Source organism: Bradyrhizobium sp. SOJA106 (assembly GCF_059448745.1).
In genome coordinates, this window is the sequence record NZ_CM182549.1 from 4824943 (window position 1) to 5265285 (window position 440343).

Below are 440343 nucleotides of genomic sequence, written 5' to 3' on the forward strand. Positions count from 1 at the left end.
GATGCAGAACTCGAGCATGCCGACGTCGACCACGCTGTTCGCTTTCGCCACACCGATGCGCTTGACGAATTGGCGCAGCGCGGCCGGTGGCACGCCGCGGCGGCGCATCCCCGCCATAGTCGGCATGCGCGGATCGTCCCAGCCCGCGACATGACCGTCGCGGACGAGCTGGGTCAGCACGCGCTTTGACAGCAGCGTGTAGGTCAGGTTGAGGCGCGCGAACTCGTACTGATGCGGCTCGGACGGCACCGGCAGCTTCTCGATGAACCAGTCATAGAGCGGCCGGTGGTCCTCGAACTCCAGCGTGCAGATCGAATGCGTGATGCCTTCAATGGCGTCCGACTGGCCGTGGGCATAATCGTAGCTCGGATAGATGCACCACGTGTTGCCGGTGCGCGGATGGTGCGCGTGCAGAATGCGGTACAGCACGGGATCGCGCAGGTTGATGTTGCCCGCGGCCATGTCGATCTTGGCCCGCAAAACCCGCGCGCCGTTGGGGAATTCGCCGGCCTTCATGCGGCGGAACAGGTCGAGATTCTCCTCGACCGAGCGGTCGCGGAACGGCGAGTTCTTGCCGGGCTCGGTCAGCGTGCCGCGCGAGAGGCGGATCTCCTCCTGGGTCTGGTCGTCAACATAGGCAAGCCCGTCGCGGATCAGCTGCTCCGCCCATTCGTACAGGCGGTCGAAATAGTCCGAGGCGAAGAACAGGTTCTTGCCCCAGTCGAAGCCGAGCCAGCGCACATCGGCCTGGATGGAATCGATATATTCCTGCTCTTCCTTGACCGGGTTGGTATCGTCGAAGCGCAGATGGCACCGGCCCGGAAACTCCTGGGCGATGCCGAAGTTAAGTGCGATCGACTTGGCGTGGCCGATATGCAGGTAGCCGTTCGGCTCCGGCGGGAACCGGGTCACGATCTCCTTGTACTTGCCCTGATCGAGGTCGGCCTGGATGATGTCACGAATGAAATCGCGCCCAACCTCGCCTGCCACCGGTTCTGTCATTACGAAAATCCTGTAGGGAAATCAGCGGTCCTTCTGCCAAATTCGCGTGGCCGCGCCAAGGGCTTAAGTACGGCTTTAAGCCGTCCGCCGTCGGGCTTTAGTTATGCTCCGGTCCTGCTATACACCACCGCCTCCAATGCATAGGCCCTGCCAAGAATGACCGATCCCGTCGTCACCCGCTTCGCTCCGTCTCCGACCGGCTTCCTCCATATCGGGGGTGCCCGCACCGCGCTGTTCAACTGGCTCTATGCGAAGAAGCACGGCGGCAAGATGCTGCTCCGGATCGAGGACACCGACCGGGAGCGCTCCACGGAAGCTGCGATCGGCGCCATCCTGGACGGCTTGAGATGGCTCGAGCTCGGCTGGGATGGCGAGGTCATCTACCAGTTCAGCCGTGCCGCCCGTCACCGCGAGGTCGCCGAGCAGCTGCTTGCCGACGGCAAGGCCTACCGCTGCTACGCCACCGCCGAGCAGCTCGCCGCCATGCGCGAGAAGGCGCGAGCTGAGGGCCGCACCCGCCTCTATGACGGCATGTGGCGCGACCGCGATCCGGCAACGGCGCCCTCCGACGTCAAGCCGACCATCCGCCTGCGCGCCCCGCAGACCGGCGAGACCGTGATCGAGGACCAGGTCCAGGGCCGCGTGGTCTGGCAGAACGAGAACCTCGACGACCTCGTGCTGCTGCGTGGCGATGGCAACCCGACTTACATGCTCGCCGTAGTGGTGGACGACCACGACATGGGCGTCACCCATGTCATCCGCGGCGACGATCATCTGATCAACGCCGCCCGCCAGAAGCAGATCTACGATGCGATGGGCTGGGCGCTGCCGAGCATGTCCCACATCCCGCTGATCCACGGCCCGGACGGCTCAAAACTCTCCAAGCGGCACGGCGCGCTCGGCGTCGATGCCTACCGCGCCATGGGGTACCTTCCGGCCGCGCTCCGCAACTACCTCGTCCGGCTCGGCTGGAGCCATGGCGACCAGGAGATCTTCTCGACCGAGGAGATGATCGCCGCGTTCGATCTTGCCAGCGTCGGCCGCGCCGCTGCCCGGTTCGATTTCGCCAAGCTGGAAAGCCTCAACGGCCACTACATCCGCAACGCCGACGATCAATCACTCGTGAAGATGTTCGGGGACGTCCTCGATCACGTCGTGCCAGCCCGCGAGGATATCAAGGCGAAGTTGAACGACACCACGCGGGCGCAGCTGCTCAAGGCCATGCCGGCCCTGAAGGAGCGCGCCAAGACGCTGATCGAGCTGATCGACGGCGCCTATTTCATCTTCGCCGACCGGCCGCTGCAGCTCGATCCCAAGGCGGCCGCTCTGCTGACGGACGAGAACCGCAAGCTGATCGGCCAGCTTCATTCCGCACTGGAGAAAGTTGACGCCTGGAGCAGCGCCACCACCGAAGCCGCGCTGCGCGCCTTTGCCGAGGAAAAAAGTCTTAAGCTCGGCGCGGTCGCCCAACCGCTGCGAGCGGCGCTGACCGGACGGACGACCTCGCCTGGTATATTTGAGGTTTTGGACGTGCTGGGACGCCAGGAAAGCCTGGGGCGGCTTAAGGATCAGTCCAAGGACTAGACTAAGACGTAAGTAGGCCATGGCTGCCATGATCTTGCAGCGCACACAGCAATAATATACCCATCTCCCCCGTACATTCTGGAATATCCGGCCTGCCCCACCACCTCATCGGGGCCTTCCGGGTCCGGCCCGTTTCACCATACATCGGGGACCTCTGATGGACGCAAAACCAAGCAACAAGACCGCCACGCTGACGGTCGGAAACAAGAATTACGATCTTCCGATTCACAGCGGCAGCGTCGGGCCTGATGTCATCGATATCGGCAAGCTCTACGGCCAGTCCGGCCTGTTCACCTACGATCCGGGCTTCACCTCGACCGCGAGCTGCCAGTCCAAGATCACCTATATCGACGGCGACGCCGGCGTGCTGGAATACCGCGGCTATCCGATCGAACAGCTCGCCGAGCACGGCGACTTCCTGGAGACCTGCTATCTCCTGCTGTACGGGGATCTGCCGACCGCCGCGCAGAAGAAGGATTTCGATTATCGCGTGACCCATCACACGATGGTGCACGAGCAGATGGCCCGGTTCTTCCAGGGCTTCCGCCGCGACGCCCACCCGATGGCGATCATGGTGGCCGCCGTCGGCGCGCTGGCAGCGTTCTATCACGATAGCACCGACATCAACGATCCGAAGCAGCGCATGATCGCGTCCATGCGCATGATCGCGAAGATCCCGACGCTGGCGGCGATGGCCTACAAGTACACGGTCGGCCAGCCCTTCGTGTATCCGAAGAACTCGCTCTCCTTCGCCGAGAACTTCCTCAACATGTGCTTCGCCGTGCCGTGCGAGGAGTACAAGATCAATCCGGTGCTCGCTGACGCGCTGGACAAGATCTTCATCCTGCATGCCGATCACGAGCAGAACGCCTCGACGTCGACCGTGCGTATCGCCGGCTCCTCGGGCGCCAACCCGTTCGCCTGCATCGCGGCCGGCATCGCCTGCCTCTGGGGCCCGGCACATGGCGGCGCCAACGAAGCCGCGCTCGCGATGCTCTCCGAGATCGGCACCGTGGACAAGATCCCCGAATTCATCGCCAAGGTGAAGGACAAGAACTCCGAAGTCCGCCTGATGGGCTTCGGACATCGCGTCTACAAGAACTACGATCCGCGCGCCAAGATCATGCAGAAGATGTGTCACGCCGTGCTCAAGGAGACCGGCCATGGCGACGATCCGATGCTGAAGGTGGCGATGGAGCTCGAGAAGATCGCGCTTAGCGACCAGTATTTCATCGACCGCAAGCTGTACCCGAACGTCGACTTCTATTCGGGCATCACGCTGAAGGCGATGGGCTTCCCGGTCTCGATGTTCACCGTGCTGTTCGCGGTCGCCCGCACCGTCGGCTGGATCAGCCAGTGGAGCGAGATGATCGAGGATCCGCAGCAGAAGATCGGCCGTCCGCGCCAACTCTACACCGGCGTCACCCGCCGCGACTACGTCGCGATCAAGGATCGCAAGTAAGACCTGAGCCGACGGGGCTCTCAGAACGGCGCCATCTCACGATGGCGCCGTTTTTGTTTGGCGCCGAAAAACCGGCAACGATCGTCTCACCGGCATCATTTCATACGGCGGCTTCCAGCCTGGCAGCGCAGCAATCCGTCCACGCTAAGCATCGATTGCTGGAAACTCCGCACCAAGATCGAAGCCGGTCTCCTCGGCCGGGTAGTACAAATACCCAGCCAGCGAAAAATCGACGATGGTCGGCCGGTCGCCCAGCATGAAGCGCCGATCGCCGCCGAGATGCTTCTCGACTATTGACAACGCTCCGTGCGCCCTCGCGCGCGTATAAGCCAGCACATCCGGATGCAGCGGCTCCGGCGTCATCGATTGTAAAACCCGGTGCGCGGCAAAGCTGCCGGTGAACCTGTGATTATCGAACAACAACCAGCGTGCAGTCTCAAAGCGTTCCTCCGCATCCAATGGTCCGAACATGCCGTGGGTCTCGGCAAGCCATCCCAGGATCGCCCCCGACTGACTGAGGCATCGGCCATCGAATTCGAGCACCGGGATCTCGCCCATCGCGTTGGTCGCAGCCCGCCAGTCGGGATCGCGTGTCACACCGCCGACGAAGTCGACGCCAATCGGCTCCCAATCGATCCCGGCACAATTGAGAAACAGCGCAACCTTGAACGAATTGCCGGACGCTCCGACGCAATGCAGCCGATATCGCACCATTGGGCAGACCTCGCTCGATCATCGTGAGATCATGTGCGCCCGCCGCTGACACTATTATGGCAGCAGCTTCTCTTGCTGCCCCGCACAACAACATGTCGCCGCATCCCGCCCGCGAGCGCTTGACAGGCGAAGCGCTCCGCGCGCAAATTCTTACACTAAGTAAGAATGAAGTCAGGGATGCAAATGCCAGAGCAGCCGAGAAGTCGGCGGCAGACGCGCGCTGCCATTTTGACTCATCTGCTTCAGTTCGGCGGCTCGTTCCGGCCGCCGCTGGCGAAGGCCGTTCGCCTGTCCGAAGCGAGCCTGTCGCGCATCCTGTTCGATCTCAAAGCCGAAGGCCTGATCGAGGAAATCAGGCGCCCTGCCCCTTATGTCGGCGGCCCAACGGGTCTGGTGGCCCTTGATGGTTCAGTGGCACTTGCCGCATTCGAGCTGAGCACCCAGAGGCTCAGTCTCGGCGTGGGCAGCCTGTCGGGCGAGCTGCACTACACCGAACGTGTCCCGCTGCCGCAAACGCCGACCAACGAGGCCGTCGGCCGTGTGTTCCGCGAGGCCATGACATTGCTGCGCGACTGGACGCGGCGCCGCCGCATCACCCTCGCGCAGATCGGCGTCTCCATTCCGGGCCTCGGCCGGCTCAGCGTGTCGGGCAATCCGATCATTCCGTGCGATGTCGGGCGCATCCGCGACATGCTCGATGGCATGTTTGCCGACGTGCCTGCCGAGTTCACCAATTCGGTCGTCGCCCACGCCACCTTTCACCGCTGCCGCACCGAGAACTATCCCTTCAGCGACACCCACCTTTTCGTCCTCGTCAGCCACGGCGTGGCCGGCGCCTGGATGGACGATCCCGGCGAGGCCGATGCCCTGCAACCCATTGAGCTCGGCCACATGGTGTTCGGGCCAGGAGGACCGCGCTGCCGCTGCGGCCATCATGGCTGCGTCGAGGCCTATACGTCGCTGACGGCGCTGGCCGAGCTCCTCGGCGTTGCCGAAGTCGAGCTGCTCCAGCTCGGCAGCGAATGGGTGAACGCGATTCCGCTCTCATCGCGCGCTCGTCAGGATCTGCACCGGCGGCTGTTCCGGCTCGGGCTCGCGATCGGCAACACATTGAACGTGAAGCCATGCGGCGGGGTCGCGATCAGTGGCTGGCCGTCGCTTCTCGGCGAGGACGACCGCAAGGCGGTGATCGACGGGATCGATGCCTGCCTGCTGGGCGGCCGAACCCTCGCGCAAACCTCCCTCGTTTTCGTGCCGCCCTCGACCGGCAACGATCCGCAGGCAGCGCTGGCCTTCGCCGCCTTTTGTCTCGCCAGCCGCGGTGGAATGCCCGCGGCATCGACGGAGGCGGCCTGACATGCCCTGAGACGCGCAGTCTCAACGTGCCAAGAAAGTTCACATCCGGGAGGAACTTGCCATGCCGATCACAACAACAAGGCGCCGTCTGCTCGCTGGATCTGCTGCCATGATTGCGCTGCCGGCCTTTGCCCGTGCCCAAGGCGCCGTCAAGCCGCGCCTGACCGCGATCTCGCAATGGTCCGCGGGCAGCGATGGCGCCGCGATCACCGCGCTCGGCAAGAAGTTCGAGGAGAAAGGCGGCGTCTGGCAGCACTCGCCGGTCCCCGGCTTCACCACCGAGATGATGAACAAGCTGCGTGCCCAGATCATCGCCGGCGATCCGCCGGCCTGCTCGCAGCTCAAGGGGCCCGAGATTGCGGCCTGGTCGAAGATCGCTCCGACCGTCGATCTCGACGCACTTGTCGCGGCCGCCGGCTATGAGAACGTGGTCGCGCCGGATCTTGCGAAATTGCATAAGCCGGCCGGCAAGTGGATCGCGCTGCCCTTGCAAATCTACAGCACCAACATGCTGTTCCTCTCCAAGCGCGCGATGGACAAGGCTAAGGCCGACAAGATCCCCGTCACCTGGACCGAATTCAATGATCTCGCCGAAAAGATGAAAGCGGGCGGCGTCGCATACCCCGTCGCCAACGGCGGCACCCGCCCCGATGATGGGCAGAAGTTCGAAGCCGCTTTGGCGGGCATCAGTCCAGCCGTCTATCGCACGGCCATCATGAGTCTCGACGAGAAGGCCCTGAAGGCCCCTGAGATCAAGGCTGCCTTCGCGCAGGTCCGCAAGATCGCCGACTGGATGGACCCGAACGTCGGCGCCCAGCACTTCTCGACCAATCTGAAGCGCTTCGTCGACGGCGACATGGGGATGATGATCATGGGCGGCTGGGCGCAGGGCGTGTTGCGCAACGCCGGCTTCAAGTTCGAAGACTTCACGATTGCCCCGGGACCGAGCGACAATGGCAAGCCGGTCTTCCTGTTGAACGCCGATGCCTTCATCTTCTGGCAGCGCAAGGAGGCGGACCTGCAGGCCGGCCAGACGCTGATGGCCCAGCTCGTCATGGATCCAGCGATCCAGACCATGTACTCGCAGATCACGGGATCGATCCCCGTGCGCACCGATGTCGATCTCTCGGGCGAAGGCTGGTCGGACGGTCAACGCCGGACCGCAGCAGCGCTGAAGGATGCGATCGCCAGCAACCAGGCCGTCCTCAGCCTTGCACACAACATGGCGCAGGAAAACGGCATGACGGCAGCGATGATCGACGTGATCACGGAGTTCGTGAAGAACAAGACCATCAAGCCGGAGCAAGCCGCCACACGCCTCGCCGACGCGGTCGAGGGCGCGCGTTGATCCTCACCGTCTCGACAAGACCGGGCCGGCCCGCTGCTTCTGACATGGTCCACCGGCTGCCCGAAGTTCTGGCGATCTGGGTGCCGCTGCTGCTGTCAGCGGCGCACCTGATAGCGTTCTCGCTGTGGACGATCTGGATATCGTTCACGCCATCCACTCTGGTCCCTGTTACGGGGTGGGTGGGTTTGCGTAACTATTCCGCGGTTGCGGCCTCGCGGAATTGGCAGATCGCGCTCGACAATCTGCTGCTGTTTGGCAGCGCCTTCGTGCTGCTGAGCCTGGCGACCGGGCTCATCCTCGCCATCCTGCTCGATCAGCGCATTCGCGGCGAGAACGTGCTGCGCTCGATCTTTCTCTATCCCCTGGCGGTATCGTTCGTGGTAACCGGCACGGTCTGGAGCTGGCTGCTCAATCCTGGTCTTGGAATCCAGAAGCTGGTCCACGACCTCGGCTGGACCTCCTTCCGGTTCGACTGGCTGATCGACCGCGACATGGCGATCTGGACCATCGTCATCGCGGCGATCTGGCAATCCTCCGGCTTTGCCATGGCGCTCTTCCTCGCCGGCCTCCGCTCTGTCGATGCCGACCTGATCAAGGCCGCGCAGATCGACGGCGCCGGAGCTATCAGGATGCACCGGCGCGTCATCCTGCCGACGCTGTGGCCAATCACTGTCACCGTCATCGTCATCCAATTGCAGTTCGCGATTTCGACCTTCGACCTCGTCCGTGCGCTCACCAATGGCGGGCCAGGAATTGCGACCCAGCTGCCGGCGCTTGTCGTCTATGACCTGATGTTCCAGCGCAGCCTGCTCGGCCGGGGCGCGGCGGCGGCGGTCCTCATGCTGCTCATTCTACTTGCGGTGCTGCTGCCCTATGCAGCGTGGCGCTATATCCAGCGGCGGCGGGCAATCGATGCGTGAGCGAACCTTGGCACCAGGCCGGATCCTGATCTATCTCATCGTTTCGCTGATCGCGGTCGCCTGGCTCGCGCCATTGGCCGTGGTCGTACTGAATTCGCTGCGGACAAACGAGGAGATCGCGCAGGGCTCGATGATCGGCTGGCCGCAGCACCTGGCGTGGAGCAACTACGCCGCCGCCTGGAGCGGCTTCTGCGTCGCCGAGACCTGCGCCGGCATCCGGCCATACATGCTGAACTCCGCGATCGTGACCATTCCCGCGACGATTTTCTCGACCCTGCTGGGCGCGCTCGCGGGTTACGCGGTCTCGCTCTGGCGCTTTCGCGGCGACAGCTGGATCTACGGCATCGTCACGCTCGGCATCTTCCTTCCCCAGCAGATGCGTCTGCTGCCCTGGACCATTGTGCTGCGCGACACCGGCCTGATGAACACGCTCACGGGGCTGGTCGTGATTCACACGATCCAGGGGCTTTCCTTCACCACCCTGTTCTGCCGAAACTACTACGTTGCCATTCCGCAGGAGTTGATCCGAGCGGCGCGCATCGATGGCGCAGGGTTCTTTCGCATCTTCTGGCGTATCATCCTGCCGCTCTCGCCGCCGATCCTGGTCGTCACCGTGATCTGGCAGTTCACGCATATCTGGAACGAATTCCTCTATGGCGTGACATTCACGACGGGTCAGCAGCAGCCGGTCACCGCCGCGCTGATCGCGCTCTCCGCCGCGGTCGCCGATATCCCGCAGCATGGCGTGCAAAGTGCCGCGGTGATGATCGCTGCCCTGCCGACGCTGGTGATCTATCTGATCGGCGGCAAATACTTCGTGCGCGGCCTCACCGCCGGCGCAGTGAAATGATGGATTCGTCATGACAGCATTGAGCATTCGCGCCCTGTCGAAGCGCTACGCCAATCTGGAGGTGCTGAAGGGCATCAACCTGGATATCGAGAGCGGCGAGTTCACCGTGCTGGTCGGGCCGTCCGGCTGCGGCAAGTCCACGCTGCTCAACATCGTTGCCGGGCTCGACCGCGCCAGCGCAGGCACGGTGGAAATCGGCGGACGCGTCGTCAACGACGTCCCGCCAAAAGACCGCGACATCGCCATGGTGTTCCAGTCCTACGCGCTCTACCCGTCGATGACGGTGCGCCAGAACATCACCTTCGGCATGGAGTGCCGGCATGTGCCGAAGGCGGAACAGGAGAAGGCGGTCGCGAATGTTGCAAAACTGCTCCAGATCGAGCCGCTGCTCGGCCGCAAGCCGTCGCAGCTCTCAGGCGGGCAGCGCCAGCGCGTGGCGATGGGCCGCGCATTGGTGCGCGATCCCCTGCTCTTTCTGTTCGACGAGCCGCTCTCCAATCTCGATGCCAAGCTGCGCGTCGAGATGCGGATGGAGATCAAGCGGCTGCACCAGCGCATCGGCGCCACCATGATCTATGTCACCCACGACCAGATCGAGGCGATGACGATGGCGACGCGGATCGCCGTGATGCACCAGGGCAGCGTGCAGCAATTCGCCGACCCCGATACCGTGTACCGCTATCCCGCCAATCTGTTCGTCGCCCGCTTCATGGGCTCGCCGCCGATGAACACGATGCCGGCCCGGCTCGAGGCAGATAGCAGCGGGCTGGTGGCGGTGATCGGTGCCGGACGGCCGGACGAAGTTCGGCTGCGCCTGAGGAGCTATGACGCGGCCGCTTCCTATGTCGGCCGCACCGTGGTGCTCGGCATCAGGCCGGAATGCATCGCCGAGGGCAGCCGCGTGTTCTCCGCCGAGGCGCCCATCGTCGTCAACGCACCAGTGGAGATGGTCGAGCCCACCGGGGCCGAGACCATCGTGCTGCTGCGACTGGGCGGCGAGCCCGCTCAGGCCCGCATCTCGCCGGACGTCCGACCCGCGCCCGGCGACGTGGCGCCCTTCGCGCTCGACACCCGCCGCATTTGCCTGTTCGACCCCGAGACGGAGCGACTGATCGCATGACAAAGACGAGCTATGCCGGCCTCGCCGGCCGCGTGGTGTTGATCACCGGAGGCGCCAGCGGCATCGGCGCCGCTTTCGTGCGCGCCTTCGCCGCCCAGGGCGCCCGCGTCGCCTTCCTCGACATCGATGAAGCGGCCGGCGGGGCGTTGGTCGCGGAGGTGACGTCCGCCTCCGGTACGGCGCCCCTGTTCGTGCCCTGCGACCTCCTCGACATCGACGCCTTGCGAGCCGCCATGGCGCAGGTTCACGGAACGCTCGGCGATGCGGCGGTCCTCGTCAACAACGCCGCCAACGACCACCGCCAAGTGCTGTCAGAGGTGACGCCGGCCGAATTCGACTGGATGATCGGCATCAACCTCAAGCACGTCTTCTTTGCCGCACAGGCCGTGGTGCCTCAGATGCAGGCGCGCGGCGGCGGCTCGATCATCAACATGTCGTCGGTGGCCTGGATGCGCGGCGCGCCGGCGCTGCCGGTCTACGCCGGGGCGAAGGCGGCGATCGTCGGCTTTACCAACTCGCTGGCGCGGGCGGTCGGGTCCGACCGCATCCGCGTCAACGCCATCGCGCCGGGCATGGTGATCACCGAGCGCCAGCGCCGGCTGTGGTATCCGGACGAGCAGGTCATCGCCGAGTTTCGCACCCGACAGGCCATTGCCGAGCCGGTGACGCCCGAAGACGTCGCCAACATGGCGCTGTTTCTCGCATCCGACGAGAGCCAACGCATCACCAGCCAGTGTTTTCGGGTCGATGGCGGCTTGGCTTAGGTAGGATGCGGCCATCCTTGCGCAACAAGCGCGGTTTCGTAGGGTGAGCACCGCAGCGTGCCCACCACCTTTCCGTGGGCACGCTTCGCTCTGCCCACCTACAAGGCCGTCGTCTTAGCGCCGGCCTTTCCGCATCGTCGCCAGCACAATGTCGGCGGCGAGCACGCTCGGCGATCGGTTTCCGGTGGACATGATCTGATCGAGCTGCGCGAACGCTTCGACTTGCTGCCGCCGCAGCGGCGAATCCGTCAGCGCGTCAGCGAGCGCCGGGGCGAGCTTCTCGGGCGTACACTCCTCCTGCAAGAACTCCGGAATGACGTCCTTGCCGATCACGAGATTGGCGAGGATCACCGAGGAGACGCGGATCGCGCGGCGCAGGATGAAGGCTTCCATGGCGCCGACGCGATAGGCCGTCACCATCGGAATGCCCGACAGCGCGAGCTCCAGCGTCACCGTCCCCGACTTTGCCAGCGCCGCACGCGCAATGCGGAAGGCGGCGCGCCTCTCGTTTTCGCCGATCACGATTTGCGGCTTGACCGGCCAGTTCGCGATGCCTTCGCGCACGGTGGCTACGAGATGCGGCATGGTCGGCAGCATGAGCTCGAAGGAGCGCCCCTCCGCCTGAAGCCGCCCGAGCGTTGCGCCAAACACCTCGAGATGATGCCGGATCTCGCTGCGGCGGCTGCCGGGCAGCACCAGCAGCACCGGCGGCTCGGCATCGCGGCGGCGCCGCTCCTCGGTATTCGGGCGCAACGAGGTCAATTGCTCGATCAGGGGATGGCCGACATAGCTGCACGGCGGCCCGCCGAGCTTGCGGTATTCCTCCGGCTCGAACGGCAGCAGGCCGAGCACATGGTCGACATAGCCGAGCATGGTCCGCGCCCGTCCCGGCCGCCACGCCCAGAGCTGCGGCGAGACATAGTCGACCACCGGGATCGCCGAATTCTTCGCGCGAACGCGGCGGGCGACGCGATGGGTGAAGTCTGGGCTGTCGATGATGACGAGCGCGTCGGGCGGTGCCTGCAGCACGGCGTCCACGGTCTGGCGGATCAGCCGCAGGATTTTCGGCAATTGCTGCACCACCGCGGCGAAGCCGACGATCGACAGCTCCTCGATCGGAAACAGCGACTCCAGCCCCTCGCGCGCCATGGTGCGGCCACCGATGCCTTCGAACTGCACGCCGTCGCCGAGGCGCTGGCGCAGCACCTTCATCAGGGCGCTGCCGAGCCTGTCGCCGGATTCCTCCGTCGCGATCAGGAAGATCCTGCGCTTGGGATCGCGGCTCTGCATCATGCCGGCAAGCCGATGACGAAGAGATACTTTGCGTCGGCAAGCGCGATCATCGCCTGCGGCTCGGCGGCGATGGTGTTGCCGGCGATGACCGCGATGCCGGCAAGGCCGGCCTTGGCGACGCCCTCGATGGTGCGCGGGCCGATCGTCGGCAAGTCGAAGCGCAGATCCTGGCCGCTCTTCGGCGCCTTCACCAGCACGCCGCGGCCCATCGCGGCACGGATCCGCCCCTCCTCGCGCAGGCGCGCGACGCGCGCGAGCAGCGCGTCGGTGCCCTCGATGTCCTCGACCGCCACGACATGGCCGTCGATCACCACCGCAGCCTGACCGATGTCGAACGGGCCGAGCGCGGTCAGCACCGCGCGGCCGCGCGCGATGTCGGCCTTGGCATTGTCGGCGGGCCAGGCGCGACTGATGCAGCCCTCGGGCATCAAGAGATCGGGTGCGACATCCTTGATGCCGACCATGCGGAAGCCGTCCTGCTCGAGGATGCGACCGACGCCGGACAAGAGATGATCGTCGCCGCCGCGGAAGGCGCGAATGACGTTGCCGAGCAGGCGCAGCGTCTTGACGTCGAACCTGATCTCGGAAAGCGAGGGCCGCACCAAGGTGCCGATGAAGATCAGGTCGCGGCAGCCCTCCTCGCGGAACAGCCGCATGGCGCGGCCGAGCTGGCCGATCGAGATCCAACGATGGCGGAATTTCTCCACCCGCGCCGGATCGCAGGCCCCACGCAGCGGAAACAGCACCGGCGTGATGCCGCGCGCGGCGAGCGAGTCGGCGACCGCGAACGGCATCGCCCCGCCGCCGGCGACGATGCCGACCGGCGATGAAACTTCTGACGCCGCCGATGTCATGCCCGCGGCCATGCCAGGATCACTTTGCGATGGCAGGAAGACAGAGCGGGCGCTTGCCCTTTCCGATGAAGTCGAGGATTTCGGCAATCGCCGGATCCTCGCTCGCGAGCGGACGCACCGCCTCCAGCCGCGCGGCGAACGTGCCGGGGCCGTGGAAGAGTTTTTGGTAGAACGCGCGCACGGCGGCAAGCCGCTGCTTGGTGAATTTGCGCCGCTTCATGCCGATCAGGTTGAGGCTCTCCAGCACCGCATACTGGCCGTTGGCGAGCCCATACGGGATGATGTCATCGCGCACGCCCGAGAGGCCGCCGACCATCACATAGGAGCCGATGCGGGTGAACTGATGCACCGCCGAGAGGCCGCCGATATAGACGGCGTCGCCGATCTCGCAGTGCCCGCCGAGCGTCGCCGAGGTCGCGAAGATCGCGTTGTTGCCGACGATGCAGTCATGGCCGACATGGCTGTTGTTCATGAAGTAGCCGTCGTTGCCGACGCGCGTCTTCCCGCCTCCCTTGACGGTGCCGACGTTCATCGTCGCGCCTTCGCGGATGGTGTTGCCGGACCCGATCTCGAGCGTGGTCGGATCGCCCTTGTAGCTGAGGTCCTGCGGCGCGCCGCCGAGCACCGCAAACGGCGAGATCACGCAATTGTCGCCGACCGAGGTATGGCCGATGACCGTGACCTGCCCGATCAGCTTGCAATTCGCGCCGATCACGGCATGCGGGCCGATGATGCAATAGGGCCCGATCTCGGTGCCGGCGCCGATCACGGCGCCGTCCGCCACGCGTGCGGTGGGATCAATCTTGCTCATCAGGCAATCTTACTCATCAAGAAGGTCAGCTTATCTGTTGAAGTCGCTCGCTTTTCCGGTGGTTAGCGCGACCGGGCCCGATCTGTCCAGTGACGTATCTATGGGCGCATTTCACCGGACGGTCGAAGCAATCGCCTCGGCACGTGAACGACTTCATCCTCCGCATGAAGAAGCGCGCCGGAAGCGCCCTCAATCCGTCAGCATGGCGCCGACGTCGGCTTCCGCGACGACCTGGCCGTTGACCTTGGCATCGCCGTGAAACCACCACATCGCCTTGCGGCGGCCGAGCGAGCGCATGTGATACTCGATGGTGTCGCCGGGCAGCACCGGCTTGCGGAATTTGCACTTGTCGATGGTGAGGAAGTAGACCGCGCGCGGCTTCTCGGTGCCCTCGACCGACTTGATGCCGATCACGCCCGCGGTCTGCGCCATTGCCTCGATCATCATGACGCCGGGATAGACCGGGCGCTCGGGGAAGTGCCCCTGGAAGGCCGGCTCGTTGAACGTGACGTTCTTGATGCCGATGCCGCTGTAATCGGCGCGGATGTTGATGACGCGGTCGATCAGCAGCATCGGAAAACGGTGCGGCAGCGTTTGGAGGATCGCGTTGATGTCCACCAGCTCGAACTTAACAGGTGATTCCTCCGTCATTCCCGTCCCTCGTCCTTCGGATCGGCCTTGCTGTCGCGTACCAGGCGCTCCACCGCGATGATCTCCTTGAACCACTGTTTGGTCGGCTTGGCGAAATGCCCGCCCCAGCGCCCGCCCGGTGGGATGTCGTCCTTGACGGCGCTCATGGCGGTCACCTGGGCCCCGTCGCCGATCTTGAGGTGGTTGTTGATTCCAACCTTCGCTCCCAGCGCCACGTTGTCGCCGATGGTCAGGCTGCCGGCGAGCCCGATCTGGGCCGCCAGCAGGCAGTGCCGGCCGATCGTCACATTGTGGCCGATCTGGACCTGATTGTCGATTTTGGTCCCCTCGCCGATCACCGTGTCGCGCAAGGACCCGCGGTCGATCGTGGTATTGGCACCGACCTCGACGTCGTTCTGGATCAGGACCCGACCGGTCTGCGGCACCTTCAGATGGCCTTCGGGGCCGAAGAAGATGAAGCCGTAGCCGTCCTGGCCTATCGAGCAGCCGGGATGGATCAGCACGTTGTTGCCGATCAGCGCGCACTGGATGGCGGTGCGGGCGCCGACATTGCAGTCGCGGCCGATCTTGACGCCGGGGCCGATCACCGCACCGACGCCGACCACCGTGCCGCTGCCGATCTCCACGTCCGGGCCGATCACCGCCAGGGGATCGACGATCACGCCGTCCTCGAGCCGCGCCGTGGGGTCGATGACGGCGGAGGACGCGATGCCCGCATTGCCGACCCAGGATTGCGGCCGTAGCGCATCCCCGTGCCATTCCCGTGCGATCCTGACGAAAGCGCGGAACGGCTGCGCCGCCCGCAGCACGGCCACATGCGCGGGCACCTGGGCTTCGAAACGCGGGCTGACGAGGCAGGCGCCGGCCTTGGTCGCCTTGAGCTGGTCGGCATATTTGAGGTTGTCGAAGAACGCCAGATGCATCGGGCCGGCTTCATCCAGCGAAGCGAGACCCGTGATGATCTGGCCGCCCCTGCCGGGGTCGACAAGCTGCGCCTTCGTCAGCGTGGCGATATCGGCCAGTGCTGTGGCAGGCGGTTTTGTGAAGAAGGTCGGCTGCGCCATTCCACCCCGTCGCGGTCCGGCTTCGGCATGAAGCGGCTAGGCCGCATCATGCCTCATCTCATGGATTGAGCACGATCTTTTTGGCATCCGGCCCCCAACTGGGGCCGGATCATGCCCTGCTGATCGAATTAGAACGTGGTACCGCCGCCGAACCGGAACTCCTGCGTGCGGTCGTACTTGCCCTTGGTGAGCGGCACGGCGTAGTCGAAGCGCAGCGGTCCGAACGGCGACTGCCAGATCAGGCCGACACCGACCGACGAGCGGACCACCTTGCTGTCGTCATAGATCAGGCCGGTACAGGTTCCCGCGGTCACCGGATTGGTGGTCGAGGGGATGCAGTTCGAGTTGGCTGGCGTGGTCGTTTCGCCGGTCACGCTCCACGTCGTCGGTCCCTTGTAGTCATACAGACCGCCGGCATCGGCATAGACCGCACCCTTCAGGCCCACTTCCTTCGGCAAGAACCAGAACGGCATCTGCAATTCGAGCGAAGCGCCCCAGTACTTGGTGCCGCCGAGCGCGTCCTGCGTGTCGAACGGATTGATGTCGCGCGGACCGATGCCGTTCGGCGCGAAGCCGCGGACGAGGTTCGGGCCCATCTGGAAGTGATCGAGCATGCGCAGATCTTTGTTGCCGATCTGGTTCAGCATGCCGCCCTGCACGTGCACGAGGCCGACGATATCGGACACCAGCGGAGCGTAGTACTTCGCGTCGATCACCGACTTCAGGTAGGAGACGTCGCCGCCGACGCCGGCGAAGTCCTGACGGAAGTCGATGAGCAGACCGTCGGTCGGGTTCTTGTTGTTGTCCAGCGTGTTGTAGGTCAGCGAGTAGCCGAGCGCCGAAGTCAGGGTCTTGCCGCCAGCGAGCTCCTTGCGCACCGGCAGCGAGGCTTCGCCATCGCTATAGCAGCCCAGGCCGTTGGTCGAAGCGGCAAGGGGGATACCAGTTGCGTTGGAGAAGGCCGGGCTCGGGTTGAACGCAGGATTCGGCGTGCCATCAGGCAGGAATTGCACGTTGTTACAGTTCGCAAGGTAGCCCGGCAGCGAAATTTCCTGCTGGTAGATCGAGTAGCGCAGCTGGAGCGCGAGATCTTCACGCAAGGAGAAGCCGAGGCGCGGCGAGAAGCCGAGCGTCTTGGTGCCGTAGGAGATGTAGCTGTTGGACAGCTGCTGGCGCTGGTAGAGGTCGAGGCCGAGCGCGACCCGGTAGTCGAGCAGATACGGCTCGACGAACGACAACGAGTAGCCGCGGGCATACTGGCCATAAGTCACCGCCGCCTTGGCGAACAGGCCGCGGCCGAGCAGGTTGCGCTCAGAGATCGAGACTTCGGCCAGCGCGCCGTCGGTGGTGGAGTAACCGCCCGAGATCGAGAAGTCGCCGGTCGATTTCTCTTCCATGTCCACGATCAGGATGACGCGGTCACTCGAGGAGCCGGGCTCCGTCGTGATCTTCACGCTCTTGAAGTAGTCGAGGTTCTTCAGGCGCCGCTCGGCACGATCGACCAGCGCGCGGTTGTAGGCATCGCCCTCTGAGATGTCGAACTCGCGGCGGATCACGTAGTCGCGCGTGCGGGTATTGCCGCGCAAATTGATGCGCTCGATATAGGTGCGCGGGCCCTCGTCGATGTTGAACACGACGGAGACGGTGTGCGCCTCGAAGTTGCGGTCGCCGCCGGGGCGGACCACGGCGAAGGCGTAGCCGCGGCGCGAGGCCTCGATCTGCATCTCCTCGACCGACTTCTCGACCGATTCGACGTTGTAGAGCGAGCCGACATTGACGCGCGAATAGGCGCGCATCGAGGTGGGATCGAAGTTCGGGATGCTGGAGCGGAAATCGACCGCGCCGACGCGGTATTGCGCGCCTTCCTCGATCTTGAAGGTGACGTTGAAGCCCTTCTTCTCGGGATCGTATTCGGTGAGCGCGGCCACGACCTGCACGTCGGCAAAGCCGTTCTTGAGATAGAAGCGGCGGATCAGGTCGCGGTCGGCTTCGACGCGGTCGGGATCGTAGATGTCGCCGCTGGCGAGGAAGCTCAGCAGATTCGATTCGCGCGTCTTGATGACGTCGCGCAGGCGGTAGGACGAGAACGCGTTGTTGCCGACGAACTCGATCGACTTGACGCCGGTCTTGGCGCCCTCCTCGATCGTGAAGATCAGGTCGACACGGTTGTTCGGCTGCTCGATGATTTCAGGCGTGACGCGCACGTCGTAGCGGCCGGACCGGCGATAGATCTCGGCGATTCGCAGCGTGTCGGACTGCACCATGGCGCGGGAGAAAGTGCCGCGCGCCTTGGACTGGACCTCGGCGGTGAGCTGCTCGTCCTTGATCTTCTTGTTGCCCTCGAAGGCGATACGGCCGATCACCGGGTTTTCCACAACGGAGACGATGATCTGGCCGGCGGGGCCTCGGTTGATCCTGACGTCCTGGAACAGGCCGGTCTCGATCAGGGCCTTGAGGCCGTCGTCGATGGCGGCTTGATCCAAGCGGCCACCCGGACCCGGCTTGAAATAGGAGCGGATCGTCTCGACCTCGACACGGCGATTTCCTTCGACGGAAATCGACTGAACGGTCTGAGCGAGCGCAGACGAAGACACGAAAACAGCCCCGACCGGGGCAACCACCGGCGCGCCGAACATGATCAGGGTTGCGAGCAAGCCCCCCCGGAGTCGCAGTCCAAACTTCATGCGCAACGCGCCCTTATCATTCCGTACCAGACCCAACCCCAACGCCGGTCCGGGAGATTCCCCAAGTTCAGGGCCGCTTGTAGCCAATTTCACCGACGCCGCAAACGGCCGAGCGCGCCGCAATTTCAATTTCATTCCAAGACGTTGCTGAACAGCAACGCCATCGTTCGCGCCACAAAAAAGCCCCTATCAGGAAGCCGCCATCCGAAGGATGTCGTTGTAGGTCGCAAACACCATCAGCATCAGCACCAAACCGAGTCCGATTCGGAACCCCATCTCCTGAGTCCGTTCGGACAGGGGCCTGCCGCGCACCACTTCGGCCGCATAGAACATAAGATGACCGCCATCGAGCAGGGGAATCGGGAACAGGTTCAACAGGCCGATCGACACTGACAGCACTGCGCACAGGTTGATCACGAACTGGAACCCGGCGCTCGCCGCCTGCCCCGACATCTTCGCGATTCCCAGGACGCCGCTGACCTCGTTGGGATTGCCCTGCCCGACGAACAGCGAGCCCAGGAACTTGAACGTGCTGGTGATGATAAACCAGACCTGCTCGACGCCGATCTTGAGCGCTTCGCCGATGCCGACCGGAGCGGTCGAGGCCTCCCCGGCCTGCGACTTGTGCTCGACGCCAAGCACGCCGACGCGGTGGCTGTTGCCGAAGGGATCCTTGCGCTCGAGCAGCGCCGGAGTGGCGGTCAGCGACACGATGGCGCCATCCCGCTTCACCTGGAACGTAAGCGCGGAACCAGCATTCATCGCAACGATTCGCTGCATGTCGGCGAAGCTCTCGATCGGCTTGCCGTCGATCTGGACGACAACGTCCCCGATCTTGAAGCCGGCCGCAGCCGCCGCACCGTCGGCGACGACGCCGTCGACGCGCGCGATCGTGCTCGGCTTGCCGTAGTACAGCGCCATGCCGGCGAAGATCAGCGCGCCCAGGATGAAATTGGCGATCGGGCCGGCCGCGACGATGGCGGCGCGGGGACCGACCTTCTTGTGGTGGAAGCTGCCGGCGCGCTCCTCCTCGGTCATGGCCGCGAGCGTCTCCGCCGACGGGGTCGAGGCCTCGCTCTCGTCGCCGAAGAACTTGACGTAGCCGCCGAGCGGGATCGCCGAAATCTTCCAGCGCGTGCCGTGGCGGTCGTTGAAACCGACCAGCTCTGGTCCGAAGCCGAGCGAGAAGGTCAACACGCGAACGCCTGCCCAGCGCGCGACCAGAAAATGGCCGAGCTCGTGGAAGAACACGACGATGGTCAGGACGAACAGGAAGGGAACCACGTAGCCGAGAAGCCCATGGCTCAAGGCATTGAAACTATGGACGAAAAAGTCGATCATCGATTCCCCTTATCCAGCGCCGCAAGGCCCTGGCCCAAGCCATCTAGGATGCCTTTAAGGCAATTTGAGGCAATAGGGCGGCAGCTCTATTTCGAGCAACATGGTCAACACAGATTGCATCATCGGCGGAGGTCATCGGCGCCTGGTTGCCGCCGCGGATCCAGTCATCGAGCGTCGCCTCCACCAGCCGCGCGATCGCGCCGAACCGGATCTTGCCGGCGATGAAGGCGGCGACCGCGACCTCGTTGGCGGCGTTGTAGACGGTGGTCGCCCCTTTCCCGGTCCGGAGCGAATCGAAGGCCAGGCGCAACCCGGGGAAGCGCTCGAAGTCCGGCGCCTCGAAGGTCAGCTGGCCGATCTTGGCGAGGTCCAGCTTTGCCGCCGGCCCCTTGATCCGGTCCGGCCAGCCCAGGCAGTGCGCGATCGGCGTGCGCATGTCGGGCGCGCCGAGCTGGGCCATCACCGAACGGTCGGAGAACTCGACCATGCCGTGGATGATAGACTGCGGATGCACGAGAACATCGATCTCGTCGGGCGAGAGCGCGAACAGATAGGACGCCTCGATCACCTCGAGGCCCTTGTTCATCATCGAGGCCGAATCGATCGTGATCTTCTGGCCCATGCTCCAGTTCGGATGCTTCAGGGCCTGCTCCAGCGTCGCCTGCTCGATGTCGGCCGGCTTCCAGGTGCGGAACGGGCCGCCCGAGGCCGTGATGATGACGCGGACCAGCTCGTCGCGATTGCCCGATGCCAAGGCCTGAAACAGCGCGTTGTGCTCAGAATCGGCTGGCAGGATGCAGGCGCCCGCTTTCGCCGCGCGCTGCATGAAGAAATCGCCGGCGCAGACGAGACATTCCTTGTTGGCGAGCGCGACATGGGCGCCGCGATCGACCGCGGCGAGCGCCGGCTTCAGTCCGGCGGCGCCGCTGACGGCGGCCATGACCCAATCGGCCGGCCGGGCGCCGGCCTCGATCACCGCGCTTTCGCCGGCGCCGCATTCGGTGCTGGTGCCGGCGAGCGCAGCCTTGAGCTCGGGGAGCTTGGAGGTGTCGGCGATCGCGACATAGCGCGCGGAGAATTCCTTCGCGAGCTTGGCGAGCGCCGCGACGTTGCCGTTCGCGGTCAAGGCTTCGACGCGGTAGCGCTCGGGCGAGGCGCGCAGCAAATCCATCGTGCTGTCGCCGATCGAGCCGGTGGCGCCGAGAACCGTGACGCTGCGGACGTCGGACGCAGCAAGCCTGTTGTTACGCAATGGGACTGCGCTCATATCCTCACCAAACCATAAGACCGCTTCCGGCGCTATGCACACCATGGCGAACAAAGCCGACAATCCATGCCATCAGGATGGCGGCAACAAAGCCGTCCAGGCGGTCCATAAGGCCGCCATGGCCGGGAATTAAGTGACTGGAATCCTTGACGCCGAAGCGGCGCTTCACCGCGGATTCGAACAGATCGCCGGCTTGCGATACCACCGACAGGATGGCGCTGACGAGCAGCAGCGGAACGGCCTTGCCGATCCCGCAGGCCGCAAACCCGCCTGCGACCGCAAGGCTGGCCACGAAGCCGCCGAGCGCGCCGGACCAGGTCTTCTTCGGGCTGACGCGCGGCCACAGCTTCGGCCCGCCGATGCTGCGCCCCGCGAAATAGCCGCCGATATCGGTCGCCCACACCACCAGCAGCACGAACATCAGCGCGGAGAAGCCGTTGACGAGATCCTTCCGCACCAGGATCGAGGCGAGCAGCGCCGCCGACGCATAGGCGAAGCCGGTCGCGGCCCAGACGAACTTGCCGCGTGCGATCACAGTCACGATCGCGCCGCCGATGAAGCCGACGACGATCGCGGTCTTGAGCGCGCCGGCGGCCACGCACAAGCCCATCATGGCGATGGCGATCGTCCCCGCCCCGGTCAGCGCGGTCGAGCCCGCCCCCACCACCATCAGCCATTCCGCGAACAGACCGATCGACACCAGGGTGACGAGCAGCGCCCACAGCCAGCCGCCGGCATAGGCGAGCGCAATGGCGAGCGGCGCCAGCACCAGCGCTGCGAGAACCCGCATCACGAGATTGCTCGGGGTCGGCTTTTCGCCCGCCGATGCGGCGTCGGGTTCGCTCACGAGGCGGTTTTCGCGACCAGACCGCCGAAACGGCGCTCGCGCCTGGCAAATTCGGCGATCGCGCCTTCCAGCGCCGCCTTGTCGAAATCGGGCCAATGGATCGGCACGAACACGAGCTCGCTGTAGGCCGCCTGCCACATCAGGAAGTTGGACAGGCGCTGCTCGCCGCTGGTGCGGATGATGAGATCGGGATCGGGAATGTCGGGCGCATCGAGATGCGCGCCCAGCGCCTCGGCGTCGATCGTATCAGGGTCGCGCTTTCCTTCTGCAACTTCGCGCGCGAGCTTCTGCGCCGCTTTCGCGATCTCCTGGCGCGAGCCGTAGTTGAAGGCAACCACGAGCGTCAGGCGCGTGTTGTCGCGCGTCAGTTCCTCGGCCTCGTTCAGAAGCGCACAGATGTCGCTTTCGAGCCCGTCCCGCTCGCCGATGATGCGCACCTTGACGCCATCGCGATGCAGGCTCGCCAGGTCGTTGCGGATGAAGCGCCGCAGCAAGCCAAACAGATCGCCGATCTCGCTCGCCGGGCGCGACCAGTTCTCCGACGAGAACGAGAAGATGGTGAGATAGCGGATGCCGAGCTCGTGCGAGGCACGCACCACGCGGCGCAACGCCTCGACACCGCGGCGATGCCCTTCCGCGCGCGGCAGGCCGCGCGCGGCCGCCCAACGCCCGTTGCCATCCATGATGATGGCGACATGCGCAGGCGCATCGGACCGGTCGGGTCCTTCCGTTGCGGGCGCGGCGGCGTTGGACATGATGTCGGCCTCAAAGCATGATCCGGACCCGAAGGGCCGCGTTAGCGCAAAGTGCGAAGCGGTCTTCCGAAGAGATCATGCGCGAACAATAACCTAAAGCACGATGACCATTCATCGTGCTTTAGACAGTCAGGATTTCTTTTTCCTTGGCGGCCAGCAGCTGGTCGATCTCGGCGATGGTGCCGTCGGTCGCCTTCTGCACCTCGTCAGCATGACGCTTCTGATCGTCCTCCGACATCTCGTGATTCTTCTCGAGCTTCTTGAGAACGTCGAGACCGTCGCGGCGGACATGGCGCGCGGCGACCTTGGCGGCTTCGGCATATTTGTGCGCGACCTTGACCAGCTCCTTACGGCGCTCCTCGTTGAGCTCGGGGATGCGCAGGCGCAGCACCTGGCCCTCGGTCGCGGGCGAGAGGCCCAGATTGGAATCGACGATCGCCTTCTCCACCGCCTTGACCATCGACTTGTCCCAGACCTGCACCGAGATCAGGCGCGGCTCCGGCACGCTGACGGTAGCGAGCTGGTTGAGCGGCATGTGGCTGCCATAGGCATCGACCTGCACCGGATCGAGCATCGAGGCCGAGGCGCGCCCCGTGCGCAGGCCGCCAAGCTCGTGTTTGAGCGACTGGACGGCGCCCTGCATGCGGCGCTTCACTTCGTTGAGGTCGAAATTACCCGTGGCCATCACGTTTCTCCTTCAAAATCCCGGCGACCTCTCCGCGACCCTGCCTTTTTGGGGCGCGTCAGACGAGCCGTCAGCCGGCGACGATGGTTCCGTGGCCGCCGCCACGCAGAATCGCGCCGATCGAACCCGGCTCCGCGATCGAGAACACGATGATAGGCAGCGACGTCTCGCGGGCAAGCGCGAAGGCGGTCGCATCCATCACCTTGTAGCCGCCCTCGATCGCCTGGGAATGCGTCAGCCGGTCGAACCGCGTGGCGGTCGGATCCTTCTTGGGGTCGGCCGAGTAGACGCCGTCGACATTGGTCGCCTTCAGCACCGCCTGGGCGCCGATCTCGGCGGCACGCAGCACCGCCGTTGTGTCGGTGGTAAAGAACGGATTGCCGGTTCCGCCGCCGAGCAGCAGGATTCGGCCCTCGGCGAGATATTTGTGCGCCGCCGCGCGGGTAAAAAGCTCGGAGATCTCGGGCATGACAAAGGCCGAGAGAGCCCTCGCCGGCGCGCCCTTGCGCTCGATCGTGGCTTCGAGCGCGAGGCAGTTCATCATCGTGGCCAGCATGCCCATGGTGTCGCCGGTCGGGCGTGATACGCCGCGGGAGGACACCTCGACGCCGCGAAAGATATTGCCGCCGCCGATCACGACCGCAACCTCGGTGCCGAGCTGGCGGGCGGCGATCAAATCGTCCGCAACCCGGTCCATGGTCGGCTGATCGATGCCAAAGCCTTGCTGTCCCGCGAGATATTCGCCGGACAGCTTGATCACGACGCGACGATAGACCGGATCAGTCATGAGCACTTTCCTTGTCCGGGCGCCGCTTCCGGCGGCACGGCCGGAAGGAACGTTCCGGCGCTTACTTCTTGCCGCTGGCCGCCGCGACCTCGGCTGCGAAGTCGCTTTCCTGCTTCTCGATTCCCTCGCCGAGAGCATAGCGCACAAACCCGGCGATCTTCACAGCGCCGCCGACCTTGCCTTCCGCTTCCTTCACCGCCTGCGCCACCGACTTGCCGGTGTCGTGGATGAAGGCCTGCTCGAGCAGGCAGACTTCCTTGTAGTAGGTCTTGAGGCCGGACTCGACGATCTTCTCGATCACGTTCTCGGGCTTGCCCTGCTGGCGGTACTTGTCGGCGAGCACGTCCTTTTCGCGCTTGACGACCGCCGGATCGAGGCCGGACGGATCGAGCGCCAGCGGGTTGGTGGCGGCGACATGCATCGCGATCTGGCGGCCGAGCGCTGCGAGCTCGTCGGCCTTGCCGGGCGATTCCAGCGCCACGATAACGCCCATCTTGCCGGCGCCGTCGATGACGGCACCGTGCACATAGTGCGACACTACGCCCTGGCTGACTTCAAGCGCGGCGGCACGGCGCAGCGTCATGTTCTCGCCGATGGTGGCGATCGCGTCATTGATCGCAGCTTCGATCGTGACGTCGCCGACCTTGGCGGCCTTAATCTTCTCGACATCGGCGCCGACGTCGAAGGCGACCTGGGCGATCATCTTCACCAGGCCCTGGAACTGGCCGTTGCGCGCGACGAAGTCGGTCTCGGAGTTGACCTCGACCACGACGCCCTTGGTGCCCTTGGTGAGCGCGCCGATCAGACCCTCGGCGGCGACGCGGCCGGACTTCTTGGCGGCCTTGGACAGGCCCTTCTTGCGCAGCCAGTCCTGCGCCGCTTCCATGTCGCCATTGGTCTCGGTGAGCGCGGCCTTGCAGTCCATCATGCCCGCGCCGGTCGACTCGCGCAGGTCCTTGACCATCGCAGCTGTGATCGTTGCCATCGTTGAAAATCCTTCTTGCCTGCCGGTTTGCCGCGGCGTGGCACTAATTGCCCCGCCGCGGTCCATCTCAGGAATTCGCGTCAACTGAATGAAATGGTGGCCGGATCCGGTCCGGCCAATCCACCGCTCGTTTTGACTATTCCGCTTCCGCGGTCAGCGCCTTGGCCTTGGCCACCCAGGCATCCGCGCGGCTCGGCAGACCGACTTCTTCGCCGATCGTGTGCGCGGTGTCGTGGTCGAGCTCGGCGAGCTGCCAGTAATGGAAGATGCCGAGGTCGTTGAACTTCTTCTCGATCGCACCCGACACGCCCGGGAGCTTCTTGAGGTCGTCGGCGGTGCCGCGCGGACCGGCAAGGCCCTGGAAGCCGCTCGAGGAAGGGGCCGGCAGCTCTTCGGCGATCGGCTGGGCCGAAGCGCCGACATCGATGCCCGAATCGCCCTGGGCACGCGAGATGCCGTCGATCGCGGCGCGCGCGACCAGGTCGCAATACAGCGAAATGGCGCGGCCGGCGTCGTCATTGCCCGGCACCACATAGGTGATGCCCTTCGGATCTGAATTGGTGTCGACGATCGCGGCGACCGGGATGTTGAGGCGCTGGGCCTCCTGGATCGCGATGTCTTCCTTGTTGGTGTCGATCACGAAGATCAGGTCGGGAAGACCGCCCATGTCCTTGATGCCGCCGAGCGAGCGGTCGAGCTTGTCGCGCTCGCGCTGAAGCGTCAGGCGCTCCTTCTTCGTGTAGGAATTGGCCTCACCGCCCGAGAGCACGTCGTCGAGATGACGCAGGCGCTTGATCGAGGCCGAGATCGTCTTCCAGTTGGTCAGCGTGCCGCCGAGCCAGCGCGAATTGACGAAATACTGCGCGCAGCGCTTGGCCGCATCGGCAACGCCGTCCTGCGCCTGGCGCTTGGTGCCGACGAACAGGATGCGGCCGCCCTTGGCAACCGTGTCGCTGACGGCCTGAAGGGCCTGGTGCAGCATCGGCACGGTCTGGGCGAGATCGACGATGTGGATGTTGTTGCGGGTGCCGAAAATGAAGGGAGCCATTTTCGGATTCCAGCGGTGAGACTGGTGACCAAAGTGCACGCCGGCTTCGAGCAGCTGACGCATAGTGAAATCGGGCAGTGCCATCGTTCTAATTCTCCGGTTGGTTCCTCCGGAAACGTGTGAGCAAAACGGAGCGTTCTCGCCCCGGCTGCCACCGGACGGCCTTGTGAGCCATGTTTCCGTGTGAGATGGCGCGCTATATAGCGCCATTTCGGCCAGAAGCAAGGAAATAAGGGCCATTCGGGGGCGGTTTTCGCCCGCCGAAGGCTGCTTCCGCGAGGCTTCCGCCCTGCCCTAGCACTTCGGCTGGTTGGGCGGGCACTTCTTCGCGGCGGCGGGCGGCGCCGCGGGACGCGGCGGCGGTGCGGCCGGCCGCGGTGGCGGGGCAACCGCCATCCGCGGTGGCGGCGGGGGCGCCGGCCGGGCTGCCGGTGGCGGCGGCGCAGGCGCAGGCCGCGCGGCCGCTACAGGCGGAGCCACCCGGGCAGGTGGAGGCGATGCGACGCGCGGCGGAGGCGGTGGTGCCGGGCGTGCGGCGGCTGCCGGCGGCGCAGGCGTCGGCCTCGCCACCGCCTGGGGCCGCGGTGCTGGCGCCGAGGGGCGGGTCGCCTGCGCTGGTGCTGCCGACGGAAGATGCTGCGGCCTCACCGGCTCGTGCGCAGCGGAAGGTGGTGGCGCGGCCGGTCGTCCGGCGGGGCGCGCAGATGTTCCGGCAGGGGGTGGCGCCGAGGCGGCCGGCTCGCGGGTTGCGGACTTGGCGCGATCCGCAGGCCCGGTCACGGCCGGCGCTCCCGCGACCGGCGGCTTCGGCGCCTGGCCAGGCGCAGCAGTCGGGTTCGTCGGCGTGACGGCAGTAGCCGGAGCAGTCGTCGTGGGCGCACCGGGATGGGCCGACGGCGTTGTGCCGGCCCCCGTGGCGGTCGCCGCCCCCGGATGCACCGGCGCTGTCGTGCCGGGTGCCGTCGCGGTGGGCGCGGGCTTGCCGCCGGGTGGGGTCCCCGTTGACGGCGCGGGCGGACCGCCCTGGGCTCCGGGAACCGGCAATGTGTTGGCTTGAGGCAATCTGGCCGGCGGCGCGGGGGATGGCGCCGCGGTCGGTGCGACATTTGCCCGCGTCGCCGGGGACGTCCCCGGCCTTGCCGTCGGCTGGATCGTCGCGCTCTGCGGCATCGGCGCCTTGCCCTGCTGGATCAAGGCGGCGCGCTGGGCGACGGCCTGCGGCACCGCCGGACCTGCGGGGTTGGCGCGGCCGGCCACCGCCGGCGCCAGGCTGGCCGCTCCGACGCCGCCCCCCGGCGGCGGCGTCAGCGGGCGGTTGATCACAGTGTTGATGACGGTCGTGTTGTGGATGTTCTGGTAGATGATGTTGTTCGGCGGCGGCGCGACATAGATTGGCGGGCGGACGAACACCGGGATCGGCACGAACACCGGCTGCGGCAGCACGAACAGCCCGACCACCGGCAGCGGCGGCGGCAGCACGACGAAATCCGGCGGCGGTGGCGGCAGATAATAGACCGGCGGCGGAGGTGGCGGCACGAAGCCGAAATCAGGGTCGCTGAAGTACAGCACCGGACGGTCGACATAGACCACCTCCTCCGGCGGCGGTGGCGGCACGTCGTAATCCAGCATGGCGAAGCTCGGCGGCGGCTCGAGCGGCGCGGTCAGGATCGCAAGCCTGCGCCGTGCGTCGCCGGCGTGCGGCCCGCGCGGATAGCGGCGCAGATAGGACCAATAGGCATCCGGCGTGTCGGCGCGATAAGTCCGCCGCCAGGTGATCGCCTCGCGGCGCGCCGCCACGATCGCCATGACGCGCTTCGACAAGGGATCGCCGGGATAGGCCGCGAGAAACTCCTCGTAAGCCGGCAGCGTGTCGCGCGCGAGCGCGGCGGCATAGGCATCCTGCACGCCGAGATCGCGGATCGGCTTGCTCCGGATCGCGGCGACCTGGTCGGGCGCAACCTCCGGCGGCGGTGCATCGGGACCGCGCTCGAAGAACGAGAACTGCGCCGAGGTCTTCTGCTCGTTCCAGGGCACCTGCGCGCCCTTGGAGGATTCGTTGACGCGCAGGCGGACGCGGTCGAACACGTCGGGCAGCGCCAGCCCGCCGGTGCGGATCATCTCGGCCAGCGACTGGGCGTAGATGCCGTAGGGCCCCGGCTCCTCCGGCGCGACCGTGCCGGGCGCGGCGTTGAAGGCGATCAGCATGTTCGGCTCGGGCTCGACCAGCGCCAGGCCGCTGGCGATCGGCTGGCCGCCTTCGATGAAGGGCTGGGCGCGAGCCGCATCGAGCACGACGATATTGGCCTTGAGCTGGATCGACGCGAGCTGGCGCACATAGTCGCTGATGCGCAGGGCCTCGGTCGGAATGTCGGTGTCGCGGCTGATGTTCGAATCGACCGGGATGAAATAGTTCTCGCCTGCAAGCTGCACGCCGTAGCCGGCCAGATAGATCATCGCGACGGTGCCGGGGCCCGAGGCCTGGGCCTTCTGGATGAAATCGCGAAAGCTCTTGCGCAGCGTGTCGCCATCGAGATCGCGCGCGCCGACCACGTCGAAGCCCGCCGCCTGCAGTGTCTGCGCGATCAGGCCGGCATCGTTCGCGGTTGTCGCCAGCGGCGATTTCGCATACGCGCCATTGCCGACCACGAGCGCGATGCGCTTTTCCGGCTGCTGCGCGCGCGCCTGATCCGCCGCGCCCACGGCAAGGACCGCGAGTGGCAGGAGAAGGCAGATGAAGGCTCTGAGCGTCCCACGCATGGCTTGCTTGCCCGGCTTTGTTCGTTGAAGTGCCAAGTGCGCATCAGACGCGCGGCTGGCTGAATGGCGGTTGAACGAAAGGCTTGGATTGAGGCGACGGCATGGCGGCCCGGTTAACGGCGTCAGCGCCAGGTGAGCTTCAGGTCAGGTTCAAGTCAGTTTCGCAACGGCGCAAGGCGATCAGATCGCGCAGAGCAGCTGCTACAGCTGCTGCACGTCCACGACGCCCGCGACCGCCTTGATCGCGCCGGCGATCTGCGGCGAGACTTTGAAGCGCCCCGGCAGCTTCATCTCGACCTCGGTCTCGAGGTCGAGCATCATCACCAGCGAGACCTCGCCGTCGCCATTGGAGCGCGGCGCGATGCCGGGGCTGCCGATTTTCGGCGCGGCGCCGTTGCTGGCCGCCATCTCAGGGCCGGCGAGACGCTTGGCGATCGACTCCAGCGGCTTGGTGTCGCGCAAGAAGATGCGCAGGCCCTTCTGCGTCTTCGCGGCGGCGTCATCGAGCGGTTCGGCATGCAGCACGCGGGCGCGAACGTCTTCGCCCTGGAGCTCGGCACCGAGCTGGAGCAGCACGGCCGCGCCCGGCTCCAGCACGTCGCGATATTGCGCAAGGCCCTCTGAGAACAGCACCGCCTCGAAATGGCCGGTGGGATCGGAGAGCCCCATGATGCCCATCTTGTTGCCGGTCTTGGTGCGCCGCTCCATGCGCGACACCACGGTCGCGGCGACCTTGCCGGCGGTGGCGCCGGTCTTCACCGCGCGCGAGAACTCGGCCCATGACTGCACCCGCAGGCGCTTCAGCACGGTGGCGTAATCGTCGAGCGGATGTCCGGACAGGAAGAAGCCGATCGCATCGTATTCGCGGCGCAGCCGCTCGGCCGGCAGCCACGCCTCGATCTGCGGCAGCATGATGGTCGGCGCGTCTGCCGACATGCCGAACATGTCGTTCTGGCCGATGGTCGCGGCCTCATGCGCGCGCTGGCACGCCGCGAGGATCGCGTCCGCGCCGGCGAAAACGCGGGCGCGGTTCGGCTCCAGCGTGTCGAAGGCGCCGGCGGCAGCTAAACTCTCGATGATGCGCTTGTTGATCGCGCGCGGATTGACCCGCGCGGCGAAGTCGGCGAGCGAGGTGAACACCCCACGCTTCGTGCGCTCCTCGACGATCTGCTCGATTGCCTGGGTGCCGACGCCCTTGAGCGCGGCGAGCGCGTAGTAGATGACCTTGTCGCCGACCTCGAAGGTCGCACCGGAGCGGTTGATGTTCGGCGGCTCGACCTTGATGCCGAGGCGCTGCGCCTCGGAGCGGAATTCGGACAGCTTGTCCGTGTTGTTGAGATCGAGCGTCATCGACGCCGCGATGAACTCCACCGGATAATGCGCCTTCATGTAGGCGGTGTGGTAGGACACCAGCGCATAGGCCGCCGCGTGGCTCTTGTTGAAGCCGTAATCGGCGAACTTGGCGAGCAGTTCGAAGATGGTCTCGGCCTGCCCTTTCGGCACGCCGTTCTTCACCGCACCCGCGACGAAGATGTCGCGCTGCTTGTCCATCTCGGCGCGGATCTTCTTGCCCATGGCGCGGCGCAGGAGGTCGGCGTCGCCGAGCGAATAGCCCGACATCACCTGCGCGATCTGCATCACCTGTTCCTGATAGATGATGACGCCGAAGGTCTCCTTCAGGATCGGCTCCAGCACGGGGTGGAGATATTCCGGCTCCTCGTCGCCGTGCTTGCGCGCGCAGTAGGTCGGGATGTTCGCCATCGGACCCGGGCGATACAGCGCAACCAGCGCGATGATGTCCTCGAAACGGTCCGGGCGCATGTCGACCAGCGCGCGGCGCATGCCCTGGCTTTCAACCTGGAACACGCCGACCACCTCGCCGCGCGCGAGCATCTGGTAGCTCTCGGCGTCGTCGATCGGCAGCGTGGCGAGATCGACATGGATGTTGCGCGGCTTGAGCAGCTTGCACGCGACGTCGAGCACGGTCAGAGTCTTCAGGCCGAGGAAGTCGAACTTGACGAGACCCGCAGGTTCGACCCATTTCATGTTGAATTGGGTCACCGGCATGTCGGATTTGGGATCGCGATAGAGCGGCACGAGCTCGCTCAATGGACGATCGCCGATCACGATGCCGGCAGCATGGGTCGAGGCGTGCCGGGTCAGGCCTTCGAGGCGCTGGGCGATGTCGAAGGCGCGCGCCACCACCGGATCCTCGTCGCGGAAGGCCTGGAGTTTTGGTTCACTCTCGATCGCGGCGGCCAGTGTGACGGGCGCGGCCGGATTTGCGGCACAAGCTTCGTCAGCTTGTCGACCTGGCCGTAGGGCATTTGCAGCACGCGCCCAACGTCGCGCAGCACGCCGCGCGCCTGCAGCGTACCGAAGGTGATGATCTGCGCGACCTGATCGCGGCCATAGCGCTGCTGCACGTAACTGATCACCTCGCCGCGCCGGTCCTGGCAGAAGTCGATGTCGAAGTCGGGCATCGAGACACGCTCCGGATTGAGGAAGCGCTCGAACAGCAGGCCGAATTTGATCGGATCGAGGTCGGTGATGGTCAGCGCCCAGGCGACCAGCGAGCCTGCGCCGGAGCCGCGGCCCGGGCCGACCGGAATGCCTTGCGACTTCGCCCATTTGATGAAGTCGGACACGATCAGGAAGTAACCCGCATATTTCATGCGGGTGATGACGTCGAGCTCGAAAGCGAGCCGCTTGGCGTAGGTCTCCTCGGTGGTGCCCTGCGACAGTCCGTGCACGCGCAGGCGGTTGGCAAGCCCCTCCTCAGCCTGGCGCTTCAGCTCGGCCGCCTCGACCGCCGCCGCATCCGAGCTGCCCGCAGCGCCGACCGTGAAGAACGGCAGGATCGGCTTGCGCGTCATCGGACGGAACGAGCAGCGCTCGGCGATCTCGACCGTCGAGGCCAGCGCCTCCGGAATGTCGGCGAACAGCACCGCCATTTCGGCGCGGGTCTTGAAGCGGTGATCCGGGGTGAGCTGCTCGCGGTCGGTTTCCGCGATCAGGCGCCCGCCGGCGATGCAGAGCAGCGCGTCATGCGCCTCATAATCGTCGCTCGCGGCGAAATACGGCTCGTTGGTTGCGACCAGCGGCAGGCCTTTGGTGTAGGCGATGTCGATCAAGGCGCCCTCGATGCGGCGCTCCTTGTCGGTGTTGTGGCGCTGCAGCTCGATGTAGAGGCGATCGCCGAACAGTTTTGCCAGACGCTCACACCGCGTGGCTGCGATTTCAGCCTGCCCGACCGCAAGCGCGAGCGAGACTGGCCCATCCGGCCCGCCGGTCAACGCGATCAGGCCTTCGGTCTCGCCGTCGAGCCAGTCGAATTTGACGAACGGCGCGTGGCTGTCAGGCGATTCGAGGAAGGCGCGCGAGTTCAGCCGCATCAGGCTGCGATAGCCGCGCTCCTGCGCCGCCAGCAGCACCACGCGCGACGGCCCCATCGCGTTGCGGGCGTTCGGATCCTGATCGCCGAAATCGATCGCCAGCTCCAGGCCGACGATCGGCTGGATGCCGGAGCCCGCCATCTTGTCGGAGAACTCCAGCGCGCCGAACAGATTGTCGGTGTCGGTCAGCGCCAGCGCCGGCTGGTGGTCCTTCTTCGCAAGCTCGGCGAGCTTGGCGATCTTGATCGAGCCCTTGAGCAGCGAATAGGCCGAGTGAACGTGAAGGTGGACAAATCCGGCGCTCGGCATGGTCGCGTGACGGCCTCTTGCAGATGAGATGGAGCGGTCGCCCGCACCGGAGGCATCCAGCACTCGCCCGGCCGACTCGCCTCACAATGGTGGGGTGTCGCGCCGCGAGAGTCCACGCCGGAGCGGTCGCTTCGCCGCGTCGTCCGGCTTTTCCCCAACCGGAATCACAGCTGTGGAATCACCTGCGCCCAGATCGCGATCATCCCGACGAACAGCGTGATCGAGGCGAGTGCGGCGGCTTCTTCCACGAAAATCCTGAACATGGCTGGCTCCATCGCTAGAACGTATGGAGAACATTGTTCTCATTTCGTTCCTCGGAGTCAAGCAATCCGAGCCTTCGCAAAACGGGATGGTTAACTCGCTGGATTCACGCAATAAAAAAGCCCCGGCGCGAGGCCGGGGCTTTTTCGACGATCGCTCCCGTGGAGCGATCGGCATCAGTAACGACCGATGATCGGGCCGCCGAACTTGTAGTTCAGGCGGACGAGACCCATGTCGACGTCCTGCTTGATGTGGTCGACGGTGCCGCTGGCGAAGGTGACGTCCTTGCCGCCCAGGAAGATGTGGTTGTACTCGACGCCAACCGACCAGTTCGGGGCAAAGCCCACTTCGAGACCGGCCCCAACCGTACCGCCCCAACGGGTCGCGCTGGCGGTGTCGATATTAGCGCCGGCGGCAGTGAAGACGTCATACTTGCTGCCGACAACCGCCGCGCCGCCCTTCACGTAGGCCAGCACGTTGTTCCAGGCATAGCCGACCTGGCCAGTGATCAGACCGAACGAATCGATCTTGGTGCGGTTACGGAAGCCGGTCACAGCGCTGATGTTGTCGCCCGTGAAGTCAGCCCAGTTGCCCTGGCCTTCGAGGCCAAACACGAACTGGCCGGACTGCCAGCGATAACCGATCTGGCCACCGACGGTGCCGCCGGTCGCATCGTGCGAACCTTCCGGACCGAAGCCGACCAGGCTCCACTCCGAGCGCGCCGAAGCGCCGCCGCCGTTGATGCCGATGTAGAAGCCGCTCCAATCGTAGATCGTGGCGATCGCCGCCGGCGGAGCCTTGGTGTAAGGACGCGCAGCGAGATCAGCAGCCAGCGCCGGCGCAGTCGCGCTGAGCGCGACGAGGCTCACAGCAGCAAGCAACAGATTCTTTTTCATATGATTCCCGTTCCAGTTTCTTCAGTAGGCCCCCGGGCCGCGGTGTCGTCTTAGCAGCGATCGGCGGAATTGCTGTAACCTCGACGCCACAGTCAGAGCCAAAGGCCCCCGCTACGTTAATGCATGTTTAGCAGCGCGCGCCGGAAGCCCTTTGAAACAAGTGTTTTCATGAGTTCCAACGTCCACTACACGAACATACATCGCCTGCGCGCGTAACAACGTCGCGCGCACAAACGCGTGATTGGAGAATTGAAATGTGCGGACGAATTACCCTCCCCATTGTCGCCACATTTTCGCTCGCTCTCGCCACATTCGCGTTTGATGCAAGCACGCCTGCGCGCGCGTTCGGCACCAATCACGCGTTCTGCCTCACGGGTGATGAATGGCCGGGGCTGAGCAATTGCAGGTTCGACAGCTACGCGCAGTGTCAGGCGAGCGCATCGGGCCGCACGCTGACCTGCATCGCCAATCCCTACTTCGCAGGCCAGCGATGATCCCTATGCGTATCAGAACCGACCGCGCACATTCACGCCGGGCTATCTCCCGCTGCGCTGAGACGCGCTGCGCCGCCCTCGCGCTCGCCGCGATTGGCGCATTGCTGGTCAGCACGCATGCGCGCGCGCAGACCTATGATCCAAGCTATCCCGTCTGCATGCAGATCTACGGCCAGGTGGGCTATTTCGATTGCCGCTACACCTCGCTCGAACAGTGCAAGTTTCTCGCCGTCGGGCGTTCGGCGAGCTGCGTCGTGAACCCGTACTCTGCGCAGAAGAGACCAGTTGCCCCACGCCGGAGGCGCGTTGATTAGACTGGCACGTACCAATCGGGATGCTGATATGCGGCCGCCCAAACATGACCGCTGTGGTGTTGACGCGTACTGATCCGGGTTTAAGTTCGACGGACAAATCTTGCAGGGGTGGCGACGTTCGCTGGGCTGGTTCCCGTTGACGCCACCGATGCAGGACACATGACGACCTCGCCTCAAGCGACCGCGCGCCGTACGAACGCGACCTCCGCGCCTCCTCACCTCGCCATCGTCCTGTTCTCGCTCGCAATGGGCGGCTTTGCGATCGGAACCACCGAATTCGCATCGATGAGCCTGCTGCCGTTCTTCGCGAAAGATCTCGGCATCGATGAGCCGACCGGGGGGCACGCGATCAGCGCATATGCGCTCGGCGTGGTGCTGGGCGCGCCGCTGATCGCCGTGCTCGGCGCACGCTTCGCGCGCCGGACGCAGCTCTTGGCGTTGATGGCCGTGTTCGCGCTCGGCAACGCGCTCACCGCGCTGGCACCTGGCTTCGGCTGGATGATCGCCGCGCGCTTCCTTTCGGGGCTGCCGCACGGCGCCTATTTCGGCATCGCTGCGCTGGTCGCGGCCTCGCTTGTTCCTCAAAATCGGCGCTCGCAGGCGGTCGGCCAGGTCATGCTCGGCCTGACCATAGCCACGATCATTGGCGTGCCGCTGGCCAATGTGATCGGTCAGGCCGTCGGCTGGCGCGCGAGTTTTGGTCTCGTCTCTGTGCTGGCGCTGCTGACGGTGCTGCTTTGCGCCATGTTCGCGCCGCGCGACCGGGCCGGCAAGTCGGACCCGTTGCGCGAGCTCGGTGCGCTCCGCAGCGGACGCGTCTGGATCACGCTCTCGATCGGCGCCATCGGTTTCGGCGGCATGTTCGCCGTCTATACGTATCTGGCCACCACGCTGATCGAGGTCACAAAAGTCAGCACCACCGTCCTGCCGTTCTTCCTCGCGATATTCGGCATCGGCGCCACCCTCGGCAATCTGTTCGTGCCGCGCTTCGCCGATCGCGCCCTGATGCCGACGGCGGGCGCGATCCTGCTGTTCGCGGCCGTCGCGCTGCTGCTGTTTCCGCTGGTCGCCGGCAATCCCTGGCTGCTTGCGGCGGATGTCTTCGCGATCGGCGCCAGCGTCTCGCTCGGTGCCATCCTGCAGACGCGGCTGATGGATGTGGCGGGCGATGCCCAGGCACTGGCTGCCGCGCTGAACCATTCGGCGTTCAACACCGCGAATGCGCTCGGTCCGTTCCTCGGCGGCCTTGCCATTCGCGAGGGCCTGGGCTGGACCTCGACTGGTCCTGTCGGCGCCGTGCTTGCGCTGCTCGGTTTCCTGATCTGGATCGTGGCCTGGCGAGACGCCAGGTCTGCACCGGTCGTGGTCAACACCCCGCCCTTGGCGCCAGCACGACCGGCGCCACCGCTTGCGCCGGATCACCGCAGCCGTGCAAAGGATCCGGTGGCGTAGCGGCCGCTCAGCTTGGCCAGGGCGTGTTGCGGATGCGCGTGCACGCGTTCGGCTTGCGGAAGGAGGGATCGTGATCCTCGATGTAGTCGAAGTTCACCGTCCCGAACGTGGTCTGAGGCTTCTTCAGCGCTGAGCAGGTCTGCACCTTCAAGAACTCGTTCTTGAAGTCGCCGCGCGGAAACGCCGATATCACCTGCTCCCGCTGCTCCGGCGTGTACTCGTCATAGCCAACGCCGACGACGTCCACCAGTACTCCCGCGTTGGTAAGCGCGATCTCCGGCCGCATATATTGCGGAATACCCGGCGTGGTGTGCAGCGCGATCGCCTCCCACACCAGATCGGCCTGTGCCTCGCCGATGCCGCGCGCCCGGAGGAAGTCGCGCGCCGCATCCGCACCGTCGACCTCGAACCGCTTGGTCTCGCTGTGGTAGTGGTCGACCAGGCCGAGATCGTGGAACAACGCCGCGACGTAGAGCAGTTCGGCATCGAATTTCAGCTTCTGACGCTGTCCCTTCATCGCGCCGAACACGTAGACGCGGACGGAATGGTTGAACAGCATCTCGTCTTCGTAACTGCGCACCAGTTCGGCTGCCTCGCGCGCCAGCTTGCTGTCGGGAATCTTCACGCCGGAGATCACGCTCGTCATCTTCAAGCTCCTGAGTTGCAAACAAGGTCGATCGATTGCGCCCGCGGCCCGTCAAGCTGCCTTGTCTGCCACGGCGCGCGGCGTCTTGCGGAAGCTGATCGCCATGCGGTTGTACGTGTTCATCAGGCTGATCGCGATCGTGAGATCGACGAGCTCCCGCTCCTCGAAGACCGCCCGGGCGGCTTCATAGGCCTGATCCGGCACGCCGGTATCCGCAACGCGCGTCACCGTCTCGGCCCATGCGAGAGCCGCGCGCTCGCGCCCGTCGAAGAGATCACCGGCTTCCCGCCACGCTTGCAGCAGCGCGACCTTTTCGATCTTCACCCCGCTCTTGAGCAGATCGCGCATGTGCATGTCGAGGCAGTAGGCGCAGTTGTTGATCTGCGACACGCGCAGATAGACGAGAGTCACCAGCGTCGCGGGAAGATTGCTCTGCATGATGTAGCCATAGACGCCACCCAACGCTTTCACCCCTGCCGGTGCGATGCGGTCGTAGTCGAGACGCCCAGTCATGGTCTTGCTCCCTAATGATCGGCTTGAAGGCCCGGCCCTTTTCTCGCTCCCTAGGTGCCCCTACCGTGGTCCATGGAAAAGCACCAAGAACGCACAAAAATCGTGTACCACGGCGTATGACCAAACCGCTGCGGCTGGAACTCGATCGGTCCGCCAGGACGCCGCTGACTGAGCAGATCCACAAGGGGATCAGGGCCGCGATCGAGAACGGCGTGCTCGCGCCGGGCGCCCGCCTGCCCTCCTGGCAGGACCTCGCCGCCCAGCTTGGCGTCGCGCGCGGCACCGTGCGTTCGGCCTATGAAAAGCTCTCGTCCGCCCAGCTGATCGTCGCCGCCCGCGCAACCGGAACGCATGTCGCGGATCGGCTCTCGTTCCCTGTTCGGCAGGACAAGGCTCCGGACCCCGGCTCGTTTATGGAGATGTACCGGGAGCTCACCGCGGGGCCGGCCTTCTTCCAGATGGGCGTGCCGGGCCAGACGACCTTGCCCGCAACGCTGCTGGCGCGGATGCGCGCACAGGCGGTTCGCGCCGAGATGAGCGCGCCGGCGATCTATCCGGATCCGCGTGGCGAGCTGGACTTGCGGCGTGAGATCGCGGCCTACCTTGCGCTGGCGCGCGGGATCACGTGCGCGCCATCCCAGATCATCATCACCGGCGGCTTCAGCGGCGGCCTTGGCCTCGCGCTCCGTGTGCTCGGCCTCGAGCAGAAGAAGGTGTGGATGGAGGATCCGGGCTTCCCGTTCACCCGCCACGGCCTTGAGCTCGCGCGATTATCGGTCGCGCCGATCCCGGTCGATGCTGACGGCATCGACGTCGGGTACGGGCTGCAACATGCCCCTGACGCGGCGCTCGCCGTCGTGACCCCGGGACAGCAGGCGCCGCTCGGATCGACACTGTCGCTGGAACGACGCTCACGCCTGCTCGACTGGGCCGCACAAGGCAAGGCCTGGGTGATCGAGGACGACTATCTGAGCGAGCTTCAGCTCAAGGGCCGCGCCACGCCGGCGCTCGCCTCGCTCGACCGCGCGGGCCGCGTCATTCACATCGGCTCCTTCAGCAAGACCGTGACGCCGACGTTACGGCTCGGCTTCGTCGTTGCGCCAGCCGCTCTCGCCTCGCGTTTTGCCGAAGTTGCGGCCTGCCTCGCCCCGGCGGCCGGGCCCGCGGTGCAGCTGGCGATGGCCGATTTCATCCGCGAGGGTCATTATCTGCGGCATCTCCGGCGCACCAAGCGGGCCTACGCAGCGCAAGCCGATGCGTTGCTGAAACTGCTCCGCGTCCGCACCGCCAATGCCGCACTTGCAGGATTGGCCGCAGTCCTGCGGCTGCCGAACGGCACATCCGACCTCTCCATCGCCCGGGAAGCGGCATCGTTCGGACTGGCGCCTACGCCGCTATCGCTGTGGTATGCATCGAAGGCATCAGCGCAGCCGGGACTGCTGCTGGGCGTCGCCACGTCTCCGCAAAAGCACCTCGGGGCGTCTTGCGAGAGGCTCTTTGCGATCCTCGAACGCCAGGCATGATGGCCATCGTCGCGAGAAGCGGCCGGGCCGCCGCAAACCGCAAGGGCGCGCACAGCCTGTTGGTCCATCGTAAGACTGAATCAAGGCCGGGCGTCAGCTCGCCTCCTTCACCGGCGTATAGATCACGAGCTTCAGCGCGGGATCGTCATTGGCCTGGAAGCTGGTGTGCTCGAAATGCAGCACGCCCTTGGTCGGGTGGGTCAAGGTCTTGCGGCCCGACAAGGTGCCGTGCACCTCATGCGCGCCCCACCATTTGACGAATTCGGGACTGCCCTCGCGCAAGCGCGTCAGCAACTCCGCAAAGGCGGGATCGCCGGCCCAGACATCGTGCGTGGCGCGAAACATCGCGACCATGCGTTTGGCGACGTCAGCCCAGCCTGCCCCGTAGGATTTGCGGGCCTTCTTGTCGGTCATCATCAACAGCAGTGTGTTGCGGTCCTCTTCGGGCAGCCGCCCGAACGCGAAGATCTCCTCGGCTGCTGCGTTCCACGCCAGCACGTCCCAGCGCCGCCCGGTGATGTAGGCCGGATGCGGCAGGCTTTCGACCAGGCGCCGAATGGCCGGCGGTACCACCTCGCGGGTGAAGGGACGTTTGTTGCTGTCGCGCGCGAGGTCCTTGAGATGCGCATGCTCGGTCTTGCTGAGCCGCAGCGCCCGCGCCAGCGCATCGACCGTTGTGACCGACGGGCTGACGGTGCGGCCCTGCTCGAGACGGATGTACCAGTCGACACCGATGCCGGCGAGCTGGGCGACCTCCTCGCGGCGCAGCCCCGCGGTGCGCCGCCGCTGGCCCGCGGGAAGGCCCACGGCCTTCGGCGACAACTTTTCGCGGCGAGACCTCAGGAAGTCGCCGAATTCGACGCGGCGGGGATCGGCCATGAAGTGTTCCCGTGATGGAGGGCCCGTGGAATACTAGGATAATACCAGGCCTTCCTGCATCGCGAAAGCCCTCGCATAGTCCGTACACCTCACAAATGAGGTGCGAACGAAGGTCAACATCATGAAGGCTGCCGTACTCAAATCTTTCGGATCCCCGCTTGCGATCGAGGACGTCCCCGACCCCGTGCTCGGCACCGGCGAGGTGATCGTCGACGTCGTCGCCACCCGCGTCCTGTCCTATTCCAAGGAAGTGTTCAGCGGCGAACGCAAATACGCGCTGGATCTGCCCGCCGTTCCAGGAGCCGGCGGGGTCGGACGCGTGCGCGCGATTGGCCCGGACTCAACCAAACTGTCCGTCGGCGACTGGGTCCTCTGCGATCCGACCGTCCGCTCGCGCGACGACGCGATCGCTCCCGATATTCATTTGCAGGGCGTCAGCGCGCGCGGCGAAGGCGGCATGCGGCTGCAGAAGTATTTTCACGACGGTTCCTTTGCCCAGCGAATGAGAGTGCCGACGGAGAACGTGACGCGGCTCGGCGAAATCAGCGCGGAAGAGGTGACGCAATGGTGCGCGCTGGGCACACTGCTGGTACCCTATGGCGGCTTCCTCGCCGCCAAGCTGCAGCCCGGCGAGACAGTCCTGGTGAGCGGCGCGACCGGCAATTTCGGCAGCGCAGCCGTGGCGGTGGCGCTCGCGATGGGTGCGGCTTGCGTCGTTGCGCCGGGCCGCAACGAGAAGATGCTCGCCGAGCTCGTGCGTCGCCATGGCGCGCGGGTCAGGCCGGTGAAGCTGACGGGCAACGAGAACGACGACCGCGAGCTGATGAAGCGCGCGGCACCCGGCCCGATCGATTGCGCGTTCGACATCATGCCGCCCTCCGTTTCGACCACGGTGGTCCGCGCCGCGATCATGACGGTGCGGCCCAATGGCCGTGTCGTGCTGATGGGCGGCGTCAACATGCAGGGCGGCCCCGGGCTGGAGCTGCCCTACAACTGGATCATGCGCGAGTGCATCACGATTCACGGCGTCTGGATGTATCCGCCGGATGCTGCGGTTCGCCTGATCGCGCTGGTCCGCGCCGGCCTCTTGCGTCTCGATCACTTCGAGACGACGGCATTCGATCTGGACCACGCCAACGAGGCCGTGGACTATGCGGCCGCCCATGCGGGCGCGTTCAACATGACGGTGATAAAGCCGTAGATGGCCCTTCCGCTGCGGCGATGCGCCGTCGCAGCGGATAGGCCTGCGATGTCAGATGGCTGGGAGACGTCACCCCGATCGCAGCCGGCCACGGCCGCCTACTGTGCATGGGGTTGTTTTCGCTGCTTGGTTACTCGAGCTCGATCACCTGGCCGTTCGACAGCGACACCCGCCGGTCCATGCGGCCGGCGAGCTCCATGTTGTGGGTCGCGATCAGCATCGAGACCTGGGTCGCCTTGACCAGCTGCATCAGGGCCTGGAACACGTGCTCGGCGGTGCCAGGGTCGAGATTGCCGGTCGGCTCGTCCGCAAACAGCACGCGCGGCGCGTTCGCGACCGCGCGCGCGATCGCAACGCGCTGCTGCTCGCCGCCCGACAGCTCCGCCGGCCGATGGGTGATGCGGTCGCCGAGGCCGAGATAGCCGAGGATCTCCTTGGCGCGCTTGACGCTCTCCGACTTCTTCAGGCCGCGGATCATCTGCGGCAGCATCACGTTCTCCAGCGCCGAGAACTCCGGCAGGAGCCGGTGCGACTGGTAGACGAAGCCGATGTCGGTGCGGCGCAGCTGGGTGCGCTCGATGTCCGGCAGTTGCGAGGTCGGTGCGCCGTTGACGTAGACCTCGCCGGAATCGGGCGCCTCGAGCAGCCCCGCAATGTGCAGCAGCGTCGACTTGCCCGAGCCCGAGGGCGCCACCAGCGCGACGGATTGGCCCGGCCACAGCGCGAGCTTGGCGCCGTCGAGGATCGTCAGCGGCACCTCGCCTTGCAAGTACTGCCGCTTTATCTCGTGGAGATAAATGACCGGTACATCGTCAGCCCCCTGCTGCTCCATCAGCCCCTCACTCGTACCGGAGCGCTTCGACGGGATCGAGGCGCGCGGCACGCCAGGACGGGTAGAGCGTCGCCAGGAACGACAGAGTCAGCGCCATGATGACCACCGCCGTTGTCTCGCCGATGTCGATCTCGGCGGGCAGCTTCGACAGGAAGTAGAGCTCCGGCGAGAACAGCTCGGTCGAGGTCAACCAGGACAGGAATTGCCTGATCGATTCGATGTTGAGGCAGATCACGAGGCCGACGAAGAAGCCGACCAGCGTGCCGACCACGCCGATCGAGGCGCCGGTGATCAGGAAGATGCGCATGATGGAGCCTTGCGAGGCCCCCATCGTGCGCAGGATCGCGATGTCGCTGCCCTTGTCCTTCACCAGCATGATCAGGCCGGACACGATGTTGAGCGCTGCGACCAGCACGATCATGGTCAGGATCAGGAACATCACGTTGCGCTCGACCTGGAGCGCATTGAAGAAAGTCGAGTTGCGTTGCCGCCAGTCGACCAGGAACACCGGGCGGCCCGCGGCCTCCGTCACCGCCGTGCGGAAGGCGTCGATCTTGTCGGGGTTGGTGGTGAACACCTCGATCGAGGTGACGTCGCTGCTGCGGTTGAAATAGGCCTGCGCTTCCGCCAGCGGCATGAACACGAAGCCGAGATCGTATTCGGACATGCCGATCTCGAACACGGCGACGATCTTGTACGGCTTGATGCGCGGCGTCGTGCCCATCGGCGTGACCGCGCCCTTTGGAGCCACCAGCGTCACGCTGTCGCCGGCGTGCAGCGACAGCTGGTCGGCGAGCCGGCGTCCGATCGCAACGCCCTGCCCTTCGTCAAAGCCCTCGAGCGAGCCCTGCTTGATGTTCTTGGCGATCGAGGTGAGATTGTTGAGGTCGTCGGAGCGGATGCCGCGTACCAGCACGCCCGAGGCGTTCCACGGCGATGACGCCAGCGCCTGGCCGTCGACCACGGGCGCGGCGAGCCGGATACCCTGGACCTGGCTGATGCGATCGGCGACGTCCTTCCAGTCGGTGAGCGGCGATTCCAGCGGCTGCACCAGGATGTGGCCGTTGAGGCCGAGTATCTTGTCAAGCAGTTCCTTGCGGAAGCCGTTCATCACGGCCATGACGATGATCAGCGTCGCCACGCCAAGCATGATTCCGAGGAAGGAGAACCCGGCAATGACCGAGATGAATCCCTCCTTGCGGCGCGCCCGCAAATAGCGCGCCGACAGCATCCACTCGAATGGCGCGAAAGGCGCGGTTTGAACGGTTTCGGTCATGGTCTCGTCCATCGCTCGATAATCCCATGATTCGGGGTCAATTGTGGCCGGATTGGCGGCCGCGATCTCGGGCGATGAACAATATTCAGCCGACCAGGCGGGCGACCGCGTCCGCAGGCGACATCGTCTCGCGGGCGCCGTCGCTGCGCTTCTTGATCTCGACCCTGCCGTCGGCGAGGCCCTTCGGCCCGATCATGATCTGCCAGGGGATGCCGATCAGGTCGGCGGCGGCGAACTTAGCGCCGGCGCGCTGGTCGGTGTCGTCGTAGAGCACGTCGACGCCTTTGGCGGTGAGCTCCGCATAGAGCTTCTCGCAGGCCGCATCGACGGCGGCATCGCCCTGCTTGAGATTGAGGATCGCCACGCGGAACGGCGCCACAGCTTCCGGCCATTTGATGCCGGCGTCGTCATGGCAGGCCTCGATGATGGCACCAAGCAGGCGCGAGACGCCGACGCCATAGGAGCCGCCATGGATCGGCACGTCGACGCCGTCGGGGCCGGCCACCATCGCCTTCATCGGCTCGGAATACTTCGTGCCGAAATAGAAGATCTGACCGACCTCGATGCCGCGGGTGTTCACCCGCTTCTCGGCCGGCACTTCCCTCTCGAACCGCGCGCCGTCGTGGACATCCTCGGTCGCCGCATAGAGCGAGGTCCACTGCTTGATGATCGGCGTCAGGTCGCTGTCATAGTCGACGTCCTCGCCTGGCACCGGCAGATCCAGCACGTCGCGATTGATGAACACCCCGGATTCGCCGGTCTGCGCAAGCACGATGAACTCGTGACTGAGATCGCCGCCGATTGGGCCGGTCTCGGCGCGCATCGGTATCGCCTTCAGCCCCATCCGCGCGAAGGTGCGCAAGTACGCGACGAACATCTTGTTATAGGCGACGCGGGCTGCCGCTTCATTCAGGTCGAACGAATAGGCATCCTTCATCAGGAACTCGCGGCCGCGCATCACGCCGAAGCGCGGACGCTGCTCGTCGCGGAATTTCCATTGAATATGATAGAGATTGAGCGGCAGGTTCTTGTAGGACTTCACATACGCGCGAAAGATCTCGGTGATCATTTCCTCGTTGGTCGGCCCGTACAGGAGCTCACGCTTGTGGCGGTCGGCGATGCGCAGCATCTCAGGACCATAGGCGTCATAGCGGCCGCTCTCACGCCAGAGATCGGCGAGCTGGAGCGTCGGCATCAGCAGTTCCAGCGCGCCCGAGCGGTCCTGCTCCTCGCGCACGATCTGCTCGATCTTCTTCAAGACGCGGAAGCCAAGCGGCAGCCAGGCATAGATGCCGGCCGCTTCCTGCCGGATCATGCCGGCGCGGAGCATCAGCCGATGCGAGACGATCTCCGCCTCTTTCGGATTTTCCTTCAGAATGGGCAGAAAGAACCGTGACAACCGCATGGCAATACTCGAGGAATCAGTGAGGGCTTGCAGTGAAAGCGGATTGGGAGCGAAAACACAAGACCGGGAATGAGGAAAAGCCGCTAACGCGGCGAGATTCCTGTCATTTTTCCGTTGCCTTCAGGTTCGACTTGAACCTTATCTCCTAGGGCGGCGCCACATCGAGATCGTCCTCGAGCGTGATCTTCTCGAAATCGGTCACCAATGCATCGATCCGCACATGCCAGCGGCCGGCAAAGGGCAGATCGACCTTGCGCACGTGCCAGTAGCCGTCCGGTCCGAGCTCGGCATTGCGTTCCATCGGCTCGATGCCGCGCTCGGGCAGGCTCAGCGTCAGCCTCGCCTCCTTGGCCGTAAGCGCCGTCGCCTCGCCCGTCATGAGCTGAAGCACGAAATCGTCGATGCCGGCCTTGCCCGGCGAGACCAGCACCTGGAACATCGCCTTGTCGGTGTGGATGTGGATCGCCAAGGGCGTTTCCGGAACGATCGTCCGCGGTGGCGGCGTGAACCGCCAGCCGGCCACAACGGCGAAGATGGCGAGCGCGATGGTGCATTCGAGCAGGATCGAGCGCTTGAGCGCAGGCGTCGATGTCTCGTCCCGGGCCAGCGCCGGCGTCAGCCGGAATCGATTGAACGCGGCGAGCGCGAGCAATCCCGTGACCAGTACAAGCTTGATCGACAGGATGAGCCCGTAGCGGGTCTCCACGAGCGCTGCCGGCTTTTCGAGCTGAACGATCGCGAGCGCGAGGCCGGTCGAGGCCAGCACGCCGACCGCCAGCGCAGCGAGGCGGGAGAAGCGGTTCACGACGGGCAGCGACGCAGTCGTCGGCTTCGACATCAGCGCAACGAGCGGCGCGAGAGCACCGATCCAGACGGCAACGCCGAGGCTGTGGAGAAAGATCGCCGGACGCGTCAACGCCTCCGGCGGCGCCGTTGCAGCGTGCCCGGTCGTGGCGAGCGACAGACCGACGCCGATGAGCGCAACGATCGCGACAGCACGCGCGTACCATGCGCTCCACAGCGCCATCCGGGCGAGCAATATCGCCGCGAGGGCGACGAGAAGCGAGGGGCCGGCGCTGGTCGCGAATGCGGCTTTCCAGGGAGCAGCCGTCGCAAGCGCCGCCAGCGGCAGGCCGAGCAGATCGAGGCCCAACGCGCCGAGGGACGTAATCGCGCTCGCAAGACCGATGGCGAGCGCGACGTGCGGAACGGTCATGCCGATCATAGACCAGGCGATGCAGCGCGCAAAAAACACGCCGCCAACGCCGACAAACAGTCCGAGATAGAGGCCGACCCGCGCAAGCCAGATCAGCGCGTTCAGCCCGCCATCCGCCCTCGCCGGAGGTTTTGTCGCCGTCGGCGTACCGATCGAAAAGATCACCGATCCCGAGACCGGGTGACCGTCCTGTGAGATCACCCGGTAACTGACCACGGCCGTTCCCTGCGGCAGGTCCGGCGGCATCGCGACCGAGATGGTCTCGCCCGATGCACTGACGCGCGCATCGTCCCGCGCCCTGCCCACGCCATCGATCAGCCGGATCGCGCCCGGCGTCACCGCCTCGTTGAAGCGCAGCTCCACCGCTTTCGGCGCGCTCGCGAGCATGCTGCCGCTCGCGGGCTCGACCGAGACAAGCGCCGCATGCGCCGACGCGCCGGTCGCGAGGCCGACGACCAGAAGCAGCGTCGCGAGCGCGGCGATGAGCCGCATCAGGGCTTTGGCAGCAGCTTCACGCCAGGCGCCGGCGACTTGCCCTCGTGCGAAGGCCCTGCTCCTTCGGTCGGGATTTCGATCCAGCGGCTGACGCCGGTCTCGCATTCCTGGACGACCGGGAAATACAGCGTCGTGTTCGGCTTCAGCATCTCGGTCAGGACCGTTTGCATGACGAACTCGTCATAGTGCTTGTCCGGCAGCCTGCCGCCGGACCACGCCACCTCCTTAACGCCGGAGGAGAGCTTGCTGCCGTGGTAGTCGTACTCGCTGGCATATTTGCCCTCGACGACATCGACACTCCAGCCCGCCTTCGGCATCGGCTTCACCGCGATCACCCCTTCCGGGATCTGCACGCGGATCTTCACCGTGGGTGAGCCGGCGCAGCCATGCGGCACGGCGAACACGGCCTTATAGGACGTGCCGACCGTGGCCTGCTTGGTTTCGAGGAAGACGTGCGCGCCAGCCGGCGTCGCCGCAAGCGTCCCCAGAACGATGACCCAGCGATGCTTCGACATGTGCCGTCTCCCGAGGATCATGATCGGCTTCATCACATCTTCATTCCCGAATGATCCGGCATTTTCTTCATTTCATGGCCGGAATGGCCAGCATCGCCGGGCGCTTGCGCGCCGACGCCCTGCACGTCGAGCGAAACCGCGACCTTGCCGGCCTTCTCGAACTCCAGCGTCAGGGGCACCTTGTCGCCCTGCTTGAACGGCCCCTTCAGCTCCTGGAGCATCAAATGATAGCCGCCGGGCGCGAGCTTCACGGTCTTGCCCGCCTCGATGACGAGCCCCTTGTCGAGCGGACGCATCTTCATCACGCCGTTGTCCATCGCCATCTCATGGACCTCGGCTTTGCCGGCGATGTCGGCGGAGACGCTGACGAGCCTGTCGGCCGCCGTCCCCTTGTTCTCGATGGTGAGATAGCCGCCGGCAACCTTGGCGCCGCCCGGCGTCGCCCGGCTCCAGGCCTGCGAGATGACGAGATCGCCGGCCTTGACGTCCTCGGCCACCGCAGGTGCCGCGCAAAGAGCGAGCGCAAAGGTCGCGAGCATCACATCTTTCAACATCGTCTTCATATTCGTCTTCCCGTTTGCAGATTGAATCTCAGTGTGTGCCGAGCTGTTGGCTCGACCATTTTTCGAGATCGGCCATCTCGGCCGAGCCCTCGATCGTCGTGATGGTTCCGTCCCGCGAGATCAGCAATGTCCGAGGGATATCGCCCTGCCAGGCGGGATCAATCTCGAACCGCAAGCGCTCGACGAAGCCGTCGCTGAAGATGAAATTCTCGGCCGACGACAACCCCGCTTTGTCGAGCATCGACTGCGTCGCCGCCGGCAGATTCGGCACGAGATCAGCACTGATCGTGACCACCTCGATGCCGGGATGATCCTTTGCAAACCGCCCGAGCTCCGGCAGCTCGACCTTGCAGGGCCCGCAGGTCACGCCCCAGAAATGCACCAGTGTCGGGCGGCCGGCATGACCCTTCAGCACGCTCTGCCACGTACCACGTTCGAACGGTTTGAGGGCCGGCGCCGCCACGAGCGCAGCCGCCGACGCGATCAGGATCCCCAGGCCCAGAATGCCGGCAAATCGATATGTCATCGTTGATCCTCGATCGCTGTGAGCAGATACCCATCCGCCTTGGTCATCCATGACAGGTAGACCTGTCGGCCATTGGACACCAGCAAGGGGTGGTCGGAGGTGTCTGTCGTGCTCCATATTGCCTTCGGCGGCGACCAGCTTTTTCCGTCATCTCGGGAGATCCTCATTTGGATGGAGGTCTTGTCGCCATCGAACTCCTTCCAGACCATCACCGTTCCGGCAGGGCCTGCGAGCACGTAGGGGCGCGTCGGATTGCGGCCAGGCTCCCCCAGCGCCATGGGCGCGGAGAACGTGCGGCCTTCGTCGCGCGAATACGCATAGAACAATCCCTTCCGCGCCTTGCCGTTCGTGTACCAGGCGACATGATAGGTCCCGTTCGGCGCAACCGTGAGGCTCGGCCCGTGATGTGGGCAGGCATTGATCTGCCAATCGTCGTTGCTGACCCGGCGGATTTCACCTGGAGTCGCGCCGTCTGTGAAGGTCATGACCGCATGATCCCGCACGCCGCCATCAAAGATGTTCCTGAAGATCACGGCCGGTCGCCCGGGCGCCGCAAAGGTCAGCCCCAAGCGGCAGCATTCACAGGTGCCTTCGCGCGCTAATCGAGCCTCCGCGAAGGTGGTGGCGCCGTCACTGGACGAGGCAAAGAACAGCCCCGCCCCCTCGTACTTCTGTCCTGCTTCCTTCGCGAGAACGCGATTGCGCTTGTCCAGCCACGCCGCAAAGACTGTTCCATCCTGATCGAGCGCGAGCGCCTCAAAACGCTGGCTCTCGTTGCCGGCGGTGATGGGCCTCGGCTCGACAAAGCTCTTCCCGCCATCGGCCGAGCGCGTGTAGAGCACTTGGCCGTTGAAGGCCTCATCCCTGAAGATCGAGAACGCGAGTGCGATGCCGCCCTTGCGATCGACCACGATCTTCGGCCGCGCATCCGGGCCCCAGTCGAGATTCAGCCGCTTTGTCGTGACCTGGACGGGAGCCGAGAAGCTCCGCCCCTCATCCCGCGAGCTCGCAACCGAGACCTGCCCGCCCGCCATCCAGACCAGCCACAGCGTTCCGTCCGGAGCGAATGCGGGCGTCACCTTGGTCGCACAGCGCAACATCGGCTCCTCGCAGGCCGCCTCCGATGCATGCTGATGGTGCATCTGCGCGAGCGCCAAACCATGCAGGAACACAAGAGTGACGATCGCAAGCAAGCCACTTCGGATCATGGCCCTATTCCCTTCGTGAGCCCGGATCATCTGAACGCCACCTTCATACCCGCAACGAACGTGCGCGGCGAGCCTGCGTAGATCGATCCGGTCGTGTTCGCGAGCACGCTCGCAGGGTTTTGAAGGCCCGCCGTGGTCACGGTGTTGGCGATGTTGTTGGCTGACGCAACGTAGATACGGTCGAACACGTTCCTGACTTCGAGGAACAGGTTCAGCGATTTGAACGTGTCGGACACGAGATCGGTCTTGTAGTGAACGTTCAGATTGACCAGCTCATAGCCCGGCGCTTTCAATAGATTTGCATTGTCCATGTAGAAGGAGTCCTTCCACTGGACCTCGACGAAGCCTCCAAGTCCAGCCAAAGGCCCCGCGAACTCGTCGTAACCGACCCTGGCCGTCAGTTCGTTCAGCGAGATGCCGGGGATCTTGTTGCCGGCCCGGTTGAAGCTGAACAGCGTGCCATTGGTAATGTTCTCGACATACTCGGTGTAGATTTCGTCGAGATAGGTGTATGCCGCCATGAACCGCCAGCCCGGATAGAACTTCCAGTCGGCCGCAAGCTCGACGCCGCGATGCTCGGATCGCGGTGCGTTGAACATGTAGGTTATGCCGTTGATCGGAGTTGCCTGACTGACGATCTCGTTGCGAAAGAACTCGTAGAAGCCAGTCGCGCTGAGCTTGAGCGCGCTATTCGGGGTCCAATCGAAACCGAGGTCGTAGCCAAGATTTTTTTGGGTTTGAAGCTGGGTATTGTTGCCCGACAAACCCGTCGGAAGGACGAACAGATTCGAGACCTGCGGAGTGCCGTATCCCGTGGCGACCCGTCCGCGGAACAGCCACTCGTTGTTGAGATTGTAGAGGAGCGCCAACTCCGGCGCGGCATTCTGAAACTGCCGATCCGCCGTCGTGAGGGTTGTGGTGGTAACGCCAGTGGGACCGGCATATGCGTATGCCGTGTTGATACCCTTCAGGAGGGTTGTCTCCCAACCGATGCCCGCGACTGCGGTCAGTGCCGCAGTGAGCTTGATCTCTTCCCTGGCGCGAACACCATAGTTGGTGGTCTCGCTGTAGAGATTGCTCGACAATCTGCCGAGCGTTGCATTGCCTCCCGGCATTACATTCCGCGTATCGCTCGGCGCCGTCAGCGTATTGTAGAAGGCGCCGAAGAACGTGGTGGATTCCAGGCCGACGATCTCGCCTCGCCTGGTGACGTCGCTCATAAGATTGTACGAGGGAAAATCTCCGATGGCGCTGGTCGCGCCGGTCGGCTGGTTGATGTTCCTATCGTCAAACACGAACTGATTGCGCCAGGTCGTGTTGTTGTCGAAATCGTGCTCCCAGCGACCACCGACGATAGTGCGGCGATCATTGCGGCCAAGCCCGGCCTGCACTGCCGTTTCCTTGTCCGTGCCGGCCGCCGTATTAAAGCCGTTGTTGAAGAGCGTGACCGTGCCGCATCCCGCCGCGGCCGAGACACCGGTCGCACAGCCCTGCTGGAAAGGATTTTGGTAATACTGGTTCAGCGACTGCCGGATCGGCAGCCGCGCGCTGAGGTCGTTGTTGATGATCTTGACAGTGAAGCGATCGTCCGGCGTCGCCTTGAGCCTGCCGAGGAAGTTGACGGTCTGCGTGTTGAACCAGCTGTTGCCGATATAGCCGTCGCCGCGCGTGTCGCTCGCGAAGAGCGAGCCCTCGAAATTCCCGATCTTCTTGCCTGCAGCAAGGTAATTGTTGAGATAGCCGTAGCTGCCGCCCTCGACACCATATTCGATCCCGTCGATCGTGCCGCCCGGCCGCGTCCGAAAATTGAGTGCGCCGCCGGTTGCGTAGTTGCCGTAGAGCGGCGACGAGGGACCACGGACGACGTCGATCGCACCATAGGCGTGGGGGTCGATCAGGTCGCTCCGCGACAGGCCGTCCGGCTGCGTGACCGGAAAGCCGTCGTCGAAGATCACGAGATTGCGGATGGCGAAGCCGTTCCTCGCGTTGGATCCACGAATCGAGATGCCGAAATCGCGCGGTCCGTTGCCCTGCTTGATTGAGATGCCCGGGCTGTCCCGCAGGACGTCGCTGACCGAGAATGCGGGACGATTATCGAACTGGCTGCGATCGATGATCGTCGCGGTCTGGCCGGATGGCGCTTGATTGAGGCTGTCGCGCGCTGCGCTGGCAGTCACGGTCCTGTTCTGGGTCCGCGCGCCGACGCTTGCGCTCTGCGCAATGGGTTTCGGCGCGCGGTTCGCGGACACGGCTCGCGGCTTCGAGGCCCGGCTGACGGCCTTGGCGCGAGCCGCCTGCGGCGCCTCGACAGTCACAGCGGGAAGTTCAGTGTTGCGGCTTTGCGCGAAGGCTCCGCTCGAGGACGTAAGCAGTGCGGCCTGAATGGCAACGATGCTCACGCCGCGACGAGCATGACGAACTGACATGGGGCATTCCTGACGCCGGCTTTCGCTCCGGCCAATCGACAACATCAATCGCCAGCGGACGGAACGCGGCGACTACGAGGGGTCGTCAGGAAAGATGAGGAGGCGCGCGCGCCTGGGCGTTCGAGCCCTTGTGGGCTGCGACGACGGTGACCTCGGCGCTATGCCAAGAGACGCGCTCGGCGCGGCGGAGGGGAATGGAGACAGTGAGCTGCGGCGGCGAATCCAGCGAGGCGCCCGCCTGCGCCAAGCAACACAGCGCGCAGGCCGCACCATGCGCGGTCGGCGTGCCGGTCCGATCGTTCAGATCACTGCCCTGCTCGCCCGCGCTGTGGCAGATGACGGCGGCATGCAACGGATCGGCCATGGCCTGCCCGGCCGACCAGCACGCGGCGATCGGTGCCAGCACCTGCATCGCCAGGGCGAGCAGGACGAGGGGTAGGAATTTTTGCAGCCGGGCGCGCATCCACCGAACCATTCGTTCGTGCGCCAACTAAACACCGCGCCGCCGCGCGAGTCGAGGTCAGTTCCACCGCCATCTTGGTCCAGCGCAAATATCCCGAAAACTGTGATCGGACCGCCCCACGGGACCGGACGCCCGGCATTTGAGGCAGCGGCCAAACCCTGCCCTGTCCACAGATTTCTTATATTTGTCATATGCTTACGAGGTAAGCAGCCGATCATTTCGTCTATTGCTCGAATTTTGAACATTCGTTGCCGAAAATGATGACAAGTGAGAAAAGTTGATCTAGCATTCCTCTTGCTCAGGCCTGACCGCGAGGTCGATGTCTGGTGGTCCAAGTCTCGGGAGGAGCCCCTGGCGCGCAAAACGCAGCGTCGCCCCGTCAATCAAGATCAAATCTCAAGATCGGGGATAATAGGGTCGACACAATTTTTGAGCGGGGCCAGGCCCCGCTCTTTTTTTGTCTGCGTCGCCTCAAAGCCGATGAGCGCTTCCCCGGATTCGATCGAACAGAGCTTTGAGACCCGGCATCGCGCTGCGCCGATCTCACGCCGCTCGTCTATCAACGTCTGTTCGAACAGCATCCGGAAACGCGGACGATGTTCCGCGTGCAGGGCAGCGAGTTGGTGATGGGATCGATGCTTGCGCTGACGATCGAGGCGATCCTCGACTTTGCGGGTGAACGCCGCGGGCATTTCCGGCTGATCGCCTGCGAGGTTGCCTCGCACGATGCTTACGGCACGCCGCGCGATCTGTTCATCGCGTTCTTCGCCGTGATCAGGGATACGCTGCGCGATCTGCTTGGTGACGAATGGTCGGCCGAGATGGCGCAGGCGTGGGACCAGTTGCTCCCAGATATCGACGCATTCGCCACCGTGCCCGCCTGACGCTTTGCGCTGCACCAACGTGAGCAGCCTGCGATCCCGCGGCCGATTGCTGATTGAGTGGCACCAACTCTTGTGAGAGACTTTCGGACATCGGTCGCGCAGGCAATGACGCGCCGACGATAAGAGATATGGGAGCGAGCGATGTCCGGGACGAAAGATTTCTCGACGACGAGGCGCGATCTTCTTCAGGCGGCAGCGACCGCCGGCGCCGGAGCTGCCCTTCTCGGCAGCATGGGCATAAACCCCGCATTGGCGGCCGAGGTCGGACGCAGCGAGAAGCCGCTCAAGGCGGCGTTCTCCAATGCAGGCCTCCAGGCCACCTGGTGCGCGCAGGGCAAGCAGGCCGCGGAATTCTGGGGCAAGCTGTTCAATGTCGAGGTCACCTGGTTCGACGGCCAGCTCGACGCGGTGAAGCAGCGCGCCGCGATCGACAACATGGCCTCGCAGAAATGGGATTTCGTCGCGATCCAGGCCTTCGGCATCGGCACCCTCACCCAGCCCGTGCAGAAGATGATCGACGCCGGCACGCCCGTGATCGACATGGACACGCTTATTGCTCCCCTCGATCAAATTAACGTCCACTCCTTTCTCGCCCCCGACAACGAGTTCATGGGCGCCTCGGTCACGCAGGCGCTGTGCAACGCCATGGGCGGCAAGGGCAAGATCATCATGACGCAGGGCGCGCTCGGTCACACCGGGGCACAGGGCCGCGCGAAAGGCTTCAACTCCGTGGTGAAGCAGTTCCCGAACATCGAGGTGCTCGATACCCAGCCGGCCGACTGGGACGTCTCTAAGACGGCGCGCCTCTGGGAAACTTACCTCACCAAATATCCGCAGATCGACGCGGCATTCTTCCACAACGATGACATGGCGCTCGCCGCCGCCAACATCATGAAGGCCCGCAACCGCACCAACATCCTGATCGGCGGCGTCGATGCGATGCCGCCGGCGATCCAGGCCGTCAGCGAAGGCCGCATGTTCGCGACCGTCCGCAATCCGTCCTGTCGCATCCATGGCGGCGCCATCATCGCGGGCGTCTCCGCCGTGGTCGGCGGCGAGAAGAGCGGCCAGGGCATTCCCAAGAACGTCGTCACCGACGGGCCTGTCGTTACCAAGGCCAATGCCGCGGGGATGCAGTGGATGCAGGATCATTTCCTGATCTGAGATTCCATGTCAGCGGGTCGTTCGCCCATTCTGGAACTGCAGGGCATCACGAAGAGCTTCGGCGGCGTCGAAGCGCTTCGTGGTGTCGACTTTGCGCTGTACCCGGGCGAGATCCACGGTCTCGTCGGCGAGAATGGCGCGGGGAAAAGCACGCTGATGAAGATCATCGCCGGCGTGCACACCGAATTCTCCGGCCGCTTCCTGATCGACGGCGCGGAGTCGCATTTCCGCTCGGCCCGCGATGCGCACGCGGCCGGCATCGCCATGGTGCATCAGGAACTCTCCGTCGCGCCCGACCTCACGGTCGCCGAGAACGTGTTCCTCGGCAACCAGCCGACCAATGCCCTTGGCCTCGTGCAATGGCGGCGCATGGCGCGCGAGGCCGGCGAGCAGCTCGCCCGTTTCGGCATCGACGTCGATCCGATGTCGAGGCTCGGCGATCTGCCGATCGGGCTGCAGCAGCTGATCGAGATCGCCCGCGTGCTGTTCTCCGGCGCCCGCATCGTCATCCTGGACGAGCCGACCTCCGCCCTCTCCCCACCCGAGGTCGAGCGCCTGTTTGCAACGCTCAGGCGCCTGCGCGAGGAAGGCACCAGCATCGTCTTCATCTCGCATTTCATTGAGGACATCCTTCGCGTCTCCGACACGGTCACCGTGTTCCGCAACGGGCGGAAGGTCGCCGAGACGGCGAGCACTGCGACCAGCAAGGGGGCCCTGATCGAGGCCATGATCGGCCGCGGCGGCGAAGCGCTCGAGCACAGCTACACCGACGATCTGATGCTGCCGCAGCCGAGCGACAGCCCGGTGGTGCTGAAGGTCGACCGGCTCTCGCTCGCCCGCAGCCTGAAGGACATCTCCTTCGAGGCGCGCGCCGGCGAGGTGCTCGGCATCTATGGCTTCATGGGGTGCGGGCAACAAGAATTGTCGCGTATCCTGTTCGGCAAGCTGAAGCCTGATGGCGGCACGCTTTTCGTCGACGGCACGCCAAGGACCTTTGCCAGCACGGCGGCGGCGCGGCGCGCTGGTGTGGCGCTGGTGCCGGAGAGCCGGCGCGACATGCTGTTTCACCAGGAGCCGGTCTACAAAAATGTCTCGATCAGCATATTGGATCGCATCTCCGCCCTGCTGCTCAAGCCGGCGCAGGAGCGCGACATCGCCCAGCGCCAGGTCGAGCAGCTGCAGATCAGGCCGCCGGTGGTCGGCCTCGACCTCGGCATGCTCTCCGGCGGCAACCAGCAGAAGGTTGCGCTGGCCAAATGGCTGACCTATCCGCCAAAGCTGCTCGTCCTCTGCGAGCCGACCCGCGGCATGGATGTCGGCGCCAAGAACGACGTCATCAACATCGTCCGCGACCTCCGCGAAAAAGGGCTCGCGATCATCGTGCTGTCGACCGAGCCGGAAACGGTGCTGTCGCTGGCCGACCGCATCCTCGTGCTCAAGCGCGGCGCGGTGGTCCGGGAATTCAGGAACGAGCCGGTCAGCAAGGACCGCCTGCTGGAAGCGGCGTGACGGAGAAGCACATGAGCAGTGAGACGGCTTTGGCGGCAAAGCAGCGGGCGCGGAGCGTTGCGCCGTTCCTGCGCTCGCAGATGCGCAACATCGCCCCGTTCCTCACCCTGATCTTCCTCTCCGCCTTCTTCGCCTTCGCCAGTCCCTCCTTCGCCACGCTGGACAATCTCGGCAACATCCTGACGCAGGTGTCGGTGACGGGCATCATCGCCGTCGGCCTCACGTTCGTGATCCTCTGCGCCGAGATCGATCTCTCGATCGCCAGCATCGCCAACGTCACCGGCATCGCGGTCGCCTACTTCACGCTGCAGGAATCCTACGTCAACATCGCCAACATCCCCCTGCCCGGCGCGGTCGCCATTCTGCTCTCGATCCTGCTCTGCGCCCTGCTCGGCCTCGTCAATGCGCTGGGGCTGACCGTGATCGGCATCCCCTCCTTCATCATGACCTTGGCGATGATGCAGATCGCGGCAGGCATCTCCGCGCTGCTGGTGCGCGGCCAGATCGCCTACAAGGTGCCCAGCCTGATCACGACGCTCGGCTCGGGATCGATCGGCGGCATCCCCTGGATCGTCATCGTCGCCGCCATCATGCTGCTCGGCGGCCACCTCGTGCTGACCTACACGCGCTTCGGCCGCTACGTCTACATGGTCGGCGGAAACCGCGAGGCGGCCGAATTTGCCGGCCTCAACGTCAAGCTCATCTTAGGCGCCGTCATGGTGATCTCGGCGGTCTGCTCGGGGATCGGCGGCATGCTCGGCGTCGCCCATTTCGGCAGCGCGCAGCAGAACGAGTTCGACACGTACCTGCTCGACTCCATTGCCGCGGTGGTCGTCGGCGGCACCAGCCTGTTCGGCGGCCGCGGCGGCATCGGCAACACCATCGTCGGCCTGTTCGTGCTGGGCGTCCTCAACAACGGCCTCGACCACGTCAACATCGACAGCTTCCTGAAGATCCTGATCCGCGGCTTGATCCTCCTGGCAGCGCTGGTCATCAACGTCTATGCGCAGCGCTTGCGGGAAAAAGCGGCGGAGTAGACGGCCGCCAGACAAAAGTGCGAAAACAACCCCATGCACAGTACAAATCATTGGGGAATTTGGCGCGCAGCAAATTGCGATGTTTCCGAAATTGGATTTGACACGTCGGGCAAAACAGGAGCATGATGGCATCATGGCAGCGAACGGGTTCGGCGCAGCGCTGAGTTCAAGCTGCGGCCATTGCCTGCATGATACGACCCGCGGTCGTCTCCTTCGCCTCTCTTCAAACATCTGCAAAATCCCCGAGCAAGCCATCGTCATGCGGTATTCAGCCCTCCTCGCGATCCTGCTGTTCTGTTCGGGGTGGGGCAAGTGCCGAGCCCCGCGTTGAATGGAAGTTCCTCGGTGCCAATCTACGGAGGACAGTTGATCGCGATCGTGCCGGAGAAGCGTCTGGTTGCCGTTCAGCTCGTTGAATTGAATGAACGCCAGCAGGGAATTCAGTCCGCGACGTTTCTCGATTTGGTTCGGCAGGTCATGACTTCCACCGATTGAGGCGGGCGGAATGGATGGAACCGCGCGGGTGGTGGCGGCGAAGTCGATCAGCGCCAGGCCTTTTCGTTCTTCCGTTCGTAGTCCCTGAAGGCCTTCTCGAGCCCACCCAGAACCTCGGCTGAGGTCTCGAACATCGCCTTCAACTGCGGTTCGTCGACCTTCTCGATGTCTTCGCGCAGATGGTTCCTGATATCCTGGAGAGCCTTCTGCATCTTGTGCGTATGGTGTCGGGGATCGCGGTCTGCCGCACTTGCCATGGCCAATCTCCTCGTTGATAAGGTGGCTCCGCCGGACCTCGAAAAAGCATCCGTCGCGACAACGCATCAACGGACAACGAGAGGCCTCGTTCCAACTAGGGCATTCGATAGAGACTGCATGAAGTTCGAGCAGGCAGCCGTAGGATGGGTTGAGCTCTTGTGAAACCCATCAAACTTGATTCTCTCAATCAGCCCGCATCAACGGTTGCTTGGTACTCGCTCCGCCCGCGAGGCGATGGATTTCGCACCGCTCTGCCTCCCTTAGCCGACATTGCAAATGCCTCAGCCCGGTTCAGCTAAGGGCCAAAATGCGAAGAGCTCAACGTGAGCACATCCGGTCCGCTGTACCCTCGGAAGCGCACCATGCGTGGACAAGAGAGGAGGTCTGCAACGGGCCACATCCGGACTCGAGCACCGCAGCACAGGCCGACATCAGCGTCTTCTCCGACTTCGGACTGAATTGACAATTTCCTTCGCCGCGTCCTGAAGCTCGTCGAGATGCCGGGCCGCAAAGGTCTCGATGGAAAAGGCGGTCTTAAGCCAGAGCATGTTGATTGCTCCGAGGACCCGCTGCCCATCGCGCAGAGGAACCGCGATCGAGAACAGACCATCCGCATGCGGGGGGCCACCATAGTAACCTCCGGTATGCGTGGCGTCGCGCGTGCCATAGCCGCGCGAACGAACCTCGGCGAGGATACTGCTTAAGCGCGCCGGGTCTCGCGCCAACCGATCCTCAGGCTTGCTGGAGCTGCGCAACAGATCGACAATTCGCTGTCGCTCCTTCACAGGACAATACGCGAGATAGGCGCGGCCGACCGCCGAATGCAGCCAGTTGACCGGCAACCCGATGCGCTCCTGCTGCAACAAGATCGGGCTCCGCGCCCGTGTCGTCTCCCGAATTTCCATGTGGTCACCCGCCGGCACCATCAGGTCGGAGGGCCAGGAAACCCGCTCGCACAGTCGCTCCAGGATCGGAGCCGCGGCTTCCGCGATGCGGTCGCGATGTTCTCGACGCGAAGGCGCATGCGAAAGCGTCGCGCCGATGCGATAGCGGCCGTCGGCAAGCCGTCGCGTGACCAAGCCGGACCGGGCCAGCGTGTGGAGGATACGGAGCAGGCTTGGCTTGGAGATGCCGGTGAAAACATAAAGCTCCTGCAATGAAGAGTCTGGCTGCATTTGCAGGGCCTGCATAACGAGAAGGCCCCGCTCCAGGCTCTTGATGACTTTCGGGCCCGCCATCGCTTGCTCGCCTCGTTTCACAATGTGGAATGTAGCGCTTCACAATGCGGAATGCACGTCGATTGTTCTGGCAAAACGCGCCGTCACGCTCAAAGGTAGGGTGCCTGCAGGTTGCGACTTGGAATCGAGATTTTCATCGTTGATGGAGACTTCCATGAGATCCCGCCTGTTTCACCGCACCACCTCATTATCGCTCGCGACGCTGGCCCTGCTCGCCTCAAGCCCGCAAGTATCCGCACAGACATCCTTTCCGACCGGGACGGTTCGTTTCGTGGCACCGTTCTCGGCCAGCACGCCGCCCGACATCATCAGCCGCATCGTCTCCAAGGAATTGACGGAGTCGGAAGGCTGGCGCGTGATTGTCGAGAATCGGCCGGGCGGCGTCACCACCATCGCAGCCACCGACGTCCTCACCCAGCCGGCAGACGGCAACAGCCTCTATGCCATGTCGGTGCCGTCGGTCGCGGCGCCATCGCTGGTGCCGAACATCTCGTTCGACCTGGACAAGGATTTCGACCCCGTCATCAAAGCAACGGTTTCCTACAACGTTCTGGTGGTGAACCCGTCGGTGCCGGCCAAGACCGTGGCAGAGTTGGTGTCTCTGCTGGAGAGCCAGCCCGATAAGCTGACATTCTCGTCCGGCGGCTTCGGCACGCCCGCGCACCTGATCGGCGAGCAATTTAAGCAGCAGACTGGCACGCGTGCCCAGCACGTTCCTTACGCGCAATTCCCGCAGGCGATCGGTGACCTGCTTAACGGCACCAACGCCTTCATGTTCATCACCATGTTGCCGGTCGTCGACCTGATCAAGACCGGTAAGCTGCGGGCGCTTGCGGTGACCGGACCGAAGCGTGTGCCGCTTCTTCCTGATGTGCCGACCATCGTCGAAGCCGGCTATCCTTCGCTGGTGGTCGAGGACTGGACCGGCTTTGCAGTCAAGCATGGCACGCCGAAGGAGACGGTCGCGCGGCTCAACGCTGCCATCAACAAGGCGCTGGAGAAGCCGTCAGTGCGCGAGGCGCTTGCTAAGATCGGCGCCGAGCCAGCGGGCGGCACGCCCGAGCAATTCGGCCGGCTGGTCGGCGACCAGGTTTCGCACTGGCACAAGGTCGTCGCCGACGCCGGCATCAAGGTCCAGTAACAGTGACATCAGATTTTTGCGTGACGCTCCTCGGGACGGGGACACCAATCCCCCGTCCTGATCGTTTTGGCCCGAGCACGCTAATCGAAGCGGGCGAGCATACCATCCTGATCGATGCCGGCCGCGGCGCCGCTATGCGCTTGTTTCAGCTCGGCGTTCCCATCGGTCGGGTCGATGCGCTGTTGCTCACGCATTTTCATTCCGATCACACGGTCGGCATTCCTGACCTCTGGCTGACGGGCTGGCTGAGCTCATATTTCGGCAACCGCCGGCGCCCATTCAACGTGATCGGCCCGGTTGGCACGGCCAAACTGATGCACCACCTTGAAGCGGCCTACGTCCACGACATCGAGATCCGCGTCGAGGATGAGAAGCTGGCGCGCGAGCATGTCGCGATCACGGTGAACGAGTTTGCGGAGGATGGCCTCGTCTATCAGGCCGGCGATCTGCGCGTTATGGCCTTCACGGTCGACCATGGCGACGCCATCAAACCGGCCTATGGCTATCGTATCGAATATCGCGGCCGCATAGCCGTTGTCTCCGGCGATACTCGCTACAACGCAAACGTGCTCCGTTACGGCGAGGGTGCTGACTTGCTGGTTCATGAGGTCGCAATGGCGCCGCCGAAGCTTCTCGGTCAGGCCGACATCCAGCGCATCGTCAATCATCATACCTCGCCACAGGAAGCTGGACGCGTGTTCGCGAAGACGCGGCCTAAACTCGCCGTATTCACGCATCTGGTTATGCTCGCCAGTGACTCCGTGACGGCGCCGAGCGTTGACGATCTGATCGCGGCAACCCGCGAGACTTATGCCGGACCGCTTGTTGTCGGCGAAGACCTGATGAGCTTCGAGATCGGCGAGACCGTTACGGTCAGAAATCTAAAATCTGGCTCCTAAGACGTCTGCTACGGGTCAAAGGCTGCAGTCCGCGTCTCCACGATGGCTTTCCGCTCAGCCCTCGAAAGCGGACGGTGCGAGGCCAAGAGCGGGGGTCAGCCACGGGCCAGGAGCAGTCGTAGGTTTGCCCACTTTTAGCCTGCACCATTCCCGGCGATCTGACTCCGAAACGGATGCGCGTAGGGACTATTGTGGAGCGCGTGAGGTCGTGTGCAGCACCATTAGCCAGCGGCCCCCGGTCCTCTCGAAAATGTTCGTGGTGAAGGCCGCGAACACTGCGGTCTCGCCGTTTTTCAGTTTGCCTCGAACCTCCTCGAGACCAACGACCCAGGCAGTGTTTTCATTGATGCGAATCTGCGGGTCCTGCATCGATACTGAGATATCGGCGAAACGGTCAAACGTCGCTTCCCAACTCTTCCTCACGGCGGCCCAGCCGACAATCGGTGCTTTGCTCGCGGGATGAACCGCGATCACATATGGCTCGTGCGCCCAAATCGTTTCCATCGCGGCAATATCGCGCGCAGATAACGCCCGATCGAATACGTGATTGGCGGCTGCGATGGCCGCACTCTCCGCACCCGTTTCGGCGCGTGGCGCGGCCGCACCTAGGATCGCGAGCATGATAAAACCGAATGTTGCGGCGATCGTTCGGATCAGCTTGTTCGACATGGCAAAAGCCTCACTTGTCCATCGCGAGAGCGTGCCGCGTCCTATTGCGGACGGCTAGGTCACTTTGCTACCATCCGATGATCAAAATCGGACAGCGCGAATGCGGCGTGAGGTCGGGTTCCCGCCCATTGAAGGGATTAGCTACTTCAATCGTCGCTTCCCATTTTTGGGAATCGAGCCGCTCGCCTTGTCTGATCTGTTCAGGCGCGTCCCGCCGGATCATTTCGACCATCCGCAGCGTCCTGCTTTTCATCTTTTGATGCTGTTCTCGTCGGGGACCACCAGGCATTTCCTCGACTTCGAGCGTGTGCGATGCACGGCGCGGACGCTTCTCCATGTTCGCCCTGGCCAGGTGCAGCAGTTCGTGCCCGGTGCCGAGGCGGAGGCGACGGTGCTTCTCTTCACGCCCGAGTTTGTTCTGCCGGATGAGGCGGCGAACCATCCGCTGGTCCCCGGCTCGGCGCTCGAGCATGCGGCGCCGAGTGGAGTGATCAACCTCGATTCGGATTCGTACGAGCGCGTTTACGCCGGGTTTGCGATGATAATTGATGAGTATAAACGTAGCGATGGCTCGACGATCTGCGCAAAAATCCTGCAGCACCAGCTTCACGTTCTACTCCTGCAAGTCGCTCGCTGCTCGGAACGGCACGAAGCCTCATTTATTTCGAGCTACCATCGGATGGTCCGGCACTTTCTGACTGACGTCGAAGCCCGCTTTATGCGGACGCGCCGTGTCGAGGATTATGCCGATAGGCTAGGCTGTTCATCCAAGGCGTTGCGTCGTGCGTGCCTTGCGGTTCGCGGTGTTCCGCCCAAGATGATAATCGAGGAGCGCGTCATCCTCGAGGCGAAGCGACTCATTGCGTACACCTCGTGCCCCATCGAGTCGATCGCGGAGACCGTGGGATTCGGCGAGGCGACGAACTTCGTAAAATTTTTTCATCATCATGCGGGGATATCTCCCTCACAATTCCGAATGCAGTTTCCAGGCCGTACGCCCGAAAAAATTAAGACGGTCCGAAACTGAGCCTTCGCCGCAAATCGAAAAGAGCTCGATGACCGCTCAGGGTCATGAGCCGGCATCCGCTGCCTGAGCACAAAATGTCTGCTTTGAGCCGCCCGCCGAGGCCGCGCAGTGCCGTTGTTTGCATTTTATGAATGAGCGCCTTCGGTGGAGGTTAGGGCCACCCGCCCCGCAATCTCCTCGCTTCGCCAGCACCTCACCGCATGCCCATCCGCCCGCGTCTCCAGCACCGGCCCAGGCTCGCTGCGGCACACCGCTTCCGCATAACGGCAGCGCGGGCTGAAGGCGCAGCCGTTTGGCGGATTGAGGGGGTTGGGAAGATCGCCGCCGGTCGTCGCCAGCGGCGCATGGCGCAAGGGATCGGGGATCGCTGATATCAGGGCCTGCGTATAGGGGTGCGCGGGGCGCTCGAAGATCTCGCGCCAATTGCCATTCTCGACGATGCGGCCGAGATACATCACGGCGACGCGGTCGCTCATGTGCTCGACGACGCCGAGATCGTGGCTGATCATGATGTAGGAAAGGCCGAGCGTGTCCTTCAATTCCAGGAGCAGGTTGATGATCTGGGCGCGGATCGAGACGTCGAGTGCCGATACCGGCTCGTCGCAAATGACGATCTTGGGATTGAGGATCAAGGCGCGCGCGATGCCGATGCGCTGGCGCTGGCCGCCGGAGAACTCGTGCGGGTAGCGGTCGGCCTGCTCCGGCCGCAGGCCCACATGCCGCAGCATGGCCGCGACGCGGTCCTCGATCTCGCTTTTGGCGGTCACGCCATGCACGCGCAGGGGATCTTCCAGCGTGCGGCGGACGGTCTGGCGCGGATTGAGCGAGGCGTAGGGATCCTGAAATACGATTTGCACGATGCGGGCCAGCGCCTTGCGATCGCCGGATTGCCTGGCTGTCACGACCTGCCCGTCCAGCACGATGCGGCCGCGCGTCGGTGTCAGAAGGCCCAGGATCGACAAGGCGACCGTCGACTTGCCCGAGCCGGACTCGCCGACGAGGCCGAGGCATTCGCCCCGCTTTAGCGAGAGATCAACGCCGTCGACAGCGCGGAGCACCCGCCGGCCACGGCCCAGCAGGCTACCCCCGAGCGGAAAATGAACCGCAAGATCCTCGACGCTGAGGATGAGATCGTCATCCACCTTGGCCTCAGCCGACACGTTTTGCGGTTCATGCATGGTGATGACACCTCACCAGCCCGCCAGCCTCCAGCAGATCCGTCTCCGGCACGACCGTGCGGCAGATCTCGGTCGCCTGCGCGCAGCGCGGATTGAAGCGGCAGCCGTCGGGGAAGCTCGTGATGGCGGGAACGACGCCCGCGATCTCCTTGAGCCTGGTGCGGCCAAGCGCAGCGCGGCTGCCCAGCCGCGGCAGCGAGGCGACCAGGCCTTGCGTATAGGGATGCGATGGGGTCCGGAAGATATCGGCCGAGCCGCGCTCCTCGACGATGCGGCCGGCATACATGACGGCGACGCGGCGGCAGACATTGGCGACGAGGCCGAGATCGTGGCTGACCATCAGGATCGCCGTTCCCCGCTCTGCGCACAAATTGCGCATCAGCTCGATGATCTCGGCCTGCACCGTCACGTCGAGCGCAGTAGTCGGCTCGTCGGCGATCAGGAGATCCGGACCACAGGCGAGCGCAATGGCGATCATCACGCGCTGGCGCATGCCGCCGGAGAGCTGGTGCGGGTAATCATTCGCGCGCCGCTCCGGCGCCGGGACGCGGACGCTCGCGAGCGCCTCGATCGCCAGCCGGTTGGCCTCCCGCCAGCTCTTGCCCTTGTGCAGCACGAACATCTCGGCAATCTGCCGCCCCACTGGCGAGACCGGGTTCAGCGCCGTCATCGGTTCCTGGAAGATCATGGCGATGCGGTTGCCGCGCAGCTCACGCTGCCTGGCCGCCGAAAGGTGCTGGATTTCCCGCCCCTCAAACCGGATGACTCCGCCGCCGATCGACAGCGGCGGCCGCAGCAGGCCGATCAGGGCGAGCGCCGTGATGCTCTTCCCGCAGCCGGATTCCCCGACGAGCCCGAACGTCTCGCCGCGATCGATGCGGAATGAAATGCCCTCGGCGGCGGCAACGCGCCGCGATCCGTCGTCGAGATCGATGCGCAAATCCCTGACTTCGATCAGCGGCGCGCCCGTCATGCTCGCCGGCTCCGCGATTGTGGATCGAGAATATCGCGCAGCCCGTCGCCGAGCAGGTTCAGGCCCAGCACGGTCAGGAAGATGGCGAGGCCGGGAAAGATCGAGAGCCACGGCGCCGTCGTGATCTGCTCGCGCGCCTCCGACAACATGCTGCCCCAGCTCGGAAACGGCGGACGGACGCCGAGGCCGAGGAACGACAGCGCGGCTTCGGACAGCACCGCGCTGCCCATGCCGAGCGTGCCGATGACGACGATCGGCCCCAGCATGTTCGGCAGTAGCTGCGTGACCATGATGCGCAGATCGCCATAGCCGAGCACGGTCGCCGCCTGCACATAGCCCTGGCTCCTCAGCGACAGCGCCGAGGCCCGCGCGATCCGGCAGGTGAAGGACCAGTTGGTCAGGCCAAGCGCGATCAGGAGGCTGGTCAGGCCGGGCCCGAGCACCGCCATGATGGCGAGCGCGAAGATCAGCGAGGGAATCGCGAGCATGAGATTGGTGAGCGCATTGACGACATCGTCCCACCAGCCGCCCCAATAGCCGGCGCTCAGGCCGAGGGCGACGCCGATCACGCTGTTGATGAGCTGCGAGACGATGCCGACCGTCAGCGAGACGCGCGCGCCGTACACCACGCGGGAATAGATGTCGCGGCCCTGGTCGTCCGTGCCGAACCACCAGGTCCAGCTCGGCGGCTCCTCCGCATTCATCAGATTGGCGTCGAGGACCGGATCGGTGTGCGCCAGCCAGGGTGCGAGCAGGCCGACCAGGATCGCGAGCGCGAACAGCACGCCGCCGATGATGAGATTGGCGCGGAGCTTCATGCGTATCTGATCCTCGGATCGATCACGCCGTAGAGCACGTCGATCAAGAGATTGATCGCGAGAAAGGCCAGCACCACCACGAGAATGGAGCCCTGAACGGCGGGAATGTCGCGCTGCAGCACACTGTCGACGAGCAGCGAGCCGATGCCCGGCCAGGAAAACAGTTTCTCGACGACGACCGCCTGCCCCATCAGCCCGCCGAACTGAAGCCCGACGGTGGTGAGAATGATGACGAGCGCGTTGCGCATCACGTGCCACTTCACGACCCGCGCCTCGCTCATGCCCTTGGAGCGTGCGGTGCGGACGAAATCCGCGGTCATGATCTCGAGGACCGCGGCGCGCGTCGTGCGGGCAAACAGCGCCATCGGCGAGACGCCGAGCGTCACGGCCGGCAGCAGCAGATATTGCAATCCCCCGTCGCCATAGCCGAAACTCGGCAGCCAGCCGAGCTTCAACGCGAACAGATACATCAGCACGAGACCGAGCCAGAACTTTGCGATCGAAAGGCCCGACACCGCCAGGACCATGGCAGCCGTGTCGACGATGCCGCCGGGCCTGAGCGCGGCGACGAAGCCAAGCGGCACACCGATCGCAATGGCGAACGCCATGGCTGCGAAGATGAGCTGCAGCGTCGGCCATGCCCGCTTGGCGATCATGGTCGTGACAGGCTCGCGGGTCCGGAACGAGGTGCCGAAATGACCGGTTGCGAGCTTGGCGATGTAGGCGCCGAACCGCACATAGACGGGATCGTCGAGACCGAGCTGCTTCTTCATGCGCAGCTCGACCTGCGGATCGCTGTCGTCGCTCATGGAGGAGACGATGCTGCCGGGAACCACGCTGAACAGCACGAAGACCAGCAGCACCACGGCGAGCACGGTCGGAATGGTTTGCAGCAGGCGACGGAGCAGGAACGAGAGCATCTCAACTTTTCCCCTCTCCCTCCATCGTTTGGCGCGACGGAGGGAGCGCGAGAGCGCGTATCACTTCGCGGGCGAGGTCTCGTCGACCCAGAGGTCCTCGACGTTCTGATGGGTCAGCTCCGTCGCATTCAGCTGAACGCCCTTGAGCCACGGCTGCACCGCCATCACCGCCTTGTTGTAGTTGAAGAACCAGACCGGCGCCTCCTCGTAGAGCAGCGCATTGGCCGTCTGCAGCAGCTCGGTGCGCTTTGCGGCATCGTCGGCCTGCCCGGCGGCATCGATCAGCTTGTCGAACTCGGCATTCCTGTAATTCATGTAGTTGCAGGCCGGCTGCGGCGTCGACGAATGAAAGCATTTGAGCGCGGCCTGCGCATCCGGGCCGCTCTGCTGGGAGTAGATGAAGGCCTGGTAGTCGCCGCTGCGCACCACCTCCGCCAGCACCGCGGTCTCGACCTGCTTGACCTTCGCCTTGATACCGACCTTGTCGAGCATCGGGATCACGGCCGAGACGATCGGCAGGCCCCAGCTTTCGTTCTGGCTGGTGGTCCATTCGAACTCGAAGCCGGAGGCGTAGCCGGCCTCGGTCAGCAGCTGCTTGGCCTTGGCGGGATCGTAGGGGTACGGCTTCATCGCCTTGTCGTAGGCGGGCGAGGTCAGCGGCAGCCAGCTGGTGGCACGATAGGCCTTGCCCTTGACCAGCTTGTTGATGATCAGGTCGGTATCGATCGCGTAGTTGATCGCCTGCCGGACGCGCTTGTCGGCGAACGGCTTGAAGGCGGGATTCATGCCCATGTAGCGCGTGAAGACCTCGGCGACCTCGACGATGGTGCCCTTGAGGTTGGCGTCGGACTGGTAGGCGACATATTGCGCAGGTCCCAGTACCGAGGTGTCGATCTCCTTGTTGCGGAAGGCAACGTCGCGCGCTGCGGCCTCGGCCATGATCGACACCACGATCTTGTCGGCGTAGGGCTTGCCGGGCTTGTAGAACCGGTCCCACCGCTCCAGCACGATGCGCGATCCCGGCACGTGCTCGACGAATTTGAACGGCCCAAGGCCGATCGGCTTCTGGAGGAAGCTTTCCTTGGCGCCCTCGTCGGCGGGATAGATCGAGGTCAGCGCGGTGAAGAAGTAGAAGCCTGGATCGACCTTCTCGGTCAGCTTCATCTCGAGGGTGAAGTCATCGATCTTCTTCAGGCCGGAGATCTCCTTGGCCTGGCCCTTCTCGACGGCGGCCGCGCCCTCGATGATGCGGACATAGCGCGCACCGGGATAGGCCTTGGTGCCATCCATGATGCGGTTGAAGGTCCAGATGACGTCCTCGGCCGTCATCTTGCGGCCGTTGTGGAAATAGGCGTCGTCGCGGAGCTTGAACGTTTGAACGAGACCGCCACCTGAGACGATAACCTCCTTCGCGAGCTCAGGAACGGGCTTTCCTTCCGCGGAGTCCCAGATGTAGAGCGAGCGATGCAGGGCCTTGGCATAGATCTCGTCCTGGGCGCGCTGCGTGGTGTGAATGTCGAGGCTGGTGAAGCTCGAGCCGTAAGGCGCGGTCATGCGGATGGTTCCGCCCTTGCGTGGGGTCTGGGCCTCCGCGGTGGCGGCGAGAGCCAGTGCCATCCCCGCGACGATCGCAGTCATCCTGAACATCATGTGTCCCCCAAACAGCGCAGGTATTTCGATCAGGATTTGATCATTCGTCGGCGGTCAAACGCAAGCATCGTTTTGATGCCGACCTATGCCGGTTCCGGAAGGCAGACCTCCGAGGAAACCTCGTGAATCAGGTTGCGACCTCGAACGATACAGGCCGCCGATTGACGCGGTGCGTCATCGGGCGACTGGGACCAGTGAACATTTTTCGCGATCGATGCGACCAAGCTCAGGATCGTTAATCCGAGCCCCAGGGATCGCGGAAAAAATGAAGCGCCGAACGTTAGGTATCTTGGTCGCGGGCAGCCTGGCCGCTGCGACGGCGGCGATGGCGATCCCCGTCACGCCGGACCCTATCCGGGACAATCCGAGTGACACCATCCACGCCGGCTGGTCCCACACCTCGCGATCAAACGGGTATGCCGACGACACCTGGTGGGCGGCCAGGGACCGTTGCGCCCCCGACTATCTCGGTGAGCGCCTGCTCCGCAACGCCGTTGGCGTGCTGACACGGGCCACAAGCCGGACCTTCGAGGACAAGATGTCCAAAGACGTGGGCCTGCCGCTCCCCGACGGTTGGGGCCTGATGACCGCGAAGAACTCGCCCTTCATCCGGTCGGCTCACGCCGAGACGCCGCTCGATCTGAAGGCCGTGCTCGGCTTCTATCGCGCCACACTCGGCGGGCGCGGCTGGACGGAGAATGACGGTGCGACGGTCGAGCCCGATCGGGCCGTGATCGCCTTCACGACGTCAGACGGACCGGCGCTGCTCCGGCTCACCCGTCAGGACGGCAGGACCACCGCCGACCTTTCGCTCCGCAAGCCGGCGGTCGCGACATCAGGCATTCTGCCCGAGGCGGGACAAGTAAGGCTGTTGCTCGGCAACAAGACCGATCAGGCGGCCGAAATCATCGTCAATGAGCGAACCATCAAGCTAGCGAGGCACGCCGGAGAAGATCTGGCGGACTCCGACGCTGCTGCGGGCGAATTGCCTGATAGCCAGAAGCTCGATCTGCCGCCGGGCAAGTACAAGGTCACCGTCAAGGCGGACGGCAGCGCGGCGCAGAAGCGCGAGTTCGAGGTTGCCGCCAACGAGACCTGGGGCCTGCTGGTTGGCCCGGACGGCGTCCCGCTGCCGATGCGGCTGTATTAGGTCCCGCGAGGATCCCTCACCTCGCGCGACGTCTTCAGCCTGACAATTCCGGCTGCCAGTCCCGCAGCTTTCGCGCGGCGCCGGTGACGTCAGCGATCGTCCGGAACGCTGGCGCCTCCACCATCATCCCGCGCGCGAGCCGCACGGCGCGCGCCTCACACACCGCCCGCCTCTTCGGGTCCTCGATCAGCTCGAAATCGATGTTGTGGGCGAGGCCGAAGATGCGGCGGATGGTTTTGGCGGCGGCGAAGCCGACCGTGTCGGTGAACAGGCGCTGCATGTAGGCTTGCCGCTCGGCCTCGAGGCGCATCGCGCCCCTCTCGCCGGTAAAGAGTGAGACCGGATAGGCATCGCCGCTGGCCTCCGACCGCCAGAGCTCGAGGAACTTTCGCGCGAACTCGTTCCAGACCTGCTCGACCGTCTCCAGCACCCAGGCCTCGAACGCAGCCCGCTCGCCCGGCGCTCGCTCGTGGCCGGCGGAGGCGAAATAGGCCATCAGCAGATTGGCGAGCACCGCGCCGACGTCGAACCCCATCGGCCCGTAGAACGCGAATTCGGGGTCGATCACGCGCGTCTGACTCTCCGTGACCATGATCGAGCCGGTGTGGAGATCGCCGTGCAGCAGCGCTTCAGGGCTAGCCATGAACTTCAGCTTCAGCCTGGAGATCGCAACATGCAGCTCGATGTCATCGCGCAAGGCTGCGGCGAGGCCATCGAGAAACGGCGCGGTCCAGCGGTTCTGCTCGGCGATGCGGTAGGGATCGGTGAAGATCAGGTCCTCGGTGATCTTGCAGAGCGCATGGTTGCCGGCGAACGCCGCGATGCCTTCCTTCTTCTCGGCCGCCGAGAGCGAAAGATCGGAGGTGAAGAACAGGGCGCGCGCCATGAAGGTGGTGATGTCGTCCGCGAAGCGCGGATAGTGCGTTGCCGCGACGAGGCCCTTGCGCATGATGATGTGGGGCTCGAGCAGCTCCATCACCGTCAGCGCCAGCGTTTCGTCGTGGTGCAGCACGGCCGGCACGAGCCCGGGCGCGAGCTGGGCCTGCCGGGACAAGGCCAGGAATTCGTAGTGAGCCCGCGACAGCGGCAGCGGCCAACTCTCGCCGACGAGGCGGACGTAAGGCAGCGCCTGCTTCACGGCGATGCCGCCGCGCGCGCCCTTGACGATGAAGACGAGATTGAGATTGCCGTCGCCGACCTCGGTGATCGCCCAGGCGGCCGGCTCGCCGCCAAGGAGCGCTTTCAGCTCCGGCAGGCCGGCGAGATGGTCCCGCAACGCCGCCTCATGCAGAATCCGATAGTCCCCCGCCTGCCCTTGCGTCATGACGATCCCATCCCAGTTATTTGCCATGATCTTCTCGGAAAAGCCGCTTCGCACTTTCTGCTGACGCGGCCCTTCGGGTCCGGATCATGCTTGTATGGGCCGGATCGTTACTCCCGCTCCAGGAAGCTCGAGCCGATCTCGGCCTTTCTTTTGATCGGATCGTAATCGCAATAGACGAGGTCCGCCACCAGCGTGTAGCTGGCGCTGACGGTGTATTTGTCCAGCTTGACCGAGTTCAGGCCGATCACCGAGGTGCTCTTGCCGCCGTTCCACCTGAACGGCGTCGAGCTCTTGGCCTGCTCGCAGGCCATCACCGCCTCGTTGAAGACATAGCCCTCGACGAACGCCTTCAGGGTGCGCACCTGCGCCGCCATTCTCCATTCGAAATAGCCGACGGCCCCAAGCCCCGCGACGATCAGCACCAGCAGTGCGACGACGATCCGCTGAAAAGTCATTCGATCCCCCAAGTATACGAACCGTCTCCGCCGTCATTGCGAGCGCAGCGAAGCAATCCAGCGTCTTGCCGCGGAGGGATTCTGGATTGCTTCGCTGCGCTCGCAATCACGAGCTTGGTTGACATCCCTCGTCCCTTACTCTCCTAGAACGGCATTCCCATCAATTTCGACAGGCGCTCGATCGACAGATAGCCGGCGTGATAGGCGGCCATGCCGAGGCCGTAGATGATTGCCGAGATGATCGTGGTCCAGATCAGCTTGCGGCCCATCCGGGTCAGGATCGGCGCGCCGGGATCGGTGCCGGGCGCGCCGACGCCGTCCTCATGCTGGCTGCGCACGCCGAACGGCAGCGTCAGGAACAGCGCGACCCACCAGATGACGAAGTAGATCGCGATCGCGGTCGATATCTGGATGGCCATGGGGCGGCCTTATGCCTGCTCGATCTCGACCAGCGCGCCGGAAAAATCCTTGGGATGCAGGAACAGCACCGGCTTGCCGTGGGCGCCGATCTTCGGCACGCCGTCGCCGAGCACCCTGGCCCCCTCCTTCACCAAGGTGTCGCGCGAGGCGATGATGTCGACGACCTCGTAGCAGACATGGTGGATGCCGCCGTCGGGATTGCGCTCGATGAACTTTGCGATCGGGGAGGCCTCGCCGAGCGGCTCGATAAACTCGATCTTGGTGTTGGGGAGCGTCGCGAACACGGTGGTGACGCCATGCTCGGGCAGCGGGACGGCTTCCGAGATCTGCGCTCCGAATGCCGCGCCATAGATCTTCGCGGCCTTGACGGCGTCCTTGGTCGCGATCGCGACGTGGTTGAGGCGACCCAGCATGCTTCTTCTCCCTCAGCGCATGATCCGGAAAACGGGATCGTGCCTACGCTACACTGTCAGAACATGTACCAGACAGGGGGGCTTTTTGCCCCAATGTTCGTTGATCACGGCACGGACGGCGCGCCGCACCGACTCGGCCAAGGCATCGGGATCGCGGCGGCGCGGCCGCGGCAGGCCTTCGACGGTGGAGACCACCGCATCGAACACGATGTCGTCGAAGGCCTCGCCGGCCCGGTTCTTCTCGGGGATGCCGACGAGGTCGACCTCGGGATCGTCGGCGAGCTCGCCCTGCTCGTTCATGGCGATGGCGACGAAGGCGCAGCCGGAGAACGCCATGCGGCGCCGCTCGATCACGGCACGCGATTTGGAATCCTCCAGGATCGCGCCGTCCTTGTAGAGGCGGCCGGACGGCACCTCGCCGACCACGCCGGGATCGCCGGGGCCGAGCTTGACCAGGTCGCCGTTGCGGACGACGAGCACGCGCGGCACGCCGGCGGCGCGCGCGAGTTTTGCGTGCTCGTTGAGGTGCAGCGCCTCGCCATGAACGGGGATCAGCAGCTGCGGCTTCACCCAGGAGATCATGTCGCGCAGCTCGTCGCGGCGCGGGTGGCCGGAGACGTGGACCAGATGATCGCGGTCGGTGAGGACCTCAACGCCCTGGAGCACCAGATTGTTGATGATCGAGCCGACCGCCTTCTCGTTGCCCGGGATCGTGCGCGAGGAGAAGATCACGCTGTCGCCGCGGTTCAGCGTAATTTCAGGGTGGTCATCGTTGGCGATGCGCGCCAGCGCGGCGCGCGGCTCGCCCTGGCTGCCGGTGCACAGCGCCAGCACCTTGTCCTGCGGCAGATGGCCATAGATCTCGGGCGAGCGGAAGTTCTGCACGCCGTCGAGATAGCCGGTCTCGCGCGCGACCTGCACCACGCGCTCCATGGCGCGGCCGACCACGACGACCTCGCGGTCGGCGGCTTTGGCGGCATCGGCGACGGCCTTGATGCGGGCGACGTTGGAGGCAAACGTCGTCACCGCGACGCGGCCCTTGGCGGCCTTGACCAGATCGATGATGGTTTTGGCGACCTCGGCCTCCGAGGGCGAACGGCCGTCGCGGACGGCGTTGGTGGAATCGCCGATCATGGCGAGCACGCCCTCCTCGCCGAGCTCGCGCAGCCGTTTCTCGTCGGTGGGGCGCCCGAGCGTCGGGGTCGGGTCGATCTTCCAGTCGCCGGTGTGCAGCACCGTGCCGGCTTCGGTGTGGATCGCCAGGGCATGCGCTTCGGGAATGGAATGCGCGACGGGGATGAACTCGACGTTGAACGGGCCGACATCGATGCGGCCGCCGGACGGGATCACGGTGACCGGGATCTCCGGCGCGTTGCGCTCGGCGGCGCATTTGGCCTCGAACAGCGCGGCGCTGAATTGCGTCGCGTAGATCGGGCATTTCAGCTTGGGCCAGAGGTCGATGATGGCGCCGAAATGATCCTCATGGGCATGGGTCAGCACCAGGCCCATCAGGTTCTTGCGCTCCTTCTCCAGGAAGCTGATGTCCGGCATGATCAGGTCGATGCCGGGCAGATGCTCCTCGTCGCCGAAGGAGACGCCGAGATCGACCGCCAGCCACGAACGCTGGTGGCGGTTGCCGAGGCCATAGATCGACAGGTTCATGCCGATCTCGCCGACCCCGCCGAGCGGCGCAAACACGAGTTCGTCGGGCCTTGCCATCACGCAGCTCCCACCGAGCGCACCGGGCCGAAGAACACCTCGCCGGCGGCGACCGGCACAAGACGCCCCTCCGCGGTGCGGACGATCAGGCAGCCGGTGTCGTCGATGGTGTCAAAAATGCCCTCCAGCGCCACGGTTCCCGTGTGGATCGCAACCCGCTCGCCGAGCCCGGCGGCGCGCTCCAGCCAGAGCTTGCGGATCTCGGCAAAGCCGCGGCCATTGTCCCAGATGCCGCGGAACTCGACCCAGGCGTCGGACAGCGCCGAGAACAGCTCCTCCGCGCTGATCTGGACGCCGAGGGCAGCCAGCGACACCGCCGGTGTCGGCGTGCCCTCGGGCGCCGCGACGACATTGGTGCCCATGCCGGCGACGACGGCCAGCCGGTCGCCGATGGCCTCGGCCTCGAGCGCGATGCCGACCAGCTTCTTGCCGCCGGCGAGCACGTCGTTCGGCCATTTCAGGGCATAGCGGGGACGACCCTCGCCGAGGCGCAAGGCCGCTTCCAGGCTGACCTTCTCCAACGCCGCCTCCTGCGCCAGCCCGGCCGCGAAACCGAGGGTGGCGGCGACGGCCGGCGCGACGTCCATGACTTCGAGGATGCTGGCGGCGAGATTGCCCTTGGGTGCGATCCAGGCGCGCTGGCGACGGCCGCGGCCGGCGGTCTGCTCATCCGTGACGAACCACATCGGGCCGCGTTCGCCGGACCGCGCGCGCTCGATCGCATCGGTGTTGGTCGAGCCGGTCCGTTCGAACGCCGCGAGCTTGTAGCCCGCGGACGATGCGCGAGGACCGAGCGCGAACGCCATCCTAGAACAGCGACTTTGCCGCGGCGGAGGCGACGCTCACCACCGGACCCGCAAACAGCGCGAACAGCAGGTTGAACAGCCCCGTGACCGCCATCACCGTCTTCACCTCGATCCTGACCGGATCGACCTGGCCGGCCGGCTCGTCGAAATACATCGTCTTGACGATGGAGAGATAGTAGTAGGCGCCGACGACGCTGGTCAGCACGCCGATGACGGCGAGCGTGAACAGATTGGCCTTGATGGCGGCGACGAAGACGTACCACTTGCCGAAGAAGCCGGCGAGCGGCGGCACGCCGGCAAGCGAGAACAGCAGCATCGCGAACAGGAAGGCGAGCATCGGATTGGTCCGCGACAGACCCGCGAAATCGCTGATCTGCTCCACCGCCTGGCCGTTGCGCTTCATGGCGAGGATGATCGAGAACGAGCCGAGCGTCATCGCGACATAGATCACGATGTACATCAGGACGCCCTGCGCGCCTTCCGGCGTGCCGGAGGCGAGGCCCACCAGCGCGAAGCCCATGTGGCCGATCGAGGAATAGGCCATCAGGCGCTTGATGTTGGTCTGGCCGATCGCGGCGAAGGAGCCGAGCGCCATCGAGGCGATCGCCACGAACACCAGGATCTGCTGCCACTGCGAGACGATGCCCGGAAACGCCGTCAGCGTGACGCGGGTGAAGACGGCGAGCGCGGCCACCTTCGGCGCCGAAGCGAAGAAGGCGGTGACCGGGGTTGGCGCGCCTTCGTAGACGTCGGGCGTCCACATGTGGAACGGCACGGCCGAGACCTTGAAGCAGAGGCCGGCGAGCAGGAACACCAGGCCGAACACCAGGCCGACATTCGCGGTGGTCGCGGCCTGGGCGATACCGCTGAAGCCGACGGTGCCGGTGAAGCCATAGACCAGCGAGGCGCCATAGAGCAGCATGCCCGAGGACAGCGCGCCGAGCACGAAATACTTCAGGCCGGCTTCGGTCGACTTGGCGTTGTCGCGGTTCGAGGCCGCCACGACGTAGAGCGCGAGCGACATCAGCTCGAGGCCGAGATAGAGCGAGATGAGGTCGCCGGCCGAGATCAGCACCATCATGCCGAGCGTCGAGAGCAGCACCAGGATCGAATATTCGAAGATGCGGCGCGACGGATCGGACAGGAACTCGGCCGACAGGATCAGCGTCGCAGCCGAGCCGATCAGCGCCATGATCTTCATGAAGCGGGCGAAGTCGTCGACGATGAAGCTGCCGCCGAAGGTCACTTGCTTGCCGGCAGGCTGCGCGTAGACGAGCACGCCGACCACGACCAGGAGCACGACCGCCAGCGAGGTGACCGCGCTCGTCGTCCCCTGCCCGCGATAGGCCCCCAGCATCAGAAGCGCCATCGCGCCGACCGCGAGCACGATCTCGGGCAGCACCGGCGCCAGTTGATAACCTGCAGTCTCAAAGCTCATGGCGATATCCTGACCTGCCCGATCACTGGAGCAGTGCGGCGGCCTTCACGGCCGTCACAGCGGTGTTGTAGTTGTTGACGAGTTGCTGGACCGAGGCGGCCGACATGTCGAGCACCGGCTTCGGATAGACGCCAAACAGGATCGTCAGCGCGATCATCGGGAACAGCGTCACACATTCGCGCAAGGTGAGATCCTTGATGCTCATCAGCGACGGCTTCACCAGCGCGCCGAACACGACCTTGCGGTAGAGCCACAGCGCGTAGGCGGCCGAGAGGATGACGCCGAAAGTGGCGAAGAACGCGGTCGGAATCGAGACCTTGAAGGTGCCGAGCAGCGTCATGAACTCGCCGACGAAGCCGCTCGTGCCGGGCAGACCGACATTGGCCATGGTGAAGACCATGAAGGTCATCGCATAGAGCGGCATCCGGTTGACGAGGCCGCCATAGGCCGCGATCTCGCGGGTGTGCATGCGGTCATAGACGATGCCGACGCAGAGGAACAGCGCGCCCGAGACGATGCCGTGCGAGATCATCTGGAACACGCCGCCGGCGACGCCCTGCATGGTGCCGGCGAAGATGCCCATGGTGACGAAGCCCATATGCGCGACCGAGGAGTACGCGATGAGTTTCTTCATGTCCTCCTGCATCAGGGCCACCAGCGAGGTGTAGATGATGGCGATGGCCGAGAGCGTGAAGATCAGCGGCGCGAAGTCGTGCGAGGCCAGCGGGAACATCGGCAGCGAGAAGCGCAGGAAGCCGTAACCGCCCATCTTCAGCAGGATCGCGGCGAGGACCACCGAGCCCGCGGTCGGCGCCTCGACGTGCGCGTCAGGCAGCCAGGTGTGCACCGGCCACATCGGCATCTTCACCGCGAACGAGGCGAAGAAGGCGAGCCAGGCCCAGGTCTGCAAGCCCCGCGGCACGGCAGTGTGCATCAGGGTCGGGATGTCCGTGGTGCCGCCGTTCCAGTACAGCGCCATGATGGCGAGCAGCATCAGGACCGACCCGAGAAAGGTGTAGAGGAAGAACTTGAACGAGGCGTAGACCCGGCGTGGACCACCCCAGATGCCGATGATCAGGAACATCGGGATCAGGCCGCCCTCGAAGAACAGGTAGAACAGCACGAGATCGAGCGCCGAGAAGGTGCCGATCATCAGCGTTTCCAGGATCAGGAACGCCATCATGTATTCGCGAACGCGGTTGGTGATCGCCTTCCAGCTCGCGATGATGCAGAACGGCATCACGGCGGTGGTCAGGATCAGCAGCGGCAGCGAGATGCCGTCGACGCCCATGTGGTAGGTGATGCCGGTCGCGAGCCAGCTCGCCTTCTCGACGAACTGGAAGTCGGCGCTCGAGGGATCGAAGCGCATCACCAGGATCACCGACACCGCGAAGGTGATCAGCGTGGTCCAGAGCGCAATCCAGCGCGAGTTGCGCTTGGCCGCCTCGTCGTCGCCGCGGCTGAGATAGACGATCAGCGCGCCGACCAGCGGCAGGAAGGTGGTGACCGAAAGGATGGGCCAGGTTGTCATTTACTGGCCTCCAAAGCCGAACATGAACCAGGTGATCAGGCCGGCGGCGCCGATCAGCATGGCGAATGCATAGTGATAGAGATAACCGGTCTGGATTTTCACGACGTTGCGGGTGACGTCCAGCACGCGGGCGGAGACACCGTCGGGGCCGAAGCCGTCGATGATGAAGCCGTCGCCCTTCTTCCAGAGCTGATAGCCGATCCACTTCGCCGGGCGGACGAAGATAAGGTCGTAGAGCTCGTCGAAGTACCATTTGTTGAGCAGGAACTGGTACAGCATCGGCTGCTCTGCGGCGAGCCGAACGGGGATGTAGGGCCGGCGGATGTAGAACAGGTACGAGACGAGGAAGCCCAGCACCATCATCACCGTCGGCAGGAAGGCGATGGTCTCGGGGATGTGGTGCATCTCCTCGATAATGTGCGGGTTCATCTTCACGGACTCGCGGAAGAACTCCTCGATGCCGTGGCCGGCGAACAGCTCCTTGAACGGCAGGCCCGCGACGAACGAGCCGACCGCGAGCACGCCGATCGGGATCAGAATCCAGAGCGGAGCCTCATGCGCTGCTTCGTAGTGATGCTCGTCGTGCGGCTCGCCGTGGAATGTCTTGAAGATCAGGCGCCACGAGTAGAACGAGGTCAGGCCGGCGGCGACGATCGTCATCAGGAAGCCATACACCGCGAAAGGGTTGTGCGAGGCGTAGGCGGACTCGATGATCGCGTCCTTGGAGAAATAGCCGGCGGTGAGCGGGAAGCCGGTCAGCGCCAGCGTGCCGACCACCATCACCGCGTAGGTGTAGGGGATCTTGCGCCAGAGGCCGCCCATGTTGCGGATGTCCTGCTCGTGGTGCATCGCGTAGATCACCGAGCCGGAGCCCAAGAACAACAGCGCCTTGAAGAAGGCGTGCGTGAACAGGTGGAACATGCCGACCGAATAGGCCCCTGCTCCCATCGCCACGAACATGTAGCCGAGCTGCGAACAGGTCGAGTAGGCGACGATGCGCTTGATGTCGTTCTGGACGAGGCCAATGGTCGCCGCGAAAAACGCGGTGGTGGCGCCGAAGAACATCACGACGGCCTGCGCGGTCGGGGCGAGCTCGAACAGCGGCGACAGGCGTGCCACCATGAACACGCCCGCGGTGACCATGGTCGCGGCGTGGATCAGGGCCGAGACCGGAGTCGGGCCCTCCATCGCGTCGGGCAACCAGGTGTGCAGCAGGAACTGTGCCGACTTGCCCATCGCGCCCATGAACAGCAAGAGGCAGGTCAGGGTCAGCGCATCCGCATGCCAGCCGAGGAAGTCGATGGTCTTGCCGGTCAGGCCAGGCGCCGCGTGGAAGATGGTCTCAAAATCGGTCGAGCCGGCCAGCATGAAGATCGCGAAGATGCCGAGCGCAAAACCAAAATCGCCGACGCGGTTGACCACGAAGGCCTTGATCGCGGCGGCGTTCGCCGACGGCCTCTGGTACCAGAAGCCGATCAGCAGGTAGCTGGCGAGACCCACGCCTTCCCAGCCGAAGAACAGCTGGACCAAATTGTCCGCCGTCACCAGCATGAGCATGGCGAAGGTGAACAGCGAGAGATAGCCGAAGAAGCGCGGCCGGTTCGGATCCTCGTCCATATAGCCGATGGAATAGAGGTGCACGAGCGAGGATACGGTCGTCACCACCACCAGCATTACCGCGGTGAGGGTGTCGACACGAAGCGTCCACCAGACCTGGAGGTCGCCGGAGAAGATGAAAGGCAGCAGCTGGATCCGGCCGTCGTGGTGCATGAAGCCGACATCGACCAGCGTCATCCAGGACAGCGCCGCCGCGACGAACAGCAGCGCCGTGGTAATGAGCTCCGCAGCGCGCGAGCCCGCCGCCGCCGGCTCGACAGGGCCGTGGCCGTGATCATCGTGACCGTCGCCGGGCTCGTGGTGGGTCTCGTGGATGACGGAGGCATCCTCGCCGATCGTGTCGGACGCATGAGCGTGCGCGCCAGGACCGTGATGATGGCCGTGATCGCCGTGATGCTCGACCTCATCGCCCGAGGGATTGCGGGCATGCGCGCCGACCAGGGAGATGAGCCCTGCCAGAATGGCGCCCAGCAGGGGCAGGAAAACGATTGCCTGAACCATTTGAGAGCTCAGCCCTTCATCAGATTGACGTCCTCAACCGCGATCGAGCCGCGGTTGCGGAAATAGACCACCAGGATGGCGAGACCGATCGCGGCTTCCGCAGCGGCCACGGTCAAGACCAGCAGCGCGAAGACCTGGCCGACGATGTCGCCGAGGAAGGTCGAGAACGCCACGAGGTTGATGTTGACCGAGAGCAGGATCAGCTCGATCGACATCAGAATGACGATGATGTTCTTGCGGTTCAGGAAGATGCCGAGGATCCCGAGCGTGAACAGGATCGCGCCGACGGCAAGATAGTGTCCAAGCCCGATCGTCATTTCACCCACTCCGCGGCATCGGCGTCCGAGAGCCCCTGCCCCGACGCCACCTTGCGCATCGCCATCGCCATTTCGGGCGTGCGCGCGTTCTGAACGTTGATGTCCTGCCGCTTCACACTCGCCTTGTGGCGCAGCGTCAGCACGATGGCGCCGATCATGGCGACCAGGAGCACCATGCCCGCGAGCTGGAAGTAGTGGATGTACTTCGTATAGAGCACGAGCCCGAGCGCCTCGGTGTTGGAGACGTTGGCCGGGATCGCCGCCGTGATCGCCTTGGAGACGCCGGGGTTGATGACCCAGAAGCCGACGGTGAGCAGCAGCTCGAACATGAAGATGCCGCCGATCACGAGGCCGACCGGCAGGTACTGGATGAAGCCTTCGCGCAGCTCGAGGAAGTCGACGTCCAGCATCATGATCACGAACAGGAACAGCACCGCGACGGCGCCGACATAGACGACGATCAGGATCATCGCGAGGAATTCGGCGCCCATCAGCACGAACAGGCCGGAGGCGTTGACGAAGGCCAGGATCAGGTACAGCACGGAGTGCACGGGATTGCGCGAGACAATCACCATCACCGCCGAGGCGACGCAGACGCCGGCGAAGAGATAGAAGAACAGCGCGGGAAGGATCATCGAGAAACTCCCGTCATTCCGGGGTGCGCGCCAGCGCGAACCCGGAATCCAGAGATTGTGGCGCGAGATTCCGGGTTCGCGCTGCGCGCGCCCCGGAATGACGAGGAGGTGGCGGGAAGGATCATGCCCTCACCTCACCGGTACGGCGCGTCGAGCTCGATCGCTTTCGCGATCTCGCGTTCCCAGCGATCGCCGTTGGCGAGCAGCTTGGCCTTGTCATAGAGCAGTTCCTCGCGGGTCTCGGTCGCGAACTCGAAGTTCGGACCTTCGACGATGGCGTCGACCGGACAGGCCTCCTGGCAGAGGCCGCAATAGATGCACTTCACCATGTCGATGTCGTAGCGCACGGTGCGGCGGGTGCCGTCGTTGCGGCGCGGGCCGGCCTCGATGGTGATGGCCTGGGCCGGGCAGACTGCTTCGCACAGCTTGCAGGCGATGCAGCGCTCTTCGCCGTTCGGATAACGACGCAGCGCATGCTCGCCACGGAAACGCGGCGAGATCGGGCCCTTCTCGAACGGATAGTTCAGCGTCGGCTTCGGCTGGAAGAAATAGCGCATGGCGAGGAAGAACGCCGAGACGAATTCCGACAGCAGAAGCGAGCGTGCAGTGGCGTTGATGTTGATACCCATGACGGACCTCACTTCGGCGCGATGCCGGCGAAATGCAGCACGCCGGCCACCACGATCACCATCGCCAGCGAGATCGGCAGGAACACCTTCCAGCCGAGACGCATCAGTTGATCGTAGCGGTAGCGCGGCACGATCGCCTTCGCCATCGCGAACAGGAAGAACATGAAGAACAGTTTCAGCGCGAACCAGATGATCCCCGGCACCCAGTTGAAGGGCGGCAGATCGACCGGCGGCAGCCAGCCTCCGAGGAACAGGATGGTCGCCATCGCGCACATCGTGACGATCGCGACGTATTCGCCGAGCATGAACAGCAGGTACGGCGTCGAGCCGTACTCGACCATGAAGCCGGCGACGAGCTCGGATTCCGCCTCCACGAGGTCGAATGGCGGACGGTTCGTTTCCGCCAGCGCCGACACGTAGAACACCACGAACATCGGGAACAGCGGCCAGACGTACCAGTTCAGGATGGTGAGCTGCGGCAGCCCGATCAGGCTGGCAAGGCCGCGGGCATGCTGGGCCTCGACCACGGCCGAGAGGTTCAGCGTGCCGGCGCAGAGCAGCACGGTGATGATGACGAAGCCGATCGAGACTTCATAGGACACCATCTGCGCCGCCGAGCGCAGCGCGGCAAGGAAGGGATATTTCGAGTTCGACGACCAGCCGGCCATGATGATGCCGTAGATCGACAGCGACGAGATCGCGAAGATGAAGAGGATGCCGACATTGATGTCGGAGATCACCCAGCCGAGATTGGTCGGGATCACCGCCCAGGCCGCGAGTGCGAGCACGCACGACACCAGCGGCGCCAGCAGGAAGACGCCCTTGTTGGCGCCGGCCGGGATGATCGGCTCCTTCAGCACGAATTTAAGCAGGTCGGCGAAGGATTGCAGCAGGCCCCAGGGGCCGACCACGTTCGGACCGCGGCGGATCTGCACCGCCGCCCAGATCTTGCGGTCGGCGAGCAGGATGTAGGCGATCGCGATCAGGAGGACGACGAGCACCAGCACGCTCTCCGCGACCATAATGATCAGCGGCCAGAGGAAACCGGTCCAGAATGCGCTTTCGAAGATTTCCATCAGATCACGCTCACTCCGCTGCGGTCAGCATCTGCCCGGAGGCAAGCCGCGAGCATTCCGCCATCACGGCGGACGCACGCGCGATTGGGTTGGTCAAATAGAAGTCCTCGACCAGCGGCTTGAACGGCGCCTTCTCGGGCGAGCCGCCCTTCCCGGCCAGCTTCTTGATTTGGTCGGCAGAGCCGGCCTCGATCTGGTCGAGCCGGATCAGATGCGGCACCGCCTTGAAGATCTCCTGACGAAGCGCGGCGAGCGAGTCATAGCCGAGCTTCTTGCCGAGCGCCTCCGACAGGGCGCGGACGATCGCCCAGTCCTCGCGGGCTTCGCCCGGCGGGAACGCGGCCCGGCCCGTCATCTGCACGCGGCCTTCGGTGTTGACGTAGATCGCGGACTTCTCGGTATAGGCGGCGGCCGGCAGGATCACGTCGGCACGATGCGCGCCGCGATCGCCGTGAGTGCCGATATAGACGACGAAGGTGCCGTCCGGCGCCTTGATCTCGTCGGCACCGAGCAGGAACAAGAGGTCGAGCGTGCCGAACGTCGTCATCTGTGCGGCGTTGAGGTCGCCCTCGCCGGCGACAAAGCCGATATCGAGCGCACCGACGCGCGAGGCGGTCTCGTGCAGCACGCCAAAGCCGTTCCAGCCCTCCTTCACGGCGCCGACGTCGAGCGCGAGCTTGGCGGCGGCGGCGAGAATGGCGGCGCCGTCGTGGCGCGCGGCCGCGCCCGCGCCGACCAGGATGATCGGCTTCTTGGCGTTCTTCAGCACGTCCATGAAGGAGTGCCTGCCGGCCGCAAGCTCGCCGAGCGTGTCAGTGCCCGCGCCGAGATGGTCATAGTGGTAAGTGAGATCGGCCTTGGCGCCGATCAGGCCGACCTTGAAGCCGCCGGCGCGCCAGCGCTTGCGGATGCGGGCGTTGAACACCGCCGCCTCTTTCCGCGGATTGGCGCCGATGATGAGCAGCGCATCGGCCTGCTCGACGCCGGCCAGTGTCGGATTGAAGATGTAGCAGCCGCGGCCGAGCGCGGGATCGAAGGCGTCGCCGCCCTGCACCGCCATATTGCTCGAGCCGAACTTGGCGAGCAGGTCCTTGAGCGCGAACATCTCCTCGACGCCGGCCAGATCACCGGCGACCGCGCCGATGCGCTTGCCGTCGGTGCGGCCCGCCTTCGAGGCGATCGCGGCGAAGGCCTCCTGCCAGCTCGCCGCGCGCAGCTTGCCGGCCTCGCGGATATAGGGCCGGTCGAGGCGCTGGGTGCGCAGGCCGTCGACGATGTGGCGGGTCTTGTCGGAGATCCACTCCTCGTTCACGGCCTCGTTGATGCGCGGCAATACGCGCATCACCTCGCGGCCGCGGGTGTCGACGCGGATCGCAGAGCCGAGGCCGTCCATGACGTCGATCGACTGGGTCTTGCCGAGCTCCCACGGGCGCGCGGCGAAGGCATAGGGCTTCGAGGTCAGCGCGCCGACCGGGCAGATGTCGACGAGGTTGCCCTGCAATTCCGACGTCAGCGCGTGCTCGAGATAGGTCGTGATCTCCATGTCCTCGCCGCGGCCGGTGGCGCCCATCTCGGGCGCGCCGGCGACTTCCGCCGAGAAGCGGACGCAGCGCGTGCACTGGATGCAGCGGTTCATCGAGGTCTTGACCAGCGCGCCGAGATATTTGTCCTCGACCGCACGCTTGTTCTCTGCGAAGCGGCCGGTGTCGACACCATAGCCCATCGCCTGGTCCTGCAAATCGCACTCGCCGCCCTGATCGCAGATCGGGCAATCCAGCGGATGGTTGATCAGAAGGAATTCCATCACGCCTTCGCGTGCCTTCTTCACCATGGGCGAACGCGTGGAAATCTCCGGCGGCTCGCCCTTCGGGCCTGGACGGCAGTCGCGCACGCCCCAAGCGCAGCTGGCGACCGGCTTCGGGCCACCCTTCACCTCGACGAGGCACATCCGGCAATTGCCGGCGATTGACAGCCGCTCATGATAGCAGAAGCGCGGGATCTCGGCGCCGGCGGCCTCGCACGCCTGAAGCAGCGTGTACTCGGCGGGGACGTCGATCTCTTTGCCGTCGATGATGAGCTTGGTCATGTCTCTTACTCCGCCGCGACCATGTTCACGGGATCGCGGACGCCGATATCGTCGATGTCGGCCTTGTGCGAATACTGGTCGATGCGCGCCTCGATCTCGTGACGGAAATGCGCGATCAGGCCCTGGATCGGCCAGGCCGCGGCGTCGCCGAGCGCGCAGATGGTGTGGCCTTCGACCTGCTTGGTCACTTCGAGCAGCATGTCGATCTCGCGCTTGTGGGCGCGGCCTTCGGCCATGCGGGTCAGCACGCGCCACATCCACCCCGTGCCCTCGCGGCACGGCGTGCACTGGCCGCAGCTCTCGTGCTTGTAGAAATAGGAAATGCGAGCGATGGCACGGATCAGATCGGTGGACTTGTCCATCACGATCACGGCCGCGGTGCCGAGGCCCGAGCGCAGCTTGCTCAAGGAGTCGAAATCCATCGGCGTGTCGATGATCTGCTCGGCCGGCACCATGCGCACCGACGAGCCGCCGGGGATCACGGCCTTGAGGTTGTCCCAGCCGCCACGGATACCGCCGCAATGCTTGTCGATCAGCTCACGGAACGGAATGCCCATGGCCTCTTCGACGTTGCACGGCCGCTCGACATGGCCGGAGATGCAGAACAGCTTGGTGCCGACATTGTTCGGCCGGCCGATGCCGGCGAACCAGGCCGCGCCGCGGCGCAGGATGTCCGGAGCCACTGCAATGGACTCGACATTGTTGACCGTGGTCGGGCAGCCGAACAGGCCGACATTGGCCGGGAACGGCGGCTTCAGGCGTGGCTGCCCCTTCTTGCCTTCGAGGCTTTCGAGCAGCGCGGTCTCTTCGCCGCAGATGTAAGCGCCGGCGCCATGGGCGACGTAAATGTCGAACGGCCAGCCGTTGACATTGTCCTTGCCGACCAGCTTGGCGTCATAGGCCTGATCGATCGCGGCCTGAAGATGCTCGCGCTCGCGGATGAACTCGCCGCGGACATAGATGTAGCAGGTGTGCGCGTTCATCGCGCAGCTCGCGATCAGGCAACCCTCGATCAGGAGATGCGGATCGTGCCGCAAGATCTCGCGATCCTTGCAGGTGCCGGGCTCGGACTCGTCGGCGTTGACGACGAGATAGCTCGGACGGCCGTCGGTGGATTCCTTCGGCATGAAGGACCATTTCAGACCGGTCGGGAAGCCGGCGCCGCCGCGGCCGCGCAGGCCCGATGCCTTCATTTCATTGATGATCCAGTCGCGGCCCTTGTCGATGATATTCTTCGTACCATCCCAGGCGCCGCGGCGCCGCGCGCCCTCGAGCCCCCAATCGTGGAGGCCGTAGAGATTCTTGAAGATGCGGTCCTTGTCCTCGAGCATTTCAGCGCTTTCCGATCAACGGTTGGCTTGCTTGTAGGCAAGCCCGGCGGCGCAGACGGCGAAGGTCAGCGCCCAGAGCAGACTGGATTCCAGCGACGCGTTCAGGCTGAAGCGTTGCAGGAGAAAGATGAAGGCAGCCGCCACCGCGGCATGCATTGCGATGAAGCCCCACTTCTTCATGGCACCGCGCCCCTCCACCGAAGGCTGCGAGACATCACGCATCAAGTGATCTCCTTCAGCGTGGTCGGTCCGGTGATCGGCGCCGAGAACTGGCGGCCGTTCTGCGGACCGGGCTTGGGCGGGTTGCCCGACGCGAAGCCGTCGAGCACCTTGCCGAAGCTCTCCTTGGTCAGGTCCTCGTAAGTGTCCTTGCCGATCAGCACCATCGGAGCGTTCACGCAGGCGCCCAGGCACTCCACCTCTTCCCAGCTGAAATTGCCGTCCTTGGAGAGATGGAAGGGCTCGTGATGGATGCGGTGCTCGCAGACGTGGATGAGGTCCTCGGCGCCACGCAGGCGGCACGGCGTGGTGCCGCAAACCTGGACGTGGGCCTTCTTGCCGACGGGCGCGAGCTGGAACATCGTGTAGAAGGTCGCAACCTCCAGCACGCGGATATAGGGCATGTCGAGCAGGTCGGCGACCACGCGAATGGCGGCCTCCGAGACCCAGCCTTCGTTCTGCTCCTGGACGCGCCAGAGGATCGCAATCACCGCGGAGGCTTGCCGGCCGGGGGGATATTTCGCGATCTGCTGTCTGGCGAATGCGAGGTTCTCCTCCGTGAACGCAAAGCTCGCGGGCTGGACTTCCTTCGGTGCTAATCGGCGAACGGACATCTCTTATCTCTCACTGCATACGGCGCGCGCTCTTGGCATTCAGGGCATTGATCCTGTCCTGCCAGAACGCGCTTGCGGTGCCGAAAACGTTGTAGCCGACATGGGTCGAGACCTTGATGCGGTCGAGGATCGACAGCTCGGTCACGGTCTCCAGGCGGTTGCTGCGCGGATCGAACACGATCAGCTTCAGCGGGGTCTGTTCGAGGATGTAGCGCGACACCGCATGCGAGCGGTCGCTGCCGTGCTCCTCGCACATGATGACGCTGTCGGCCTCGAGCAGCCGGGCACCGCCCTTGATCGCCTCGATCTCGACGCCCTCGACGTCGAGCTTGATCAGGTATTTGCCGATGCCTGCGACCTTGCCGTCGTCGATCAGATTGTCGAGCGCCATGACAGGCACTTCCTCGCCGCCATCAGACGGATCGCCGGCAATGCTGAAGGCTTCGTGCTTGGTGCCTGACAGCCGCGCGGTGCCGCGCGTGGCGCCGATCGCGCACTTCATGGTCTCGAAGCGATTGCCGTTGATGAGGGCATTGTTGGCGAGCTTCGGATAGTTCTGCCCCGACGGCTCGATCGCGATCGCCTTGTGCGAACCGAACGGCTTGCTCGACACCAGCACCGACCAATAACCGTAATTGGCACCGCAATCGAGCAGCGTGTAGTCGACGTCGATGCTGTCTGCGAACAGCAGCTCGAGCTCGTCTTCATAATTGTACGAGCGGTTGAGCAGCTTGCTCCAATAGCCGTCGCCGTAGGGAAACTCGAACACGGCATCGGGATTGAGCCGGATCGCGATGTTGCGTTCCGGCAGCGTCTTTCGCAGCAGATTGGCGCAGGCGATGTAGCCCATATGCGAGAAGTGCGAGGAGATCTTCGATCCCGTCACCAGCGCCAAGGCAGCCGTCCGCTCCCACAGGTTGGCCCCTTCAAGGGCCCCCGAGGCACGGTCAAACTGGATTGGCGCCTGCGCCATCACCGATCGACCTCTCCGAACACGATGTCGAGCGAGCCGAGGATCGCCGAGACGTCGGCGAGCAGATGGCCGCGGCAGATGTGGTCCATCGCCTGCAGATGGGCAAAGCCCGGCGCGCGGATCTTGCACTTGTAGGGCTTGTTGGTGCCGTCGGAGACCAGATAGACGCCGAACTCGCCCTTCGGCGCCTCGACGGCGGCATAGACCTCGCCGGCCGGCACGTGAACGCCCTCGGTGTAGAGCTTGAAATGGTGGATCAGCGCTTCCATCGAGCGCTTCATCTCGCCGCGCCGGGGCGGTGCAACCTTGTTGTCGGCGACGACGACGGGGCCCTTGCCGTCAGGCGCATTCAGCTTCTGGATGCACTGCTTCATGATGCGCACGGACTGGCGCATCTCTTCCATGCGGATCAAATAGCGGTCGTAGCAGTCGCCGTTCTTGCCGATCGGAATGTCGAAATCCATCTCGGCGTAGCACTCATAGGGCTGCGACTTGCGCAGGTCCCAGGCCGCGCCCGAACCGCGCACCATCACGCCCGAGAAACCCCATGCCCAGGCTTCCTTCAGCGGCACGACGCCGATGTCGACGTTGCGCTGCTTGAAGATGCGGTTGGCGGTCAGCAGGCGGTCGAGATCGTCCACGACCTTCAGGAACGGATCGCACCAGGCCTCGATGTCGTCGACCAGCTTCTGCGGCAAATCCTGATGCACGCCGCCGACGCGGAAGAAGGCCGCGTGCATACGGCTGCCGGAGGCACGCTCGTAGAACACCATCAGCTTCTCGCGCTCTTCGAAGCCCCACAGCGGCGGGGTCAGCGCGCCGACGTCCATCGCCTGCGTGGTGACGTTGAGAAGGTGCGAGAGAATGCGGCCGATCTCGCAATAGAGCACGCGGATCAGCTGGCCGCGGCGCGGCACCTCGATGCCGAGCAGCTTTTCGGCGGCGAGGCAGAAGGCGTGCTCCTGGTTCATCGGCGCGACGTAATCGAGCCGGTCGAAATACGGAATCGCCTGCAGATAGGTCTTCTGCTCGATCAGCTTCTCGGTGCCGCGATGAAGCAGTCCGATATGGGGATCGACACGGGCGACGACTTCGCCGTCAAGCTCCAAAACCAAGCGCAGCACGCCGTGCGCAGCCGGATGCTGCGGCCCGAAGTTGATGGTGAAATTACGGAGCTGTTCGGATTGCTCGTTCATGATCAGGCCTTCGGTCCTGCCTTCTCGTCACCGGGAAGCGGATAGTCCGCCCCTTCCCACGGCGAGAGGAAATCGAACTTGCGGAATTCCTGGTTGAGCCGGACCGGCTCGTACACCACCCGCTTCTCCTGGTCGTCGTAGCGGACCTCGACGAAGCCGGTGAGCGGGAAATCCTTGCGCAGCGGATGACCCTCGAAACCGTAATCGGTGAGGATGCGGCGCATGTCGGGATGGCCGACGAAGAACACGCCGTAGAGGTCGTAGGCCTCGCGCTCGAACCAGTCGGCGCCGGGAAATTCGTCGATCAGCGACGGCACCTGCGTGGTCTCGTCGGCAGCGACGCGGAGCCGGATCCGTGTGTTCAGGGTCGGTGACAGGAAGTGATAGATCACGTCGAAGCGCTTCTCGCGCGACGGATAGTCGACCGCCGTGATGTCGGTGATGTTGACGAAACGGCAGCTCGGATCATCGCGGAGGTGCCTCACCACCTCAACGATCTTGCTGGTCTCGACATCAACCGTGAGCTGGTTAAAGGCCACCGTGTGACCGGTGGCGGCGCCCGGAAGCGCGCTAACGATCGTTTGCCCAAGGGCGTCGAGCTTGCCGTCGTCCATGACGTAAAACCTTAGCGTTCGATGGTGCCGGTGCGCCGGATCTTCTTCTGGAGCAGCAGCACGCCGTAGAGCAGCGCTTCCGCCGTGGGCGGGCAGCCCGGCACGTAGATGTCGATCGGCACGATGCGGTCGCAGCCGCGCACGACCGAGTAGGAATAGTGATAGTAGCCGCCGCCATTGGCGCAGGAGCCCATCGAGATGACGTAGCGCGGCTCGGGCATCTGGTCGTAGACCTTGCGCAGGGCCGGCGCCATCTTGTTGGTCAGGGTGCCGGCGACGATCATCACGTCGGACTGGCGCGGCGAGGCACGCGGGGCGAAGCCGAAACGCTCGACGTCGTAGCGCGGCATCGACACCTGCATCATCTCGACGGCGCAGCAGGCGAGACCGAAGGTCATCCACATCAGGGAACCCGTGCGGGCCCAGGTGATGAGGTCGTCGGTCGCGGCCACGAAGAAGCCCTTGTCGGACAGCTCGTGATTGACCTCGAGGAAGAACGGATCATTGGCCCCGACCGGCTTGCCGGTCGACGGATCCAGAATGCCCTTGGGGGCCGGCGCGACGACCGGACCGGTGGACGATGCAGGGTTCAATCCCATTCGAGTGCCCCTTTCTTCCATTCATAGGCGAACCCGACCGTCAGCACGGCGAGGAACACCACCATGGACCAGAAGCCGGTCGCGCCAAGCTTGCCGAATGCCACCGCCCAGGGAAACAGGAACGCCACCTCGAGGTCGAAGATGATGAAGAGGATGGCGACCAGATAGAAGCGCACGTCGAACTTCATGCGCGCGTCGTCAAAGGCGTTGAAACCGCACTCATAGGCCGACAGCTTTTCCGGGTCCGGCTGCTGGAACGCCACGATGAAGGGCGCGATCAGCAGCACCAGGCCGATCAGGCCCGCTACCCCTATAAAAACGACGAGTGGAAGATAGTTCTGCAAGATGCCGCTCATTGACGAGCCCTTTTTCCCGCAGCCTCGGGACAGCCACGGATTCGTCCGATTTGGAATTATTCTGAGCCTTAGCGCAGTGCACCAATGGGCGCAAGACACGCTCGATTTAGGCCCTTTTGCCGCCCCCTGAACGGCGGCAACCCCGGAATCACCCCGCGGCTGGTATGGAGCAGATCGACCGCCCCAGCAAGAGCGATCCCGATCAGTTCACGCGCGCTCGGCGGTGACGTCCGCTGTTGGAACGGCTCACTTTATTTAGGCGGCGACGCAGCAAAATCCAGCTTACAACGAAGACAGGCGCCCCCACCGTCACCCAGGCGACATATTGGCCAGGCTCGCCCCAGAGCAGCGCGGCCAAGAGGCCGGTGATGGTGGCGGCCGCGAGCAGGATAGGTGCAGCAAAGACACGTATCCACAGCCGCGAACGGTCAGAGGAGCCATGCATCACGACGGGACCGGGGCTCGTCTGGCGAATGCGTCGGACTTCGCAGCCGCGCGCTTGCGCCGGCGCGCCATCCAGAGATAGAGGCCGCTGCCGATCACAACGATGGTGAGCAGGTCGAGCGCGGCCCAGATCACCTTGAGCGGCATCCCGCCATAGTCGCCGAAATGCAGCGGCTGCGAGATCAGCAGCGCCTGGAGATAGAGCGGCAGCGCACGGGCATCGGCGACCTCCGCGGTCTCGCCATCGAGCAGCACCGGCTTGAGCAGCCGCGCCGTCAGCGCGGTGTCGCCGCGCATGAACGCGGCGAAATGATGCGACGAGGTGAAGGGCGTGCCCGGAAACGCGATGAAGGCGACCTCCATGCCGGGCGCGGTCTGCCTGGCGCGCGCAACGACATCGTCGAGCGAGGCCAGATGCGTCGGCGGCGGCTTGCCGGCATAGGGCGCGACCATGCTGGCGAGCTCGGTCGCCTTCCATTGATTGAGCATCAGCTCGGCCCAGGTGTTGACGACGCCGGTCAGGCCCACTATCAGCGCCCAGGCGATCGTCACCACCCCGATCAAATTGTGCCAGTCGAGCCAGCGGACGCGGCGCGAGGCGCTGTCACGAATGGTGGCAAAGCGCAGGCGGCGGGTGAACGGCCAGTACAGCACCACGCCGGAGACGATGGCGATCGCGAACAACAGGCCCATCCCGCCGAGGAACAGCTTGCCCGGCTGGCCGGCAAACATGTCGGTGTGCAGCTTGAGCATGATCAGCATCGGCCCGACGCCGACCGGCCCGAGCAGTTTTGTCGAGACCGCATCGAAGGCGCGCACCGTCGCGTTATCAGGCAGCCCGTCGACGGCGCTGTTGGTGAAGGCGGTGACGATCCCGGGCTCGTCCTTGTCCCAGGAGATATATTGCAGCACGCGGCCGGGATCGGCGGCGAGCGCGGCATCGGCGACGGCTTGCGTCGTCGCGCGCGCCGCGCCCGCATGAGCCTCGGGCCGGGGGGCATAGCCCAGGAGCTCATCGATCTCGTGATGGAAGATCAGCGGCAGGCCGGTCAGGCAGAGCAGCAGCAGGAAGATGGTCGAGATCAGGCTGGTCCAGGTGTGGACCACGGACCAGAGCCTGACCGTGCGCGCCTTCACGCCGTCCTCCCCTCGCCTACCATTTGTAGGACACGCTGGCGGTGACGCGCCGGCGGTCGCCGTAGAAGCAGGACGTCGCTGTCGCGCAACTCGCGACGTAGATCTTGTCGGTCAGATTGATCACGTTGAGAGCCGTACGCCAGTTCTGCCATTCGTAATGAAGCGCGAGATCGCCGAGCACGACCGCGGGAACCTCGAGCGTGTTGGCGGCGTCGGCCCAGGAGGAGCCGACATAGCGAACGCCACCGCCGAAACCAAATCCTTCGAGCGGTCCGTCCTTGAAAGTGTAGTCCGCCCATCCCGAGACCAGCAGCTCCGGCGTGTTGGTCGGCGTCTTGCCGACCAGCGATGGGTCGAGATCCCTGCTGGCGAACAGGTGATAGGCCGTGAAGGCACCGATCAGCTTCAGCTCCCGGGTGGCATTGGCCACTGCTTCGAGCTCGATGCCGCGCGAGGTCACCTCGCCGGTCTGGTTCTGCAGCAACGGGTTCGCCGGATCGGTCGTCAGCGCGTTCTGGCGCTTCAGGTCGAAGAACGAGGCGGTAAAGTAGCCGTCAAATCCCTTCGGTGCGACCTTGACGCCGATTTCAGCCTGCTTGCCGGTCTCCGGAAGCAGCAGCTGGTTGCTCGCATTCAGGCCGATGACTGGATTGTAACTCGTCGCATAGGAGATATAGGGCGCGATACCGTTGTCGAAATTGTAGATCAATCCGGCGCGTCCGCTGAACCGGCTGTCGTCGCGTTGAGCGACATTCGCACCCGTGTCACGCGCGGCTTGCGTGGTCTCGACCCAATCGTTGCGGCCGCTCAGCACCAGCGTGAAGTTGCCGAGGTTCATCTGGTCCTGCACGTAGGTGCCGGCCTGCTTCTGCGTGATCAGGAAGTTGCGGAATGGTGCGCCGGTGATCGGGACGTTCACGCCATAAACCGGATTGAACACGTTGATCGAGGGCACCGTGCCGAAGTTGAAGGCCTGATAGTCGTCGATCTGGTAGCCGCGCAAATCGACGCCGAACAGCATCGTGTGCTTCACGGGACCGGTGCCGAAGCGGTATTCCAGCTGGTTGTCGAGATTGCCCTGGTTGGCGGTATCCTTCGCATACCAATTGTACCGGCCCAGCGTGGCCGCGTTGATGTTGTCCCAGCCGTTGCCGACGTAGCCGCGATAAGTCACGTCGACATGCGCAAAGCGGGCATTCTGGCGGAACGTGAGGTCGTCGGTGAGATTGCGCTCGAACTGGTAGCCGAGCATCTCCTGCTCGCGCGTGAACTTGTCGACGCTGGGATCGCCTATGAAGAAGCTGGTCGGGATCTTGCCGAACGGCGCGCTGGTCACCGTGCCCTGATAGGGCAGGAAGTTGATGCCGCGCGTCTCCTGCCGCGAGGCCGAGGCCAGCACCGTGAACGTCGTATCGGCATCCGGCTTCCAGGTGAAGGATGGCGCAATGAAGTAGTTGTTGTCGGGCGTGAAGTTGACCTGCGTCGGACCGTTCTGGACCTGGCCGACGACGCGGTAGAACAGCTTGCCGTCTAGCGGCTGCGTCGCGACCGGCCCGCCGAAATCGAAACCGACATAAGCGTTGCCGAAATTGTTCACGCCGGTCTCGACATAGCGGATCGGCTCGGCTGGCGGCATCTTGCTGATGACGTTGACGATGCCGCTCGGGCTCGATCCGCCGTAGAGCACCGCCGACGGCCCGCGTAATACCTCGACCCGCTCCATGTTGGGCGTCTGGAGCTTCCAGCTCGCATAAGAAGTGTAGAACAGCTGCATGCCGTCGAGGAACAGGCCGACGTCGTCAGACTTGAAGCCACGGATCAGCCACCAATCGTTGCGCGTGTCAGCGCCGAAGGTGCCGGCGCGTACGCCGGCGGTGTAGCGCAGGACTTCGTCCAGCTTGTTCGCCTTCTGGTCGCGGATCTGCTCGGCGCCGATGACGGAGACCGACTGCGGCGTCTGCATGATCGGCGTGTTGGTCTTGGTGCCGGACGAGCTGCGACGCGCGACATAGCCATGCACCGGACCGCTCGGCGTCTCGACGACGCCGACATTGCGCTGCGGCTGGGGAGTGGTTCGATTGGGGGTCTGCACCGATCGCGGCGCGCGGCGCTGGGGCGCCGCGGCCGCGCGGCGGCGCTGCTCCGGTGCCGCAACGGTCACCGGCGGCAGGTTCTGCGCCCCACTCTGCGTGGACGATTGTGCGTGCGAACCCTGCGGTACCAAAACCCAAGCGGATGCGGTCGCCAACACGGCCGACCGCAGCATTCCAAGTCTGTTCAACGCGCCACCCCGAAGCTGCATGTTTGATGCGTCATGCCGCCGATCCCCGTGCAGCATGCGTTTGCAGCGACGCTTATGTGAGTGCGCGCGAATTCCCTAATTGAAAAGTTCTTAGAAAGAATCCAATCCGGTTCCAGCGTTTCCGGATGTTTCTGCGCGCTCAGCGCGCTCCCTTTTCAGCTTCGAGCATCTTCTCGGCGGCGGCCGTGAGGCGATCGATCTGCGCCAGCAGCGTGTCGAGCTCGTTCGCACTCAACTGCTCCAGCAATTGCCGATTGCGCTCCTGCGCGCCTTCGACGATCGCATCATGCGCGGCGAGGCCTGCCGCGGTCAGCGAGATCAGCACCTCGCGGCTATCTTTCGGGTTTGCCGATTTCGCGATCAGCTTGCGCGACAACAGATTGGCGAGCGCACGGCTGATCTGGCCCTTGTCCTGGCCGACGGCCTCGGCGAGCCGCGCCACGCTCATCGGCGGCCGGCGGCCGAGCGAGGCGACGAGACCGAACTCGACCGAGGACAATCCGGTGAGGCGCTTGTAGCGCAGGATGGCGCCGCGCTTGAGCAGGTTGGCGAGCACCATCAGCCGCGACGACAGCATCGCGGTGATCGGCGCCGGCGAGTGGCTTTCATCCGCATCGGACGACGCGCGTCCGGCCCTGCCCAATGTCTGGCTCATGATCCCACCTCTGCCAAGAAAGCCAGGGCGTGCCAAGTCTCGGCCGAGCTTTGGTAGCGCAACCTCCGTAACCCGACCGAATGCAACTAAGAGGCACTCTAGACGATCGTTGACATTGTCATCGAATTGTCTTTCACTGGGTCAAGTGACGAATTGACCGGACGAACAAGGCCGGCGGCGGGAGGACCAGCATGACCATGACCCAGCGGGATCGCGATCTCGGCACGGCCTATGCGATGAAGCCGGCGCACACGCGCACCGAGCTCACGTCGGTCGCGCGCGGCACCCCGATGGGCGAGCTGCTGCGCCGCTACTGGCATCCGGTCGGGCTCGTCGGTGACGCCACCGGCACACCGAAGAAGGTGCGCGCGCTGGGCGAGGACCTGGTGCTGTTCCGCGACAAGCACGGCCGCGCCGGCCTCTTGCACGCCCGCTGCTGCCACCGCGGCACCACGCTCTACTACGGCAAGGTCGAGGACGACGGCATCCGCTGCTGCTATCACGGCTGGAAGTTCGACAGCGAAGGCCATTGCCTCGAGCAGCCCTGCGAGCCCCAGGGCGGCCAGTTCAAGGACAAGGTGCGCCAGCCCTGGTATCCGGTCGAGGAGCGCTACGGGCTGATCTTCGCTTATATGGGGCCGGCCGAGAAACGCCCGGTGCTGCCGGCCTACGAGTGCCTCGAGAACATGGATGACGGCGAGTTCGTGGAGGCGGATGACTCATCGATCGGCGGCGGCGGACCTGCCATCATCCCCTGCAACTGGCTCCAGCATTTCGAGAACGTGGTCGACCCCTACCACGTGCCGGTGCTGCACGGCTCGTTCTCGGGCCCGCAATTCACCAAGATGATGGCGTCCATTCCGGAGGTGAAGTTCGAGACATCGCCACGCGGCGTCCTCGTGCGCTCCGAGCGCAAGCAGGACGGCGGCAAGATCTTCTACCGCGTCAGCGAGGCCGCATTGCCGACGCTGCGCGTGGTGCCGAACCCGCGCGTCGCGCAGTTCGCGCGCGTCGAGTCGATCGGCTGGGTGCTACCGATCGACGACACGTCGTTCCGCATCTACGTCGCCGGACGCGTCAAGGCATCAGGCGAGATCAGCCGCATGCGCTCAAAATTCAACGGCAAATTCTGGTGGGACATGACCGAGGAAGAGCATCAGCAATTCCCGGGCGATTATGAAGCCCAGGTCGGCCAGGGCGAGGTCACGGTCCACTCCGAGGAGCATTTCGGCCAGAGCGACCGCGGCATCCTGATGCTCCGCCGCATGCTGACCGAACAATTGGAGGCGATGGAAGTGGGCCGCGATCCGATCGGTGTCTCCTTCGACAAAAGTGCGCCTCCGATCGAATTCGAAGCGGGGAATTACATCCGCGAAGGCTCGACTTAGCAGCCCTTGAGAGTGGACCGACAACGATAACGAAGACAGATTGGGGGAAGCGATGGTCGATGTGACGTCACAGATGTCGGTGCGAACGGCCGTCACGGCAAAGCCCTCGGCACGTCGCTATTACGTGCTGGGGCTGCTCACCATCATCTACGCGCTGAACTTCCTCGACCGCACGATCTTCAACGTCCTGATCGAGCCGATCAAGAAGGAGTTTGCCCTCAGCGACACCATGATGGGCCTGCTCGCGGGCTTCGGGTTCGCGCTGTTCTATTCCCTGCTCGGCATCCCCATCGCGCGTGTCGCCGACCGGCTCAACCGGCGCAACATCATTGCGATGGCCTTCGCGTTCTGGAGCGCGATGACGGCGCTGTGCGGCGCGGCCACCAGCGTGACCTCGCTGGCGCTCGCCCGCATCGGCGTCGGCATCGGCGAATCCGCGGGCTCCCCCGCCTCGCAATCGATCGTCGCCGATCTCTTCGCCAAGAACGAGCGTCCGCGCGCGCTCGGCATCTACGCCATCGGCACCTATCTCGGCGTCTTCCTCGGCTATTTCGTCGGCGGCTACGTCAACCAGCACTATGGCTGGCGGACGGCATTCTATGTCGCGGGCCTGCCCGGCATCCTGCTCGCGATCATCCTATGGCTGACGATCTCCGAGCCGAAGCGTGGCGCGATGCAGGAGAATTTTGTGCCCGAGCCGCTCGGGCCAACGCTGCGCTTCCTGGCCTCACAGCAGAGTTTCGTGATCGTGCTGATCGGCTTTTGCCTCACGACCTACACGAACTATGCCACAGCGGCCTGGATCCCGCCGTTCCTCGCCCGTGTGCATCACCTGTCGAGCACCGAGATCGGCACGTATGCCGGCACCTTCAAGGGGCTCGCGGGCATGGCCGGCACCCTGCTCGGCGGCTTCGTGGTGGCGCAAGTCAGTCATCGTGACGACCGCTGGAAGCTGTGGGCCCCCGCGATCACCTCAGGGCTAGCCGGCCCGGTGTTCGCGCTGTGCATGCTAACGCAGGATTTTTCGATGATGGTCGCCACGCTTGCGCTGACCTCGTTCCTGGTCGGCTTCCATCTCGGCCCGATCTTCGCGATCGCGCAGACCGTGGCCAAGCCCAGCATGCGGGCACTGGCCTCCGCCCTCATTGCGCTCACCGCGACCTGCTTCGGCCAGGGCGTCGGCCCGCTCGCCGTCGGCATGATCAACGACGCCCTCAAGGGCAGCTATGGCGCAGACGCCGTACGCTATTCCCTGCTCTCGGCGGCGGTGACAACGACGCTCGGCGCCCTGCTCTTCATCTGGGCGGCGCGCACGATCCGGCACGACATCGGCCGGGCAGCCGCCTAAGGACGGTGCGGGCCGCAAGCCCGGCGAAATCAACCGGGCGTATTCATGAAACCATTTTGCGGAGCCCGCGAAACCATCCGGAAACAGATGATCCCTAGAAGAAGAGCCCATAGACGGCGGCAAAGCCCGTCGGGAGGCTCGGATGAACCACTCAATTCACTCTGCTGATCGTGCGACCCACCTGAAGATCGTGGTGGTGGCGCTGGTTGCTGGTATCCTGGTGGCCGGCTTCGGGATCGCAGCCCGCACCAATGCCGATTACAGCCAAACCGCCCAGTCCACCCACGTGATCAAGGCCGGCAAGCCGGTGGCGGTGACCAGCGCGGGCAGGGCGGAGATTCGCTGAGACACCCTGTTTCGGGCTGACCCATGGCCGCCGCAGGGCGGCTTTTTCGTTTTCCAAAGCAATGCTTAGCCGAGATGGGCGGGTGAAGCGCAACGTCCTTGACTTCACCAAGCCCCGCCTTTAAGTCCCCCCTCGTTCCGCGCGCGTTCAGCGAGCCACGCGGGAGTAGCTCAGTTGGTTAGAGCGCCGGCCTGTCACGCCGGAGGTCGCGGGTTCGAGCCCCGTCTCTCGCGCCATTTTGGCAATGCCTTCATAGCCTTGGCCCGAATTTCTTGACGCCTTTCGCGGCTGCGCGGGCCGTTGCCGGCCGCCTTCGGGAACCCGTGGCATAGTCAGCTCGCGTCCGAATCGTCTACGCCTTCCGACACTTGGAGGGATCCCCCACGCGTTGTCGGCTTTTCCGGGAATTCCCTGTCATTGGACAGTTGAGGAGGCCAGACATGGCTAAGAAGGATTCGGCGAAGAAGGCTGCCGCCCCCGCCACCATCACGCTCAAGCACCTTGCCGCCGATATTGCGGAGAGCCAGGACCTGTCGAAAAAGCGCGCTGAGGCCGTCCTCACCGACATAGTCGAGCTGATCACCAAGCACCTGAAGAAGGGCGATCGCGTCCGCATCGTCGGCCTCGGCATCCTCCAGGTCCGCAAGCGCGCCGCCCGCACCGGCCGCAATCCCGCCACCGGCGAGGCCATCCACATCAAGGCCAGCAAGAAGGTCGCGTTCCGCCCGGTCAAGGAACTGAAAGAGGCGATCTGAGCGGCTTACGTCTCGTTAAGCCTGATCCCGTCTCGACCGGCCGCATCAAGGCCCGCTTTTCTGATATACCGCCTACTCCCCCAAAGACCCGGCGGTTGACCAGAAATGTCCTCTCTCACCTTCACGCATACCGTGACCGAACGCTTCCTGCGCTACGTCACCATCGACACCCAGTCCGATCCGGAATCCCCCAGTTCGCCCTCGACCGAGAAACAGAAAGATCTCGGCCGCATGCTCGCCGCCGAGCTGAAGGCCATGGGCGTCGCGGACGCGCATCTGGACGAGTACGGTTACGTCTACGCAACGATCCCGGCCAACACCGACAAGAAGGTGCCGGTGATCTGCTTCTGCTCGCACATGGACACCTCGCCCGACGTCACCGGCAAGGACGTCAAGCCGCAAATGGTGAAGAACTACCGCGGCGGCGATATCACGCTGCCGGGCGACCCCAACCAGGTGATCCGCTTTGCCGAACACCCGGCGCTGAAGAACCAGATCGGCAACGACATCATCACCACCGACGGCACCACGCTGCTCGGCGCCGACAACAAGGCCGGGGTCGCCGAGATCATGGATGCCGCGCATTTTTTCATGAACAACCCCGACGTGAAGCACGGCACCATCAAGATCCTGTTCACGCCGGACGAGGAGATCGGCCGCGGCGTCGACAATGTCGACCTGAAGAAGCTTGGCGCCGATTTCGGCTACACCATGGACGGCGAAAGCGCCGGCAGCGTCGAGGACGAGACCTTCTCGGCCGACGGCGCCACCATCACCATCAACGGCGTCAGCGCCCATCCCGGCTACGCCAAGGGCAAGATGGAGCACGCGATCAAGATCGCCGCCGCCATCGTCGAGCGCTTGCCGAAGGAAGGCTGCTCGCCGGAGACGACCTCGGGCAAGCAGGGCTTCCTGCATCCGATCGGAATCGACGGCGCGCTCGAGCAGGCGACGCTGTCCTTCATCGTGCGCGATTTCACCGAGGAAGGGCTGAAGGAGAAGGAGGCCCTGCTCGAGGGCATCGTCAAGGACGTGATGAAGGACTATCCGCGCTCGACCTACACGTTCGAGGTGCGCGAGCAGTACCGCAACATGAAGCAGGTGATCGACCGTCACCCGCACGTGCTCGAATACGCCATCGAGGCGATCCGCCGCGCCGGCCTGCGCCCGATGCGCACCGCGATCCGTGGCGGCACCGACGGCTCGCGCCTGTCCTTCATGGGCCTGCCCTGCCCCAACATTTTTGCGGGCGAGCACGCGTTCCACTCGCGCCTCGAATGGGTGAGCCGGCAGGACATGGAAAAGGCCGTGCAGACCATCGTGCATCTGGCGATGATCTGGGAGGAGAAGGCTTAGCCTCTCGAGACAATGATGGCCGGGCTGGTCCCGGCCATCATCTTTGCAGGTTATCTACGGCACCGGCATCGCGCGCGGATTGCGATGGAAACGGTTCGAGCTTGCCATCCAATTCGGCAACGGCTCACCATCGCGGTGGCGTCCGCCGGCAACGGCGGCAGCCCAGGCGACTGCGGCGCCAATCAGGGCCGCCGCGGCGACCGAGAAGGCCACGATGATCGAGTTGCGCCGCGCGCGGTTGATCGCCGTCCGGGAGTCCGCGATCATCGCGTCGACCCGCCGCTCGGAATCAGGTGCTGCCAATCCCGTGACCGCAGCGACCTGCTGCACGAGATAGGTCCGGTCGTCAGTGCTGACACCGCTATGGCTTGATGACGTCATCAGGATGCGTCCCGCCTCGGCGCGGGCTTCCCGCATGTCGGTGTTCGCAGGCCTGCGCGGTGCGCGGAACAACTTGTCTAGCTCGTAGCTGAGCAGCGGCTCAGCGGAGGTCGTATTGCCCGCTCCGCTGCGCATCGGCGAGCGGTCGAGCGCAGCCGCACCGATGATCGCCATCAGCGCCGCGCCGATCAGCACGGCGAGAGCCCAGGACGTCAGACCATGCAGCCCGTCCCGCCGCTCGCCCTCATCCTCGATCGTCGCCAGCGCGGGCGCCGGACGCGTGGTCCGTCCGGCGATATAGCCGCCGAAACCGAAGCTGACGATTGCCTGGATGACCAGATACAACCCGGACAGCAGCGCCAGCGCCGCCGACGCATCGCGCCATGTCGGCGAGGCCGAACTGACCCCGAGGCCGATGGCGACGCCAAAGCCGATCAGGATGAACGACATCGCCCCGGCGGCGAAGGCGCCTGCCAGCACAGAGCCCCATTGGATGGTCCGGCGCTCCTCGGCGATCGCGGCGCCGCCCTCCATCACATCTTCCCGCACGAGAGTTTCGACTGTCATCGCGGCCCTCTCAGCGCAGGCCGAAGAACGACAGGATCGCCATGATCACGACGATCAAGCCGATGAGATAAATCAATCCGTCCATGGTTTGTCCTCCTCAATACTCCCTGTCGCTAATCGGGAGGAATGAGGAACGTTCCTAATTCGACATGGTCCCGTGGAACGAACCGGCGAGGTGCGAATTGTCTGTTCGAGTCCCAAGGATGAAGACTGTGAGCACAAAAGGCCCCAGCCGGGCAGCCCCGGAGCTGGGGCCTTTCCGTGTGCGCGACTGCCTCACCTGCCCGTTGCCTGTCCTATGTTAACGACGCCGGCGGCCGGATCATCAAAGATGCGATCGGGGTGGAACCTGCAAATCGGGAGAGCCGCGTGGACCGCAGAACGGCGTGCCTGCATCAGGCGGATCTATTCCGGGAGAAGGCCCTCGCCGATCCCGAGCACCACGATCAATGGATCGACGAAGCCATCAAATGGCTGGAGCGGGCGATGGAGGCGAGTCACGCCGTCATCACAGTGGAGGCGGGCGGCATCAGCCATCTTCCGGAGCCGGCACGCGCGGCCGCGATCGACACGCTCACCTCGCACCCGCGTGTGATCGCCCGGCAATGAAAAGCGCTCGCAGCTCGCGCTGCTGCCGCAAATGTTCCTGGAACGTAACAATGTTGCGGGTCGACACTGTTCCTGCCGCCATGCTAGGCGGGGCTCAGACCGCAACCAGAGTGACATCGTGCTCGCGAACCGCCAGCCCTCAGGATTCCGCCGACCGCGCAACTGGCGCGGCCTGCTGTCCGTGCTGATCGCGGTGGTCTATTTGCTCGCGGGCGCGCTGCACGGCCTGCACGACATCGACGTGACCACGCCCGCCGGCGGCTCGGAAATTGCGACGGCACTCGATACTGCGGGACATAGCGACCACAAGGCGATCGGCGGGCATCACTGCCACGGCTGCTTCTCGGTCGCGGTCGTTCAGCCGGCACCATCGAGCACGTCGATCCCGCTCGTGGCGGCTCCGCATCCGAAGCCCGAGCCCCACCTCACCGGCATCGTCCCCGATACCGACTCCCCGCCTCCCAAGCATCTGACCTGAACGGATCAGCGGGCGCACCGCGTGCACCCATCTCATCTCCTTCACAGGTCCTATTCATGCTTTCCAGGCGGACGGCCGCGCGCATGGCATGCGCGATGGCTTTTCTCATCAGCCCACAGCTGGTGCTGACGTCGCACGCACAGCCGCTGACGATGCGCGCGGCGCTATCGCGCGCGCTCGCCACGAGCCCGCGCCTCACGGCGGCGGAGCGCGATGTCGGCATCGCCACCGGCCAGCGCATACAGGCGGGCGCACTGCTCAATCCGGAACTGTCCTATGAGCAGGACAATTCGCTCGGGTCGGGTATCTATCGCGGCACAAGATCGGCCGAGACCACGCTCCAGATCAGCCAGGCCTTCGAGCTGTTCGGCAAGCGCGAGGCGCGGATCGCCGCCGGCGCGGCCGGCATCGAGGTCGCCACGATCCAGCGCAAAGCGGTCAGGCTGGAAGTGTTATCGGAGACCGCGATCGCCTTCCTCAGCGTGCTCGGCGCGCAGCGGCGCATCCAGATCCTCGATGAGCAGATCGTCGCGATCGACCGCCTGACACCGCTGCTGCGCCGCCGCGTCGAAGCCGGCGCCTCCTCGCCGGCCGAAACCGGCCGCGCCGAGGTCGCCTCGGCGCTGGTCAAGGCCGACCGCGAGCGCTTCAAGGCGACTCTGGCGAGCGCCCGGCGCGAGCTCGCGGTGCTGATGGGCGATCCCGCCGCGAAATTCGGCGAGGTCTCCGGCCGGCTCGACACCATGGGCAAGCCGCCGACATTCCAATCGGTGGTCGCCGCTATCGATGCCAATCCGCAGCTGGTGCGCTGGACCGCGGTCTATGCACAGCGCAATGCCGAGCTGCTGATGGCGCGCTTGCGGCCCTACCCCGACGTGCGCATCGCCGCCGGCTGGCGGCATTTCAACGAGACCAATGACGACGCGGTGCGCCTCAGCGTCTCGGTGCCGATCCCCGTGTTCGACCAGAACCAGGGCAACATCCTCTCGGCGCAGGAGAGCCTCGCCAAGACCAGGGCCGAGCGCGAGGCGAGCCGCAACACGCTGATCGTCGTCGCCGGCCGCGCCTATGACTCGCTCCAGGGCTCGCTGCGCGAGCTCGCGGTGCTCCGCGAGACCGCCATCCCCAAGGCGGCCGAAGCATCCGAAGCGATCTCGCAAGGCTACGGCCAGGGCCGCTTCTCCCTGCTCGAAGTGCTCGACGCCCAGGCGAGCGTGACGCAGGCGCGCCTGCGTGAGCAGGAGGCACTGCAGAACTTCCATGTCGGCGTTGCCACCATCGAAGGCCTCGTCGGAAATCCCTTCACGCTCGCGCGGGAGAGCCCACGATGAAGACAGCCCCCACCATCATCGTCGCCGTCGTTGCCGCCGCGCTCGGCGCCTACGGCTATTCCATGCTCGTGCCGGCCAAGATTGCCTCGACGGAACATGCCGAGCGTTCCGAACAGAAGAAGCCGAACGATCATGTCGAGCAGGATGAGCACGGCGCCGACCGCATCCGCATCTCCGACGTCAAGCTGGCCGCGGCCGGCGTCACGCTGGCGGAGGCCGCGAGCGCGACGCTGACCGACACGCTCGCCTTCAACGGCATCTTGCGCGCCAACCAGGAGGCGGTGGTTCAGGTCACTCCCCGCTTTCCCGGACTTGCAAAATCGATCCAGAAGCGGATCGGCGACAGGGTCGGCAAGGACGACCTGCTCGCCGCGATCGAGAGCAACCAGAGCCTGACGGTCTACGAGCTGAAGGCGCCGATCGCCGGCACCGTCATCGAGCGGCAGATCTCGCTCGGCGAATACGCCTCCGAGCAGAAGCCGGCTTTCGTCGTCGCCGATCTCTCGACCATCTGGGTCGATCTGTCGATCTACCGGCAGGATCTGCGGCGCGTCCGCCTCGGCGACGAGGTGCTGATCGACGCCGACGACGGCCGCGGCGAGATCAAGGGGACGATCTCCTACCTGGCGCCGATCGGTTCGAGCGAGACCCAGACCGCGCTCGCGCGCGTGGTGCTGCCAAATCCGGACGGACGCCTGCGTCCCGGTCTGTTCGCCACCGCGCGGCTGATCCTCGCCGCCCGCAACGTCGCGGTCGCCGTGCGCCGCAGCGCGATCCAGACGCTCGAGAGCAAGACCATCGTGTTCGTCCGTGAGGACGGCGACAAGATCGAGGCGCGCCCCGTCGAGCTTGGCGACTCCGATCCGAAATTCGTCGAGATCCGCGCAGGTCTGTCCGCCGGCGAGCGCTACGTCGCCGAGAACAGCTTTGTCGTCAAGGCCGAGATGGGCAAGGGAGACGCCGATCATGATTGACACGCTTCTCGCATTCTCGGTGCGCCAGCGCTGGCTGGTGGTCCTGCTCGCGCTCGCGGCCGGCGCCTTGGGCGCGTGGAATTTCACCCACCTGCCGATCGACGCGGTGCCTGACGTGACCAACGTCCAGGTCCAGATCAATACGCGCGCGCCGGGCCTGTCGCCACTCGAGGCCGAGCAGCGCATCACCTTTCCGATCGAGACCGCGATGGGCGGCCTGCCCAAGCTCGACTATACGCGCTCGATCTCGCGCTACGGGCTGAGCCAGGTCACCGTCGTGTTCCAGGACGGCACCGACATCTATTTCGCGCGCCAGCTCGTCAACGAACGCATCCAGCAGGCCAAGGACCAGCTCCCTGCCGGCACCGAAGTCGCGATGGGCCCGATCTCGACCGGGCTCGGCGAGATCTATGTCTATTCCGTCGAAGCCAGGCCCGGCGCGAAATCGCCCACCGGGACCGAGTTCACGCCGACGGAATTGCGCACCGTCCAGGACTGGATCATCAAGCCGCAGCTGCGCACCCTTCCCGGTGTGATCGAGGTCAATTCGATTGGCGGCTATGAACGGCAGTTCCACGTGCTGCCGATCCCCGGCCGGCTGATGGCCTACAAGCTCGGCTTCCGCGACATCATGACGGCGCTCGCCGCCAACAACGCCAATGTCGGCGCCGGCTATATCGAGCGCAATGGCGAGCAATATCTGGTCCGCGCGCCCGGCCAGGTCGCCAATATCGCGGAGATCCGCGACATCGTGATCGGCTCGCGCGGCGGCGTGCCGGTGCGCATCCGCGACGTTGCCGAGGTCAGCGAAGGCCAGGACCTGCGCTCGGGCGCGGCGACGGCGAACGGCGGCGAGACCGTGCTCGGCACTGCCATGCTGCTGGTCGGCGAGAACAGCCGCAGTGTTGCCCAGCGCGTGAAGGCGAAGCTCGCCGAGATCGCGAAGTCGCTGCCCGACGGCGTGATCGCGCGCGCCGTCTACGATCGCACCCATCTGGTGGAAGCAACGATCGAGACCGTCGAGAAGAACCTCATTGAGGGCGCCGCGCTGGTGATCGCGGTGCTGTTCCTGATCCTTGGCAATATCCGCGCCGCGCTGATCACCGCCTGCGTCATCCCCCTCTCGATGCTGTTCACCATCACCGGCATGATCGAGAGCAAGGTCAGCGCAAACCTGATGAGTCTCGGCGCCATCGATTTCGGCATCATCGTCGACGGCGCGGTCATCATCGTCGAGAACTGCCTACGGCTGCTCGCGGCCGAGCAACGCCGGCGCGGCCGGCTGCTCTCGCTGGACGAACGGCTCCAGACCATCCGGGCCGCCAGCAGCGAGGTCATCAAGCCGAGCCTGTTCGGCACGCTGGTCATCGCCGTGGTCTATCTGCCGGTCCTGACCCTGACCGGGACCGAGGGCAAGATGTTCACGCCGATGGCGCTGACCGTGCTGATGGCGCTCGCGGGCGCGGCGCTGCTGTCGGTCACCTTCGTTCCGGCCGCGGTGGCGATTGTCGTAACCGGCAAGGTCTCGGAGAAGGAGAACATCTTCATGCGCGCGGCAAAGCGGTTTTACGTTCCGCTGCTCGACCGCGCCATCCGCTACCGCCGCAGCGTCGCGCTCAGTGCCGTACTGATCGTCGCCGGCAGCCTGTTTGCGGCAACACGCATGGGCGGCGAATTCATCCCGAGCCTGGACGAAGGCGACCTCACCATCGAGACCATCCGGATTCCCGGCACCAGCCTCACCCAGAGCGTCGACATGCAGCTGCGGCTCGAGAAGGCGGTGAAGCAGGTGCCGGAGGTCGCAGAAATCTTCTCCAAGATCGGCACCGCCGAAATCGCCAACGATCCGATGCCGCCGAACGCCGCCGACACCTATGTCACGCTGAAGCCGCGCGACGACTGGCCCGATCCGGCCAAGCCGAAGAACGAGGTGATCGAGGAGATCGAGCGCGCCGCCAACACCTTGCCCGGCACCGCCTATGGCATGACGCAGCCGATCCAGATGCGCTTCAACGAGCTCATCGCTGGCATCCGCAGCGACGTCGGCGTCAAGATCTTTGGCGACGATCTCGACGTGCTCGCCGGCATCGCCCGGCAGGTCGACGGCGTCGTGCGTGGCATCGAGGGCGCGGCCGACGTCAAGACCGAGCAGATCGCGGGCCTGCCGATCCTCACCGTCAAGCTCGACCGCCAGGCGCTGTCACGCTACGGCCTCAGCCTCAGCGAGTTGCAGAACCTCATCGAGATCGCGATCGGCGGCAAGCCGGCCGGAAAGCTGTTCGAGGGCGACCGCCGTTTCGACATCGTGGTGCGCCTGCCCGAAAGCCTGCGCACCGATCCGGATGCGATCAAGTCGCTGACGATCCCGCTGCCCCCTGGCGAGGATGTCGCGGCGGTCACCAAGACCGCCTGGCCCGGCGGAAGCACGGCGCTGCGCTACGTGCCGCTCTCCTCCGTCGCGGCGATCGAGATCGCGCCGGGGCCGAACCAGATCAGCCGCGAGAACGGCAAGCGCCGCGTGGTGGTGATGGCCAATGTCAGGGGGCGCGATTTGCGCTCTTTCGTCGCCGAGACGCAAGCCGCCGTCGTCGAGAAGGTCAAGCTGCCGCCGGGCTACTGGATTGGCTGGGGCGGACAATTCGAGCAGCTGGTCTCCGCCACCAAGCGCCTGACGATCGTCGTGCCGGCGGCATTGCTGCTGGTCTTCTTGCTGCTGTTCATGGGGATGGGATCGGCGGCCGACGCGGCGCTGGTGTTCTCCGGCGTTCCGCTGGCCTTGACCGGCGGCGTTGCCGCACTGCTGCTGCGTGGCATCCCGCTGTCGATCAGCGCCGGCGTCGGCTTCATCGCGCTGTCGGGCGTCGCCGTGCTCAACGGCCTCGTCATCATCGCGTTCATCGAGCGGCTGCGCAGCGAGGGGCGGCCCATTGCGGAGGCCGTACGCGAGGGCGCCCTCACCCGTCTGCGGCCGGTGCTGATGACGGCCCTTGTCGCCTCGCTCGGCTTCGTGCCGATGGCGCTCGCCGCCGGCGCCGGCGCCGAGGTGCAGCGGCCGCTCGCGACCGTGGTGATCGGCGGCATCATCTCCTCGACGGTGCTGACGCTGCTGGTGCTGCCGTCGCTCTATGTGCTGTTCCGCCGTGACGCCGCGGACGAAACGCCTACAATAGCGCCCGACATGGTGACTTCCGGGGAGCGCTAGGCTTGGGCAACCACGACCATCACGGCCATCACCATCATGATCATGCCAACCACAGGCATGATCATGGTCACGGCCATGGTCAAGGTCACGCGCATGTCCACGCGCCCGCTAATTTCGGCAAGGCGTTCGCGATCGGCATTTCGCTCAACACCGCGCTGGTCGTGGTCGAGGCGATCTATGGCTATATCGGCAATTCCACCGCGCTGCTCGCCGATGCCGGTCACAACCTGTCCGACGTGCTCGGCCTGGTCGTGGCCTGGGCTGCGTCTGTCGCGGCAAGGCGCGCGCCGAGCGGCCGCTTCACCTATGGCTTGCGCGCCGCCACCATCTTGGCGGCGCTGGCGAATGCGGTATTCCTGCTGGTGGCGACCGGCGCGATCGGCTGGGAGGCGATCCTGCGCCTGCGCGCGCCTGAGCCGATCGCGGGCGTCACCGTGATGGTGGTCGCCGGCATCGGCATCCTCATCAACGGCTTTACCGCCATGCTGTTCGCAAGCGGGCGCAAGGACGACATCAACATCGAAGGCGCGTATCTGCATATGGCCGCCGACGCTGCAGTCTCGCTCGGCGTCGTGGTCTCGGCCGCGCTGATCGTCTGGACCGGCTGGCTCTGGCTCGATCCCGTCACCAGCCTCGTAATCTGCGCCACCATCCTCTGGAGCACCACGAGCCTCCTGCGCGGCTCCATCGACATGTCGATGGCGGCCGCCCCGAAGGGCACCGACCTGGCCGCGATCAAGGCTTTCCTGCTGGCGCGGCCGGGTGTGTCAGGGATCCACGACCTCCACGTCTGGCCGATCTCGACCACGGAAACGGCGCTGACCTGCCACCTCGTCATGCCCGCCGGCACCGGCGATGCATTCCTGATGGAGACGGCGCAGCTGCTGAGGACGACCTACCGAATCGGCCACACGACGCTTCAGGTGGAGACGCATCCCGACAATGGCTGCGCGCTGGCGCCGGATGATGTGGTGTAACGAGGCCAGCCATCGACGGCGTCACGGCCGGGCTTGTCCCGGCCATCCACGCGCCACCGCGAGTGAGGCCAGACGTGGATGCCCGGGACAAGCCGGGCACGACGACGGAGCCCTACGCCGCCTTCGCCGTCACGATCCAGATCGCACCTGGCAGCGCCACGCTCTGCCCTTTCAGGAACGGCGCAAGAGTCTCGCGGATCGAGGCTTTGGCGGCCTCATATGTTTCGGGCGGATGGCCCTGCAGCGCGCGGCTGGCGGGGCCGATCTGGAGCGAGCCGTCGACGGCGGCATCGAGGCCGCCGCCGATCGCGATGTCCATCGGAAGATCGTGCGGCTCCATCCCGACATCCGCGAAGCCCGCACCTTTCAGGATGCGCATCACGCGCTCCTCCGAGGCGAAGGCGAACGGGCCCGGCTCCTCCGGCCCGACCGGCGGCATCTTCGGCACGTGTTTGTAGACGGCCATCAGCGGCGCCATCATCCACGGGTTTTCCTTCGGCTCGCGCCAGCAGACGAAGGCAAGCCGCCCGCTAAGCTTCAGCGCGCAGCGCAGATTGGTGAAGGACGCGATGGGATCGGCGAAGAACATGACGCCGAAGCGCGAGGCGAGCACGTCAAAGCTCGCCGGCTCGAACGGATGCACGGTCGCGTCCGCCAGCACGAAATCGAGCGGCAGGCCCTTTGGCGCAAGCGCGCGCGCCTGCGACAGCATCGGCTCGGAGACGTCGAGGCCGAGCGCAAAACCGTCGGGCGCCACCGCCTTCGCGAACGCGACCGTCGTCGCACCCGAGCCGCAGCCGACGTCGATCACGCGCTCGCCCGGCTTCGGTTTGGCACGGTTGATCAGGACGTCGGCGATCGGCCCGAGCAGCTTCTCCTGCACCGCATGGCGGTCCGCCCAGCGCTGCCCGCTCGGGCCGTTCCAATAGGCGATCTGGTCGGCGTTTTGCTCGTGTCCGCTGGGCCGTTCCATGGATGCCCCTCTGGCAGCTCGGTCGAAAGACTCCGATGCCGAAAAGCAATGCCGCCGTCAACCAGGGCTGCTCCGTCCGCCTGTCGGCGAGACATGCCTCCATTCTCGCCGCGTTGCACGGCGTCACAGGTTGACGAACGGTGAGAGAACCTACTGCCGAGCTGCGCTACGCCAATGCGCTACGCAAAGTCATTCGGCCGCCAGCGCGGCTCCAGTTCGCTTCGCAAGAACCCGGCGGAAGTCGGTTGCCAGCTCGTCATAATAGCGGGCAAGCTCCTCATAAAAAGCCTTGCCGGCTTCGTCGCTCGCTTCCTGAGCTGCTTTCATGCAGTGAGCGGCTTTGGCCTCGTACCTTTCCAACTTCGTGCGAAGATCACTCATCACGGCGATACTCCACGCAAACCAAGGGAACTGGAACGCTGGTTCGCGGTGCGATCGAAAAGATGACCGAAGGAAGGCAATTTTGGACCCGCCACGGGTCTCTTTCAGGGCACCGGATGCCCTGGCAAAAGCCCGGCTTTCGGCTGTTCGGCTCCGGCGCGGCGGCCTTCACTCGCGTCGCGTCAATGATGTTTGAGCTGGCCTGGATGTCTAAGCCGGCCTGCCGAGCTCGAAGGCTGGTGGGCGGTCACGGATTCGAACCGCGGACCCTCTCGGTGTAAACGAGTGGGCTAGCTGGAAAGTCCAACGAAAACCGATGTTTATTGGCTAGCTGGACTGCGTATGTTCTTGTTTGGTTGCGTTCATTCTGTCGGGTAACTGTCGGGAATAGAGTTCCTGGCGAACTCCTGCGCCTGCCTCTTGGCGGTCTCCTGATCGACTTGGCCAGCACGCAAGCGGCGCCCTGGGATATCGTCCCAATAGAAATAGACTGACTTTCGTCCATCGCTGAAGCGCACTTCGAAGCTCCCGCAGTCCTCAACAATCGAATGACGGATGATTCGGACGCCGTAAGTTTCTGCCATCTGGGCAGAATAGCAAAAACCCGCCCAGCCGTTAAGCCGAGCGGGTTGGGTACGTCCCACTATTCGGGAAACGTCACCGAACGAGGTGGGGCGTAGGAAAGCGCGGAAGCAATCTCCAGCGAAACTCAGCCTCTCTCATGGCCTGATCGCGACTGACGATAGCGTGGTTTTCCAAGACCTGTGCGTTAGATGGTGAGAAGTGCTCAACAGGCGGGAACTGAGCCGTGCTCCGAAGGCCCGTTTCTCCATCCATGAATTCAATGATGACGGCGTCGTGCATACATCCTCCCAATCTGGCGAACCGATAGACTAGCATACAATCACTGTGCCGCTACGCGGCAGCAGCAAGTTTCAGGATGGATGATAGGTGCGCTTCCGCTCCATATCCCTCACTGCCTGCTCAAAAATTGCTATGGCCCGCGAGACATTACTGGCACCCATGTCCTGCGGGTCTGTGTTGGCACGGAGCCATGCAATAACCTCGTCAACAGTCGGTTCCTTCTCGCTCATGCCGCCTCCCTCACCTTGGCCTGCTCTCTCATCCAAGCCACCGCCCCAGCCAGATAGTTAATCGCCCCAAGACACTCGGCCTCAGCTGCGTCGTACTGGCCTCGATCAATCATGCCGGCCGCCTCTTGGGATTTCTTGATGGCCTGCCCGAGCGGGAAGCCAGGCCCAACCATGCGGGTGGTCACCAGCATGGGCTGATCATCGAACGGCAGATCACGCGCGTGGCGTTCCTTGCCCTTGCCGATTGCGGCGTGATTGAAGGCGGCATCGAGAATGGTGCGGAGGGTCGTGTATTTGTCAGTGGGCGGGCGTAGACCAACCACGTATGTCCGCGCGTCCACCTCAGGACTATTGGCCGCAACGGGCTGGCCAATAGTGGGGTGCCATTCGGTGGCTGGCACAAATTGTCCTGTCCAATCTTCGCGCCCACTCGGCATCACACCGCCTCCATTTCTTTCTTCTTCACACCGCCAACCACCGGCCTAAACCGCCACGAAGCGAACGGCTTCTCAAAGTCAACGATCTCCGCGCCAACCCGGTAAGGCAGGCGATCGTTGCGGATTTCCTTCAACAGCAAGCCTTCAACGCCGAAGTGGTCCACAACTACGTCACGCACGGTGTAGGTCTGATTTAGCTTGGGGTATATCTCATCGCCGTAGCCCATGGTGCCGAGGTTGGTGTCGTCAATGAAGGCGACAGAGTCGCCTGGGTTGATGTGCATCACACGGCCTCAGTGGTAGACGCCAGGGTGAAATCCAGATAATATTCCTCACCAACCGTAAACTGACCAATGAGCGCGGGATTGGTGATGGCCATGGTTAGTGACGCCGATGGCGTAAACTTGGCATAGGTATTATTTTCGTCACTGCCATCCGATGGATACTGCGATGCGCAAACTGCGCTGAACGTCAGAGTTTCTTGCGTTACCTGTCCAGTAGTCGGGTATTGATTGATACCCGCAATACGCATCTTAGCGCGCATAGATGTCATTGGCTTCACCTTAAGGTCAACTTGCATTTCAGAATGTGGCGCTGGGCTACGAAACGCGGAGCATTGCGCCAAGCCTCCGTTTAGGCCCGATCCGCCGTATTCGGGCGCAAGCGTTCCGTCGAGGTTGTGCGTTCCAAGATCCACCAGAATTTCTCTTGCTTCTTTCTGCACAGCTTCTGGCGTCATGGTTGCCCAGCGCTCTTCGCGTTTTCGTATCTGCTCCCTCAGGGAGTCTATCCACTTCTGGTGGTCAATCACGCCGACTCCTCAGCCCATACGACATCCTCAATTCGCTTCGGCAAATTCCGCTCGTCGTGGATCCAATACAGGTCAACCTCTGCGGATTCGATACTAGTTGCCTTGTTCTCTATCGCGATACACGCAGCATCGAACGCGCTGATACTGTGTCCTTCGGTCACGAGCTCGCCAGCAATATAAATACCAACCCAATCGTCTGCCTGCGCGAACACCATGTCAGTTTCGTATTTTGGCATCACGCTGCCCCCGTAATTTTCGTAGCGGAGCGAGCGGCGTTGCGCACAAGACTGAAGAACTCGTCCTTACTCCCCAGCCAAGTTATCTTGCCCAACTCTGCAACGTAAAACGTCGAGTAATTAAAATTTTCTCCTTCAGCCATGATGGCAACACCAAGCTTGACGGAATCGCCAATTTTTCTTGGCACATATTCTTCAAATTCCAATGTAGTCTTGGTCTCAGTCTTCTTTTTTCGCCAGAACATCACCGCAACTCCTTCATCCAATATAAGCTCTGCGGAAGCGCCCAAGGCTCAGGCTTAAACAAGAGATATCCGGCCTTGATCAGATTGTTTGAGCTAGGCACGTTGTCGGTCGTGTCCGTTATAATTGAGGTCCAGCCCAGCTGACGCGCCTTTCGCTCACGCACCTTCAGCAAGCGGCGCTGCAACCCTTGCCCTCGATGCGCAGGCAGAACACCAGCGCGCTTCAAATAGCCGACGCCAGGCCCGATAGAGCTTGGCACTATGCCAGCGAATCCAACCGGATCCTTGCCGTGATAGGCCAGCCACCAGTGGCCGTAGTATTTGACCTTTGGCGCGGTATCGAGGAAACACGCGTCGTGCAACTCATCAAGAGTTTCGGCAATGTCTTCGTCTTCGCCGTCGACTTCGCGGATGATATAGGTCACGGGACGGCACCAACGGCCTTAGTAGGCTGGATGCTGTCGTTTAAAATCTGCAGGTCAGCCCCACTAACTGCTTGCACAATCTCAATGCGATCCCAACGAGGCACTGCTATGCGACCCGTTCTGGCCGCCACACGTCGCGCAACCTCAAGGATCGTCAGCAAATCACTCTCGGTTATTTTCACCTTGGCCATCACGCCGCCCTTCGCACGGGCTCGTTGTCATTGGCCGCTACAGGAGCGCCGTTGAGCATCGGCAGGCTAACCGTCAGCCGGTCAATCTCGCCGTAGTCCCTGTGCAGGGTGATTGAAACAGCCGTGCGAGGCGACGAGAATCCCATACCAGCGTGCCATGCATCCTTTGCGGTCAGGGTGTTGAAGCTCTCTGCTTTCACGCCATTGTGCACCTTAGCGCGGTCGTGGTGGACATGACCGGTGTATCCGTATCGGAATTCGGTTTCGCCCCATTCGCGCGGCCAGTTCGTCGCCATGTACCCCGACATGTCGCCCATTTTGAGCATATCGCCGTGAGTTGCGGCCACCATCACCTTGCCGAACCGGTGCATAAAGAAGCGGCTGGGGTTGGTGTCAACCGTGACGCGAGGCTCGTTGCGAAAATGCGCAGCAATGGCAACTGCCAGCAGCTTGCTTGATTCCTCGTCATGGTTTCCGGGCAACTTGCGATAGATCACGTATTGATGCTTCTGGAGCGCAAGCTCAACGCACTCAACAACGAGCTCGTAGCCAACCTGGAGGACGCGCGCATATCGGGTGTCGACGTCCAGAACGTTCTTGCTTCGCTCAGTCTGATTGCGGCTGCTGTCAGTGTGGAAGTAATCCCCGAGATCAAGCACGATGGCCGTCTCGCTATTGGCCGACCTCGCCACCAGATTCTTTACCGAGCCACGCAGAAGTTCGGAAGCAATATCAAGGTCAAAGCTGGCGCCAGTTTCTGCTGCCCATGCGTAGAGGCCAAGATGCAAATCAACTATCGGATAAACCGTCAGCGTCTCTGCGCTGGTATAGGCCGGCGCAGGAGGGAGGCCAGTACATCCATTGTAGTCCGCGATTGCGGCCTCAAGTGCGGCTAACAGCTTACTGCCGCCCGTCTCCTCTCGTGTCTTAATCCACTTGACGATCTCGCGGCCAGACGGATCGACAAGCGCAGAGATACCCTTAATGGCGTGGCCTTCGGGGACAGCGAATTCCTCGCCTTTTTCCGGCTTCTGCTGGATGAACTCACGTACCAGATCGCCGTGCTGGTTGTAGACAGCCGTTTCCTTGGAAATGTAATAGCCGTCCAGCACCGGTTCGGTGCCCATCATGCCGCGCTCGTTGGCCCTTTTGATGTGCCGCTGAACCTTGGCCCGCGACCACCCCAGGGCCACGGCTGCGGCTGACTTGCCGCCATGCTCGCGCACCGCCGCAATGGCAGTCTCGATATCTTCATCTGAAATCGGCGGTGTAGGCATGGTGCTCCGCTAGTTGGTGCAATATTCAACAGTGTTGCTTGGCGGCAAAAACGCTAAATGCGCCCGAGAAAATAATGGCCGGGATTTTGTCCCGGCCATGCACAGCGATGTCAGCCGAATCACTCCGGCTTGCGGACGAACTGGAGAAAAAAGTTATCGAGTCTGTCCCCAAGCCGGTTGATGGCCGTGGTTACGTCGGACATAGCAGCTCGCGAGACGTACTCAGCGGCCACATGCTCGCGGTGTTCGGCAAGATCCCGTTCAAGGTTACTTGCCTTCACAGAAGCCGCAGAGGCGAGTATTTCAGCGGCCTTGGTGCTCGCCTCGGCCTGGGCCAGCCTGGTGGCCAACTTCCAGACCCAGCCAGCCACGGCTAGAACCACGGTAACGACAATGCCGGCCGGAATCTCCCAACCCATCAGCGCCAGCCCTTCCGAAGGTCGCCATACCACGCCAGAAACCGCTTGCCGCAGCGCTGGAGCACGACTTCATGCACCCGGTCCTGCTTCCACAAGGACTCCACTTCGGCCACTGACAGCACTTTCTGTGGCACCCTGACTGGCCCCGAGCGAAAGCACGTCTGGATGTCTGCCGGCACAACAGGAAGGCTGCCTGAGACGGTCGCGCCCGGTTGGCCACATCCAGCCAAGGCCAGCGTCAGCGCGGCCACAACAGCCGCCACGGTTCGTTTCATCTAATATCCCCTGCCCTCTTAGCTGCATCTTCCGGCAGGCATGCCGTGTCGTTCGCTGGCGTCTGGGCTGCCTTATCGCGTAGCGCGTCCAGTTCAACGGCATCGCCCGCAGCTCGCTTGGCGTCTGCCTCGTTCGCGCTCTCAAGGGTCTTGATCCAGCCCTTCAGAACTGCCACCTCGCGCGCGTTCTGTTCCGCCTGCGCCCTGCTATAGGCGTTGTGGTCAATCTGCTGGTATGTGAAGCCGGCGATAAGGACAGCGCCCGCTGCAACGGCTACCTTCCAGTTTTTTGCGAACCACGCGATTACGGCCAGCGCGATCACGCCGAGCGTGACAGCTATGATGAGTGCGTAGTTCGATGCGACATAGGACATTAGCCAGATCATTTGAAAATCCATTTGTGCCACGCTGGCCTAGCCGGGGCAGGCGCAGGCTTGACAGGAGTGCGACATTCGGGATGGGCTGTGTACGTCTTGTCATCGACCGCTTGCCCGTAACAAGGCGGGCCATCCGGCACCTTGATGGCTGCCTCTGCTGCGGCTTGTTCTGCAGCCTTCTGCGCCCTATCCGCGTCCAGTTGCGCAGCACGAGCCTTGATGGCTCGATCTGCTGCCGGGGCCCCATTGAGATATGAAAAGCACATCTTCTGATCGTCACGACGCCGATTAATCAGGCCCTTGACGACCTTACCCTGTGCACGGATGTACCACCCGGTGTAGACCAGCTTGCCGTCAACGATCTTTGAAGTTAGCAGCGCCGCGCAGGCACCCTTGAAGTCGCCCCTATTAATCGCAGCCACCATAGGCGATTTGCACACAGCCCCAGTGCCAGCGTTGTATGAGGTGGTAATCATAGCCGCGCGGACACTATCTGGAGCATCAACCTTGATGCACTCGCCAATCCTCGCGTCATACTCGCGCAGACGAACGACAAGCCGGTCAGACCAAAACTTTTCATCGTGGGTTTCGCCGCACCTCACGCCTTCGGTCTCGCCGTAGCCGCCAGTGCACGGCCTGCCCGTGCCGATGGTGTCGACCTTGACCGTAGGCCAGTAGCCCTCGGACTTCTTGACGGCAGGCAGCACCATTGCGAGAGCGGCGGCACTGGCAACCGTGATTGCTGTCTTGCGGGCGCTCATGCACCGCCCCCGATGTCAGCGGGCGGCACCTGCTTAACCAGCCTCAGAAAACCAATTAGGCCGTACCCAGCGCAGCTCAGCGCGAGGAAAAACCACGGATTAAACACGTCGACGAAAGCCGCCAGACCGAGTACAGCACCCGTCAGGACGAACATGAAAAGGCTAGCGCGCACCGACCAAAGCCGATGCAGATCAGTGCGCCAATTATCAATGAGCGTGGGCGCGCGGCTGCGCACCCAAGAAATGGGGGACATTTGCGGTCCTTTGTGATGGAGGTTCTGGTGGTGTAGGGCGAGGCGATTCAGCCGCGCAGGATCAATCTGTGGCGGGTGTCAAGTCGCCAAACGGAGCGATCTCGGGAATCTGGAACACGGCCCGCTCGGGGTTAGCCACCTTGCACCGGCCCTGAACCGACGCTAGACCCGAGACTCCCGGCACTCTGATATGGACGACCCTTCCGAGTAGAACGGCGAGATCGAATGACCGAGAAACCTAAGGCGCTACAGATACTCTCGACCAGGATTGTCGACAGCAGCGGCAACGCCGTCAAAGCCCTCGACCATGACGGGAGCTATACAATCGAGATCACGAGCAAGGCATCAGCGGCGGTCAAAAACGCCAGCATTGGCTACAACATCAAGCTCGGAAACGGACTTGTGGTCTACGGAACCTCGTCCGCAATTCAAGGGCACTTTCTTCACTTCGCCGAGGGCGAGGCCAAAACGTCGCGCTTCACATTGCGGCCGACACTCGCGCTCGGGATCTATTACTTGTCGGCGGGCATCGCCGAAGTCCTGACCCCAGAGGAGGAGGTGCACAACTACGTCATGCTCGACTACGTCCACGACGCGATGCCTTTTGTCGTCGTCTCTGACAGGGACGACGGGATCTGCGACTTGGGTAGCCAGCTTGTCTCCCTCACAAAAGTTGCCGAGGCCTGAATGCACCTTTCACACCTGTCGCTTTTGGCTTGCCCCGTCGACAAGACACCCCTGCGTCTCACGACCAGCGAAATGGACGGCGATTTCGTCAAGCGCGGTACCTTGGCCAGTGAAGCTGGTCGGTCCTATCCGATCAGGTCTTTCATTCCACGCTTCGTTGCTGACGACGGATACGCCTCTAATTTTACCGTCGAATGGGAAAAGCATCCCGACATCCTGCATAGCTCGATGTCGAATTTTTCTGCGTATCGACAGCGCTTCACCCAGGAAACCCGATGGGGCAGCAACCTGTCAGGCCAACTCATACTCGAAGCCGGATGCGGCCCCGGCGCCATTACCCCGTTTGCACTGGAGACCGGCGCAACGGTTGTCTCCTTCGATCTTTCCAACAGCGTCGAGAAGGCCCGCGAGAACGTCGGGCACAATCCAAACAGCCTGTTCCTTCAGGCCAGCCTCTTTGAAATGCCGTTCAAGCCTGAGACGTTCGACAAAGCCTTTTGCTTTGGCGTCCTGCAACACACTCCAGATCCGAAGGCCGGAATTCGCCGGCTGGCCGAAATCCTCAAACCCGGCGGCGCTCTCGCGGCCGATTCCTATATCGAGCCCGATCCGCACCTTGGCGGCGGCCATAAACTGTTGCGGGCCAAATACCGATTCCGAAGGCTCCTCCCGACGTTGCCCCCGCACGTTCTCCACAAGATTGTGCGCGCCTACGTCGCGGTGATGTTCCCTCTCTATAAGATGGTACGCGATCGGCCAAACGGCCCCGATCTGATGCGCGGCTTGATGATCGACGAATATCGGCAACGCATGACCGGGATGGACGAAAAATATTACAAGGAGTTCGCCGTCCTCGACATCTTCGACTTCCTTTCGCCCAAGTACGACACGCCGCAGTCCGTCGAGTCCTTTCGACAGATTTTCGCCGACTGCGGGCTGGACGCGATCGACGTGCACCACGGCTGGAATGGCATTGAGGGGCGAGCATCAAAGCCAATTGCAGAGCGCGCGCACCAGGCGGCGGAGTAGACGCCAATCAAGTCCAACCAAGCGCGGCGGCATGGTGCGCGTCTGCCCTTGCGTCTGTCAGGGACGAATACAATGCAAACTCGTCAATGAAGCCATTCAAAGGGAATGGGCGATCCGTGCCGTTGTTGGTGCCACCACCAAGCCAGACTGCTTCCGTGCTGCGCGTCGTCAGCGTTTTTGCATAAGCGAGCGTCTGCCTCGCTTCTTGGCCTACAACTCGGATAAAAAGGTTGCCGGACGCCCGCCCGAAAATGACGTGGTAATATTTATCCGTCACAAGCGATATCGTGCTGGCGATTGCTGCCGTCGTGGCGTCGGTACTGCCCACAAGGAATTGAAGCTTATTGCTGAATACACCCAGCAAAAATGACAAATGAGTCGCATTCGCTGATGTAACCCAACCGTTAACTACCCATGGATTATAGGAGGCAGAACTGGAGGGCAACGTCGCGAAGTTGACCCACAACTCCATTGTGAAATCACTGCTCCCAAAATCGAATGTGGACGAGCTCGGAATGGTGATCAAAGAGGTGCTGTCCGGCAAATAAACCGACGTTCCTCCCTCGCCAGCCGCGCCGATACCACCGCGGATCGCAGCGCCAGAATAGCTAGCATTAAGACTCGCCGAGCCGTTGTTGGTGGCGGTCGTACTTGTCGTTTCGTCGAACGGGTAATAAACGATGGGATTGTCAGCCATCACCGCCGCCCGATATGGCTTGATCGGAGAAGCCGTCCGCCAGGTGCCCGGCAGCTTGTAGTAAGACAGAACGCTGAAACCTCCTAATGCAGCATCGGTACCGTTTCCAAGAGCATTTGATGCCTGCGCGCCCAGCACAGGGAACAACGCCCTAGACCACGGTGTCATGAGGGTCTTGGTAAAGCGGATCTCGTGAGCGTCGGAAATCTCGCCAGCGGTGTTCAATCCCCCACCACCCACGGCGTTGAACAGCACAGACCACGCCATATCCATGGTGGAGATTTGCAGGGCGAGGCCGTCGTCGAAATCTGTCGGGAAGGCCGTCTTTGCAACCTGCCCTACAGTGGTCCCGGCTGTAATGGCTGCCTGTGTTCGGCTGATGGTGTAGCCGCGAAGCGCGTTTAGCCGACTGTAGTACAGCTCTTTCGGAGCGTTATAGGCGCTGTCGGAAATCACCAGTGCGGGGCGACAAACATAGAGAAACGAGCCGCTCGACCCTCCTGATGCAAGGACAGTCCCGGCAGGAACGGCCATAACCTCAGTCGTCGCCAACTCCCGATGGAACCATTGTGTCGAACCATTGAGGTTCGCAAACCAAGCATTGACGACGTACCACGTTTCGCCTGCCGGCACGGTGACAGACCAATATGCGCCCTGCCAGTAAACATAGGCGGCGGGATCGAGCAGCGCTGCTCGATCCTTCCAGTACGCCAGTTCTGGACTGAGAAATGCCGCCGCAGCGATGTTTGCACGCGCCGTCGTAGCCGTCGCCGACAATTCCGAAAGGTTGTTCGCGCTCGACAGGTCGCCCGCACCCGGCTGGCCAACAATGTTCAGATTCCAGTCGGCAAACGTCCCGCTTCCGTTGGTCTTGTCGACATTGATGGTCAGCGCCGTGCCGCTGTACGTCCCAAGACCTTCCATCCAATTGGATGTATTCGCTGCAGAACTAGCGCGAATGCGTGCGCCGTTGGTGTAGGCTAGACCTGCTTGCGTAGTGAACGCCTTTGAGCCTGTACCGATCGTCAGCGACGTGGTCGACGTGCCGCCATAGCCTGGGCCGGTCGCCCCGGTCAGTCCGGTGTTCCCGATACTCGCCAGCAACTGCCAATAGGTCGTGTTCGGCGGACCGTGGTTAGTGTGATCGAGCACGCATGCATAGCTCGACCCCGAGAGCGTCACGACGTCGCCCACGCTGTAAGCGGTCGCATTGCTCCAGGCGCCCTTGAGCTGAAACGCCTTGTAGATGCCGATGAACGTCCAGACGCCCGCCGATTTCACCCAAGTCTTGCCACTAGACGGCTGGAATGCATACTGCCCGTCATCGCCGAGCGACGGATCAGGCGCGGTCGCGCCAACGGCCACGAACACAAAGAAACCGCTGGTATTTAGCGCCGCAACCAGCTTGTCGACGTCCCGCGCGTAAGTCTCGCCGACGATACGTTGCTGCGACACCTTCCAAATCGTGTACGACGCGCCGCTCAGCGTTGCACCAGGCCATGGCGTGATGACCAAATGCGTGTCATCCGTCACGTCAGTGATAGGGACGCAGAAATGCCCGCTTTGAAACAAGTCGCCAGGCTTGACATTGCCTGCGGTTAGCCAGATGGGCCCTAAGCCCGTAACGGTGGTGCCGTCAGCGGCAACAGAAACCGTGCCCGTGGAGTATGAAGAGAGTGCGGTCAATGTGATGTCCTAGAAAATGTTATGGCAGAAGTTCCTGCAAATTATCGGCCGGATACCCAGGCACCTTGTTCTCGACAAGAATGGCGTCGATCGCTGCCGGGGTCTTGGCGGCCCGCACTGCAACTATCATGGCGCGTCGCGCGTTCTCTCGCTCCATCATCTCATCAGGTTTTGCGACAATGATCGCCGCAAGCCCCTGGGGCGAAATACCCTCAATCTCTGCAGCCTTGACGAACTCATCAGGCGGCTCCGCTCCACGAATAACCTCCTGCGCTATCTGCCGCTTCCGTTCGTGAGCGAGATCAAGCAGCGTGGCAGTGCAATAGAGATTGATGCGCCGCTCAGCTTTCTTGACGAGTTGCGTCATGGGGTTGGCATTGATCTTCATTCCACCGCCTCGATGGTGATCTTGGCGCTCAGGTAACGTGGGCCGGCGTCGAGCGTGATCTGATAAGTGCCGGCCTGATGACTAGCGAACTCGATCTTGCCGTCTATTACGCTTTCCTGATGGATTACATGAGTGTCGAACGAGACGGTGATGTCCATGTTAGCAGGTTCGACCTGTAGCTCTAGCGCATCCATGCCATCGGCCCTTACTGGCCGGATATCGCCGGTAATACTGATATCGCGCTTCTGCACTACGCGATGCGGCTCGCTCGACACATCGACGTATAGGGACAGCATGTCGCCAGGCCCGTCATATAGTAGGTGAGGCGTTCCCATCTCCTTGTAGCGCTCGGAAAGAATTTCCAGAGTGCAATCCGCTTGGAAGATGCACTGGTTGATGAAACCGTCCGGTTGGTAGACGACGAGCACGACTAACCTCCGACTCGCTTGAATAGGTTGAACCACATTTGCGACGCTTGAGCTCCGAATTTTGATCGGAACTGAAGATATGAGGTTGTCACCAAGACATACCACCACTGATCGACGCCGTTGCCGCGATACATATTCGGCGTGAATCGTCCTGTGCTTGTAGGCACTCCAGCGTTCAAGGTAATGCAATGGCAGACGCACATCGGCGTCTGATCCAGCGTCTCACCGAAAAAGAACGTGGTTGCCGCGTCATTCGCGCTGGTGAGCGTACCTGTTCGGTAGGGAATAAGACCAGACCAGCGGGAGTCGAACACGGTCTGATCGACGTCCGCGGTCGTAACTTCGATGCCGGGCATGCTGACGCGCATGGCGCTCGCTTGCCCGCCCTGAATAAGAACACGCTGAACCATCAGCTTCCGACGCTACGATTGAAGACCATGTAGGTGACAACGACCGTTTGGGGGGTGTTGTTGGAAAAGCTCAACTGATTACCAAAGATGACGCACACTGCCGCAACATCGTTCGACTCCGCGCCGCCAGGCGCGGCTGCGCCGAGGTCACTCGGATATTCTACGTTGAAGCTGGTGTTACCCTTGAGCATCACGTATGGGTGCTTCACGAGGTCGGTAGGCAGAGCCACGGTTGGAGTCGATCCAGATGGCACCGCGATCTGGCCGGACAGAACGATCTGCTCATACTTGATATCGGAACGCAGAATGAAGTTGGCGGCCGGACCTGCAATTGCAACATCGACTCCTGGCTTTGACAGCCAGATGCCCATCGCGCCGAAACCGGGATGCAACCCTGCGAGAAAACGCTGTGTCATTACCAGTTCTGCCAGACCACATAGAATACGTTATGCGTTCCGCTCGCCAAAACAGATCGCGCCCACGTCATGTCGTCGGTGATGAATAGCTGAGTGGTGCTGATGGAGAGATAATATGGCGTCCGCTGGACGCTGACACCGCTGGTCGAATCGCGAAACACGACACCGCTGGCGTAAGAATAACCAAATCCGCTTACATTCCAGAGCATGACATCGACCGCAGGAACGGCCGGATACGTCGTTGCAAAATTGATGGGATTATTGATCGAATATCCAGCGACGGACCCGATCTCTAATGGGCGACCAGACTGAAGGCGCGAATCCAGAGCCAGATATTTGTAGTCTACCGCGGGCGGGCTCTCGGCATCGTACCCGGGCTTCGATACGGTAACTCGATCTGAGGAGATATAGATACGCTTTGCCATTAGTCCGAGATGATCAACGTACCGCTATTGAGATTGAAGTTTACTTTGCCACTGAGCCCGACAAGAGCGCCAGACGTCACCGTGCCAAGGCTCGTAATCGATCTGTCGACAATGAGAGCGCCGCTGATGCCAACTTTCGTGGCTCCGCCAATGGTGCCAACCGTGAACATCGCCTGGGGAGTAAGGCCCGGCGCAACGACCTGGAATTTGTCGGCCGTGACGATGAATGACGAGATGCCAGACCCGCCGTTGAGCAACTCAAGCCCCGTGACGTATCCGTTGACATCAAGCGTCACCGTATAAGCTGCGGCAGCGTAACCGTTGAATGTGGCGATTGCGCTCGCCGTTTGACTTACGAACGCAGTGGTCGAGCCGAAAGTCGCTGTTGCAGCTGTCGAAAAGCTTGCGAATGCTGTCTGAGTATCGACAGCGACTGTCCTGACTTCGTCAATCTGCGCCAAAGCGTCGTCAGATCGCGCGGCTAGCTGCGAACGGACCTCCTTCTTATCCAGCCATGAGCGCGTGGTGGCATTGGAGACTACGGCAGCGATCTCCTGCCTGATACGGCCCAACTCTTCGCCGAACTGGTCCTGCAGAGTCGTCAGTTGGTATTTGATACCTGCGATCACTGAGGAAAGCGCGACAGTACCAGGCGCCACCACAATGGTAGGTGCGGAGAGATCAAAGGTCGCATAAGGTCCGCGCAGCTTACCAGTGGTGATAGCCTGGACACGCAGTTTTAGCGTCGCTGGTGTCACTACCTGCTGGAATTGATTGTCGGCCCCCTCGTAAACCTGCGCCCAGTTCACCCCGCCGTCATAGGAAACGTCGGCGATGTAATATTCAGCTCCCGCCGTGGGATACCAGCTTGCACTTAGTTTCGGCTCCGCAATGCCCTGCCCGAATGAGGCCACCAACCCAACGATAAGCGGCACCCGCGCATCTGATGGAAATTGCGGCGTGGGGAGAACCGGCGGATCACCTAGGTCTGTTGTGTGGACCCGCTCGTCGTCGACGACCAACGACAGCGTGCAGTGATCGCCGCTCGGAGCGCCGTTGAGCACAACGCAAAGCTTTGACTCGCTGACACCGGTACCAAGCTCGAAGGATGGATATTCCGCACCGTCCTCGCGCGCAAGAACGTCAGCAAGCGTGGTTGATTGCGCAGCCTCCGCGGCCGAGAGGCTCGCCGCATTGAGCACAGCCTGGCTGCTGTCTCCGCCCTGCGTACACGCTACAGGCCCGAAGAACTTGCCGTTGGGCCGCCGTATCCGAATGTAGAACGGGGCCGCATCCCAGGCTGGGGCAGGGTTAAGCGTGAGAGTGTGCCCAGAGACGCCGACGACCGCACCACCGTAGCCGTAGTTTTGTGGCAACTCAGATTGAATGCGTAGGACGGATCCGAAGGTAACCGCCCTGCCCTCGTACTCCGTGCCAATTTGCACATTCTCGCGACGGTAGAGCGATTGCAGATAGTAAAACGCGCACTCGCGGAACGCTTGTTCGCGATTAACAATACCATCTACACGCCTCGGATCGGCGTTTTGAGCCGTAAATATCTCGCTGTTGGGCGGATACTGAACCTGTGCCGGCCGCCAAGTATTCTCGTCGATGTACTCGACAATGACCGCGTCAGGATCCTCGTCACCCAGCATGGTGAACGTGATCTGCGTGGAATCTCTGACGATCTCGCGGTCAGTCAGCATCATGGTCGGCACATCGCGCCACTCGTCGCGGACGACCGAAATGGTATCGCCAAGCCAGAAATGCCGAGACCGCGATGGCGTCAATATTTTATCCAACGCCTCGGGAACTGCGGTCGCTGTAGTGAACCGATAGTCGAACGTGTCGCCGCGAGCTTCACAGTTGGCAGCATGGTTGACAACAGCACTGAAGTCGACTTTTGCGACCGACAGGCCAGAGCCGTACTGGCTGCTCGTCACGGCATCGAGGAACGCCCACGACGGGCTGCGCGTTGCCCTAGTGGTGAACGTTGAGCCGTCCCATGTCGGCAGCTTGCGCGTGCCAAGGACACCAAATTTGAAAGAGCCCTGCGTCGATTGGGACGCCTTCAGTCGAATTGCAACGGTCGAGACATCCGGGAAGGAGTTGCTGCCCTTCAGAAAAGACCGTAGGCCCGCCCACACGACCTGGTTGGTGCCACGGTCACTGGCGAAAGCCGCGTCATCGCGGCGAAAGCGCACGGCATAACGGCCGGGCGCTACATCGACCTTGCGGCTGTCACGAATCGGGCTGGTAGACCCATACAGGAACGTTCCAGAGAACAGCGTCGCGAACGGCCCGATCTGGGCACCGGCATCATCAATCGGACAATACTGCGCCGTCAGCGGCACAGATCCATAGCCGATTTTGGCCCCGTCATTGGTCTGATTGAATGTCGCGCAACCAGCCGGCATAACAAAATCGATCGCCAGCGATTGCGCCTGCGTGCCAGAAGGATTGGCAGCGAACGGTCCAATCCAATCGCCGGGTACAGTCGCGGTTGGGGCGACGAAGAACCCGCCAGTTGTCCCGCTACCATCTGGCAACTGTTGCCCAGAGACCTCTGTCGACTGGTCAACATTGGTCGGGAACAGTGTTACCTCTTGTCCCGGCTCGTAAAACGCAACCTGTGCGCCGGGGAACGACGCCGAGACACCGCTGCCAGCGGTCCAAAGAGTGGTATCGTCGATATAGAGCGCCTCATACTCCATGCTGCCCATTGAGACCGACAGCAGCACGTTGAGGTATTGGTCATTGCCAACAAATTCGCCCCACGGCGTAGCGGCAAAATCGGGATAATCCTTCAGGCGGCCGTACCATACCGGCAGAGGCTGACCGAGTTTCGCGACGTTGCCCTGCGCCGCGGCGGAATAAATCTGGTCCTGCTTTGCGTCCGGTGCGTTGGTAGCACCAGCCTTTGGCGCGACAAGCGCGTTGATCAGGAGTGCGCCACCTAGCCCGATGAGGCCAGTTGCGACGCCTCCAGCGATCGTGGCCGCAGTTCCGGACAGACCTAGAACACCCGTCGCGAGTGCAGGTCCGGCCCACGCCGCGAAGGCAGTAACCGCCACAAGCGCGACCAGCCCGATAATCTGCTTGGCACCACCATTGCCGCCGAGCGGATAGGACACAAAGCGTACGCTGTCGTTTGCAGCGATGCGCTTACGCCGCCAGTCGCGGCGCAGCACGGCCTCGCCGTTTATTTCAAGGATGGTCGGCAATCCCTTTTTGAACTGCCAGCCATACTTGCGATCTCGAGTTGCCCAGCCAGACCGACGTAGGAATGCCGTCACGGTTTCGCGCGGCAGCGGCTCGGCGCGAGCGACCTCTACGCCTGGCATGACGACATGCACGACAGGCTGGCGCTTGCGGGTGCGCGCCGGTATTTTAGAAACTGTTCCGTGCATCAGGTTTTTGGCTCGAAGAACGTCAATTTCCGCCAGCCCATTTGGCGCAGCGCTAATGGCGTCTCACAGGCGACACCGGTCTTATCGTCGCAATGGATGACGCGGCCCTCCGGCAGCAGCCAGACGCCGATATGTGCCGGGAAGCGAAGATGGGCCATCAAGACAAGGGCACCATCAGCGGCTGTCACGAGCCCGCCTGGACCATCAGGCACCTCACACCAGTTGGCGCGCTCCGGATTGTTGGAGAACTCTGCAAGAACCCATCGCTTGCTGAAATCTGACGGGACCGTGAGGCCAGGCAGTTCGCGCCCAAATAATGCTCGCTGAACGTGACGGGCGAAGTCCCAACAATTGCCGCCCTGCCAGGACCATGGCTCTCCGATAAGTGCCGAGAGAAATTTGGAGCGCTCTGTCACTACGGCAACAAACTCGGAAATTGCACGTAATCGTAATTCTTGGTGATGCGCGGGAACCGCTTGTTCTGCAGGTTCTTCACCACCACGGTACCGGTTAGAGTCGTCCCAACCATCTGGACTTCGCGCAGTTCAAATTCAACAGGGCCATACGCCGGCTCTGACAAATCGCTGTTGAGATACTCGCGGTACAGTACCGTGATATATTCGCGCACGCTCTGAGCTGCGCGGATCTTCGGCACCAGCTCGCGGCCAACATTGTCAACCTTGATAGTGGTTGACGGGGGCTGTCCTTCGCGTTGCTCCGGATAATCAGCCTCGAAAGGGCAGGCAATAAATGTAACACTCTCACCACCATTACGAACCGCGCCAGCCTCTATGCCGAACTCCATGTCATCACCAACATTGGCGACGATCCGGGCTGGCTCATCAAAGGACGATTGCCAAATCTCCAGCGTATAATAGACACGCGCGCTTGGCGGACAAGACGCATATGCCTCCTGCAGGGCTTCGCTATGAGTTGGCATTAGATGTCGTAAACCCGGAGAGTCATCGAAACGTCAATCACCCCGCTGCTTACGAATTGCTCTTGCGGCATGCCGTCCTTTGTGAACTGGCAAACCTTGTTGTAGCAGCCATCACTGAGAAACACGTTCGCGGTAAATCGTGAGGTCGCATTGTTTAACGTCGTCTTCCACCACGCTGTGAAAGTGGAGAACTGCGCGTAGGTCATCCGCACGCGAAGCGGAAGCGTCCCTACATTGTCTCCGGGCCGAGTGCGCAGGCGTACATTGCCGCCCTCCATTTCGGTCGATACCGGCGGCAACATCCGTTGAACAGGCTGGAAGTCATCCAGCCTCGGCATAATCGGAACACCAGCAGGCCATGTTGGCATCGTCATCTATTACGACCCCATGAATTGCTTGACGCCATACTGCTTGGACAGCACGCGACGGCCAGCGCCGCTTGAGATGGAGTCGCCCACGGCTTGATCCACCATCTTGCGAATAGAAATCAGTGTTCCGCCGTTCGGCGTCTTTTGCGCAGTGACCTGGTTGTCGCCGTAGTTGTTGATCGTGATACCTCCACCGCCGCCCTTGACGCTGTCGTTGGCAGGAATGGACGGCGCGCCGACGTACCCACCGCTGGCATAGCCACGAAGCTGCTTACGCAATGCCTCAAGTGCCGCCGGGCCGCCTGCGGCCTTCACGCTATCCTGATCGAAAACATACTCGCCTTTGTGAACGATACCGGCAGGCTGGAATTTGCCGCCCGAACCGGTATAGCCGCCATCAGCGTAGATCGCCGGTAGGCCACCTGCCCCAGCAGTAGGCGCTGCAGTGCCACCTGCCCCCGGGATCAACGAACCAAAACCAGTTTGAAGGCTCTTCATCAGTGGGCCAACGATATAGAGCTTGATAATCATCTGCTCGATATCTTTGATGATCGCAGCCGCCATGTCGCTGAAACCGTCTTTGGCTGACTTTGCGCCAGAGACGATATCAGTAAGACCGGACGTCAAATCGTTCGACAGTGCCGAGGAAGCACCCTTAAGGGCATCGTTCAGCCGGATTGCGGCTGCGTAGCTGGAATCGAGCGCGGCAGGGACGTTGTTCCCATAGATACCATAAAGCTGTTGCGCAATCTTGACGTCTTCGTCAGACAGCAGCGACGTCTTTGCGCTGAATTCAATCTGGCTGCTTGCCTTGGCCTTCGCTAAGGCGTCAGCAGCATTGCCTGCCGCTGACGCAACAGCATTGATCTTCGCTGCGACCTCTGGCGTCACCTTACCGAAAGCCTGCTGCGCCTGCTCAGTGAGGCGGTATTGCGTCTCCAGCTTAGCAATCGCACCAGCGCCCTGACCAAGAGCTGCGATCTCGCCCTCAATGCCTGCGGTGCGCTTGTTGTTGCTATTCAGCGCACTTTGGAAGTGCTTAACTGCCTGCTCCTGAGCGCTAGCTGCCTCTTCCGCCGCTTTCTTGCGCTCGTTGTACGACAGGATTGCGAGCTGATTATCCCGCTCAGCCATCGCCGCAATCTGCTTGTCATCAGAATTGGCGGTCTTCATCACCTCATCGTAGTTCTTGAGGATCTTCTCGCGATCATCAAGATTCTTCGAAACAGTGCCGCCAAGCGTCTTCATCGCATCGGCGAAGCTCTTGTTCATCGCCGCAGCAGCGAGCGCCGCAACATCAAGTTCCTTGCCGGCCGCACCGACCGCCTTCAGATTGTTAGCAAGCTCGCCGGCCGTTTTACTGGCCTCCAGCAATTCGCCGCCGAGCGCGCGAACTTTCTGGTCCGGGCTATTATTAACAGTATCGGAAATGGCATCGCGGAAGGACGCGACGTCCGGCTTGCCGGCCTTCACCGAGGCGTTGAAATCATCAATCGCCTTGCGGAACGGGGCGAACTTGTCCGCACCCGTGTCGACGATCCGGCCGAACTCGTCGACGAACTGCGCCATCTGCTGGCCCGGCGAGGCAGCCGACAGAGCAAGCCTCTGGAAATCCTTCTGCAGCTTATCGGTGGAGATGCTCAGGAGTGCCTTAAGTACCTCCTGACTTTCCTTGACGGAGGTATCAACGCCCTTTGCGGCATCGCCATAGGCAGCCTTCAGCGACTTGACCAACTCGACGTGCGCTTTCATGCGGTCGTCGAGGTCCGACACAGCGCCGAGGGCCTTGGCAGCCCACTGCACGGCCGCGCCGCCAAGTGCAATGACTCCGATAGTAGCCAGGCTGGTTGGCGTAATCAGGGACTTGAATGCGCTACCAAGCAACGCAACGGCGCCACCAGCACCAGATTGCCCGAGCACCTGATTGATCTGCGTGCCCTGCTGCAGTGCGATAGTAAAGGGATTCTGCCCGCCCTGAAGTTGGACAGCAATGTCCTGGAACTGCGCAGCAAGGTTGGCGGTCTGGAATTTGGCCGCACCAAGGGACTTGGTGACGTCGTCAATCTTCTTGGGAGCCTTGGTGAAGGCATTCCCAAGGCTATTGTCAACCGTACCGATCTGCCCTACCAGCTTATCAAGCTGGCGTTGCATTGCTCGCGTGTCGGCCGAGATAGATAAAATTAGTTGTTCGTTGTCAGCCATTTACACCACGGAGAGACGAATGATCAGGGTGGCTTTGTGCGCTGCAATGCTGGGCTGCGCGGCAATACCAGCGGAGGCTGGCACCGCTCTTTGCGGAGCCCTACAGGCGCCAACCAGAGGCATTCTGATGTCAGCCGCCGAGACGAAGGCAGCAGTTGACAGACTGGGCACCCACACGCCCAAGGCCGCCCTTGAACTGGCGGGCAGCGGAGCGGAACCAGCCTTGGTCCGTTTCGATGAAAAGCGCGTCGCGCTAGCGAAAGCGCTTAATGAGTTTCTTGAGTCCGGCGATGCGTTCACCACCGAACTACGCAAGTGCGCCCAGTAAACCTAGCCGTACTTCTTTTTCAGTTCAGCTAGTCTATCTGCTGTCATGGCCTGGCCACCGGTTCTTACGCCGTTCGCCTCCATCCAAAACTCAACGGATGAGGTGAACTCAGTCAGCGTCGACGCCCAGAATTCGGCCGGCGACCAGCCTAATCTTACTGCGGCGAACCCTTGCCATCGCCGCCAAGGGATTCCATCGTTTCCGTCTTGGCGGCCATCTCGTTTCCCGCAGCGGCCTTTTGCGCGTGGTGGGCGAGCGACATCATAAACGCCTCGGTGCAGCGAGGAAGGTCCGCCAGCGTCATTTCCTTAAGCGCCTTCTCCACGTCCCCCTTGATCGCGAGACACTCAACAGCCGCCATGGTGGCGTTGATCTCAGCGTTAGCAATCTTCCCGTACATCTCGCTAAAACCGGGCAAACCAAGGCGGGATGAGAGAGCTGCGAGTCCCTTCATCTCCGTGGCAACAACCAGATCCACCCCGCCGACCGTGAGCGGGACTTCACCCCGCTCACCATTGTACGTCAAAGACATTAGGCCTCCGCAGTGAAGGTCAGCAACGAAGCGTCGAGCGGCGTCCACGTGGCAGAGAACTCAAGCGGGTTTTCCATGTCACCGCTCCACTCAAAATCGCTGATGAAGAACGGTCCCTGGAAGGTTCCGTAGCCTGGGACCACCACCTGATAATTCACGTTGATAGCCTGGTTGCGGACGTCGTCGGCGATAGCCTTGCCAGCCGCATTGCTGTCAAAGAGACCGTTGCCGGAGAACTCGATGGTCTGCCGGCCCGGGCGCGCAGTGGCGACAATCGGCAGCGAAGGGTCGGCGCAGTTCGGAACAGTCGTGTCAATCGACGCATTCGACATCTTGAAGGATCGCGTCCGGATACCGCAAACAAACGAAAAGACTTCCGGCGAAGCGCCGTCGCCACGTTTGATCACGAGTTCGCGGGCATTCTCTTGAGCCATATGGCCCTCCTAGTTCTCAAAATGATTGACTGTCAGTGTGACGACGCCGTGGATTGATGTTTCGTCGGCGTCGCTGAAAACACGGGTGCTGCTTACAATCGCGAACGCATACGACCGACCCGAGACAGTCAATTTCTGCGCATGCAGCGCGTCGCGTATTCTGGAAATGATTTGCTTGGCGGGGGCGTATGATCCCGGCGCAGTCCAAACGTGGATCGTTAGAGTCTCTGTCAGGCCGTCCCTACCCTGAACGTCAGCTCCAACAGAATCCAACTCGTCAACCTCAACATATGGAAGCGGATTATCCTGCGGTGCTGGGGAGTGCACACCGCCAGCGGCCAAAGGGGGTGACAGAGAATCGAGCGCTGTGAAAACCGCCGCCTGGAGTTCGAAAGAGCCGTCTGACATTGCTATTTTCCGTTAATGGCTTGTCGGATGGCACGAAGCACGCGGTTACGAATGCGCTTGCGATACTCTCGATACGTCGGGAAGATGTGCGGCTGCTTGGCAATGCCTGGGTGGGCCACCTGCGGCGTAACCACCACCTTGCCACCAACGTTGAACACAAGGGCAGGCTTCTTTTTGGCCTTGATAGTGTGAGGCCTGGTGCCAAACTCCAAGAACCGCCACAGGAAGTCCGCGAAGATGCCCCACGCGTTCGGGTCCTTCGTATCGCTTATTCCGATCGGCTTTTTCGCGTCGTTTCTGTCGGCGATTTTCGCCGCGATAATCGAGTTCCGGTACTGACCACCTTTGCGCGGAGCTCTCGCCTGTATGGCGGCTGCTAGTTCTTTCGCCGAATCTTCTTGCGCCTTAGCAATTTGCGCTTCAGCCTGCGGGACCAAATCTCGAAGCCGCTTGATTACCGCGTCACGACTTTGGGGGGTGAACCTGGCCGGCATCGTCTTTGGCCTCTGCCTCCTTCGGTTTCGGCAGCACTGTCCGAATGACCGCAAACGCGGCCTTGCGTAGTTTGATGCAGGTGCTACAGGGCTGTGCCATCGGTCTCGACAATGAATTCCAACATATCGTTGCGCTGGTCTGGGTTCGCGTGGCTACGCACGTTGTAAGTGATGCCGTCGACAATCACGCGGTAGGTCCCATTAATCGCCCGCGTGGCGGCACTAGACCTCACCCTCAGAACGCCAGCCTGGCTGTCGGCGATCCGCCCCTGCTGAATCTTTTCCCGAGCGCGCTCCGGTGACAGCTGCGCCCAGACCGTGACGTGATCGGCCCAACTCTGTGTTTGACCACCAGCTCCATCTGGGGCGGTGGTCAGGGCCTGGAACGTCGCACGCTTATTGAGGGGGCCGGCCTGCATCAATTTTGCCACATTTGTACGGTTTTCGTATTGTTTTTATGCCGACTCGGTATACGATCGCCCGAGAGACCCTGACCCACATAAGCCATGAGCAAAGAGGAGTGGCAGAAGTTGGCCGATCTGCTTCGCTGGAACGCTGCTAGATTCCGGCTCCCGGCGCATCCGAACGCATGGCCCGAGTGGATGACCGAGGAAAAGCGGCACTGCATGGCCGACAATTTCGAGGGCTACGCCGCCCAGATCGAAACAGACTGCCTCTCCCCTGAGGGAGTGAGCGGCTACGCAGCCCGCGCCAGCAGATCGGTTTGCAGGTCGCTCTTTTCCTGCGCGATCAGCGCCCGATTGATGATGACCAGTTGGTAGACGCGTCCGCCTGTCGGCAAGGTATAGGTCGTGCCGACATTCTGGTTTTCGAGCAGGTGATATCCATCGGCCGCAACGTAGGCCACGGTGCAATTGGTGCCAAGCGCGCCGCCGTAGTTGATGGCGAGCGTGGTACCCAACGTCCCGAAGTCGACGTATTTGGTCTGCGCCGTGGGGCGGTTTCCGGCAGTGTCTTGCACGGCATGACGCCCCAGCACTTCCTTGAGCGAGACGCCATCGATCGAGCCGTTATAGGTCGACGAGCCGACCGCAAACACAAGGGAGTTGTTGGTGTTCACGTTTTGCGGATATCGCGTGAACGCACCCGTGCTCGACGAATTCAAGATCGTCGTGCCCGGCCCGATTCGCATGATGAGGTTGCCAGCGGTGCGGTCTGCGATGGTCACCTGCGCCTGATAGACCTTGCCAAGCCCATAATTCGCTGCGGCACTCTGCGAAATGTTGTTGGTATTGCCCGCAGTCTTGCGTGCCTTACCAGGTGAGGCCCAATTCCAGAGTGTTCCGTCGCCGCTGATGACCCAGCTCGACAGGTCCGAATCGAAGGTTCCGTTTACGATGTTTTCTGAGCCAAGCGTCGCCGCGAGCGAGCCACCCCATTGCAGCTTGCTGTACCAACGGCCAACTGGATTGCCCGCAATGACGGCCAGGCCCGTCGTGTCCTGCTGCATCGTCGACAGGTCGGAGCCGTCGAGCCAAGAGCCCGTCTCCCCACGCGAAAACAGCGTCGCCGGACTAACGTAGGTCGGCGCATAAAGATCGACGGTGTCGTAGACCTCGATCCCGCTGAAGGTGACGCTGCCGGCCGCGCCCGGCGTCGCGTAGGCGTTCAACTGGCAACAGATGTATGCGTACGGCTCGGTCGCGATGAACGATGTCGTCACGCCGGTGCCAGCACCCGTCCAGTAGCCGAGCTGGCCAAACAGGCTTGTCGGGCTGTTGGAGATCACCACGTTCGGCGCCGTGTTGGATAGACCCGATTGCGCGATGCTTCCGATCTTCACGGAATAGGCTCGGCCGGGAATGACTGCTACGCGGAGATACTTGAGGCCGACCGTCTGGCCGGTGCTGCCATCCGTGGTAATCGTCAGCGTGCCGCCCGCTGCGCTCGCGACTCCGGCGGCATTGTTCGGACCGTCCGACCACTTCGACCAGTCCGTGGTCAGACCGCTATGGAACGCCATGTTCCCGTAGCCGAGGCCAGCCACAACGGTCCCCGTGATGGTCTGGGCGGCCGTGTTGCCCCACGCATCCGTCGCGGTGACCTGGACGGTGTAGCTCTGATTCCCGACCTTCACCCCGTTGCCGGTGAACCGTAAGAACACACCCGCCGCATAAGCGCTGGCATCGTAAATCTCGAACTGCGCGGCGTCGGCGCCGCCGGTGATCGTCCACGTCACCGGCTGATCAGCCAGCAGAGGATGACCCAGACGCGCCTTCTCGGGCACGCTGAAGCTGTTCGCTGAACGGATGACAGGTGCCGTCGCCTCCACCTCCGTCACCGTCAGAGGCACGGTCACGGTCTGAGCCGCCGAGCCATCAGTTGGCGTCGCAGTAACCCGGATCGCACGCGGGTTCTTGTTGGTCGAGGAGGCCACATTGCGCGGCGCGTAAATGCGCGGCGTGCCACCACCGCCAACCGGAATGGGCAATCCCACGCCGCCAGCCGTCGCGGCCGAGCTGGCGTTGTTCGTCACCATCGAAAGCACCGACTGGATCACAGCCTTGTCGGCGGTGAGCGCGTCCACATAGGACTGTGGCATGTCGGCTTCGAGGAATGCGAGAAAGAACGTGTTTGTGGCCGTGTCGACGACGTAACCGCCGAACTCCTGATATGCGCGCGCCAGCATACGGCCATAGCTCGTCGTCAACCCGATCCGGTCGATATCGACATTCCACGGGATTGCGAACATCGCGCCCATGGGGATGATGCCGTTATAGGACGTTGACGGGACGTCCGCCGATGTCGCGGGCCAGACATACTGCGTTCCGAGCGCCGCAACCTTGGCTTGGTTCGGTGACATGCCGATCGCGATGCCATGCGGAATGCGCCCTGCCGCCAGCTCTGCCGTGCGCACAAGGCCGCCGAGCAGAGACACGCCCGCGGCACGAATGCCGTCGTGAGCCAGAACGCCTGAATTGGGGAAGCCGACGCCCCACATGTCATTGCGGGCAAGAAAGGTGCAGTCGACGTTGGTGATGTTGCCGTTCGCGTCGGTCGTGACGTTCGGGTGCCAAGTCTCGTAATAATAGCGGCCGTTCGGCTCGATCAGGATGGCCCAGCCGTCCACCGTCAAACCGGCGAACGAGCGCGGCGTCGGCATGTCGAAATAGCCCGGAGCGTTGTCGCTGCCGGGATCTCCGGGATACGGCCACGTCGCCATGTCCGATGTATCGGAGGGCCTGCGCTGGTAGGTCCAATGCGCGACCGGATCGCTTGACGATGCCTGATAGATGCGCATCGAATCCTGCGCGATCGACAGGAACTGCGAAGTATTATTGGTGCGCAGGACGCCCGTTTCGTTCGTTGGGTCGTAAGCCTGGTAGTTGGCGCCGCTGCCAACTGGCACATTCCAGATGCTGCCCGTGGTGAAGGGATAGACCGGCGGCGCACGGTAGAACGTCTGAGCCGGGATCGACAACGCGCCAGATGATGCGTTGATCGTCGCCCCACTGTTGTCCGCGTCGGCTATGGACCAAGTGACCGCCTTCCGTGCCTGCAACGTTTGCGACCCGGCTTGCCCCTCCGGCAGCGTCATCGCGTTGAATGGCTTAACGAGGCTTGCCGCACTCCCAAGGGGTGAGAGAAGCAAACGGCGGGCTGTATTTGGATTAGTGGACACAGCTAGACGATGAATCCATACAGCCAGATCTGGCGAGCAACGGCAGCCGCGGTGAACGTGCCCGCGTTGACCAACTCAACGAACAGGCTGCTACCAACCAGTTCAAAATCTTGCGTGTCGGTGAACTGCGTCTTCACATAGCAGGTGCCACCAGCCGCAACCGGAGTGCCGAGCGAGAGCGAGCCTCGGTAAGCAGACAAGTCCCCGGACGCGCGAGCCCAAGCAGTATTGTTCGCTCGACCGCTGGGCGGCGTGACACTGTAGGTGTGGGCTGTATAGGCGCCTTCGCCGGAAATTACGGCACTAGCATCAATCTTGACAACTGCACTAAGCATGCGGACTAGTGAGCCCGGAGGGACCAGCCTCCCCAGGCGATCTGCAAAAATGAATTCCTTTGCCGTATCGATAATGTTTCCTGCCGCATAGGAGGCCGCGGACGGCGTGAAGGTGGCACTCCCCTTCACGAAGGTGCCGTTGATGAAGCTGACCTCAGCCATCAGAGCGTGACGCCCGTGTTCTGGATGTTGAGGCTGAGCTGAGTCGTGCTGATGGCGACGCCGAGAACGACAAGATCACCACCAGTGGTGATATCAGCTTGCGGGCAGATCCCACCTGGCGTGGTCGACTGGCAGTACGTCGTGCCCTTCACAAGGGTAGCACCAATAGTGATCGGACCATTCTTTTGGATGGTCAGCGGCTGATTTAGCGCCGCATTGTTGAGCGCGATGCCGCGACAAGTCTTCGCGCCCGCCGCATTGGAATCCGACAGCTTGTACTTGTTGACCGTGGTATCGAGATAGACCGCCTGCCCGGCCGTAATAGCAACACCAGCAGTTCCCGTCTCGCGCTGAGAGCTACCGTCGCCGACGACATTGGCCGCCGTAATAGTAATGTCCGCCATAATCAGTGAATCCCTATCTTAGGAAATATACGGGGGCCTGTCGGCCGGTGAGCCGCCAGCCTGCGATGCCTCGGATTGAGCGGACGAGTTGTCCAAAGGGTCGCCCCCGTTTGAGCCCTCCAGGGCCGTCACGAAGCTCTCGACCTCAGCCACTCGACTACCAATGACGTCAATTTTCGTGTGGCCCTTTGCGAGCGCAGCCTCTCCGCGCGAGCCAACGGATTCGATCTTCGCCAGAAGTTTTCCGGCGCCATCTTCCATATTGTGCTCAAGCATCGCCATGGCCTTCGCGAGACCCTGCAATTTTGGCGTAGCCATTTCAATTAACTCCGGGTGGCGCTGCAGCGTCTCTAGCCGCAGCTTAAGATGCGCAATCGCGACGAGTGCCGTTAGCCGGTCCACACCTCAGGCGCCGCGGCGATAATTCGCCAGCAGGCTGTCGACCGTCGACCAACCTGCGACCCAAAGCGCGCCTGGTACTGGGCGAGCTCCGGCCGGCAGATCATTCGGCTCGCGCGTCGCGTAGGATCCGCCGATGATCAGGAGAATTGCATTCTTGACGGCGTCGGGGACGTCTGCGTATCCAACAATGGCTGTCACCGTGATGCGCGAGCCAGCTTGAATTGCGGGCCACTGCTGCCCAAACTTCAAAGCAAGAGATGCCTCTAGACCTTCCGCACGCAATTCATAAACGTCGGTGCTTAGAGTCTGGGTTGCCCCAGTAGCGTCAACGTAAGTGACGCTAGACACTGACTGCACGGGCGCCTCAGGCAGGAATGAGAAATCCGAGAACTTGTCGCATTTCATAACGACGGTCTGCGTTGCGAGACGCGTGTTGCAGTATTTTTCTACATACCCGGTTGCGCCGGCAATCATGAGCGCGATGTCATCAGCATCGTCAGCTGCGTCAATGCGCAACCGCAGTTTCACCTCGTCCGTCGAGACAGGCGTGTTGGTTGCGGCAACAGTGATGCTGGCTGGATACCACATCAGACTTTCCTACGCGGCCTTCCACGGCGTCGCACTTCAGCCGCCGGCTCCAACGCTACTGCCCGTTCAATGGTCTGTTCGGAAACGGGAACAGCATAGGCAGCCGCAATCAGACGCATCGCTTCGTCACCAGAGAAGCGATCCGTTTCGTCGCCGGGGTCGAGTGAAAACCCTTCTCCGGCGACACTGGTGGTCATGCGCAGAAGCATTACGCAGTAATACCGGCCGCCTTAAGGGCCGCATCAGCAGCACGAATCCAGGTAACGATCGCGTCGGCCTGGGCCTGCGTCGAATACCCATACGGCGTGGTGTTGGTGGATGCAGTGGCAGCCGGAGGCGTCAGAGCCGGAGTCTGCGTGCCGGCATTATTTACGATCTGCCCACCGGTCTCGATCTTGATTTTGCCGCCATTGGCAACAACCAGGGTGTTGCCGCCATCTGTTTCGTAAATCTTAGGGACGTACGTCGGATCAGCCATTTATCTATCTCCAAAAATGATGGGGCGGCTTTACTGCCGCCCCATATTGGTTACGGCTGAACCAGATACTTGACCGCAGCGGTGTCGAGAAGTTCGCCGTCGAACCGGATCAGGCCAGCGATACCGAGGTCAGGCCAGAACCGCTCGCGCAGAACGCCGATGACCGGTGCACCGACCTTGCGGACCCAGTACTTGCCGAAGTCGCCAAACAGCACCGTCTTGTTGCCGGTGGCGATGGTGGCCATGGCCTGGTTGATGCTGTAATTATAGCCAAGCAGAGTACCGGGGACACCCGCCTTCACGTCGCCCATGGTCCAGATGTACTTGCCGTCGCCGTCCTTCAGCTTGCGGAGGGCCGCCAGCGTCAAGTCGTTGAACATGAAGCGGACCTTCGGCGACTGGCGATAGGCCGGGTCGACCGAGTGGACGAGGTCAATAATTTCGTCGTAGATGATAGCCGTGGCCGACGCAGCGGTCTTGCCAGCGCTGGCGGCGGTCACGATGCCATTCGGCGCCGAAGTACCGCTCCCGGTCGTGAGCTGCAAGTTCGACAGGCGACCGAGACGCTCACCAAGCAAGTCAGCGAGCAGCGATTCCATGTTGAAGATGGAATCCTGCGCCAGCTGCCACGAGAACCTAACGAACTTCGTGTTAAAGTCGTAAGCCTCAAGCTGCTTCTGACCGAAGGCCGCATCCGCAGAACCGTCGTCAGTCAGCGCGGTGCCTTCACTGCCCTGCACACCAGTCTTCGACGTGTCGTCAACGGTCGGGATCGGCAGTGCGTTACCGGCCGAGGTATTCAGTTCGCTAACGATCGAGCCGTCATACATCGGCCCCCACATCTTCATGGACCGAACAAGCATGTCCTGCAGCTCAACCGGAACGGTGTATCCACCGGCCGAGTTGGTGCCGCCGGTCTGGATGCGCTTTTCCATGTCCTGAACGACGCCAGCACGCAGAACGGCGCGCTCTTCGGAATCGAGGGCATCAAGCGATGCGCCGCCGGCAATGAACTTGAAGAACACCTGACGATATTCAGGCTTATCGCCCTCATCCGCACCGCGCGTCTCGTCCTCGCCACTGGCAACAGGGCGCTTGGCCTTGCGCGCGGCAGCAGCACGTTCCTCGGCAGCCTTTTCGGCCGCAACAACGCGCTCTTCGCGCTCGATGTGCTTCTCAACCTTGTCGAATTCGGCCATAATGTCGTCATGGCGCTTTTCGAGTTCAGCCGTGCGCGACTCGTCGGTGTTCTTACCAACTTCGTCAAGCGCAGCGCGCGCCTGGGTCAGCAACTGGCCGCGTTTTTCCTGGAGTTCAGTCAAGTTCATAGTAAGTCCTCAAAATGAAATGCCGCTCAGCGGCGCGTGGTTGAATGGCAGGACGCTAATTGCGTCTGCCCACCGGCTCTAAGCCGGGTGACTACGTGGCGTCCTGCCGGATCCCACGAATTCTCTGTTCGAATTTTGCCTTACGCTCAGCAAGGCGTCGCTTCGCGGCGGCGTCGTTTGCGGCGCGCTTGTCTGCTTCAGCCCTGGCGGATTCGACTTCCTTGCGTGCCGCCTCAAGCGAGCGCGCAGCAAGGGTGGTGTCGTCATAGGCCGGGAATGCAACCGCACTCACCTCGTAAAGCTCAACCGCCTCAATCGTGCGGACAGGCTTTTCCGGATCCGTGTCGTCCCACTGCTGCTTCGTGACCCGGAAGCCAAAGCTCATGCCGGAGATGTCGCCACGCTCCACAAGCGTCCAAAGATCATTGCCGTCGCTGGTATCTGGAACGTCGACCTCGACGCGCAGACCCTTCGTGTCCTGCGAAAGTCGCAGCGTGCCAGATTTAGTGCGGCCAATAACCCGGCCAGTGTCATGATCAACCAGCGCGCGGACGTCAGCGCTCATAGCGGAGTCGAATGCACCAGGCGCAATCTGCTCCTGAAAATAGCCGCCGATATCCGTCAGCGAATTGAACACCGCGGCGTACCCAGACAGGGTGCGCTTATCACTACCCGCTCGCACCTCGACACCGAGGCTTCCACCACGCCGCTCAATCTCAGTCATGCTGCTTTAGGTTCCTTGGGAGCATTGCCCGCGTCCGAGCCTTGCTTGTTGTCGTTCGTTGGCGTGGCCACCACAGGCTGCGTGCCCAGCGGCACAGTGGCGCCCTGAATCAGGAGCTTGTCCGCTTCGCTGCCCTTTGCAGGCAGGTTCTCCAGCGCGCGGACCTCATCAGGCGTACGAATGGCGTTCTGGATCGCCGTGGCATAACCAGTCATTCGGCTGGCGAAGTCACCACGTAGCAGGCCGTCGAGATTGTGCTCGACATAACGGTTGTTATTGCCGCGGCCGAACAGCTTCAAGTTAAGCTCGCCCTCAAACGCCTCGGACCACTGGCCGATAAGGTGCTTGACCAGGTGGAGATCCTGCTGCTCAGCGTTGCTGAACGTCGCCCGCGTCAGATCCTGCAGAAATACCGGAGGCAGCTGATACGCCCGCGCGATTTCCTCGATCTGGAATCGCCGCGCGTCCGTCATCTGACCCTTTTCAGGATCAAACCCAACCGGCTTCAACTCATAACCGGACGGGACCGGGAAAACCGCCTCGCTGTTGGACTTGGCCGCATCGATCGTGCGCTTGATGTCCGCCTGAGCGCGCTTGATAGCTTCCGCGCCAGCTGGCAAGGGACCAACAAGAGCAAGTGGAGGAACGCCGCCGCCTGCAAAGAAGTAGCTGGCGTAGTCGTTCATAGCCAGCGCGAGCTGAATCGCCTTCGAGGCCAGGACGATCGGGCCATAATGCCGAACACCGCACGGGCGCAGCATAAACGGCAGATCGATGATATCCTCTGACGGATAATCCTTGCCATCGAAGCTGTAGACCAGCTTCAGACCGTGGCGACGGATTGTCGTCTTGTAGGGATTCATAGGCCAAATGGCCTCGATCCCCTGCGGAGCGCGCTCGATCCAAGCTAATCCGCGGCCACCGGTAAAGACCTGCTGCCAAAAATACTGACGAAACTTGAAGCTATCCATTTCGTCGTTCGGCGCGTCATGGATAACAGACTCAAGTTTGCCGCTGACCTTCTTCGGGCCGTCCTTCGTGTCTCGATACGCATGAAGTGGCAGGGCAGCCATCGTGCGAGAGAGAAAAGCAACCGCAGCAGCAACAGCAGGCACAGTAAGTGCACTATCGACCGTGACATGCGGCAGATTCGCTTGGTTTAAGCCAAAAAACGCCAGGAAATCCGGAGAACTAACCGGAATCGTCTGGTTTTGGATGTTTCTGGCCTCGCTTTTATTCGCCCTGTCAAAAGGCCACATCAATCAAGCGCCAATCTGTGCGAGCGAGAAGCTCGGATCATCCCATGGAGAAGCCACGCGACCACCGTCACCAGCCCCATCGACTGCGGCGCCGACTGCCATGCAGAGCGCTACAGCAGCGTCAATGCGCCTGTGGGACTTGTCTTTGACGAGGTACTTGTTGCCGAGCGGATCTGGCGTGCTGAACGTCGCCGCCATAAGTGCAGTCATCAGAACCGGGCTGCTCCGCAGCCTAATTCGCCCGTCAATAATGAGCGATTCCAGTTCGCGGATTGAGCCTGGCATCCACAAACCGCCAGGCTCCGGCAGCCCTTCGGCTTTTGCCTTCTCAACGAGCTCTTCGCTGGGCTTGTTACGCCGGTTACCGCCCTGAGGGTGGTCCCGGTAAGTCAGCTCCAAGCCAATCTTGCCGCACTCTTCCTGAAACTCGGCAAAGGCGTAGTTGTCGTAAGCGACGGCCTTGATATCGAACTTCTTACTGGCCTGCTGCACATCGTACGCAACGTAGTCGTATCGGATGCGCTCGCCTGGAATCGCGTGAAGATAGCCGTCTTTCACCCACTGCAGGTACGGCGCCTTATCCTCGGCCGCGCGCTGCCTTAATGTGTCCGCCGGGGTGAATGGCTCAACCCAAGCATCAAACGTCGGAGCTAAGAAAACGCTGCCGTCAGGACGCTTAACCTCTTTGTGGCCGGTTGGCGTCACATACGCCACCGCGGTCATATCCTTGTGCGACGAAAGGTCGACACCGAGAAAGACCTGCTTGCCTTCGTGCTGCGCAATGTCGAAATCCGTCATGACAGATTCGACGGTTTTGCGCGGCATCCACGACGTATGAGCGTCCGTCCAAACGCAGAAGTACAGTCTCAAAACGCCGGGCGCGTCACTCGGGAAGTTCTTCGCGAAGGCAACCTGCGACGCGATGTATTCCTTGGTGACCGTAATACCCAGCAGCGGATTAGTTTTAATCCAGCAAGACGGATCCTCTAACGGGTCGTCGTCCTTGTCGAGCGCACACACATACGAGAAATATTCGTCCGAACCGTCCCAGGTTTCGCCGACGTACTCGTAAACTTCGTCCGGCGTCTGGGTGCCTGCGGCGACATTGCAGGCCATCTCATGCTCTTTCCAACATACAGACAGCCGATCGCTGCCCGAGTTGGTAATCATCACCAGAAGCGGCTGCCTGCGGAACTTAAAGCCCGCCTCCAGCATACGCATGATCTCTGGGCCCGGGTGCTCGTGCACCTCATCGCAGAGCGCGAAATGAGGCCGCAAACCCGAACCGGTTTTGCCAGCCTCGCGCGACATAGGCCGAAAAAACGACTGCGACCTGTGGTGCGCGATATTGTATTCCCGCGCGAAGCCGCCGCTGAACTTCACCCGACGCGCCAGATCCGGAGATTGCCGGACCATCTTGCAAGCGTCGCGAAACAGAATGCCAGCCTGGTCTTTGGTGGCTGCTGCCGCATACACCTGCGCGCCGGCTTCGCTATCCGCGATCAGGCCATACAGCCCAATCCCACCAACCAAAGGCGACTTACCGCATCCCTTGCCGGCCTCGATGTAGGCCCGTCGAAACCGCCTGCTGCCGTCCGCCCGCTTCCAACCGAACAACGAGCCGAGAATGAATACCTGCATCGGCTGCAGGACGAACGGCTGATTGTCAAACTGGCCTTCGCTGAGCTTCAGCTTCTCTTCAAAGAAGCGGAATACCCGAACAGCTGCAGCATCATCCCAAAATATTCCGCGCTCGGCACCGCGGGCTAGATCGTCGAAATGACGACGGCAGGCATTTCGTACATGAGGGCCAGCGACAATAATTCCATCAAGTACCGCCCGCGCGTATGCCGAAACTCTGTCCAGCGCCTCAGTCGAGGATGTCGTCTTCGTCCTCGTCATCGTCCGGCAATGCCACCTTGCTCGCGTCTGATGGGGTTGCGCCCATCTGGCCAAGGCACTGCCTAAGAAGATTGAGGGCCTGGACGCCGCACTCCTCGCCGGCCATCAGCCTGGCTCTAATGATTGTTGCGATCTCAACGACACCGCGGTGCGATGCGTTGAGCCACGGAATTTCTTTCTGGAATGTCCGCCACGCCAGCCGTTGCTCGCCGCCCATCCACTCGGGAGGGTCACCCAGCTCGCCGGGCGATTGCGGCTCTTTGCGATTCTTGAAGCGTTGCGGGTTTTTCTTGTCCGCCGCTTCAACCGCAGCTTTGGCGCGTGGTACTCGCGGCCTAGCCACGATTCAGACCCATATTTTGAATTGTGGATGCGTGAATTTTTGGGGGCCGCCGGTAGCTAGTGGCGAACGTAAGAAAGTTTCAATACAGCCCCGGTATCTTGTAATTTTATTGCCATTACACCGCAATACCGTAATAAAGCTGCCAGTATCCGCCAAATATTGTAATATTATTGCTTTGGCATCTGGTATACGTTAAATCGGCCAGCCATCCGGCCCGAACGTCACCACCACCTGCCCTAAGTCCTCGCGCTGGCCTTCGCTGTCGTGGTGTGCCTTGCACAATGACTCAAATGGGCCGTACCAGAACCGCTCTACATCGCCTTTATGGCCGCCGTCAGCGTGGTGCACAACAGTAGCCACCTCGACCACGTCCATTGCTAGGCAGCGCTGACACAGCGGCTGAACGGCTAGCTGGGCGTCCCTAGTGCGCTTCCATCGAGCCGTGCTGTAGAGCTTACGATACTCGGCAGCTTGGGCAGAGCGTGGGTCAGTCACGCAACCCTAGTCTGCTCATCACTTGGCACAAACACCAAGCGCCAGCCTGCCTGCTCAAGCGCCTCAACGACATCCTCAGCCGCGCTGTCCGGGTCGTCGTGATCCCACAGCTCCTCAGCGATAATGTCGACTGGCTTGCGAGCGTGGACCATGGCACCGGTTAATAAGAAACAGCAGCACAGCTGTGTGCCGCAGATAAACCAACGGCGGGGAAATTAACCCCGGTGGCCAGGGCCATCTCGGGGGCACCACTGAACGTGCGTGCAAGAAAACGGCGGGGCAGAAAAATTGCCCCATGCTCTTTAGTAAACGGGGTGGCGGGCAAGCCGAAAGTCTAGGCTGCTGCTTTATCCCAGAACGTTTTGGCCACGTCCTTGATCTCTTGCTTGCCGGCGCGCTCCAACGTGTCGTCCGACCCGGTAGCGCCTATGTGTCGCCCGACTTCGCGGTACGTGTGCGGCCCAACTGCCATATCGAGCACCACGGCGTCAGAACCAAGCCAAGCTCGCATTCTCTGGGCGTCAATGTGTCTAGCCATCTCCACTTCTGCATCCACTTCGGCATCGGGTGGCATCTGGCTCTTGGTACGCCGAATCTTCGGCGTTTGTGTCTCACCATGAAGAGATGGTCTGTATCGCGGCTCGTGGCTAGGCTCGCCATCCCTCATGGCATCGTCTCGGTAAATCGCGATCAAATCTTCGGCCGACCTCTCGTACCTATTCGTTTCCCACTCTGTGGGCCGGACTCCCGGGTCATTGTCGTTGGCGGCCAACTGCGGAGCGCCATCATGGTAGTCTGTCATCCAGAGACGAAGCGCGCCCAATGAAAACATATCGCCCTCTCGTTTCAGGGCGCTAAGTATTGGATATGGCTTACGATTCGCCGCAATCGCAACTTCAGGCCGCCGCATTGGTCGCCTCATTGTCATTCATCGCGTCAGCCACATGGCTTCCTTCTTGGCCGGTAATTTTACGGTACAAAAACGCTCTAACCTTCTCCAGATTACCAATCTGAAATTTATACAACGGCCTTCCGTGGCCGGTTGTTGACTTGTGTGCAGCATAAAGAATTTGCGCTTGGTCATTGTTAATGTCTTGTCTGTAGTACTTCAGCATCCAGTGAGAAAATACAGACCACTGCGGTTGGCTCATCTCACAGCCCGGTTTCAAAAATTTCTGCCCGCTCCTTGGGTCGGTCCAGTACCTGTCATCCCCGCTCCTATCCACCTTGTCATCACCGTACCAACAGCACGTCCCGTTGTCGTTCACGACAAGATATTTGATTCCAGATTCGGCATATCTTCGTTCTTGCTCGTGCTGCTTTTCCTGGAGCGGGGTCCATCCGAACCTGCCATCAGGGTCATAGCCCTGAGATTTGACGTCAACAAAGATCAACTCTCCGGTGTCCCAGTTTTTGGCGACTAGGTCGGCACGGCCCACTGGTGCGGAGTTGCGAAATACGTCATATCCTTGACGCATCAGCCATGTGACAGCCACGTGCTCGTTTATCGCACCCTTTACCGCATAGAGCACCTTACGCCTTCCGCCATCTGGCGTGTCGATAAACGATTCCACAGGAACAACTGGGTTCTTTCCCATTCCTCTTCCAGCCATCACTTCCATTCCACGTTATCATTCGCCGCAACCGGCTCACCCAACCATCCACGCACCGCAGACACGGCCTGCATCGCGCTGTCGGCCTCCGTGGCAGCCCTAATCACCGCCTGGTATGAAAACCCCAGCCGAGCCAGCAGAGCGTGCCTGTCTCGTTGCTCGGGCGACAGGCGGCCCTTCTCGGTTTTATTCTCAATCAGCCCAAGCCGCCCGCCCTCCAGGTAGACCCGCAAATCGTGTTCGCCCGGGGTGAGACCGGTTGCCTTGGCGATTGCTGCGGTCTGCTTGCCTCGCCTGCCTGCCGCCATATCGCCGGCAATCGTGAACCGCTTGTTGAATTCCGGCATGGCCCGCAGGGCGCGAACCTGGCTGGCCTGCAGCCGCCACTCGGGTACGGCTTTGGTGAGCCGTACGACCTTCGTGCCGTTCCGGAGTGTGGTGGTTTTGATGCCCATGGACAGTAGTGGGCATGGGCATGGGAAATACTAAATCGGCGTCTGGTGGTCGCGCCAACCAACTAGCCACCTCACCACCCGAGGTGGACGTGGCGAGGTGGTGTGAAAACAAACTCTTCACCACCACCTCACACCACCCCACCCCCTAAAGGGGTGGGGGTGGTGGTGTGAAGGTGAATCTTCCGCCTCGTGGTGTGATTTCACACCACCTCAAAATCGAGGTGGCTAGAGGTGGCTAGGTGGCTAATTTCACACCACCTCATGAGGTGGTGTGAAACAACAAAAAACCCGCCACTTGGGCGGGTCGAGGTTGCTATTAGACGGCCTCTTGGCCTGGCCTACATGGTCTAATAAATTTGATCTTTCGGTTGAAGTGCTTCGGGTCTGGCTCGTCCACAGCCTCCAGAATACCGTTCTCAATCCACGCATCCAGAGCCGCCTTGATGCGCCGTTTTTCGGGCGTCATGGCGCGGCCTGTCTCCAAATGGACGCCCATTGCGCTGGCCAGCACATAACCCGCCCAGTCGTCCGATTGCGCGCTCTCGCGGCAGCTCTGGTTGGCCAAGCGCACCAGCACCTCCTTGCGCACGATGTCGGGGATCTGAGCTGCTACCTCATCTTTGGATGGCCAGTGCCATTCCGTGACCACAGGGGCGAAGTCCTGAGGCTTAGTCATCCCTCGCCCATTACCCAACGGCACGCCCTCTAGGCGGCGCCAATCAAGCTTGTGAGACAGTGGCGCGAGGTTTGCCTTGCCATGATTGATGCTGAAGTATCCGAACCGATCCTCCTTATCCAGGTTCGCCTTTACGGCCTGATCCTCGGACATCCGGTTGAGAACCCTGACCGAGCGCGCGGCACCGATAAGAGCCACGGCACCGCGGGCGTCCTCAACGGTCGCCTCGCGGTCGGCCAGCTTGCGCAGGTGGTGGACGATATCGATGGCACAATTGGTGCGGTCCGCAATTTGTGCCCACAGCTTGGCCACCTTGTCGATCGCGCCGTTATCGTTTTCGTTCACTTGGTGGGTCGACACGAAGGGGTCAACGATTTTTACGTCAATCTGGTTGGCCTCAATCTGATTGACGATGGCCTCAACCACCGGCTCAACGATGCGAACGCCAGACTTCTTGTCCTCCTTGGCAATTACCAGTTCCTGTTCGCGCCCAGTATCGAGGAACAGCCGCCCGTTGATGTCTTCGGCTGAAATCTTGTACTTGATGCACGCCGCCATGATACGGCGCTCCAACTCGTCCCGGGGATCCTCACTGTTGAAGAGCCATACCCGGAGCGGCCCTGGCGGCTTTACGCCGGCCAGCGCCCTGCCCGTCACCATGGCCAATGCCTCTACAATACTGTTGGCCGTTTTGCCCAAGCCGCCTGGCGCCACGGTCACGGAAACGTACTTCCGGATGTAGTGGGTGCCGAACGCGAACTCGCGTCGCGGGAGCTTGGTCGGGTCTTTCCACTGGAACGGTGTGGCCGTGAGTGGCTGTTGCTTGTCCTGCTTCACCGGTTCGCTGTCAGAAATTTTGGTATCTTTTTCTGACACATCGTCCGCTGGCTGCTGGACGGGTGGCTCGGCTTTTGCTTTCGCCTTCCTCAGACCATTCTCAATCATGCGGCTGATGTCCACCAGCCTAGTATTGTCCTGTTCGGGTTGCGGGATATCGCGCGGTGAACGGCGCCCGGCCGCCAAGCCGTTTTCAATTGTCTTACAGCACCGCGCCCAGTCCCTGCCCCAGCCTCGCGCAACGTCCTGCAGCAAGGCCCGCGCCTCGGACTCCGGCAATGCGCCAGCCCCGACGAAAGTACCTAAGGCAAAGCTGGCGTCGTTGAGACGGTTGTTACGGTTGCCCATCGGCTCCGCAGCGAGCTCGGCCAGCTCCCGGTCCACTGCGGCGTTTACATAGGCGCTGTTGGTGTGAGCGGATCCCGTGGGCTGGTGGCTGGCCGGACGCTCGCGCCTGACAACGAGATCAAGCAGCCACTGCGGGGCTTCAACCGGCTTAAGGTCGTTGTCCCACTCATACCGGCCGCCGGCTAGCGTAACGCTGCCAGGCGCGATGACGTAACCACCATCACCACGGACGTCGATGCCAGGCCCAAGATTGCCGCGGTTGCGCACGCCTTGCACATGGCGGAAATAGTAATGCTTGCCGCCGCTGGCTGTGGTGGCGGTCAGCGTGGCGGGTAACGGCTCGTATTCCTCCTCAAGGGCAGCCAGCGTCTCGTGGCCGTCATGGCGCGGGTCAATGTCCAGCACCCACGCGCCGATACGCTCGCCAGTCGGCACACCAACCATTGCGGTCGGATTGTCCTGCCACCAGCGCCGTACGATGTGCGCAAATCGGGTTGCGGCCTTGAAGCCATTGTCGGTGATCGGCGTCTTGACCTTGAGGACTTCTACCTCGCCCGTTTCCGGATCATATTTTGTCTGCCCGGTGATGCGGTCGGTCGCCTCTTCGTCCGCAGCCCGACACGGAAAAACCGGCCAGGTTCGGCCGGTGATGTAGGACAATGCGACGTCGATGGGCTGGGTGGTGGCTTCAATCTGCATGATGCCCCTCGCTGCTGAAGCTTGGCGTCACCGCACGCCAAATCGTGTAACCGTAATGCTGGCGCATATGCTCAATGATGTGCTCGGCCAGTTCGCGCTCACTGACAATCTGGCCGTAGTTCAGCGCGGCGTAGTCGCTGATGGCGCTCTCAAGTGCGTCCTGCGGCGTCATCAATACGGCACCTCCTTGGAAATGATCTCCCGCATGCTTTCGGCATACCCCTGTAGGATGCACCCCAAGAAGGTCGACCACTCCTCTGGCTCCAGCTGCGCCAAGTCTGTCTTACCAATGCTGTCCAGATACTCGCCGCCAACATTGCCGCCATCCTCAAGCGCGCGGCGCTCATACCCATCAATTGCCTTACGTGCCATGTGATAGATCCTCGGAAGTTTCGAGCGAATGCCATTGTGCGTCCCATCCAAGCACTCCCAACACACCCACTTGACCGGCGCGCGATCGTGCGGAGACCAGCCGATGTTGTCGTGCCGGCGTTTGCAGATCAGGCAGGTGCCTACAGGGTTGATCTCGGTCATGCGGCACTCGTCTGCAACAGGTTATCGTTGGCGGCGAACTTATCCGTCTGATTGCCCCACGCCGTCCAACCTGGCCACGCTTGACGCGCAAACAGTTCCAAGTACGGACCAGCCACCAAACGCTCGATGCGTCCATACTGCTCGTCCGGTTTGCGGCTGTGCTCGCGTCGTGGAGCCTCAATCTTCTGTCGAACGTCAGCATTCAGGCGCTTGGGTTTGCCGCGCGTGTACAGCTTGCAAATCTCCATTTCCTGGCGAGTCCAATAGCCCATACCGAGACGGCCTTTGTCCCAAATGAAGGCAACGCTCTTCGGTGTGAAACCCCAAGCTTTGGCCAAGTCTGTAGCTTCGTCCTGAAGGTGCGAAACAGTCCACATGAACAGGATGCAGTCGCGCGCGGCCACATCACCAATGCGCATGGCTTTGAGATCGGCCAGTGACATGACTGGATACGGCTGCTCGGCGCGAGTTGGTGCAACGTCCTTGCCGCCGTATGTACGGAAGGACCATGGCGGGTCAGCCAAGATAGCTCCGAACGGACCCTGCGGGAGTTCGATCACGTAGCCTTCTCCATATCCCGCAGCGTCGCATAGTCCCTGAAGCAATCGATGAATTCGCCCTTTGCTCGCTCCGGCGACCAATATCGCAGTTCGATACCAAGCGGTTCAAGCGTATTGCTCCATTCTGTATCGCACAGCGACATGTTCTGGCTTGCCTCATCATACAACATGCGCCTATCAGCCTCTTTCACCTGCGTGGGCAGTGTCAGAGGAAGACCGAACTTCCATGAAATCTCAGCCCAGTTGCGAGCCTCTATATCCTTGTACCCGGTCAAGTACGGCTTGGTGGGCCGCGGCACATCGGTGACATATGCCTCGGTTCCATCGTGCAGCAGACCACACAGGGCAACCAACGCACCGTGCCTGGGATAGAGCCAGCGTGCGATATGCACGCTGTGCTCTGCGACGCTGTAAAATTTCAGGCAGTGCCCGCCGAAGCGGCACAGCATTGAAAGCGCGTGCGCGATATCGAGAATGTCAATGTCTTCTGGTCTGGGATCGATCGGCCAATATTGCTTGCCGGTGTAGGTCTGGATCCAGTCGCCTTGTCGTGTCACAGTGTGCCCCGTCAGTCGGGTTGCACGCTTACCTCGGCCCGTGGCCGCACACCTAGAAGGGAATGTCGGAATCCCAGTCATCTCCAGCCGCTCGCAGCGGCTTCCAGTTGTCATTGTCAGCAACGGGCTCGGGTTCAGCAGCCGAGTCACCGGCCTTCCACCCTACCACGGATTGATATTTTCCGTCTGGCTTGAGTTGAACCTGTGCAGTTGTGCGCAGTTCACCAGCGCGCTCCAAGAACTCATCAACAGTCTTTGGGAATGGTCGCTGTCCTCCATGCTGCGCCCAATAACGTTGTGCCTTTGCTCCAGCGAATCCCGGGTGCTGCGGGCATAGCCACTCATTAACCGCCGTGAGGCCAACCATGTATGTCGTCTTTACACTCGGCGGCTTTCCAAGCTTGGGCGGGTGCTCGCGGAATGTTCGCCTTGTGACCTCGTGCCAGACCGGCGGGGCGGTGGAGAGCACAGGTGCAATAGCAGCTGTGGCCGTAATCTTTTCTTCTTCCGATGGCGGGAAGACGTAGCCGCAGCAATGGCATGTCATGCGCGAGATGGGAATCAGCTCACCACATCCGGTGTTTCCGTTCTCATCCTTCTTGTCCTGCGGGCACATCTTCACGGGTTGCTCGCCAGTTCCTTCGCCCGGCGCCTTCGGCCTGATCTGGTCGATAGGCCCGTGATAAGCCAGGTTCTTGCCGTGGTCCGCAACAAGGCAATCCTCTTTGCCCGGCGAATTGCGTGTGCCGCGGCCAAGGATCTGCACCAGCTTGCCGGCAGACTTGGTGCTCAACAATAGAGATATGAAGTCAACGAACGGAAAGTTTGTGCCCGTCGTTATCATGTTGACCGATGAAATCGCCCAGATCTTCCCAGCGCGGAATTCCTCGAAAATCTTCTGGGTCTGATGGGCGTTGTCGCTGGTGAGGACAGCACAAGTTCTGCCGTGCCTGCGGATTGCCTCAGCAATGTGGGTGGCGTTCTCTTTGCTGGTGCTGAAGTAAAGCGCAGCGCGCCTGCCCTCCGACATCAACATGTCCTCGGCGACAGCGTCCTCAATGATACGTTCAGCTGCAGTCGACAGCTGACCCGGGATATAATCGCCACCTCGTGTGCCAACTCCCTTAAGATCAATCTTGGAGGTGGTTTTGTGGCTCACAAGTCGCGTAAGATACCCCTCGTCAATAAGGTCCGTTAGCTTGGCCTCATAGACAACGGTATCAAACAGTCGATCTTCGCCCTCGGTGAGCCGTCCGGAATCCAGTCGATAATCTGTTGCTGTGGTGCCTGCGATGCGGCGCTCGGGATTGAGCTCCAACGTCGCGGCGAAGAACTTGCCATATTGCGTTTCGCCGTTGCGGCTGATGGCGTGTGCCTCATCCACGATGATAAGGTCAGGCGCGCCAAGTAGGGCCGCACGGTTGCACACTGATTGAATACCGCAGAACAGCACTTGCGCACGGGTGTCGCGTTGCCCCAGGCTGGCAGAGTAGATCCCAGCCGGCGCAAACGGGCTGAGGCCGATGAACTCCTTGAAGTTCTGCTCCACCAGAGACGCTGAATGTGTCACGTTGAAGATGCGCATGTCCGGGTAGTCGCGCAGCAGCTCCTCAATCATTTTAGCAATGACGAGTGCCTTGCCAGCACCGGTCGGCAACACGATAAGCCCGTTGCCGCCGCCTTCGCCCCAGTACTTGTACAGCGCGTCCAGCGCCTCACGCTGATATGGTCGCAGCTCAAGCAACGTTCGCCACCTTGATATTATCGTTGAGCACCGCCCTGGCCGCCCTGATACGGTAGTGGATGGTCGGCGCGCGCACGCCGCTACGCCTCGCAATGTCGGCCTCCGAGTGACCGCACGCTGATAGTAGCACTTCATCGCGGCTAGAAATGCGATCGAGCGCCAGAGAGATATCCGTCACGTATTCCTGTGTTGGCTCGGACGCGCGCAACTCCGGCCCATGGCTAGCATTGCGGTCCCGCTTGTACGTCACGCCGCGCATCAGCCAATACAGCCAGCCCGCGAAGTTGCCGTCTGTCCGGTAGATGTGCCAGCGCTCCAGCGCCCTGGTAATAATCTCTTGGTACATATCCTCGTGGCGCGTTGAGTCCCTTTCGAGAATGTGCATGCGGGAGCGGATGTACGGCTCATGGGCCAGCAAGAGGGCGTCGAAAGATGCCGGGCGATTGTCGTTGGCGTGCGTGGGGGTCATGCTGCAGCTGCCTCTGCCTGCTTGTTGTTGTCGTTTGCGGCAAACACCGCGCCGAATAGTGGACGCACATGGTCCACCCCGGAGGCCGAACCGGCATTTTTGATAATAGAAGATATGATCGTCTCGCGTGGGTTGGCTCCAGCGCGCACCTGGAAGGCTAGCGAACGCACTTGCGGAATGACACCCGCCAAGAGAACGGTGGCGAATGTTTTCTGGTCGACATCTCTGCCAGCAGACACCATGCGCGCCAAGACGTCCTCAGCCTCAGCAATGCCAGCAAGCACCTCAGTTCGGTACCGCTCGACGTTGGCGCGGTCGGGCGCCTCAAGTAGCGGCAGCACGTCATCGAGCTCGTCGCGAACAATGAGCGCCAAGACGTTCTTTTCCTGCAGCACGGCATCCTTGGCGCGGTGCTTTAGAACGTAATCCTCGCCCTTTGCCTTCACCATGAAGCCGTCAGCGAAACGGATAACGAAGCCCTCCATTCCCTTGACCGATCTGGCGTGGTGTAGGAACAGCTTGGGGTCGTCTGAAGCTTCATGGATGGGTACAGAACGCACACCCATGTCCCGCGCGATATCAGCGACCGAGTTTGCGCTATAGTAGTGTCCATCTACATTGCGCCTTACAGCCAGTAATGTAAGGCCGCTCTCTTCGTAGTTGATGACAATGCGGTTGTCAGGCGCCGTGAACTCGAAAATGGGTGTAACGCCGCACTCAAGACCAACCCTGCATTCCTGGCGCACGGCGTCAGTTAAATGCCGCTCAGCTTTCCGCGCCACGTCCGTAAACCCCATCCGCGTCATGAACACGACTTCATCGTTCACGATCGCTGGATGGATCATGGATCCATCCACCTTCTCCATGACTGCATGGGGTGCCGAGAGGTCTAGGTTCTCTGCCGTACACTCCGGCCGCTCGCCGACGTTAAAGAATTTCTGAAATGGCCTGGCCAAGATACGGCCATCAGGCGCGAACTTCAGTCCGCGACACTCCAGCCGGACCGGATCATCAAATGAATCCGGCGCTGCGTACACGTAATCTACGACCGTATATCCCTCTTTCTGGACCACAACGAAGTCCGAACGCCCAGCCATGTGGGGCATGACGTCATCCAGGTGCTCGATGCGTTCCGGTGTATACATCATGCCGCGAGCCTCAGGCCGCTAGTGCGCGCGTCATGTACCGAGACGTTCGGCAGCCCATCACCGGTCAGGATATCCTTAAGCGATGACTGGAACCGCTCGTGGTGCACCTCCACAAGCGGCCTACCCTTCACCATCACACCAGCCCGCCAGTCCGCATCGCGCAGCTTGTCCAGCAAAGGCCGGTCAACCACCACGTACTCAACCTGCGATCCGGCTGGCACAAGGCTGACAAGCGCCAGCCTGTCGCGACGGCGCAGGTTGGTGGCATCGATAGCCACAGGCAGGCCGCACTCAAGACGTGCGCGAGCGAGCCGGCGCATGGCTTCGAACACGTCGTCGTTGCGCTCCTGTGACTTGAAGTCGCCGCAGTATTCTTGCCGCAGCCCGTCCGATGAGATTACCCACGTGTCGTTGAAGTGCTTGCTGGCATAGGTGGACTTCCCTGCCCCGCTCGGACCCACCAGCAGCGCCATCAGAGGCTGTTGGACCGGCTCAATAAGACGCGGCGCCTCCCAGTTGGCGGCAACCTGGAAGCACACAATCCCCTCTTCACGCCACATGTCGACAACGCGCTGCCGATCGTCGTAAACGACGTCTGGCCAGTGGTCGGGGTGGGTCTGGTGCAACCAATAGCGCTTCAACTCGACGTCCGGCGTATTATCGCCGGCACAACGCATGTGGGTGAGTAGAGCTGGCGCGATGCCAGGCTCGCACACTAGCCATTCCTCGGTTTGGCGATACACAACATCAGAGCGAGCAGACCAGATTTCCACGTGGTGCCCGGCAGCCTGATGCGCCTTGAGCGCGTTCACCACAGGCCAATTGGGAACATCATCCACACAGGCCGCAAAGAACGATTCCCAATCCTTATTGCCACCTCGGACAAAATGCGTGCGGTGACTAATATCGGCAATAGTGCCGTCCAGGTCGAAAATCACTTTCATGCTGCATTCTCCAGTCTGTCTTGGCCATCAACCCACAGCTGCCCATCGGGCTTGCGGTAGGTAATCGTCTCCGCCTCGGCGTCAGCGTCAATTTGCTCGTAACCAACAAGCGTTTGCGGGATAAAGAGGTGCGCCGGACAGCCCGCGTCTTGCTCAGCAAGCGACAGCGGCTTTTGCCAGCGCGAGCAATCCCAGCCCGCGTTACCATCCATCAGCGGTGTCGAATGAATGCACGTGCGGCAATGCGCGCGTGGCTTAAGCTCACCCCAGCAAACGTCCGCCTGCTTGCAGAACATTCCCCGGAAATCATCGCGTTTGGTGCAGAGTCTGGCGGGCGGATTCGGTGAGTTGACGATGCGCTCAATCCGGGCAACCGATCTGATAGCGAAGTCCGCGTCATACGGCACGCGCTCAAAGTGCAGATCCTCCGTATTCTTGTTGGACATCATGTAAAAGACGCGGTCGATGCCGAGTCCGAACATGTAAAACTGGAACGTCGCGTAATGCATCGGCATGCCGACCTTCACGCCATTCTTCTTTACTGGTCTGAACTTCTCTTCCTTGGCCGATTTGCACTCAACAACGTGCTCCTTGGTCGGCGCCTCTAATATCTTGAGCGCACGCCCATCGATCTTGCCGCGAAGGTGACCACCAACTGCGCGAACCTTGTCCTGCTCTCCCCACACCTCGCAGCCAATCGAGCGGAGCAACTCCAGCAGGCGCTCCTCCTCGATGTTGCCGCGCTCGAATATACGACGCTGCCGCCAACCGATTTCCTCCGGCCTAGATGCGCGGCGGAACGCAAGCCAGATTTGCCGATCGCACTCCAGCCCGATATCGCCGGCCGGCACGCCAACCGATTCCCAATCGTCGTGGCCGGTTTCCAGCTTGCGCTGGACGGCTTTGAGTGTTGGCGTGATGACTTGCGGCAGTGGCGCCACTAGACCCCCACCGCCACACGAGCCGCGAAGTAGATCAGCCACGCAGCGAGCGTTACACTGACACACACGGCCAGGCGCACCACAGCAACAACGGCTTGGCCGAAGTTGTAATCACCTCCGCTGCTTTCGTTCGGCCACCAGAGGCCCCACGCCCATACAGCAATGGTAACAGCGAGCGGAGCTGCCCAAGCGCTTAGTGTAATGGTCATTGTCTTGCCTCTACCTCGCCCTGCGAACGGCAGAAATATCTAGGATCCCAATCTGTATCCACCTCCACAAGAGTTACTGTGCCGTCAGGCGCAGTAACTTCTAGCTCGTGGTTATCTGGGTAGCCGTCAGCAAAACAGCCGTTTCGCGCGGATTCCTTGCACCACTCCTCGGCCGCTTCCTCGTCGTCGTATGCCTCAAACGATTGCCTATCGTCCTCCGGCTCCCGCCAAGAGATGGAGCGGACTTTGTACGAACCTCGGGGCATCACGCCACCCTCGCGAACGAAGCCAACTCCTTGGCGCGCGCCAGGACTTCTGAATGCGACACAAGCGGATCACCCCAGAATGTATCCACAGGGACTCCGATTGCTCGCGCAAGCTCGGAGTAATCTTCTTTCAGCTGTATCCACGACAGCTCGCTGGATTGCGCCTCGTCACGCAAACTGTCGTACAGGCCCTGCAGGTGGCAAAGCTCAGCCCGGGTGTCGATTAGTTCGTCCGTAAGCTTGTCGATTTCTGCTTGTGTCATCATTCCATTCCAACATGCTCGGCAATGCGCCGCAGAATCTCTTTCAAGGACTCGCTGGCATCGGCCGAGGCGATTGCAAACGAAATTGGCAGCGCAGCGAGCGCATCCCGCTCGTTCTCTTCCCTCTCGCGGATACGATCTTCGGCGAGAGCCTCGTCCCACCCTTGACGCCAATCGCACGCACGGCTGGCGTCCTTGTATGGGTTCAATTCGTTCGGGTAACCGCCGCGATAGTAGGCATTGCGTCCCTTGCGCCGCCTAGCGCTCGGTGTCTCGCTCATGCCGCCCTCCCCATCACTTCGCGGTATCGCGCCTCGCAATCCGCAATGTCCTGCCAGGTTGGCGTGAAGTTGCGTTCCAAGGTGACAACTGCGTCTTCAAACCTGCCACGCCTAATCAGCGAAATTGCTTCGAACGCCGCGTCTTTAAGGTCAGCCTCGGCATCCCAGCGCCCCTCCCAATATCGTGCGTCAGACATGGGCTAAATCCGCATCGGCATCACTAGGCCAAGCCATTCGCCATCGCCCTGGAAGATCGCGGGTGTACCACCATCGGCCAGTGAAATGCGCACCTCGTCACCCGGTGCTGCGCCCAGAACATCGCTGGCGTACTGGCAGTTGAACCCGATCTCGATGGGCTCTCCGCTGTACGAGGCTGGCACGTCCTCGTGCGCCGTCCCGTCGTCGGCCCTCATGTCAATGGCGATGTTGTCGCCAGCAACGCTGAACTTGGCACCCTTGCCGCGCTCGCTGGCCACGGCTGTGGCTCGCGCAACTGCGTTCGCCAGGTCCTTACGGTCGACCGTAACGACGTTGTCGTTATTGGCGGGGATCACTCGTTGGTAGTCAGGAAAGGTGCCATCGATCAACTTGGACACGATGATGATGTCAGCCGTGGCGAAACGCACCCGGTTCTTGCTGAGCGACACCGAGACAACACCAGCCGGCACGACGCCCACCGTCTTTGACGGAACAATCACGGGCGGGATCTGCGGCATCCCCGTCGCGGTATTGTGCGCCAGACGGTGGCCATCCGTTGCGACCGCGCGAATGCCGGCCTCGGCAGTGCTGTGGAGGTGAACGCCGTTTAGATAATACCGCGTAGCCTCGTTGGACATGGCGAACTTGACCGGCGCCACCAGCTCGGCGAAGTCCAAGTCAAACTCAACATCAGGTGACCCCGCATCAAGTCTCGGGAAGTCCTCAACCGGCAAGGTCGGCAGCGTGAACCTGGAGCGTCCCGATTTGACGACGAGCTTGTCATCCTTGACTTCCATAGTGACGGTATCGCCGGAGATTCGACGCGCGATGTCGCTAAGACGCTTGGCGTCGACCGTGGCGCTCAGTTCGCCGTCGCACGTCGCCATGGCACTAACCTGGATATCCAAGTCAGTGCCGGTCACGGTCAGCGTGCCAGACGCTCCCGACAACAGCACGTTGCCGAGAATCGGGATGGTGTTTCGGGATTCCACTGGCTTGGTGGCAGCCGAAAGCACGCGCGCCAAATCGGCGCGTTGGATGGAGAGGGTCATTGTTGAATGTCCTGTACAGTGAGCCGTGCACCGCAGTGCAAGGTGGGTTAGCCTTTGATGTGCTCGATCGCCTCTTCGACGTCCTTGGCGCCTTGCATACCCAACGTACGCATGGCGGCAGCCAGATTTTTCAACCGGCCTTTTATCGTGCGCCTACCTAACTTCAGTTCCTCGCGCCTTGCTTCCTCGTAACGGTCCTCGTAGCAACTGTCGTAGTGCCCCATCACCGCACCTGCAACGTTTCATCGCCGACCACACGCTGCGCACCAGGTACAGCAATGCCAGCGTCAAGCGCATCCTTGATGGCGGTCTTGCTGACCTTCTTGTCGACCTCAACCTTGAACGCCCAGGACGGCAGCGCCGTCTCGTCTGTCACCTCGATGGACTCGCGGCCCTTGGCCCGGGTGAGCGTGCCTTCCGGAAGCTTCACGGACTTCAGGTCACCTGCCGTCATGAGGCGCAACGCAAAGCGACGCATGGCCCGCGCACGTTTTTCGGCACCGCCCTTGCGAGCGGCGAGGTTATCAATGCGGGAGTCGATCGCTAGTGCGTCCGCCTCAGCCTCACGAAACCGCGTTAGGATCCGATCGAGCACGTCATAGGCCGCCGTGCTGCCCTCAATCATATCGGCGCGCAATTCCTCATCCTCAGCCAATTCCGGGTAGCTGGCGATGAGGTTGGACAATTCGAGCTCGATAAGCTGAACGTCCAGCAAGATGTTTTCGTTCTTGGGCATTAGGCGCTCACCACCTTCAGGCCACACTCGGCCAACGTATCATTCAGAATCTTGCTGTTGTGCTCGCCCCAGTTCAGCGCATCGCACAGTTTCTCAACCGGCGTCTTGGGCTTGTCCGGCTTGAGTAGGCCAAGCGCAGTCAGGATATTTACAACCGCGTCTCCGCAGTGGGCAGCCTCGCCCCACGCAGCCCTCGCCTTCCTATTTGCCTCATCTAGCGTCATTCAGTCCTCCAAAATGTCAGGTGGACTACTGGTGCGCGTGTCGCACCAGTAGTAGTGTTGGCCGCCCTACTTCTTGCCCCACGGCCTGGCCTTGGTGGACGCCGCACCACCGTTCCCAGTCGTGCGCGCGTCGCCGCTAGGCTTATTGTCGTTTGCAGGTCGCGACGCGGGCCGGTTGTCGTTCGCAGCGACCGGGCCGGTCACACCAACCTCCGGCAGGTCGCCCTCGTCCGGGTAATAGTAAGCCTTGATCTCCGCGCGAGCCGGGTACACGGGCGACCCGTCCGGATTCTTATCCTTCGACGGCTTACCCAGGCCGATCTTGGCGCGGAACGAGATAAAGTGGAGGGCGTCGCTATCATCGACTTCTTCGATGCCCAATGCGCGGCAGAGCTTGGCGAAGGTCTTCTGGCCAATCTCCTGGGTCTGCGCCACGTCATGCTCAAGCATGATGTTGTTGAACAGGAGGCGCCCCTTGTGCTCCTCCGGAGCCACAACACTGACCCGCAAGGCCAGCATCTTGCCATTGCCCTTGGGTCCAGACGTATCCTTCACTTCGGACTGGATGATTTCGAGGTCGTAGATTCCGTTCGGCAGTTCAGGATAATCGTTCTGGGAGGTGTCGTGATCTGTGCTTTTGAACTTGGTTCCGAGTTGGGCCAAGGGTGGTCTCCTGATTGAGATCAGGTTGCGGCTGTGCCGCGTAGCACTCGGCTAAAGGGCCGATCGTGCCGATAGTTATACTAGGCGACCGCGCTCATTGGCGAAGTCAATTGGGTGCTTGCCGCCCTTCTTCTTGTTGCAGGTTGAGCAAAGCACCTGAAGGTTGGAACGATCGTTTGAGCCGCCGAGCACAAGTGGAATGATATGGTCCACCTGCCTGGCAGTCCTCTTTCTCACCGAGCAACCGCATTCTGCGCACCTGTATTTTTGTCGCTGTAGTATCTCCAAGACGTCGCCTGAGGTGTGGCTGCCATCACTACCGCGCAAACGCGCCCTTCGTTTTCGTACATTTGCTTGCACCTTCTCGGGGTTGTTGGCGGCGTATCGGCGTGAGGACTCAGTTCGCTTCTCGGGATTATTCGTGATCCATTTCTTTCGACTGGCTATTACCTTGCCGGGATTTCTCTCTCGCCATTCCAGGATTTGCTCCTTTACCCTTGGATTAGCGTGGTATCTCCGCAGGTCGGTGGCGGCTTTTCTTTCTCTGTTTTCGCCGTACCACCTCGTGGCCTTCTCCATGGCGCACGGGACGCAGCTCCCAGAGTTTGAATATCTCTTGTCCCGGTGCCCATGCTTGCAAGTCTTGCCATCTGAGTAGAACTTCAGACCCGCCGTCACCGCCTCCGCGCGAGTGCGCGGAAGCTCGTTGTCGTTAGCAGCATTCACTGTCAGAAATACCACTTCGTTGCTTCGGCGCCGGCCTTCTCAAGCCAGCGCTCGGTGCGCAGCATGTACTGCTCGGCTTCCTGAGGACGGTCAAAGCCGACCCTGGAAACCGCCCTCTCAAACGCAGCCTTGGCCAGTTTGGCCCAGCAGCGCTTGATTGCGGCGTCTACGGTCTGGGAGCGTTTGGTCACGCCGCCTCCATTCCACGCTGTTTGCCTTCGTCATATCCATCGGCCGGCACGAGCCAGTCGAGCGCTCGGCTGCCGCACACCAGAAGCATCGTTCCATTACGCGCTCCCGGCGGAGGCGGGTTGGACATAAGCCAACCAGCCAGTCTCACGTCATCGCAGCGAAGGTATGGGGTCACGCCGTCTCCCCTTGCACGCTCGGCAGATACTTCGCCAGCTCGCTGTAGCCCTTGCCCTTCACGTACTTGATGGACTCGGGAGTCGGAAAGCGCGACTTCGCCACAAAGCCCGCATTCTCAGCTAGATGGATGTAGCGCTCCTTTCCTTCAGCGTGATGCGTTGATTTCTTATTACTTGGATCGGCTTTGACCAGAGTCACACGGTAATTCACGAACCCGACCACGTCCGACTTTTCCCGGATGAGGGCCGCGGCGCGCTTGTGAAGCTTGACCTCGTATCGGCTGTACGGGTCAGAGACCGGAGAGTTGAATGTCACGATTCCGGGATGCGCGAGCAAAACGACGTTGATGCCAGCCGTGGCCAATGCGTCCAGCGCGTCAGTAATTTCGGTCCACTCGACATCGGCCTCTCGATAGCCCCGACCATAAGCCGCAGTTGACCCGGAGCTGCTGTCATCGATCGCAGTGGCGCCGATACGCGCACAAGTGACCTTCCACACAAGCGGCTCGAGTCCGTCCAAGCTATCGAAGATCGCGGTCTTGAAGTCGTGGACAAGCGAGCCGTCATCGTTGGTCGCCAGCAATTCGCCAACGATGTCGTACAGATCCTCAAGCGTTTCGATCGTGCCTGGCGTGGGAAGATCGATGTCCGATGGCGCGCGTTCGCCAGACGTCGGGATATAGACCGGGTTGGGAAATTCCGAGGCCAGCGTAGTCTTGCCGACGCCGTCGACGCCGTAAATCGTTACGATGGGCGCGCGTTCTTGCGCTTGCTTCTTGGTCGACTTGAGCGAAGAGAGTGAGATTGCCATTACGTATCCTTACGAATGTGCTGGAGGCCAATGCCCAGGCGTGCTTGCGAGGGCCATGAGAACGCACGCGATAAGAAATACGTGCAGAGGATCGAGGTGGCCGGTTGCGGTCCAGAGGTGCACTGCTAGAAAATCCCCAGCCAAACCCCAAGACCGTGCACCACGCCAACCGGCGCCACGATGCAGCCGAATGCCAGCAAGATCCATGCACTGGCCTTGATGCAGACGATGACGTGCGTCACCCAGGCCGCCACGCTGCCGACAAGGATAGCGATCCATGCCAGTAACAGCGACATAACGGCCATACCCTGCCTCTCGTCGGGATTGCGGTATCGTTGGCGGGCGCGCCAAGCATTGAAGTTTGCAACAGAGTCGTCGTACAGACTGAACATCAGATCGCGTCCTTCTTTTCGTAAGAGCCAGGAATGCAGCGGACCTTGCTGATGGTCCACCGGTCATCGGCAAACCTGCCGGCCATCTTCCATTGCGCAAGATCGGCCGGAAACAGCATGCAAGCCTGCAGGCTGTCGACCTTGGTCACGATTTCCTCGTGACATGCCTGCGCTGGAATTCCAGCCAGCGCCTGGCAGAGCACGGCAACGACCGTGATTGTCATGCGGCCCTCGCGAGCTGGCCGCACGTCTCCAACTCATCCGCTACCGCTCGCAAAGCCGCCGCCTGCGCTTTGTGTCTGGTTCGAGCCTTCCGGCGACGCTCGTCAAACGACTTTCGATCGTTCCACTTGGCCGCTGCGCGGAGTTGCTCAGCGGTTACACCGCTGGCCAGCGCTTGCTGCAGGGTGATGGTTGTCGGCTGTGGCTGAGCAGCAGCGGGCAACCGGTGAATGTTGGCGGCGTTCATTAAATCTCCCCCATGATAAGCTTGTTAAGGTACGCAGCACACGTCTCGCCATAAGACGGTTCTTTTCCCGCAGCCTCCTCCGCAAGAAAAAGCCCGACGGTCTGGAACTCAGCCGCGAAGGAGTCCGGCTCCTCGGTGTATCTCCGCATCCACTCGTTGAATGCCTGTGCTGTCGTGCGACCTGCCATCACGCCACCTCCTTCATGCTGTAAGACACTTCGGCCACGCGGCCGGCTACGCGCTGATAGACAGCGAATTCCTGGCCAGGGTTGTTCTTGGCGAGCCGCTCGGCTTCAGTCACCGCGCTGGCGACGTCAGCGTGGACGAACGGGATGTTGCTAGGACGCGGCTGGCCATCTAGGATACGGGCGACGATGCAGGGGCGCGTGTCGATGACGAGTTTGTCAGCTACGACCGCGAGCGGCCGGGCCGGGCTGAGATTTCTTTCCTTCTCACCACAGGTGCCGTACCACGTTGAAAACTTGACACGATACCAGCCGTCCTCAACCGAGATGACTTCACCGATACCTGCATCATCAACACTAGACGTTGTGACCAGGTCTCCGATCTTAAACTTCGGTTCGGGCTTCGCTTCCTGCTGGCCATCGCGCCCCGCGCAATCCGCAGCCTCCACCAGCTCCAAGTTATCCGCGTCAATCGGCAGGCCCATGCGCTGATACGCGCCGTGCTTTACGAACACGGCATGATTAGACTGGCGGTCAACTTCGCCGACATCGCCGGCAGCGAAGTAGCCGCTGTGTTTGGTGACGCGAACCTTGTCACCTGGAAGGAAGGCGGGTGCGAGGCGGTGCTCGAACAGGCCTTCGGTATGGTGCGAAAGCCCGTCAAGATGGTAGTAAATGCCGAGGCCATCGACCGGTTTCACCGTGGTGACAGTAGCGACATCGCCAATCGCACCACCACCATCGGCGTCAACCACGCGCACGCGCTGACCGATCTTGAACTTCGGCGCATCAGCTGCTCGCGCAGCTTCATCCTTCAGCAAACCGTACATCCCTGGCCCCTTAGTGATGAGTTGCATTGCGGGATTCAGCCAGAGCGGCCTTGGCGCAGTCGAAGCAGACAACGTTGGACTCGTCGGGCTCGACAGACTCAAGCAAAGAACCGCGCCACCACTTCTCTTGGGGCGATCCCGTCGCATCGCGATACAAAACGCGGTATTGGTCTTCCTGACCTTCAGCTATCTGCAGGCCGGTAATGGTACCAATCACGCTATCGTCGATTTCGACGACGTCGCCGATGTCAAAAAAATGCTGCATGTAAAGGCTCTTCTCTTCTGGTGTCATGGAGTCTCCAAGGCGCGCAGTTTCGTTTGCCGCACGCGCCCACGCGGCAAGCAGTTATGATTCATTGTTTGTCTGAAGTTACGCTGCGCTACGCAGCCCGGTGTCTGGCGCGCTAATCCGAACTGGTTCCCGGCCACACAACGCGCGCACATCGTCTTCGTAGAGCCGCCCAGGATGGGCCACCTGCAGCGCCAGGAGCTCTAAGGTCGCCCCTAATTCTTCTGGCTGCTCCTCGTATTCAGCGGAGAGGATCAGGCGACGAACAACATCAGCACTCACCCCGACCCGCTCGGCGATCTCTTCACGGGGGTAATTGTCACCCCAAAGTGCCAGCACCTCTGCGTGCTTTCTGTCCGGTATTTGTACACCCGTGCGGGCTGCCTTAATTTTGGTCCTGTTCCGGCGGAAGAATCTCTCAACGGTCGCCTTGTGAACTCCGACACGCTGAGCGATTTCCGCTACGGTTATGCCCTCGATGCAGGCCAGATCGATAATTTCCTCGTCATTCCATCGAACCATAATGAATTCCGTGAGTTGGCGTTTCCGCGATGTGGGAACACCCTACACTGATTCTATACAAAAGCCATACAGAAACCAGCACCTGTTGAGATTTTCTTGTCTATGTTTTGTAGTGGCTTGTTTTAGCTAGATTTTTAAGCTTGATTGAAATGTATAAGTTTCGTATACGGAACACACCGCGTAAAAACACGGGGTAGCAAAAGGGAGTATGTCGTGGATTATGCGAAGTGGGCTAACAAGCACATCGATGAAATGGCTGAGCCGCGCGGACGCACGAAGGTCGTTATAGCCTTGGCTGAGCGTCTCGGCATGGCAAAACCCACGCTACACACGCGACTGCGTGGCGAGACCAAATTCAGCACAGAGGAAGTCGAGAGAATGGCCGAGTACTTCGGTGTAGAGTCGCCAGTTAGGGCCAGGCGGGCGAACGACAATCATGCGAGCAACGTGGTGTCGCTGCGCCAAGCGGCGACGCGCAGCACGGAGGGCGTCCCCTATCCGATACTGGGCGTGGTGGAAGCTGGTTCATTTCGAGAAGCTGACTTGCTTTCGCAAGTTGAGCCGCGCTCCGTGAACGCGGCGCGCAGCGCAAGTCATCCTAACGCAAGACCGATGGCTTGGGTGGCGCACGGCGACTCAATGAACGAAGCAAAGATATTCGACGGAATGATTGTTCTCGGCGTCGACTTCCAAGATGCAGGCGGCGTGCTGACGAACAATATGATTGTAGTTGTCGAGCAGAGCCGGGGCGGCCTGATTGAGCGCTCCGTTAAGGCCGTGGCCGTTTATCCGGACAGAACCGAGTTCCAGCCGAGATCCACAAACCCCATTCATAGGCCAATCGTTTACAAGAACGGGAACCATGATGAAGATGTGGAGGTAAAGGTGCTGACTGTGATTCATGGGGCATACGTCGATCTCTCACGCTGAGTAACGCGCGATATCCACGCCTGCTTTACAGTTATTCGTTTGTGTTCAAATTGTGTATTGCGCGACACGCAACTTTATCGCATTGTTCTGCCGGGCGTAGAAACCCGGCTACATTGTAGGCCTCTCCGTATTGGCGGCGCCGAATCCCGACACTTCAGTCGGCGCGTGCCCTGGCGGGCACGTCACTTGGCCTTGTGGCCGGGGGCGTCTCGCCATGTCCAAGACCTCACGGTCTAAAAGCGGACGGTCCGTAAATGTTAGCGGATTTCTACCCCCCGGCTGCCGCGCCGGTTCGCGGCCATGGGGAGTATAAGGAATGGGCGTCGAAACACTACAGCGTGAGCGTGATTGTTACGGAGGACAAATACCTAAAATGCGCGACAAGTTTAGCGCAGCTTTGTTTTACTCAATACTGCGTGCCGAGGGATGCGACCCGATTGTTATTAATGGCGCCCTTCACATGAACTTCCGCAGAACCTCAGCCACGATCAGCGCCGGCCAATGGGCCGCACGACACGACCCAACGGGAAATGCGCGCATAGAATATGCGCGCTTGGTATGGGCTGAGCACGCCTCGCGCACAGAGGCAATTGAGCTGGGCTGACGGCGGAGTGCAGATCCGCAAGAATACGTAGAGGCAGCGCGAATGCTGACCTCTATATATTTTTCTTCCTTTTGTATCGTTTTAGTATTGCTTCTGTATGACTCTTGTATATGATGCCCCCATTCCACCACGGAATCGGGAGCACGAAATGTCTACTCTGTCCCACCAACGCAATCGTATTTATCGATCCACTGATTGGGCTTTGTATCGCCAGCAGCGTGCCCACCTGGCCGAACTGTTCCCCGCCATCGCCGACAGTGGTCGAGACAAGTGTCCGCTTGCTATCGGCATCAAGTACGACCTCATCGGCGCTAATACGGGTCTCTCACCTGCTGAGGTTAAGCACTTCCTGCGCGCCTATACGTTCGGACCGAAGTATCTGCGCACGCTGAAGGTCGGAGCGTGGCGATACGACCTGGACGGTGCTCGTAACGGGTGGGTCTCGCCGAACGAAGCTGCGCACGCGTCGCTGTGTCTGCGTACGCATTACGACATGAAGAGCTGTGGGCGAGTCGGATTGCGAGCGGTCGCTGAGGCGATGGTCGATGACGAGCCGGTGTATGCGTATCGGTTCGCACGGGAGGCTGCGTGATGCACACGCAAGGACCGTGGATAGTAAGCAGTGCGTTCTTTGTCAGAACTGCAGACGGCCGCGTGGTGGCGGCTGTTTATGGTGATCGCGAGGATTGTCATCCGGGCGCGTGCAGCCGGGCCAACGCTCGCCTCATCGCTGCGGCACCGGATCTATTGGCGGCATGCAATGCCGTTCTGCAGCGGTGCAATGACAACGGCGGCGAGATTGATGCGGAAGTTGTTGCCCAGATCAGCGCTGCCATCGACTTGGCTGGGGCAACATGACCCAGCCCAACCAGAACAACACGCAATGGAGCGCAGCAAAAGAGGTGCGCTTGCGCGAGCTGCACGCCAACGGTGACTCGTTTGGCGTTATCGCCTCAGAACTCGGCATGACTCGCAGCATGGTTGCGGGCAAGTGCAAGCGGCTCGGGTTGCGCTTTGCGCCGCGCCAAGAGCGGCGCTGCGTTAGCGCGCAAGCTCGCAAGGCGCCGCGCCAGGTTAGGCCACAGGCGCCCCCAGTTGAGCCCCTGCGCCTGCTGTTGAGCGACCTGCGACGCGCTAGCTGTAGATGGATTGGCGACGACTCCACGTTCTGCGGGCACGCAACTGAGCACGGATCTTACTGCGCGTACCACAGCCAGCTCGTCTATCGGAGACCGGCGTGAGCGTCGAATTCCAAATCGGACAGTGGGTGCGCAGTCTGCCAGTCGGTCGAGCACCTGCCTTCGTCGGTCAGATCCTGGAGCACAACGAGCGCGAATATGTCGTGCGCGATGATTGGAATCGCCGCTTCGCACGCAAAGCAGACGAATTGGAGAAACTGCAATGACCAGCCAACAGCATGCCGACCATCTTCTAAGAATTTGGAATGAGCGTCGCCACCTCAAGCCGATCTACAGGCTGGTTGATTGCCCGCCGCGCGACAAGGCTGAGAAGCCACAATCCGAGCAGTTGCATCAATGATCGGCAGCATTCCCAGTTCCGCGCCGCTGATCGAACCAATTGGTTGGTTCTTAATCGCGTGTAGCGCTGGCGGCATTCTGATCGCCGTTATTGCCTTGGTCTTCATGGTGATGCGCGTGATCCGCTGCAAGGTTTTGCATTGATTAGCCCTTAGCACACAGCAGACATCCGAAGGCCTGTTTTTAAAGGGGAAATTGAAATGCATACCGTTACCGAAAGCATCTACAGCGGCTCATCCGTCATCGTCCCTCTCGCCGATGTCCAGCACATCGAGAAATGGGACAAGCACACCATTCCGGGCATCATGGTCGTGACCAAGCACACGAAATGGAATTTCGAGCACGACATCTGGGAGAATGGCATCTGGATCAGTGAGCCGGAGGCAACCGCGTTCCGCTCTGCCTGGTGTCGATACCGCTCCGAGCTAGAAGCGGACACGCTCGCAGATCTCTCCCCCGACGCCATCATGGGCAAGTTTGACGCCGCCATCGACGCGATCAAGCGCGCCTAGCTGTCGCACATGGACGCAGTGATGGCGAGCAACGGAGGGGGGGCAATGAACGTATTTCCAGATCCTGACATGCCGACGATGGAGCGCCTGATGGGGCTCGCTCAGATGCATGGCCCGGAACGCGCCAGCGAAACGTCGGCAGAGATGCTGTCGGCTATCGTGGCCTTCCTGCTCGGGGGCGTTGGGCCTCAGAAGACCGCAGAGATCATGCGCGATTGGGCCGGTGCCGTGCAGCGCAAGTGCATCCAGGCAGTGTCACCGGAGGAGGTTAGATCATGAGCCGGCACACCATAACCCGTGATGATTTGATCGCCCATCTCGAAGCCGAAAGATGGGAGCGCTACGCCAGCTCCGCCTGCAACAACCACGGCACCAAGGCGCTCGAATTCAGCACGCATCGCCAGTTTCGCGTCACGGTCGGCGGGGTGGTGGTCTACACCGGGCAAAGCCCAACCGATGCCGTCAACGCTTACAACGAGGGCTGAGCCATGACCGAAGACATCCGAACACATGCCCAACAAACGACAGCCCATGACTTCCAGCACTTCTGCGCGGACGTCCAATGCCCCTATGACGGCGAACCATCCGGCGACAACTGCAAGTGCCACAAGTCGAAAGAGCAGATGATGCGGGAACACATCGCGGCTCTCGAAGCGAAGATCGCAGACTGTCGTTCTCCAACCGAACGAGAGCACTCATTCCACGGCGCACAGTGCCCGTCCTATCCGAACTGCAGCGGCGGGTGTGGCCTTGGGTGCACAAAGGAGCACGCCGACTCGACGCCGGAGGCGGCTGCCGTGGAACGCACGGCAGCAGCATTTGACGTTGAGGGCTATGTTGCCGACTATGAGTTTCGCTGGGAGTGCGGCGACTACAAGCCAAGTGAAGGCGAACAAGAAATGCTTGTGGACGCCATCCGTAGCGTGCTGCACGAGCTCCAAACTAACTGCCGGACACCAGCAGCGGCAGAGCCTACCCAAGAAGCTTGCAACTGTTGCACTTCACAGGCGGCGTGCCGACAGAACGGGTGTTTACGTCCTCACTCTCCGGCAACGGTCGAGTCTGCCCAAGGGGCGACAGAGCGGCCCCTCGACTTCTTCAGCGAGAACGTTGACCGCTGGGGCGCGGCCGAATGGTTCGACCGGATGGCGAAGGCCCTTCGTCAGCAGGACGCGGCTGTTGTGGCTGGCGACATGATGACTATGGAGACGTGCCGCAACGTAGCGGCGTCGAGCGCGATGCGCTTGGTCCGCGAGTTTGAGAATGAGGTGCGCGCCGCTCTAGCCTCTCGCACTCCGGCAGAGAGCGGCGCGGGGGATATTTCCGACGTCCTCGAACTGATTGAGTACCAGCGCCGCCGCTTCCAAGACGTGCGCCTCAACTTCAAGCAAATGGACCGACTTCTTGCGAGGCTAAAATGAGCGATCTTCCCGCGATTCCCGATGACGATGCTGACTTCACACCCGACTTGGCGCGTAAGATCATCTGGAAATACCAGACGATGATTGGCGACCTTCGCCGCCAGATCAATGAACGTGACGCTCAGGTCGAGGATGTGGTCGAGCATTGCGCGAAGCTCTGCGACACGGTTGCAATAAACGCATCCCGCCGTGCTGCTGAGCACGTTGACCCAAACAGCAAAGCTGCGGCGCTCGATAAGATGGAGGCCGCCCAGCTCTGCGCGGCAACCATCCGCGAGCGCGGGCGGAAGCACCCATCGACAATGCTCGGAGGCACCGATGGCGCGGCGTAACCCGAAGCCTGCGGAACTCCCGATTTGGACGGACGAGGCTCTAACGCGGTTGCTCGGAGCTTGCGACGGCTACATTCACGCGATCGTCGATATCAAGTTCAAGATCGAAAGCTACCACGGCCAATACCGAGGTCATTTTCACCCTCGTCATGTCAGGCTGATCGAGCGTCGCGACGCCATCGTTAAGCCGATGCGCGAGCTTCACGACAAGCTGGAGGCCGATTTGCGCAGGTGTCAGGAAACATACAAGCGCGAATATGCCCGCGCTCATCCTCCGCAAGTGCTTCAATCTGAGGACAAGTCATGAAAATCTGGTTTGATACCGAGTTCATTGAGGACGGCAAGACAATCGACCTCATCAGCATTGGCATGGTGCGCGAGGACGGCGCGACCCTGTATTTCGAGAACACGGAATGTGACCACTCGCGCGCGAGTCCGTGGGTTGTTGAAAACGTCCTCTCTCACCTGTCCGGCAAGCACTACCACCAGGGAACGCGCAAGGTTATTGCCAATAACATCCTGTCATTCGTTGGCGGCCAAAAGCCCGAGTTCTGGGCCTACTACGCCGACTACGATTGGGTGGCGCTCTGCCAACTCTACGGCACGATGATGGATCTCCCGAGCGGCTGGCCGATGTACTGCCGCGACGTGAAGCAGCTTTGCGATTATCTCGGCAATCCCAAGCTGCCCGAGCAGACATCCACCGAGCACAACGCTCTGGCTGATGCGCTCTGGACGCGACAAGCTTGGGACTTTCTGCGGAATCGCGATTGCGCTCAGCGGGTTGCATTGGCGAACAACAGCCCCGCTCATCTTTCCCATGTACGACAGGGTGAGGGCTAAGCTTTGCGCTCGCGCCGCTTTAGCTCGCGCTCTACGGCCTCTCGGATAAAGGCCGCTCGCGACTCCTTATCCTCCAAAACCCGGTCAATACGATCCAGCGTGCCGCCGACGAGGGTCTATAGGCCGCCTCAGGTCGAGCGCCTAATGCGCTGTATTCAAAGCGCGATGGGATGTCTCGATCCGCAAAGCAAAAACTACGACGAGCGGCTGGCTTGGTATCGGTTGTTCGATGCCATGGAGGGTCGAGAGCCGCGCCCCATCCTTTCGCACATTCACGATGAACATATAGCTGAGGTGCCAAAGGCCGTCAAAAATATGCACTCGCGATCTGGAGGAATCTCTGAAGGCATCAAGGCCGCCGTGCCGTTGGAATTCATGCGTCACGCGGCCAAGCATTCCGACATTCAAATGACTCAGCACTACGATCGCGACGAGCATGAGCTTGCAGCTGAGGCGCTACGCAGAAGGGCCGCCGCGCGCAAACTTAGGGTGCCAGCGATATTGGCCGCCAACGACAATAGTCTGATTGAAAAAGCTGCATGACGCCCGCAAATGATAATGTGCCTGCTCCAGGCGCGCCGCTACGGTTATCTGTAGCGGCGAAATTTGCGTTTCCGCATGGCGGCATGACTGCAAGCGGACTCCGACGTGAAGCCGATAAAGGACGACTTGTAATTGAGCGGATTGCAGGTAAGGATTACACCACCCTAGCAGCCATTGAAGAAATGAGGAAATTATGCCGCGTCCAGCAAAAGGCCCCCGTTTGTGGCTCCAGCCGGCTAGGCGCGACAGTAGCGGCAAAGTCCTTGAGCCCGCAGTTTGGTGTATCAGAGACGGGGCGGTTAAGCGCAGTACAGGTATCGGAGACATCCAAAATGGAAGCGCTCCGCAAGAAGCTATCGACTGCTTCACAGAATACCTCAACCTCAGAAAAACGCCGCGCGTAAAAGACAAAGATCCCGCGAACGTTCTGATTAAGACGGTCTGCGATATTTATGCGGAGGACAAGGCTAGCGGTCACGCTCGCCCCACCGAAACAATCGACAGACTAACCCGCATCATCAAGCACTTCAGCGGCAAGAAGCTCTCTGACCTGAATAAGGGTTCTTGTCTCGCCTATGTATCGGCACGCGGCAAACAAGCAGCGGCCAGGCGAGAGCTTGAAGACTTGCGCGCCGCTGTTCGCCATCACTGGGAGCTTGGCCTGTGTGCCGCCCTCACACCCGTGGTCCTGCCCGACAAAGGGGAGGCCCGCGAGCGTTGGCTTACCCGTCAAGAAGCGGCCAAATTGCTATGGACCGCGTGGCGCCTCCGGGAGGACCGTGGGGAGGCCCTTGGGCGCAGCAGAGCCAAGCATCTGGCGCACTTCATCCTAGTTGGCCTGTACACGGGCACGCGGTCTGGGGCCATTTGTGGGGCCGCGCTAGAGCCCACAGAGGGCCGTGGCTGGGTCGACCTGGAGCGCGGTGTGTTTTATCGGCGCGCGATCGGCAAAAAGAAAACCAACAAGCGTCAGCCATCTGTCCGCGTCCCGCCTCGTTTGCTGGCCCACATGCGGCGCTGGAAAGCCAAGGGGCTTATTTCCCATTCCCTGATTGAGTGGCACGGCGAGGCCATCAAGCGCGTCTCCAAGGGCTTCACCAGCCTTGTCAGGGAGGCCAAGCTAAAGGACGTCAGCCCACACATCCTCCGCCACACCGCTATTACCTGGCAGGCGCAATTGGGTGTTCCCCCACACGAAATCTGCGGATTCTTCGGGATCACGATGAAGATGTTTGAGGAGGTGTACGGTCATCACCACCCAGACTTCCAATCAAACGCGGTCAATGCGCTCAACAGGTCGCGGCAGCAGCCCAAGAAACCCAGCAACGTCGTCCCGATAGCGCAGTCTGGCTAGGGTTTCTGTCGGGGAAACTGTCGGGACGACACCCCAAAAACCTGCTAAGTAGTGGTGGGCGGTCACGGATTCGAACCGCGGACCCTCTCGGTGTAAACGAGATGCTCTAACCAGCTGAGCTAACCGCCCTCGCCGCCTCTTTAGCCCTACGGGCCCCGAACGGGCAAGACCCCAGTCCCAACGAGGAGCCTCAATCCTGCGGCCTTCCCGGCAGCAGCGGCACGGCGTCGATCCACACCGCCGCCGACTGGCACCAGATCTGCCTGACAGGACGCAATTGATCGCGCTGGCGGATGCTGCCCCAGCGGATGCCCCAGTCGTCGGCCTGGTCGCCCTCGCCGCTGGTGAACAGCGGGGACCCGCAATCGGCGCAGAAGTGCTGGAAGCGCACCCGGCCGTTGTCGCCGCGCTTCCCGTAGACTTTGGGGGTACCGCCGGTGAGCCTGACGTCGGCCCTGGTGCAGATCGCGGTGACCCGGAACGGCGAGCCGGTCAGCGTCTGGCAGTCGGTGCAATGACAGACCGAGATCGCGTCGGGATCAACCTCGGCTTCAAACGTGATCTTCCCGCAATGGCACTGTCCGTCGACCTGCATGACCAATCCTCAAATCGGGATAGGGGGGAGTCTCGCGACTCCTCCCCTCCCACACCACCGTACATACGGGTCCGTATACGGCGGTTCGGCGGATTATGCAGGCCACTGTCCCGTGACGGAAGCCAAGCCGAGCGAAGCGAAGAAGCTGTTTGGCAGAGCAATGGCAAGCGCGGGGCTGTTCGCGAGCCGCCAAGGGCCATGCGGGGCGCCGGCAGTTTGCGCTGCCAGATCCCGGCCGACGCCACGGCGTCGCAGCTCGGCGAAGCGAGCGGGTCCATACTTCCATTGCTTCCAGACGACGGCGCGCAGCCGCCGCCTGATCCACCGGTCAAGCACGCGCAACACCGACGGGGTTTGGCAGAAGCCGAAGTAGCCGCGCCACCCGATCAGGTAGGCTGACAGCTCCTTGGTAATCTGCACGAGGCTTCGACCGCACGTGCGTCGCGTCAGCTCCAGAACTTTTACCTTGAAGCGGGCGAGCGCCTGCGGCGCGATGCGCCGTCGCGGTGGTTCACTTCCGCCGGTAAAGCTGAAGCCCAGGAACTTGCGAACGCTCGGTTTGGCGACCGCACTCTTGGCCTTGTTGATCTTGAGCTTGAGGTGCTTTTCGAGGAACCGTTCGAGGCCGGCCAACACCCGCTCGCCCGCCTTCTGACTGCGTACATAGATATTGCAGTCGTCGGCGTAGCGCACGAAGCGATGGCCGCGTTTCTCCAGTTCCTTGTCCAGCACATCCAGCATCAGGTTCGACAACAGCGGCGAGAGCGGTCCGCCTTGCGGCGTACCCTCCTCCGTCGGGCTGACCAGCCCTGCCTCCATCACACCCGCAGTCAAGAAGCCACGGATGAGCTTGAGGAGGCGCTTGTCAGCGACCCGTTTGGCAATGAGCCCCATCAGGATGTCGTGGTTGACCCGGTCGAAGAACTTTTCCAGATCGATGTCGACGACGACGGCGTAACCGGATGCGATGTAGGTCTGCGCCCGTTCCACCGCCTGATGCGCCGAGCGGGTCGGCCGGAAGCCGAAGCTCGCCTCGGAGAACGTTCCGTCCCAATCTGCCTGCAACACCTGCATCACCGCCTGCTGGATGAAGCGGTCGAGCACCGTCGGGATGCCGAGCGGCCGCAGGCCGCCCGACGCCTTCGGTATCTCCACCCGCCGCACCGGCTGTGGCTTATAGGTGCCGTCAAGCAACTGGGCGCGGATCGTGAGCCAGTGCTCCTTCAGATAGGCCGATAGCTCGCCGACGGTCATCCCATCGACGCCTGCCGCACCCTTGTTGCGCTTCACTTGCGCCAATGCTGCTTGCAGATTCTCACGCTCGACGACTACTTCCATCGACGGTCCTGCGACCGCCGGGCGTTCGAGGCTGGCTCTCACCGCGCTTGCTTCGGTCTCTCCGGCGGCGGAGCTTGCGGCTTCACCGCCTGCTCCGGTGCCCAAGTTCAGTTCGACCTGATTCTTCTGCCGCATGGCTCGCGCGAGATCGTTGCTCTACTAACCACTTCCACCGTTCGGGCCTTCGGCGGCACACGCCACCTACTATGCCCTCAGCTGACTTCTGCGCTGCGGTCGGGCCGCCTTACGACGACCTCAGTCCCGTTGCCGGGACACAACGCAGACCTCCCGAGGTAAGACCGACCGCCTTCACCGCGCGCCCGCCGAATTTACCACCCCGACCCTTGATGACCCTGGACTTCGCGATCAGTTGCTCGCTCGTCCGGCCGGGTAGGCCTCGTTATCCGGTGTTTGTCCATCGGGCCGCGGCTTTGCTCCACGCTTTCTTCAGACCCCACCTCGCGGTGACGCCCTTGCGCTTCGCTAATCCTTCGCCGCCATCAGGCTGGATAGAGGACTTCCACCTCCAAGCTGTCGTTCATACTCGGCACACAACAAAAACGGCGCCCGACGGCGCCGTTTTATCATCTTTCGTTGAACGTTAGTGAGCGGTCAGGCCGCCGGCGGCCTCATCGCCCTCCGGCTTCACGGTCACCTTGGTGTCCTCTTCCCAGACGATCGGCACCGGCTTCTTGACCAGCGCCTTGGCGACGACGTCGTCGAGGCGGGAGACCGGGATGATCTCCATGCCGCCCTTGATCGCATCGGAAATCTCCGTGAGATCCTTGGCGTTGTCCTCGGGGATCAGCACCGTCTTGATGCCGCCGCGGGCCGCAGCCAGCAGCTTCTCCTTGAGGCCGCCGATCGGCAGCACGCGGCCGCGCAGCGTGATCTCGCCGGTCATCGCGACATCGTGGCGGACCGGGATGCCGGTCATGACCGAGATGATCGCGGTGGCCATCGCCACGCCCGCGGACGGACCATCCTTCGGCGTCGCGCCCTCCGGCACGTGCACGTGGATGTCGCGCCGGTCGAACAGCGGCGGTTCGACGCCGTAGTTGATCGCGCGGGAGCGGACGTAGGACGCCGCCGCCGAGATCGACTCCTTCATGACGTCACGCAGGTTGCCCGTGACGGTCATCTTGCCCTTGCCAGGCATCATGACGCCTTCGATCGTCAGCAGCTCGCCGCCGACATCGGTCCAGGCAAGGCCGGTGACGATGCCGACCTGCGGCTCGCTCTCGATCTCGCCGAAGCGGTACTTCGGCACGCCCAGAAGCTCTTCCAGAGTCTTCTCGGTGACCTTGACCGACTTCTTCTTGGAGATCATCAGCTCCTTCACCGCCTTGCGGGCCAGTGTGGAGAGCTCACGCTCCAGGTTACGCACGCCCGCTTCGCGGGTGTAGCGGCGGATCAGCAGCAGGAGCGCGTCGTCGTCGATCGAGAACTCCTTGGAGTCCAGACCGTGCTTGGACACCGCGTTCGGGATCAGATGCTTGCGCGAGATCTCGACCTTCTCGTTCTCGGTGTAGCCCGCGATCCGGATGATCTCCATGCGGTCCATCAGCGGGCCCGGAATATTGAGCGTATTCGCGGTCGTGATGAACATCACGTTGGAGAGATCGTAGTCGACCTCGAGATAGTGGTCGTTGAACGTCCCGTTCTGCTCGGGGTCGAGAACCTCGAGCAAAGCCGAGGACGGATCGCCGCGGAAGTCGGCGCCCATCTTGTCGATCTCGTCCAGCAGGAACAGCGGATTGGACGATTTGGCCTTGCGCATCGACTGGATGATCTTGCCGGGCATCGAGCCGATATAGGTGCGGCGGTGACCGCGGATCTCGGCCTCGTCGCGCACGCCGCCGAGCGAGACGCGCACGAATTCGCGCCCCGTCGCCTTCGCGATCGACTTGCCGAGCGAGGTCTTGCCGACGCCGGGAGGCCCGACCAGGCACAGGATCGGCCCAGTCAGTTTGTTGGCGCGCGACTGCACGGCAAGATACTCGACGATGCGCTCCTTGACCTTCTCCAGACCGTAGTGATCGGAGTCCAGGATGGCTTGCGCCGCCTCCAGATCCTTCTTCACCTTGGACTTCTTGTTCCACGGGATCGACAGCAGCCAATCCAGATAGTTGCGCACCACCGTCGCTTCCGCGGACATCGGCGACATCTGGCGCAGCTTCTTCAATTCATGCTGCGCTTTCTCGCGCGCTTCCTTGGAGAGCTTGGTCTTGGAGATCTTCTCTTCGAGGTCGGCGAGCTCGTCGCGACCATCGTCGTCGCCGAGTTCCTTCTGGATCGCCTTCATCTGCTCGTTGAGATAATACTCGCGCTGGGTCTTCTCCATCTGGCGCTTGACGCGCGAGCGGATGCGCTTCTCGACCTGCAGCACCGAGATCTCGCTCTCCATCAGGCCCAGCACCTTCTCGAGGCGCGTGGTCACCGACAGCGTCTCCAGGATGCCCTGGCGGTCCGCGATCTTGACGGCGAGATGCGAAGCAACGGTGTCGGCGAGCTTGGCGAAATCGGTGATCGCCTGCACGACGCCGACGACCTCGGCCGAGATCTTCTTGTTGAGCTTCACATAGCTCTCGAAGTCGGACACGACCGAGCGCGCCAGCGCCTCGGCCTCGACCGACTTCGCATCGGTGTCGGCGAGCGCGACGGCGGTGGCTTCGTAGTAATCGGCGCGATCGGTGTATTTCTGCACGCGCGCACGCTCGAGCCCTTCGACCAGCACCTTCACGGTGCCGTCCGGAAGCTTCAAGAGCTGGAGCACGCTGGCAAGCGTACCGGTCTCGTAAATGGCATCGGGCGCCGGATCATCGTCGGACGCGTTCTTCTGCGTCGCCAGCATGATCAGAGCATCGTTCTTCATCACCTCTTCGAGCGCGCGGATCGACTTCTCGCGACCGACGAAGAGCGGCACGATCATGTGCGGGAAGACGACGATATCGCGCAGCGGCAGCACGGGATAAGCGTGCGCTTCGCCATGGACGATGGTTGGCCGCGGTTTTGGATTAGTCATGGCCTTTTCCTTTTGCTTTGCCCCCTTGCACGCAGCCCGCCGGCTTATGCGCAACCGCCACAAGGTGCCGAGGTGATCGACAGAACCGGTCTACCATTCGCAGGTTGGACCAGGCTTGCCGGATCGGAACAGCGGCGAATCTTGCACGGAATTCTCGCTCGCCGCCGACATTAGGTGGCTATCGACCCGGGGGGTGTCAAGTCACTGAAATACGCGCGCCATCAGGCGCTTACGCACACATGTAAGCGACGCAACATGGACTGCGGAGAAAGCTTCCGCAGCCCTCAACTGATGAGACGTTCGGAGCGTTCCAGCGCCGCAATTTAGGCGCTGGCGTTCTCGACCGCGCGATCGGAGCGATCGGCGTAGATGTAGAGCGGACGGGCCGTGCCTTCCACGACTTCGCGCGAAATCACGACTTCTTCCACACCTTCCAGGCCCGGCAGGTCGAACATGGTCTCGAGCAGGATCGCCTCGAGGATCGAGCGCAGGCCGCGCGCGCCGGTCTTGCGCTCGATCGCCTTGCGGGCAACCGCGCCAAGCGCCTCGTCGGCGAAGGTCAGCTCGATGTTCTCCATCTCGAACAGCCGCTGGTACTGTTTCACCAGCGCGTTCTTCGGCTCGGTCAGGATCTTCTTCAGCGAGGTCTCGTCCAGATCCTCCAGCGTCGCCACGACGGGCAGGCGCCCGACGAATTCGGGGATGAGGCCGTACTTCAGCAGGTCCTCAGGCTCGACGTGACGGAAGATCTCGCCGGTGCGGCGGTCCTCCGGCGCGAGCACCTGGGCACCGAAGCCGATCGAGGTCGACCGGCCGCGCGCCGAGATGATCTTCTCGAGACCGGCGAAGGCGCCGCCGCAGATGAACAGGATGTTGGTGGTATCCACCTGCAGGAATTCCTGCTGCGGATGCTTGCGGCCGCCCTGCGGCGGGACCGAAGCCACCGTGCCTTCCATGATCTTGAGCAGCGCCTGCTGCACGCCCTCACCCGACACATCACGCGTGATCGAGGGATTGTCGGACTTGCGGCTGATCTTGTCGATTTCGTCGATGTAGACGATGCCGCGCTGGGCGCGCTCGACGTTGTAGTCGGCGGCCTGAAGCAGCTTGAGGATGATGTTCTCGACGTCCTCGCCGACATAGCCGGCTTCGGTCAGCGTGGTCGCATCCGCCATCGTGAACGGCACGTCCAGGATGCGGGCGAGCGTCTGCGCGAGCAGCGTCTTGCCCGAGCCGGTCGGGCCGATCAGCAGGATGTTCGACTTCGCGAGCTCGACGTCGTTGTGCTTGGTCTGGTGGTTGAGGCGCTTGTAGTGGTTGTGCACCGCGACCGAGAGGACCTTCTTCGCATGGCTCTGGCCGATCACGTAGTCGTCCAGCACCTTGCAGATTTCCTTCGGCGTCGGAATGCCGTCGCGCGACTTCACGAGCGAGGACTTGTTCTCCTCGCGGATGATGTCCATGCAGAGCTCGACGCACTCGTCGCAGATGAAGACCGTGGGACCCGCGATCAGTTTGCGGACTTCGTGCTGGCTCTTGCCGCAGAACGAGCAATATAGCGTGTTCTTGGAGTCGCTCGTGCCAACCTTACTCATTCATGTCTCCGTCCGCGGTTCGATCGTCTCGCTCGATCGCTCCATTTCCGGCACGAATGGCCGGTATGAAGTTCAAATAGAGCAAATTCCGTACCAAAAAAGACCCTATGCGCTACATCCCGTGCGAATCACGGTCACTCGATTCTCCCGCGATCATAGCCGATCATGCGTAGCCAACCATGCTGTCACCCGACTATCAAGAATTCGCTAATCGGGGGTCGCCGGCTACCCGTGACAATACCGTGATTTCCGGTCTTGGCACGAGCGAAGTGATGGAAATCACCCCGGCGTTGCTGGATTGCCACGAAAACAAGCACGAAAGCGGAACTTTGCGCCCATCGCAGCGCGCAAAACAGCGCTTTTGCGACGCGCACAAACGTCCTCAACGTCAACACCGCCTTGACGGTGCCCGCGATCCCCAGGGGATTCACCCGGGGATCTCCCTTGCGGCCCGGTAGTGTTACGGGGCCTTCGCCGGCGCCGGCTCCTCGGCGCGCTTGTCGATGACCTTGTCGACCAGGCCGAACTCCTTGGCGTCGTTCGCGGTCAGGAACTTGTCGCGCTCCAGCGCGTCCTCGATCGACTTGTAGGTCTGGCCGGTGTGCTTCACGTAGATCTCGTTGAGCCGCTTCTTCAGGTTCAGGATCTCCTGAGCGTGCAGCATGATATCGGTGGCCTGGCCCTGGAAGCCGCCGGAGGGCTGATGCACCATGATGCGCGCGTTCGGCAGCGAGAAGCGCATGTCCTTCTCGCCGGCGGCGAGCAGCAGCGAGCCCATCGAGGCCGCCTGGCCGGTGCAGAGCGTGGAGACCGGCGGACGGATGAACTGCATGGTGTCGTAGATCGCAAGGCCCGACGTCACCACGCCGCCCGGCGAGTTGATGTACATCGAGATTTCCTTCTTCGGATTTTCCGCCTCAAGGAACAGCAGCTGCGCGACGATCAGCGTCGACATGCCGTCCTCGACCGGGCCGGTCACGAAGATGATGCGCTCCTTCAGAAGGCGCGAGAAAATGTCGTAGGCGCGCTCGCCACGGTTGGTCTGCTCGACCACCATGGGCACGAGGTTCATGTAGGTTTCAACCGGATCGCGCATGAGTCACCTAGGGTGTTTGAGAGGCGAACATCGCCAGTCTTGGCTGCCAGTTTAGACTGGATATGCCGGAAGGCCGATGGACGTCCCGTGATGCAGGAACTTTCGTAGAAGAGCTAGCGACAGATATAGCCCAATTCGTGCCAGACAAGTCCCGAACGAATTAAGGCCTAATCAATCAGGCAGTTGAAGCTGATTCGCGCAAAGAGGCGCAGCCGACCATCTGGCTAGCTGGGCCCCTTCGCTGATCATCCTTAATAGAAGGCTGTTCCAAAATCCCATTGCGAGTGGAATCGGAACGGACCGGGATCCACTTCGCTCGAAAATGCTCCAGAGCCTTCAGGCGGCGGTCTTTTCCGCCTCGTCGTCCTTGTACAGGTCCTCACGCGAGACCTTCTTCTCGGTCACGTTGGCGAGCTCGAGGATGAAGTCGACGACCTTGTCCTCATAGATCGGCGCACGAAGCTGGGCCAATGCCTGGGCGTTGTTGCGATAGAAATCCCAGACTTCCTTTTCGCGGCCGGGCATCTGGCGGGCACGCTCGATCACGGCGCGGCCGACCTCGTCGTCGGTCACGGTGATCTTGTTCTTCTCGCCGATCTCGGAGAGCACGAGGCCGAGGCGCACGCGGCGGTCGGCGATCTTGTGGTACTCTTCCTTCGCCTTCTCCTCGGTGGTGTTCTCGTCGGCAAAAGTCTTGCCGGCGGAGTCCATCTCGGCCTTGACCGAGTTCCACATCAGGTTGAACTCCTCCTCGACGAGCGAGGGGGGAGCCTCGAAGCGATGCGCCTCGTCGAGCCGGTCGAGCAGCGCGCGCTTGACGCGCTGGCGCGTCGCGGTCGCGAACTCGGCAGCCAGACGCTCGCGCGCGGCTTCCTTCAGCTTGTCGAGCGACTCAAGGCCGAGCGTCTTGGCGAACTCGTCGTCGATCGCGAGATCCTGGGGCGACTCGATCAGCGTCGCGGTTGTCTCGAACTCGGCCGGCTGGCCGGCGAGCTTGTCGTTCATGTAGTTCTTGGGGAATGACACCTTCAGCGTGCGCGTCTCATTGGCACCGATGCCGATGAGCTGCTCCTCGAAGCCGGGGATGAAGGTGTTCGAGCCGATCACGACCTGGATGCCCTCGCCGGTGCCGCCCTCGAAGGCTTCGCCGTTGATGGTGCCCTTGAAGTTGATCGTGACGCGGTCGCCCGAGGCGGCCTTGGCGCCCTCGCCCTTGGCGGCATAGGTGCGGTTGGAATCGGCGATGCGCTTGATCGCCTCGTCGACGTCGGCATCGGAGACCTCGGCCACGGGCTTCTCGACCTGGAAGCTCTTGAAGTCGGCGAGCGCGATCGACGGCACCACCTCGATCGCGACCGTGTAGGTCAGATCGGTCTTGCCGCTCAGCAGCTCCTCGACCTCGGCCTGCTCGGTCGGCATGGTGATCTTCGGCTCGGTCGCAAGGCGGAAGCCGCGCTCGGAGAACAGCTGCGTGTTGGTGTCGCGGATGGTCTGGTCGATGGTCTCGGCCATCACGGAGCGGCCATAGACCTTCTTCAGGTGCGTGACCGGCACCTTGCCGGGACGGAAGCCGTTGATGCGGACCTTGTCCTTGAGATCGACGAGCTTGGCGCCGGCCTTGGCGTCGAGATCAGACGCGGGAACGCTGATCTTGAACTCGTGCTTCAAACCTTCCGAGAGGGTTTCTGTGACCTGCATGGCGTACAATCTTCTTTTCGTTCGGTCCCGGCACATTGCGCGCCGAGACGCTGTCATTAATCGATCCGGCGCAAGGCGAATGCCTCAACGCCGGTGGTTCATCGGACCGGCCTTTCGCAGACAAACGTCCACGAGAAGCAGGTCCTCGCAATCCGTGCAAACGCGATAAGCGCTTGGTGCGGGCGGAGGGACTCGAACCCCCACAACTTTCGTCACTGGAACCTAAATCCAGCGCGTCTACCAGTTCCGCCACGCCCGCGTGAATTTGCATCAAGACCGGCCGCGATGCCGCGGGCGGCCGGGCTTATACCATGTGCCTGATCGTTCGCAGCAAAAAAATGGCCTGATGGAGGCAAGCTTTACGTAGGCACGATGGCTGGACTTATCCAGCGCGGCATGATCCGGATCGCGCATGAAAACCCGGATATCTGCCCCCGATCGGCGCGACGTTCTGGCCGGGCTCGGCGCCTCAATTGGCGCCTCACTCGGCGCCTCGGCGGCCGGGCTGTTCGCCGGCGGCGCCGGCCCGCTCGTGACCGCCCAGCTCGCGCTTCAGGCCAGAGCGGCAACATTGGCTCTCAGGCCGGAGCAGCCGGCTACACCAATTTGGGAACTGGCCGCGGTAAGCCACCTTGGAGACGTACGTCTCAAGCGTTTCGACAATTGCCAAGTGGTGTTCCGGAATGACCTGCCAGTGCCGCTTGCGCCCGTCTGGTACGGCCTCAATGCCCCGATGGGGGCCGATCCGCTCAGGGGTCGCGCGCCGCCGGCACCGGACACGACAGAAACGTCAATTATTTCAATAGCTCATGCGGGAACCCTGCTGGCCGACTTTCGGCTCTTCGAAGATGTCCAGAAGCAGCCCGCGCGTCCACTTCCGATCATCGCCGCCGAACCGAGCCGGATCGCCGTCGATCGTGACGTGGTCCTCCTGATCGAGGAATGGCGCCTGCGGCCGGACGGGACTGCGCTTCCGCCGGGCCGCGACCCCGGCGGCGCGACGCCCTTCTATACGATCAATGGAACGACTTCATTCGAACTATCAGCCGCGGCCAATGAGCGGCTACGGCTGCGCTTTATCAACGGCTCACAACGCTCTGTTCTGGCGATCAAATTGGAAAGCCATGAAGTCCGGGTGATGGCCCTTGACGGCCAGCCGGCCGAGCCGTTCCCCGCGCGCAACGGCGCCCTCGTGCTCGCCCCGGGCGGACGTGCCGATACGTTTGTGGATACGGCCACATCGGCCGCCTTCCTGCTGCATGACGGCAAAGAGGCGCGTCAGGTGGGCATCCTCAAAATATCAGGCCGACTGGACCGGCGAGCGGCGCTGTCATCGCCCCAGCCCCTCCCGTCGAACGATCTCCCCGAGAAGCTCGACCTGAAGGGTGCCCTGCGGTTCGATGTCGCGCTCGGCGCAGCCGAGGCCGGCTGGATCAAGCCTGCAAACTTCTCCACCGCCTCGGCCCCCGCCTTCCGCGCCAAGACCGGCCGCACCGTCGCGCTGGCCCTGAAGAACCCCGCCCCCATCGCGACCGTCTTCCACCTGCACGGCCATCCCTTCCGTCTGCTCGACAAGCTCGACGACGGCTGGAAGCCTTACTGGCTCGACACGCTCGCGATCGAACCCGGCCAGACCCAGCGCATCGCCTTCGCCGCGACCTCGCCCGGACGATGGTTGCTTGAATCCGTCGCGACCGACTGGGCCGCGCCGCGGCTCGTGCGGTGGTACGAGGTGGAGTGAGCTTTTGTAGGATGGCAGAGCGAACCCATCGCCATCGCGCCAAGATTTGAGATGATGGGTTTCGCTTTGCTCTACCCATCCGACCTAAAGGCTCAGTACTCCACCCCGAGCGCATCATAGATGCGCCGGTGCACGGCCGGCAGCGTCTCGGTCAAATCCTCCGCAATGAGCCCCGGCCCCGCCTCGCTGGCCGCCTCGCCATGCATCCACACGCCGATGCTGGCGGCTTCGAAGGCCGGCACGCCCTGCGCCAGCAGTCCTGCGATGATGCCGGCGAGCACGTCGCCGGCACCGGCCGTGGCGAGCCAGGGCGGCGCGTTGGCGGCGATGGTCGCGCGGCCGTCGGGCGCGGCGACCGTGGTGTCCGGGCCCTTCAGCAGCACGACCGCGCCGGATCGCGCGGCGGCGGCACGCACGCGCTCGAGCTTGGAACGGCCCGGATGCTTGTTGCTGAGATCGGAGAACAGGCGCGGGAATTCGCCTTCATGCGGCGTCAGCACCACCGCATTGTCCTGGGAGGACTTGATCGATTCGAACAACCGCTCGGGATTGGCCGCAAAGCTCGTCAGCGCATCGGCGTCCAGCACCAGACGCCGCTGCGCGCTCAGCGCGGTGCGGACGAGATCGCAGGTGCGATCGCCGATTCCCGCGCCGGGGCCGATCATGCAGGTGTTGTAGCGCTGGTCGCCGAGCAGCTCGCCGAACTCGATCGCGGTGTCGACCGGGCGGACCATTACTGCGGTCAGCGCGCTCGCGTTGATCGCGAGCGCCTCGCGCGGGGTTGCCAGCGTCACTAGGCCCGCACCGGCGCGCAGCGCCCCGCGCGCGGCAAGCCGCGCCGCGCCGGTCGCGGCGGCATCGCCCGAGACCGCCAGCACATGGCCGCGCGCGTATTTGTGGCCGTCGATGCGCGGCACCGGAAAGGCGGTGCCCCAGAAGTCCGGATCGTTCTCGAAGACTTGCGGCCTGATCTCGTCCAGCACCGGCGCCTCGATGCCGATGTCGGCGACGCGCACGCGGCCGCAATGCATCCGGCCCGGGAGCAACAGATGCGCCGGCTTCTTGCGGAAGAAGGTGACGGTCTCGGTGGCGTTGACCGCCACACCGAGCACGGCGGCGCTGGTGCCGTTGATGCCGCTCGGCAGATCGACGGCGAGCACCGGGGCGCCGTTGGCGTTGATCGCCTCGATCATCTCGCGCGCCTCGCCATCGACGCTCCGGCTGAGGCCGGCACCGAACAGGGCATCGATGATCAGCGCGGGTCTTCCGATCGCCTGCGGGTTGAACGGCAGCACGGGATGCTTCCAGCCGCGCGCGGCGGACGCCGCATCGCCCTGGAGCTGGTCGCGCTCGCACATCAGGATCACCGAGACCTCGCGCCCCTGTGCGGCGAGCTCGGCGGCTGCGACAAACCCGTCGCCGCCGTTATTGCCGGGGCCGGCCACGATCAGGATCGGGCCATCCTCCACCAGCGCATTGGCGGTCTCGGCGACCGCCTGACCTGCGCTGAGCATCAACTTGAAGCCGGGTGTGCCGGCGGCAATGCTGAGCTGGTCGGCACGCTGCATTTCGGCGTTGGTCAGTACTTCCATGCCACTTCCCTGGTACAAACGCCTCTTCAACAGGCATATTCGGTGCTGATCGGACGCCCGGAACAGCTTTCTGCACACATATTGAACCGTTTGCCTATTTCGTAGTCTTCGGTATTTTGGGCCGGTCGGCGCAATCTATCAGAGATGCTCGTAAAAGGCTGATAACGCTCCAGTAATCAGGGCATTTGCAACTTGGCATAGACCCTGCTTTCGAGGAAGCCGCTTCGGTTTGTCGTGCTCACTGGCAATTATCAGGGTGTGGCCGGCCGTTGTTGCCGGACTGGTCAGGGATCCCGGCATAGCGAAGACAATATCGTGCGTGAGAAAAGCGCATCCTGACGAAGACGTTGCTATTTGATCGAAAGACCGGGAGGCGCGCAGTGAAGAAAATCGAAGCCATCATCAAGCCATTCAAGCTCGACGAGGTGAAGGAAGCGCTTCAGGAAGTCGGCCTTCAAGGCATCACCGTCACCGAGGCGAAGGGCTTCGGCCGGCAGAAGGGTCATGCCGAGCTTTACCGCGGCGCAGAATACATCGTCGACTTCCTGCCCAAGGTGAAGATCGAGATCGTGATCGGCGACGATCTGGTCGAGCGCGCAATCGACGCGATCCGCCGAGCCGCGCAGACCGGCCGCATCGGCGACGGAAAAATCTTCGTCTCCAATATCGAAGAGGCGATCCGCATCCGGACCGGCGAATCCGGGCTGGACGCTATCTGAGCCGGGTGCTATCCCGAATTTTGCGACACTCTGAAAGAAAAAAGGCTGCTTCGGCGGCCTGATTTCGTTTGTGCGGTTGCGCCAACTCGCCGAAAGCGAGAACAAATCTGCTCACCTGGAAACCGACCCGCAGAGCCAAAAGGGGTATGCATGAAGACCGCCAAAGACGTCCTGAAATCGATCAAGGACAACGACGTCAAATACGTCGACCTGCGCTTCACCGATCCGCGCGGCAAGTGGCAGCATGTGACGTTCGACGTCAGCATGATCGATGAGGACATTTTCGCCGAAGGGACGATGTTCGACGGCTCCTCGATTGCCGGCTGGAAGGCGATCAACGAATCCGACATGTGCCTGATGCCCGATCCGGTGACCGCGACGATCGATCCGTTCTTCGCCGAAACCACGATGGTCATCACCTGCGACGTGCTCGAGCCGACCACCGGCGAGCCCTACAACCGCGACCCCCGCGGCATCGCCAAGAAGGCCGAGGCCATGGTGAAGTCGATGGGCGTGGGCGACAGCGTGTTCGTCGGCCCCGAAGCCGAGTTCTTCGTGTTCGACGATGTGCGTTATTCGGCCACCCCCTACAACACCGGTTTCCGGCTCGATTCGTCGGAGCTGCCGATCAACTCCGACACCGAATATGAAGGCGGCAATCTCGGCCACCGCGTCCGCACCAAAGCCGGCTACTTCCCGGTGCCGCCGCAGGACTCGGTGCAGGACATGCGTTCCGAAATGCTCGGCGCCATGGCCAAGATGGGCGTCAAGGTCGAAAAGCACCATCACGAGGTCGCCTCCGCCCAGCACGAGCTCGGCATGAAGTTCGACACGCTGACGCTGATGGCAGACCACTTGCAGATCTACAAGTACTGCATCCACCAGGTCGCGCACATCTACGGCAAGACCGCCACCTTCATGCCGAAGCCGGTCTATGGCGACAACGGCTCGGGCATGCACGTGCACCAGTCGATCTGGAAGGACGGCAAGCCGGTGTTCGCCGGCAACAAATACGCCGACCTGTCGGAAACCTGCCTGCACTACATCGGCGGCATCATCAAGCACGCCAAGGCGATCAACGCCTTCACCAACCCCTCGACCAACTCCTACAAGCGTCTGGTCCCGGGCTATGAGGCTCCCGTGCTGCTCGCCTACTCCGCGCGCAACCGCTCGGCCTCCTGCCGCATCCCCTACACCGCTTCGCCGAAGGCCAAGCGCGTCGAGGTGCGCTTCCCCGATCCGCTCGCCAATCCCTATCTCGGCTTCGCCGCGATGCTGATGGCCGGCCTCGACGGCATCAAGAACAAGCTCGATCCGGGCCCGGCAATGGACAAGGACCTCTACGACCTGCCGAAGGAAGAGCTGAAGCAGATCCCGACGGTCTGCGGCTCGCTTCGCGAGGCGCTGGAAAACCTCGACAAGGACCGCGGCTTCCTCAAGAACGGCGGCGTGTTCGACGACGACTTCATCGACGCCTATATCGAGCTGAAGATGACCGAAGTCGAACGCTTCGAGATGACCCCACATCCGGTCGAGTTCGAGATGTATTATTCGGGCTAGGCGGCTCGAACTCTACACGACAAGCAAAAGGCGCTCCGATGGGAGCGCCTTTTCGTTTGAGGGCTCCTGCGGTGGGTTGAAGTCTTGCGAATCCATCGCCGCAGCTGCACGACCCGTTAACCGCAATGGGAGCGACGGACTACGTGTTCGGCGAATCCACCTACGCCGCGCGCGCTCCGACGAAAGATTCGAAAAGGTCAGCTTAATCAGAGCAACTACTACATACGCGGCCACGCAGACAATCGTCAGCATTGTGAATAATACGAGAAGGAAGAGTGGATTATGCGCTTTGCTCAATTTGACGGTGCCAGCAAAGACCCCTAGCGCGCCCGAGAACAGCCCGATCGAAATGCCAAGATGAGCCAGCAGATAGAAAAAGGAGAACGGTTCGCTCCTGATGACAAACATGGCAATGACAGGAACGAAACAAAAGAGAATGTCGCCAGCGACTACGTGCCCAGGTCCGCGTGCTGGATATACATCGCCTCGACCGTGATGACAGAAGCCAACACAAACGCGCTAACATTCATACAAACGTCGCACGCGTTCCGAGCAGGCTTGCTTGTGAGTCGGTCCTGTCCGACATGTTCATTGACCTGTAGAATGGGTGGAGCGTGGGGACGCTTATCGTGGGACAGGTAAAACTCTCCGCGACAAGCTATGCGGCGTCCAGACGATACGGTTTGATCAATAGCTCGGCAGGCACTTTCCAAGCTTCGCCGATCCGAAAGATCATCTCCACGGTGAGCGCGCGCCTCCTGTTCAATATCTCGGACGCACGTGAGCGAGAGCCCAACAGCTCCGCAAGTTCTGCCTGGGTGTGTCCTCCCTCATCAATCAAATATTTCAACATATCAATGGGATCGAGACGCGACGTGTCGACCGGCCAACGCGCGGCCTCGTATTTCTCGACAAGCGTTGCCAGGATATCGATCTTGTCGCCATCATCAGTCCCGGGCTCCGCACCCCAGAGCCGCTCAATCTCGGCAACAGCGGCATCGTAGTCTGCTTCTGTCCGAATAGGACGGCCTCCTCAGTACATCGCAACCGTCAGCGCATCGATCTTGTCATATTCGGCATGTGCACCGATGAACTTGATAAACGCGATTTGATGCTTGAATGCGAATGCGACGATCAGGCGGAAATTGCCGCTGGCGATTTCAAACCGCGCTCGCTCTCCGTTCAGCACGACCACACCAGGAACGGTCACCTGGATCTCGTTCATCGAAGACCATCTAGCTGCCCTGACGAGCTTGACCCACGGCGCCCCTGAGACGACAGCGCACCCTTCGCTCCACCCATGTCCTCCTGGCCGCGACTACGACCTCGCGATCGATGCCGCCGCCCCGACAGAGCGGGAGAAATCACGTCGTCTCCCCCCGCGACATCAAATGGTCGAGCAATCCCGTCGGCAGCGGAAAGACGATGGTCGACGACCGTTCCCCCGCGATGTCGTGCAGGGCCGCGAAGTAACGCAACTGCATCGCCTGAGGCTCCTGCGCGAGAATCCGGCCGGCCTCGACGAGCTTTTCGGCAGCCTGCTCTTCGCCCATCGCGTTGATCACCTTGGCCCGCCGCAACCGCTCCGCCTCGGCCTGCTTGGCAATCGCGCGCACCATGGTCTCGTTGATATCGACGTCCTTGATCTCTATGCCGGTCACCTTGATGCCCCAGACGTCGGTCTGCTTGTCGAGGATCTCCTGGATATCGGCGTTCAACCTGTCGCGCTCGGCAAGCATCTCGTCGAGCTCGTGCTTACCGAGCACCGAGCGAAGCGTCGTTTGCGCGAGCTGGCTGGTGGCGGCCATGTAATCGCCGACCTTGATGATGGCGCGCTCGGGATCGACGATGCGGAAGTACAGAACGGCGTTGACCTTGACGGAGACGTTGTCCCGCGAAATCACGTCCTGCGGCGGCACGACCTGCACCATCACCCGGAGGTCGACCTTGACGAGTTGCTGCACGATCGGAACGAGGAGGATGAGGCCCGGGCCCTTCACGCCGGTAAAGCGCCCGAGCGTAAAGATGACGCCACGCTCGTATTCGCGCAGAATTCGAATAGCCTGGGATAGAAACATGATGACAAGCAGCGCAAGCGCCGCATAAGTCATGTATTCCAGCATCATGATGGACCTCCCTCGCCGGCTGGTGCGCGCCGTATCAGCAGCGTCAGGTCGATGACGTTGGTGACCTCGACCGTCTCTCCGGGCTTGAACGTTTCGGCGCCGCGCGCCTGCCAGCGCTCGCCATGGGCAAAGACATGACCTTCGCTCCCGTTCCAATCGAGGACTTCGGCGGGTAAGCCTCGCATGGCCTGCACACCGACCCGTTCGGGAGCTTTGGCGGCGCGCCGAAGCGAACCAAGCACGACGAGCGCAAAGCCGACGAACACAGCCGCGGTGATGCCGATCACCCACCATGACAGGTGATAGCCGGGCGCCTCGACCCTGAAGAGCATCAGCGCTCCCAGCACGAAGGCGATGATCCCTCCAAGGCCGATCACCACGGTCGGATTGAAGGCTTCGATGGTGAGAAGCACGATGCCGACCAGCATCAAGGCCAGGCCGGCATAGCTGATCGGCAGCAAATTGAGCGCATAGAGGCCGATCAGCAGACAGATCGCGCCGACGACTCCAGGGGCGACGGCTCCGGGGGACATGAACTCGAAGATCAGGCCGTAGATGCCGACCATCAGGAGAATGAACGCCACGTTGGGATCGGTGATGACCGCCAGAAGGCGGGATATCCGTCCGGGGTCGAGGGCTTCAACCACGGCATCCTTTGTCGCGAGGCGCTGCGTCTTGCCGCCTGCAACCTCCACCTCACGGCCATCGAGCTGCCTCAGCAATTCAGCCTGATCGCGCGCGACGAGATCGGTGGCATGTGCCTCCAGCGCGCCGTTGGCGGAGAGCGTGGCAGCCTCACGGACCGCCTTTTCCGCCCAGTCCGCATTGCGATGGCGCAGCTCCGCAAGGCTGCGAATGAAAGCAACCGCATCATTGGTCGCCTTTGCCGTCATGGCATCTTTCGGCTCGCTCTGCTGGTCGCCGTCCTTCTTGTCCTTGCCGCCCTTGTCCGGCGCACCGCCCGGCAGCCCCGGCAGCGGCCCGCCAATCTGCACCGGCGTCGCAGCGCCGATATTGGTGCCCGGCGCCATCGCTGCGACGTGGGTCGCATAAAGGATATAGGTCCCCGCGCTCGCCGCGTGGGCGCCGGAGGGAGCGACGTAGCCAACGACAGGAATCGGCGAGGCCAGCACATCGGCAATGATCTCGCGCATGCTGGAGTTGAGACCGCCGGGAGTGTTCATTCTCAGAAGCACCACCTCGGCACGCCGTTCGCTTGCCTTGGCCAACGCCTCTTTCACGTAGTTGGCCGACGCGGGGCCAATGGCCCCGTCGATCGAAACCACCAGTGCAAGGCGGCTGTTCTCCTCCGCTGGACTGGGACGGAGGCCGCAGATCAAAACCACGGCGCCAATCGCCGCAACGAGGGCCGCCTTCATGGTCTGCACGGCAGTGCTCCCTTGCAGAGCATATGGTGGTCCTCTCGGGAACCTCAATGCTGCGCGTGGAGGCCAACGTCACGATTGTGCAACGCAATGCAAATCGCCACACAGGATATCGATGTGATCGGCTGAGCAGAGGCAGCCGCGGACCAGGTCACAGTTGGATCCGCACCGCGTCAGGCGCGGCTACCGCGCTCAAACATAGAGCTTGCCCACGCCCGTCAGCCTTCGTTCTGGATCTGACTCCACTTCGTTCTCAAAGAACAAATCAGAGCCGGGAAAATAGGGACGGAGCAATTCCTACTGATTGGTTTATTCCGAGCGAGATTTGGATTGCGCATTGGGCACATGGCGCCATCGTCGTCGGCCTTGTCGTCGCAAAGCACGACGGAGCTGGTCTTCGGCAGCGACCGTGTTGCGCATCATCGGGATGCAATTCCAGTTTGGAAATCCTGGAGCGGAGCGAGCGGCCGATCGTCCGCAGCTCATTTGCGGGCGCGGATCTCCGACGGGGACGCGCCATAGACACGGCGAAAGGTCCGATTGAAATATGAGATGTCGTTGAAGCCGGACCGGTGCGCGATGTCGCTGATCGAGCGGCCTGCGAGGCTGACATCCGTCAGCATCTTGTAGGCCGAGGCGAGCCGCTGGCTGAGGACGAACTCGGTGAAGCTCGTACCTTCGGTCTCGAACAGCCGTCGGACATAGGATTTCGAAATGCCCTGCTTGGCAGCCACAGAGTCCAGGCTCAGCCCGGGATTGCCGGATTGCGCACGAATGTGGGCCTTGATGCTCCGCATTCTGGCGGCTGCAAGGCCGCGCATGTTCGCCATCTCGGCGGCATCCGGCCTGGCACCCAGCAACAGCGCGCCGAGATCGAGCATATGGTTCACGACGGCCCGCCGCATTGCGGCGTTCGCGAGCGTCTGTCTCTCATTGACGATGCCGAGATAGTCCAGGAAGAGCGACAGCGCTGGATTCTGTTTGTCGAGCGGTCTGCCGACGGCGTCATCGAAGTTGCTGACCAGAGGCGCAATCAGCGCGCGGCTGATCCGCCAAGTGACCACGCGCCTCGTCGTGTAATTGGTCGCGGTTCCCGGCAATCCATTCGTGGTCAGGGCCGCCTCGCCCGGACCGAGATGCGTCTCGTGGCCATTTTGATTGTGGATGGCCGCACCATCGAGGTTGAACACAATCACGGGATCGTCGTTGTCAATCATCGCTTCGGTGTGGCGACAGAAAATCGGAGAAACGGTCGCGGCCGCGACGGACATTCCGGGCAACGCCCGCAGCTTCATGTCGATCTGAAGGGCCGCGTCCGGCAACGGCTCGATCTCCAGCTTGAGAATTTCACGGCCGTAGATCTGATGAAAGGCTTCGATCCTGTCGCGCTGGGCAAAGGCGGAGCTCGACAGCTCCAATGCGATCAATTCGTCGCCACTATCCAACGCACCGCTCCGTAAGTGTAAGATCGCCCGGCGGTCCTTTTGTCGCAGGAAATGTCGCAGCGTTCAAAGGACTTTCATGCTGCCTCCAATTCGGATGGCGCGGCGCTCTAGCGCTGCTTGATGCGACGCGGGCTCCGGACTGAGGCGCCTGCCGATGTGGCAAAGCGATCACACTGAATGGCAATCGTCGGACTTGTGTCGATCAGTCCAAATCGGTGTAGCGCGTGCCCCAAGCCGAACGCGCCGCACTCCCGGTATAGCTCCCTGACGTCGCTCGAAATTGCGCGCGCCGTTGCAGAGGGTTCAATGGCCATCACGGGAAAGATCTTTTCGGCTGCTACACTTGGTCTGGCATTGACACAGGCGGCTTCCGCCGCGGACCTTCCCGTCAAGGCGGCTGCGCTTCCGGCTCCAATTGTCGATTGGAGCGGTGTCTATGTCGGCGTGCATGCCGGCTATAGCGGCGGCATGGCGGACTGGTGGATTAACGACCCGAACGAACCGACCGCCGATTATGCCGCGAATGGCGTGCTCGCAGGCGCCCAAATCGGCATCAACAAGCAGATCGCGAGTCTCGTCTTCGGCCTTGAACTGGACGGCTCTTGGGCGAACATCCGCGGATCGCAGACGCTGCGGCTTGGCTTCCCGTTCTTCGGCGACGTGACCAGCACCACCACTTCGAGAATTGAGGCATTGACCACAGTTGCCGGTCGCGCCGGGCTGGCGGCCGATCGCTGGTTCGCCTTCACAAAATTCGGACTTGCCGGGGGTTGGGAAAGGCACACCAGCAACGCAGCCGGCGATTTCGGCTTCGGTGCCTTTTCCTCGAACCTCAGCGGGCGTGAATATCGCTGGGCGCCGATGGTCGGATTTGGCGCCGAATACGTCTTGGACGGAAATTGGTCGGTCAAAGCAGAATACGATTACCTGCATTTCGGCACTCGGCAGGTCGCGATGAGCGGCAGCGCCACGTCTTTCGGTGTGACGACTCCCCTCGCTGGGGATGTCCCGATCGCGCAGGACTCCATCCACCTGATCAAACTGGGGGCGAACTACCGAATTGGCGGAGTCGCGGCCGATCCCAAATATCCGCCGGTCAAGGCGGCGTCCGGCACGGACTGGACCGGCGGCTTCGTCGGCGTGCAGGCCGGTTATGGTGTTGGTCGCGAGTGGCGCCATCAGGACCGCTCGCCTCTGCCGGGCAGTGGCAGCTTCGATGCAAGCGGATGGCTCGCCGGCTTTGATGGGGGCGTCAACGTGCAGTCCGGCGCGTTGGTTTTCGGCGTCGAAGGTGAATGGATGTGGACCGGCATGCAGGGTAGCAGGTTCTCGGCGTTTCCCTTGTTTGGTACCTCGGCTACGGCTGATCTGAGAACCTCGATCGACTGGCTTGCGATCGCCAGCGGCCGGGCCGGTTTCGTGGTCGGCGATCGCCTGCTTGCCTATGGTAAGGCAGGCGTCGCCATTGCCAATGAAAGCCACGTCTTCAATGGTACGGCAGCCTCGGGGGCCTTCAGCATGAGCACCGCGGCCGAAGGCAAGACAATACACTCGGGAGGTGTGATCGGTGCGGGACTCGAATACGCGCTTGCCCGCAACTGGTCGATCAAGGGTGAGTACGACTTTATCCGCATGATCAACCAGCATGCGAGCCAGAGCGGCCCCTTCGATCAGACCGGCTTCGCCACGTCACGGGCCGCCTTCAACAGCTGGATCACGCAGGATCTGCATCTGTTCAAGCTCGGCGTGAACTATCACTTCAATCCGCTGCCCGGGGCCGTGACCGCAAGCTATTGATCGCGGGAGCGTGAGCTACGCCGCCGCCTTCTGCCGCGCCACCAGGGCTTCGCCGAAGGCCTCGAACAGCTTGCGGTTGACGGGGTTGCGCTGGGGATCGTACTCGGCGTGCCATTGCACGCCGAGCGCGAAGCTCGGCGCTTCCGCGATGCGGATCGCCTCGATGGTGCCGTCCTCGGCGACGCCTTCGATCAGCACGCGCTTGCCGGGATCGAGGATGCCCTGGCCATGCAGCGAATTGACCCGGATCTTCTCGCAGCCGAGCAGCTTTGCGAACGCGCCGCCGGGCGTGAGATCGACGTCGTGGCGGTCAGCGAACACCACGGTCGGATCGGGATGGATCTCGCCGTTCTCGAGCCGGGGCATGCGATGGTTCATGCGGCCGGGAAGCTCGCGGATCTCCGGATGCAAGGAGCCGCCGAAGGCCACGTTCATCTCCTGGAGGCCGCGGCAGATGCCGAACAACGGAATTCCGCGGGAGACACAGGCCACCGAGAGCGCCAGCGCGACCTCATCGCGGTGGATGTCGTAGGGCTCGTGCTTCTCGCAAGGGTCGACGTTGAAGCGGGTCGGGTGGACATTGGCCCGGGCACCGGTGAGGACGATGCCGTCGACGGTGTCGAGCAGCGCACCGATGTCGGTGATGTCGGGCGCTCCCGCGAACATCACCGGCAGACCGCCGGAGACCTCGGCAACGGCGCGCAAATTCCGCTCGCCGACCATCTGGACCTGAAATCGATTTTCGACGCGATAGGCATTCCCGATCACGCCGACGACCGGCTTTCTCATCTCCCGTTCCGACCTCCCGCAGAAAAAGATTCCCTAAGCATGCCCTCGGGATGGAACAAATTCAACAGAGGCGATCGCGGGACGGCAATGCTATTTTCGCGCAAATGCGCCTGGCCGGGCACCCTTTCGCTCCAGCAGCATTGGCTGGGGGCCGCAAACGCATCCAATCGGCACTTGGCCCGACTTGATCCCCGGTGGAATTTCGCGAAAGAGTGCCCCCGCGTGCAGCCGCCGAAAAGGAGCCGATGTGACCATGTCCAGAGATGAACGGCCCCGGACCCGCACCGATCTGGCTTGGTCGGTCTCGGTCGGAGGCATCAGCGTCGTGCTGTTCACGGCTCTCCTCGCCTTCGCCTGGTATTTTGCTGCCACCCTGCTCCTGATCTTTACCGGCATGCTGCTCGGCGTCGGCCTCAATGCGCTGGCGGGCGCGCTCGGCCGCCGCGTGCAGCTGCCGCATGCGGTGCGGCTCGCGATCGTCTGCGTCGTGCTCGCGGCGCTCCTCGCGGGCGTCGCCTATCTCGGCGGCGCCACCATCGCCGAGCAGGCCTCGTTGCTCAGCAAGACCATCAAGTCGCAGATCACCAATGTCCGCTCCTTCCTCGAGAACCACGGCATCGACACCAGCGTGTTCGATCTCGGCAATGCCGCGCCTGCCGCCACCGGCGATGCAGCGCCGGCGCCCGCCCCGAGCCCGCCCTCGCACAGCGGATTGCCGGGCGCAGGCGCACTGGCCTCGAGCGGCGGGGCGATCGTCAGCCAGACCTTCAAGCTGCTGTTCGGCGCCATCAGCGCCGTCGGCAACATCTTCATCGTGCTGTTTCTGGGCCTCGCCTTCGCGGCCCAGCCGAGCGTCTATCACGATGGCCTGCTGTTCCTGGCACCGGCGAAGCACCGCAGCCGCGCCGCCCTCATCGTCGGCGGTATCGGCGAAACGCTGGAACGGTGGCTGATCGCACAGATCGTCGTGATGATCGCGGTCGGCACCGTGACCTGGATCGGGCTTGCCATCATCGGCATCCCCGGCTCGTTCATCCTGGGAATCCAGGCGGGCCTGCTCGCCTTCATTCCGACCGTCGGCGCCATCATTGCCGGCGTCGTCGTGGTGCTGGCGAGCCTTGCCTCGGGCTGGATCCCGGCGCTGTCGGCGCTGCTGCTCTTCCTCGGCGTCCACGCCATGGAGAGCTACGTGCTGACGCCGATCCTGCAGCGGCAGGCGTTGAACATCCCGCCGGCCACGCTGTTCGCGTTCCAGATCCTGCTCGGCGTCGTGTTCGGACTCTGGGGCCTCGCGCTGGCGCTGCCTCTCGTCGCCATCGCCAAGGTCATGATCGACCATTTCAAGACGTATGAGGCGCCGCCTCTGGCGGAGGCGGCGTAAGGCGTCTTGAGGTCGCTCAGGTCGTCAGCACGGTCTCGGTGTGCTCGACCTCAGGCGGGGCGGCGAAATACTGGCCGACGAGGCCGCGCCACTCGGTGAAATTCTCCGAGCCGCGGAAATCGACGGTGTGATTTTCCAGGGTCGCCCACTTCACCATCAGCCGGTAGCGCTGGGGCTTCTCGATCGACTTGTGCAGCTCGAAACCGTGGAAGCCCTTGGAACGGCCGAACGCAGCCTTGGCCTTGGCGACGGCGGCCTCAAAGTCCTTTTCGCTGCCCGGCTTGACGTCGATTTGCGCGATCTCGGTGATCATCAGCTTCCACCCTTCTTTGTTCGATGACCGTGTCTACCGCAGCCGCAGGCAAAGAAAAAGGCGCCGAAATGGCGCCCTGCCCGGCCAGAAATGCGTCGCTCTCAGGCCAACAGCAGCGCGGTGCCTGCCACGATCAGCGTGCAACCGATGAACAGCGCGACCGGCCAGTAGCTGCGGCCCTGCGCATAGCGCCCCTGCGCACGCCGCTCGGTGATCAACGCGCGCTCGTATTCATCCGCGGTGGAGAACAGGCAGGCGAAGCCGCCGCGCGCCGAGCTCGCGGCGGCTTCGAGCGACATCAGGGCAGCCTGCGGGTTCTGTCGACGGATCGATTCCATGGCCGCAATGGTAGGGATCGAATGGTAAACAGAGGCTTAGCGCAAGCGCTCCCGCGCCTCAGATGGTGGCCGGACGCGCCTGCTGCGCACCGGTCCGCGCGGCGCTCTGGCGGCGCCAGTTCTCCAGCGAGAGCGGCAGCTCCTCCGCCGCCTCAACGCGGTTTCGGCCGCCGCGCTTGGCCCGGTAGAGCGCGGTGTCGGCCGAGGCCAGCAGCACCTCGAGCTCGGTACCAGCCGGACCGCCCGCAACGCCGATACTGACGGTGGTGTCGACCGGGCCTTCATCGACCACGACCCCGGAGGTCTCGAACGCTTCGCGGACGCGCTCGGCGACCAGCACGCCCTCTTCGAGGGAGCACGGCAGCAGCGCAGCGAACTCCTCGCCGCCGATCCGGCCCGAGAGGTCGGAGATGCGTAAGTTGCTGATGACGACGGTCGAGAACAGTTTCAGCATCTCGTCGCCGGCCGGATGGCCGAAGCGGTCGTTGATCGACTTGAAATGGTCGATGTCGAAGATCATCACGGTCACAGGACGCCCGGCCTTGGCCTCGCGCTCGATCACGCGTCCGCAGGCTTCCGAGAAGCCGCGGCGGTTGAGCATGCCGGTCAAGGGATCGGTCGATGCAGCGGTCCGGTGCGCCGTCACGGTGCGCTCGGACACCAGCATGAAGATCACGAACACGGTGCCGACGGCGTAGAGGATCAGCTCGACCGCAAACACGGTGACCCAGATGCTGGACGAGAAGCCCGCATCGTGCGGGCGCAGGAAGCTGCCGAGCAGGATCGGCAGCATCAAGACGCAGCCGTGCATCACCGGCACCACGAAAGCCGGCCAGCGCCGTTGCAGGCTCTTGCGCCGCTCGACCCAGAGCTCGCTCGCGGTCAGCGCCGCATAGACCGAGACGATTGCAGCGCCGACGATCATGCGCAGCATGGACGCTGCGGGATCAAGCAGCGAGACGGCGGCGACCCAGGCGAGCGCGCCGACGAGAAGACCCGGCCAGTTCGGCTTGCGGCCATGGAAGACGCGCGCGGCATTCCACACCATGCCGCAGGCGACGAATCCGACCGCGTTTAATGCCAGATAGAGATGCGGCCCGAGCTTGTCGCCGGCCGCCGTCCACAGCGCGACGGAGGCGGCACCGAGCAGATAGGCGGTGCCCCACCATTTCAGCGCAGGACTGTTCTCCTGCCTGCCAAAGAATACCATCATGGCGCCGAGCAGTGCGGCAACCATGGTGGCAACCAAATAGAGCGTGATGCTATCGAGCGACATCATGTCGGCCCCCTTGAGAACATAGCAGTTACGCGATCGGCACATCCGATTTGCGCGCCCTTCCGAATGCGACGCTATGTCCCGCGAGTTCCATTCAGGTTGTCGCGCGAGCCTAAGTTTTCAGGAAACACGCCATCAATTTGCGTACAAACGAACAATAAAAAGGGCGCTGAAATCAGCGCCCTTTTGCATTTCATTGAAGCCGCTTTCGCGGCGAATGTGACCGAAGCGATTAACGCTTCGAGAACTGGAAGGACCGGCGGGCCTTGGCCTTGCCGTACTTCTTACGCTCGACCACGCGCGAGTCGCGGGTGAGAAAGCCGCCCTTCTTGAGCACCGAGCGAAGCTCCGGCTCGAAATAGGTGAGCGCCTTGGAGATGCCGTGACGGACGGCGCCGGCCTGGCCGGACAGGCCGCCGCCGGCGACGGTGCAGATCACGTCGTACTGGCCCGAACGCTGGGCCACCGAGAACGGCTGCTCGATCATCATGCGCAGCACGGGACGGGCGAAATAGACCTCGACCTCGCGCGAATTGACCGTGACCTTGCCGGCACCCGGCTTGATCCAGACGCGAGCGACCGCGTCCTTGCGCTTGCCGGTGGCGTAGGCGCGGTTGAACTTGTCGACCTTCTTCTCGTGCTTGGGCGCCTCGGGCGCGGCCGCCGTCTTGAGCTGCGAGAGCTGGTCGAGCGACTGGATGGATTCGGCCATGTTATGCGGCCCTCGTGTTCTTGCGGTTCAACTTGGCGATGTCGATCTTCTCGGGCTGCTGCGCCTCGTGCGGATGATCGGCGCCGCCGTAGACACGGAGGTTGCCCATCTGCACGCGCCCGAGCGGACCACGCGGGATCATGCGCTCGACGGCCTTCTCGAGCACGCGCTCGGGATGACGGCCCTCGAGGATCTGGCGCGCGGTGCGCTCCTTGACGTGGCCGACATAGCCGGTGTGCTTGTAATAGGTCTTCTGCTCGCGCTTGCGGCCGGTGAGAACCGCATGCTGCGCGTTGATGATGATGACGTTGTCGCCGCAATCAACGTGCGGGGTGTAGGTCGGGAGGTGCTTGCCGCGCAGGCGCATGGCAACGATGGTGGCGAGACGGCCGACGACCAGACCCTTGGCGTCGATCAGCACCCACTTCTTCGTCACCTCAGCCGGCTTTGCCGAAAAGGTTTTCATGTCGGAGTTTCCGTGGACGGGAGATTTCGGCGCGAACACCGCACCGGACTGCGCGGTTTTCTAGAGAAGAGACGCGCCACGGTCAATGCCCGAAGATCAAAATTATGCCATCCAAAACAGTAGGTTAGAAATATGGTGCGATATTACCTGCGAAAAGCTCAAACATTTGGAATGGAATAGGTCGAGGTGACATGGGCGATCGGATCGGGCGAGGTGCCGGACAACAGGTTCACCTCCCCGACCGCCAGACGCTTGCCGAGCTTGAGCAGCCGGGCTTCCGCCAGCACGTCCTGCCCGGGCTGGCCCTTGCGCAGGAAATTGATGTTGAGATTCGTGGTCACGGCGAGCCCGATCGGTCCGATCGCGGACAGCAGCACCACATACATGGCGAAATCGGCCAGTGCCATCAGAGTCGGGCCGGAGACGGTTCCGCCCGGCCGCAGCATCCTTTCGCTGAAACGCTGGCGCAACAGGCAGGTCTGACCATCCGCGCTCTCAATCGTGATGTCGTCGCCGCTGAAGGCCTGGGGAAACTCGTCGCGGAGAAACTGCTCGACCTCCGCCACGGTCATTTTCGCTGCCGCCATGCTGTTCCCCACCCTCGCTTCACTTGCCCTGTTACATTAAGTTATCTGCGTCATCCCATTGCAATCATCCAACGGAAACCGCGTCAATGTCCGTTCAGGCCGCCCGCGCCCCCTCCCCGCACCCGCCGATCCTCCTGCGCGAGATCGTCGGCAGCGTTGCCGTGCTGACGCTGAACCGCCCCGCAGCGCGCAACAGCCTGTCGGAGGCGATGATCGGCCAGCTGCATGCGAGCTTCAACGCAATCTCCGAGGACAAGCGCATCCGCGCCGCCGTCATCGCGGCCAACGGCCCGGCCTTTTCCGCCGGCCACGACCTGAAGGAGCTCACCGCCCGGCGCACTGACCCGGATCGCGGCCGCGCCTTCTTCGCCGAGATGATGCACGCCTGCAGCGCGATGATGCAGGCGATCGTGCGTCTGCCCAAGCCCGTGGTCGCTGCCGTCCAGGGCATCGCGACCGCGGCCGGCTGCCAGCTCGTCGCAAGCTGCGATCTTGCGATCGCCTCGGAAGACGCGAAGTTCGCCACGCCCGGCGTCGACATCGGCCTGTTCTGCTCGACGCCGATGGTGGCGCTGTCGCGCAACGTTCCGCGCAAGCAGGCCATGGAGATGCTGCTCACGGGTGAGCCGATCACCGCCGACCGCGCCCGCGAGATCGGCCTCGTCAACCGCGTGGTGCCCGCCGGCACCGAGCTCGGCGCCGCGATCGAGCTTGCGCAACAGGTCGCGCTAAAGTCCGCCTACACCGTCAAGCTCGGCAAGGAGGCGTTCTACCGCCAGGCCGAGATGAGCCTTGCGGATGCCTATCGCTATGCCGCCGAGGTGATGACCGCGAACATGATGGCGCGCGATGCCGAGGAAGGCATCGGCGCGTTTATCGAGAAGCGTCAGCCGACATGGCGGGATGAGTAATGGGCGGCGTCATCGCTGCTCAACCCACATCGTCATTCCGGGGCGGCTCGCAGAGCCGAGCCCGTAATCTCGAGAGTCTCAGGTGCGCAATTGCGCACCATAGTTCGATGCTGGGCATCGCCCCGGAATGACGAACGAAAGAAAAAGATGAATCACGACGCCTATCCTGACAATTACATCCGCAGCATCCTCAACAGCGTGAAGTCGATCGCGATGGTCGGCGCCTCGCCGGTCAATGTGCGGCCGAGCTATTTCGCGTTCAAATATCTGGCGCAGCGCGGCTATGACATGATCCCGATCAATCCCGGCCATGTCGGCAAGGAGCTGCTCGGAAAACCCTTCGTCGCCTCGCTCTCCGACATCGGACGCCCGGTCGACATGATCGACATTTTCCGCAACTCCAGCCACATCATGCCTGTCGTCGAGGAGGCGCTGACGCTCGATCCGCTGCCGAAGGTGATCTGGATGCAGCTCGGCGCGCGTGATGATGCCGCTGCGGAAAAAGCGGAAGCGGCCGGGATCAAGGTCGTGATGAACCGCTGCCCCAAGATCGAATATGGCCGACTCTCGTCCGAAATATCCTGGATGGGCGTGAACTCGCGCACGCTCAGTTCCAAGCGTCCGCCGGCGCCGATGCAGGGCATGCGGCTCTCCCTCAATCGGATGAGCGTTGGCGGCGGCGACACAGCGGCCTCCGACCGCGCCGCCAAAAACAAGACCGAGCAAAGCTGAGACAATCGCGAAGGTTTCTTTTCGCGGACACGACAATGCGTAGCAAGATCGTCCCCAAATCATTCTGACGTGAAGCGGCAGCTTGACGGCGGCCACCGCGGCCACCAGCATGCCCCGCGAATTTTAGGCCACAAGAACAGGACGCCCTCAATGAGCGATCGCCTTCCGGGATTTTCAACCCTCGCCGTGCATGCCGGTGCACAGCCCGATCCGACCACCGGTGCGCGCGCGACTCCGATTTATCAAACGACGTCTTTCGTCTTCAACGACGCCGACCACGCCGCCTCGCTGTTCGGCCTACAGGCATTCGGCAACATCTATACCCGCATCGGCAACCCCACCAACGCGGTGCTAGAAGAGCGCGTCGCCGCGCTCGAGGGCGGCACCGCCGCGCTTGCGGTCGCCTCGGGCCACGCCGCGCAGGTCGTGGTGCTGCAGCAGTTGCTCCAGCCCGGCGACGAATTCATTGCCGCGCGCAAGCTCTATGGCGGCTCGATCAACCAGTTCACGCATGCATTCAAGAGCTTCGGCTGGAACGTGGTGTGGGCCGATCCCGATGACATCGCAAGCTTCGAGCGCGCGGTGACGCCGCGCACCAAGGCGATCTTCATCGAGTCGATCGCCAACCCCGCCGGCAGCATCACCGACATCGAGGCGATCTCGACGGTCGCCAGCAAGGCGGGCGTGCCGCTGATCGTCGACAACACGCTGGCCTCGCCCTATCTGATCCGTCCGATCGACCACGGCGCAGACATCGTCGTGCACTCGCTGACGAAATTTCTGGGTGGCCACGGCAATTCGCTCGGCGGCATCATCGTCGATGCCGGCACGTTCGACTGGTCGACCGGCGGCAAATATCCGATGCTGTCGGAGCCGCGGCCGGAATATCACGGCATCCGCCTGCAGGAGACGTTTGGCAATTTCGCGTTCGCGATCGCCTGCCGCGTGCTGGGTCTGCGCGATCTCGGGCCCGCACTCTCACCCTTCAATGCTTTCATGATCCTCACCGGCATCGAGACATTGCCGCTGCGCATGCAGAAGCACTGCGACAACGCCAAGGCGGTCGCCGAATTCCTGGCCGGCCATCCGGCAGTGGCCTCGGTGAGCTATGCCGGCCTGCCAAACGACAAGTACAACCAGCTCGCGCGTAAATACGCGCCGCGAGGCGCGGGCGCGGTGTTCACCTTCAGCCTCAAGGGCGGCTATGACGCCGGCGTCAACCTGGTCTCGAAGCTGCAGCTGTTCTCGCACCTCGCCAATGTCGGCGACACCCGCTCTCTCGTCATCCACCCGGCCTCGACCACGCACAGCCAGCTCGATGATGCCGCCAAGGTCAGGTCCGGCGCCGGCCCCGACGTGGTGCGGCTCTCAATCGGCATCGAGGATAAGGAAGACCTGATCGCGGACCTGGAGCAGGCGCTGGGAGCGCCCCTCTGAGTCATTCCGGGACGCGTAGCACGAACCCGGAATCTCGAAGTTGTCTGGCCATCTCTGGATTCCGGGTTTGGTCTTGTCGGACCACCCCGGAATCACAGCGGCGGCTTCTTAGTAACCGCGTCGTTAACAGTCATTAACCATATCTGCCCCATACATCGTCTCTGGATCACCCTTTTGATTCGGAGCCGACGATGTTGCGCTGGACGCTGCCTGCCCTCGCGGCCATGCTGACGGTTTCGGCCGCTGTTGCCGCCGATTTGCCGGCTACGCCAAAGCGGCGGGCGGTCGCTGCGCCGCCCGAACCGCCAACGGTCTATGTCGAGACCGATCCGGATGCGCTGATCTCGCCGGCCTACGGCATCGGCAGCTACATCAGCAATCTGCCGGGGACGCCGCTGTTGCCCGGCTCCAGCACTTTGCCGGGCTATTACGGCCGCCCCTGGAGCTACGATTATCAGGGCGCATATTACGGCGGAAAGCAGGTCGACTATTTCTGGCGCCTGCCCTATGCGTGCGGCGTCTATGGCTATTGCTGATCAGGCGGCTGATAGTGATCAGCCGGCCTGGCTGACCGGAACCACTCGCGGCTGCGCTTGCGTCGATTGCCGCGCGGCGAGCCGCTCCACCTCCATCACCGCAAGCGTGAGCACCACGATCGCAACGGCCTGATGCGTCAGGGCAAGTCCGATCGGCACCTGGTTGAGCAGTGTCAGGATACCCAGCAGCGCCTGCAGGCTCACCGCTGCGAACAGCCAGAGCGCACCGCTGGTAGCGGAACCTGCGCGTGAACGCACCGAATCGAAGGCATGCAGCGCCGCCAGCGCGAACAGCGCATAGGCGGTCATGCGGTGCTCGAACTGCACGGTCAGCACGTTGTCGAACATGTTGCGCCACCATGGCGTCTCGAACCAGAGCCGCTCGCCCGACGGAATGAACGCGCCGTCGATCTCGGGCCAGGTGTTGTAGGCACGGCCCGCGCGCAGGCCCGCAACAAGCGCGCCGAAATAGATCTGCACGAAGGTCATGACGAGAAGCAGCGCGCTGGTGAAGCGCAGCCGCACGGGCGCTGCGATCCGCGGCCGCTCCTTAAGCCGCCGCACCGTCCAGACGATGCCGGCGAAGATCAAGAGCGCCAGCATCAGATGCGTCGCCAACCGATATTGCGAGACCTCGACGCGTTCGGTGAGGCCCGAGGCCACCATCCACCAGCCGACCGCGCCCTGGAGTCCGCCAAGCGCGAACAGCAGCCACAGCCGCCGCTTCAGCTCACCGGACAGCCTGCCGCGCCACAGGAAGAACAGGAACGGCAGGAAATAGGCGGCACCGATGAACCGACCGAGCAACCGGTGGCTCCATTCCCACCAGAAAATCTCCTTGAACTCGGACATGCTCATCCCGGCGTTGAGCTCGCGATATTGCGGGATCTTCTTGTAGGCCTCGAAGGCCTCGGTCCACTGCGCTTCCGAGAGCGGCGGGACGCTGCCCGTAACCGGTTTCCATTCGACGATCGAGAGCCCGGATTCCGTCAGGCGCGTCGCGCCGCCGACCAGCACCATCAGCGCGATCAGCGCGGCCACGGAGATCAGCCACCAGCGCACGGCACGATGCGGCTCGGACGGGGCGGAAATCGGCGTCATTTCAAGGGCTAAACCAGGTCTGTAGCTAAGAGACTTGAACCGGACTGCGTGCCCCTTATAGTCCCCCGCTCCCGCAGCGCAAGTTACGCGAAAGCGCCATGACGATCCGCACCCGCAAGTTCCTCGGCGCCATCCTGCTCCTGGTGCTGGCCACGGTCTGGGCCTTGCTCGGCATGGCCTTCGCGCAGATGCCGTGGATCGCCGAGTCCGGCTGGCGGCAGGCGGTCTACTACGTGGTGGTCGGCATCGGCTGGGTGCTGCCGGCGATGCCGATCGTGAGCTGGATGCAGCGGCCCGACCGGATCAAATCGAGCTCGTGACGCTGCTCGTCGGTTTCACCGGCGCAAAGGCGACACCCGACATCAGCACGCGCAGCATGCGCAGCGATTGCACGCGCCCGTCCCAGGAAATCCGCGGCAGCGCACGCAGATTGGTGCGGCCCTCTGCATCGACGATGCCCGGGATCGTCGACACCGCGCTGGCAAAACCGGCCTCCTCCGCCATCAGGACGTGGCTGCGCCGGAACGAGGCGCGGTCGCCGAACGGAAAGGCGAGATGCCTGACGTCGCGGCGGAAGGCGGCTTCCGCGACAGCCTTGCCCATCGTCATCTCGCGCAGCGCGGCCACATCCTTCATGTTGGCAAGAACGGGATAGTTTACGGTCGCGCTGCCGATCGTCACCAGCGGATCGGCAGCCAGCCTCGCCAGATCCTCCCAATCCATCGATGCTTCGCGCGAGAGCGCGGCCAGATCGATCCGGTAGCGCGTGCAGAGATCGGCCATCGCCACCGACAGCTCCGCCGGTGGCAGCGAGCGCAGCCAGCCTTCGAGATGCGAAAACAGCGCTCGCTTCTCGGCATTGCCCGTGACGGTGAAACGCTGCTCCTTCTCGCCCATCATCAGGCTGATGCGGCTCTCGCGCGCAATCACCTGCTCGAGCCCGAGCCACCAGGCTTCTCCGACACCGTCGGGAAAGCCGGTGGGAACGTAGACGGTGAACGGAACGGCGTGATGGGCCAGCACTGGATAGGCGAAGCTGATGAGGTCCTTGGGAGCGCCGTCGAAGGTGAGCGCCACGAAGCGGCGCTTCTCCCGCAGCGTCACCGCGCGGCGGCAGACCTCGTCCATGCCGAGGAAGTCATAGCGCCATCGCTTCAGCGCGCGAATGGCGCGGTCGAGGAATTGCGGCGTGATCTCGTCCGCTCGCAGCGGCTGGAATCCGCCGCGCCGCCGCGGCCGCACGCGCGAAAACCGCAGGATGGCGCCGGCGCCGCGGCCGCGCAGCGCGGCCTGCCCAGTGAACCAGGCCAGCTCGAGGCGCAGCCGCTCCAGCCATCTGTCGTCCGAGGCCAATATCCCACCTTCGCGTTCGCCGACAGCCCGTTCCCGCAGCTATTGTCATTACCCTTTGTTGACGTTTGTTTGCAAAGGTCGGCCACAGGCCGAATTACGCATTTTTTCGTTTCTCGACAGGTTTCGCGAATGACCATGGCTGCGGCGATGCAAAGCCGGACGGCAGGATCGCCAGCGCGGTCGAAAGCGAGCCGTATCGCGCATGTCGACATCGTCACCGATCTTGCCGAGGCCGAGGCAACCTGGCGCGCATTCGAAGAGCCCGGCCACCTCTTCACGCCCTACCAGCGCTTCGACCTGCTGGGCCCGTGGCAGCGCCTGGCCGGCGGCGAAGGCTCGCGCCCCTTCATCGTCATTGCCCGCAACGCCGAGCGCCAACCGCTTCTGCTGTTGCCGCTCTCGCTGCGTCAGGGTCACGGCGTGCGCACGGCCTGTTTCATGGGCGGCAAGCATACGACGTTCAACATGGGCCTGTGGAACGCCGAATTTGCCGCGCAAGCCACCATCGCCGAAGTCGACGCATTGCTTGCGCCGCTGCGCGAGCATGTCGACGTGCTTTCGCTGACGCAGCAGCCGCTGCGCTGGAACGACCAGCAGAACCCGTTTGCGGCTCTGCCGCGGCAGACCGCAATCAATGGCTGCCCGCTACTGGTGATGGAGCCGGGTGGCCCACCCGCATCGCGGATCAGCAACTCCCTCCGCCGCCGCCTCAAGAGCAAGGAGAAGAAGCTCCAGGCGCTTGCCGGCTATCGCTATCATCTCGCCACCACGGATGCGGACGTCACCCGCCTGCTCGACTGGTTCTTCCGCGTCAAGCCGGCGCGGATGGCGGAGCAGAAGCTGCCGAACGTGTTCGCCGAGCCCGGCGTCGAAGCGTTCATCCGCAGCGCGTGCCTCGCCCCGCGCGGCGACGGCCGCGCCATCGAGATCCACGCGCTCGAATGCGACGACGAGGTGATCGCGATCTTCGCCGGCGTCGGCGACGGTCAGCGCTTCTCGATGATGTTCAACACCTACACCATGTCCGAGCACGCCCGCTACAGCCCCGGGCTGATCCTGATGCGCTACATCATCGACCGCTACGGCGAGCGCGGCTACCGCTCGCTCGATCTTGGCATCGGCTCGGACGATTACAAGCGGATGTTCTGCAAGGATGATGACGACATCTTCGACAGCTTCATCCCGCTGACCTCGCGCGGCAAGCTCGCGGCGATGGCGATGTCCTCGCTCAGCCACGGCAAGCGACTGGTGAAGCAGAACCAGATGCTGTTCGATTTGGCGCGCCGGGTGCGCCAGGCATTCGGGTAGAACGCTACGACCTCAAATATGGTGGGCAAAGCGAGTTGTCCGCCATAGCTCCGAGAGTGAGGACGGAAGCGTCCTCACCAGCTGCGTTTCAATCGGGAAGATGGTGGGCATGGCGCGGTGCGCCTTTGCTCACCCTACGATTCAAATTTCGCGGAGAGATAGCCCTCGCCCGTCACGCCGCCACGACACGTGGCGCTTCCGGTGCATTGGAAGGCCGCACCGGCCTAGTCAGCATCGTCACCTCGCTGAAGCCGACGCCCCTCAGTTGCTCGCACATCAGCGCACGGGCATCCTGCGCCATCGCGGCATCCGGCACCACGACAGCGCGGGCATGCGTCGTCAGCAGTTCTGCTGGGAGATCCGAAGCGCTGCCGGCGTCGAGCAGCACATGGTCATAAGCACGGAGCAGCGCGTCGACCGCGAGCGTCACCCGCGGCGATTGCAGCAGGCTGCGATCGAAGCCGGGACGACCGGCCATGACCAGGTGCAGCCGCGAGAGCTTGTCGCGGGTGATGACCTGCGCGAACGAGGCTTCGCCCTGCATCAGCTCGGCAAGGCCAGGCGCTGTGGTGTCGACGGATACGGCGGCGATGGTCAGCGACGACCCGGCAAGGTCGACCATGACGACGCGCGCCTCGCGCGCCAGATGCCGGGCGAGCGTCAGCGTCGACAGCGTGATGGCCTCGCCCGGCGCAGTGCCAAGCACCGTAATCTTCTTGGCCGCTCCGCCAGCGGCACGCAGACGGTCCGCCAGGTGTTCGATCTCGGCGAACTCGCTGATATCGGCATCGGCCGTCATCTCCGGCTGGAGCGGCGCCGGCTCCGCCATCACTGGATCGACGAGCGGTTCGATGACCGGCTCGACGACCCGCTCCTGGCGCACCGGCGCCGGTGCCGGGACGATCGCCGCCACCGCGCGGGGCGCGGTCTGGCGCAGCAGCTCGCCGGTGACGACGACGCCGGACGAGAGCAGCAAGGTCGCGATCGTCGCGATCAGCACGATCGGCAGCTTCTTCGGATAGGCCGGCGTGTTCGAGACGATGGCACGCGAGATGATGCGGCCGTCGGTCGGCGCGGTGTCGATGGTCTCGCGGGTATTGGCCTCGCGGTATTTGGCGAGATAGGTCTCGAGCAGGTCGCGCTGCGCCTTGGCTTCGCGCTCGAGTGCGCGCAGCTGCACGTCCTGACCGTTGGTCGAGGTCGCCTGCTTCTTGAGCTGCTCGAGACTCGCCAACAATTCCTGCACCCGGCCGCTGGCCAAGCGCGCGTCGTTTTCCAGCGAACGGGCGATCTTGGCAGCCTCGTCGCGGATCTGGTTGTCGAGATCGGCAAGCTGCGCCTTCAACTCCTTGATGCGCGGATGATTGCCGAGCAGCGTCGAGGATTGCTCGGCCAATTGCGCCCGCAGGGCTACGCGCTGCTGGGATGGCCCGCGAATCGATTCCGAGTTCAGCACCTCGGAGGCCTCGATCGGCTTGCCGCTCTGGAGCATCTCGCGGATCAGGCGCGCCTTGGCTTCGGCATCGGCCTTCAACGCGCGCGCGTTGTTGAGCTGGGTGTTGACCTCGCCCATCTGCTGGTTCGACAGTGTGGTGTTGTTGGTACCGACGAACAGGCTCGACTTGGAGCGGAAATCCTCGACCTTGGCTTCGGCCTCGGAGACGTTCCGCCTGAGCTCGTCGATCCTGCTGGCGTACCACTGGCTCGCGTTCTTGGCTTGATCCTGGCGCGCATCCTGCTGGAGCACCAGATAGCCGTCGGCGATCGAATTGGCGACGCGCGCGGCAAGGTCCGGATCGGCGGACTGGAATTCGACCACGATCACGCGAGACTTGTCGACGGCGTAGGCCTGGAGGCGCTCGTAATAGGCATCCAACACGCGCTCTTCCGGCGTCATCGAGAACGGATCGCGGCCGATGCCGACCAGCGCCGCGAGCGATTTCAGCGGCGAGACGCCTTGCAGCACCGGATCGAATTCGGGCCGCTCGGCAAGCTTGTTCTTCTTGATGATCTCGCGCGCGAGATCGCGCGACAGCACGAGCTGCACCTGGCTGGTGACGGCTTCGGCGTCCAGCGCCTGCCGCTCCTCGGTGCGGTCGCTGTTCGGCCGCAGGAACACGTTCTCGCGGCCGTCGATCAGAATGCGGGCCTCGGACTTGTAGCGCGGCGTGACGAGATTGACGGCGGCGATCGAGGCGACGAGCGCGAGCACCGTCGGCACGATGATCCAGCCGCGCTTGCGCGCCAGCGCCGCGCCAAGCGCGTGCAGGTCGATGTCACCGGATTCGACTGGCGCCTGCTTCGGGACGACGGGCGCAGGCTTTGCTTCGACCCTGGACGCAGGCTCTTCCACTGCAGCTTCGGCCGCCTTAGGTTCGGCCTTGGGCTTCGAAACGGCCCGCTCGATCACAGCCTTGTCCTTGCCGGCACGCCAGAACGCTAAACGCATCGAACACTCCCGCAGGGCAATGCTGCGACTCTACCTCAACCATGGCGATTACACTCCATTAAGGTTGCCGCTGGGTTAATCGCGCGGCGCAGCAGCTGGCAGCTTCGCGCTCGTCACCGTTTGTTAACCACGAGGGCTCTTAATCCGTCTCGATATTTCGAGAATTGTTCGAGCATCGGGTTCGCGCGCTGGTTCTGATCATGCCCCCCTCTCCCGACCGGCCGCTCCGCATCCTGCACGCCGTACGCGCGCCCGTCGGCGGCATCTTCCGTCATATCCTCGACCTCGCCAACGGCCAGGTCGACCGCGGCCATTATGTGGGCATCCTCGCCGATAGCCTCACCGGCGGCGAGCGCGCCGAGAAGGCACTTGCCGAGCTCGCCCCGCGGCTGAAGCTCGGCGTGCATCGCCTTGCGATCCGCCGCGAACCGTCGCCCGATGATGTTCTGGTGTGGCTGCGGATGCGCCGCCTGATCGCCGCCCTCAAGCCCGACGTCCTGCACGGTCACGGTGCCAAGGCCGGAGCCTTCGTCCGCATGCGGCGGCGCTCCGACGACACCATTCGCATCTATACCCCGCACGGCGGCTCGCTGCATTACCCTCTCCACACGTTCAAGGGCGAATTCTACGCGCGGCTGGAGCGCGCGCTGATGGATGCGACGGACTTGTTCCTGTTCGAGAGCGCCTTTGCCCGCAACACCTATCAGCGCATTGTCGGCACGCCCAAGGGCGTGGTGCACTGCGTCTTCAACGGCGTGACGCCGGAGGAGTTCGAGCCAATCGTCATTGCGGAGGACGCCACCGATCTCGCCTATGTCGGCGAGTTCAGGCGCATCAAGGGCGCGGATCTGCTGGTCGACGCGGTGGCGCGTCTGCACGCTGGCGGCAGAAAGGTCACGCTGACGCTCGGCGGCGATGGTGAGGAAACCGCGGCCTTGAAGGCGCAGGTCGAGAAGCTCGGCCTCGCCGGTGCCATCCGCTTCATCGGCCACGTCAAGGCGCGCTACGGCTTCTCCAAGGGCCGGCTGCTGGTGGTGCCCTCGCGCGGCGATTCCATGCCCTATGTCGTGATCGAGGCGGGAGCGGCCGGTATTCCGATGATCGCGGCCCGGGTCGGCGGCATCCCCGAGATCTTTGGTGCCGACAATCCGGCGCTGTTCGCGCCGAGCAACGCCGAAGCGATGGCGGAAGCAATTGCAGCCGCGCTGGACGATCCACAAGCAACCGCGCAGCGTGCATCCTCTTTGCGCGAGCGCATCTCCGCGCATTTCTCTCAGCAGGCGATGGTCGACGGCGTGCTCGCAGGCTATCGCGACGCATTTGCCAATCATTAACCATTGTTCGGCCCGCTTTAGAGAATCTTCCGATTTGTTCGATAATCGAAGCGCCAGGGGATGCTCACCCGGGGCGCAAGGTCGCTGCCCGCGGGTTTTTGGAATGGACGTGGACGCCCGTGGAACCGCTCAACGCACGCTCGATGCTCGATGCCGCGACCAGCGCCGCCGGCCCGGTTGACAAGCCCTTCGTCGAACGGCGCCGCCGGCTCTCGCCGGCCGCGCTCGAGGTCGTCAACCAGAAGGTCGCTCGCGCCTATTCGCCGATCGTGATCACAGGCTTCGTGCGCGCGGCGGACTTCACGCTGCTGAGCCTTGTCGGCGCCGGACTATATGTCGGCTATGTCATGCCGCTGTCCGGCTTCAGCTGGATCTATCCTGCGCAGATCGTTGCCGTCGCGATCGCCGCCGTGGTCTGCTTCCAGGCCGCCGACATGTACCAGGTGCAGCTGTTCCGCGGACATCTGCGGCAGATGACGCGGATGATCTCGTCCTGGTCGTTCGTCTTCCTGCTGTTCATCGGCGTCTCCTTCTTCGCCAAGATCGGCAGCGACACGTCGCGGCTCTGGCTTGCCGCCTTCTTCTTTCTCGGCCTCGCCGCGCTGATCGGCGGACGTCTCCTGCTGCGCTCGCTGGTGCGCAACTGGGCCCGTCAGGGCCGGCTCGACCGCCGCACCATCATCGTCGGCTCCGACCGCAACGGCGAGGAGCTGGTCGAGGCGCTGAAGGCGCAGGAAGATTCCGACATTCACGTGCTCGGCGTGTTCGACGACCGCAACGACAGCCGCGCGCTCGACACCTGCGCCGGCGCTCGCAAGCTCGGCAAGGTCGATGACATCGTCGAGTTCGCGCGCCGCACCCGCGTCGATCTCGTGCTGTTCGCGCTGCCGATCTCGGCGGAGACGCGCATCCTGGAAATGCTGAAGAAGCTCTGGGTGCTGCCGGTCGATATCCGCCTCTCCGCCCATACCAACAAGCTTCGCTTCCGGCCCCGCTCCTATTCCTATCTCGGGGAGGTGCCGACGCTGGACGTGTTCGAGGCGCCGATCACCGACTGGGACCTGGTGATGAAATGGCTGTTCGACCGCGCCGTCGGCAGCCTTGCGCTGCTCGCGGCGCTGCCGGTGATGGGACTGGTGGCGCTGGCGGTGAAGCTCGACAGCCCCGGCCCCGTGCTGTTCCGCCAGAAGCGCTTCGGCTTCAACAACGAGCGCATCGACGTCTACAAGTTCCGCTCGATGTACCACCATCAGGCCGATCCGACCGCCTCGAAGGTCGTGACAAAGAACGACCCGCGGGTCACCCGTGTCGGCCGTTTCATCCGCAAGACCAGCCTCGACGAGCTGCCGCAGCTCTTCAACGTGGTGTTCTCCGGCAATCTCTCCCTGGTCGGGCCGCGCCCGCATGCGGTGCAGGGCAAGCTGCAGAGCCGCCTGTTCGACGAAGCCGTCGACGGGTATTTCGCCCGCCATCGCGTCAAGCCCGGCATCACCGGCTGGGCCCAGATCAACGGCTGGCGCGGCGAGATCGACAACGAAGAGAAGATCCAAAAGCGCGTCGAATTCGACCTCTACTACATCGAGAACTGGTCGGTGCTGTTCGACCTTTACATTCTGCTGAAGACGCCGATCTCGCTGCTGACCAAGAACGAGAACGCGTATTGAGTTGAGGTGCTCTGTCAAGTCCTGCGAAGGCGGGGCATCCCGCCCGCTCAAGCCGGGTAATGACAGCTGTGTTTGTGGCGTGCAAGTTGCGTAAGCGTATGAGCGTGTAATGGCGTATGCGGCGACAGCCGGGCGAGTGAAATTGGCCGCACCGGCTCCGCCCGGCGTGCTGGCGCTCCAGCGCGCGCTGGTGTGGCTGGTCGGCGCCTTCGGCGCTATCGTCTTCATCGAGCCGAGCCCCTACGAGATCGCGACGCTGCTTGCCACCGTGACCTTCTTCGCCACCGGCCTGCGGCTGAAGCTCGTGCTGATGCCGCTGGTGCTGATGCTGGTCCTGCTCAATGTCGGCTACACCATCAGCGCAATCCCGCTGTTCGAGCAGAGCGAGGTCGTGAGCTGGATCGCGACGTCTTGGTACATGGCGGTCACCGTGCTGTTCTTTGCGATGGTCACTTCAGAGGATACCGCGGCCCGCCTCGACATGCTGCGGCGCGGCCTCGTTGTCGGCGCGATGGTTGCCTCGCTCGCGGCGATCGCCGGCTATTTCCACCTGATTCCCGGCGGCGACGATCTCCTCACCCTCTACGGACGCGCGCGCGGCACGTTCAAGGATCCGAACGTGCTCGGCGCCTTCCTGATCCTGCCGGCGCTGTTCGCGCTCCAGAGCGTGGTCTCCGAGAAGCTGGCCAAGGCGTTCCGCAACGTCATCGCCTTCGGCATCATGTCGCTGGCGATCCTGCTCGCCTTTTCCCGCGCCGCCTGGGGCGGGCTGGTGCTGACCTCCGCCTTCATGCTGGCGCTGATGGTCCTGACCAGCCGCACCAACGCGCAGCGCTCGCGCATCATCATCATGGCGATCGTCGCGGCGGTGCTGGGCCTCGCGCTGATTGCCGTGCTCTTGTCATTCGACTCCATTGCCGAGATGTTCAAGCAGCGCGCCAGCTTCGACCAGAGCTATGACGAAGGCCGCTTCGGCCGGTTCGGCCGGCACATCCTCGGCGCGGAGATGGCACTGGACCTGCCGCTCGGCATCGGTCCGCTGCAATTCCACCGCTTCTTTCCCGAGGACACCCACAATTCCTATCTCAACGCCTTCATGTCGGGCGGCTGGCTCTCCGGCGTGTGCTATCCCGCGCTGGTCTTCACCACCGTCATCGTGGGCTTCCGCCACGTCTTCGTTCGCGTACCCTGGCAGCGCGCTTATCTTGCGATCTTCTCCGCCTTCGTCGGTACCGTCGGCGAGAGCTTCGTAATCGACACCGACCACTGGCGGCATTTCTGGATGATGCTCGGCGCGATGTGGGGCATGATCGCCGCCGCGCAGGCCTACAAGACTACGGACGAGGACGCTTCTTCAGCTTGAGCTCGGGCCGCTTTTCCGGTGGCGTGTCGAGCAGACCTTTCAATGCAGCGGTCGCCGCGAGCACGCCCTTGTAGCCCTCATTTGCAAAGCGAAGCAGTAGACGCAGCTCCTCGTCGGAATAGGCGCTGAAGACTTTCTCCATGGCCTGCTGCATCGGCACGTAGAGCTGGCCGATCGTCATGGCCTTCTCCGGCACGACCGAAATGAAGACCTTGCGCCGATCTTTCTCGTCGCGCTCGCGCCGCACGAGGCCAGCCTTCTCGAGTCGATCGACCACACCGGTGATCGCGCCCGTGGTCAGGCCGGTGACCTCGGCAAGCCGGCCCGCGGTGACGCGGCCCTCCAGATACAGAATGTCCATGCATTCGAGGTCGGAATTGGCAATTCCGGCAACGTTCGCAACGGTCTGGCCATAGAGCACGCCCTGCGCGGACGACCTGCGCATCGCCTCCTCAAGCTCCTGCAACAATGCCGCGCGCGCTTTCGTCCTTGACAAGGCCGCCCTCATATCTTAGTCAATATATATCTTAGTCACTAAGAGATTTAGCGACCGTAATTTCTCCTAGCACCACGGAAACGTCGCGAGCAAGCCATGTCCTATCGTCCACGCAAGGCCCTCATCATCGGTGCCGGCATCGCCGGGCCCGTCACTGCCATCCTGCTCCGCCGCGCCGGTATCGAATCCGCCATCTACGAGGCCTGGCCCTATTCGAAAGGCATCGGCGGCGGGCTTCAGATCGCCCCGAATGGCATGCAAGTCATGGACGAGATCGGCCTTGCGGGCGAGCTGATCAGCCGCGGCTCGGTCGCGGAATCCTTCGACTTCTACTCGCAAGGCGGAGAGCGGCTCGGCTCGATCAATCGCGACATGGAACGGCGCTTCGGCCAACCGGCGGTCAATGTCTGCCGCGGCACGCTGAACGAGATGCTGATCGACAAGGCCTGGTGCTCTTGCGTCTCGCTCTATTTCGAGAAGCGCCTGATCAAGATCGAGGATCGCGGCGACCAGCCGATCATTGCCTATTTCGCCGATGGCACCACCGCCGAAGGCGACTTCCTGATCGGCGCCGACGGCGTGCATTCGATCACCCGGCGCCAGGTGGTGCCGGACGGACCGCAACCGTTCAACACCGGCCTGATCGGCTTTGGCGGCTTCGTGCCGCACGCCGTGCTCGATGGCCGGCCGATCGGCCGGCACGTCGAGACCACGTTCGGCCAGAGCGGCTTCTTCGGTTACGGCTATTGCAGCCCCGATCCGACCGACGGCGTAATGTGGTGGAGCACGCAGCCCGTTCACGGCATGGATGCGGCGATGTTCCGCGCGCTCGACCAGGCGACGCTGAAGCAGCATCTCCGCGACTTCCATCGCGGCTGGCACGATCCGATCCCCGAGATCATCGAAGCCGCGGACAACATCGTCGTCACCGACACGCTTGACGTCGCGACCCTGCCGACCTGGTCGCGCAAGCGCTCGCTGCTGATCGGCGATGCCGCGCATGCGACCAGCCCCCATGCAGGTCAAGGTGCCTCGCTCGCGCTCGAGGATGCGATGAGGCTCGCGCGCCTGATGCAGGACGGCCAGGAGCTCACCGCCACTTTCCAGGCCTTCGAGGCCGAGCGGCGCCCCCGCGCGGAGAAGATTGTCGCCATCGCCCGCCGCAACGGCAACAGCAAGCGCGAGTTCAGCGCCGCCGGCGCGTGGATGCGCAATCAGATGATGAAGTGGCTGCTGCCGCTGGGCGCGAAGGGCATGGATTTCATGTACGCGTATGACGCGCGGGCGGTGTAGCTCCTCCCTCTCCCCGTTCTTACGGGGAGAGGGTCGGCGCGAAGGCTGCTTCAGCGAAAACGATGAGAATTGGGCTCGCGGAGAGTCCCCCTCACCCGCCGCGCGTCGGCCTCTCCCCGCAAGCGCGGCGAGGTGAAGAAACGCCTAGCTTTCTACCCCGAACGTCAGCCCCGCGTGATCCTGCAGCCGCTTGATCAGTCTGTGCTGCATCGCTGCGCCCGGCGTCCAGATGCCTCCGGGGACGTCCGTCGCATCGCGCAGCAAGCAGACCGCGCATTCGGCGATCATCTTCGAGGTCGACCCGTAGCCGGGATCGCGGTCGCCCTTCACGAAGGTGCGGACCTGACGGCCATCAGGAGCGACCGCAACGAAGAGCAGATCGTACATGCCGTTTTCGCGCTCTTCCTTTGAAGGCCCCTCGCCCGGCTTCGGCGGGGCCTGCGTCGCCATCCGGTTGTTGGCGGCGACGATGTCCTTCGCCATCGCCTTACCTTCCTCGCCCGGACCGGCAATCTGCATCTCGTCGTAGACGAAGTCTCGGCCGTAGGGAAAGCCCAGCAGCATGTTGGAGCGGTGCACGTTGCGGGTGTTGATGTTAGCCATGAAGAACGGCGTCAGCCAAGTCTCCAGATCTTCGTCGTAGACTGGCTTGTTTCCTGGCGGCTGCTTCGGCCCTGCAAAATCGGGCGTCAGCGCAAACGGATCTCGCAACAGTGCCAGCAGGTTTGCATCCTGCGCCGCAGCGGCGAATATCGCCTTGCTGCTCGCCGCCGTGCCGCCGGAAAACGTGCCCCGCATCTCGCGCACCCGGCCCTTGACGCGCGGCGCCATCGCACCGAACACGCGCTTGGCCTCCTCCTGGACGGTGAAGGTGCCGAGCTCGAACGGGATCGAGTCGTAGCCGCAGGAGAACATGATCCGCGCGCCCGACTTCTGCGCGGTGGCAAGATGCGCGTCGATCATGCGACGCATCCACGGCACCTCGCCGCAGAGATCGAAATAGTCGGTGCCCGTCGCCGCGCACTCCGCAACCAGCTCGTTGCCATAGAGCAGATACGGACCCACGGTCGTGATCACCGACCTCGTCCGTGCCACCATCGTCTTCAGCGAGGCGGCATCGGACGCATCGGCGACGAGCAGCGGCGTCTCCGCGGGCGCGCCGATCGCATCGCGCACCGACTTCAGCTTATCGAGGCTCCGGCCTGCCATCGCCCATTTGAGCTGCTTGTCGTCCTTGTAATGCGCCGCCAAATATTCGGCGACGAGCTGGCCGGTGAAGCCGGTCGCGCCGTACACGACGATGTCGAATTCTTGAGAGCTCATGGTCGTCCCTTACTTCTTCGCGTAACTCACGCCCATGCCGGCACGGACGTCGCTTTGAATACCATAGGGCGGGATTGGATAGCGCAGGCCGTTCTTGGCGAGCGCCTTCATGCCCTCGATCGCCTTGGCCAGATGTGTTGGCTTCAGCGCCATCAGCATCTCCTCGTCCGGCACGCCGCCATAGCGCCGTTCGGCATAGCATGGCAAGGACAGGCTGGGCTCGCCGGTCTTGAGCGCCCTGCCCCAGGAATCCGCGCAAGCGGTCTCGCCGACCACGCCCCATTCGAACTTCTTGTAGCCGGTATATTGCAGGCCGTTGATCAGGATGATCATCTGCCCGGGCGTCGCGTAGACGAGGCAGATGTCGGGCGGATCGAGCCGGCCGCTCTGGAGCGGACTGACCGCGAGCGCCTGATACTGTCCGAACGGCACGACGTCCAGCGCCTCCTGGCGCTTGCGCGCATCTTCCGCCGTGCCGTGCCAGACGCCGACATAGTTCTCGCCGGCGAGCCATTTTTCGTCCTGCGGCGCGAGGCCGATCACCGCGCGGCACTGCGCGCCGACCAGATCGTCGCCGGTGATGCCGACGGTCCAGCCCAGACGCGCGGCCATGCTGACGATCTGGTCGGTGGTATGGATCGCGTTCGGCCGCCGGATTTTCGGGATCGCCTCCATCTCGGCGGCTTGGGCGAACAGCTTCATGCCGATCACTGTCGTCTTCAGCCGCAACAGGCTGTTGAGATCGGCGACGAGGCCGGCAAGATCGATCCTGTCTGCGCTCTGCTGCTGCATGGCATCCTCCGGGCCGGCAATCGCGCGCCGGTGCTGTGTTCTTGTTTTGCAGCTCCCGTTCTAGTCCTTGCCCGGTCCCGGAAGCAACTCGGCGGTCCGTCCCGTGACGCGGTACGCCAAAAGGCCGATCCATTCGCGCATGGCGACATCGGTCTTGCTGAGGCCTTCCGCGCCGTTGCGGGTGAAGGCGAAAACCGCGTCGCGCCCGCCCATCCGCCAGTCGACGGGGTAGGCCTCGACGTCAAATCCGGTCTTGCGGAAGACCCCCATCGCGCGCGGCATGTGGAAGGCCGACGTGACCAGGAGCCAGCGCTCGCCCGGCCTCGGCATCACCAGCTGCTTCGTGAAGACCGCGTTCTCCCAGGTGTTGCGGGACTCGCGCTCGACGATCAGCCGCTCCTTCGCTATGCCGAGACTCTCCAGGATCGGCGCGGAGTAATCGGCTTCCCTGGGTCCGGTCGAGATCAGATTCGCCGAGCCTCCGGTGAAGACGACGCGTGCATTCGGATAACGGCGTGCCAGCTCGGCCGGCGCAAAGAAGCGATCGGCGGCGTGCGAGACCACTGGCGTGCGGTGCGCAGCCGACAAATCGGTATCGACGGAGCCGCCGAGCACGATGATGCCGTCCGGCGCGCTGCGTGAGGAGTCCCACGCCGGAAACCGCGATTCCAAGGGATACAGCAGCAGATTGCCGAGCGGCGAAAACGCAGACAGCGCCAGCAGGACCAGCGTAGCCACGGCCAGCTTGCGGCCGAGCGATGCAAAGCGCGTCATCATCAGCAGCAGAGACAGGATTCCGAGCTCGACCAGCAGATTGATCGGCAACAGCGCTGTGCCGAGCGTCTTGGAAAGAACGAAATACAGGGGAGCCTCGCTGGAATGATCATGCCGGACTTGACCGGCCCATCCTTCTTCAGAAAATCTTCTTGAAAGAGGATCGATCGCCGGGTCAAGCCCGGGCTTAGCAGGTTCTCATGACGAGCTCTGATGCAACCGGACGGACAATGACCCATCATCACCTGCATTCAAGCCCCGAGACCTGCCATTGGGGCTTCTTCGAAGCCGCCCTCAAGCCCGTCCTCACCATCGCGAGTGGCGACGAGGTGACGGTCGACACCATCAGCGGGGGCCCGGACGTGCTGCCCGACCGCGACAAGTTTCACATTCCGCCGGAGATGCACGAGGTCCATGCCAAAAACGAGCGCATGCTGCCCGGCCACATCCTCACCGGCCCGATCGCGGTCGAGGGCGCCGAGCCGGGCGACGTGCTCGCGGTCGAGATCCTCGACGTCCAGCTCCGGCAGGACTGGGGCTGGAACATGATCAAGCCGTTGTCGGGCACCCTGCCCGACGATTTCCACGCCACGCGCATCCTCAACATCCCGCTGGACCGGACGCGGATGGTCGGCCGCATGCCGTGGGGCCTCGACCTGCCCCTCAAACCGTTCTTCGGCGTGATGGGCGTGTCGCCGCCGCCGGCCTGGGGCCGCATCTCCTCGCTGGTCCCGCGCGCGATGGGTGGCAATCTCGACAACAAGGAGCTTGGTGCGGGGGCCACACTGTACCTGCCGGTGTTCGTGCCGGGCGCGCTGTTCTCCTGCGGCGACGGCCATGGCGTGCAGGGCGACGGCGAAGTCTGCGTCACCGCGATCGAGACCGGGCTCCGGGGCCGCTTTCGGCTGACCCTGCGCAAGGATCTCAGGTTCGACTATCCCCGCGCCGAGACGGCGACGCACTACGTCACCATGGCGATGGACCCCGACCTCGACCAATGCGCGGTCCGCGCGCTGCGCGACATGATCGTGCTGCTCGGCGAGGTGCGAAACCTGTCGCGCGAGGATGCCTACACGCTGTGCAGCCTGGCAGCCGATCTGCGGGTGACCCAGACCGTCAATGGCGCCAAGGGCATCCATTGCATGATCGAAAAGGCGATCGCGCACGGCTGAGCTGCGCCCGCTTCCCTGACCTGCTGACGCCACGTCGCCGCCCGGCCTCCCGCGCGGCGTGCAACGTCGTGCCAAATTTTATGTGTGATTCCAACGGGCTGAGCAACGAACTCAGCCTGAATTTGACTTCCACCCTTGAACCTAAATAGAGTCTTTATCGTTACTTTTATGTACCCGAGTAAGAGGCTAGCGTTCGGCCATGGCCACCGAAAAAGCCGAGACTGACCGCATTCCAGTGACCTTGGCGCTCTCGACCATCAACTATCTGGAGAAACTGGTGAGACAGGGCACCCATGGCACCAGCGTTCCCGGCGTCGCACGGACATTGATCGAGGAAGGCATCCGTCTCGCCATCAAGGACGGGCTTTTGTCGATTCGCGACAATGGCAGGACGTGAGGGCGCGCCCGACGTGATGCGGACGGATCTTGCGAAGCGGATGGCCGGCATCTGCAACCTGGGACCGATACAATGCCTGTTCTCTCACCGACTTCTTCGCCGACTTGGACTGACGAACGAATTGAACTTCTGAAGCAGCATTTCGAAGCCGGGCTCTCCTGCCGCGAGATCGCGGCCGATATCGGCGTCAGCCGCAATGCCGTCATTGGCAAGCTGTCCCGGCTCAATCTGACGCGCAGCCGCGCGGTCGAAGAGCGCCGACTCGAGCGAAGCCTTGCGCCACACGCCCGCGCCACACGCGCCGTACCGCGCCTGCAGTATGAGATGCTCGCCACGATCTACGGCGCGACGGACGCGCCCGTGATGGCCGGGCCGATCGACAACACCAATCGCTGCTCGCTGCTGGAGCTGTCCGAGAACCGCTGCCGCTGGCCGATCTCGACGCCGGGCGAAGAGGATTTCTGCTTCTGCGGCAACACCGCGCCCGACGGCCGGTCCTATTGCGCCGGCCACAGCCGCCTCGCCTACCGGCCGAATTCGCGTGCCCGCATGATGCGGGGTTAACTTGTTGTCTGGCGCGTTTTCCTGACGCGAACCGGTATCCGGTTGGCTTGAAAACGCCATCCCCAAAACGAAAAACCTCCGGCGGGGCATCACCGGAGGTCTCTGGAGGCTTAGCGTGAAGCTAAGAGCCGTGACTTTCGTAATCGGCTAAAGAGAGAATAGCTGATCAACTCAGGTAAGTAAATAAGTTTGAGGACCATCGAATCGCATGGCTCCTCTTCATCGTCCGCAGAGGCTGCCGGATTTTCCGAAAGCAGATCCTGCCGCAAGGCTCTCGCAAAAAGCCCCGGCGGTCTCCCGCCGGGGCTAAGGTCGGATCCGAGAGAACCTCGAGCTTACCAGTTGCGCTGGGCGCGCAGCAGCAGGCTGTAGGTGTCCTGGTCCTTCAGCTCGTAGGTGGCCGCCGGCTTGGCGACGCTCGTCAGAGCACCGGTCGTGATCGTGCCCGAGTACTTCTGGTCGAGGTGGCTGTAGGTGAAGTCAGCCGAGAAGGTCAGGTTCTTCACCGGCGTCCAGCGGGTGATGACGCCCACCTGGCCGATGTTGAAGTCCGGGTTGCAGGTGCCGGTCAGGGTGGCGAACGCGGCGCTGCCGCAGATCAGGCCCTTGGCCGTGCCGCTGTAGTTGACCGCAGCCCACGCGCCGTACAGCGCCGTGTTCCAGTACGGGCTCCAGTTGTGAGTGTAGGCACCACGGAAGCCGTAGGTCTTGGTCAGCTCCATGCCGCCGCCGGGGCCGAACACCGCGTCAGACACGCCGGCAAAGCCGATGCTCTGATAGGCCGCGTTCGAGCTGCCGAACATCGAGTAGCTGGTCGCGGCCAGCTCCTGGAAGTTGTAACGGCTCGCACCGTCGGTGTAGACGCCCGAGATGTTGATCACGTCGCCTGCGCCGGTCGGGATGTTCTTGATCTGCAAGGCGAGCTGAACGGCCCAGCCCCACTTGTCTTCAGGGTGACCGGTGGCTTCGGTCGCACCGTAGTAGGCGGCGTGGTTGTCATGCGCGGCGACCGACGCCTGGAAAAGACCCCAGGCCTGATCGACGCGGACCATGCCGACGATGTCGGGCGCACGGCTGCCGCCGAGGTTGTTCGAGCCGTAAGCGCCGCCCAGCACGCCGGTGGTGCTCATGCCGGCAGTGTTCCAGATGTTGGTCTGGAAGACCTGCGTCTGGTCCTGAAGCGAGAACGCCGCCGTCACGCCCTGACCGAAATCAGCGGTGTAGGTGGCCTGAACGACGCCGTTGGTGGTGCCGCTGCCGCCGACGAGCTGGTCGAAGTTGTTGCCGGGATAGTTGATCCAGGGCGCGTCGAACTGCGACACGGCCTTACCGAGGGTGAAGCCGGCGAACTGGATGAAGGCGTAGTAGACGCCGAGCGCGCCGCCCGAGATCGCACCGTCGGTACCGTTGACGGCACCGCTGGTCGAACCGACGAGGCCCGTGCCCGCAGCGTTGAGGCCGAGCGTGCCGCTGTACTGGGTCGCGCCCGTGGCCGAACCCGTGCCGACATAGTTGCCGGTCGTCCAGGTGAAGACCGCGTCGAAATAGGTGCGGACCACGCCGTACTCGGTCGCGGTGCGCGTGTCGATGTTGAGGTCTTCACGAGCGCGCATCGAGTAGTAGTTAGTCAGGCGGTTGTTCGCCGCGAACACGTTGTTGTACTGGGCGTTGTAGTTGCCGCCGGCGTTGAGCGCCACTTCGGCACGCAGATAGCCGCCCAGCTTGATGCAGGTGTCGCTGCCCGGGATGTAGTAGAAACCCGCGCCGTAAAGCGAGCAGACCTTCACGTACTCGACCGCCTTGGCCTTGAGCGGAAGATCAGCCGCCTGAGCTCCACCGACGGCGATTAGACCCGCCGCAGTGCCGAGCAAAAGGCTCTTCACCACTTTCATTGAAAACCTCCAAGTTCTCATTTTACGGAGACCGGACCGTGAGGCCCCCCAGATCCCCATCTCTTCAAATCCGCTCGGCCGCTTCGCGCTTTCGGACACACCCGCATTCGACGCGAGGGACGTGAGCGAACCACCTGCAACGGGACGATCGAGTACCCCCCACCGTCACGGAGCAATATGCCTGCGCCGTTCCGCTAATCAAAATAGTTTATCTGCTCAGCTTTGTAGTTTCACTAAACCTGTGCCCCGCGGGCAACACCCGGGTCGACTGATCTGCTGAGCCGGTCATCTTTGTAATTTTAGTGACAAAATTACCCTGCTCTGCACTTGCGTCAGAGCAGGCTTGCGTGGACTATGGCCTTCTACGACACCAGCCAGAAGATCAGATCACGGGAGTGACGCTGTGTCCGCAACGAGGAAGGAAGGAGCGCGTCTGCGCTCCATCGGAAATCTCGATATCATCCGGCGTTTCACCTGGGAGATATCCTCGATCAACATGTATCTGGAAGAACTGCGTCAGTTCTGGGCCAGAACGCTCGGCATCAGCGGGCCGCAATGGTTGATCCTGATGGCGATCTCCGACCTCGACAAGGACGACGGCATCCCGGTCAACGTCGTCTCCAAGCTGCTCCACGTCGATCCGTCCTTCGTCACGACCCAGTCCAAGCTGCTCGAGAAGAAGGGCCTGTTGCGCCGTCGTCCCTCCCCGACCGACGCCAGGGTGGTCCGCCTCTCCCTGACCGAGAAGACGCAGAAGCACCTGGCGAGCCTCAACGAGCAGTACAAGACCATCAAGGAATTCGTCTTCCAGGAATTCGACGAGAACGAGCTCACCGAATTCACCGCCAAGCTCGCGACGCTGAAGACCCGCCTGGAAAAGGCCTGCGTCCGTCTCAGCCTCGACTTCTGAGCGGGCTGCCGCCGCTAGATGCGCGCGCCGCCGAGCCGCGATTCGAGCCAGTCGAAGATGTATTCGTTGGCAAGGCTCGGGTTGTCCGCATGCGCCTGCGCTGCGCCGGTCTCCGTCGCGGTGAACACCTTGAGCATGACATCCGAGCTGCCGAGCCGCGAGTTCTGCACGATCTGACGGGCCCGATCGGCCTTCAGCCAGCCGTCCTCGCCCAGCGTGATCAGCACCGGACAATCGGCGCTGGACGCCATCAGCGGCGCATGGGGCACCGGGACGATGCTGACGTCGCTCATCGCGAACCGGCTGGCGAAGAAGGCGCGCTCGTGCAGGTCCCACAGGCCGCCGTCGCAGACGGCGGCGGCAAGGCGCGGCTCCTGCAACACGGCGCGCGCCACGAAGGAAGAGCCCCAGCCATCGGCGACGATCGCGACGCGATCGAAATCGACGTCGCGGCGGGTCTCCAGATAGTCCATGACGCCGGGAATCGCGCTCTCGAGATCCCGCCGCCGCAACAGCACGTCGAGATAATCGTCGCGCTGGTCGCCGAACAGGTCCAGCGCCAGCATCGAGAAGCCGCGCTCGCGCGCATGCGGCGCGAGCTTGAACAGGAACTCCTCCTTGCGGTGGCCGGGCTCGCCGATACAGATCACTGTCGGCGCCCGCCCGCCTGCCGCCGCGGGCAGGAAGTAGCCCTGCAACGCATGATCCTCGACCCATGGTATCGTCACGACTTCGCCGGACGGGTTGCGCGCCGTGAGATAACGACGGGCGCATTCCTGCATCGCCAGCACCGCAACCCAGCGGCGCTCGTCGGCCGGATCCAGCGGCATCGCCGCCGCGCCATAGTAATTCATCGCTCGCAGCCAGTTACGCTGCGCCGTCGCCATGTGGCCTTCGGCGAACGCGGCTTCGGCACGCTGACGGTTCACTTGCGCGAGCTTCTTCCACTCGCGATGCCAGGATTGCTCGTCACCACGCTTGAGCCGCCGCGCGATCATCAGACATTCCGCGATCGTGGCGCCGCCCTCCTGGGCCGCGGTGAGGAGCCGCGTGAATTCAGCGGAGATGTCCTCTCTCTCCGGGCAAAGGGTCCAGTCGTCGGAGAGGCATGCGGGTATCATCGGGAGCTACGCTCTATCGTCGCGTTACCCCTGATTCACTAAACTATTTTGGTTCCTTGACCAAGCCGCCGTGCGCCGAATGAGACCCGTTTGACATCACCATCGCTTGAACGATGCTTGATGAGCGGCCGCGTCGCATGCGTGACATTCCAATTCGTCATAAGGCGCCGAACATTGGCAGGAGGTGGCACGCAAAATCACCGGCGCACCTCTTGCCATGACGCGCATCATACATACATCCGCGCGCCATCGTTGACGGTGTCGGCCAGGCAGGTTCAGCCGAGACGCCAGCCGACCTCCTGCGTGAAACTTTCGTAGAAGGCGCGGTCATAGGCTTGCTCCGGCGTGGCCCGGACGCGCTCGTCAAGGCGCCTTGCATCCTCGCCCACAAGAATGCGCCATTGCTCCGCCTTGACCCCGTCGAGAATGATCTTGGCGGCCTGCGCGGCGGTCGTCGGCGCATCCTCGAGGAAGCTGCGGGCGCGCTCGGCGAACACCGCCTGGATATCCTCGTCCGACATCTTGTCGGCATCCGGCACGCCGGCCGCGACCATGCGCTTGCGGGTCAGCGCGACCTCGTCGGGGTTGAGCCGTTCCGAGCCGTCGGCGCTCTGCACCTTGCGCGAATTCGAAACGATCGAGGTGCCGATGTGGCCGGGCATCACCACGGAGCATTTGACGTGCGGCGCATGCAGGCGCAGATCGTTGATCAGCGCCTCGGTAAATCCCTTCACCGCGAACTTGGCCGAGCTGTAGGCGGTGTGCGCCTGGTTCATGCCGATCGAGGCCCAGAAGCCGTTGACGCTCGCGGTGTTGACGATGTGGGCCTCGTCCGCCGCGACCAGCATCGGCAGGAAGGTGCGAACGCCGAGATAGACACCGCCCCAGCAGATGTTGAAGGTGCGCTCCCACTGCTCGCGCGTGTTGGTGAACAGGCTGCCGCCGCCACCGATGCCGGCATTGTTGAACAGAAGATGGATCCGGTCCGTCTGCTGCTGCTCGGCGAGCTCGTCGCGAAAACGCTTGAGGTGATCCTCGATCGCAACGTCGGCGACATGCGTCGTAATGCGCAGTCCCTGCGGCAGCTTCTCGAGCTCGCAGAGCCGTTTGGTTTCGGCCATTGCCGCTTCCGAGACGTCGCACATCGCGACATTGCAGCCCTCGGCAACCAGCTGCCGGGCGAGCTCGCGTCCCATTCCCGTGCCGCCGCCGGTGATCACGGCGATCTTTCCTGCAAAATCCTTCATGGGACTTCGGGCCCTCCCCTTGTCGGTCTGTTTCTTTACAGCTGGCGCCGCCGACAGCGGCGCGCGCAAAATGTAGCAGCGCCGCATCCGCACGCAAAAGCTGATCGACGCGGCGCGCCGATCAAACATCGCGCCTTATTTCGAGGCACGGACTATTCCGCGCGAATCCGAGACGTGACGATCTCGGCACGACCCGCAGCTGCAGGCTGACCAGGCGCACCGGGGGCGTATCGGGGCAGTGGCCGCTGTGGCGCGCCCGCCACACGCGGTTTATCCCGCCGGTTCCCCGTATTTGTCCGGCTTCGGTTTAAGGGCAGCTTTTTTACAATCCGAATCGCCACATGGAATCCGGACGCTGGGTCGGGTCGGCCAGGCCACGTGTTGTTTGTGTCACAGGCTCTGGCACTCCGCTTGCATCCTCTTCGTGGTCAGAAACTACCGATGAGGTGACTGAATGTTCGTGACCGTCGTAGCCGTGCTCTGCCGGCTTGGTGCATCCGCCACAGGCGGCTGTGTCGAAGAGATCGTGACCGACAGCAACATGACGCCCGAGATGTCGATGATGCAGTGTGCGGTCGGCGCACAGGCTCCGCTTGCCAAATGGATGGGCGAGCATCCGATCTATCGCGCCAATTGGCGCCTCGAGCGCTACAAATGCGTGCCGGGCCACTACGAGATCAAGGGCCACGCCTAAGGCCCCGCAAAACGACGTCCATCGAGGAAACGCCCGGGGCTGCCTTGTCCCTCCGCGCGCATACTGCCAGCGCCGGACTCATCGAGACGGCGCCTCGCGTGACAATGATCACGCTTCCCCTCAAGCTACCGCTCGCAAAATGATCGCACGCGCCTGCCGCCCCTCCGGCGTCGGCATCAGCGCATAATTGTGCGGCTGGTCACGGAGCAGATGCAGCTCGACCGGCACGCCCACCGCCCTCGCCCGCTCCGCAAGATCGACGCTGTCGGGGTAGAGCAGATCGCGCGTCCCCGAGAAAATGGTCATCGGCGCAAGCGCGCGGAAGGCGCCGTTGAGCGGGCTGACGAAGGGATGGCCGACATCGAGCTCGCCGGCATAGAGGCGCCCGGCTTCGACGATCCCGGGAATGTCCTGGATCGGGTCGCGCGCCGCGATCTCGACCTGCTCCGGGCGGCTGACCGAGGCCTCGGCCGCAGGCGAGATCAGCATCAGCCGGTTCGGCTGCCGATGGCCGCGGTCGCGCAGCCACTGGCATGCGGCGAGCGCGAGGCCCGCGCCGGCCGAATTGCCGACCACCGTGACCTTTGCCGGCCCGGCATCCTCCAGCAGCATCCGCAGCAGCTCGGCCGTCGCCGGCACGACGTCCTTGGCGGTGGCCCGCGGCGCCAGCGGATAGATCGGCACGACGCAGACGACGCGCGCCTTGCGCGTCATCTGGCCGATGAAGCGCCAATGCGCCGGTACGATCTCGTTGATGTAGCCGCCGCCATGCAGGAACATGACGAAGTTGCAGCCCTCATGGCCCGACGACGGCGCCGTGTAATAGACCGGCCAGCCGCCCATCTTGGTCAGCGTCGCCTCGACGCCGCGGCCAAGTCCCGTCGGCTCGAACGATGCCGGCTGCAGCGCGAGCTTCTGCACATGGGCCTGCACCGCCTCGGCTGACGCGAGCTGCTCCTTGTACGGAAGCTGCCGCAGCAGCAGGTTGAAGGCGCGGCTCTGCAGGCTTGGCGCGGGATCGAGCGGCGCCCCAGCACCGAACACGCAACCGCCTGGGCAAAGCTGCAATGCCGATACAAGTCTTGCAACGCTCATGGTCCGTCCTCCGCCTGGCTGCATCCATATGGCGACGAAGCAGCTTGCCGGAAGGCCGCGCTTCGCCGATATAATGCGAGCGAACGCTCGTTTTTTCTACTCGCATTCGGATTCGACGCCATGGCGCGCAAGCCGCCGACAAAACCCCGGAAAAATGCCTCGCAAGCACGCTCGCGCGCCACGGTCGACGCGCTGATCGAGGCAACCGCTCGCATTCTGGTCCGCGAAGGTTTTGAGAAGACGAGCACCAACCGCATCGCCGAGGTCGCCGGCGTCAGCGTCGGCTCGCTCTACCAGTATTTTCCGAGCAAGGAGGCGCTGGTCGCCGCCGTGATCGACCGTCACAACGACGAGATCATGCACATCGTCCGCGCCGCCTTCGTCGAGGTCGCGGACATGCCGGTCGAGAAAGCGGTGCGCCGGCTCGTCACCGTCGCGATCGAGGCCCATCACATCGATCCGGACCTGCATCGCGTCCTCGCCGAGCAGATCCCGCGCTCGGGGCGGCTCGCCGAAGTCGAGGCCTTCAATCACGAGGTCCACGCCCTCGTCCGCGACTATTTCGAGAGCCGTCGCACGGAGATGCGCAAGATAGACCTCGATATGGCAACCTTCATCTGCGTCAGCGCGATCGAGGCGGTGGCGCACAACACGGTGCTGCACCAGGCCGAGATGCTGTCGGAGAAAACGGTGAAGACGCTGGTCGACGAGACCACAAGGATGGTAGTGGGCTATTTGCGTCCATCCGGGTAGCACGCGTCATCTGTTACAGATTTGTCGCACTTCAAGAACGCGTGCGCGAGCCTCGTCGAGGTCTTGAACTTGGCAAAAAAGCCCCACCTATCCGGCGAGCGGCAAAATACCTGAGAAAGTCAGCTAATGCAGTCACCAGAATGGAAGGCGATGGCCATTGCCGGAGCGATTGCGCTCCTGTCGGTGTCCCTGCTGGCCGCCGACGCAACGCTCGACCTGAGCGCCAGCGGGTTCACCAAGCGCCTCGAAAGCGCGCGGGCGTCCATCGTGGATGTGGTGGGACCGCGCCAACTCGCCTTCGCCGTCCGGACCTGGACCCGCGGCAAGCCGCTGCCCGAGCCGCAGTGCCAGCACAGCGCCGCGATCGCGCAAAGCTTCGGTCCATTTGAGAAGAAAATGGTCGGAGCGAGAGGATTTGAACCTCCGACCCCTAGTCTCCCAGACTAGTGCGCTAACCGGGCTGCGCCACGCTCCGAATGCCGTTCCATTAGCTAGGATCGCCGCTTTGCGCAAGGCGAGGTCACACCATTTTGCTGGTTCGGTCCAATAGGCCGTGGGCCAATGTCCCGGGAACTGTCCGCAAAGTCGGCGAAAGGCGCCCTCACCCGTCCTTCAGCGCCTGATCCAGCATCTCACGGCAGGCGACGAGGTCGGCGAGCGCCCGGCCCAGCCGCTCGCGATCCAGCGCGCTGGGGCCGGAGGGCGCGGCGCCGCCCTTGCGGAAGGTGGTGAGGATTTCCTCGTCGTCGACCTCCGTGAAGCGGAAGTCGATGCCTTCTTCCTCATCCCCCTGGTAGTCGTCATCATCGGCGTCGGTGATGCCCGTGATGGGGGCCTCGTCGTCCGGCTCCATCAGGCTCTGGCCGATGGCGTCCTCGATGGCCCCGAACGAGACGGCGGCCGCACCGTCAGCGAGGCCCTGCACCGACTTGACGCCATGCTCCTTGAGGATCCGCTGCACGCCACGGATGGTGTAACCCTCGCCGTAGAGCAGCCTGCGGATGCCCTTGAGCAGGTCGACGTCGTCGGGGCGGTAGTAGCGGCGGCCGCCGCTGCGCTTCATCGGCTTGATCTGCGAGAAGCGGGTCTCCCAGAACCGCAGCACGTGCTGCGGAATGTCGAGTTCCTGCGCTACTTCGCTGATGGTTCGGAACGCATCCGGCGCCTTGTCCAAATGCCAAATCCTTATCCGACGGGCGAATTACGCCTCGGGTTGAGCCTTGCTGGCGTCGCCGTTGGTGCGATGCTGGGCGTTGATGCGCTGCTTCAGGATCGCCGACGGCTTGAACACCATCACCCGCCGCGGCGAGATCGGCACTTCGGTGCCGGTCTTCGGATTACGGCCGATGCGCTGACCCTTCTTGCGCACCATGAAGGAACCGAACGAGGACAGCTTCACCGTCTCGCCCTTCTCCAGGCAGTCGGTGATCTCCTTCAGCACGAGTTCCACGAAGGCGGACGATTCCGTGCGCGACAGCCCCACCTTCTGGTAGACGGCTTCGCAGAGATCGACACGCGTTACGGTTTTACTTTGATCGGTCATCGCCCTGCCCCACATCACGGCGAACAATTGTTGTCTGAAATTATGAGCTTACGGCACGGCGGTCAACAGCGCTCATCAATGCAGACGCATCGATAATTGGCGCTGATTCCGGCAAAATTTTATCGACGCTACCAGCGCACCAGCGCGGAGCCCCAGGTGAAGCCCCCGCCCATCGCTTCCAGCAGCACCAGGTCGCCGCGCTTGATGCGGCCGTCCTTGCGCGCCACCGACAGCGCCAGCGGGATCGAGGCCGCCGAGGTGTTGCCGTGACGGTCCACCGTCAGCACCACCTTCTGCGGTGCGATATGAAGCTTGTGCGCGGAGGCGTCGATGATTCGCTTGTTGGCCTGGTGCGGCACGAACCAGTCGATGCTGTCGGCATTGAGCCCGGTCGCCTCGAAGGCATCGACGATCACGTCGGTGATCATGCCGACCGCATGCTTGAAGACCTCGCGGCCCTCCATGCGCAGATGGCCGACGGTCTGGGTCGAGGACGGACCGCCGTCGACGAACAGTTTTGCTTTGTGGCGGCCGTCGGAGCGCAGATGCGTGGTCACAACGCCACGGTCGGTCGCGGCCTTGCCCGGCTGCTCCTGCGCCTCCAGCACCACGGCGCCGGCACCGTCACCGAACAGCACGCAGGTGCCGCGGTCGTTCCAGTCGAGGATGCGCGAGAAGGTCTCCGCGCCGATCACCAGCGCGCGCTTGAAGGCGCCGGTACGCAGGAAATTGTCGGCGGTGGCAAGTGCAAACACGAAGCCCGAGCACACCGCCTGGAGATCGAACGCGGCGCCATGATTGATGCCGAGTCCATGCTGCACGGCGACGGCCGTTGCGGGAAACGTGTTGTCGGGCGTCGAGGTCGCCAGCACGATCAGCTCGATCGACTGCGCATCGATGCCGGCATCGGTGAGCGCGGCCTGCGCCGCCTTGATCGCCAAATGCGAGGTGAACTCGCCCTCGGCCGCGATGTGCCGCTCACGAATGCCGGTGCGCTGCACGATCCACTCGTCGGACGTGTCGATACGCGCCGCCAATTGGGCATTGGTCACCACCTGCTCCGGCAGGTAGGAGCCGCAGCCGAGCACGACCGAACGAATTTGAGTCACGAAACAGCCTCCTGCGCGGACTGCACGGAAGTGAGTGCACCGCCCTCGCGGTTGAGCATCTGATTGATCTTGTTCAGGAGATCGTAGTGAGCCATCTCATAGCCAACATCGATCGCATAGGCAAAGCCTTCGGCGTTGATTCCGCCATGGCTCTTGACCACCAGTCCATTGAGCCCCAGCAACACCCCGCCGTTGGACTTGTTGGGGTCCATCTTGTCGCGCAGGGCCTGGAAGGCGCTGCGGGCAAAGAGATAGCCGAGCTTGGACAGCCAGCTCCGTTCCATCTCGTTGCGGAGTAATTCCGCCATCTGCCGCGCGGTTCCCTCGGCGGCCTTGAGCGCGATGTTGCCGCTATAGCCTTCGGTCACGATGACGTCGGCCAACCCCTTACCGATGCCATCGCCCTCGACGAAGCCGATATAGTCGAGTTCCGGCAGGTTCCGCGCGCGCAGGATTTCACCGGCCTCGCGGATCTCCTCGTGTCCCTTGATTTCCTCGGTGCCGATGTTGAGCAGGCCGACCGTCGGGCGCGGCTTGTTGAACTGCACGCTCGCCATGGCCGCGCCCATCACCGCGAGCGCCACCAGATGCCGCGCATCGCCGCCGATCGTGGCGCCAAGGTCGAGCACGACGGATTCACCGCGCTTGGTCGGCCAGATCGCGCTGATGGCCGGGCGGTCGATGCCCGGCAGCGTCCGCAGGTGGAAACGCGACATCGCCATCAGCGCGCCGGTATTGCCGGCGGACACCGCGACATCCGCCTCGCCCTTCTTCACCGCGTCGATGGCGAGCCACATCGAGGAGGTCTTGCGGCCGCGCCGCAGCGCCTGGCTCGGCTTGTCGGAACCGCTCACGGCAACCTCGGTGTGGATAATCCTCGAGGCGGCCTTGAGGGCGGGATGCTTCTCGAGCTCGGGCTCGATCCTGGCGCGGTCCCCGACGAGCAGGAATTCGGTGTTGCGATGCCTGCCAAGCGAGATGGCGGCGCCTGGAATCACCACGGCGGCGCCGGCGTCGCCCCCCATGGCGTCCAGCGCGATGCGAACCTTGCTTAGCATGAAAGTCCTGGAAACCTGGTCTGGTGCGGTCTTGAACGAGCGGGGCCGCGAAATGGGTTCGCCAACGATTTGGCGACCGGCCAAGCGCCACGCCGCACCCGGACCGCGGCGCGACAATAGCGTTTTGTTATCCCGAAACAACCTCTTGCCCCCAGCCTTTTGTATTCAGGACGATCAGCTGGCAGGTGATCGAATTCGCCGTAAACAACAATAAATTCAAATAGATATGACTATTCCTCAAACCATCCTGACAAACGCCTCGCACCCCCTCGCAAGGCGATCACCTTGAAATGCCGATTTATCGGCCCTTCTTCGCGTCCTGGAGCGCCTTCAGCGCCGCGAACGGATGATCCTCCGGGTCGGGAGCGGTAACTTCCGCCTCGAACACGGCCCCGGGCTTGCGGGGATAGGGATCGATCGCCAGGAACAGCGCGTCGGTGGCGAGCCGGCCGAGATCGATGATGCCGCCAACGATGGCCTCGGGCGGATCGACGACCTCCGGAGGCTCCTCGTCGTCCTGGCCCTCCTCGATCAGGTCGGCAAGGCGGCGCGCCTCGGCCTCGGGAGCGAAGATCAGGTCCACCTCCTCCTCGATGTCGTTCTCGATCGGATCGAGCGTCACGACGCAGGTCTGGCCGATCCGGGCGCGGACTTGGCCCGTGACCTGATAGCGGCCGCCGCTTTTCGGCACGACGTCGAAGCTGGCCTTGGCGGACAGGATCTCGCGAAGGCCGGCGAGCTCGGCCATGGCCTGCCGTTCGGCGGCCGACGCCTCGAGTTCGCGATACACGCCGGTGTCGGGAATCTGCGCGACGATGACGGGAGACCGCCAGGGATCGGGCGCGGCTCCGGTGTGCGGTCGGCTCATGGTTTGACATCCTCGGAAAGCGCTGGCGGAAACTTGAACGACGCGCGCAGCAGCGCGGCCTCGCTGGTCCGGCCGAGATCGGCCTCCGTGGCTAGGGCATAAGCCGCGAGCCGCCGCGCCTGGTCCAGACCGGACCCGTTCAAGATATTCTTGCAGATCGCCGCCGCCAGCGCCTCGCCGCCGGCTTCGATCGCCTGGTCGTAGGCCTGCACCCGGCCGTAAAACGCCTCGCCGAAGGCCCGCATCCGCTTCGGCACGGTCTGGTCGCCGACCCCCATCTCGCGCAGATTGTCGTCCATGTCCTCGCAGAAGCGGTCGAACAGCGCCTGCGACAGCTCGGTGGCGCCCTGGACAGTGCGCAGCCGGCGCAGCACCAGCCAGAGATGCAGCAGCAACAGGTCGAAACGCCCGTTAACCGTATCGGACACGCCCAAGTCGCGGTAAAATATGGGTTCTCGCGCCTGCGTCACGATCATGCCATAGATGGCTTCAATGGTGCCGGCCGGGGCTAGCCGGGGTTTCCTGAAGTGATTGAACGGCCAAAGCATTGTGGTTTCCGCAAGCGGGCGCGCGCGTGTTGCATTCAGAGCCTCCGCCCGGTACTTCAGCGCCTCGCGCGACGCAAGGGGACGGAATCAGTTCCGCTATGACGATAACGAACCAGACCAGCCCGCGCGCAAGCCAGCCGCGCGGCCTTCATGCACGCTGGCGCGGCTTGCGCATGGCTGCCGCCGTGGCTCTGGTCGGCCTGGCGCTGGTGGGCTGCACCGGCGAGCAATTCCAGAAGGGCTACATCCTTCCTCCCGGCGCGCTGGAGCAGATTCCGATCGGCGCAAGCCAGGACCAGGTGCTGATCGTGATGGGTACGCCCTCCACGGTCGCGACCCTCGACGGCGAAGTGTTCTACTACATCTCGCAGCGCTCGGAGCGTCCCGTCGCCTTCATGAACCAGAAGGTGGTCGATCAACGCGTGATCGCGATCTATTTCGACAAGAACCGGCGCGTGCGTCGGCTCGCGAACTACGGCCTCCAGGACGGCAAGATCTTCGACTTCATCAGCCGCACCACGGCGACGTCGGGTCAGGAGATGAGCTACCTCGCGCCGCTGTTCAAGCTGCTGAGCTTTAACTGATCCTTCAGCCTGCGGCGTCCTGTCGCTGTCCGCGCGGCGCTCGCCGCCGTCCGCGACTTGCCGTTGCGCGCGGCCTTCCCTACGCTCCCTGTAAAACAAGAAGCAGGGAGTGGATTCGTGCCCAATCGTTTGTTGTCCCGCCGTCGCGTGCTGACCGCTGCTGCCGGCCTTTCGGCTGCGGCGATCCTGCCGCGATCGAGCCTGGCCGACTGGAAGCCGACCGAGAACGTCCGCATCATCGTGCCTGCCGCAGCCGGCGGCTCGACCGACGTCATGGGCCGGCTCTTGGCCGCGCATCTGCAAACCGTCTGGGGCCAATCGGCTGTCGTGGAAAACCGCTCCGGCGGCGGCGGCACGATCGGCACGGCCGAAGCGGTCCGCGCCAAGCCTGACGGACACACCATCCTGATCGGCAATCCCGGGCCGAACGCCATCGCCTACAGCATCTTCAAGAACCTCACCTACAAGCCGGACCAGCTCCAACCGGTCTCCAACATGATCCGGATCCCGAACATCGTCTCGGCGCATCCGAAGACCGGCATCAAGTCGATCGCCGAGCTGATCGCGTATCTGAAGGCCAATCCGGATAAGCTCAGCTACGCCTCCTCTGGCGTCGGCCAGAGCCCGCATCTCACCGGCGCCTGGTTTCTCCAGCTCACCGGCCTGAAAATGACGCACATCCCGTTCCGCGGCGCCGGTCCCGCGCTCCAGGCCGCGCTTGCGGGTGACATCCAGATCCTGTTCGACAATCTCTATCCGAGCCTGCCGCAGGTGCAGAACGGCACCCTCACGGGCCTCTGCGTCACCACGCCAGAGCGCAGTGACCTCGCGAAGGACCTGCCGACCATGCGCGAGAGCGCGCCGGAGCTCGCCAATTTCGACGTGTCTTCCTGGTTCTCGGTGTTCCTGCCGAAGGGCGTCCCCGCGCCCGTGCTCGACGCACTCAATCTCCAGGTCAAGGCGATGCTGGAGCGCGACGACATCAAGAAGCAGATCGCCGCCATGGGCGCCCGCGCCGACTACGGCACGCCGCAGCAGTTCGCCGCCTTCGTGGACGCCGAGACGAAGAAGTTCGCCGGCATCATCCAGAAGGAAGGGCTGCAGATGGACGTGCAGTAGGCGCGCTCAAGAGAGGTCGGCACAAGGAGAGCGCGCAACACACCGCTGTCATTCCCCGCGCCGGCGGGGAATCCAGCACCCCGCGCCTTATCCGTATGCCATCATCGCCTCTGGAATACTGGATCGCCCGCCTGCGCGGGCGACGATGGCGAGGTTGAAGCTGCGCAATGACGGGATGGCTGAGATCGGCCTCTCCAATCGGGATAGGGGGAGTCTCGCGACTCCTCCCCTCCCACACCACCGTACATACGGGTCCGTATACGGCGGTTCGGCGGATTATGCAGGCCACTGTCCCGTGACGGAAGCCAAGCCGAGCGAAGCGAAGAAGCTGTTTGGCAGAGCAATGGCGAGCGCGGGGCTGTTCGCGAGCCGCCAAGGGCCATGCGGGGCGCCGGCAGTTTGCGCTGCCAGATCCCGGCCGACGCCACGGCGTCGCAGCTCGGCGAAGCGAGCGGGTCCATACTTCCATTGCTTCCAGACGACGGCGCGCAGCCGCCGCCTGATCCACCGGTCAAGCACGCGCAACACCGACGGGGTTTGGCAGAAGCCGAAGTAGCCGCGCCACCCGATCAGGTAGGCTGACAGCTCCTTGGTAATCTGCACGAGGCTTCGACCGCACGTGCGTCGCGTCAGCTCCAGAACTTTTACCTTGAAGCGGGCGAGCGCCTGCGGCGCGATGCGCCGTCGCGGTGGTTCACTTCCGCCGGTAAAGCTGAAGCCCAGGAACTTGCGAACGCTCGGTTTGGCGACCGCACTCTTGGCCTTGTTGATCTTGAGCTTGAGGTGCTTTTCGAGGAACCGTTCGAGGCCGGCCAACACCCGCTCGCCCGCCTTCTGACTGCGTACATAGATATTGCAGTCGTCGGCGTAGCGCACGAAGCGATGGCCGCGTTTCTCCAGTTCCTTGTCCAGCACATCCAGCATCAGGTTCGACAACAGCGGCGAGAGCGGTCCGCCTTGCGGCGTACCCTCCTCCGTCGGGCTGACCAGCCCTGCCTCCATCACACCCGCAGTCAAGAAGCCACGGATGAGCTTGAGGAGGCGCTTGTCAGCGACCCGTTTGGCAATGAGCCCCATCAGGATGTCGTGGTTGACCCGGTCGAAGAACTTTTCCAGATCGATGTCGACGACGACGGCGTAACCGGATGCGATGTAGGTCTGCGCCCGTTCCACCGCCTGATGCGCCGAGCGGGTCGGCCGGAAGCCGAAGCTCGCCTCGGAGAACGTTCCGTCCCAATCTGCCTGCAACACCTGCATCACCGCCTGCTGGATGAAGCGGTCGAGCACCGTCGGGATGCCGAGCGGCCGCAGGCCGCCCGACGCCTTCGGTATCTCCACCCGCCGCACCGGCTGTGGCTTATAGGTGCCGTCAAGCAACTGGGCGCGGATCGTGAGCCAGTGCTCCTTCAGATAGGCCGATAGCTCGCCGACGGTCATCCCATCGACGCCTGCCGCACCCTTGTTGCGCTTCACTTGCGCCAATGCTGCTTGCAGATTCTCACGCTCGACGACTACTTCCATCGACGGTCCTGCGACCGCCGGGCGTTCGAGGCTGGCTCTCACCGCGCTTGCTTCGGTCTCTCCGGCGGCGGAGCTTGCGGCTTCACCGCCTGCTCCGGTGCCCAAGTTCAGTTCGACCTGATTCTTCTGCCGCATGGCTCGCGCGAGATCGTTGCTCTACTAACCACTTCCACCGTTCGGGCCTTCGGCGGCACACGCCACCTACTATGCCCTCAGCTGACTTCTGCGCTGCGGTCGGGCCGCCTTACGACGACCTCAGTCCCGTTGCCGGGACACAACGCAGACCTCCCGAGGTAAGACCGACCGCCTTCACCGCGCGCCCGCCGAATTTACCACCCCGACCCTTGATGACCCTGGACTTCGCGATCAGTTGCTCGCTCGTCCGGCCGGGTAGGCCTCGTTATCCGGTGTTTGTCCATCGGGCCGCGGCTTTGCTCCACGCTTTCTTCAGACCCCACCTCGCGGTGACGCCCTTGCGCTTCGCTAATCCTTCGCCGCCATCAGGCTGGATAGAGGACTTCCACCTCCAAGCTGTCGTTCATACTCGGCACACAGCAAAAACCCCGCGGCTTGCGCCGCGGGGTTTGTCTTGTGCAGCCTTGGCCAGCTCAGTGCGCCAGGATCGCCAGCAGCAAGAGCGCCACGATGTTGGTGATCTTGATCATCGGGTTCACGGCGGGGCCGGCCGTGTCCTTGTAGGGATCGCCGACGGTGTCGCCGGTCACCGCGGACTTGTGGGCATCACTACCCTTGCCGCCGAAATGACCGTCCTCGATGTACTTCTTGGCGTTGTCCCAGGCGCCGCCGCCGGAGGTCATGGAGATCGCGACGAACAGGCCCGTCACGATCACGCCGAGCAGCATCGCGCCCACCGCCGAGAACGCCGCCGACTTGCCGGCCGCGCCGCCCCCCGCGATCGCGTAGATCACGAAATAGACGACGATCGGCGACAGCACCGGAAGCAGCGAGGGGATGATCATCTCCTTGATCGCCGCCTTGGTGAGCAGGTCGACCGCCTTGCCGTAATCGGGCTTGTCCGTGCCCTGCATGATGCCCGGCTTCTCGCGGAACTGACGCCGCACCTCCTCCACGATCGCCCCGGCCGCGCGGCCCACAGCGGTCATGCCCATCGCGCCGAACAGATACGGTAGCAGGCCGCCGAACAGCAGACCGACCACGACATAGGGGTTGTTGAGCGAGAAGTCCGGATTGACGCCGGCGAAGTAGGCGTGATGCGCGCTGTCGCCAACGAAGAACTTGAGGTCCTGGTTGTAGGCCGCAAACAGCACCAGGGCGCCGAGACCGGCGGAGCCGATCGCGTAGCCCTTGGTCACCGCCTTGGTGGTGTTGCCGACCGCGTCGAGCGCGTCGGTCGACTTGCGCACCTCCTTCGGCAGGCCCGCCATCTCGGCGATGCCGCCGGCGTTGTCCGTCACCGGACCGAAGGCGTCGAGCGCGACGATCATGCCGGCGAGCGCCAGCATGGTGGCGGTCGCGATCGCGATGCCGAACAGGCCGGCGAGGCTATAGGTGACCAGAATGCCGGCGATGATGACGATCGCGGGCAGCGCGGTCGCCTCCATCGAAACGGCGAGACCCTGGATCACGTTGGTGCCGTGACCAGTCACCGACGCCTGGGCGATCGACTTCACCGGGCGATAGTCCGTGCCGGTGTAGTATTCGGTGATCCAGATGATCAGTGCGGTGACGACGAGGCCGACCACGCCGCATTCGAACAGCGCCGTGCCCGTGTAGTCGACGCCCTCGAGCTTGCCGAAGCCGATCAGGGCGTAGATCACCCCGCCGATGCCGATCAGTGACAGGATGCCGGTTGCGATCAGGCCCTTGTAGAGCGCGCCCATGATCGACTGGCTCGCCCCGAGCTTGACGAAGAAGGTGCCTATGATCGAGGTGATGATGCAGATGCCGCCGATCGCGAGCGGCAGCGTCATCATATTGGCGAGGATCGGCGTCTTGGCAAAGAAGATCGCCGCGAGCACCATGGTGGCGACCGCGGTCACCGCATAGGTCTCGAACAGGTCGGCGGCCATGCCGGCGCAGTCGCCGACGTTGTCACCGACGTTGTCGGCGATCGTGGCAGGGTTACGCGGATCGTCTTCGGGAATGCCGGCCTCGACCTTGCCGACGAGATCGCCGCCGACGTCCGCACCCTTGGTGAAGATGCCGCCGCCGAGACGGGCGAAGATGGAGATCAGCGAAGCGCCGAAGCCGAGCGCCACCATGGCATCGACCACGGTGCGGCTATCGGGCGCGAGCTTCAGCGAGTGGACCAGGAAGCCGAAATAGAGGGTGACGCCGAGCAGCGCGAGACCGGCCACAAGCAGGCCCGTGATCGCGCCGGCCTTGAAGGCGAGCTCGAGACCGCCGGCAAGCGAGGTCGTCGCCGCCTGCGCGGTGCGCACATTGGCGCGCACCGAGACGTTCATGCCGATGAAGCCTGCGGCGCCGGACAGGATGGCGCCGATGGCAAAACCGATCGCGACATAGAGCCCAAGGAAATAGGCAAGCAGCAAGAAGATGGCGATGCCGACGATCCCGATCGTGGTGTATTGGCGCCGGAGATACGCCTGTGCACCTTCGCGCACGGCAGCTGCGATCTCCTGCATGCGCGGCGACCCCGCATCCGCGCCCAACACCGAAGACGTCGCCCAAATCGCGTAGACGACGGAAAGCACTCCGCAGAGCACTATCAACCATAATGCTGTCATGTGATTTTTTGCCTCAGATCCTTGATGTACCCCCGGCGCCTTTTGTTGTCCGTCATGCGGTGCAGCGCCTTGATTTTGAACAAGGCCGCCCCCTGCCCGAAGGGGGCGGCCTCAGTCGCCAGCGAGCTTGCCAAAATCAAATTGAGGGTGCAACGCCGGATCAGGCCTAAGAAGCCGATCTCGGCAAGTATTTAGGCCTGCTTCCGAGAGCCTGGCCACCGTTTCGAGCAATTCCTAGAAGTGGCTATAGGACAGCCGTCGCAAGGTCAATTCCGTGCCCTGCTCGTTCAGGAAGCGCGGCCGCTCATGGCCGGCGACGATCGTGCCGATCGCAGTAACCGCTACCCCGGCGGCCCGTCCCGCGGCAATCAGCACATCGCTGTGGGCAGGCGGCGCGGTGCACAGCACCTCGTAGTCGTCGCCCCCTGCAAGCAGCGTCTCAACACAAACGGCATTGCGCGTGACCAGGTCTGCCGCCGCCGCCGACAGCGGCACGCTCATGACGTCGATCCTGGCCGAAACGCCGGACGCCGCACAGAGCTTTGTCAGATCGCCGGCGAGCCCGTCGGAGACATCCATGGCCGCCGACGCGTGGTCACGCATGCTCTCCGCCAGAATATTGCGCGGCTGCGGCACGCGATAACGAGAGATCAGAGTTTCCCTTGCCACGGGATCGGACGCGAGCGCGCCGGCCGCAGCCCCACCCGTAAGCACGTCGAGGCCGAGCGCGGCATCTCCGATCGTCCCCGTCACCAGGATGCGGTCGCCCGGCTTCGCGCTGGTGCGGCCGACCATCCGGCCCTTCGGCACGCGCCCGAACGCCGTGATCGAGATCATCTGCGGCCCCGGCGTCGACACCGTGTCGCCGCCGAGCAGCGGGCATGCGAAGGTTCTTGCATCCTCGCCGAGCGCATCCGCGAATGGCCGGAGCCATGCATCCTCCTGGCTGCGCAGCGCCAGCGTCAGTACGAAGCCGGCGGGCACAGCCCCTTTGGCGGCGAGGTCCGACAGGTTCACCCGCAGCGCTTTTCGCGCGATCGTGTCGGGCGGGTCGGTGGCAAGATAGTGCACGCCTTCAACGACGGCGTCGGTGGTGACGACGATGTCGTCGCCGGATGAGGACAGGACCGCGGCATCATCGATCAGCCCGAACGCACCGGGATCGGTCGCCAGCGGCTTGAAATAGCGTGCGATGAGGGAGTCTTCGGCAGAGGGATTGTGCTGGTTTGCCACTTGCCCTAACCCCACTCTCCGCTGTCATCGCCCGGCTTGAGCGGACGATCCGGTATTCCAGAGACAGTCGTGTGACATCGATCGGCCGCGACGTACTTCATCACCCGCCTTCGCGGGTGACGACAGCGGAGTATGGGGCAGCCGTCTCGCATCAATTCACCGCCCTTGCGGGAAATTACCCCCGCCCGAACTCGTCACCGCGAAACTGCCGGCCGATCTGATCGAGCACGGCATTGACCATACCGGTCTCCTCACGATCGACGAAGGCGTTGGCGACGTCGACATATTCCGACACCACGACGCGGCCCGGCACGTCCTTGCGATGCTCCAATTCGTACGCCCCTGCCCGCAGCACCGCGCGCAGGATCGCCTCGATCCGCTTCAGCGGCCAGCCCTTGGACAGCGCGTCGTCGATCAAGGGATCGAGCCTCTTCTGGTCGCGCACCACGCCGGAAACGACATCGCGGAAGAACGCGGCTTCCGCCGGCAGGTAGGTGTCGCCCTCGACCTCGTTGCCGAGCCAGTGGCTCTCGAACTCGGCGAAGATGTCGTTGATGCCGGCACCGGCGATATCCATCTGGTACAGCGCCTGCACCGCGGCAAGCCGCGCAGCACCACGCCGGTTTGCTTTCTTCTCGGTGGCAGAAGCCGGCTTTTTGGTGTTGTCAGCCATTGCTCAGGCCCGCGCCAGACGGCGTTTGATGCGCAGCATCGCAAGCGCGGCGCGCGCGGCGTCGCCGCCCTTGTTCAGCTCGCTGGCGCGCGCCCGCGCCCAGGCCTGATCCTCATTGTTGACGGTGAGGATGCCGTTGCCGAGCGGCAGCTTGCGCGCCACCGCGAGGTCCATCAGCGCGCGCGAGGATTCCTGCGAGACGATCTCGAAATGGATGGTGTCGCCGCGGATCACGCAGCCGAGCGCGATCACCGCGTCATAGGGCTTGCCGTTCGCCGCCGCCGCATCGACCGCGATCGCCACCGCCGCCGGGATCTCCAGCGCGCCAGGAACCGTGATGACGTCATGGGTCAGGCCGGCCGCCTTCAACTCGGCGACCGCGCCGTCCAGCAGCGCGTCCTGGAGATCGTCATAGAACCGCGCCTCGACAATCAGCGCGCGCGCGCCGGAGATGTCGGTCTGGTCCTTCAGGGGTGCGCGCCGCGCATCTGCCATTGGTCAATCCGTCTTATTCTGGGGTTGGCGCTATGTAGTCGCCGCAGGCCTATAAGCCAAGTTTTAAAGCGCTGTCATTCCGGGGCGGCTCAAAGAGCCGAACCCGGAATCTCGAGATTCCGGGTCTGGTCCTGCGGACTATCCCGGAATGACGGCTACGCCGTCATTTCCGTCAGCCGCGCCGCGTAGCGGGCCATCAGATCGACCTCGATATTGACCTCGTCGCCCGCCTTCCAGCCGCCGATGGTCGTGACATCAAGCGTGTGCGGGATGATCAGCACCGAAAAGGTCACGTCCTTCACGGTATTGACCGTCAGAGAGACGCCGTCGAGGGTGATCGAGCCCTTAGTGGCGATGAACCGCGCCAGCTCCCGCGTGGTCGAGAGCTCGAACCGCGCCATGTCAGGCAAGTCCTCACGGCTGACGAGGGTTGCAATGCCGTCGGCATGGCCCGCGACGATATGGCCACCGAGCTCATCGCCGATCTTCAGCGCACGCTCGAGGTTCAGCCGCGTGCCCACCTTCCAGTGCTTGGCCGTCGTCAGCGCCAAGGTCTCGGCGGCGGCATCGACGTCGAACCAGGTTTTGCCGCCTGCGCCGCCGGAAGCGACCACGGTCAGGCAGACGCCGTTGCAGGCGATCGAGGCGCCGTCGGCGATGGTGGTCTGATCATAGCTGCAGGCGATGCGCAGCCGGTGCAGCTGGCCCTGCGCCGTCGGCGTGAAGCCGACGATCTCGCCGATATCGGTGACAATGCCGGTGAACATGTTAGGCGCGCTCGTAGATGGTGAGAGTATCCTTGTTGAAGGTCTCGCTAGCATGAACCTTCCAGGCCTGCGACTGCGTGATTTTCGACAGGGGCATTGCATCGAGCGCATCCACGCCGTCGGCACCGACCGCTTCCGCCCCGCGGAACAGCCAGATCTCGTCGACGAGGTCGGCCGCCACAAAAGACGCCGCGATGCGGCTGCCGCCCTCGACCATCAGCCGCGAGATGCCCTTCTCGGCCAGCGCATGCAGCACGGGGGGAAGATCGAGCCCGGACGCGCTGCCCGCGGCGACGCGAATGATCTGCGCGCCGGCTGCGCCAAGCCGCGTCGCGGCCGCCGCCTCGGCAAGCTCCGAGCCCACCACCCAAAGCGGCGTCTCGCGCGCCGAGCGCACGAGCTGGCTCGATGCGGGAATCCGCAGGCTCTGGTCCAGCACCACGCGCACCGGCGAGCGCGCCGCCATGCCCGGCAGGCGGCAGTTGAGCTGCGGATCGTCCGCCAGCACCGTGCCGATGCCGACCAGGATGGCGTCGCTCTGCGCGCGCAAGAGATGCACGCGGTTGCGGACGGCCTCACCGGTGATCGCCACCGGCTTGCCGCCGGCTGCGCCGATCTTGCCGTCGGGCGAGACTGCGAGCTTCAGGATCACATGCGGACGGTGATCGCGGATACGGCGGAAATGACCGGCGTGATCGAACGCGGCCTCCGCCGCGCACAGGCCGACATCCACCGTGATACCGGCGGCGCGCAGCCGCGCATGGCCTTGGCCTGCGACTTCCGGATTGGGGTCCTCGATCGCCGCCACCACCCGTTTGATGCCGGCCGCGATCACTGCGTCCGCACACGGCGGCGACTTGCCGAAATGCGAGCACGGCTCCAGCGTGACGTAGAGTGTGGCGCCGCGCGCCGCCTCGCCGGCGCGCCGCAGCGCTTCAGGCTCGCCATGCGGCCGTCCGCCGGGCTGGGTCCAGCCGCGGCCGACGATCACGCCATCCTTGACGATGACGGCGCCCACGGCCGGGTTCGGCCAGGTGCGCCCCAGCCCGCGCCGGCCGAGCGAGAGCGCCAGCTCCATGAAGCGTCGATCGGCGTCTTTGGCCTCGCGGGCCTTCTGCGCGAACTGATCTTCCAGGATGCGGAAGATCATTTGCGCATCGCGGCGAGCCGCGCTTCCTCCTCACCGGAGAGCTCGCCGAGCACGTCGGCGAAATCCTTGGCCTCGCGGAAATTGCGGTAGACGGAAGCGAAGCGCACATAGGCGACGTCGTCGAGCGTGCGCAGATGCTCCATCACGGTCTCGCCGATCACCTCGGACGAGATCTCGGCCTCACCCCCGGTCTCGAGTTCGCGCACGATGGTGGAGACCATCTTCTCCACCCGCTCCGGCTCGACCTGCCGCTTGCGCAGCGAAATCTGCACCGAGCGCATCAGCTTGTCGCGGTCGAACGGCACGCGGCGGCCGTTGCGCTTGATCACCGTGAGCTCGCGCAGCTGCACGCGCTCGAAGGTGGTGAAGCGGAAATTGCAGGCGACGCACACGCGCCGCCTGCGGATGACGGAAGAATCCTCGGTCGGACGCGAGTCCTTTACCTGCGTATCGAGACTGTTGCAGTTCGGGCAGCGCATCCGTTTGCCTTGACCTTACTGGTAGATCGGGAACCGATCGGTGAGCGCCTTGACCCGTTCCTTGATCGCTGCCTCGACCAGCGGCGCCTTGCCGTCGTCGGACTGTGCGATCGCGTTGAGGACCTCGGCGATCATTCCTGCGACCTGCTGGAATTCAGCGACACCGAAGCCACGGGTCGTCGCCGCAGGCGTGCCGAGACGCAGGCCCGAGGTGACGAAGGGCTTTTCGGGGTCGAACGGAATGCCGTTCTTGTTGCAGGTGATGGCGGCGCGAACCAGCGCCTTCTCCGAGACATTGCCCTTCAGGCCCTTCGGCCGCAGGTCGACCAGCATCAGATGGTTATCGGTGCCGCCCGAGACAATGTCGAAGCCGTGGCTCTTCATCGCCTCGGCCAGCGCCTTGGCGTTCTCGACGACGTTCTTCGCATAGACCTTGAAGTCCGGACGCAGCGCCTCGCCGAAGGCGACCGCCTTCGCCGCGATCACATGCATCAGCGGGCCGCCCTGCAGACCCGGGAAGATCGCCGAGTTGAGCTTCTTGGCGAGCACCTCGTCGTTGGTGAGGATCAGGCCGCCGCGCGGACCGCGCAGCGACTTGTGCGTCGTCGTCGTCGTGACGTGGGCATGGGGCACTGGCGAAGCATGCACGCCGCCGGCGACGAGGCCCGCGAAGTGGGCCATGTCGACCAGGAGGTATGCGCCGACGCTGTCCGCGATCTCGCGGAAGCGCTTGAAGTCCCAGGCGCGCGAATAGGCCGAGCCGCCGGCGACGATCAGCTTCGGCTTGACCTCTTCAGCCTGCTTCTGGACCGCGTCCATGTCGATGATCTGGTCCTCGCGGCGCACGGTGTAGTGCGCGGCCTTGAACCACTTGCCGCTCATGTTGACGGGCGAGCCATGGGTGAGATGGCCGCCGGCGGCAAGATCGAGACCCATGAAGGTGTCGCCCGGCTGCAGCAGCGCCAGGAACACCGCCTGGTTCATCTGGCTGCCGGAGTTCGGCTGCACGTTGGCGAAGTTGGCGCCGAACAGCTTCTTGGCGCGATCGATCGCGAGGTTCTCGGCGACGTCGACCCACTCACAACCGCCATAATACCGCGCGCCCGGATAACCCTCTGCATACTTGTTGGTCATCACCGAACCCTGCGCTTCCAGCACGGCCCGGCTGACGATGTTCTCGGAGGCGATCAGCTCGACCTCGTGTCGCTGCCGGCCGAGCTCGCCCTTGATGGCGGCGGCGATTTCCGGGTCGGCCTGCTCGAGCGAGGCGGTGAAAAAGGAATCGGGCGCAGAGGCGGTTTTGGCGAGGGTCATCTTGCGAATATCTCCACCGCCGCAGCCTTTTGGCAGGCTACGGGCGGGTCTGGTGTGACGATCGGAAGCACGCGCGATCTACCACATCGCCCGCAATAGGCCAAGCTTTTGCGGGTCGGGCTCGATATTTATGCAAGATATGGTGGGGATTGAAGGTTTTCCGCCCCAAGGCGACTTCTATGAAACCGCTCCCTTGCCGATCTGTCCGAAGAGGCCGCTTTGGACCTTGAATCCACCATGCCGGTCCAAACCGATGAGGGCCAGATCGCCCCCTTAAAGTCCGGTATATCCCGCCTTCACCGGGTCCACGCTGCCGTCGAGCTGGCGCAGATAGGTCAGGCCGCATACCGTCAACCTGTGGGTGTCCTTCTCGCCGGCTTCCACCAGAATATTGAGGTAGTTCGTCACCTTCATGCGCGCCTCCTCGCTGGCCGCAGCGGTGCGGTTGGCGAGCAGGTCATAGGTCTGCATGATGCGATCGATGGCAGCTTCCATGGCACCCTCTGGTTCTTCCAATTTCGGGGAGGTTTGATCAGGCAACCGCGCGCGCCTCGGCCTCGAACCGGACGATGGCCTTGTTGGCGAGCCTGATCTTGTTGAATTCGCCGTGCTGGAGCAGCTTGACGATGATCCCGAGCAGGCGCTCGTCGGTAACGAGGGAGTCGGGGATCGCGCCGGAACGGCGCAGGTAATTCGCGGCAATGGCGTAGGCCTCGCTCACGAGTTCCACGTTCATCGCCTGAAGCCCGCGCTCGACCAGCATCGACATTTCTCCGATCTGAAGGAGATAAGCGCTGAGCCTGACCCTGGTTCCGCCGCGCCGGCCGATTTTTTTCGCAAGCGCACAAAAGCAAAACGCACCGGTCCGGCGGGAAGCCGGGCCGGCGCGCTTGGGGAAGTTGAGGCACGTTCGGGAGGCTTGCCGGTCTTGTTGCGGGCCGGCTTGGCCTTGATCCCTCGGAAAACTCAGAGCCGGTACAGGATCTGGTCGGTCCAGAACCGCTCGAGACGGTGCAGCGACTTGTTGAGCGTGGAGAACTCCTCGCCCGAGATGCCGCCGACCTGCTCGACCGTCTTGACGTGCTTCTGATAGAGCGCGTCGACGATGCGGCGGACTTCCTGGCCCTGCGGGGTCAGGCGGATGCGCACCGAGCGGCGATCAACGCGGGAGCGCTGATGATCGAGGAAGCCGAGCTCGACGAGCTTCTTCAGATTGTAGGAGACGTTGGAGCCGAGATAGTAGCCGCGCGTGCGCAGCTCGCCAGCGGTCAGCTCCTTGTCGCCGATGTTGTAGAGCAACAGCGCCTGCACCGAATTGATGTCCGCGCGGCCGCGGCGATCGAACTCGTCCTTGATGACGTCGAGGAGACGGCGATGCAGCCGCTCCACCAGAGTCAAAGCTTCCAGATAGAGCGACTGCACCGAACCTTGCTGGCCGGAGACGCGCTCTGCCGTATCTGCCGCAGTTGCGACGGCTTTCATCATGACACTTCCCCTGTTGTCGTTTTTATCGACACTTATTCGACGAAACTTGTGTCCCGCCTGATAGGGGCAACTTAAGGGGGGCGTTTGAAGATCGGCTTAAATAAGAGAATAAAGAGATCATGAATTTAAGACAGTGAATTGCGGATTAAGCCTGTGCCACAAGGACTTTTCGCAACCCTCTGTTGACCTTCGCAAGGTCCTGTTCACCCTCCGTCCGCCACATCTGTCGCATTCCAGAACAGCCCCGCCCCGTTTCGAAACGGCTGCGTAACAGCTGTGGCGGAACAGACTGGTCAATGAAAACTTACCGCGAATTTTAGGCATCCAGCGGTCAACCAATCGCGCGTGAAAGCTCTCGTGTCCCGGACAAGCGAAGCGCAGAGCCGGGACCCAGCAAGCCACAAACGAGATCGAGGAGACATGGGCCCCGGCTCTGCAATGCACCACGCCGCAAACGCGGCGTGCTGCATTGCGTCCGGGGCACGAGAGCATTGTCGAGCGACGACGTCCCGCTACGGCGGCCGCTCGCGCGCGGCCATCCAGGCGAGCGCGAGATAGGCGGCGAGCATGAACGCCTCGGCCCCGACGACGATCAGGCTGCCTCCGTAGATGCCGGGGAACATCAGCTCGATCACCGCCATCGACACCACGGTGGTGAGCCACACCACCGCGCCCCACGGCGTTGCCAGCCACAGACCGACCGCAGCGACGAGCTCGATCACGGCGAAGTAGACGGTCGCGGCCTGCCAGGCCATCGCCTGATTCTCGAACGCTTCGTCCTCGCCACCGACGAAGCCGGTCACCTGCGCCCAGTGATAGAGGCCTTTCAGGATCGAGAGCAGCGCCATCACCCGCAGGAACAGCACGAGCCGGCGCGTCCAGACATTGTCGTCGGACTCGGATCGGTCCGACGAGATCGCCGCGACGGAGATCGCATGGTCGCGGGCAGCGTCCCTGGCAAGGGCGCTGTCGCGGGCCGCTTCACGGGTGGAGATCTCGGACATGCCCCCTTCTGGCTGCTTTGCCCCGCAAAATCAATCGGCTGCCATCCATTGCGGCAGGTCAAGCCGCGGTGGCAGGAACCATGCGAGCTGGTATAAGAATAATTCCAGCCGGAGGAAGAGTGATGGCGATCAAATACGGACGTCCGATCGAATTGCGCGAGGTGTCGCGCGGGACCGGTACCTCGTCGCCCCATGCCCTCGATCTGACCGTCCGCCCGCGCCGCAACCGCAAGGCCGAATGGGCCCGGCGTATGGTGCGCGAGAATGTGCTCACCACAGACGACCTGATCTGGCCGCTGTTCCTGATCGACGGCAACAACAAGCGCGAGCCGGTCGCCTCAATGCCGGGTGTCGACCGCCTCAGCGTCGACCAGGCCCTGCGCGAGGCCGAGCGCGCGACGAAGCTGACAATCCCCTGCATCGGGCTGTTTCCCTACACCGATCCGTCCTTGCGCGACGAGGAAGGCTCTGAAGCGACCAATCCGGACAATCTGGTCTGCAAGGCGGTGCGCGCGATCAAGAAGGAATTCCCTGACATCGGCATCCTCTGCGACGTCGCCCTCGATCCGTTCACCAGCCATGGCCATGACGGCCTGATCTCCGACGGCAAGATCTTGAACGACGAGACGGTCGCCGTGCTGGTGCGCCAGGCGCTGGTGCAGGCCGAGGCCGGCTGCGACATCATCGCGCCCTCGGACATGATGGACGGCCGCGTCGCCGCCATCCGCGAGGGGCTCGATCGCGCCGGGCTGCTCGACGTGCAGATCATGGCCTATGCGGCAAAATACGCCTCCGCCTTCTATGGCCCGTTCCGCGACGCCATCGGCTCCGCCAAGACACTTACCGGCGACAAGCGCACCTATCAGATGGACAGCGCCAACACCGACGAGGCGCTACGCGAGGTCGAGCTCGATATCGCCGAGGGCGCCGACATGGTGATGGTGAAGCCCGGCATGCCCTATCTCGACGTCGTCCGCCGCGTGAAGGACACGTTTGCGATGCCGACCTTCGCCTACCAGGTCTCCGGCGAATACGCGATGATCGCGGCGGCAAGCGGCAACGGCTGGCTCGACGGCGAGCGCGCGATGATGGAGAGCCTCCTCGCCTTCAAGCGCGCCGGCGCCGACGGCGTCCTCAGTTATTTCGCGCCGAAGGCGGCCGAGAAGCTGCGCACGCAAACGTAGGTCTAGTGGGCTGGGCAAAGCGACTTGTCCGCCGTAGCTGGAAGAGCGAAGGCGGAGGCGTGACCACCAACATCGCGCGAGGCCGAGCAATCGTGGGCACGGCGCTAGTGTCCTGAGTCACAAGTTCGCAATCGTAGATTCGCAGTAGATTCGCGTCGCTGTGCCAGAGATGGCGGCTGTAACAGCGACGGAGGATCTGATGTCGGCCCAGCGGCTTGCGCCCCTGATATTGAGCGATGATGAGCTTGCCGAACTTCAGTCGCTGACGATGCGGCGGAAAACGGCGCAGGCGCTGGCTCTGAGAGCCCGGATCGTGCTGACCTGCGCGGAAGGCGGTCAGAACAAGGAGGTGGCGGCCAAGCTAGGCCTGGAGCGGGGAACGGTAGGCAAGTGGCGGCAGCGTTTTGTAGAGCAGCGCGTGGCCGGGCTGCACGACGAGCCGCGTTCCGGGGCGCCGCGCACCATTGACGATGCCCGCATCGAAGCTGTGATCGTGCGGACGCTGGAAAGCTGCCCCGAGAACGCCACTCATTGGAGTTCTCGGGGCATGGCGAAGGCCAGCGGCCTGTCGGTGTCAACGGTGCAACGCATCTGGCGGGCCTTCGGGCTCCAGCCGCACCGGCTAGAGACATTCAAGCTCTCCACCGATCCGAACTTCGTCGCCAAGGTGCGCGACGTCGTCGGCCTTTACGTCTCGCCGCCGGCACACGCCATCGTTCTGTGTGTAGACGAAAAGTCCCAAATCCAGGCGCTGGACCGCAGTCAGCCGATGCTGCCGATGCGTCCCGGTCAGCCGGCTCGAAGGAGCCATGACTACAAAAGGCACGGCACCACATCGCTGTTCGCCGCTCTCGACATTGCGACCGGACGGGTCATCGGCAAATGCTACGGACGCCACCGAGCCGCCGAGTTCCGCAAGTTCCTCGACGAGATCGAGGCCGCCGTACCGGGCGAACTCGACGTCCATCTCGTCATGGATAACTATGCAACGCACAAGACGCCGCTGATCCGGAAATGGCTAGCCAAAAGGCCGCGTTGGCATGTGCACCTGACTCCGACCAGTTCGTCATGGCTCAATCAGGTCGAGCGCTTCTTCGCGCTCCTTACCGATAAGAAGATCAGGCGCGGCGTCTATCGCAGTGTCGCTGCCCTCAGGGCGGACATCACCTCGTTCATCGAACGACACAATGCCGATCCGAAACCATTCCGATGGACCAAGTCCGCTGACGACATCCTTGCTTCCATCGAGCGCTTCTGCCGATACAATGCCCCGGCACAAAACGGACCAATGTTGCGAACTTCTGGTTCAGGACACTAGGCGCCTTTGCCCACGCAACGGTTCCTTCGTGCCCCGGACGCAATGCAGCCCGGCGCTCTTGCGACGTGATGCGTTGCAGAGCCGGGGCCCATCTCACCGCGATCTCGCTTCTGGCCTTCTGGGTCGCGGCTCTGCGCGCCGCTTTGCGGCGCTTGTCCGGGACACGAGCGCGGAGTTGCGCAATGCTGCAACACTCATCCCGCCGCTTGCGGCGTCGGCTGAGGCCCACATAAGGGACGCAGCGCCTCGCGTTGCTCGCGCGACAGCACGGTGATCGGATAGATCGGCTCGCGTGCCTCGCGCTTGAAGAACGGGTGCGGCCATGTCTTTCCCCGCAGCTTCCAGCCAAGCACCTTGCCGATGGCGCGCAGGATGATGGAGACGTTAAGTCCCGTTGAGCCCGCGGGCGGCCCGCCGACCGCGTACTTGCCGAGAATGGCGCCGATCGGCGCTCCCGCGACATCGTCCACTGCCGGCGTGCCGCCCGCGAACGCCTCGGCGATGATGCCGACAAAGGGAACGCTCGGCGAGAGCGTGTTGCCAACGGGTGTGTTGCAGCAGCTTGCATACCAGCGATAGAGGCCCTTCGGGCTCAGTCGCAGCCCTGCGATCCGATCCTGTCCCTGCACAAACGTAAGCGTCGACGGCGCGATCTGGACAATGTCGCTGCCGCCTTTCGCATTCAACAGATCGGCGCGGCCGAGCTGGTGGGCAAAGGCCTGGCAGTCGTCGCAGTAGCAGACCACACGATTGACGGTCCGCGGCGACACGCGCGTGACCACGGCACGGACTCCGCCGCAGCGGCAACGTAGTTCGAGCTGACGGTCCATCGAAAGTGTCTCTGTGCGGGTCTTGCCGCCCAGCATGGTGCAAATCGCGGAGCGCGCAAGCGCCCTCGGCCGCCGAATCGCCGGAATATTTTGCGCTCATGAGGGGCCAACAGCCTTGGCGTGTGGCCGGACTGTTCCCATGTGCTGCGGGTGAGAGAGCCGAAAGCGGAAGGGAAGCTCATGTCTTATTCTTCGGGTTCGCCAAATGACGGCGGCGCCTGGCGCAATGACGGCGCGGTCCAGCCGCACGCCTATGATCCCTGTCTGCATCCGGAACTGTTCCGCGGCGTCGCGACGCGGCGGGTGTTTGCCTTCCTGATCGACATGATCGTGATCGCGGTGCCTGTCATCCTCGGCTACCTCTTCATCGCGCTGTTCGGCGTGGTGACGCTCGGCCTGGGTTGGGCGCTGCTCTGGTTGGCCTGGCCCGCCTCGGTGATCTGGGCCATCGTCTATTATGGCGCCTGCATCGGCGGTCCGTCCTCGGCGACGATCGGCATGCGCGTGATGGATCTGGAACTGCGCACCTGGTACGGCGCGCCGGGTTATTTCGTGCTCGGCGCCACCCACGCCGTGCTGTTCTGGGTCACCGTCTCGTTCCTGTCGCCCTTCGTGGTGCTGGTCGGCCTGTTCAACGGCCGCCGGCGTCTGTTGCACGATTTCGTCTTGGGAACGGTCGTCATCAACAATTCCGTCCGCGCGCCGGTGTCGGAGGCGGCCAGGACTTGGTGAGTACCTTGTGAGCCATATGGTGAGGAGCTGGCAATATGTGCCTGCTAGTCTGGCGAACCTGTCCTGCCCTGTCCTGCCGCGCAGGCCGATTGACCGGAAGCCTTGGTAGGGCGATGCTGAGATCCAGTTCGGAGGCCCACGACGTCCCTTGACCCAGCACTCGCGCGATACCCCGCAATTTTACCTCACGGCGCCCTCGCCCTGCCCCTATCTGCCGGGCCGGCACGAGCGCAAGGTGTTTACGCACCTCGTGGGTGACCGCGCCGGCGACCTCAATGACCTTCTGACCCATGGCGGGTTCCGCCGCAGCCAATCGATCGCCTACCGCCCGGCTTGCGACCAGTGCCGCGCCTGCGTCTCGGTCCGGGTGATCGCGAACGAGTTCCGTCCCTCACGCAACTTCCGCAAGGTGCTCGCGCGCAACGCCGACATTATCGGCGAGCAGCGCAGTGCGGTGCCGACCTCTGAGCAATATTCGGTGTTCCGCGCCTATCTCGACGCCCGGCACCGCCATGGTGGCATGGCCGACATGACCGTGCTCGACTACGCCATGATGGTCGAGGACAGCCATGTCGAGACCCGCATCATCGAGTACCGCAAGCGCGGCCCCGACAGCGGCATCACCGGCCGCGGCGAGGAGCTGATTGCGGTCGCGCTCACCGACGTGCTCAGCGACGGCCTGTCGATGGTCTATTCGTTCTTCGACCCGAGCCAGGTCAGCCGCTCGATGGGCACCTTCATGATCCTCGACCACATCGCCCGCGCCCGCCGGCAAGGCCTGCCGTACGTTTATCTCGGCTACTGGATCGAGGGCTCCAAGAAGATGGACTACAAGGCCCGCTTCCTGCCGCAGCAGCGCCTCGCTCCCTCAGGCTGGCTGCGCATCGACGCACAAGGCGATACGGCGACCGAGCCGCAGGACTGATCTCGACACACTCGTCGTCATGCCCCGCGCAGGCGGACATCCAGTACGCCGGCTTCTCGAATCAACAAACTGTCTCTGGAATACCGGATCGCCCGCCCCAGTGCGCAAGCGCGCACAAGGCGGGCGATGACAGCGCTGGTCGATCAGCTAAACAGCGTATCCACCAGCAGCTTCGCGTTCAGAAGCACGATCACACCGGCGACGATCCAGGCGACCGCGGCGACTGACATGGGTATCGCGAACTTGCCCATCTTGCGGCGGTCGGAGACGAAGCGGACCAGCGGGATGACGGCGAAGGGTAGCTGCATCGACAGCACGACCTGGCTGAACACGAGCAGATCGGCCGTGCCACGCTCGCCATACATCGCGGTCACGATGATCACCGGGACGATGGCAATGCCGCGCGTGAGCAGGCGGCGCGCCCAGCTCGGCAGGCGCAGGTCGAGAAAGCCTTCCATGACGATCTGGCCGGCGAGCGTCGCGGTCACCGTCGAATTGAGGCCGGAGGCGAGCAGCGCCACCGCAAACAGCGTCGAGGCGATGCCGAGGCCGAGCAAGGGCGAGAGCAGCTCGAAGGCCCGGCCGATCTCGGCGACATCGGAATGGCCGCTTCTGTGGAAGGTCGCAGCTGCTACGACGAGGATCGCGGCGTTGATGAACAGCGCCAGCATCAGCGCGATCGTCGAATCCGTGGTCGCCCATTTGATCGCTTCGCGGCGGCCCGCGTCGTCGCGCTCATAGGCGCGCGTCTGCACGATCGAGGAGTGCAGATAGAGATTGTGCGGCATCACGGTCGCGCCGATGATGCCGATTGCGATGTAGAGCATCTCCGAATTGGTGAAGATCTCGGTCTTCGGCACGAAGCCGTGCAGCACTTCCGCGATCGGCGGGGCTGCGGCGACGATCTGGACCGCGAAGCAGACCGCGATCACCGCGAGCAGCGCCATGACGAAAGCTTCGAGGAAACGGAAGCCGCGGTTCATCAGGAGCAGCAGCAGGAAGGCATCGAGCGCGGCGAGCAGCGCACCGCCGATCAGGGGAATGCCGAACAGCAGTTTCAGCGCGATCGCAGTGCCGATGACCTCGGCGAGATCGCAGGCGATGATCGCGGCTTCGCAGGCGAGCCAGAGCAGGAAGTTCACGGCCGGCGAATAGGTCGCGCGGCAGGCCTGCGCGAGGTCGCGATCGGTGACGATGCCGAGCCGCGCCGCCAGCGACTGCAGCAGGATCGCCATCAAATTCGAGAGCAGGATGACGGAGAGCAGCGTGTAGCCGAATTTGGAGCCACCGGCGAGGTCGGTTGCCCAATTGCCGGGGTCCATGTAGCCGACCGAGACAAGATAGCCGGGCCCGACGAAGGCGAGCAGCCGCCGCCACCACACCGCCGCGGCGGGGATGGCAACCGTGCCATTCACCTCGGCGAGGCTCTTGGTGGTAGGCGCATCGGCGCGCCAGCCGGCGGCGTCGGAGGTCAGGTCGGGCGATCGGGCATCCATGCGGTGAGAATACCGAAGTCGAAGCTTATTGCAACTCATTTGCAACTGCATCTAGCCCGATCGGTTCCCGTAGGCCGTTTGCGCCCGGGGCTTGTCGGGAAGCGGGTGGGTTTGGCTGGCTGCGAGGGCCGATACTGGCGCCAATCCGACTTTGCAGGAAATGAGCCATGTCGAATCCGCCCCGCCTCCCCGACACCTTCAACCGCCTTGCCTGGTCCAATCTTGCGGCGCAGTCGGCCGAGCAGATCGCGCTGGCGGCGGCCCCCATTGTCGCGGTGCTGACGCTGGGCGTCGCCGAAGGCCAGACCGGCCTGCTCCAAACCGCCCTCACCCTGCCCTTCGTCCTGTTCGCCATTCCCGCCGGCCTGCTCGCCGACCGCATCTCCCGCCGCTCGCTGATGGCGGCCGCCGAGGCCCTGCGGGCCGCCGCGCTCGCCGCGATCGTGCTGCTGCTCGCGCTCGGCGCGCTCAATCTGCCGCTGCTGGCACTGCTCGGCTTTGCCGCCGTGTGCGGCACCGTGGTCTACAGCGTGGCCGCGCCGGCCCTGGTGCCCTCGCTGGTGAGCGCGGACCTCTTGCCGGCGGCCAATGCCCGGATCGAGCTCGCGCGCACCATCGCCTTTGCCAGCGGGCCTGCACTCGGCGGCGCGCTGGTGGGCTGGTGGGGCGCGAGCCTGGCCTTCGGCTTTGCCGCGGCGCTGTCGGCGATCGCGGTCGTGCTGCTCTCCGGCATTTGCGAACCTTCGCGCGCGTCCGTCCCGCGGCGGCATCCGTTCCAGGACATCCGCGAAGGCGCAGCCTTCGTGTTTCACCATCCGCTGCTGCGGCCGGTGTTCATCACCCAGTTCATCTTCAACACCGGCTGGTTCCTCCAGATCGCCGTGTTCGTGCCTTATGCCGTACGCCATCTCGGCCTGACTGCCGCCGGCGTCGGCACCGTGCTGACGATGTACGGCGTCGGCATGGTGATCGGCGCGCTGTTTGCCACGCGCGTGATGCAGCGCATCGCGTTCGGCACGGTGGTCGGCCTCGGCCCGGTCACCGGCTTCGTCGCCGCCGTGGTGATGGCGCTGACGGTGCTGGTCCCCTCGCCCTGGCTCGCGGGTCTCAGCTTCTTCCTGCTCGGCGTCGGTCCGATCCTGTGGGTGATCTCGACCACGACCTTGCGCCAGTCGGTGACGCCGCCGCGCCTCTTGGGGCGCGTCTCCGCCATCAACATTATGAGCTATGGCGCCCGCCCGCTGGGCTCAGCGCTGGGCGCGATCGTCGGCGGCCTCTGGAGCGCGGAAGCGTGCCTCTACCTCGCGGCGGCTGTGTTCGGCGCGCAGGCGCTGGTGATCCTGCTGTCACCGGCGGTGGCACTCGACCGGCAGCCGGCGATGGTGGGGGACGAAGCAGCAGCGCGCTGCTAGCTACAAAGTTGAGACAGCGGGCCTAATTCGCCAGATAGCGCTCGTAGCTCCCGGTCACCGGCTCGCTCGCGTCGACTTCCGGATCGAGCGTGTAGAGATCCTGGGCGCGACCGATACCGCGTAGCGCATAGCGGCCAGTGGAGACGAGGTAGCGCCGGCCGGCGGCATCGAGGCCTTTGTAGAACTCTGCTGAAGCCAGCAGCTCGCGGTCGACCGAGCGGCTCATCGAGGCGATGCGGCTGACCTCGTTCACGGTCGGGCCGACCACGGTGAAGTCGAGCCGGTCCTCGCTGCCGATATTGCCGTAGAAGACCTCGCCGACATGCAGGCCGATATAGGCCGAGGTGGTGGGACGGCCGTCGGCGGTGCGACGCACGTTCAGCGCCGCGACGTTCTTGCGCAACAGATGCTCGGCGCGGAGCGCCGCGCGGCGGGCATCGGCCATGTCCTCGCCGGTGAACATCGCGAGCACGCCGTCCCCGATCAGCTTCAGGACGTCACCGCCGGCGTCGTGGATCGCGTCGATCACGGCCTGGGCGTAGTCGTTGAGGAACGGGATGATCTCGTCCGGTCCGATGCTCTCGCTGATCTGGGTCGAGCCGCGCAAATCCGAATACCACAGCACGGCGTTGATGCGCTCGGTGACGCCGCGCGAGATGCGCCCGCGCAGCACCTGCTCGGAGGCGTCGCGGCCGAGATAGACCCGGCCGAGCGTGCGCACGATGTCGACCTGCTGCGCCGACTTGATCGCCAGCCCCAGCACCGGTACGAGATCGCGCATCGCGGCGAGCTCGGCATCGCGAAACCCTTCCTCGCGCCGCGTGGTCCAGCAGGAGTAGAGGCAATCCATCTGTCCGAGCGCGCCGGTCTCGCCGAAGCGGTGCACGAAGGCGAGATAGTGACGATGGCCGTTTTCGGCGAGCTCGCCGATCTGCGAGAAATCCAGCGAGGGCGCGTCGGCGAGATCGATCACCATCTCGTCTTCGCCATGCTCGAGCAAGTGATAGAACACCGAGCGACGCCAGTTCTTGGCCGCATCGCCCTCCGCCGTCGAGCCGTACTCGACGACGTCGCTCTCGTTGCTCGGCGTATCGCTCCAGCGGAAGGCACGGCCCTCATAGATCGGGTGCAGGGTGTCGATGACGACGAGCCCGCGCGAGAGTTCCAGCCCTTCGGCGCAGCAGCGCTCGCAGAAGCCACGCAGCAGGTCGGGTTCGGGAAGGCCGGTGAGCCCCTGGCCGGCCAGCCAGTTCATCAGCGCAAGACGGGAATTGAGTTGCATAGACCATTATGGCGCGCATTCGTGACGAGCGAAAGGCGTTTGCCACGCGCAGGCCGTGCGCAAGGCTCCCGCCCTTCGCAGGTCGAATATGCCGCGGCTGCGGTTGACGGGTTCACGCTGCGAGCGGCAAATGCCTGCGATGATGAATTGGTCGGCCAAAATCGGAAGCATGCGCAGATGAGCCAGCGCCAGCTTCCGATCATCCTGGCGCTCGGCACCACGCAGACCCTGGCCTGGGCCTCCAGCTACTATCTGCCGGCGCTGCTTGCCGATCCCATGGCGCACGACCTCGGCGTCTCTTCCAACTGGGTCTTTGGCGCGTTCTCCGCCTCGCTCGTGATCTCGGCCATGCTCGGCCCGCGCATCGGGCGGCAGATCGATCTGGTCGGCGGACGACAGGTGCTGTCGGCCTCGAACCTGACCATCGCCGCCGGCCTCGTCCTGCTCGGCCTCTCGCAATCGGTCGCGGTGATGGCGTTTGCCTGGCTCGTGCTCGGCATCGGCATGGCGATGGGGCTTTACGATGCAGCCTTCGCCGCGCTGGGCCGCATCTACGGCACGGAGGCGCGCAGGCCCATCACCGGCATCACGCTGATGGCGGGCTTCGCCTCCACAGTCGGCTGGCCTCTCACCGCCTGGGGCCTCGCCCATATCGGCTGGCGCGAGACCTGCTTTGCCTGGGCCGCCGCCAACATCCTGATCGGCCTTCCCCTCAACTTTTTCGTGCTGCCGGCGATCAAGGGGGCGAGGCAGGCGGCCGCGACGGCGGAAAAGCCGCATGTGCCGCTCGACCGCACCATGATCCTGCTCGCCTTCGTCTTCGCCGCGGCCTGGACCGTCACCGGTGCGATGGCCGTGCATTTCCCGCGCATCGCAGAAGCAGCCGGCGCGACGCATGTCGAGGCGATCGCGGCCGGTGCGCTGATCGGCCCGGCCCAGGTGGCCGCGCGCGTCCTCGAAGCCGGCCTCCTCAGCCGCTTCCATCCGCTGTGGTCGACCCGGCTCGCCTGCCTCACCCATCCGATTGGAGCGGCTGTCGTGGCGATCTTCGGGGGTGCCGGCGCAAGCGCCTTTGCGCTGCTCCACGGCTCGGGCAACGGCATCCTGACGATCGCCCGCGGAACGCTGCCGCTGTCGATCTTCGGCCCCAAGGACTTCGGCTACCGCCTCGGCATCATCGGGGCCCCCGCAAGGATGGCGCAAGCGGCGGCGCCGCTGGCCTTCGGCCTGCTCATCGACGTCATGGGCGCCAAGGTGCTGATCGTCTCCTCCGCGCTCAGCCTCTCGGCGCTGGCGGCGCTGTTCCTGATCCGCGCCGGGCGGCGGCCGGATTGACCACACCGCCGCTTTCGCGCACAAGCGGCCCATGACCGATGACAACAGCCCGCCCCGCACCTTCAAGGGTCTTTTGCGCTGGGCGACCACGCCGCCGCAGGCCTGGGGCGTCTATCTCCTCGCCCTCCTGCTGGTGTGGCTGCTGTCGTTCTATGCGGGCACGCTGAAGCCGAAGAAGACGCCGGAGACGAGCCCGCCGCCGGTCACGGCCCCACGCTAAAGCATATCGCGCCTCCGGCCGCCCGGACGTCCTCGACAAAGCTGCCGACTTCGTTCGTGAGCTCGCGACAGGCCGTCTGCCGCGCTCAGCACCTCGCTTGCCGCAATGCCCGTTTCCGTGGCCGCCTTGCTCACGGGCGAACCAGACAGCGTCGGCAACAGCGGAGATCGGCGCCCGGATCGCCCAAATTGCGCTCTGCATCGGCCTGCGCATGCCGGCACGACGAACGCTGCGTGGGAAGCGACATTTCAACCTTCGCACGTCGCGGAGCTGATCAATTCGTCTTCGCCTCGCTGGTCGCGATCCAGATGCCGGCGAACACGGCGATCAGCCCGACCAGAAGATTGGGCGTGATCGGCTCGCCGATCAGCAGCGCCGCCAGCAAGGTCGCGGCGATCGGATTGACCGTCATCGTATTGGCGACCCGGGTCGGCGTCGCCCGCGCCAGCGCCATGACCCAGAGGATGAAGGCGAGCGCGCCGCCGCCGGCGCCGAGATAGATGCCGGCGATCCACTGCCCCGTCGTGAAGTGATCGAGTGCGACAAAGCTGCCCTTCGCCAGGCCCGCCAGCACCAGCACGAGGGCGCCCGAGCCCATGCCGACCGTGAGGAAGCCAAGCGCGCTGGAGCGTTGCATCAGCGGCCGTGACAGCACGTTGTAGAAGGCCATGCAGAACACCGCGCCGGTCATGATCAGCTCGCCCCGCCACGCGCCGGGCGGGCTCTGCGCCAGGCCCGCGGCCAGCGCCGCCGCGACCCCGAGCACTGCGATGGCAACGCCCGTGATCTTGCGCATTGTCAGCCGCTCCACGCCGAGGATCGCGCCGACCACCATGGTGTGGAGCGGAAGCGTCGCCAGCGCCAGGCTGGCGCGAGCCGCGGTCGTGTAGGACACTGCGATGTTGTAGAGGATGAAGAACAGGCCGAAGAAGCAGATGCCGAGCAGCGCCACGGAAGGCCAGTCGGCGCGCTGCGGCCAGCGCACGCCGAGCACGAGCGCACACGGCAGCAGGCAGAGAAAGCCGATGCCCCAGCGCAGGATCGCAAGCAGGATGGGATCGGCCCCGCCGACCAGATAGCGCGTGATCGCGGCCGCGGTGCCGCCGATGCTGCTCGATAGCAGCGCAATGGCAACCCCGAGCCACTCGCCCACGCTTCGTCTCCTGTTTCGGAGCCTCGAGGGCGGCTAGCACATCCCTGCTGCCACCATCATGGCAGCAGGAGCGTGACGCATCTCAGTCGTAAAATTCCGGCGCCATCTTCTGGCCATCACGCTGGGCCTTGTCGTGGTTGATCCAGAGCTGCGCCTTCTCCTTGTCGAGCGTGTCGGCGATCTTCTGCATCGAGGCCACGCTCATCTCCTTGCTGGCGTTCATGGTGGGGACGCGGCGGTTGTCCCAATTGTCCCTGAAATGGACGGCGTCGCCGGAGAGCACCACCGCGCCGGTCTTCGGCAGCTTCACCAGCAGCGACTGATGTCCCGGCGTATGACCGGGTGTCGAGAGGATGGTCACGCTGCCGTCCCCGAACACGTCCTTGTCGCCCGTCAGCAGCTCGACAGGATGCGACGGCTTGAACCGCGGTTCCTTGTTGGCGCCGGGCCAGTCATATTCGGCCTTCTGGACGTAGAGCATCGCCTGCGGGAACAGTTCGACATTGCCGACATGGTCGGGATGCGTGTGCGAGACCGCCATCGTCTTGATGTCGTCAGGCTTGACGCCGAGCTGGTCGAGCTGTGCGGCAAGCGTCTTCGGCCGCCGCCAGGTCACGGCCTTGGGATCGGCCGGCGCAAGGCCATTGGGCATGGCCGCGACGGAGTCCGCGATGCCGGTGTCCCACAGGAACCAGCCCTTGGCGTGCTTGATCAGATAGCAGCTGTCGGCGAAGTCCATGGTCTTACCTTCGTTGAGACCGGGCGTCCAGCGCGAGATGTCGCCGGCGGTGCCCTCGCCGCAATTGAGGACGTAGAGCTTTTCGACGCCGGCCTGCGCGACAGCGGCCTGGCCCGACAAGGCGAGGGCGGCAACGGCGAGAGCAAATTTGAGTCTGGGCATCATCTTGGTCCCTCCTGGGGCAAGCGATTGGAGCGGCTGCGACCGAGGATCAACCCCGGCCGTGTCGCTGAATTCCGTTCGCTGGGATCACGTCAATGTGGGCAAGTCTCGACCTCGACCGTGACGTGGCTGAGCCTCTTGAGGCCGGCGAGGCGCTTCTTGTAGACGGCGGGCTGCTTCGGCTTGTCCGACACCAGCGAGACCAGCACGGCGCAATGACCCGGACCGATCTGCCAGAGATGCAGGTCGGTGACGCGATCCTCGCCGACCTCCATGCGCGCGCGGATCACCCGCTCCAGCTTCTCGTCGGCACGAACGTCGAGCAGCACCGCGCCGGATGACTTGATCAGACCGAACGCCCAGCTCGCGATCACGACGCTGCCGATCAGGCCGACGGCCGGGTCGGCCCAGACCCATCCCGAATACATCGCGACCGCGAGCGCGCCGATCGCCAGCACCGAGGTGGCGGCATCCGCCATGACGTGGACATAGGCGGCGCGGAGATTGTTGTCGTGATGATGGTGGCGATGGTGGCGATGGTCGTGGTCGTGATCGTCGTGATCATGATGCGCGTCGCCGTGCCCATGATCATGGCCGTGATGGTGATGATCGTGGCTGTCGCGCAAGAGCCACGCACTGACGAGATTGACGCAGAGACCGAGCGCGGCGACCGCGATCGCCTCGCCATAGACGATCGGCACTGGCGTGATCAGCCGCAGCACACTCTCATAGGCGATCTCGATGGCGATCAGGCCGAGGATGATCGCGCTGGAAAAGGCCGCGAGATCGCCGAACTTGCCGGTACCGAAGGTGAAATGCGCATTGCCGAGGTGCCGGCGCGCGAAACGGTAAGCGAAAGCGGCGATGCCCAGCGCGGCCGCATGCGTCCCCATGTGCCAGCCGTCGGCCAAAAGCGCCATCGAGCCGAACAGCGTGCCGGCGACGATCTCGCCGACCATCATGACCAGCGTGAGGACGACCACGAACCAGGTGCGCCGCTCGTTCTCGTCGTGCTTCTCGCCCAGGAAGGCGTGGTCATGCGTCCACTGTTCAATGGAGTGGGAATGCATCGAATTCTCCAGAAGATTCAGGTCTATTGGAGCGCACTATAGACCGGTGAAGCCCAATTTTCTAAGGCCCAATCGCCTCGCGCATTGACAGTTCCGATTAGTTTCGCTGTAATCGGCCCATGGGGATTTGAGCGATCTCCCCACGAGGCGACATGCCCAAGTATCGCGTCCCGTTCGTTCCTACGAGGACGCATCCACATGACCACTTTCACGACCATATCGTCCGACAAATTGGCGCGCCTGATCGGCACGGCCAATGCTCCTGTCCTGATCGACGTCCGCACCGAGGAGGATTTCGCCGCCGACCGGCGGCTGATCCCCGGCTCGATCAAGCTCAGCCACGAGACCGTCGCGGAATGGGGCGGCGAATTTGCCGGCCGCTCCGCCATCGTCTCATGCCTGCGCGGCGCCAAGCTCGCGCAGGGCACGGCGGCCTGGCTCCGCCAGCTCGGCGTGCAAGCCGAGACGCTCGATGGCGGCTTCGAGGGCTGGAAGGCAGCCAAGCTGCCACTGCTCGACACGCGAAAACTGCCGCCGCGCGACGCCAAGGGACGCACCGTCTGGGTGACGCGGGCACGGCCGAAGGTGGACCGCATCGCCTGTCCCTGGCTGATCCGCCGCTTCGTCGATCCCAACGCGGTGTTCCTCTATGTGGCGCCGTCCGAGGTGGTCGCCGTCGGTGAGCACTTCAATGCCGCCCCGTTCGACATCGAGAACGTGTTCTGGAGCCACCGCGGCGAGCTCTGCACTTTCGACGTGATGATCGAGGAATTCGGCATTGCCACGCCGCCACTGCTCCGGCTCGCGACCTTGGTGCGCGGTGCCGACACCGCGCGGCCGGATCTGGCGCCGGAGGCCTCCGGCCTGCTCGCCGCCTCGCTCGGGCTGTCGCGGATGTATGACGACGATCTCGAGCAGCTCGAGGCAGGCATGACACTCTACGACGCCTTCTACCGCTGGTGCCGCGATGCCACGGCCGAGACCCACAACTGGCCGACCAACAAGGTGAAGGCGTGATGGACACCCGCGCCAATCAAACGGGAGCTGATGCCGGTCACGGCATCAGCTTCGGCGAGGCGTTCCGCGTCTGGCTCCGCGTCGCATCCTTGAGCTTCGGCGGGCCCGCGGGCCAGATCGCGGTGATGCATCGAATCCTCGTCGAGGAGAAGAAGTGGATCTCCGAGGGGCGTTTCCTGCATGCGCTGAACTACTGCATGCTGCTGCCGGGGCCCGAGGCCCAGCAGCTCGCGACCTATGTCGGCTGGCTCTTGCATCGCACCGCCGGCGGGCTGATGGCGGGCGGACTGTTCATCCTGCCCGGCATCATCGCCATCATGGGCCTCAGCTACATCTACGCCGCTTACGGCAATGTCAGCTTCGTCGAGGCCTTGTTCTTCGGCCTGAAGGCCGCCGTGCTCGCCATCGTCGTCGAGGCCGTGGTGCGCGTCGGCAAGCGCGCGCTGAAGAACCGCATCATGATCGCGCTGGCGGCCATCGCCTTCGTCGCGATCTTCTTCTTCGCGGTCCCCTTCCCGATCATCATCATCGCCGCGGGCCTGATCGGCTATGTCGGTGCACGAGCCGGCCGGCCGGAATTCGCCCCGGCCGCGCACGGCCACGGCGGCAGCAGCGCCGCGATCGACAGTATGCTCGGCGAAGCCGTGCCCGAGCATGTGCGGCCCAACACCGGACGCGCGATCCGGACCGGCGCAATGTGGCTGGCGCTCTGGCTTGTGCCAGTGATCGCACTGCTCCTGGCGCTCGGCGAGGCCAACGTGTTCAGCCAGATCGCGCTGTTCTTTTCCAAGATGGCGCTGGTCACGTTCGGCGGCGCCTATGCGGTGCTGGCTTACGTCGCCCAGCAGGCGGTCGAGCATTATCACTGGCTGAAGCCGCATGAGATGCTCGATGGTCTCGGCATGGCCGAGACCACCCCGGGCCCGCTGATCATGGTGCTCCAGTTCGTCGGCTTCATGGCTGCCTATCGCGATCCGGCCGGGCTGTCGCCGATGCTTGCTGCGACCGTCGGCGGATTGCTCGCGACCTGGGTCACCTTCACGCCCTGCTTCCTCTGGATCTTCGTCGGCGCCCCCTATATCGAGCGCCTGCGCGGCAACACAGGTCTCGCCGGCGCGCTCAGCGCGATCACCGCCGCCGTCGTCGGCGTCATCCTCAATCTTTCGATCTGGTTCGCGCTGCACACGCTGTTCCGCGAGACCGTGCCGGTGCACGCCTTCCCGCTGGATTTCGACATGCCGGTGCTGCGAAGCGTCGACATTCCCGCACTCGTGCTGTCGATCGCGGCTGCGACCGCGATCTTCCGCTTCAAGCTCGGCATGCTCACGGTGCTGGCCGGCAGTTGCGCCGCAGGCGTGGCGCTGCGGTTGGCGGGGGTGATCTAGCGACGGTCTAGGTTCTGATGGAACAGCGCAGTTCCCGATCAAGCGTCCCGCCCTCTAAAGGGTGAAACGTTTGGAACGGCGCCTGTTCGCCCTGGTTAGCTCCCATTCATTGCCACGAGGACCTCTTTCCCCGGGATGAGAGCATGACTGACCTGTCCATCGATGCGCGGCTGCTTGCTCCTGACAATGATCGGCATGGCGCCAATCTCACGATCGTCGCCATCGCCGTGGCTGTCCTCATTGCCGGCGCGGCGGCCTTGTCTGGCACGATCTCCTGGCAGCAGGGATTGTTGTTTCTGCTCGGCGGTGCGCTCGGTCTGACGCTGTATCACGCGCTGTTCGGCTTCACCTCGGCCTGGCGCGTCTTCATCCTCTCGCGCAGAGGCGCGGGGCTCCGGGCGCAAATGGTCATGCTCGCGCTGGCGACAGCCCTGTTCTTCCCGGCGCTGGCGCAAGGCACGCTGTTCGGCAAGGCGGTGCATGGCGAGCTCGGCGCAGTCGGCATCGGCATGGTGATCGGGGCATTCCTGTTCGGGCTCGGAATGCAGCTCGGCGGCGGCTGCGCCTCCGGAACGCTGTACACCGCCGGTGGCGGCAATACCCGCATGCTGGTGACATTGGCGGCCTTCATCGCGGGATCGACGATCGGCGCGCTGCATCTGCCGTGGTGGAGCGCGCTGCCGAACATCGGGGCCGTGTCGTTGATCGAGCGGTTCGGATGGCTCCCGGCACTGCTGCTCTGCTGGGTCGTGATGGCCGCGATCTATCTCCTCACCATCAGGGCCGAACTCGCGTGGCATGGCCAGCTCGAGCCGGGCGGGCGGACCAGATTGCAAGGCGCGCGCCGCTTCATGCAGGGACCGTGGCCGCTGCTGTGGGGCGCGATCCTGCTCGCGATCGGCAATTTCGCAACGCTCTATCTTGCCGGGCGACCATGGGGCATCACCTCCGCTTTCGCGCTCTGGGGATCGAAGATCCTGATGGGCTTCGGCGTCGACGTCGCGTCGTGGCCCTATTGGCAGGGCGCCCGCGCCGCTTCGCTGCATAAAAGCATCTTCGCGGATATCACCTCGGTCATGGATTTCGGCATCATCCTGGGCGCGCTGCTGGCGGCGGGCCTTGCCGGCAAGTTCAGTCCGACGTGGCGCATCTCCGCCCGCTCCCTGCTCGCCGCCATGGTCGGCGGCCTGCTGCTCGGATACGGCGCGCGCCTCGCCTATGGCTGCAACATCGGCGCCTATTTCAGCGGGATCGCCTCCGGCAGCCTGCACGGCTGGTGCTGGCTGGTCGCGGCCTTCATCGGCAATATCCTGGGAACGCACCTCCGGCCGCTGTTCGGCCTGGCCGTCGAAAGGTAGGTAAGCCGCAGGGCCTCGGCCCCGGACACGGCTCCCATCCGTCGGGCAAAACAGTCGCGACGCATCCGTTCATGGCTTGTCAAGTCCGCCCCTCACAAATATTCTTCTTTACCGAAATTCTGATTTGCCGTACAAGCAAAACACCCTGGCCCGAGACAAGGGGCGGATCGCGATCGTCACGAACCGCGGGCTGGGCAGCGATGGACGCGACGGCGTCGGGCGCGAGCGGCATTGCAGGGCGGCTTTCGCTGTGAGCAATTGCCTTCGCGCGTACGACACGACGCTGGCAGCGTCTTCGTATGGCTTCGGGTGTGAGCACACGCCAGCTCCTGGAGTCTCAGCGAAGGCGTGCGCGGACGGAGAAGTCGTGTGGTCCTGACGCCCGGGGTCTGTGCGTCAAGTCCTGCGGTGATGTGGCGGTCCGACCGGACAGCGCGCGTCAGCCATCCGCAGGGCGACGGGGGCAATAGTGCATCGCTCCCCGAGGAGAGCACGAAGGACACCGTTAAAACCATTCGCGCAGGGAAGGCCGGGCGATCCGGCGAACCTGTGGTCCACCCCGTGTGCATTTTTCCGAGCGCACGGACTTGCGGGTGCCAGCTGGCGCCCGGCCTTCCCTGCGCCCTTGTCTTACGAGGGCGTTGCGAGAGGTAGAACTCGGGCGCTTTAAGCCGCGAGAACGCGAACGCTCGCCCGCTGTTTGAAACGTATAACGGAGCGGTGGCCAGTCTTGGCTCATTCTCCCTCGGTGTCATCGCCCGCGAAGGCGGGCGATCCAGTACTCCGCAGCGGACATTGTGCGAACCCACTGGTGCCTCGGCGGGGCAAGACACCTTCGTTGTCGCGCTACCGCATCATCATCCGCGCGATCGCCTCCCCGATCACCACCGTCGTGAAATGCGTGTTGGCGCGGCAGTCGGATGGCATGATCGAGGCGTCGGCGACGCGCAGGCCGCCGATCCCTTTCACGGTGCCATCGGGATTGACCACGCCGTCGCCGTCGTTGACGCCGCTCATGCGGCAGCTGCCGGCGGCATGCTGGATGTCGCCGGTCTCTCGGCGCAGCAACGCATCGAGCTCGCGATCCGGCAGGCTGGCGGCCTGCGGCAGCGTCAAATCGGTGTCGGCCAACCTGATCCAGTCGGCGATGCCTGATAGCGCCGGCTGCGACGTGATCACGGCCAGCCGTTTCACCGCGTCCATCATCCGCAGCATGTCGCGGGGATCGGCGAGCATGTTCTCCTCGACGACGGGATCGATGGATGGGTCGGTTGAAGCCAGCTTCAGCGTTCCGCGCGAATAGGCGTTGAACAGCCCGGCGCCGATCGCCCCGGGCACGCCGATACCACGATGGTTGAACGCGATCAGGATCATGTCGCGCTTGCCGCCGTCGGCGAGGCCCGATGAATAGGTCACGCAACAATTGGTGTGGCGAGTGTCCGGATCGGTCGGCCGCAGATTCTCGCGGAGCTGGATCGTGGCGCGAAACAGCGGATGGTCGAAAAAATGCCGGCCGACCGGCAGGTCGCGCTCGACCGCAATCCCCAGCGCCTTCAGCTCTTCGGCCGGCCCGATGCCGGAACGCAGCAGGATCGCCGGACTGTGGATCGCGCCGGCACACAGCACGATCTGACGCGCGCTGATCTCGTGGGTGCCCTGCCCCTCTCTATGAACGCGGACGCCGGTCGCCCTTCCGTCACTGATCAGCACGCGATCGACCAGCGCGTGGCCGCGGATCTCCAGATTGGCGCGGCCGCGCGCGGGCTCGAGATAACCCTCATTGGTGGTGATGCGGCGGCTGTCGCGGCTGTTGATGGGGTAGCAGGCAACGCCCTCACCGTCGGGGCCATTGAGATCGGCGCACCAGGGATAGCCGCTCGCCAGCGCCGCATCGCGCAGGCCGCGATCGACGGGTCCCCATTGTTCGGGCGGCGCGCGATAGACCGGCAGCGGTCCGCCGCGGCCATGGCCTTCGGCGTCGCCGAATTCCAGATCGTCCTCGATCACCGAGAACAGCGGCATCACGTCCTTGGCCGACCAACCGGTGCAGCCATTGGCGGCCCATTCGTCGAAGGCATCGGCAACGCCGCGGATCGCGATCTGGCCATTCATCATCGAGGAGCCGCCGAGCCCCTTGCCGCGCCAGTAGAAGCGCGGCTCCTGCCCCGCCACGCGGCGCGTCAGGAGATCAGGCCACTGCCATTTCTCCTGGTACTCGCGCTTGTGGATGATCGGGATCGGGTTCGGCGTTCGCACCTCCCAGGGCGCCTCGTCGGCGCGCCAGTCGAGCCCCGCCTCTAACAGCAGGACGCGCCGTGCAGGGTCCTCGGACAGCCGGGCGGCCACAGCGGCGCCGGCGGAGCCGCCGCCGACAACAATGACATCGTACATTGCGTTACTTCTCGACATTCCCAAAGTCCGGCATGCCCAACGCTCACGCGTTGCAGCGCGTCCGGGACACGAGACCGCCCTACCCGATCACCCTGCCGAACTTGTTCGACTTCGGGAAGCCCTTCGGCGGCAGGCGGCCGGCATCGCCGCGATTGCCTTGCCACTCGGCAAGCTCCTTCATGCTCGCGGAGAATTCGCGACCCGCAGAGTCCTTCCAGGTCAGACCCGCCTTGGCGTCGAACACAGCAACATCGGAGAGACCGCCGTCCTTGTACTTCTGCAGCCGCGTGCCGCGGCCGCGGGCCATTTCGGACACCTGCTCGAGCGGGAAGATCAGCATCTTGCGATTTTCGCCGATGACCGCGACGGTGTCGCCGAGCACTTCGGCGATCGCGCGCGCCTCGTTCGGCATGTCGACGTTGAGGACCTGCTTGCCCTTCTTGGTGGTGCCGACGCAATCGTCCTCGTTGACGACGAAGCCCTGGCCCTCGTGGCTCGCGACCAGGAATTTGCGTCCGCCCTTGTGGACGAACAGCGCGACGGGTGCGGCCTCCTGCTCGAGGTCGATGAACAGGCGGATCGGCTCGCCGTGTCCGCGGCCGCCGGGCAGTTTCGCGACGTCGAGCGAGTAGAATTTGCCGTTGGTCGCGAACAGCAGCAGCTTCGACGTCGTTTCGGCGAAGAAGGCGAAACCGAGCTTGTCGTCCTGCTTGAAGGCGAGCCCCGAGAGATCCTCGACATGGCCCTTCATGGTGCGGATCCAGCCCTTCTCGGAGACGACGACCGTCACCGGTTCGCGCTCGACGAAGGCCTCCTCGATCGCGGCGAGATCGTGCTCGGGCGCATCGGCAAAGGTGGTGCGGCGCTTGCCGAGCGGCGTCTTCGGTCCGAACATGTCGCGGACCTTGCCGACCTGCTCGCCGACCTTCTTCCATTGCTCGGCTTCCGAGGCGAGCACCGCGTTGATGCCCTTGAGCTCGGCACGGAGGTTCTTGTCCTCGGTGCGGATTTCCATCTCCTCGAGCTTGCGCAGGGAGCGGAGCCGCATGTTGAGGATGGCTTCGGCCTGCACCTCGGTGAGCTTGAACGCCTTGATCAACGCCGGCTTCGGTTCATCCTCGGTGCGGATGATCTTGATCACCTTGTCGATGTTCAGATAGGCGATCAGGAAGCCGCCGAGGACCTCCAAGCGGTGCTCAATCTGCGCCTTGCGGTAGTTGCTGCGGCGGATCAGCACGTCGCGCAGATGGTCGAGCCATTCGCGCAAGCACTCCGCGAGCCCCACCACCTTCGGGATCTTGCCCTTGATCAGGACGTTCAGATTCAGCGGAATCTTGTTTTCGAGCTCGGTGAGCCGGAACAGCGATTCCATCATCAGCGCCGGGTCGACGTTCTTCGACTTCGGCTCGATCACGATGCGGACGTCTTCGGCCGACTCGTCCCTGATGTCGCCGACCAGCGGCAACTTCTTCTGATCCAGCAGCTCGGCGACCTTCTCGATAAGCCGCGACTTCTGCACCAGGAACGGAATCTCGGTGACGACGACGACCCAGGTGCCGCGTGCGCCCTCTTCGTGCGACCACCTGGCGCGGACGCGGAACGAGCCGCGGCCGGTGGTGTAGGCCTCAGCAATGGCCTGCTTGGAATCGACGATGATGCCGCCGGTCGGAAAATCCGGGCCCTTGACCCACTTCAAGAGCGCCTTGGATTTGGCGTCGGGCTTCTCGATCAGATGCAACGCTGCGTCGCACAGCTCGGCGGCGTTGTGCGGCGGGATCGAGGTCGCCATGCCGACCGCGATTCCCTGCGCACCGTTGGCGAGCAGGTTCGGGAAGCCGCCGGGCAGCACCACCGGCTCTTTCGACTGGCCGTCGTAATTGGCGCGAAATTCAACCCCGTCCTCGTCGATGCCTTCGAGCAGCAGGCGCGCGACGTCGGTCATGCGCGCTTCGGTGTAGCGGTAGGCGGCGGGGTTATCGCCGTCGATATTGCCGAAATTGCCCTGGCCGTCGACCAGCGGATAGCGCGAGGAGAAATCCTGCGCGAGACGAACCATGGCGTCGTAGATCGCCTGGTCGCCATGCGGATGGAACGAGCCCATCACGTCGCCGACGATCTTTGCGGACTTCTTGAAGGCGGTGCCCGGGTCGAGGCGGAGCAGGCGCATGCCGTAGAGGATGCGCCGGTGCACCGGCTTCAGGCCGTCGCGCGCATCGGGCAGCGCACGGTGCATGATGGTGGAGAGCGCATAAGCGAGATAGCGCTCTTCGAGCGCCTCACGCAGCGGCACCTCGTGAATTTCGGCCGGTTCTTCCGGCGGAACGATTCGCTTTCCCATGCCGCCCGGTTAAACCGTGGAAGCGAATCGGGCAAGGATCGAATGGTTCCCTGTGGGCAGCCTATTGGCCTGCCCAGCCGGCCGTCACGGGCGGGGTCTTGGCCGGCGCCGGGGCTGGCACGTTGGTCAGGCAGCGGCGGGCCGCCTCGATCTCGGCCTCCGTGGCACCATGGGATCGCGCCCATGTCTCTGCGGCTGCAGCGGAATATTTGGCCACATAATACCGGACGAGAGTGCAGGAGGCGCGCCGAAACACACCCGGCTGCGGTTCGCCGGCCGTTGCGTCAGGCGCGAGCGCGACCAGCGCCGCGGACAAGGCAAATCCCCTGATCAACATTTGGGCTGTCCCCCGTTGTGGAACCCTGCGGGGGCGAACTCGATTGGGCCGATTTAGTTCCCCCGGGAACCGAAACTGGACGGGCAAGCCAGGCGCGATCAACTCATGGCGCCGGAATTGCAGCTCTCGCCTGCTGCCGCATCAGCGCATTGATGAAGCCCGCGCGCGCGTCGGAATGGCCTTGGCCTCGCGGCTCAAGCACATGGCGCAGCAGGAACAGACCGGTGAGCCGGAAGCCATCCTGGAGATCCCGCTCGGTCAGCTCGCTCGCGGCTTCGCCGTGGCGCAGGAACGGCGGCAGGCGCAGCAGCCGGTCCCGCCACGGCTCGCCCGCGCCGCGCGACACCGCGCCGCCGGATTTGGGCGAAACGTAGATCAGGTCCGTCGTCTCGCCGGTCACCGCGCAATTCTCCAGCGCCAGCCCGAAGCCGAGCTCGGCGAGCATCGCCAGCTCGAAATGGATCAGATGCACGGCGGCGCTGCCGATATCGTCGAAATCGTCGAGCGAATGCTCCAGCAGCGCAAAGATGTCTTCATGCGGATCGCGCTCCGGCAGCAGCCGCGCGATCGAGGCGAGATGGGTGACGCCGTAGACCCCGTGGGACGACCCCAGCAGCGTCGCTGCACGCAGCTTCAGACCCTCGATCGCATAGGTCCCGAGATGCTCGTCGAGCCGCGCCCGCCACACCGCACTGACGCTGTTGCCCGGCTGGAGCAAAGGTCGCAGCCGCGAGCTGGCACCGCCGCGCACGAGCCCGAGATGGCGGCCATGCGCGCGGGTCAAGAGCTCGACGATGGCGCTGCTCTCGCCATGCCGCCGCACCCCCAGCACGATGCCTTCGTCGGTCCATTCCATGGAAGTGAGTCTACAGGATTCCGGTGCCTCTCGCACGCACTCGTGCCCCGGACCAAACGCGGCGCGCCAGCGATGCGTTGCCGAGCCGGGGCCCATCTCTCCGCGCGCTCCTGGGTCCCGGCTCTGCGGCGCAGTGCTGACGCGCTGCACCTTGTCCGGGACACGAGACCCTCACGCGTTGAACCAGCCCTGCGCGTCGCCGGTGAACGAGAAATACAGTCCGATCGCCGTCAGCGCGCAGGAGACGATCTCGATGGCGCTATCGAGTTCCAGGCCCTTTTCGCCGATGATCTGGCCGAGCGAGATCACCGAGAGAACGAGCGCTGCCGCCAGCACCCAGCGCGGCCAGTTCTTGCGCCAACGCGCCGCCAGCCAGACGAAATAGACCAGCAGCAGGATCATGCCGCCGGCGAGCAGGGTCGCCGTCATGATCATCTGCTCGGTCGTCTCGGCATTGGGCGTGCGGTCCTGCACCGCGACCGACAAGGCATCCAGCATCAGTGACGCATAGAGCAGCGCTTCGAAGCGCCGGACGTTACTGGGCACGCTCATCCGATACCGATCTTTTCTTGGTTATTCTTTGGGAAAGTCCAGGCCCATCTCGCGGTAGCGATCGGGATCGTCGCCCCAGTTCTCGCGCACCTTGACGAACAGGAACAGATGCACCGGCACATCCAGGATCTGCATCAGCTCTTTGCGCGAGTCGGCACCGATCGACTTGATGGTGGCGCCGCCCTTGCCGAGCACGATCTTCCGCTGGCTCTCGCGCTCGACGAAGATCGTCTGCTCGATGCGCACCGAATGATCCTTGCGCTCCTCCCACTTGTCGGTCTCGACCGTGGACTGGTAGGGCAATTCCTGGTGCAGCTTCTGATAGATCTTCTCGCGCGTGATTTCGGCCGCGAGCTGCCGCATCGGAGCGTCCGACATCTGGTCCTCGGGATAGAGGAACGGACCTGGCGGCACCATCTCGGCAAGCGTCGTGCGGATGTCGTCGACGCCGTCGCCCGAGATCGCCGCGATCATGAAGGTCTTGGCGAACGTCATCCGCTCGTTGGCGGCCTGCGCGAGTGCCAAAAGCTTCTCGCGCTGGACCAGGTCGACCTTGTTGATGACAAGGATCTTGTCGTGATTGACGCTTGCGGCCTTGGCAAGGATCGCCTCGGCCTCCTCGTCGATACCGGTCTTGGCATCCAACAGCACGCAGACGAGATCGGCATCATGCGCCCCGCTCCAGGCGGTCGACACCATGGCGCGGTCGAGCCGGCGCTTGGGCGAGAAGATGCCGGGTGTGTCGACGAGGATGATTTGCGCATTGTTCTCGATCACGATGCCGCGGATCAGCGCGCGCGTGGTCTGCACCTTGCGCGAGACGATCGTGACCTTGGCCCCGACCAGCGCATTGACCAGTGTGGACTTGCCGACATTGGGCGCGCCGATCAGCGCCACGAAGCCGCAGCGCGTCGCGGTCGGCATCTCGCCGCTTGTTTCAGCCGTCATTGCCGCCGCCAACGCCTTCGCGTTCGATCATGACCGACGCCGCGACCTTCTCCGCCGCGCGCTTGCTGCCACCGACGCCTTCGGCCGGCGCCAGTCCGGGCAGGTCCACCGCGACACGGAACTGCGGATCGTGATGCGGGCCGGTGCGCTCGACCTCGCGGTAAACAGGGGTCGGCAATCCCTTGCCCTGCGCCCATTCCTGCAGCACGGTCTTGGGATCGCGCAAGGGACGCCGCGGCTTGTGCATGCGCTCGGTCCAGTTGCGCTTGACGAACTCGGACGCCGCCGCATGGCCGCCGTCGAGGAAGATGGCACCGATCACGGCTTCGCAGATATCACCGAGGATGGATTTGCGCAGGCGGGCATCCGCGCTGGACCCGACTGACCCCAGCTTGATGTCGTCGAGCAGGCCGAGCGATTTTGCGACGTCGGCGCAGCTCTCTTTCCGCACCAGCTCGGCAAGCCTCTTGGACAGCTCGCCCTCGTCGGCGTTCGGGAAGGCGTGATAGAGCATGTCGGAGACGACGAGGCCGAGCACGTGGTCGCCGAGGAATTCCAGCCGCTGATAGCTGTCGCCGCGCTTGCGCCCCGACTTCAGCGCGGAGACATGCGTGATCGCCTGCATCAACAGGTTCGGGTCAGTGAAGGCGTGGCCGATGCGTGCCTCGAGCGCAGCGTTGGCATCCGCCGCCTTCGCCTTGGCCTTCTTGCTGCTCCGCGCCCGCTTCTTCTTGGCAGGCGTCTTCGTTGCAGCTTCGCTCTCGGGAGCGGCTTGCGCCTCGATCGATTGGGTCGCGATGTCCTTGGCTTCGTCTTTCATCGGACGATTTTGAAGAAGCGATTCCAGCGCACCGACCACGGCCAGCGCCAGAACATCCAGGCATGCTCGCCTTGGCCGATCGAGAAGAAGATCATCTGGGCCCGGCCGATCAGGTTCTCCTGGGGCACATAGCCCACCGCCGACTGGACGCGGCTGTCGGTCGAATTGTCGCGATTGTCGCCCATCATGAAGAAATGGCCGGGCGGCACGGTGTAGACACTGGTGCTGTCGTAGAAGCCGTTATCGACGCAATCGAGGGTCTCATAGGAGACGCCGTTCGGCAGCACCTCCTTCCAGCGCTTCACCCGCGCCGTCGTGACCCGCTCCGTGTCGGACGAGCTGCAAGGGTCTTCGCCGACGAAGTCGCTCAACCGCTCGCGCTGCACCGGGACGTCGTTGATGTAGAGCAGCCCGTCCTTCATCTGGATGCGGTCGCCGGGAAGGCCGATCACGCGCTTGATGTAGTCGGTGGAGTCTTCCCTCGGCAGGCGAAACACGACGACATCGCCGCGGTTCGGGTCCGCGCCCCAGATGCGCCCCGAGAACAGCGGCGGCGAGAACGGAATCGAGTAGTGGCTATAGCCGTAGGAATATTTCGAGACGAACAGATAATCGCCGACCAGCAGCGTCGCCTTCATCGAACCCGAGGGGATGTTGAAGGGCTGGAACAGAAAGGTGCGGATCACCAGCGCGATCAGGAGAGCGTGGATCACGACCCGGATCGTTTCGCCGACGCCGCTCTCAGTTTTCGTTCCCGAAGTCACGCTCATTGCTCTCTCAATTCCGGCCGGCGGTCACAGAGCGCCCTCCTCCCGCGAACAGCCCATCGCTCGCGGCCCAAGGAGATTGTCCTGATTCTGATAGTGAGGGCCAATTCCGGCGTAAAGCCGAATTCGCCCAGCCTGATTTGCGTCGCGACTTTTAGACGGTTGTCGGAGGCCACGCAATCAAGGATCGCATCAAAACTGCACAAGGTATTGATTTTGAATACGAATTATAAAATGGGCGCGAAACGGTCAGGGCTTGGCGAGCGGGACGGCCGAAATGACGACGAAGGCCTGGGCGAGCGGCCAGTCGTCGGTGATCGACAGGTCGATTCTTGGCTCGAATCCCACCGGCGTCAGGGCCTCGAGCCGGGCCAGGGCGCCGCCGGTCAGCTGCATGGTCGGCCGCCCGCCCGGCAGGTTGACCACGCCCATGTCGCGCCACCACACGCCGCGCCTGATGCCGGTGCCGAGCGCCTTGGAGCAGGCCTCTTTGGCGGCGAAGCGCTTGGCGTAGGTCGCCATCACCATCCTCTCGCTCTTGGCACGCCGCTCCGCCTTGGCCCGCTCGGCCGCCGTAAAGATGCGGTCGAGGAAGCGTTCGCCGTGGCGCTCGATCACTTTGGCCACGCGGGTGATGTCGATCAGGTCGGAGCCGATGCCGATGATCATGCCCGGCTCCGGCCGCGATCCATCGCCGCGCGCATGCTGCGCACCGTCTCGGCAAGGCCGACAAACAGCGCCTCGCCGATCATGTAGTAGCCGATATTGAGCTCCATGATCTCCGGCAGCTCGGCGATCTTCTCCGCCGTGGCATAGTCGAGGCCGTGGCCGGCGTGAACCTCGAGCCCGGCTCGTTTTGCGAGCTTCGCCCCCGCCACGATCCGCTGCCATTCGGCTTCCGCCTTGTCGGTGTGCCCGTCGACGACGGCGTCGCACCAGGCGCCGGTGTGGATCTCGATCACGGGCGCGCGTAGCCGCGCCGCCATCTCGATCTGCGCAGGGTCGGCGGCGATGAACAGCGAGACGCGGATGCCGGCATCGTTCAACCGCGCGATGTAGGGCGCGAGCGCATTGTGCTGGCCGACCACATCGAGCCCGCCTTCGGTCGTCACCTCCTGGCGGCGCTCGGGCACCAGGCACACCGCGTGCGGCTTGGTGGCCAGCGAGATGCGCATCATGTCGTCGGTCGCCGCCATCTCGAAATTCAGCGGCTTGGAGATCCCGGCCTTCAGCCGCGCCATGTCCTCATCGCGGATGTGCCGGCGGTCTTCGCGCAGATGGGCGGTGATGCCGTCGGCGCCGGCCTCGATCGCCAGCAGCGCGGCGCGCACCGGATCGGGATGGCGGCCGCCGCGCGCGTTACGCACGGTCGCGACATGGTCGATATTGACGCCGAGGCGGAGCGGAGAAGCGGGCATTTCAGGACTCACGAAATCAGAGGCAGACGTAGCAAGCAGCGTCTATCCATTAACACGTTCGACTTTGGCGACGACAGCCTTGGCACGCAGCTGGGCCAGGATCGCGCTCAGATGCTTGAGGTCGTAGACTTCGAGATCGATCGTCGTTTCCGTGAAATCGGGCGAGCGGCGCTGCATGCTGATATTGTCGATGTTGCCGTCGTGCTCGGCGATCACGGTCGCGATCTGCGCCAGCGCGCCGGGCTCGTTGACGTTCTCGACCTTGATGCGGGCCGGGAAGCGCTGCGGCGCGGTGTCCTCGATGTCCCAGCGGACGTCGAGCCAGCGCTCCGGCTCCTCCTCGAAATCCTTCAGGGCCGGCGCCTGGATCGGATAGATCGTGATGCCCTCGCCTGGCGTGACGATGCCGACGATACGGTCGCCCGGCACGGCGCCGCCGTTCGGCGCGAACTTCACCGGCAGGTCGGAATTGATGCCGCGGATCGGGATCGCGACGGCGCTGCGCGGCGACTCGGACGACCTGTCCTTGAGCTTGGCGGCAAGGCCCTTCTTGACGCCATAGCGTGCGACGCGCTCCTCCTTGTAGTCGGGATACATCGCGCGCGCGACGTTGGAGGCCTTGATCTCGCCGCGACCGACGGCCGCCATGACGTCCTCGATCGACGTGCGCGCCAGCCGCGGCAGCGCACCCTTGAGCTTGTCGTCGGCATATTCGATCTTGGCGCGCTCGAACAGGCGCTCGACGATGCGGCGGCCGAGACCGGCATATTGATCGCGCACGGCGGTGCGCGTCGCACGGCGGATCGCGGCGCGTGCCTTGCCGGTGACCGCGAGCGTCTCCCAGGCCGAGGGCGGTGCCGATTGCGCCTCCGAGGTCAGCACCTCGACCTCGTCGCCGTTCTGGAGCTCCGAGGACAGCGGCGCGAACTTGCCGTTGATCTTGCATCCCACAGCGCTGTTGCCGACGTCGGTATGCACCGCATAGGCGAAGTCGATCACGTTGGCATGGCGCGGCAGCGCGATCAGCTTGCCCTTGGGGGTGAAGCAGAACACCTGGTCGTGGAACAGTTCGAGCTTGGTGTGCTCGAGGAATTCTTCCGGATTGGCGCTCTCCGAGAGGATGCCGATGGTGTGGCGCAGCCAGGCGAACGCGTTGGACTCGCGCTTGAGGAATTCGGTCGGCGAGCCGACGCCCTCCTTGTAGAACACGTGCGCGGCGATGCCGCGCTCCGCGATCTGGTCCATCTCCTCGGTGCGGATCTGAAGCTCGACGCGCTGGTTGCCCGGCCCGATCACCGTGGTATGGATCGAGCGATAGTCGTTCTGCTTCGGCGTCGAGATGTAGTCCTTGAAGCGCCCCGGCACCACCGGCCAGGTGGTGTGGACGATGCCGAGCGCGCGATAGCAGGCCTCGATGTCGTTGACGACCAGTCGAAAGCCGAAGATGTCGGACAATTGCTCGAACCCGACCGACTTGCGCTCCATCTTGGTCCAGATCGAGAATGGCTTCTTGCGGCGGCCATAGACGCGCGCCCCCAAGCCGCGGTGGCGCAGATTGTTGGAGAGCTGGTCCTCGATTTCGCCGATCAGATTGCGGTTGCGCTCGGCGAGTGCGTCGAGCCGCTGCATCACCACCGAATAGGCCTCAGGATCGAGGGTGCGGAACGACAGGTCCTCCAGCTCCTCGCGCATCTCCTGCATGCCCATGCGCCCGGCGAGCGGCGCATAGATGTCGAGCGTCTCCTCGGCGATGCGACGGCGCGATTCCGTCGGAACGAAGTCCAGCGTGCGCATGTTATGCAGGCGGTCGGCGAGCTTCACCAGCAGGACGCGGACATCGTCGGCAATCGCCAGCAACAATTTGCGCAGGTTCTCGGCCTGCTTGGCTTCGCGCGATACCAGCTCCAGCCGCTTCAGCTTGGTGAGGCCCTCGACCAGCACGCCGATCTCGGGGCCGAAGATCTGGTCGATCTCGGCCCGCGTCGCCTCGGTGTCCTCGATGGTGTCGTGCAGCAGCGCGGCGACGATGGTGGCATCGTCGAGCTTGAGGTCGGTGAGGATCGCCGCCACTTCGAGCGGGTGCGAGAAGTATGGATCGCCCGAGGCGCGGGTCTGCGAGCCATGCGCCTTCATGGCGTAGACATAGGCGCGGTTCAGCAGGTCTTCGTTGGTGTTGGGGTTGTAGGACCTGACCCGCTCGACGAGGTCATATTGACGCATCATGCGCGCGCGGGGCTTGGCCGGACGGGCCACCGGCGCAGTCGGGGCCACGGCAACCGATTCGGTTGCGGCCAGCATCTGCGTTGGTCTGCGGCGCCGATACACCATGCCATCCTGCCTTCGAACGGACCACGAGAGAGCCCGTTGTATACATCTTAGCTCCGATCCCGCGCGGGTCCCGATCAATTCATCAATTCAGTGACAGGGCGCGGCGCGAACCGGCAACACTATGGTAACCACGAAAACGCCAACAAAAGCAAAGGCCCGAACAACGGTTCGGGCCTTTGATAAGATCACAAGAAGTCGATGACTGCGATGGGACGAGTTACTCGTCCTCCTCGGGCTGCTCCTCAGGCGGCGCGAGACCTTCGAGACCTTTCAGGAGCTCCTCTTCGGTCATGCGCTCGACGGCAACTTCGGTATCGTCCGCATCGACGCTGGCCCCAGCGGAACCGATCAAGGGCACGGTGTCCGGCTCGGGCTCGTCGACCTCGACGAACTTCTGGAGCGAATGCACCAGCTCCTCGCGGAGGTCCTCCGGCGAGATCGTCTGGTCAGCAATTTCGCGCAAAGACACAACAGGGTTCTTGTCGTTATCGCGGTCAACCGTTAGTTGTGAACCGGACGAAATCATGCGCGCACGGTGTGCGGCCAGCAGGACCAGGTCAAACCGGTTGTCGACCTTGTCGATACAATCTTCTACGGTGACGCGAGCCATGGACTGCCGCTCCGTTGTGGTTGGGACGAAATATGTGGATGATCGGGGCTAGTTATAGGGGCCGGGGCAATTTCGCAAGGCCAAATTGTGATTTGGCCTCGCCAAACGGCTCTGCTACCCCCACATTGGGGCTGGGTCGAGTGATTTTCCGGGCTGTCGGACGGGGCAGCGCCGGGTGTATGCATGACCGCCATAACTATACCTTGATTGCCCCGACTTCTCCGGATTTGCGGTTTCGACGGGCTTCGGCAGCACTGTAGAAGTGCGCGGCGTGCTGCCGCCGCGCCAACAATAAACGATCAATCACGAACACTACGCGAGCAACTGAATGTCACCTTCCCCTACCAACAAGATCGCGCTCTTCATCGATGGGGCCAATCTCTACGCCACGGCGAAAACCCTGGGCTTCGACATCGATTACAAGCGCCTGCTGAAGGAGTTTCAGAGCCGCGGGACCTTGCTGCGGGCGTTCTACTACACCGCGATCATCGAGGATCAGGAATACTCCTCGATCCGCCCGCTGATCGATTGGCTCGACTACAACGGCTACACGGTCGTGACCAAGGCGACTAAGGAATTCATCGACGCCTCCGGCCGCCGCAAGGTCAAGGGCAACATGGACATCGAGCTCGCGGTCGATGCCATGGAGCTCGCCGAGCACATCGACCAGATGGTGCTGTTCTCGGGTGACGGCGACTTCCGTTCCCTGGTCGAGGCCGTGCAGCGCCGCGGCGTGCGGGTCACCGTGGTCTCCACCATCGCCAGCCAGCCGCCGATGATCGCGGACGAGCTGCGCCGGCAGGCCGACGTCTTCACCGACCTCGTCGAGCTGCAGTCCAAGCTCGGCCGCGACCCGTCCGAACGCCCCGCCCCGCGTGACCGCGGCGAGCGTGGCGAGGGACGCCACCACGCCCCGCAATTCCTCCAGCGCGCAACCACGATGGCGCCGAGGGGCGATGACGACTTCGAGGAGTGAGGCGGCCCGGTCGAGCCGCCAGCCTCTCACCGTCGTCCCCGACCGTGATTGTCCGCTCTGTCCACGCCTGGTCGCCTTTCGCGAGGCCAACCGGGCGCGCGAGCCGTTATGGCACAATGCGCCGGTCGCCCCCTTCGGCGATATCACGGCACGCCTTCTGATCGTCGGGCTGGCGCCGGGGATGCAGGGCGCCAACCGCACCGGCCGTCCCTTCACCGGCGACTATGCCGGCGATCTGCTCTACGCCACGCTGCTCGAATACGGCTTTGCCAAGGGCAGCTATCAGGCCCGTCCCGACGACGGATTGAGGCTGGTCGATTGCCGGATCGCCAATGCCGTGCATTGTGTTCCGCCGCAGAACAAGCCGCTGCCGATCGAGATCAATACCTGCCGCCGGTTCCTCGTCGCCAACCTCGCGGCGATGCCGAAGCTGCGCGCGATTATCGCGCTCGGGCGCATTGCGCACGACAGCGTGCTCAAGCCGCTGAACCTGAAGGGCTCGCAAGCCCCCTTCGGCCATGGCGCCGTGCATCAGGCCGGTGCGCTCAGGCTCTACGACAGCTATCACTGCTCGCGCTACAACACCAACACCGGCGTGCTGACGCCTGACATGTTCCGGTCCGTGTTTGCGAAGGTGAAGGCGGATCTGGATTAGCTCTTCGCTGGATTGGCCTTCAGCCAATCCAGCACGTCCCCGGCATTCCGGTCGGGCGGAAACACCGGATAGAACACATGCGTGATGCGGGCATCGTCGATGATCAGCGCGAGGCGCTTGATCAGGGTCAGCCCTGCGACCTCCATGGTCGGCAGTTTCAAGGCACGTGTCAGCGCCAGCTTCTCGTCCGAGAGCACGGGAAAGGGCAGATGCAGCCGCGAGGCCATCTCGGTCTGGTATTCGTTGCTCTGGGTCGAGAGCCCGAACACGTGCGAGGCACCGGCCGCCTTCAGCTCGGCGAACAGATCGCGGAACGCGCAGGTCTGCGGCGTGCAGCCGCGCGCGCCCGGGATCATGTCCCAATCGTCGACCAGCGCGATCTTGCCGGGCTCGCCGGTGCGCGGATAGGCGAACACCACAGTGCGGCCGGAGAGCGCCGACAGCGTCACTGACGTATCGTCGGTTGCGAGCAGGCTGATCGCCGGCAGCGTCATGCCCTTCAGATGCGCGGCACCGCCGTCATCGGCCGGCGCAGGAATCTGGCTCCAATCGACCTCGAGCAGGTTCTTCTGAGACATCCGTGTTCTCGCCGTCCTCTTGCCGCGATCCGTTTGCCGCTATCCCCGCGCCCGCATCAGGCGGCCCTTCTCGCGGCTCCAGTCGCGCTTCTTCTCGCTCTCGCGCTTGTCGTGCAGCTTCTTGCCCTTCGCAACAGCGAGCTGCAATTTGGCCCGTCCGCGTTCGTTGAAGTAAAGCTTGAGCGGGATCAGCGTCATGCCCTCGCGATCGACCGCGCCCATCAGCTTGTTGATCTGCCGCCGATGCAGCAGCAGCTTTCGCGGTCGCTTCGGCTCGTGGTTGAAGCGGTTGCCCTGGAGATATTCGGGAATGGTGGCGTTGATCAGCCAGATCTCGCCGTCCTTCGAATCCGCGTAGGACTCGGCGATCGTGCTCTTGCCGTTGCGGATCGACTTCACTTCGGTGCCGGTCAGCGCAATGCCCGCCTCGATCGTGTCCTCGATCGCATAGTTGAAGCGGGCCTTGCGATTTTCCGCCATGACCTTGATCGGACGTTCGTTCTTGTCGGCCATGCAAGTGAAACCTGAAGTCAAAACCTGATCGGGATGCGCAGCAAAGCTAACAGTTTGGGTGAAGCGCGCGCGTCACTTCTTGAGGAGATCGCGGATCTCGGTCAGCAGCACGACCTCGGCCGACGGCTTGGGCGGCTCAGCGGGCTTGGTCTCTTCCCTGCGCTTTAAGGTGTTCATGGCGCGGATCACCAGGAACAGCACGAAGGCGATGATGATGAAGTTGATCGTCAGTGTCAGGAAGCTGCCGTAAGCAAGCACTGCGCCTTGCTTTTTCGCATCCGCTAAGTTGGTGGCGGTGACCGACTTCGACAAGGGGACGAAGTAGTTCGAGAAGTCGAGGCCGCCGGTCGCCGCACCAATGATCGGCATGATGATGTCGCCGACCAGCGACGTGACGATGGCGCCGAAGGCCGCGCCGATGATGACGCCGACCGCAAGATCGACGACGTTACCCTTCATGGCGAATTCGCGGAACTCCTTGAGCATCTGCCTGCCCTTTTCGTCGACGCTCATGGACAGCTCCCCGATTTGTCAGCACATCAGTTGATCAGGCCGGCGTGCACCATGGCGCTGCGCACCGCGGCGCGGGTCGGTTCGGAAACCGGAACCATCGGCAGCCGTAGCGTCTCGTCGAACTTGCCGAGCAGCGACATCGCGTACTTGATCGGCGCCGGATTGCTCTCGATGAAGAGGTTGTTGTGCAGCGGCATCAGCTTGTCGTGGATCGCGAGCGCCGCCTTGGTGTCGCCCTTCTGCCAGGCGGTGTGGAACTCCGCGCACAGGCGCGGCGCGACGTTCGAGGTCACCGAGATACAGCCGTGGCCGCCATGGGCCATGTAGCCGAGGATGGTGGCATCCTCGCCGGAGAGCTGGTTGAAATCCTCGCCCATCGCCGCGCGCTGCTGCGACACGCGCACCATGCTGGCGGTGGCGTCCTTGACGCCGGCGATGTTCTTCAGCTCCCACAGCCGCTTCATGGTGTCGACCGACATGTCGATCACCGAGCGCGGCGGGATGTTGTAGATGATGATCGGGATCCCGATCGCGTCGTTGATCGCCTTGAAGTGCTGGTAGAGGCCTTCCTGGGTCGGCTTGTTGTAGTAGGGCGTGACGACCAGCACGGCATCCGCGCCCGCCTTCTCGGCGTGCTGGGAGAGCTCGATCGCCTCCTTGGTCGAGTTGGAGCCGGCGCCGGCAACGACGGGCACGCGGCCCTTGGCCTCAGCGATGCACCATTCGACCACCTTCTTGTGCTCGTCATGGCTCAGCGTCGGGCTCTCGCCGGTGGTGCCGACCGGGACGAGGCCATTGGTGCCCTCGGAGATCTGCCAGTTGACCAGGGAGCGGAACGCCGCCTCGTCCACCGAGCCGTTCTTGAAGGGCGTGACCAAGGCGGTGAACGACCCCCGGAATTTCGTCTTGGCTGCCATGGACTTCCTCCGTACGCGGCGATCTCTTGAGAGCGAGCCCCATACATATCGGGTCTATCCCGCCGGTAAAAGGGCCGCTGCCGCGGGACGCACCGTTTAGGCCGCGATTTTGCCGCGGTGCTGGTGCAAATCGGGCGGAGGTAAGCGGCTGTTGGTATTTTGTCCGCATATTCAATCAAATACAGCTAGATCTTGAGCCAACTGACTGATTCGGGGCGACGAAACGCCGTGATCTCCTTTCCGCGTGCCATGTGGCGATCCATTGGCCTGGTTCTGTGCCTGACCGCAGGGCTCTCGGTCGGCTGCGCTGCTCTCGCCAAGTCCAACGAGACGAGCGCGGAAGGTACCAAGGACAGCGCGAAACCGGCCGCCAAGGACACCGCCAAGAACACGCCGAAGGCACCTGCCAAGGGAACAGACAAGGGAACAGATAAGGGAACCGGCAAGGACAGTTCGAAGGACATTTCAAAGGACGCAGCCAAGGGCGCGAGCAAAGGTGCGGCGAACACCCCTGCCAAGGATGCGTCGAAGAAGCCGACCAAGGACGCAGGCAAGACCGTCAGCACGGGCCCCACGAAGGACAAGCCCAAGCCTGCCGCAGCGGCCCCCACGCCAAAATCAGCGCCGACCGCCGGCAGTTCATCTCCCAAGGCCGCATCCGCGCCGGCGGTGACGGCCACGATCAGACCGAACGCCCCGGCGCCCGCCAAACCGATCGCCGCGCCCGTGCTGGCTCCGGCGACGCGCCAGCATGCCACGCCGCGCAAGCCGGTGACGCCGGCCGCGGTCGCTGCGACCTCCTCGACGTCGCAAGCCGACAAGGACACGCTGGAGACCGTTATCGAGCTCGTGCGCAAGCGCAAGGCGGGCGACGCCACCAACTACGCCGCCTCGATATCCGATCCTGTCGCGCGAAAACTCGCCGAATGGGTCATCCTGCGCAGCGAGGACAATGGCGCGAGCGTTGAGCGCTACCGCGCCTTCCTCTCCGCCAATCCGAGCTGGCCGTCGCAGACCTTCCTGCGCCGCCGCCTCGAGGCCGCGATGTGGGACGACAGGCGCGACGATTCGGTGGCGTGGTCGTGGTTCGAGAACGAATCGCCGATCTCCGCCAAGGGCCGGTTCACGCTCGCCAAGGCGATGCTGGCGCGCGGCGACCGGGCCAATGCCGAGCGCCTGGTGCGCGAGGCCTGGCGCAGCGATCCGATGTCGGAGGAGACCGAGAACAACGCGCTTGACCAGTTCGGCGCGCTGCTGACGCCGGGCGACCAGAAGGCACGGATGGACACCCTGCTCTACGGCAGCGAGAACGAGGCCGCGATGCGCGCTGCCAAGCGCCTCGGCGCCGGTTATGTTGCGCTCGCCAAGGCCCGCATCGCCGCCGTCAAGAAAGCACCGAACGCGCGCGCGCTGCTCGACGCCGTGCCGCGCGAGCTGCACAACGATCCCGGCTTCATCTTCAGCAAGATCCAGCTCCTGCGCCGCGAGGAGAAGTTCACTGAGGCCGCCCAGCTGATGCTGTCGGCGCCGAAGGACCCGGGCCGGCTCTACAATCTCGACGAATGGTGGATCGAGCGGCGCCTGCTGGCGCGCAAGATGATCGACAACGAGGAATTCCGCAGCGCCTACCTGATTGCGCGCGACGCCGCCCTGCCCTCGCGCGACATCTACAAGACGGAGCAGGAATTCACCGCGGGCTGGATCGCGCTGCGCTTCCTCAACGATCCCACCACCGCCGCCCAGCATTTCGCCCGCATCGGCGTCGGTAGCGTCAACCCGACCACGCTGGCGCGCGCCGGCTATTGGCAGGGCCGCGCCGCGGAAGCCGCGGGCCGCCAGCAGGAGGCGCGCAACGCCTATGCCCGCGCGGCCGAGCAATCGACCAGCTATTACGGCCAGCTCGCGCGCGCCAAGCTCGGCCTGCCCCAGATCGAACTCAACAGCCAGCCGCGCGGCCGCGGCGCCGAGCGGCTGGAGATCGTGCGCGCCGCGCAGCTGCTCTACGAGCTCGACGAGCGTGAGCTCGCCGTGCCCCTGCTCGCCGACATGGGCGAGAACGGCGATCCCGAAGCACTCGCGGGCCTGGGCGAGCTCACCCAGCGCTACAACGACGCGCGCGGCATGCTGCTGCTCGGCAAGGCTGCGCTCAACCGCGGCCTGCCCTTCGATTTCTACGCCTATCCCGTCAACGGCATTCCGCATTTCACGCCGATCGGCCCCGAGGTCGAGCGCAGCATCGTCTACGCGATCGCGCGGCAGGAGAGCGCGTTCAATCCCTCGGTGGTTTCGCCGGCGCAGGCCTATGGGCTGATGCAGGTGACGCCGGACGCCGCGCGCTATGTCTGCAAGCGGCACGGCGCGACCTACGATCTGGCGCGGCTGAAGAACGATTCGGTCTACAACGCCACGCTCGGCTCGGCCGAGCTCGGTGGCCTGCTGGAGGATTATCGCGGCTCCTACATCATGACCTTTGCCGCCTACAATGCCGGCCGCGGCAGCGTGAAGAAATGGGTCGAGCGCTACGGCGATCCGCGCGATCCCAAGGTGGACGCGGTCGACTGGGTCGAGCTCATTCCATTCTCCGAGACGCGCAACTACGTGCAGCGGATCATGGAGAACCTTCAGGTCTACCGCGCCCGCTTCGGCGGCGGCACGCGGCTGCAGATCGAGGCCGATTTGCGCCGCGGCACCGGCAGCGTCGAATAGCCCGCTTCCCTCAAGAGGAAGCGCACCATCTCACTCACCAGTGATGGCACCGCAGTCCAGAACTGCAGGAGGTTCTGCGCTTCAGACCTTCTACGAGTGCCAAAGCAACAGGAGACCGGGGCTGGACCAGCGTCGAGAGCGCCTATTACTGCCGTGCTCTGGACCTGAAATGAGGACGGTTGCCATTCGGAACGTCTGAGGCCGTCTCCGTTCGCGGGCCCCGAGAGCGCCATTACGACGATTTGCTTGCTCGACAAATGTTCCACGAGCAGCGCTCGCGCAGCATTTCCCAAAGAGAAAAGACCGCCACAAAAGAAAAGCCCCGGCGGTTTCCCGCCGGGGCTTCTGTCAGGTCGTTAGACCGAACTTACCAGTTGCGCTGAGCGCGGAGGAGCAGAACGAGCGTGTCCTGATCCTTCAGCTCGTACGTCGCGACCGGCTTGGCGGGAACCGCGACCAGAGCCGGCGGAGTGATGATGCCGGAATACTTCTGATCGAGATGGGTCCAGGACAGATCAGCCGAGAACGTCAGGTTCTTGACGGGGGTCCAGCGGGTGATGATACCCACCTGGCCGACAGCGAAGTCCGGGTTACAACCCGTGAGACCTGCTGCACCGCCGATCAGACCGCCACCGATACCGGCCGGACCGCAGATCGCACCCTTGGCGAGCGAACCGAACTGAGCCTGAGCGTAGGCACCGTAGATCGCGGTGTTCCAATACGGATCCCAGTTATGCGTGTAAGCGCCGCGGAAGCCCCAGGTCTTGACCGTCTCCTGCTGGGAGCCCGTGAGGAACACGGTGTCCGGAGCAGCAGCAAAGCCAAGACTGCCATAGGCAACATTGGATGTACCATACATCGCGAACGTGCTGCCCGCGAGGTTCTGGAAGTTGTAGCGCGTCGCACCATCGGTGTAGACGCCCGAAATGTTGATCACGTCACCCGCACCGGTCGGGATGTTCTTGATCGACAGAGCGAGCTGAACCGCCCAACCCCACTTGTCGTCGGGGTGACCGGTGGTCTCGGTCGCGCCGTAATAACCAACATGGTTGTCATGCGCAACCACCGACGCCTGGAAGAGGCCCCAGGCCTGGTCGACACGCACCATACCGATGAGGTCCGGAGAACGGGAACCGCCGACGCTGCCGGTGTTCGCGATCGACCCACTGAAGTAACCGTAGAACGAACCACCGGACAGGTTGAGGTTACCCGCCTGGGTGTACTGAGTCGGATCCTGTGCCGAGAAGGCGGCCGTCACGCCCTGACCGAAGTCAGCGGTGTAGGTGAACTGGTTGACACCGGTGACCGTGCCGGAACCGCCGACAAGACCGTCGAAGTTGTTGCCGGGATAGTTGGTCCAGGGCGCGTCGAACTGCGACACGGCCTTACCCATCGTGAAGCCGGCGAACTGGATGAAGGCATAGTACACGCCGAGCGAACCGCCCGAGGTGTTGCCGTCGGTGGAGTTCACCGCGCCGGAGCCCGAGCCATACAGCGTGGTAGCGCCGGTGAACGGGTTGGTGCCCGCGCCGAGGGTGCCCGAGTACTGCGTCGCACCCGAACCGCTGTTGGTGCCCACGTAGTTTCCGGTCGTCCAGGAGAACACGGCGTCGAAGAAGGTACGAACGACACCGTACTCGGTTGCGGTGCGCGTGTCGATGTTCAGATCTTCACGAGCGCGCATCGTGTAGTAGTTCGTCAGACGGTTGCGGGCACCGTTGGCGCCCTGGCTCGAAACGTTGAACTGACCGCTGAAGTCCGAGTTGGTGTTCAGCGCGACTTCAGCGCGCAGATAACCACCCAGCTTGATGCAGGTGTCAGTGCCCGGGATGTAGTAGAATCCGGCACCGTACAGGGAGCAGATCTTCACGTATTCGACCGCTTTGGCCTTCACGGGGAGATCGGCTGCCTGCGCTCCGCCAACGGCGATCAGACCCGCCGCTGAGCCGAGCAAAAGGCTCTTAACCAACTTCATGTTAAACCTCCAAGTTGCTCTTCAGGGAAGGTCACTGACCGGACGGCCAATTCCCCAACCCCTCTAAATCACCGCTTTCGGCCCCTTCGCGCCTTCGGACACACCCGCATGAACGCGAGGGACTTAAGCGAATGACCTAAACGGGACGACTTCGGGATGCCCCCCTCCGTCGCTCGGTCACAATTACCGAACGTCCTTGCACACACAACAAGAGAACGCTCCGAAACGGGCCTATGGAGCGCGTTTCCGGAAGAGTGTTGCACAAATAACACGCAGATGTGATCGGAACGCCCTCGTAACCCATTGTTTACATTATAATTTTCGAGACGGTTCTTTTTGCCCTCAAAGTTCCGCACATGAGGCGGCCGAGGCGAGACCTCGCCCCGAAACCGCTTTGGGACACTCGAATCGTAGAATCGGAAGGAGACTCAAGGAGAAGGCGCGCCTCCGGTTCGCGAGCCTGTTGCTGTGCAGTCACGGCTAGGCCCGCCGCGCACGCTGCAAGCACTCTATATGAACAACCGGGATCATCAGGATCGAGACAAGTGGCCCGGCCTTCTCCCGCGCACGCCGCCACGCTGGATTTGTCAGGAAGTTCAGCCGCTTGTTCGAGAAAAGCCGGCTTTCGCGCGGGCAACAATCCATGCGGCGAAAGCCCGACGTCCCAGCTCTGCGTCCATTCTCGCGCAATCGCGCTCTCGCTCCGAAGATCACTGGGAATATTCGAACGAAAACACGCGCTTCGAAATTGACCAGCCCAAGCAATTAGATGCATAAGGCTCGCACCGGAGAGGTGGCCGAGTGGCTGAAGGCAACGCTTTGCTAAAGCGTCATACGGTCTCAAGCTGTATCGAGGGTTCGAATCCCTCCCTCTCCGCCACCCAGCGACTGTCCGGCCCGGCCCGGTTCTTTCAGCCGAAGGCGCTCGCGGCGCCGGCGCGCAAGCTCGGCGCAAGGATGCGGCTGAGCTCAGCCGATTCGCGCTCTCTTATATATGTGTGCGCGGCTAGATGCGGGATCGCCAGATCCGCCAATGAGAGGGCGAGATCAGCACCGCCTCGCCGGCCCAGATATTGAACCAGACACCGGCCCTGCGCCGGCAGGGAAAAGTGAGCGGCAAAATGCCGGTCTTGTGCGGCCGTCCGAGCACCAGATCGCAATCGTCGGGCGCGATCTGAATCGGCAGCCAGTGACCCGTTACGGAGTCATATTGGTCGGGGTTGCTCATGCCGCGCGGGATCCTAAGCGGCGGCACGATGCAGGGCTTGATTCAGCGCAACCAAATCGCCCCGTGGAACCACGGCGCCGGCTGCGATGCAGGGTTCAGTGAGCCGAAATCCACGCCCTCGCATCGCGCTGGGCGGCCGCGATCTCGGCATCCGACATCTGGCCGGCGACTTCCTGGCGCAGCGCCACGGCGTCTTTCCGGCCCTTCAGCGCGGCGAGATTGAACCATTTGTGCGCGGCGACGAGATCGACGAGGCCGGAGCGGCCGCTCGCCCAATAGATCCCGCGCTCGAACAGCACGTCCGACAGCGCGCTCGCATCGATCGGCGTCGCCGTATCGAGATCGAAAGTACCCTGAAACATAACGCATCCCCTTTTTTCTTATGCCGCCTCGTTCATCGAGCGCGGCTCCCGTCCAACTCTGATGTGCATGACCCTTCCGGAATCGTGCACTGTTCAACTCATCCCCGAGTCTTCTTGCCCAATGCCGTTTGCCGGCTTGTTGGAGGCGATGATGGCGGGCAAATTTGAATGGCAGTTTAAGTATTGCGATGAAGCAGACGTAAACGCGAGCGCCGGCCGGGTGCGCGCGGAATTCAAGAAGTTCCTGTTTTGCAGGCACTTCTGCGATTCGTCAGATTCGGTTTACCGTGGGATTTTGGGACATCGATAACCATCGCGCGCAGTGGCATGCGTGCTGCGGTTACAGTTTGTGGGGGCGGATCGCAGGAAAGAAGTAGCCGCCGCGTGCGGCGTCACCGGCGCCTGGGGTCCCGGCCGGCGTAACGACCCAGACGGGAGCATCGCGCTCGCTTTGCCCCGAGCCCATGCGAACACCGTCGCGCAAACGACAGTTCACCGCAGCCTCACCTGCCCCAAAGGCAGTGCAGCCAAGGCAGCGCGGCGACGTCGCGATCAGATCAGCAATGTGGGGAAAGGGAATGCCGGCAATACCCCGGCCTCAAACAGAACGAGGGCGTCGGCGAACACGTCAGGACCAGATTTCACGTCGGCCCGAAGGGCGCTTGTGAAATTGCGGAGCCCCTTGGGGAGAACCGCACCGAACGAAGAAAACTCGTTTCTTCTACCGGATCGTCAAAGAGAACGATCCGACCGTTGACCTGATGTCTCGCCGACACCCTCTATCGTCGACCAGAACCTCTGGGAGGCACTGATGACGTGCCGGCTGCTTTAGGAGCCGGCAACTTCAGAAGCGAAGTTACTTCTTCTTCTTCGCGACCTTGCGGGTCTTCTTCGCAGTCTTCTTCACTGCGCTCTTCGCCTTCTTCGCCTTCTTCGCTTTCTTGGCCATGTTGCCCTCCGATGTGTGAGATGGCTTTAATCGCTGTGCGCATTCGGGGATCGAATGCACTCACCCCGAATACACCAACACGACGAAAAAAACATCTTCTGACTTAAGGAAGTGTTGACGGCGCAGTGCGCGTGCGCCAGCCGCGCCTGATTTGCGTGTCAGCAGAGACACGCCTGCGCGATCGCAAATGCTTCGTGCAGCATCGTCCTCGGCAAGCGCAGCGATTGCAAGAAAACCCTATGCAGCAAGTAATATTCTGCGCACGCACGTCACGCGCGATCGATGCGATGATGCGCGCTGCAACGCGCGCGATCGCGTCGCCGGGCAGAGTCGCGGACTCTGAGTCGCGAATTTTGGCAACGAAATTATTTTCATGCTTAACGGCGGAAGCGCTCGTCGGAGCGCGTGCAAGTCGCCGCTTTGCGCGAATCGAGCGGGTCGCGATTCGGTGGCGCTACGCGCCCTCGAGCGGGCGATAGACAGCCGTCGATGATGCGCGAGCATCGCGAGCCGAAGCAAGGTGACGAGCGCGTGTCCGTCACCTCGTTCGAACGCGCGAGGCTAGATGCCGAGCTTGGACTTGAGCAGCTCGTTGACGCTCTGCGGGTTGGCTTTGCCGCCGGACGCCTTCATCACCTGGCCGACGAACCAGCCGAGCGACTGCGGCTTGTCCTTGACCTGCGCCGCCTTGTCGGGATTGGCCGCGATGATGTCGTCGACAACCTTTTCGATCGCCGAAAGATCCGTCACCTGCTTCATGCCGCGGCTTTCGACCAGCGCGCGGGGATCGCCGCCCTCCTGCCAGACGATCTCGAACAGGTCCTTGGCGATCTTGCCCGAGATCGTGCCCTCGCCGATCAGGTCGACGATCGCGGCAAGCTGCTCGGCGTTCACGGGAGAGCCCGCAATATCCCGGCCTTCCTTGTTGAGACGGCCGAACAGCTCGTTGATCACCCAGTTCGCCGCCATCTTGCCATCGCGGGCGCGGTTGGCGAGGTTGTCGAGCACGCTCTCGTAGAACACCGCGCTCTCGCGCTCGGCGACCAGCACGCTCGCATCGTAAGCCGACAGGCCGAAATCAGCGACGAAGCGCGCCTTCTTCTGGTCCGGCAATTCGGGCAGCTTCGCCTTCAGCGCGTCGACGAACTCCTGGCCGAACTCCAGCGGCAGCAGGTCGGGATCGGGGAAGTAACGGTAGTCGTGGGCCTCTTCCTTGGACCGCAACGAGTGAGTTTCACCCTTGTTGGGGTCGAACCGACGCGTCTCCTGCTCGATCACACCGCCGTCCTCGATGATCTCGATCTGGCGCCGCGCCTCATACTCGATCGCCTGGCCAATGAAATTGATCGAGTTCAAGTTCTTGATCTCGCAGCGCGTGCCGAGCGGGCCGCCGGGCTTGCGCACGGAGACGTTGACGTCGGCGCGCAAGGATCCCTTCTCCATGTCACCGTCGCAGGTCCCGAGATAGCGCATGATCGAGCGCAACTTGGTCACATAGGCCTTGGCCTGCTCCGCATCGCGGATATCGGGCTTGGAGACGATCTCCATCAGCGCCACGCCACAGCGGTTGAAATCGATATAGGACAGCGACGGCGACTGGTCGTGCAGCATCTTGCCGGGGTCCTGCTCCAGATGCAGCCGCTCGATGCCAACGGTAGCGGTCCTGCCGCCCTCGAGCTCGACGATCACCTCGCCCTCGCCGACGATCGGCGACTTGTACTGGCTGATCTGGTATCCCTGCGGCAGGTCCGGATAGAAATAGTTTTTCCGGTCGAACACCGAACGCAGATTGATTTTTGCGTTGAGGCCGAGCCCGGTCCGGACAGCCTGCCTGACGCATTCCTCGTTGATCACAGGCAGCATGCCCGGCATCGCGGCGTCTACCAGCGACACGTGGCTGTTCGGCTCGCCGCCGAACGCCGTGGATGCGCCCGAGAACAGTTTGGCGTTCGAAGTCACCTGGGCATGGATCTCCATGCCGATGACCATCTCCCAATCGCCGGTGGCGCCTTTGAGAAGCTTGTGCGTGGCCGTGCTCATGTCTTGCTCCCGAGCAGCGTGGCAGCGATCCGCTCCCACTCCGCTTCCAATGAATCCTTCGCCGCGACTTGGCCTGCCTGGCGGTACCAGTAGCCGGCATTGCCGAGATCGCCTTCGACGCGGTGCAGATAAGCATGCACCCAGGCCGCCTCGCGGCTGCTCTCGTCCTGAACGATCCTGTGGGCCCGGTCCCAGTCGCCCCTGGCGGCCCACCAGAGACCTCTAAGCGGCGCGCTCAGCTCCGGCGCGGGCGCCGCGCCGTCGAGGCTCGCGATGAAGCCAGCGACATTCACCACCACCTCGCGGGCGTGAAGCGGCCGGCGGCCTGCTCGATCACCTCGCCGAGCGAGAACAGCGTTTCCTCATCGAACGGACGCCCAATCAGCTGCAGCCCGAGGGGCAGGCCCTGGCTATCCTTGCCGGCGGGCACGGCGATGCCGGGCAGGCCCGCCATGTTCACGGTCACCGTGAAGATGTCGTTGAGATACATCTCGACGGGGTCGGCGCCGCCCTTCTCGCCGATGCCGAAGGCGGCCGACGGCGTCGCCGGCGTGAGGATCGCGTCGACGCCCGCAGCGAAGCAATCCTCAAAGTCCTTCTTGATCAGCGAGCGCACCTTCTGGGCGCGCAAATAATAGGCGTCGTAATAGCCGGCCGAGAGCACATAGGTGCCGATCATGACGCGGCGGCGCACCTCCGCGCCAAAACCTTCGGCGCGGGTGTTCTCGTAGAGCTCGGTGATGTTCTTGGCCTGCTCGCGCAACCCGTAGCGAACGCCATCATAACGCGCGAGGTTGGAGGACGCCTCCGCAGGGGCCACTATATAATAGGCCGGCAGCGCGTATTTGGTGTGCGGCAGCGATATCTCGACGAGCTCTGCACCCGCAGCTTTCAGCCAGGCCGCGCCCGCCTCCCAAAGCTTCTCGATCTCGGCCGGCATGCCGTCGAGACGATACTCCCTGGGGATGCCGATCTTCATGCCCTTCACGGATTTGCCGACCGCGGCCTCGTAGTCCGGCACTGGAATGTCGACCGAGGTCGTGTCCTTGGGATCGTGCCCCGCCATCGATCGCAGCAGCATCGCGGAATCGCGAACGCTGCGCGCGATCGGGCCTGCCTGGTCGAGCGAGGAGGCGAAGGCGACGATGCCCCAGCGCGAGCAGCGGCCATAGGTCGGCTTGATGCCGACGGTCGCGGTGAACGCCGCCGGCTGACGGATCGAGCCGCCGGTGTCGGTTGCGGTCGCACCCATGCACAGCAGCGCCGCCACGGCCGAGGCCGAGCCGCCGGACGAGCCGCCCGGCACCAGCGTCGTGTTGCTTCCCTCGCGCCGCCACGGATTGCCGACCGGTCCGAAGCACGAGGTCTCGTTCGCCGATCCCATCGCGAACTCGTCATTGTTGAGCTTGCCGAGCATCACCGCGCCGTCGCGCCAGAGCTGCGAGGTGACGGTGGACTCATAGGTCGGCACGAAATTGCCGAGGATCTTCGAGCACGCCGTGGTGCGCACGCCCTTGGTCGCGAACAGATCCTTGATACCGAGCGGAATACCCGCGAGCGGCCCGGCATCGCCCTTGGCGAGTTTTGCGTCCGCCTCGCGCGCCATGCTGCGCGCCTGGTCCGGCGTCTCCATCACGAAGGCATTGAGCACGCGTGCGGCTTCGATCGCGGAGAGGTGCGCGTCGGTCAGCTCGAGCGACGTGAAAGTCTTGTCGGCGAGACCCTTGCGGGCCTCGGCGAGCGTCAGCGATGTCAAATCGGTCATTTATTGATCGGGCTGCAGAAGAACGGAGACAGTGTCTTGTCGTTGGCCGGGTCGTCTTTTTTGGCGGCCGCATTCGCGGCGGCTTCGAGCTCGTCGAGCACGGCATTGACGGCGACATTGGGATCGGCAGCCTTGCCCTGCCGCTCCATCTTGTCGAGGTAGTTCATGTAGGCCTGATAGGCCTTCTCATCGTCGCAAAGCAGGCACATCGGACTTCGTCCTGAGACTCTTTATTTGACGCGTTTTCTTCACGCGAACCGGGCTCCACTTCGCTCGAAAACGCTATGCTACTCGACGACCTTCGGCACAAGGAAGAAATGCCCGTCGGTCGCGGGCGCGTTGGCAACGATATCGTCGGCGATCTCGCCGTCATCGACCACGTCCTGCCGCTTCTTCATCTGCATCGGGGTCACCGAGGTCATCGGCTCCACGCCCTCGACATTGACCTCCGAGAGCTGCTCGACGAAGGCGAGCATGGCGTTGAGCTCGCCCTGAAGGTGCGGAACCTCGTCCTCGGAAACCGCAATGCGCGCCAGATGCGCGATGCGGCGGACGGTAGCGGCGTCGACGGACATTATATAAGGCCTCTCACGGCAAACCCTAAGTGCCGTATAGCAGAGGCCGCTTTTGCGCCGCAACCGGCGCCAGAGGCCTATCCAGCCAGCGCTTTCAACCGGGCCAGCGCCGATTTCGCCAGATCCCGGGTCAATTCGGCCGCAGGGGCCTCGCGGCCGAGGGCAATCGCCTGTCCCGCCCAGAGATTGGTGAAATCCACCCTGCCCTGCTTTTCGGCAGCCGCCTTCAGCGGCCCCAGCGCGGTCGCGGCATGAGGGAACGGCGGCGCATCCGGCGAGATCGGCCCGGCCTCACGCATCAGGCGATTCTGCACACCCCGCGCCGGCCGGCCGGTCATGACATTGGTGATGACGGTGGAATCGTCCCGCGCTTCAGCGAGCGCCTTGCGGCCTCCCGCACTGACCTTGGATTCCGGACAGCGCAGATAGGCGCTGCCGATCTGCACGCCGGAGGCGCCGAGCGCGAACGCCGCGGCAATGCCGCGCCCGTCGGCGATGCCGCCGCAGGCGATCACCGGCACCTTCACCGCATCGACGACCTGCGGCACCAGCGCAAACGTGCCGGGCTGCTCGGCGATCTTGTTGGTCAAGAACATGCCGCGGTGACCACCGGCCTCGGCGCCCTGCGCAATGATGGCATCGACGCCGCGCTGCTCGAGCCAGACCGCCTCCTTCACCGTGGTTGCGGATGAAATGACGATGCAGCCGGCCGCCTTGACGCGCTTGAGCAGTGCCGCCTCCGGCAGACCGAAGTGGAAGCTGACGACCTCCGGCCTCAGCTCCTCGACGACCTCGCAGAAGGCGGCGTCGAACGGCGCGCGGTTCGCGGCATTGATCGGCGCGGCCGGATCGAGGCCATGCTCGGTGTAATAGCCCGCAAGCCGCTGCTTCCAGCGCGCCTCGGCTTCAGTCGTGAGCTCGACCGGCGTGTGGCAGAAAAAGTTCATGTTCACCGGCGCCTTCAGGCGCTGGCGGATCAGACCAACCTGCTCGCGCGCCTTCTCCGCCGAGATCATCGCGCAGGGCAGCGAGCCCAGCGCACCACCTTCTGCGGCGGCAATCACCAGCTCCGCATCCATCACGCCGGCCATCGGTGCCAGCACGATCGGGAATTCGGTCTTGAAGAGGTCGATCAGTCGACGGTCAGGCCACATGGTTGTTCTCTCTCGTTCTTTCTTACCCTCCCCTGGAGGGGGAGGGTCGATCGCGCGAAGCGCGAGCGGGGTGGGGAGACAGTCTCTCAACGGAGAATCTGTTCGTGTGGAGAGATCACCCCACCCCGCCACGCATTCCGCTTCGCTACATGCGTAGCGACCCTCCCCCTCCAGGGGAGGGTCAAAAGTCTACGCCGCTGTCACCGAATTTCTCCGCCCAGCGAGCAGCTGCTTTGCCTCCCCCACAATCCGCTCGACGATCTCGGCCGCGGGAGGAATATCATGGATCAGGCCCACCGCCTCGCCCGCAATGACGGCCGCGACATCGAAATTGCAGGCGGCCTTCGCCGCAGCATACTCGGCCGCGACCGCGGCGACATTCTGCATCAGCTCGACCTCGCGCCCGATCCAGCGCCTGGCATGATCGTTGACAAGACACCGTCCCGTGAACGGCGCCGGCCAGACATTGTTGCGGGAGAGATCGAAGATGATGCCGCGCACCGTCGAGCCACTATTCGCCGCGCAAATGCGCCGCTTGGCTTCCTCGGCGCCATCGGCCTCCCGGCTCGCATAGAAGCGTGTGCCGAGCAGCACGCCGCTTGCGCCAAGCATCGTCATCGCAGCGAGCCCGCGTCCGTCGGCGATTCCGCCTGCGGCGACAACAGGCACACGGCCCGCGGCGAGATCGACGATTGCCGGCACGAGATCAATGGTAGCGCGTAAGGCGCCGTGACCACCCGCCTCCGTCCCCTGCGCGATCAGGATGTCGGCGCCGGCATCGAGCGCCTGCCGCGCCATCGTCTCGTCCTGCACCTGGCAGATCAGGCGCGCGCCTGATGAGGTGATGCTGCGCGCGAACGGCGCGGGATCACCGAACGACAGCATGATCGCGGACGGCTTTGCGGCGAGCGCGATATCGAGAAGCTCCGGCCGTTTCGCGAGGCTCCAGGTGATGAAGCCGATGCCGAACGGTGCTGACAGATCGGCGAGCTTCGCCGTCTCCTGCTCCAGCCACGCCCGTTCGCCATAGCCACCGCCCAGAATGCCGAAGCCGCCGGCGCGGCTCACCGCCGTCACCAGACGGCTGCCGGCGACGACGTCCATCGGCGCCAGCAGGATGGGATGCCTGATCTCCAGCAGCGTGGTCAGCGAGGTCGTCATTGGCACGGCGCTTCCTCCGATCTGGACAGCAAGACTAGGGCCGACTAGCATTCTCGAAAAATGAATTGTTGCGAACGTAGCCATCTCGAAAGCGAAACGACGCCATGGAACTCAGCGACATCCAGACCTTCGCCGCGGTCGCCCGCGCCGGCGGCATCACCCGCGCCGCGGAAGAGCTGAACACCGTGCAGTCCAACGTCACCCAGCGCGTGAAGGCGCTCGAGGCGGAGATCGGCACGGCGCTGTTCGAGCGCCACAGCCGCGGCATGACGCTGACCGGCGCCGGCAAGCGCCTCCTGCCCTATGCGCAACGGATGGCGGCGCTGTCGCGCGAAGCGCTGCTCGCCGCGCGCGACGACGGCGAGCCGAAAGGACCGCTCGCGATCGGCTCGATGGAGACGACGGCAGCCGTGCGGCTGCCGCCGCTGCTGGCTGATTTCCACCGCCGTTTTCCCGCCGTACGTCTCTCCTTGCGCACCGCGACGACGGCCGACCTCGTCGCCGGCGTGCTCGAAGGTGCGCTCGACGGTGCGTTCGTCGCAGGTCCCATCGCCCATGCCGACCTCACCGCGGCCGGCGCGTTCCGCGAAGAGCTGGTGCTGGTCAGCGCGCGGCGCTGGACCTCGCTCGCCGAGCTGCGCGCCTGCACGCCGGAGTCGGGCCCCACCGCGCTGGTGTTCCGCACCGGCTGCACCTATCGCCAGCGGCTCGAACAGGTGTTCGTCGAGTTCGGTTGGCCGTCGGCCGCGCGCTTCGAGCTCGGCACGCTCGACGGCATGATCGGCTGCGTCGCCGCCGACATGGGCGTGACGCTGCTGCCGCGCGCGGTCGTCGAGCGCAGCGCAATGAACGGCAGCGTGTCGATTCACGCGCTCAGCGCCGCGCATGCGCGGGTCGAGACACTCTTCATCCAACGCCGCGCCGGACATCAATACAGCGCGCTTCAAGGTTTCATCGCCTGCCTGAAGACGGACGACGAAATCATCGCGGCATGATATGCGCTAAATCCATGCCGGCTCTTATCTTGCCCCTCGTCGATGCTGCGATCCACTGGCCCGAACGCGGCGCGCTGGTCGGCCTCGATCTGGGCACCAAAACCATCGGCGTTGCCGTGTCCGACCCGGACCGGCGGCTCGCGACCGGCGTCGAGACCGTTCAGCGCAAGCAGTTCAAGCAGGACGCTGCCCGGCTGCTCGCGATCGCCGCCGACCGAAAAGTGGTCGGCTTCGTGCTCGGCCTGCCCATCAACATGGACGGCAGCGAGGGCCCGCGCGCGCAATCGACCCGCGCCTTCGCCCGCAATCTTGCGAACCTGACCGCGCTCCCGATCGGCCTTTGGGACGAGCGGCTCTCGACCGCGGCCGTGGAGCGCGAGCTGATCGGCATGGATGTCAGCCGCGCCAAGCGCGCCGAGGTGATCGACGAGCACGCCGCGATCTTCATCCTGCAGGGCGCGCTCGACCGCCTTGCGAACTTGCGCGCTGGCTGATGCCATGGCGGTCGTGATCGCGGCGCTGCTGCCGGTGTTCATCCTCATCGTGCTCGGCATCGTGCTGAAACGCACGCTGATGCGGCTCGACACGCAATGGCACGGGCTGGAGCGGCTGACCTATTTCGTGCTGTTCCCGATGCTGCTGATCCAGACGCTGGTGAAGGCGGACCTGTCGAAAGTGCCGGTCGCCGGCGTCGGCGGCGCCCTCTTGCTGTCCGCGCTCTCGATGTCGCTGCTATGCCTGGCGCTCCGCCCGGCCCTGTCACGGCTCGACATCGATGGTCCCGCCTTCACCTCGATCTTCCAGGGCGCAACCCGCTGGCAGACCTATGTCGCGCTCTCGGTCTCCGCCAATATGTTCGGGGATGTCGGGCTGGCGTTGGCGTCCGTTGCCATGGTCGCGATCATTCCGCTGGTCAACGTGTTCAGCGTCGCCGTGCTCGCGCAATATGCCGCGCCGGAAAGGCGGTCCGCGCGCGCGATCGTCATGACGGTGATCCGCAATCCTCTGATCTGGGCCTGCGCCATCGGCCTCGTCATCAACGTCATCCATTTGCCGCTGCCGAAAATCTGGCACGAGGTGGCCGATGCACTCGGCCGCTCCTCGCTCGCGATCGGCCTGCTCGTCACTGGCGCGGGCCTCCAGCTCAAGGGCTTGCTCCGCCCGAGCATGGGCGCGACCATCGGCGTCGCATTCAAGCTGGTGCTGATGCCCGTGCTCGCGCTGGTGCTCGCCGCCTGGTTCGGGCTGACAGGCAACAGCCTCGCCATCGTCGCGATCTGCGCGGCGGTGCCGACCTCGCCCAGCGCCTATGTGCTGGCCCGCCAGATGGGCGGCGACGCACCGCTGCTGGCCCAGATCATCACCCTGCAAACGATTTTGGCAGCGATCACGATGCCGGTCACGATCGCGCTGGTGGCCTAGCTCCCGAGCCACATGGTCAGCACCACCGCGGTCAGATTGTTCAGCGCGTGCAGGATGGTCGTGAGCCAGAGCGAGTTGGCGCGGTGGCGCATGTATCCGAACCACAGGCCGATGGTGAACACTTCGGCAAGGAAGTAGAAGTCGTACTGCAGATGAACGATCGTCCACACCAGCGACGACAGGATGATCGCGCCCGGCACGCGCAGGAAGCTCGCCGACCAGCCGCGGAACAGAAAGCCGCGTGCCAGAAACTCTTCCGACATCGGCGCTGCCACGCTGAAGGCGACCAGCAGCATGAGTGCCGCGCCCTTGTCTCGGCCGGATTTCAACAGATCGGTCATGAAGCCCGGCGTCGCCTCGCGGCCGAGCGATCGCGACACGACCTCCCAGGCCAGCACGATCAGGACGAGACCGACCGCGCCGAATAGGAGCTGCTTCCAGGACGGCCAATGGAGCGCGAGGTAATCGGTGAACGACGCCTTCTTGATGCGGATGGCAAGCCACACCGTCGCCAGCGTCGCCGGCAGCCCCATGATCACCGAGAGCGCCAGCGCCTGGGGCTCGTGACCGATCGACTGGAGCGAGGCGAGATCCATCGGAAGGCCGCGCAGCGCCACCAGCAGGACGACCGCACCGATCTGCCCGACGAACATCGCGACGAAGATGAAGAGGCCCCACAGCGCCGTGCCCCAGAACCTCCAGACGCGCGGCGGCGCGGGCGTCTCGATCAGCGGCGGATGGTCGGGATTGAGGGAGTCCATCAGGAGGCTTTCGTTGGGTTCACACCGTCATTCCGGGGCGATGCGAAGCATCGAGCCCGGAAGTTCAAGATTCCGGTTTCGCCCTTCGGGCGCCCCTGAATGACGGAATCAATAATCACGGCAGCGCCCGCTCCAGCAGGGCGCGTATATCGCCGCTGTCCAGCTCCACCGCGCCATACATGCTGGCGTGATTGGCAGGGAGACGCGTGGCGGCGAACAGTTCGGCGTGGCGCGGCAAAACGCCGTTGAGCGCGGCGGCTCCGGCGAGCAGCGCAAGCTTCTCGACCGCGAGCCTCGCGACGCGCTCGCCGTCGGCCCGGCGGAATGTCTGGACGATGAACGCGGCCGCCTCGCCTGCGCCGGGCAGCCCCTTCGTCTCGGCCGCCAGCGATTGCAGCACCGCCATCGCCGCCTCCGGCTCGCGCGAGAGCGCGCGGAGCACGTCGAGGCACATCACGTTGCCCGAGCCCTCCCAGATCGCATTGACCGGCGATTCCCGATAGTGCCGCGCCAAGATGCCGTCCTCGACATAACCGTTGCCGCCGAGGCATTCCATCGCCTCGTAGAGGAACGCGGGCGCGCTCTTGCACGTCCAGTATTTGATCGAGGGCGTCAGCAGCCGCATGTAAGCGGCCTCAGCCGCATCATGCGACGTGCGGTCGAAGGCGCGGCAGAGCCGCATCACTAGCGCCGTGCTCGCCTCGACATGCAACGCCATGTCCGAGAGCACGGCCTGCATCAGCGGCTGGTCGGCCAGAAGCTTCTGGAACACGCTGCGGTGACGGGCGTGATGCAGCGCATGTGCGAGCCCCGAGCGCATCAGGCCGACGGACGCGATTGCGCAATCCTGTCGCGTCAGCTGCACCATCTGAATGATGGTGCGGATGCCCTTGCCCTCCTCGCCGACCCGTTCGGCATAGGCGCCGACGAACTCGACCTCCGACGATGCGTTGGAGCGATTGCCGAGCTTGTCCTTCAGCCGCTGGAACTGGATCGCATTGACCGATCCATCCGGCGCGAAGCGCGGCATGAAGAAACAGGTCAGTCCGCTATCCGCCTGCGCCAGCACCAGGAACGCATCGCACATCGGCGCCGACATGAACCATTTATGGCCGGTGATGCGATAGGCCTCGCGGTCACGCACCGCGCGCGTCATGTTGGCGCGCACGTCGGTGCCGCCCTGCTTCTCGGTCATGCCCATGCCGATCGTCATGCCGCGCTTCTCCGACCATGGCGCGAAGCTCGGATCGTAGCTCTTCGTCGACAGCACCGGCATCACGCGGGCGAGCAGTTCCGGCTGCATCGCCAGCGCGCCCACCGAGGCGCGCGTCATCGTGATCGGGCAGAGATGGCCGGTCTCGACCTGAGCGGCCATGTAGAATTTTGCCGCGCGGATGACCTCGGCGGCATCGCCCGCCGGCCTGCCGTCCGCCGTCCAGGTCGAATTGTGCACGCCGGCATGCGCACTGTGCGCCATCAGCTCGTGATAGGCGGGATGAAACTCGACCTGGTCGCGGCGATTGCCCTTGGCATCGAAGGTGCGCAGCTTCGGCGGGTTCTCGTTCGCCACGCGCCCGCGATCGGCCATTGCCGCCGAGCCCCAATGCTTGCCGAACTCGGACAGCTGCCGTTCCGCCACAGCGCCGCCATTGGCCTTCACCGCCTCCACCAGCGGCCGGTCAACGGCGAACAGATCAACGTCCTCGAACGGCGGCGACTGGTTGAAGACCTCGTGGGTCGCGAAGCTGGGCTGGGTCATCGCGTTTCCGATCAAATCTGTCCCGTCACGGGTGATGCCATCTCTCCCCTTGGGAGAGGTAACCCGACTCGCGGCTGCATCTGCTTCAATGAAACTCTACCTTGTTCGCGGCTGGATCGGAAAATCATAGGCCGCCCCGCCCGCCTCCGGCAGGGAAAAATGCCACCACTCCTTCGAATAGTTCACAAAGCCTTGCCTCGCCATCGCAGCCACCAGCCGCTTGCGCCAGGCGCGCTGCTCGGCCGTGATCGACGGTGCCGCGGTATGGCCTTTCGTGTCGGTGCAGTCATAGCCGGTGCCCATGTCGACGCTGCCTTCCGGCAGCCGCGCCGCGACCGGCGCCGTGCAATCGGCATAGGTCCTCGACGGATCGATTTTTGCGGAATTGTCGGCCTTGAGATCGACCAAAGTGAGGTCGAGCGCGGCGCCCGTCGAGTGCTGCGAGCGGCTCGCGATGTAGCCGAGCCGGAACAGCTCAGTCTTCGGGATCTTCGGATTGTAGCGCCGCTCGGCGGCGGTCTCGTTGCCGTTCTGCGACCACTTCACCATGTCGCGCGAGGCCCGCGCCGGCCGGTAACAGTCGAACATCTTCAGCGACAGGTTTTGCGCCGCCAGCTCTGCTTGAACCGCCTTCAGCCGCAGTCCGACCTCGCGCTTCACTACGCATTCGCCGGCGCCATAGCCGGCGAGCGGACGGCCGACGAAATTGTTGGACGTGGCGTAGCGGATGTCCTGGATGATGCTGGGATCGATATCACGCAGATAGACGAAGCCGCCGGGGAGCGATTGGGCGTGGGCGGATGAGATTGAGGTAATCGCGAGAAATGAAATCAAAAACGTTCTGATCAAGCGCATTCGCTCTCCCCTGTCATTCCGGGGCGGCTCGAAGAGCCGAACCCGGAATCTCGAGATTCCGGGTCTGGCGCTCGCGCGCCATCCCGGAATGACTGCGGCGGCGACAGATCAGGGGATAACTCCCCGCCCCGGCATTGGCCCTTGCTCCCCTCGCCATCCGCGCCTATAGCTCTCGCTTTAATGACATCGAAATCGACCTTCGTCCTCGGCCACCGGCATTTGCTGGGCATCGAGGGCCTTTCCGCGGCCGATATCACCGGCCTCCTCGACCTGTCCGAAGAATATGTCGAGCTCAACCGCCAGGTTGACAAGAAGCGCACCGTCCTGCGGGGACGGACGCAGGTGAACCTCTTCTTCGAGGCCTCCACCCGGACCCAGTCCTCGTTCGAGCTCGCGGGCAAGCGGCTCGGCGCCGACGTCATGAACATGTCGGTGTCCTCCTCGTCCATCAAGAAAGGCGAGACGCTGGTCGACACCGCGATGACGCTGAACGCCATGCACCCGGACATCCTGGTGGTGCGCCATCACGCCTCCGGCGCAGTGGAACTCTTGGCGCGCAAGGTCGACGGTTCCGTGATTAATGCCGGCGACGGCGCACATGAACATCCCACCCAGGCGCTGCTCGACGCGCTCACCATCCGCCGCAACAAGGGCCGGATCGAGGGGCTCGTCATCGCCATCTGCGGCGACGTGCTGCATTCGCGCGTCGCTCGCTCCAACATCATCCTGCTCAACGCCATGGGCGCCCGCGTCCGCGTCGTCGGTCCCTCGACGCTGTTGCCGCCCGGCATCGAGCGGATGGGCGTCGAGGTCGCGCGCGACATGCGCGAGGGTCTCAACGGCGCCGACATCGTCATGATGCTGCGGCTGCAGCGCGAGCGCATGAACGGCTCCTTCGTGCCGTCATCGTCGGAATATTTCCACTATTTCGGGCTCGACCAGAAGAAGCTCGCCTACGCCAAGCCGGACGCACTCGTGATGCATCCAGGCCCCATGAACCGCGGCGTGGAGATCGACACCGCGGTTGCCGACGGCGCGCAATCCCTGATCCGCGAACAGGTCGAGATGGGCGTCGCCGTGCGCATGGCGGTGCTGGAAGCGCTCGCCCGCAACCTGCCGAACGCGTGATGCCGATGCTGACTGATCGCCGCCCCGTCCTGCTCGCCAACGCCCGCGTCGTCGATCCCTCCAGGGATTTCGACGGCCTCGGCGACGTCCTGATTGCCGACGGCATCATCCGCGAGACCCGCCGCGGCATCGGCGCGGCCGGCGTCCCCGAGGGTACCGACATCGTCAACTGCTCCGGCAAGATCGTCGCACCGGGCCTGATCGACATGCGCGCCTTCGTCGGCGAGCCCGGCTTCAGCCATCGCGAGACCTTTGCCTCGGCGAGCCAGGCGGCGGCGACCGGCGGCATCACCACCATCATCTGCCAGCCGGATACCTCGCCGGTGATCGACAATTCGGCGACTGTCGACTTCGTGATGCGCCGCGCCCGCGACACCGCGATCGTCAACATCCAGCCGATGGCGGCGCTGACCAAGGGCATGCGCGGCGAGGAGATGACCGAGTTCGGCCTGCTCAAGGCCGCCGGCGCGGTCGCGTTCAGCGACGGCGACAGGAGCGTGACCAATTCGCAGGTGATGCGCCGCGCGCTGACCTACGCCCGCGATTTCGACGCGCTGATCGTGCACCACACCGAAGACCCCGACCTCGTCGGCGAAGGCGTCATGAACGAAGGCGAGTTCGCCTCGCGGCTCGGCCTGATGGGCATCCCGAAGGCCGCCGAAGCGGTGATGCTGGAGCGCGACATGCGTCTCGTCGCGCTCACCGGCGGCCGCTACCACGCGGCCTCGCTGACCTGCATCGACTCGCTCGAGATCCTGAAGCGTGCCCGCGACGCCGGGCTCGCCGTCAGCGCCTCGGTGTCGATCAACCATCTCGCGCTGAACGAGAACGACATCGGCCCCTACCGATCCTTCCTGAAACTGTCGCCGCCGCTGCGCACCGAGGACGACCGCCGCGCGCTGGTGGAGGCGATGGCCTCCGGCCTCGTCGACGTCATCATGTCCGATCACAATCCGCAGGACGTCGAGGTCAAGCGCCTGCCGTTCGCGGAAGCCGCTCCCGGCGCCGTGGGCCTGGAGACCATGCTGCCGGCGGGCTTGCGGCTGGTCCACAATGGCGAGATGGAACTGGCGACGCTGATCCGGGCGATGTCAACCAGGCCGGCGGAGTTGCTCGGCCTGCCAGGCGGAACCCTGCGCACCGGCGCTCCAGCCGACGTCATCGTGATCGATCCTGATACGCCCTGGATCGTCGACCCCGCCGATCTCAAATCGCCCTGCAAGAACACCCCGTTCGACGAGGCCCGCTTTACAGGCCGCGTGGTGCGCACCATTGTCAGCGGACGGACGGTGTACGAGCATGTCTGACGTGCGTAGCGGCGGCCAGGGACCTTGCAACGATGGGGCTTGAAGCATTTCTGCCGGTGGCCTTCGTCATCGGGTACCTCCTCGGCTCGATTCCGTTCGGGCTGATCCTGACCAGGCTCGCCGGCACGCAGGATATCCGCTCGATCGGCTCCGGCAGCATCGGCGCAACCAACGTGCTGCGCACCGGACGCAAGAGCCTTGCCGCGGGCACCCTGCTGTTCGATGCGCTCAAGGGCACTGTGGCGGTCGTGATCGCCGGCCACATCGCGGGGCCGAATGCCGCGATGGTGGCGGGGCTCGGCGCCTTCCTCGGCCATCTCTTCCCGGTCTGGCTCAAGTTCAGGGGCGGCAAGGGTGTCGCCGTCTACATCGGCATCCTGCTCGGCCTGTTCTGGCCGGCCGCACTGGTGTTCTGTCTGCTCTGGCTGGCGACCGCCTTCACCACCCGCTACTCCTCGCTCTCGGCCCTGGTGGCATCCTTCATCACGCCGATGTTCCTGTGGTGGTTCGGCCATCTCGCGCTCGCCTCGCTGTTTGCCGTGCTCACGCTGCTCTTGTTCTACGCGCATCGCGAGAACATCAAGCGATTGCAAGCGGGCAAGGAAAGCCGGATCGGGCAGAAGGCCTAGTAGAGCGTTTTCGAGGGAAGTGGATACCGGTTCGCGTCAAGAAAACGCTTCAAGCAAAATCTAAGGCCGGAAAAAGTACGGATACCGCCGCACCCCCTCCGCATTATATGCCAAATCCTGTTCGCAACTCCGAAGCTGCTCGCGGCCGGAGTGGCGAACGAGTTCCATGCCTGTCATCCTGACGGAGAAGATGGCGTTACGCGGTTGCTCAGAATGAGCGAGAAGATTGTCGGCACGCATGACGGCGGCGGTTTGCAAGGTGCTTCCAGCACCGCGGCAAGCCGGCTGCTCTCGATGACGAGTATCTGGTCCGAGGCGCCCTTGCCGCCTCCTAAGCCTGTTCCTCCACCACCGGCGCCTGCTCCCGCGAAAGCCGTCGCTCCCGTCGAGGTCATGACCGCGACCGCACCCGTCGTGCGCGATCAGGTCCGCTCCAAACAATGGCCGCCGCGAAAACTCTCGTTGGCGCTCCAGGGCGGCGGCACCTTTGCGGCGTTCACCTGGGGCGTGCTGGAGCGGCTGCTGGAAGAGCCATCCATCGAGATCGATACCATCAGCGGCGCCAGTGCCGGCGCCATCAATGCGCTGCTCCTCGCCTGCGGCCTTGCGGAAGGCGGACGCGAAGCGGCCCGCGCGCGGCTGAACCGATTCTGGGTCCGCCTGATGCACGAGGCCTCGTTCCGCTCGCTGATGCTGCTCGGCGGCTTCTCGCCGGCCGGCAGCTCGGTCGCGTTCGGCCCGACGCTGCGCTCCGGACAGTTCGACCCGTTCGACCTCGATCCGCTGCGGCAGGCGCTGTCCCGCGACATCAATTTCGACGTCTTGCGCGATGCGACCTGCCCAAAGCTGCTGATCGCGGCGACGCGCATCCGCGACGGCCAGCAGCAGGTCTTCCGCAACGAGGCAATCACCGCCGATGTCGCGCTCGCCTCGACCTGTCCGCCCCTGGTTCACTGCGCCGTCGAGATCGACGGCGAGGCCTATTGGGACGGCGGTTTTGGTGGCAATCCGCCGCTGGTGCGGCTGGTGCAGGAATCGGCGACGTCCGATCTGCTGTTGGTCCAGGTCACGCCGGCGCGCGACAGCTACGTGCCGATCACGCTCGCCGCGATCGACCGCCGGCTCGACCAGATCGCGGCCAACGCCGCGCTCAATGCCGAGATCGCCGCGATCGCATGGGCGCAGTCGCACGCAGCACCTGCGCTGCGGCTCTCCCGGATCGCGGCCGAGGATTCCGTTGACGGCCTTGCGCAGCGCTCGTCCACCGATCTCGGCCGCGGCTTCATCCGCACGCTGCACCGGAGCGGCCGCGAAGCCGCCGAGCGCTGGCTCGGACAGGACGCGACAGCCGAAGCTCAACGCGCCGTTTCCGTCGCAGAACCTGCGCTAGCCTGATTTCGCCAGCGCGTTCTCCAGGAACCAGGCCGCGGCCAGCGCGCCCGGATCGTTGCCGAAGCGCGCGATCACCTGCACGCCGATCGGCAGGCCACCCACCTTCAGCACCGGCACGTTGACGCAAGGATTGCCCATCAGCGTCCACAGCCGGTTGTAGCGGGGATCGCCCGTGGTCGCGAGCTCCTTGGCCGGCGGCGTGCCCGGCGCCGAATAGGTCAGCAGCACGTCGACGCCCTCGAACAATTCGCCGAGCTCGCGGCGGCCACGGCGGCTGATCCGCCGCGCTTCGTCGTAGTCCTTCGGCGTCAACCCGACCGACGCATCGAGGCTGGCGCGCAGCATCGGCGCGATCTCGTCGTGACGCTCGGAATATTCCCACGCCAGCGCGCGATGCGCCTCGAACTCCTGGATCACGGGGTGGATGCGCCAGGCCTCCTGCATCGCTTCCGGCAGATCGATGCTCTGCACGCTGGCGCCGGCACTCTCGACCGCCTTGATCGCGGCTTGCAGGCCCTCCTCGGCGGCCGGCTCGACGGCGCCCGCGAACTCCTGCCTGACCACGCCGATACGCGGCGACTTCGCCGGTACGATGCCGGAGAACTCGCTGCGGCCCGTCATGGCATGCAGTCCGCGCGCAAGGTCCTCCGCGCGCGCACCGAACAGGCCGACCGTGTCCAGCGCCCACGAATAGCATTTCACGCCGACTGTCGGCAGCATCCGGAACGACGGTTTGATCGCAGCCGTGCCGCAATAGGCGGCGGGCCGGATCACTGAGCCGCCGGTCTGGGTGCCCAGCGCCAGCGGAATCATGCCGGCGCCGACGGCAGCCGCCGAGCCGGAGGACGAGCCGCCCGGCGAATGGCCGAGGTTATGCGGATTGAGCGTCGGCGTCGGATCGCGCGAGGCAAACGCGGTCGTCGTGGTCTTGCCGATGATGGTGGCGCCCGCCCGCTTCAGCATCATCACGACAGGCGCATCGCTGCGCGGCTGCCAGCCGCGATAGATCTCCGAGCCCATCTCGGTCGGGAAATTCGCGGTATCGATGATGTCCTTGATCCCGACCGCGATGCCACGCAGCGGGCCGGAGGCTTGCGCCTTTGCCGCCTTGTCGTAGCGGACGAAGGCGCGGACGTCCTTCTCCTTGCTCTCGATCGCCGCGAGCGACTGGGCGATGGCGGCATCCGGCGAAAGCTCGCCCGCTTCGATGCGGCGCTGGAGGTCGGCGAGTGAGATCATGGCAGAATCCTTCTTATTGGGATCGCTTTTAGCATCGGGGCGAGGTCGCGCAAGCAAACGTCGCTGTTGCGCAACGCCCTCAGGTTGTTCCATGCTGCTGCCACAAGGAGCCGCCGCCGTGGACGCCATCAATCCGAGCGTGGAGCTGACTGAAGCCGAGCGGATCGACCGCCTGCGGCTGATCCGCTCCGACAATGTCGGGCCGCGCACCTTCCGTTCGCTGGTCGATCATTTCGGCAGCGCCCGCGCCGCACTGGAGCGCCTGCCGGATCTGGCGCGTCGCGGCGGCGCACAGCGGTCCGGGCGCATTTGCAGCGCCGACGAGGCGAAGGCCGAGCTCGCCGCGAGCCGCAAATTCGGCATCGCCTGGCTCGCGCCCGGCGAGGACGGTTATCCGGCGCGGCTGGCGATGATTGACGATGCCCCGCCATTGCTCGCCGTGCGCGGCGATAACGCATCTTTGATGCGTCCGATGATCGCCATTGTCGGCTCGCGCAATTCTTCAGGTGCAGGTCTGAAATTCGCCGGCCAGCTTGCGCGCGAGCTTGGTGAAGCCGGCTTCATCATCATCTCAGGGCTGGCGCGCGGCGTCGACCAGGCCGCGCATCGCGCGAGCGTGGAGAGCGGCACGATCGCCGTGCTCGCCGGCGGCCATGACCGCATCTATCCGCCCGAGCATGGCGACCTGCTGACCGCGGTCCTCGATCACGCGGGCGCGGCGATCTCGGAGATGCCGCTCGGCCACGAGCCGCGCGCCCGCGACTTTCCCCGCCGTAACCGGCTGATCTCCGGCGCCGCGCTTGGCGTCGTCGTGGTGGAAGCCGCGCACCGCTCGGGCTCTCTGATCACCGCGCGCATGGCCGCCGAACAGGGCCGCGAAGTGTTCGCCGTCCCCGGCTCGCCGCTCGATCCACGCGCCGCCGGCACCAACGATTTGATCAAGCAGGGTGCAACGCTCGTCACCGAAGCTGCCGACATCATCAACGCGGTTCAGCCGATCATGGAGCGGCCGCTGATGAGTCCTGCGAGCGAGCCGTTCGAGAGCGATCCGCAAGGCCGCGACCGCGACCAGATCACCGCCCTGCTCGGCCCAGCGCCGATCTCGATCGACGATCTCGTCCGGATGTCCGGCGCCTCGCCCGCGATCGTGCGCACCGTGCTGCTGGAGCTCGAGCTCGCCGGCCGCCTCGAGCGCCACGGGGGTGGTCTGGTTTCGCTTCTTTAGCCGCCGCCGTTGCGCCGATCGAACTGCGTCCGTGCGGCTTCGATCTGCGGCAGGTGCTCCATCGCCCAGTCGCCGAGCGCCTTCACCGGCCGCGACAGGCCGCGACCGAGATCGGTGAGCTCGTAGTCCACCCGCGGCGGAATGGTCGGGAAGATCGTGCGTGTGACGAGGCCGTCGCGCTCCAGGCCCCGCAGCGTCAGGGTCAGCATCCGCTGCGAGATGCCGTTGATCATGCGCTTGAGCTCATTGAAGCGTTTTGGCCCGTCGCCGAGCATCATGATGACGAACACGCTCCATTTGTCGCCGACTCGGGACAGCACGGAGGCGACCCCGCGGCAGTCCGCATGGTCCGGATCCGGCCGCTTTGAGGTGGGCAAATCGAGGTGTGTCGGTTTCAATAATGTGTCCATGGCTCAAAAAAGTGCGTTCTTGCGGGGATTTTGGCAGTCACTCATGTAGTGCGGGTTACAAATCTATACCATGGGTGACCCCAATGAAACTCCTCCATATCGACTCCAGCGTGCTCGGCCCCCACTCCGTCTCCAGGCAGGTTTCCGCCGCCATCGTCGACCGGCTCAGGCAGGCGACGCCTTCGCTTGATGTCGCCTATCGCGACCTGACCCAGACCCCGCTCGCCCACCTCTCCGGCTCGCATCTTGCGGCCGCGCAAGGCGCGCCGGCGCCTGCGGAACTCGGACCCGACCTTGCCGCGAGCGCGGCGGTGCTCAACGAGTTCCTCGATGCCGACATCGTCGTGATCGGCGCGCCCATGTACAATTTCACCATCCCGAGCCAGCTCAAGGCCTGGATCGACCGCGTCCTCGTTGCGGGGAAGACTTTCAAATATGGCGCGAGCGGCCCGCAGGGCCTTGCCGGCGGCAAGCGCGTGATCGTGGCGATCTCGCGGGGCGGCTATTACGGCCCGGGCACGCCGGCCGCCTCGCTGGAGCATCTCGAAAGCTACCTCCGCGGAGTGTTCGCTTTCATGGGCATCACCAGCCCCGAATTCATCGTTGCCGACGGCATCCAGGTTGGCCCCGAGCATCGCGAAAAGGCGCTCGCCGGTGCGCTTGCGGCCGCCACCAGCCTGCGCGCGGCGTAAGGCTCGCACTGACAACAGCCGCTGCCGGCCTTTCGGCGGCGGCTGACCGACCGCCTAAAACCAGATGCCCTGAATGCCGAGAATAACGGCGACGAGCGAGATCAACAGCCCGATGCCGGAGAACAGAGCCACTCCGATGAACTCGGCCGTATCTGAGCGTTTGGCTGATGTGGCGGACCGTTCAGTGTAAATACGCGGTGCTGAAATCGACGAAAAAATGCGAGCTGCCTTTGGCATCACGGGCTCCTTTAAAATGAGTCTTGTGACCCCTGCCCGTAAGAAGGTCTCGGCAGCATGCGCGAAGGTTCAACGCCTCACACGAGGTTCAAGAAATACATCCCGCAAGACGTGGGAACCTGTCGGCTCAACCACGGCAGGCCGGCCGACAGATTCAATTTTCACTTCACTTGATCAACCACGATAGATCGGCGCGCCGCTCGGCGAGGCCACTGCACCGCCGTCGACGAAGATCTCCTGGCCCTGGATATGAGCGGCATCGTCGGAGGCGAGGAACAGCACTGTCTTCGAGATGTGATCCGGTTCACCAATGCGGCCGAGCGGCGTCGACAGCGCGATGCGCTTCTCGAATGCTTTCTCCGCTTCAGGCGTTGCGACCGCCGCGCCCCAGATCGGCGTGCGGATCGCGCCGGGCGCAACGACGTTGACGCGGATGCCGCGCGGCGACAGTTCCGAAGCCATGATCCGCGCCATCGCGCGCACGCCGGCCTTCGCCGCGCCGTAGGCGGAGTAGCCGGGAATGCCGAGCACGGAGATCACCGAGCCGTTGAGGATGATCGAGGCATTGTCGTTGAGATAAGGCAGCGCCGATTGCACAGTGAAGAACACGCCGGTGAGGTTCGTGCTGATGACCTTCTCGAACACCTCGAGCGTCGCCGAGCCGAGCGGCGTGCCGCCGGGAATGCCGGCATTGGCGAACACGATGTCGAGCTTGCCGAATTTCTCGGCGCCCTTCCTGATCGCGGCTTCCGTTGCGGCGATGTCGGTGGCATCGGCAACGAGCGCGAGCGCGTTCGGGCCGAGCTCTTTCGCCGCGGCCGCCAGCGTCTCCTTGTTGCGCCCGGTGATGACCACCTTGGCGCCCTCGGCGACGAACAGCTTTGCCGTCGCAAGGCCGATGCCGCTATTGCCGCCGGTAATGAGGGCCGTCTTGTTCTTCAGTCTCACGCTCGTCTCCAGTGGTTGCATGATGAAACTAAGTTGCCATCTAGAGCGCATGGTTTTATGATGCAACCACACAAGCGCGTGATCGGCGCCGAAATCGTGCGAATGCGACAGGACGACGGACGATGGTGAAACGAACGAGCTTTGCGGGAGATTCCTGCCCGATCGCGCGGTCGCTGGAGGCGATCGGCGACTGGTGGTCGCTGCTGATCATTCGCGAGGCGCTGTTCGGCCTGCGCCGCTTCGGCGAGTTTCAGCGCAAGCTCGGCATGGCCAAGAACATCTTGTCCGTCCGGCTGCAGTCGTTGGTCGACCACGGCATTCTCGCCACCGCTCCCGCCTCGGATGGCAGCGCCTATCAAGAGTATGTCCTGACTCCGAAGGGCCGCGGCGTCTTCCCCATCCTCGTGGCGCTGCGCCAATGGAGCGAGGAGTTCGACGATCATCCCGAGGAGATCGCGACCATCCTGGTCGACCGCGAGAAAGGCCGCCCGGTGAAAAAGCTCGAAATGCGTGCGGAGGACGGCCGCCTGCTCAGCCCCTCCGACACCACGCTGAAGCCGCGCCCCGCGCCGCGGCGGCGGTCGGCGGGATAATCGTCGCGTTAGTGACTTTTTGGCAAGCTGTCACCACACATTGGATGTCATCGCCCGCGAAGGCGGACGATCCAGTATTCCAGCGGCGGCCCTGCTTCCCCGAAAAGCCGCGGCGTACTGGATTCCCCGCCTTCGCGGGGAATGACGGCCCTTGTGGAGCGACAGGCCCCTCACGACAGCTTGCGCTTGCTCCGCAGCCGCAAATGTTCGTCGGCCTCCAGCTTTGTCATCCCCAGGAGATAATGCAGCACGTCGAGCTTGTGGCGCTCGGCGAGCTTGCGCAATGCGCCGGCCTGCTCGGATATGAAGGCGACCGCCTCATCGGCTCCGCCTTCCCCCGGTTCCTCGTTGCGCGCGCGCAGCGGCGCACGTGATGTGGCGCGCGCCCGTTTCCGTCCCGGCTTCGTCACCCGACCCAACCCCGAATCCATGCCCCGGGGGACTCTACGCCGAGAGCGAGCGCAACTCCAAGGTGGTATTTTGCAACTTTCTCGATATGAAATTTTTCCCATTTGGAGCCCTCTCAACACCCCTCGATTTGACAGGGACCGCCTCACCACCCATGTTCGGGTCGAAACGGCCGACCCGAGTCCTTTCGTTTTCGGCCTAAGATTTTCCCGTAAGTTACTGGAACTACATGAATATCGTCATTGTGGAGTCGCCGGCGAAAGCCAAGACGATCAACAAATATTTGGGCTCGTCCTACGAGGTTCTGGCCTCGTTCGGCCATGTCCGCGATCTCCCCGCGAAGAACGGCTCCGTCGATCCCGACGCCAATTTCAAGATGATCTGGGAGGTCGACCCCAAGGCGGCCGGGCGACTCAACGATATCGCCAAGTCCCTGAAGGGCGCGGACCGCTTGATTCTCGCTACCGACCCTGATCGCGAGGGTGAGGCGATCTCCTGGCACGTGCTGGAGGTGATGAAGGAGAAGCGCGCGCTGAAGGATCAGAAGATCGAGCGCGTGGTGTTCAACGCGATCACCAAGCAGGCGGTCTCGGAAGCGATGAAGAACCCGCGCGAGATCGACGGTGCGCTGGTCGACGCCTATATGGCGCGCCGTGCGCTGGACTATCTCGTCGGCTTCACCCTCTCCCCCGTGCTGTGGCGCAAGCTGCCGGGCGCCCGCTCGGCCGGCCGCGTGCAGTCGGTGGCGCTGCGCCTCGTCTGCGACCGCGAGCTCGAGATCGAGAAGTTCGTGCCGCGCGAATATTGGTCGCTGATCGCAACGCTGCTCACCCCCCGCGGCGATGCCTTCGAGGCGCGCCTCGTCGGCGCCGACGGCAAGAAGATCCAGCGCCTCGACATCGGCACCGGCGCGGAAGCCGAGGACTTCAAGAAGGCGCTGGAACTGGCCACCTACGCGGTCACCGCGGTCGATGCCAAGCCCGCGCGCCGCAATCCGCAGGCGCCGTTCACCACCTCGACCCTGCAGCAGGAAGCCAGCCGCAAATACGGCTTTGCGCCGGCGCACACCATGCGCATCGCCCAGCGCCTCTATGAGGGCATCGACATCGGCGGCGAGACCACCGGACTCATTACTTATATGCGTACCGACGGCGTGCAGATCGCCCCGGAGGCAATCACCCAGGCGCGCAAGGTGATCGGCGAGGATTACGGCAACGCGTACGTGCCGGACGCGCCGCGCCAGTACCAGGCCAAGGCCAAGAACGCCCAGGAGGCGCACGAGGCGATCCGCCCCACCGACCTCTCCCGCCGCCCCGACAGCATGAGCCGCAAGCTCGATGCCGAGCAGGCCAAGCTCTATGAGCTGATCTGGAAGCGCACCATCGCGAGCCAGATGGAAGCGGCCGAACTGGAGCGCACCACGGTCGACATTACGGCAAAGGCCGGCGGTCGCACGCTGGAGCTGCGTGCGACCGGCCAGGTCGTCAAGTTCGACGGCTTCCTTGCGCTGTATCAGGAAGGCCGCGACGACGAGGAGGACGAGGACTCCCGCCGTCTGCCGGCGATGAGCTCGGGCGATGCCTTGAAGCGGCAGTCGCTGGCCGTCACCCAGCACTTCACCGAGCCGCCGCCGCGCTTTTCGGAAGCATCCCTCGTCAAGCGCATGGAAGAGCTCGGCATCGGCCGGCCCTCGACCTATGCCTCGATCCTCCAGGTTCTCAAGGACCGCGGCTACGTCAAGCTGGAGAAGAAGCGCCTGCACGGCGAGGACAAGGGCCGCGTCGTGATCGCGTTCCTGGAGAGTTTTTTCAGCCGCTACGTCGAATACGACTTCACCGCAGCGCTGGAAGAGCAGCTCGACCGCATCTCCAACAACGAGATCTCCTGGCAGCAGGTGCTGAAGGACTTCTGGCGCGACTTCATCGGCGCGGTCGACGACATCAAGGATTTGCGCGTCGCGCAGGTGCTCGACGTGCTCGACGAGATGCTGGGGCCGCACATCTATCCGCCGCGCGCCGATGGCGGCGACGTCAGGCAGTGCCCGAGCTGCGGCAGCGGCCGGCTGAATCTGAAGGCCGGCAAGTTCGGCGCCTTCGTCGGTTGCTCGAACTATCCCGAGTGCCGCTACACCCGCCAGCTTGCCGCCGACGGCGAAGCCGGCGCCGACCGTTCGCTCGGCCAGGATCCTGACACGGGTCGCGATGTCTGGGTCAAGGCCGGCCGCTTCGGCCCCTACATCCAGCTCGGCGAGCAGAGGGACTATGAGGAAGGCGAGAAGCCGAAGCGCGCGGGCATCCCGAAGGGCACCTCGCCCGGCGATGTCGATCTCGAGCTTGCGCTGAAACTGCTGTCGTTGCCGCGAGAGATCGGCAAGCATCCCGAGACCGGCCACCCGATCATCGCCGGCCTCGGGCGCTTCGGGCCGTTTGTGAAGCACGAGAAGACCTACGCCAGCCTGGAAGCCGGCGACGAAGTCTTCGACATCGGCCTCAACCGCGCCGTGACGCTGATCGCGGAAAAGGCGGCGAAGGGCCCGAGCCGCCGCTTCGGCGCCGATCCCGGCAAGGCGATCGGCGATCATCCCTCGCTCGGCACGGTCACGGTGAAGGCCGGCCGCTACGGTCCCTATGTCACCGCGGGCGGCGTCAACGCGACGATTCCGAGCGAGATCGAGAAGGACGCCATCACGCTGCCGCAGGCAATCGCATTGCTCGACGAGCGCGCGGCCAAGGGCGGCGGCAAGGCCAAGGCCGCCAAGAAGGCGAAGCCGGCTAGGTCAGCCAAATCCGCCGGTGGCGAGGACGCCGCGCCGAAGAAGAAGCCGGCCGCGAAGAAAGCCGCGGCCAAATCGAAAACCGAATCCACCAGCAAGGCGCGCGCTGCCGTGTCGTCGACCGCCAAAACGTCGCCGACCAAGACAGCCACCGCCAAGGCTCCGGCCAAGAAGAGTGCCGGCAAGACTTAAGATCAAGAATTAGAGGTTAAGTGAAACGCAAACATGACCATGGCTTTCCTGACAGGCAAGCCATCGTCGCCTTCATCAAGGCAAACCAGGGAAAGGTCGGAACCCGCGAAATTGCGCGCGAGTTCGGCCTGAAGAACGCCGATCGCGTCGAGCTCAAGCGCATGCTGCGCGAGCTCGCCGACGACGGGGTCATCAAGAAGAAGCGCCACAAGGTGTCCGAGCCGGACGCGCTGCCGCCGACGCTGCTCGCCGACATCACCGGGCGCGACGCCGACGGCGAGTTGATCGCCTCCCCCGCCGAATGGGACGAGGTGGAGAGCGGCGAGCCGCCAAAAATCCTGATCGAGATGCCCCGCCGGGCCAAGCCCGGCACCGCCGCCGGCATCGGCGACCGCGCGCTGCTGCGCGTCGAACGCTCCGATGAGGACGAAGGCCCTGCCTATCGCGGCCGCATCATCAAGGTCATCGACAAGGCCAAGAGCCGCATCCTCGGCGTCTTTCGCAGCCTGCCCGAAGGCGGCGGCCGGCTCGTCCCCGTCGACAAGAAGTTCGCCGACCGCGAGCTGAACATCGCCAGGGCCGATACATCAGGCGCGCAGGACGGCGATCTCGTCAGCGTCGACATCGTCCGCACCCGCGGCTTTGGCCTCGCCTCCGGCCGGGTCAAGGAGAAGCTCGGCTCGGTCAAATCCGAGAAGGCGATCAGCCTGATCGCGATCTACGCCCACGAGATCCCGCTGCAATTCTCCTCCGCCGCCGAGCGCGAGGCGGAAGCGGCAGAGCCCGCCAATCTCAGGGGCCGCGAGGACTGGCGCGACGTCCCGCTCGTCACCATCGATCCGCCCGACGCCAAGGATCACGATGACGCGGTGCATGCGCAGGCTGACGAAGATCCCAACAACAAGGGCGGCTTCATCGTCAACGTCGCCATCGCCGACGTCAGCTTCTACGTCCGGCCGGGCACCGCGCTCGACCGCGACGCGCTCGACCGCGGCAACTCGGTCTATTTCCCCGACCGCGTCGTGCCGATGCTGCCCGAGCGCATCTCGAACAATCTCTGCTCGCTGGTGCCGGGCGAGCCGCGCGGCGCGCTCGCGGTGCGGATGGTGATCGGCCCCGATGGCCGCAAGCGCTCGCACAGTTTTCATCGCATCCTGATGCGTTCGGCCGCGAAGCTGAACTATGCACAGGCGCAGGCCGCGATCGACGGCCGCACCGATGACACCACCGGCCCCCTGCTCGATCCGATATTGAGGCCGCTCTATGCGGCATATGCCTGCGTCAAGCGTGCGCGCGACGAGCGCGATCCGCTCAATCTCGATCTGCCCGAGCGCAAGATCCTTCTGAAGAGCGACGGCACGGTCGACCGAGTCGTCGTTCCTGAAAGGCTCGATGCGCACAAGCTGATCGAGGAGTTCATGATCCTCGCCAATGTCGCAGCAGCCGAGATGCTGGAGAAGAAATCGCTCCCGCTGATCTACCGCGTTCATGACGAGCCGACGCTGGAGAAAGTTCACGCGCTCGCGGAATTCTTGGAGACGCTCGACGTCCCCTTCACCAAGTCGGGCGCGCTGCGGCCCACGCTGTTCAACCGCGTGCTGGCCCAACTCGAAGGCCATGACTATTACCCGCTGGTGAGCGAGGTGGTGCTGCGCGCCCAGGCGCAGGCGGAATATTCCTCGGAAAATTACGGTCATTTCGGCCTGAATTTGCGTCGCTACGCGCATTTCACCTCGCCGATCCGCCGCTATGCCGACCTCGTCGTGCACCGCGCGCTGGTCCGCGCGCTCGGCCTTGGCGAAGGCGCCCTGCCCGACAGCGAGACGCCGGAAACCTTAAGCGAAGTCGCCGCACATATTTCGCTGACCGAGCGCCGCGCCATGAAGGCGGAGCGCGAAACCGTCGACCGCCTGATCGCCCATCACCTCGCCGACCGGATTGGTGCCAGCTTCCAGGGCCGCGTCTCCGGCGTCACCCGCGCCGGCCTCTTCGTCAAGCTCTCCGAGACCGGCGCCGACGGGCTGATCCCGATCCGGTCCCTCGGCACGGAATATTTCAACTATGACGAGAGCCGCCATGCGCTGGTCGGCACGCGTAGCGGCACCATGTACCAGCTCGGCGACGTCGTCGACGTCCGCCTGATCGAAGCGGCTCCCATCGCAGGCGCGCTGCGCTTCGAGCTATTGTCCTCGGAGAGTGAGAGCGGCCCGCGCGAGCGCCGGCCGTTCCGCGGCCAGCGCAAATCATCCAAGGCGGCTCCCGGCCGCAGCCCGGAGAGAAAACGCAAGCCGGAGAAGCAAAAGTCCGGCAAAGGGAAGACGTCGAGAAAGAACAAGGGCAAGGGAAAGAGCAAGAAGGGCAAGGCGTGGTGACGATGAGCACGGCCCCGAAAATCTGGACGCGCGAGACCGGTCTCGTCGAGAAGCGCGACGTCTGGACCGCGATGAGGCGCGGCTTTCGCAGCCGCTGCCCGCGCTGCGGCCAGGGAAAGCTGTTCCGTGCCTTTCTGAAGACCGCGGACAATTGCAGCGCATGCGGCCTCGACTTTACGCCGCACCGCGCCGACGACCTGCCCGCCTATCTCGTCATCGTCATCGTCGGCCACGTCACGGTGCCGGCGATCCTCTGGATCGAGACCAATTACACGACGCCCGTCTGGCTGACCTTCGTGGCCTATCTGCCCTTCACCTTCCTCGCTTCGCTCGGGCTGCTCCAGCCCGTGAAGGGAGCTGTGGTCGGCTTGCAATGGGCTCTGCGCATGCACGGGTTTGACGAGAACCCTCCGGATGGTATTCCGCCGGTGTAAGCAATAAGCAAAAACGGTCTGGGTGAGGACATGACGGATATTTCGCAGGCCGAAGAGAAGGCCAAGATTCACGAGGGCAAGGAAGCCGACCACCATCCCTACTTCCGGCCAAAGGATGCCGCGACGCTGATCCTGGTCGACCGCAGCGGCGCGATCCCGAAAGTCCTCGTCGGCAAGCGCCACGACAAGGTCGTGTTCATGCCCGGAAAGTTCGTTTTCCCCGGCGGCCGCGTCGACAAGGACGATCATCGCGTGCCGTGTGCGGCGCCGATCACGCCGGAGCTCGAAGCCAATCTCGCCAAGGGCAGCCCGAGGACGCCGGCCTCGCGCGCGAAATCGCTGGCGATCGCCGCGATCCGCGAGGCCTGCGAAGAGACCGGCCTCTGCCTCGGCCGCAAGGTCGAGGGCAAGGCCAGGCTCGAGGGTCCGTGGAAGCCCTTTGCGGATGCAGGCCTGCTGCCCGATCCCTCCAGCCTGTTTTTGATCGCGCGCGCGATCACCCCGCCCGGCCGCGTCAAGCGGTTCGACACGCGCTTCTTCACCGCCGATGCCTCCGCGATTACCCACCGCGTCGAGGGCGTCATCCATGCCGATGCGGAGCTGGTCGAGCTGGTCTGGGTCGAGCTCGGCTCGAAGCCGCTCGCCGATCTGCATCCGATGACGCGCAACGTGCTCAACGAGCTCGACACCCGCCTTGCCACCGGCCCGCTGCGGCACGATGCGCCGGTGCCGTTCTTCCATTTCTACGGCGGCAAGATGCAGAAGGATATTCTGAGCTGATCGCTTCCCTCGCCATTCCGAGGCGCGCGTAACGCGAACCCGGAATCCATTAGGCCGCAGCGATTGACGGTGGATGGATTCCGGGTTCGCCAAGAGGCACGTCCCGGAATGAGCAGAGTGCTTTATTCCTCATCCGGCTCGGTGCCGACGTAGTCGCGCGCCGGAAGCTTGAGGACGCGGCCTATTTCTTTCGCAAGCTTGTCCGCCTCCTCGCGCCTGGTAAAACTCTGAAGCGCAATCGGCTCGGTGCCCTTGTTGCCGCAGAGGTTGACGTCATACGTGGTCAGCTCACGATCGTAATCGTCGGTGATGCTGATGAAATGGTAGTCGGCGAGATCGCGCTCTTTCCGGATATTCAGCGGGCCGAACTGGCTCGTGATGACGATCTGGCGCAGCGTCTCGTTGAGCACGACGAAGGTGCGGAATGTGAGCAGGATCAGGCCGGGAATGCCGACAACCAGCCCGAGGCCGGTGAACACCAGCACCGGCACGAGATCGTCGGCGAGCCGGCCGAAGCCGGAAAAATCCTGGCGCAGCCCGAGCGCGACATTCCACAGGAGATAGCCGCTCGCCGCCAGCAGCGGCAGCGACAGCAGCCGGCCGACCCAGGGCATGGGCCGATCTATGCGGACCATGCCGCCATCCACTGTCATTGCGCCGGTCATTTCTGGCCTCCTTACGGTCTTGGCTTGGTCGGGGCTAGGAGCCGATTGGTTCGAAGAGGCACGCCCACGCCTTGCGACCGGCCTCCCCTCGACGTGCCAGTGCCGTTCTTCCATTTCCATGGCGGCAAGATGCGACGAGATGTGCTAGGTGAAGCAAAGTCGCCTAATCGACTGGAGGGTCGGATGACGCGGTTCGCAAGACCTCTGCTCGCTTCCGTCGCGTTGTGCAGCCTGCTGTCGCTGCCGGCCCATGCGGAGCTCGACGTCGCCAAATTGAAGCAGACCATCGAGACCTCCTTCGAGCGCGACTATCCGAAGCTCGATGCGCTCTACAAGGACATCCACGCCCATCCCGAGATCGCCTTCCAGGAAGAGAAGACCGCGGCGAAACTCGCTGCCGAGATGCGCGCGATCGGTTTTGAGGTAACCGAGCACGTCGGCAAGACCGGTCTTGTCGCCATCTACAGGAACGGCGACGGTCCCACCATCATGGTTCGCACCGAGCTCGATGCGCTGCCCATGGAGGAGAAGACCGGCCTGCCCTATGCCAGTCGTGACAAGCAGATCTGGCAGGGCCGCGAGACATTCGTCGCCCATAGCTGCGGCCATGACATCCACATGGCGAGCTGGGTCGGCACGGCGAAGACCTTGGTCGGCATCAAGGACCAATGGCACGGTACGCTGATGTTCATCGCGCAGCCAGCCGAGGAAGAGGTCGCGGGCGCAAGGGCGATGATCGATGATGGCCTGTTCACCCGCTTTCCGAAACCCGATGCGGGATTTGCCCTGCACGACGGCAGCGGAGCCTACGGCTCCGTCACCTACAGGGTCGGGGTCGGATCGTCGAATGTGGACGGCCTCTTCATCAAGTTCATCGGCCGGGGCGGCCATGGCGCGATACCGCAGGCGACCATCGATCCCGTGATGATGGCATCCCGCTTCGTCGTCGACGTGCAGAGCGTGATCAGCCGAGAGAAGGACCCGACCGAATTCGGCCTTGTCACCATCGGCGCGATCCACGCCGGCACCGCGGGCAACATCATTCCCGACGAGGCCCGGGTGATCGGCACGATCCGCAGCTTCAAGCCGCAGGTGCGCGCCAGGATGCTGGCCGGGATCGAGCGGACGGCGAAGGCAGTGGCGGCGATGGCGGATGCGCCGGCGCCCGAAATCCATCTCGACGAGGGGACCAAGGCGGTGGTGAACGATGCCGCCGTGGTCGGCCCAGCCGAGCGGGTGCTGAAGGCGGCCTTCGGCGACAAGTTCAACGTCAGCCCGGCGAACACGACCAGCGAGGATTATTCGGAATATGTCAATGCCGGCGTGCCGTCGATGTTCTTCAACATCGGCGTCTATGAGCCCGACCGCGTCGCCGCCGCGCGTAATGGCAGCGGCCCGCCGCTTCCCGGCAACCACTCGCCGCAATTCGCCCCGGTGCCGAAACCGACCATCCAGACCGGCGTGACCGCGATGACCCTCGCCGTGCTGAGCGCGTTCGATCAAAGGGCACGGGGGCAGTAGCGCCGCTCGCGTCAGTTTGCGGAATGACGCGAACGTGCTGAGAGTTGATCGAAAACGAAAAATTCTTCCCAGCCCTCCCAATGGCAGAGTTCCGCCGCGTCCCTATGTCTTTGCGAACGACACCCAGAACGGATACGGGGCGATGGCACAACGGCAACTCAAGCTTGGCGCGTTCATGCGCCCGATCAGCATCCACACCGGCGCCTGGCGCTATCCCGGGGCCTGGCCCGACGCCAATTTCAACATCAGCCACATCAAGACGCTGATCAGGAAGCTCGAGGCCGGCAAGTTTGACGCCTTCTTCATGGCCGATCATTTGGCCGTGCTGAACATGCCGATCAATGCGCTCAAGCGCAGCCACACCGTAACCTCGTTCGAGCCGTTCACGCTGCTGTCGGCGCTCTCGGTCGTCACCGAGCGCATCGGCCTGATCGCAACCGGCTCGACCACGTTCGACGAGCCCTATCACGTCGCGCGGCGCTTCGCCTCGCTCGACCATCTCAGCGGCGGCCGTGCCGGCTGGAACATCGTCACCACCTCGAACCCGGACGCGGCGCTGAATTTCGGCCTCGACGACCACATGGAGCATGCCGAGCGCTACAAGCGCGCCCGCGAGTTCTATGACGTCGTCACGGGCCTGTGGGATTCCTTCGCCGACGACGCCTTCGTGCGCGATGTGGAATCCGGCCTGTTCTTCGATCCTTCGAAGCTGCACACGCTCGACCACAAGGGCAAATATCTGAAGGTGCGCGGTCCCCTCAACATTGCCCGCCCCGTCCAGGGTTGGCCGGTGATTGTGCAGGCCGGCGCGTCGGAGGACGGCAAGCAGCTCGCCGCCGAAACGGCGGAAGCCGTCTTCACCGGCGGCGGCAGCCTCGCCGACGGGCAAAAACTCTACGCCGACATCAAGGGCCGCATGGAGAAGATCGGGCGCGATCCTGAGCATCTCAAGATCCTGCCGGGCGCCTTTGTCGTGGTCGGCGACAGCGTCGATGAAGCCAAGGAGAAGCGCGCGCTGCTCGACAGCCGCGTCCATTACGACAGCGCCATCGCCTCGCTCTCGGTCATCCTCGGCACCGATGCGTCCGGATTCGATCCCGATGGGCCCCTCCCCGAGATCCCCGAGACCAACGCCAGCAAGAGCGGCCGCCAGCGCATTGTCGATCTCGCCGCCCGCGAAAAGCTCACCGTGCGCCAGCTCGCCCAGCGCGTCGGCGGCTATGGCGGACTGTCGTTCGTCGGCACTGCCAAAACCATCGCCGATCAGATGGAGGAATGGCTGGTCGGGCGCGGCTCCGACGGCTTCAACATCATGTTCCCGTTCCTGCCCGCTGGCCTCGACGATTTCGTCGACAAGGTGGTCCCGGAGCTGCAACGGCGCGGGATTTTCCGGAAAGAGTATGAAGGGGCCACTTTGCGGGAGAATCTGGGCCTGCCACGGCCGAAAAACCGCTTCTTCGAGGCCTGATCGGCCCGATTTGGGTGGATTTTAGCCCTAGAGCCCCATTCCGGGCTCTCGCTCTTTGTTTTGACGCGTTTTCTTGACGCGAACCGCTGCCCACTTCGCTCGAAAGCGCTCCGAAACCTTGACTTCCCCCGGTTTCTGGCTAGGTTGCCGCCCAACGCGGGCCGTTTGGCCGGCTCCAGATTCCCCAATTTTCTGAGGTTCAGAACATGGCCAAAGCGGTCACCATCAAGGTCAAGCTCGTGTCCTCGGCTGACACCGGCTTCTACTACGTCGCCAAGAAGAACTCGCGCACCATGACCGACAAGCTGGTCAAGAAGAAGTACGACCCGGTTGCGCGCAAGCACGTCGAATTCCGCGAAGCCAAGATCAAGTAAGATCGCGGACGCTAAAGACTTTTGCGGGGCCCCTTTCGGGGGCCCCGTTTCGTTTGGGCTCTCTCGTGCCCGGCTCTGCGTCGCACCCGCTGAAGCTGCGCTGCGCTTCGTTTTTTGACCGGTCATCCTGAGCTGCGCGCTAAGCGGATGCAATCGATGCGGCAGCGATAGCTAAACTCGCGGCTAAGACCAGATGGCGCGCCTGCCCATTTCAATCATGATGATGCAGCGCTTCAAATCAGCAGATCATGATGCGCAGGTATAGTGGCGTGATGCGCACCACTATTGCCGTGATTGGCCGCGTGTTCATCCGGTGCATAAGGGACCGCTTTGACGATCATCTCGAGGTGCTCTTTCTGACCGGGGGGAACGTGCGGATCGATCGGACTATCAAGTACTTTGGGCGCGATGATCGCGACGAGGGTGGAAGGAGCTGTCTCGCTATCGAACCGGAACACCTGTTCTTGATCTGCACCGCCGGTCACGGACGCAGCTTTGGCCGACTGAGTGTCTTCTGATTCGGTTGCAGCAGGTTGCGCAACCTGCTGCGAGTTTCCGCATTCGGCGTTGCCGCCGGTCGCAACGCTCGGATCGACGATGTTGGCCGCTTGCGGTGCGTTCGCCGCGGCTGCGTGCTCCGAATTGCCGTGCTCAGCGGCCGTAGGCTCTGCCGTCTTCACTGCCGCTGAGGCGCTCGCAGCGTCGGAAGCCGAAGCGTGTTGCTCAGCAACGTCGGTCAACTCCGTCGCCACAGCCTTTGCTGACCCCGGCCCCCCAGCGTGCTGCGAGTTGCCGCATCCCGCGTTGTCACCGGTTGCGAAGCCCGGATCGACGATATCCCTTGCTTGCGGTGCGTTTGCAGAGGTCGCGTGTACATCGTGCCCCGAGTTGCCGTGCTCCACGGCGCCCGGTTCTGCCGTCTTCACTGCCGCTGACGTTCCCGCAGCGTCTGAAGGGGAAGCGTGATGCTCGGCGCCATGGCCGACGCCGTTGCCCGGTTTGGAGTCAGCTTCAGTCGATTCCGTGGCTGCCGACTTTGCAGACCCCTTCTCCGAAGCGTGCTGCGAATGACCATGGCCTGTGCTGGCGGCGATTGCGACGACCGGATCGATCTCGGCTGCGTCCGGCGCGTTTGCAGTGTTTGAGTGCCCCGAGTTGCCGGGTTCGGTTTCGCTTGATTCTGCTTTCTTCGCCAATCCTGGCGGAACGTTCGAGCCCGAAGCATGATGCCCGTCGCCATTGCCTGATTGGGCGTCAGCCTCAGTCGACTCCGTCGCTGCCGCCTTTGCAGACGCTTTCTCCGAAGCGTGGTGCGACTTGCCGTGGCCCGCGCTGTCGGCCGATACGACGTTTTCGGCCGCGTCCGATCCGTCTGCAGATTTTGAGTGCCCCGAGTGGCCATGCTCGGCTTCGCTTGATTCTGACTTCTTCGCCAATCCTGGCGGAACGTTCGAATGCGAAGCGTGATGCCCGGCGCCATTGCCGTCGCCGTGACCCGGTTTGGAATCAGCTTCAGTCGGCTCCGGCGCTGCCGCCTTTGCAGACCCTTTCTCCGAAGCGTGGTGCGACTTGCCGTGGCCCGCGCTGGCAGCAGTTTCGGCGCTCGGTCCGCTCTCTTCGACCGCGTCCGATCCGGTTGCAGATTTTGCGTGCTCCGAGTTGCCATGTTCGGCTTCGCTTGAGTCCGCTTTCTTCGCTAGCCCTGGTGGAACGTTCGAATCCGAAGCCTGATGCTCGGCACCATTGTCGACGCCGTTGCCCGGTTTGGAGTCAGCTTCAGTCGATTCCCTAGCTGCCGCCTTTGCAGGCCCTTGCTCCGAACTGTGCTGCGAGTTACCACGGTCCGCGCTGTCGGCCATTGCGACGCTCGGCTGGATGGTCACGTTCAGCCCCGTCGACGGATGGCCGGTTTCCGCACTGATCGGACCACTGTTCGATGTGGCATTTCCAACTGCCGGAGCTGTCGCGCTATGAGCAGGCACGATCGACGATACGCGAACCGGTTCGGCAGATGCAGCACCGCTCTGTTCCGTCGTATTCGCTGACTCGCCCGTGGAGGTTCTGAACCTTTCCGTCCCTCCCGAGCCGGTCCTAGTCTGGCCGAACTGGAGCCTCGAGCCGTCGTCGGCCGGGATGGCCCAAACTCCGGCCGTCCCGAGCGTGCCCTCGCTCGCCCCGGTGCTGGCGTCGCCACTGTCCTTGCTCAGAACGGTCCCATCGATGCCGCTCGCCGGTGTCAGCACTTGTTCGAGCTTCTCCAGGGTGATGGCGACAGGTAAGGCTTCTCGATGATCGGCGACATCCGCTTCCGCGACGGATACGATCCCCTGCAGGTGGATCTCCAGCAGGCCGCGATCGCCGATATCAAGGACCCGATCGGTCGGATTCACATAGACGATCGTTTCATTGCTTGCGGCGTCGTAGATCCAGGCGAGGGTATGTGGCGGGATCGACTTGCTCGCCGCCGTCATATGCAGCCACGCAAGCGCGCCGAACGCCGCAAGATTGAGCCTGCCCGGCCCGGATGCGAAATCGAAGCCGGATTGGGACGATGTAGAGTTGGAATCGGTCGGCGAGCGATGAACAACGTTTCCATCACCGTTGCCGCCGCCCATCAGTTGATCGCGGCCATATCCGCCCGCACTGGCCTCGTGAGCAGCGTCCACCGAGGCAACAGGTTTTTGTGCGTCACCCCCGACGCCATCACTCGCGCCATGGCTCACTTGGGTCCGAGCGTCTTCTGCAGCGACGCTCTCGTTTGCAGTGGTCACATGCGCGGAAGACAGGCGAGACTCGTGCGAAGGCAAGCCCGTGGCTGGGTTGTCGACATGATTGACACCGGCATGAGGGATCGCGGCCAGTTTTGTGGCCGCCTGCTCTCCGGCGACGCTCACGAAGCCGTCGTTCGACGCCTGACCCAATTCATGCGCCTGCGCGGCAAGATGCGGATCGTGCAGTGCGTAGATCAACGCACCGGCGAGAGTGGCGAAGGTGCCATACTTTCCCTGAACCGACATCGGATTGGAAGCAAGCCGGGGGAATTGATGCTCCGCGGTCAGCTCACCTCCCAGCTGTGTGTCGCTGGTTGCTCGCAGGAGAGGCGTCGGAAGATTGGGCGTGCCCGAGCCAACAGGACCGTCGTATTTCCACGGTTTCGAGCCGGCAGATTGCTCAGCCACGCGCAACGCTTCCATTGCCGCCGGCGCGTTCGCGACCTGGCCCAGCTTGGCCAGAAACTCTGTCTGGCTAAGCAGGTGCGTCTCGCCGGATTCATAGACCATGAGGTGCCGGAGAATGGCTTTCTTCCAAGGCTCATATTCGGCGTGCTCTGCCGCGTCGCCGGCGCCGTCGTCATCCGGAAGCATGTCGTTCGCTTCCGACGCCTTGAGTTCATCCGCGATGGCGACCGCCAGAAAGGCCAGCGCAAGCGTGCCGAAGCCGGAGGGATGTTTCAGCAATGCGAGAGTCGCGAGCACCGTCCTGTTGGTGACCTCGAGCTTCTGAAATATGTTGTACAGGTGAACTTTGACTGTCCCCGGTGAAAGGTTCAGCTGGCGCGCGATCTCCTTGTTCGACATTCCTTCCGACACCAGTCGAACGATTTGACGTTCCCGGTGCGTCAACAGCTCCAGCTTCGTTTCAATTTGGCCGGTGCCGTCAGTCGCCTTGCTGATTGGCGAGAGATCGAAATGCGCGGGCGGCACACTGTGCTTCGTCAACAGCCGCAGCACTCGCAGCATGGTGTCGGGGGCGACGTATTTCGAAATTGCGCTGCAGGCGCCGGCAGCAATCGCTGCGGCGAGTTCGTGGTTGGCTTCGGTCTCGGTGAAGAACACCAGGCGCGTCGGAACATTCTCGGCTCTCGCAATCGCCAGGATCTCGGTGACCGTCAGGTCTGGCAGCGTGTCGGCAATCAGCGCGACGTCGGGTGTCAAATTCCGGATGGCTTCGAGGCCGCTTGCCGCATCGCGGCATGATGCGACCACGTCGAAGTCCTGCTGTGCTCCCAGTATCGATTTCAGCCCCTGCAGAACGATCGGCTGTGGATCGACGATCACAATCCGATTGCGCTGAAATATGCCTTGCTTCGCAGACACGTCTAACATGGACACTGCCTCGGCCCGGCCATCTATGTATTTCGGCATATGGCCGAGACCAGGCGAGGCATTAAAATACAATTAATCGAACGAAGAAAGAGGCTTAGCGGCGTTAACGTTACGTTGGAACCGCGAGCTTTGAGGCATTTGGGCGAAGAAATATGACATTTGACCCGATGGCGGCTGCGATTGACTGGCTCGACGCCTACCGCGCGGGTGATATCGAGGCGATCCTGGACATGTATGCCGAAGATGCCGTGGTTCACTGCAGCTGCGGTTGCGGCGGCGTCAGAACCATTACGAGCCGCCAGGCACTTCGCGCCTATTGGATCGATCGCCTCCGAGAGCATCCGGCAGGCAAGTTGGACGATCTCAACCCCTCGCACAACGATGGAACCATTATCTCATACCTCACCGATGCCGGTGTCATGAGCGCGCTTTTTGCGTTTGACGCCACCGGGAGGATCAAGGAACTGAACTGCCATCCCTCACACTAGAGCCGCGAGCTTGATCGAGGCCCGCAATGGGCCACGTGCGGACTTGCGGAAGAGTGCCAACGTCCGCAACGGATCAACGGCTGCGACCGGCAGCTTGCATGATGGCCTGACAGGCCTGCTTCCCTAACGCAAATCAGCCCCATCCTATTGACTCGCATCGCGAATGGGCAAATCCTTCGAACGACGCAATTGCCATTGTCAATCTCAGAGTTACTGACTTCGGCGCCCGGCGTTTATCGGCGCCATCTGACCAAACTTTTTCCGAACAGAAGCGGAGGGGCCGATGCGCGCGCTCGCCTTGAAAACCGTCTCTCTTCTCGCCCTCGCTACCCTCTGCGCGATCTCCGCCTCGCCTGCCGCACGCGCGGAAGACGCGACCGACGAGCAGTTCGGCAAGGTTCACTTCCAGACGTCCTGCAACGAGGTGGCGCAGCGCCGCTTTGACCGCGGGATGCGCTATCAGCACTCGTTCTGGTACCGGCCCGCGAAAGAGATTTTCGAGGAGACGTTGCAGGCCGATCCGGAATGCGCGATCGCCTATTGGGGCATTGCGCTGAGCCTGCTGTACAATCCGCATTTTCCCGCGCCGAAGGAAAACCTCGCCGAGGGTCTCGCCGCGCTGCAGAAGGCCAAGGCCCTCGGCGCCAAGAGCCAACGTGAACGCGACTATGTCGATGCGCTGCTGGCCTTCTATTCGGGCGACGAGAAGACGACGTTTGGCCAACGCACGCAGGCCTATCTCAAGGCGACCGAAGCCGTCGCCGCGCGCTATCCCGATGATGACGAGGCGCAGATCGCCTACGCCATCACGCTGAATGTCACGGCGTCACCCAACGACAAGACCTATGCCAACCAGCTCAAGGGCGCGGCCATCCTCGAGCCGATCTTCAAGCGGCAGCCGCGGCACCCCGGCGTTGCGCATTACCTGATCCACCTCTACGACTATCCCGCAATCGCAGAGCAAGGTCTCGACGCTGCCAAGCGCTATTCCGAGATCGCGCCGGCGGCGCCGCACGCTTTACATATGCCCTCGCACATTTTCACGCGCGTCGGCTATTGGAACGAATCCATCGAGGCCAATAGCCGTTCAGCCAAGGCAGCCAAGGAGGGCAAGGATCCCAGCGAGCAGCTGCACGCCGAGGACTATATGGTCTACGCCCTGCTCCAGCTTGCGCAGGACGGCCGGGCCCGCGACGTCATCGCGGACATGGCTGCGACCACGGGCTATGCCCCGGCTGTCCGTGCCGGTCCCTACGCGATCGCGGCCAGTCAGGCGCGCTATATGGTCGAGCGCGGCGATTGGCAGGGCGCTGCCGCGCTGAAGGTCGAGCCGAGCCGGTTTGCCTATGTCGACGCAATCACCTATTTCGCCCGCGCGCTTGGCGCGGCGCGCTCCGGCAATGCGGACGCGGCGACGGCCGACATCGCCAAGCTGACGGAGCTGCGGGACAAGCTGCAGCAGGACAAGGACGCCTATTGGGCCGAGATCGTCGACATTCAGCGGCAGGTCGCCACAGCCTGGCAGCTCAACGCCCAGGGAAAACAGGCGGACGCGTTGGAAGCGATGCGCCTTGCCGCCGACGCCGAAGACAAGACCGAAAAATCCATCGTGACGCCGGGACCGCTCGCCCCGGCCCGCGAGCTCTACGGAACCATGCTGCTCGAACGCGGCATGGCGACGGAGGCGTTGGCGGCGTTCGAAAGCACCATGCGCAAGGAGCCGAACCGCTTTGGCGCGACGATCGGCGCCGCGCACGCCGCCGAGAAAGCGGGTGATGACGTGAAGGCACGCCAGTACTATGCGAAAGTCGTCGACATGGCGCGAAATGGCGACTCCTCGCGGGAGGAGCTCGCGGCCGCACGAAAGTTCATGGCTCAGAACTAACAACTCATGGCTCACAAGTAGCAAGAGCGCCACGGCAGCTTTCATGCGCCTGACAAGCAAATCCGTTGCGATCAGCGCAGCCATCGCCCTGCTCTGCGCCGCCGCCGCGGTCTGGATCTCGCGATCCGGCGAACCGGCGCGCACAACTGTGGCATCTGGCGAGGTCCGCCCGGTGTGGACGGAAATCGACTGGCCTTTCGCCGCAGATCCCTGGGGCAAAGGAAAGGCCTTCCGCTGCAAGGCCGACAATTGCGGCGCAGAGGTCGAGCTCTACGTTCGCGCCAAGCTCGGCTTTTGTAATTGCGCCACCGGCATCGCCGACGATCGCGATCTCGAGCAGATGGGCGACCTGGTGCTGATCGGCAAGGCAACGCCGAGCGGTGCCGGCCGAGAGATCATCGTCGGTCCCATGCGCGGCCGCAGCCGGGCCTATCGCCTCGAGGGCAATCGCAACACCGCGCTTTCGCTCGCCTTCAATCAGCGCTGCGACATGGTGGCCGCGACGGCTCTGGTTGGACCGGGCGCGCCCGCGTCGCTGGAGCCGGCAGTGCTGGCGTTCCTCAATAGCGAGCGCATGCTGAAATGGGCCGAGGTCGCGCTCGGGTTATAATCCACTCCGCCTACGCCGCCTTCAGCACTGGCGCCGGCGGCTGCGACGGCCTGACCAGCGCGAAGGCGACCTGGATGATGCCGCCGGCAAGGCCGAGTGCCACGCCGATGCGCCAGGCCATGGTGTAGGACCCGAGCGCGTCATAGAGCAGCCCTCCCCCGTAAGCGCCGAGGAAGCTGCCGATCTGGTGGCTCATGAAGGCAAGGCCCTGGATCATTGCCTGCCAGCGCAAGCCGAACATCTCGGCGACCGCGCCCGCGACCAGCGGGCCGACACCCATCCAGAGGAAGCCCATGATTGCGCCGAACAGCAGCGTCGAGAACGACGTGGCCGGCAGCATGAAGTACCAGGCGAGCGCGAGCGAGCGCAGGATGTAGATGCCGCCAAGCAGCGCCAGCTTGTTCCAGCGCTGGCCGGCCCAGCCGAAGAACAGCGAGCCCAAGACGTTGAAGCCGCCGATCATGCCGAGCGTCTGCGCGCTCAGCATCGGATCGAGGCCGCAGATCGCGAGATAGGACGGCAGATGCGTGGTGAGGAAGACGAGCTGCATGCCGCAGACGAGATAGGCGCAGGTCATCACCACGAAGCATGCGTTGCCGAACGCCGTTCTCGTCACCGACGCAGCCGTGGCATCGCCGATGTCGTCGGCGGCCGCCTTCGGCAGCGGGATGGCGTCGACGCGGCCGGCATACCACGCCGCCGGGATCATCAGCGCCGACATGATCACGAAGCCGGCAAGCCCGATCCGCCAGCCAAAGCCCTCGTTCAGCATCTGCCCGATCGGGGCCGACAACAGCGCGCCGAGCGAGCCCGCGCCGGAGACGATGCCGAGCACGGTGGAGCGCACCGTTTCGGGCACCGCACGCGCCGCCACCGACATCGCGATCGCCGCAGCGGTGCAGGCCAGCGAGGTGCCGATCAGCACCCCGGCGCCGATCATGATGCTGACGAGGCCGTTCGCGATCGCCATCAGCGCGAGGCCGACGATGTACATCAGCGCACCCACGATCATGATGGGCCGGAAGCCGTAGCGCACCGTCATCGCGCCCGCGAGCGGCTGGAGGAAGCCCCAGGCGAGGTTCTGCACGGCGAGCGCCAGCGTGAAATCCGAGATCGAAATGTGGATGTCTTGCGTCAGCGGCTGCATGAAGATGCCCAGGCTCTGCCGCAGCCCCATGCTCAGCGTCAGCATGATCGAGGCGCCGATCAGGATGGGCAATGTCGGACGCAAAACCTGCAACAGGGGCATTTTTGTTCTCCCGTTTGGGCGCGGCGCGACAGCCGCCGTCTGCGATATCAGTTGATTTTGGTTACACAGACCTGTGTACTTAGGCTATAGATAGACGAAGCTGTCAAGCGAACAGGATGCACGCTACCGCATGGCTCCCCCGCCCGCCCCACAGACGATGAAAGAGCGGATCCTTCAGACCGCCGACAAGCTGTTCTATCTGCAAGGCATTCGCGCCATCGGCGTCGACACGATCGCGGCCGAGGTGGGCATCAGCAAGCGCACGCTCTACAACCACTTTCCGTCCAAGGACGCGCTGATCGCGGCCTATCTGGAGCGCCGCTTTGTCGCTCAGCGCCCCTCCGACAAGCCGCCGGCCGAGCAGATCCTGGCGACCTTCGATTCGCTGGAGCGGCGGTTTGCGGCCAAGGATTTTCGCGGCTGCCCGTTCGTGAATGCGGTGGCGGAGCTTGGGCCTGCAGATCGCGCGGTGAAGAAGATCGCGATTGCCTTCAAGGAAAGCCGCCGCGTGTGGTTTCGTGATCGGCTGAACGAGCTCGGTGTTGCGGATGCGGATGCGCTGGCAACCCAGCTCGTGCTCCTCGTCGATGGCTCCATCGCGCAGGACCTCGTCCGCGACGATCCCGCAATGGCCCGCGCCGCGAAGGAAGCGGCGAAGGTGCTATTGCGGAATGCGGGGGTTGATGTGGGTGGAGATGCAAAGCCGGTGAAGGACAAGCACTCGCCGCGGTGATCACTGCCACCGCGTTACTCGGTGTCAGGCAGCCTCACGCCGCCTGCGACACCACGCGATTGCGGCCGTCGTGCTTGGCGCGATAGAGCGCGGTGTCGGCGCGCTTGAGGACGTCGGCGACCGCCTCGCCCTTCTGCTCCAGCGTGGTGAGGCCGATCGAGATCGTGACCTCGATGCGCTTGGTCCCCTTCTGGACGGCGAAGGGCTCGCCCGCGATCGAGCGGCGCAGGCGCTCGGCGACCATGCCGGCGACGTGCAGATCGGTCTCGGGCATCACGATGACGAACTCCTCGCCGCCATAGCGGCATGCGAGATCAATGCCGCGGATCGATTTGCGCACGCGCACCGCGAATTCGCGCAAGACGTCGTCGCCGGCGTCGTGGCCGTAATTGTCGTTGATGGATTTGAAGTAGTCGATGTCCAGGATCATCAGCGCGAGCGGCTTGCCGCGGATCGAGGCCTGCTCGGCGAGGGTCGCCAGATGACTCTCCATGTAACGGCGATTGTGCAGGCCGGTGAGCGCGTCGGTGATCGCCATCTCGATCGAGTTCTGCACGTTGTCGCGCAAATGATCGGTGTAGCGCCGGCGGCGGATCTGGGTGCGCGCGCGGGCCAGGAGCTCGGTCTTGTCGATCGGGCGCAGCAGATAGTCGTTGACGCCGATCTCGAGGCCGCGGAGCAGCCGCATCGAGTTCTCGGCGTCGGCGATCGCCAGGATCGGCACGTGGCGCGTGCGCTCCAGCGAGCGCGCCTGGCTGCAGAGCCGCAGGCCATCGAAATTGTTGAGGTCGAGCGAGACGATCAGAAGGTCGTAATTGCCCTCGGCAGCGTGGAACAGCGCCTCCGTCGGGTTCGGCTCGACGTCGATGGTGTGCTCGGCGGCGAGGGTCGTCGCCAGCCGCTCATAGGAGGACTGGCGGTCGTCGACCAGGAGGATGCGGCCACACTTGCCGGTGTCGGCGACGGCGCTGCGCTCGGGCGCCTGCATGCCGATCTCGAGCGAGGTGATGGCGCGCATGCGCAGCTCATCGGTCATCATCTTCAGCCGCGTCAGCGAGCGCACACGCGCGATCAGCACGACGTCGGAGACGGGCTTTGTGAGAAAATCGTCGGCGCCGGCCTCCAGGCCGCGGTTGCGGTCGGCGGGGCTGTCGAGCGCGGTAACCATCACGACGGGGATGTGGTGCGTCGCCGGATCGGTCTTGAGGCGGCGACAGACCTCGAAGCCGTCCATATCAGGCATCATGACGTCGAGCAGGATGATGTCGCATTCGGCTCTCCGGCAGATCGCCAGCGCCTCGGCGCCGTTCGAGGCGGTCATCACGTCGAAATATTCAGCCGATAGGCGGGCCTCCAGCAGCTTGACGTTGGCAGGAACGTCATCGACAACCAGGATACGCGCGGACACTGTGAACTCACTTCCTATCCGATAAAACGCCGGACCGTCTCAATGAATTTGCCGACCGAGATCGGCTTGGACAAATAGGCTTCGCAGCCGCCCTCGCGGATGCGCTCTTCGTCGCCCTTCATCGCGAACGCCGTGACCGCGACGACGGGAATGGCACGCAGCTCCGGATCGTCCTTGATCCAGCGCGTCACCTCGAGGCCGGAGACCTGCGGCAATTGGATATCCATCAGCACGAGGTCGGGCCGCATCTTGCGCACGAGGTCGAGCGCCTCGTAGCCGTTGCTGGTGCCGGAGGTCTGGTAGCCGTGCGCCTCCAACAGGTCGCGGAAGAGCTTCATGTTGAGCTCGTTGTCTTCCACGATCAGGACGGTCTTGGCCATCCCGCCCTCCTGCTTGGTCCGAAAGACCGATACATGTGACGCCTCAGGCGCCTCTTTCCGGCGCTTCGAAAACTGGATTCAAACTAGCCTCAGATTCGCTCTAGTTTCGTTAAACCCGAGGGCCCACTTTCTGCGATGTGGTTTCCAGTTGCTTGTCGCCGGGCCTGCAAGACTCGGGGCCGAGACTCGGGCATGATCTCAAAGTAGACACCGAAAGTTAACGGAAAGGCAAACTGGGCCATTGAAAAAGCCTGTTCACAACCCCCGAGAAGTCGCTGAAATCGTTGCGATTCAGGCGCTGTCCTTCGTTGCGAGCGAGCCCGAGCGGCTGGGCCTGTTCCTGGCCGAGACGGGGGTCGGTCCGGAGACCCTGCGCAACGCCGCCTCGGACCCCAATTTCCTCCTCAGCGTGCTCGATTTCGTGCTGCGCGATGACGGCACCGTGAAGGCCTTCGCCAAGGCCGCGGAACTGCACCCGACCAACGTCGCCGCGGCGCGGCAGGTCCTTGGCGATGCGCTCGGTGACCCCAATTGGGAGCGCGACGTGCCGTGAGCACTCCCGATACGGCGGGGCCCCGCTGCTTCTGCCGGGATTGTCTGGCCGATCTGGATATGGGCGTGCGGCGCTGTTCCGCCTGCGGATCCCCCCGCCTCGTCCGCCACCGCGCGCTGTCGAGCCTGACCATCGCCCACATCGACTGCGATGCTTTTTATGCAACGGTCGAGAAACGGGACAACCCTGATATCGCCGACAAGCCCGTCATCATCGGCGGGGGCAAGCGTGGCGTGGTGTCGGCCGCCTGCTACATCGCGCGCACCTATGGCGTGCGCTCGGCCATGCCGATGTTCAAGGCGCTCGAGGCTTGCCCGCACGCGACCGTGATCCGGCCTGACATGGCGAAGTATGTCCGCGTCGGGCGCGAGGTGCGGCGGGCGATGCAGTCGCTGACGCCGCTGGTCGAGCCGCTCTCGATCGACGAGGCCTTCCTCGATCTTTCCGGCACCGAGCGTGTCCACGGCATGATCCCGGCAAAGGTGCTGGCGCGCTTTGCCCGCAACGTCGAGCGCGATGTCGGCATCACCGTCTCGGTCGGGCTGTCCTGCAACAAGTTCCTCGCCAAGATCGCCTCCGACCTCGACAAGCCGCGCGGCTTTGCCACGCTGGACCAGGAGGAAGCCCGCACGATGCTGGCGGAAAAGCCGGTCGGCTTCATCTTCGGGGTTGGACCGGCGACGCAAGAGCGCCTCGTGCAGCGCGGTTTCCGCATCATCGCCGATCTGCAGAAGGCCAACGAGATCGAGCTGATGCGGCAATTTCCGAGCGACGGCCGCAGGCTGTGGCGGCTCGCCCGCGGCATCGACGACCGCCGCGTCGAGCCGGATCGCGGCGCCAAAACGATCTCCAGCGAGACCACCTTCGAGACCGATATCCGCGATTTCGCGACGCTGGAAAAAATCCTGTGGCGGCTGTGCGAGAAGACCTCGTCGCGGTTGAAGAGCAGCGAGCTCGCCGGCTCGACCGTCACGCTGAAACTGAAGACCGCCGATTTCCGCCAGCGCACCCGCTCGCAGTCGATTGCAGCCCCGACGCAGCTTGCCGCAAAGATCTTCTCGATCTGCCGCGAGATGCTGGCAAAGGAGATCGACGGCACCGCCTTTCGCCTGATGGGCGCCGGTGTCAGCGCGCTGCGCGAGGGCTCGCCCGCCGACGACACCGACATGCTCGACCGCCGCGCCGCCCACGCTGAACGCGCCGTGGACAGTCTGCGCAAGAAGTTCGGAAGCGCCGCCGTGATCCGCGGCATCGCGTATGACGGGCCGGAGAAGGCGCAGGAGTGACCGTGTCCTGCTCAAGTCAGTCGCATTCGTAGATCCGTGCACCCGGATAGGCACGCCTGGCATATCGAACGACCAACTGCCGATCCTGAGTTTCCAGGAACGGAGTTCGGATCTGACAAGCCCCGACGATGAGGTGCCACAAGCCGTTGAGCTTTCGAATGACAACGTTCATTAAGCCGCCTCGCAGTGACCCGCGTGGACTCAAATTGTAGGCATCTTCCGCTGTCGCTCAATTGTACTGGCGTAAGCTCGGCCTATTAGAAAGATTAGAGGAGATATACAAAGGTATGCTGGTCGCGGTCTCAACAGCAACTCGGGGGCTATAGGTCTTGCATGGTGACAGGCGAACGCAATCTCGACGCGCTGCTGAGTAACATGAAGCCGGAGATCCTGGACGACATCTTCGTGTTTTGCACGCTTGCGCCGCGCGCGAGCATTCCAGCCGCCATCAGCCCGATGCTGACGTTCCGCGAACGCGAAGGAACTACGCTGGTGATCCTGCGCGAGGAGGCTGAACGTGCCGGACTAAGCTACGCATTCCCCTCGCGCCTGATCACCCTAACGGTTCACTCCGCGCTCGATGCGGTGGGCTTTCTGGCGGCGATCACGGCACGTCTGGCCGAAGGCGGTATCAGCGTGAACGCCGTGTCGGCCTTCCACCACGATCATCTTTTCGTGCCCGCCGACCGGGCCGATGAAGCGATGGCTCTCTTGCATGCACGTTTACGCCGAAACGGGGGTGATTGCGCTTGATCTAGAGCATGCTCTAGCCTGTAGAGAGATGGCTGGCCTCGATTCAAGGAGACAGCCCATGACAGTGACCGACAACAAGGCGCTCATTCAGGACATCATGGATGCGCGCGCACGTCGCGACCCCAACCCGTTCATCGCCGCAATGGCAGATGACTTCGTCTGGCGGATCACCGGCTCGACGGCCTGGTCCGGCGAGTATGTCGGCAAGGCCGACGTGCTGGAGCGCCTGATGGAGCCGCTCCACCGACAATTCACCGCTCCCACCAGACTCACGGTATCCCGCATCATTGCAGAAGGCGATTACGTCGTTGCCGAGTGCCGGGGCAATGCGACGATGCTTGCCGGCGACCTCTACGCAAATACTTACTGCTTCGTCATTCGCATGGCGGACGGAAAACTGCGCGAGCTGACCGAGTACATGGACACCGCATTGGTCGAGAGGGTTCTAAGGCCGCCCGGCAGCCAATGAGGCCGACGCAGCCTTGAGGCGTCCATGCGGCGACATGGCGGGTCTTTCCCCTCCGACGATCCACTCCTCATAGAATTCGATCTTGGCTTCGATGAGCGCCAAAGCCTGCGTCCAACGTCGAATGTTGTCCTGCACGCGCTGCTGATGGGCTGCGAGCAGCGCGTGACGCTCGGTCAGCGTTGCTTGGCCGCGTTTCGCAAGCGCTGCATATTCGCGCATCTGCCTGACCGACATGCCGGTGCCGCGCAGCCGCTCCATCAGATCCAACCAGCCAACGTGAAAATCGCTGTAGATGCGCCGTCCGCCGCGCCCCCTGATAACGCCGGGGATCAAGCCCTGAGCTTCATACCAACGGATGGTGTGGATACTGCGGCCCGTTAGGCTGGCGACCTCTCCGATGCGAAGCTCCCGCGACATGGTCTTCCCTCCCGTTCGAAACCGCCTGGCGAGCGTAGCGCTGTTTGTCCGCAGAAAGGATATCGCGCGGCGTGGTTGGCTCGCCCGTCTCGATCGGCCGTTCGAATGGCTACGATGGCACAGTACCACTGTTTTGCCCGACGCGTCAAAGAAAATTCTATAAAAACGAAATAACCCAGCGTTCCGCAATTGCGTTTCTACTGTGCATGGGGTTGTTTTCACGTTTTGCGAAAACGCGGGCGGACGCGGCCCAGCAAGGACGGCGCGTCGCCCGCGGCAAGTGAAGCCCCAGTCAATCCGCGACCGCGATCGCCTCGATCTCGATCAGCCATTCCGGCGCAGCCAGCGCGGAGACGCCGACGAGCGTCGAGGCCGGCGGCTCCATGCCTTCGAAGAATACCGATCGCGCCTTGCCGATGATCGGCCGCAGCTCCGGCTTGTAACCGACGACGAAGGTCGTGATCTTGACGATGTTGGCGTAGCTCGCGCCTGCCGCCTTCAGCGCGAGGCCGAGATTCTGCATCACCTGCGTCGTCTGCGCAGCGATATCTCCCTCCCCGACGATCCGCCCTTCCTCGTCCACCGAGACCTGCCCGGAGATGTAGATGGTGCGCGCGCCCGAGGCGGTGACGACGTGGGAATAGGCTGGATTGTGATGCAGGCCGCTGGGGCGGAGATGGTCGAGCTTGGGCATGGGCTGGCTCCCCGAGTTTGTGGTTGGGAGGGAGCGTAACCGGAGATGGCGTTGGGTGCTAGCCTTGCCCTTCAATTACAGGGCTTGCTGTCCTTGACGTCGAACTTGCCCATGGCACCGGAAATGACGAAATCGTTGTAATCGAGCACGAGCTGGCGGGAGACGCCGTTCTCGTAGAGCTCGAACGCCATCGCGTAGACCGGCGTCTGCTCGCCCTCCTTCTGCTGCACGTCGCGATCGAAATAGCTGACGGTGACGGGCCAGCGCCTCAGCGATTTCATGTGCTCGTCGGAGGTCGACGGATCGGATGAGGTGGTGCGGTCGGCGGGGATCGGCTGGCCGATCACGGTCAGCGTGTTGTAGACCTTCTGGCCGTCGTCGGAGCCGTCATAGACGGAGAGCTCGAGCAGCGACTTGCCGTCCTTGGCCGCCGCAATGATGCGCTGGATCTGCTCGGTCGGGAACACGATCTTGCCATCGAGGGTGAAGGTCTTGGGTGCCGGCAGCTTCAGCTTGACGTTGATGTGGTCGCCGTCGCGCTCCGCCGAGCCGTCGACACGACCGGCATCGGCCTCGTTCATCCGCGTCTCGATGTTGAAGCGGTAGCTTTTTCCCGCGGCATCTTCCCAGGAATTGGAGCGGAGGTCGCTGAGCGTGACCTTACCCTCGCCGCTGTCGAGCTCGGAGACCTGGCGGAATTCCGAGGTGTAGCCCTCGCAGGCGCTTCCGGTGAAGTTGTAGAGAATGCGGCCGCGCGCGCTGTTGACCGAATTGGAGCGCGATTTCACCAGGCTCAGATCGTACAGCGCCTGGTGGGCGAGGAACGGGCCGTTGGCGGCCTGCGCCGTGCAGCCCGGGCCGAAACTGGCCGCCGCGAGCGCCATCACACCGAGCGAAGTCCGGAAAAGGTGCACCATGTCTGTTCCTTGGGGACGCGTCCTTGGCGAAAGCGCAGATTCGACATTTTAATGACTGTTCCATTGCGTCGCAACTGAGGCCGTTTCACGTAAAGTTGCGGCCTTTGCGTTGACCCGCCTGCCCTGCCTCAACAAATTGCGGTGCCTCCGGGTTGCTTGCATGTGGCGGTACGATGGGCGAAACAGACACGCCGGGCCAATAGATTGCGCCCGGCTTACGAATTCCTGGCAACGAGGTCGAACATGGCGGGCACGGTCGAGCAGAAACTGGCGGAACAGGGCATCAAGCTGCACGAGGCCCCTACCCCCGTCGCCAACTACGTGCCGTTCGTGCGCACCGGCAATCTGCTGTTCGTCTCCGGCCAGGTCTGCTTCGATCCCGCCGGCAAGCTGATCGCCAAGGGCAAGCTCGGCGCCGGCGTCTCGATCGAGGACGGCGCCGCGGCGGCGCGCGGCTGCGCGGTCAACCTGCTGGCCCAGGTCAAGGCGGCGCTCGGCGATCTCGACAAGGTCGTGCGCGTGGTGCGCCTCGGCGGCTTCATCAACTCGGCGCCCGACTTTCTGGACGGGCCGAAGGTGCTGAACGGCGCCTCCGACCTGATGGTCGCCGCCTTCGGTGACAAGGGCCGCCACGCCCGCACCACCGTGGGCGTCGCCTCGCTGCCCGCGGATGCGGCGGTCGAGGTCGAAGGCGTGTTCGAGGTCGCCTGACGCGCATGCGCGCTCCGGATTGGCTGACAGCCCGGCCGGTCGCCCATCGCGGCCTGCACGACATCTCGCGCGGCATCGTCGAGAACATGCCGGGCGCGGTGCAGGCTGCGATCGCAGGCAATTTCTCAATCGAGGTCGACATCCAGCTCTCCGCCGATGGCGAGGCGATGATCCACCACGACCACGCGCTCGGCCGTCTCACCGAGGCGACCGGCGAGGTGGTCTCGAAGACCGCAGCGGAGCTGAGGGCGATCAAGTTCAAGGACACCAACGAGCGGATGATGTCGCTCTCCGACCTCTGCGCCATGGTCGCCGGCCGCGTGCCGCTGGTGATCGAGGTGAAGAGCCGTTTTGGCGGCGACCGCAGGCTAGTGAGGCGCATGGCCGAGGTGCTGGCGTCCTATGACGGCCCCGCCGTCGGCATGTCCTTCGATCCCGACCAGGTGCTGGCACTCCGCGAGCTGTTGCCGAGCCGCCCGCGCGGCATCGTCGCGCAGCGGACCTATGAGGACGAATACTGGGGCTATCTGACGCAGGAGCAGCGCGACAGCATGCTGTACCTGCGTCACGGTTTTCAGACCCAGCCGCATTTCGTCGCCTTCAAGGTCGACCACCTCCCGGCCTCCGCCCCCTGGATCGCCCGCAACGTCTTCGGCTGCCCCCTGCTCGGCTGGACCGTCCGCACACCGGAGCAGCGCACGCGGGTCGGGCAATATGCCGACCAGATGATCTTTGAGGGATTCGTGCCGTAGGCATGATGTTCCCACCCTTGAAGTCGCTGCTGCAATGCACGATCTTGGGCTCAATGGCATCATCCGAAATTACGCTCGAGGCCGTCCCGTCCATTGGCGAAGTCTCGCCGGAGGATTGGGACGCCTGCGCCAATCCCGGTGGCAAGTGCAACGGGCTTGGCGCGGGAACCTCATCGGCTCTTCCAGGCGATTCCCTCGGCCTCTCAAGACCGGCCTACAACCCGTTCGTCTCACACGCGTTTTTATCCGCCGTCGAGAAATCGGGTTCGGCAACGATCCGCACCGGCTGGGCACCGCGCCACCTCGTGGCCAAGCTCGACGGCCGCGTCGCAGGCGTCGTGCCCTGCTATCTAAAATCGCACAGCCAAGGCGAATATGTCTTCGACCGCGGCTGGGCGGACGCCTATGAGCGCGCCGGCGGACGCTACTATCCGAAGCTCCAGGTCTCGGTTCCCTTCACGCCGGCCACGGGTCCGCGGCTACTGGTGCGCGACGGCGTCGACCGCGAGCACATCACCGAAGCGCTGGCGAGCGGGTTGGTCGCGCTGTGCGGTGTCAGCAAGGCTTCCTCGGTCCACGTCACCTTCGCTCGCGAAGCCGAGTGGAAGCTGCTGGCCCAGCACGGCTTCCTTCAGCGCACCGACCAGCAGTTCCATTGGCACAACCAGGGTTTCGCCAGCTTCGAGGACTTCCTGGCGACGCTGAATTCGCGCCACCGCAAGTCGATCAAGCGCGAGCGGCGCGACGCGCTAGCAGCGGGCGTCACCATCCACTGGCTCACCGGAAAAGACATCACCGAGGATGCCTGGGACGCGTTCTTTGAATTCTACATGGAGACCGGCTCGCGCAAATGGGGCCGGCCGTATCTCACGCGCGAATTCTTCTCGCTGATCGGCGAAACCATGGCAGAGGACGTGCTGCTTGTGATGGCTCGCCGCAACGGCCGTTGGATCGCGGGCGCGATCAACTTCATTGGCTCGGACACGCTGTTCGGCCGCAACTGGGGCGCGGTCGAGCATCATCCCTTCCTGCATTTCGAGGTCTGCTACTATCAAGCGATCGATTTTGCCATCAAGCGCGGCCTCACCCATGTCGAGGCGGGCGCTCAGGGAGAGCACAAGATCGCGCGCGGCTACCTGCCGCGGACCACGCATTCAGCCCATTTCATCGCCGATCCCGGCCTGCGCCGCGCCATCGACGATTACCTCGAGCGCGAGCGGGCCTATGTGGCCGAGGCCGGACGGGAGCTTGCCGAGCTCGGCCCGTTCCGCAAGGGCATTGGCGAGGCGCCTTGACGGTTTGCCGTCGCTGGTGACAGTAAGCGCAAAATTCCGAGGGAGCCGTCATGACCGCCTACGACACCAACAACATCTTCGCAAAGATCCTGCGTGGCGAGCTGCCCTGCCACAAGGTCTATGAGGACGAGCACGTCTTCGCCTTCCTCGACATCATGCCGCGCGTGACCGGCCACACCCTCGTGATCCCCAAGGTCCCTGTCCGCAACATCCTCGATATCACGCCGGACGACTACGCCCATGTCGCGCGCGGCGCGCACAAGATCGCAGCGGCCGCGATGAAGGCGTTCAAGGCCGACGGCATCACGGTGCAGCAGTTCAACGAGCCAGCCGGCGGACAGGTGGTGTTTCACCTGCACATGCACGTGATGCCCCGCCACGACGGCGTGGCGATGCTGCCGCCCGCCAGCCGCAAGGAGGACGACAAGGTGCTGGAAGACCATGCGGCGAAGCTGATCGCGGCGCTGAAGAGCTGAACGTCACTCCGTCTGGAAATCCCCCGGCTGCGGCGCGGCCAGCGGCGTGAACTCGCAGCGATCAGGCTTGATGTCGATCAGCGGCGTGTTGTCGATGCAGTCGAGCCCGCGTACCAGAATCGCATTTCCCTCGATGCCGACCAGCTTCACGATCGAGGTCCCGATCGGATTGGGCCTGACCGGCGAGCGCAGCGAGAATGTGCCGCGGGTTTTCTCGTTGTTCTTCGGGCTTTGCAGGATGATGTCGCGGCGCGACTTGTCGAGCCAGTACAGCACTTCGAGATTGCTATAGAAGTCCACGCCCTTGATCGCGGGCACGAACGGTTCAAAAATCTCGAGCCGGCAGATCGGGCCGTCATGGCGGCCCTGCCGCGGCGTCTCCAGCCGCGAGGTCCAGGGCGTGCGGATGCGGCCGATGAAGACGAGGCCGGCATCCTCCACGGGCGGCAACTCGATGGCGACCTCACCCTCGCGGAGCTGGTTTTCGCGAACCATATTTCCAGTTCCTTAGCTGTTCGCCGGCAGTTTTAGCCCAACCACCATTTCCCGGCCAGCATGAAGAGTTCGCCGGTCACCACGCCGGCGAAAATCGAGCGGCGGGTCAGCAGGAAGACGACGAGGCAGGGGCCGACCGCACCGTCGCGCAAGGCATCGGGCACGCTGGCCAGCGCGCAACTGCGCACCATCGTTCGATGCTTCGCATCGCCCCGGAATGACAAGCAGAGAGGCGTGTGCCCTACCCGCTCACACCCCTATTCCTCAGCACGAAACAGGCGCCACCGGCCTTGCGGATCTTATTGCAGAGATCATCCGCCTCGCTCCGCGTATCCGCGCCGATGCGCACCTGGTAGAACGCGCGCGTGCCGCGGCTGCGCATCACCGACCTTAGCAGGCTCGGATCACGCTCGCCGATCACGGTGCTCAGCTTCGTGACGGCCCGGGAATACATCGCCAGCGCCTTGTTGCGGTCGAAGCCGGCCGCGAGCTGCACGCCCCAGATCTTTGCGGCGGCGAGCTCCACATGCTGCTCGAGCTCGGCCACGAACGGATTTGGCGCGCGCTTGAGCAGCGCCATGAGATCGCGGCAGCTCGTCGGCGGCGAGCTCGGCGGCCCCTTGCCGGTGCTGCCGGCCTTGGCCCAGGCATCGACGCTCGCGCCGGTGATGGCATAGACATAGTTGCGGGTCTGCTCCGGCATCGGGCCGGTGCCGGCGAGCCATTCCTGCACCCGGCGCGGTCCCGCATTGTAGGCAGCCGCCGCAAGGCCGAGATTGCCGAACTGGTTCCGCAGCTCGTTGAGAAATTCCGCGGACTTCGGCAGCGCCTGCACCGGATTGAAGGGATTGAGCAGCCCGCGCTCGCTCGCGGTGCCCGGCATGAACTGCGCGATCCCCTGGGCGTGCTGGCCGCTGCGCGTCATCGGCCCCACCGCATCGGCCTGGAAGCGGCTCTCCTGCCAGATCACGCGGGCGAAGAACTCCAGGGGCAGGTTATTGTCGCGTGCCGCGGCCTCGACGATCAGGCAGATGGATTCACGCGTGTCGCTCTCGCGTGCGTCTGCGGGCTTTTGCGGCGGCATCGCCAGCTCTTCGACACTGGGGACGGCTATGTTCGTTTTCGCGGGTGAGCTGTCCCAAGCCGCCTGCGTCGCCGGCGCGGCCAGCGCGACAAGGATAAATGCTGCAATTCGCGCCAACTTTGCCCAAGCATCGTTGTGGCGCGTGCCGGCGCGGCATGCGACAAGTTGTTCTGCCATGTGGCATCGTGCCATGGTTCGACGAGTTGCCAATATATGTTGCCTGACCTGCTTCTCCCAATGCGTTCCCCCGCCCGACGGATCCGCGCAATCCTGGCCCTCGCTGCCCTCGTTCTGTCCGCCGCGCCGGCCCTGGCGCAGGTCAGCTGGCTGATGGCCACGGAATATCCGCAAAACAACATCTCGGGCATCGGCCTCACCACTTTCGCCGATCACGTCGCGGCGCGCACAAACGGTTTTGTGACCGTGACGAGCGCCTTCGACAACGAGCTCAAGATCAATTCGGGCGAAATGCCGCGGGCTGCGCTGGATGGCCGCATCGCCGGCGGCGATGCCTTCGCGGGTGCGCTGTCCGGCCTCGACCCGGTGCTCGGCCTCTCCACCCTGCCCTTTCTGGTGCAAACGCTCGATGTCGCGCGCGCCACCAATGCGCGGGCCCGTCCGCTCTACGAGAAGGCCTTCGCAGCGCGCGGTCTGAAGTTGCTCTATCTCACGATCTGGCCGGCGACGGGCCTCTGGTCCGATCATGCGCTCGCGGGCGCCGACGATCTGCCGAAATTGAATTTGCGCGCCTACGACGCCAATTCCAGCGCGGTGATGCGTACCGCCGGAGCAAATGCGCTGTTCCTGCCGATGGACAAGGCGCTTGCCGGACTGAAGGAGCACCAACTGAACGCATTCCTCACCTCCGGCGATGGCGGTGCGGGACGCAAGCTCTGGGACTACCTGCCGCATTTCACGGCCATCAATTATGCGATGCCGATCTCGATCGCCTTCGTCCGCAGCGAGGCGTTCGCAGAACTGTCCGAGCCGATGCAGCGCGAGGTCATGGCGGCTGCAGCCGAGACCGAGCGGAGCCAGTTCGCGCTGCTCGCCCATCGCACCGCCGAGAATTACGCACGCATGCGCGACAACGGCGTCAGCATCGCTGAGCCCGCGCCGCAATCTCTCATCGGAGCGCTTCGCAACGCCGCGACCAGCACGATCGCAGCCTGGGAAACCCAGGCCGGCCCGGAGGCCACAGCGATCGTCGAATGGACGAAGCAGCAATGACCTTCCGGACCTTGACTTGACGCCTGATCCGGCTAGCAACGGGCGGCAGTCTCAACGCTGGTTCCGCCCTGATGACGACAATCTATTTTGATCTTGATGGCACCCTGACCAACCCGAAACCCGGAATCACCCGCTCGATCCAGTACGCGCTGGAGCGGCTCAACGTCGCAGTGCCGAGCGAGGACGAGCTGACCTGGTGCATCGGCCCGCCCCTGCATGCCAGCCTGGAGAAGCTCACAGGCAGCTCGGAACTCGCCGACCGCGCGCTGCTGCTCTATCGCGAGCGCTTCAGCGATGTCGGCCTGTTCGAGAACGAGGCCTATGGCGGGATCAAGGACACATTGTCCTCGATCGCCGCGACGCATCAGCGCATGTTCGTGGCGACCAGCAAGCCGGCAGTCTATGCCAACCGCATCGTCGATCATTTCGGCCTGAAGCCGTATTTCGAGCGCGTGTTCGGCTCCGAGCTCGACGGCACGCGCGTCGACAAGCGCGAGCTGCTGCGCTACGCCCTTGAACAAGCCAAGGTCGATCCCGCCAGCGCGATCATGATCGGCGACCGCAGCCACGACGTGGTCGGCGCCCGCACCAACGGCATGACCGCGATCGGAGTGCTCTACGGCTATGGCAGCGAGGCCGAGCTCCGGGATGCCGGCGCACATCACATCTGCGCCGCGCATCCTGAGCTGCTCGGCCACTGCGTCGCTTAGGCGCTGACGGTCTCCACCGCCGCCAGCATGCCGGTCTTTGCATGGCAGCTCCGATACTCGAAGAACTGCTCGTCCGCAGCCGCGACCGTGACCTCGTGATACAAGCGCAGCTTGGCCGAGGGCCCGAGCGTCGAGAGGTACTTCATCGCCGCGCCGAAGATCCTGACGTGGGTCGGATGCGACTCCGCCCATCGTTCCAGTGCGGCCAGACTCTTCCACCAGCTCTGGCCGTAGGATTTTTCGCTCGCGCTGCCGTCAGCCGCGAGCACCTGCATGTAGCGATTGGCGTAGCAGCCGATCGCAAGGCCGTCGTCGCGCAGAAAATCCATTCCCTCGTGGAGCACCGGCTCGACGTCGTCGAGATAAAGTTTTCGCTCGGACCCCTCGGTATCGCTCCAGTCCTGCCCGGAACGGATCAGGCAGAGATTGTCGTGTGCCTTGACGCGCAGGCGCGCGCCATCGCGGATCAGCTCGGGAGTACCGGTCGGCGACATCGGATCGGTCTGCGACAGTGGAATGCGATCGCGCATGCCGCCCCAATAAGCGTGCTCCTGCACCTGGCCGCTCATGCCGTCGGCGATGACGGCGACTCCTTCGGGCCGGTCGGGTGAGGAGAACAGTGTCTCGTGTCGCGCCAGCGCGGGACGCAGCACCTCGATGAAGGTGCCGATGCCTTCCCGCGGCTTGCCGGTCCACACTTCGCGCGCCGGCACAAACCAGGCGTCGAAGCGCGCGACGTCATCCCAATAGGCCACCGAGACGATGGTCTCATAGCCGGCCTGGTCGACATAATGCGCGCGGTCCCAATGCGAGGGACCGCCCTCGCCCGCGAAACGTCCGGCGATCTCCGCGAGCGCCTCAGTCGCCGCCGCCGACCCCGACCCACGATGCTGCACGCCAAAATAAGCCATCACCACGCGGCTCACGGCCGGCTTGTAGCGCGCCACGAAGGACGGATATGGCGGCTGGTAGTCATCAGGCACGCGCTTGTGACGCGTGCGCACTGTTTCGAGATGCAGAGGAATTGCGGATTCCATGATCGTGCCCTGCCTTGCTCTCGGCGATCAACTCGCCGCCGCGCCGATGTCCGTGGCCTCGACGGTGTCGGCCGGCAGCGCAAACTGCTCGACGCGCTTGTAGGGCTTGTTGTTGAGCAAGAGCCGCGTCACGTCGGGCCGTGAATAATGTCCGGCGGGATCGGCGGCGTTCTTGGCAACTCCGATGGCCCCGAGATCGATCTCGGCGATCAAAAGCCTCTCCTGATCCGGTGCAAGCTTGTCGCCGATCTGGCTGCCGTCGGGACCGTAGATCGCGGCAAAGCCGCCGCCGGCATGCAGAAGCGCGTGCTTGTCCGGCCGATCACAAAGCTCATCGATCATGGCCTGCGAGACCGTCGCGCAGGGCGCGAGCACGAAGCAGGAGCCCTCGACAGCATAGACCCGCGAGGCCGCGTTGTTGACCTCGGCCCCGAGCGCCGGCGCAAAGGGATCGTAGAGCGAGAAGCTCGGCCAGGCCGCGACGTGGACCTGCTCGTTCTGGGCGTACATGGCGTATTTCGACAGCGGCTGGAGATGCTCCCAGCAGCACAGCGCACCGAGCCGGCCGATATCGGGCCTCGCGTGCACGGCGAGATCGCTGCCGTCGCCCTCGCCATAGACGGTGCGTTCGGCATGGGTCGGGCGTAGCTTGCGGCGCTTTGCGATGGTCTCGCCGTCGGGTCCGATCAACCATTGCGCGAGATATAGGCTGCCGCCGTCGCGCTCGGACAGGCCGATCACGGCCGTCAGCTTCGCTTTGCGCACGGCCTCGCGCAACCGCTCGGCCTGCGGACTGTCATAGGCCAGCGAATTGTCGAAATAGCGCTGTACGAAGCCGCGGCCAATCGCCCAGGCCGGCGAGTCCATCCAGATGTGCCAGGGATAGCCGGGGATGAAGGCTTCGGGAAAGGCGATCAGTTTCGCCCCCTTCTCGGCGGCCTCCCTGATCAGCGCGACCGACTTGTCGATCGAGCCATCGAGATCGAGCCAGGCCGGCGCTGCCTGCACCACCGCGACCTTGTATTTCGGATGTTCGATGCCCATTCCCGCCTCCCTTGCCGGTTGATCGGAAGCCACGTCCGATGCAGTCTATTTGGCCAAGCCGGCGGCGGGGCGCTCGACCGCGGCGGAACAAAAACTCGACTGGACGGCAGCACCGCCTCGGTGCGGAATTTGCCTCCGCCAAGGCTCGATCCGGTGCCAGCATGCAGTTTTGCAGGATGTGAAAGGGAGGCTTGCCGATGCCAATCCAGTTCACGACAGACGGCAGCCCCGCCTACCGGCGGCTGGCGCTGTGGCAGGACATCGTGTGCGACGTCTTCGTCGGGCTCGACTGCAAATCCGACCTCGGCAGCGCCTTTCGCGGCTCGGTCACGCAGGCTCCGCTCGGCAAGGCCGTATGCTCGGAGGTCTGCTCCGACCGCCAGCACGTGTACCGCACACCCTCGCGCATCGCGCGTTCGGATCAGGATTTTGTTCTCATTGCGCTCGGCAATCGCGGCTATGGCGACGTGGTGCAGGATGGCCGCGAGACCGTAATCCATCCCGGCGAGTTCGCGCTCTACGACACCACGCGGCCCTATGAGCTGACGTTCAACGAGGCCTTCACGCAGACCATCTTCAAGGTGCCACGGGAAATGCTACAGCGGCGGCTCGGCGCCACCGAGACGCTCACTGCGATGTCGTTCGGAGCTGACGCAACGCTCGAACGGCTCGCCTACGATTTCATCTTCCGGCTTTGCCAGAGCGCGGACCGACTTGCGCCGGATCATGCTGCGGCTTTATCGGAGCAGGCTGTCGATCTGTTGGCGATGGCGCTAGGCGAACGGCTCGGCAAGGCATCGCTGCCATCGTCAACTCATCGCGCGGCCCTGCTCTACCGGCTGAAGGCGCACATCCGCGCGCACCTCGCCGATCCCGACCTCTCGCCGGCGGAAACCGCCGCCGCAATCGGCATCTCGCCGCGCTACGTCAATGATCTGCTCGCCGACGAAGGCATGTCGTTCCAACGCTATGTCCTTGCCGAGCGTCTAGCCCAATGCAAGCGCGATCTCGCCTCCCCTGTGCTCGCGCATCGCCATATCAGCGAGATCGCGTTCGCCTGGGGCTTTAACGACCTCTCACATTTCGGCCGCGTCTTCCGCGAGCATTTTGGAATGTCGCCGCGTGACTTCCGGCAGAGCCAGTTGCGGCACTGACAGTCAGCCATCACCTCGAGCCTTCGCCCCGGGCGAAGGCAATGCTCGCCAATTCCAGATTGTCTTGCCTCGAGGCCTGGATCAGGCTGGCGCGCATGAGGACTCACGGCACGATAAGCGGATCTGAGCTGCTGCTGGGTGTGATCGCGATCCGGCTCGCGGTCCTCGTCCTGGTGGGCTGGAGCCTGACGCTCCTGCCGCGGCAGGCGCGTGACACTGAGGTCGCCTGTTTCCCGCCGGCCGCGATACGGATCGAGGCGCAGTCTTCGACGAAGACAGCCGGCCCCCGCATTGCTGATGCGGCATTCGATGACATGCGTCTGCACGACTAGGCCACGTCCGGGCAAGGCCGGTATGTGAGCGCGTGACAGGACGCAGGCGCCCGCTTGCACTACCATCGCTCCCGAGGGCCGCAACGATCAACTGACGGCCAGCCGAGGAGCAGATCGATGGAATACCGACGCTTGGGCCGGTCAGGCCTGATGGTGCCCGCTTTGAGCCTTGGGACCGGCACCTTCGGCGGCGTCGGCCGCCTTGCCGCTTGGGGCACGACCGATGCGACCGAAGCGCGGCGCCTTCTCGATATCTGCCTCGAGGCCGGCGTGTCGATGTTCGACACCGCCAACGTCTATTCGCTCGGCGAGTCCGAGCGCGTTCTGGGCGAGGCGATCAAGGGCCGCCGCGACAAGGTGCTGGTCTCGACCAAGGCGACGTTCCGATTCGGCGATGGCCCCAATGACATCGGCTCGTCGCGGCAGCATCTGCTCACCGCCATCGATGCCTCGCTGCGCCGGCTCGGCACCGATTACATCGACCTGTTCCAGCTCCACGGCTTCGACGCCTTCACGCCGCCCGAGGAGGTGCTCAGCACGCTCGACGTGCTCGTGCGCGCCGGCAAGATCCGCTATGTCGGCGTCTCGAATTTTTCGGGCTGGCACCTGATGAAATCGCTCTGCGTTGCCGACAAGCACGGTTTTCCGCGCTACGTCGCCAACCAGACCTACTATTCGCTGATCGGACGCGACTATGAATGGGAGCTGATGCCGCTCGGCCTCGACCAGGGGCTCGGCGCCGTTGTCTGGTCGCCGCTCGGCTGGGGGCGCCTCACCGGAAAAATCCGCCGCGGCCAGCCGAAGCCCGAGGTGAGCCGCCTGCCCAAGACCGCCGAATTCGGCCCGCCCGTGTCCGACGAGCACGTCTATCGCGTCGTCGACGCCATCGACGAGGTCGCGAAGGAAACCGGCAAGAGCGTGTCCCAGATCGCGCTGAACTGGCTGCTCCAGCGTCCGACCGTGTCGACGCTGATCATCGGCGCGCGCAACGAGACGCAGTTGCGCGAAAATCTCGGCGCGGTCGGCTGGTCGCTGACCAAGGACCAGATCGCCAAGCTCGATGACGCGAGCAAGGTGACGCTGCCCTATCCCTATTGGCACCAGCGCGTGACCTTCACGGACCGCAATCCGCCGGCGGTTTAGCAGCCGGTCGATCTGCCTCGCCGCTCGAGGCCCGTATTGTCGTGCTCCTCCGGGGCCAAGGCGAGCGCGTTGGTAACGGCTGGGTTCCGGAACCATCGCGGTCCTGTCCGGTTGGCGCAATACTCCGTCACCTGGCACGTTCGATTCGCCAAAGCAGACGCCGCTCACAAATGTCGACAGTCACGATCGAGCAGGCCGACGGCCTGCCGCTGCCGCAGCGCCGATGGGCCATCCTCACCATCGCGCTCGGCATCACGATGTCCGTGATCGACGGCGCCATCGCCAATGTGGCGCTGCCGACGATCGCGGCTGATCTCAAGGCAAGCCCGGCCTTCTCGATCTGGATCGTCAACGGCTACCAGCTCGCCATCACCATCTCGCTGCTGCCGCTCGCCTCCCTCGGCGAGATCGTGGGCTACCGGCGCGTCTACCTGGCGGGACTTGCGCTGTTCACCCTCGCCTCCGCATTTTGCGCGGTCGCGCAATCGCTGCCGATGCTGACGATCGCGCGCATCATCCAGGGCTTTGGCGCAGCCGGCATCATGAGCGTCAACACCGCGCTGGTCCGCTTCACCTATCCGCATGCGCTGCTCGGGCGCGGTATCGCGCGCAACGCGCTCGTCGTGGCGGTGTCGGCCGCGATCGGGCCGACGCTGGCCTCGGGCATCCTGGCCGTAGGCAGCTGGTCCTGGCTGTTCGCGATCAACGTGCCGATCGGTGCGGTCGCCGTTGCGCTCGGCGCACGGTGCCTGCCGCACACGCGCCTGGCGGCGCATTCGTTCGACTGGCAGAGCGCGGGGCTTAGCGCTGTCACCTTCGGCGTCGGCATTTTCGCGGTCGACAGCGTCGGCCACGGCGAGCCGCTGCTCACCTGCCTGATCGAATTCGCCGTCGCCGCCGTCGCAGGCGCCGCGCTGATCTGGCGCGAGACCCATGTCGCCGCGCCGCTGTTGCCGGTCGACCTGCTGCGCATCCCGATCTTCGCGCTGTCGATCGCGACCTCGATCGCCTCGTTCTGCGCCCAGATGCTGTCCTTCGTCGCGATCCCGTTCTACCTGCAAAGCCGCTTCGGCTATTCGGCCGTGCATATGGGACTGCTGATCACACCCTGGCCGATCACGGTGGCGTTCGCCGCACCGCTTGCCGGGCGGCTGGTCGAGCACTATCCCGCCGGCCTGCTCGGCGGCATCGGCCTCTTGCTGTTCGCAGGCGGGCTCGCCTCGCTCGCGATGCTGCCGGCCGAGCCCGGCGCCTTCGACATCGCCTGGCGCATGGCGCTGGCCGGCTTCGGCTTCGGCCTGTTCCAGACGCCGAACAACCGCACCATGATCGCGGCCGCACCACGCGAGCGCTCCGGCGGAGCCAGCGGCATGCTCGGCACCGCCCGCCTGCTCGGCCAGACCGCCGGCGCCGCGCTGGTCGCGCTGTTCCTCGGGCGCTATCCGCAGGAGGGAACCAGGATCGCGCTGCTGGCTGGCGTCGGCTTTGCGCTATGCGGTGCGCTGCTCAGCATGTTGCGCCTGTCGCCCGCCGGCGCGCGCGGCGCCGAGCGTGTGCGGGTGCAGGACGGACAGCGGATGAAGGGAGATTGAGCGCGGGACGCTCGGGTTTCAGGCGACGGCGCTGCCCGCTGCGCCAAAAAAGGCCGGCTTTTCAGCCGGCCTTTTCGATCCATGTTGCTCGCGATCAAACCTTGACCAGCGGGCCCTTCGAGATCGGCCCTTTCGAGCCGCCGGGGCCGCCGCCCGGCTTGGACTTGCCCGGCGGACGCTTGCGGGTGCCGGGCAGCTTTTCCTGCTTCGGCGTGACCGGCCCCTCGACGAACTCGAAACCGATCTTGTCCTTGGTCTCGTCGGCCTCGTCCTTGACGAGGACGACGCGGACGTGGCCGCCGGCCTTGAGCTTGCCGAACAGCACCTCGTCCGCCAGCGGCTTCTTGATGTGCTCCTGGATCACGCGTGCCATCGGACGTGCGCCCATCTGCTCGTCGTAACCATGCTGGACCAGCCAGGCCTTGGCGGGCTCGGACAGTTCGATGGTGACGTCGCGATCGCCGAGCTGGGCCTCGAGCTGAAGCACGAACTTCTCGACCACGGTGCCGATCACCTCGACGCTGAGATGGCCGAACGAGACGATGGCATCGAGGCGGTTGCGGAATTCCGGCGCGAACTGGCGGTTGATCGCCTCGTGGTCGTCGCCTTCCCGCTTCGAGCGCGTGAAGCCGAACGCCTGCTTGGCGAGATCCGCCGCGCCTGCATTCGTGGTCATGATCAGGATCACGTTGCGGAAGTTGACCTGCTTGCCGTTGTGGTCGGTCAGCCGGCCGTGGTCCATGATCTGGAGCAGCACGTTATACAGGTCGGGATGCGCCTTCTCGATTTCGTCGAGCAGCACCACGCAATGCGGATGCTGGTCGACGCCATCGGTGAGCAGGCCGCCCTGGTCGAAGCCGACATAGCCCGGAGGTGCGCCGATCAGGCGCGACACGGTGTGCCGCTCCATGTATTCGGACATGTCGAAGCGAAGGAGCTCGACGCCGAGCGTCGCCGCGAGCTGCTTTGCGACCTCGGTCTTGCCGACGCCGGTGGGCCCTGAGAACAGATAGCAGCCAATCGGCTTCTCCGGCTCGCGCAGGCCGGCGCGGGCGAGCTTGATCGAAGCCGCCAGCGACTCGATCGCCCTGTCCTGGCCGAACACGGTGCGCTTCAGGGTCTGCTCGAGATGCTTGAGCACCTCGGCATCGTCCTTGGAGACGCTCTTCGGCGGAATCCGTGCCATGGAAGCGATCGTGGTCTCGATCTCCTTGATGCCGATGGTCTTCTTGCGCTTGTTCTCGGCGACCAGCATCTGCGCCGCTCCGGACTCGTCGATCACGTCGATCGCCTTGTCGGGCAGCTTGCGGTCATGGATGTAGCGCGAGGACAGCTGCACGGCAGCTTCGATCGCCTCATTGGTGTATTTCAGCCGGTGGTAGTCCTCGAAATAAGGCTTGAGGCCCTTGAGGATCGCGATCGCGTCCTCGACCGTCGGCTCGTTGATGTCGATCTTCTGGAAGCGCCGCACCAGTGCGCGGTCCTTCTCGAAGTGCTGCCGGTATTCCTTGTAGGTGGTCGAGCCCATGCAGCGGATGGTGCCCGAGGCGAGCGCCGGCTTGAGCAGGTTCGAGGCGTCCATCGCCCCGCCCGACGTCGCGCCCGCACCGATCACGGTGTGGATCTCGTCGATGAACAGGATGGCGTTGGGATGGGCTTCGAGCTCCTTCAGCACCTGCTTCAGGCGCTCCTCGAAGTCACCGCGATAGCGCGTGCCGGCGAGCAGCGTACCCATGTCGAGCGAGAACACCGTCGCTGCCGCCAGAACCTCCGGCACCTCGCTGTCGACGATGCGCTTGGCAAGGCCCTCCGCGATCGCGGTCTTGCCGACGCCGGCCTCGCCGACGAACAGTGGGTTGTTCTTCTGCCGGCGGCACAGCACCTGGATCGCGCGGTTGATCTCGGAATTGCGTCCGATCACCGGATCGATCTTGCCGTCGCGCGCCTTCTTGTTGAGGTTGACGCAATAGGTCTCGAGCGCCTCGCCCTTCTTCTTGGCGTCATCGTTGCCCTTGGTCTCGGTCTCCTCGTCGACGCCGCGAACCGGACGCGCCTCGGAGACACCAGGCCGCTTGGCAATGCCGTGGCTGATGTAGTTGACGGCGTCATAGCGCGTCATGTCCTGCTCTTGCAGGAAATACGCTGCATGACTTTCACGTTCGGCGAAAATCGCGATCAGCACGTTGGCGCCGGTCACCTCTTCGCGACCGGAGGACTGCACGTGGATCACCGCGCGCTGGATCACGCGCTGGAAACCGGCCGTCGGCTTGGCGTCGTCGGCGCCATCCGTCACCAGATTTTCGAATTCGGTCTCAAGATAATTGACGAGGCTCGTACGGAGCTTGTCGAGATCGACGCTACAGGCGCGCATGACCGCAGCTGCATCGGAATCGTCGATCAGAGAGAGCAAAAGATGCTCGAGCGTCGCGTATTGGTGATGACGCTCGTTTGCGATCGCCAGTGCACGATGCAGGGATTGTTCAAGGCTTTGGGAAAAAGTCGGCATTCGCGTCCTCTATGGCCCCCACCATCATGATCGCCATCGCCCGGTCAGGCAACAACAACCTTTGTCACATATAGTTATACAAGACCGCGGCGAAAGACCGGTTCCGCGACCCGGCGGCGACACGCCTGCGGTATTTTCGATGCAAAACCTGTTCCGATTTGGGCAGAGCTGCCCATCTGGGCAGGATTGACGCCGCTGCCAATGTTCGCCGGATCATGCAGCAGGATGTGCTGCCATCACACAGCACGCGAACAGAACCGCTCTAAAAAGAACTCGAACGCACGACTACTTCTTTTCCATCACGCATTGCAGCGGATGCTGGTGCTTGCGGGCAAAGTCCATCACCTGCGTCACCTTGGTCTCGGCGATCTCGTAGGTGAATACGCCGCACTCGCCGATACCGTGGTGGTGGACATGCAGCATGATCTTGGTCGCAGCCTCGACGTCCTTCTGGAAGAACTTCTCAAGCACGTGGACGACGAATTCCATCGGCGTGTAGTCGTCGTTCAGGATCAGCACGCGATACAGGTTCGGCCGCTTGGTCTTGGGCTTGACCTTGGTGATCACCGACGTGCTCGGCCCGGTCGGACCGCCCGAGCGGTTGTCGTCATTGCTCATACGCGGGGCATGGGCAGCGGCTGGCGCGGACAGGTCGAGGCTGGAAGACAGGTGCGGCATGGCTCAGGCGTTCAAATTCCCAACGGAGCGGATGACAGCTCGCTGCGCAACCCCGCCCTCCGGAGCTTCGCGCTGGCGCGCCGCCTTGTTGGATCGCCGCTCCCGACGGATCCGGTCCAAGCCGGATCATTCGCTAGCAATATGGGCCTGCCCCTGGCTCGCCGCAAGCGTGCAAAGGTCTGGCCGATGCGGCCGCGGCGGTCCCGAGTCCCGGTCCGGCGATCCTGACCAAGGTTAATCAATCCGGATCGATTTGACAAAAATTTCCGCCCGCCCGTTCAGAGCCTGTTGACCAGGAACCGGGTTGCAGCGTGGCTGCGACGGTTTCGCGCGGGCTATCTCCGGTTTTCTGCGGTCCCATCACCTGCCGTCCAAGGGGGTGGCGCGAACGGATTTCGGGGATCATCATGTTTCGCCCGCCCGTTATCTACCTCGTCCACCAGTGCCTGGGCCTGGCGCGTATGCGCGTCGCCATGGTGCTCGACAACACCGCATCGATGGTCGACGATGGCAAGATGCCGGCGATGCAGACCGCCGCCAAGAACCTCATGGACCAACTCAGCGCGCTCGCCAAGACCCGCTCGCCAAGACCAATGGCGACGTCTACATCTCGATCGTGCCGTTCGCTAAGGCCGTCAATATCGGCGCCAGCAACTACAAGTACTGGATCGACTTCGCGGATTGGGATGCCGCGTGGACTCCGGCCAATCACAACGCCTGGACAGGTTGCGTGGTCGACCGCGACCAATCATGCCGCTGAGCTACGACTGGTCCTCGCTCAAAACCGTGATCGACAAAATGAAGCCGACCGGCAACACCAACCAGGGCATCGGGCTCGCCTGGGCTGGATGACGCTGCGGTCTGAACACGCAGAACCGCCGGCACAACAATGCCTCACAGATCGACGCGCGGCAGAAGCCGTGCGACAACGCCAAGGCCGCGAACATCACAATCTACACGGTGCAGGTCAACACCGGCCACGATCCGACCTCGAGCGTGCTGCAATATTGCGCGAGCAGCACCGACAAGTTCTATCTGGTGAAGTCGGCGGACCAGACCGTGTCGGTGTTCAAGGACATCGGCATCTCGCTGTCCAAGCTGCGCGTGGCGCGCTGAGGCCACCCGCCACAACACAGAAAAAAGCCCGGCTGGATCAGCCGGGCTTCTTGATTCCAGGATGTGAGGGAGCGCTTAGTTGGCGGCCGGGGTGAACTTCGAGACGATGGTCTCGACCGGCTTGAACGCCTGCTTGGCGAGGTCGCTGTAGAGGCCGGCGATCTTCTGCGATTCCGCGACGAAGGTCTCGTAGGCGGAACGGGCGAAGTCGGTCTGGGCTTCCATGGCCTTGTCCAGCGACTTCACGCCGGAAAGCTTCTCGACGAAGGATTTGGTGTCTTCGAACGACTTCTTAGTGTAGTCGCCATAGGCGCTGGCGATCGCCTGGAGACCGTGCTGCACCGAGGTCGCGGAGGCGACGCACTGCTCGAACTGCTCTTTCCCGTAGTTCTGAAAGTCTTCAACCTTGAACATTTCGCAATCCTTTTCCCTGGCTCTCGTCCGGAAGCCCCGGCTCCCTGACTCTGCCCACAATTAGTGCAACGCACAAAAATGTCAAGAATCTTGTGCGACGCACAAAAACGGATGCCAAAATAGATGCAAGTCGCGGAAATTCCCGCGCTTTCCCGCAATGGTTCCTTAAGCTTTTGGAAACCGCAGCCCCGTACCCTGATTCCCTGGACGTGTTCAGCTTCCGCACGCGGTCAAAGCCGTTTGAGAACATCACCTTAGCCAGAACAGCGGCTCAGGCCCAACGTCTCCCGTGGCGAACACCAGCGGAGGGACAGCCTGAGCAGGTAATGATCCCGGCTCCAGTGGGCACAATTTCGCCTCACGAGCCGGTGATCAAGTCAGAAACGGGGACGGGGTTCCATGCTTCGTAAAAGCTTGTCTTCTTCGCGCTTGGCGCGCGTCGGCGTTTTCGGGCTTCTTACAGTCACCACTGCAGCCATCTTCACCACCGACGCGGCCGAGGCGCGGCGCCATCGCCGCCATTACGCGAGCCATCGGGTGCAGCGCGATGTCTCCGAGAGCTCCAGCCCGAAATTCGCGTCCATCATCGTCGACGGCAATTCCGGCGTCGTGCTCCAGGCAAACAGCCCCGATGGTCTCCGCCATCCCGCCTCGCTGACCAAGATCATGACGCTTTATCTGCTGTTCGAGCGTCTGGAGTCCGGCAAGATGAAGCTCGACACCGAGATGCCGGTATCGCAGCACGCCGCCGATCAGGATCCGACCAAGCTGAACCTGCGCCCCGGCCAGACCATCCGCGTCGAGGATGCGATCAAGGGTCTCGTCACCCGCTCGGCCAACGATGCGGCGGTGGTGATCGCCGAAGCGATCGGCGGCGACGAGGACGATTTCGCGCAGATGATGACGCGCAAGGCGCGCTCGCTCGGCATGTCCAAGACGGTCTATCGCAACGCCTCTGGTCTGCCGAACGACGAGCAGGTCACGACCGCGCGCGACCAGGCCACGCTCGGCCGCGCCATCCAGGAGCGCTTCCCGCGCTACTATCGCTATTTCGCGACCTCGACGTTCAATTGGCGCGGCCAGTCGATCCGCAACCACAATCACCTGCTCGGCAGCGTCGAGGGCGTCGACGGCATCAAGACCGGCTACACCCGCGCCTCCGGCTTCAATCTCGTGACCTCGATGCGGCGCGGCAACCGCCACCTGATCGGCGTGGTGCTTGGCGGCCGCAGCGGCGGCTCGCGCGACGCCATCATGCGCAACCTGCTCGCGGAGAACCTCGAGAAGGGCGCGACCACCCACACCGTGGCCGCCGTCACCGAGCGCAACGGTGCAGACGCGAGCAGCGACGTGGCCGATGCCTCGGATACGCCGGCCCGTCCCGCGCCGCAGGTCCAGGCCGCGGCCGCCCCGGAAGCCCCGTCGCGTCTCGCCTCGCGCCTGTCGACGCTTGCCGCTGCGACCGCGGCGATGCCGCCGGCTCAGCCCAAGCCTGAAGTCCGGCCGACTGAATCCAAGATCGAGCCGGCGCCGCTCACCAATGGCGTGATCTCGAGCCAGCCGCTTTCCATCATTCCCGGCTCGTCCGAGCCGATGAAGCCTGTCCGGGTCAAGACCGTCCAAGTCAAGGCCGGCACTGTGAAGGTCGCCTCCGCCACCCCGGCTCCGGTCGCTCCGCAAGTCACGAGCACGATTGCCGCCCGTTCAGACGTTGCGGAAACTTCCGGCGCCGTCGTCGCCCGGGCCGATTTGATCAACAAGCCCGAGCCCCAGAGCCAGCCGGAAGCGCCGAAGCCTGCCGAGGTCGTCCGCACCGAACTGCCGCGTCAGCCGGCGGGTTTTGGTACCGGCAACGGCATCCTCGGCGTGCTGCCGGCCACAACCACCGCCGCTCCGGCCCCGGCGGCTGCGAAGCTCGCGTCCGCCGATCCGGCGCCGCAGCCCGCCCAGATGAGCGCCACCCCCAAGCCGGTCGTCACCCACAGCGGCTGGATCGTCCAGGTCGGCGCGCTCGAGAGCGAGACCGAAGCCCAGCAGCGCATCGATGCGGCGCGCAGCTCGGCCCGCGGCCTGCTCAGCAAGGCCGATCCGTTCACCGAGCCTGTGGTTGCCAAGGACAATCGCAAGCTCTACCGCGCCCGCTTCGCCGGGCTCGAGCGCGACCAGGCCGAGGCCGTCTGCCGCGCCCTCAAGCGCGCCGAGATCTCCTGCATCACCGTCCGCAACTGATCGAGCGGATCTTTCCCACAGCCAATGCCCGCGCCCTGCGCGGGCATTTTTCGTTTGGGATGCGGATGAGGCCCAAGGCTGTTCCACGACAACCTCTCGTCAAGACTTTACGGTTAAAACTTTACGCAAGGGATCGACCACGCCGACAATGGCGGGCACCAGGGCGACGGCGAACGGAGAAGCGGAGCTGACGCGGTACGGGCGTTTATGGTGCCGGAGTTAGACGTTATGCGTACGAAGCAGAGTATCCTTGGCCTCGTTTACACGGGCAGCGAGATACGTCGAGCCCCCCTGGTCGGGATGGAGTTTCTTCATCAGGGACTTGTGAGCCCGGCTGATGTCGTCGCGGCCCGCCCCCGGCTGCAAGCCAAGGATCTGATAGGCTTCCTCCGCCGTCATTTTGCCGCCCGGCGCCGCGCTGCGCTGCCGCCCTGCCGCATCGCCCTGCGCGTTCTGACGCCAAGCGGGAAACCGGCGGTCCAGATAGCTTTCAAGTAAGGCGACGCTCTCGGCGTCGAACGCCGGTACCATCGCCAGCAGGCCAGCGAGATCGAACTCATCGAGATCGCGCCCCGCGTGGGGCCCGGCGACGATCCGGCCCGCGAGCTGGCCGGAATCGTGATCGAGCCGCATGTCCAGGAACTGCGACCGCACGCGCGAGGCCTGACCTGTCGGGCGCGTTGCGCCGCCGCCGAACAGCCCGCCAACATTGCCGATGCCGGCGTTCGCCAGCGGCGTCCAGCCGAGCAGTCCGGCTCCCATGAGTCCGAGCGGGATCGCCACCGCCAACTCGCCTCGCAGACCCGTGAAGGCCGCGACCGCCAGCGCCACGACGCCGCCGCCGAACTTGATGGTGCGCGCAAGCACCGCCGGATTGGCGGAGCGGAACATCTGGAGCAGCAGATAGAGCGTGATAACGGCGACAGCGCCGGCGATCAGGGTCATGGCCTGAATATAGTCGTCCTGTTGTCAAAAAGCATGGCGTCCTTCGTCCACGTCCACGACCGGCTGATGACACGAGACGTTCGTTCGCCAATAAGCGACCCTGTCCAGATCATTCCCCGCACGGCGAAATCCTGCTCGGTCTCGCGTCCATGGTCTGGGCGGCCGAAAGCGCGATGAGATCAAGGTGAACCGTCATCGCGTTTTAGGTTCTTGAGCATGATCTTTTCGAAAAACCGCTGCGCAGTTTTTCGGATCATGCTCTGGCCTATTTCATCTGGCCGATCAGCCTGGCCGCGCCGCTCTCGCCCTTCGCCAGTTTCAGCAGCGCCTCGCGACCACCGACCGCATAGGCCGCGGCAGCGCGCAGCAGCTCACGCAGTTGCGCCGCCGCGCCAGGATCGAACCGGCACCAGGCGCCGCCGGTCAGCCTCGCGATCTCGCGAAACGTCCGCTCGGCCACGGTGTCATCGCCTTCCTGAAACAGGAACACCGGCACCTTGAGCATGCCGAGCTCGCCGGCCTTGGCGCAGAGGTCGTCGACCTTCTCCTCCATGGCATCGCCGACGAAGACGACGGCGCGCACGCCAGAGGCAACCGCCTCGCGCCGCGCCTCGCCTAGCACCTTGCCGATCTGGGTGTCACCGCCGCGGCAATCGATCTTGCTCATCAGCCTCGCAAGCTTGCTGCTGTCGGAGATCCACCCTGTGGCGCGGCACTCGTTGAAACCGCGATAATAGACCAGCCGGATGTCCAGACTGCCGAGCGCCGCAGCTTCGCGGAACATGTCGGCTTGGAGCGCGCAGGCCATGTCCCAGGTCGGCTGCCGGCTCATCGTCGCATCCAGCGCGAAGATCAGCCGCCCCTTCGCGCCGGGCGCATGCGGCGACAGCGCGCGCGCCTTAGCGACGAAGGCGGCGATGTCCTCCGAGGTCGATGTCCTCGTCTTCGGCAGCGCGCCGTCCGCTTGCGCCGAAACGGCATCGCCACCACGGGGTTTGATCGGTTCGCCCGACATCTCTGCTCTTCGCCTCGCGGTGAGCAGCTAATGTGGTCAGCGACGATGGCCCGGTCAATGTGCAAAGCCCCCGCAAGCTGGCGCCGACGGGGGCTTCGAGGATCGGATCGACCGGAGCGAGAGGTCAGCTCTTGGCCGGCGCCATCAGAGCGACCGGACCGGGCTCGAGAATCTTGGGCGGGGACGATTGCGTGTCGACCGGCGCCACCTCGCTGTCGGTCGAGCTCAGGAACTTGTCCAGCATGCTCTGGATCGAGTTCTTGGCGTCGTCCGGACCGGTGTCACGCATGTCGTTATGCTGGAATTCGGTCTTCACGACCTGGATGCCCGCCTTCTCGCACTCCTCGTCCGTGGGGATCACGCCCGGATCGGTCTTGAATTGAGGATCCTTGGAGCGGAACGACAGGATCTTGAACTTGCCGGCGGTGACGAAGGGGACGCGGAGGTTGTCGAGCGTGACGACCTTCTTGACCTCGTCCGGGTACTGCTTGGCGAAGTACATCGTGATGTCGCCGCCCATGGAATGGCCGACCATCGTCACCTTGTCATAGTCGGCGTTGGGCTGAACCTTCTTCATCTCCTGCATGGCCAAATGAATGTTGGCGACTCCGCGCAGGATCTGCGGCAGCCGGCCGACATAGAGCTCGCCCGGCTTGGTCACCATCGGAGGATCGGTCGGCAAATCGTGCTGCGGGCTGACGACGAGATAGCCGCGCGCGGCGAAGATGTTGGCGAGGAAGCCGTACTCGGTGTTCTTGACGGTGTTGCCGTGATTGATCACCGCGACCGGCAGCGTGATCATGCCGGCATTGGCCTGCATTTCCTTGTCGCGGCGGATCGCGATGTCGACGGGAACCGGACGGTTGTCCCGCGAAGCGTCGTAGAAAGTGATGGTCTCGTGCTTGATCGCCCACTTGCTCGCCGTGAAATAGGCGATGCCGCAGAGCGCACTCACTGAAACCAGAACGGCAATTCCACGCTTCATTTTCGTCCTCAGCCTCAGGCTCTTACGGCCTGAATCCCTGTTGAAAATCGTGTTCTTCCGGGGCTCTTTGTCCCCTTGTCGCCTATTCCCTAATATATGTCACAGCCACGTGACAGGAAGCGTAAATATTGTGACCTGACAGCCCTTTCATTGTGCGCCGCACACGATTCTTGGGCAGCCCGGACTCGTGCGCTACGTCAGCGTGCAGGTCAGGATCGGACGCAACCCATCTCGATCATCAATTTCGCAGTGAACGTAGATGAAAACGAGCGAATGCGCGCCCGGTTCCCCCGGGAACCGGCATGCGGATCGATGCGGAAGTAGCTCTATACCGCGTCAAGCGCCCAGGATGTCGTGGACCTCAAGCGGCTTGTCGACCTGACTGAACCACTCGGCGCGGTTGGCGGCGCGGCGGCGGCCGCGCTCGTCGAGCGGCAGCTTGAGCTGGCGGAGCAGGCTCGTTACCTCCTCGCGCGCAGTGAGATGGCCGAGATTGGGCCGCATGCCGAGCGTGGCCTCGTCGATCTCGTCCAGGGCAGTCAGGCCGCGCGGGAAGAATTCGCGATAGACGACGCGTTCGGCGAAGCCGTCAACGTAGCGGAAGCCGAGTCGCAGCGACAGATCCTTCAAGCCGTCGGCGACGAGCTGCTTGTTGCGGGAGCCGAGCATCGACAGTCTGTTGCGGACGACGATCCAGTCGGTGGTCGCCCCGTCGAGCTGGCGGCGCTTGCGCCTGACGTCACGCACCATCTCCGCGTAATGGCTCTCGCCCGTCACCGCGTAGTTGGCGGGCTCGACGGTGCCGAGCACGTCGAAGTCGAGAAAGCTGTCGTTGATCGGCGTCACCAGGGTGTCGGCCATCGAGTGCGCAAGCCGCATTAGATAGCTGTCGGTGCCGGGCGTATCGATGACGATGAAGTCGAAGCTGCGCTCGACCGCCGCGACCGCCTCCATGAACTGCTGGAACTCCGAGTTCTCGTTCTCCGCGATCTGCATGGTCTCGCCGAGCTTGATGCAGCGATGCACCGGCAGCTCGAGGCCGAGCCCGGTGCGGCGGGCCCAGGCGGAGCGGTTGCTGATGTAGCGGGTAAAGCTTTGCTGGCGGCAATCGAGATCGATGGTGGCGACGCGCTGGCCGGCCTTCAGGAGCGCAACGGCGATGTGCAAGGCGGTCGTCGACTTGCCGGAGCCACCCTTTTCATTGCCGAGCACGACCACATGCGCCGAGCCGGATTGGCCTTGGCTAGCTTGCACAAGCATTGCGATCCTCAACACCCCTAACGAATATCTTCGAGTTGACCACGTCTGCGGTCAAGTGAAATGCGTGACAGGTAACGCAAATCGCAACGCGCGGCTCTTATCATGAAGAGCAGTGCAGCTGCGCGTCTGCGATGCAGCCCACACACTCGCAATGTCGCGCGGCTCGACGCGAATTGCTGTGCCGCATCCGGATGCATGGCGTCCACGACCGCCGCTTGTTAAGGTTGGCCTGCCGGCCGTCGGGCCGCGCCCGCTCCGATTCCCAACCCCGTCGAGTCCCGATTCGAGTCCCGATGTCACGAAGCCCCTTGATCGCCCGCACGGTCCCCACCTTGCGACGCGCCGTCGACAATCTACGCAAGCGAAAGGCCACGATCGCGCTGGTCCCGACCATGGGGGCACTCCATGACGGGCATGTGTCGCTGGTGCGCCTCGCCAAGCGGCGCGCCAGCCGCGTCGTGGTGTCGATCTTCGTCAATCCGACTCAGTTTGCGCCGACCGAGGACTTTGGCGCCTATCCGCGCACCTGGAAGGCCGACATCGCCAAGCTCGCGGCCGAGGAGGTCGACATCGTCTGGCATCCCGGCGTCGAGGCCATGTACCCGGACGGCTTTGCCACCCGCATCGTGCCCGAGGGACCGGCGCTCGCCGGCCTCGAGGACCGGTTCCGGCCGCACTTCTTCGGCGGCGTCGCCACCGTCGTCGGCAAGCTGTTCACGCAGTGCCGGCCGGATGTTGCGATCTTCGGCGAGAAGGACTTTCAGCAGCTGCGGGTGGTGATGCAGATGGCGCGGGATCTCGACCTTGGCGTCAGGGTGATCGGCTCCCGCACCGTGCGCGAACGCGACGGGCTCGCGATGTCCTCGCGCAACGTCTACCTCTCGGCGGAGGAGCGGCAGACCGCGACCACGCTCTACCGCGCCATGAAGGACAGCGCCGGCCGCATCCGCGCCGGCGAAGCCCTCGGAAGCGCGATGACGCGTGGTGCGGAGACGATCAAGGCGGCCGGTTTCGCGCTCGACTATTTCGAGGCGCGCCACGCCGAGACGCTGGCGCCGGTCACCTCGCGCGAGGACGGTCCGTTGCGGATCCTGGTGGCAGCCAAGCTCGGCACGACGCGGCTGATCGACAATATCGCGGTTTAGAGCAGCCCGAGATCGCGCAGCTCGCGCCGCATCGGCTCGGGCATGGCCGCGATCGAACCGGCGGCGGATTTGCCGAGATCGGGCGGCACGGAATCGTTGGTGAGATAGCGCCAGCCCTGGAACGGGCGCATCGGCCGCGGCGACACCGAGATCACCTTCGGCTGCATCACGATCCGGCAGCGACCGATGCCGTCCTTGTCGCGGAACGGCTCGATACCGATGATCTTTTCGCGCGCGGCGATCTCGCCCTTGATCACCCAGTAGAGCGATCCGCCCGCCAGAATCTCGGCGTCGCGCTTGGGCACCATGCGCGTGATGTGGATGTGATGTTGCGGCAGACCCTTCTTCTTGGCGGTCTGCATCCGTTCGGTCACCCACCCCTTCAATTCCTTGACGGAGTCGCAGCCGACGGCGAGCTTGATCAGATGGAGTGGCATGGCCCAGCATTAGCCGGGCGGCCGCGCGTTGGGAATGCCGATCTACTCGTTATCCGCAGCCCGAGGCGTCGGCGTCGCGGCCGGCGGCGCAAGCGGAACCGGAGCGGCGGCTGGCGCGCGCTTGGCGGCCGGCTGCTTCTTGGCGGCCGCGGCCGGTGCCGCAGGCGCAGCGGCCTGCGCCGAGGCCGCCGCGGGTGCGCGCGGGGCTGGCGCGGCGTTTGTGGCAGGCGCGGCCTGGCGCGTCGTTGCCGTCGCCGGTTCGGGAGTCATGATGCTCACCGGCGGCGTCGAGGAGGCGCTCGGGAACTCCGCATTGGTCGGCTTGCCCGTCGGCATCGACGGCGGCAGCCCGACAAGCGCAGCAGTTGCGGGCAGCGCCCCCGGCACCGTTGCGGGCGCGTTCCAGGTCGGCGCGTAGCGTGCGACCAGCTGATCGTAGAGATGGGAATCCATGTTGGCGGCGACCTGCTGCTGATCGGTCAGCGAGCGGAACGCCGGACAATCGAACTGCGTGCAGCCGTCGCGCGCGACCAGCACCTGGGCGACGAGGCCGTAGCGATCATGCTCCAGCGTCTTGCGCAGTATCTTCATGTCCTGTGTCAGGCTCTTCTCGGCGGTTGCGGCATCACCGAGCGCGGTCAGCCGGTCGATCCGGCTTGCAGTGTAGGCGACGGCGGCGGCCGCCGCGTCGGGCGCGCCGAACAGCGCCTTCTCGCAGCCGGCGGCCACGGTCTCTCCGGCGAGCTCGTCGAGGCAGGACAGCGCCGGCAAGCCTGCGACGACCGCGGCTTGCGCGCGACCTTCAGCAACCGGCGTCTCGTGTCCGATCGGCCCATAAGGGCGCATGGTGGCGGCGACCGCGATGATGATGGCGAGCAGCGAGATGGCGGCCAGCGCGCCGTTGGCGACCGTTCTCTCGGCGCGCAGCAGCGTGAACAGCAGGATCAATCCGAAAACGCCGGCAGCGACCAGCGTCATCCACATCAGGAAGGCCGGCGAGCGCCAGATTTGGTCGAGCGTAGTGGCCCAAGCCCAGTCCATGCGCGACGTCCCCTCACGCGAGTTGAGAGCGAATGGTCAAGCGAGCACCGCGAATCGGCAACTGGCCCCGGCTCACCTTGGAGGTGAAGCGGGCCTTTTGACGGCGGCAGGATACAAATTCCTTGAGGCGCGACGAGGCGCCGGTGGCCTTCAGGACAGCGCGAGCTGGCTTTCCTTGGCGACGCGCTCGAAGGCTTCGGTCGAGCTCTTGATGCGGTACTGGCAGTCGTCGCCTTCCGTCGGCAGCAGGCGGATGATCTCGTACGAGCCGCTGGCAGCGGGGCGCGCGACGTTGCTGGCCGTGAAAAGTACGCGTGCTCCCACGGGGAATTTATGCTTCAACGCCCATCTCCATCACTCAAACAGCGCCGGCCGTGCCCAGGGTCCCACTGCGACGGACCGGCTAAACCCGGGCCGCTGTATAGCACGCGCCGGGCCGCTTTGGCCAGCAGTATACAGCCATGGCAAACACGCCGATCTGTCAGTGTTTTCAGGATGATGGCCGGGGAACCGGGCGCCCGACGATACCGCCGGAACGGCTCGCTTCAGGCGGTATGGGGCAAATGGCCGTCGGGACTTGCGTGATCCACCGCCTTGGGCAGTTCCTGGGCGAGGATCTCGCCGAGCTGATCGACGGGAATGTTGTAGCGCGCGGCCAGCTGGCGGACGGTGTCGTTGCCCAGCACGGCCCGGAGCTGATCGGCCGAGATCGGCAGGTTCTGCCCGTTGCCGAGCCAGGATTTGACCTGCTCGCCGAAGCCGGACTGCTGAAGCTTTGCGACGATCGCGCTGAGGCCGCCCTGATTGCTGCTGCCGAGCACCTCGTTCAGCACGGCCGGGAGCACGGCAGCACCGTGCTGGCTGAGCGCGCTGCGCAAGGCTGGGTTGTTCTCCAGCGAGTCCAGGATTCCCATGACGATGCCCTCTCCTTGGATTCCCTCGCGATCGAGCGCCGCCCTCGCGCAGGCCGTCAAGCGGCGCTCGATCACATTCATGAGTTAAGCGAGCATGACCTTATCGGGAAACCGGTCCCCGCTTTTCCGGATCATGCTCACACGGTCTCGAACTTTTCGATGACGAGCGTTTCGGCGATACCGTCGCGTGTCCATTCCTGAAACGCCGGCATTGCGATCATCGTGTCCATATAGGCCCTGGTCTCCGCTGTGACCTCGATGGCGTAGGTGCGGAAGCGGTGCACGACCGGGGCATACATCGCATCCGCCGCGCCGAAGCGGCCGAACAAATACGGTCCGTTGGCGCCGTAGCGCGAGCGGCACTCGCGCCAGATCTCCTGCACCCGCGCGATGTTGGCCTTGGCGTCCGCCGACAGCGTCACCGGGCGCACCGGGCGGTGCAGGTTCATGCCGCATTCGTTGCGCAGGGCCATGAAGCCGGAATGCATCTCGGCGCACACCGAACGGGCATGGGCGCGGGCCGCGACGTCGTCGGGCCACAGCTTCTTCTCCGGGTAGCGCTCGGCGATGTATTCGATGATGGCCAGCGAATCCCACACGGTGATGTCGCCGTCGACCAGCACCGGCACCTTGCCGGCGCGGCTGAAGGAGAGAATTTGCTCCTTGTCCGCGGGATTGTCGGTGTAGAGCGGGATCACGGTCTCCACGAACGGGATGTCGTTGGCGCGGAGTGCGAGCCAGGGCCGCATCGACCACGACGAGTAGTTCTTGTTGCCGATTGCGAGTTTCAGCGCTGCCATGTCACTGGTCCTTCTCGAGTCTTCCGGATGCAGCCGCTTTTAGCGCCATCGCCTGCCGCCAATCAATCGTTGCTGCGCCTCGTCATGCATGGCAATCGTTGCCGCTCCGCGAGGAGAGAGACATGAGCAGGCACTGGGTCGACATCACCGCCGTCGGCTTCTTCATCATCGAATGGCTGGTCTATGCCGCGACGCTGGAGCATTCGGCCTATGGACGCGACAGCCTGTCGGCGCGGATGAACCGCTATCGCGAGGTCTGGGTGCGCCGCCTGCTCGATCGCGAGGCGCGCATGGTCGACATGCAGATCATGGCCTCGCTGCAGAACGGCACCGCCTTCTTCGCCTCCACCAGCCTGTTCGCGCTTGGCGGCGCGTTGGCGCTGCTGCATGCCACCAACGACGCCATCACCATTCTGGGCAAGCTGCCGATCGATCTCAGCACCTCGCCCGCCATGTGGGAATTGAAATGCGTCGGCCTCGTGCTGATCTGCGTCTATGCCTTCTTCAAGTTCGCCTGGGCCTATCGCCTGTTCAACTATGTCGCGATCCTGTTCGGCGGCATGCCGCCGGCCTCGCAGCGCGGCACGCCCGAAGCCGAGGCCCATGTCATCCGCACCTCGCGCGTGTTCGAATCCGCCGGCCGCCATTTCAACCGCGGCCAGCGCGCCTTCTTCTTCGCACTCGGCTATCTCGGCTGGTTCGTCAGCCCGTGGGTGCTGTTCGTGTCCACCGCGGCGGTGGTGGTCGTGACCTGGCGGCGTCAGTTTGCCTCCAGCGCCTGGGCAGCGATGGCGCCGGAGATAGCCGCGGGCGATGAGGGGAAACGTGGTCGTTGAAGGACTCTCGTGTCCCGGACGCGCCGCAAGGCCCCCTAGCGCGTCGAAGACGCGCGTAAACGCGCTTAGGGCGTTGCTGCGCCGAGCCGGGGCCCATGCTCTAAGTGACGCTGTCATTCCCCGCGAAGGCGGGGAATCCAGTACGCCGCGGCCTATCGATTCAATCACGAGCGCCTCGGAATAATGGATCGCCCGGTCAAGCCGGGCGATGACGGCGAGTGTGTGGCTACAGACATACGTATTCGACCTCGCGGCGCAATTCGCCCGAGCTTTGCTTGATCTCTCCACCCTCGAAGCCAAGAGGGCGCAGGGAAGGCCGCATAGGCGTTAAGGTAGCGCAAGCATTGATTGATATTGACGTTTTCGGGGAGGCTCGCGCAGGTGCCGCCCAAGCGCTCGCTTACTGCGGCGCAAGCGGCGGATGGTTGGTTGTGGAATGATTGCTTGCAGCAAGGATGCAACGAGTTGTTGCAAGATACGCCAACCGCCAGGTGTCGTCAGGCGGCCTGCTTCCAGTGGGGAGAGTCCTCGAAGTCGCGGACAAGCGGCTCGAGCAGCAGGATAATCAAGAGGTGAGCCAGCAGGTAGGGCTTCGCCGAACGCTGATCAGTTCCAGGCGGTGTCTTGAGACCAATCAGGCTTTTCAGTCGCTTGAAGCCAAGTTCGATCCGCCATCGCAGTCGATAGAGTGCAAGCACATCCTTGGCGGAGAACTCGTCCCGTGCGAGCGACGTGACCAGAATGACCCAATCCGCGGCTTCCAGAGTCCCTTTGGAGATGATGCGGTTTTCGTCTCGTGCGTCTCGCCGAGCTTTACGACGCGAAGCCGCGGCCGCACCGGTGGGCTTCTTGACCGCAACCAGACGCATAGCCAGAGGCGCCCCGTCCTTGCGTTTGATCCAAATCCTCCGATCGATCAGTCCGCGTGCCTTTGCCGCACGCAATTGGGCCATCAGATCGAATGGAAGGCCTTGGGCATCAAGCCAGCGCGCGTTCTTCCAGCCTGCTCGGATCAGAACGTCGGCACCAGCCGCGCGGACAGCCGCGATGCGGTCAGGTTGCAGATAAGCGCGGTCAGCAATGCGGATCTCGTTCTTGACTACTGGTATCCGGTCAAACGTTTCGCCCTCTTGCTGATCCGTTAGCTCGAAGTGACCAAAGCGCTCACTTGGCAGATCAAATGCACTATGAAGCCGCCAAAGCTCACTGCTCCTGCGGGCAGTCGGCCCGGCCTGAGGTACTGTCGTCGCATCGACGATGCGGATCAGGCGGCCTCGGCTCGCCTTCGGCGCTGCCGCATCGAGCAAGCTCTCCACCAGCACTGCAAACCAATCGCCACATTGACGCAGGCGATAGAACAACGCCACGCTGCTGAGGTCCGCAAGGCCAACAGAAGCCGCCCACGCAGCTGTCGATCTCAATCCTCTTTCCCCTAAACAATAGGCCAGCATCAGCCGAAGCAACGCCACCGCGTCTGGAATTTGGCGCCGCCGCGCGAAAGCCTTCGTCTGGCGCGCGCTTATCTCAAGCTGCTCAGCCCCACCCAGCTGCGCAACCACTCTCGTCCAGTCCTCATTTAGAAGCGATTCGTCTGCCATGCCCCTTGGAATCACGTGTGATTCCAACACTCAAGAATAAACTTAACGCCTATGGGGAAGGCCGGGTGCCGGCTGGCACCCGCGGTCCGCTGCGCGAACAGGTAGCGCAAAAGAACCGCACAGCAGCATACAGGTGAAGCCCAACACACGGCCTTCCCTGCGCGATGGTCGGACGGCTTATGCCGCGCTCTCCCGGGAGCCGAGTTCGTTCTGGCCTCCCTCATCCTGACAGAAGTCGCCGGCAGCACGCCGGTTGACGCGACGCCGCATCCGCCAGGGCTTGACCGTAGCAACGACGGCCAGGACCACACGGTTTTGCCGTACGCGCGGCTCGTTGGCGCCACAGCGGCCGATGGCGTTGTGCACGTTGCCATCGACATGTTGGCACGACGAACCTGACAGCGCCGTCCGTCCGCGCGAAGCCTTAAGCGCTCACGGAGAGCAATCCGCCCTGCCCCTGGCCACTCGCGCCCGACGCTGCCGCGTCCACCGCAACGCCCGGCTCGCAACCATGACGACCTCATGATCGCCCCTCAAGAATGAGCCGGGACGGGCGACACATACGACAAATCCGAATTTCGGTAAAGCGGAATATATTTGCGAGGACGGATTGACAGCTTCGCAGGTGTTTTGCCCGTCGGGCAAATCCGGGACCCCCGGTGAGCTAAGACCCGAAATCCCGCGGCGAAAACGGCAGATCCATCACCTTCCATTCCCCGTACAAATTCACTGGCAGCATCTTGTAGGGCTGGCACGCTTGGAGCGCGGCCATCGCGGACTTCACCAGGGCCACGCCCTTCGCCGACGGCGGGGCTTCGATCAGGATCGGCTCGCGCGCCAGGGTGCCGTCGGTGGCGAACACCGTGCGCAGCTTGATGTGGACATTGTCGGTCGGCGTGAGCCCGGCCGGCAGTTTTGCGCAGCTTCGCAAATGACGGCGCAGTTCGGCGATGACCTCGGGCGGCAGCTTGGCCGCGATTGAATCCTTGGCATCGCCACCGTCGTCCTTGGGGGCGTTGTTCGGCTCGGCCGGCAATTCGGGCGGCAGGCCCAGCATGACGCCGTATTTGACGGTGACGTCGGGCTCCGGCGCCTGATAGGCCGGCGGCGGCGCGGCCCGCGGCTGCGCTTGTGGCGGCGGCTGCGGCTGAGGTTGCATTTGCGGCAGCGGCGGCAATTGCGACGGCTGCGGTTGTGGCTGCGAAGACTGCGACTGCTCAGGCTGCGATTGCACATTGGCCTCGCGCTGCTTCGTCTCCGGCGAGGGTTGCACCTGCTTCTGCTGCGGTTCGGGTGATACCTGCTGCTTCGGCGATGCCGCGGTTGCCTTCTCCTTGGCCGCGGGCTTCGGCGCCACCTCCGGCTTGTCCTTGTCGGTAAAATCCAGCTTGGGCAGCTTCAAATCAGGGAGCGGCTCTTGCGCCTTCTCCTTTGCCTCCTTCAGCTCTTCCTGGGCCTTCTCCTCGGCCCTGGCCTCTTCCTGCTTCACCTGCTCGGGCGTGACGATGTCGATCGAGACCGTCTCGGGCGCGGCGGCGTGAAACGGATGGACTTCGCTGATCAAGATGATCAGCGCCACCAGCATCAGATGCGCAATCGCTGACGCCGCAACGTCCGTCCGTATGATCTTCCGCAGTTCCATCGCCCGATCTTGGGTTGCCGCCCTGCTCCTATCATACCGGAACGGCCCCTCAATCCCATTTCGGCGCGAAGCCGAAATCGGTCAGGCGGCCCTTCGGGCTCGCCAGCGCGGCGATCTCCGCCATCTCGTCGCCCGACAGCTCGAAATCGAAGATATCGATGTTTTCCGACAGGCGTTCGACGCGCGAGGTGCGCGGGATTGCCGCAACATTCTGCTGCACCAGCCAGCGCAGGCAGACCTGGGCCGGCGTCTTGCGATGCGCGCGGCCGAGGGCGGCGAGCCTCTGGTCGGACTTGATACGGCCCTTGGCGATCGGACTGTAGGCGACCAGTGCAAGGCCATGCTGCGCGCAGGCCGCCCTCACCTTCGCCTGATTCAGATAGGGGTGGTATTCGACCTGGTTGCAGACCAGCGGCTCTGATGACAGCGCCACCGCCTGCTCGATCAGGGCCACCGTAAAGTTGGAGACACCGATGTGGCGGGCGAGGCCCATGCGTTTGGCATGCGACAGCGCGCCCAGCGTCTCCGCCAGCGGCACGTGCGGATTGGGCCAGTGCAACAGCAGCAGGTCGACGGAAGTAAGGCGCAGCCGCGCCAGGCTCTCCTTGACCGAGCGCTCGAGATCGTGGGGCGCGAAATGATTGGTCCAGACCTTCGTGGTGAGGAAGACGTCGTCGCGGCGCACGCCGGAGGCGCGCAAGCCGTCACCGACCTCGCGCTCATTATCGTAGACCTGGGCGGTGTCGATGTGGCGGTAGCCGAGCCGCAGCGCCTGCTCGACCACGCGGGCGCAGGTGCGCCCTTCCAGCTCCCAGGTCCCGAGCCCGATCGCCGGGATTCTTGCGCCACTGGCCTCGACGAACAGCATGAGGAATCCCCTCTGTTGCGGCAGCCCGGCGATGATTATGGACCTCGTCCGTCATGGTGCCAACGGAAGTCCACGGCCAGCGACCCGGATCTTCGGCGCAATGCTAACGGGAGGTTCGTATCAGGCCTTGGCGAGCGCCTGAAACACCGTCTCCGGCGCGTGCGCGATCACCGCGAGCAGCGCGCGGGCGGGTCCGCGCGGGGCGCGCTTGCCCTGCTCCCAATTCCGGATGGTTTCGACGGGAACGCCGAGCTTGGCGGCGAACTCCATCTGGGTCAGACAGGCGCGGCGGCGCAGGTCGCGCACGGCGAGCGAGCCGGTGTCGCCAGCTGCGGCATTGGCGCTCGGCTCGACCGGATATTCCTGCCCATCCCGCAATTCGACGATCCGTCCGTCCGCCTTCAGCCGCAACCGCATGTCCATTCCCCCAAGCGGGCCTGATGATGCGGCAGGTCGCTTAAGTTCGGATTAAAGACAACCGCCTCTCGCCCGGGAAGTCAGGGGCCCCGGTTCTGCAGCTCTCTCCCCGTCATTGCGAGGAGCCCTTGCGACGAAGCAATCCAGACCGCCGCCGCGCAGGGGTTCTGGATTGCTTCGCTTCGCTCGCAATCACGAGGAGAGAAAGACGCCCCCTACTTCAAGCCGAACCAGAGCGTCGCGATGCCGAGGAAGGAGAAGAAGCCGACCACGTCCGTCACCGTGGTGACGAAGGTGCCGGACGCCACGGCCGGATCGGCCCTGACGCGTTCGAGCGCCATCGGAATCAGGATGCCGCCGAGCGCGCCGGCGACGAGATTGCAGATGATGGCGAGCCCGATGACGAGGCCGAGGCCTGGGATCTTGAACCAGGCCACGGCGGCGATGCCGGTGATCACGGCAAAGGCGAGGCCGTTGACGAGGCCGACCAGCGTCTCGCGCATGATCACGCGCCAGGCATTGGCGGAGCCGAGCTCGCGCGTCGCGAGCGCCCGCACCGCCACCGTCATGGTCTGGGTCGCGGCATTGCCGCCCTGACTCGCCACGATCGGCGCCAGCACGGCGAGCGCGACCATCTTCTCCAGCTGGCCCTCGAACAGGCCGAGCACGGAGGACGCGAGGAACGCGGTGGCGAGATTGACCAGCAGCCAGTTGAAGCGGCCGCGGGCGATGGTCAGGAACGTGTCCGACAGTTCTTCGTCGCTGGTGACGCCGCCGAGCGCCTTGAGGTCCTCGTCGGCCTCCTCCTCGATAACGTCGACGACGTCGTCCACCGTGATGACGCCGACGAGGCGGTCCTGGGTGTCGAGCACGGGGGCTGCAACGAGATTGTACTTGCCGAACATGCGCGCGACCTCCTCCTGGTCCTCCAGGACGGAGACGCGGCGGCGATCCTCGTCGGTCAATTCGGTGAGCGGCACCGGGCGCCGTGCGCGCAACAGCACGTCGAGCGGGACCGCACCCTGCCAGTGCTGGTCCTTGTCGACGACATAGATCTCGTAGAAGCGGTCGGGCAGATTCGGCGTCTCGCGCATGTAGTCGATCGCCTGCCCCACGGTGAAATCCTGGGGCACCGCGATGAACTCGGTCTGCATGCGGCGGCCGGCGGAATTTTCCGGATACAGCAGGCTGCGCTCGAGCGCGACGCGCTCCTGCAACGGCAGCTTTTCGAGGATCTCCTCCTGATCGGCCTGGTCGAGGGTCTCCAGCAGCTCGACCGCGTCGTCGGATTCGAGCTCGCGGACGCCTTCGGCGACTGTCTCCGGCGGCAGCTCCTCGAGGATCTCCTCGCGCACGGCCTCGTCGACCTCGTTCAGCGCGGAGAAGTCGAAGTCGCGGCCGGTGAGCTCGACCAGGCGGACGCGGTCTTCGGGCTCGAGCGCGCCGATCAGGTCGCCGAGATCGGCCTCGTGCAGCTCGGCGACGCAGGCGCGCAGCGCGGCGCTGTCGCCGGCTTCGATCGCATGGGCGATTTCCTCGACGAATTCCTGCCGGATTTCGCCGTCTTCATTGCGCATCGGCACGTGGTCGAGTACCGAGGCCTCGGCGGATGCAGCACCGTCCATATGTTCATCCATGGTGCGCCTCGCCGTTTGACAGGTTGGAACGTGTGATCCGAGCTGATGGTTCAGGCAATACCCACAAGGCAACTCCGAGCGCAATGACAAAGATGCTTCGACAGCGATGGACCTCGATGTCGCTGGGCGCGGTCCTCGCGGCCCTCGCCGGCATCGCCTCGGCCGAGGCCGCCGACTGCCCGCGCAAGGATGCGCTCGGTACTTCGCGCATTCTGAGCGTCGATGCCAAAGCCACGCCGCGCGTCGGGCTGAAGAGCTTTCCGCAGACGTTGCCGCTTGCCGATCACGAGGTCGTGCTGACCTTCGACGACGGCCCGCATCCGCCGACGACGTCGAAGGTGCTGGCCGCGCTGGCGCAGGAATGCGTACGCGCGACCTTCTTCCTGATCGGCCTGCACGCCGCCGAGCATCCCGAGATGGTCAAGCGCATCGCGCGCGAGGGCCACACCATCGGCCATCACACCTTCTCGCATCCGTTCATGGCGCGGATCCCGTTCGAGAAGGCCAAGAGCGAGATCGACCGCGGGATTGCGGCCGACGAGATGGCGCTGCACGGGATCTCGACCACGACGCCCTCGACGCCGTTCTTCCGCTTTCCCTATTTCGAAGCGACGCAAGCCGAGCTCGACCTGCTCCAGTCGCGCGGCATCGTCGTGTTCGGCGCCGATCTCTGGGCCAGCGACTGGAACGAGATGACGCCGGAGCAGGAACTGAAGCTCATCACCGAGCGCCTCGCCGCTGCCGGCAAAGGCATCATCCTGTTCCACGATCCCAAGGCGCGCACGGCCGCAATCATGCCGGCCTTCCTGCGGTATCTGAGGGAGAACGGCTATCGCGTGGTTCACGTGGTCCCGGCGGGCCCATCACAGAAAAACGCCGACGCGCGTTGATGCCGGAATGTCACGGCAGCGCAAAAAGGGGTGATTTGAGTCCTATTAACACTCTGTTCATGCTAAGCCATGCAAAGATGGCAGGGACTTGCGCCTGAACCGTTGTTGGAGCGTCTCCGACCTACTATGGCGGCAATCGCAAATGAGGCAGACCGAGTTCATGATCGGGCGTAGCGTTGTTTTCCGGACGCGATCGTCGGCCGTCCTTGGCGCAGTGTTGGCATTGCTGAGCACCGCGTCAGCGCCGGCGCTGGCGGCCGAATGCCCCGGACATCCGGGCGCGCTCGGGACCTCGCGCACCCTCGTGGTCGATCCGCGCGAGCATCCGCGCATCGGCACGATGCAATACCGCGAGACGCTGCCGCTGAAGGACCATGAGGTCGTGCTGACCTTCGATGACGGTCCGCTGCCGAAATATTCCAACCAGGTGCTCCAGATCCTCGCCGACGAGTGCATCAAGGCGACCTTCTTCATCATCGGCCAGCAGGCCAAGGCGAACCCCGAAGGCGTGCGCAAGCTGGTGGCGGCGGGCCACACCGTCGGCACGCACAGCATGAACCATCCGCTGACCTTCGACCGGATGCCGGCCGAGAAATTCGAGCCCGAGATCAACGGCGGCATCCAGTGGACCTCGGCGGCGATGACCGATCCGTCAAAGCTCGCGCCGTTCTTCCGCATTCCCGGGCTGATGCGCGCCGAGGGCGTCGAGAACTATTTGATCTCGCGCGGCATCCAGGTCTGGAGCGCCGATTTCCCGGCCGACGACTGGCGGCATGTGTCCTCCGATCGAGTCTACCAGCTCGCGATGCAGCGGCTGGAAGCCAAGGGCAAGGGCATTCTGCTGCTGCACGACATCCAGGCGCGGACGGTGGCGGCGCTGCCGAAGATCATCCGCGACCTCAAGGCGAAGGGCTATCGCATCGTGCATGTGGTGCCGGCGAGTGCGGACCAGCCGGCGACGCCGACCACCGCGGTGGAATGGCTGCTGCATCCGCCGACCGAGACGACGCCGATCGCGCGCTGGCCGGCCGTTCCGAACTTCGTGTTCACGCAGAGCAAGATGCTGCCGGCGCCCTCGCTCGCCGATCTGAACCCGGAAGCCGCGCATGAGCCGCTGCTGCCGCACCGGACCAGGGCCCAGATGGATGTCGCATCCACCCTCGCCGCGCCGGGCCGCGATCTGTTCGCGATCCCCGAGGGCTCGGTCGAGGTGCTGCTGTCGACGACCTTGTCGCGGCGCGCCGCGACGCGGCTGGCGATGGCAGCCGAGACGCCGCGTGCGGCCAAGGGGCGTGCGGCCATGGGTCCTGCGAAGGACACCGCCGCAAAGCCGCTGGGGCGCAACACCGCGCAAGCGGCGCAGGCCGCACCGAAGCGTGCGGCGCAGGCCAAGGGCACCACGCCCCGCGCGACCCGGATTGCGACCGGCGTGAAGAAGCGCGCTTGAGTTGCTATTGCCGCATGATGGCGGCGACGCAGAGCAGCACGATCAGCGCCAGGAAGAACAGATCCATGTAGGACTTGAGCTCGCCGTCGCGCCGCAGCCGTGCGACGTCGGCGACGATCTGCTTGCGCGCCGCGGTTCCGCCCGAGCCGTCGTTGATCGGCGCCTGAAGGCGGCGCGTCTCGGCCTCCAGCTTCTCGATCTTCTGGAAGAAGTAGAACGCGCGCAGCGTCGAGGCCGCGCGCATGCCGGAATAGACCAGCACCAGAATCGCCAGGATCGCCCGGTTCGGATACTTCTCCATGAAATTCAGGCTGAAATAGACCATCGCCAGGAACGCGAAATTGGTGACGAAGCGGTAGACGAAGCTGAGGAAGACCATGCTGGCTCGAGCCTTGAGGGTGCGCAACCGGATCGGCTTACGGTTACGGGATCAGGAAGACCCAGAGCGGAACAGCCGGCCTGGACGCCGTGCAGGTCCGTCTACGCCAACTTCGTTTCAACAAAGATACCACCGCCCCGCAACCCGCCGCCTTTTAGCCGTGCGCGGCCACAATTCAAGCCGGGAGCCCAGCCGCCGCCAATGGAGATTTCGCCGAACTCGCGATAGACTGGCCCGGCCAAATGTGGGGTCTGCCGATGCCGAAGAAGGGAATCACGGGCCACGACGAATGGGTTCTGACCGAGGCGCTCGCGACCGCGCTGGTCGCGCTGGAGCAGCTCGAACCCAAGCACAGGCCGAACGCGCATATGGACGATCTTCGCAAGATGCTGTCGAACGGCAAGGAGCCGGCGGCGGTGAGCCTGCACCTCGCCCAGGCCAAATGCCGCCTGTTTCCCGAGCTCGATCCGCTGGAGATCTACCGGGAATACGGCATCGGCGAGGAATATGGCTGAGGCCCGCGCGCCGCGGTACGGACGCGTCGGCTGCGAGTTGAAGCGCTTAACGATCGCGCCTCAAAGCGCGATGAGATTTGGATGAATCGTCATCGCGCGTCAGGTTGTTGTTTACGCATGATCTCCGCGCAAACGCGTTCCGCGTTTGTCGCGAGGGAAAACCGCTTCGCACTTTGCGCTAACGCGGCCCTTCGGGTCCGGATCATGCTTTAGGGTCCGCCCGCAACCGACCCTGCGATCACCATGGCGAGCGCGGCAAGATCGATCCTGCCGTTGACGATCAGCTCCTCCGAGCCTTTCGCCTCGCTGCCGCCCTGGACCTTGAGCGCCTGCGGCCGGTTCGCCGCCTGCCGTTCCAGCTCGCTGATGATGGCTTCCTTGAGCTTCTCTTCCAGCATGGGCTTGTCCCTCAGGCCGCCATCGCGCGGCAGGATTGCGCGCAGGAGCGGCACATCGCGACGCACTCGTCCATGCCGCCGATCCGCTCGCAATCATCCGCGCATTCGTTGCAGATTTCCGCGCATTCGCCGCAGCTATGCCGGTGATGCGGCGTGTTGATCAGCATGAAATGCGCGGCTGTTCGGCAGATTTCGGCGCAGGCCATCATCAGGCGGAAATGTTTTGGCTCGACGTGCTTGCCGCCGGTCTCGAGGCAGTGGTTCATCGCGGTGCCGAGGCAGGTCTGGTAGCAGCTCATGCAGAGCGCGATGCAGCGGGTCATCTGTTCGGATTGAGCCATCCGTTCTCTCCAATTGCGCCTTCGATGCCGCCCTGCCCGCTCACGCTCAACCAAGGCGCGGCTTCGATCGTTCCTGCCCGTCGGCCGATTGTGACTGCGGGAACCGCGCATTGCTGGCGCAGGGCCGCGCTTCTCATGCCAGGCGCGGCGGCAGGCTGTTGTGGATGGTGCAGGCGGCAATTGCGGCGTGGCCGAACGCGACCGAGATCTGGTGCAGGTCGGTGACGACGTCGCCGATGCCTAGGAGCCCGCTGACAGAGGAGCGCTGATGATCGTCGACTTTCAAGTAACCGTCTGCGGTATGCTCGGCGCCGAGCGACACAGCGAGCTTTGAGCGCACCTCTGCGCCCATCGCGGGATAGACCAATTCGAATTGCGCCGTCCTTCCGTCCGCGAAAACGGCTTCAATCCTGTCCGCCGTCCGCCTGAGGCGCAGGTCGGGCGCGAACACCACCTTCACACCGGCTTCAGTCAGCCGCGACATCGCGGCCTCGTCGTCACTCTGCTCGATTGCGAGCAGCGTCACGTCGCGCGAGTAGCCGCGTAGGAACAGCGCCTTGCCGGCGGCGGTGCCGAGCGGGCCGACGACGCCGATGCGGCAGCCGCGCGCCTCAAAGGCGTCGCAGACCGGACAATACCGCAACTGCCCCTCCGCAACGGCGGCGCGCCATTCGTCGAACGGCGGATGGGTGTCGACGATGCCGCTGGCGAGAACGACGGTGGCGGCCTCATGCGCGCCGCCGTGCCAGCTCGCCCGAAAACCGTGCGCTTGCCGGTCCAATGCCGTGACCTCGGCCTCGACACGCGTGACGGCGAGCTCGTCCAGTTGCGCCGACATGCGCGCGATCAGCTCGGCGCCGGATAGGCCGTGGACGAAGCCGGGCACGTTATGACTGCGCGGGATCAGCGCCGCCCGGCTCGCGCCGCTATCCACGACAAAGACGCGGCGGCGGAAGCGCGCCAGATAGATCGCGGCCATCATTCCGGCAGGGCCGCCCCCGATGATCAGGCAATCGATCGATTGTGCACCGGTCATTTGGGATTCGGATCCTGAAGGCCGGCGCCGGGCTCCCCAAGGCGCCCGCTCCGCGCCAGCTTGACCGCATTGCCGAGCGCGCGCGCCGCATTCACGACCTGCCGCTGAAACTCACTGTCCTCGTCGAGCTCGCGGTGCGAGGTGGCGTATTGCTCCATGTAGCCGAGATAGCCGTCGAGCTCGGCGAAGCGGCCTGCCGAGATCAGGTGCATGTCGGTGAGCCAGTCCGACAGCGCCCGGCGCACACCCTCGGCACCGACGGAGTCGCCGTGAACCACCAGGCCAAAGTGACGGCCGGCGAGATGGCGCGGATAGGACCAGCCCTTCAACTCGATCGCCTTGGCTTCCTTGGCGGTCTTGCCGTGGGTCGAGGTCGGATCGGGATTGCCGCCGTCGGCACAGACCATGCGGTCCATCATCGCCTTGAGCCCGGCGGGCACGTGATACCAGTTCACCGGCGTCACGATCAGGATGCCGTGAGCCGCGACCCAGAGCGGATAGATCTCATTCATCCAGTCGCTGGTCTGACCCAGCGAATAGTTCGGATAGCAGCTGCACGGCCAGTGGCAGAGCGGCATCGCGGTCGCGACGCAGGACTTGCAGGGATGGATGGTCTTGCCGAACTCGGAAGCGAGGCGCGACAGGTCGAGGATGTCGACGGCAAACCCCATCTCGGTGAAGACCGGCTCGGCCAGCTTGACGAGGCGCCATGTCTTCGACATCTCGCCGGGACAGGTATGCTCGCTGCGCGCCGAGCCGTTGATGATGAGGATGCGCGGCGTTTCGTTCGCATCGTCATGCCGCCGCTGCGCCGCCAGCACGGCGGCGCGCGCATCGAGCCAGTCGAGGGCGATATCGTAGTCGGGATCGGCAAATCCGGGGCCGGCCTTGCGCGTCAGCGGCGCCTTGCGCGAATGGCTGTAGGCGTCCCAGGCGGCACTGACGATGGCGTCGAGCTCGCGCCCGAGCGGCGCAAAGGCGGGATCGATGAACTGGCTCTTGTAACGGTGCTCGAACTCCTCGCGCGACAGCTTGACCGGCGGCATCCCCTTGCGAATGTCGGCTTCCGTCATGCTGGCTCCTCGCGAAGTCGGTCTGATGCGACCAACCCGGGGCGCCGCGCTCGGTTCCGCTCGGCTCTACTGGCGCACGACCTCCGGCGGCAGATCGAATTGCGCGATCCGCTGGTCCAGCCGCCACAGCTCGATGCGGTGGACCAGAACGAGCGCCGCGGCCTCGCGCTTGGCCTGCTCGTCATTGTCGCAGACGAGATTGATGCAGCCGAACACATGCCCGTCCGGATCGATCTGGAAGGCGCGATAATGCTTGATGCTCCGCATCGTCATTCTCCTCGCCTCGGGTAGACGGGCGCGCTGAGCCAGTCCGTCAGGTTCGAGGTCACCTCGTTCTGCTTGGCGCGTCGCAGCAACATCTCGCGCTCCTTGCCGGGCGGCAGGCTGCGCGCGCGCTCGCGGGCGCTTTCGGCGAATGCGGTCAACCGCTCCTGGAGCGATTGGGTCTGTTTCCTACGATTACGCTTTGCGGTCATTTGGCCTATCGCGATGATTTCGGATCGAGGAAATCGGCCCCGGCGGGGGATCGGGCGCCGGGGCCCAAGTCGTCTGTCAGTCGAGTCGGCTGCCGGGTCAGGGGCGGCCCTGTCCGGCAGCCTTTGTAGCTTCCGCCGCGATCTCGGGTTCCGGCATTTCAGTAAGTTAACGCCGCATGATTTTACAAAGGGTTGGCGCACCGCAGCACTGGTCCGGGGACAGCACGAATGCGCGCCGGGCGGCGGCGCATTGCGACAACGAATGCGCCGGAACCGAAATGCTGATTCGCCTGTTCACGACGGGTTTGAAGGAGGATCATCATGGCGAAAGCAGCATGGAAACGGCCGGGCTCACCGATCGGCCGCAAGGGTCCACGCAAGGCCAATCCCGCGTACAAGCGGCGCACGCGCCAGCCGTGGACGCCTGCGGATGTGAGCAAGTTGAAGCAGCTCGCGAAGGGAAACACCCCGACGGGCGTGATGAGCATCAAGCTTCAACGCCCCGTCGCGGCCATTCGCAGCAAGGCGCAACGCGAAGGGATTTCGCTGAAACCCATCAACCGCTCGCCCTACAACCGGCGGACCAAAGTGGCGACGCGGCGTTGACCGGGGGCCCAGCCCTGGCACCGCGGAGTTCAGTCCGGCGGCTGCAATCCCGGCGAGCGCAGCCACTCGCTCATCTGCGACCCCGTCTCCGCCTGGCGTGCCTTGCGCAAGATCTCATCGCGCGCAGCCCCGGGCGGAAGCGATTTGGCCTGTTCGCGCAGCCGCTCCGCTTCGGCAGCCAGGCGCGTTTCCAGCAAGTCCGTTTGTCTGTGTCGACGCCGTGTCAGCATGAGGCGTTCTCCGTGACCATGAGGCGGAGCGCGCCGTTGCGTTCCTGTCACTGGTGGTCGCCAACGCCGGATCGGCATGGCGGATCATCAACGCCCCGGGCACCGAACGGTTGCTCGGGTTCCGCGATTAGTCTGCCTTGACCTCATCAGGCTCGTCTCTTCTCGATTGTCGCGATGGGCCTTGATCTCGGAACGCACCATCGCGCTGTCCATCACCGCAAGTCGCGCTGCAGCCAAGGTCCGGTCGTGCTGCTGCGTCACCTGCCTGTGCTGGTCGCGGAGAATGCGGCTTGCTTCGATGGCGCGGGCCGCACGGGCAAAGAGCGCGTTTTGCATGGCCCGTCATAGGAGCAGCAGCCGCATCCCGCCTTTGCGTAAGTTACTCAAACGACATCATCAGCTCAAAACTCTCGCGCCCGCTAACCTGGATCAAGATCGGGAATTGGCGCGCCGCCCTTCGAACATAAATCAGTCAGCTGCGCCGATAGAGTTGCAAATAGCTCGGCGAGAACAGCGCGGCGTCCTTGAGTGCGTCGAGATCGTTGATGGTCAGCATGCGATCGCGCAGCACGATCAGGCCGGAGGCGCGCAGCTCCTGGACGGTCCGGTTCAGGTGGACCACCGACAGGCCGGTGGCGTCGGCGAGATCCATCTGCGTGATCGGCATGATGCAGGAATTGCCGTCGATCATGCCGACGGGGCGAAGCCGTTCGAAGATTTCGCAGAACAGATGCGCCACGCGCTCCAGCGCGACGCGGCGACCGAGATTGATGGCCCATTCACGTTGGATGGCGGTATTGACCAGGGTTTCGCACAAGAATGCGTCCGCGAGCGCCCGATCGCCCGCCACCAGACTCTCGAACCGCGGACGCTTGATTTCGGCATAGACCGCCGGCGTCAGCGTCGCGATGGAATGATCCATCACCGAGAGCAGGAACGCATGCGCATCGCAGCTCTCGCCGGGGAAGATGAAATTGACGATCTGGCGCCGGCCGTCCTCGAGCGTCTTGTAGCGGCAGAGCCAGCCCGACAGCACGATGCGGACGCTATCGACGGAATCGCCCTCCGAGATCAGGTCCTCGCCCGCTCCGGCGCGCTGCAGGCCTTCGAGCATGGCATATTCGAGCGCTGCGCGGGCTTCGGCCGACAACGGCCTCAGCGCGCTCAGCCGGCGAATGACCGGCTCCACCAGGCTTCGATCGGAGATCGACAGGGTCATCAGCCAGCCACTACGGGTGTGTGGAATGCGCGCCTGCTGAGGGGAATAGTGATCGTGCATTGCAGCCCGGACGGATTGAATGCCATCGTGGTCTGCCCCTTGAACTCGAACGCCAGCGTGCGCTCCAGGAGCTCCGTGCCGAAACCCTTGCGCGGCGGCGGCGTGACCTTTGGCCCGCCGCGCTCGCGCCATTCGAACACGAGCTCCGCCGGCTCCGTGCTCTCGTCGAGGCGCCAGGAGATTTCGATGCGCCCGGTCGGCTGGCTCAGGGCGCCGTATTTCAGCGCGTTGGTCGCGAGCTCATGGATCGCGAGCGCGAAGGTCTCCGCCGCCTTGGGCTGGAAGCGCACCTTGGGGCCGGAAAGCCGCATCTGCTCGCCTTCGCGGGCGTTATATGCGAGCAGCTCCTCGACCACGAGATATTCGAGGTCAACGCCGCCTTCGGGATCGCGGGTCACCAGCGCCTGGGTGCGGGCGAATGCGTTGAGCCGACCGTCGAGATGTGAGGCGTATTCTTCGACGGTGGTGCTGGAATCGGCCGAGCGGCGGGCGATCGAGCGCACCACGCCGAGCGTGTTGCGGACCCGATGCTGGAGCTCGGCCAGCAACAGGCGCTGCCGCTCCTCGGCGCGGGTGATCGCGGTGACGTCGATGAAGGTGATGACGACGCCCGCGATGAAATTGTCGATGCTGCGATAGGGCAGGATGCGCACGATGTAGCGCGTGCCGCTGTCCGGCGCGCTCAGCTCACGCTCGGCGGCGGCGAGCGTGCGCAGCACGCGGCGGATGTCGTCATAGAGCTCCTCGATCGGAATGCGCGCCTTGATGTGCGCGATCGGCCGGCCGGTGTCGGTCTCGACGAGATGCAGGACTTGCGTGATCGCCGGCGTGAAGTTCATCACACGCAGATCGTTGTCGAGGAACACCGTCGCGATCTGGGTGCTCTCGAGGAAATTCTTGAGGTCGCTGGTGGCGCGCGTCAGCTCCTGGACGCGGTGCGCCAGCTCGCCGTTGACGGTCGTCAGCTCCTCGTTGACCGACTGCAGCTCCTCGCGCGAGGTCTCGAGCTCCTCATTGGCTGACTGCAGCTCCTCGTTGAGCGACTGATATTCCTCGTTGGAGGATTTCAGCTCCTCGTTGGTACTCTCGAGCTCCTCGATCGTCGCCTGGAGGCGCTCGCGCGTGGCGCGCAGCTCACTTTCGAGCCGCTCGACATGTTCGGTGCGCACCAGCACGTTCGGATTGCCCTGGTTGGCCTCGATGGCACGGACCGGGCCGTCCTTGAACAGGACGACGAAATTGCGCTGGGCGCCGGCGCCCTCCTGGATCGGCTCGACGGTGATGTCGACCAGGACGCGGTGACCGTTCACGCCGAGCTGAACCTGCTCGGCATGGGCCGGTTCGCCCGTCTCCGCTGCGCGGCTGAGCGCGGTGCGCAGTTCGAGCCTGAGATCGCGATGCACGAGCTGCAGGAGGTCGAGCGTGGCCGCGCCCGCCGTCGGCTCGATGTAGCGGCCGGTGCGCCCCGAAAAGTGCAGGATCTGGAAATTGTCGTCGGTGATGACATAGGCGGGCGCATAGCGCTCCGCGATCCGCTGTGCGCGGCGTTCCAGGCCGACGTCGGGCCCGAACGAGCGCACCGGCGGCAGTTCGACCGGCTGCCTGCCCGCAGCGGTCGTGATCGGAAATTCCGGCGGCAGCCGTGTTCCGGTTTCCAGCTTCTTGAAGATACGGGCGCGGCGGTCGATCGGCGCGAATAACTTCGGGTGCCGCGTCACGTTCTCGGAATTGCCGAGGAACAGATAGCGCTCGGGCAGCAGCGCAAAATGAAACAGCGGGATCACCCGGTTTTGCAACTCGGCATTGAGATAGATCAGCAAATTGCGGCAGGAGACGAGGTCGAGCTTCGAGAACGGCGCGTCCTTGATGACGTTGTGCTGGGAGAAGATGCACATCTCGCGTAGCTCCTTGACCACGCAATAAGTGTCGCCCTCGCGCACGAACCAGCGCGCCAGGCGCTCGCTGGTCATATCGGCCTCGATGTTGGTGCGATAGCGGCCGACACGCGCGGTCGCCAGCGCCCGCCCGTCGATATCGGTGGCGAAGATCTGCACCTGCGGCGCCGAGTCCATCCGCGTCATGTGTTCACGAAGGAGGATGCCGATCGAATAGGCCTCCTCGCCGGTGGCGCAGCCGAGCACCCAGACGCGGACCTGCTGGCCCGCAGTCTTGCCCTCGAAGATCTTCGGGATGATCTTACTCTCCAGCACCTCGAACTCGCGCTTGTCGCGGAAGAACTCGGTGACGCCGATCAGGAGGTCGTTGAAGAGGTGCTGGGCCTCGTCCTTGTCGTTCCGCAGGAAATCGACATAGGCGGGAATCTCGTCGATCTGGACCACTTGCATGCGCCGCTGCACGCGGCGCAGGAAGGTGTTCTGCTTGTAGCCCTGGAAATCATTCCCGGTCTTGTTGCGCAGGATGTCGGCAATGCGCGACAGCGAGGTCGCGGCCGCCGCGAGCACCTCGTCAAAACCCTGCTTCTCGTCCAGGCGCCGCAGATGACGGGCGTAGACCTGGATATGTTCCGGGATGTCCTCGGGCGGCAGCACATAGTCGGCGATGGCGGCGGGCGTGTTGCTGTCGTGCAGGTGGTCGGCCTCTTCCTGGTTCACGACCTTCTCGGCGATGGCGAGGCCGCCATGATCCTTCAGCGTCGCGGTGCCGAGCGTGCCGTCGCCGCCGGTGCCGGCGAGAATGACGCCGATAGACTGCTCGGCGCGCTCTTCCGCCAGCGACACCAGGAAGCTGTCGATGGTGGCCCGCTCACCGGGGGCCTGCTCGGCCTTGCGGATCGCGAACCTGTCACCCTGGATCGTGGTGATCGTCCCCGGCGGGCACAGATAGACCGTACCGCCCTCGATGGCGTGGCCATCGCCGACATCGGCGACCCTGCCGCCATTGGAGCCCTGAACGATCCCGCGAAGCCGGGACTCGTCAAATGCCTCGTGATGCTGAAGCGCGAGCACGATAGCCTGATCCGCGCCCAGACTCAGCTTGGCGAAAAAGCGCTCGATGCTGTCCATCGCGCCCGGCGAGGCGCCGACCCCGATGATCAGAGGGGACTTGATCTGGCGCTCTCCATCGACCGGCTGGTCGCCGATTTCATTCATGGCTCTGGCAGCTTTCGTTCACCGACCGGCACCAACGGGGACCGGTTCCTGCAAATAGCAGAAATCGATATTACCCCAACAGATCAAAGGCAAAAATGTCTCGAAGTGTTTTGGGCAGCCCGCCGGGGCGTGGCGAGGTTCCGGTCCGGGAATCCAGGCGTGCCGGCTCGACAACGCCGCAGTGCGACGACAACGACCGCCGATGCGGCAGCGCAAGTGCCCGATTGAGGCCGAAAGCCGTCAAGCGCCCGGATCGACCTCTCGCTGGAGATATGCCACGCGCTCCTCGATAAGGACGCGATGGCGCTCCCACTCCACCAGAGTCTGCCTGAGCAACTGCACCAGCCGCTCCGCCTGACGCGTGTCGTGGCCGCCGGCTATGAGCTCACGAACGCGTTCTTCCTGGTCGCGGATGCGCTGCCAGCCTTCCTCAATGTCGTGGTCGGCCTTCACCAAAAGGCTCTGCTCGGCATTGAGCTGCGCGGTGCGTTCAGCAAGGGAGATGGCCATGGCGGAGCCTTCACGCCTCCCGTTTGCGAACCGGGGGGTCGAGCGATTGTAGCACGACGCGCCGGATCATGTCGGCATATTCGCGGTATTCGGCCGCGCGCGTCTCATACATCTCGGCAACCGCGGCCCGGCCGCTGCGCCGGCCGTCGGCGGCCATGCGCTGCACCAGCTCCGCCCGCTCCTCGATGATGCGCAGCGCGACGCGCAAGGCTTCATCGACCCGCCCTTCCTGCTCCTTGGCGAGTGCATCGGCGGTGAAGCCGTGCCCCACCTGGCAGCGGAAGCGCATCGGGCGCGCTTCCTTGACCTCAGAGAGCACGCCGCCGCATGCCGGGCAGGTCAGCGCGACAGGTTCGGCAATCGCGCCGAGATTGTCGCTGCCGACGCGCTCCCCGGCGGCAATTTCCACCTCGAGCCTGATCTCGGGCGGGATCGGCAGCGCCGCGCCAGCCGGCTCCCTGACGAGCTCGGACAGCACGTCGCCCATCGTGGCGCCGGGAACGCAGAGATCGACCGTGGTCGCTTCCATTGCGCGCCGCGGCATCTCGTCCGAAATTGCGTCCGCAGGGTCCTGAACCACGGCCATGCCGCCACAGCGCTTGATGGCGTTGAGGCCGGCCGCGCCGTCCGACAACAGGCCGCTCAGGAGCACGCCGATCACCCGCGGGCCGTGATAGAGGGCGGCGGAGCGGAACAGGGCATCGATCGCCGGCCGCACCATGTTCTCCCGCGGTCCTCGGCCCAGGAAAATGTGATCTCCGGACAGCAGCAGATGATGGTCCGGCGCACCCAGGTAGACCTGGCCTGGCTCGATTTTCATGCCGTTCTGGGCTTGCCGGACCGGGAGCGGCCCGGCACTGCCGGCGACCGTCGAGAGGATGCCGATGCCCTGCACCGGAATGTGCAGGACGACGAAGACGGCCGCGGGCAGATCTGCCGGCAGACGGCCCAGAATCTGCTTCAGTGGCGCGGTCGCTCCGGCCGAGCCCCCGATGACAATGATGTCGCGGTTGCTCATGGAACCGGCCTCCGATTGCATCGTTTGAAGTTTGCACCAAGGCGGGACAAGGTCTTATGTTCCTACAGAGTTGAAGCAACCGGAGGCACCATGGCGGCCCTATCTGCGTCATCGCATCGGCGCGCGCCGCTCACGGGACGCCGCATCCTCATCGTCGAGGACGAATATTTCCTCGCCGATGACATCGGCAGGACGTTCCGCAACCTTGGCGCCGAGGTCGCCGGTCCCGTCGGTCACCTCGCGGACGCGATGAAGATCCTGCACGACGGCAGTGTCCTGGATGCCGCCGTGCTCGACGTGAACATCCGCAGCGAGATGATCTTTCCGATCGCCCGCGAGCTGAAGGCGCGCAAGGTGCCCTTCGTGTTCACCACGGGATACGACAAGGTCACCGTCGGTGCTGAATTCCAGGACGTGCCGCTGCTGGAGAAACCGATCGATCTCCCGGCGATGGTACAAAAGCTGGTCGCGCTCATCGCCGATGCGCAGGCCTGACACGCAACGAGGCGTGTTCCTTCGCGGTCATTGCAAAAGGAGCAAGACAAAAGGAACGTTCGATGATCTACGCACCCGACATTACCGCCGACAAACAACTGCTGAGCCATTCGCGCCAGCTCGTTCGCGAGGCCATGGCGTTGCTACGCAGCAGCGATCATCTCGTGAGCGCGCTGCGCCTGCGCGACGGATTGGAGGAGGATCACGACGAGTCGTCATCCCGCGACGACAAGCGGGCCGGTGACGACCTGTGATTCGAGGGCGCCATTCGCCGATCAGAGCAAATGCGCGAAAGCGAGCCAAGCGGTCACCGCCAGGCAAAGGAGAACCGCAGCATAAGGCAGCGCGACGCGCAAGACAGGCCTCCCCGCTTCAGCTCATCATCATCCAGACGATGGCTACCAGCATCACGAGAAAGCCCGTGATTGCAGTCGCCACAAAGGCCTGTTCGATGCGATCCATTGCCATCGCAGCCCCCACCTACCACCTCGTGCAATCTGACGGCTTCGGAGGTCCTGCGCATTAGGCTATGTGAATCCGCGCGAGGCTTTGTCGGGCCGCGGAATCGGCCATCCCGCTTCTCAGAGATTGCGCCGACGGCGCGCTACGACTTCGCCGTGCCCGGCTCGGCCATCTTGCGGTGCTGCCTGGCCAGCATTTCGTTCGGCGTGACGTTGGCGATCGTGGTCTGGAGCTTGTTCTTCAGTCCGGTGACGATGTCCGCGTCGCCGCGCAGCATCGCATCGAAGCCGGCCTTGGCGACGTCATAGGCGCCATCCTTCGGTTCGGTGCCGACCTTGGTGTCCATCATGTCGGCGCGGCGGAAGAATTCGGTTTCGGTGGCGCCTGGCATCAGGCAGGTCACGGTGATGCCGCTGCCGCGCAACTCTTCGCGCAGCGCAAACGAGAACGAATCCAGGAACGCCTTGCTGGCGTTGTAGACCGCCTGAAAACTGCCCGGCGTGAAGCCGGCAATCGATCCCGTGATCAGGATGCGCCCGGAATTGCGCCGCAGCATCTCGTTGCCGGCGCGATGAATTAGGTAGAGCGTGCCGGTGATGTTGGTGTCGACGATGTGCCTGATGCGCCGGAAATCCTGATCGAGGAAGGCCTTGCCGAGGCCGACGCCGGCATTGGCAAGCAGCGCGTCGATCGGCCGGTCGCCCACGGCCGCGCAGAGCTTGTCGACACCTTCGGTGGTGGCGAGATCAGTCTCGACCGGCTCGACGCTGCCGCCGAGCCTGCGCAGATCGACGGCCACCCGTTCGATCTCGGGCTCGTCCGCCGCGATGACCAGATTGAAACCTGCTTGGGCGCAGCACCTGGCGAGCTCCAGGCCGATCCCGGTGGAGGCGCCGGTGACGACGGCGAGTTGATTGGCGGGCATGAGCGTGTTCCTTCGACGTCATTCTTGGAGGCGGGATGATCACGCCCAATCACTGCCCTGCGGTCTCGTTCCTATTTGCACGCGCCAGTGCGGTGCGAACAATTTGCGCGCCGCATAGCAACCATCGTTCATTGCTGGACTTAGATGCCTCGTGGTTAGCCGTGGAGGACGGACATGAAGGCGCTGGTTTGGCATGGCAAGGAGGACATCAGGTGCGACACCGTCACCGATCCTGAAATCCAGGACCCGCGCGACGCCATCGTCAAGGTCACGAGCTGCGCCATCTGCGGCTCCGACCTGCATCTCTTCCACAACTACATTCCTGGCATGCTGCCCGGCGACATCATGGGCCACGAGACCATGGGCGAAGTGGTCGAGGTCGGCTCGGGCGTCAACGGCAAGCTGAAGAAGGGCGACCGCATCGTCGTGCCGTTCACGATCATCTGCGGCGAATGCGACCAGTGCAAGCGCGGCAATTTTTCGGTGTGCGAAACCACCAACCGCAAACGTCATCTCGCCGACAAGGTGTTCGGGCACAGCACGGCGGGCCTGTTCGGCTATACGCATCTGACCGGCGGCTATCCCGGCGGCCAGGCCGAATATCTGCGCGTGCCCTTTGCCGACGCCACCCACATCAAGGTGCCCGCCGGCGTCCCCGACGAGCAATTGCTGTTTCTCAGCGACATCTTCCCGACCGGCTGGCAGGCCGCCGTGCAATGCGACATCGTTCCGACCGACACGGTCGCGATCTGGGGTTGCGGCCCCGTGGGGCAGATGGCGATCCGCAGCGCTATCCTGCTCGGCGCCAACCAGGTGATCGCGATCGATTGCCTGCCCGAGCGTCTCAGCATGGCGGAAGCCGGCGGCGCCACGACAATCAACTTCGAGACCGAGAGCGTGCTGGAGCGGCTCAAGGAGCTGACCGACGGCAAGGGGCCGGAAAAGTGCATCGATTGTGTCGGCATGGAATCCCACGTGATGGCTTCCCTGCCCGACACCCTGCTCGACCGAGCCAAGCAGATGGTGATGGCGGAGAGCGATCGGCCGCATGTGCTGCGCGAGATGATCTATGTCTGTCGGCCCGGCGGCATCCTCTCGGTGCCGGGCGTGTACAGCGGCTTTTCCGACATGCTGCCGATGGGCGCCTTCATGAACAAGGGTCTGACGATGCGGACCGGCCAGACCCACGTCAACCGCTGGACCGATGATCTGCTCCGCCGCATCGAGGAAGGCCAGATCGATCCATCCTTCGTCATCACCCACACCGTTCCGCTCGAGCAAGGCCCCGAGATGTACCAGGTGTTTCGCGACAAGCGCGACTCCTGCGTCAAGGTCATGCTGAGGCCCTGAGGAGCAAGCTCATGTTTCATTTCTCCAACATCGTGCGCACCAAGGGCGATCCGAAGATCATCGAGGGTGGGCCGAGCCTGAAACGGCCGGAAGACCAGCTCGCCCGCGCGCTCGGCTGGTTCAGCATCGGCCTCGGTGTCGTGGAATTCTTCGCGCCGCGACGCGTCACCGAAACGCTGGGCATGGAAGGCCGCGAGACGCTGGTGCGTGCCTTCGGCGTGCGCGAGATCCTGGCCGGGATCATGTCGCTCTCGGTCGACAAGAACGCTGGCCTGTGGGCGCGCGTGGGCGGCGACGGCCTCGATGCCGCCGCGCTGCTCTCGGGGCTGACATCAGACAATCCCAGGAAGGGCAATATCGCCCTGGCGCTGCTGATGGTCGGCGGCATCGCCATGCTCGACTACCGCGCGGCGCAGGACACCAAGCCGCGCCGGCCGCCGCGCGATGCACGCCGCAAGCTCTATCCGAACCGCAGCGGCTTCCCCAAGGGCATCGAGAAGGCTCGCAGCGCGGCGAAGCAGATCGCCGCGCACGCCAAAGCATGACGAGGTGAAGCGAGACGATGACTGAACGGTCCCGTGAAGCAGGTGCGTGGTGGGAATCCGCCGTCATCTACGAGATCGCGCTGATCTCCTTCCAGGACTCCAATGGCGACGGCAAGGGCGATCTCGCCGGCCTGATGTCGCGCATCGATTATCTGAAATGGCTCGGCGTCGACGCGGTCTGGCTGACGCCGATCTACAAGAGCCCGTTCCGGGATCTCGGCTATGACATCTCGGATTACTGCTCGATCGATCCTGCCTTCGGCAGCCTCGATGATTTCGACCGCCTGCGCGAGGCGCTGCACGCCGAAGGCATCCGCCTCATCCTCGATCTCGTTCCCAATCACACCGCGGACGATCACGCATGGTTCGTCGAGAGCTCCAGCTCGCCCAACAGCGCCAAGGCCGACTGGTACATCTGGGCCGATGCGGCCGAGACCGGCGGGCCGCCCAACAACTGGCTGAGCCGCTTCGGCGGAAGCGGCTGGGAATGGTGCGAGGCACGGCGGCAATATTACTATCATTCCTTCCTGGTCGAGCAGCCTGACCTCAACTGGCGCAATCCGCAGCTGCGCGCCGCGATCGCCGATGTGATGCGGTTCTGGCTCGACCGCGGCGTCGACGGCTTTCGCGTCGATGCCAGCGCGGTCCTGATGAAAGATGCGCTGCTGCGCGACAATCCACCAAACCCGCAGGCCCAGGGCAAACCGCCGCCGCAGCGTCAGACGCCTGTTTTCACCGACGACCGGCCGGAGACCATGAACTGCATCGAGTTCATCCGCGAGGTGATCGACGCCTATCCGGAGCGGCTGCTCTGCGGCGAGGTGCAGGGCAAGACCGACCGCATCGGTCACTTCTACGGCAACGACCGGCCGCGCCTGCATCTGCCGCTCAACTTCGCGCTGCTCGACGCGCATTGGGATGCGCTGTCGCTGCAAGCGGCGATCGACGCCTATTATAACGCCCTGCCCGACCACGCCTGGCCGGTCTGGCTGATCGGTGGCCACGACAAGCAGCGGATCGCGAGCAAGATCGGCGAAGCGCAGATGCGCGTGCTGGCGATGCTGCTGATGACGCTGCGCGGGACGCCGTTCCTGTATATGGGCGACGAGATCGGCCGCAAGCGGGTGCCGATTCCGCCCGATCGCGTCCGCGATCCCTTCGAGAAGCTGGTGCCAGGATACGGGCTGTGCCGCGATCCCGAACGCGCGCCGATGCGGTGGGATGACAGCGGCAATGGCGGTTTCAGCACCGGCGATCCCTGGCTGCCGCTGGAGCGTGATGGCGCGCTCAACGTGGCCGCGCAGCAGCACGACGAACGCTCGATCCTGGCGCTGTTTCGCGCGCTGATGACGCTGCGGCGTGAGCATGCGTGCCTGCGACAGGGCGGCTATAAGCCGCTGCGCGCACAAAACGACGTACTTGCCTACCGGCGAACCGATGGCCGGAACGAGATCCTGGTCGCCCTCAACATCGCCGCCGAGCCGCGCAAATGGCACTGGCGAGGCCATGGCCGCCTGCTGATGTCGACGCATCTCGACCGGCCGCCCGCGGCGCTGCCGGACGCCACCGTGCTGCTCCGGGGCAATGAAGGCGTGATCATCGCGCTGGAGACCCGGTGATCGCCGCAGGAACCATCGGCGCGCCGGCGAGTCTCATCAACGCTTCCGGCGTCCCCCCGCTGCCGGAAGCGCACCAGACCGCAGCCCCGGCGCTCCCACCTTCAAGCGCCGGGGCTCGCGGCGTGAGCCTGGAGGCAGGTCATATCGGAGGCAGCTCATGGGCAAGACCAAGGATCTTCGCGAGCGGATCGTCGGCAAGACGAGGCAAGCCGTCGGCGAGATCATCGGCGACCAGGATCTCCACGACGAGGGCAAGATGCAAGCCGAGCGCGGCCGCGACGAGCAGGGTCAGCCGAGCGAGCTCAATCCGCTGAAGAAGCTCAAGCGAGTCACGTGAACCGCCGTGCAGCCGGCCGTCTCCCTTCAACACACCGGCGGAAGCATCTCTTTGCTCTCCGCACGGTCGCGGCGTTCACGCTGGATCGCCGCTGCCGCGCTCGGCCTGATCAGTAGCAGCTTCTCGACCATCGTCAGCCAGCTCTTCGCCACCCGGATCGGCCGCGATGCGGCGGTCGACTGGATGACGGTCGCGGCCATTCCGGCGCGCGACTGGGCGATCAGCGCCGAGCCGTCGTGGAGCGCGATCCTCACCGGCATCGCCTTCCACCAATGGGCGGATTTTTCCTGGGCGCTGGTCTTCTTCGGCGCGCTCGGGCGCTGGACCGCCGATTTGCGGCCGCTGACGATCCTGCTGCTCGCGCTGCCCTGGGCGGTGTTCTCCTCGGCCATGGAATGGTTCGTGCTGGCGCCGCTGTTTCCGTTCTGGCAGCCGCTGTTCACGCTGCAACAGCCCTACTGGATCGGCTTGCTCGTCCACGGCTCTTCCGCCGTGATGTATCCCCTGTTCGCCGGACTGCGCTGGATGCCGGGCAACGCGCCGGCACGAGACGTGCGCTTCACCAATGCCTGGATCACCGGCGCGGTTGCCGTGCTTGCGATGCTCGGCACCATCGCGCTGCTCGGCAGCGTCGGCTACGAGTTGCCGTGGATGGGCCGCGACAAGGATGCCGACCAGGCCTATCTTCGCCACATGACGACGCACCACGCGCAGGGTATCGAGCTCGCGCAGATCGGCGCCGAACGCGCCCGCGACCCGCATCTGCGCAAGCTCGCGATGCTGATGGTCGCGAGCCAGACCGGCGAGAACAGGATTTTCGAGACCTGGTGGCTGAGCTGGTTCGACACGGACATGCCGGATTGCAGCACAGAGGAACGTGCCGCCATGCCGGGCTTCCTGACGCCGAACGAGATGCGCCAGATCAAGAGCGCGCCGGCCGACCAGTTCGACGCGCTGTTCGTCGCAGCGATGAGCAAGCATCACAGAGGCGCGGTCAGGATGGCTGACCAGATGTGGCACAGCCGCGGTGATCTGCGCCTGCGCATCATGGCCCATGCCATTCGCCACGAGCAGCAGGGCGAGATCGCGCTCATGCAAGGCGTGAATGGCGTTGCCGCTGTCATCACCGCCTTCCGCAACATGCGCGGTGACAACGTCAATTGAGCGCTGGGAACATCGGCTCGGCGAGCCGATTGGCGAACACAATTCCCAAACGGCCCATTCGCCGAGGCAAACGTATCAAAGGTTAATGCGTTCGGCCGTCCTTCTCAGTCAAAGTCCGGCACGGGCGGTGGGCATCGGACATCGCATGCAAGCAGGATTTGCTTACTCCAGGCTCGCCGATCGTCTGGCGAGCCTCGCCGACCTGACCGCCGACGATCTCGGGCTTCTCGCGGACATGCCGAGCGGTATCGCGCATGTCGGCGCACGTCAGGCCATTCTGCGGCATGGCGACGAGGCGACCCAATGCTGCCTGGTGCTGCAAGGCTATCTGTCCTGGCAAAATACCGAAACCCAGGACGGGCAGATCACGTCGATCTGCGTGGCCGGCGACATCGCCAACCTGCACACGCTCTATCGTCCGCGCATCGACGGCAATCTGATCGCGCTCGGCCCCGCCGTCGTCGCGCTCGTGCCGCACCGCTTCTTTCGCGAGATGGCGGCGCGGTCGCCGGCGATATCGCACGCCCTGCTGCTGATGCTGCTTGCCGATCACGCCGTGCAGCGGAACTGGACGGTCAATCTCGGCAGCCGCGATGCATTGACGCGCGTGGCGCATCTGATCTGCGAGATCACCACGCGTCTGCAAATCGTGGGTCTCGCCACGGATTTCAGATTGTCCTCGCCCTTTACCCAGTCCGACATCGCGGCCGCCTGCAGCATCTCCGCGGTGCACGCCAATCGCACCATCCAGGAGCTGCGCCGCTGCAAGCTGCTGCAATGGCAGGGCAAGACCATCACGATCACCAATTGGCCGGGACTGGTCCGGCTCGCCGGCTTCGATCCGGCCTATCTTGGTCTGCGGTCCGCAAGGAGCGATGCGCGGCTGCCGCACCCGAGAGCGGTGCCGGCCGTCGCGCTCGCTTGAGCCGCTTCGAGGCGCGCCTTCTACGCGCGCCAGAACTCCGCAAGCTCTTCTGCGGTCACGAGGTCCACCTGGCCGTGGAAGCGGGTGCGATACATCGTCATCAGCGCATCGTGCCCGACGTCGGACGAGCTGCACAGCGCGTCTTCGACGATGACGACCCTGAACCCGAGATCGACGGCGCTCAGCACCGTCGACAGCACGCAGACATCCGTCTCCGCTCCGGTGATGACGACCGTGCCGACGTGCTTTGCGACCAGCAGGCGCGCAAGAGCGGGATTGCTGAACGCCGAATAGGCCGGCTTGTCGACGACCGCTGCGGGCGGAACGAGCCGGCCGAGCGCCGGCACGAGGTCGAGCGCGGAGGGCGGCAGGTGCCTGCGCGTAGCCTCACGCCAACGGTGAAAATAACTCTGCCACTGGCCGGGGCGATCTTCCGGATCCTGCGGCGTGATGAAGCGCGTAAAGATCGTTCTTTCCCGATAGCGCGACGCGATCGCGGCGATCGTCGGCAAAACCCGTTCCATCCACGGCGTCGCCCATAGGCCGCCGGGCGCGAAAATGTTCTGCATGTCGATGCAGAGGTGAGCGGCGCTGGTGATATCAGCAACTTTCGACGTGCCGTCCCTCATCCTCCGTCACCGCCAGCTCGCGTTCAACTCGCCGAAATCGAGGCTTCTGCACCGTCGATGATCTCGGGAAGGACGTCCTTGAACAGGCGTACCGGAACGGATTTGGCCGCGGGGACCTTGCTGCCCTCCGCGTAATGCCAGAGCGGCACGAGCACGTTGCATTCCGGATAGTAGCCCGCAATGTTCCTGCGCGGGATGGCGTAGGGCACGACCTGGAGCTCGCTCAGACTGCGCTCGACGCCGTCGCCCGCTTCCGTCACCAGCGTGACGGTGTCTCCCGCCTTCAGCCCGTCGTCCTCCATGTCGGCAGGGTTCATGAACACGACATAGCGGCTGCCCGCGATGCCGCGAAAGCGATCGTCCTCGGTGTAGATCGTGGTGTTGAACTGCCCGTCCGCACGCATCGTCATCAGCTCGTAGACGCCGTCGTTTTCGCGCGGCGGCGCGAAGGCCGCCTTCGGAACCGTGAAGTTCGCCTTGCCGTTCGGGGTCTTCCACTTCCGTTCGCGCGCCGCGAGCGGCCGCGCAAAACCGCCGGGCTCGAACATCCGCGCATTGAAGTCCTTGAACTGATCGGGATAGGTGCGCTCGACGGCGTCCCGAACCTTCGAGTAATCGCCGACCCAGGCGTCCCAATCGACATTGGGATTGGGCTTCAACGTCGCCTTGGCGAGACCGGCAATGATCGCCGGCTCCGACAGAAGATGTTCGGCCACCGGCCTGCGCTGGCCGCGCGAGCCATGGATGCAGGCGGTGGAATCCTCCATCGACACCGCCTGCGCGCCGCTGGCCTGCTCGTCGATCTCGATCCGGCCAAGGCACGGCAGCAGATAGGTGATCTCTCCCGGCACGAGATGGGTGCGGTTGAGCTTGGTCGCGATCTGCACCGACAGGCGCAAACGTGACCATGCGGGCTCCATCAACGACCGCTCGGGAACAGCACGGAGGAAATTGCCGCCGAGGCTGACGAAGCCGCGAACCTCGCCCTTCAGGATGCCCTCGCAGGCGTCCACCGTCGACAGACCATCCCATCGCGGCGGCTCGAAACCGTAGAGCTTGGCAAGCTTATCGAGCGGCACGAGCTTGGTCTTCTCGGAGATGCCGACCGTGCGCTGGCCCTGGACGTTGGAGTGGCCGCGGATCGGCGAGATCCCGGCCCCGCGCTTGCCGATATTGCCGCGGAGCAGCAGCAGATTGACGATCATCTTTGTCGTCTCGACGCCGTGCTTGTGCTGGGTGAGGCCCATGCCGTAGTTCGCAATCACGGCGTTCGCCGCCATGTAGGTGTTGGCGGCCGCGAGCATTGCCGACTGCGGCAGACCCGAGGCTCGCTCGATCTCGCTCCATTCCTGGTCGCGGCAGAACCTCGCGAACTCCTCAAATCCCGTGGTGTGCTGCTCAATGAAATCGACGTCGATCACGCGCGGCTCGCCGTACTTTACGGCGCGATCATCCGCCTCGATCACCAATTTGCAGATCCCGATGATCGCCGCAGCGTCGCCGCCGACTCGCACCTGATGATATTGCGAGCTGATGCGGGTCCCGCCCGCAATCATCTGGACAGGATTTTGCGGGTTCACGAAGCGCTCGAGGCCACGCTCGCGAAGCGGATTGAACACGACGATCGGCACGCCGCGCTGCGCCGCCTCCTGGAGCGGATGCAGCATGCGCGGCGCATTGGTCGTGGTGTTGTGACCGAAGAAGAAGATGCAATCGGTGGTCTCGAAATCCTCCAGCAACACGGTGCCGACGGGAACTCCGATTACCTCCGGCAGCGCCACCGACGTGGTTTCGTGGCACATGTTGGAACTGTCGGGGAAATTATTGGTGCCGTACATCCGGCCGAACAATTGGTACATGTAGCTCGCCTCGAGCGAGGCGCGACCGGACGTGTACATGATGACGGAATGCGGATCGAGCCGGTTCAGCTCCGCGCCGATCTCCCGGAAGGCCTCGTCCCAGCCAACCGGCAGATATTTGTCGCTGGCGCGATCGTAACGCATCGGCGTCGTCAGGCGCCCCTGCTCCTCCAGTTGGTGATCGGACCAGGTTTGCAGCTCGGCCAGCCTGTGCTGTGCAAAAAACTCCGGCGTCACGGTCTTGCGCGTGATCTCCCAGGCGGTTGCCTTGGCACCGTTCTCGCAGAACTCGAACGGACGCGGTTTTGCCGGCTTGGCCCACGAACAGCTCACGCACATGTAGCCATCGGGCTTGTTCTGCTTGAGCAGGATCTCGCTGCCGAGGATCGCGACCTCTTCCTGCGTCAGGATGTGAGCAACGGCGTTGAGCGAGCCCCAGCCACCTGCCGGACCATCATAGGTCTCGACCTTTGCCTTTTGCCGCATGACATGTCCTTCGATCGTGCAAGCCTGAACGCGAAGAACCCGAGATGCCATCGCAAGTTCCTAGGCGTTTGGGAACCTTGCTCACGCTCGCGCGTCGATGAACAGACGTAAGGCAAGCATGCATGCACGGCTCCCAGTTCAGCGCACGCGATCGCGTCTCGACACCCGCGGCCTCGGTGAAAATGCCCCGGCTTACGTCGAGCGGCACGCACGACGCACGCATCATGGCCGAGGAATCTCCGGTGGCGCTCGTCTATGACGGCACGACGACTGCCGTGCTGATGGCGAGCCCCGGCGACCTGACCGATCTCGCACTCGGATTCAGCCTGACCGAGGGGATCATCACAGACATCGGCGAGATCGAGGAACTCACGGTCGTTCCCGGCGCCGACGGCATCGAGCTGCGGCTATGGCTGCGGCCAGACGCCGGACGCCGGCTGAAGCAGCGACGGCGGCACCTGGTCGGACCGACCGGTTGTGGCCTGTGCGGCATCGACAGCCTGCACGAAGCGCGCCGCATCGCGCCGCCGGTCGAGCGGGCGACGGGCCTCACGCGCGAGCAGATCAGTTCGGCCATCGCGGCGCTCTCCGAGTCGCAAATCCTCAATCACATGACACGCGCCACCCACGCCGCCGGATTTTTCGAGCCGGGCAGCAGAACCATGATCGTGCGCGAGGACGTCGGCCGCCACAATGCACTCGACAAGCTCGCCGGCGCCCTCGCGCTCGAAGGCACATCCGGGCGCACAGGCGCCGTCATCCTCACCAGCCGCATCTCGGTGGAGATGGTGCAGAAGACCGCAGCGATCGGTGCCGGCGTTGTCGTCGCGATATCGGCGCCGACCGCGCTTGCCGTGCGAACGGCGGAGGCCAGCGGCATCACGCTCGTCGGTGTCGCGCGGGGAGACACATTCGAGATCTTCAGCCATCCGGCCCGACTTCGCGGTTGAACCGGCACGCGCGCCCCGCGGCGTTCGTACCTGGCGAGGCAATCGACTCAATAGGTGGCCGCACTGTGCGGCCCTGATCGCGTTTTAGGGAGCCTCTCTCCGGGGCCTGCCCGTGATTCCACGCCCGACCCAAGCCCCCGGCGACGCCCAATCCGACCGACGCAAACTGTGAACCTCCCCGGGGATATCCTTGTGGATAGCCTGTGGAGAGGTCACGCCAAGCGCGCCCCCGCGAGCCAAAAACATCAGTAATTTCAAGGGAAGTGGTGCGCTCGGAGGGACTCGAACCCCCACGATTTTACTCACTGCCACCTCAAGGCAGCGCGTCTACCAGTTCCGCCACGAGCGCTTGGGAATGCCGGCTTGAGGCTTGAAGGCCCGCCGCATCAACGGCGCCGATCTAACAAATCCATCAGTGGGGTACAAGTCTGCCGAAGCCCTGAATTCCACAAGCTTGGGACAAAAATGTTCCGTGCCTGCCCGACCGGGCCGGCTGCCCCCGGGGGGCCGCTGTGCCACGGGTCCTACCGGGTCCCAGGCGAGCGCGGCAGCATCTGTTTGACCTCGACCGCGATCCGATTGCGGTCGACCAGCACGACGCCGGAGGCCACCGGCAGATTGTTGGCGAGAACCTTGACCTCGTCGGCCTCGGTTGCGTCCAGTTCGATGATGGCGCCGCGGGAAAGACGTAATACTTGATGGATCGGCATGGTGGTCGTCCCGAGGACGACCATGAGATCCACGGTGACTTTATCGAGAGTGGGCACTGTCAGGACCGCCGCAACTTGGGACTGGGGCCAAAGAGCTTGGCATTTGCTCCCGCGATGATCACCACGTTATGGTTAGCCAATGGTTAATTCTCCTCAAAACCCCCGCCCAAACCAACGTCAAGAGCTCGATTTAACGTCGTTTTCCGTCTCAGGCGGTGAGCCCGCCGAATGGCGCATCTCGGACGCACCGGTGCCCTATCCAGACGCCGTCGCCGAAATGGAGGCGCGCGTCGCCGCCATCGCGGCCGGCGAGGCGCCGGAGCTGGTCTGGTTGCTGGAACACCCCCCGCTCTACACCTCGGGCACCTCGGGCAAGGAAAGCGACCTGCTCGATCCCCGCTTCCCGACCTTCGCCACCGGGCGCGGCGGGCAGCTGACCTATCACGGGCCCGGCCAGCGGGTTGCGTACATCATGCTCGACCTCAAGCGGCGCCGGCCGGACGTGCGGGCCTATGTGGCGAGCCTGGAGGAGCTGATCCTGAGGACACTCGCCGCCTTCAACGTCCGCGGCGAACGGCGCGAGGACCGGGTCGGCGTCTGGGTGAAGCGGCCCGACAAGGGGCCTGAGCACGAAGACAAGATCGCCGCGATCGGCGTTCGGCTGAAGCGCTGGGTCTCGTTCCACGGCATCTCCATCAATGTCGAGCCGGAGCTGTCGCATTTCGCCGGCATCGTTCCTTGCGGCGTCGCCGATCCCCGCTATGGCGTCACCTCGCTGGTCGATCTCGGCCAGCTCGCAACCATGGCCGATGTCGACATCGCGCTTCGGCAGGCGTTTGAGGAGCTGTTCGGGCCAACCAAAGCGTTGGTGCCGGAAGCAGCTGTCTAACGTTTTTCTCCCTGAGCCCGACCGCGCGTGTTCTCCGCACGCCACGGAATCAACTATGCTCGATTCCGGTGCCGCCCACGCCTCCACCCTCCGCCGGGAAAGCAGACATCATGCCGGGCTATTCAACATCGGACCGACTGTTCGAGCGCCAGGCATAAGGAGGGATTGCGCTTTCTGCTCGCAATGGGAGGTTTTGACGATGAGACTTTCTGCGCCGATCTATCATCTGAAGCGTAAAGCAAAGCGCCTGTCGCGCGAGCAAGGCATTCCGCTGCACGCTGCGCTCGACCGCATTGCTGCGACGGAAGGGTTTTCCGCCTGGAGCATGCTCGCGTCGAAGGCGGCGGCGATGACTCCGGCCAACAAGCTGTTCCCGCAAATTCAGCCTGGCGACCTCCTGCTGGTCGGCGCGCGTCCCGGCCAGGGCAAGACGCTGATGAGCCTCGAACTTGCCGTCGAAGCCATGAAGTCAGGCCGTCGCGCCGCGTTCTTCTCGCTCGAATATACCGAGAGGGATGTGCTGGATCGCCTGCGCACGATCGGCGTGGAGCCGGCGCAGTTCGCGGACATGCTCGAGGTCGACTGCTCCGACGTCATCAGCGCCGACTACGTGGTGAAGCAGATGGCGACGGCTCCTCGCGGCGCAATCGTCGTGATCGATTATCTGCAACTGCTTGACCAGCGGCGGGAAAACCCCGACCTGACCGTTCAGGTGCGCGCGCTGAAATCCTTCGCGCGCGACAAGGGACTGATCGTCGTCTTCATCTCGCAGATCGACCGGTCCTACGATCCCTCCATCAAGCCCTGTCCTGATCTCAGCGACGTCAGGCTGCCGAACCCGCTGGATCTGACGCTGTTCGACAAGACGTGCTTCATCAACAACGCCGAAGTTCAGTTCCGCGCGGCGAGCTGATCCAACCGACGCGGCCTCACGCCGCTTTCAGCGAAACCTCGAGCTTGCCGGCGATGTAACGCCGCTCCTGGGTCAGGCCGCCAAAACCGTAGGCATCGCCCTTGACCTCGTCGACATGCAGATAGGTCTCAGGATGCAGCGGGCCCAGAATTTCGGCCATGCGCTCGAACATCGCGGCGAGATAGGCCGCCTTCTCGTCCTTGGTGTTGGTGCCTTCGGTGACATGGATGTCGATCCAGTAGCTGGCGAGCTTCTGCTCGGCGAGCGACTTGCCGCCGGCGAACCAATCGCCCGCATCGACCGATTTCACGATGATGGCGGTGACCGCGGGATCCTTGTGCAGGATCTTTGCGGTGAGCTCCGAGACTGCGCTCGCAATGTCGGCCTTCAGCGACGGCGACTGGCAGGACGACGTGTAGGATACGGTGATCAGGGGCATGGTCGTTCTCCTCGAGATGTCGCGCAGGTCTTGCGCGGCGTTGGTGAGAAGCTAGACCTACTCCTGTCATTTTGGTACCTTATCTCTGTTGATACCAATGATAAATTATCAAAATGACAGCCACACTCGACATCGCCACCGTCCAGGCCTTCCTGCTGGTCGCCGACCTCCAGAGTTTTACGCGCGCCGCCGAGGCGCTCGGCACGACCCAGGCGGCGGTCAGCCTCAAGCTGCAACGGCTGGAGACCTTGCTAGGGAAACGCCTCGTCGAGCGCTCGCCGCGTGCGGTCCGGCTCACCGCCGACGGCGCCAGCTTCCTCGATCGCGCCCGGGCGCTGATGGCCGCGCATGACCTCGCGCTCTCGGGCGAGGCGCCGGCTACACAGTCGCTCTCGCTCGGCATTTCCGACCACGCGGCAGGCCCGGAACTGGTGCCTCTGCTCGAACGCCTGCATGCGATGTCGCCGAACCTCACCCTCGCCGTCACCATCGGCTTCTCGCGCGAGATGCAGGATGCCTATGATGCAGGCGAGCTGGATGCGGTGATCGTCCGCCAGGAAGGCAGCCGCCGTGGCGGCGAAGAGCTGGCCGAGGACGAATTCGGCTGGTTCGCGTCACGGCGCTTCGCCTTGCCGAAGGGCGAGCCACTGCCGCTCGCGACACTCGCCCCGCCCTGCGGCGTCCGCGCCATCGCGGTGCGCGCGCTCGACAAGGCCAGTGTCGCCTGGCGCGAGCGTTTTGTCGGCGGCGGTGTCACCGCGGTTGTCGCCGCTGCGCTGGCGGGCCTCGCGATCGCGCCGCTGGCGCGGCGGATCGCGCCTCCCGGGCTGATCGATATCGGGCCCGCGCACAAACTGCCGAAGCTCGGCAGCTCGAAAGTGATGCTGCATTCGAAGGTCAGCGATCCCGTAAAACTGGCAGCGTTGCGCGCAGTGGCGGCAACGTTTCGAAGTGCAGCCGCCACCTGAAACCTCAAAGGATTGCCTCGAACGCGCTGCGCAGCGTTTCGTGCCGAAAGACAAAGCCGCGGCTCAGCGCCTTGTTCGGCAGCACACGCTGACCGCCCAGCAAAAGCTCGTCGGCAAAGCCGCCGCCGATCCTGCGCAACAGCCCGCCCGGGATACGGAACACCGCGGGCCGATGCAGACGACGGCCGAGCTCTTCCGTGAATTTTGCATTGGTGACCGGGATCGGCGCGGTGGCGTTGACGGGCCCGGTGAGATCCGGCGTTGCCATCACATAGGCGATCAACCGGATGAGGTCGTCTCGCTCGATCCAGGACATCCACTGCCGCCCGGTGCCAAGCGGACCGCCAAGGCCGAACTCGAACGGCGTCAGCATCCGTGTAATGAAGCCGCCTTCGGTGCCGAGCACGAGGCCGATGCGCAAGTACACCACGCGGACGCCAAGCTCCTCGGCCGGCCCGGCCGCCTTCTCCCAGGCCGCGCACAGCTCGTGGCTGAAGCAGGCGTGAGATTTGGCCGATTCCGTCAGCACCTGGTCGGCCCAGAGGCCGTACCAGCCGATCGCGGAGCCGCTGACCAGCACCTCGGGCTTGCGCTCGAGCCGCGCGATCAGTTTGACGACTTCGCCGGTCATGTCGATGCGCGAGCCGATGATCTTCGCGCGCTTCGCCTCAGTCCACAGGCCGTTGCCGATCGGCTCTCCCGCGAGATTGACGATGGCGTCAATTGGCGTATCCGCGGCAAGCTGATCGAGGCTGGTGATCAGCGTGACCGGCGGCGGCAACATCTCGGCCTTGGCGGGGTTACGGATCAGCGCGATGACGTGATGCCCCGCCCCGCTGAGGCTCGCCACAAGGCGGCTGCCGATGAAGCCGGTGGCGCCAGTGATCAGCACGGTCTTGCGGCCGGGCAACTTTTCGACCAGGCCCTCGGCAGGAACGCTTCGCATGCGGCCGAGCCGCCGCATGGCCGCAAAATCCCTGATGCCGCAGAGCGACGCGCCAACCGCGCAGCCGGTCGCGGCGATGCTGAGCAGGCCCTGATAGACCATCCTTACGCCGAACGGCTGCATCGCCCAATCGATCAGCACCGGCAGCAGCAGAACCAGGATGGCGCCGTAATTGATCGCGAGCAGCGTGTGATTGATGCGCTCGCTCGGCGGCAGCTTTCGGCTCAGATCCTCCTCGACGAAATCCATCAGCGTGATGATGATCTCGGCCACCAGCACCGCGACGATCAGCAGCGCCAGCACGCCATAGACCTCGAGCCAGCCGAGCAGCAGGAACAGCAGCGCATAGAGCATGTTGCGGATCCCGTGCAGCTTGAGCTCAAAACGCTGCGACGGACGCCAGGCCAGGCGCTCGGTGAATTCGTGGTGATAGAAGGTGTCGAACACGCCCATCACGATCTGGATGGCGATGAGCGTCCACAAGAGCGGCGTCATGATACGGCCTCCCTGAACAATACGGACTGGTGGATCAGCGCGCCGTAACGCGGATGAATGACATCGAGGGTGAAGCGGAACGCGCCCTCGCCAAGATCGCTGTGCGTCACGGTGAGATCGCCCGGCGTGAGCCATTGCGGCAGCGGGATCCAGAGACGTCCAAGCTGGAGCCCATAACCGGCGCTGCGGAACGTCAGCGCCTGTCCCTCGACCGCGATACGGAGCGCCATCGACACGCCGAAGCCGACATACTCCTCGAGCCCGGTCGGACCGGCGAAGCGTTTTGCCGAATGGATCACCTGCGGAAAACCGCGCTTGCGCGAGCAGATGCGGGTCCAGGTCTGACCTCCCGTCGCGCCGTCCTCGGTAACAGTCACGATCATGGGCACGCCGGTGTCGCGCCCCGTGGGCAGCGGCCCGCCGATCAGCCGCGCGACTTGTGCGAGCCACCATCCGATGTCGCTGAAGGCGACCTCGTCGACGACACCGACATAGACCACGCTGTCGCCGTCGGCGACGCGTTTGGAGAAGCGCCGCCAGGTCGCGAGCGGCAGGCGGCCCCAATCCTCGTCCGACAGCAGGCTGCGGAAGCGGCGATCATCGAGCAGTTTGGTGTGAGCGGAGGTTGGTACGTTGGAGCCTGATAATCTCGCCGACGTCATCGCAACCTCCTCACCTCTATTTGGCCTTGCCCGGCGGCAGCAGGTTGGCGATCTTCTCGCCAAGCCGCATCAAGGCAACCAGCCGCGGCCGCGGCACCTTCAGCATCTGCATGAACCAGTGGTCGGCGAGCTCGGTGAAGGCGAGCATCTCCTTCAGCCGCTTGCTCGCGACCGGACTGATGGTCGGATCATCCGTCGCAGCGGACACGCAGGCCCTGAGCGCGACGATGGCCGGATCGATCTCCCGCTCCTTGCGCCGCGCCGCGATGCGGACAGCGACCTCCCAGATGTCGGTCTCGGCCTCGTAATGGTCGCGGCGGTCGCCGAGGATCGGCACCCGCCGGATCAGGTTCCAGGCGAGCAGCTCCTTGAGCGAGTTGGAGACATTGGACCGCGCCATGCCGAGCGTGTCGGCGATGTCCTCGGCCGTCATCGGCGCCTCGGCCAGATAGAGCAGCCCGTGGATCTGGCTGACCGAGCGATTGACGCCCCACCCGTCCCCCATGTCACCCCAATGCAGGATGAAGCGCTCGGCGGCGGCAGGGAGTTTCTTCTTTCCGGTTATTTCTGTCATAACAGAAACATCTGATAAATAACATTGATTGTCAAGCGCGATGAGCGGCCGGGCCGTCCCTGCATACCGCCCGCGAGATTTGCCTAAAAATGTCCCAGGCACGGGAACAATTTGCCGAGCTGTGGCGTTTGCCCCCGTTCAGGCAGGGTTCCGGAATGGTCGAAAAGTTCAGTCGGCAGAGAGACTTGTTCGAGAGCGAGCGCAGTTTCCGGCTGCTGGTTGAAGGAGTCGCGGACTACGCCTTGTACATGCTGGACCCCAACGGGATCATCACCAGCTGGAATATCGGCGGCGAGCGCATCAAGGGCTATTCGCCCGAGGAAATCCTCGGCCAGCATTTTTCCCGCTTCTACACGGAGACCGACCGCGCCGATGGCAAGCCCGCGCGTGCGCTCGGCATCGCCAGGGAAAAGGGCCGCTACGAGGAGGAAGGCTGGCGCGTCCGCAAGGACGGTACGTTCCTCTGGGCCAGCGTCGTGATCGATCCGATCTACGAGGACGGCGAGCTGGTCGGCTTCGCCAAGATCACACGCGACATCACCGAGCGCCGCAACGCGCAGCTCAAGCTCGAGGCAATGCAGAAGCAGCTCGCCGAGTCCCAGAAGTTCGATGCGCTCGGCCAGCTCACCGGCGGCGTCGCTCATGACTTCAACAACCTCTTGATGATCATCAGCGGCAGCCTCCACGTGTTGAAGCGGGGCGCCGATAATGAAGCCAAGCTCGAACGCGCAATTTCGGCGATCGAGACGGCGACCAAGCGCGGCGCAGCGTTGACCAACCAGCTTCTCACCTTCGCACGGCGGCAGAGCGTCAATCCGCAGGCGATCGATTTCGCCGACCGCATCGGCGCGATCCGCGAGGTGCTCGATGCCGGCGTCGGCAGCTCCGTGCGCGTGACCTACGACGTCAGCCGCGACGTCTGGCCGATTAAGGCCGATGTCTCGGAACTCGAGACTGCGCTGCTCAATCTCGTCATCAACGCCCGCGACGCGATGCCCGACGGCGGCACGGTGACGATCCGTGCGCGCAATGTCGTGCTGGATGAAGCGTCCCTCGCCGGCGAATTCGTCGCGATCGATATCGCCGACACCGGGCTCGGCATTCCCTCGGACGTTCTCGACAAGATCTTCGAGCCGTTCTTCACGACCAAGCCGATCGGCAAGGGCACCGGCCTCGGCCTGTCCCAGGTGCACGGCTTTGCCCATCAGGCCGGCGGCACCGTGAAGGTCGCGAGCGAGCTCGGCAAGGGTACGACTTTCACCATCCTCCTGCCGCGCGCCGAAGGGGCGCCAGCGCGCGAGGCGACGGGAAGTGGATCGTTCCGCGGCAGCGGCACCGTGTTGCTGGTCGAGGACAATCCGGACGTCGCCCTCGTCAGCATCGGCCTTTTGGAGCAGCTCGGTTACCAGGTACGGCGCGTCTCCGATGCCGAAGCGGCCTTGCGCGAGATCGAGACGAACGGCGTCGACTTCGTGTTCTCCGATATCGTCATGCCCGGCAAGATGGACGGGCTCGGCCTCGCCCATCTTCTGCGCCAGATCCGCCCCGGCCTGCCGGTCCTGCTCGCCACCGGCTACAGCGACGTCGCCTCCGGTATACGCGGCGATTTCCCGATTCTGCGCAAGCCGTACGAGATCCACGAGCTGAGCGAAGCGATTTCGAAGCTGCCGAGGTGATTGTTCACCTTCCCACCTCGGCGCCGTCATGGCCCGGGCTTGGTGTTTGGCCCGGCCACCCCCGCCTGGCCCGGTTGCACGAAGAACGATGATGCCCGGCCTTCGCCTCGCCGAACCGGCTTCGGCTGCGCAGGCGGGACACGCATGACGACCTCTTGTGAGATCGCCTACACCGTCGGCAACACCGAGAACTTCTCCCCTGCCCCGCGCAGATTGAGCTCGTCCGCACTGGCAGTCTCACTCGTCACGCTGTCCACGCGCGCGGACGGCGGTCCGTGCCGGCACAGCGCGACCATGTCGGCGACGTGCTTCGGCGTTCCCGCGAACAGCGCTTCGACGCTGCCGTCGCGACGGTTGCGGACCCAGCCTTCGAGGCCGCTGGCGGCGGCCTGATACTCGACCCAGGCGCGATAGCCGACGCCCTGCACGCGCCCACGGATCATGACCTGGAGGATCGCCCGGCTCATTTCTTCAGTCCGAGAAGATCGGCGCTGCGCGCTTTTACCTCGGCGTCGCGCATGACGCGATTGGTCAGTTCTGCTGACGGCAATCCCCTCAGCGCTTTCGGTGCCGCGCCCTCGCGCAGCGCCTTCTGCGTCTCGTACACCGCCTGCATCGCCGCCGCGATCGGCGCATGTCCCTGAAGCGCGATGCGCACGCGCCGGCCGGCGAGATAATCGAGCGCGCTCAAGTCCTCGGGCGCGCCGCCGAGCACGATCGGCAGGCGCGTCGCAGCCGCAATCGCGTCCAGCTCCGCGCGCGATTTGATGCCGGTGAAGAACAGCGCATCGACGCCGGCGGCCTCATAGGCCTGCGCCCGGCGGATCGCATCGTCGAGCGAGGTGATCGAGGCAGCTCCGGTGCGGCCCATGATGACCAGCGAGGCATCGCTGCGGCCATCGAGCGCGGCCTTCATCTTGCCGACGCCCTCCTGCAGCGAAATCAGCTGCGTCTTCGGCTCGCCAAAGGCGGCGGGCAGCAGCGTATCCTCGATGGTGAGGCCGGCGGCGCCCGCCGTCTCCAGCTCCTGCACCGTGCGGCGGACGTTGAGCGCATTGCCATAGCCATGGTCGGCATCGACCAGCACAGGCAGCGCGGCGGCGCGCGACATCCGCCGCATCTGCTCGGCAAGTTCGGTGAGCGTAATCAGCGTGACATCAGGGTCGCCAAGCACCGCGAGCGATGCGACCGAACCGCCGAACATGCCGAGCGGAAAGCCGAGATCCTCGGCGATGCGGATCGAGATCGCGTCATAGACCGAGCCGGGATGGACGCAAGCCGAGCCCGACAGGATCGAACGCAGTTTCTCGCGGCGGGAACGAAAGGCCATGGTGTCCTCTCAACTATTGCGACGCGGCCGCAATGACGGTGCTTGTGGGGACGGGCGAGAGCCCCACTCACGCTCCTTACGCAAACTCCAAAATCAGCGCGTCCACCGCGAGCGTCGCGCCGGCGCTGGCGTGGATCTTCTTCACGGTGCCGTCCTGCTCGGCGCGGAGCACGTTCTGCATCTTCATGGCTTCGACCACCGCGAGCGTCTCGCCGGCCTTGACCTCCTGCCCCTCGCTCACCGCGATCGAGACAACGAGGCCGGGCATCGGACAGAGCAGCTTCTTGCCGCTGTCGGAGGCTGCCGTCACCGGCATCAGCCGCGCGGAGGCCGCCTCGGCTTCGGTCCAGACATAGACCGGCACCTCGACGCCCTGATGCGCGAGGCGGATGCCGTTGGCAATCGGCCGCGCCTGTACCGCGACGAGGTGGCCGTCGATGGTGCCCTGCCAGACCGGATCGCCCGGCTTCCATGGCGACTGCAACAAATGCGCGTTGCCGGCCTTGCCTTCGGCATCGATGAAGCGGATCGCGATGGCATCGCCTTCGCGGCCGACCTCGAGCAAGATCTCTTGGCGGTCGAGCCAGACCGCGCGCCGGCGCTCGCGCTGCACGATCCTGCCGCCCAATTGGCCCGAGATCTGCCGCTTGCGCTCCCCGAGCACATGATCAATGGCGGCGCCGACCGCAGCGATTCGCCGCGCGACCTCGCCTTCGGGCGCGCGCACCGCAAAACCCTTCGGGAATTCCTCGGCGATGAAGCCGGTCGACAGCCTTCCCTCGCGCCAGCGTGGATGATGCATCAGCGCCGACAGGAACGGGATGTTGTGCCTGATGCCGTCGACATAGAACGAATCCAGCGCGGTCGCCTGGGCCTCGATCGCGGCCGCGCGCGATGGAGCATGGGTGACGAGCTTGGCGATCATCGGATCGTAATGGATCGAGATCTCGCCGCCCTCCTGCACGCCGGTGTCGTTGCGCACGGTGATGCCGTCCTGGCTGGTTTCCGGCGGCGGACGATACTTCACGAGGCGCCCGATCGAAGGCAGGAAGTTGCGGAACGGATCTTCCGCATAGAGGCGCGATTCCACGGCCCAACCCGTGAGCGTGACGTCCTTCTGCGCAATGGCGAGCTTCTCGCCGGCGGCCACGCGGATCATCTGCTCGACGAGATCGACGCCGGTGACGAGCTCGGTGACGGGATGCTCGACCTGGAGGCGCGTGTTCATCTCCAGGAAATAGAAGCTCTTGTCCTGCCCCGCGACGAATTCGACCGTGCCGGCCGAATCGTAATTCACCGCCTTGGCCAGCGCGACGGCCTGCTCGCCCATCTTGCGGCGCGTAGCCTCGTCGAGCAGCGGCGACGGCGCCTCCTCGATGACCTTCTGGTTGCGGCGCTGGATCGAGCATTCGCGCTCGCCGAGATAGATCACGTTGCCGTGCTTGTCGCCCAGCACCTGGATCTCGATGTGGCGGGGATCGACGATGAACTTTTCGACGAAGACGCGGTCGTCGCCGAACGAGGCCTTGGCCTCGGCCTTAGCCAGATTGAAGCCCTCAGCGGCCTCGGCCTTGGAATGGGCGATGCGCATGCCCTTGCCGCCGCCGCCGGCGGAGGCCTTGATCATGACGGGATAGCCGATCTCGTCGGCGATGCGCACCGCGTGCTTGTCGTCCTCGATGACGCCGAGATAGCCGGGCACGGTCGAAACCTTGGCCTTGGCGGCCGCCTTCTTGGACTCAATCTTGTCGCCCATGGCCGCGATCGCGCCCGGGTTGGGACCGATGAAGACGACGCCGGCGCCTTCCAGCGCGCGCGGAAACGCCTCGCGCTCGGACAGGAAGCCGTAGCCGGGATGGACAGCCTCGGCGCCGGTCTTCCGGCAGACCTCGACGATCTTCTCGATCACCAGATAGCTCTCGGCCGCCGCGGGCGGGCCGATCAGAACGGCCTCGTCGGCCATCTCGACATGGAGGGCGTCGCGGTCGGCCTCGGAATAGACCGCGACCGTCTGAATTCCCATGCGGCGAGCGGTCTTGATGACCCGGCAGGCGATTTCGCCGCGATTAGCGATCAGAATGCGATTGAACATGCTTTTCTTGAGTCTCGACCTTGGGCGGGACCCCTTCCTGACCGTTGCAGCCTATGGGAACGGGCCGTGTGGCTCCCGTGGTACATTAAAATGAGCCGGAGGCAACGGTCTAAATCCGGCCCCTCTGGCGTACCAGCGCAAGACCGAAACGGCCGGACGCGCCCCCGGGGTCGCCTACGGCTTGCCGTCCACGCCCCGGACGAGGCTCTGAATGAAGCCCAGTTTGGCGACCACGGCCGGCGACAGGATGAAGGGATAGAGGTCGCGCAGGCCCATGGCGTGGTTGACGCTGTTCATGGCGAAGGTGAAGGGCAGCCATGCGTCGACGAGCGCCTGGACGTCCCTGGCCTCGTACGGGTCGAAGCGGATGCGCGCCGACAGCTCCCCGTCGCGGTCGACCTTGGGGCGCACCTCCAAGCCGAACTCGGCGGCCATCTCCAGGGTGTCGACGATGTGGAGATAATGCGCCCAGGTCTCCGCGAAATCTTCCCACGGATGTGTGGTGGCATAGGCCGAGACGTAGTTCTGCTGCCAGTTCGCCGGCGCGCCCTCGGCGTAATGGCGCTGCAGGGCCTCTCCGTAATCGGCGGAATCATCGCCGAACACCGCGCGGCATTCCCTGAGCTTGCCGCCGTCGCGCACCAGCACGTCCCAGAAATAGTGCCCGACCTCGTGGCGGAAGTGCCCAAGCAGGGTGCGGTAAGGCTCGCCCATCTCCAGCCGCCGCCGCTCGCGCTCGATATCGTCGGCCTCGGTGAGCGCGATCGTGATCAGGCCGTTGTCATGGCCGGTCATGATCTTTTGTCCGCTGCTGGGATCGTCGGCGAGGAAGTTGAAGATCAACCCGTGCTCGGGATTGTCCTGTCGGGTCTGGAGCGGCAGCTTCCAGCGGATCAGCGAATAGAACAGGCGGTGTTTTGCGATTTCCAGCTCGCGCCAGCGAGCGAGCTGCGCGAGATCGGAGAGGTCAGGCACAATGCCGTTGTGGCGGCAGGCGCGGCAATAGCCGGTGGCATCGCCTGCATCCGTCAGCCAGTTGCAGGCGTCGTACTCGGCGTTGCGGCACAGCATACGCCCCCTCCCCTTGTCGGCGAGCGTGGCCCAGGCCTTGGCTTCAGCCTCCCCGTCCGGCTCGATCGCCGACATCGTCTCCTTCTCGGGCAGGAAGGCGACCCGATGGCCGCAGCGTTCGCAGGCGCGGTTCTCGAAATAGAGGACGTTGCCGCAGGCCTGACAGACAAAGAGCTTCAAGATTTAGCCTCTCGGGAAAGGGAGTTTTGCGAATGAGAGTTGGGGCGCCTCGCGAAGACGCGCCCGCAGGGCCTATCGTTCCACTGTCGGGAACAAATTGCCAGACGCCAGGTTTCGTTCATAGCCGGCAGCATCCACCTGGGGCCACCAGATGGTCAAAGACGCATCTGCTGGGTCTTGGAGCTTTGCAGCTGCCACGCAATTTGATGGCGCTTTCCGACATATTCCTCCGTAGGCAATGGTCATCACGCTTCGTCTGTGTGAATATCGGCCCGGCACGTGCGCTCTCGCATCACAACGGCCGACGCCTTGAACGACAATACTTCCGAGACCCTTGCTGCCGAAAGGCTGCGCCAGCACCTCGAAGACATCGCGAGGGAGCGTGATGAAGCATATCGTGCGCTCCAGGAGAGAGAGGCCGAACTGGCGCGCATCCAGCGCATCGGCAAGGTCGGCGGCCTCGAGGTCGACTTCCGGGAGGGTTTTCGGAACCGCCGCTCGCCCGAATATCTGATGATCCATGGGCTGCCTCCCGAGGCGGCCGACGAGACACACGAGGATTGGATCAATCGCATCCATCCCGACGACCGCGATGCGACCGTCAAGCATTTCTTCGATGCACTGGCCGGGACCAGTGAGGACTACACAGCCGAGTACCGCATCATTCGCCCCAGCGACGGCGAGACCCGCTGGATCCGCGTCGTCGCCAAGATCGAGCGCGACGGCGACGGTCGCGCCATCCGCCTCGTTGGCGCCCATATCGACATCACCGACCAGGCGCTGGCCCGCGAGACGCTGCGCGAGAGCGAGGAGCGCTTCCGGCTGATCGCCGACAGCGCGCCAGTGCCGATCTGGGTCACGAAGCTCGACCGCAAGCGTTCCTTTGCCAACCAGGCCTATGTCGATTTCGTCGGCCTGCCCTATGACCAGGCGATCGATTTCGACTGGCGCAAGGTGCTGCATCCGGACGACCTGCCGCATGTGCTCCAGCAATCCGTCCAGGGTGAGGCGTCGCTCAAACCATTCGTGCTGGAGGCGCGCTACAAGAACGCCAGCGGCGAATGGCGCTGGCTGCGCTCGGAATCGCAGCCGCGCTGGGACCCGACCGGCAAGCATATCGGCTTCATCGGAGTCGCCCACGACGTCACCGTCGCCAAGCAGGCCGAGATCGAGCTGCGCCGGCTCAACGAGACGCTGGAAGAGCGTATCGTCGAGCGCACCGCCGAGCTCGAGTCCAACGAGGCGCGGCTGCGCGCGATCCTGGAGACCAGCAACCAGTATCAGGGCCTGGTCAATCTCGAGGGAGCGCTCCTCTACGCCAACAACACCGCGCTTGACGGCATCAAGGCGAGCCCCGCGGACGTGATCGGCAAGCTGCTGTGGGAAACGCCCTGGTTCACCGGAACCCACGGCATGAGCGCCGTCGTCCGCGAAGCCTTCGACACTGTGCTCCGCGGCGACGCTGTACGGCTGGAGATGCGGCTGCGCCTGCCGATCGGCGAGCGCGATTTCGAGTTCAGCATGCGTCCCGTGCTCGACCGCCACGGCAACATCACTGGCGCGGTGCCCGAGGCCGTCGACATCACCGAACGGCGCCGCGGCGAGGAAGCGCTGCGGCAGTCGCAGAAGATGGAGGCGATCGGGCAGCTCACCGGCGGCGTCGCGCACGATTTCAACAATCTGCTCACCATCATCCGCTCGGCGACCGACTTCCTGCGCCGGCGCGAGCTGCCGGAGGAGCGCCGCCGTCGCTATGTCGATGCCATCTCCGACACCGTCGAGCGCGCTTCCAAGCTGACCGCACAGCTCCTGGCCTTCGCACGAAGGCAGCCGCTCAAGCCGCAGATCTTCAACGTCGGCGGCCAGGTGGAGGGCGTGGCGCAACTGATCCGGCCGCTGGTCGGCGGCCGGATCGATATCTCCGTCGACGTGCGTGACACCGATTGCTTCACAGTGGCGGACATCGCGCAGTTCGAGACCGCGCTGATCAACCTCGCCATCAACGCCCGCGACGCCATGGAGGGCGAAGGCCGTCTCACCATCGCGGTGCGCAAGGTCTCCGGGATTCCCAGCCTGCGCGCGCAATCGGCGCGCGGCGGCGACTATGTCGCGATCTCGGTCGCGGATACTGGCGGCGGCATTGCACCCGAAAACATCGACGCCATCTTCGAGCCGTTCTTCACCACCAAGGAGGTCGGCAAGGGCACCGGGCTCGGCCTCAGCCAGGCCTTCGGTTTCGCCAAGCAGTCCGAGGGCGACATCGCGGTGACGAGCACGCAGGGCAAGGGCGCGACCTTCACCATCTACCTGCCGCAGGCGCAGTCGCCCACCGCCGAGAAGGAAGCCGCAGCGCTGACCAGCGAGGCCGCAACCACGGGGCGCGGCTACCGCGTGCTCGTGGTCGAGGACAATGACGATGTCGGCCAGTTCTCGACCGAGCTCTTGGAAGACCTCGGCTACGTGGTACGCCGCGTCGCCAACGCCAATGCCGCACTGTCAATCCTCGGCGAGAACGAATTCGCCGTCGACCTCGTGTTTTCCGACGTCATCATGCCCGGCATGAACGGCGTCGATCTCGCCGGCGTGATCCGGGAGCGCTATCCGGGCCTGCCGGTGGTGCTCACCAGCGGCTACAGCAACGTGCTCGCCGAAAACGCCCATCGCGGATTTGAATTGATCCAGAAGCCGTATTCGGTGGAGTCGCTGTCGCGCATCCTGCGCAAGGCGATCACGGAGAAGCTGTCGGTGGCGAGGTGATTGTGAACCAAGTAAAACGCTGTCGTCCCGGACAAGCGCGCTTCAAGCGCGCGCCGATCCGGAGGACCCATAACCACAGGATTGGGTTTGGCGAAGAACGACGACGCATGTGCCTCAAGACAGATTCCGCGGTATGGGTTCCGGATCTTCGCTTCGCTTGTCCGGGACGACAGCGGTGTTGGCCCGCAGCGTCTGCCCCGTCACCTCGCAAAAACTTGATCCGGCACCCCGATGAAATCCGCCCTCCTCTCCGCCTGGCAGACCTGGGCGCTCCTCTCCGCCTGCTTTGCCGCGCTGACCGCAATCTTCGCCAAGGTCGGCGTCGAGAACATCAATCCGGACCTCGCCACCTTCATCCGCACCGTCGTGGTGCTGCTCGCCTTCTCGGTGCTGCTGTTCTTCACCGGCCAATTCGCCATGCCCTCGGCGGTTTCGTCGAGGACATGGCTGTTCCTGATCCTGTCGGGGCTCGCGACCGGTGCCTCCTGGCTGTGCTATTTCAGGGCGCTCAAGCTCGGCCCCGCCACGCTGGTCGCGCCGATCGACAAGCTCAGCGTCGTGCTGGTCGCCCTGTTTGCATTCGCCTTTCTTGGCGAACGGCCAACCGCGCAGGGCTGGGTCGGGATCACCATGATCGGTGCCGGCGCCGTGCTGCTGGCCGTGAAGTTTTGAGGCTGGTCCCTGTCGCGCCGATCTCATTCCCGTTGGAAAAGGCCCGTGCGGGCACAGGAGGAAGACAGCAGCTCCGGCTTCCGCTATCGCTGCCGAATGAACCCATTCCGCCCCAAGGACTGAAAGTGCCGTCTGACGCCATCTGGGCCTGGAGCATCATCGTCACCGCGACCGCGTGCGTCATTATCCGCCCGTTTCGTCTTCCAGAGGCGATTTGGGCCGTGATCGGCGCCGCGGCGCTGGTGCTGCTCGGCTTCCTGCCTTGGCAAGACGCGCTTGTCGGCATCGAGAAGGGCATCGACGTCTATCTCTTCCTGATCGGCATGATGCTGATCGCCGAGCTCGCCCGGCTCGAAGGCCTTTTCGATTATCTTGCCGCGCTCGCGGTTGAGTATGCAGACGGCTCGCCGCAGCGGCTGTTCTTACTGATCTATCTTGTCGGCACGATGGTCACGGTGCTCTTGTCGAACGACGCGACCGCGATCGTGCTGACGCCGGCGGTCTATGCCGCAACGCGTGCGGCCGGCGCCCAGCCGCTGCCCTATCTTTTTGTCTGCGCCTTCATTGCAAACGCCGCAAGCTTCGTGCTGCCGATCTCGAACCCCGCCAATCTGGTGGTGTTCGGCGCGCACATGCCGCATCTGACCGAATGGCTGCGTCAGTTCGCTCTGCCCTCGCTTGCCTCGATCGTGCTGACCTATGTCGTACTGCGCCTCACCCAACATCGCGCGCTGAAGGAGGAGACCATCGAGCGCCGCGTGCCGCACAAGGTGCTCAGCCGCGGCGGCAAGCTGACCGCGATCGGCATTGCCGCGATCGGCGTCGTGCTGGTCACGGCCTCCGCGCTCGACAAGCAGCTCGGCCTGCCGACCTTCATCTGCGGCGCCGTGACGACCGGCCTCGTCCTGCTGCTCAGCCGTCAGTCGCCCGTGCCGGTGCTCAAGCACGTGTCCTGGAGCGTGCTGCCGCTGGTCGGCGGGTTGTTCGTGATGGTGGAAGCGCTGATCAAGACCGGCGTGATCGGGCAGCTCAGCGCGCTGTTGCATCAGGCCGTCGCCCAATCCGTGCCGAAAGCCGCCTGGAGCGTCGGCATCGCCACCGCGATCGCCGACAACGTCGCCAACAATCTTCCCGTTGGCCTCGTCGCGGGCTCGATCGTGGCCGCCGATCACCTGCCGACGTCGGTCGTCAGCGCCATCCTGGTCGGCGTCGACCTGGGGCCGAATTTCTCCATCACCGGATCGCTCGCCACCATCCTGTGGCTGGTGGCGCTGCGCCGCGAAAAGATCGAGGTCGGCGCCTGGCCCTTCCTCAAATTGGGACTTCTCGTAACGCCGCCGGCCCTGATCGCGGCCCTTGCGGCCGCAATCAGGTAGCGTTCAGACTCTATTGTTTAAGCATGATCTTATCGGAAAACCGCTGCGCACTTTGCGCTAACGCGGTCCTCCGGGTCCGGATCATGTTCTAGTCGTTCTCGTAGCCGTAGACTTCCGGCAGGATGAAGATTGCGGCGAGCAATCCGATCAGCGGGAAGATTGCGACGAACAGCGTGGCATTGGCCTGCCCGATCGCTGCGAACAGCGAGGGGAACAGGAAGATCGCCAGGAACGACGGCAATTTCACGAACATGTAGGCGAAGCCGCTGGCGGTGCCGCGATATTTCGGCTTGGCGACCATGGTCGGGATCGTCATGCAGTTCGACGCATCCCAGTAGTGGCCCCACAGCATGGCGGCGGCCGCGAACGGCAGCAGCATCTTGTTGTCGGTGTAGAGCGCGAAGGCGGCGACCAAAAGCGAGGCCAGCACGATGCCGAAACCGGCGATCGCAATGCCGCGATGACCGATCTTCGGCGTCAGGAGCGGGCCGACCCAGCCGGACAGAGCGGCGAAGCAGAACAGCGCCATCGTGACGAGGTTGTTGCCGAGCACGCTCGACACGCCGACCATCACGAACAGCACCGGCAGGTAGAACGCGAAGGTCGAGAACTCGCTGCCTTGCGCGAAGCAGGCGATCCAGCCGTAGATGGTTGCGCGCCAGCGGATCGGGTCCTTCTTGAGGTCGGCGAGGAAGGCGCGAGTCGAGACCTTCGGCACCTCCACGTCTTGATCCGGCAGCATGTCGAGACTGTCGTTGAACATCTCGCGCGCGACCTGCTTGGCCTCGCGGTAGCGTCCCTTTTGTACCAGCCAGACTGCCGTCTCCGGCACGTCATGGCGCATGATCAGGATGATCAGCGCCGGCACCGCGCCGAGGCCGAGCGTCACGCGCCACAGCATCTCGTGCTGCATGTCGATCAGCAGGAAGATCACGATGACCCCGATGGTCAGCACCTCGCCGACGGCGAACATGAACTGCCAGCGATTGCCCATGACCTCGCGCTCACCCTTGGCCATGGATTCCATGATGTAGGTGTAGCCGGTCGAGATGTCCGAACCGAGCGGGATGCCGAGCAGGAAGCGGATCACGACGAGCCACGTTACGTTCGGCACGAAGGCCTGCGCCAGCGCCAGCACGATGAACAGCACCATCGTGACCAGGAACATGACGCGTCGGCCGATCTTGTCGGACATCCAGCCGCCGAGCAGCGCGCCGATCAGCGCGCCGCCCTGCGTGCCCGCCGCGGCAAGGCCGAGCATCAGCGGATCGGGATTGTACTGCTCGCGGATAAAGATCAGCACGAAGGCGATCGAATAGAGGTCCCAGGCCTCGACCAGGATCGAGGCCATCATCAGCCAGCCAACCTTGTTGCCCTTGGGACTGTAGTTCGTGATGAGGTAGCGGACCGCGGCTTCGCTCGCGCTCGGTTGTGGCATCGCCATCGTTGACATTCTTCTTCCTTTCTTCTGAACTCTTTACGTGCCGAGCAGCGGCTCGATGCTGCAATCGAGCAGGCGCGGATCGATCCCCGCCTCCATGCCAGTGAACATGGAGCCCATGTAGTCGATCAGTGCATCGCTCGCCTTGACGGCATCCTCGGCGCGGCGGTTCGCGACTGCGTTGAGAATGCCGAGGTGATGATCGATCGTTCCTGACAGATCGGCCTGCCCCGGCATGAAGCGGTGGTGGATGTAACCGATGCGGCGATAGAGCGTGTGCAGCGGCCGCAGCGTGTGCACCAGGAACGGCTCGCCGGCCGCCTCGAGCACCAGCGCGTCGATACGCCGGTCGAGGCTGTTGAACTCGTCGAGCGTCAAGGTGGCGCGACGTTCGCGCAGCAGCCGCTCGATGTGGAGCGCCTGGTTGCGGTGGGAAAGGCTGGCGCGATCCGCCGCGAGGCGAATGACGAAACGCTCCATGTCGCGGCGCAAGGCCAGCAGCATCCGCTCACGCGCAAGATCGATCGGCGCGATGTGCAAGCCGTGGCGCGGCCGGATGATGATGAGCGTATCGGCGGACAGACGATTGACGGCGTGATGCACCGGCGTGCGGCCGAAACCGGTGATCTGCTGTAACTCCAGCATCGTCATGAATTGTCCCGGCTTGAGCTCGCAATGAACAAGGAGCTCTTCGATCTTCTGATAGGCCAGCTCGAAGAAATTGAGCCGGTTGCGCCGCGAGGGCTTGCCCTCGCCGTCGTCGTCGTTTCTCACCACCTCGAGCGCGCGCTTGCGGCGTGCCATGTCGTCCTCTCCCGTTAGATCCGCGCGCTCGTTGCTCGGTGGCGCCATATTTGTGGCACCCTTAAAACATGTTGTGATATATTACAAGCAGGCGTAAGACGTCCGCGCGACCTGCAACATGTTGCAGCGCAAAATGAAAAGTTGGCGCCGGCGCAAGTTCGATGGGAGGACAATGGCCGTGAAGATCACAGCGATCGAGACGCTGCGCACCGGGGAATTCTCCAACGTCATCTGGGTACGCATCCACACGGATGCCGGCGTGATCGGTCTCGGCGAGACCTTCTATGGCGCGGGCGCAGTCGAAGCGCAGATCCACGACACGTTCGCGGGCCGCCTGCTCGGGCGCAATCCGCTGCACATCGAGGCGATCCATCGCGACATGCTGAACCTGCCGATGGCGCAGTCCTCGACCGGCGTCGAATATCGTGCAGCGTCGGCGATCGACATCGCGCTGTGGGATCTGTTCGGCAAGGTCTGCAATCAGCCGGTGCATCAGATGCTCGGCGGCCTCTGCCGCGACAAGCAGCGCATCTACAACACCTGCGCCGGCACGCAATATGTCCGCTCCACCAATATCAGCCCGGTCTCGAACTGGAATCTCGGTGCGTCCAAGGGTCCCTATGAAGACCTCGACGGCTTCATGAACCGCGCCGATGCGCTCGCCGAAAGCCTCTTGGAAAGCGGCATCTCCGCGATGAAGATCTGGCCGTTCGATCCGGCGGCGCAGGAGAACAAGGGTCTCTTTATCACCGCCGCGCAGATGAAGCAGGCGATCGAGCCGTTCGAGAAGATCCGCAAGGCCGTCGGCGACAAGATGGAGATCATGGTCGAGCTCCACTCGCTGTGGAATCTGCCGACTGCCAAGCAGATCGCCCGCGCGATCGAGCCCTACAAGCCGACCTGGTACGAAGATCCGATCCGCATGAACTCGCCGCAGGCGCTGGCCGAATATGCCCGCTCGACCGACGTCTGGGTCTGCGCCAGCGAGACGCTGGGCTCGCGCTTCCCCTACAAGGACATGCTCGACCGCGACGCCATGCATGTCGTGATGGCCGACCTGTGCTGGACCGGCGGCCTCACCGAAGGCCGCAAGATTGCGGCGATGGCCGAGACCTACCACCGGCCTTTTGCTCCTCATGACTGTATCGGCCCGATCGGCTTCATCGCCGCCATCCACATGTCGTTCAGCCAGCCCAACACCTTGATCCAGGAATCGGTGCGCGCCTTCTACAAGGGCTGGTACAATGAGCTCGTCACGACGATGCCCGTGATCAAGGACGGCTACGTCTTCCCGATGGAAGGCCCCGGCCTTGGCGTTGACCTTCTACCCGCCGTTTTCGAGCGCACCGATCTCACCGTGCGCCGCTCCAACGTCTGAGGAATTCTTGAGATGAGCACCGCCCTCTTCGATCTTTCCGGCCGCACCGCGCTCGTGACCGGCTCCTCCCGCGGGCTCGGCCGCGCCATCGCCGAAGGCATGGCCAAGGCCGGCGCGAAGATCATCATCAACGGCGTCGATGCCAAGCGCGTCGAGCAGGCTGTTGCCGAGTTTCGTGCCGCCGGGCACCAGGCCGAAGGTGCTGCGTTCAACGTCACCGACGAGCCCGCGATCGTCGCCGCCTTCGAGCGCTTCGACCGCGAAGGGCTCGCGGTCGACATCCTCGTCAACAATGCGGGCATCCAGCATCGCAAGCCGCTGGTGGAGTTCACCACCGACGAATGGCGCAAGGTGATCGAAACCGATCTCACCAGCGCTTTCGTGATCGGCCGCGAGGCGGCCAAGCGCATGATCCCGCGCAAGCGCGGCAAGGTCATCAATATCGGCTCGCTCGGCAGCGAGCTCGCGCGCCCGACGATTGCCCCCTACACCGCTGCCAAGGGCGGCATCAAGAATTTGACGCGCTCGATGGCGGTGGAATGGGCCCAGCACGGCATCCAGGCCAACGCGATCGGCCCCGGCTACATGCTCACCGACATGAACGAGGCGCTGGTCAACAACGCCGACTTCAACAACTGGCTGATGGGGCGCATCCCGTCAAAACGCTGGGGCAAGCCGGACGAGCTGGTGGGCGCCGCGATCTTCCTCGCCTCGGACGCCTCCACCTATGTCAACGGCCAGATCATCTATGTCGATGGCGGCATGATCGCCGCGATGTAATCGCGAAAAAGGAACCAACCATGCGCGCCATCGTCATCCACGCTCCGAAAGACCTCCGGATCGATACCTATCCTGATGCGGAGCCTGGCCCGGGCGAAGTCCGCGTCAAGATCGCCAATGGCGGCATCTGCGGCTCCGACCTGCACTACTACCACCACGGTGGCTTCGGCGTGGTGCGTATCCAGCAGCCGATGGCGCTGGGGCACGAGATCGCCGGCGTGGTTGCGGCGGTGGGTGACGGCGTTACCAGTGTGAAGGCCGGCACCCGCGTCGCGGTCAATCCGAGCAAGCCATGCGGAGCGTGCCTGCATTGCCGGGAAGGCATGCGCAACCAGTGCCTCGACATGCGCTTCCTCGGCAGCGCGATGCGCTTTCCCCATGTGCAGGGCGGTTTTCGCGAGTTCATCACGGTCGACGCGGCGCAGGCCGTGCCGATCGCCGACAAGCTATCGCTGGCGGAAGCTGCGGTCGCCGAGCCGCTCGCAGTGTGCCTGCATGCCGGCAAGCAGGCCGGCCCCCTGCTCGGCAAGCGCGTGCTGATCACCGGCTGCGGCCCGATCGGCGCGCTGATGATTCTGGTCGCACGCTTCGGCGGCGCGTCTGAAATCGTGGTCACCGATGTGGCCGACGCTCCGCTCGCGGTCGCGAAAAAGCTCGGCGCGACGCATGCCATCAACGTCGCGAGCGATGCCACCGCGCTCGATCTCTGGCGCGCCGGCAAGGGCGTGTTCGACACGCTATTCGAAGCATCGGGCAACCAAGCGGCGCTGCGCACTGCGCTCGACGTGCTGAGGCCCGGCGCGACGCTGGTCCAGCTCGGCCTCGGCGGCGAGATGACGCTGCCGATCAACTCCATCGTCGCCAAGGAGTTGCAGCTGCGCGGCACCTTCCGCTTCGATCCCGAGTTCGAGCTGGCGGTGCGGCTGATGGGCGACGGCCTGATCGACGTCAAGCCGCTGATCACGGCGACCATGCCGTTCGAGAACGCGGTCGCTGCCTTCGAGCTCGCCAGCGACCGCTCGCAATCGATGAAGGTCCAACTGACTTTCGGAGCATGATCCGGAAAATCGCGCGGCGGTTTTCCGATAAGATCATGCTCAAACAATAAACTCTGGCTACTGGCTTCCGACCAGTTTTTCGCTGACCAGCCGCACCGCGCCACGCTTCCACGAATAGTCCGCGCCCATGCGCAGACCGCTATCGCCGCGCGCCAACACCGCGCCGGTCCTGGCATCGCGGACCTGGAAGCCAAGGGTGTATTCGGTGCGGCTGACCCGCCGCACCACGCCGATCAACGACTGGTCCGCGCCGAGCTTCTGCGCGATCGCCGCCTCGCAGCCGTTGCAGTCGCGCAAGGCATGCGCCTTCGCCTCGCGGCCGACATCGATGACGCGATAGCGGCCGGATTGTCCCAGCAACTCGCGCACGCCGGCGGTGACCTCGGCGAGGTATGACGCATCCGATGTGGCTGAGGCGCCCCCTGATGCAGCGGTCGTGTCCTCCAGCTCGAAATCGAACACCGCCAGCGCGACCGGCGCGGGCGCGGCGAGCGCGGCCATCACCTCGCGCGAGACAAACATCTCGGCGCGCTCCCATGATTGGTCATTGTCGCCGCGGAAGGTGTAGAGCTTGTCCATCACCAGCTTTTTGGCGCCGACGTCGATCACGGCGACCTTGGCCCATTGCACCAGCGTGCTGGTCTTCTGGATGCCGCCGATGACCTTGAACGCTGCGCCCTCCTGGGCCGACGGCACCAGGCTGTAACGGCCATCCGCGCCAATATCCCGCCTCAGCGCCGCCATGAACGCCGACAGCCGACGCTCGTGGGCGGCGGTCTGGTCCGCGGGCTCGGCCGACGTGTCGGTATAGCTGAAATCGTCGATGGCCACGCCAATGGCGGCCTCGGCAGTCGCCGGCGAAGAGGCCGCCGGGAGGACCAGGAGGAAAAGCGCAGAGAGGATCGATCGGGTGCGGCGCATGCGGGCCTCATGAGGTGGAGCGGCGGCGCAATCTGGCGGGCCGCCCTGCGCCCTGCAGCCGCGGCGATCCCGATCAGCGCCGGGAAAATTTCACGTCATTGCACTGCAGTAAAGCGTAACGCTTTGCGCCGCTTGCGTTCTGCCGTTTAATGCGCAGGCGACAAATCCGTTCGCCAGGTGCCCGCCGATGTGGAACCGTCCGAGGTTCGATCTGAAGGTCCGACTGACGTTGCGCGTGGCCGCCATATCGGCCGCCTGCTTCGCCGCGATCTCCGCCTATTTCCTCATCACGGCCGACCGCGCCGCCCATGCGCGGATCGACAGTATCGCCGGCATAGTGGCGAAGTCGCTGGAGCTGCAGCAGGGCAAGATCCAGTGGGTGGCAGGGCTGCGCGCGGACTTTCCGAATCTGGATCCCGTTGCGGCCTATGTGATGACGCCCGGCCTGTGTCTGGCCGTCCGCGGCACCGGCGGCGACATGCTCCAGCGGTTCTGTAGTGGCGTGCCTCCGGCAACGCCGCCGCCGCAGGCCTTCACGGCGTTCTATCGCAGCCTGTTCGACCCCGGCCGCGAGGCGGCAAGGCCGGTGATCGTGCGCGGAGCAAAGCTCGGCGATGCCGTGGTCTGGCTCGATCCGGCGGTGCAGACGGCCGAGGCCTGGCATGAGGCCGGCCGTCTGATGCTGGCGCTTGCGATCGCCCTGCCGCTGTTGTGCGTCCTGGTCTATGCCGCGCTGGCGCGGGCGCTGCGCCCGACCCACATGATCCGCACCGGCCTCGAACGGGTCGCCGCCGGTGACCTCACCGCGCGGCTGCCGCCGTTCGACCTCGCCGAGCTGTCCGCCATCCGCGACGTCTTCAATCATCTCGCCGAAAGCCTCGACACTGCGCTCGCCGAGCGGAACGAGCTGACGCGGAAACTGATCGCGCTCCAGGACGAGGAGCGTCGTCATTTGGCACGCGAGCTTCATGACGAGTTCGGCCAGTCGCTGGCCGCCATCCGCGCGCTCGCCTCCTCGGCCCGCCAGACCGCGGCGCAGGACTGCCCTGCCCTGCTCGGCGAATGCGACGGCATCGCACGGACCGCGACCGGCATGATGGAGACGCTGCGCGGGGCGCTGTTCCGGCTGCGCCCGCCCGACGTCGAGGAGCTTGGGCTGGTCGCCAGCCTGGAAGGCCTGGTCGCGGGGTGGAACGGGCGCAGCCGCGGCGAGACGCGCTTTGCGATCCGTTTCGACGGCACGTTCGAGACGCTGCCGGCGACCATCAGCGCCAATCTCTACCGCATCGTGCAGGAGGCGCTGACCAACGCCGCCAAGCACGCCGGCGCCACCAAGGTCAGCCTGGAACTGACGATGCGCCCCGACGAGATCGCACTCGCGATCGACGATGACGGCCGCTCGGCCGATCCCGCCGGAAAATCCGGAATGGGCCTGCTCGGCATGCGCGAACGCGTCGCGGCCTTGCGCGGCCGGCTGAGCTTCGAGCCGGGACCGAATGGTGGCTCGGCGCTGCGCGTCGTCATCCCGCTGGCGGCCGCCGATCGGCCGGTGCTGGAGCACGCGGCATGACCGCGACGATTCTGCTGGTCGACGATCATTCCGTCGTGCGCGAAGGCTACCGCTCCGTGCTCGAGAAGCAGCCGGGTCTGCGCGTGGTGGCCGAGGCGTCCGACGGCGCCGAGGCCTACCGCCTGTTCAAATCCGAGGCGCCCGACCTCGTCATCATGGATCTGAGCATGCCCGGCATCGGCGGCATCGAGGCCGTCAGGCGCATCAGGCAATGGGACAAGACCGCACGGATCCTGGTCTTCACCATGCACCAGAATGCCGGTTTCGCGGTGCAGGCGATCCGCGCCGGCGCGCGCGGATACGTCACCAAGATGAGCCCGCCGGAGACGCTGGTGCGCGCGGTGATGGACGTGCTGGCCGGCAAGATCGCCATCAGCCCCGACATCGACCACGAGCTCGCACTGAGCCGGATCAGCGGCGAGAGCTCGGCCGCCGACGTGCTGACGCCGCGCGAGTTCGAGGTGCTGCGGCTGCTGCTCGCCGAGAACACGACGGAGGAGATCGCCGAGACGCTGCATGTCAGCCCGAAGACCGTCGCCAACCTGCATTCGCTGATCAAGGACAAGCTCGGCGTCGGCTCCGACATCGAGCTGGTCCGGCTGGCACTGCGTCAGGGACTATTGACCGAGGTCGATCTCCGCGAGACGTGATCGCGACATGGCCGAAGATCATTCCCGCGCGACCACTGCGTCCAGCCACGCGCAGTTGAGCGGCGGCACGCGTGGGTCGGCGACGCGCACGCCGCGGGCAGCCGCGTCGAGCCGCATGTCACGCAATCGCTTGCGCTGCTCCTCGGGCATGCGGAGCCGCTCGTGGCCCCACAGGGAGGGCCCGTCAAAGGTCTCGTGCGGCTGCCAGGTTTCGGGATCGATGACGCGTCCGCCCCAGCCGTATTCGATGAAGAAGCCGGACGGCGTATTCACGTAGAACGAGGTCATGTGGTCATTGGTGTGCCGGCCCAGCGTGTAGGCGATGCGTCCCTCGTCCATCTGCGCGAGATCATAGCCCTGCCCGACATCATCGAGGCAGCCGAGCTCGACCATGAAGTGATGCATCGCCTTCCGTCCCGAGCCGACCATGGCAAACGAGTGGTGGCGGCCGTTGACGTGGAAGAAATAAAGCCCGTAAGGCTTCAGCCCAAAATCCGAGACATGAAAGCCGAGCACGTCGCGATAGAACGGCAACAGCGGCTCGACATCCTCCACATTGAGCACGACATGCCCCATGCCGAGCGCCCCGGTACGGAAGCCCGAGATCGGGCGGCCCGGCTTGAACGGCTCGCTCGCGAGCTCCGGCTTGCAAAAAGCCTCCAGCCGGTTGCCGGCGGGATCGGCAAACGCGATCAGCTCGGCGACATGCCGCTCGTCAGCGAGCGCGCGCGAACCGCGCGTGACCTTAACGCCGTGGCTTTCCAGTCGGCCCGCCAACTGATCCAGCTCAGCGGTCGACGGAACTTCCCAGCCCATCACCGCCAGCCCGGCATCGCTGCCGCCGTCGACGATCAGCCGCTGCTTGCGGTCGTCCATGCGGAAGGCGCGCATCTTGCCACCGCGATCGACCTGCTGCATGCCGAGCAGCCCGGTCGCCATCCGGCTCCACTGGTCGAGCTGGGATGAACTGATTCCGATATAGCCGAGCGCTGCGATTTCCATCGAATTCCTCCCGAAGCATCGTGGTCGCCATATTGCGGCGAGCTTGATACCGGCCGCGCGCGATCCTACGGTGGCGTCCCGCAATCGCCTCGCGTCAGCGACGACAATAAGCGCGCCGGGACGTGCCACAAGGGAGGAAATACGGAGTGTCCAAGGAGCGGACGCGGAACGGCCAGCCGCGGCAGTCTGAGGGCGTCCGCGCCTTCAAGCGCGGGCTCGACGTGCTGCACGAGGTCAACCGCTCCGGCGGCATCCGCGCCGGCGACGTTGCCCGCGCGCTCGACCTGCCGCGACCCACCGTCTACCGCCTCCTCGAAACCCTGGAGGAGCTCGGCTACATCGCGCGCAGCGCCAGCGACGACCGATTTCGGGTCACCCGGCGCGCGTTGAGCCTCGGCGACGGCTACGATCCAGGAGTGGTGATCTGCCAGGCGGCGGCGCCTTATCTCGCAGATCTCAGCAGGAAGCTGATCTGGCCGGTCGATCTCTCCACCTATGAGAACGCGGCGATGGTGGTGCAGGAGACCACGCACTCTCGCAGCCCGCTCTCGATCGACCGCGGCATGATCGGTAAACGCCTGCCCATGCTGCGCACGTCTGCGGGCCGCGCCTATCTCGCCGCCTGCCCTGCGCACGAACGCGATCTCATCATCAATCATCTCCGCCGCATCGATGAGGCCGAAGACCGCCCCTTCCTCGACCAGGGCCGGCTCGACCGCATGATCGCCGAGACTGCCGCGCGAGGTTACGCAATTCGAAGCGAGGGCGAATACAATCCCAAGACGGCTTCGATTGCCGTTGCCATCGTGCGGGACGGCGCCGTATTCGGCTGCATCTCGATCATCTGGATCCGTTCGGCGCTGGGGATCGAGGAAGCGGTCGCGCAGTTCGCGAGCCAGCTGATGGAGGCGGCGTCGGCCATTCATGTCGCGGGATAGAGGCCGTCCGCTGGGCGGACACTTGGCACGCCGGCGTTGAAGGGCCGGCCCCGCATGGGGAAAAGATGCCCCATGCAAGATAAATCCATCGCTGAAGAGTTTGACGTCGTCATCGTCGGCCGCGGGCCGGTGGGCGCCACGCTCGCCAACCTGCTCGGCCTGTGCGGCGTGCGGACGCTGGTGCTGGAGCGCGAAGCGCGGACCTATCATTTGCCGCGCGCGGTGCATTTCGACGATGAATGCATGCGCGTGTTCCAGACCATCGGGCTTGCCGACGCGATCCTGCCGCAAACCATCCTCAGTCCCGGCATGCTCTTCCTTGATGCGAACGGCAAGATGCTGCTGGACTGGTCGCGGCCACAGACGCTGACGCCGATGGGCTGGAATCTCAGTTACCGCTTCCATCAGCCCGATCTGGAGGACGTGCTGATTTCTGGTCTCGCGCGCTGGGGGCACGTCACCTTGCGCAGCCGCTGCGATGTGTTCGCGCTCGATCAGGACGAGACCGGCGTGCGCGTCCGCTATGAGGACCTGTCAAACGGCAAGCTGACCGAGGTCCGCGCTGCCTATGTCATCGGCTGCGATGGCGCCCGCTCGCTGGTGCGCCGCTTCATCGGCTCCGGCATGGACGATCTCGGCTTCCACGAACGCTGGCTGGTGATCGACGTGTTACTCAAGCGCGAGCGCGACGACCTCGGCGATTACAGCATTCAGCATTGCGATCCGCGGCGGCCCGCGACTTACGTCCGCGGCACCGGCACGCGCCGGCGCTGGGAGATCACGGTGCTTCCGGACGAGGACTCACAGGACGTGGCACAGCCGGCGAAAGTCTGGGAGCTGCTGTCGCGCTGGGTCACTCCCGACGATGCCGAGATCGAGCGTGCCGCGGTCTACACCTTTCATTCGGCGATCGCGCAGCAATGGCGCAATAGCCGGCTGCTGCTCGCGGGCGATTCCGCGCACCAGACCCCGCCCTTTCTCGGCCAGGGCATGTGCGCCGGCATTCGCGATGCCGCCAACCTTGCCTGGAAGCTCGCCAGCGTCATCCGCGCTGGCGCGAGCGCCGATCTGCTCGACACCTATCAGAGTGAACGGCTGCCGCATGTGCGCGAGTTCATCGAGCTCGCCATTCGCCTCGGCGGTGTCATCAACACAAAGGCGATCGAGGCCGGCCTTGCCGCCGGCCAAGCGCGCGAGAACGCGCCGGTCAAGCTGGAAGTGAAGAAGCCCCTGCTCGGCCCCGGTCTCGCGTTCGGCGACCTGCCGTTCGCGGGACATCTCGCACCGCAATTCATGCTGAGCGACGGACGCCGCAGCGACGACCGGACCGGCTATCATCATGTGCTGCTCGTCGAGACCGCGGCCGCACTGCCGTCGAGCCTCACCCTGTCGCAGGCTCGGATCGAGATCCTCGCCGGCGACGACGTCGAAGGCGTCGGAGACTGGCTGCGCGAGCACGGCGTCATCGCCGCGCTGGTTCGTCCTGACCGTTACATCCGCGGGACCGCCCGCAACGAGTCCGAGCTCGAGCGGCTCATCGCCGCCATCAATCCTCCAACCCAAATTCCTTCAGCCCAAGTGCCGTCCGCGGCCTGACCGAACCCACTTTCAAGGATATCTCATGAAGCTGCTCTCATTCGTTGCCGGCGGACACGCCTCGTTCGGGGCCCTCAAGGACAATGGCGTCGTTGATCTCGGCAGGCGCATGGCACCCTGCGCCACGCTGCGCCAGCTGCTCGAAGCCGGTCGCCTTGCCGAGGCGGCCGAGATCGTCGCATCCGCTGCACCCGATCATCTTCTCGACAAGATCGCCTTCGCCCCCGTCATCCCCGATCCCGGCAAGATCATCTGCGTCGGCCTCAACTACCGCGACCATGTCGCCGAGACCGGGCGCACCGTCACCGAGAAGCCGGCGCTATTCGTCCGCTTCCCCTGCAGCCAGGTTGGCCATCTTCAGCCGATCGTGAAGCCTGAGGTCAGCGACGATTTCGACTATGAGGGGGAGCTCGCGCTCGTCATCGGCACGGGCGGCCGGCACATTCCCGCGAGCCGTGCGCTCGACCACATCGCCGGCTATGCCTGCTACAATGAAGGCAGCATCCGCGACTGGCAGCGCCATACCAGTCAATTCCTCTCCGGCAAGACCTTTGCGGAGAGCGGCAGCTTCGGCCCGTGGCTGGTGACGACGGACGAAATTCCGGACCCGTCGAAGCTCACTTTGCAGACGCGGCTCAACGGCGCCGTAGTGCAGGATACCACCACCGATCTCCTGATCACCGGCATCCCCGAACTGATCGCCTATATCTCCACGATTTGCCCGCTCGTCCCTGGCGACGTCATTGTCACCGGCACGCCAGGCGGCGTCGGCGCCAAGCGCACGCCCCCTTTGTGGATGCGCCCGGGCGACACCGTCGAGGTCGAGATCTCCGGCATCGGCATCCTGCGCAACAAGGTCATCGCCGAACGGGCCTGACCGCCCATACCGATCAACGATAAAATCAGGAAACGCCATGAATCCCCTCCGCACCACATCCACCATGCTGCTGGCCGCTCTGGCTCTCGCGGGCCCCGCCGCGCGCGCCGAGATCAAGGGCGATGCCATCCGCATCGGCGTGCTCACCGACATGAACGGCGTGTTCGCGACCGCGATGGGCCCGGGCTCGGTCGAGGCGGCGCGAATGGCGGCGGAAGAGTTCGGCGGCAGGATCAACGGCAAGCCGATCGAGATCTTGCAGGCCGACCACCAGAACAAGCCGGATCTCGCCGCATCCCTGGCGCGAAAATGGTTCAGCGACGGCGTCCAGGCGATCGCCGACGGCGGCAGCTCGGGCGCCGCGCTCGCGGTGCAGGAGCTGGTGCGTGGCAACGGCAGGATATTCCTCGTCTCCGGCGCCGGCGCTAACCAGCTCACCGACGATGCCTGCGCGCCGACCAGCGTGCAGTGGACTCAGGACGCCTATTCCACCGCGACAGCGGTCGTCTCCGGCATCATGCAGACCAGCAAGGAGCCCTGGTTCTTCATCACCGGCGACTACGCCTTCGGCCATTCGATCGAGGTGACCGCGCGCGAGCGCATCGCCGCGCTCGGCGGCAAGGTCGCCGGCAGCGTCAAGGCGCAGCTCGGCACGCCCGATTACAGCTCATTCCTGCTTCAGGCGCAGTCGTCGGGCGCCAAGATCCTGGCGATCAACGTTGCCGGCGACAATGCGACCGCGATCAAGCAGGCCGAGGAATTCGGGCTCGCCAGCCAAGGCATGAAGATCGTCCCAATGTCGTTCCAGAACGTCGACATCGACGCGGTCGGGCTGAAGGCGACGCGCGGCGACCTCATCGTCACCTCCTTCTTCGAGAACGTCTCGCCCGCCGCCCGAAAATTTTCGGACGCGTTCTACGCACGACGCAAGGCGATGCCCTCGCAAATCCAGGCCGGCGTGTATTCCGCCGTACGCCACTATCTGCAGGCGGTGAAGGACACCGACTCCGACGAGGGCGCCGTCGTGATGGCCAAAATGAAGGCGACGCCGGTATCGGACGCCTACACCACCAACGGCCGCATCCGCGAGGATCAGCGCATGGTGCACGATCTTTATCTGGTGCAGGTCAAGACCCCGGAGGAATCCAGAGGCGCGTGGGACTTCGTCAAGCTGGTCGCGACGATCCCACCCGACCAGGCCTTCCGCCCGCTCGATCGCAGCAAATGCACCCTGGTCGGCAAATAGAGCGTTTTGAAGCGAAGTGGATACCGGTTCGCGTAAAAAAAACGCCTCAAATAAGAGGCAACCTCAGGCGAGATACCGCGTGAGATAGCCTTCCATCGCATAGAGCGCGCAGAGCGCGAGGCTCGACCAGACCGCGGCGCTGAAATACAGGAACATCCAGGTCAGCTCGCCCTTCCAGTGCGCGATGTCGTGCGTCACGACCCAGCGCGTCGAGACGTCATGCAGGCCTTCGAGCAGGCCAAGGAATCTGTTGCCCTCGGCATGCCCTGCTCGCCATCGGCTGAGATACATCGGCACATCGATGGTGACCAGGAAGGCGAGGAAGCAGGCGATGCCGACGATGCCGGCGATCAGCGCCCAGCGTACCGGCCCCTGGAATTCCGGCATCAGACGGCACAGCGCGATGCCGGCGAGGAAGAAGGTCACCGCCCACAGCGAGTTCTCGATCGCGTTGTAGAGGAAGTTGGTGGTCACGACCGCGTACCAGGAGAAGCACTCCGCGACGATGATCACGGGCACGATCAACCACGCGATGGTCACCGCGGTCTCCGCGCCGGTCATGGTGCCGAACTGGTGCAGGATGATGGCCCATTGCGCGGCGAAGCAGACTTCGGCCACGGTCGCGACCGTGCGGCCGACGAACACGCTCGACAGCCAGGTGTCGAACAGGCAGATGCGCTGCACATCGGCGCGCGGCAGCACCGAGCGGAAGGCGCAGCCGAACACATAGGCGGCGCAAAGCAGGAACATCAGGCCGATATCCGAGCCGCCACCGACGCTGCCTGCGACCGTCGGATAGAACTCGCGGTACAGCATGAACCAGACGAGAATGTTTGCAGCGCTGACCAGCGTTAAGGACCCCCACCACCACGCGAGGGGATTTGAACGTGCCTGCCACCACAACATGAATCGCTCCGCTGTAATCGACGTGACATGTCTTCGTAATAATAATGTCACAAGACGCCACGCGATCGCGACAAAATTTTGTGCGCTTGAACGTTCCCGGCGCGGTTGCGGCGGCAGCGACAACAGCGAACTAGCGTCCGCATGGTGGACGATATCGGTGCCATATCTGATTTTATTGGACAAGACTGCGTCTTGCGTTCGATATTCGGGCATGGTCCGCACTTCCCTAGCTAGACGCCGTCTTCCGCACGCGACCGTCGCCGCAGTGCTCGCGGCAAGCACCGATGACGCGGCCTTCGCAACAACGCTGGCAAAAGGTCTCGTCGTACTCGAAGCCTTCAAGGCCGGCACCACCTTGCTCGGCAACATGGAGCTGTCGAAGCTGACCGGCATCCCGCGGCCGACGGTGGCGCGGCTGACGCACACGCTGGCCGAGCTTGGATACCTCCGCTACGAAGCCGCGCGGACGAAATACCGTCTCGCGGCCCGTGCGCTGCGGATGGCGCACCCGCTGCTTGCCGACATGCAGTTCCGGCAGATGGCGCGGCCGATGATGCAGGAGTTGGCGCAGAGCGTGCGCGGCACGGTCTCGATCGGCCTGCTCGATGCGACCTCGATGATCTACGTCGAGACCGCGCGCTCCGGCGATGTCGGTCCGCATGTGCCCGACGTCGGCATGCCGATTCCCGTCGTGATGACCGCGATGTGCCGCGCCGCGGCAGCAATCTTGCCGCCGGCCGACGCGGAGCGGCTTGAACGGCAGATCGCAGCCGAAGACGCCGAGCTGTGGGCAGCCTTCCGCAACAAATACCGCACCGGCCTCGCCCAATGCGCCAGCCGCGGCTTCTGCACCTGTATTGGCGAGTACATCGCCTCGATCCATGCCGTCGCTACGCCGTTGTTTCACGCGCGCGAGCTCAATCAGTCCTTCTCGATCAATTGCGGCATCCCCGCATTCCGGCTCCAGCCAGGTCAGCTGGAAGGAGAGATCGGCCCGCGGATCGCCGCCCTTGCCGACAGCATCCGCGCAGTGGTCCATGCGGCGGAGCCCGCCGTCGAGAGGCGAAAATCGAACAAGAAGAGCGCCAATCGATGAACAATAAAACCGGCGCTCCACACCCGGGAGGCCAACATGACCATCACGCGCCGAACATTGCTGGGGACTGCGCTTGCCCTACCCTGCGTCCCATTCGCCGCACGCGCTGAGGACGCCTGGCCCTCGCACCTGGTGCGGCTGATCTCGCCCTACGGACCGGGCGGCTCCAACGACATCTCGCTGCGCCTGCTCGCCGAAGAGTTCGGCCGCAACCTGCATCAGCAGTTCATCGTCGAGAACAAGCCGGGCGCCGGCACGCGCATCGCCAATGACACGGTCGCGCACGCACCGGGCGACGGCTACACGCTGCTCTATGTCGCCGCGCCCTATGCCACCGCGGAAGCGCTGTTCGGCAAGCTGACCTACGAGCGCCGGGATCTTCAGCCGGTCGCCATGGCCGTGATCGCGCCGCTGTTCCTGATCATCAGCGCGGAGGCGCCGTTCAAGTCGCTCTCCGAGTTGATCGCCTATGGTAAGTCGAAGCCGGATGGGCTGACCTTTGCCTCGCCCGGTGCCGGCTCGCAGCCGCACCTTGCCGGCGAGCTCCTGTTCCGCGACGCCGGCGTCAAGGGCCTCAACATCCCCTTCCGCGGCGATGCGGCCTCTTACACCGAGCTGCTCGCCGGGCGCGTCGACGCCACGCTGACGGCGCTGCCGACCGCGCTACCCTACATCCAAAGCGGCAAGTTCATCGTGCTCGGCGTCGCCTCGGCCGAACGCAGCGCGCTCTACCCGCAGGCACCGACCCTGCGCGAGCAGGGTTTTCCCAACGTGGTCGCCGCCGGATGGTACGGCTTCATGGCGCCCGCGACCACGCCGCGTGAGATCGTTGACAAGCTTCAGGCTGAGGTGCTGCGTGCGCTCGCCGAACCCGCGATCAAGGACAAGATGACAGCCCAGGGCCTGGAGGTGCGGCCGGCCAATGCCGCCACCTTCGGCCAGTTCATCGACAACGAGACGCAGAAGTGGCGCGCGCTGATCCGCGAGGCCGGCCTCAAGGGCGAGTAGCGTGCCGCCGCCGCGCCGGCGTCCCGGACATGGCGCATCGGATACCGGCGCTCAACGCCCCTCGCCGCGGCAGCCGCCGCAGCAGACGAGATCGTCGCATTCATCGGCGTGGCGCTGGTATTCGGAGATCGCGCGATTGGCCATGCGGATACGGTTGGTCTGGCCCTGGTCGACTATCGCGGCGATCCGCTGCGCCAGGAACACGCAGGCTTCGAACTCGTCGCGAATGGCGCCGGTCCGCGCGAGAAAGTCCCAGGCGATCTCGTAAGCCTCCTCGGCGGCCGGATTGCGGTAGTCGCTGAAGATAACATGTCTCATCATCGCCAAGCGAGACGGCCGCGATCGTTCCTGCCGGTCTTCGCGTCCATGCCGCCGGTGCGGCGGCATGGCAAGACCACCGGCCGCGCGCTGCGGGCCGGTGGGCCTGATCCCGGCAGAATGGCTCGAGGATCAGGCTGCCCGGCGCTGATGCGCCAGATATTCCATCGTCACCTTCTCGACGTTGGAGTCGATCCACGACGCCATGCGCTGCTCTTCCTTCAGCGAGGCCTCGAGCTTCTCCTTGGCCGCCGGCACTCCTGCGGCGCCGCAGAGCGCGAGGAGAGATTTGTAAGCGGCGATCTCGAAATTCTCGAATGCATTGTTGGCGAAGGTGTTCTTGAGGATCTCATCGCCGGCCGCCGAGTGTGCCATGGCCTGCATGTTCGCCATCACTGACTGCGCCGTATCCTTGAGGCTCGACGTGCTCTCGCCGCAGGCCTCCAGACATTGCTCCAGTCGCCTCAGCTGCTCGTTGGTCTCCTGAAGATGGGCGGAGACTTTCGCCTTGACCTCCGGATACTCGTCCAGACGTTCCGACTGGCGCTCCATCAACTCTCGCGCCTGAACTTCCATCGCGTGTGCATTGCGTAATCCGACCACGAACGTATCGCGAGCTGCGTTAGCCATTGTCCTGTCCTTTCGTATTGACTGGCCTCGTTCCGCAAACCGCAGCTCGTAAGGATCGTTCCTCCAGGAAATCAGGCGGTTTGCCGCAGCTGATCGGCCGCTGTTCCGATGTTCGGACCCGACGCTAACCTGCGATAGCCGAACATCAAACCACCTGCGCTTGTAGGAACGCCGCCCTTGGACAGTTGTTCTCGACAACATGGAGTCGCGCGGCCGCTTTTGTTTTGCCTGCTGCGCTTGATCTCCTCGCTGAACATTCGACGAGGTTGCCACGTGTCCGCACCAACGACCTCCGACCACGCTTCGCATAGGAACGGGTCAGCGTCGCACGCGATTGGTCACGTGCGAAAACCTCGAGGAGAAGCAATATGCGTAAGACAGTTCTAACGATCTTCACAGCCGCGGTGCTCGCGGGCGCTTCGGTCGGCGCAGCGTTCGCACAAGGTGCGGGCGGCGGTGCCGGAGGCGGTGCTGGAGGAGCCGGTGGCGGCGCTGGCGCCGGTGCCGGCGCTGGAGCAGGCGGAGCTGGCGCGGGTTCAGGCGGATCCGGTTCGGGCGGGAGCGGAGACGGAGGTGCCGGCAGTGGCGGTGGCGGCATCTCCCATGTAGAACGCGGCGGACAAGGTGCTTCGAGCCCTCCCGGCATGCGCAACGAAACGACTCCGCCCTCCAACGGCGTCACGCCGCGGCGCTAGCTGACCACGGATCGCACATCGAAGCCGGTCCCTTTTCATGGCGCACGCGCAAGAGCGGCCCCAGCGCGATCCTCCCCTCGCTGGGGCCGCTCCATGTTAAAGCCTCACCGCTTCATCAGCGACACATACGCCGCCAGCTTGTCCAGCGTCTGGTAGCCGTATTCGACCGCGCCGAAGCCGATCATGCCGTCGCGCTGCGCAGTGCTCGAGGTCAGTTGCCGCATCATCAGCACCGTCTTGCCGTTGCTCTGCTCGGCAAAGGTGACGGTGAAACGGAACATGCCGGGATCATCGTCCTGGTCGGTGCCGTGATCCATCTCCATCAGCGACGGCCGCTCGATGCGGCGGAAGCGCATCCGGTTCGGATAGACCGTGCCGTCGGGGCCGATCATGTTGAAGCGCCAGACGCCGCCGACGCGGACGTCGATCTCGAATGTCTCGACCTTGAATCCCTTCGGTCCGAACCATTGCGGCAGATGTTTCGGGTCGGACCAGGCCTCGAACACCAGCTCGCGCGGCGCGTCGATCACGCGCGACATCACGATCTCGCGGTCGAGCGACCATTGCGACAAAGCGGGATTGGCAGAACTCGTCATCGTCAGGCACCTTTCCGTTTGGTGGTTCGGGACGGCCGCTTGGCGGCGGCCGCCTCCTTCTCCTTCTTGAGCTTCATCACATAGGCCTCGAACCGGTCGAGCCGCGCCTCCCAGATTGCGCGCTGCTGCTGGAACCAGTCCTCGGCGCCGACAAGCGCATCCGGACTGAGACGGCAGGTGCGCACGCGGCCGGATTTCTCCGACTGAACGAGCCCGCTCGTCTCCAGCACGTGGATGTGTTTCATGAAGCTCGGCAGCGCCATGTCGAAGGGGTCGGCAAGCTCGCCGACCGACGCCTCGCCGGCGCACAGCCGCATCACGATCGCCCGCCGGGTGGGATCGGCAAGCGCCGCGAAAATCTGGTCGAGGCGGGATAATTGGTTAGCCATGAAGCTAACTAATCACGGCAAATGCCGGATGTCAACAATCGTTAGCCTATTGGCTAAGTAAACGGTGACCAACGGAACCCACAACGCGCAATCGTGAATTGGGGCATCGCGCCCTCCCCGCTAAAAGATGCCCGGGGGTGCACAAGCAGATTCACTAGAGCGCGTGCCGCCTGTTGTCACATGCTTCCCGATCACCCGACGAAGCTTCGCCCGGGCTGCGCTTGTTCCGCTGGCGATCGCGCTTTCCCCGCGGCGCACATTTGCGGACTCAGACATGATCGCGCAGATGCGCGATATCGTCGCCGCCGAACTCGCGCCGACCTCGAGGCCGGATCATCCGGGCGGTCTTGCCGCCGCGCTCTATGCCGGGCGCCATGTCGAGTTCTTCACGTTCGGCTTTGCGGACGAGGCGAGCCGCCGGCCGGTCACACCTGACACGCTGTTCAACATCGCTTCACTGCGTAAACCGTTCGAGGCGACGCTGGTCGCGCTCGGCACGCTACGCGGCGAGTTGCGGCTCGACGATGCCTTGCCGAAATACCTGCCTGAACTCACCGGCGATTATGTCGGCCGCGTCACCGTCGGTCAGCTCGCCGCGCACACGTCGGGACTGCTGCTTGCGACCGATCATCCGCCATGGCCAAACGATTCCTTCAACCGGGCGCAGTTCATCGAGATGCTCAACGCATGGGAACCGCAGGCCGGCGAAGCGCCCGGCAGGCAGCGCGTCTACAGCCATGCCGGATATGTGCTGCTTCAGCTCGTGCTCGAGCGCTGTTACGGCGCCCCGATCGCGACGCTGCTCGAACAAAATATCTTCAGGCCGCTCGGCATGACCGCGACCTCCGTGCCCGAGCGCGGGCCGGACGATCGCGCCGCGATGGACGCGGCCTGGATGCAGCGCGTCGTGCAAGGCTATTCGGATCAGGGCATGGCGATCGGCCCGCCCGGCAACCAGCAGAGCTATTACGATTTTCCCGGCACAGGCCAGATGTTTTCGTCTGCGCGCGACCTTGCGACCTTCGTCGGGGCCTCAGTCGACGGCCGGTCGATCGACCCGGATCTGCGCGAGGCATTGCGGATGACGCAACACGAGGTCTTCCGCGTCGACGAGAAATTCGGACAGGGCATGGCCTGGGAGAATGTACGCCTGCCCGGCGTCCTCATCGTCGACAAGCCGGGTGGCCTCAACAACGCCTCCGGCTATCTCGGTCTCGTGCCGACGCGGCGGATCGGCATCGTCCTGCTCGCCAATCGCGGGGAATATCCGCACGAGATCGCCCGCTACAAGATCCTGCCCGCGCTGGCGCATCTGATCGCCTCGCATGGCGGCTAGCTTCGAATCAGAAAGCCCCGGCTGAGCCGGGGGCTTTCACGCCAGATCCGGAACGGGATGAAGCTCAGTATCCGGCGCTCGGCTAGGCTCAGACCGAGCGCGTCAGCCCGCCGTCGACGCGGATGTTCTGGCCGGTGATATAGGCCGCGCCGTCGGAGGCCAGGAACGCGATCGTCGCGGCGATCTCCTCGACCTTGCCGTAGCGCCGCATCGGCACGCTGTCGCGGCGCGCGTCCTGCTGCGGCAGGCTGTCGATCCAGCCTGGGAGCACGTTGTTCATGCGGATGTTGTCGGCGGCATGGGTGTCGGTGAAGATCTTGGTGAAAGCGGCGAGCCCGGCGCGGAACGCCGCGGAGGTCGGAAACATCGCGCTCGGCTCGAACGCCCAGGCGGTCGAGATGTTGATGATGGCGCCCGCCTTCTGCGCCTGCATGATGGGCGTGACCAGCCTGGTCGGACGGATCACGTTGAGGAGATAAGTATCGAGGCCGGCGTGCCATTGCTCGTCGGTGATCTCCGTGATCGGCGCACGCGGCCCATGGCCCGCGCTGTTGACGAGCACGTCGATGCGGCCCCACTTGGCCAGTGCGCCGTCGACGAGGCGCCTTAGATCATCGTTCGACTTGTTGGAGCCCGTGACGCCGAACCCGCCGAGCTCGGCGGCCAGCGCCTCGCCCTTGCCGGAGGACGACAGGATCGCGACGCGAAAGCCGTCGGCCGCAAGGCGCCGCGCGGCCCCTGCCCCCATGCCGCTGCCGCCGGCGGTGACGAGTGCGACCTTCTCTGCTGCCATGACCATGGTCCCTGTGTTGAGGCGAGCCGCAGGCCCGGCCTATCATGAGGCCTTCTACTGCCGGAGCTGCCGGCAGGTCCACCGCCGAGAGCATCCGCCGAGAGAATCCACCATGAGCGACCTGCAGATCCGCAATCTGCGCCCTGACGAAATTTCCCTCGCCGCCGACTGGGCCGCGGCCGAGGGCTGGAATCCGGGCCTCTCCGATGCCGCCTGCTTTTCGATCCCCGACGCGGAGGGTTTCTTCGTCGGCGAGATCGAGGGCGAGCCGGTCGCGACCGTCTCCTGCGTCAACTACGATGATCGCTTCGCCTTTCTCGGCTTCTACATCGTGCGCGCGAGCTTTCGCGGCAGAGGCCACGGCCTCAGCATCTGGAACGCGGCAATCGCGCATGCGGGCGCGCGCGTGATCGGGCTCGACGGCGTCGTGGCGCAGCAGGACAACTATAAAAAGTCCGGCTTCCAGCTCGCCTACGCCAACATCCGCTATGGCGGCGTCATCGCGGCGCCGTCGCCGCGAGCCGATGCCGTTGCGCTCGACACGGTCCCGTTCGCGCTGGTGGAAGCCGACGATGCGACGGTCTTCCCGGCCCGGCGCAGCGCGTTCCTGCGCGCCTGGATCGGGACATCGGGCCATATCGGCCGCGCGCTGATGCGCGACGGCAAGCTCGCCGCATGGGGCGTGATCCGGCCCTGCCGGAGCGGCTGCAAGATCGGCCCGCTCGTCGCCGATGATCGCGCCGCTGCGGAGGCGATCGTGCAGGCCTTGCTGGCAACAGCGGGCGGCGGCGAGATCTTTCTCGATGTCCCCGCCGTCAACCGCGAGGCAATTGCTCTGGCTGAACAGCTCGGGCTCAAGCCGGTGTTCGAGACGGCGCGGATGTATACCGGGCCGATCCGGAGCTTGCGGATCGACCGCGTCTTCGGCGTGACCAGCTTTGAGCTGGGTTAGCTAGTGC

The 440343-nt window shown here is 63.9% G+C and carries 455 protein-coding genes, 6 tRNA genes and 4 pseudogenes (1 of these 465 only partly in view); 165 read left to right on the forward strand and 300 right to left on the reverse strand.

All coding sequences use genetic code 11. The features are described from left to right. Positions 1-1002: the 5' portion of a glutamine--tRNA ligase/YqeY domain fusion protein gene (locus tag AC5V87_RS22320; protein WP_456838257.1), read on the reverse strand. 675 nt of this gene lie to the left of the window's left edge; the window shows 1002 of its 1677 coding nt (coding positions 1-1002); it begins with the start codon at positions 1000-1002; the stop codon falls past the left edge of the window. Between the two features lie 156 nt (positions 1003-1158). Here AC5V87_RS22320 and gltX point away from each other — a divergent pair, with 156 nt between their 5' ends. Together gltX and gltA are read left to right on the forward strand one after the other, a co-directional pair. Further along, positions 1159-2586, forward strand: a complete 1428-nt coding sequence (gene gltX / locus AC5V87_RS22325; protein ID WP_456838256.1) for a glutamate--tRNA ligase — start codon at positions 1159-1161, stop codon at positions 2584-2586. A 157-nt stretch (positions 2587-2743) separates the two neighbouring features. After that, positions 2744-4048, forward strand: coding sequence for a citrate synthase (gene gltA, locus AC5V87_RS22330; RefSeq protein ID WP_456838255.1), 1305 nt, complete (start codon positions 2744-2746; stop codon positions 4046-4048). Positions 4049-4192: 144 nt separating this feature from the next. On the opposite strand, the gene AC5V87_RS22335 is transcribed toward gltA, so the two are convergent. Beyond that, on the reverse strand, positions 4193-4762 hold the full coding sequence (locus AC5V87_RS22335) for a glutathione S-transferase family protein (RefSeq protein ID WP_456838254.1): 570 nt from the start codon (positions 4760-4762) through the stop codon (positions 4193-4195). Between the two features lie 177 nt (positions 4763-4939). On the opposite strand from AC5V87_RS22335, the gene AC5V87_RS22340 reads away from it, so the two are divergent. The 6 genes from AC5V87_RS22340 to AC5V87_RS22365 all read left to right on the forward strand — a co-directional run bounded on the left by AC5V87_RS22340 (position 4940) and on the right by AC5V87_RS22365 (position 11120). Further along, positions 4940-6118, forward strand: a complete 1179-nt coding sequence (locus AC5V87_RS22340; RefSeq protein WP_495367774.1) for an ROK family transcriptional regulator — start codon at positions 4940-4942, stop codon at positions 6116-6118. Positions 6119-6179: 61 nt separating this feature from the next. Continuing rightward, entirely contained in the window at positions 6180-7466 is a 1287-nt protein-coding gene (locus AC5V87_RS22345) for an ABC transporter substrate-binding protein (protein ID WP_456838252.1), read from the forward strand. Then, positions 7463-8386: a carbohydrate ABC transporter permease gene (locus AC5V87_RS22350; protein ID WP_456838251.1), complete on the forward strand. Its 924-nt coding sequence runs from the start codon at positions 7463-7465 to the stop codon at positions 8384-8386. Before AC5V87_RS22345 ends, AC5V87_RS22350 begins: the two co-directional genes overlap by 4 nt. Next, positions 8379-9236 carry a carbohydrate ABC transporter permease gene (locus AC5V87_RS22355; protein ID WP_456838250.1) on the forward strand — a complete coding sequence of 286 codons (858 nt, stop codon included), beginning with the start codon at positions 8379-8381 and terminating at the stop codon, positions 9234-9236. The genes AC5V87_RS22350 and AC5V87_RS22355 overlap by 8 nt, the downstream gene beginning before the upstream one ends. Positions 9237-9246: 10 nt before the next feature. Then, positions 9247-10356, forward strand: a complete 1110-nt coding sequence (locus AC5V87_RS22360; protein ID WP_456838249.1) for an ABC transporter ATP-binding protein — start codon at positions 9247-9249, stop codon at positions 10354-10356. Beyond that, positions 10353-11120, forward strand: a complete 768-nt coding sequence (locus AC5V87_RS22365) for an SDR family NAD(P)-dependent oxidoreductase (protein WP_456838248.1) — start codon at positions 10353-10355, stop codon at positions 11118-11120. Before AC5V87_RS22360 ends, AC5V87_RS22365 begins: the two co-directional genes overlap by 4 nt. A gap of 114 nt (positions 11121-11234) precedes the next feature. Here the strand turns inward: AC5V87_RS22365 and lpxB are convergent, their stop codons facing one another. The 17 genes and pseudogenes from lpxB to AC5V87_RS22450 all read right to left on the reverse strand — a co-directional run bounded on the left by lpxB (position 11235) and on the right by AC5V87_RS22450 (position 33810). Next, the gene (gene lpxB / locus AC5V87_RS22370) at positions 11235-12413 is read right to left on the reverse strand and encodes a lipid-A-disaccharide synthase (RefSeq protein WP_456838247.1); all 1179 of its coding nucleotides are present in this window, start codon (positions 12411-12413) and stop codon (positions 11235-11237) included. Then, on the reverse strand, positions 12410-13267 hold the full coding sequence (locus tag AC5V87_RS22375) for an LpxI family protein (protein WP_456843325.1): 858 nt from the start codon (positions 13265-13267) through the stop codon (positions 12410-12412). Before AC5V87_RS22375 ends, lpxB begins: the two co-directional genes overlap by 4 nt. Before the next feature lie 19 nt (positions 13268-13286). Next, complete coding sequence (lpxA, locus tag AC5V87_RS22380; RefSeq protein WP_456838246.1) at positions 13287-14078, reverse strand: acyl-ACP--UDP-N-acetylglucosamine O-acyltransferase; 792 nt, start codon at positions 14076-14078, stop codon at positions 13287-13289. 189 nt (positions 14079-14267) lie between these two features. Then, positions 14268-14729 carry a 3-hydroxyacyl-ACP dehydratase FabZ gene (gene fabZ, locus AC5V87_RS22385; RefSeq protein WP_035702330.1) on the reverse strand — a complete coding sequence of 154 codons (462 nt, stop codon included), beginning with the start codon at positions 14727-14729 and terminating at the stop codon, positions 14268-14270. Then, a complete protein-coding gene (gene lpxD / locus AC5V87_RS22390) occupies positions 14726-15793 on the reverse strand; it encodes a UDP-3-O-(3-hydroxymyristoyl)glucosamine N-acyltransferase (protein ID WP_456838245.1) in 1068 nt (355 codons plus the stop codon). The genes fabZ and lpxD overlap by 4 nt, the downstream gene beginning before the upstream one ends. Positions 15794-15921: 128 nt before the next feature. Then, complete coding sequence (bamA, locus tag AC5V87_RS22395; RefSeq protein WP_456838244.1) at positions 15922-18477, reverse strand: outer membrane protein assembly factor BamA; 2556 nt, start codon at positions 18475-18477, stop codon at positions 15922-15924. A gap of 189 nt (positions 18478-18666) precedes the next feature. Then, positions 18667-19818 carry an RIP metalloprotease RseP gene (gene rseP, locus AC5V87_RS22400; RefSeq protein WP_456838243.1) on the reverse strand — a complete coding sequence of 384 codons (1152 nt, stop codon included), beginning with the start codon at positions 19816-19818 and terminating at the stop codon, positions 18667-18669. A 43-nt stretch (positions 19819-19861) separates the two neighbouring features. Continuing rightward, on the reverse strand, positions 19862-21085 hold the full coding sequence (dxr, locus tag AC5V87_RS22405) for a 1-deoxy-D-xylulose-5-phosphate reductoisomerase (RefSeq protein WP_495367776.1): 1224 nt from the start codon (positions 21083-21085) through the stop codon (positions 19862-19864). 4 nt (positions 21086-21089) lie between these two features. After that, complete coding sequence (locus AC5V87_RS22410; protein WP_456838241.1) at positions 21090-21932, reverse strand: phosphatidate cytidylyltransferase; 843 nt, start codon at positions 21930-21932, stop codon at positions 21090-21092. Then, positions 21929-22687: an isoprenyl transferase gene (locus tag AC5V87_RS22415; protein WP_456838240.1), complete on the reverse strand. Its 759-nt coding sequence runs from the start codon at positions 22685-22687 to the stop codon at positions 21929-21931. The genes AC5V87_RS22410 and AC5V87_RS22415 overlap by 4 nt, the downstream gene beginning before the upstream one ends. 121 nt (positions 22688-22808) lie before the next feature. Further along, the gene (frr, locus tag AC5V87_RS22420; protein WP_212432439.1) at positions 22809-23372 is read right to left on the reverse strand and encodes a ribosome recycling factor; all 564 of its coding nucleotides are present in this window, start codon (positions 23370-23372) and stop codon (positions 22809-22811) included. A 70-nt stretch (positions 23373-23442) separates the two neighbouring features. Beyond that, the gene (gene pyrH, locus AC5V87_RS22425; RefSeq protein ID WP_456838239.1) at positions 23443-24159 is read right to left on the reverse strand and encodes a UMP kinase; all 717 of its coding nucleotides are present in this window, start codon (positions 24157-24159) and stop codon (positions 23443-23445) included. Positions 24160-24220: 61 nt separating this feature from the next. Next, positions 24221-25144: a translation elongation factor Ts gene (gene tsf / locus AC5V87_RS22430; RefSeq protein WP_456838238.1), complete on the reverse strand. Its 924-nt coding sequence runs from the start codon at positions 25142-25144 to the stop codon at positions 24221-24223. Between the two features lie 136 nt (positions 25145-25280). Next, complete coding sequence (locus AC5V87_RS22435) at positions 25281-26276, reverse strand: 30S ribosomal protein S2 (RefSeq protein WP_456838237.1); 996 nt, start codon at positions 26274-26276, stop codon at positions 25281-25283. A gap of 210 nt (positions 26277-26486) precedes the next feature. Further along, entirely contained in the window at positions 26487-28949 is a 2463-nt protein-coding gene (locus AC5V87_RS22440) for a caspase family protein (RefSeq protein ID WP_456838236.1), read from the reverse strand. A gap of 201 nt (positions 28950-29150) precedes the next feature. After that, positions 29151-32653, reverse strand: a pseudogene (dnaE, locus tag AC5V87_RS22445) (DNA polymerase III subunit alpha). Positions 32654-33090: 437 nt separating this feature from the next. Beyond that, positions 33091-33810 carry an outer membrane protein gene (locus tag AC5V87_RS22450; protein ID WP_456838234.1) on the reverse strand — a complete coding sequence of 240 codons (720 nt, stop codon included), beginning with the start codon at positions 33808-33810 and terminating at the stop codon, positions 33091-33093. 254 nt (positions 33811-34064) lie between these two features. Here AC5V87_RS22450 and AC5V87_RS22455 point away from each other — a divergent pair. The 3 genes and pseudogenes from AC5V87_RS22455 (at position 34065) to AC5V87_RS22465 (ending at position 36070) form a co-directional block, all read left to right on the forward strand. After that, positions 34065-34365 (forward strand): annotated as a pseudogene (locus AC5V87_RS22455) (DUF3551 domain-containing protein). After that, positions 34310-34618 (forward strand): DUF3551 domain-containing protein, encoded by a 309-nt coding sequence (locus tag AC5V87_RS22460; RefSeq protein WP_456838233.1) that lies wholly within the window; start codon positions 34310-34312, stop codon positions 34616-34618. Before AC5V87_RS22455 ends, AC5V87_RS22460 begins: the two are co-directional and overlap by 56 nt. 159 nt (positions 34619-34777) lie before the next feature. Next, positions 34778-36070: an MFS transporter gene (locus tag AC5V87_RS22465; protein ID WP_456838232.1), complete on the forward strand. Its 1293-nt coding sequence runs from the start codon at positions 34778-34780 to the stop codon at positions 36068-36070. A gap of 7 nt (positions 36071-36077) precedes the next feature. Here the strand turns inward: AC5V87_RS22465 and AC5V87_RS22470 are convergent, their stop codons facing one another. Together AC5V87_RS22470 and AC5V87_RS22475 are read right to left on the reverse strand one after the other, a co-directional pair. Beyond that, positions 36078-36716, reverse strand: a complete 639-nt coding sequence (locus AC5V87_RS22470; protein WP_456838231.1) for an HD domain-containing protein — start codon at positions 36714-36716, stop codon at positions 36078-36080. A gap of 51 nt (positions 36717-36767) precedes the next feature. Beyond that, entirely contained in the window at positions 36768-37229 is a 462-nt protein-coding gene (locus AC5V87_RS22475; protein WP_495367777.1) for a carboxymuconolactone decarboxylase family protein, read from the reverse strand. Positions 37230-37345: 116 nt separating this feature from the next. Between AC5V87_RS22475 and pdxR the strand changes: the two genes are divergently transcribed. Beyond that, on the forward strand, positions 37346-38752 hold the full coding sequence (gene pdxR / locus AC5V87_RS22480; RefSeq protein WP_495367779.1) for a MocR-like pyridoxine biosynthesis transcription factor PdxR: 1407 nt from the start codon (positions 37346-37348) through the stop codon (positions 38750-38752). 93 nt (positions 38753-38845) lie between these two features. Here pdxR and AC5V87_RS22485 read toward each other — a convergent pair whose 3' ends face one another. Further along, positions 38846-39631, reverse strand: coding sequence for a helix-turn-helix transcriptional regulator (locus AC5V87_RS22485; protein WP_456838228.1), 786 nt, complete (start codon positions 39629-39631; stop codon positions 38846-38848). A 121-nt stretch (positions 39632-39752) separates the two neighbouring features. Here AC5V87_RS22485 and AC5V87_RS22490 point away from each other — a divergent pair, with 121 nt between their 5' ends. Then, entirely contained in the window at positions 39753-40832 is a 1080-nt protein-coding gene (locus tag AC5V87_RS22490) for an alcohol dehydrogenase catalytic domain-containing protein (protein ID WP_456838227.1), read from the forward strand. A 130-nt stretch (positions 40833-40962) separates the two neighbouring features. On the opposite strand, the gene AC5V87_RS22495 is transcribed toward AC5V87_RS22490, so the two are convergent. The 8 genes from AC5V87_RS22495 to AC5V87_RS22530 form a co-directional block, all read right to left on the reverse strand. Further along, entirely contained in the window at positions 40963-41664 is a 702-nt protein-coding gene (locus AC5V87_RS22495; RefSeq protein ID WP_456838226.1) for an ABC transporter ATP-binding protein, read from the reverse strand. Between the two features lie 7 nt (positions 41665-41671). Continuing rightward, positions 41672-42952: a lipoprotein-releasing ABC transporter permease subunit gene (locus AC5V87_RS22500; protein ID WP_283086715.1), complete on the reverse strand. Its 1281-nt coding sequence runs from the start codon at positions 42950-42952 to the stop codon at positions 41672-41674. A gap of 73 nt (positions 42953-43025) precedes the next feature. Beyond that, positions 43026-44345, reverse strand: coding sequence for a proline--tRNA ligase (gene proS / locus AC5V87_RS22505; RefSeq protein ID WP_495367780.1), 1320 nt, complete (start codon positions 44343-44345; stop codon positions 43026-43028). Between the two features lie 145 nt (positions 44346-44490). Then, a complete protein-coding gene (locus tag AC5V87_RS22510) occupies positions 44491-46053 on the reverse strand; it encodes a copper resistance CopC/CopD family protein (RefSeq protein ID WP_495367781.1) in 1563 nt (520 codons plus the stop codon). Then, entirely contained in the window at positions 46053-46571 is a 519-nt protein-coding gene (locus tag AC5V87_RS22515) for a YcnI family copper-binding membrane protein (RefSeq protein WP_456838222.1), read from the reverse strand. The genes AC5V87_RS22510 and AC5V87_RS22515 overlap by 1 nt, the downstream gene beginning before the upstream one ends. A 32-nt stretch (positions 46572-46603) precedes the next feature. Beyond that, positions 46604-47134 (reverse strand): copper chaperone PCu(A)C, encoded by a 531-nt coding sequence (locus tag AC5V87_RS22520; RefSeq protein ID WP_495367782.1) that lies wholly within the window; start codon positions 47132-47134, stop codon positions 46604-46606. A gap of 28 nt (positions 47135-47162) precedes the next feature. Further along, on the reverse strand, positions 47163-47660 hold the full coding sequence (locus AC5V87_RS22525; RefSeq protein ID WP_456838220.1) for a TlpA family protein disulfide reductase: 498 nt from the start codon (positions 47658-47660) through the stop codon (positions 47163-47165). Next, positions 47657-48703 carry a sialidase family protein gene (locus AC5V87_RS22530; RefSeq protein ID WP_495371931.1) on the reverse strand — a complete coding sequence of 349 codons (1047 nt, stop codon included), beginning with the start codon at positions 48701-48703 and terminating at the stop codon, positions 47657-47659. The genes AC5V87_RS22525 and AC5V87_RS22530 overlap by 4 nt, the downstream gene beginning before the upstream one ends. Between AC5V87_RS22530 and AC5V87_RS22535 the strand changes: the two genes are divergently transcribed. Next, positions 48621-48794, forward strand: coding sequence for a hypothetical protein (locus AC5V87_RS22535; RefSeq protein WP_495372038.1), 174 nt, complete (start codon positions 48621-48623; stop codon positions 48792-48794). The two genes, AC5V87_RS22530 and AC5V87_RS22535, sit on opposite strands and share 83 nt — an antisense overlap. A 100-nt stretch (positions 48795-48894) precedes the next feature. Here AC5V87_RS22535 and AC5V87_RS22540 read toward each other — a convergent pair whose 3' ends face one another. Further along, complete coding sequence (locus AC5V87_RS22540; protein WP_495367783.1) at positions 48895-51294, reverse strand: TonB-dependent receptor family protein; 2400 nt, start codon at positions 51292-51294, stop codon at positions 48895-48897. Between the two features lie 85 nt (positions 51295-51379). Continuing rightward, positions 51380-51757, reverse strand: a complete 378-nt coding sequence (locus AC5V87_RS22545) for a DUF2946 domain-containing protein (protein WP_495367784.1) — start codon at positions 51755-51757, stop codon at positions 51380-51382. A 480-nt stretch (positions 51758-52237) separates the two neighbouring features. Here AC5V87_RS22545 and AC5V87_RS22550 point away from each other — a divergent pair. The 5 genes and pseudogenes from AC5V87_RS22550 (at position 52238) to AC5V87_RS22570 (ending at position 56846) form a co-directional block, all read left to right on the forward strand. Then, positions 52238-52641 (forward strand): annotated as a pseudogene (locus AC5V87_RS22550) (globin). 141 nt (positions 52642-52782) lie between these two features. After that, positions 52783-53805, forward strand: a complete 1023-nt coding sequence (locus tag AC5V87_RS22555) for a sugar ABC transporter substrate-binding protein (RefSeq protein ID WP_456838216.1) — start codon at positions 52783-52785, stop codon at positions 53803-53805. A 6-nt stretch (positions 53806-53811) separates the two neighbouring features. Then, the gene (locus AC5V87_RS22560) at positions 53812-55314 is read left to right on the forward strand and encodes a sugar ABC transporter ATP-binding protein (protein ID WP_495367785.1); all 1503 of its coding nucleotides are present in this window, start codon (positions 53812-53814) and stop codon (positions 55312-55314) included. 11 nt (positions 55315-55325) lie between these two features. Next, a complete protein-coding gene (locus AC5V87_RS22565; RefSeq protein WP_456838214.1) occupies positions 55326-56351 on the forward strand; it encodes an ABC transporter permease in 1026 nt (341 codons plus the stop codon). A 366-nt stretch (positions 56352-56717) separates the two neighbouring features. Beyond that, positions 56718-56846 carry a hypothetical protein gene (locus tag AC5V87_RS22570; RefSeq protein ID WP_495367786.1) on the forward strand — a complete coding sequence of 43 codons (129 nt, stop codon included), beginning with the start codon at positions 56718-56720 and terminating at the stop codon, positions 56844-56846. Between the two features lie 47 nt (positions 56847-56893). Here the strand turns inward: AC5V87_RS22570 and AC5V87_RS22575 are convergent, their stop codons facing one another. Both AC5V87_RS22575 and AC5V87_RS22580 read right to left on the reverse strand, forming a co-directional pair. Next, positions 56894-57103 carry a hypothetical protein gene (locus AC5V87_RS22575; RefSeq protein WP_495367787.1) on the reverse strand — a complete coding sequence of 70 codons (210 nt, stop codon included), beginning with the start codon at positions 57101-57103 and terminating at the stop codon, positions 56894-56896. A gap of 432 nt (positions 57104-57535) precedes the next feature. Continuing rightward, a complete protein-coding gene (locus AC5V87_RS22580) occupies positions 57536-58342 on the reverse strand; it encodes an IclR family transcriptional regulator domain-containing protein (RefSeq protein ID WP_456838211.1) in 807 nt (268 codons plus the stop codon). Positions 58343-58496: 154 nt separating this feature from the next. On the opposite strand from AC5V87_RS22580, the gene AC5V87_RS22585 reads away from it, so the two are divergent. Continuing rightward, on the forward strand, positions 58497-59483 hold the full coding sequence (locus AC5V87_RS22585; RefSeq protein WP_495367788.1) for a Bug family tripartite tricarboxylate transporter substrate binding protein: 987 nt from the start codon (positions 58497-58499) through the stop codon (positions 59481-59483). A gap of 20 nt (positions 59484-59503) precedes the next feature. After that, entirely contained in the window at positions 59504-60382 is an 879-nt protein-coding gene (locus AC5V87_RS22590; RefSeq protein WP_456838209.1) for an MBL fold metallo-hydrolase, read from the forward strand. 186 nt (positions 60383-60568) lie between these two features. On the opposite strand, the gene AC5V87_RS22595 is transcribed toward AC5V87_RS22590, so the two are convergent. Beyond that, complete coding sequence (locus tag AC5V87_RS22595; protein WP_456838208.1) at positions 60569-61051, reverse strand: YybH family protein; 483 nt, start codon at positions 61049-61051, stop codon at positions 60569-60571. Between the two features lie 100 nt (positions 61052-61151). On the opposite strand from AC5V87_RS22595, the gene AC5V87_RS22600 reads away from it, so the two are divergent. Further along, positions 61152-62078, forward strand: a complete 927-nt coding sequence (locus tag AC5V87_RS22600; protein WP_495367789.1) for a helix-turn-helix domain-containing protein — start codon at positions 61152-61154, stop codon at positions 62076-62078. 125 nt (positions 62079-62203) lie between these two features. On the opposite strand, the gene AC5V87_RS22605 is transcribed toward AC5V87_RS22600, so the two are convergent. From AC5V87_RS22605 to AC5V87_RS22625, 5 genes are read right to left on the reverse strand one after another with little or no spacing between them, the layout of a single operon-like run. Continuing rightward, complete coding sequence (locus AC5V87_RS22605) at positions 62204-63256, reverse strand: ABC transporter ATP-binding protein (protein ID WP_456838206.1); 1053 nt, start codon at positions 63254-63256, stop codon at positions 62204-62206. After that, on the reverse strand, positions 63249-64229 hold the full coding sequence (locus AC5V87_RS22610) for an ABC transporter ATP-binding protein (RefSeq protein WP_495367790.1): 981 nt from the start codon (positions 64227-64229) through the stop codon (positions 63249-63251). The genes AC5V87_RS22605 and AC5V87_RS22610 overlap by 8 nt, the downstream gene beginning before the upstream one ends. Continuing rightward, positions 64226-65047 carry an ABC transporter permease gene (locus tag AC5V87_RS22615; RefSeq protein WP_456838204.1) on the reverse strand — a complete coding sequence of 274 codons (822 nt, stop codon included), beginning with the start codon at positions 65045-65047 and terminating at the stop codon, positions 64226-64228. The genes AC5V87_RS22610 and AC5V87_RS22615 overlap by 4 nt, the downstream gene beginning before the upstream one ends. Continuing rightward, a complete protein-coding gene (locus AC5V87_RS22620) occupies positions 65044-65967 on the reverse strand; it encodes an ABC transporter permease (RefSeq protein WP_495367791.1) in 924 nt (307 codons plus the stop codon). Before AC5V87_RS22620 ends, AC5V87_RS22615 begins: the two co-directional genes overlap by 4 nt. Before the next feature lie 60 nt (positions 65968-66027). Continuing rightward, positions 66028-67617 (reverse strand): ABC transporter substrate-binding protein, encoded by a 1590-nt coding sequence (locus tag AC5V87_RS22625; RefSeq protein ID WP_495367792.1) that lies wholly within the window; start codon positions 67615-67617, stop codon positions 66028-66030. Positions 67618-67882: 265 nt separating this feature from the next. Between AC5V87_RS22625 and AC5V87_RS22630 the strand changes: the two genes are divergently transcribed. Further along, positions 67883-68767, forward strand: a complete 885-nt coding sequence (locus tag AC5V87_RS22630) for a hypothetical protein (protein WP_495367793.1) — start codon at positions 67883-67885, stop codon at positions 68765-68767. A 34-nt stretch (positions 68768-68801) separates the two neighbouring features. On the opposite strand, the gene mtnK is transcribed toward AC5V87_RS22630, so the two are convergent. The 25 genes from mtnK to AC5V87_RS22755 form a co-directional block, all read right to left on the reverse strand. Continuing rightward, complete coding sequence (mtnK, locus tag AC5V87_RS22635) at positions 68802-70091, reverse strand: S-methyl-5-thioribose kinase (protein WP_495371932.1); 1290 nt, start codon at positions 70089-70091, stop codon at positions 68802-68804. Between the two features lie 107 nt (positions 70092-70198). Then, complete coding sequence (locus AC5V87_RS22640) at positions 70199-70546, reverse strand: hypothetical protein (protein WP_456838200.1); 348 nt, start codon at positions 70544-70546, stop codon at positions 70199-70201. 143 nt (positions 70547-70689) lie between these two features. Continuing rightward, positions 70690-70965, reverse strand: a complete 276-nt coding sequence (locus tag AC5V87_RS22645) for a DUF1467 family protein (protein WP_456838199.1) — start codon at positions 70963-70965, stop codon at positions 70690-70692. Between the two features lie 9 nt (positions 70966-70974). Continuing rightward, on the reverse strand, positions 70975-71379 hold the full coding sequence (gene mce / locus AC5V87_RS22650) for a methylmalonyl-CoA epimerase (RefSeq protein ID WP_036010154.1): 405 nt from the start codon (positions 71377-71379) through the stop codon (positions 70975-70977). Positions 71380-71427: 48 nt separating this feature from the next. Beyond that, complete coding sequence (locus AC5V87_RS22655; RefSeq protein ID WP_495367794.1) at positions 71428-73098, reverse strand: ribonuclease J; 1671 nt, start codon at positions 73096-73098, stop codon at positions 71428-71430. After that, positions 73098-73904, reverse strand: coding sequence for a biotin--[acetyl-CoA-carboxylase] ligase (locus AC5V87_RS22660; protein ID WP_495367795.1), 807 nt, complete (start codon positions 73902-73904; stop codon positions 73098-73100). The genes AC5V87_RS22655 and AC5V87_RS22660 overlap by 1 nt, the downstream gene beginning before the upstream one ends. 1 nt (position 73905) lies before the next feature. Continuing rightward, a complete protein-coding gene (gene nuoN, locus AC5V87_RS22665) occupies positions 73906-75342 on the reverse strand; it encodes an NADH-quinone oxidoreductase subunit NuoN (protein WP_495367796.1) in 1437 nt (478 codons plus the stop codon). 22 nt (positions 75343-75364) lie between these two features. Next, positions 75365-76873: an NADH-quinone oxidoreductase subunit M gene (locus AC5V87_RS22670; RefSeq protein ID WP_495367797.1), complete on the reverse strand. Its 1509-nt coding sequence runs from the start codon at positions 76871-76873 to the stop codon at positions 75365-75367. Continuing rightward, positions 76874-78991, reverse strand: coding sequence for an NADH-quinone oxidoreductase subunit L (gene nuoL / locus AC5V87_RS22675; protein ID WP_495367798.1), 2118 nt, complete (start codon positions 78989-78991; stop codon positions 76874-76876). Positions 78992-78999: 8 nt separating this feature from the next. Next, positions 79000-79308, reverse strand: a complete 309-nt coding sequence (nuoK, locus tag AC5V87_RS22680) for an NADH-quinone oxidoreductase subunit NuoK (RefSeq protein WP_008547737.1) — start codon at positions 79306-79308, stop codon at positions 79000-79002. Next, positions 79305-79943, reverse strand: coding sequence for an NADH-quinone oxidoreductase subunit J (locus AC5V87_RS22685; protein WP_456838193.1), 639 nt, complete (start codon positions 79941-79943; stop codon positions 79305-79307). Before AC5V87_RS22685 ends, nuoK begins: the two co-directional genes overlap by 4 nt. A 134-nt stretch (positions 79944-80077) precedes the next feature. Further along, the gene (gene nuoI, locus AC5V87_RS22690; protein WP_456843323.1) at positions 80078-80566 is read right to left on the reverse strand and encodes an NADH-quinone oxidoreductase subunit NuoI; all 489 of its coding nucleotides are present in this window, start codon (positions 80564-80566) and stop codon (positions 80078-80080) included. A 14-nt stretch (positions 80567-80580) separates the two neighbouring features. Beyond that, positions 80581-81648, reverse strand: a complete 1068-nt coding sequence (gene nuoH, locus AC5V87_RS22695; RefSeq protein ID WP_456838192.1) for an NADH-quinone oxidoreductase subunit NuoH — start codon at positions 81646-81648, stop codon at positions 80581-80583. Between the two features lie 10 nt (positions 81649-81658). Beyond that, positions 81659-83734, reverse strand: a complete 2076-nt coding sequence (gene nuoG, locus AC5V87_RS22700; protein ID WP_495367799.1) for an NADH-quinone oxidoreductase subunit NuoG — start codon at positions 83732-83734, stop codon at positions 81659-81661. Positions 83735-83739: 5 nt separating this feature from the next. Further along, the gene (gene nuoF, locus AC5V87_RS22705) at positions 83740-85065 is read right to left on the reverse strand and encodes an NADH-quinone oxidoreductase subunit NuoF (RefSeq protein ID WP_495367800.1); all 1326 of its coding nucleotides are present in this window, start codon (positions 85063-85065) and stop codon (positions 83740-83742) included. A gap of 15 nt (positions 85066-85080) precedes the next feature. Next, on the reverse strand, positions 85081-85287 hold the full coding sequence (locus AC5V87_RS22710) for a hypothetical protein (RefSeq protein WP_456838190.1): 207 nt from the start codon (positions 85285-85287) through the stop codon (positions 85081-85083). Next, positions 85287-85898 carry an NADH-quinone oxidoreductase subunit NuoE gene (gene nuoE, locus AC5V87_RS22715; RefSeq protein ID WP_235546093.1) on the reverse strand — a complete coding sequence of 204 codons (612 nt, stop codon included), beginning with the start codon at positions 85896-85898 and terminating at the stop codon, positions 85287-85289. Before nuoE ends, AC5V87_RS22710 begins: the two co-directional genes overlap by 1 nt. A 10-nt stretch (positions 85899-85908) precedes the next feature. After that, positions 85909-86871 carry an FkbM family methyltransferase gene (locus tag AC5V87_RS22720; protein WP_495367801.1) on the reverse strand — a complete coding sequence of 321 codons (963 nt, stop codon included), beginning with the start codon at positions 86869-86871 and terminating at the stop codon, positions 85909-85911. Next, complete coding sequence (locus tag AC5V87_RS22725; RefSeq protein ID WP_456838189.1) at positions 86871-88067, reverse strand: NADH-quinone oxidoreductase subunit D; 1197 nt, start codon at positions 88065-88067, stop codon at positions 86871-86873. The genes AC5V87_RS22720 and AC5V87_RS22725 overlap by 1 nt, the downstream gene beginning before the upstream one ends. A gap of 2 nt (positions 88068-88069) precedes the next feature. Then, on the reverse strand, positions 88070-88681 hold the full coding sequence (locus AC5V87_RS22730; RefSeq protein WP_495367802.1) for an NADH-quinone oxidoreductase subunit C: 612 nt from the start codon (positions 88679-88681) through the stop codon (positions 88070-88072). 11 nt (positions 88682-88692) lie between these two features. Continuing rightward, positions 88693-89280 carry a NuoB/complex I 20 kDa subunit family protein gene (locus AC5V87_RS22735; protein ID WP_456838187.1) on the reverse strand — a complete coding sequence of 196 codons (588 nt, stop codon included), beginning with the start codon at positions 89278-89280 and terminating at the stop codon, positions 88693-88695. Next, on the reverse strand, positions 89271-89636 hold the full coding sequence (locus AC5V87_RS22740; protein WP_008136158.1) for an NADH-quinone oxidoreductase subunit A: 366 nt from the start codon (positions 89634-89636) through the stop codon (positions 89271-89273). The genes AC5V87_RS22735 and AC5V87_RS22740 overlap by 10 nt, the downstream gene beginning before the upstream one ends. A gap of 444 nt (positions 89637-90080) precedes the next feature. After that, on the reverse strand, positions 90081-91217 hold the full coding sequence (locus AC5V87_RS22745; RefSeq protein WP_495367803.1) for a PepSY-associated TM helix domain-containing protein: 1137 nt from the start codon (positions 91215-91217) through the stop codon (positions 90081-90083). A gap of 16 nt (positions 91218-91233) precedes the next feature. Further along, positions 91234-93483, reverse strand: a complete 2250-nt coding sequence (locus AC5V87_RS22750; protein WP_495367804.1) for a TonB-dependent siderophore receptor — start codon at positions 93481-93483, stop codon at positions 91234-91236. A 175-nt stretch (positions 93484-93658) separates the two neighbouring features. Next, positions 93659-94174, reverse strand: coding sequence for a MarR family winged helix-turn-helix transcriptional regulator (locus tag AC5V87_RS22755; protein ID WP_456838184.1), 516 nt, complete (start codon positions 94172-94174; stop codon positions 93659-93661). Positions 94175-94365: 191 nt separating this feature from the next. Here AC5V87_RS22755 and AC5V87_RS22760 point away from each other — a divergent pair, with 191 nt between their 5' ends. The 6 genes from AC5V87_RS22760 (at position 94366) to pepT (ending at position 99367) form a co-directional block, all read left to right on the forward strand. Further along, on the forward strand, positions 94366-95562 hold the full coding sequence (locus AC5V87_RS22760; RefSeq protein WP_495367805.1) for a Rieske 2Fe-2S domain-containing protein: 1197 nt from the start codon (positions 94366-94368) through the stop codon (positions 95560-95562). Positions 95563-95614: 52 nt separating this feature from the next. Further along, the gene (locus AC5V87_RS22765; RefSeq protein ID WP_456838182.1) at positions 95615-96910 is read left to right on the forward strand and encodes a spinster family MFS transporter; all 1296 of its coding nucleotides are present in this window, start codon (positions 95615-95617) and stop codon (positions 96908-96910) included. A gap of 142 nt (positions 96911-97052) precedes the next feature. Further along, positions 97053-97256, forward strand: coding sequence for a hypothetical protein (locus AC5V87_RS22770; protein WP_495367806.1), 204 nt, complete (start codon positions 97053-97055; stop codon positions 97254-97256). Between the two features lie 159 nt (positions 97257-97415). Further along, positions 97416-97492: transfer RNA gene (locus tag AC5V87_RS22775), tRNA-Asp, on the forward strand. Between the two features lie 204 nt (positions 97493-97696). After that, on the forward strand, positions 97697-98011 hold the full coding sequence (locus tag AC5V87_RS22780) for an HU family DNA-binding protein (protein ID WP_495367807.1): 315 nt from the start codon (positions 97697-97699) through the stop codon (positions 98009-98011). Between the two features lie 105 nt (positions 98012-98116). Further along, positions 98117-99367 carry a peptidase T gene (gene pepT, locus AC5V87_RS22785; RefSeq protein ID WP_495367808.1) on the forward strand — a complete coding sequence of 417 codons (1251 nt, stop codon included), beginning with the start codon at positions 98117-98119 and terminating at the stop codon, positions 99365-99367. 54 nt (positions 99368-99421) lie between these two features. Here pepT and AC5V87_RS22790 read toward each other — a convergent pair whose 3' ends face one another. Continuing rightward, on the reverse strand, positions 99422-100315 hold the full coding sequence (locus tag AC5V87_RS22790; RefSeq protein ID WP_456838178.1) for a hypothetical protein: 894 nt from the start codon (positions 100313-100315) through the stop codon (positions 99422-99424). A gap of 369 nt (positions 100316-100684) precedes the next feature. Between AC5V87_RS22790 and AC5V87_RS22795 the strand changes: the two genes are divergently transcribed. The 6 genes from AC5V87_RS22795 to AC5V87_RS22820 all read left to right on the forward strand — a co-directional run bounded on the left by AC5V87_RS22795 (position 100685) and on the right by AC5V87_RS22820 (position 107886). Continuing rightward, the gene (locus tag AC5V87_RS22795; protein ID WP_495367809.1) at positions 100685-100924 is read left to right on the forward strand and encodes a hypothetical protein; all 240 of its coding nucleotides are present in this window, start codon (positions 100685-100687) and stop codon (positions 100922-100924) included. Between the two features lie 118 nt (positions 100925-101042). After that, positions 101043-101402 carry a hypothetical protein gene (locus tag AC5V87_RS22800; RefSeq protein ID WP_456838176.1) on the forward strand — a complete coding sequence of 120 codons (360 nt, stop codon included), beginning with the start codon at positions 101043-101045 and terminating at the stop codon, positions 101400-101402. A gap of 56 nt (positions 101403-101458) precedes the next feature. Continuing rightward, positions 101459-102733: a divalent metal ion exporter subunit IhpA gene (ihpA, locus tag AC5V87_RS22805; RefSeq protein ID WP_495367810.1), complete on the forward strand. Its 1275-nt coding sequence runs from the start codon at positions 101459-101461 to the stop codon at positions 102731-102733. Next, a complete protein-coding gene (gene ihpB, locus AC5V87_RS22810) occupies positions 102730-103707 on the forward strand; it encodes a divalent metal ion exporter adaptor subunit IhpB (RefSeq protein ID WP_495367811.1) in 978 nt (325 codons plus the stop codon). Before ihpA ends, ihpB begins: the two co-directional genes overlap by 4 nt. Beyond that, positions 103700-106909, forward strand: coding sequence for an efflux RND transporter permease subunit (locus AC5V87_RS22815; protein ID WP_495367812.1), 3210 nt, complete (start codon positions 103700-103702; stop codon positions 106907-106909). Before ihpB ends, AC5V87_RS22815 begins: the two co-directional genes overlap by 8 nt. Before the next feature lie 2 nt (positions 106910-106911). Then, a complete protein-coding gene (locus AC5V87_RS22820; RefSeq protein WP_495367813.1) occupies positions 106912-107886 on the forward strand; it encodes a cation diffusion facilitator family transporter in 975 nt (324 codons plus the stop codon). Between the two features lie 112 nt (positions 107887-107998). On the opposite strand, the gene AC5V87_RS22825 is transcribed toward AC5V87_RS22820, so the two are convergent. The 15 genes from AC5V87_RS22825 to AC5V87_RS22895 form a co-directional block, all read right to left on the reverse strand. Next, positions 107999-108859 (reverse strand): class I SAM-dependent methyltransferase, encoded by an 861-nt coding sequence (locus AC5V87_RS22825; protein WP_495367814.1) that lies wholly within the window; start codon positions 108857-108859, stop codon positions 107999-108001. A 189-nt stretch (positions 108860-109048) separates the two neighbouring features. Continuing rightward, a complete protein-coding gene (locus tag AC5V87_RS22830) occupies positions 109049-109240 on the reverse strand; it encodes a hypothetical protein (protein WP_456838170.1) in 192 nt (63 codons plus the stop codon). Positions 109241-110175: 935 nt separating this feature from the next. Continuing rightward, positions 110176-110334, reverse strand: coding sequence for a hypothetical protein (locus AC5V87_RS22835; protein WP_495367815.1), 159 nt, complete (start codon positions 110332-110334; stop codon positions 110176-110178). Further along, positions 110331-110735: a hypothetical protein gene (locus AC5V87_RS22840; protein ID WP_495367816.1), complete on the reverse strand. Its 405-nt coding sequence runs from the start codon at positions 110733-110735 to the stop codon at positions 110331-110333. The genes AC5V87_RS22835 and AC5V87_RS22840 overlap by 4 nt, the downstream gene beginning before the upstream one ends. Before the next feature lie 35 nt (positions 110736-110770). Then, positions 110771-111055 carry a hypothetical protein gene (locus AC5V87_RS22845; protein ID WP_495367817.1) on the reverse strand — a complete coding sequence of 95 codons (285 nt, stop codon included), beginning with the start codon at positions 111053-111055 and terminating at the stop codon, positions 110771-110773. Continuing rightward, entirely contained in the window at positions 111055-111582 is a 528-nt protein-coding gene (locus AC5V87_RS22850; RefSeq protein WP_495367818.1) for a hypothetical protein, read from the reverse strand. Before AC5V87_RS22850 ends, AC5V87_RS22845 begins: the two co-directional genes overlap by 1 nt. Continuing rightward, positions 111579-111797 (reverse strand): hypothetical protein, encoded by a 219-nt coding sequence (locus tag AC5V87_RS22855; RefSeq protein WP_495367819.1) that lies wholly within the window; start codon positions 111795-111797, stop codon positions 111579-111581. The genes AC5V87_RS22850 and AC5V87_RS22855 overlap by 4 nt, the downstream gene beginning before the upstream one ends. Positions 111798-111817: 20 nt before the next feature. Continuing rightward, positions 111818-112063, reverse strand: a complete 246-nt coding sequence (locus AC5V87_RS22860) for a hypothetical protein (RefSeq protein WP_495367820.1) — start codon at positions 112061-112063, stop codon at positions 111818-111820. Continuing rightward, on the reverse strand, positions 112063-112488 hold the full coding sequence (locus tag AC5V87_RS22865; RefSeq protein ID WP_495367821.1) for a GNAT family N-acetyltransferase: 426 nt from the start codon (positions 112486-112488) through the stop codon (positions 112063-112065). The genes AC5V87_RS22860 and AC5V87_RS22865 overlap by 1 nt, the downstream gene beginning before the upstream one ends. A 190-nt stretch (positions 112489-112678) precedes the next feature. Continuing rightward, the gene (locus AC5V87_RS22870) at positions 112679-113956 is read right to left on the reverse strand and encodes a hypothetical protein (RefSeq protein ID WP_495367822.1); all 1278 of its coding nucleotides are present in this window, start codon (positions 113954-113956) and stop codon (positions 112679-112681) included. 119 nt (positions 113957-114075) lie between these two features. Beyond that, positions 114076-114375: a hypothetical protein gene (locus AC5V87_RS22875; RefSeq protein WP_495367824.1), complete on the reverse strand. Its 300-nt coding sequence runs from the start codon at positions 114373-114375 to the stop codon at positions 114076-114078. Beyond that, entirely contained in the window at positions 114375-114650 is a 276-nt protein-coding gene (locus AC5V87_RS22880; RefSeq protein WP_495367825.1) for a hypothetical protein, read from the reverse strand. Before AC5V87_RS22880 ends, AC5V87_RS22875 begins: the two co-directional genes overlap by 1 nt. Further along, positions 114647-115036 (reverse strand): hypothetical protein, encoded by a 390-nt coding sequence (locus AC5V87_RS22885; RefSeq protein ID WP_495367826.1) that lies wholly within the window; start codon positions 115034-115036, stop codon positions 114647-114649. Before AC5V87_RS22885 ends, AC5V87_RS22880 begins: the two co-directional genes overlap by 4 nt. Continuing rightward, positions 115033-115788, reverse strand: a complete 756-nt coding sequence (locus AC5V87_RS22890) for a glycoside hydrolase family protein (RefSeq protein ID WP_495367827.1) — start codon at positions 115786-115788, stop codon at positions 115033-115035. The genes AC5V87_RS22885 and AC5V87_RS22890 overlap by 4 nt, the downstream gene beginning before the upstream one ends. Continuing rightward, a complete protein-coding gene (locus tag AC5V87_RS22895) occupies positions 115785-116042 on the reverse strand; it encodes a DUF7940 domain-containing protein (RefSeq protein WP_495367828.1) in 258 nt (85 codons plus the stop codon). Before AC5V87_RS22895 ends, AC5V87_RS22890 begins: the two co-directional genes overlap by 4 nt. A gap of 225 nt (positions 116043-116267) precedes the next feature. Here AC5V87_RS22895 and AC5V87_RS22900 point away from each other — a divergent pair, with 225 nt between their 5' ends. Beyond that, on the forward strand, positions 116268-116729 hold the full coding sequence (locus AC5V87_RS22900; protein WP_495367829.1) for a Wzt carbohydrate-binding domain-containing protein: 462 nt from the start codon (positions 116268-116270) through the stop codon (positions 116727-116729). Beyond that, entirely contained in the window at positions 116730-117758 is a 1029-nt protein-coding gene (locus AC5V87_RS22905) for a class I SAM-dependent methyltransferase (protein ID WP_495367830.1), read from the forward strand. Positions 117759-117765: 7 nt separating this feature from the next. Here AC5V87_RS22905 and AC5V87_RS22910 read toward each other — a convergent pair whose 3' ends face one another. The 11 genes from AC5V87_RS22910 to AC5V87_RS22960 are packed head-to-tail and all read right to left on the reverse strand — an operon-like array spanning position 117766 to position 129128. Then, on the reverse strand, positions 117766-120141 hold the full coding sequence (locus tag AC5V87_RS22910) for a LamG-like jellyroll fold domain-containing protein (RefSeq protein WP_495367831.1): 2376 nt from the start codon (positions 120139-120141) through the stop codon (positions 117766-117768). Between the two features lie 19 nt (positions 120142-120160). After that, the gene (locus AC5V87_RS22915; RefSeq protein WP_495367832.1) at positions 120161-120529 is read right to left on the reverse strand and encodes a hypothetical protein; all 369 of its coding nucleotides are present in this window, start codon (positions 120527-120529) and stop codon (positions 120161-120163) included. After that, complete coding sequence (locus AC5V87_RS22920) at positions 120526-120957, reverse strand: hypothetical protein (RefSeq protein ID WP_495367833.1); 432 nt, start codon at positions 120955-120957, stop codon at positions 120526-120528. Before AC5V87_RS22920 ends, AC5V87_RS22915 begins: the two co-directional genes overlap by 4 nt. Before the next feature lie 2 nt (positions 120958-120959). Next, positions 120960-121367 (reverse strand): hypothetical protein, encoded by a 408-nt coding sequence (locus tag AC5V87_RS22925; RefSeq protein ID WP_495367834.1) that lies wholly within the window; start codon positions 121365-121367, stop codon positions 120960-120962. Beyond that, the gene (locus tag AC5V87_RS22930) at positions 121367-121783 is read right to left on the reverse strand and encodes a hypothetical protein (RefSeq protein ID WP_495367835.1); all 417 of its coding nucleotides are present in this window, start codon (positions 121781-121783) and stop codon (positions 121367-121369) included. Before AC5V87_RS22930 ends, AC5V87_RS22925 begins: the two co-directional genes overlap by 1 nt. Continuing rightward, on the reverse strand, positions 121783-122208 hold the full coding sequence (locus AC5V87_RS22935) for a hypothetical protein (RefSeq protein WP_495367836.1): 426 nt from the start codon (positions 122206-122208) through the stop codon (positions 121783-121785). Before AC5V87_RS22935 ends, AC5V87_RS22930 begins: the two co-directional genes overlap by 1 nt. Then, a complete protein-coding gene (locus AC5V87_RS22940; protein ID WP_495367837.1) occupies positions 122208-125618 on the reverse strand; it encodes a host specificity factor TipJ family phage tail protein in 3411 nt (1136 codons plus the stop codon). Before AC5V87_RS22940 ends, AC5V87_RS22935 begins: the two co-directional genes overlap by 1 nt. Beyond that, positions 125618-126034, reverse strand: a complete 417-nt coding sequence (locus tag AC5V87_RS22945; RefSeq protein WP_495367838.1) for a hypothetical protein — start codon at positions 126032-126034, stop codon at positions 125618-125620. The genes AC5V87_RS22940 and AC5V87_RS22945 overlap by 1 nt, the downstream gene beginning before the upstream one ends. Continuing rightward, a complete protein-coding gene (locus AC5V87_RS22950; protein WP_495367839.1) occupies positions 126034-126558 on the reverse strand; it encodes a DUF1833 family protein in 525 nt (174 codons plus the stop codon). The genes AC5V87_RS22945 and AC5V87_RS22950 overlap by 1 nt, the downstream gene beginning before the upstream one ends. After that, entirely contained in the window at positions 126558-126932 is a 375-nt protein-coding gene (locus tag AC5V87_RS22955) for a hypothetical protein (protein WP_495367840.1), read from the reverse strand. The genes AC5V87_RS22950 and AC5V87_RS22955 overlap by 1 nt, the downstream gene beginning before the upstream one ends. A gap of 3 nt (positions 126933-126935) precedes the next feature. After that, positions 126936-129128, reverse strand: a complete 2193-nt coding sequence (locus AC5V87_RS22960) for a phage tail length tape measure family protein (RefSeq protein WP_495367841.1) — start codon at positions 129126-129128, stop codon at positions 126936-126938. Positions 129129-129255: 127 nt separating this feature from the next. Here AC5V87_RS22960 and AC5V87_RS22965 point away from each other — a divergent pair, with 127 nt between their 5' ends. Beyond that, positions 129256-129456 (forward strand): hypothetical protein, encoded by a 201-nt coding sequence (locus tag AC5V87_RS22965; RefSeq protein WP_495367842.1) that lies wholly within the window; start codon positions 129256-129258, stop codon positions 129454-129456. A gap of 2 nt (positions 129457-129458) precedes the next feature. Here the strand turns inward: AC5V87_RS22965 and AC5V87_RS22970 are convergent, their stop codons facing one another. The 50 genes from AC5V87_RS22970 to AC5V87_RS23215 form a co-directional block, all read right to left on the reverse strand. Continuing rightward, the gene (locus tag AC5V87_RS22970; RefSeq protein ID WP_495371933.1) at positions 129459-129647 is read right to left on the reverse strand and encodes a phage tail assembly chaperone; all 189 of its coding nucleotides are present in this window, start codon (positions 129645-129647) and stop codon (positions 129459-129461) included. Continuing rightward, complete coding sequence (locus tag AC5V87_RS22975; RefSeq protein WP_495367843.1) at positions 129611-129988, reverse strand: hypothetical protein; 378 nt, start codon at positions 129986-129988, stop codon at positions 129611-129613. The genes AC5V87_RS22970 and AC5V87_RS22975 overlap by 37 nt, the downstream gene beginning before the upstream one ends. After that, the gene (locus tag AC5V87_RS22980) at positions 129988-130422 is read right to left on the reverse strand and encodes a phage tail tube protein (RefSeq protein ID WP_495367844.1); all 435 of its coding nucleotides are present in this window, start codon (positions 130420-130422) and stop codon (positions 129988-129990) included. Before AC5V87_RS22980 ends, AC5V87_RS22975 begins: the two co-directional genes overlap by 1 nt. 9 nt (positions 130423-130431) lie before the next feature. Continuing rightward, positions 130432-130830, reverse strand: a complete 399-nt coding sequence (locus tag AC5V87_RS22985; protein ID WP_495367845.1) for a DUF3168 domain-containing protein — start codon at positions 130828-130830, stop codon at positions 130432-130434. Between the two features lie 2 nt (positions 130831-130832). Continuing rightward, positions 130833-131324, reverse strand: coding sequence for an HK97 gp10 family phage protein (locus tag AC5V87_RS22990; protein WP_495367846.1), 492 nt, complete (start codon positions 131322-131324; stop codon positions 130833-130835). Positions 131325-131407: 83 nt separating this feature from the next. Then, entirely contained in the window at positions 131408-131755 is a 348-nt protein-coding gene (locus AC5V87_RS22995; RefSeq protein WP_495367847.1) for a phage head closure protein, read from the reverse strand. Positions 131756-132021: 266 nt separating this feature from the next. Then, positions 132022-134883 (reverse strand): hypothetical protein, encoded by a 2862-nt coding sequence (locus tag AC5V87_RS23000; RefSeq protein ID WP_495367848.1) that lies wholly within the window; start codon positions 134881-134883, stop codon positions 132022-132024. 86 nt (positions 134884-134969) lie between these two features. Next, positions 134970-135464 carry a hypothetical protein gene (locus tag AC5V87_RS23005; protein WP_495367849.1) on the reverse strand — a complete coding sequence of 165 codons (495 nt, stop codon included), beginning with the start codon at positions 135462-135464 and terminating at the stop codon, positions 134970-134972. Continuing rightward, a complete protein-coding gene (locus tag AC5V87_RS23010) occupies positions 135464-135868 on the reverse strand; it encodes a hypothetical protein (protein WP_495367850.1) in 405 nt (134 codons plus the stop codon). The genes AC5V87_RS23005 and AC5V87_RS23010 overlap by 1 nt, the downstream gene beginning before the upstream one ends. An 18-nt stretch (positions 135869-135886) precedes the next feature. Beyond that, positions 135887-136270: a hypothetical protein gene (locus AC5V87_RS23015; protein WP_495367851.1), complete on the reverse strand. Its 384-nt coding sequence runs from the start codon at positions 136268-136270 to the stop codon at positions 135887-135889. A 3-nt stretch (positions 136271-136273) separates the two neighbouring features. After that, a complete protein-coding gene (locus AC5V87_RS23020) occupies positions 136274-136858 on the reverse strand; it encodes a head-tail connector protein (protein ID WP_495367852.1) in 585 nt (194 codons plus the stop codon). Then, entirely contained in the window at positions 136858-137055 is a 198-nt protein-coding gene (locus AC5V87_RS23025) for a hypothetical protein (protein ID WP_495367853.1), read from the reverse strand. Before AC5V87_RS23025 ends, AC5V87_RS23020 begins: the two co-directional genes overlap by 1 nt. An 11-nt stretch (positions 137056-137066) precedes the next feature. After that, complete coding sequence (locus tag AC5V87_RS23030; RefSeq protein ID WP_495367854.1) at positions 137067-137336, reverse strand: hypothetical protein; 270 nt, start codon at positions 137334-137336, stop codon at positions 137067-137069. A 50-nt stretch (positions 137337-137386) separates the two neighbouring features. Then, the gene (locus tag AC5V87_RS23035; protein WP_495367855.1) at positions 137387-138664 is read right to left on the reverse strand and encodes a phage major capsid protein; all 1278 of its coding nucleotides are present in this window, start codon (positions 138662-138664) and stop codon (positions 137387-137389) included. A gap of 91 nt (positions 138665-138755) precedes the next feature. After that, positions 138756-139388, reverse strand: a complete 633-nt coding sequence (locus tag AC5V87_RS23040) for an HK97 family phage prohead protease (RefSeq protein WP_495367856.1) — start codon at positions 139386-139388, stop codon at positions 138756-138758. Next, on the reverse strand, positions 139385-140647 hold the full coding sequence (locus AC5V87_RS23045; RefSeq protein ID WP_495367857.1) for a phage portal protein: 1263 nt from the start codon (positions 140645-140647) through the stop codon (positions 139385-139387). Before AC5V87_RS23045 ends, AC5V87_RS23040 begins: the two co-directional genes overlap by 4 nt. Positions 140648-140650: 3 nt before the next feature. Continuing rightward, entirely contained in the window at positions 140651-142549 is a 1899-nt protein-coding gene (locus AC5V87_RS23050; RefSeq protein ID WP_495367858.1) for a terminase large subunit, read from the reverse strand. Further along, positions 142518-142766, reverse strand: a complete 249-nt coding sequence (locus AC5V87_RS23055; RefSeq protein WP_495367859.1) for a hypothetical protein — start codon at positions 142764-142766, stop codon at positions 142518-142520. Before AC5V87_RS23055 ends, AC5V87_RS23050 begins: the two co-directional genes overlap by 32 nt. A 318-nt stretch (positions 142767-143084) precedes the next feature. Then, positions 143085-143267, reverse strand: coding sequence for a hypothetical protein (locus AC5V87_RS23060; protein ID WP_495367860.1), 183 nt, complete (start codon positions 143265-143267; stop codon positions 143085-143087). A gap of 454 nt (positions 143268-143721) precedes the next feature. Next, positions 143722-144219: a hypothetical protein gene (locus tag AC5V87_RS23065; RefSeq protein ID WP_495367861.1), complete on the reverse strand. Its 498-nt coding sequence runs from the start codon at positions 144217-144219 to the stop codon at positions 143722-143724. 64 nt (positions 144220-144283) lie between these two features. After that, positions 144284-145009: a YraN family protein gene (locus AC5V87_RS23070; RefSeq protein ID WP_495367862.1), complete on the reverse strand. Its 726-nt coding sequence runs from the start codon at positions 145007-145009 to the stop codon at positions 144284-144286. Further along, positions 145000-145455 (reverse strand): VRR-NUC domain-containing protein, encoded by a 456-nt coding sequence (locus AC5V87_RS23075; RefSeq protein WP_495367863.1) that lies wholly within the window; start codon positions 145453-145455, stop codon positions 145000-145002. The genes AC5V87_RS23070 and AC5V87_RS23075 overlap by 10 nt, the downstream gene beginning before the upstream one ends. A 316-nt stretch (positions 145456-145771) precedes the next feature. After that, a complete protein-coding gene (locus tag AC5V87_RS23080) occupies positions 145772-148015 on the reverse strand; it encodes a bifunctional DNA primase/polymerase (RefSeq protein ID WP_495367864.1) in 2244 nt (747 codons plus the stop codon). Beyond that, positions 148005-148187 carry a hypothetical protein gene (locus AC5V87_RS23085; protein WP_495367865.1) on the reverse strand — a complete coding sequence of 61 codons (183 nt, stop codon included), beginning with the start codon at positions 148185-148187 and terminating at the stop codon, positions 148005-148007. The genes AC5V87_RS23080 and AC5V87_RS23085 overlap by 11 nt, the downstream gene beginning before the upstream one ends. Beyond that, on the reverse strand, positions 148187-148549 hold the full coding sequence (locus tag AC5V87_RS23090; protein WP_495367866.1) for a DUF6511 domain-containing protein: 363 nt from the start codon (positions 148547-148549) through the stop codon (positions 148187-148189). Before AC5V87_RS23090 ends, AC5V87_RS23085 begins: the two co-directional genes overlap by 1 nt. After that, entirely contained in the window at positions 148546-149109 is a 564-nt protein-coding gene (locus tag AC5V87_RS23095; protein ID WP_495367867.1) for an MT-A70 family methyltransferase, read from the reverse strand. Before AC5V87_RS23095 ends, AC5V87_RS23090 begins: the two co-directional genes overlap by 4 nt. Next, positions 149106-149666 carry a phosphohydrolase gene (locus tag AC5V87_RS23100; RefSeq protein ID WP_495367868.1) on the reverse strand — a complete coding sequence of 187 codons (561 nt, stop codon included), beginning with the start codon at positions 149664-149666 and terminating at the stop codon, positions 149106-149108. Before AC5V87_RS23100 ends, AC5V87_RS23095 begins: the two co-directional genes overlap by 4 nt. A gap of 52 nt (positions 149667-149718) precedes the next feature. Continuing rightward, the gene (locus AC5V87_RS23105) at positions 149719-151410 is read right to left on the reverse strand and encodes a DEAD/DEAH box helicase (RefSeq protein ID WP_495367869.1); all 1692 of its coding nucleotides are present in this window, start codon (positions 151408-151410) and stop codon (positions 149719-149721) included. Next, the gene (locus AC5V87_RS23110; RefSeq protein ID WP_495367870.1) at positions 151403-151879 is read right to left on the reverse strand and encodes an RNA polymerase sigma factor; all 477 of its coding nucleotides are present in this window, start codon (positions 151877-151879) and stop codon (positions 151403-151405) included. The genes AC5V87_RS23105 and AC5V87_RS23110 overlap by 8 nt, the downstream gene beginning before the upstream one ends. Then, on the reverse strand, positions 151876-153027 hold the full coding sequence (locus AC5V87_RS23115) for an RNA ligase (protein ID WP_495367871.1): 1152 nt from the start codon (positions 153025-153027) through the stop codon (positions 151876-151878). Before AC5V87_RS23115 ends, AC5V87_RS23110 begins: the two co-directional genes overlap by 4 nt. Beyond that, on the reverse strand, positions 153024-153971 hold the full coding sequence (locus tag AC5V87_RS23120; RefSeq protein ID WP_495367872.1) for a phosphatase domain-containing protein: 948 nt from the start codon (positions 153969-153971) through the stop codon (positions 153024-153026). Before AC5V87_RS23120 ends, AC5V87_RS23115 begins: the two co-directional genes overlap by 4 nt. Then, the gene (locus AC5V87_RS23125; RefSeq protein ID WP_495367873.1) at positions 153968-154912 is read right to left on the reverse strand and encodes an oxidoreductase; all 945 of its coding nucleotides are present in this window, start codon (positions 154910-154912) and stop codon (positions 153968-153970) included. The genes AC5V87_RS23120 and AC5V87_RS23125 overlap by 4 nt, the downstream gene beginning before the upstream one ends. A 474-nt stretch (positions 154913-155386) precedes the next feature. Next, complete coding sequence (locus AC5V87_RS23130) at positions 155387-155650, reverse strand: hypothetical protein (protein ID WP_495367874.1); 264 nt, start codon at positions 155648-155650, stop codon at positions 155387-155389. Beyond that, the gene (locus tag AC5V87_RS23135) at positions 155650-155931 is read right to left on the reverse strand and encodes a hypothetical protein (protein ID WP_495367875.1); all 282 of its coding nucleotides are present in this window, start codon (positions 155929-155931) and stop codon (positions 155650-155652) included. Before AC5V87_RS23135 ends, AC5V87_RS23130 begins: the two co-directional genes overlap by 1 nt. Beyond that, positions 155928-156128 carry a hypothetical protein gene (locus AC5V87_RS23140; RefSeq protein ID WP_495367876.1) on the reverse strand — a complete coding sequence of 67 codons (201 nt, stop codon included), beginning with the start codon at positions 156126-156128 and terminating at the stop codon, positions 155928-155930. The genes AC5V87_RS23135 and AC5V87_RS23140 overlap by 4 nt, the downstream gene beginning before the upstream one ends. Positions 156129-156131: 3 nt before the next feature. Then, on the reverse strand, positions 156132-157181 hold the full coding sequence (gene dnaN / locus AC5V87_RS23145) for a DNA polymerase III subunit beta (RefSeq protein ID WP_495367877.1): 1050 nt from the start codon (positions 157179-157181) through the stop codon (positions 156132-156134). Positions 157182-157228: 47 nt separating this feature from the next. After that, positions 157229-157405 (reverse strand): hypothetical protein, encoded by a 177-nt coding sequence (locus AC5V87_RS23150; RefSeq protein WP_495367878.1) that lies wholly within the window; start codon positions 157403-157405, stop codon positions 157229-157231. Continuing rightward, entirely contained in the window at positions 157405-157917 is a 513-nt protein-coding gene (locus AC5V87_RS23155) for a siphovirus Gp157 family protein (protein ID WP_495367879.1), read from the reverse strand. Before AC5V87_RS23155 ends, AC5V87_RS23150 begins: the two co-directional genes overlap by 1 nt. Beyond that, positions 157917-158141, reverse strand: a complete 225-nt coding sequence (locus AC5V87_RS23160) for a hypothetical protein (protein WP_495367880.1) — start codon at positions 158139-158141, stop codon at positions 157917-157919. Before AC5V87_RS23160 ends, AC5V87_RS23155 begins: the two co-directional genes overlap by 1 nt. Before the next feature lie 66 nt (positions 158142-158207). Then, on the reverse strand, positions 158208-158804 hold the full coding sequence (locus AC5V87_RS23165) for a DUF669 domain-containing protein (RefSeq protein WP_495367881.1): 597 nt from the start codon (positions 158802-158804) through the stop codon (positions 158208-158210). A 75-nt stretch (positions 158805-158879) separates the two neighbouring features. Beyond that, positions 158880-159383, reverse strand: a complete 504-nt coding sequence (locus AC5V87_RS23170) for an HNH endonuclease (protein ID WP_495367882.1) — start codon at positions 159381-159383, stop codon at positions 158880-158882. 149 nt (positions 159384-159532) lie between these two features. Next, positions 159533-159721: a hypothetical protein gene (locus AC5V87_RS23175; RefSeq protein WP_495367883.1), complete on the reverse strand. Its 189-nt coding sequence runs from the start codon at positions 159719-159721 to the stop codon at positions 159533-159535. 172 nt (positions 159722-159893) lie between these two features. Continuing rightward, positions 159894-160709, reverse strand: coding sequence for an ATP-binding protein (locus tag AC5V87_RS23180; protein WP_495367884.1), 816 nt, complete (start codon positions 160707-160709; stop codon positions 159894-159896). Between the two features lie 125 nt (positions 160710-160834). After that, positions 160835-161101, reverse strand: coding sequence for a hypothetical protein (locus tag AC5V87_RS23185; protein ID WP_495367885.1), 267 nt, complete (start codon positions 161099-161101; stop codon positions 160835-160837). Further along, complete coding sequence (locus AC5V87_RS23190; protein WP_495367887.1) at positions 161101-161325, reverse strand: hypothetical protein; 225 nt, start codon at positions 161323-161325, stop codon at positions 161101-161103. Before AC5V87_RS23190 ends, AC5V87_RS23185 begins: the two co-directional genes overlap by 1 nt. Then, positions 161322-161570 carry a hypothetical protein gene (locus tag AC5V87_RS23195; protein ID WP_495367888.1) on the reverse strand — a complete coding sequence of 83 codons (249 nt, stop codon included), beginning with the start codon at positions 161568-161570 and terminating at the stop codon, positions 161322-161324. The genes AC5V87_RS23190 and AC5V87_RS23195 overlap by 4 nt, the downstream gene beginning before the upstream one ends. Next, positions 161570-161758, reverse strand: coding sequence for a hypothetical protein (locus AC5V87_RS23200; RefSeq protein ID WP_495367889.1), 189 nt, complete (start codon positions 161756-161758; stop codon positions 161570-161572). Before AC5V87_RS23200 ends, AC5V87_RS23195 begins: the two co-directional genes overlap by 1 nt. After that, positions 161758-162585 (reverse strand): hypothetical protein, encoded by an 828-nt coding sequence (locus tag AC5V87_RS23205; RefSeq protein ID WP_495367890.1) that lies wholly within the window; start codon positions 162583-162585, stop codon positions 161758-161760. The genes AC5V87_RS23200 and AC5V87_RS23205 overlap by 1 nt, the downstream gene beginning before the upstream one ends. A gap of 10 nt (positions 162586-162595) precedes the next feature. Next, on the reverse strand, positions 162596-162877 hold the full coding sequence (locus AC5V87_RS23210) for a hypothetical protein (RefSeq protein ID WP_495367891.1): 282 nt from the start codon (positions 162875-162877) through the stop codon (positions 162596-162598). A 78-nt stretch (positions 162878-162955) separates the two neighbouring features. Continuing rightward, a complete protein-coding gene (locus AC5V87_RS23215) occupies positions 162956-163396 on the reverse strand; it encodes a helix-turn-helix domain-containing protein (protein WP_495367892.1) in 441 nt (146 codons plus the stop codon). A gap of 213 nt (positions 163397-163609) precedes the next feature. Here AC5V87_RS23215 and AC5V87_RS23220 point away from each other — a divergent pair, with 213 nt between their 5' ends. From AC5V87_RS23220 to AC5V87_RS23285, 14 genes are all read left to right on the forward strand, one after another. Further along, the gene (locus AC5V87_RS23220) at positions 163610-164326 is read left to right on the forward strand and encodes a LexA family protein (RefSeq protein ID WP_495367893.1); all 717 of its coding nucleotides are present in this window, start codon (positions 163610-163612) and stop codon (positions 164324-164326) included. A gap of 752 nt (positions 164327-165078) precedes the next feature. Next, entirely contained in the window at positions 165079-165522 is a 444-nt protein-coding gene (locus AC5V87_RS23225) for a ProQ/FINO family protein (protein ID WP_495367894.1), read from the forward strand. After that, positions 165522-165788: an XkdD/Y8K6 family phage-associated protein gene (locus AC5V87_RS23230; RefSeq protein WP_495367895.1), complete on the forward strand. Its 267-nt coding sequence runs from the start codon at positions 165522-165524 to the stop codon at positions 165786-165788. Before AC5V87_RS23225 ends, AC5V87_RS23230 begins: the two co-directional genes overlap by 1 nt. Then, entirely contained in the window at positions 165785-166171 is a 387-nt protein-coding gene (locus AC5V87_RS23235; RefSeq protein WP_495367896.1) for a GcrA family cell cycle regulator, read from the forward strand. The genes AC5V87_RS23230 and AC5V87_RS23235 overlap by 4 nt, the downstream gene beginning before the upstream one ends. Further along, positions 166168-166335, forward strand: a complete 168-nt coding sequence (locus tag AC5V87_RS23240; RefSeq protein ID WP_495367897.1) for a hypothetical protein — start codon at positions 166168-166170, stop codon at positions 166333-166335. Before AC5V87_RS23235 ends, AC5V87_RS23240 begins: the two co-directional genes overlap by 4 nt. Beyond that, entirely contained in the window at positions 166332-166469 is a 138-nt protein-coding gene (locus tag AC5V87_RS23245) for a hypothetical protein (RefSeq protein WP_495367898.1), read from the forward strand. Before AC5V87_RS23240 ends, AC5V87_RS23245 begins: the two co-directional genes overlap by 4 nt. Next, the gene (locus AC5V87_RS23250; RefSeq protein ID WP_495367899.1) at positions 166466-166612 is read left to right on the forward strand and encodes a hypothetical protein; all 147 of its coding nucleotides are present in this window, start codon (positions 166466-166468) and stop codon (positions 166610-166612) included. Before AC5V87_RS23245 ends, AC5V87_RS23250 begins: the two co-directional genes overlap by 4 nt. A 56-nt stretch (positions 166613-166668) precedes the next feature. After that, entirely contained in the window at positions 166669-166980 is a 312-nt protein-coding gene (locus AC5V87_RS23255) for a hypothetical protein (RefSeq protein ID WP_495367900.1), read from the forward strand. 45 nt (positions 166981-167025) lie between these two features. Then, entirely contained in the window at positions 167026-167259 is a 234-nt protein-coding gene (locus tag AC5V87_RS23260; RefSeq protein ID WP_495367901.1) for a hypothetical protein, read from the forward strand. Continuing rightward, entirely contained in the window at positions 167256-167465 is a 210-nt protein-coding gene (locus AC5V87_RS23265) for a hypothetical protein (RefSeq protein ID WP_495367902.1), read from the forward strand. The genes AC5V87_RS23260 and AC5V87_RS23265 overlap by 4 nt, the downstream gene beginning before the upstream one ends. Before the next feature lie 3 nt (positions 167466-167468). Beyond that, positions 167469-168401, forward strand: a complete 933-nt coding sequence (locus AC5V87_RS23270; protein ID WP_495367903.1) for a hypothetical protein — start codon at positions 167469-167471, stop codon at positions 168399-168401. Further along, positions 168398-168733 carry a hypothetical protein gene (locus tag AC5V87_RS23275; protein ID WP_495367904.1) on the forward strand — a complete coding sequence of 112 codons (336 nt, stop codon included), beginning with the start codon at positions 168398-168400 and terminating at the stop codon, positions 168731-168733. The genes AC5V87_RS23270 and AC5V87_RS23275 overlap by 4 nt, the downstream gene beginning before the upstream one ends. Beyond that, positions 168720-169040 (forward strand): hypothetical protein, encoded by a 321-nt coding sequence (locus AC5V87_RS23280; RefSeq protein ID WP_495367905.1) that lies wholly within the window; start codon positions 168720-168722, stop codon positions 169038-169040. The genes AC5V87_RS23275 and AC5V87_RS23280 overlap by 14 nt, the downstream gene beginning before the upstream one ends. Beyond that, a complete protein-coding gene (locus AC5V87_RS23285; protein ID WP_495367906.1) occupies positions 169037-169576 on the forward strand; it encodes a 3'-5' exoribonuclease domain-containing protein in 540 nt (179 codons plus the stop codon). The genes AC5V87_RS23280 and AC5V87_RS23285 overlap by 4 nt, the downstream gene beginning before the upstream one ends. Here the strand turns inward: AC5V87_RS23285 and AC5V87_RS23290 are convergent. After that, on the reverse strand, positions 169573-169653 hold the full coding sequence (locus tag AC5V87_RS23290; RefSeq protein WP_495371934.1) for a hypothetical protein: 81 nt from the start codon (positions 169651-169653) through the stop codon (positions 169573-169575). The two genes, AC5V87_RS23285 and AC5V87_RS23290, sit on opposite strands and share 4 nt — an antisense overlap. Before the next feature lie 67 nt (positions 169654-169720). Here AC5V87_RS23290 and AC5V87_RS23295 point away from each other — a divergent pair, with 67 nt between their 5' ends. Together AC5V87_RS23295 and AC5V87_RS23300 are read left to right on the forward strand one after the other, a co-directional pair. Beyond that, complete coding sequence (locus tag AC5V87_RS23295; protein WP_495367907.1) at positions 169721-170119, forward strand: hypothetical protein; 399 nt, start codon at positions 169721-169723, stop codon at positions 170117-170119. A 193-nt stretch (positions 170120-170312) separates the two neighbouring features. Beyond that, positions 170313-171473: a tyrosine-type recombinase/integrase gene (locus AC5V87_RS23300; RefSeq protein ID WP_495367908.1), complete on the forward strand. Its 1161-nt coding sequence runs from the start codon at positions 170313-170315 to the stop codon at positions 171471-171473. A 52-nt stretch (positions 171474-171525) separates the two neighbouring features. Here AC5V87_RS23300 and AC5V87_RS23305 read toward each other — a convergent pair. The 5 genes from AC5V87_RS23305 to clpX form a co-directional block, all read right to left on the reverse strand. Then, positions 171526-171602, reverse strand: a tRNA-Val gene (locus tag AC5V87_RS23305). A 61-nt stretch (positions 171603-171663) separates the two neighbouring features. Then, entirely contained in the window at positions 171664-172068 is a 405-nt protein-coding gene (locus tag AC5V87_RS23310) for a GFA family protein (protein WP_456838169.1), read from the reverse strand. A 93-nt stretch (positions 172069-172161) separates the two neighbouring features. Then, entirely contained in the window at positions 172162-173541 is a 1380-nt protein-coding gene (gene ltrA, locus AC5V87_RS23315; protein WP_456837647.1) for a group II intron reverse transcriptase/maturase, read from the reverse strand. A gap of 466 nt (positions 173542-174007) precedes the next feature. Continuing rightward, positions 174008-176431, reverse strand: a complete 2424-nt coding sequence (gene lon / locus AC5V87_RS23320; RefSeq protein WP_456838168.1) for an endopeptidase La — start codon at positions 176429-176431, stop codon at positions 174008-174010. A 323-nt stretch (positions 176432-176754) separates the two neighbouring features. Further along, positions 176755-178026, reverse strand: a complete 1272-nt coding sequence (gene clpX, locus AC5V87_RS23325; protein WP_008547851.1) for an ATP-dependent Clp protease ATP-binding subunit ClpX — start codon at positions 178024-178026, stop codon at positions 176755-176757. A gap of 179 nt (positions 178027-178205) precedes the next feature. On the opposite strand from clpX, the gene AC5V87_RS23330 reads away from it, so the two are divergent. Next, positions 178206-178484: a hypothetical protein gene (locus tag AC5V87_RS23330; protein ID WP_456838167.1), complete on the forward strand. Its 279-nt coding sequence runs from the start codon at positions 178206-178208 to the stop codon at positions 178482-178484. Between the two features lie 2 nt (positions 178485-178486). Here the strand turns inward: AC5V87_RS23330 and AC5V87_RS23335 are convergent, their stop codons facing one another. The 3 genes from AC5V87_RS23335 to AC5V87_RS23345 form a co-directional block, all read right to left on the reverse strand. Next, the gene (locus AC5V87_RS23335; RefSeq protein WP_027559514.1) at positions 178487-179122 is read right to left on the reverse strand and encodes an ATP-dependent Clp protease proteolytic subunit; all 636 of its coding nucleotides are present in this window, start codon (positions 179120-179122) and stop codon (positions 178487-178489) included. Positions 179123-179458: 336 nt separating this feature from the next. Beyond that, entirely contained in the window at positions 179459-180820 is a 1362-nt protein-coding gene (tig, locus tag AC5V87_RS23340; RefSeq protein ID WP_456838166.1) for a trigger factor, read from the reverse strand. A gap of 174 nt (positions 180821-180994) precedes the next feature. Further along, positions 180995-181079: transfer RNA gene (locus AC5V87_RS23345), tRNA-Leu, on the reverse strand. Positions 181080-181232: 153 nt separating this feature from the next. On the opposite strand from AC5V87_RS23345, the gene AC5V87_RS23350 reads away from it, so the two are divergent. Then, complete coding sequence (locus tag AC5V87_RS23350) at positions 181233-182561, forward strand: multicopper oxidase family protein (RefSeq protein ID WP_456838165.1); 1329 nt, start codon at positions 181233-181235, stop codon at positions 182559-182561. Positions 182562-182653: 92 nt separating this feature from the next. On the opposite strand, the gene AC5V87_RS23355 is transcribed toward AC5V87_RS23350, so the two are convergent. Continuing rightward, positions 182654-184153 (reverse strand): NAD(P)H-hydrate dehydratase, encoded by a 1500-nt coding sequence (locus AC5V87_RS23355; RefSeq protein ID WP_456838164.1) that lies wholly within the window; start codon positions 184151-184153, stop codon positions 182654-182656. A gap of 380 nt (positions 184154-184533) precedes the next feature. On the opposite strand from AC5V87_RS23355, the gene AC5V87_RS23360 reads away from it, so the two are divergent. Together AC5V87_RS23360 and glnA are read left to right on the forward strand one after the other, a co-directional pair. After that, positions 184534-184872, forward strand: a complete 339-nt coding sequence (locus AC5V87_RS23360; RefSeq protein ID WP_007603495.1) for a P-II family nitrogen regulator — start codon at positions 184534-184536, stop codon at positions 184870-184872. 150 nt (positions 184873-185022) lie between these two features. Then, positions 185023-186432, forward strand: coding sequence for a type I glutamate--ammonia ligase (gene glnA / locus AC5V87_RS23365; protein WP_456838163.1), 1410 nt, complete (start codon positions 185023-185025; stop codon positions 186430-186432). Positions 186433-187090: 658 nt separating this feature from the next. Here the strand turns inward: glnA and AC5V87_RS23370 are convergent. The 5 genes from AC5V87_RS23370 to AC5V87_RS23390 form a co-directional block, all read right to left on the reverse strand. Further along, the gene (locus tag AC5V87_RS23370; protein ID WP_495367909.1) at positions 187091-187285 is read right to left on the reverse strand and encodes a helix-turn-helix domain-containing protein; all 195 of its coding nucleotides are present in this window, start codon (positions 187283-187285) and stop codon (positions 187091-187093) included. 180 nt (positions 187286-187465) lie between these two features. Beyond that, positions 187466-187657: a type II toxin-antitoxin system HigB family toxin gene (locus AC5V87_RS23375; protein ID WP_495367910.1), complete on the reverse strand. Its 192-nt coding sequence runs from the start codon at positions 187655-187657 to the stop codon at positions 187466-187468. Positions 187658-187796: 139 nt separating this feature from the next. Continuing rightward, positions 187797-188558, reverse strand: a complete 762-nt coding sequence (locus AC5V87_RS23380; protein WP_495367911.1) for a slipin family protein — start codon at positions 188556-188558, stop codon at positions 187797-187799. Further along, positions 188555-189946: an NfeD family protein gene (locus AC5V87_RS23385; protein WP_495367912.1), complete on the reverse strand. Its 1392-nt coding sequence runs from the start codon at positions 189944-189946 to the stop codon at positions 188555-188557. Before AC5V87_RS23385 ends, AC5V87_RS23380 begins: the two co-directional genes overlap by 4 nt. Before the next feature lie 479 nt (positions 189947-190425). Then, positions 190426-191388: an AraC family transcriptional regulator gene (locus tag AC5V87_RS23390; RefSeq protein ID WP_495367913.1), complete on the reverse strand. Its 963-nt coding sequence runs from the start codon at positions 191386-191388 to the stop codon at positions 190426-190428. A 306-nt stretch (positions 191389-191694) separates the two neighbouring features. On the opposite strand from AC5V87_RS23390, the gene AC5V87_RS23395 reads away from it, so the two are divergent. Further along, complete coding sequence (locus AC5V87_RS23395; RefSeq protein ID WP_495367914.1) at positions 191695-193185, forward strand: outer membrane protein; 1491 nt, start codon at positions 191695-191697, stop codon at positions 193183-193185. Between the two features lie 15 nt (positions 193186-193200). Here AC5V87_RS23395 and AC5V87_RS23400 read toward each other — a convergent pair whose 3' ends face one another. Continuing rightward, on the reverse strand, positions 193201-193974 hold the full coding sequence (locus tag AC5V87_RS23400; protein ID WP_495367915.1) for a gamma-glutamyl-gamma-aminobutyrate hydrolase family protein: 774 nt from the start codon (positions 193972-193974) through the stop codon (positions 193201-193203). 247 nt (positions 193975-194221) lie between these two features. Between AC5V87_RS23400 and AC5V87_RS23405 the strand changes: the two genes are divergently transcribed. Then, the gene (locus tag AC5V87_RS23405) at positions 194222-195355 is read left to right on the forward strand and encodes an AI-2E family transporter (RefSeq protein ID WP_495367916.1); all 1134 of its coding nucleotides are present in this window, start codon (positions 194222-194224) and stop codon (positions 195353-195355) included. 16 nt (positions 195356-195371) lie between these two features. Here the strand turns inward: AC5V87_RS23405 and AC5V87_RS23410 are convergent, their stop codons facing one another. From AC5V87_RS23410 to AC5V87_RS23435, 6 genes are all read right to left on the reverse strand, one after another. Beyond that, on the reverse strand, positions 195372-195668 hold the full coding sequence (locus AC5V87_RS23410) for an antibiotic biosynthesis monooxygenase family protein (protein ID WP_025036647.1): 297 nt from the start codon (positions 195666-195668) through the stop codon (positions 195372-195374). 101 nt (positions 195669-195769) lie between these two features. Further along, positions 195770-196006, reverse strand: a complete 237-nt coding sequence (locus AC5V87_RS23415; RefSeq protein ID WP_456838154.1) for a hypothetical protein — start codon at positions 196004-196006, stop codon at positions 195770-195772. A 58-nt stretch (positions 196007-196064) separates the two neighbouring features. After that, positions 196065-197285: a GGDEF domain-containing protein gene (locus tag AC5V87_RS23420; RefSeq protein WP_495367918.1), complete on the reverse strand. Its 1221-nt coding sequence runs from the start codon at positions 197283-197285 to the stop codon at positions 196065-196067. 229 nt (positions 197286-197514) lie between these two features. Continuing rightward, complete coding sequence (gene rpsI / locus AC5V87_RS23425) at positions 197515-197994, reverse strand: 30S ribosomal protein S9 (protein WP_018642439.1); 480 nt, start codon at positions 197992-197994, stop codon at positions 197515-197517. Position 197995: 1 nt separating this feature from the next. Further along, on the reverse strand, positions 197996-198460 hold the full coding sequence (rplM, locus tag AC5V87_RS23430) for a 50S ribosomal protein L13 (RefSeq protein WP_018642440.1): 465 nt from the start codon (positions 198458-198460) through the stop codon (positions 197996-197998). Positions 198461-198618: 158 nt separating this feature from the next. Continuing rightward, on the reverse strand, positions 198619-199047 hold the full coding sequence (locus tag AC5V87_RS23435) for a PaaI family thioesterase (protein ID WP_283086642.1): 429 nt from the start codon (positions 199045-199047) through the stop codon (positions 198619-198621). An 86-nt stretch (positions 199048-199133) separates the two neighbouring features. Here AC5V87_RS23435 and AC5V87_RS23440 point away from each other — a divergent pair, with 86 nt between their 5' ends. From AC5V87_RS23440 to AC5V87_RS23455, 4 genes are all read left to right on the forward strand, one after another. Then, positions 199134-199958, forward strand: coding sequence for an enoyl-CoA hydratase (locus AC5V87_RS23440; protein ID WP_456838152.1), 825 nt, complete (start codon positions 199134-199136; stop codon positions 199956-199958). Positions 199959-200105: 147 nt separating this feature from the next. Continuing rightward, the gene (locus tag AC5V87_RS23445) at positions 200106-200690 is read left to right on the forward strand and encodes a CoA-binding protein (RefSeq protein WP_456838151.1); all 585 of its coding nucleotides are present in this window, start codon (positions 200106-200108) and stop codon (positions 200688-200690) included. Between the two features lie 150 nt (positions 200691-200840). After that, positions 200841-202127 (forward strand): O-acetylhomoserine aminocarboxypropyltransferase, encoded by a 1287-nt coding sequence (locus AC5V87_RS23450; protein ID WP_495367919.1) that lies wholly within the window; start codon positions 200841-200843, stop codon positions 202125-202127. 191 nt (positions 202128-202318) lie between these two features. Further along, on the forward strand, positions 202319-202663 hold the full coding sequence (locus tag AC5V87_RS23455; protein ID WP_456838149.1) for a hypothetical protein: 345 nt from the start codon (positions 202319-202321) through the stop codon (positions 202661-202663). 18 nt (positions 202664-202681) lie between these two features. Here the strand turns inward: AC5V87_RS23455 and AC5V87_RS23460 are convergent, their stop codons facing one another. Next, positions 202682-203764: a COX15/CtaA family protein gene (locus tag AC5V87_RS23460; RefSeq protein ID WP_495367920.1), complete on the reverse strand. Its 1083-nt coding sequence runs from the start codon at positions 203762-203764 to the stop codon at positions 202682-202684. Positions 203765-203862: 98 nt separating this feature from the next. Between AC5V87_RS23460 and AC5V87_RS23465 the strand changes: the two genes are divergently transcribed. Then, complete coding sequence (locus AC5V87_RS23465; RefSeq protein ID WP_456838147.1) at positions 203863-204084, forward strand: DUF2842 domain-containing protein; 222 nt, start codon at positions 203863-203865, stop codon at positions 204082-204084. On the opposite strand, the gene AC5V87_RS23470 is transcribed toward AC5V87_RS23465, so the two are convergent. Next, complete coding sequence (locus AC5V87_RS23470) at positions 204068-205117, reverse strand: polysaccharide deacetylase family protein (RefSeq protein WP_495367921.1); 1050 nt, start codon at positions 205115-205117, stop codon at positions 204068-204070. The two genes, AC5V87_RS23465 and AC5V87_RS23470, sit on opposite strands and share 17 nt — an antisense overlap. A 129-nt stretch (positions 205118-205246) precedes the next feature. On the opposite strand from AC5V87_RS23470, the gene AC5V87_RS23475 reads away from it, so the two are divergent. After that, positions 205247-206425 carry a GNAT family N-acetyltransferase gene (locus tag AC5V87_RS23475; protein WP_495367922.1) on the forward strand — a complete coding sequence of 393 codons (1179 nt, stop codon included), beginning with the start codon at positions 205247-205249 and terminating at the stop codon, positions 206423-206425. A gap of 172 nt (positions 206426-206597) precedes the next feature. Here AC5V87_RS23475 and AC5V87_RS23480 read toward each other — a convergent pair whose 3' ends face one another. After that, a complete protein-coding gene (locus AC5V87_RS23480) occupies positions 206598-208874 on the reverse strand; it encodes a GumC family protein (protein WP_456838144.1) in 2277 nt (758 codons plus the stop codon). 200 nt (positions 208875-209074) lie between these two features. Between AC5V87_RS23480 and AC5V87_RS23485 the strand changes: the two genes are divergently transcribed. The 3 genes from AC5V87_RS23485 (at position 209075) to AC5V87_RS23495 (ending at position 213235) form a co-directional block, all read left to right on the forward strand. Further along, positions 209075-210208: a glycosyltransferase family 4 protein gene (locus tag AC5V87_RS23485; RefSeq protein WP_495367923.1), complete on the forward strand. Its 1134-nt coding sequence runs from the start codon at positions 209075-209077 to the stop codon at positions 210206-210208. 119 nt (positions 210209-210327) lie between these two features. Then, complete coding sequence (locus AC5V87_RS23490) at positions 210328-211872, forward strand: undecaprenyl-phosphate glucose phosphotransferase (RefSeq protein ID WP_456838142.1); 1545 nt, start codon at positions 210328-210330, stop codon at positions 211870-211872. A gap of 109 nt (positions 211873-211981) precedes the next feature. After that, positions 211982-213235, forward strand: a complete 1254-nt coding sequence (locus AC5V87_RS23495) for an O-antigen ligase family protein (RefSeq protein ID WP_495367924.1) — start codon at positions 211982-211984, stop codon at positions 213233-213235. On the opposite strand, the gene AC5V87_RS23500 is transcribed toward AC5V87_RS23495, so the two are convergent. Then, positions 213207-213680 (reverse strand): MarR family transcriptional regulator, encoded by a 474-nt coding sequence (locus AC5V87_RS23500; RefSeq protein WP_456843322.1) that lies wholly within the window; start codon positions 213678-213680, stop codon positions 213207-213209. The genes AC5V87_RS23495 and AC5V87_RS23500 overlap by 29 nt on opposite strands. Before the next feature lie 147 nt (positions 213681-213827). On the opposite strand from AC5V87_RS23500, the gene AC5V87_RS23505 reads away from it, so the two are divergent. Continuing rightward, positions 213828-215024 carry an FAD-dependent oxidoreductase gene (locus tag AC5V87_RS23505; protein ID WP_495367925.1) on the forward strand — a complete coding sequence of 399 codons (1197 nt, stop codon included), beginning with the start codon at positions 213828-213830 and terminating at the stop codon, positions 215022-215024. A 144-nt stretch (positions 215025-215168) separates the two neighbouring features. Here the strand turns inward: AC5V87_RS23505 and AC5V87_RS23510 are convergent, their stop codons facing one another. From AC5V87_RS23510 to AC5V87_RS23520, 3 genes are read right to left on the reverse strand one after another with little or no spacing between them, the layout of a single operon-like run. After that, entirely contained in the window at positions 215169-216347 is a 1179-nt protein-coding gene (locus tag AC5V87_RS23510; protein WP_495367926.1) for a saccharopine dehydrogenase family protein, read from the reverse strand. A 9-nt stretch (positions 216348-216356) separates the two neighbouring features. Continuing rightward, complete coding sequence (locus tag AC5V87_RS23515; protein WP_456838138.1) at positions 216357-217139, reverse strand: DUF169 domain-containing protein; 783 nt, start codon at positions 217137-217139, stop codon at positions 216357-216359. A gap of 60 nt (positions 217140-217199) precedes the next feature. Next, a complete protein-coding gene (locus AC5V87_RS23520; protein WP_456843321.1) occupies positions 217200-217967 on the reverse strand; it encodes a YdcF family protein in 768 nt (255 codons plus the stop codon). A gap of 176 nt (positions 217968-218143) precedes the next feature. Here AC5V87_RS23520 and AC5V87_RS23525 point away from each other — a divergent pair, with 176 nt between their 5' ends. From AC5V87_RS23525 to AC5V87_RS23535, 3 genes are all read left to right on the forward strand, one after another. Next, on the forward strand, positions 218144-219085 hold the full coding sequence (locus tag AC5V87_RS23525; RefSeq protein WP_495367927.1) for an acetamidase/formamidase family protein: 942 nt from the start codon (positions 218144-218146) through the stop codon (positions 219083-219085). A gap of 199 nt (positions 219086-219284) precedes the next feature. Continuing rightward, positions 219285-219482 (forward strand): hypothetical protein, encoded by a 198-nt coding sequence (locus AC5V87_RS23530; RefSeq protein WP_456838136.1) that lies wholly within the window; start codon positions 219285-219287, stop codon positions 219480-219482. 72 nt (positions 219483-219554) lie between these two features. Next, positions 219555-220046 carry a GcrA family cell cycle regulator gene (locus AC5V87_RS23535; protein ID WP_495367928.1) on the forward strand — a complete coding sequence of 164 codons (492 nt, stop codon included), beginning with the start codon at positions 219555-219557 and terminating at the stop codon, positions 220044-220046. Between the two features lie 335 nt (positions 220047-220381). On the opposite strand, the gene AC5V87_RS23540 is transcribed toward AC5V87_RS23535, so the two are convergent. Then, positions 220382-221938, reverse strand: a complete 1557-nt coding sequence (locus AC5V87_RS23540; RefSeq protein WP_456838134.1) for a porin — start codon at positions 221936-221938, stop codon at positions 220382-220384. 403 nt (positions 221939-222341) lie between these two features. Here AC5V87_RS23540 and AC5V87_RS23545 point away from each other — a divergent pair, with 403 nt between their 5' ends. Then, positions 222342-222848 (forward strand): MarR family winged helix-turn-helix transcriptional regulator, encoded by a 507-nt coding sequence (locus AC5V87_RS23545; RefSeq protein WP_167380687.1) that lies wholly within the window; start codon positions 222342-222344, stop codon positions 222846-222848. Between the two features lie 14 nt (positions 222849-222862). Here the strand turns inward: AC5V87_RS23545 and AC5V87_RS23550 are convergent, their stop codons facing one another. Continuing rightward, complete coding sequence (locus tag AC5V87_RS23550) at positions 222863-223969, reverse strand: alpha/beta hydrolase family protein (RefSeq protein WP_456838133.1); 1107 nt, start codon at positions 223967-223969, stop codon at positions 222863-222865. A 275-nt stretch (positions 223970-224244) separates the two neighbouring features. Further along, complete coding sequence (locus tag AC5V87_RS23555) at positions 224245-225216, reverse strand: SDR family oxidoreductase (protein WP_495367929.1); 972 nt, start codon at positions 225214-225216, stop codon at positions 224245-224247. A 454-nt stretch (positions 225217-225670) separates the two neighbouring features. Here AC5V87_RS23555 and AC5V87_RS23560 point away from each other — a divergent pair, with 454 nt between their 5' ends. After that, positions 225671-225910 carry a hypothetical protein gene (locus tag AC5V87_RS23560; protein WP_495367930.1) on the forward strand — a complete coding sequence of 80 codons (240 nt, stop codon included), beginning with the start codon at positions 225671-225673 and terminating at the stop codon, positions 225908-225910. Positions 225911-226030: 120 nt separating this feature from the next. On the opposite strand, the gene AC5V87_RS23565 is transcribed toward AC5V87_RS23560, so the two are convergent. Next, on the reverse strand, positions 226031-227005 hold the full coding sequence (locus tag AC5V87_RS23565; protein WP_495367931.1) for an alpha/beta hydrolase fold domain-containing protein: 975 nt from the start codon (positions 227003-227005) through the stop codon (positions 226031-226033). 120 nt (positions 227006-227125) lie between these two features. On the opposite strand from AC5V87_RS23565, the gene AC5V87_RS23570 reads away from it, so the two are divergent. Next, positions 227126-227758, forward strand: coding sequence for a TetR/AcrR family transcriptional regulator (locus tag AC5V87_RS23570; protein ID WP_456838130.1), 633 nt, complete (start codon positions 227126-227128; stop codon positions 227756-227758). 397 nt (positions 227759-228155) lie between these two features. On the opposite strand, the gene AC5V87_RS23575 is transcribed toward AC5V87_RS23570, so the two are convergent. The 7 genes from AC5V87_RS23575 to AC5V87_RS23605 form a co-directional block, all read right to left on the reverse strand. Next, positions 228156-228233, reverse strand: a tRNA-Pro gene (locus tag AC5V87_RS23575). Between the two features lie 126 nt (positions 228234-228359). Then, positions 228360-228932: a MerR family transcriptional regulator gene (locus tag AC5V87_RS23580; protein ID WP_456838129.1), complete on the reverse strand. Its 573-nt coding sequence runs from the start codon at positions 228930-228932 to the stop codon at positions 228360-228362. A gap of 27 nt (positions 228933-228959) precedes the next feature. Continuing rightward, positions 228960-229301 carry an integration host factor subunit alpha gene (locus AC5V87_RS23585; protein WP_018456841.1) on the reverse strand — a complete coding sequence of 114 codons (342 nt, stop codon included), beginning with the start codon at positions 229299-229301 and terminating at the stop codon, positions 228960-228962. A gap of 128 nt (positions 229302-229429) precedes the next feature. Continuing rightward, positions 229430-230410, reverse strand: coding sequence for a beta-ketoacyl-ACP synthase III (locus tag AC5V87_RS23590; protein WP_027559561.1), 981 nt, complete (start codon positions 230408-230410; stop codon positions 229430-229432). Next, positions 230407-231468, reverse strand: a complete 1062-nt coding sequence (gene plsX / locus AC5V87_RS23595) for a phosphate acyltransferase PlsX (protein WP_495367932.1) — start codon at positions 231466-231468, stop codon at positions 230407-230409. Before plsX ends, AC5V87_RS23590 begins: the two co-directional genes overlap by 4 nt. A gap of 298 nt (positions 231469-231766) precedes the next feature. Then, positions 231767-232336, reverse strand: a complete 570-nt coding sequence (locus AC5V87_RS23600; protein WP_456838127.1) for a YceD family protein — start codon at positions 232334-232336, stop codon at positions 231767-231769. Then, complete coding sequence (locus AC5V87_RS23605; protein ID WP_495367933.1) at positions 232333-232884, reverse strand: ubiquinol-cytochrome C chaperone family protein; 552 nt, start codon at positions 232882-232884, stop codon at positions 232333-232335. The genes AC5V87_RS23600 and AC5V87_RS23605 overlap by 4 nt, the downstream gene beginning before the upstream one ends. A 98-nt stretch (positions 232885-232982) precedes the next feature. Between AC5V87_RS23605 and AC5V87_RS23610 the strand changes: the two genes are divergently transcribed. Together AC5V87_RS23610 and AC5V87_RS23615 are read left to right on the forward strand one after the other, a co-directional pair. After that, positions 232983-233468: an outer membrane protein assembly factor BamE gene (locus tag AC5V87_RS23610; RefSeq protein WP_456838125.1), complete on the forward strand. Its 486-nt coding sequence runs from the start codon at positions 232983-232985 to the stop codon at positions 233466-233468. A 117-nt stretch (positions 233469-233585) separates the two neighbouring features. Continuing rightward, a complete protein-coding gene (locus AC5V87_RS23615; RefSeq protein WP_456838124.1) occupies positions 233586-234587 on the forward strand; it encodes a Bug family tripartite tricarboxylate transporter substrate binding protein in 1002 nt (333 codons plus the stop codon). A 276-nt stretch (positions 234588-234863) separates the two neighbouring features. Here AC5V87_RS23615 and ltrA (AC5V87_RS23620) read toward each other — a convergent pair whose 3' ends face one another. The 13 genes from ltrA (AC5V87_RS23620) to AC5V87_RS23680 all read right to left on the reverse strand — a co-directional run bounded on the left by ltrA (AC5V87_RS23620) (position 234864) and on the right by AC5V87_RS23680 (position 247437). Beyond that, positions 234864-236243 carry a group II intron reverse transcriptase/maturase gene (gene ltrA / locus AC5V87_RS23620; RefSeq protein ID WP_456837647.1) on the reverse strand — a complete coding sequence of 460 codons (1380 nt, stop codon included), beginning with the start codon at positions 236241-236243 and terminating at the stop codon, positions 234864-234866. 473 nt (positions 236244-236716) lie between these two features. Further along, the gene (locus AC5V87_RS23625; RefSeq protein ID WP_495367934.1) at positions 236717-238837 is read right to left on the reverse strand and encodes a sodium-translocating pyrophosphatase; all 2121 of its coding nucleotides are present in this window, start codon (positions 238835-238837) and stop codon (positions 236717-236719) included. 234 nt (positions 238838-239071) lie between these two features. Then, complete coding sequence (thiL, locus tag AC5V87_RS23630) at positions 239072-240070, reverse strand: thiamine-phosphate kinase (RefSeq protein WP_456838122.1); 999 nt, start codon at positions 240068-240070, stop codon at positions 239072-239074. Between the two features lie 175 nt (positions 240071-240245). Beyond that, positions 240246-240743 carry a transcription antitermination factor NusB gene (gene nusB, locus AC5V87_RS23635; protein WP_456838121.1) on the reverse strand — a complete coding sequence of 166 codons (498 nt, stop codon included), beginning with the start codon at positions 240741-240743 and terminating at the stop codon, positions 240246-240248. Between the two features lie 3 nt (positions 240744-240746). Continuing rightward, on the reverse strand, positions 240747-241238 hold the full coding sequence (gene ribH / locus AC5V87_RS23640) for a 6,7-dimethyl-8-ribityllumazine synthase (RefSeq protein ID WP_018644625.1): 492 nt from the start codon (positions 241236-241238) through the stop codon (positions 240747-240749). A gap of 155 nt (positions 241239-241393) precedes the next feature. Next, positions 241394-242005 (reverse strand): riboflavin synthase, encoded by a 612-nt coding sequence (locus AC5V87_RS23645; RefSeq protein ID WP_495367935.1) that lies wholly within the window; start codon positions 242003-242005, stop codon positions 241394-241396. A 1-nt stretch (position 242006) separates the two neighbouring features. Further along, entirely contained in the window at positions 242007-243155 is a 1149-nt protein-coding gene (gene ribD, locus AC5V87_RS23650) for a bifunctional diaminohydroxyphosphoribosylaminopyrimidine deaminase/5-amino-6-(5-phosphoribosylamino)uracil reductase RibD (RefSeq protein ID WP_495367936.1), read from the reverse strand. Beyond that, on the reverse strand, positions 243152-243634 hold the full coding sequence (gene nrdR, locus AC5V87_RS23655) for a transcriptional regulator NrdR (protein WP_495367937.1): 483 nt from the start codon (positions 243632-243634) through the stop codon (positions 243152-243154). The genes ribD and nrdR overlap by 4 nt, the downstream gene beginning before the upstream one ends. Before the next feature lie 15 nt (positions 243635-243649). Continuing rightward, positions 243650-244948 (reverse strand): serine hydroxymethyltransferase, encoded by a 1299-nt coding sequence (gene glyA / locus AC5V87_RS23660; protein ID WP_495367938.1) that lies wholly within the window; start codon positions 244946-244948, stop codon positions 243650-243652. 273 nt (positions 244949-245221) lie between these two features. Beyond that, the gene (locus tag AC5V87_RS23665) at positions 245222-245443 is read right to left on the reverse strand and encodes a hypothetical protein (protein WP_027559576.1); all 222 of its coding nucleotides are present in this window, start codon (positions 245441-245443) and stop codon (positions 245222-245224) included. Positions 245444-245480: 37 nt separating this feature from the next. Beyond that, positions 245481-245711, reverse strand: a complete 231-nt coding sequence (locus AC5V87_RS23670; protein WP_456838117.1) for a hypothetical protein — start codon at positions 245709-245711, stop codon at positions 245481-245483. A gap of 203 nt (positions 245712-245914) precedes the next feature. Continuing rightward, complete coding sequence (gene ldtR / locus AC5V87_RS23675; protein WP_018320040.1) at positions 245915-246433, reverse strand: transcriptional regulator LdtR; 519 nt, start codon at positions 246431-246433, stop codon at positions 245915-245917. Between the two features lie 512 nt (positions 246434-246945). Next, a complete protein-coding gene (locus AC5V87_RS23680) occupies positions 246946-247437 on the reverse strand; it encodes a DUF6163 family protein (RefSeq protein ID WP_456838116.1) in 492 nt (163 codons plus the stop codon). Positions 247438-247559: 122 nt separating this feature from the next. Here AC5V87_RS23680 and hemB point away from each other — a divergent pair, with 122 nt between their 5' ends. Continuing rightward, positions 247560-248621: a porphobilinogen synthase gene (gene hemB / locus AC5V87_RS23685; protein ID WP_495367939.1), complete on the forward strand. Its 1062-nt coding sequence runs from the start codon at positions 247560-247562 to the stop codon at positions 248619-248621. A gap of 199 nt (positions 248622-248820) precedes the next feature. Continuing rightward, positions 248821-249939, forward strand: coding sequence for an IS630 family transposase (locus AC5V87_RS23690; protein ID WP_456838572.1), 1119 nt, complete (start codon positions 248821-248823; stop codon positions 249937-249939). Between the two features lie 194 nt (positions 249940-250133). Here the strand turns inward: AC5V87_RS23690 and AC5V87_RS23695 are convergent, their stop codons facing one another. After that, the gene (locus AC5V87_RS23695; RefSeq protein WP_495367940.1) at positions 250134-250721 is read right to left on the reverse strand and encodes a DUF6151 family protein; all 588 of its coding nucleotides are present in this window, start codon (positions 250719-250721) and stop codon (positions 250134-250136) included. A 228-nt stretch (positions 250722-250949) separates the two neighbouring features. Between AC5V87_RS23695 and AC5V87_RS23700 the strand changes: the two genes are divergently transcribed. Both AC5V87_RS23700 and AC5V87_RS23705 read left to right on the forward strand, forming a co-directional pair. Continuing rightward, on the forward strand, positions 250950-251501 hold the full coding sequence (locus AC5V87_RS23700) for an RDD family protein (protein WP_495367941.1): 552 nt from the start codon (positions 250950-250952) through the stop codon (positions 251499-251501). Positions 251502-251649: 148 nt separating this feature from the next. Further along, a complete protein-coding gene (locus AC5V87_RS23705; RefSeq protein WP_456838112.1) occupies positions 251650-252426 on the forward strand; it encodes an arginyltransferase in 777 nt (258 codons plus the stop codon). A 143-nt stretch (positions 252427-252569) separates the two neighbouring features. Here AC5V87_RS23705 and AC5V87_RS23710 read toward each other — a convergent pair whose 3' ends face one another. Then, positions 252570-253922, reverse strand: a complete 1353-nt coding sequence (locus AC5V87_RS23710; protein WP_495367942.1) for an Nramp family divalent metal transporter — start codon at positions 253920-253922, stop codon at positions 252570-252572. A 167-nt stretch (positions 253923-254089) separates the two neighbouring features. On the opposite strand from AC5V87_RS23710, the gene AC5V87_RS23715 reads away from it, so the two are divergent. Beyond that, on the forward strand, positions 254090-255334 hold the full coding sequence (locus AC5V87_RS23715) for an MFS transporter (RefSeq protein ID WP_495367943.1): 1245 nt from the start codon (positions 254090-254092) through the stop codon (positions 255332-255334). Between the two features lie 22 nt (positions 255335-255356). Here the strand turns inward: AC5V87_RS23715 and AC5V87_RS23720 are convergent, their stop codons facing one another. After that, positions 255357-256616, reverse strand: coding sequence for an adenylate/guanylate cyclase domain-containing protein (locus AC5V87_RS23720; protein ID WP_456838109.1), 1260 nt, complete (start codon positions 256614-256616; stop codon positions 255357-255359). Between the two features lie 177 nt (positions 256617-256793). On the opposite strand from AC5V87_RS23720, the gene AC5V87_RS23725 reads away from it, so the two are divergent. Both AC5V87_RS23725 and AC5V87_RS23730 read left to right on the forward strand, forming a co-directional pair. Next, entirely contained in the window at positions 256794-257951 is a 1158-nt protein-coding gene (locus AC5V87_RS23725; protein ID WP_456838108.1) for an MFS transporter, read from the forward strand. 31 nt (positions 257952-257982) lie between these two features. After that, complete coding sequence (locus AC5V87_RS23730; RefSeq protein WP_456838107.1) at positions 257983-258171, forward strand: hypothetical protein; 189 nt, start codon at positions 257983-257985, stop codon at positions 258169-258171. Positions 258172-258445: 274 nt separating this feature from the next. Here the strand turns inward: AC5V87_RS23730 and AC5V87_RS23735 are convergent, their stop codons facing one another. The 3 genes from AC5V87_RS23735 to dmeF all read right to left on the reverse strand — a co-directional run bounded on the left by AC5V87_RS23735 (position 258446) and on the right by dmeF (position 261295). Continuing rightward, positions 258446-259324, reverse strand: coding sequence for a DMT family transporter (locus AC5V87_RS23735; protein ID WP_495367944.1), 879 nt, complete (start codon positions 259322-259324; stop codon positions 258446-258448). A gap of 82 nt (positions 259325-259406) precedes the next feature. Beyond that, on the reverse strand, positions 259407-260228 hold the full coding sequence (locus tag AC5V87_RS23740; RefSeq protein ID WP_495367945.1) for an N-acyl homoserine lactonase family protein: 822 nt from the start codon (positions 260226-260228) through the stop codon (positions 259407-259409). An 89-nt stretch (positions 260229-260317) separates the two neighbouring features. Then, the gene (dmeF, locus tag AC5V87_RS23745; RefSeq protein ID WP_456838104.1) at positions 260318-261295 is read right to left on the reverse strand and encodes a CDF family Co(II)/Ni(II) efflux transporter DmeF; all 978 of its coding nucleotides are present in this window, start codon (positions 261293-261295) and stop codon (positions 260318-260320) included. Between the two features lie 198 nt (positions 261296-261493). Between dmeF and AC5V87_RS23750 the strand changes: the two genes are divergently transcribed. From AC5V87_RS23750 to AC5V87_RS23760, 3 genes are all read left to right on the forward strand, one after another. Further along, complete coding sequence (locus AC5V87_RS23750) at positions 261494-262312, forward strand: chromate resistance protein ChrB domain-containing protein (protein WP_456838103.1); 819 nt, start codon at positions 261494-261496, stop codon at positions 262310-262312. After that, a complete protein-coding gene (gene chrA / locus AC5V87_RS23755) occupies positions 262312-263697 on the forward strand; it encodes a chromate efflux transporter (protein WP_495367946.1) in 1386 nt (461 codons plus the stop codon). The genes AC5V87_RS23750 and chrA overlap by 1 nt, the downstream gene beginning before the upstream one ends. Positions 263698-263840: 143 nt before the next feature. Continuing rightward, complete coding sequence (locus tag AC5V87_RS23760; RefSeq protein ID WP_495367947.1) at positions 263841-265055, forward strand: YeeE/YedE family protein; 1215 nt, start codon at positions 263841-263843, stop codon at positions 265053-265055. 846 nt (positions 265056-265901) lie between these two features. Here the strand turns inward: AC5V87_RS23760 and AC5V87_RS23765 are convergent. From AC5V87_RS23765 to rpoZ, 12 genes are all read right to left on the reverse strand, one after another. Next, positions 265902-267446, reverse strand: a complete 1545-nt coding sequence (locus AC5V87_RS23765; RefSeq protein WP_495367948.1) for a GMC family oxidoreductase — start codon at positions 267444-267446, stop codon at positions 265902-265904. A gap of 79 nt (positions 267447-267525) precedes the next feature. Continuing rightward, positions 267526-269784, reverse strand: coding sequence for a DNA topoisomerase IV subunit A (gene parC / locus AC5V87_RS23770; RefSeq protein ID WP_456838099.1), 2259 nt, complete (start codon positions 269782-269784; stop codon positions 267526-267528). Positions 269785-269845: 61 nt separating this feature from the next. Continuing rightward, complete coding sequence (locus tag AC5V87_RS23775) at positions 269846-270121, reverse strand: hypothetical protein (RefSeq protein ID WP_495367949.1); 276 nt, start codon at positions 270119-270121, stop codon at positions 269846-269848. Between the two features lie 103 nt (positions 270122-270224). Next, positions 270225-270977, reverse strand: coding sequence for a DNA repair protein RecO (gene recO, locus AC5V87_RS23780; RefSeq protein ID WP_456838097.1), 753 nt, complete (start codon positions 270975-270977; stop codon positions 270225-270227). Between the two features lie 171 nt (positions 270978-271148). After that, positions 271149-271529: a hypothetical protein gene (locus AC5V87_RS23785; protein ID WP_456838096.1), complete on the reverse strand. Its 381-nt coding sequence runs from the start codon at positions 271527-271529 to the stop codon at positions 271149-271151. 21 nt (positions 271530-271550) lie between these two features. Next, on the reverse strand, positions 271551-272477 hold the full coding sequence (gene era, locus AC5V87_RS23790; protein WP_456838095.1) for a GTPase Era: 927 nt from the start codon (positions 272475-272477) through the stop codon (positions 271551-271553). Next, positions 272467-273297: a ribonuclease III gene (gene rnc, locus AC5V87_RS23795; RefSeq protein WP_456838094.1), complete on the reverse strand. Its 831-nt coding sequence runs from the start codon at positions 273295-273297 to the stop codon at positions 272467-272469. The genes era and rnc overlap by 11 nt, the downstream gene beginning before the upstream one ends. After that, on the reverse strand, positions 273294-274067 hold the full coding sequence (gene lepB / locus AC5V87_RS23800; protein ID WP_027559600.1) for a signal peptidase I: 774 nt from the start codon (positions 274065-274067) through the stop codon (positions 273294-273296). The genes rnc and lepB overlap by 4 nt, the downstream gene beginning before the upstream one ends. Positions 274068-274313: 246 nt before the next feature. Then, on the reverse strand, positions 274314-274733 hold the full coding sequence (gene acpS, locus AC5V87_RS23805; RefSeq protein WP_456838093.1) for a holo-ACP synthase: 420 nt from the start codon (positions 274731-274733) through the stop codon (positions 274314-274316). Continuing rightward, complete coding sequence (locus AC5V87_RS23810; RefSeq protein ID WP_495367950.1) at positions 274730-275482, reverse strand: pyridoxine 5'-phosphate synthase; 753 nt, start codon at positions 275480-275482, stop codon at positions 274730-274732. Before AC5V87_RS23810 ends, acpS begins: the two co-directional genes overlap by 4 nt. 42 nt (positions 275483-275524) lie before the next feature. Further along, entirely contained in the window at positions 275525-277810 is a 2286-nt protein-coding gene (locus tag AC5V87_RS23815; protein ID WP_456838091.1) for a RelA/SpoT family protein, read from the reverse strand. Between the two features lie 217 nt (positions 277811-278027). Next, positions 278028-278420 (reverse strand): DNA-directed RNA polymerase subunit omega, encoded by a 393-nt coding sequence (gene rpoZ / locus AC5V87_RS23820; RefSeq protein WP_027522935.1) that lies wholly within the window; start codon positions 278418-278420, stop codon positions 278028-278030. A 328-nt stretch (positions 278421-278748) separates the two neighbouring features. On the opposite strand from rpoZ, the gene AC5V87_RS23825 reads away from it, so the two are divergent. Both AC5V87_RS23825 and AC5V87_RS23830 read left to right on the forward strand, forming a co-directional pair. Next, a complete protein-coding gene (locus AC5V87_RS23825) occupies positions 278749-279396 on the forward strand; it encodes a LabA-like NYN domain-containing protein (RefSeq protein ID WP_018644573.1) in 648 nt (215 codons plus the stop codon). Continuing rightward, the gene (locus AC5V87_RS23830) at positions 279377-280051 is read left to right on the forward strand and encodes a uracil-DNA glycosylase (RefSeq protein WP_456838090.1); all 675 of its coding nucleotides are present in this window, start codon (positions 279377-279379) and stop codon (positions 280049-280051) included. The genes AC5V87_RS23825 and AC5V87_RS23830 overlap by 20 nt, the downstream gene beginning before the upstream one ends. Here AC5V87_RS23830 and AC5V87_RS23835 read toward each other — a convergent pair. The 4 genes from AC5V87_RS23835 to dapA all read right to left on the reverse strand — a co-directional run bounded on the left by AC5V87_RS23835 (position 280048) and on the right by dapA (position 282572). Beyond that, positions 280048-280629: a peroxiredoxin gene (locus AC5V87_RS23835; RefSeq protein WP_456838089.1), complete on the reverse strand. Its 582-nt coding sequence runs from the start codon at positions 280627-280629 to the stop codon at positions 280048-280050. The two genes, AC5V87_RS23830 and AC5V87_RS23835, sit on opposite strands and share 4 nt — an antisense overlap. 39 nt (positions 280630-280668) lie before the next feature. Beyond that, the gene (gene smpB, locus AC5V87_RS23840; RefSeq protein ID WP_035709956.1) at positions 280669-281142 is read right to left on the reverse strand and encodes an SsrA-binding protein SmpB; all 474 of its coding nucleotides are present in this window, start codon (positions 281140-281142) and stop codon (positions 280669-280671) included. 72 nt (positions 281143-281214) lie between these two features. Then, entirely contained in the window at positions 281215-281628 is a 414-nt protein-coding gene (mscL, locus tag AC5V87_RS23845) for a large conductance mechanosensitive channel protein MscL (protein WP_456843320.1), read from the reverse strand. 53 nt (positions 281629-281681) lie between these two features. After that, on the reverse strand, positions 281682-282572 hold the full coding sequence (gene dapA, locus AC5V87_RS23850; RefSeq protein ID WP_456838087.1) for a 4-hydroxy-tetrahydrodipicolinate synthase: 891 nt from the start codon (positions 282570-282572) through the stop codon (positions 281682-281684). A gap of 228 nt (positions 282573-282800) precedes the next feature. Here dapA and AC5V87_RS23855 point away from each other — a divergent pair, with 228 nt between their 5' ends. Then, on the forward strand, positions 282801-285278 hold the full coding sequence (locus AC5V87_RS23855) for a transglycosylase SLT domain-containing protein (RefSeq protein WP_495367951.1): 2478 nt from the start codon (positions 282801-282803) through the stop codon (positions 285276-285278). A 367-nt stretch (positions 285279-285645) separates the two neighbouring features. Here the strand turns inward: AC5V87_RS23855 and AC5V87_RS23860 are convergent, their stop codons facing one another. Next, the gene (locus tag AC5V87_RS23860; RefSeq protein ID WP_456838086.1) at positions 285646-287253 is read right to left on the reverse strand and encodes a porin; all 1608 of its coding nucleotides are present in this window, start codon (positions 287251-287253) and stop codon (positions 285646-285648) included. 787 nt (positions 287254-288040) lie between these two features. Here AC5V87_RS23860 and AC5V87_RS23865 point away from each other — a divergent pair. Then, a tRNA-Ser gene (locus tag AC5V87_RS23865) sits at positions 288041-288133 on the forward strand. Positions 288134-288259: 126 nt separating this feature from the next. On the opposite strand, the gene AC5V87_RS23870 is transcribed toward AC5V87_RS23865, so the two are convergent. The 9 genes from AC5V87_RS23870 to AC5V87_RS23910 all read right to left on the reverse strand — a co-directional run bounded on the left by AC5V87_RS23870 (position 288260) and on the right by AC5V87_RS23910 (position 296493). Continuing rightward, positions 288260-288481 (reverse strand): hypothetical protein, encoded by a 222-nt coding sequence (locus AC5V87_RS23870; RefSeq protein WP_456838085.1) that lies wholly within the window; start codon positions 288479-288481, stop codon positions 288260-288262. A gap of 95 nt (positions 288482-288576) precedes the next feature. Then, on the reverse strand, positions 288577-288843 hold the full coding sequence (locus AC5V87_RS23875; protein WP_456838084.1) for a hypothetical protein: 267 nt from the start codon (positions 288841-288843) through the stop codon (positions 288577-288579). Between the two features lie 1510 nt (positions 288844-290353). Further along, positions 290354-291832 carry an Asp-tRNA(Asn)/Glu-tRNA(Gln) amidotransferase subunit GatB gene (gene gatB, locus AC5V87_RS23880; protein WP_495367952.1) on the reverse strand — a complete coding sequence of 493 codons (1479 nt, stop codon included), beginning with the start codon at positions 291830-291832 and terminating at the stop codon, positions 290354-290356. Continuing rightward, a complete protein-coding gene (locus tag AC5V87_RS23885; protein WP_456838082.1) occupies positions 291829-292131 on the reverse strand; it encodes a hypothetical protein in 303 nt (100 codons plus the stop codon). The genes gatB and AC5V87_RS23885 overlap by 4 nt, the downstream gene beginning before the upstream one ends. Beyond that, positions 292122-293597: an Asp-tRNA(Asn)/Glu-tRNA(Gln) amidotransferase subunit GatA gene (gene gatA, locus AC5V87_RS23890; RefSeq protein WP_495367953.1), complete on the reverse strand. Its 1476-nt coding sequence runs from the start codon at positions 293595-293597 to the stop codon at positions 292122-292124. The genes AC5V87_RS23885 and gatA overlap by 10 nt, the downstream gene beginning before the upstream one ends. Further along, on the reverse strand, positions 293594-293806 hold the full coding sequence (locus tag AC5V87_RS23895; RefSeq protein ID WP_008548392.1) for a hypothetical protein: 213 nt from the start codon (positions 293804-293806) through the stop codon (positions 293594-293596). The genes gatA and AC5V87_RS23895 overlap by 4 nt, the downstream gene beginning before the upstream one ends. Before the next feature lie 78 nt (positions 293807-293884). Next, complete coding sequence (gatC, locus tag AC5V87_RS23900) at positions 293885-294172, reverse strand: Asp-tRNA(Asn)/Glu-tRNA(Gln) amidotransferase subunit GatC (protein WP_456838080.1); 288 nt, start codon at positions 294170-294172, stop codon at positions 293885-293887. Between the two features lie 77 nt (positions 294173-294249). After that, positions 294250-295326, reverse strand: a complete 1077-nt coding sequence (locus tag AC5V87_RS23905) for an NAD(P)H-dependent flavin oxidoreductase (RefSeq protein WP_495367954.1) — start codon at positions 295324-295326, stop codon at positions 294250-294252. Positions 295327-295515: 189 nt separating this feature from the next. Next, the gene (locus AC5V87_RS23910) at positions 295516-296493 is read right to left on the reverse strand and encodes an NAD(P)H-dependent flavin oxidoreductase (RefSeq protein ID WP_495367955.1); all 978 of its coding nucleotides are present in this window, start codon (positions 296491-296493) and stop codon (positions 295516-295518) included. A 98-nt stretch (positions 296494-296591) separates the two neighbouring features. Between AC5V87_RS23910 and AC5V87_RS23915 the strand changes: the two genes are divergently transcribed. Genes AC5V87_RS23915 through AC5V87_RS23925 form a run of 3 tightly spaced genes read left to right on the forward strand, consistent with a single transcriptional unit; the run spans position 296592 to position 298904 of the window. After that, a complete protein-coding gene (locus AC5V87_RS23915) occupies positions 296592-297482 on the forward strand; it encodes a LysR family transcriptional regulator (protein ID WP_456838077.1) in 891 nt (296 codons plus the stop codon). 14 nt (positions 297483-297496) lie between these two features. Continuing rightward, positions 297497-297976 (forward strand): Holliday junction resolvase RuvX, encoded by a 480-nt coding sequence (gene ruvX / locus AC5V87_RS23920; RefSeq protein ID WP_456838076.1) that lies wholly within the window; start codon positions 297497-297499, stop codon positions 297974-297976. 4 nt (positions 297977-297980) lie between these two features. Then, positions 297981-298904, forward strand: a complete 924-nt coding sequence (locus AC5V87_RS23925) for an AEC family transporter (RefSeq protein WP_456838075.1) — start codon at positions 297981-297983, stop codon at positions 298902-298904. Here AC5V87_RS23925 and AC5V87_RS23930 read toward each other — a convergent pair. The 3 genes from AC5V87_RS23930 to AC5V87_RS23940 form a co-directional block, all read right to left on the reverse strand. After that, a complete protein-coding gene (locus tag AC5V87_RS23930) occupies positions 298901-299665 on the reverse strand; it encodes a CPBP family intramembrane glutamic endopeptidase (protein WP_456838074.1) in 765 nt (254 codons plus the stop codon). The two genes, AC5V87_RS23925 and AC5V87_RS23930, sit on opposite strands and share 4 nt — an antisense overlap. Before the next feature lie 115 nt (positions 299666-299780). Then, on the reverse strand, positions 299781-301424 hold the full coding sequence (locus AC5V87_RS23935) for an isovaleryl-CoA dehydrogenase (RefSeq protein WP_495367956.1): 1644 nt from the start codon (positions 301422-301424) through the stop codon (positions 299781-299783). A gap of 96 nt (positions 301425-301520) precedes the next feature. Beyond that, on the reverse strand, positions 301521-302279 hold the full coding sequence (locus AC5V87_RS23940) for a M15 family metallopeptidase (protein WP_456838072.1): 759 nt from the start codon (positions 302277-302279) through the stop codon (positions 301521-301523). A 180-nt stretch (positions 302280-302459) separates the two neighbouring features. On the opposite strand from AC5V87_RS23940, the gene AC5V87_RS23945 reads away from it, so the two are divergent. The 4 genes from AC5V87_RS23945 to AC5V87_RS23960 all read left to right on the forward strand — a co-directional run bounded on the left by AC5V87_RS23945 (position 302460) and on the right by AC5V87_RS23960 (position 306738). Beyond that, positions 302460-303407 carry an aspartate carbamoyltransferase catalytic subunit gene (locus AC5V87_RS23945; protein ID WP_027559629.1) on the forward strand — a complete coding sequence of 316 codons (948 nt, stop codon included), beginning with the start codon at positions 302460-302462 and terminating at the stop codon, positions 303405-303407. A gap of 5 nt (positions 303408-303412) precedes the next feature. Next, on the forward strand, positions 303413-304714 hold the full coding sequence (locus tag AC5V87_RS23950) for a dihydroorotase (RefSeq protein ID WP_456838071.1): 1302 nt from the start codon (positions 303413-303415) through the stop codon (positions 304712-304714). Positions 304715-304746: 32 nt separating this feature from the next. Further along, positions 304747-305343, forward strand: a complete 597-nt coding sequence (gene plsY, locus AC5V87_RS23955) for a glycerol-3-phosphate 1-O-acyltransferase PlsY (protein ID WP_456838070.1) — start codon at positions 304747-304749, stop codon at positions 305341-305343. Positions 305344-305556: 213 nt separating this feature from the next. Then, entirely contained in the window at positions 305557-306738 is a 1182-nt protein-coding gene (locus AC5V87_RS23960) for a patatin-like phospholipase family protein (protein WP_456838069.1), read from the forward strand. On the opposite strand, the gene AC5V87_RS23965 is transcribed toward AC5V87_RS23960, so the two are convergent. Next, positions 306730-307974, reverse strand: coding sequence for an amidase (locus AC5V87_RS23965; RefSeq protein WP_456838068.1), 1245 nt, complete (start codon positions 307972-307974; stop codon positions 306730-306732). The genes AC5V87_RS23960 and AC5V87_RS23965 overlap by 9 nt on opposite strands. A 91-nt stretch (positions 307975-308065) precedes the next feature. Here AC5V87_RS23965 and dprA point away from each other — a divergent pair, with 91 nt between their 5' ends. Further along, positions 308066-309199: a DNA-processing protein DprA gene (gene dprA, locus AC5V87_RS23970; protein ID WP_495367957.1), complete on the forward strand. Its 1134-nt coding sequence runs from the start codon at positions 308066-308068 to the stop codon at positions 309197-309199. On the opposite strand, the gene AC5V87_RS23975 is transcribed toward dprA, so the two are convergent. Further along, on the reverse strand, positions 309196-309609 hold the full coding sequence (locus AC5V87_RS23975) for a winged helix-turn-helix transcriptional regulator (protein WP_456838066.1): 414 nt from the start codon (positions 309607-309609) through the stop codon (positions 309196-309198). The two genes, dprA and AC5V87_RS23975, sit on opposite strands and share 4 nt — an antisense overlap. 83 nt (positions 309610-309692) lie before the next feature. Between AC5V87_RS23975 and AC5V87_RS23980 the strand changes: the two genes are divergently transcribed. Then, positions 309693-310301, forward strand: coding sequence for an FMN-dependent NADH-azoreductase (locus AC5V87_RS23980; protein WP_456838065.1), 609 nt, complete (start codon positions 309693-309695; stop codon positions 310299-310301). A gap of 54 nt (positions 310302-310355) precedes the next feature. Here AC5V87_RS23980 and AC5V87_RS23985 read toward each other — a convergent pair whose 3' ends face one another. Further along, complete coding sequence (locus AC5V87_RS23985) at positions 310356-310538, reverse strand: hypothetical protein (protein WP_456838064.1); 183 nt, start codon at positions 310536-310538, stop codon at positions 310356-310358. A gap of 174 nt (positions 310539-310712) precedes the next feature. Further along, positions 310713-311486, reverse strand: a complete 774-nt coding sequence (locus AC5V87_RS23990; protein ID WP_456838063.1) for an SDR family oxidoreductase — start codon at positions 311484-311486, stop codon at positions 310713-310715. Positions 311487-311608: 122 nt separating this feature from the next. On the opposite strand from AC5V87_RS23990, the gene AC5V87_RS23995 reads away from it, so the two are divergent. After that, entirely contained in the window at positions 311609-312079 is a 471-nt protein-coding gene (locus AC5V87_RS23995) for a winged helix-turn-helix transcriptional regulator (RefSeq protein ID WP_456838062.1), read from the forward strand. A 170-nt stretch (positions 312080-312249) separates the two neighbouring features. On the opposite strand, the gene AC5V87_RS24000 is transcribed toward AC5V87_RS23995, so the two are convergent. Continuing rightward, entirely contained in the window at positions 312250-312489 is a 240-nt protein-coding gene (locus tag AC5V87_RS24000; RefSeq protein ID WP_456843319.1) for a hypothetical protein, read from the reverse strand. Positions 312490-312716: 227 nt separating this feature from the next. On the opposite strand from AC5V87_RS24000, the gene topA reads away from it, so the two are divergent. From topA to AC5V87_RS24020, 4 genes are read left to right on the forward strand one after another with little or no spacing between them, the layout of a single operon-like run. Then, a complete protein-coding gene (gene topA, locus AC5V87_RS24005; protein WP_495367958.1) occupies positions 312717-315452 on the forward strand; it encodes a type I DNA topoisomerase in 2736 nt (911 codons plus the stop codon). A gap of 20 nt (positions 315453-315472) precedes the next feature. Continuing rightward, a complete protein-coding gene (gene rnr / locus AC5V87_RS24010) occupies positions 315473-317824 on the forward strand; it encodes a ribonuclease R (RefSeq protein WP_456838060.1) in 2352 nt (783 codons plus the stop codon). Then, complete coding sequence (locus AC5V87_RS24015) at positions 317818-318258, forward strand: DUF983 domain-containing protein (protein WP_456838059.1); 441 nt, start codon at positions 317818-317820, stop codon at positions 318256-318258. Before rnr ends, AC5V87_RS24015 begins: the two co-directional genes overlap by 7 nt. 30 nt (positions 318259-318288) lie before the next feature. Next, on the forward strand, positions 318289-319038 hold the full coding sequence (locus AC5V87_RS24020; protein WP_456838058.1) for an NUDIX hydrolase: 750 nt from the start codon (positions 318289-318291) through the stop codon (positions 319036-319038). Positions 319039-319160: 122 nt separating this feature from the next. Here AC5V87_RS24020 and AC5V87_RS24025 read toward each other — a convergent pair whose 3' ends face one another. After that, positions 319161-319703, reverse strand: coding sequence for a hypothetical protein (locus AC5V87_RS24025; RefSeq protein ID WP_495367959.1), 543 nt, complete (start codon positions 319701-319703; stop codon positions 319161-319163). Positions 319704-319886: 183 nt separating this feature from the next. Here AC5V87_RS24025 and AC5V87_RS24030 point away from each other — a divergent pair, with 183 nt between their 5' ends. The 3 genes from AC5V87_RS24030 to rpmG all read left to right on the forward strand — a co-directional run bounded on the left by AC5V87_RS24030 (position 319887) and on the right by rpmG (position 323066). After that, on the forward strand, positions 319887-321224 hold the full coding sequence (locus tag AC5V87_RS24030; protein ID WP_495367960.1) for an amidohydrolase: 1338 nt from the start codon (positions 319887-319889) through the stop codon (positions 321222-321224). A 142-nt stretch (positions 321225-321366) separates the two neighbouring features. Further along, entirely contained in the window at positions 321367-322692 is a 1326-nt protein-coding gene (locus AC5V87_RS24035) for an LLM class flavin-dependent oxidoreductase (protein ID WP_456838055.1), read from the forward strand. Between the two features lie 206 nt (positions 322693-322898). After that, positions 322899-323066 carry a 50S ribosomal protein L33 gene (gene rpmG / locus AC5V87_RS24040; protein WP_007603295.1) on the forward strand — a complete coding sequence of 56 codons (168 nt, stop codon included), beginning with the start codon at positions 322899-322901 and terminating at the stop codon, positions 323064-323066. A 233-nt stretch (positions 323067-323299) separates the two neighbouring features. Here rpmG and AC5V87_RS24045 read toward each other — a convergent pair whose 3' ends face one another. Continuing rightward, the gene (locus tag AC5V87_RS24045; protein ID WP_495367961.1) at positions 323300-327172 is read right to left on the reverse strand and encodes a response regulator transcription factor; all 3873 of its coding nucleotides are present in this window, start codon (positions 327170-327172) and stop codon (positions 323300-323302) included. Positions 327173-327324: 152 nt separating this feature from the next. On the opposite strand from AC5V87_RS24045, the gene AC5V87_RS24050 reads away from it, so the two are divergent. From AC5V87_RS24050 to AC5V87_RS24060, 3 genes are all read left to right on the forward strand, one after another. Continuing rightward, on the forward strand, positions 327325-327660 hold the full coding sequence (locus AC5V87_RS24050) for a nuclear transport factor 2 family protein (protein ID WP_456838053.1): 336 nt from the start codon (positions 327325-327327) through the stop codon (positions 327658-327660). A gap of 283 nt (positions 327661-327943) precedes the next feature. Continuing rightward, positions 327944-329545, forward strand: a complete 1602-nt coding sequence (locus AC5V87_RS24055) for a tetratricopeptide repeat protein (RefSeq protein WP_495367962.1) — start codon at positions 327944-327946, stop codon at positions 329543-329545. A gap of 43 nt (positions 329546-329588) precedes the next feature. After that, positions 329589-330155, forward strand: coding sequence for a hypothetical protein (locus AC5V87_RS24060; RefSeq protein ID WP_456838051.1), 567 nt, complete (start codon positions 329589-329591; stop codon positions 330153-330155). Positions 330156-330165: 10 nt separating this feature from the next. Here AC5V87_RS24060 and AC5V87_RS24065 read toward each other — a convergent pair whose 3' ends face one another. After that, complete coding sequence (locus tag AC5V87_RS24065; protein WP_495367963.1) at positions 330166-331404, reverse strand: MFS transporter; 1239 nt, start codon at positions 331402-331404, stop codon at positions 330166-330168. 130 nt (positions 331405-331534) lie between these two features. On the opposite strand from AC5V87_RS24065, the gene AC5V87_RS24070 reads away from it, so the two are divergent. Continuing rightward, positions 331535-332137, forward strand: coding sequence for a TetR/AcrR family transcriptional regulator (locus AC5V87_RS24070; protein WP_456838049.1), 603 nt, complete (start codon positions 331535-331537; stop codon positions 332135-332137). 34 nt (positions 332138-332171) lie between these two features. On the opposite strand, the gene AC5V87_RS24075 is transcribed toward AC5V87_RS24070, so the two are convergent. Further along, positions 332172-333545 (reverse strand): PleD family two-component system response regulator, encoded by a 1374-nt coding sequence (locus AC5V87_RS24075; RefSeq protein ID WP_495367964.1) that lies wholly within the window; start codon positions 333543-333545, stop codon positions 332172-332174. 14 nt (positions 333546-333559) lie between these two features. After that, positions 333560-333925, reverse strand: coding sequence for a response regulator (locus tag AC5V87_RS24080; protein WP_008566616.1), 366 nt, complete (start codon positions 333923-333925; stop codon positions 333560-333562). A 241-nt stretch (positions 333926-334166) separates the two neighbouring features. Between AC5V87_RS24080 and AC5V87_RS24085 the strand changes: the two genes are divergently transcribed. The 4 genes from AC5V87_RS24085 (at position 334167) to AC5V87_RS24100 (ending at position 336986) form a co-directional block, all read left to right on the forward strand. Beyond that, on the forward strand, positions 334167-334478 hold the full coding sequence (locus AC5V87_RS24085; RefSeq protein WP_456838047.1) for a DUF3572 domain-containing protein: 312 nt from the start codon (positions 334167-334169) through the stop codon (positions 334476-334478). Then, the gene (locus tag AC5V87_RS24090; protein ID WP_495367965.1) at positions 334475-335764 is read left to right on the forward strand and encodes a DNA polymerase IV; all 1290 of its coding nucleotides are present in this window, start codon (positions 334475-334477) and stop codon (positions 335762-335764) included. The genes AC5V87_RS24085 and AC5V87_RS24090 overlap by 4 nt, the downstream gene beginning before the upstream one ends. Before the next feature lie 336 nt (positions 335765-336100). After that, on the forward strand, positions 336101-336517 hold the full coding sequence (locus AC5V87_RS24095) for an ACT domain-containing protein (protein WP_495371935.1): 417 nt from the start codon (positions 336101-336103) through the stop codon (positions 336515-336517). Positions 336518-336575: 58 nt separating this feature from the next. Continuing rightward, positions 336576-336986: a nuclear transport factor 2 family protein gene (locus AC5V87_RS24100; RefSeq protein WP_495367966.1), complete on the forward strand. Its 411-nt coding sequence runs from the start codon at positions 336576-336578 to the stop codon at positions 336984-336986. On the opposite strand, the gene AC5V87_RS24105 is transcribed toward AC5V87_RS24100, so the two are convergent. From AC5V87_RS24105 to AC5V87_RS24115, 3 genes are all read right to left on the reverse strand, one after another. Next, the gene (locus AC5V87_RS24105; protein ID WP_495367967.1) at positions 336963-337403 is read right to left on the reverse strand and encodes a MerR family transcriptional regulator; all 441 of its coding nucleotides are present in this window, start codon (positions 337401-337403) and stop codon (positions 336963-336965) included. The two genes, AC5V87_RS24100 and AC5V87_RS24105, sit on opposite strands and share 24 nt — an antisense overlap. Positions 337404-337695: 292 nt before the next feature. Continuing rightward, positions 337696-338097, reverse strand: a complete 402-nt coding sequence (locus AC5V87_RS24110; RefSeq protein ID WP_495367968.1) for a RidA family protein — start codon at positions 338095-338097, stop codon at positions 337696-337698. Positions 338098-338168: 71 nt separating this feature from the next. Next, the gene (locus tag AC5V87_RS24115; protein WP_495367969.1) at positions 338169-339014 is read right to left on the reverse strand and encodes a cell envelope integrity EipB family protein; all 846 of its coding nucleotides are present in this window, start codon (positions 339012-339014) and stop codon (positions 338169-338171) included. 243 nt (positions 339015-339257) lie between these two features. On the opposite strand from AC5V87_RS24115, the gene AC5V87_RS24120 reads away from it, so the two are divergent. The 4 genes from AC5V87_RS24120 to AC5V87_RS24135 are packed head-to-tail and all read left to right on the forward strand — an operon-like array spanning position 339258 to position 342248. After that, the gene (locus tag AC5V87_RS24120) at positions 339258-339725 is read left to right on the forward strand and encodes a RidA family protein (RefSeq protein ID WP_014494672.1); all 468 of its coding nucleotides are present in this window, start codon (positions 339258-339260) and stop codon (positions 339723-339725) included. Between the two features lie 5 nt (positions 339726-339730). Further along, complete coding sequence (locus tag AC5V87_RS24125) at positions 339731-340477, forward strand: glycerophosphodiester phosphodiesterase (protein WP_495367970.1); 747 nt, start codon at positions 339731-339733, stop codon at positions 340475-340477. A gap of 53 nt (positions 340478-340530) precedes the next feature. Further along, complete coding sequence (locus AC5V87_RS24130; RefSeq protein ID WP_456838040.1) at positions 340531-341772, forward strand: GNAT family N-acetyltransferase; 1242 nt, start codon at positions 340531-340533, stop codon at positions 341770-341772. A 50-nt stretch (positions 341773-341822) separates the two neighbouring features. Beyond that, positions 341823-342248 (forward strand): HIT domain-containing protein, encoded by a 426-nt coding sequence (locus AC5V87_RS24135; RefSeq protein WP_456838039.1) that lies wholly within the window; start codon positions 341823-341825, stop codon positions 342246-342248. A 3-nt stretch (positions 342249-342251) separates the two neighbouring features. Here the strand turns inward: AC5V87_RS24135 and tsaA are convergent, their stop codons facing one another. The 3 genes and pseudogenes from tsaA to AC5V87_RS24150 form a co-directional block, all read right to left on the reverse strand. Then, positions 342252-342743, reverse strand: a complete 492-nt coding sequence (gene tsaA, locus AC5V87_RS24140; RefSeq protein WP_495367971.1) for a tRNA (N6-threonylcarbamoyladenosine(37)-N6)-methyltransferase TrmO — start codon at positions 342741-342743, stop codon at positions 342252-342254. Positions 342744-342775: 32 nt separating this feature from the next. Beyond that, positions 342776-342919: pseudogene (locus AC5V87_RS24145) on the reverse strand (AzlD domain-containing protein); the annotation flags it as partial. A 65-nt stretch (positions 342920-342984) separates the two neighbouring features. Beyond that, positions 342985-343827, reverse strand: coding sequence for a transglycosylase SLT domain-containing protein (locus AC5V87_RS24150; protein ID WP_456838037.1), 843 nt, complete (start codon positions 343825-343827; stop codon positions 342985-342987). Between the two features lie 213 nt (positions 343828-344040). Between AC5V87_RS24150 and AC5V87_RS24155 the strand changes: the two genes are divergently transcribed. After that, the gene (locus tag AC5V87_RS24155; RefSeq protein ID WP_456838036.1) at positions 344041-345057 is read left to right on the forward strand and encodes a TRAP transporter substrate-binding protein; all 1017 of its coding nucleotides are present in this window, start codon (positions 344041-344043) and stop codon (positions 345055-345057) included. A gap of 71 nt (positions 345058-345128) precedes the next feature. Continuing rightward, positions 345129-345767: an HAD family hydrolase gene (locus AC5V87_RS24160; RefSeq protein WP_456838035.1), complete on the forward strand. Its 639-nt coding sequence runs from the start codon at positions 345129-345131 to the stop codon at positions 345765-345767. On the opposite strand, the gene AC5V87_RS24165 is transcribed toward AC5V87_RS24160, so the two are convergent. Both AC5V87_RS24165 and AC5V87_RS24170 read right to left on the reverse strand, forming a co-directional pair. After that, entirely contained in the window at positions 345764-346804 is a 1041-nt protein-coding gene (locus tag AC5V87_RS24165) for a phenylacetaldoxime dehydratase family protein (protein ID WP_495367972.1), read from the reverse strand. The two genes, AC5V87_RS24160 and AC5V87_RS24165, sit on opposite strands and share 4 nt — an antisense overlap. 27 nt (positions 346805-346831) lie before the next feature. Continuing rightward, positions 346832-347848: a carbon-nitrogen hydrolase family protein gene (locus AC5V87_RS24170; RefSeq protein ID WP_495367973.1), complete on the reverse strand. Its 1017-nt coding sequence runs from the start codon at positions 347846-347848 to the stop codon at positions 346832-346834. A gap of 197 nt (positions 347849-348045) precedes the next feature. On the opposite strand from AC5V87_RS24170, the gene AC5V87_RS24175 reads away from it, so the two are divergent. The 4 genes from AC5V87_RS24175 to AC5V87_RS24190 all read left to right on the forward strand — a co-directional run bounded on the left by AC5V87_RS24175 (position 348046) and on the right by AC5V87_RS24190 (position 352069). Further along, the gene (locus tag AC5V87_RS24175) at positions 348046-349002 is read left to right on the forward strand and encodes an AraC-like ligand-binding domain-containing protein (protein WP_495367974.1); all 957 of its coding nucleotides are present in this window, start codon (positions 348046-348048) and stop codon (positions 349000-349002) included. 41 nt (positions 349003-349043) lie between these two features. Continuing rightward, positions 349044-349334, forward strand: a complete 291-nt coding sequence (locus AC5V87_RS24180; RefSeq protein ID WP_495367975.1) for a hypothetical protein — start codon at positions 349044-349046, stop codon at positions 349332-349334. Positions 349335-349451: 117 nt separating this feature from the next. Next, on the forward strand, positions 349452-350477 hold the full coding sequence (locus tag AC5V87_RS24185; protein WP_456838030.1) for an aldo/keto reductase: 1026 nt from the start codon (positions 349452-349454) through the stop codon (positions 350475-350477). A 170-nt stretch (positions 350478-350647) separates the two neighbouring features. Then, positions 350648-352069 (forward strand): MFS transporter, encoded by a 1422-nt coding sequence (locus AC5V87_RS24190; protein WP_495367976.1) that lies wholly within the window; start codon positions 350648-350650, stop codon positions 352067-352069. Between the two features lie 94 nt (positions 352070-352163). Here AC5V87_RS24190 and clpA read toward each other — a convergent pair whose 3' ends face one another. Further along, positions 352164-354575 carry an ATP-dependent Clp protease ATP-binding subunit ClpA gene (clpA, locus tag AC5V87_RS24195; protein ID WP_456838029.1) on the reverse strand — a complete coding sequence of 804 codons (2412 nt, stop codon included), beginning with the start codon at positions 354573-354575 and terminating at the stop codon, positions 352164-352166. 285 nt (positions 354576-354860) lie between these two features. Beyond that, entirely contained in the window at positions 354861-355193 is a 333-nt protein-coding gene (clpS, locus tag AC5V87_RS24200; RefSeq protein WP_235545867.1) for an ATP-dependent Clp protease adapter ClpS, read from the reverse strand. Between the two features lie 364 nt (positions 355194-355557). Between clpS and AC5V87_RS24205 the strand changes: the two genes are divergently transcribed. After that, a complete protein-coding gene (locus AC5V87_RS24205; protein ID WP_495367977.1) occupies positions 355558-356013 on the forward strand; it encodes a hypothetical protein in 456 nt (151 codons plus the stop codon). A 200-nt stretch (positions 356014-356213) separates the two neighbouring features. Next, positions 356214-356369: a hypothetical protein gene (locus AC5V87_RS24210; protein WP_456838027.1), complete on the forward strand. Its 156-nt coding sequence runs from the start codon at positions 356214-356216 to the stop codon at positions 356367-356369. 75 nt (positions 356370-356444) lie between these two features. Here AC5V87_RS24210 and AC5V87_RS24215 read toward each other — a convergent pair whose 3' ends face one another. Continuing rightward, positions 356445-356783 (reverse strand): phasin family protein, encoded by a 339-nt coding sequence (locus tag AC5V87_RS24215; RefSeq protein ID WP_024341049.1) that lies wholly within the window; start codon positions 356781-356783, stop codon positions 356445-356447. Positions 356784-357182: 399 nt separating this feature from the next. Here AC5V87_RS24215 and AC5V87_RS24220 point away from each other — a divergent pair, with 399 nt between their 5' ends. Further along, positions 357183-359012, forward strand: coding sequence for a serine hydrolase (locus AC5V87_RS24220; RefSeq protein ID WP_495367978.1), 1830 nt, complete (start codon positions 357183-357185; stop codon positions 359010-359012). Positions 359013-359231: 219 nt separating this feature from the next. Here the strand turns inward: AC5V87_RS24220 and AC5V87_RS24225 are convergent, their stop codons facing one another. From AC5V87_RS24225 to AC5V87_RS24240, 4 genes are all read right to left on the reverse strand, one after another. Continuing rightward, positions 359232-359957, reverse strand: a complete 726-nt coding sequence (locus tag AC5V87_RS24225; RefSeq protein WP_456838025.1) for a DnaJ domain-containing protein — start codon at positions 359955-359957, stop codon at positions 359232-359234. 265 nt (positions 359958-360222) lie between these two features. After that, a complete protein-coding gene (locus AC5V87_RS24230; RefSeq protein WP_456838024.1) occupies positions 360223-360972 on the reverse strand; it encodes a vWA domain-containing protein in 750 nt (249 codons plus the stop codon). 124 nt (positions 360973-361096) lie between these two features. Next, a complete protein-coding gene (locus tag AC5V87_RS24235; RefSeq protein WP_456838023.1) occupies positions 361097-361957 on the reverse strand; it encodes an alpha/beta fold hydrolase in 861 nt (286 codons plus the stop codon). Positions 361958-362293: 336 nt separating this feature from the next. Next, positions 362294-363217, reverse strand: coding sequence for a division plane positioning ATPase MipZ (locus tag AC5V87_RS24240; protein WP_495367979.1), 924 nt, complete (start codon positions 363215-363217; stop codon positions 362294-362296). Positions 363218-363510: 293 nt separating this feature from the next. Between AC5V87_RS24240 and panC the strand changes: the two genes are divergently transcribed. Then, entirely contained in the window at positions 363511-364362 is an 852-nt protein-coding gene (gene panC, locus AC5V87_RS24245; RefSeq protein ID WP_456838021.1) for a pantoate--beta-alanine ligase, read from the forward strand. Here the strand turns inward: panC and AC5V87_RS24250 are convergent. The 5 genes from AC5V87_RS24250 to AC5V87_RS24270 form a co-directional block, all read right to left on the reverse strand. Then, on the reverse strand, positions 364359-364799 hold the full coding sequence (locus tag AC5V87_RS24250; protein ID WP_495367980.1) for a DUF1489 family protein: 441 nt from the start codon (positions 364797-364799) through the stop codon (positions 364359-364361). The genes panC and AC5V87_RS24250 overlap by 4 nt on opposite strands. A 42-nt stretch (positions 364800-364841) precedes the next feature. After that, positions 364842-365840 carry a hypothetical protein gene (locus AC5V87_RS24255; protein WP_495367981.1) on the reverse strand — a complete coding sequence of 333 codons (999 nt, stop codon included), beginning with the start codon at positions 365838-365840 and terminating at the stop codon, positions 364842-364844. Between the two features lie 150 nt (positions 365841-365990). Then, complete coding sequence (locus tag AC5V87_RS24260) at positions 365991-366182, reverse strand: hypothetical protein (RefSeq protein WP_027559703.1); 192 nt, start codon at positions 366180-366182, stop codon at positions 365991-365993. A gap of 203 nt (positions 366183-366385) precedes the next feature. Further along, on the reverse strand, positions 366386-366754 hold the full coding sequence (locus tag AC5V87_RS24265; RefSeq protein ID WP_495367982.1) for a YidB family protein: 369 nt from the start codon (positions 366752-366754) through the stop codon (positions 366386-366388). A gap of 137 nt (positions 366755-366891) precedes the next feature. Then, the gene (locus AC5V87_RS24270; protein ID WP_495367983.1) at positions 366892-367554 is read right to left on the reverse strand and encodes a glutathione S-transferase family protein; all 663 of its coding nucleotides are present in this window, start codon (positions 367552-367554) and stop codon (positions 366892-366894) included. 122 nt (positions 367555-367676) lie between these two features. Between AC5V87_RS24270 and AC5V87_RS24275 the strand changes: the two genes are divergently transcribed. Continuing rightward, on the forward strand, positions 367677-368390 hold the full coding sequence (locus AC5V87_RS24275) for a DUF599 domain-containing protein (protein ID WP_456838016.1): 714 nt from the start codon (positions 367677-367679) through the stop codon (positions 368388-368390). Between the two features lie 497 nt (positions 368391-368887). Here AC5V87_RS24275 and AC5V87_RS24280 read toward each other — a convergent pair whose 3' ends face one another. From AC5V87_RS24280 to mgtE, 5 genes are all read right to left on the reverse strand, one after another. Beyond that, the gene (locus AC5V87_RS24280) at positions 368888-369988 is read right to left on the reverse strand and encodes an IS4 family transposase (protein ID WP_456836948.1); all 1101 of its coding nucleotides are present in this window, start codon (positions 369986-369988) and stop codon (positions 368888-368890) included. Between the two features lie 664 nt (positions 369989-370652). Beyond that, on the reverse strand, positions 370653-371630 hold the full coding sequence (gene tolA, locus AC5V87_RS24285; protein WP_495367984.1) for a cell envelope integrity protein TolA: 978 nt from the start codon (positions 371628-371630) through the stop codon (positions 370653-370655). 49 nt (positions 371631-371679) lie between these two features. Then, positions 371680-372498, reverse strand: a complete 819-nt coding sequence (locus tag AC5V87_RS24290) for an aldo/keto reductase (protein WP_495367985.1) — start codon at positions 372496-372498, stop codon at positions 371680-371682. 120 nt (positions 372499-372618) lie between these two features. Further along, entirely contained in the window at positions 372619-372921 is a 303-nt protein-coding gene (locus tag AC5V87_RS24295) for a helix-turn-helix domain-containing protein (RefSeq protein WP_456838013.1), read from the reverse strand. 209 nt (positions 372922-373130) lie between these two features. Continuing rightward, positions 373131-374552, reverse strand: coding sequence for a magnesium transporter (gene mgtE, locus AC5V87_RS24300; protein WP_456838012.1), 1422 nt, complete (start codon positions 374550-374552; stop codon positions 373131-373133). A 116-nt stretch (positions 374553-374668) separates the two neighbouring features. Between mgtE and AC5V87_RS24305 the strand changes: the two genes are divergently transcribed. Together AC5V87_RS24305 and AC5V87_RS24310 are read left to right on the forward strand one after the other, a co-directional pair. Then, positions 374669-375442, forward strand: coding sequence for a polysaccharide deacetylase family protein (locus tag AC5V87_RS24305; RefSeq protein ID WP_456843317.1), 774 nt, complete (start codon positions 374669-374671; stop codon positions 375440-375442). Between the two features lie 160 nt (positions 375443-375602). Beyond that, on the forward strand, positions 375603-376889 hold the full coding sequence (locus AC5V87_RS24310) for a polysaccharide deacetylase family protein (RefSeq protein WP_495371936.1): 1287 nt from the start codon (positions 375603-375605) through the stop codon (positions 376887-376889). Between the two features lie 4 nt (positions 376890-376893). Here AC5V87_RS24310 and AC5V87_RS24315 read toward each other — a convergent pair whose 3' ends face one another. Beyond that, positions 376894-377268, reverse strand: a complete 375-nt coding sequence (locus tag AC5V87_RS24315) for a hypothetical protein (protein WP_456838011.1) — start codon at positions 377266-377268, stop codon at positions 376894-376896. Positions 377269-377525: 257 nt separating this feature from the next. Between AC5V87_RS24315 and AC5V87_RS24320 the strand changes: the two genes are divergently transcribed. Beyond that, a complete protein-coding gene (locus AC5V87_RS24320; protein WP_456838010.1) occupies positions 377526-377783 on the forward strand; it encodes a hypothetical protein in 258 nt (85 codons plus the stop codon). A 209-nt stretch (positions 377784-377992) separates the two neighbouring features. Here the strand turns inward: AC5V87_RS24320 and AC5V87_RS24325 are convergent, their stop codons facing one another. The 6 genes from AC5V87_RS24325 to AC5V87_RS24350 all read right to left on the reverse strand — a co-directional run bounded on the left by AC5V87_RS24325 (position 377993) and on the right by AC5V87_RS24350 (position 381107). Then, the gene (locus AC5V87_RS24325) at positions 377993-378181 is read right to left on the reverse strand and encodes a hypothetical protein (RefSeq protein ID WP_456838009.1); all 189 of its coding nucleotides are present in this window, start codon (positions 378179-378181) and stop codon (positions 377993-377995) included. An 11-nt stretch (positions 378182-378192) separates the two neighbouring features. Next, positions 378193-378522 carry a four-helix bundle copper-binding protein gene (locus AC5V87_RS24330; protein WP_456838008.1) on the reverse strand — a complete coding sequence of 110 codons (330 nt, stop codon included), beginning with the start codon at positions 378520-378522 and terminating at the stop codon, positions 378193-378195. Between the two features lie 133 nt (positions 378523-378655). Beyond that, positions 378656-379558 carry an NAD(P)/FAD-dependent oxidoreductase gene (locus AC5V87_RS24335; RefSeq protein ID WP_456838007.1) on the reverse strand — a complete coding sequence of 301 codons (903 nt, stop codon included), beginning with the start codon at positions 379556-379558 and terminating at the stop codon, positions 378656-378658. Then, the gene (locus AC5V87_RS24340; RefSeq protein WP_456838006.1) at positions 379555-380631 is read right to left on the reverse strand and encodes a flavodoxin family protein; all 1077 of its coding nucleotides are present in this window, start codon (positions 380629-380631) and stop codon (positions 379555-379557) included. The genes AC5V87_RS24335 and AC5V87_RS24340 overlap by 4 nt, the downstream gene beginning before the upstream one ends. Positions 380632-380697: 66 nt before the next feature. Further along, positions 380698-380898, reverse strand: a complete 201-nt coding sequence (locus tag AC5V87_RS24345; protein WP_456838005.1) for a hypothetical protein — start codon at positions 380896-380898, stop codon at positions 380698-380700. A 2-nt stretch (positions 380899-380900) separates the two neighbouring features. Then, a complete protein-coding gene (locus AC5V87_RS24350) occupies positions 380901-381107 on the reverse strand; it encodes a hypothetical protein (RefSeq protein ID WP_456838004.1) in 207 nt (68 codons plus the stop codon). A gap of 321 nt (positions 381108-381428) precedes the next feature. On the opposite strand from AC5V87_RS24350, the gene AC5V87_RS24355 reads away from it, so the two are divergent. Then, positions 381429-381713: a hypothetical protein gene (locus AC5V87_RS24355; RefSeq protein ID WP_495367986.1), complete on the forward strand. Its 285-nt coding sequence runs from the start codon at positions 381429-381431 to the stop codon at positions 381711-381713. Between the two features lie 29 nt (positions 381714-381742). Here the strand turns inward: AC5V87_RS24355 and AC5V87_RS24360 are convergent, their stop codons facing one another. From AC5V87_RS24360 to AC5V87_RS24380, 5 genes are all read right to left on the reverse strand, one after another. Further along, positions 381743-381943, reverse strand: coding sequence for a hypothetical protein (locus AC5V87_RS24360; protein WP_456838002.1), 201 nt, complete (start codon positions 381941-381943; stop codon positions 381743-381745). 472 nt (positions 381944-382415) lie between these two features. Then, a complete protein-coding gene (locus AC5V87_RS24365) occupies positions 382416-383162 on the reverse strand; it encodes a Crp/Fnr family transcriptional regulator (RefSeq protein ID WP_456838001.1) in 747 nt (248 codons plus the stop codon). Beyond that, a complete protein-coding gene (locus AC5V87_RS24370; RefSeq protein WP_495367987.1) occupies positions 383162-386332 on the reverse strand; it encodes a CheR family methyltransferase in 3171 nt (1056 codons plus the stop codon). Before AC5V87_RS24370 ends, AC5V87_RS24365 begins: the two co-directional genes overlap by 1 nt. A 240-nt stretch (positions 386333-386572) precedes the next feature. Next, complete coding sequence (locus AC5V87_RS24375; RefSeq protein ID WP_456837999.1) at positions 386573-386842, reverse strand: hypothetical protein; 270 nt, start codon at positions 386840-386842, stop codon at positions 386573-386575. 10 nt (positions 386843-386852) lie between these two features. Further along, entirely contained in the window at positions 386853-387860 is a 1008-nt protein-coding gene (locus tag AC5V87_RS24380) for a chemotaxis protein CheB (RefSeq protein WP_456837998.1), read from the reverse strand. Positions 387861-387950: 90 nt separating this feature from the next. Here AC5V87_RS24380 and AC5V87_RS24385 point away from each other — a divergent pair, with 90 nt between their 5' ends. Both AC5V87_RS24385 and AC5V87_RS24390 read left to right on the forward strand, forming a co-directional pair. Then, a complete protein-coding gene (locus tag AC5V87_RS24385; protein ID WP_456837997.1) occupies positions 387951-388355 on the forward strand; it encodes a response regulator in 405 nt (134 codons plus the stop codon). A gap of 62 nt (positions 388356-388417) precedes the next feature. Then, a complete protein-coding gene (locus tag AC5V87_RS24390; RefSeq protein WP_456837996.1) occupies positions 388418-388609 on the forward strand; it encodes a hypothetical protein in 192 nt (63 codons plus the stop codon). 350 nt (positions 388610-388959) lie between these two features. Here the strand turns inward: AC5V87_RS24390 and AC5V87_RS24395 are convergent, their stop codons facing one another. After that, positions 388960-389742: an SDR family NAD(P)-dependent oxidoreductase gene (locus AC5V87_RS24395; protein ID WP_456837995.1), complete on the reverse strand. Its 783-nt coding sequence runs from the start codon at positions 389740-389742 to the stop codon at positions 388960-388962. 174 nt (positions 389743-389916) lie between these two features. Between AC5V87_RS24395 and AC5V87_RS24400 the strand changes: the two genes are divergently transcribed. From AC5V87_RS24400 to AC5V87_RS24425, 6 genes are all read left to right on the forward strand, one after another. Beyond that, positions 389917-391092: a zinc-dependent alcohol dehydrogenase gene (locus AC5V87_RS24400; protein ID WP_456837994.1), complete on the forward strand. Its 1176-nt coding sequence runs from the start codon at positions 389917-389919 to the stop codon at positions 391090-391092. Between the two features lie 11 nt (positions 391093-391103). Next, positions 391104-391637: a hypothetical protein gene (locus AC5V87_RS24405; protein WP_495367988.1), complete on the forward strand. Its 534-nt coding sequence runs from the start codon at positions 391104-391106 to the stop codon at positions 391635-391637. A gap of 17 nt (positions 391638-391654) precedes the next feature. Next, complete coding sequence (locus AC5V87_RS24410; RefSeq protein WP_495367989.1) at positions 391655-393256, forward strand: alpha-amylase family glycosyl hydrolase; 1602 nt, start codon at positions 391655-391657, stop codon at positions 393254-393256. 157 nt (positions 393257-393413) lie between these two features. Then, the gene (locus AC5V87_RS24415; protein WP_495367990.1) at positions 393414-393593 is read left to right on the forward strand and encodes a CsbD family protein; all 180 of its coding nucleotides are present in this window, start codon (positions 393414-393416) and stop codon (positions 393591-393593) included. A 51-nt stretch (positions 393594-393644) separates the two neighbouring features. After that, positions 393645-394757 (forward strand): DUF305 domain-containing protein, encoded by a 1113-nt coding sequence (locus AC5V87_RS24420; protein ID WP_495367991.1) that lies wholly within the window; start codon positions 393645-393647, stop codon positions 394755-394757. Positions 394758-394902: 145 nt separating this feature from the next. Next, positions 394903-395682 carry a Crp/Fnr family transcriptional regulator gene (locus AC5V87_RS24425; RefSeq protein WP_456837990.1) on the forward strand — a complete coding sequence of 260 codons (780 nt, stop codon included), beginning with the start codon at positions 394903-394905 and terminating at the stop codon, positions 395680-395682. 20 nt (positions 395683-395702) lie between these two features. On the opposite strand, the gene AC5V87_RS24430 is transcribed toward AC5V87_RS24425, so the two are convergent. Next, on the reverse strand, positions 395703-396311 hold the full coding sequence (locus AC5V87_RS24430) for a cysteine hydrolase family protein (protein ID WP_456837989.1): 609 nt from the start codon (positions 396309-396311) through the stop codon (positions 395703-395705). A gap of 23 nt (positions 396312-396334) precedes the next feature. Next, positions 396335-398656, reverse strand: coding sequence for an FdhF/YdeP family oxidoreductase (locus AC5V87_RS24435; RefSeq protein ID WP_495367992.1), 2322 nt, complete (start codon positions 398654-398656; stop codon positions 396335-396337). 182 nt (positions 398657-398838) lie between these two features. On the opposite strand from AC5V87_RS24435, the gene fdhD reads away from it, so the two are divergent. Then, positions 398839-399606: a formate dehydrogenase accessory sulfurtransferase FdhD gene (gene fdhD, locus AC5V87_RS24440; RefSeq protein ID WP_456843315.1), complete on the forward strand. Its 768-nt coding sequence runs from the start codon at positions 398839-398841 to the stop codon at positions 399604-399606. 264 nt (positions 399607-399870) lie between these two features. Here fdhD and AC5V87_RS24445 read toward each other — a convergent pair. Continuing rightward, a tRNA-Leu gene (locus AC5V87_RS24445) sits at positions 399871-399955 on the reverse strand. 175 nt (positions 399956-400130) lie between these two features. Beyond that, positions 400131-400373 (reverse strand): FliM/FliN family flagellar motor switch protein, encoded by a 243-nt coding sequence (locus AC5V87_RS24450; protein WP_018647371.1) that lies wholly within the window; start codon positions 400371-400373, stop codon positions 400131-400133. 82 nt (positions 400374-400455) lie between these two features. Here AC5V87_RS24450 and lipB point away from each other — a divergent pair, with 82 nt between their 5' ends. Then, on the forward strand, positions 400456-401205 hold the full coding sequence (gene lipB, locus AC5V87_RS24455) for a lipoyl(octanoyl) transferase LipB (protein WP_456837987.1): 750 nt from the start codon (positions 400456-400458) through the stop codon (positions 401203-401205). Positions 401206-401404: 199 nt separating this feature from the next. Beyond that, positions 401405-402118 (forward strand): DNA helicase, encoded by a 714-nt coding sequence (locus AC5V87_RS24460; protein ID WP_495367993.1) that lies wholly within the window; start codon positions 401405-401407, stop codon positions 402116-402118. 16 nt (positions 402119-402134) lie between these two features. On the opposite strand, the gene AC5V87_RS24465 is transcribed toward AC5V87_RS24460, so the two are convergent. Continuing rightward, positions 402135-402557: a tautomerase family protein gene (locus AC5V87_RS24465; RefSeq protein ID WP_495367994.1), complete on the reverse strand. Its 423-nt coding sequence runs from the start codon at positions 402555-402557 to the stop codon at positions 402135-402137. 113 nt (positions 402558-402670) lie between these two features. On the opposite strand from AC5V87_RS24465, the gene AC5V87_RS24470 reads away from it, so the two are divergent. Continuing rightward, positions 402671-403525 carry a LysR family transcriptional regulator gene (locus tag AC5V87_RS24470; protein ID WP_495367995.1) on the forward strand — a complete coding sequence of 285 codons (855 nt, stop codon included), beginning with the start codon at positions 402671-402673 and terminating at the stop codon, positions 403523-403525. 4 nt (positions 403526-403529) lie between these two features. On the opposite strand, the gene AC5V87_RS24475 is transcribed toward AC5V87_RS24470, so the two are convergent. From AC5V87_RS24475 to AC5V87_RS24485, 3 genes are read right to left on the reverse strand one after another with little or no spacing between them, the layout of a single operon-like run. Next, positions 403530-404966, reverse strand: a complete 1437-nt coding sequence (locus AC5V87_RS24475; protein ID WP_456837984.1) for a TIGR01777 family oxidoreductase — start codon at positions 404964-404966, stop codon at positions 403530-403532. Continuing rightward, on the reverse strand, positions 404963-405628 hold the full coding sequence (locus AC5V87_RS24480; protein WP_456837983.1) for a DUF4166 domain-containing protein: 666 nt from the start codon (positions 405626-405628) through the stop codon (positions 404963-404965). The genes AC5V87_RS24475 and AC5V87_RS24480 overlap by 4 nt, the downstream gene beginning before the upstream one ends. 16 nt (positions 405629-405644) lie before the next feature. Further along, positions 405645-406202: a GbsR/MarR family transcriptional regulator gene (locus AC5V87_RS24485; protein WP_456837982.1), complete on the reverse strand. Its 558-nt coding sequence runs from the start codon at positions 406200-406202 to the stop codon at positions 405645-405647. A 155-nt stretch (positions 406203-406357) separates the two neighbouring features. Here AC5V87_RS24485 and AC5V87_RS24490 point away from each other — a divergent pair, with 155 nt between their 5' ends. Beyond that, positions 406358-407878 carry a PAS domain-containing hybrid sensor histidine kinase/response regulator family protein gene (locus AC5V87_RS24490; RefSeq protein ID WP_456837981.1) on the forward strand — a complete coding sequence of 507 codons (1521 nt, stop codon included), beginning with the start codon at positions 406358-406360 and terminating at the stop codon, positions 407876-407878. Between the two features lie 167 nt (positions 407879-408045). Here AC5V87_RS24490 and AC5V87_RS24495 read toward each other — a convergent pair whose 3' ends face one another. The 4 genes from AC5V87_RS24495 to AC5V87_RS24510 form a co-directional block, all read right to left on the reverse strand. Beyond that, a complete protein-coding gene (locus AC5V87_RS24495; RefSeq protein WP_456837980.1) occupies positions 408046-408345 on the reverse strand; it encodes an acylphosphatase in 300 nt (99 codons plus the stop codon). After that, positions 408342-409208: an isocitrate lyase/PEP mutase family protein gene (locus AC5V87_RS24500; RefSeq protein ID WP_495367996.1), complete on the reverse strand. Its 867-nt coding sequence runs from the start codon at positions 409206-409208 to the stop codon at positions 408342-408344. The genes AC5V87_RS24495 and AC5V87_RS24500 overlap by 4 nt, the downstream gene beginning before the upstream one ends. A 76-nt stretch (positions 409209-409284) precedes the next feature. Continuing rightward, on the reverse strand, positions 409285-411300 hold the full coding sequence (locus AC5V87_RS24505; RefSeq protein WP_456837978.1) for an acetyl-CoA carboxylase biotin carboxylase subunit: 2016 nt from the start codon (positions 411298-411300) through the stop codon (positions 409285-409287). A gap of 174 nt (positions 411301-411474) precedes the next feature. Then, positions 411475-412551 (reverse strand): zinc-binding metallopeptidase family protein, encoded by a 1077-nt coding sequence (locus AC5V87_RS24510; RefSeq protein ID WP_456837977.1) that lies wholly within the window; start codon positions 412549-412551, stop codon positions 411475-411477. Positions 412552-412830: 279 nt separating this feature from the next. Between AC5V87_RS24510 and AC5V87_RS24515 the strand changes: the two genes are divergently transcribed. The 3 genes from AC5V87_RS24515 to AC5V87_RS24525 all read left to right on the forward strand — a co-directional run bounded on the left by AC5V87_RS24515 (position 412831) and on the right by AC5V87_RS24525 (position 417356). Further along, positions 412831-415308, forward strand: coding sequence for a hybrid sensor histidine kinase/response regulator (locus AC5V87_RS24515; RefSeq protein ID WP_456837976.1), 2478 nt, complete (start codon positions 412831-412833; stop codon positions 415306-415308). Between the two features lie 231 nt (positions 415309-415539). Further along, positions 415540-415980: an EamA family transporter gene (locus AC5V87_RS24520; protein ID WP_495367997.1), complete on the forward strand. Its 441-nt coding sequence runs from the start codon at positions 415540-415542 to the stop codon at positions 415978-415980. A 125-nt stretch (positions 415981-416105) separates the two neighbouring features. Next, positions 416106-417356, forward strand: a complete 1251-nt coding sequence (locus AC5V87_RS24525) for an arsenic transporter (RefSeq protein WP_495367998.1) — start codon at positions 416106-416108, stop codon at positions 417354-417356. 88 nt (positions 417357-417444) lie between these two features. On the opposite strand, the gene AC5V87_RS24530 is transcribed toward AC5V87_RS24525, so the two are convergent. After that, entirely contained in the window at positions 417445-418809 is a 1365-nt protein-coding gene (locus tag AC5V87_RS24530; RefSeq protein ID WP_456837973.1) for an MFS transporter, read from the reverse strand. A 24-nt stretch (positions 418810-418833) separates the two neighbouring features. Next, positions 418834-419601, reverse strand: coding sequence for a GntR family transcriptional regulator (locus AC5V87_RS24535; protein WP_495367999.1), 768 nt, complete (start codon positions 419599-419601; stop codon positions 418834-418836). A 178-nt stretch (positions 419602-419779) separates the two neighbouring features. Here AC5V87_RS24535 and AC5V87_RS24540 point away from each other — a divergent pair, with 178 nt between their 5' ends. Genes AC5V87_RS24540 through AC5V87_RS24550 form a run of 3 tightly spaced genes read left to right on the forward strand, consistent with a single transcriptional unit; the run spans position 419780 to position 422817 of the window. Beyond that, positions 419780-420979, forward strand: a complete 1200-nt coding sequence (locus AC5V87_RS24540) for a mandelate racemase/muconate lactonizing enzyme family protein (protein WP_495368000.1) — start codon at positions 419780-419782, stop codon at positions 420977-420979. 12 nt (positions 420980-420991) lie between these two features. Beyond that, on the forward strand, positions 420992-421759 hold the full coding sequence (locus AC5V87_RS24545; RefSeq protein ID WP_495368001.1) for an SDR family oxidoreductase: 768 nt from the start codon (positions 420992-420994) through the stop codon (positions 421757-421759). A 20-nt stretch (positions 421760-421779) separates the two neighbouring features. Further along, positions 421780-422817, forward strand: a complete 1038-nt coding sequence (locus AC5V87_RS24550; protein ID WP_495368002.1) for an L-idonate 5-dehydrogenase — start codon at positions 421780-421782, stop codon at positions 422815-422817. 57 nt (positions 422818-422874) lie between these two features. On the opposite strand, the gene AC5V87_RS24555 is transcribed toward AC5V87_RS24550, so the two are convergent. Beyond that, positions 422875-423738 (reverse strand): DUF3280 domain-containing protein, encoded by an 864-nt coding sequence (locus AC5V87_RS24555; RefSeq protein ID WP_456837968.1) that lies wholly within the window; start codon positions 423736-423738, stop codon positions 422875-422877. 187 nt (positions 423739-423925) lie between these two features. Between AC5V87_RS24555 and AC5V87_RS24560 the strand changes: the two genes are divergently transcribed. Together AC5V87_RS24560 and AC5V87_RS24565 are read left to right on the forward strand one after the other, a co-directional pair. Next, positions 423926-425308 (forward strand): sensor histidine kinase, encoded by a 1383-nt coding sequence (locus tag AC5V87_RS24560; protein ID WP_495368003.1) that lies wholly within the window; start codon positions 423926-423928, stop codon positions 425306-425308. Next, positions 425305-425958 (forward strand): response regulator, encoded by a 654-nt coding sequence (locus AC5V87_RS24565; RefSeq protein WP_456837966.1) that lies wholly within the window; start codon positions 425305-425307, stop codon positions 425956-425958. The genes AC5V87_RS24560 and AC5V87_RS24565 overlap by 4 nt, the downstream gene beginning before the upstream one ends. Before the next feature lie 18 nt (positions 425959-425976). Here AC5V87_RS24565 and AC5V87_RS24570 read toward each other — a convergent pair whose 3' ends face one another. Next, positions 425977-426960, reverse strand: coding sequence for a VOC family protein (locus AC5V87_RS24570; RefSeq protein WP_495368004.1), 984 nt, complete (start codon positions 426958-426960; stop codon positions 425977-425979). 146 nt (positions 426961-427106) lie between these two features. On the opposite strand from AC5V87_RS24570, the gene AC5V87_RS24575 reads away from it, so the two are divergent. The 4 genes from AC5V87_RS24575 to AC5V87_RS24590 all read left to right on the forward strand — a co-directional run bounded on the left by AC5V87_RS24575 (position 427107) and on the right by AC5V87_RS24590 (position 431617). After that, entirely contained in the window at positions 427107-427898 is a 792-nt protein-coding gene (locus tag AC5V87_RS24575) for a DNA-binding transcriptional regulator (protein ID WP_456837964.1), read from the forward strand. 72 nt (positions 427899-427970) lie between these two features. After that, positions 427971-429494, forward strand: coding sequence for a bifunctional 3-(3-hydroxy-phenyl)propionate/3-hydroxycinnamic acid hydroxylase MhpA (mhpA, locus tag AC5V87_RS24580; RefSeq protein ID WP_495368005.1), 1524 nt, complete (start codon positions 427971-427973; stop codon positions 429492-429494). A 25-nt stretch (positions 429495-429519) separates the two neighbouring features. Beyond that, positions 429520-430371, forward strand: a complete 852-nt coding sequence (locus tag AC5V87_RS24585) for a fumarylacetoacetate hydrolase family protein (RefSeq protein ID WP_456837962.1) — start codon at positions 429520-429522, stop codon at positions 430369-430371. A gap of 37 nt (positions 430372-430408) precedes the next feature. Continuing rightward, complete coding sequence (locus AC5V87_RS24590; protein ID WP_495368006.1) at positions 430409-431617, forward strand: ABC transporter substrate-binding protein; 1209 nt, start codon at positions 430409-430411, stop codon at positions 431615-431617. A gap of 63 nt (positions 431618-431680) precedes the next feature. On the opposite strand, the gene AC5V87_RS24595 is transcribed toward AC5V87_RS24590, so the two are convergent. After that, positions 431681-432523 (reverse strand): hypothetical protein, encoded by an 843-nt coding sequence (locus AC5V87_RS24595; RefSeq protein WP_495368007.1) that lies wholly within the window; start codon positions 432521-432523, stop codon positions 431681-431683. 211 nt (positions 432524-432734) lie between these two features. Here AC5V87_RS24595 and AC5V87_RS24600 point away from each other — a divergent pair, with 211 nt between their 5' ends. Together AC5V87_RS24600 and AC5V87_RS24605 are read left to right on the forward strand one after the other, a co-directional pair. Continuing rightward, on the forward strand, positions 432735-433619 hold the full coding sequence (locus tag AC5V87_RS24600) for an IclR family transcriptional regulator (protein WP_495368008.1): 885 nt from the start codon (positions 432735-432737) through the stop codon (positions 433617-433619). A 36-nt stretch (positions 433620-433655) separates the two neighbouring features. Further along, positions 433656-434627 (forward strand): Bug family tripartite tricarboxylate transporter substrate binding protein, encoded by a 972-nt coding sequence (locus AC5V87_RS24605; protein ID WP_495368009.1) that lies wholly within the window; start codon positions 433656-433658, stop codon positions 434625-434627. A 51-nt stretch (positions 434628-434678) separates the two neighbouring features. Here the strand turns inward: AC5V87_RS24605 and AC5V87_RS24610 are convergent, their stop codons facing one another. From AC5V87_RS24610 to AC5V87_RS24625, 4 genes are all read right to left on the reverse strand, one after another. Next, positions 434679-434945, reverse strand: coding sequence for a hypothetical protein (locus AC5V87_RS24610; RefSeq protein ID WP_495371937.1), 267 nt, complete (start codon positions 434943-434945; stop codon positions 434679-434681). Positions 434946-435077: 132 nt separating this feature from the next. Beyond that, entirely contained in the window at positions 435078-435575 is a 498-nt protein-coding gene (locus AC5V87_RS24615; protein WP_456843313.1) for a ferritin-like domain-containing protein, read from the reverse strand. A gap of 799 nt (positions 435576-436374) precedes the next feature. Beyond that, positions 436375-436866: an SRPBCC family protein gene (locus tag AC5V87_RS24620; protein ID WP_495368010.1), complete on the reverse strand. Its 492-nt coding sequence runs from the start codon at positions 436864-436866 to the stop codon at positions 436375-436377. A 2-nt stretch (positions 436867-436868) separates the two neighbouring features. Then, a complete protein-coding gene (locus tag AC5V87_RS24625) occupies positions 436869-437255 on the reverse strand; it encodes an ArsR/SmtB family transcription factor (RefSeq protein ID WP_456837956.1) in 387 nt (128 codons plus the stop codon). Positions 437256-437529: 274 nt separating this feature from the next. Here AC5V87_RS24625 and AC5V87_RS24630 point away from each other — a divergent pair, with 274 nt between their 5' ends. Continuing rightward, the gene (locus tag AC5V87_RS24630; protein ID WP_495368011.1) at positions 437530-438591 is read left to right on the forward strand and encodes a serine hydrolase; all 1062 of its coding nucleotides are present in this window, start codon (positions 437530-437532) and stop codon (positions 438589-438591) included. 88 nt (positions 438592-438679) lie between these two features. Here the strand turns inward: AC5V87_RS24630 and AC5V87_RS24635 are convergent, their stop codons facing one another. Further along, positions 438680-439384 (reverse strand): SDR family oxidoreductase, encoded by a 705-nt coding sequence (locus AC5V87_RS24635; RefSeq protein ID WP_495368012.1) that lies wholly within the window; start codon positions 439382-439384, stop codon positions 438680-438682. 112 nt (positions 439385-439496) lie between these two features. Here AC5V87_RS24635 and AC5V87_RS24640 point away from each other — a divergent pair, with 112 nt between their 5' ends. After that, a complete protein-coding gene (locus AC5V87_RS24640; RefSeq protein ID WP_495368013.1) occupies positions 439497-440336 on the forward strand; it encodes a GNAT family N-acetyltransferase in 840 nt (279 codons plus the stop codon). Positions 440337-440343: the final 7 nt, after the last annotated feature.

What these genes read in the sequence shown, in the direction of transcription:
- gltX (WP_456838256.1), top strand. Translation starts at nt 1,159, where the DNA reads ATGACCGATCCCGTCGTCACCCGCTTCGCTCCGTCTCCGACCGGCTTC.
- gltA (WP_456838255.1), top strand. Translation starts at nt 2,744, where the DNA reads ATGGACGCAAAACCAAGCAACAAGACCGCCACGCTGACGGTCGGAAAC.
- AC5V87_RS22335 (WP_456838254.1), bottom strand. Translation starts at nt 4,762, where the DNA reads ATGGTGCGATATCGGCTGCATTGCGTCGGAGCGTCCGGCAATTCGTTC.
- AC5V87_RS22340 (WP_495367774.1), top strand. Translation starts at nt 4,940, where the DNA reads ATGCAAATGCCAGAGCAGCCGAGAAGTCGGCGGCAGACGCGCGCTGCC.
- AC5V87_RS22345 (WP_456838252.1), top strand. Translation starts at nt 6,180, where the DNA reads ATGCCGATCACAACAACAAGGCGCCGTCTGCTCGCTGGATCTGCTGCC.
- AC5V87_RS22355 (WP_456838250.1), top strand. Translation starts at nt 8,379, where the DNA reads ATGCGTGAGCGAACCTTGGCACCAGGCCGGATCCTGATCTATCTCATC.
- AC5V87_RS22360 (WP_456838249.1), top strand. Translation starts at nt 9,247, where the DNA reads ATGACAGCATTGAGCATTCGCGCCCTGTCGAAGCGCTACGCCAATCTG.
- AC5V87_RS22365 (WP_456838248.1), top strand. Translation starts at nt 10,353, where the DNA reads ATGACAAAGACGAGCTATGCCGGCCTCGCCGGCCGCGTGGTGTTGATC.
- lpxB (WP_456838247.1), bottom strand. Translation starts at nt 12,413, where the DNA reads ATGATGCAGAGCCGCGATCCCAAGCGCAGGATCTTCCTGATCGCGACG.
- AC5V87_RS22375 (WP_456843325.1), bottom strand. Translation starts at nt 13,267, where the DNA reads ATGACATCGGCGGCGTCAGAAGTTTCATCGCCGGTCGGCATCGTCGCC.
- lpxA (WP_456838246.1), bottom strand. Translation starts at nt 14,078, where the DNA reads ATGAGCAAGATTGATCCCACCGCACGCGTGGCGGACGGCGCCGTGATC.
- fabZ (WP_035702330.1), bottom strand. Translation starts at nt 14,729, where the DNA reads ATGACGGAGGAATCACCTGTTAAGTTCGAGCTGGTGGACATCAACGCG.
- lpxD (WP_456838245.1), bottom strand. Translation starts at nt 15,793, where the DNA reads ATGGCGCAGCCGACCTTCTTCACAAAACCGCCTGCCACAGCACTGGCC.
- bamA (WP_456838244.1), bottom strand. Translation starts at nt 18,477, where the DNA reads ATGAAGTTTGGACTGCGACTCCGGGGGGGCTTGCTCGCAACCCTGATC.
- rseP (WP_456838243.1), bottom strand. Translation starts at nt 19,818, where the DNA reads ATGATCGACTTTTTCGTCCATAGTTTCAATGCCTTGAGCCATGGGCTT.
- dxr (WP_495367776.1), bottom strand. Translation starts at nt 21,085, where the DNA reads ATGAGCGCAGTCCCATTGCGTAACAACAGGCTTGCTGCGTCCGACGTC.
- AC5V87_RS22415 (WP_456838240.1), bottom strand. Translation starts at nt 22,687, where the DNA reads ATGTCCAACGCCGCCGCGCCCGCAACGGAAGGACCCGACCGGTCCGAT.
- frr (WP_212432439.1), bottom strand. Translation starts at nt 23,372, where the DNA reads ATGGCCACGGGTAATTTCGACCTCAACGAAGTGAAGCGCCGCATGCAG.
- pyrH (WP_456838239.1), bottom strand. Translation starts at nt 24,159, where the DNA reads ATGACTGATCCGGTCTATCGTCGCGTCGTGATCAAGCTGTCCGGCGAA.
- tsf (WP_456838238.1), bottom strand. Translation starts at nt 25,144, where the DNA reads ATGGCAACGATCACAGCTGCGATGGTCAAGGACCTGCGCGAGTCGACC.
- AC5V87_RS22435 (WP_456838237.1), bottom strand. Translation starts at nt 26,276, where the DNA reads ATGGCACTGCCCGATTTCACTATGCGTCAGCTGCTCGAAGCCGGCGTG.
- AC5V87_RS22440 (WP_456838236.1), bottom strand. Translation starts at nt 28,949, where the DNA reads ATGCGTGGGACGCTCAGAGCCTTCATCTGCCTTCTCCTGCCACTCGCG.
- AC5V87_RS22450 (WP_456838234.1), bottom strand. Translation starts at nt 33,810, where the DNA reads ATGAAAAAGAATCTGTTGCTTGCTGCTGTGAGCCTCGTCGCGCTCAGC.
- AC5V87_RS22460 (WP_456838233.1), top strand. Translation starts at nt 34,310, where the DNA reads ATGCGTATCAGAACCGACCGCGCACATTCACGCCGGGCTATCTCCCGC.
- AC5V87_RS22465 (WP_456838232.1), top strand. Translation starts at nt 34,778, where the DNA reads ATGACGACCTCGCCTCAAGCGACCGCGCGCCGTACGAACGCGACCTCC.
- AC5V87_RS22470 (WP_456838231.1), bottom strand. Translation starts at nt 36,716, where the DNA reads ATGACGAGCGTGATCTCCGGCGTGAAGATTCCCGACAGCAAGCTGGCG.
- AC5V87_RS22475 (WP_495367777.1), bottom strand. Translation starts at nt 37,229, where the DNA reads ATGACTGGGCGTCTCGACTACGACCGCATCGCACCGGCAGGGGTGAAA.
- pdxR (WP_495367779.1), top strand. Translation starts at nt 37,346, where the DNA reads ATGACCAAACCGCTGCGGCTGGAACTCGATCGGTCCGCCAGGACGCCG.
- AC5V87_RS22485 (WP_456838228.1), bottom strand. Translation starts at nt 39,631, where the DNA reads ATGGCCGATCCCCGCCGCGTCGAATTCGGCGACTTCCTGAGGTCTCGC.
- AC5V87_RS22490 (WP_456838227.1), top strand. Translation starts at nt 39,753, where the DNA reads ATGAAGGCTGCCGTACTCAAATCTTTCGGATCCCCGCTTGCGATCGAG.
- AC5V87_RS22495 (WP_456838226.1), bottom strand. Translation starts at nt 41,664, where the DNA reads ATGGAGCAGCAGGGGGCTGACGATGTACCGGTCATTTATCTCCACGAG.
- AC5V87_RS22500 (WP_283086715.1), bottom strand. Translation starts at nt 42,952, where the DNA reads ATGGACGAGACCATGACCGAAACCGTTCAAACCGCGCCTTTCGCGCCA.
- proS (WP_495367780.1), bottom strand. Translation starts at nt 44,345, where the DNA reads ATGCGGTTGTCACGGTTCTTTCTGCCCATTCTGAAGGAAAATCCGAAA.
- AC5V87_RS22510 (WP_495367781.1), bottom strand. Translation starts at nt 46,053, where the DNA reads ATGCGGCTCATCGCCGCGCTCGCGACGCTGCTTCTGGTCGTCGGCCTC.
- AC5V87_RS22515 (WP_456838222.1), bottom strand. Translation starts at nt 46,571, where the DNA reads ATGTCGAAGCATCGCTGGGTCATCGTTCTGGGGACGCTTGCGGCGACG.
- AC5V87_RS22520 (WP_495367782.1), bottom strand. Translation starts at nt 47,134, where the DNA reads ATGAAGACGATGTTGAAAGATGTGATGCTCGCGACCTTTGCGCTCGCT.
- AC5V87_RS22525 (WP_456838220.1), bottom strand. Translation starts at nt 47,660, where the DNA reads ATGACATATCGATTTGCCGGCATTCTGGGCCTGGGGATCCTGATCGCG.
- AC5V87_RS22540 (WP_495367783.1), bottom strand. Translation starts at nt 51,294, where the DNA reads ATGTCAGTTCGTCATGCTCGTCGCGGCGTGAGCATCGTTGCCATTCAG.
- AC5V87_RS22545 (WP_495367784.1), bottom strand. Translation starts at nt 51,757, where the DNA reads ATGCGCGCCCGGCTGCAAAAATTCCTACCCCTCGTCCTGCTCGCCCTG.
- AC5V87_RS22555 (WP_456838216.1), top strand. Translation starts at nt 52,783, where the DNA reads ATGTCCGGGACGAAAGATTTCTCGACGACGAGGCGCGATCTTCTTCAG.
- AC5V87_RS22560 (WP_495367785.1), top strand. Translation starts at nt 53,812, where the DNA reads ATGTCAGCGGGTCGTTCGCCCATTCTGGAACTGCAGGGCATCACGAAG.
- AC5V87_RS22565 (WP_456838214.1), top strand. Translation starts at nt 55,326, where the DNA reads ATGAGCAGTGAGACGGCTTTGGCGGCAAAGCAGCGGGCGCGGAGCGTT.
- AC5V87_RS22575 (WP_495367787.1), bottom strand. Translation starts at nt 57,103, where the DNA reads ATGGCAAGTGCGGCAGACCGCGATCCCCGACACCATACGCACAAGATG.
- AC5V87_RS22580 (WP_456838211.1), bottom strand. Translation starts at nt 58,342, where the DNA reads ATGGCGGGCCCGAAAGTCATCAAGAGCCTGGAGCGGGGCCTTCTCGTT.
- AC5V87_RS22585 (WP_495367788.1), top strand. Translation starts at nt 58,497, where the DNA reads ATGAGATCCCGCCTGTTTCACCGCACCACCTCATTATCGCTCGCGACG.
- AC5V87_RS22595 (WP_456838208.1), bottom strand. Translation starts at nt 61,051, where the DNA reads ATGTCGAACAAGCTGATCCGAACGATCGCCGCAACATTCGGTTTTATC.
- AC5V87_RS22600 (WP_495367789.1), top strand. Translation starts at nt 61,152, where the DNA reads ATGCGGCGTGAGGTCGGGTTCCCGCCCATTGAAGGGATTAGCTACTTC.
- AC5V87_RS22605 (WP_456838206.1), bottom strand. Translation starts at nt 63,256, where the DNA reads ATGCATGAACCGCAAAACGTGTCGGCTGAGGCCAAGGTGGATGACGAT.
- AC5V87_RS22610 (WP_495367790.1), bottom strand. Translation starts at nt 64,229, where the DNA reads ATGACGGGCGCGCCGCTGATCGAAGTCAGGGATTTGCGCATCGATCTC.
- AC5V87_RS22615 (WP_456838204.1), bottom strand. Translation starts at nt 65,047, where the DNA reads ATGAAGCTCCGCGCCAATCTCATCATCGGCGGCGTGCTGTTCGCGCTC.
- AC5V87_RS22620 (WP_495367791.1), bottom strand. Translation starts at nt 65,967, where the DNA reads ATGCTCTCGTTCCTGCTCCGTCGCCTGCTGCAAACCATTCCGACCGTG.
- AC5V87_RS22625 (WP_495367792.1), bottom strand. Translation starts at nt 67,617, where the DNA reads ATGATGTTCAGGATGACTGCGATCGTCGCGGGGATGGCACTGGCTCTC.
- AC5V87_RS22630 (WP_495367793.1), top strand. Translation starts at nt 67,883, where the DNA reads ATGAAGCGCCGAACGTTAGGTATCTTGGTCGCGGGCAGCCTGGCCGCT.
- mtnK (WP_495371932.1), bottom strand. Translation starts at nt 70,091, where the DNA reads ATGACGCAAGGGCAGGCGGGGGACTATCGGATTCTGCATGAGGCGGCG.
- AC5V87_RS22640 (WP_456838200.1), bottom strand. Translation starts at nt 70,546, where the DNA reads ATGACTTTTCAGCGGATCGTCGTCGCACTGCTGGTGCTGATCGTCGCG.
- AC5V87_RS22645 (WP_456838199.1), bottom strand. Translation starts at nt 70,965, where the DNA reads ATGGCCATCCAGATATCGACCGCGATCGCGATCTACTTCGTCATCTGG.
- mce (WP_036010154.1), bottom strand. Translation starts at nt 71,379, where the DNA reads ATGCTGGGTCGCCTCAACCACGTCGCGATCGCGACCAAGGACGCCGTC.
- AC5V87_RS22655 (WP_495367794.1), bottom strand. Translation starts at nt 73,098, where the DNA reads ATGGCAAGGCCCGACGAACTCGTGTTTGCGCCGCTCGGCGGGGTCGGC.
- AC5V87_RS22660 (WP_495367795.1), bottom strand. Translation starts at nt 73,904, where the DNA reads ATGGCGTTCGCGCTCGGTCCTCGCGCATCGTCCGCGGGCTACAAGCTC.
- nuoN (WP_495367796.1), bottom strand. Translation starts at nt 75,342, where the DNA reads ATGAGCTTTGAGACTGCAGGTTATCAACTGGCGCCGGTGCTGCCCGAG.
- AC5V87_RS22670 (WP_495367797.1), bottom strand. Translation starts at nt 76,873, where the DNA reads ATGACAACCTGGCCCATCCTTTCGGTCACCACCTTCCTGCCGCTGGTC.
- nuoL (WP_495367798.1), bottom strand. Translation starts at nt 78,991, where the DNA reads ATGGTTCAGGCAATCGTTTTCCTGCCCCTGCTGGGCGCCATTCTGGCA.
- nuoK (WP_008547737.1), bottom strand. Translation starts at nt 79,308, where the DNA reads ATGACGATCGGGCTTGGACACTATCTTGCCGTCGGCGCGATCCTGTTC.
- AC5V87_RS22685 (WP_456838193.1), bottom strand. Translation starts at nt 79,943, where the DNA reads ATGATCCTTCCCGCGCTGTTCTTCTATCTCTTCGCCGGCGTCTGCGTC.
- nuoH (WP_456838192.1), bottom strand. Translation starts at nt 81,648, where the DNA reads ATGGAAATCTTCGAAAGCGCATTCTGGACCGGTTTCCTCTGGCCGCTG.
- nuoG (WP_495367799.1), bottom strand. Translation starts at nt 83,734, where the DNA reads ATGACCAAGCTCATCATCGACGGCAAAGAGATCGACGTCCCCGCCGAG.
- nuoF (WP_495367800.1), bottom strand. Translation starts at nt 85,065, where the DNA reads ATGCTCGAGGACAAGGACCGCATCTTCAAGAATCTCTACGGCCTCCAC.
- AC5V87_RS22710 (WP_456838190.1), bottom strand. Translation starts at nt 85,287, where the DNA reads ATGCGTGATGTCTCGCAGCCTTCGGTGGAGGGGCGCGGTGCCATGAAG.
- nuoE (WP_235546093.1), bottom strand. Translation starts at nt 85,898, where the DNA reads ATGTCCGTTCGCCGATTAGCACCGAAGGAAGTCCAGCCCGCGAGCTTT.
- AC5V87_RS22720 (WP_495367801.1), bottom strand. Translation starts at nt 86,871, where the DNA reads ATGGCGCAGGCGCCAATCCAGTTTGACCGTGCCTCGGGGGCCCTTGAA.
- AC5V87_RS22725 (WP_456838189.1), bottom strand. Translation starts at nt 88,067, where the DNA reads ATGAACGAGCAATCCGAACAGCTCCGTAATTTCACCATCAACTTCGGG.
- AC5V87_RS22730 (WP_495367802.1), bottom strand. Translation starts at nt 88,681, where the DNA reads ATGGACGACGGCAAGCTCGACGCCCTTGGGCAAACGATCGTTAGCGCG.
- AC5V87_RS22735 (WP_456838187.1), bottom strand. Translation starts at nt 89,280, where the DNA reads ATGGGATTGAACCCTGCATCGTCCACCGGTCCGGTCGTCGCGCCGGCC.
- AC5V87_RS22740 (WP_008136158.1), bottom strand. Translation starts at nt 89,636, where the DNA reads ATGAGCGGCATCTTGCAGAACTATCTTCCACTCGTCGTTTTTATAGGG.
- AC5V87_RS22750 (WP_495367804.1), bottom strand. Translation starts at nt 93,483, where the DNA reads ATGCTGCGGTCGGCCGTGTTGGCGACCGCATCCGCTTGGGTTTTGGTA.
- AC5V87_RS22755 (WP_456838184.1), bottom strand. Translation starts at nt 94,174, where the DNA reads ATGAGCCAGACATTGGGCAGGGCCGGACGCGCGTCGTCCGATGCGGAT.
- AC5V87_RS22760 (WP_495367805.1), top strand. Translation starts at nt 94,366, where the DNA reads ATGACCATGACCCAGCGGGATCGCGATCTCGGCACGGCCTATGCGATG.
- AC5V87_RS22765 (WP_456838182.1), top strand. Translation starts at nt 95,615, where the DNA reads ATGGTCGATGTGACGTCACAGATGTCGGTGCGAACGGCCGTCACGGCA.
- AC5V87_RS22770 (WP_495367806.1), top strand. Translation starts at nt 97,053, where the DNA reads ATGAACCACTCAATTCACTCTGCTGATCGTGCGACCCACCTGAAGATC.
- AC5V87_RS22780 (WP_495367807.1), top strand. Translation starts at nt 97,697, where the DNA reads ATGGCTAAGAAGGATTCGGCGAAGAAGGCTGCCGCCCCCGCCACCATC.
- pepT (WP_495367808.1), top strand. Translation starts at nt 98,117, where the DNA reads ATGTCCTCTCTCACCTTCACGCATACCGTGACCGAACGCTTCCTGCGC.
- AC5V87_RS22790 (WP_456838178.1), bottom strand. Translation starts at nt 100,315, where the DNA reads ATGACAGTCGAAACTCTCGTGCGGGAAGATGTGATGGAGGGCGGCGCC.
- ihpA (WP_495367810.1), top strand. Translation starts at nt 101,459, where the DNA reads ATGCTTTCCAGGCGGACGGCCGCGCGCATGGCATGCGCGATGGCTTTT.
- ihpB (WP_495367811.1), top strand. Translation starts at nt 102,730, where the DNA reads ATGAAGACAGCCCCCACCATCATCGTCGCCGTCGTTGCCGCCGCGCTC.
- AC5V87_RS22815 (WP_495367812.1), top strand. Translation starts at nt 103,700, where the DNA reads ATGATTGACACGCTTCTCGCATTCTCGGTGCGCCAGCGCTGGCTGGTG.
- AC5V87_RS22825 (WP_495367814.1), bottom strand. Translation starts at nt 108,859, where the DNA reads ATGGAACGGCCCAGCGGACACGAGCAAAACGCCGACCAGATCGCCTAT.
- AC5V87_RS22830 (WP_456838170.1), bottom strand. Translation starts at nt 109,240, where the DNA reads ATGAGTGATCTTCGCACGAAGTTGGAAAGGTACGAGGCCAAAGCCGCT.
- AC5V87_RS22835 (WP_495367815.1), bottom strand. Translation starts at nt 110,334, where the DNA reads ATGAGCGAGAAGGAACCGACTGTTGACGAGGTTATTGCATGGCTCCGT.
- AC5V87_RS22845 (WP_495367817.1), bottom strand. Translation starts at nt 111,055, where the DNA reads ATGCACATCAACCCAGGCGACTCTGTCGCCTTCATTGACGACACCAAC.
- AC5V87_RS22855 (WP_495367819.1), bottom strand. Translation starts at nt 111,797, where the DNA reads ATGGTGTTCGCGCAGGCAGACGATTGGGTTGGTATTTATATTGCTGGC.
- AC5V87_RS22860 (WP_495367820.1), bottom strand. Translation starts at nt 112,063, where the DNA reads ATGTTCTGGCGAAAAAAGAAGACTGAGACCAAGACTACATTGGAATTT.
- AC5V87_RS22870 (WP_495367822.1), bottom strand. Translation starts at nt 113,956, where the DNA reads ATGCCTACACCGCCGATTTCAGATGAAGATATCGAGACTGCCATTGCG.
- AC5V87_RS22875 (WP_495367824.1), bottom strand. Translation starts at nt 114,375, where the DNA reads ATGGGTTGGGAGATTCCGGCCGGCATTGTCGTTACCGTGGTTCTAGCC.
- AC5V87_RS22880 (WP_495367825.1), bottom strand. Translation starts at nt 114,650, where the DNA reads ATGAAACGAACCGTGGCGGCTGTTGTGGCCGCGCTGACGCTGGCCTTG.
- AC5V87_RS22885 (WP_495367826.1), bottom strand. Translation starts at nt 115,036, where the DNA reads ATGATCTGGCTAATGTCCTATGTCGCATCGAACTACGCACTCATCATA.
- AC5V87_RS22890 (WP_495367827.1), bottom strand. Translation starts at nt 115,788, where the DNA reads ATGAGCGCCCGCAAGACAGCAATCACGGTTGCCAGTGCCGCCGCTCTC.
- AC5V87_RS22895 (WP_495367828.1), bottom strand. Translation starts at nt 116,042, where the DNA reads ATGTCCCCCATTTCTTGGGTGCGCAGCCGCGCGCCCACGCTCATTGAT.
- AC5V87_RS22900 (WP_495367829.1), top strand. Translation starts at nt 116,268, where the DNA reads ATGACCGAGAAACCTAAGGCGCTACAGATACTCTCGACCAGGATTGTC.
- AC5V87_RS22905 (WP_495367830.1), top strand. Translation starts at nt 116,730, where the DNA reads ATGCACCTTTCACACCTGTCGCTTTTGGCTTGCCCCGTCGACAAGACA.
- AC5V87_RS22915 (WP_495367832.1), bottom strand. Translation starts at nt 120,529, where the DNA reads ATGAAGATCAATGCCAACCCCATGACGCAACTCGTCAAGAAAGCTGAG.
- AC5V87_RS22925 (WP_495367834.1), bottom strand. Translation starts at nt 121,367, where the DNA reads ATGGTTCAGCGTGTTCTTATTCAGGGCGGGCAAGCGAGCGCCATGCGC.
- AC5V87_RS22930 (WP_495367835.1), bottom strand. Translation starts at nt 121,783, where the DNA reads ATGACACAGCGTTTTCTCGCAGGGTTGCATCCCGGTTTCGGCGCGATG.
- AC5V87_RS22935 (WP_495367836.1), bottom strand. Translation starts at nt 122,208, where the DNA reads ATGGCAAAGCGTATCTATATCTCCTCAGATCGAGTTACCGTATCGAAG.
- AC5V87_RS22940 (WP_495367837.1), bottom strand. Translation starts at nt 125,618, where the DNA reads ATGCACGGAACAGTTTCTAAAATACCGGCGCGCACCCGCAAGCGCCAG.
- AC5V87_RS22950 (WP_495367839.1), bottom strand. Translation starts at nt 126,558, where the DNA reads ATGCCAACTCATAGCGAAGCCCTGCAGGAGGCATATGCGTCTTGTCCG.
- AC5V87_RS22955 (WP_495367840.1), bottom strand. Translation starts at nt 126,932, where the DNA reads ATGACGATGCCAACATGGCCTGCTGGTGTTCCGATTATGCCGAGGCTG.
- AC5V87_RS22960 (WP_495367841.1), bottom strand. Translation starts at nt 129,128, where the DNA reads ATGGCTGACAACGAACAACTAATTTTATCTATCTCGGCCGACACGCGA.
- AC5V87_RS22965 (WP_495367842.1), top strand. Translation starts at nt 129,256, where the DNA reads ATGTCAGCCGCCGAGACGAAGGCAGCAGTTGACAGACTGGGCACCCAC.
- AC5V87_RS22975 (WP_495367843.1), bottom strand. Translation starts at nt 129,988, where the DNA reads ATGTCTTTGACGTACAATGGTGAGCGGGGTGAAGTCCCGCTCACGGTC.
- AC5V87_RS22980 (WP_495367844.1), bottom strand. Translation starts at nt 130,422, where the DNA reads ATGGCTCAAGAGAATGCCCGCGAACTCGTGATCAAACGTGGCGACGGC.
- AC5V87_RS22985 (WP_495367845.1), bottom strand. Translation starts at nt 130,830, where the DNA reads ATGTCAGACGGCTCTTTCGAACTCCAGGCGGCGGTTTTCACAGCGCTC.
- AC5V87_RS22990 (WP_495367846.1), bottom strand. Translation starts at nt 131,324, where the DNA reads ATGCCGGCCAGGTTCACCCCCCAAAGTCGTGACGCGGTAATCAAGCGG.
- AC5V87_RS23000 (WP_495367848.1), bottom strand. Translation starts at nt 134,883, where the DNA reads ATGACGCTGCCGGAGGGGCAAGCCGGGTCGCAAACGTTGCAGGCACGG.
- AC5V87_RS23005 (WP_495367849.1), bottom strand. Translation starts at nt 135,464, where the DNA reads ATGGCTGAGGTCAGCTTCATCAACGGCACCTTCGTGAAGGGGAGTGCC.
- AC5V87_RS23010 (WP_495367850.1), bottom strand. Translation starts at nt 135,868, where the DNA reads ATGGCGGACATTACTATTACGGCGGCCAATGTCGTCGGCGACGGTAGC.
- AC5V87_RS23020 (WP_495367852.1), bottom strand. Translation starts at nt 136,858, where the DNA reads ATGTGGTATCCAGCCAGCATCACTGTTGCCGCAACCAACACGCCTGTC.
- AC5V87_RS23025 (WP_495367853.1), bottom strand. Translation starts at nt 137,055, where the DNA reads ATGACCACCAGTGTCGCCGGAGAAGGGTTTTCACTCGACCCCGGCGAC.
- AC5V87_RS23030 (WP_495367854.1), bottom strand. Translation starts at nt 137,336, where the DNA reads ATGGCTGATCCGACGTACGTCCCTAAGATTTACGAAACAGATGGCGGC.
- AC5V87_RS23035 (WP_495367855.1), bottom strand. Translation starts at nt 138,664, where the DNA reads ATGAACTTGACTGAACTCCAGGAAAAACGCGGCCAGTTGCTGACCCAG.
- AC5V87_RS23040 (WP_495367856.1), bottom strand. Translation starts at nt 139,388, where the DNA reads ATGACTGAGATTGAGCGGCGTGGTGGAAGCCTCGGTGTCGAGGTGCGA.
- AC5V87_RS23045 (WP_495367857.1), bottom strand. Translation starts at nt 140,647, where the DNA reads ATGTGGCCTTTTGACAGGGCGAATAAAAGCGAGGCCAGAAACATCCAA.
- AC5V87_RS23050 (WP_495367858.1), bottom strand. Translation starts at nt 142,549, where the DNA reads ATGACGAGGACGAAGACGACATCCTCGACTGAGGCGCTGGACAGAGTT.
- AC5V87_RS23055 (WP_495367859.1), bottom strand. Translation starts at nt 142,766, where the DNA reads ATGGGCGGCGAGCAACGGCTGGCGTGGCGGACATTCCAGAAAGAAATT.
- AC5V87_RS23060 (WP_495367860.1), bottom strand. Translation starts at nt 143,267, where the DNA reads ATGGACGTGGTCGAGGTGGCTACTGTTGTGCACCACGCTGACGGCGGC.
- AC5V87_RS23065 (WP_495367861.1), bottom strand. Translation starts at nt 144,219, where the DNA reads ATGTTTTCATTGGGCGCGCTTCGTCTCTGGATGACAGACTACCATGAT.
- AC5V87_RS23070 (WP_495367862.1), bottom strand. Translation starts at nt 145,009, where the DNA reads ATGGAAGTGATGGCTGGAAGAGGAATGGGAAAGAACCCAGTTGTTCCT.
- AC5V87_RS23075 (WP_495367863.1), bottom strand. Translation starts at nt 145,455, where the DNA reads ATGGGCATCAAAACCACCACACTCCGGAACGGCACGAAGGTCGTACGG.
- AC5V87_RS23080 (WP_495367864.1), bottom strand. Translation starts at nt 148,015, where the DNA reads ATGCAGATTGAAGCCACCACCCAGCCCATCGACGTCGCATTGTCCTAC.
- AC5V87_RS23085 (WP_495367865.1), bottom strand. Translation starts at nt 148,187, where the DNA reads ATGACGCCGCAGGACGCACTTGAGAGCGCCATCAGCGACTACGCCGCG.
- AC5V87_RS23090 (WP_495367866.1), bottom strand. Translation starts at nt 148,549, where the DNA reads ATGACCGAGATCAACCCTGTAGGCACCTGCCTGATCTGCAAACGCCGG.
- AC5V87_RS23110 (WP_495367870.1), bottom strand. Translation starts at nt 151,879, where the DNA reads ATGACCCCCACGCACGCCAACGACAATCGCCCGGCATCTTTCGACGCC.
- AC5V87_RS23115 (WP_495367871.1), bottom strand. Translation starts at nt 153,027, where the DNA reads ATGATGTATACACCGGAACGCATCGAGCACCTGGATGACGTCATGCCC.
- AC5V87_RS23120 (WP_495367872.1), bottom strand. Translation starts at nt 153,971, where the DNA reads ATGAAAGTGATTTTCGACCTGGACGGCACTATTGCCGATATTAGTCAC.
- AC5V87_RS23130 (WP_495367874.1), bottom strand. Translation starts at nt 155,650, where the DNA reads ATGACACAAGCAGAAATCGACAAGCTTACGGACGAACTAATCGACACC.
- AC5V87_RS23135 (WP_495367875.1), bottom strand. Translation starts at nt 155,931, where the DNA reads ATGAGCGAGACACCGAGCGCTAGGCGGCGCAAGGGACGCAATGCCTAC.
- AC5V87_RS23140 (WP_495367876.1), bottom strand. Translation starts at nt 156,128, where the DNA reads ATGTCTGACGCACGATATTGGGAGGGGCGCTGGGATGCCGAGGCTGAC.
- dnaN (WP_495367877.1), bottom strand. Translation starts at nt 157,181, where the DNA reads ATGACCCTCTCCATCCAACGCGCCGATTTGGCGCGCGTGCTTTCGGCT.
- AC5V87_RS23150 (WP_495367878.1), bottom strand. Translation starts at nt 157,405, where the DNA reads ATGGGGCACTACGACAGTTGCTACGAGGACCGTTACGAGGAAGCAAGG.
- AC5V87_RS23155 (WP_495367879.1), bottom strand. Translation starts at nt 157,917, where the DNA reads ATGCCCAAGAACGAAAACATCTTGCTGGACGTTCAGCTTATCGAGCTC.
- AC5V87_RS23160 (WP_495367880.1), bottom strand. Translation starts at nt 158,141, where the DNA reads ATGACGCTAGATGAGGCAAATAGGAAGGCGAGGGCTGCGTGGGGCGAG.
- AC5V87_RS23170 (WP_495367882.1), bottom strand. Translation starts at nt 159,383, where the DNA reads ATGGAGAAGGCCACGAGGTGGTACGGCGAAAACAGAGAAAGAAAAGCC.
- AC5V87_RS23180 (WP_495367884.1), bottom strand. Translation starts at nt 160,709, where the DNA reads ATGGCAATCTCACTCTCTTCGCTCAAGTCGACCAAGAAGCAAGCGCAA.
- AC5V87_RS23185 (WP_495367885.1), bottom strand. Translation starts at nt 161,101, where the DNA reads ATGTTCAGTCTGTACGACGACTCTGTTGCAAACTTCAATGCTTGGCGC.
- AC5V87_RS23190 (WP_495367887.1), bottom strand. Translation starts at nt 161,325, where the DNA reads ATGACAATCACGGTCGTTGCCGTGCTCTGCCAGGCGCTGGCTGGAATT.
- AC5V87_RS23195 (WP_495367888.1), bottom strand. Translation starts at nt 161,570, where the DNA reads ATGAACGCCGCCAACATTCACCGGTTGCCCGCTGCTGCTCAGCCACAG.
- AC5V87_RS23200 (WP_495367889.1), bottom strand. Translation starts at nt 161,758, where the DNA reads ATGGCAGGTCGCACGACAGCACAGGCATTCAACGAGTGGATGCGGAGA.
- AC5V87_RS23205 (WP_495367890.1), bottom strand. Translation starts at nt 162,585, where the DNA reads ATGTACGGTTTGCTGAAGGATGAAGCTGCGCGAGCAGCTGATGCGCCG.
- AC5V87_RS23210 (WP_495367891.1), bottom strand. Translation starts at nt 162,877, where the DNA reads ATGACACCAGAAGAGAAGAGCCTTTACATGCAGCATTTTTTTGACATC.
- AC5V87_RS23215 (WP_495367892.1), bottom strand. Translation starts at nt 163,396, where the DNA reads ATGGTTCGATGGAATGACGAGGAAATTATCGATCTGGCCTGCATCGAG.
- AC5V87_RS23225 (WP_495367894.1), top strand. Translation starts at nt 165,079, where the DNA reads ATGTCTACTCTGTCCCACCAACGCAATCGTATTTATCGATCCACTGAT.
- AC5V87_RS23230 (WP_495367895.1), top strand. Translation starts at nt 165,522, where the DNA reads ATGCACACGCAAGGACCGTGGATAGTAAGCAGTGCGTTCTTTGTCAGA.
- AC5V87_RS23235 (WP_495367896.1), top strand. Translation starts at nt 165,785, where the DNA reads ATGACCCAGCCCAACCAGAACAACACGCAATGGAGCGCAGCAAAAGAG.
- AC5V87_RS23245 (WP_495367898.1), top strand. Translation starts at nt 166,332, where the DNA reads ATGACCAGCCAACAGCATGCCGACCATCTTCTAAGAATTTGGAATGAG.
- AC5V87_RS23250 (WP_495367899.1), top strand. Translation starts at nt 166,466, where the DNA reads ATGATCGGCAGCATTCCCAGTTCCGCGCCGCTGATCGAACCAATTGGT.
- AC5V87_RS23255 (WP_495367900.1), top strand. Translation starts at nt 166,669, where the DNA reads ATGCATACCGTTACCGAAAGCATCTACAGCGGCTCATCCGTCATCGTC.
- AC5V87_RS23260 (WP_495367901.1), top strand. Translation starts at nt 167,026, where the DNA reads ATGAACGTATTTCCAGATCCTGACATGCCGACGATGGAGCGCCTGATG.
- AC5V87_RS23265 (WP_495367902.1), top strand. Translation starts at nt 167,256, where the DNA reads ATGAGCCGGCACACCATAACCCGTGATGATTTGATCGCCCATCTCGAA.
- AC5V87_RS23270 (WP_495367903.1), top strand. Translation starts at nt 167,469, where the DNA reads ATGACCGAAGACATCCGAACACATGCCCAACAAACGACAGCCCATGAC.
- AC5V87_RS23275 (WP_495367904.1), top strand. Translation starts at nt 168,398, where the DNA reads ATGAGCGATCTTCCCGCGATTCCCGATGACGATGCTGACTTCACACCC.
- AC5V87_RS23280 (WP_495367905.1), top strand. Translation starts at nt 168,720, where the DNA reads ATGGCGCGGCGTAACCCGAAGCCTGCGGAACTCCCGATTTGGACGGAC.
- AC5V87_RS23285 (WP_495367906.1), top strand. Translation starts at nt 169,037, where the DNA reads ATGAAAATCTGGTTTGATACCGAGTTCATTGAGGACGGCAAGACAATC.
- AC5V87_RS23295 (WP_495367907.1), top strand. Translation starts at nt 169,721, where the DNA reads ATGCGCTGTATTCAAAGCGCGATGGGATGTCTCGATCCGCAAAGCAAA.
- AC5V87_RS23300 (WP_495367908.1), top strand. Translation starts at nt 170,313, where the DNA reads ATGCCGCGTCCAGCAAAAGGCCCCCGTTTGTGGCTCCAGCCGGCTAGG.
- AC5V87_RS23310 (WP_456838169.1), bottom strand. Translation starts at nt 172,068, where the DNA reads ATGCAGGTCGACGGACAGTGCCATTGCGGGAAGATCACGTTTGAAGCC.
- ltrA (WP_456837647.1), bottom strand. Translation starts at nt 173,541, where the DNA reads ATGCGGCAGAAGAATCAGGTCGAACTGAACTTGGGCACCGGAGCAGGC.
- lon (WP_456838168.1), bottom strand. Translation starts at nt 176,431, where the DNA reads ATGACTAATCCAAAACCGCGGCCAACCATCGTCCATGGCGAAGCGCAC.
- clpX (WP_008547851.1), bottom strand. Translation starts at nt 178,026, where the DNA reads ATGAGTAAGGTTGGCACGAGCGACTCCAAGAACACGCTATATTGCTCG.
- AC5V87_RS23330 (WP_456838167.1), top strand. Translation starts at nt 178,206, where the DNA reads ATGCTGTCACCCGACTATCAAGAATTCGCTAATCGGGGGTCGCCGGCT.
- AC5V87_RS23335 (WP_027559514.1), bottom strand. Translation starts at nt 179,122, where the DNA reads ATGCGCGATCCGGTTGAAACCTACATGAACCTCGTGCCCATGGTGGTC.
- tig (WP_456838166.1), bottom strand. Translation starts at nt 180,820, where the DNA reads ATGCAGGTCACAGAAACCCTCTCGGAAGGTTTGAAGCACGAGTTCAAG.
- AC5V87_RS23350 (WP_456838165.1), top strand. Translation starts at nt 181,233, where the DNA reads ATGAAAACCCGGATATCTGCCCCCGATCGGCGCGACGTTCTGGCCGGG.
- AC5V87_RS23355 (WP_456838164.1), bottom strand. Translation starts at nt 184,153, where the DNA reads ATGGAAGTACTGACCAACGCCGAAATGCAGCGTGCCGACCAGCTCAGC.
- glnA (WP_456838163.1), top strand. Translation starts at nt 185,023, where the DNA reads ATGAAGACCGCCAAAGACGTCCTGAAATCGATCAAGGACAACGACGTC.
- AC5V87_RS23370 (WP_495367909.1), bottom strand. Translation starts at nt 187,285, where the DNA reads ATGTTGAAATATTTGATTGATGAGGGAGGACACACCCAGGCAGAACTT.
- AC5V87_RS23375 (WP_495367910.1), bottom strand. Translation starts at nt 187,657, where the DNA reads ATGAACGAGATCCAGGTGACCGTTCCTGGTGTGGTCGTGCTGAACGGA.
- AC5V87_RS23380 (WP_495367911.1), bottom strand. Translation starts at nt 188,558, where the DNA reads ATGATGCTGGAATACATGACTTATGCGGCGCTTGCGCTGCTTGTCATC.
- AC5V87_RS23395 (WP_495367914.1), top strand. Translation starts at nt 191,695, where the DNA reads ATGGCCATCACGGGAAAGATCTTTTCGGCTGCTACACTTGGTCTGGCA.
- AC5V87_RS23400 (WP_495367915.1), bottom strand. Translation starts at nt 193,974, where the DNA reads ATGAGAAAGCCGGTCGTCGGCGTGATCGGGAATGCCTATCGCGTCGAA.
- AC5V87_RS23410 (WP_025036647.1), bottom strand. Translation starts at nt 195,668, where the DNA reads ATGATCACCGAGATCGCGCAAATCGACGTCAAGCCGGGCAGCGAAAAG.
- AC5V87_RS23415 (WP_456838154.1), bottom strand. Translation starts at nt 196,006, where the DNA reads ATGGAATCGATCCGTCGACAGAACCCGCAGGCTGCCCTGATGTCGCTC.
- AC5V87_RS23420 (WP_495367918.1), bottom strand. Translation starts at nt 197,285, where the DNA reads ATGATGTCGCTCGATAGCATCACGCTCTATTTGGTTGCCACCATGGTT.
- rpsI (WP_018642439.1), bottom strand. Translation starts at nt 197,994, where the DNA reads ATGGCCGAATCCATCCAGTCGCTCGACCAGCTCTCGCAGCTCAAGACG.
- rplM (WP_018642440.1), bottom strand. Translation starts at nt 198,460, where the DNA reads ATGAAAACCTTTTCGGCAAAGCCGGCTGAGGTGACGAAGAAGTGGGTG.
- AC5V87_RS23435 (WP_283086642.1), bottom strand. Translation starts at nt 199,047, where the DNA reads ATGGCGGCAGCGAAAATGACCGTGGCGGAGGTCGAGCAGTTTCTCCGC.
- AC5V87_RS23440 (WP_456838152.1), top strand. Translation starts at nt 199,134, where the DNA reads ATGTCCGTTCAGGCCGCCCGCGCCCCCTCCCCGCACCCGCCGATCCTC.
- AC5V87_RS23445 (WP_456838151.1), top strand. Translation starts at nt 200,106, where the DNA reads ATGAATCACGACGCCTATCCTGACAATTACATCCGCAGCATCCTCAAC.
- AC5V87_RS23450 (WP_495367919.1), top strand. Translation starts at nt 200,841, where the DNA reads ATGAGCGATCGCCTTCCGGGATTTTCAACCCTCGCCGTGCATGCCGGT.
- AC5V87_RS23455 (WP_456838149.1), top strand. Translation starts at nt 202,319, where the DNA reads ATGTTGCGCTGGACGCTGCCTGCCCTCGCGGCCATGCTGACGGTTTCG.
- AC5V87_RS23460 (WP_495367920.1), bottom strand. Translation starts at nt 203,764, where the DNA reads ATGACGCCGATTTCCGCCCCGTCCGAGCCGCATCGTGCCGTGCGCTGG.
- AC5V87_RS23465 (WP_456838147.1), top strand. Translation starts at nt 203,863, where the DNA reads ATGACGATCCGCACCCGCAAGTTCCTCGGCGCCATCCTGCTCCTGGTG.
- AC5V87_RS23475 (WP_495367922.1), top strand. Translation starts at nt 205,247, where the DNA reads ATGACCATGGCTGCGGCGATGCAAAGCCGGACGGCAGGATCGCCAGCG.
- AC5V87_RS23480 (WP_456838144.1), bottom strand. Translation starts at nt 208,874, where the DNA reads ATGCGTTTAGCGTTCTGGCGTGCCGGCAAGGACAAGGCTGTGATCGAG.
- AC5V87_RS23485 (WP_495367923.1), top strand. Translation starts at nt 209,075, where the DNA reads ATGCCCCCCTCTCCCGACCGGCCGCTCCGCATCCTGCACGCCGTACGC.
- AC5V87_RS23495 (WP_495367924.1), top strand. Translation starts at nt 211,982, where the DNA reads ATGGCGTATGCGGCGACAGCCGGGCGAGTGAAATTGGCCGCACCGGCT.
- AC5V87_RS23500 (WP_456843322.1), bottom strand. Translation starts at nt 213,680, where the DNA reads ATGCGCAGGTCGTCCGCGCAGGGCGTGCTCTATGGCCAGACCGTTGCG.
- AC5V87_RS23505 (WP_495367925.1), top strand. Translation starts at nt 213,828, where the DNA reads ATGTCCTATCGTCCACGCAAGGCCCTCATCATCGGTGCCGGCATCGCC.
- AC5V87_RS23510 (WP_495367926.1), bottom strand. Translation starts at nt 216,347, where the DNA reads ATGAGCTCTCAAGAATTCGACATCGTCGTGTACGGCGCGACCGGCTTC.
- AC5V87_RS23515 (WP_456838138.1), bottom strand. Translation starts at nt 217,139, where the DNA reads ATGCAGCAGCAGAGCGCAGACAGGATCGATCTTGCCGGCCTCGTCGCC.
- AC5V87_RS23525 (WP_495367927.1), top strand. Translation starts at nt 218,144, where the DNA reads ATGACCCATCATCACCTGCATTCAAGCCCCGAGACCTGCCATTGGGGC.
- AC5V87_RS23530 (WP_456838136.1), top strand. Translation starts at nt 219,285, where the DNA reads ATGGCCACCGAAAAAGCCGAGACTGACCGCATTCCAGTGACCTTGGCG.
- AC5V87_RS23535 (WP_495367928.1), top strand. Translation starts at nt 219,555, where the DNA reads ATGCCTGTTCTCTCACCGACTTCTTCGCCGACTTGGACTGACGAACGA.
- AC5V87_RS23540 (WP_456838134.1), bottom strand. Translation starts at nt 221,938, where the DNA reads ATGAAAGTGGTGAAGAGCCTTTTGCTCGGCACTGCGGCGGGTCTAATC.
- AC5V87_RS23550 (WP_456838133.1), bottom strand. Translation starts at nt 223,969, where the DNA reads ATGATACCCGCATGCCTCTCCGACGACTGGACCCTTTGCCCGGAGAGA.
- AC5V87_RS23555 (WP_495367929.1), bottom strand. Translation starts at nt 225,216, where the DNA reads ATGAAGGATTTTGCAGGAAAGATCGCCGTGATCACCGGCGGCGGCACG.
- AC5V87_RS23560 (WP_495367930.1), top strand. Translation starts at nt 225,671, where the DNA reads ATGTTCGTGACCGTCGTAGCCGTGCTCTGCCGGCTTGGTGCATCCGCC.
- AC5V87_RS23565 (WP_495367931.1), bottom strand. Translation starts at nt 227,005, where the DNA reads ATGAGCGTTGCAAGACTTGTATCGGCATTGCAGCTTTGCCCAGGCGGT.
- AC5V87_RS23570 (WP_456838130.1), top strand. Translation starts at nt 227,126, where the DNA reads ATGGCGCGCAAGCCGCCGACAAAACCCCGGAAAAATGCCTCGCAAGCA.
- AC5V87_RS23585 (WP_018456841.1), bottom strand. Translation starts at nt 229,301, where the DNA reads ATGACCGATCAAAGTAAAACCGTAACGCGTGTCGATCTCTGCGAAGCC.
- plsX (WP_495367932.1), bottom strand. Translation starts at nt 231,468, where the DNA reads ATGCTAAGCAAGGTTCGCATCGCGCTGGACGCCATGGGGGGCGACGCC.
- AC5V87_RS23600 (WP_456838127.1), bottom strand. Translation starts at nt 232,336, where the DNA reads ATGAGCCGACCGCACACCGGAGCCGCGCCCGATCCCTGGCGGTCTCCC.
- AC5V87_RS23605 (WP_495367933.1), bottom strand. Translation starts at nt 232,884, where the DNA reads ATGCTTTGGCCGTTCAATCACTTCAGGAAACCCCGGCTAGCCCCGGCC.
- AC5V87_RS23610 (WP_456838125.1), top strand. Translation starts at nt 232,983, where the DNA reads ATGACGATAACGAACCAGACCAGCCCGCGCGCAAGCCAGCCGCGCGGC.
- ltrA (WP_456837647.1), bottom strand. Translation starts at nt 236,243, where the DNA reads ATGCGGCAGAAGAATCAGGTCGAACTGAACTTGGGCACCGGAGCAGGC.
- AC5V87_RS23625 (WP_495367934.1), bottom strand. Translation starts at nt 238,837, where the DNA reads ATGACAGCATTATGGTTGATAGTGCTCTGCGGAGTGCTTTCCGTCGTC.
- nusB (WP_456838121.1), bottom strand. Translation starts at nt 240,743, where the DNA reads ATGGCTGACAACACCAAAAAGCCGGCTTCTGCCACCGAGAAGAAAGCA.
- ribH (WP_018644625.1), bottom strand. Translation starts at nt 241,238, where the DNA reads ATGGCAGATGCGCGGCGCGCACCCCTGAAGGACCAGACCGACATCTCC.
- AC5V87_RS23645 (WP_495367935.1), bottom strand. Translation starts at nt 242,005, where the DNA reads ATGTTCACCGGCATTGTCACCGATATCGGCGAGATCGTCGGCTTCACG.
- ribD (WP_495367936.1), bottom strand. Translation starts at nt 243,155, where the DNA reads ATGATCTTCCGCATCCTGGAAGATCAGTTCGCGCAGAAGGCCCGCGAG.
- nrdR (WP_495367937.1), bottom strand. Translation starts at nt 243,634, where the DNA reads ATGCGCTGCCCGAACTGCAACAGTCTCGATACGCAGGTAAAGGACTCG.
- glyA (WP_495367938.1), bottom strand. Translation starts at nt 244,948, where the DNA reads ATGACCCTCGCCAAAACCGCCTCTGCGCCCGATTCCTTTTTCACCGCC.
- AC5V87_RS23665 (WP_027559576.1), bottom strand. Translation starts at nt 245,443, where the DNA reads ATGGAAGCTGCCATCGATCGCATCATGCAGACCTATGACCTGCTCGCC.
- AC5V87_RS23670 (WP_456838117.1), bottom strand. Translation starts at nt 245,711, where the DNA reads ATGCTGGTCGAGCGCGGGCTTCAGGCGATGAACGTGGAACTCGTGAGC.
- ldtR (WP_018320040.1), bottom strand. Translation starts at nt 246,433, where the DNA reads ATGATGAAAGCCGTCGCAACTGCGGCAGATACGGCAGAGCGCGTCTCC.
- AC5V87_RS23680 (WP_456838116.1), bottom strand. Translation starts at nt 247,437, where the DNA reads ATGTCCGAGATCTCCACCCGTGAAGCGGCCCGCGACAGCGCCCTTGCC.
- hemB (WP_495367939.1), top strand. Translation starts at nt 247,560, where the DNA reads ATGGCGATCAAATACGGACGTCCGATCGAATTGCGCGAGGTGTCGCGC.
- AC5V87_RS23690 (WP_456838572.1), top strand. Translation starts at nt 248,821, where the DNA reads ATGTCGGCCCAGCGGCTTGCGCCCCTGATATTGAGCGATGATGAGCTT.
- AC5V87_RS23700 (WP_495367941.1), top strand. Translation starts at nt 250,950, where the DNA reads ATGTCTTATTCTTCGGGTTCGCCAAATGACGGCGGCGCCTGGCGCAAT.
- AC5V87_RS23710 (WP_495367942.1), bottom strand. Translation starts at nt 253,922, where the DNA reads ATGGATGCCCGATCGCCCGACCTGACCTCCGACGCCGCCGGCTGGCGC.
- AC5V87_RS23715 (WP_495367943.1), top strand. Translation starts at nt 254,090, where the DNA reads ATGTCGAATCCGCCCCGCCTCCCCGACACCTTCAACCGCCTTGCCTGG.
- AC5V87_RS23720 (WP_456838109.1), bottom strand. Translation starts at nt 256,616, where the DNA reads ATGCAACTCAATTCCCGTCTTGCGCTGATGAACTGGCTGGCCGGCCAG.
- AC5V87_RS23725 (WP_456838108.1), top strand. Translation starts at nt 256,794, where the DNA reads ATGAGCCAGCGCCAGCTTCCGATCATCCTGGCGCTCGGCACCACGCAG.
- AC5V87_RS23730 (WP_456838107.1), top strand. Translation starts at nt 257,983, where the DNA reads ATGACCGATGACAACAGCCCGCCCCGCACCTTCAAGGGTCTTTTGCGC.
- AC5V87_RS23740 (WP_495367945.1), bottom strand. Translation starts at nt 260,228, where the DNA reads ATGATGCCCAGACTCAAATTTGCTCTCGCCGTTGCCGCCCTCGCCTTG.
- dmeF (WP_456838104.1), bottom strand. Translation starts at nt 261,295, where the DNA reads ATGCATTCCCACTCCATTGAACAGTGGACGCATGACCACGCCTTCCTG.
- AC5V87_RS23750 (WP_456838103.1), top strand. Translation starts at nt 261,494, where the DNA reads ATGACCACTTTCACGACCATATCGTCCGACAAATTGGCGCGCCTGATC.
- chrA (WP_495367946.1), top strand. Translation starts at nt 262,312, where the DNA reads ATGGACACCCGCGCCAATCAAACGGGAGCTGATGCCGGTCACGGCATC.
- AC5V87_RS23760 (WP_495367947.1), top strand. Translation starts at nt 263,841, where the DNA reads ATGACTGACCTGTCCATCGATGCGCGGCTGCTTGCTCCTGACAATGAT.
- AC5V87_RS23765 (WP_495367948.1), bottom strand. Translation starts at nt 267,446, where the DNA reads ATGTACGATGTCATTGTTGTCGGCGGCGGCTCCGCCGGCGCCGCTGTG.
- parC (WP_456838099.1), bottom strand. Translation starts at nt 269,784, where the DNA reads ATGGGAAAGCGAATCGTTCCGCCGGAAGAACCGGCCGAAATTCACGAG.
- AC5V87_RS23775 (WP_495367949.1), bottom strand. Translation starts at nt 270,121, where the DNA reads ATGTTGATCAGGGGATTTGCCTTGTCCGCGGCGCTGGTCGCGCTCGCG.
- recO (WP_456838097.1), bottom strand. Translation starts at nt 270,977, where the DNA reads ATGGAATGGACCGACGAAGGCATCGTGCTGGGGGTGCGGCGGCATGGC.
- AC5V87_RS23785 (WP_456838096.1), bottom strand. Translation starts at nt 271,529, where the DNA reads ATGAGCGTGCCCAGTAACGTCCGGCGCTTCGAAGCGCTGCTCTATGCG.
- era (WP_456838095.1), bottom strand. Translation starts at nt 272,477, where the DNA reads ATGACGGCTGAAACAAGCGGCGAGATGCCGACCGCGACGCGCTGCGGC.
- rnc (WP_456838094.1), bottom strand. Translation starts at nt 273,297, where the DNA reads ATGAAAGACGAAGCCAAGGACATCGCGACCCAATCGATCGAGGCGCAA.
- lepB (WP_027559600.1), bottom strand. Translation starts at nt 274,067, where the DNA reads ATGAGCGTGACTTCGGGAACGAAAACTGAGAGCGGCGTCGGCGAAACG.
- acpS (WP_456838093.1), bottom strand. Translation starts at nt 274,733, where the DNA reads ATGATCATCGGCATCGGCTCCGACCTGATCGACATCACCCGCGTGGCC.
- AC5V87_RS23810 (WP_495367950.1), bottom strand. Translation starts at nt 275,482, where the DNA reads ATGCCCGCTTCTCCGCTCCGCCTCGGCGTCAATATCGACCATGTCGCG.
- AC5V87_RS23815 (WP_456838091.1), bottom strand. Translation starts at nt 277,810, where the DNA reads ATGGTGTATCGGCGCCGCAGACCAACGCAGATGCTGGCCGCAACCGAA.
- rpoZ (WP_027522935.1), bottom strand. Translation starts at nt 278,420, where the DNA reads ATGGCTCGCGTCACCGTAGAAGATTGTATCGACAAGGTCGACAACCGG.
- AC5V87_RS23825 (WP_018644573.1), top strand. Translation starts at nt 278,749, where the DNA reads ATGTCACCTTCCCCTACCAACAAGATCGCGCTCTTCATCGATGGGGCC.
- AC5V87_RS23830 (WP_456838090.1), top strand. Translation starts at nt 279,377, where the DNA reads ATGACGACTTCGAGGAGTGAGGCGGCCCGGTCGAGCCGCCAGCCTCTC.
- AC5V87_RS23835 (WP_456838089.1), bottom strand. Translation starts at nt 280,629, where the DNA reads ATGTCTCAGAAGAACCTGCTCGAGGTCGATTGGAGCCAGATTCCTGCG.
- smpB (WP_035709956.1), bottom strand. Translation starts at nt 281,142, where the DNA reads ATGGCCGACAAGAACGAACGTCCGATCAAGGTCATGGCGGAAAATCGC.
- mscL (WP_456843320.1), bottom strand. Translation starts at nt 281,628, where the DNA reads ATGCTCAAGGAGTTCCGCGAATTCGCCATGAAGGGTAACGTCGTCGAT.
- dapA (WP_456838087.1), bottom strand. Translation starts at nt 282,572, where the DNA reads ATGGCAGCCAAGACGAAATTCCGGGGGTCGTTCACCGCCTTGGTCACG.
- AC5V87_RS23860 (WP_456838086.1), bottom strand. Translation starts at nt 287,253, where the DNA reads ATGAAGTTGGTTAAGAGCCTTTTGCTCGGCTCAGCGGCGGGTCTGATC.
- AC5V87_RS23870 (WP_456838085.1), bottom strand. Translation starts at nt 288,481, where the DNA reads ATGAGCAACCCCGACCAATATGACTCCGTAACGGGTCACTGGCTGCCG.
- AC5V87_RS23875 (WP_456838084.1), bottom strand. Translation starts at nt 288,843, where the DNA reads ATGTTTCAGGGTACTTTCGATCTCGATACGGCGACGCCGATCGATGCG.
- gatB (WP_495367952.1), bottom strand. Translation starts at nt 291,832, where the DNA reads ATGAGCACGGCCACGCACAAGCTTCTCAAAGGCGCCACCGGCGATTGG.
- gatA (WP_495367953.1), bottom strand. Translation starts at nt 293,597, where the DNA reads ATGACCGATTTGACATCGCTGACGCTCGCCGAGGCCCGCAAGGGTCTC.
- AC5V87_RS23895 (WP_008548392.1), bottom strand. Translation starts at nt 293,806, where the DNA reads ATGTGCCTGCTTTGCGACGATGAGAAGGCCTATCAGGCCTACATGAAC.
- gatC (WP_456838080.1), bottom strand. Translation starts at nt 294,172, where the DNA reads ATGTCCGTCGACGCCGCTACCGTCCGCCGCATCGCGCATCTGGCGCGC.
- AC5V87_RS23905 (WP_495367954.1), bottom strand. Translation starts at nt 295,326, where the DNA reads ATGTGGCCTGACCGTCGACTGATCGACCTCTTCAAGACCGAATTCCCG.
- AC5V87_RS23915 (WP_456838077.1), top strand. Translation starts at nt 296,592, where the DNA reads ATGGAACTCAGCGACATCCAGACCTTCGCCGCGGTCGCCCGCGCCGGC.
- ruvX (WP_456838076.1), top strand. Translation starts at nt 297,497, where the DNA reads ATGCCGGCTCTTATCTTGCCCCTCGTCGATGCTGCGATCCACTGGCCC.
- AC5V87_RS23925 (WP_456838075.1), top strand. Translation starts at nt 297,981, where the DNA reads ATGGCGGTCGTGATCGCGGCGCTGCTGCCGGTGTTCATCCTCATCGTG.
- AC5V87_RS23930 (WP_456838074.1), bottom strand. Translation starts at nt 299,665, where the DNA reads ATGGACTCCCTCAATCCCGACCATCCGCCGCTGATCGAGACGCCCGCG.
- AC5V87_RS23935 (WP_495367956.1), bottom strand. Translation starts at nt 301,424, where the DNA reads ATGACCCAGCCCAGCTTCGCGACCCACGAGGTCTTCAACCAGTCGCCG.
- AC5V87_RS23940 (WP_456838072.1), bottom strand. Translation starts at nt 302,279, where the DNA reads ATGCGCTTGATCAGAACGTTTTTGATTTCATTTCTCGCGATTACCTCA.
- AC5V87_RS23945 (WP_027559629.1), top strand. Translation starts at nt 302,460, where the DNA reads ATGACATCGAAATCGACCTTCGTCCTCGGCCACCGGCATTTGCTGGGC.
- AC5V87_RS23950 (WP_456838071.1), top strand. Translation starts at nt 303,413, where the DNA reads ATGCTGACTGATCGCCGCCCCGTCCTGCTCGCCAACGCCCGCGTCGTC.
- plsY (WP_456838070.1), top strand. Translation starts at nt 304,747, where the DNA reads ATGGGGCTTGAAGCATTTCTGCCGGTGGCCTTCGTCATCGGGTACCTC.
- AC5V87_RS23960 (WP_456838069.1), top strand. Translation starts at nt 305,557, where the DNA reads ATGAGCGAGAAGATTGTCGGCACGCATGACGGCGGCGGTTTGCAAGGT.
- AC5V87_RS23965 (WP_456838068.1), bottom strand. Translation starts at nt 307,974, where the DNA reads ATGATCTCACTCGCCGACCTCCAGCGCCGCATCGAAGCGGGCGAGCTT.
- dprA (WP_495367957.1), top strand. Translation starts at nt 308,066, where the DNA reads ATGCTGCTGCCACAAGGAGCCGCCGCCGTGGACGCCATCAATCCGAGC.
- AC5V87_RS23975 (WP_456838066.1), bottom strand. Translation starts at nt 309,609, where the DNA reads ATGGACACATTATTGAAACCGACACACCTCGATTTGCCCACCTCAAAG.
- AC5V87_RS23980 (WP_456838065.1), top strand. Translation starts at nt 309,693, where the DNA reads ATGAAACTCCTCCATATCGACTCCAGCGTGCTCGGCCCCCACTCCGTC.
- AC5V87_RS23985 (WP_456838064.1), bottom strand. Translation starts at nt 310,538, where the DNA reads ATGCCAAAGGCAGCTCGCATTTTTTCGTCGATTTCAGCACCGCGTATT.
- AC5V87_RS23995 (WP_456838062.1), top strand. Translation starts at nt 311,609, where the DNA reads ATGGTGAAACGAACGAGCTTTGCGGGAGATTCCTGCCCGATCGCGCGG.
- topA (WP_495367958.1), top strand. Translation starts at nt 312,717, where the DNA reads ATGAATATCGTCATTGTGGAGTCGCCGGCGAAAGCCAAGACGATCAAC.
- AC5V87_RS24020 (WP_456838058.1), top strand. Translation starts at nt 318,289, where the DNA reads ATGACGGATATTTCGCAGGCCGAAGAGAAGGCCAAGATTCACGAGGGC.
- AC5V87_RS24025 (WP_495367959.1), bottom strand. Translation starts at nt 319,703, where the DNA reads ATGACCGGCGCAATGACAGTGGATGGCGGCATGGTCCGCATAGATCGG.
- AC5V87_RS24030 (WP_495367960.1), top strand. Translation starts at nt 319,887, where the DNA reads ATGACGCGGTTCGCAAGACCTCTGCTCGCTTCCGTCGCGTTGTGCAGC.
- AC5V87_RS24035 (WP_456838055.1), top strand. Translation starts at nt 321,367, where the DNA reads ATGGCACAACGGCAACTCAAGCTTGGCGCGTTCATGCGCCCGATCAGC.
- rpmG (WP_007603295.1), top strand. Translation starts at nt 322,899, where the DNA reads ATGGCCAAAGCGGTCACCATCAAGGTCAAGCTCGTGTCCTCGGCTGAC.
- AC5V87_RS24045 (WP_495367961.1), bottom strand. Translation starts at nt 327,172, where the DNA reads ATGTTAGACGTGTCTGCGAAGCAAGGCATATTTCAGCGCAATCGGATT.
- AC5V87_RS24050 (WP_456838053.1), top strand. Translation starts at nt 327,325, where the DNA reads ATGACATTTGACCCGATGGCGGCTGCGATTGACTGGCTCGACGCCTAC.
- AC5V87_RS24055 (WP_495367962.1), top strand. Translation starts at nt 327,944, where the DNA reads ATGCGCGCGCTCGCCTTGAAAACCGTCTCTCTTCTCGCCCTCGCTACC.
- AC5V87_RS24060 (WP_456838051.1), top strand. Translation starts at nt 329,589, where the DNA reads ATGCGCCTGACAAGCAAATCCGTTGCGATCAGCGCAGCCATCGCCCTG.
- AC5V87_RS24065 (WP_495367963.1), bottom strand. Translation starts at nt 331,404, where the DNA reads ATGCCCCTGTTGCAGGTTTTGCGTCCGACATTGCCCATCCTGATCGGC.
- AC5V87_RS24070 (WP_456838049.1), top strand. Translation starts at nt 331,535, where the DNA reads ATGGCTCCCCCGCCCGCCCCACAGACGATGAAAGAGCGGATCCTTCAG.
- AC5V87_RS24080 (WP_008566616.1), bottom strand. Translation starts at nt 333,925, where the DNA reads ATGGCCAAGACCGTCCTGATCGTGGAAGACAACGAGCTCAACATGAAG.
- AC5V87_RS24100 (WP_495367966.1), top strand. Translation starts at nt 336,576, where the DNA reads ATGACAGTGACCGACAACAAGGCGCTCATTCAGGACATCATGGATGCG.
- AC5V87_RS24105 (WP_495367967.1), bottom strand. Translation starts at nt 337,403, where the DNA reads ATGTCGCGGGAGCTTCGCATCGGAGAGGTCGCCAGCCTAACGGGCCGC.
- AC5V87_RS24110 (WP_495367968.1), bottom strand. Translation starts at nt 338,097, where the DNA reads ATGCCCAAGCTCGACCATCTCCGCCCCAGCGGCCTGCATCACAATCCA.
- AC5V87_RS24115 (WP_495367969.1), bottom strand. Translation starts at nt 339,014, where the DNA reads ATGGTGCACCTTTTCCGGACTTCGCTCGGTGTGATGGCGCTCGCGGCG.
- AC5V87_RS24120 (WP_014494672.1), top strand. Translation starts at nt 339,258, where the DNA reads ATGGCGGGCACGGTCGAGCAGAAACTGGCGGAACAGGGCATCAAGCTG.
- AC5V87_RS24125 (WP_495367970.1), top strand. Translation starts at nt 339,731, where the DNA reads ATGCGCGCTCCGGATTGGCTGACAGCCCGGCCGGTCGCCCATCGCGGC.
- AC5V87_RS24130 (WP_456838040.1), top strand. Translation starts at nt 340,531, where the DNA reads ATGGCATCATCCGAAATTACGCTCGAGGCCGTCCCGTCCATTGGCGAA.
- AC5V87_RS24135 (WP_456838039.1), top strand. Translation starts at nt 341,823, where the DNA reads ATGACCGCCTACGACACCAACAACATCTTCGCAAAGATCCTGCGTGGC.
- tsaA (WP_495367971.1), bottom strand. Translation starts at nt 342,743, where the DNA reads ATGGTTCGCGAAAACCAGCTCCGCGAGGGTGAGGTCGCCATCGAGTTG.
- AC5V87_RS24150 (WP_456838037.1), bottom strand. Translation starts at nt 343,827, where the DNA reads ATGCCGCCGCAAAAGCCCGCAGACGCACGCGAGAGCGACACGCGTGAA.
- AC5V87_RS24155 (WP_456838036.1), top strand. Translation starts at nt 344,041, where the DNA reads ATGTTGCCTGACCTGCTTCTCCCAATGCGTTCCCCCGCCCGACGGATC.
- AC5V87_RS24160 (WP_456838035.1), top strand. Translation starts at nt 345,129, where the DNA reads ATGACGACAATCTATTTTGATCTTGATGGCACCCTGACCAACCCGAAA.
- AC5V87_RS24165 (WP_495367972.1), bottom strand. Translation starts at nt 346,804, where the DNA reads ATGGAATCCGCAATTCCTCTGCATCTCGAAACAGTGCGCACGCGTCAC.
- AC5V87_RS24170 (WP_495367973.1), bottom strand. Translation starts at nt 347,848, where the DNA reads ATGGGCATCGAACATCCGAAATACAAGGTCGCGGTGGTGCAGGCAGCG.
- AC5V87_RS24175 (WP_495367974.1), top strand. Translation starts at nt 348,046, where the DNA reads ATGCCAATCCAGTTCACGACAGACGGCAGCCCCGCCTACCGGCGGCTG.
- AC5V87_RS24180 (WP_495367975.1), top strand. Translation starts at nt 349,044, where the DNA reads ATGCTCGCCAATTCCAGATTGTCTTGCCTCGAGGCCTGGATCAGGCTG.
- AC5V87_RS24185 (WP_456838030.1), top strand. Translation starts at nt 349,452, where the DNA reads ATGGAATACCGACGCTTGGGCCGGTCAGGCCTGATGGTGCCCGCTTTG.
- AC5V87_RS24190 (WP_495367976.1), top strand. Translation starts at nt 350,648, where the DNA reads ATGTCGACAGTCACGATCGAGCAGGCCGACGGCCTGCCGCTGCCGCAG.
- clpA (WP_456838029.1), bottom strand. Translation starts at nt 354,575, where the DNA reads ATGCCGACTTTTTCCCAAAGCCTTGAACAATCCCTGCATCGTGCACTG.
- clpS (WP_235545867.1), bottom strand. Translation starts at nt 355,193, where the DNA reads ATGAGCAATGACGACAACCGCTCGGGCGGTCCGACCGGGCCGAGCACG.
- AC5V87_RS24215 (WP_024341049.1), bottom strand. Translation starts at nt 356,783, where the DNA reads ATGTTCAAGGTTGAAGACTTTCAGAACTACGGGAAAGAGCAGTTCGAG.
- AC5V87_RS24220 (WP_495367978.1), top strand. Translation starts at nt 357,183, where the DNA reads ATGCTTCGTAAAAGCTTGTCTTCTTCGCGCTTGGCGCGCGTCGGCGTT.
- AC5V87_RS24225 (WP_456838025.1), bottom strand. Translation starts at nt 359,957, where the DNA reads ATGACCCTGATCGCCGGCGCTGTCGCCGTTATCACGCTCTATCTGCTG.
- AC5V87_RS24230 (WP_456838024.1), bottom strand. Translation starts at nt 360,972, where the DNA reads ATGTCGGGCGAACCGATCAAACCCCGTGGTGGCGATGCCGTTTCGGCG.
- AC5V87_RS24235 (WP_456838023.1), bottom strand. Translation starts at nt 361,957, where the DNA reads ATGAAGCGTGGAATTGCCGTTCTGGTTTCAGTGAGTGCGCTCTGCGGC.
- AC5V87_RS24240 (WP_495367979.1), bottom strand. Translation starts at nt 363,217, where the DNA reads ATGCTTGTGCAAGCTAGCCAAGGCCAATCCGGCTCGGCGCATGTGGTC.
- panC (WP_456838021.1), top strand. Translation starts at nt 363,511, where the DNA reads ATGTCACGAAGCCCCTTGATCGCCCGCACGGTCCCCACCTTGCGACGC.
- AC5V87_RS24250 (WP_495367980.1), bottom strand. Translation starts at nt 364,799, where the DNA reads ATGCCACTCCATCTGATCAAGCTCGCCGTCGGCTGCGACTCCGTCAAG.
- AC5V87_RS24255 (WP_495367981.1), bottom strand. Translation starts at nt 365,840, where the DNA reads ATGGACTGGGCTTGGGCCACTACGCTCGACCAAATCTGGCGCTCGCCG.
- AC5V87_RS24265 (WP_495367982.1), bottom strand. Translation starts at nt 366,754, where the DNA reads ATGGGAATCCTGGACTCGCTGGAGAACAACCCAGCCTTGCGCAGCGCG.
- AC5V87_RS24270 (WP_495367983.1), bottom strand. Translation starts at nt 367,554, where the DNA reads ATGGCAGCGCTGAAACTCGCAATCGGCAACAAGAACTACTCGTCGTGG.
- AC5V87_RS24275 (WP_456838016.1), top strand. Translation starts at nt 367,677, where the DNA reads ATGAGCAGGCACTGGGTCGACATCACCGCCGTCGGCTTCTTCATCATC.
- AC5V87_RS24280 (WP_456836948.1), bottom strand. Translation starts at nt 369,988, where the DNA reads ATGGCAGACGAATCGCTTCTAAATGAGGACTGGACGAGAGTGGTTGCG.
- tolA (WP_495367984.1), bottom strand. Translation starts at nt 371,630, where the DNA reads ATGGAACTGCGGAAGATCATACGGACGGACGTTGCGGCGTCAGCGATT.
- AC5V87_RS24290 (WP_495367985.1), bottom strand. Translation starts at nt 372,498, where the DNA reads ATGCTGTTCGTCGAGGCCAGTGGCGCAAGAATCCCGGCGATCGGGCTC.
- AC5V87_RS24295 (WP_456838013.1), bottom strand. Translation starts at nt 372,921, where the DNA reads ATGGACATGCGGTTGCGGCTGAAGGCGGACGGACGGATCGTCGAATTG.
- mgtE (WP_456838012.1), bottom strand. Translation starts at nt 374,552, where the DNA reads ATGGATGAACATATGGACGGTGCTGCATCCGCCGAGGCCTCGGTACTC.
- AC5V87_RS24305 (WP_456843317.1), top strand. Translation starts at nt 374,669, where the DNA reads ATGTCGCTGGGCGCGGTCCTCGCGGCCCTCGCCGGCATCGCCTCGGCC.
- AC5V87_RS24310 (WP_495371936.1), top strand. Translation starts at nt 375,603, where the DNA reads ATGATCGGGCGTAGCGTTGTTTTCCGGACGCGATCGTCGGCCGTCCTT.
- AC5V87_RS24315 (WP_456838011.1), bottom strand. Translation starts at nt 377,268, where the DNA reads ATGGTCTTCCTCAGCTTCGTCTACCGCTTCGTCACCAATTTCGCGTTC.
- AC5V87_RS24320 (WP_456838010.1), top strand. Translation starts at nt 377,526, where the DNA reads ATGCCGAAGAAGGGAATCACGGGCCACGACGAATGGGTTCTGACCGAG.
- AC5V87_RS24325 (WP_456838009.1), bottom strand. Translation starts at nt 378,181, where the DNA reads ATGCTGGAAGAGAAGCTCAAGGAAGCCATCATCAGCGAGCTGGAACGG.
- AC5V87_RS24330 (WP_456838008.1), bottom strand. Translation starts at nt 378,522, where the DNA reads ATGGCTCAATCCGAACAGATGACCCGCTGCATCGCGCTCTGCATGAGC.
- AC5V87_RS24335 (WP_456838007.1), bottom strand. Translation starts at nt 379,558, where the DNA reads ATGACCGGTGCACAATCGATCGATTGCCTGATCATCGGGGGCGGCCCT.
- AC5V87_RS24340 (WP_456838006.1), bottom strand. Translation starts at nt 380,631, where the DNA reads ATGACGGAAGCCGACATTCGCAAGGGGATGCCGCCGGTCAAGCTGTCG.
- AC5V87_RS24345 (WP_456838005.1), bottom strand. Translation starts at nt 380,898, where the DNA reads ATGCGGAGCATCAAGCATTATCGCGCCTTCCAGATCGATCCGGACGGG.
- AC5V87_RS24350 (WP_456838004.1), bottom strand. Translation starts at nt 381,107, where the DNA reads ATGACCGCAAAGCGTAATCGTAGGAAACAGACCCAATCGCTCCAGGAG.
- AC5V87_RS24355 (WP_495367986.1), top strand. Translation starts at nt 381,429, where the DNA reads ATGGCGAAAGCAGCATGGAAACGGCCGGGCTCACCGATCGGCCGCAAG.
- AC5V87_RS24360 (WP_456838002.1), bottom strand. Translation starts at nt 381,943, where the DNA reads ATGCTGACACGGCGTCGACACAGACAAACGGACTTGCTGGAAACGCGC.
- AC5V87_RS24365 (WP_456838001.1), bottom strand. Translation starts at nt 383,162, where the DNA reads ATGACCCTGTCGATCTCCGATCGAAGCCTGGTGGAGCCGGTCATTCGC.
- AC5V87_RS24370 (WP_495367987.1), bottom strand. Translation starts at nt 386,332, where the DNA reads ATGAATGAAATCGGCGACCAGCCGGTCGATGGAGAGCGCCAGATCAAG.
- AC5V87_RS24375 (WP_456837999.1), bottom strand. Translation starts at nt 386,842, where the DNA reads ATGGCCATCTCCCTTGCTGAACGCACCGCGCAGCTCAATGCCGAGCAG.
- AC5V87_RS24380 (WP_456837998.1), bottom strand. Translation starts at nt 387,860, where the DNA reads ATGAGCAACCGCGACATCATTGTCATCGGGGGCTCGGCCGGAGCGACC.
- AC5V87_RS24385 (WP_456837997.1), top strand. Translation starts at nt 387,951, where the DNA reads ATGGCGGCCCTATCTGCGTCATCGCATCGGCGCGCGCCGCTCACGGGA.
- AC5V87_RS24390 (WP_456837996.1), top strand. Translation starts at nt 388,418, where the DNA reads ATGATCTACGCACCCGACATTACCGCCGACAAACAACTGCTGAGCCAT.
- AC5V87_RS24395 (WP_456837995.1), bottom strand. Translation starts at nt 389,742, where the DNA reads ATGCCCGCCAATCAACTCGCCGTCGTCACCGGCGCCTCCACCGGGATC.
- AC5V87_RS24400 (WP_456837994.1), top strand. Translation starts at nt 389,917, where the DNA reads ATGAAGGCGCTGGTTTGGCATGGCAAGGAGGACATCAGGTGCGACACC.
- AC5V87_RS24405 (WP_495367988.1), top strand. Translation starts at nt 391,104, where the DNA reads ATGTTTCATTTCTCCAACATCGTGCGCACCAAGGGCGATCCGAAGATC.
- AC5V87_RS24410 (WP_495367989.1), top strand. Translation starts at nt 391,655, where the DNA reads ATGACTGAACGGTCCCGTGAAGCAGGTGCGTGGTGGGAATCCGCCGTC.
- AC5V87_RS24415 (WP_495367990.1), top strand. Translation starts at nt 393,414, where the DNA reads ATGGGCAAGACCAAGGATCTTCGCGAGCGGATCGTCGGCAAGACGAGG.
- AC5V87_RS24425 (WP_456837990.1), top strand. Translation starts at nt 394,903, where the DNA reads ATGCAAGCAGGATTTGCTTACTCCAGGCTCGCCGATCGTCTGGCGAGC.
- AC5V87_RS24430 (WP_456837989.1), bottom strand. Translation starts at nt 396,311, where the DNA reads ATGAGGGACGGCACGTCGAAAGTTGCTGATATCACCAGCGCCGCTCAC.
- AC5V87_RS24435 (WP_495367992.1), bottom strand. Translation starts at nt 398,656, where the DNA reads ATGCGGCAAAAGGCAAAGGTCGAGACCTATGATGGTCCGGCAGGTGGC.
- fdhD (WP_456843315.1), top strand. Translation starts at nt 398,839, where the DNA reads ATGCCCCGGCTTACGTCGAGCGGCACGCACGACGCACGCATCATGGCC.
- lipB (WP_456837987.1), top strand. Translation starts at nt 400,456, where the DNA reads ATGGTTAATTCTCCTCAAAACCCCCGCCCAAACCAACGTCAAGAGCTC.
- AC5V87_RS24460 (WP_495367993.1), top strand. Translation starts at nt 401,405, where the DNA reads ATGAGACTTTCTGCGCCGATCTATCATCTGAAGCGTAAAGCAAAGCGC.
- AC5V87_RS24465 (WP_495367994.1), bottom strand. Translation starts at nt 402,557, where the DNA reads ATGCCCCTGATCACCGTATCCTACACGTCGTCCTGCCAGTCGCCGTCG.
- AC5V87_RS24470 (WP_495367995.1), top strand. Translation starts at nt 402,671, where the DNA reads ATGACAGCCACACTCGACATCGCCACCGTCCAGGCCTTCCTGCTGGTC.
- AC5V87_RS24475 (WP_456837984.1), bottom strand. Translation starts at nt 404,966, where the DNA reads ATGACGCCGCTCTTGTGGACGCTCATCGCCATCCAGATCGTGATGGGC.
- AC5V87_RS24480 (WP_456837983.1), bottom strand. Translation starts at nt 405,628, where the DNA reads ATGACGTCGGCGAGATTATCAGGCTCCAACGTACCAACCTCCGCTCAC.
- AC5V87_RS24485 (WP_456837982.1), bottom strand. Translation starts at nt 406,202, where the DNA reads ATGACAGAAATAACCGGAAAGAAGAAACTCCCTGCCGCCGCCGAGCGC.
- AC5V87_RS24490 (WP_456837981.1), top strand. Translation starts at nt 406,358, where the DNA reads ATGGTCGAAAAGTTCAGTCGGCAGAGAGACTTGTTCGAGAGCGAGCGC.
- AC5V87_RS24495 (WP_456837980.1), bottom strand. Translation starts at nt 408,345, where the DNA reads ATGAGCCGGGCGATCCTCCAGGTCATGATCCGTGGGCGCGTGCAGGGC.
- AC5V87_RS24500 (WP_495367996.1), bottom strand. Translation starts at nt 409,208, where the DNA reads ATGGCCTTTCGTTCCCGCCGCGAGAAACTGCGTTCGATCCTGTCGGGC.
- AC5V87_RS24505 (WP_456837978.1), bottom strand. Translation starts at nt 411,300, where the DNA reads ATGTTCAATCGCATTCTGATCGCTAATCGCGGCGAAATCGCCTGCCGG.
- AC5V87_RS24520 (WP_495367997.1), top strand. Translation starts at nt 415,540, where the DNA reads ATGAAATCCGCCCTCCTCTCCGCCTGGCAGACCTGGGCGCTCCTCTCC.
- AC5V87_RS24530 (WP_456837973.1), bottom strand. Translation starts at nt 418,809, where the DNA reads ATGTCAACGATGGCGATGCCACAACCGAGCGCGAGCGAAGCCGCGGTC.
- AC5V87_RS24535 (WP_495367999.1), bottom strand. Translation starts at nt 419,601, where the DNA reads ATGGCACGCCGCAAGCGCGCGCTCGAGGTGGTGAGAAACGACGACGAC.
- AC5V87_RS24545 (WP_495368001.1), top strand. Translation starts at nt 420,992, where the DNA reads ATGAGCACCGCCCTCTTCGATCTTTCCGGCCGCACCGCGCTCGTGACC.
- AC5V87_RS24550 (WP_495368002.1), top strand. Translation starts at nt 421,780, where the DNA reads ATGCGCGCCATCGTCATCCACGCTCCGAAAGACCTCCGGATCGATACC.
- AC5V87_RS24555 (WP_456837968.1), bottom strand. Translation starts at nt 423,738, where the DNA reads ATGCGCCGCACCCGATCGATCCTCTCTGCGCTTTTCCTCCTGGTCCTC.
- AC5V87_RS24560 (WP_495368003.1), top strand. Translation starts at nt 423,926, where the DNA reads ATGTGGAACCGTCCGAGGTTCGATCTGAAGGTCCGACTGACGTTGCGC.
- AC5V87_RS24565 (WP_456837966.1), top strand. Translation starts at nt 425,305, where the DNA reads ATGACCGCGACGATTCTGCTGGTCGACGATCATTCCGTCGTGCGCGAA.
- AC5V87_RS24570 (WP_495368004.1), bottom strand. Translation starts at nt 426,960, where the DNA reads ATGGAAATCGCAGCGCTCGGCTATATCGGAATCAGTTCATCCCAGCTC.
- mhpA (WP_495368005.1), top strand. Translation starts at nt 427,971, where the DNA reads ATGCAAGATAAATCCATCGCTGAAGAGTTTGACGTCGTCATCGTCGGC.
- AC5V87_RS24585 (WP_456837962.1), top strand. Translation starts at nt 429,520, where the DNA reads ATGAAGCTGCTCTCATTCGTTGCCGGCGGACACGCCTCGTTCGGGGCC.
- AC5V87_RS24590 (WP_495368006.1), top strand. Translation starts at nt 430,409, where the DNA reads ATGAATCCCCTCCGCACCACATCCACCATGCTGCTGGCCGCTCTGGCT.
- AC5V87_RS24595 (WP_495368007.1), bottom strand. Translation starts at nt 432,523, where the DNA reads ATGTTGTGGTGGCAGGCACGTTCAAATCCCCTCGCGTGGTGGTGGGGG.
- AC5V87_RS24600 (WP_495368008.1), top strand. Translation starts at nt 432,735, where the DNA reads ATGGTCCGCACTTCCCTAGCTAGACGCCGTCTTCCGCACGCGACCGTC.
- AC5V87_RS24605 (WP_495368009.1), top strand. Translation starts at nt 433,656, where the DNA reads ATGACCATCACGCGCCGAACATTGCTGGGGACTGCGCTTGCCCTACCC.
- AC5V87_RS24610 (WP_495371937.1), bottom strand. Translation starts at nt 434,945, where the DNA reads ATGAGACATGTTATCTTCAGCGACTACCGCAATCCGGCCGCCGAGGAG.
- AC5V87_RS24615 (WP_456843313.1), bottom strand. Translation starts at nt 435,575, where the DNA reads ATGGCTAACGCAGCTCGCGATACGTTCGTGGTCGGATTACGCAATGCA.
- AC5V87_RS24620 (WP_495368010.1), bottom strand. Translation starts at nt 436,866, where the DNA reads ATGACGAGTTCTGCCAATCCCGCTTTGTCGCAATGGTCGCTCGACCGC.
- AC5V87_RS24625 (WP_456837956.1), bottom strand. Translation starts at nt 437,255, where the DNA reads ATGGCTAACCAATTATCCCGCCTCGACCAGATTTTCGCGGCGCTTGCC.
- AC5V87_RS24630 (WP_495368011.1), top strand. Translation starts at nt 437,530, where the DNA reads ATGATCGCGCAGATGCGCGATATCGTCGCCGCCGAACTCGCGCCGACC.
- AC5V87_RS24635 (WP_495368012.1), bottom strand. Translation starts at nt 439,384, where the DNA reads ATGGCAGCAGAGAAGGTCGCACTCGTCACCGCCGGCGGCAGCGGCATG.
- AC5V87_RS24640 (WP_495368013.1), top strand. Translation starts at nt 439,497, where the DNA reads ATGAGCGACCTGCAGATCCGCAATCTGCGCCCTGACGAAATTTCCCTC.